General features: G+C 38.5%; 427 protein-coding genes, 1 tRNA gene, 1 rRNA gene, 1 other RNA gene, 7 pseudogenes and 6 riboswitches (2 of these 443 running past the window's edge). Of the genes and pseudogenes, 333 read left to right on the top strand and 104 right to left on the bottom strand.

The features are described from left to right. The 31 genes from G8O30_RS12555 to spoIID all read left to right on the top strand — a co-directional run. A protein-coding gene (locus G8O30_RS12555) for a thymidine kinase (protein ID WP_239672400.1) crosses the window boundary here: on the top strand, positions 1–235 show its end. The gene continues 386 nt to the left of window position 1, outside the view; only the last 235 of its 621 coding nucleotides appear in the window; its start codon lies beyond the left edge, outside the window; the stop codon is at positions 233–235. A gap of 399 nt (positions 236–634) precedes the next feature. Further along, positions 635–1,333 (top strand): hypothetical protein, encoded by a 699-nt coding sequence (locus tag G8O30_RS12550; protein WP_239672399.1) that lies wholly within the window; start codon positions 635–637, stop codon positions 1,331–1,333. Between the two features lie 2 nt (positions 1,334–1,335). Further along, complete coding sequence (locus G8O30_RS12545; protein WP_239672398.1) at positions 1,336–1,773, top strand: hypothetical protein; 438 nt, start codon at positions 1,336–1,338, stop codon at positions 1,771–1,773. 193 nt (positions 1,774–1,966) lie between these two features. Continuing rightward, positions 1,967–3,037 carry a peptide chain release factor 1 gene (gene prfA / locus G8O30_RS12540; protein WP_239672397.1) on the top strand — a complete coding sequence of 357 codons (1,071 nt, stop codon included), beginning with the start codon at positions 1,967–1,969 and terminating at the stop codon, positions 3,035–3,037. Continuing rightward, entirely contained in the window at positions 3,037–3,891 is an 855-nt protein-coding gene (gene prmC, locus G8O30_RS12535) for a peptide chain release factor N(5)-glutamine methyltransferase (protein ID WP_239672396.1), read from the top strand. The genes prfA and prmC overlap by 1 nt, the downstream gene beginning before the upstream one ends. 211 nt (positions 3,892–4,102) lie before the next feature. Next, positions 4,103–4,879, top strand: coding sequence for a stage II sporulation protein R (spoIIR, locus tag G8O30_RS12530; RefSeq protein ID WP_239672395.1), 777 nt, complete (start codon positions 4,103–4,105; stop codon positions 4,877–4,879). Positions 4,880–4,961: 82 nt separating this feature from the next. Next, on the top strand, positions 4,962–5,402 hold the full coding sequence (locus tag G8O30_RS12525) for a GNAT family N-acetyltransferase (RefSeq protein ID WP_239672394.1): 441 nt from the start codon (positions 4,962–4,964) through the stop codon (positions 5,400–5,402). Positions 5,403–5,588: 186 nt separating this feature from the next. Beyond that, positions 5,589–6,629 (top strand): L-threonylcarbamoyladenylate synthase, encoded by a 1,041-nt coding sequence (locus tag G8O30_RS12520; RefSeq protein WP_239672393.1) that lies wholly within the window; start codon positions 5,589–5,591, stop codon positions 6,627–6,629. Between the two features lie 66 nt (positions 6,630–6,695). Beyond that, the gene (locus G8O30_RS12515; RefSeq protein ID WP_239672392.1) at positions 6,696–7,253 is read left to right on the top strand and encodes a manganese efflux pump MntP; all 558 of its coding nucleotides are present in this window, start codon (positions 6,696–6,698) and stop codon (positions 7,251–7,253) included. Positions 7,254–7,420: 167 nt separating this feature from the next. Then, positions 7,421–7,858 (top strand): low molecular weight protein arginine phosphatase, encoded by a 438-nt coding sequence (locus tag G8O30_RS12510; RefSeq protein ID WP_239672391.1) that lies wholly within the window; start codon positions 7,421–7,423, stop codon positions 7,856–7,858. A gap of 14 nt (positions 7,859–7,872) precedes the next feature. Next, entirely contained in the window at positions 7,873–9,159 is a 1,287-nt protein-coding gene (locus tag G8O30_RS12505; protein ID WP_239672390.1) for a methyl-accepting chemotaxis protein, read from the top strand. Between the two features lie 45 nt (positions 9,160–9,204). Then, a complete protein-coding gene (gene rpiB / locus G8O30_RS12500; RefSeq protein WP_239672389.1) occupies positions 9,205–9,654 on the top strand; it encodes a ribose 5-phosphate isomerase B in 450 nt (149 codons plus the stop codon). After that, positions 9,651–10,184 carry a TIGR01440 family protein gene (locus tag G8O30_RS12495; RefSeq protein ID WP_239672388.1) on the top strand — a complete coding sequence of 178 codons (534 nt, stop codon included), beginning with the start codon at positions 9,651–9,653 and terminating at the stop codon, positions 10,182–10,184. The genes rpiB and G8O30_RS12495 overlap by 4 nt, the downstream gene beginning before the upstream one ends. A gap of 109 nt (positions 10,185–10,293) precedes the next feature. Beyond that, on the top strand, positions 10,294–11,535 hold the full coding sequence (locus G8O30_RS12490; RefSeq protein ID WP_239672387.1) for a serine hydroxymethyltransferase: 1,242 nt from the start codon (positions 10,294–10,296) through the stop codon (positions 11,533–11,535). A gap of 1,058 nt (positions 11,536–12,593) precedes the next feature. Then, the gene (upp, locus tag G8O30_RS12485) at positions 12,594–13,223 is read left to right on the top strand and encodes a uracil phosphoribosyltransferase (RefSeq protein ID WP_239672386.1); all 630 of its coding nucleotides are present in this window, start codon (positions 12,594–12,596) and stop codon (positions 13,221–13,223) included. 13 nt (positions 13,224–13,236) lie between these two features. Continuing rightward, on the top strand, positions 13,237–14,382 hold the full coding sequence (gene wecB / locus G8O30_RS12480) for a non-hydrolyzing UDP-N-acetylglucosamine 2-epimerase (RefSeq protein ID WP_239672385.1): 1,146 nt from the start codon (positions 13,237–13,239) through the stop codon (positions 14,380–14,382). A 109-nt stretch (positions 14,383–14,491) separates the two neighbouring features. Further along, a complete protein-coding gene (locus G8O30_RS12475) occupies positions 14,492–16,639 on the top strand; it encodes a S8 family serine peptidase (RefSeq protein WP_239674556.1) in 2,148 nt (715 codons plus the stop codon). Positions 16,640–16,906: 267 nt separating this feature from the next. Further along, entirely contained in the window at positions 16,907–17,116 is a 210-nt protein-coding gene (locus G8O30_RS16150; RefSeq protein ID WP_275576491.1) for an AtpZ/AtpI family protein, read from the top strand. A 20-nt stretch (positions 17,117–17,136) separates the two neighbouring features. Further along, the gene (locus tag G8O30_RS12465) at positions 17,137–17,538 is read left to right on the top strand and encodes an ATP synthase subunit I (protein ID WP_239672384.1); all 402 of its coding nucleotides are present in this window, start codon (positions 17,137–17,139) and stop codon (positions 17,536–17,538) included. Then, positions 17,528–18,250, top strand: a complete 723-nt coding sequence (atpB, locus tag G8O30_RS12460) for a F0F1 ATP synthase subunit A (RefSeq protein WP_239672383.1) — start codon at positions 17,528–17,530, stop codon at positions 18,248–18,250. Before G8O30_RS12465 ends, atpB begins: the two co-directional genes overlap by 11 nt. A 50-nt stretch (positions 18,251–18,300) precedes the next feature. Beyond that, a complete protein-coding gene (gene atpE / locus G8O30_RS12455; protein WP_239672382.1) occupies positions 18,301–18,516 on the top strand; it encodes a F0F1 ATP synthase subunit C in 216 nt (71 codons plus the stop codon). A gap of 142 nt (positions 18,517–18,658) precedes the next feature. Beyond that, complete coding sequence (gene atpF, locus G8O30_RS12450) at positions 18,659–19,198, top strand: F0F1 ATP synthase subunit B (protein ID WP_239672381.1); 540 nt, start codon at positions 18,659–18,661, stop codon at positions 19,196–19,198. Beyond that, positions 19,195–19,734, top strand: coding sequence for a F0F1 ATP synthase subunit delta (locus tag G8O30_RS12445; RefSeq protein ID WP_239672380.1), 540 nt, complete (start codon positions 19,195–19,197; stop codon positions 19,732–19,734). The genes atpF and G8O30_RS12445 overlap by 4 nt, the downstream gene beginning before the upstream one ends. Positions 19,735–19,760: 26 nt before the next feature. Then, on the top strand, positions 19,761–21,269 hold the full coding sequence (gene atpA, locus G8O30_RS12440; RefSeq protein ID WP_239672379.1) for a F0F1 ATP synthase subunit alpha: 1,509 nt from the start codon (positions 19,761–19,763) through the stop codon (positions 21,267–21,269). A gap of 265 nt (positions 21,270–21,534) precedes the next feature. Continuing rightward, positions 21,535–22,395, top strand: coding sequence for a F0F1 ATP synthase subunit gamma (locus G8O30_RS12435; RefSeq protein WP_239672378.1), 861 nt, complete (start codon positions 21,535–21,537; stop codon positions 22,393–22,395). A gap of 183 nt (positions 22,396–22,578) precedes the next feature. Further along, positions 22,579–23,991: a F0F1 ATP synthase subunit beta gene (atpD, locus tag G8O30_RS12430; RefSeq protein WP_239672377.1), complete on the top strand. Its 1,413-nt coding sequence runs from the start codon at positions 22,579–22,581 to the stop codon at positions 23,989–23,991. A gap of 23 nt (positions 23,992–24,014) precedes the next feature. Beyond that, positions 24,015–24,422: a F0F1 ATP synthase subunit epsilon gene (locus G8O30_RS12425; protein ID WP_239672376.1), complete on the top strand. Its 408-nt coding sequence runs from the start codon at positions 24,015–24,017 to the stop codon at positions 24,420–24,422. Positions 24,423–25,128: 706 nt separating this feature from the next. Further along, positions 25,129–25,362 (top strand): DUF1146 family protein, encoded by a 234-nt coding sequence (locus G8O30_RS12420; protein WP_239672375.1) that lies wholly within the window; start codon positions 25,129–25,131, stop codon positions 25,360–25,362. Between the two features lie 181 nt (positions 25,363–25,543). After that, positions 25,544–26,278 (top strand): YwmB family TATA-box binding protein, encoded by a 735-nt coding sequence (locus G8O30_RS12415; RefSeq protein WP_239672374.1) that lies wholly within the window; start codon positions 25,544–25,546, stop codon positions 26,276–26,278. 31 nt (positions 26,279–26,309) lie between these two features. Continuing rightward, entirely contained in the window at positions 26,310–27,611 is a 1,302-nt protein-coding gene (gene murA, locus G8O30_RS12410) for a UDP-N-acetylglucosamine 1-carboxyvinyltransferase (protein ID WP_239672373.1), read from the top strand. 145 nt (positions 27,612–27,756) lie between these two features. Beyond that, positions 27,757–28,779 carry a stage II sporulation protein D gene (spoIID, locus tag G8O30_RS12405; protein WP_239672372.1) on the top strand — a complete coding sequence of 341 codons (1,023 nt, stop codon included), beginning with the start codon at positions 27,757–27,759 and terminating at the stop codon, positions 28,777–28,779. A 77-nt stretch (positions 28,780–28,856) separates the two neighbouring features. Here the strand turns inward: spoIID and G8O30_RS12400 are convergent, their stop codons facing one another. Further along, on the bottom strand, positions 28,857–29,303 hold the full coding sequence (locus G8O30_RS12400) for a VanZ family protein (RefSeq protein WP_239672371.1): 447 nt from the start codon (positions 29,301–29,303) through the stop codon (positions 28,857–28,859). 185 nt (positions 29,304–29,488) lie between these two features. On the opposite strand from G8O30_RS12400, the gene G8O30_RS12395 reads away from it, so the two are divergent. From G8O30_RS12395 to G8O30_RS12340, 12 genes are all read left to right on the top strand, one after another. Further along, positions 29,489–30,418 (top strand): stage II sporulation protein SpoIIQ, encoded by a 930-nt coding sequence (locus G8O30_RS12395; RefSeq protein ID WP_239672370.1) that lies wholly within the window; start codon positions 29,489–29,491, stop codon positions 30,416–30,418. 1,849 nt (positions 30,419–32,267) lie between these two features. Continuing rightward, positions 32,268–32,570, top strand: a complete 303-nt coding sequence (locus tag G8O30_RS12390; protein ID WP_239672369.1) for a DUF4212 domain-containing protein — start codon at positions 32,268–32,270, stop codon at positions 32,568–32,570. Between the two features lie 32 nt (positions 32,571–32,602). After that, on the top strand, positions 32,603–34,249 hold the full coding sequence (locus G8O30_RS12385) for a sodium:solute symporter family protein (protein ID WP_239672368.1): 1,647 nt from the start codon (positions 32,603–32,605) through the stop codon (positions 34,247–34,249). Positions 34,250–34,545: 296 nt separating this feature from the next. Next, positions 34,546–34,818 carry a sporulation transcriptional regulator SpoIIID gene (spoIIID, locus tag G8O30_RS12380; protein WP_275576490.1) on the top strand — a complete coding sequence of 91 codons (273 nt, stop codon included), beginning with the start codon at positions 34,546–34,548 and terminating at the stop codon, positions 34,816–34,818. Between the two features lie 206 nt (positions 34,819–35,024). Further along, positions 35,025–36,026: a rod shape-determining protein gene (gene mreB, locus G8O30_RS12375; protein WP_239672367.1), complete on the top strand. Its 1,002-nt coding sequence runs from the start codon at positions 35,025–35,027 to the stop codon at positions 36,024–36,026. 93 nt (positions 36,027–36,119) lie between these two features. Then, complete coding sequence (locus G8O30_RS12370; protein WP_239672366.1) at positions 36,120–36,971, top strand: flagellar hook-basal body protein; 852 nt, start codon at positions 36,120–36,122, stop codon at positions 36,969–36,971. Positions 36,972–36,986: 15 nt separating this feature from the next. Further along, positions 36,987–37,829 carry a flagellar hook-basal body protein gene (locus G8O30_RS12365; protein ID WP_239672365.1) on the top strand — a complete coding sequence of 281 codons (843 nt, stop codon included), beginning with the start codon at positions 36,987–36,989 and terminating at the stop codon, positions 37,827–37,829. 15 nt (positions 37,830–37,844) lie between these two features. Then, complete coding sequence (locus G8O30_RS12360) at positions 37,845–38,234, top strand: DNA-directed RNA polymerase subunit beta (protein ID WP_239672364.1); 390 nt, start codon at positions 37,845–37,847, stop codon at positions 38,232–38,234. A gap of 137 nt (positions 38,235–38,371) precedes the next feature. Next, on the top strand, positions 38,372–38,803 hold the full coding sequence (gene fabZ / locus G8O30_RS12355) for a 3-hydroxyacyl-ACP dehydratase FabZ (protein WP_239672363.1): 432 nt from the start codon (positions 38,372–38,374) through the stop codon (positions 38,801–38,803). A gap of 815 nt (positions 38,804–39,618) precedes the next feature. Next, complete coding sequence (locus tag G8O30_RS12350; RefSeq protein WP_239672362.1) at positions 39,619–40,206, top strand: transposase; 588 nt, start codon at positions 39,619–39,621, stop codon at positions 40,204–40,206. A gap of 129 nt (positions 40,207–40,335) precedes the next feature. After that, positions 40,336–40,629 (top strand): hypothetical protein, encoded by a 294-nt coding sequence (locus G8O30_RS12345; RefSeq protein ID WP_239672361.1) that lies wholly within the window; start codon positions 40,336–40,338, stop codon positions 40,627–40,629. A 209-nt stretch (positions 40,630–40,838) separates the two neighbouring features. Beyond that, positions 40,839–41,234, top strand: a complete 396-nt coding sequence (locus G8O30_RS12340; protein ID WP_239672360.1) for a hypothetical protein — start codon at positions 40,839–40,841, stop codon at positions 41,232–41,234. A gap of 211 nt (positions 41,235–41,445) precedes the next feature. On the opposite strand, the gene G8O30_RS12335 is transcribed toward G8O30_RS12340, so the two are convergent. Beyond that, positions 41,446–41,772, bottom strand: coding sequence for a helix-turn-helix domain-containing protein (locus G8O30_RS12335; RefSeq protein ID WP_239672359.1), 327 nt, complete (start codon positions 41,770–41,772; stop codon positions 41,446–41,448). An 11-nt stretch (positions 41,773–41,783) separates the two neighbouring features. Further along, the gene (locus tag G8O30_RS12330) at positions 41,784–42,227 is read right to left on the bottom strand and encodes a YwpF-like family protein (protein WP_239672358.1); all 444 of its coding nucleotides are present in this window, start codon (positions 42,225–42,227) and stop codon (positions 41,784–41,786) included. Positions 42,228–42,474: 247 nt separating this feature from the next. Between G8O30_RS12330 and G8O30_RS12325 the strand changes: the two genes are divergently transcribed. After that, on the top strand, positions 42,475–42,873 hold the full coding sequence (locus G8O30_RS12325) for a single-stranded DNA-binding protein (RefSeq protein ID WP_239672357.1): 399 nt from the start codon (positions 42,475–42,477) through the stop codon (positions 42,871–42,873). 201 nt (positions 42,874–43,074) lie between these two features. After that, a complete protein-coding gene (locus G8O30_RS12320) occupies positions 43,075–43,614 on the top strand; it encodes a hypothetical protein (protein WP_239672356.1) in 540 nt (179 codons plus the stop codon). Here the strand turns inward: G8O30_RS12320 and G8O30_RS12315 are convergent. The 3 genes from G8O30_RS12315 to G8O30_RS12305 form a co-directional block, all read right to left on the bottom strand. Continuing rightward, entirely contained in the window at positions 43,541–46,363 is a 2,823-nt protein-coding gene (locus G8O30_RS12315) for a DEAD/DEAH box helicase (protein WP_239672355.1), read from the bottom strand. The genes G8O30_RS12320 and G8O30_RS12315 overlap by 74 nt on opposite strands. Then, positions 46,356–47,984 carry a hypothetical protein gene (locus G8O30_RS12310; RefSeq protein WP_239672354.1) on the bottom strand — a complete coding sequence of 543 codons (1,629 nt, stop codon included), beginning with the start codon at positions 47,982–47,984 and terminating at the stop codon, positions 46,356–46,358. Before G8O30_RS12310 ends, G8O30_RS12315 begins: the two co-directional genes overlap by 8 nt. A gap of 112 nt (positions 47,985–48,096) precedes the next feature. Then, the gene (locus G8O30_RS12305) at positions 48,097–48,588 is read right to left on the bottom strand and encodes a Spo0E family sporulation regulatory protein-aspartic acid phosphatase (protein ID WP_239672353.1); all 492 of its coding nucleotides are present in this window, start codon (positions 48,586–48,588) and stop codon (positions 48,097–48,099) included. A 185-nt stretch (positions 48,589–48,773) separates the two neighbouring features. Between G8O30_RS12305 and G8O30_RS12300 the strand changes: the two genes are divergently transcribed. From G8O30_RS12300 to G8O30_RS16145, 7 genes are all read left to right on the top strand, one after another. Further along, positions 48,774–49,580: an immunoglobulin-like domain-containing protein gene (locus G8O30_RS12300; protein ID WP_239672352.1), complete on the top strand. Its 807-nt coding sequence runs from the start codon at positions 48,774–48,776 to the stop codon at positions 49,578–49,580. A 110-nt stretch (positions 49,581–49,690) separates the two neighbouring features. Then, on the top strand, positions 49,691–50,308 hold the full coding sequence (gene pcp, locus G8O30_RS12295) for a pyroglutamyl-peptidase I (protein ID WP_239672351.1): 618 nt from the start codon (positions 49,691–49,693) through the stop codon (positions 50,306–50,308). Further along, positions 50,308–50,982, top strand: coding sequence for a 5-oxoprolinase subunit PxpB (gene pxpB / locus G8O30_RS12290; RefSeq protein ID WP_239672350.1), 675 nt, complete (start codon positions 50,308–50,310; stop codon positions 50,980–50,982). The genes pcp and pxpB overlap by 1 nt, the downstream gene beginning before the upstream one ends. A gap of 15 nt (positions 50,983–50,997) precedes the next feature. Continuing rightward, positions 50,998–51,723 (top strand): 5-oxoprolinase subunit PxpA, encoded by a 726-nt coding sequence (locus tag G8O30_RS12285; protein WP_239672349.1) that lies wholly within the window; start codon positions 50,998–51,000, stop codon positions 51,721–51,723. Continuing rightward, complete coding sequence (locus tag G8O30_RS12280) at positions 51,720–52,571, top strand: 5-oxoprolinase subunit C family protein (RefSeq protein WP_239672348.1); 852 nt, start codon at positions 51,720–51,722, stop codon at positions 52,569–52,571. Before G8O30_RS12285 ends, G8O30_RS12280 begins: the two co-directional genes overlap by 4 nt. Before the next feature lie 224 nt (positions 52,572–52,795). Further along, positions 52,796–53,212, top strand: a complete 417-nt coding sequence (locus tag G8O30_RS12275; protein ID WP_239672347.1) for a hypothetical protein — start codon at positions 52,796–52,798, stop codon at positions 53,210–53,212. A gap of 39 nt (positions 53,213–53,251) precedes the next feature. Next, a complete protein-coding gene (locus tag G8O30_RS16145) occupies positions 53,252–53,380 on the top strand; it encodes a YwzD family small protein (RefSeq protein WP_275576489.1) in 129 nt (42 codons plus the stop codon). Between the two features lie 279 nt (positions 53,381–53,659). Here the strand turns inward: G8O30_RS16145 and G8O30_RS12270 are convergent, their stop codons facing one another. Together G8O30_RS12270 and G8O30_RS12265 are read right to left on the bottom strand one after the other, a co-directional pair. After that, positions 53,660–54,073, bottom strand: coding sequence for a helix-turn-helix domain-containing protein (locus G8O30_RS12270; protein ID WP_239672346.1), 414 nt, complete (start codon positions 54,071–54,073; stop codon positions 53,660–53,662). A 97-nt stretch (positions 54,074–54,170) separates the two neighbouring features. Further along, positions 54,171–54,380, bottom strand: a complete 210-nt coding sequence (locus G8O30_RS12265; RefSeq protein ID WP_239672345.1) for a helix-turn-helix domain-containing protein — start codon at positions 54,378–54,380, stop codon at positions 54,171–54,173. 142 nt (positions 54,381–54,522) lie between these two features. On the opposite strand from G8O30_RS12265, the gene G8O30_RS12260 reads away from it, so the two are divergent. From G8O30_RS12260 to G8O30_RS12120, 29 genes are all read left to right on the top strand, one after another. Then, entirely contained in the window at positions 54,523–54,912 is a 390-nt protein-coding gene (locus G8O30_RS12260; protein ID WP_239672344.1) for a hypothetical protein, read from the top strand. A gap of 811 nt (positions 54,913–55,723) precedes the next feature. Beyond that, positions 55,724–56,608 carry a UTP--glucose-1-phosphate uridylyltransferase GalU gene (gene galU / locus G8O30_RS12255; RefSeq protein ID WP_239672343.1) on the top strand — a complete coding sequence of 295 codons (885 nt, stop codon included), beginning with the start codon at positions 55,724–55,726 and terminating at the stop codon, positions 56,606–56,608. 6 nt (positions 56,609–56,614) lie between these two features. After that, entirely contained in the window at positions 56,615–57,928 is a 1,314-nt protein-coding gene (locus tag G8O30_RS12250) for a UDP-glucose dehydrogenase family protein (protein ID WP_239672342.1), read from the top strand. Positions 57,929–57,943: 15 nt separating this feature from the next. Then, positions 57,944–58,780 (top strand): glycosyltransferase family 2 protein, encoded by an 837-nt coding sequence (locus G8O30_RS12245; protein WP_239672341.1) that lies wholly within the window; start codon positions 57,944–57,946, stop codon positions 58,778–58,780. A 194-nt stretch (positions 58,781–58,974) separates the two neighbouring features. Next, on the top strand, positions 58,975–59,895 hold the full coding sequence (locus tag G8O30_RS12240; protein WP_239672340.1) for a C40 family peptidase: 921 nt from the start codon (positions 58,975–58,977) through the stop codon (positions 59,893–59,895). A gap of 309 nt (positions 59,896–60,204) precedes the next feature. Then, positions 60,205–61,038, top strand: coding sequence for a hypothetical protein (locus G8O30_RS12235; RefSeq protein WP_239672339.1), 834 nt, complete (start codon positions 60,205–60,207; stop codon positions 61,036–61,038). 368 nt (positions 61,039–61,406) lie between these two features. Next, a complete protein-coding gene (locus G8O30_RS12230) occupies positions 61,407–62,159 on the top strand; it encodes a YveK family protein (RefSeq protein ID WP_239672338.1) in 753 nt (250 codons plus the stop codon). Then, a complete protein-coding gene (locus tag G8O30_RS12225) occupies positions 62,152–62,850 on the top strand; it encodes a CpsD/CapB family tyrosine-protein kinase (RefSeq protein ID WP_239672337.1) in 699 nt (232 codons plus the stop codon). The genes G8O30_RS12230 and G8O30_RS12225 overlap by 8 nt, the downstream gene beginning before the upstream one ends. Positions 62,851–62,952: 102 nt before the next feature. Beyond that, entirely contained in the window at positions 62,953–63,717 is a 765-nt protein-coding gene (locus G8O30_RS12220; protein ID WP_239672336.1) for a tyrosine-protein phosphatase, read from the top strand. A 265-nt stretch (positions 63,718–63,982) separates the two neighbouring features. Next, positions 63,983–64,126, top strand: coding sequence for a hypothetical protein (locus G8O30_RS12215; RefSeq protein WP_239672335.1), 144 nt, complete (start codon positions 63,983–63,985; stop codon positions 64,124–64,126). Between the two features lie 403 nt (positions 64,127–64,529). Next, positions 64,530–66,344: a polysaccharide biosynthesis protein gene (locus G8O30_RS12210; RefSeq protein WP_239672334.1), complete on the top strand. Its 1,815-nt coding sequence runs from the start codon at positions 64,530–64,532 to the stop codon at positions 66,342–66,344. 444 nt (positions 66,345–66,788) lie between these two features. After that, the gene (galU, locus tag G8O30_RS12205; RefSeq protein ID WP_239672333.1) at positions 66,789–67,670 is read left to right on the top strand and encodes a UTP--glucose-1-phosphate uridylyltransferase GalU; all 882 of its coding nucleotides are present in this window, start codon (positions 66,789–66,791) and stop codon (positions 67,668–67,670) included. Positions 67,671–67,810: 140 nt separating this feature from the next. Beyond that, positions 67,811–68,170: a type II secretion system protein gene (locus G8O30_RS12200; RefSeq protein ID WP_239672332.1), complete on the top strand. Its 360-nt coding sequence runs from the start codon at positions 67,811–67,813 to the stop codon at positions 68,168–68,170. A 390-nt stretch (positions 68,171–68,560) separates the two neighbouring features. Further along, on the top strand, positions 68,561–69,673 hold the full coding sequence (locus G8O30_RS12195; RefSeq protein WP_239674554.1) for a DegT/DnrJ/EryC1/StrS family aminotransferase: 1,113 nt from the start codon (positions 68,561–68,563) through the stop codon (positions 69,671–69,673). A 20-nt stretch (positions 69,674–69,693) separates the two neighbouring features. Next, positions 69,694–70,701: a UDP-3-O-(3-hydroxymyristoyl)glucosamine N-acyltransferase gene (locus tag G8O30_RS12190; protein WP_239672331.1), complete on the top strand. Its 1,008-nt coding sequence runs from the start codon at positions 69,694–69,696 to the stop codon at positions 70,699–70,701. A gap of 2 nt (positions 70,702–70,703) precedes the next feature. Next, positions 70,704–71,351 (top strand): sugar transferase, encoded by a 648-nt coding sequence (locus G8O30_RS12185; RefSeq protein ID WP_239672330.1) that lies wholly within the window; start codon positions 70,704–70,706, stop codon positions 71,349–71,351. 38 nt (positions 71,352–71,389) lie between these two features. Further along, on the top strand, positions 71,390–72,052 hold the full coding sequence (locus G8O30_RS12180; protein ID WP_239672329.1) for a PIG-L deacetylase family protein: 663 nt from the start codon (positions 71,390–71,392) through the stop codon (positions 72,050–72,052). A gap of 30 nt (positions 72,053–72,082) precedes the next feature. Beyond that, the gene (locus G8O30_RS12175) at positions 72,083–73,054 is read left to right on the top strand and encodes an ATP-grasp domain-containing protein (protein ID WP_239672328.1); all 972 of its coding nucleotides are present in this window, start codon (positions 72,083–72,085) and stop codon (positions 73,052–73,054) included. Beyond that, on the top strand, positions 73,055–73,747 hold the full coding sequence (locus G8O30_RS12170; protein WP_239672327.1) for an HAD family hydrolase: 693 nt from the start codon (positions 73,055–73,057) through the stop codon (positions 73,745–73,747). A gap of 2 nt (positions 73,748–73,749) precedes the next feature. Then, complete coding sequence (locus G8O30_RS12165) at positions 73,750–74,853, top strand: glycosyltransferase (protein WP_239672326.1); 1,104 nt, start codon at positions 73,750–73,752, stop codon at positions 74,851–74,853. Between the two features lie 92 nt (positions 74,854–74,945). Continuing rightward, positions 74,946–76,112, top strand: coding sequence for a glycosyltransferase (locus tag G8O30_RS12160; protein ID WP_239672325.1), 1,167 nt, complete (start codon positions 74,946–74,948; stop codon positions 76,110–76,112). Between the two features lie 66 nt (positions 76,113–76,178). Beyond that, positions 76,179–76,976 carry a glycosyltransferase family A protein gene (locus tag G8O30_RS12155; RefSeq protein WP_239672324.1) on the top strand — a complete coding sequence of 266 codons (798 nt, stop codon included), beginning with the start codon at positions 76,179–76,181 and terminating at the stop codon, positions 76,974–76,976. A gap of 1 nt (position 76,977) precedes the next feature. Next, positions 76,978–77,973, top strand: a complete 996-nt coding sequence (locus tag G8O30_RS12150; protein WP_239672323.1) for a glycosyltransferase family 4 protein — start codon at positions 76,978–76,980, stop codon at positions 77,971–77,973. A gap of 21 nt (positions 77,974–77,994) precedes the next feature. Beyond that, positions 77,995–78,915 carry a glycosyltransferase family A protein gene (locus G8O30_RS12145; protein WP_239672322.1) on the top strand — a complete coding sequence of 307 codons (921 nt, stop codon included), beginning with the start codon at positions 77,995–77,997 and terminating at the stop codon, positions 78,913–78,915. Positions 78,916–79,037: 122 nt separating this feature from the next. Further along, positions 79,038–80,189, top strand: a complete 1,152-nt coding sequence (locus tag G8O30_RS12140; RefSeq protein WP_239672321.1) for an O-antigen ligase family protein — start codon at positions 79,038–79,040, stop codon at positions 80,187–80,189. Positions 80,190–80,301: 112 nt separating this feature from the next. After that, positions 80,302–81,468: a nucleotide sugar dehydrogenase gene (locus G8O30_RS12135; protein ID WP_239672320.1), complete on the top strand. Its 1,167-nt coding sequence runs from the start codon at positions 80,302–80,304 to the stop codon at positions 81,466–81,468. 159 nt (positions 81,469–81,627) lie between these two features. After that, the gene (locus G8O30_RS12130; RefSeq protein ID WP_239672319.1) at positions 81,628–83,025 is read left to right on the top strand and encodes a lipopolysaccharide biosynthesis protein; all 1,398 of its coding nucleotides are present in this window, start codon (positions 81,628–81,630) and stop codon (positions 83,023–83,025) included. 346 nt (positions 83,026–83,371) lie between these two features. Beyond that, positions 83,372–84,382, top strand: a complete 1,011-nt coding sequence (galE, locus tag G8O30_RS12125) for a UDP-glucose 4-epimerase GalE (RefSeq protein ID WP_239672318.1) — start codon at positions 83,372–83,374, stop codon at positions 84,380–84,382. Between the two features lie 305 nt (positions 84,383–84,687). Continuing rightward, the gene (locus G8O30_RS12120; RefSeq protein WP_239672317.1) at positions 84,688–85,269 is read left to right on the top strand and encodes a hypothetical protein; all 582 of its coding nucleotides are present in this window, start codon (positions 84,688–84,690) and stop codon (positions 85,267–85,269) included. A gap of 218 nt (positions 85,270–85,487) precedes the next feature. On the opposite strand, the gene G8O30_RS12115 is transcribed toward G8O30_RS12120, so the two are convergent. The 3 genes and pseudogenes from G8O30_RS12115 to G8O30_RS16320 all read right to left on the bottom strand — a co-directional run. Then, complete coding sequence (locus tag G8O30_RS12115; RefSeq protein ID WP_239672316.1) at positions 85,488–85,997, bottom strand: hypothetical protein; 510 nt, start codon at positions 85,995–85,997, stop codon at positions 85,488–85,490. 180 nt (positions 85,998–86,177) lie between these two features. Continuing rightward, positions 86,178–86,648 carry a Fic family protein gene (locus G8O30_RS12110; protein ID WP_239672315.1) on the bottom strand — a complete coding sequence of 157 codons (471 nt, stop codon included), beginning with the start codon at positions 86,646–86,648 and terminating at the stop codon, positions 86,178–86,180. A gap of 6 nt (positions 86,649–86,654) precedes the next feature. Further along, positions 86,655–86,705 (bottom strand): annotated as a pseudogene (locus G8O30_RS16320) (hypothetical protein); the annotation flags it as partial. Between the two features lie 137 nt (positions 86,706–86,842). Then, positions 86,843–86,927, top strand: a riboswitch (cyclic di-GMP riboswitch). Positions 86,928–87,031: 104 nt separating this feature from the next. Between G8O30_RS16320 and G8O30_RS12105 the strand changes: the two are divergent. Beyond that, positions 87,032–87,319, top strand: a complete 288-nt coding sequence (locus G8O30_RS12105) for a hypothetical protein (protein WP_239672314.1) — start codon at positions 87,032–87,034, stop codon at positions 87,317–87,319. Positions 87,320–87,481: 162 nt separating this feature from the next. On the opposite strand, the gene G8O30_RS12100 is transcribed toward G8O30_RS12105, so the two are convergent. The 4 genes from G8O30_RS12100 to G8O30_RS12085 form a co-directional block, all read right to left on the bottom strand. Beyond that, positions 87,482–88,228 carry a hypothetical protein gene (locus tag G8O30_RS12100; protein WP_239672313.1) on the bottom strand — a complete coding sequence of 249 codons (747 nt, stop codon included), beginning with the start codon at positions 88,226–88,228 and terminating at the stop codon, positions 87,482–87,484. A 441-nt stretch (positions 88,229–88,669) separates the two neighbouring features. Next, positions 88,670–89,041: a DUF2750 domain-containing protein gene (locus G8O30_RS12095; protein ID WP_239672312.1), complete on the bottom strand. Its 372-nt coding sequence runs from the start codon at positions 89,039–89,041 to the stop codon at positions 88,670–88,672. Positions 89,042–89,099: 58 nt separating this feature from the next. Then, the gene (locus tag G8O30_RS12090) at positions 89,100–89,543 is read right to left on the bottom strand and encodes a hypothetical protein (protein ID WP_239672311.1); all 444 of its coding nucleotides are present in this window, start codon (positions 89,541–89,543) and stop codon (positions 89,100–89,102) included. A gap of 200 nt (positions 89,544–89,743) precedes the next feature. Next, positions 89,744–89,923, bottom strand: a complete 180-nt coding sequence (locus G8O30_RS12085; RefSeq protein WP_239672310.1) for a hypothetical protein — start codon at positions 89,921–89,923, stop codon at positions 89,744–89,746. A gap of 1,137 nt (positions 89,924–91,060) precedes the next feature. On the opposite strand from G8O30_RS12085, the gene G8O30_RS12080 reads away from it, so the two are divergent. Next, entirely contained in the window at positions 91,061–91,897 is an 837-nt protein-coding gene (locus G8O30_RS12080; RefSeq protein ID WP_239672309.1) for an NERD domain-containing protein, read from the top strand. A gap of 223 nt (positions 91,898–92,120) precedes the next feature. Here G8O30_RS12080 and G8O30_RS12075 read toward each other — a convergent pair whose 3' ends face one another. Beyond that, a complete protein-coding gene (locus G8O30_RS12075; protein ID WP_239672308.1) occupies positions 92,121–92,654 on the bottom strand; it encodes a GNAT family N-acetyltransferase in 534 nt (177 codons plus the stop codon). Positions 92,655–92,907: 253 nt separating this feature from the next. Between G8O30_RS12075 and G8O30_RS12070 the strand changes: the two genes are divergently transcribed. From G8O30_RS12070 to G8O30_RS12055, 4 genes are all read left to right on the top strand, one after another. Then, on the top strand, positions 92,908–93,123 hold the full coding sequence (locus G8O30_RS12070) for a hypothetical protein (RefSeq protein ID WP_239672307.1): 216 nt from the start codon (positions 92,908–92,910) through the stop codon (positions 93,121–93,123). A 495-nt stretch (positions 93,124–93,618) separates the two neighbouring features. After that, positions 93,619–94,083 carry a hypothetical protein gene (locus G8O30_RS12065; protein WP_239672306.1) on the top strand — a complete coding sequence of 155 codons (465 nt, stop codon included), beginning with the start codon at positions 93,619–93,621 and terminating at the stop codon, positions 94,081–94,083. A 562-nt stretch (positions 94,084–94,645) separates the two neighbouring features. Further along, the gene (locus G8O30_RS12060; protein ID WP_239672305.1) at positions 94,646–95,200 is read left to right on the top strand and encodes a restriction endonuclease; all 555 of its coding nucleotides are present in this window, start codon (positions 94,646–94,648) and stop codon (positions 95,198–95,200) included. Between the two features lie 281 nt (positions 95,201–95,481). Beyond that, a complete protein-coding gene (locus G8O30_RS12055; RefSeq protein WP_239672304.1) occupies positions 95,482–96,036 on the top strand; it encodes a hypothetical protein in 555 nt (184 codons plus the stop codon). 811 nt (positions 96,037–96,847) lie between these two features. On the opposite strand, the gene G8O30_RS12050 is transcribed toward G8O30_RS12055, so the two are convergent. After that, entirely contained in the window at positions 96,848–97,018 is a 171-nt protein-coding gene (locus G8O30_RS12050; protein WP_239672303.1) for a hypothetical protein, read from the bottom strand. Positions 97,019–97,243: 225 nt separating this feature from the next. On the opposite strand from G8O30_RS12050, the gene G8O30_RS12045 reads away from it, so the two are divergent. Continuing rightward, on the top strand, positions 97,244–97,753 hold the full coding sequence (locus G8O30_RS12045) for a hypothetical protein (protein WP_239672302.1): 510 nt from the start codon (positions 97,244–97,246) through the stop codon (positions 97,751–97,753). A 124-nt stretch (positions 97,754–97,877) separates the two neighbouring features. After that, on the top strand, positions 97,878–98,234 hold the full coding sequence (locus G8O30_RS12040) for a DUF1761 domain-containing protein (RefSeq protein WP_239672301.1): 357 nt from the start codon (positions 97,878–97,880) through the stop codon (positions 98,232–98,234). Between the two features lie 78 nt (positions 98,235–98,312). Here the strand turns inward: G8O30_RS12040 and G8O30_RS12035 are convergent, their stop codons facing one another. Next, positions 98,313–98,924, bottom strand: a complete 612-nt coding sequence (locus tag G8O30_RS12035) for a DUF421 domain-containing protein (RefSeq protein ID WP_239672300.1) — start codon at positions 98,922–98,924, stop codon at positions 98,313–98,315. 368 nt (positions 98,925–99,292) lie between these two features. Here G8O30_RS12035 and G8O30_RS12030 point away from each other — a divergent pair, with 368 nt between their 5' ends. From G8O30_RS12030 to G8O30_RS12020, 3 genes are all read left to right on the top strand, one after another. Further along, on the top strand, positions 99,293–100,978 hold the full coding sequence (locus G8O30_RS12030; protein ID WP_239672299.1) for a methyl-accepting chemotaxis protein: 1,686 nt from the start codon (positions 99,293–99,295) through the stop codon (positions 100,976–100,978). A 173-nt stretch (positions 100,979–101,151) separates the two neighbouring features. Further along, complete coding sequence (locus G8O30_RS12025; RefSeq protein ID WP_239672298.1) at positions 101,152–101,688, top strand: sigma-70 family RNA polymerase sigma factor; 537 nt, start codon at positions 101,152–101,154, stop codon at positions 101,686–101,688. After that, complete coding sequence (locus G8O30_RS12020; RefSeq protein ID WP_239672297.1) at positions 101,672–102,961, top strand: DUF4179 domain-containing protein; 1,290 nt, start codon at positions 101,672–101,674, stop codon at positions 102,959–102,961. The genes G8O30_RS12025 and G8O30_RS12020 overlap by 17 nt, the downstream gene beginning before the upstream one ends. 140 nt (positions 102,962–103,101) lie before the next feature. On the opposite strand, the gene G8O30_RS12015 is transcribed toward G8O30_RS12020, so the two are convergent. From G8O30_RS12015 to G8O30_RS11995, 5 genes are all read right to left on the bottom strand, one after another. After that, entirely contained in the window at positions 103,102–103,557 is a 456-nt protein-coding gene (locus tag G8O30_RS12015; RefSeq protein ID WP_239672296.1) for a flavodoxin domain-containing protein, read from the bottom strand. Then, positions 103,554–104,594: a ribonucleotide-diphosphate reductase subunit beta gene (locus G8O30_RS12010; protein ID WP_420844574.1), complete on the bottom strand. Its 1,041-nt coding sequence runs from the start codon at positions 104,592–104,594 to the stop codon at positions 103,554–103,556. Before G8O30_RS12010 ends, G8O30_RS12015 begins: the two co-directional genes overlap by 4 nt. Positions 104,595–104,600: 6 nt before the next feature. Further along, on the bottom strand, positions 104,601–106,865 hold the full coding sequence (locus G8O30_RS12005) for a ribonucleoside-diphosphate reductase subunit alpha (protein ID WP_239672294.1): 2,265 nt from the start codon (positions 106,863–106,865) through the stop codon (positions 104,601–104,603). 130 nt (positions 106,866–106,995) lie between these two features. Then, positions 106,996–107,171, bottom strand: a riboswitch (cobalamin riboswitch). A 173-nt stretch (positions 107,172–107,344) separates the two neighbouring features. Next, a complete protein-coding gene (locus G8O30_RS12000; RefSeq protein WP_239672293.1) occupies positions 107,345–108,964 on the bottom strand; it encodes a sensor domain-containing diguanylate cyclase in 1,620 nt (539 codons plus the stop codon). Positions 108,965–109,156: 192 nt separating this feature from the next. Beyond that, complete coding sequence (locus tag G8O30_RS11995) at positions 109,157–109,477, bottom strand: DUF3784 domain-containing protein (protein ID WP_239672292.1); 321 nt, start codon at positions 109,475–109,477, stop codon at positions 109,157–109,159. A 138-nt stretch (positions 109,478–109,615) separates the two neighbouring features. Here G8O30_RS11995 and G8O30_RS11990 point away from each other — a divergent pair, with 138 nt between their 5' ends. From G8O30_RS11990 to G8O30_RS11965, 6 genes are all read left to right on the top strand, one after another. Continuing rightward, positions 109,616–110,116: a hypothetical protein gene (locus G8O30_RS11990; protein WP_239672291.1), complete on the top strand. Its 501-nt coding sequence runs from the start codon at positions 109,616–109,618 to the stop codon at positions 110,114–110,116. A gap of 173 nt (positions 110,117–110,289) precedes the next feature. After that, positions 110,290–111,009 (top strand): hypothetical protein, encoded by a 720-nt coding sequence (locus G8O30_RS11985; RefSeq protein WP_239672290.1) that lies wholly within the window; start codon positions 110,290–110,292, stop codon positions 111,007–111,009. Continuing rightward, on the top strand, positions 111,002–111,757 hold the full coding sequence (locus tag G8O30_RS11980) for a hypothetical protein (RefSeq protein ID WP_239672289.1): 756 nt from the start codon (positions 111,002–111,004) through the stop codon (positions 111,755–111,757). Before G8O30_RS11985 ends, G8O30_RS11980 begins: the two co-directional genes overlap by 8 nt. Before the next feature lie 163 nt (positions 111,758–111,920). Continuing rightward, on the top strand, positions 111,921–112,349 hold the full coding sequence (locus tag G8O30_RS11975) for a DUF1801 domain-containing protein (protein ID WP_239672288.1): 429 nt from the start codon (positions 111,921–111,923) through the stop codon (positions 112,347–112,349). A gap of 189 nt (positions 112,350–112,538) precedes the next feature. After that, on the top strand, positions 112,539–112,907 hold the full coding sequence (locus G8O30_RS11970; RefSeq protein ID WP_239672287.1) for a DUF4870 domain-containing protein: 369 nt from the start codon (positions 112,539–112,541) through the stop codon (positions 112,905–112,907). A 362-nt stretch (positions 112,908–113,269) separates the two neighbouring features. Next, positions 113,270–114,193 carry a hypothetical protein gene (locus G8O30_RS11965; RefSeq protein WP_239672286.1) on the top strand — a complete coding sequence of 308 codons (924 nt, stop codon included), beginning with the start codon at positions 113,270–113,272 and terminating at the stop codon, positions 114,191–114,193. 41 nt (positions 114,194–114,234) lie between these two features. Here G8O30_RS11965 and G8O30_RS11960 read toward each other — a convergent pair whose 3' ends face one another. From G8O30_RS11960 to G8O30_RS11945, 4 genes are all read right to left on the bottom strand, one after another. Then, positions 114,235–114,891: a hypothetical protein gene (locus G8O30_RS11960; RefSeq protein ID WP_239672285.1), complete on the bottom strand. Its 657-nt coding sequence runs from the start codon at positions 114,889–114,891 to the stop codon at positions 114,235–114,237. Between the two features lie 166 nt (positions 114,892–115,057). After that, a complete protein-coding gene (locus tag G8O30_RS11955) occupies positions 115,058–115,753 on the bottom strand; it encodes a hypothetical protein (protein WP_239672284.1) in 696 nt (231 codons plus the stop codon). Next, positions 115,746–116,618 (bottom strand): ABC transporter ATP-binding protein, encoded by an 873-nt coding sequence (locus G8O30_RS11950; RefSeq protein WP_239672283.1) that lies wholly within the window; start codon positions 116,616–116,618, stop codon positions 115,746–115,748. The genes G8O30_RS11955 and G8O30_RS11950 overlap by 8 nt, the downstream gene beginning before the upstream one ends. Continuing rightward, a complete protein-coding gene (locus G8O30_RS11945) occupies positions 116,608–116,979 on the bottom strand; it encodes a GntR family transcriptional regulator (protein WP_239672282.1) in 372 nt (123 codons plus the stop codon). The genes G8O30_RS11950 and G8O30_RS11945 overlap by 11 nt, the downstream gene beginning before the upstream one ends. A gap of 324 nt (positions 116,980–117,303) precedes the next feature. On the opposite strand from G8O30_RS11945, the gene G8O30_RS11940 reads away from it, so the two are divergent. After that, the gene (locus G8O30_RS11940; protein WP_239672281.1) at positions 117,304–118,071 is read left to right on the top strand and encodes an SDR family oxidoreductase; all 768 of its coding nucleotides are present in this window, start codon (positions 117,304–117,306) and stop codon (positions 118,069–118,071) included. Positions 118,072–118,120: 49 nt separating this feature from the next. Here G8O30_RS11940 and G8O30_RS11935 read toward each other — a convergent pair whose 3' ends face one another. After that, the gene (locus G8O30_RS11935) at positions 118,121–118,489 is read right to left on the bottom strand and encodes a VOC family protein (RefSeq protein WP_239672280.1); all 369 of its coding nucleotides are present in this window, start codon (positions 118,487–118,489) and stop codon (positions 118,121–118,123) included. 795 nt (positions 118,490–119,284) lie between these two features. Here G8O30_RS11935 and G8O30_RS11930 point away from each other — a divergent pair. From G8O30_RS11930 to G8O30_RS11915, 4 genes are all read left to right on the top strand, one after another. Beyond that, positions 119,285–122,440, top strand: a complete 3,156-nt coding sequence (locus G8O30_RS11930) for a pullulanase (protein WP_239672279.1) — start codon at positions 119,285–119,287, stop codon at positions 122,438–122,440. A gap of 240 nt (positions 122,441–122,680) precedes the next feature. After that, positions 122,681–122,824: a hypothetical protein gene (locus G8O30_RS11925; RefSeq protein ID WP_239672278.1), complete on the top strand. Its 144-nt coding sequence runs from the start codon at positions 122,681–122,683 to the stop codon at positions 122,822–122,824. 261 nt (positions 122,825–123,085) lie between these two features. Beyond that, complete coding sequence (locus G8O30_RS11920; RefSeq protein ID WP_239672277.1) at positions 123,086–123,616, top strand: hypothetical protein; 531 nt, start codon at positions 123,086–123,088, stop codon at positions 123,614–123,616. Next, complete coding sequence (locus G8O30_RS11915) at positions 123,616–123,942, top strand: hypothetical protein (RefSeq protein ID WP_239672276.1); 327 nt, start codon at positions 123,616–123,618, stop codon at positions 123,940–123,942. Before G8O30_RS11920 ends, G8O30_RS11915 begins: the two co-directional genes overlap by 1 nt. 189 nt (positions 123,943–124,131) lie before the next feature. Here G8O30_RS11915 and G8O30_RS11910 read toward each other — a convergent pair whose 3' ends face one another. Next, the gene (locus G8O30_RS11910; RefSeq protein ID WP_239672275.1) at positions 124,132–124,767 is read right to left on the bottom strand and encodes a hypothetical protein; all 636 of its coding nucleotides are present in this window, start codon (positions 124,765–124,767) and stop codon (positions 124,132–124,134) included. Between the two features lie 242 nt (positions 124,768–125,009). Here G8O30_RS11910 and G8O30_RS11905 point away from each other — a divergent pair. Further along, positions 125,010–126,142, top strand: a pseudogene (locus G8O30_RS11905) ((Fe-S)-binding protein); the annotation flags it as partial. 22 nt (positions 126,143–126,164) lie between these two features. Here the strand turns inward: G8O30_RS11905 and G8O30_RS11900 are convergent. Then, positions 126,165–126,566, bottom strand: coding sequence for a VOC family protein (locus G8O30_RS11900; RefSeq protein ID WP_239672274.1), 402 nt, complete (start codon positions 126,564–126,566; stop codon positions 126,165–126,167). 414 nt (positions 126,567–126,980) lie between these two features. Next, on the bottom strand, positions 126,981–127,994 hold the full coding sequence (locus tag G8O30_RS11895; protein WP_239672273.1) for a S66 family peptidase: 1,014 nt from the start codon (positions 127,992–127,994) through the stop codon (positions 126,981–126,983). Positions 127,995–129,185: 1,191 nt separating this feature from the next. On the opposite strand from G8O30_RS11895, the gene G8O30_RS11890 reads away from it, so the two are divergent. From G8O30_RS11890 to G8O30_RS11870, 5 genes are all read left to right on the top strand, one after another. Beyond that, on the top strand, positions 129,186–129,818 hold the full coding sequence (locus tag G8O30_RS11890) for an HNH endonuclease family protein (protein ID WP_239672272.1): 633 nt from the start codon (positions 129,186–129,188) through the stop codon (positions 129,816–129,818). Between the two features lie 12 nt (positions 129,819–129,830). Beyond that, a complete protein-coding gene (locus G8O30_RS11885) occupies positions 129,831–130,076 on the top strand; it encodes a hypothetical protein (protein WP_239672271.1) in 246 nt (81 codons plus the stop codon). 337 nt (positions 130,077–130,413) lie between these two features. Then, positions 130,414–131,781, top strand: a complete 1,368-nt coding sequence (locus G8O30_RS11880; RefSeq protein ID WP_239672270.1) for a vWA domain-containing protein — start codon at positions 130,414–130,416, stop codon at positions 131,779–131,781. An 83-nt stretch (positions 131,782–131,864) separates the two neighbouring features. Beyond that, positions 131,865–132,449, top strand: a complete 585-nt coding sequence (locus G8O30_RS11875) for a hypothetical protein (protein WP_239672269.1) — start codon at positions 131,865–131,867, stop codon at positions 132,447–132,449. 234 nt (positions 132,450–132,683) lie between these two features. Then, entirely contained in the window at positions 132,684–133,178 is a 495-nt protein-coding gene (locus tag G8O30_RS11870; RefSeq protein WP_239672268.1) for a hypothetical protein, read from the top strand. Between the two features lie 62 nt (positions 133,179–133,240). On the opposite strand, the gene G8O30_RS11865 is transcribed toward G8O30_RS11870, so the two are convergent. Continuing rightward, entirely contained in the window at positions 133,241–134,260 is a 1,020-nt protein-coding gene (locus tag G8O30_RS11865) for a hypothetical protein (protein WP_239672267.1), read from the bottom strand. Between the two features lie 314 nt (positions 134,261–134,574). Between G8O30_RS11865 and G8O30_RS11860 the strand changes: the two genes are divergently transcribed. Continuing rightward, positions 134,575–135,165 (top strand): hypothetical protein, encoded by a 591-nt coding sequence (locus tag G8O30_RS11860; protein WP_239672266.1) that lies wholly within the window; start codon positions 134,575–134,577, stop codon positions 135,163–135,165. 82 nt (positions 135,166–135,247) lie between these two features. Here G8O30_RS11860 and G8O30_RS11855 read toward each other — a convergent pair whose 3' ends face one another. Together G8O30_RS11855 and G8O30_RS11850 are read right to left on the bottom strand one after the other, a co-directional pair. Continuing rightward, a complete protein-coding gene (locus G8O30_RS11855) occupies positions 135,248–135,922 on the bottom strand; it encodes a hypothetical protein (protein WP_239672265.1) in 675 nt (224 codons plus the stop codon). Positions 135,923–136,018: 96 nt separating this feature from the next. Then, positions 136,019–136,255: a hypothetical protein gene (locus G8O30_RS11850; protein ID WP_239672264.1), complete on the bottom strand. Its 237-nt coding sequence runs from the start codon at positions 136,253–136,255 to the stop codon at positions 136,019–136,021. Positions 136,256–136,632: 377 nt separating this feature from the next. Here G8O30_RS11850 and G8O30_RS11845 point away from each other — a divergent pair, with 377 nt between their 5' ends. Beyond that, positions 136,633–137,574 carry an SGNH/GDSL hydrolase family protein gene (locus G8O30_RS11845; RefSeq protein ID WP_239672263.1) on the top strand — a complete coding sequence of 314 codons (942 nt, stop codon included), beginning with the start codon at positions 136,633–136,635 and terminating at the stop codon, positions 137,572–137,574. Positions 137,575–137,609: 35 nt separating this feature from the next. Here the strand turns inward: G8O30_RS11845 and G8O30_RS11840 are convergent, their stop codons facing one another. Then, positions 137,610–138,551: a nucleoside hydrolase gene (locus tag G8O30_RS11840; RefSeq protein WP_239672262.1), complete on the bottom strand. Its 942-nt coding sequence runs from the start codon at positions 138,549–138,551 to the stop codon at positions 137,610–137,612. A 218-nt stretch (positions 138,552–138,769) separates the two neighbouring features. Here G8O30_RS11840 and G8O30_RS11835 point away from each other — a divergent pair, with 218 nt between their 5' ends. After that, positions 138,770–139,348, top strand: a complete 579-nt coding sequence (locus G8O30_RS11835) for a hypothetical protein (protein WP_239672261.1) — start codon at positions 138,770–138,772, stop codon at positions 139,346–139,348. Positions 139,349–139,400: 52 nt separating this feature from the next. Here G8O30_RS11835 and G8O30_RS11830 read toward each other — a convergent pair whose 3' ends face one another. The 7 genes from G8O30_RS11830 to G8O30_RS11805 all read right to left on the bottom strand — a co-directional run bounded on the left by G8O30_RS11830 (position 139,401) and on the right by G8O30_RS11805 (position 146,709). Beyond that, positions 139,401–141,353: a phospholipase D-like domain-containing protein gene (locus tag G8O30_RS11830; RefSeq protein WP_239672260.1), complete on the bottom strand. Its 1,953-nt coding sequence runs from the start codon at positions 141,351–141,353 to the stop codon at positions 139,401–139,403. A gap of 591 nt (positions 141,354–141,944) precedes the next feature. Further along, positions 141,945–142,778 carry a MetQ/NlpA family ABC transporter substrate-binding protein gene (locus G8O30_RS11825; RefSeq protein WP_239672259.1) on the bottom strand — a complete coding sequence of 278 codons (834 nt, stop codon included), beginning with the start codon at positions 142,776–142,778 and terminating at the stop codon, positions 141,945–141,947. Between the two features lie 13 nt (positions 142,779–142,791). Next, complete coding sequence (locus G8O30_RS11820) at positions 142,792–143,454, bottom strand: methionine ABC transporter permease (RefSeq protein WP_239672258.1); 663 nt, start codon at positions 143,452–143,454, stop codon at positions 142,792–142,794. Next, positions 143,447–144,187 (bottom strand): methionine ABC transporter ATP-binding protein, encoded by a 741-nt coding sequence (locus G8O30_RS11815; protein ID WP_239672257.1) that lies wholly within the window; start codon positions 144,185–144,187, stop codon positions 143,447–143,449. The genes G8O30_RS11820 and G8O30_RS11815 overlap by 8 nt, the downstream gene beginning before the upstream one ends. 157 nt (positions 144,188–144,344) lie before the next feature. Next, positions 144,345–145,241 carry a hypothetical protein gene (locus tag G8O30_RS11810; RefSeq protein WP_239672256.1) on the bottom strand — a complete coding sequence of 299 codons (897 nt, stop codon included), beginning with the start codon at positions 145,239–145,241 and terminating at the stop codon, positions 144,345–144,347. 104 nt (positions 145,242–145,345) lie between these two features. Continuing rightward, complete coding sequence (locus G8O30_RS16140; RefSeq protein ID WP_275576487.1) at positions 145,346–145,477, bottom strand: hypothetical protein; 132 nt, start codon at positions 145,475–145,477, stop codon at positions 145,346–145,348. A gap of 14 nt (positions 145,478–145,491) precedes the next feature. Continuing rightward, a complete protein-coding gene (locus G8O30_RS11805; RefSeq protein WP_239672255.1) occupies positions 145,492–146,709 on the bottom strand; it encodes a helix-turn-helix domain-containing protein in 1,218 nt (405 codons plus the stop codon). Positions 146,710–147,069: 360 nt separating this feature from the next. Between G8O30_RS11805 and G8O30_RS11800 the strand changes: the two genes are divergently transcribed. Beyond that, positions 147,070–147,564, top strand: coding sequence for a hypothetical protein (locus G8O30_RS11800; RefSeq protein WP_239672254.1), 495 nt, complete (start codon positions 147,070–147,072; stop codon positions 147,562–147,564). Between the two features lie 43 nt (positions 147,565–147,607). Here the strand turns inward: G8O30_RS11800 and thiW are convergent, their stop codons facing one another. Continuing rightward, the gene (gene thiW, locus G8O30_RS11795) at positions 147,608–148,102 is read right to left on the bottom strand and encodes an energy coupling factor transporter S component ThiW (protein ID WP_239672253.1); all 495 of its coding nucleotides are present in this window, start codon (positions 148,100–148,102) and stop codon (positions 147,608–147,610) included. Between the two features lie 172 nt (positions 148,103–148,274). Beyond that, positions 148,275–148,376: riboswitch (TPP riboswitch) on the bottom strand. Positions 148,377–148,444: 68 nt separating this feature from the next. Here thiW and G8O30_RS11790 point away from each other — a divergent pair. Continuing rightward, entirely contained in the window at positions 148,445–148,642 is a 198-nt protein-coding gene (locus G8O30_RS11790) for a hypothetical protein (protein WP_239672252.1), read from the top strand. Between the two features lie 820 nt (positions 148,643–149,462). On the opposite strand, the gene G8O30_RS11785 is transcribed toward G8O30_RS11790, so the two are convergent. Then, the gene (locus tag G8O30_RS11785) at positions 149,463–151,880 is read right to left on the bottom strand and encodes a S8 family serine peptidase (RefSeq protein ID WP_275576486.1); all 2,418 of its coding nucleotides are present in this window, start codon (positions 151,878–151,880) and stop codon (positions 149,463–149,465) included. A gap of 226 nt (positions 151,881–152,106) precedes the next feature. On the opposite strand from G8O30_RS11785, the gene G8O30_RS11775 reads away from it, so the two are divergent. Then, on the top strand, positions 152,107–152,922 hold the full coding sequence (locus G8O30_RS11775) for a hypothetical protein (RefSeq protein WP_239672251.1): 816 nt from the start codon (positions 152,107–152,109) through the stop codon (positions 152,920–152,922). A 299-nt stretch (positions 152,923–153,221) separates the two neighbouring features. Here the strand turns inward: G8O30_RS11775 and G8O30_RS11770 are convergent, their stop codons facing one another. Beyond that, positions 153,222–155,030, bottom strand: coding sequence for a helix-turn-helix domain-containing protein (locus G8O30_RS11770; RefSeq protein ID WP_239672250.1), 1,809 nt, complete (start codon positions 155,028–155,030; stop codon positions 153,222–153,224). 29 nt (positions 155,031–155,059) lie between these two features. Beyond that, complete coding sequence (locus G8O30_RS11765) at positions 155,060–156,259, bottom strand: amidohydrolase (RefSeq protein WP_239672249.1); 1,200 nt, start codon at positions 156,257–156,259, stop codon at positions 155,060–155,062. A gap of 245 nt (positions 156,260–156,504) precedes the next feature. Here G8O30_RS11765 and G8O30_RS11760 point away from each other — a divergent pair, with 245 nt between their 5' ends. The 3 genes from G8O30_RS11760 (at position 156,505) to G8O30_RS11750 (ending at position 160,372) form a co-directional block, all read left to right on the top strand. Further along, on the top strand, positions 156,505–158,043 hold the full coding sequence (locus G8O30_RS11760; RefSeq protein ID WP_239672248.1) for an AbgT family transporter: 1,539 nt from the start codon (positions 156,505–156,507) through the stop codon (positions 158,041–158,043). An 82-nt stretch (positions 158,044–158,125) separates the two neighbouring features. Next, a complete protein-coding gene (locus G8O30_RS11755; RefSeq protein ID WP_239672247.1) occupies positions 158,126–159,415 on the top strand; it encodes a Zn-dependent hydrolase in 1,290 nt (429 codons plus the stop codon). A gap of 93 nt (positions 159,416–159,508) precedes the next feature. Beyond that, positions 159,509–160,372: a copper amine oxidase N-terminal domain-containing protein gene (locus G8O30_RS11750; protein ID WP_239672246.1), complete on the top strand. Its 864-nt coding sequence runs from the start codon at positions 159,509–159,511 to the stop codon at positions 160,370–160,372. A gap of 672 nt (positions 160,373–161,044) precedes the next feature. Here the strand turns inward: G8O30_RS11750 and G8O30_RS11745 are convergent. Beyond that, positions 161,045–162,949 carry an endonuclease MutS2 gene (locus G8O30_RS11745; RefSeq protein WP_239672245.1) on the bottom strand — a complete coding sequence of 635 codons (1,905 nt, stop codon included), beginning with the start codon at positions 162,947–162,949 and terminating at the stop codon, positions 161,045–161,047. A gap of 411 nt (positions 162,950–163,360) precedes the next feature. Here G8O30_RS11745 and G8O30_RS11740 point away from each other — a divergent pair, with 411 nt between their 5' ends. Both G8O30_RS11740 and G8O30_RS11735 read left to right on the top strand, forming a co-directional pair. Then, entirely contained in the window at positions 163,361–165,511 is a 2,151-nt protein-coding gene (locus G8O30_RS11740; protein WP_239672244.1) for an ATP-dependent helicase, read from the top strand. Positions 165,512–165,732: 221 nt separating this feature from the next. Continuing rightward, a complete protein-coding gene (locus tag G8O30_RS11735; protein WP_239672243.1) occupies positions 165,733–168,240 on the top strand; it encodes a DUF2339 domain-containing protein in 2,508 nt (835 codons plus the stop codon). Positions 168,241–168,522: 282 nt separating this feature from the next. On the opposite strand, the gene G8O30_RS11730 is transcribed toward G8O30_RS11735, so the two are convergent. Then, a complete protein-coding gene (locus tag G8O30_RS11730) occupies positions 168,523–169,296 on the bottom strand; it encodes a hypothetical protein (protein WP_239672242.1) in 774 nt (257 codons plus the stop codon). A gap of 235 nt (positions 169,297–169,531) precedes the next feature. Between G8O30_RS11730 and G8O30_RS11725 the strand changes: the two genes are divergently transcribed. The 3 genes from G8O30_RS11725 to G8O30_RS11715 all read left to right on the top strand — a co-directional run bounded on the left by G8O30_RS11725 (position 169,532) and on the right by G8O30_RS11715 (position 176,290). Beyond that, complete coding sequence (locus tag G8O30_RS11725) at positions 169,532–171,595, top strand: S-layer homology domain-containing protein (RefSeq protein WP_239672241.1); 2,064 nt, start codon at positions 169,532–169,534, stop codon at positions 171,593–171,595. 77 nt (positions 171,596–171,672) lie between these two features. Further along, positions 171,673–172,377: a L,D-transpeptidase family protein gene (locus tag G8O30_RS11720; protein ID WP_239672240.1), complete on the top strand. Its 705-nt coding sequence runs from the start codon at positions 171,673–171,675 to the stop codon at positions 172,375–172,377. Between the two features lie 460 nt (positions 172,378–172,837). Beyond that, positions 172,838–176,290: a S8 family peptidase gene (locus G8O30_RS11715; RefSeq protein WP_239672239.1), complete on the top strand. Its 3,453-nt coding sequence runs from the start codon at positions 172,838–172,840 to the stop codon at positions 176,288–176,290. Positions 176,291–176,372: 82 nt separating this feature from the next. Here the strand turns inward: G8O30_RS11715 and G8O30_RS11710 are convergent, their stop codons facing one another. Then, entirely contained in the window at positions 176,373–177,740 is a 1,368-nt protein-coding gene (locus G8O30_RS11710) for a M14 family zinc carboxypeptidase (protein ID WP_239672238.1), read from the bottom strand. A gap of 209 nt (positions 177,741–177,949) precedes the next feature. Between G8O30_RS11710 and G8O30_RS11705 the strand changes: the two genes are divergently transcribed. Next, entirely contained in the window at positions 177,950–179,386 is a 1,437-nt protein-coding gene (locus tag G8O30_RS11705) for an N-acetylmuramoyl-L-alanine amidase (RefSeq protein WP_239672237.1), read from the top strand. Positions 179,387–179,472: 86 nt separating this feature from the next. Next, positions 179,473–181,128 carry a S8 family peptidase gene (locus G8O30_RS11700; RefSeq protein ID WP_239672236.1) on the top strand — a complete coding sequence of 552 codons (1,656 nt, stop codon included), beginning with the start codon at positions 179,473–179,475 and terminating at the stop codon, positions 181,126–181,128. A 110-nt stretch (positions 181,129–181,238) separates the two neighbouring features. Here G8O30_RS11700 and G8O30_RS11695 read toward each other — a convergent pair whose 3' ends face one another. Further along, positions 181,239–182,246 (bottom strand): C40 family peptidase, encoded by a 1,008-nt coding sequence (locus G8O30_RS11695; RefSeq protein WP_239672235.1) that lies wholly within the window; start codon positions 182,244–182,246, stop codon positions 181,239–181,241. Between the two features lie 523 nt (positions 182,247–182,769). Between G8O30_RS11695 and G8O30_RS11690 the strand changes: the two genes are divergently transcribed. Next, on the top strand, positions 182,770–185,877 hold the full coding sequence (locus G8O30_RS11690; protein ID WP_239672234.1) for an S-layer homology domain-containing protein: 3,108 nt from the start codon (positions 182,770–182,772) through the stop codon (positions 185,875–185,877). 827 nt (positions 185,878–186,704) lie between these two features. Here the strand turns inward: G8O30_RS11690 and G8O30_RS11685 are convergent. From G8O30_RS11685 to G8O30_RS11675, 3 genes are all read right to left on the bottom strand, one after another. Continuing rightward, positions 186,705–187,322: a hypothetical protein gene (locus G8O30_RS11685; protein WP_239672233.1), complete on the bottom strand. Its 618-nt coding sequence runs from the start codon at positions 187,320–187,322 to the stop codon at positions 186,705–186,707. A 66-nt stretch (positions 187,323–187,388) separates the two neighbouring features. Continuing rightward, on the bottom strand, positions 187,389–188,651 hold the full coding sequence (locus tag G8O30_RS11680; RefSeq protein WP_239672232.1) for a hypothetical protein: 1,263 nt from the start codon (positions 188,649–188,651) through the stop codon (positions 187,389–187,391). Positions 188,652–189,435: 784 nt separating this feature from the next. Then, positions 189,436–189,777 (bottom strand): GNAT family N-acetyltransferase, encoded by a 342-nt coding sequence (locus G8O30_RS11675; RefSeq protein WP_239672231.1) that lies wholly within the window; start codon positions 189,775–189,777, stop codon positions 189,436–189,438. A 386-nt stretch (positions 189,778–190,163) separates the two neighbouring features. Between G8O30_RS11675 and G8O30_RS11670 the strand changes: the two genes are divergently transcribed. Genes G8O30_RS11670 through G8O30_RS11655 form a run of 4 tightly spaced genes read left to right on the top strand, consistent with a single transcriptional unit; the run spans position 190,164 to position 193,624 of the window. Further along, on the top strand, positions 190,164–191,039 hold the full coding sequence (locus G8O30_RS11670; protein ID WP_239672230.1) for a tyrosine-type recombinase/integrase: 876 nt from the start codon (positions 190,164–190,166) through the stop codon (positions 191,037–191,039). Between the two features lie 5 nt (positions 191,040–191,044). Next, the gene (gene xerA, locus G8O30_RS11665; RefSeq protein WP_239672229.1) at positions 191,045–191,875 is read left to right on the top strand and encodes a site-specific tyrosine recombinase/integron integrase; all 831 of its coding nucleotides are present in this window, start codon (positions 191,045–191,047) and stop codon (positions 191,873–191,875) included. Between the two features lie 14 nt (positions 191,876–191,889). Then, positions 191,890–192,774, top strand: coding sequence for a tyrosine-type recombinase/integrase (locus G8O30_RS11660; RefSeq protein ID WP_239672228.1), 885 nt, complete (start codon positions 191,890–191,892; stop codon positions 192,772–192,774). Between the two features lie 4 nt (positions 192,775–192,778). Further along, positions 192,779–193,624, top strand: a complete 846-nt coding sequence (locus tag G8O30_RS11655; RefSeq protein WP_239672227.1) for a tyrosine-type recombinase/integrase — start codon at positions 192,779–192,781, stop codon at positions 193,622–193,624. Positions 193,625–193,710: 86 nt separating this feature from the next. Here the strand turns inward: G8O30_RS11655 and G8O30_RS11650 are convergent, their stop codons facing one another. Continuing rightward, complete coding sequence (locus G8O30_RS11650; protein WP_239672226.1) at positions 193,711–194,517, bottom strand: hypothetical protein; 807 nt, start codon at positions 194,515–194,517, stop codon at positions 193,711–193,713. Positions 194,518–194,779: 262 nt separating this feature from the next. On the opposite strand from G8O30_RS11650, the gene G8O30_RS11645 reads away from it, so the two are divergent. The 13 genes from G8O30_RS11645 to G8O30_RS11585 all read left to right on the top strand — a co-directional run bounded on the left by G8O30_RS11645 (position 194,780) and on the right by G8O30_RS11585 (position 208,537). Further along, positions 194,780–195,403 carry a hypothetical protein gene (locus G8O30_RS11645; protein WP_239672225.1) on the top strand — a complete coding sequence of 208 codons (624 nt, stop codon included), beginning with the start codon at positions 194,780–194,782 and terminating at the stop codon, positions 195,401–195,403. Between the two features lie 68 nt (positions 195,404–195,471). Beyond that, positions 195,472–196,611, top strand: a complete 1,140-nt coding sequence (gene xerS / locus G8O30_RS11640; RefSeq protein WP_239672224.1) for a tyrosine recombinase XerS — start codon at positions 195,472–195,474, stop codon at positions 196,609–196,611. A 421-nt stretch (positions 196,612–197,032) separates the two neighbouring features. Beyond that, on the top strand, positions 197,033–197,989 hold the full coding sequence (locus G8O30_RS11635; RefSeq protein ID WP_239672223.1) for a bacteriophage abortive infection AbiH family protein: 957 nt from the start codon (positions 197,033–197,035) through the stop codon (positions 197,987–197,989). 301 nt (positions 197,990–198,290) lie between these two features. Further along, entirely contained in the window at positions 198,291–198,563 is a 273-nt protein-coding gene (locus tag G8O30_RS11630) for an HU family DNA-binding protein (RefSeq protein ID WP_239672222.1), read from the top strand. Positions 198,564–198,706: 143 nt separating this feature from the next. Then, on the top strand, positions 198,707–199,516 hold the full coding sequence (locus G8O30_RS11625; protein WP_239672221.1) for a plasmid recombination protein: 810 nt from the start codon (positions 198,707–198,709) through the stop codon (positions 199,514–199,516). Positions 199,517–199,587: 71 nt separating this feature from the next. Continuing rightward, positions 199,588–199,983 (top strand): hypothetical protein, encoded by a 396-nt coding sequence (locus G8O30_RS11620; RefSeq protein ID WP_239672220.1) that lies wholly within the window; start codon positions 199,588–199,590, stop codon positions 199,981–199,983. 63 nt (positions 199,984–200,046) lie between these two features. After that, positions 200,047–200,586 (top strand): hypothetical protein, encoded by a 540-nt coding sequence (locus G8O30_RS11615; protein ID WP_239672219.1) that lies wholly within the window; start codon positions 200,047–200,049, stop codon positions 200,584–200,586. Between the two features lie 181 nt (positions 200,587–200,767). Continuing rightward, positions 200,768–202,906, top strand: a complete 2,139-nt coding sequence (locus G8O30_RS11610; protein WP_239672218.1) for a hypothetical protein — start codon at positions 200,768–200,770, stop codon at positions 202,904–202,906. A gap of 341 nt (positions 202,907–203,247) precedes the next feature. Further along, positions 203,248–204,129 (top strand): copper amine oxidase N-terminal domain-containing protein, encoded by an 882-nt coding sequence (locus tag G8O30_RS11605; protein ID WP_239672217.1) that lies wholly within the window; start codon positions 203,248–203,250, stop codon positions 204,127–204,129. Between the two features lie 281 nt (positions 204,130–204,410). Continuing rightward, positions 204,411–205,175, top strand: coding sequence for a copper amine oxidase N-terminal domain-containing protein (locus G8O30_RS11600; protein WP_239672216.1), 765 nt, complete (start codon positions 204,411–204,413; stop codon positions 205,173–205,175). 118 nt (positions 205,176–205,293) lie between these two features. Next, the gene (locus tag G8O30_RS11595; protein ID WP_239672215.1) at positions 205,294–206,787 is read left to right on the top strand and encodes an MBOAT family O-acyltransferase; all 1,494 of its coding nucleotides are present in this window, start codon (positions 205,294–205,296) and stop codon (positions 206,785–206,787) included. Between the two features lie 12 nt (positions 206,788–206,799). Continuing rightward, positions 206,800–207,840 carry a hypothetical protein gene (locus tag G8O30_RS11590; protein ID WP_239672214.1) on the top strand — a complete coding sequence of 347 codons (1,041 nt, stop codon included), beginning with the start codon at positions 206,800–206,802 and terminating at the stop codon, positions 207,838–207,840. 454 nt (positions 207,841–208,294) lie between these two features. Then, complete coding sequence (locus G8O30_RS11585) at positions 208,295–208,537, top strand: hypothetical protein (RefSeq protein ID WP_239672213.1); 243 nt, start codon at positions 208,295–208,297, stop codon at positions 208,535–208,537. A gap of 48 nt (positions 208,538–208,585) precedes the next feature. Here G8O30_RS11585 and G8O30_RS11580 read toward each other — a convergent pair whose 3' ends face one another. Continuing rightward, positions 208,586–209,356, bottom strand: a complete 771-nt coding sequence (locus G8O30_RS11580) for a stalk domain-containing protein (protein ID WP_239672212.1) — start codon at positions 209,354–209,356, stop codon at positions 208,586–208,588. A 304-nt stretch (positions 209,357–209,660) separates the two neighbouring features. Here G8O30_RS11580 and G8O30_RS11575 point away from each other — a divergent pair, with 304 nt between their 5' ends. Then, positions 209,661–213,956 carry a S8 family serine peptidase gene (locus G8O30_RS11575; protein WP_239672211.1) on the top strand — a complete coding sequence of 1,432 codons (4,296 nt, stop codon included), beginning with the start codon at positions 209,661–209,663 and terminating at the stop codon, positions 213,954–213,956. A gap of 251 nt (positions 213,957–214,207) precedes the next feature. Here G8O30_RS11575 and G8O30_RS11570 read toward each other — a convergent pair whose 3' ends face one another. Then, on the bottom strand, positions 214,208–217,483 hold the full coding sequence (locus G8O30_RS11570; RefSeq protein ID WP_239672210.1) for an alpha-amylase family glycosyl hydrolase: 3,276 nt from the start codon (positions 217,481–217,483) through the stop codon (positions 214,208–214,210). Between the two features lie 407 nt (positions 217,484–217,890). On the opposite strand from G8O30_RS11570, the gene G8O30_RS11565 reads away from it, so the two are divergent. Next, positions 217,891–219,117, top strand: a complete 1,227-nt coding sequence (locus tag G8O30_RS11565) for a stalk domain-containing protein (RefSeq protein ID WP_239672209.1) — start codon at positions 217,891–217,893, stop codon at positions 219,115–219,117. A gap of 35 nt (positions 219,118–219,152) precedes the next feature. Here the strand turns inward: G8O30_RS11565 and G8O30_RS11560 are convergent, their stop codons facing one another. Next, positions 219,153–220,277 (bottom strand): phosphodiester glycosidase family protein, encoded by a 1,125-nt coding sequence (locus tag G8O30_RS11560; protein ID WP_239672208.1) that lies wholly within the window; start codon positions 220,275–220,277, stop codon positions 219,153–219,155. 153 nt (positions 220,278–220,430) lie between these two features. Between G8O30_RS11560 and G8O30_RS11555 the strand changes: the two genes are divergently transcribed. Continuing rightward, positions 220,431–222,398, top strand: coding sequence for a stalk domain-containing protein (locus G8O30_RS11555; protein ID WP_239672207.1), 1,968 nt, complete (start codon positions 220,431–220,433; stop codon positions 222,396–222,398). Between the two features lie 56 nt (positions 222,399–222,454). Here the strand turns inward: G8O30_RS11555 and G8O30_RS11550 are convergent, their stop codons facing one another. The 6 genes from G8O30_RS11550 to secA2 form a co-directional block, all read right to left on the bottom strand. Next, the gene (locus G8O30_RS11550) at positions 222,455–223,525 is read right to left on the bottom strand and encodes an S-layer homology domain-containing protein (protein ID WP_239672206.1); all 1,071 of its coding nucleotides are present in this window, start codon (positions 223,523–223,525) and stop codon (positions 222,455–222,457) included. Between the two features lie 133 nt (positions 223,526–223,658). Then, the gene (locus tag G8O30_RS11545; RefSeq protein WP_239672205.1) at positions 223,659–224,795 is read right to left on the bottom strand and encodes a phosphodiester glycosidase family protein; all 1,137 of its coding nucleotides are present in this window, start codon (positions 224,793–224,795) and stop codon (positions 223,659–223,661) included. 137 nt (positions 224,796–224,932) lie between these two features. Continuing rightward, on the bottom strand, positions 224,933–226,081 hold the full coding sequence (locus G8O30_RS11540; protein ID WP_239672204.1) for an acyltransferase: 1,149 nt from the start codon (positions 226,079–226,081) through the stop codon (positions 224,933–224,935). Positions 226,082–226,177: 96 nt separating this feature from the next. After that, positions 226,178–228,358, bottom strand: a complete 2,181-nt coding sequence (locus G8O30_RS11535) for a 5'-nucleotidase C-terminal domain-containing protein (protein WP_239672203.1) — start codon at positions 228,356–228,358, stop codon at positions 226,178–226,180. 356 nt (positions 228,359–228,714) lie between these two features. Then, the gene (locus G8O30_RS11530) at positions 228,715–229,611 is read right to left on the bottom strand and encodes an accessory Sec system S-layer assembly protein (RefSeq protein ID WP_239672202.1); all 897 of its coding nucleotides are present in this window, start codon (positions 229,609–229,611) and stop codon (positions 228,715–228,717) included. An 18-nt stretch (positions 229,612–229,629) separates the two neighbouring features. Beyond that, on the bottom strand, positions 229,630–231,993 hold the full coding sequence (gene secA2, locus G8O30_RS11525) for an accessory Sec system translocase SecA2 (RefSeq protein WP_239672201.1): 2,364 nt from the start codon (positions 231,991–231,993) through the stop codon (positions 229,630–229,632). Between the two features lie 177 nt (positions 231,994–232,170). On the opposite strand from secA2, the gene G8O30_RS11520 reads away from it, so the two are divergent. The 5 genes from G8O30_RS11520 to G8O30_RS11500 all read left to right on the top strand — a co-directional run bounded on the left by G8O30_RS11520 (position 232,171) and on the right by G8O30_RS11500 (position 240,812). Further along, complete coding sequence (locus G8O30_RS11520; protein WP_239672200.1) at positions 232,171–234,111, top strand: S-layer homology domain-containing protein; 1,941 nt, start codon at positions 232,171–232,173, stop codon at positions 234,109–234,111. Between the two features lie 101 nt (positions 234,112–234,212). Further along, positions 234,213–234,941: a WecB/TagA/CpsF family glycosyltransferase gene (locus G8O30_RS11515; protein WP_239672199.1), complete on the top strand. Its 729-nt coding sequence runs from the start codon at positions 234,213–234,215 to the stop codon at positions 234,939–234,941. After that, the gene (locus tag G8O30_RS11510) at positions 234,941–238,369 is read left to right on the top strand and encodes a DUF5693 family protein (RefSeq protein ID WP_239672198.1); all 3,429 of its coding nucleotides are present in this window, start codon (positions 234,941–234,943) and stop codon (positions 238,367–238,369) included. The genes G8O30_RS11515 and G8O30_RS11510 overlap by 1 nt, the downstream gene beginning before the upstream one ends. Beyond that, positions 238,366–239,427: a polysaccharide pyruvyl transferase CsaB gene (gene csaB / locus G8O30_RS11505; RefSeq protein WP_239672197.1), complete on the top strand. Its 1,062-nt coding sequence runs from the start codon at positions 238,366–238,368 to the stop codon at positions 239,425–239,427. Before G8O30_RS11510 ends, csaB begins: the two co-directional genes overlap by 4 nt. Before the next feature lie 311 nt (positions 239,428–239,738). Then, the gene (locus G8O30_RS11500) at positions 239,739–240,812 is read left to right on the top strand and encodes an MraY family glycosyltransferase (protein ID WP_239672196.1); all 1,074 of its coding nucleotides are present in this window, start codon (positions 239,739–239,741) and stop codon (positions 240,810–240,812) included. Between the two features lie 348 nt (positions 240,813–241,160). Here G8O30_RS11500 and G8O30_RS11495 read toward each other — a convergent pair whose 3' ends face one another. Beyond that, positions 241,161–242,177 (bottom strand): LCP family protein, encoded by a 1,017-nt coding sequence (locus G8O30_RS11495; protein WP_239672195.1) that lies wholly within the window; start codon positions 242,175–242,177, stop codon positions 241,161–241,163. A gap of 217 nt (positions 242,178–242,394) precedes the next feature. Continuing rightward, positions 242,395–243,039, bottom strand: coding sequence for a YigZ family protein (locus G8O30_RS11490; RefSeq protein WP_239672194.1), 645 nt, complete (start codon positions 243,037–243,039; stop codon positions 242,395–242,397). 607 nt (positions 243,040–243,646) lie between these two features. Here G8O30_RS11490 and G8O30_RS11485 point away from each other — a divergent pair. The 15 genes from G8O30_RS11485 to G8O30_RS11415 all read left to right on the top strand — a co-directional run bounded on the left by G8O30_RS11485 (position 243,647) and on the right by G8O30_RS11415 (position 257,006). Beyond that, positions 243,647–244,789 carry a sensor histidine kinase gene (locus G8O30_RS11485; RefSeq protein WP_239672193.1) on the top strand — a complete coding sequence of 381 codons (1,143 nt, stop codon included), beginning with the start codon at positions 243,647–243,649 and terminating at the stop codon, positions 244,787–244,789. 20 nt (positions 244,790–244,809) lie between these two features. Next, complete coding sequence (locus G8O30_RS11480; protein WP_275576485.1) at positions 244,810–245,490, top strand: response regulator; 681 nt, start codon at positions 244,810–244,812, stop codon at positions 245,488–245,490. A gap of 362 nt (positions 245,491–245,852) precedes the next feature. Further along, positions 245,853–246,383, top strand: a complete 531-nt coding sequence (locus G8O30_RS11475) for a Cif family virulence factor (protein ID WP_239672192.1) — start codon at positions 245,853–245,855, stop codon at positions 246,381–246,383. A 904-nt stretch (positions 246,384–247,287) separates the two neighbouring features. Beyond that, on the top strand, positions 247,288–248,136 hold the full coding sequence (locus G8O30_RS11470) for a DegV family protein (protein ID WP_239672191.1): 849 nt from the start codon (positions 247,288–247,290) through the stop codon (positions 248,134–248,136). A 294-nt stretch (positions 248,137–248,430) separates the two neighbouring features. Then, complete coding sequence (locus tag G8O30_RS11465; RefSeq protein WP_239672190.1) at positions 248,431–249,561, top strand: ATP-dependent helicase ComFA; 1,131 nt, start codon at positions 248,431–248,433, stop codon at positions 249,559–249,561. Between the two features lie 284 nt (positions 249,562–249,845). Further along, entirely contained in the window at positions 249,846–250,253 is a 408-nt protein-coding gene (locus G8O30_RS11460) for a ComF family protein (protein WP_239672189.1), read from the top strand. Positions 250,254–250,280: 27 nt separating this feature from the next. Further along, positions 250,281–250,694: a TIGR03826 family flagellar region protein gene (locus G8O30_RS11455; protein ID WP_239672188.1), complete on the top strand. Its 414-nt coding sequence runs from the start codon at positions 250,281–250,283 to the stop codon at positions 250,692–250,694. 144 nt (positions 250,695–250,838) lie between these two features. Beyond that, the gene (gene flgM / locus G8O30_RS11450; protein WP_239672187.1) at positions 250,839–251,099 is read left to right on the top strand and encodes a flagellar biosynthesis anti-sigma factor FlgM; all 261 of its coding nucleotides are present in this window, start codon (positions 250,839–250,841) and stop codon (positions 251,097–251,099) included. A gap of 12 nt (positions 251,100–251,111) precedes the next feature. Beyond that, a complete protein-coding gene (locus G8O30_RS11445; protein WP_239672186.1) occupies positions 251,112–251,594 on the top strand; it encodes a flagellar protein FlgN in 483 nt (160 codons plus the stop codon). 36 nt (positions 251,595–251,630) lie between these two features. Further along, positions 251,631–253,181, top strand: coding sequence for a flagellar hook-associated protein FlgK (flgK, locus tag G8O30_RS11440; protein ID WP_239672185.1), 1,551 nt, complete (start codon positions 251,631–251,633; stop codon positions 253,179–253,181). Between the two features lie 12 nt (positions 253,182–253,193). Continuing rightward, positions 253,194–254,096, top strand: coding sequence for a flagellar hook-associated protein FlgL (gene flgL / locus G8O30_RS11435; protein WP_239672184.1), 903 nt, complete (start codon positions 253,194–253,196; stop codon positions 254,094–254,096). 102 nt (positions 254,097–254,198) lie between these two features. Beyond that, positions 254,199–254,789: a DUF6470 family protein gene (locus G8O30_RS11430; protein WP_239672183.1), complete on the top strand. Its 591-nt coding sequence runs from the start codon at positions 254,199–254,201 to the stop codon at positions 254,787–254,789. A 16-nt stretch (positions 254,790–254,805) separates the two neighbouring features. Continuing rightward, positions 254,806–255,255 carry a flagellar assembly protein FliW gene (gene fliW, locus G8O30_RS11425; RefSeq protein WP_239672182.1) on the top strand — a complete coding sequence of 150 codons (450 nt, stop codon included), beginning with the start codon at positions 254,806–254,808 and terminating at the stop codon, positions 255,253–255,255. A gap of 6 nt (positions 255,256–255,261) precedes the next feature. Next, a complete protein-coding gene (gene csrA / locus G8O30_RS11420) occupies positions 255,262–255,492 on the top strand; it encodes a carbon storage regulator CsrA (protein ID WP_239672181.1) in 231 nt (76 codons plus the stop codon). A gap of 269 nt (positions 255,493–255,761) precedes the next feature. Next, the gene (locus tag G8O30_RS11415; RefSeq protein WP_239672180.1) at positions 255,762–257,006 is read left to right on the top strand and encodes a flagellin N-terminal helical domain-containing protein; all 1,245 of its coding nucleotides are present in this window, start codon (positions 255,762–255,764) and stop codon (positions 257,004–257,006) included. A 53-nt stretch (positions 257,007–257,059) separates the two neighbouring features. Here G8O30_RS11415 and G8O30_RS11410 read toward each other — a convergent pair whose 3' ends face one another. Then, on the bottom strand, positions 257,060–257,236 hold the full coding sequence (locus G8O30_RS11410; RefSeq protein WP_239672179.1) for a carbon storage regulator: 177 nt from the start codon (positions 257,234–257,236) through the stop codon (positions 257,060–257,062). 365 nt (positions 257,237–257,601) lie between these two features. On the opposite strand from G8O30_RS11410, the gene G8O30_RS11405 reads away from it, so the two are divergent. The 65 genes and pseudogenes from G8O30_RS11405 (at position 257,602) to G8O30_RS11085 (ending at position 327,534) form a co-directional block, all read left to right on the top strand. After that, a complete protein-coding gene (locus G8O30_RS11405) occupies positions 257,602–258,801 on the top strand; it encodes a flagellin N-terminal helical domain-containing protein (RefSeq protein WP_239672178.1) in 1,200 nt (399 codons plus the stop codon). Between the two features lie 280 nt (positions 258,802–259,081). Then, positions 259,082–259,564 (top strand): hypothetical protein, encoded by a 483-nt coding sequence (locus G8O30_RS11400; protein ID WP_239672177.1) that lies wholly within the window; start codon positions 259,082–259,084, stop codon positions 259,562–259,564. A 332-nt stretch (positions 259,565–259,896) separates the two neighbouring features. After that, the gene (locus tag G8O30_RS11395) at positions 259,897–260,121 is read left to right on the top strand and encodes a hypothetical protein (RefSeq protein ID WP_239672176.1); all 225 of its coding nucleotides are present in this window, start codon (positions 259,897–259,899) and stop codon (positions 260,119–260,121) included. Positions 260,122–260,180: 59 nt separating this feature from the next. Further along, entirely contained in the window at positions 260,181–261,737 is a 1,557-nt protein-coding gene (locus G8O30_RS11390) for a bifunctional metallophosphatase/5'-nucleotidase (RefSeq protein WP_239672175.1), read from the top strand. A 112-nt stretch (positions 261,738–261,849) separates the two neighbouring features. Beyond that, positions 261,850–262,182, top strand: a complete 333-nt coding sequence (flaG, locus tag G8O30_RS11385; RefSeq protein WP_239672174.1) for a flagellar protein FlaG — start codon at positions 261,850–261,852, stop codon at positions 262,180–262,182. Between the two features lie 19 nt (positions 262,183–262,201). Beyond that, the gene (locus tag G8O30_RS11380; protein ID WP_239672173.1) at positions 262,202–263,689 is read left to right on the top strand and encodes a flagellar hook-associated protein 2; all 1,488 of its coding nucleotides are present in this window, start codon (positions 262,202–262,204) and stop codon (positions 263,687–263,689) included. Between the two features lie 26 nt (positions 263,690–263,715). Further along, complete coding sequence (gene fliS / locus G8O30_RS11375; RefSeq protein WP_239672172.1) at positions 263,716–264,114, top strand: flagellar export chaperone FliS; 399 nt, start codon at positions 263,716–263,718, stop codon at positions 264,112–264,114. Then, positions 264,114–264,470, top strand: a complete 357-nt coding sequence (gene fliT / locus G8O30_RS11370) for a flagellar protein FliT (protein ID WP_239672171.1) — start codon at positions 264,114–264,116, stop codon at positions 264,468–264,470. The genes fliS and fliT overlap by 1 nt, the downstream gene beginning before the upstream one ends. A 253-nt stretch (positions 264,471–264,723) precedes the next feature. After that, positions 264,724–265,176: a hypothetical protein gene (locus G8O30_RS11365; RefSeq protein ID WP_239672170.1), complete on the top strand. Its 453-nt coding sequence runs from the start codon at positions 264,724–264,726 to the stop codon at positions 265,174–265,176. 200 nt (positions 265,177–265,376) lie between these two features. Then, on the top strand, positions 265,377–266,819 hold the full coding sequence (locus tag G8O30_RS11360) for a glycoside hydrolase family 32 protein (protein WP_239672169.1): 1,443 nt from the start codon (positions 265,377–265,379) through the stop codon (positions 266,817–266,819). Positions 266,820–267,005: 186 nt separating this feature from the next. Beyond that, positions 267,006–267,572, top strand: a complete 567-nt coding sequence (gene hpf, locus G8O30_RS11355; RefSeq protein ID WP_239672168.1) for a ribosome hibernation-promoting factor, HPF/YfiA family — start codon at positions 267,006–267,008, stop codon at positions 267,570–267,572. 1,006 nt (positions 267,573–268,578) lie between these two features. After that, complete coding sequence (locus G8O30_RS11350; RefSeq protein WP_239672167.1) at positions 268,579–270,198, top strand: gamma-glutamyltransferase family protein; 1,620 nt, start codon at positions 268,579–268,581, stop codon at positions 270,196–270,198. After that, complete coding sequence (locus tag G8O30_RS11345) at positions 270,192–270,752, top strand: chromate transporter (protein ID WP_239672166.1); 561 nt, start codon at positions 270,192–270,194, stop codon at positions 270,750–270,752. The genes G8O30_RS11350 and G8O30_RS11345 overlap by 7 nt, the downstream gene beginning before the upstream one ends. Continuing rightward, positions 270,749–271,279 carry a chromate transporter gene (locus G8O30_RS11340; protein WP_239672165.1) on the top strand — a complete coding sequence of 177 codons (531 nt, stop codon included), beginning with the start codon at positions 270,749–270,751 and terminating at the stop codon, positions 271,277–271,279. Before G8O30_RS11345 ends, G8O30_RS11340 begins: the two co-directional genes overlap by 4 nt. A 12-nt stretch (positions 271,280–271,291) precedes the next feature. Continuing rightward, entirely contained in the window at positions 271,292–272,134 is an 843-nt protein-coding gene (locus tag G8O30_RS11335) for a DUF1028 domain-containing protein (protein WP_239672164.1), read from the top strand. A 50-nt stretch (positions 272,135–272,184) separates the two neighbouring features. Further along, positions 272,185–272,826, top strand: a complete 642-nt coding sequence (locus G8O30_RS11330) for a peroxiredoxin-like family protein (protein ID WP_239672163.1) — start codon at positions 272,185–272,187, stop codon at positions 272,824–272,826. 223 nt (positions 272,827–273,049) lie between these two features. Next, entirely contained in the window at positions 273,050–275,566 is a 2,517-nt protein-coding gene (gene secA / locus G8O30_RS11325) for a preprotein translocase subunit SecA (protein WP_239672162.1), read from the top strand. A gap of 817 nt (positions 275,567–276,383) precedes the next feature. After that, positions 276,384–277,488 (top strand): peptide chain release factor 2 gene (gene prfB, locus G8O30_RS11320; RefSeq protein ID WP_239672161.1). Its coding sequence is split into 2 segments (ribosomal slippage): positions 276,384–276,455 and positions 276,457–277,488, totalling 1,104 coding nucleotides; the frame shifts between segments, so codons are not numbered across the junction. 926 nt (positions 277,489–278,414) lie between these two features. After that, positions 278,415–279,233, top strand: coding sequence for a YitT family protein (locus G8O30_RS11315; RefSeq protein WP_420844621.1), 819 nt, complete (start codon positions 278,415–278,417; stop codon positions 279,231–279,233). A 50-nt stretch (positions 279,234–279,283) separates the two neighbouring features. Continuing rightward, positions 279,284–279,607, top strand: coding sequence for a cytochrome c551 (cccB, locus tag G8O30_RS11310; protein WP_239672159.1), 324 nt, complete (start codon positions 279,284–279,286; stop codon positions 279,605–279,607). 482 nt (positions 279,608–280,089) lie between these two features. After that, positions 280,090–280,776, top strand: coding sequence for a cell division ATP-binding protein FtsE (gene ftsE / locus G8O30_RS11305; protein ID WP_239672158.1), 687 nt, complete (start codon positions 280,090–280,092; stop codon positions 280,774–280,776). After that, positions 280,766–281,650: a permease-like cell division protein FtsX gene (gene ftsX, locus G8O30_RS11300; protein WP_239672157.1), complete on the top strand. Its 885-nt coding sequence runs from the start codon at positions 280,766–280,768 to the stop codon at positions 281,648–281,650. Before ftsE ends, ftsX begins: the two co-directional genes overlap by 11 nt. 38 nt (positions 281,651–281,688) lie before the next feature. Continuing rightward, entirely contained in the window at positions 281,689–282,978 is a 1,290-nt protein-coding gene (locus tag G8O30_RS11295) for a murein hydrolase activator EnvC family protein (RefSeq protein WP_239672156.1), read from the top strand. A 210-nt stretch (positions 282,979–283,188) separates the two neighbouring features. Beyond that, a complete protein-coding gene (locus tag G8O30_RS11290; RefSeq protein WP_239672155.1) occupies positions 283,189–284,880 on the top strand; it encodes a methyl-accepting chemotaxis protein in 1,692 nt (563 codons plus the stop codon). A gap of 117 nt (positions 284,881–284,997) precedes the next feature. After that, entirely contained in the window at positions 284,998–286,155 is a 1,158-nt protein-coding gene (locus G8O30_RS11285; protein ID WP_239672154.1) for a trans-sulfuration enzyme family protein, read from the top strand. Positions 286,156–286,260: 105 nt separating this feature from the next. After that, positions 286,261–286,375, top strand: a riboswitch (SAM riboswitch). Positions 286,376–287,346: 971 nt separating this feature from the next. Beyond that, positions 287,347–289,149 carry a PLP-dependent aspartate aminotransferase family protein gene (locus G8O30_RS11280; protein ID WP_239672153.1) on the top strand — a complete coding sequence of 601 codons (1,803 nt, stop codon included), beginning with the start codon at positions 287,347–287,349 and terminating at the stop codon, positions 289,147–289,149. Positions 289,150–289,161: 12 nt separating this feature from the next. Beyond that, on the top strand, positions 289,162–290,130 hold the full coding sequence (locus G8O30_RS11275) for an aliphatic sulfonate ABC transporter substrate-binding protein (protein ID WP_239672152.1): 969 nt from the start codon (positions 289,162–289,164) through the stop codon (positions 290,128–290,130). A 13-nt stretch (positions 290,131–290,143) separates the two neighbouring features. Then, positions 290,144–290,980: an ABC transporter permease gene (locus tag G8O30_RS11270; protein ID WP_338040622.1), complete on the top strand. Its 837-nt coding sequence runs from the start codon at positions 290,144–290,146 to the stop codon at positions 290,978–290,980. A gap of 15 nt (positions 290,981–290,995) precedes the next feature. Then, entirely contained in the window at positions 290,996–291,724 is a 729-nt protein-coding gene (locus G8O30_RS11265; RefSeq protein WP_239672151.1) for an ABC transporter ATP-binding protein, read from the top strand. Continuing rightward, complete coding sequence (locus tag G8O30_RS11260) at positions 291,721–293,310, top strand: AMP-binding protein (protein ID WP_239672150.1); 1,590 nt, start codon at positions 291,721–291,723, stop codon at positions 293,308–293,310. The genes G8O30_RS11265 and G8O30_RS11260 overlap by 4 nt, the downstream gene beginning before the upstream one ends. Then, positions 293,285–294,331 carry a homoserine O-acetyltransferase MetX gene (gene metX / locus G8O30_RS11255; protein ID WP_420844573.1) on the top strand — a complete coding sequence of 349 codons (1,047 nt, stop codon included), beginning with the start codon at positions 293,285–293,287 and terminating at the stop codon, positions 294,329–294,331. The genes G8O30_RS11260 and metX overlap by 26 nt, the downstream gene beginning before the upstream one ends. Before the next feature lies 1 nt (position 294,332). Then, on the top strand, positions 294,333–295,307 hold the full coding sequence (locus G8O30_RS11250) for a homoserine dehydrogenase (protein ID WP_239672148.1): 975 nt from the start codon (positions 294,333–294,335) through the stop codon (positions 295,305–295,307). A gap of 144 nt (positions 295,308–295,451) precedes the next feature. Beyond that, positions 295,452–296,906, top strand: coding sequence for a S41 family peptidase (locus tag G8O30_RS11245; RefSeq protein ID WP_239672147.1), 1,455 nt, complete (start codon positions 295,452–295,454; stop codon positions 296,904–296,906). Between the two features lie 324 nt (positions 296,907–297,230). Continuing rightward, a complete protein-coding gene (locus G8O30_RS11240; protein WP_239672146.1) occupies positions 297,231–298,424 on the top strand; it encodes a PDZ domain-containing protein in 1,194 nt (397 codons plus the stop codon). A 93-nt stretch (positions 298,425–298,517) separates the two neighbouring features. Beyond that, positions 298,518–298,724, top strand: a complete 207-nt coding sequence (locus tag G8O30_RS11235) for a hypothetical protein (protein WP_239672145.1) — start codon at positions 298,518–298,520, stop codon at positions 298,722–298,724. Positions 298,725–298,783: 59 nt separating this feature from the next. After that, positions 298,784–299,428 carry a YfbR-like 5'-deoxynucleotidase gene (locus G8O30_RS11230; RefSeq protein WP_239672144.1) on the top strand — a complete coding sequence of 215 codons (645 nt, stop codon included), beginning with the start codon at positions 298,784–298,786 and terminating at the stop codon, positions 299,426–299,428. Between the two features lie 66 nt (positions 299,429–299,494). Further along, entirely contained in the window at positions 299,495–299,728 is a 234-nt protein-coding gene (locus G8O30_RS11225; RefSeq protein ID WP_420844572.1) for a DUF2198 family protein, read from the top strand. A 192-nt stretch (positions 299,729–299,920) separates the two neighbouring features. Further along, entirely contained in the window at positions 299,921–301,894 is a 1,974-nt protein-coding gene (gene uvrB / locus G8O30_RS11220) for an excinuclease ABC subunit UvrB (RefSeq protein ID WP_239674549.1), read from the top strand. 2 nt (positions 301,895–301,896) lie between these two features. Beyond that, positions 301,897–304,785 (top strand): excinuclease ABC subunit UvrA, encoded by a 2,889-nt coding sequence (gene uvrA, locus G8O30_RS11215; RefSeq protein ID WP_239672143.1) that lies wholly within the window; start codon positions 301,897–301,899, stop codon positions 304,783–304,785. Positions 304,786–304,980: 195 nt separating this feature from the next. Continuing rightward, positions 304,981–306,771, top strand: coding sequence for a M3 family oligoendopeptidase (locus G8O30_RS11210; RefSeq protein ID WP_239672142.1), 1,791 nt, complete (start codon positions 304,981–304,983; stop codon positions 306,769–306,771). A 125-nt stretch (positions 306,772–306,896) separates the two neighbouring features. After that, positions 306,897–307,208, top strand: a complete 312-nt coding sequence (locus G8O30_RS11205) for a magnetosome magnetite crystal formation protein family (protein ID WP_239672141.1) — start codon at positions 306,897–306,899, stop codon at positions 307,206–307,208. 36 nt (positions 307,209–307,244) lie between these two features. Further along, on the top strand, positions 307,245–308,351 hold the full coding sequence (locus tag G8O30_RS11200) for a DUF4097 family beta strand repeat-containing protein (protein ID WP_239672140.1): 1,107 nt from the start codon (positions 307,245–307,247) through the stop codon (positions 308,349–308,351). 65 nt (positions 308,352–308,416) lie between these two features. Continuing rightward, positions 308,417–308,608: a PspC domain-containing protein gene (locus G8O30_RS11195; RefSeq protein ID WP_239672139.1), complete on the top strand. Its 192-nt coding sequence runs from the start codon at positions 308,417–308,419 to the stop codon at positions 308,606–308,608. Between the two features lie 7 nt (positions 308,609–308,615). After that, positions 308,616–308,969 (top strand): phage holin family protein, encoded by a 354-nt coding sequence (locus G8O30_RS11190; protein WP_239672138.1) that lies wholly within the window; start codon positions 308,616–308,618, stop codon positions 308,967–308,969. A gap of 350 nt (positions 308,970–309,319) precedes the next feature. Continuing rightward, complete coding sequence (gene hprK / locus G8O30_RS11185) at positions 309,320–310,255, top strand: HPr(Ser) kinase/phosphatase (RefSeq protein ID WP_239672137.1); 936 nt, start codon at positions 309,320–309,322, stop codon at positions 310,253–310,255. 15 nt (positions 310,256–310,270) lie between these two features. Then, positions 310,271–311,082: pseudogene (gene lgt, locus G8O30_RS11180) on the top strand (prolipoprotein diacylglyceryl transferase). Between the two features lie 13 nt (positions 311,083–311,095). Further along, positions 311,096–312,037 (top strand): nucleoside recognition domain-containing protein, encoded by a 942-nt coding sequence (locus G8O30_RS11175; protein ID WP_239672136.1) that lies wholly within the window; start codon positions 311,096–311,098, stop codon positions 312,035–312,037. Between the two features lie 24 nt (positions 312,038–312,061). After that, a complete protein-coding gene (ppaX, locus tag G8O30_RS11170) occupies positions 312,062–312,727 on the top strand; it encodes a pyrophosphatase PpaX (protein ID WP_239672135.1) in 666 nt (221 codons plus the stop codon). After that, a complete protein-coding gene (locus G8O30_RS11165; RefSeq protein WP_239672134.1) occupies positions 312,714–313,250 on the top strand; it encodes an acyltransferase in 537 nt (178 codons plus the stop codon). The genes ppaX and G8O30_RS11165 overlap by 14 nt, the downstream gene beginning before the upstream one ends. Positions 313,251–313,714: 464 nt before the next feature. Continuing rightward, positions 313,715–314,875, top strand: coding sequence for an ATP phosphoribosyltransferase regulatory subunit (locus G8O30_RS11160; protein WP_239674548.1), 1,161 nt, complete (start codon positions 313,715–313,717; stop codon positions 314,873–314,875). Between the two features lie 2 nt (positions 314,876–314,877). Continuing rightward, positions 314,878–315,507, top strand: coding sequence for an ATP phosphoribosyltransferase (gene hisG, locus G8O30_RS11155; RefSeq protein ID WP_239674547.1), 630 nt, complete (start codon positions 314,878–314,880; stop codon positions 315,505–315,507). Next, a complete protein-coding gene (gene hisD, locus G8O30_RS11150) occupies positions 315,507–316,781 on the top strand; it encodes a histidinol dehydrogenase (protein ID WP_239672133.1) in 1,275 nt (424 codons plus the stop codon). Before hisG ends, hisD begins: the two co-directional genes overlap by 1 nt. Positions 316,782–316,783: 2 nt before the next feature. Continuing rightward, on the top strand, positions 316,784–317,371 hold the full coding sequence (gene hisB, locus G8O30_RS11145; RefSeq protein WP_239672132.1) for an imidazoleglycerol-phosphate dehydratase HisB: 588 nt from the start codon (positions 316,784–316,786) through the stop codon (positions 317,369–317,371). After that, positions 317,372–317,986, top strand: a complete 615-nt coding sequence (hisH, locus tag G8O30_RS11140) for an imidazole glycerol phosphate synthase subunit HisH (protein WP_239672131.1) — start codon at positions 317,372–317,374, stop codon at positions 317,984–317,986. It abuts the gene before it with no gap. Further along, complete coding sequence (hisA, locus tag G8O30_RS11135; protein WP_239672130.1) at positions 317,983–318,723, top strand: 1-(5-phosphoribosyl)-5-[(5-phosphoribosylamino)methylideneamino]imidazole-4-carboxamide isomerase; 741 nt, start codon at positions 317,983–317,985, stop codon at positions 318,721–318,723. Before hisH ends, hisA begins: the two co-directional genes overlap by 4 nt. Continuing rightward, on the top strand, positions 318,713–319,471 hold the full coding sequence (hisF, locus tag G8O30_RS11130) for an imidazole glycerol phosphate synthase subunit HisF (protein ID WP_239672129.1): 759 nt from the start codon (positions 318,713–318,715) through the stop codon (positions 319,469–319,471). The genes hisA and hisF overlap by 11 nt, the downstream gene beginning before the upstream one ends. Then, the gene (gene hisIE / locus G8O30_RS11125) at positions 319,471–320,088 is read left to right on the top strand and encodes a bifunctional phosphoribosyl-AMP cyclohydrolase/phosphoribosyl-ATP diphosphatase HisIE (RefSeq protein ID WP_239674546.1); all 618 of its coding nucleotides are present in this window, start codon (positions 319,471–319,473) and stop codon (positions 320,086–320,088) included. Before hisF ends, hisIE begins: the two co-directional genes overlap by 1 nt. Positions 320,089–320,506: 418 nt before the next feature. Beyond that, positions 320,507–322,027 carry a tetratricopeptide repeat protein gene (locus tag G8O30_RS11120; protein WP_239672128.1) on the top strand — a complete coding sequence of 507 codons (1,521 nt, stop codon included), beginning with the start codon at positions 320,507–320,509 and terminating at the stop codon, positions 322,025–322,027. A gap of 88 nt (positions 322,028–322,115) precedes the next feature. After that, positions 322,116–323,060, top strand: a complete 945-nt coding sequence (gene trxB / locus G8O30_RS11115; RefSeq protein ID WP_239672127.1) for a thioredoxin-disulfide reductase — start codon at positions 322,116–322,118, stop codon at positions 323,058–323,060. Between the two features lie 637 nt (positions 323,061–323,697). Further along, positions 323,698–324,165: an NUDIX hydrolase gene (locus G8O30_RS11110; protein ID WP_239672126.1), complete on the top strand. Its 468-nt coding sequence runs from the start codon at positions 323,698–323,700 to the stop codon at positions 324,163–324,165. A 3-nt stretch (positions 324,166–324,168) separates the two neighbouring features. After that, positions 324,169–325,056 (top strand): RNase adapter RapZ, encoded by an 888-nt coding sequence (rapZ, locus tag G8O30_RS11105; protein WP_239672125.1) that lies wholly within the window; start codon positions 324,169–324,171, stop codon positions 325,054–325,056. Next, positions 325,053–326,021: a gluconeogenesis factor YvcK family protein gene (locus G8O30_RS11100; protein ID WP_239672124.1), complete on the top strand. Its 969-nt coding sequence runs from the start codon at positions 325,053–325,055 to the stop codon at positions 326,019–326,021. Before rapZ ends, G8O30_RS11100 begins: the two co-directional genes overlap by 4 nt. A gap of 24 nt (positions 326,022–326,045) precedes the next feature. Beyond that, positions 326,046–327,002: a DNA-binding protein WhiA gene (whiA, locus tag G8O30_RS11095; RefSeq protein WP_239672123.1), complete on the top strand. Its 957-nt coding sequence runs from the start codon at positions 326,046–326,048 to the stop codon at positions 327,000–327,002. Between the two features lie 16 nt (positions 327,003–327,018). Continuing rightward, entirely contained in the window at positions 327,019–327,279 is a 261-nt protein-coding gene (locus tag G8O30_RS11090; protein WP_239672122.1) for an HPr family phosphocarrier protein, read from the top strand. Positions 327,280–327,372: 93 nt separating this feature from the next. Next, complete coding sequence (locus G8O30_RS11085) at positions 327,373–327,534, top strand: hypothetical protein (protein ID WP_239672121.1); 162 nt, start codon at positions 327,373–327,375, stop codon at positions 327,532–327,534. 133 nt (positions 327,535–327,667) lie between these two features. Here G8O30_RS11085 and clpP read toward each other — a convergent pair whose 3' ends face one another. Continuing rightward, positions 327,668–328,267 carry an ATP-dependent Clp endopeptidase proteolytic subunit ClpP gene (gene clpP, locus G8O30_RS11080; RefSeq protein ID WP_239672120.1) on the bottom strand — a complete coding sequence of 200 codons (600 nt, stop codon included), beginning with the start codon at positions 328,265–328,267 and terminating at the stop codon, positions 327,668–327,670. 212 nt (positions 328,268–328,479) lie between these two features. On the opposite strand from clpP, the gene G8O30_RS11075 reads away from it, so the two are divergent. The 20 genes from G8O30_RS11075 to G8O30_RS10985 all read left to right on the top strand — a co-directional run bounded on the left by G8O30_RS11075 (position 328,480) and on the right by G8O30_RS10985 (position 349,638). Further along, a tRNA-Arg gene (locus G8O30_RS11075) sits at positions 328,480–328,551 on the top strand. A 633-nt stretch (positions 328,552–329,184) separates the two neighbouring features. After that, on the top strand, positions 329,185–329,439 hold the full coding sequence (locus G8O30_RS16295; RefSeq protein WP_420844571.1) for a glutaredoxin family protein: 255 nt from the start codon (positions 329,185–329,187) through the stop codon (positions 329,437–329,439). Between the two features lie 148 nt (positions 329,440–329,587). Next, on the top strand, positions 329,588–330,643 hold the full coding sequence (locus tag G8O30_RS11070) for a sugar-binding transcriptional regulator (protein ID WP_239672119.1): 1,056 nt from the start codon (positions 329,588–329,590) through the stop codon (positions 330,641–330,643). Between the two features lie 15 nt (positions 330,644–330,658). Next, positions 330,659–331,666, top strand: a complete 1,008-nt coding sequence (gene gap / locus G8O30_RS11065) for a type I glyceraldehyde-3-phosphate dehydrogenase (protein ID WP_239672118.1) — start codon at positions 330,659–330,661, stop codon at positions 331,664–331,666. A 245-nt stretch (positions 331,667–331,911) separates the two neighbouring features. After that, a complete protein-coding gene (locus G8O30_RS11060) occupies positions 331,912–333,099 on the top strand; it encodes a phosphoglycerate kinase (RefSeq protein ID WP_239672117.1) in 1,188 nt (395 codons plus the stop codon). 33 nt (positions 333,100–333,132) lie between these two features. Beyond that, positions 333,133–333,888 carry a triose-phosphate isomerase gene (gene tpiA, locus G8O30_RS11055; protein ID WP_239672116.1) on the top strand — a complete coding sequence of 252 codons (756 nt, stop codon included), beginning with the start codon at positions 333,133–333,135 and terminating at the stop codon, positions 333,886–333,888. Next, on the top strand, positions 333,888–335,423 hold the full coding sequence (gpmI, locus tag G8O30_RS11050; RefSeq protein WP_239672115.1) for a 2,3-bisphosphoglycerate-independent phosphoglycerate mutase: 1,536 nt from the start codon (positions 333,888–333,890) through the stop codon (positions 335,421–335,423). The genes tpiA and gpmI overlap by 1 nt, the downstream gene beginning before the upstream one ends. 24 nt (positions 335,424–335,447) lie before the next feature. Next, a complete protein-coding gene (eno, locus tag G8O30_RS11045) occupies positions 335,448–336,740 on the top strand; it encodes a phosphopyruvate hydratase (RefSeq protein WP_239672114.1) in 1,293 nt (430 codons plus the stop codon). A gap of 241 nt (positions 336,741–336,981) precedes the next feature. Beyond that, positions 336,982–337,212: a preprotein translocase subunit SecG gene (gene secG / locus G8O30_RS11040; protein ID WP_239672113.1), complete on the top strand. Its 231-nt coding sequence runs from the start codon at positions 336,982–336,984 to the stop codon at positions 337,210–337,212. A 1,031-nt stretch (positions 337,213–338,243) separates the two neighbouring features. Then, complete coding sequence (locus tag G8O30_RS11035; RefSeq protein ID WP_239672112.1) at positions 338,244–338,990, top strand: alpha/beta hydrolase; 747 nt, start codon at positions 338,244–338,246, stop codon at positions 338,988–338,990. A gap of 21 nt (positions 338,991–339,011) precedes the next feature. Beyond that, complete coding sequence (gene rnr, locus G8O30_RS11030; RefSeq protein ID WP_239672111.1) at positions 339,012–341,420, top strand: ribonuclease R; 2,409 nt, start codon at positions 339,012–339,014, stop codon at positions 341,418–341,420. 63 nt (positions 341,421–341,483) lie between these two features. Then, positions 341,484–341,951: an SsrA-binding protein SmpB gene (smpB, locus tag G8O30_RS11025; protein ID WP_239672110.1), complete on the top strand. Its 468-nt coding sequence runs from the start codon at positions 341,484–341,486 to the stop codon at positions 341,949–341,951. A 124-nt stretch (positions 341,952–342,075) separates the two neighbouring features. Next, positions 342,076–342,427: a transfer-messenger RNA gene (ssrA, locus tag G8O30_RS11020) on the top strand. A 170-nt stretch (positions 342,428–342,597) separates the two neighbouring features. Beyond that, entirely contained in the window at positions 342,598–344,076 is a 1,479-nt protein-coding gene (locus G8O30_RS11015) for a spore germination protein (RefSeq protein ID WP_239672109.1), read from the top strand. 2 nt (positions 344,077–344,078) lie between these two features. Further along, on the top strand, positions 344,079–345,248 hold the full coding sequence (locus tag G8O30_RS11010; protein WP_239672108.1) for a Ger(x)C family spore germination protein: 1,170 nt from the start codon (positions 344,079–344,081) through the stop codon (positions 345,246–345,248). 21 nt (positions 345,249–345,269) lie between these two features. Continuing rightward, positions 345,270–346,379, top strand: coding sequence for a GerAB/ArcD/ProY family transporter (locus G8O30_RS11005; RefSeq protein WP_239672107.1), 1,110 nt, complete (start codon positions 345,270–345,272; stop codon positions 346,377–346,379). Between the two features lie 62 nt (positions 346,380–346,441). After that, entirely contained in the window at positions 346,442–346,717 is a 276-nt protein-coding gene (locus G8O30_RS11000) for a metal-sensitive transcriptional regulator (RefSeq protein WP_239672106.1), read from the top strand. A 71-nt stretch (positions 346,718–346,788) separates the two neighbouring features. Next, the gene (gene copZ, locus G8O30_RS10995; protein WP_239672105.1) at positions 346,789–346,995 is read left to right on the top strand and encodes a copper chaperone CopZ; all 207 of its coding nucleotides are present in this window, start codon (positions 346,789–346,791) and stop codon (positions 346,993–346,995) included. An 85-nt stretch (positions 346,996–347,080) separates the two neighbouring features. Further along, complete coding sequence (locus tag G8O30_RS10990) at positions 347,081–349,504, top strand: heavy metal translocating P-type ATPase (protein WP_239672104.1); 2,424 nt, start codon at positions 347,081–347,083, stop codon at positions 349,502–349,504. Continuing rightward, positions 349,501–349,638, top strand: a complete 138-nt coding sequence (locus G8O30_RS10985; protein WP_239672103.1) for a hypothetical protein — start codon at positions 349,501–349,503, stop codon at positions 349,636–349,638. The genes G8O30_RS10990 and G8O30_RS10985 overlap by 4 nt, the downstream gene beginning before the upstream one ends. A 12-nt stretch (positions 349,639–349,650) precedes the next feature. Here G8O30_RS10985 and G8O30_RS10980 read toward each other — a convergent pair whose 3' ends face one another. Continuing rightward, positions 349,651–350,652, bottom strand: a complete 1,002-nt coding sequence (locus G8O30_RS10980; protein WP_239672102.1) for a DUF3231 family protein — start codon at positions 350,650–350,652, stop codon at positions 349,651–349,653. A 76-nt stretch (positions 350,653–350,728) separates the two neighbouring features. Next, entirely contained in the window at positions 350,729–351,316 is a 588-nt protein-coding gene (locus tag G8O30_RS10975) for a DUF6944 family repetitive protein (protein ID WP_239672101.1), read from the bottom strand. Positions 351,317–351,521: 205 nt separating this feature from the next. Between G8O30_RS10975 and G8O30_RS10970 the strand changes: the two genes are divergently transcribed. The 4 genes from G8O30_RS10970 (at position 351,522) to G8O30_RS10955 (ending at position 357,825) form a co-directional block, all read left to right on the top strand. Next, positions 351,522–352,379, top strand: coding sequence for a carbon-nitrogen hydrolase family protein (locus G8O30_RS10970; protein WP_239672100.1), 858 nt, complete (start codon positions 351,522–351,524; stop codon positions 352,377–352,379). An 845-nt stretch (positions 352,380–353,224) separates the two neighbouring features. Beyond that, a complete protein-coding gene (locus tag G8O30_RS10965) occupies positions 353,225–354,049 on the top strand; it encodes an ABC transporter ATP-binding protein (RefSeq protein ID WP_239672099.1) in 825 nt (274 codons plus the stop codon). A 334-nt stretch (positions 354,050–354,383) separates the two neighbouring features. Beyond that, complete coding sequence (locus tag G8O30_RS10960; RefSeq protein WP_239672098.1) at positions 354,384–355,919, top strand: AbgT family transporter; 1,536 nt, start codon at positions 354,384–354,386, stop codon at positions 355,917–355,919. Positions 355,920–356,193: 274 nt separating this feature from the next. Continuing rightward, positions 356,194–357,825 (top strand): Na/Pi cotransporter family protein, encoded by a 1,632-nt coding sequence (locus G8O30_RS10955; protein WP_239672097.1) that lies wholly within the window; start codon positions 356,194–356,196, stop codon positions 357,823–357,825. A 309-nt stretch (positions 357,826–358,134) separates the two neighbouring features. Here G8O30_RS10955 and G8O30_RS10950 read toward each other — a convergent pair whose 3' ends face one another. The 3 genes from G8O30_RS10950 to G8O30_RS10940 form a co-directional block, all read right to left on the bottom strand. Beyond that, positions 358,135–358,941, bottom strand: coding sequence for a CAP domain-containing protein (locus G8O30_RS10950; RefSeq protein ID WP_239672096.1), 807 nt, complete (start codon positions 358,939–358,941; stop codon positions 358,135–358,137). Positions 358,942–359,721: 780 nt separating this feature from the next. Next, complete coding sequence (locus G8O30_RS16290; RefSeq protein ID WP_239672095.1) at positions 359,722–360,717, bottom strand: S-layer homology domain-containing protein; 996 nt, start codon at positions 360,715–360,717, stop codon at positions 359,722–359,724. A gap of 326 nt (positions 360,718–361,043) precedes the next feature. After that, the gene (locus tag G8O30_RS10940; protein ID WP_239672094.1) at positions 361,044–361,358 is read right to left on the bottom strand and encodes a thioredoxin family protein; all 315 of its coding nucleotides are present in this window, start codon (positions 361,356–361,358) and stop codon (positions 361,044–361,046) included. A gap of 232 nt (positions 361,359–361,590) precedes the next feature. On the opposite strand from G8O30_RS10940, the gene chrA reads away from it, so the two are divergent. Together chrA and G8O30_RS16285 are read left to right on the top strand one after the other, a co-directional pair. Next, entirely contained in the window at positions 361,591–362,763 is a 1,173-nt protein-coding gene (gene chrA / locus G8O30_RS10935; RefSeq protein ID WP_239672093.1) for a chromate efflux transporter, read from the top strand. 174 nt (positions 362,764–362,937) lie between these two features. After that, positions 362,938–364,046: pseudogene (locus G8O30_RS16285) on the top strand (FtsW/RodA/SpoVE family cell cycle protein). 160 nt (positions 364,047–364,206) lie between these two features. On the opposite strand, the gene G8O30_RS10925 reads toward G8O30_RS16285, so the two are convergent. The 4 genes from G8O30_RS10925 to G8O30_RS10910 form a co-directional block, all read right to left on the bottom strand. After that, entirely contained in the window at positions 364,207–365,277 is a 1,071-nt protein-coding gene (locus G8O30_RS10925) for a Ger(x)C family spore germination protein (RefSeq protein WP_239672092.1), read from the bottom strand. Beyond that, entirely contained in the window at positions 365,264–366,361 is a 1,098-nt protein-coding gene (locus G8O30_RS10920; RefSeq protein ID WP_239672091.1) for a GerAB/ArcD/ProY family transporter, read from the bottom strand. Before G8O30_RS10920 ends, G8O30_RS10925 begins: the two co-directional genes overlap by 14 nt. A gap of 18 nt (positions 366,362–366,379) precedes the next feature. Then, the gene (locus tag G8O30_RS10915; protein ID WP_239672090.1) at positions 366,380–367,888 is read right to left on the bottom strand and encodes a spore germination protein; all 1,509 of its coding nucleotides are present in this window, start codon (positions 367,886–367,888) and stop codon (positions 366,380–366,382) included. A gap of 569 nt (positions 367,889–368,457) precedes the next feature. Beyond that, complete coding sequence (locus G8O30_RS10910) at positions 368,458–369,420, bottom strand: ABC transporter substrate-binding protein (RefSeq protein ID WP_239672089.1); 963 nt, start codon at positions 369,418–369,420, stop codon at positions 368,458–368,460. Positions 369,421–369,572: 152 nt separating this feature from the next. On the opposite strand from G8O30_RS10910, the gene G8O30_RS10905 reads away from it, so the two are divergent. From G8O30_RS10905 to G8O30_RS10890, 4 genes are all read left to right on the top strand, one after another. Beyond that, positions 369,573–370,574 carry a FecCD family ABC transporter permease gene (locus G8O30_RS10905; RefSeq protein ID WP_239672088.1) on the top strand — a complete coding sequence of 334 codons (1,002 nt, stop codon included), beginning with the start codon at positions 369,573–369,575 and terminating at the stop codon, positions 370,572–370,574. After that, positions 370,571–371,629 carry a FecCD family ABC transporter permease gene (locus G8O30_RS10900; RefSeq protein WP_239672087.1) on the top strand — a complete coding sequence of 353 codons (1,059 nt, stop codon included), beginning with the start codon at positions 370,571–370,573 and terminating at the stop codon, positions 371,627–371,629. Before G8O30_RS10905 ends, G8O30_RS10900 begins: the two co-directional genes overlap by 4 nt. Next, positions 371,626–372,309: a hypothetical protein gene (locus G8O30_RS10895; RefSeq protein ID WP_239672086.1), complete on the top strand. Its 684-nt coding sequence runs from the start codon at positions 371,626–371,628 to the stop codon at positions 372,307–372,309. The genes G8O30_RS10900 and G8O30_RS10895 overlap by 4 nt, the downstream gene beginning before the upstream one ends. A gap of 145 nt (positions 372,310–372,454) precedes the next feature. Continuing rightward, positions 372,455–373,372 (top strand): proline dehydrogenase family protein, encoded by a 918-nt coding sequence (locus G8O30_RS10890; protein ID WP_239672085.1) that lies wholly within the window; start codon positions 372,455–372,457, stop codon positions 373,370–373,372. Positions 373,373–373,770: 398 nt separating this feature from the next. Here G8O30_RS10890 and G8O30_RS10885 read toward each other — a convergent pair whose 3' ends face one another. Next, entirely contained in the window at positions 373,771–373,881 is a 111-nt protein-coding gene (locus G8O30_RS10885; protein ID WP_239672084.1) for a YuzL family protein, read from the bottom strand. 183 nt (positions 373,882–374,064) lie between these two features. Here G8O30_RS10885 and G8O30_RS10880 point away from each other — a divergent pair, with 183 nt between their 5' ends. The 7 genes from G8O30_RS10880 (at position 374,065) to gcvH (ending at position 381,978) form a co-directional block, all read left to right on the top strand. Beyond that, positions 374,065–376,446, top strand: coding sequence for a 3-hydroxyacyl-CoA dehydrogenase/enoyl-CoA hydratase family protein (locus tag G8O30_RS10880; protein WP_239674545.1), 2,382 nt, complete (start codon positions 374,065–374,067; stop codon positions 376,444–376,446). A 17-nt stretch (positions 376,447–376,463) separates the two neighbouring features. Continuing rightward, positions 376,464–377,642, top strand: a complete 1,179-nt coding sequence (locus G8O30_RS10875) for an acetyl-CoA C-acetyltransferase (RefSeq protein ID WP_239672083.1) — start codon at positions 376,464–376,466, stop codon at positions 377,640–377,642. A gap of 22 nt (positions 377,643–377,664) precedes the next feature. Beyond that, positions 377,665–379,443, top strand: coding sequence for an acyl-CoA dehydrogenase family protein (locus tag G8O30_RS10870; protein WP_239672082.1), 1,779 nt, complete (start codon positions 377,665–377,667; stop codon positions 379,441–379,443). Between the two features lie 541 nt (positions 379,444–379,984). Further along, positions 379,985–380,761 carry an SDR family NAD(P)-dependent oxidoreductase gene (locus tag G8O30_RS10865; RefSeq protein ID WP_239672081.1) on the top strand — a complete coding sequence of 259 codons (777 nt, stop codon included), beginning with the start codon at positions 379,985–379,987 and terminating at the stop codon, positions 380,759–380,761. Positions 380,762–380,769: 8 nt separating this feature from the next. Beyond that, positions 380,770–381,072, top strand: a complete 303-nt coding sequence (locus tag G8O30_RS10860; protein ID WP_239672080.1) for an ArsR/SmtB family transcription factor — start codon at positions 380,770–380,772, stop codon at positions 381,070–381,072. A 138-nt stretch (positions 381,073–381,210) separates the two neighbouring features. Continuing rightward, positions 381,211–381,555 (top strand): arsenate reductase family protein, encoded by a 345-nt coding sequence (locus tag G8O30_RS10855; protein ID WP_420844620.1) that lies wholly within the window; start codon positions 381,211–381,213, stop codon positions 381,553–381,555. A 36-nt stretch (positions 381,556–381,591) separates the two neighbouring features. Further along, positions 381,592–381,978: a glycine cleavage system protein GcvH gene (gene gcvH, locus G8O30_RS10850; protein WP_239672078.1), complete on the top strand. Its 387-nt coding sequence runs from the start codon at positions 381,592–381,594 to the stop codon at positions 381,976–381,978. 279 nt (positions 381,979–382,257) lie between these two features. On the opposite strand, the gene G8O30_RS16125 is transcribed toward gcvH, so the two are convergent. After that, the gene (locus G8O30_RS16125; protein WP_275576484.1) at positions 382,258–382,392 is read right to left on the bottom strand and encodes a hypothetical protein; all 135 of its coding nucleotides are present in this window, start codon (positions 382,390–382,392) and stop codon (positions 382,258–382,260) included. A gap of 93 nt (positions 382,393–382,485) precedes the next feature. Here G8O30_RS16125 and G8O30_RS10845 point away from each other — a divergent pair, with 93 nt between their 5' ends. From G8O30_RS10845 to G8O30_RS16280, 21 genes are all read left to right on the top strand, one after another. Next, complete coding sequence (locus G8O30_RS10845; RefSeq protein ID WP_239672077.1) at positions 382,486–382,731, top strand: DUF2553 family protein; 246 nt, start codon at positions 382,486–382,488, stop codon at positions 382,729–382,731. Positions 382,732–382,881: 150 nt separating this feature from the next. Next, the gene (locus G8O30_RS10840) at positions 382,882–383,223 is read left to right on the top strand and encodes a toprim domain-containing protein (RefSeq protein ID WP_239674544.1); all 342 of its coding nucleotides are present in this window, start codon (positions 382,882–382,884) and stop codon (positions 383,221–383,223) included. Between the two features lie 14 nt (positions 383,224–383,237). Further along, positions 383,238–383,555: a thioredoxin family protein gene (locus G8O30_RS10835; protein ID WP_239672076.1), complete on the top strand. Its 318-nt coding sequence runs from the start codon at positions 383,238–383,240 to the stop codon at positions 383,553–383,555. 103 nt (positions 383,556–383,658) lie between these two features. Then, positions 383,659–383,949, top strand: coding sequence for a hypothetical protein (locus tag G8O30_RS10830; protein ID WP_239672075.1), 291 nt, complete (start codon positions 383,659–383,661; stop codon positions 383,947–383,949). Between the two features lie 78 nt (positions 383,950–384,027). After that, a riboswitch (SAM riboswitch) is annotated at positions 384,028–384,134 on the top strand. Between the two features lie 334 nt (positions 384,135–384,468). Next, entirely contained in the window at positions 384,469–385,500 is a 1,032-nt protein-coding gene (locus G8O30_RS10825; protein WP_239672074.1) for a methionine ABC transporter ATP-binding protein, read from the top strand. Beyond that, the gene (locus G8O30_RS10820) at positions 385,490–386,158 is read left to right on the top strand and encodes a methionine ABC transporter permease (RefSeq protein WP_239672073.1); all 669 of its coding nucleotides are present in this window, start codon (positions 385,490–385,492) and stop codon (positions 386,156–386,158) included. The genes G8O30_RS10825 and G8O30_RS10820 overlap by 11 nt, the downstream gene beginning before the upstream one ends. A gap of 11 nt (positions 386,159–386,169) precedes the next feature. Continuing rightward, positions 386,170–387,006 (top strand): MetQ/NlpA family ABC transporter substrate-binding protein, encoded by an 837-nt coding sequence (locus G8O30_RS10815; RefSeq protein WP_239672072.1) that lies wholly within the window; start codon positions 386,170–386,172, stop codon positions 387,004–387,006. Positions 387,007–387,394: 388 nt separating this feature from the next. After that, positions 387,395–387,757 (top strand): carboxymuconolactone decarboxylase family protein, encoded by a 363-nt coding sequence (locus G8O30_RS10810; RefSeq protein ID WP_239672071.1) that lies wholly within the window; start codon positions 387,395–387,397, stop codon positions 387,755–387,757. A 455-nt stretch (positions 387,758–388,212) separates the two neighbouring features. Continuing rightward, positions 388,213–388,992: a Fe-S cluster assembly ATPase SufC gene (gene sufC / locus G8O30_RS10805; protein WP_239672070.1), complete on the top strand. Its 780-nt coding sequence runs from the start codon at positions 388,213–388,215 to the stop codon at positions 388,990–388,992. Between the two features lie 23 nt (positions 388,993–389,015). Next, positions 389,016–390,326 (top strand): Fe-S cluster assembly protein SufD, encoded by a 1,311-nt coding sequence (sufD, locus tag G8O30_RS10800; RefSeq protein ID WP_239672069.1) that lies wholly within the window; start codon positions 389,016–389,018, stop codon positions 390,324–390,326. Positions 390,327–390,328: 2 nt separating this feature from the next. Next, the gene (locus tag G8O30_RS10795) at positions 390,329–391,558 is read left to right on the top strand and encodes a cysteine desulfurase (protein ID WP_239674543.1); all 1,230 of its coding nucleotides are present in this window, start codon (positions 390,329–390,331) and stop codon (positions 391,556–391,558) included. Next, positions 391,548–391,979, top strand: coding sequence for a Fe-S cluster assembly sulfur transfer protein SufU (gene sufU / locus G8O30_RS10790; protein WP_239672068.1), 432 nt, complete (start codon positions 391,548–391,550; stop codon positions 391,977–391,979). The genes G8O30_RS10795 and sufU overlap by 11 nt, the downstream gene beginning before the upstream one ends. Positions 391,980–392,005: 26 nt before the next feature. After that, a complete protein-coding gene (gene sufB, locus G8O30_RS10785; RefSeq protein WP_239672067.1) occupies positions 392,006–393,403 on the top strand; it encodes a Fe-S cluster assembly protein SufB in 1,398 nt (465 codons plus the stop codon). A gap of 154 nt (positions 393,404–393,557) precedes the next feature. Beyond that, positions 393,558–394,400, top strand: coding sequence for a DUF72 domain-containing protein (locus G8O30_RS10780; protein WP_239672066.1), 843 nt, complete (start codon positions 393,558–393,560; stop codon positions 394,398–394,400). Between the two features lie 27 nt (positions 394,401–394,427). Further along, complete coding sequence (locus tag G8O30_RS10775; protein WP_239672065.1) at positions 394,428–395,252, top strand: sulfite exporter TauE/SafE family protein; 825 nt, start codon at positions 394,428–394,430, stop codon at positions 395,250–395,252. A gap of 1 nt (position 395,253) precedes the next feature. Next, positions 395,254–396,594 (top strand): bifunctional metallophosphatase/5'-nucleotidase, encoded by a 1,341-nt coding sequence (locus G8O30_RS10770; RefSeq protein WP_239672064.1) that lies wholly within the window; start codon positions 395,254–395,256, stop codon positions 396,592–396,594. Positions 396,595–396,652: 58 nt separating this feature from the next. Beyond that, positions 396,653–396,955 (top strand): YunC family protein, encoded by a 303-nt coding sequence (locus tag G8O30_RS10765; RefSeq protein WP_239672063.1) that lies wholly within the window; start codon positions 396,653–396,655, stop codon positions 396,953–396,955. Positions 396,956–397,153: 198 nt separating this feature from the next. Then, positions 397,154–398,251 carry an HD-GYP domain-containing protein gene (locus G8O30_RS10760; protein ID WP_239672062.1) on the top strand — a complete coding sequence of 366 codons (1,098 nt, stop codon included), beginning with the start codon at positions 397,154–397,156 and terminating at the stop codon, positions 398,249–398,251. A gap of 91 nt (positions 398,252–398,342) precedes the next feature. Continuing rightward, positions 398,343–398,522: riboswitch (Lysine riboswitch) on the top strand. A 264-nt stretch (positions 398,523–398,786) separates the two neighbouring features. Then, positions 398,787–400,358: a Na+/H+ antiporter NhaC family protein gene (locus G8O30_RS10755; protein ID WP_239672061.1), complete on the top strand. Its 1,572-nt coding sequence runs from the start codon at positions 398,787–398,789 to the stop codon at positions 400,356–400,358. 382 nt (positions 400,359–400,740) lie between these two features. Beyond that, positions 400,741–402,273 carry a sodium-dependent transporter gene (locus tag G8O30_RS10750; RefSeq protein ID WP_239672060.1) on the top strand — a complete coding sequence of 511 codons (1,533 nt, stop codon included), beginning with the start codon at positions 400,741–400,743 and terminating at the stop codon, positions 402,271–402,273. Continuing rightward, positions 402,273–402,380: a MetS family NSS transporter small subunit gene (locus G8O30_RS16280; RefSeq protein WP_420844570.1), complete on the top strand. Its 108-nt coding sequence runs from the start codon at positions 402,273–402,275 to the stop codon at positions 402,378–402,380. Before G8O30_RS10750 ends, G8O30_RS16280 begins: the two co-directional genes overlap by 1 nt. A 55-nt stretch (positions 402,381–402,435) precedes the next feature. On the opposite strand, the pseudogene G8O30_RS10745 reads toward G8O30_RS16280, so the two are convergent. After that, a pseudogene (locus G8O30_RS10745) lies at positions 402,436–403,430 on the bottom strand (M23 family metallopeptidase). A gap of 194 nt (positions 403,431–403,624) precedes the next feature. On the opposite strand from G8O30_RS10745, the pseudogene lipA reads away from it, so the two are divergent. Beyond that, positions 403,625–404,547, top strand: a pseudogene (gene lipA / locus G8O30_RS10740) (lipoyl synthase). A gap of 129 nt (positions 404,548–404,676) precedes the next feature. On the opposite strand, the gene G8O30_RS10735 reads toward lipA, so the two are convergent. Continuing rightward, positions 404,677–405,369 (bottom strand): YhcN/YlaJ family sporulation lipoprotein, encoded by a 693-nt coding sequence (locus tag G8O30_RS10735; RefSeq protein ID WP_239672059.1) that lies wholly within the window; start codon positions 405,367–405,369, stop codon positions 404,677–404,679. A gap of 112 nt (positions 405,370–405,481) precedes the next feature. On the opposite strand from G8O30_RS10735, the gene G8O30_RS10730 reads away from it, so the two are divergent. Beyond that, positions 405,482–405,757, top strand: coding sequence for a YutD family protein (locus tag G8O30_RS10730; RefSeq protein ID WP_239672058.1), 276 nt, complete (start codon positions 405,482–405,484; stop codon positions 405,755–405,757). 60 nt (positions 405,758–405,817) lie between these two features. Here G8O30_RS10730 and G8O30_RS10725 read toward each other — a convergent pair whose 3' ends face one another. Further along, on the bottom strand, positions 405,818–406,120 hold the full coding sequence (locus tag G8O30_RS10725; RefSeq protein ID WP_239672057.1) for a cytosolic protein: 303 nt from the start codon (positions 406,118–406,120) through the stop codon (positions 405,818–405,820). A 32-nt stretch (positions 406,121–406,152) separates the two neighbouring features. Then, a complete protein-coding gene (locus G8O30_RS10720) occupies positions 406,153–406,419 on the bottom strand; it encodes a DUF3055 domain-containing protein (RefSeq protein ID WP_239672056.1) in 267 nt (88 codons plus the stop codon). A gap of 124 nt (positions 406,420–406,543) precedes the next feature. Here G8O30_RS10720 and hepT point away from each other — a divergent pair, with 124 nt between their 5' ends. Next, positions 406,544–406,999 (top strand): type VII toxin-antitoxin system HepT family RNase toxin, encoded by a 456-nt coding sequence (gene hepT, locus G8O30_RS10715; RefSeq protein WP_239672055.1) that lies wholly within the window; start codon positions 406,544–406,546, stop codon positions 406,997–406,999. Positions 407,000–407,002: 3 nt separating this feature from the next. Beyond that, on the top strand, positions 407,003–407,770 hold the full coding sequence (locus tag G8O30_RS10710) for a TIGR01457 family HAD-type hydrolase (protein ID WP_239672054.1): 768 nt from the start codon (positions 407,003–407,005) through the stop codon (positions 407,768–407,770). Between the two features lie 208 nt (positions 407,771–407,978). On the opposite strand, the gene G8O30_RS10705 is transcribed toward G8O30_RS10710, so the two are convergent. After that, complete coding sequence (locus G8O30_RS10705; RefSeq protein WP_239672053.1) at positions 407,979–408,482, bottom strand: phosphatidylglycerophosphatase A family protein; 504 nt, start codon at positions 408,480–408,482, stop codon at positions 407,979–407,981. A gap of 141 nt (positions 408,483–408,623) precedes the next feature. Here G8O30_RS10705 and yutH point away from each other — a divergent pair, with 141 nt between their 5' ends. Then, positions 408,624–409,637, top strand: a complete 1,014-nt coding sequence (yutH, locus tag G8O30_RS10700) for a spore coat putative kinase YutH (protein ID WP_239672052.1) — start codon at positions 408,624–408,626, stop codon at positions 409,635–409,637. Between the two features lie 56 nt (positions 409,638–409,693). Next, entirely contained in the window at positions 409,694–410,662 is a 969-nt protein-coding gene (locus G8O30_RS10695; RefSeq protein WP_239672051.1) for a 2-hydroxyacid dehydrogenase, read from the top strand. Between the two features lie 92 nt (positions 410,663–410,754). Here G8O30_RS10695 and G8O30_RS10690 read toward each other — a convergent pair whose 3' ends face one another. Then, positions 410,755–410,994, bottom strand: coding sequence for a NifU family protein (locus G8O30_RS10690; protein WP_239672050.1), 240 nt, complete (start codon positions 410,992–410,994; stop codon positions 410,755–410,757). Positions 410,995–411,103: 109 nt separating this feature from the next. Here G8O30_RS10690 and G8O30_RS10685 point away from each other — a divergent pair, with 109 nt between their 5' ends. Next, positions 411,104–411,409 carry a DUF1462 family protein gene (locus G8O30_RS10685; protein WP_239672049.1) on the top strand — a complete coding sequence of 102 codons (306 nt, stop codon included), beginning with the start codon at positions 411,104–411,106 and terminating at the stop codon, positions 411,407–411,409. A gap of 289 nt (positions 411,410–411,698) precedes the next feature. On the opposite strand, the gene G8O30_RS10680 is transcribed toward G8O30_RS10685, so the two are convergent. Beyond that, positions 411,699–412,766, bottom strand: a complete 1,068-nt coding sequence (locus G8O30_RS10680) for an NAD(P)/FAD-dependent oxidoreductase (RefSeq protein ID WP_239672048.1) — start codon at positions 412,764–412,766, stop codon at positions 411,699–411,701. 271 nt (positions 412,767–413,037) lie between these two features. Here G8O30_RS10680 and G8O30_RS10675 point away from each other — a divergent pair, with 271 nt between their 5' ends. Beyond that, positions 413,038–413,274, top strand: a complete 237-nt coding sequence (locus G8O30_RS10675) for a YuzB family protein (protein WP_239672047.1) — start codon at positions 413,038–413,040, stop codon at positions 413,272–413,274. Between the two features lie 35 nt (positions 413,275–413,309). Here the strand turns inward: G8O30_RS10675 and G8O30_RS10670 are convergent, their stop codons facing one another. Next, positions 413,310–414,008, bottom strand: a complete 699-nt coding sequence (locus G8O30_RS10670; protein ID WP_239672046.1) for a DUF2225 domain-containing protein — start codon at positions 414,006–414,008, stop codon at positions 413,310–413,312. Positions 414,009–414,186: 178 nt separating this feature from the next. On the opposite strand from G8O30_RS10670, the gene G8O30_RS10665 reads away from it, so the two are divergent. From G8O30_RS10665 to G8O30_RS10645, 5 genes are all read left to right on the top strand, one after another. Beyond that, complete coding sequence (locus tag G8O30_RS10665) at positions 414,187–414,552, top strand: HesB/IscA family protein (protein ID WP_275576483.1); 366 nt, start codon at positions 414,187–414,189, stop codon at positions 414,550–414,552. A gap of 229 nt (positions 414,553–414,781) precedes the next feature. Further along, positions 414,782–415,819, top strand: a complete 1,038-nt coding sequence (locus tag G8O30_RS10660) for a tyrosine-type recombinase/integrase (RefSeq protein ID WP_239672045.1) — start codon at positions 414,782–414,784, stop codon at positions 415,817–415,819. A gap of 771 nt (positions 415,820–416,590) precedes the next feature. Beyond that, on the top strand, positions 416,591–417,427 hold the full coding sequence (locus tag G8O30_RS10655; protein ID WP_239672044.1) for an HNH endonuclease: 837 nt from the start codon (positions 416,591–416,593) through the stop codon (positions 417,425–417,427). Positions 417,428–417,471: 44 nt separating this feature from the next. Beyond that, the gene (locus G8O30_RS10650; protein ID WP_239672043.1) at positions 417,472–418,242 is read left to right on the top strand and encodes a hypothetical protein; all 771 of its coding nucleotides are present in this window, start codon (positions 417,472–417,474) and stop codon (positions 418,240–418,242) included. 38 nt (positions 418,243–418,280) lie between these two features. Beyond that, positions 418,281–419,741, top strand: coding sequence for a DUF5677 domain-containing protein (locus G8O30_RS10645; RefSeq protein WP_239672042.1), 1,461 nt, complete (start codon positions 418,281–418,283; stop codon positions 419,739–419,741). 40 nt (positions 419,742–419,781) lie between these two features. Here G8O30_RS10645 and G8O30_RS10640 read toward each other — a convergent pair whose 3' ends face one another. Beyond that, positions 419,782–420,999 carry a hypothetical protein gene (locus G8O30_RS10640; protein WP_239672041.1) on the bottom strand — a complete coding sequence of 406 codons (1,218 nt, stop codon included), beginning with the start codon at positions 420,997–420,999 and terminating at the stop codon, positions 419,782–419,784. A gap of 439 nt (positions 421,000–421,438) precedes the next feature. On the opposite strand from G8O30_RS10640, the gene G8O30_RS16120 reads away from it, so the two are divergent. Further along, a complete protein-coding gene (locus G8O30_RS16120) occupies positions 421,439–421,570 on the top strand; it encodes a hypothetical protein (RefSeq protein ID WP_275576482.1) in 132 nt (43 codons plus the stop codon). Positions 421,571–421,625: 55 nt separating this feature from the next. Next, positions 421,626–422,516, top strand: a complete 891-nt coding sequence (locus G8O30_RS10635; RefSeq protein WP_239672040.1) for a hypothetical protein — start codon at positions 421,626–421,628, stop codon at positions 422,514–422,516. Between the two features lie 262 nt (positions 422,517–422,778). On the opposite strand, the gene G8O30_RS10630 is transcribed toward G8O30_RS10635, so the two are convergent. Continuing rightward, positions 422,779–423,360: a recombinase family protein gene (locus G8O30_RS10630; RefSeq protein WP_239672039.1), complete on the bottom strand. Its 582-nt coding sequence runs from the start codon at positions 423,358–423,360 to the stop codon at positions 422,779–422,781. Positions 423,361–424,329: 969 nt separating this feature from the next. Between G8O30_RS10630 and G8O30_RS10625 the strand changes: the two genes are divergently transcribed. The 8 genes and pseudogenes from G8O30_RS10625 to G8O30_RS10590 all read left to right on the top strand — a co-directional run. Beyond that, a complete protein-coding gene (locus G8O30_RS10625; protein WP_239672038.1) occupies positions 424,330–424,935 on the top strand; it encodes a hypothetical protein in 606 nt (201 codons plus the stop codon). Between the two features lie 105 nt (positions 424,936–425,040). Continuing rightward, on the top strand, positions 425,041–425,271 hold the full coding sequence (locus tag G8O30_RS10620; protein ID WP_239672037.1) for a helix-turn-helix domain-containing protein: 231 nt from the start codon (positions 425,041–425,043) through the stop codon (positions 425,269–425,271). A gap of 24 nt (positions 425,272–425,295) precedes the next feature. Then, entirely contained in the window at positions 425,296–425,724 is a 429-nt protein-coding gene (locus G8O30_RS10615) for a hypothetical protein (RefSeq protein ID WP_239672036.1), read from the top strand. A 15-nt stretch (positions 425,725–425,739) separates the two neighbouring features. Beyond that, the gene (locus G8O30_RS10610) at positions 425,740–426,216 is read left to right on the top strand and encodes a phBC6A51 family helix-turn-helix protein (RefSeq protein WP_239672035.1); all 477 of its coding nucleotides are present in this window, start codon (positions 425,740–425,742) and stop codon (positions 426,214–426,216) included. A gap of 18 nt (positions 426,217–426,234) precedes the next feature. Beyond that, positions 426,235–426,459 carry a hypothetical protein gene (locus G8O30_RS10605; RefSeq protein WP_239672034.1) on the top strand — a complete coding sequence of 75 codons (225 nt, stop codon included), beginning with the start codon at positions 426,235–426,237 and terminating at the stop codon, positions 426,457–426,459. Positions 426,460–426,463: 4 nt separating this feature from the next. Further along, on the top strand, positions 426,464–427,102 hold the full coding sequence (locus G8O30_RS10600) for a hypothetical protein (protein WP_239672033.1): 639 nt from the start codon (positions 426,464–426,466) through the stop codon (positions 427,100–427,102). 142 nt (positions 427,103–427,244) lie between these two features. Further along, a complete protein-coding gene (locus G8O30_RS10595) occupies positions 427,245–427,619 on the top strand; it encodes a hypothetical protein (protein ID WP_239672032.1) in 375 nt (124 codons plus the stop codon). Between the two features lie 161 nt (positions 427,620–427,780). Then, positions 427,781–427,882, top strand: a pseudogene (locus G8O30_RS10590) (iron-sulfur cluster assembly accessory protein); the annotation flags it as partial. A gap of 46 nt (positions 427,883–427,928) precedes the next feature. Here the strand turns inward: G8O30_RS10590 and G8O30_RS10585 are convergent. Continuing rightward, on the bottom strand, positions 427,929–428,924 hold the full coding sequence (locus G8O30_RS10585; RefSeq protein ID WP_239672031.1) for an NAD(P)/FAD-dependent oxidoreductase: 996 nt from the start codon (positions 428,922–428,924) through the stop codon (positions 427,929–427,931). Between the two features lie 348 nt (positions 428,925–429,272). Between G8O30_RS10585 and G8O30_RS10580 the strand changes: the two genes are divergently transcribed. The 5 genes from G8O30_RS10580 (at position 429,273) to G8O30_RS10560 (ending at position 432,474) form a co-directional block, all read left to right on the top strand. Further along, positions 429,273–430,493 (top strand): NAD(P)/FAD-dependent oxidoreductase, encoded by a 1,221-nt coding sequence (locus tag G8O30_RS10580; protein ID WP_239672030.1) that lies wholly within the window; start codon positions 429,273–429,275, stop codon positions 430,491–430,493. A 293-nt stretch (positions 430,494–430,786) separates the two neighbouring features. After that, positions 430,787–430,954, top strand: coding sequence for a YuiA family protein (locus tag G8O30_RS10575; RefSeq protein WP_239672029.1), 168 nt, complete (start codon positions 430,787–430,789; stop codon positions 430,952–430,954). A gap of 85 nt (positions 430,955–431,039) precedes the next feature. Further along, the gene (locus G8O30_RS10570; protein ID WP_239672028.1) at positions 431,040–431,363 is read left to right on the top strand and encodes a YuiB family protein; all 324 of its coding nucleotides are present in this window, start codon (positions 431,040–431,042) and stop codon (positions 431,361–431,363) included. A gap of 166 nt (positions 431,364–431,529) precedes the next feature. Further along, positions 431,530–431,703 (top strand): hypothetical protein, encoded by a 174-nt coding sequence (locus tag G8O30_RS10565; protein ID WP_239672027.1) that lies wholly within the window; start codon positions 431,530–431,532, stop codon positions 431,701–431,703. Positions 431,704–431,790: 87 nt separating this feature from the next. Next, positions 431,791–432,474 (top strand): 3D domain-containing protein, encoded by a 684-nt coding sequence (locus G8O30_RS10560; protein ID WP_239672026.1) that lies wholly within the window; start codon positions 431,791–431,793, stop codon positions 432,472–432,474. 36 nt (positions 432,475–432,510) lie between these two features. Here the strand turns inward: G8O30_RS10560 and G8O30_RS10555 are convergent, their stop codons facing one another. Then, on the bottom strand, positions 432,511–432,990 hold the full coding sequence (locus tag G8O30_RS10555) for a divergent PAP2 family protein (RefSeq protein WP_239674541.1): 480 nt from the start codon (positions 432,988–432,990) through the stop codon (positions 432,511–432,513). Positions 432,991–433,182: 192 nt separating this feature from the next. Here G8O30_RS10555 and G8O30_RS10550 point away from each other — a divergent pair, with 192 nt between their 5' ends. Both G8O30_RS10550 and G8O30_RS10545 read left to right on the top strand, forming a co-directional pair. Next, entirely contained in the window at positions 433,183–434,685 is a 1,503-nt protein-coding gene (locus G8O30_RS10550; RefSeq protein ID WP_239672025.1) for a leucyl aminopeptidase, read from the top strand. Positions 434,686–434,820: 135 nt separating this feature from the next. After that, positions 434,821–436,146, top strand: a complete 1,326-nt coding sequence (locus G8O30_RS10545; RefSeq protein WP_239672024.1) for a Na+/H+ antiporter family protein — start codon at positions 434,821–434,823, stop codon at positions 436,144–436,146. Between the two features lie 194 nt (positions 436,147–436,340). Here the strand turns inward: G8O30_RS10545 and G8O30_RS10540 are convergent, their stop codons facing one another. Next, positions 436,341–436,682: a YuzC family spore coat inner layer protein gene (locus G8O30_RS10540; RefSeq protein ID WP_239672023.1), complete on the bottom strand. Its 342-nt coding sequence runs from the start codon at positions 436,680–436,682 to the stop codon at positions 436,341–436,343. Positions 436,683–436,782: 100 nt separating this feature from the next. Between G8O30_RS10540 and G8O30_RS10535 the strand changes: the two genes are divergently transcribed. Then, positions 436,783–437,172, top strand: coding sequence for a PaaI family thioesterase (locus G8O30_RS10535; RefSeq protein ID WP_239672022.1), 390 nt, complete (start codon positions 436,783–436,785; stop codon positions 437,170–437,172). A gap of 45 nt (positions 437,173–437,217) precedes the next feature. On the opposite strand, the gene mnhG is transcribed toward G8O30_RS10535, so the two are convergent. Genes mnhG through G8O30_RS10500 form a run of 7 tightly spaced genes read right to left on the bottom strand, consistent with a single transcriptional unit; the run spans position 437,218 to position 442,967 of the window. Next, positions 437,218–437,574, bottom strand: a complete 357-nt coding sequence (gene mnhG / locus G8O30_RS10530; RefSeq protein ID WP_239672021.1) for a monovalent cation/H(+) antiporter subunit G — start codon at positions 437,572–437,574, stop codon at positions 437,218–437,220. Next, entirely contained in the window at positions 437,558–437,839 is a 282-nt protein-coding gene (locus tag G8O30_RS10525) for a Na(+)/H(+) antiporter subunit F1 (protein ID WP_239672020.1), read from the bottom strand. Before G8O30_RS10525 ends, mnhG begins: the two co-directional genes overlap by 17 nt. After that, complete coding sequence (locus G8O30_RS10520; RefSeq protein WP_239672019.1) at positions 437,836–438,315, bottom strand: Na+/H+ antiporter subunit E; 480 nt, start codon at positions 438,313–438,315, stop codon at positions 437,836–437,838. Before G8O30_RS10520 ends, G8O30_RS10525 begins: the two co-directional genes overlap by 4 nt. Positions 438,316–438,321: 6 nt before the next feature. Further along, a complete protein-coding gene (locus G8O30_RS10515) occupies positions 438,322–439,800 on the bottom strand; it encodes a Na+/H+ antiporter subunit D (protein WP_239674540.1) in 1,479 nt (492 codons plus the stop codon). Beyond that, complete coding sequence (locus G8O30_RS10510) at positions 439,793–440,134, bottom strand: Na(+)/H(+) antiporter subunit C (RefSeq protein WP_239672018.1); 342 nt, start codon at positions 440,132–440,134, stop codon at positions 439,793–439,795. Before G8O30_RS10510 ends, G8O30_RS10515 begins: the two co-directional genes overlap by 8 nt. Further along, positions 440,134–440,565, bottom strand: coding sequence for a Na(+)/H(+) antiporter subunit B (locus G8O30_RS10505; protein WP_239672017.1), 432 nt, complete (start codon positions 440,563–440,565; stop codon positions 440,134–440,136). Before G8O30_RS10505 ends, G8O30_RS10510 begins: the two co-directional genes overlap by 1 nt. Beyond that, complete coding sequence (locus G8O30_RS10500; RefSeq protein WP_239672016.1) at positions 440,562–442,967, bottom strand: Na+/H+ antiporter subunit A; 2,406 nt, start codon at positions 442,965–442,967, stop codon at positions 440,562–440,564. Before G8O30_RS10500 ends, G8O30_RS10505 begins: the two co-directional genes overlap by 4 nt. A 254-nt stretch (positions 442,968–443,221) precedes the next feature. Between G8O30_RS10500 and G8O30_RS10495 the strand changes: the two genes are divergently transcribed. Both G8O30_RS10495 and G8O30_RS10490 read left to right on the top strand, forming a co-directional pair. Then, positions 443,222–443,458: a hypothetical protein gene (locus G8O30_RS10495; RefSeq protein WP_239672015.1), complete on the top strand. Its 237-nt coding sequence runs from the start codon at positions 443,222–443,224 to the stop codon at positions 443,456–443,458. 95 nt (positions 443,459–443,553) lie between these two features. Further along, positions 443,554–444,105, top strand: a complete 552-nt coding sequence (locus tag G8O30_RS10490) for a DUF5366 family protein (protein ID WP_239672014.1) — start codon at positions 443,554–443,556, stop codon at positions 444,103–444,105. Positions 444,106–444,175: 70 nt separating this feature from the next. Here G8O30_RS10490 and G8O30_RS10485 read toward each other — a convergent pair whose 3' ends face one another. Genes G8O30_RS10485 through kapB form a run of 3 tightly spaced genes read right to left on the bottom strand, consistent with a single transcriptional unit; the run spans position 444,176 to position 446,396 of the window. Beyond that, positions 444,176–444,724 (bottom strand): penicillin-binding transpeptidase domain-containing protein, encoded by a 549-nt coding sequence (locus tag G8O30_RS10485; protein WP_239672013.1) that lies wholly within the window; start codon positions 444,722–444,724, stop codon positions 444,176–444,178. Continuing rightward, entirely contained in the window at positions 444,685–445,980 is a 1,296-nt protein-coding gene (locus G8O30_RS10480; RefSeq protein ID WP_239672012.1) for a transglycosylase domain-containing protein, read from the bottom strand. The genes G8O30_RS10485 and G8O30_RS10480 overlap by 40 nt, the downstream gene beginning before the upstream one ends. 29 nt (positions 445,981–446,009) lie before the next feature. Beyond that, on the bottom strand, positions 446,010–446,396 hold the full coding sequence (kapB, locus tag G8O30_RS10475; protein ID WP_239672011.1) for a kinase-associated lipoprotein B: 387 nt from the start codon (positions 446,394–446,396) through the stop codon (positions 446,010–446,012). A gap of 126 nt (positions 446,397–446,522) precedes the next feature. Between kapB and G8O30_RS10470 the strand changes: the two genes are divergently transcribed. The 4 genes from G8O30_RS10470 to G8O30_RS10455 all read left to right on the top strand — a co-directional run bounded on the left by G8O30_RS10470 (position 446,523) and on the right by G8O30_RS10455 (position 448,462). Next, positions 446,523–447,251 carry a peptidylprolyl isomerase gene (locus G8O30_RS10470; RefSeq protein ID WP_239672010.1) on the top strand — a complete coding sequence of 243 codons (729 nt, stop codon included), beginning with the start codon at positions 446,523–446,525 and terminating at the stop codon, positions 447,249–447,251. Between the two features lie 40 nt (positions 447,252–447,291). After that, the gene (locus G8O30_RS10465) at positions 447,292–447,486 is read left to right on the top strand and encodes a hypothetical protein (protein WP_239672009.1); all 195 of its coding nucleotides are present in this window, start codon (positions 447,292–447,294) and stop codon (positions 447,484–447,486) included. 123 nt (positions 447,487–447,609) lie between these two features. After that, positions 447,610–448,122, top strand: coding sequence for a superoxide dismutase family protein (locus tag G8O30_RS10460; protein WP_239672008.1), 513 nt, complete (start codon positions 447,610–447,612; stop codon positions 448,120–448,122). Positions 448,123–448,204: 82 nt separating this feature from the next. Continuing rightward, a complete protein-coding gene (locus G8O30_RS10455; RefSeq protein ID WP_239672007.1) occupies positions 448,205–448,462 on the top strand; it encodes a DUF1871 family protein in 258 nt (85 codons plus the stop codon). Positions 448,463–448,773: 311 nt separating this feature from the next. Here G8O30_RS10455 and G8O30_RS10450 read toward each other — a convergent pair whose 3' ends face one another. After that, a complete protein-coding gene (locus G8O30_RS10450) occupies positions 448,774–449,643 on the bottom strand; it encodes an alpha/beta fold hydrolase (protein WP_239672006.1) in 870 nt (289 codons plus the stop codon). Between the two features lie 313 nt (positions 449,644–449,956). Between G8O30_RS10450 and yugI the strand changes: the two genes are divergently transcribed. The 3 genes from yugI (at position 449,957) to G8O30_RS10435 (ending at position 454,341) form a co-directional block, all read left to right on the top strand. After that, positions 449,957–450,370 carry a S1 domain-containing post-transcriptional regulator GSP13 gene (gene yugI, locus G8O30_RS10445; RefSeq protein WP_239672005.1) on the top strand — a complete coding sequence of 138 codons (414 nt, stop codon included), beginning with the start codon at positions 449,957–449,959 and terminating at the stop codon, positions 450,368–450,370. A gap of 1,131 nt (positions 450,371–451,501) precedes the next feature. Continuing rightward, positions 451,502–453,046 (top strand): L-glutamate gamma-semialdehyde dehydrogenase, encoded by a 1,545-nt coding sequence (gene pruA, locus G8O30_RS10440; protein WP_239672004.1) that lies wholly within the window; start codon positions 451,502–451,504, stop codon positions 453,044–453,046. A gap of 98 nt (positions 453,047–453,144) precedes the next feature. Next, entirely contained in the window at positions 453,145–454,341 is a 1,197-nt protein-coding gene (locus G8O30_RS10435) for an ornithine--oxo-acid transaminase (protein ID WP_239672003.1), read from the top strand. 37 nt (positions 454,342–454,378) lie between these two features. Here the strand turns inward: G8O30_RS10435 and G8O30_RS10430 are convergent, their stop codons facing one another. Further along, the gene (locus G8O30_RS10430; RefSeq protein ID WP_239672002.1) at positions 454,379–454,612 is read right to left on the bottom strand and encodes a DUF378 domain-containing protein; all 234 of its coding nucleotides are present in this window, start codon (positions 454,610–454,612) and stop codon (positions 454,379–454,381) included. A 175-nt stretch (positions 454,613–454,787) separates the two neighbouring features. On the opposite strand from G8O30_RS10430, the gene G8O30_RS10425 reads away from it, so the two are divergent. The 3 genes from G8O30_RS10425 (at position 454,788) to G8O30_RS10415 (ending at position 458,319) form a co-directional block, all read left to right on the top strand. After that, positions 454,788–455,951 (top strand): iron-containing alcohol dehydrogenase, encoded by a 1,164-nt coding sequence (locus G8O30_RS10425; RefSeq protein WP_239672001.1) that lies wholly within the window; start codon positions 454,788–454,790, stop codon positions 455,949–455,951. Positions 455,952–456,407: 456 nt separating this feature from the next. Continuing rightward, a complete protein-coding gene (locus G8O30_RS10420) occupies positions 456,408–457,757 on the top strand; it encodes a glucose-6-phosphate isomerase (protein ID WP_239672000.1) in 1,350 nt (449 codons plus the stop codon). Positions 457,758–457,911: 154 nt separating this feature from the next. Next, positions 457,912–458,319, top strand: coding sequence for a YugN-like family protein (locus G8O30_RS10415; RefSeq protein WP_239671999.1), 408 nt, complete (start codon positions 457,912–457,914; stop codon positions 458,317–458,319). Here G8O30_RS10415 and G8O30_RS10410 read toward each other — a convergent pair. Further along, positions 458,308–459,294, bottom strand: coding sequence for a potassium channel family protein (locus G8O30_RS10410; protein ID WP_239671998.1), 987 nt, complete (start codon positions 459,292–459,294; stop codon positions 458,308–458,310). The two genes, G8O30_RS10415 and G8O30_RS10410, sit on opposite strands and share 12 nt — an antisense overlap. Before the next feature lie 665 nt (positions 459,295–459,959). Here G8O30_RS10410 and G8O30_RS10405 point away from each other — a divergent pair. Continuing rightward, a 16S ribosomal RNA gene (locus G8O30_RS10405) occupies positions 459,960–461,373 on the top strand (it continues 137 nt past the right edge of the window).

Below are 461,373 nucleotides of genomic sequence, written 5' to 3'. Positions count from 1 at the left end.
TACCTTGTTGGCGATTGCTGAACACATCACAAAGCTCCAAGCAGTTTGTGCCTCATGCGGTGCTCCAGCAAGCAGAACACAAAGACTAATCAACGGCGAACCAGCAGGATACGATGACCCAATTATTCTAGTTGGTGCTTCCGAAGCCTACGAACCGCGCTGTCGCCATCACCATCAAGTACCAAAAGGACTATCCGTATCACTTGATGCAGTTAACGCTTCTAAGCAATCATAATACTTATACTTAGCCTACCCATTGTTTATGCTTTGGGTAGGTTTTTTTGTTACTTGTGACCGGTAACAACTCATCGTTAGCCACGTGATGTGGCCTGTACTTAGATGAGTCTCCTTATTAACCCGGTACAAGTCGGAGAAGCCGCGGTGAAAAGGGAGGGGACCCTGGTACAAGTCGGAGAAGCCGCGGTGTAAGGAGAGGAAATTCTGGTACAAGTGGGAGAAGCCGCGGTTTAAGGAGAGGAAAATCCGGTACAAGTGAGAGAAGCTGCGGTGAAAAGAGAGGGAATCCTTGTACAAGTGGGAGAAGCCGCGGTGTAAGGAGAGGAAAACCTGGTACAAGTGGGAGAAGCCGCGGTGAAAAGAGAGGGGACCCTGTTACAAGTCGGAGAAAGCCGCCATGCCGCAAGAGGAAAACAGGCGACAAAGCGAGAAAGCCGCCATGCCTCAAGAAGAAAACAGGCGACAAAGCGAGAAAGCCGCCATGTCTCAAGGAGAAAGCAGACGACAAAGGGAGAAAGCCGCCATGCCGCAAGAAGAAAGCAGGCGACAAAGGGAGAAAGCCGCCATGCCGCAAGAGGAAAGCAGGCGACAAAGCAGGAAAGTCGCCATGCCGCAAGAAGAAAGCAGGCGACAAAGCAGGAAAGTCGCCATGCCGCAAGAAGAAAGCAGGCGACAAAGCAGGAAAGTCGCCATGCCTCAAGAAGAAAGTAGGCGACAAAGCATGAAAGCCGCCATGCCGCAAGAGGAAAGCCGGCGACAAAGGGAGAAAGTCGCCGTGCCGCAAGAGGAAAGCAGGCGACAAAGGGAGAAAGTCGCCATGCCGCAAGAGGAAAGCCGGCGACAAAACGGGAAAGTCGCCATGCCGCAAGAAGAAAGCAGGCGACAAAGGGAGAAAGTCGCCATGCCGCAAGAAGAAAGCAGGCGACAAAGGGAGAAAGTCGCCATGCCGCAAAAAAGAAGCCGGCGACAAAGCAGTAAAGCCGCCAGTCCAGCGAAGGAAATCCCTTGTACAAGTCAAAGAAACCTCCAAAAACCTAATATCTCCCACAAATATTCGCCGCATGTTACGCAAACGCTAACGATAAGGAGGCGATAACAATGAAGAAATCCATGATTTTTTCCCTTTTCTTATCCGTCATAGCTCTTGCAGCTTGTGGACAAACCAATGACTCAGCGTTAAACGACGAGCGTCAATTTAACGGCACAGAATTCGTGCGAAACGAACTGAATTCCACGCAAAAAGATACGCAATATACGGATGACCGTACCGCTGTTAACAATGGTAAAAACTTTACCGATTTAGACCGCACACAACCAACGGAAAATGCAGAAGTTGCTGCGATTGAAGATGTCATTAAAGCCCAAGGGATGAAACCAGGACAAATCTGGGCGAATGGAAATCATCTGTGGGTTACAGCATACACAAATGAAGAAGTACCAGATGCAAAACGAATTAAAAAAGAAGGCGAACTGCATAAAGCAATAGTTAAAGCAGTGCCGCAGTACTACGTGGAAGTAAGCGTGAAAGAAAGATAATACGAGATATCCGGTAGCTTAGAGCTTCCGGATTTTGCTGTGTAACAAAACTCGGGCACTACGAGAAGAGCATTACCTGTGCTCAAGTGTCCCGCAACATCCATCCATTCATCCCTTTTCCCTCAAAATATTGCTCCCTCCTACACCGGTATACTATAATAAAGAGTATGTATGAAAAGTAGAGGTGAGCAAGATGTTTGATCGATTACAAGCGGTAGAAGACCGTTACGATAAGTTAAATGAATTGCTAAGTGATCCGGAGATTGTTAATGATACAAATAAACTTCGTGATTACTCCAAGGAGCAGTCAGATATTCAAGAGACGGTAGAAGTATATCGTCGTTATAAAGAAGTGACAGAACAACATCAAGATGCGAAAGCAATGCTTGAAGATAAACTTGATGCTGAAATGCGTGAGATGGTAAAGGAAGAGATTTCTGAACTAGACACAGAAATTAAACAACTAGAAGAGCGTCTAAAAATTCTTCTTATTCCAAAAGACCCTAACGATGACAAGAACGTTATCTTTGAGATTCGTGGAGCAGCTGGTGGAGACGAAGCAGCTTTATTTGCTGGTGACCTTTATCGTATGTACAGCCGTTATGCAGAGTCTCAAGGCTGGAAGACAGAAGTGATGGAAGCAAACGTAGCTGGTGTTGGTGGGTACAAAGAGATTATCTTTATGATCACTGGTAAAGGTGCCTATTCCAAACTAAAGTTCGAAAATGGAGCTCACCGTGTACAACGTGTACCGGAGACAGAATCAGGTGGCCGTATCCACACATCTACAGCGACAGTAGCTTGTCTACCGGAAGCAGAAGAAGTAGAAGTGGAAATTCATGAAAAAGATATTCGTGTTGATACATTTGCATCTAGTGGACCAGGTGGACAGTCCGTAAATACAACGATGTCTGCTGTACGTTTGACACACATTCCAACTGGTACGGTGGTATCGTGTCAGGATGAAAAATCTCAGATCAAGAATAAAGAAAAAGCGATGAAAGTTCTTCGTGCGCGTGTCTATGATAAATTCCAGCAAGAAAAGCAAGCGGAATACGATGCGAACCGTAAATCTGCAGTAGGTACTGGTGACCGTTCTGAGCGTATCCGTACGTATAACTTCCCGCAAAACCGCGTGACAGATCACCGTATCGGCTTAACGATTCAAAAATTAGATCAAATCCTAGAAGGTAAGATTGACGAAGTAATTAACGCATTAATTATGGAAGACCAATCTTCTCGTCTAGAAGCGTTAGCGGATTAATGTCTAATCCGACTATTTTTGAGGCCCTGAAATGGGCTTCTTCTTATTTACAGGAAAAAGAGAGAGATCAAAACGCGGGAGAACTGCTTTTGTTACACATTCTAGGATGGAGCCGCTCTACGCTATTAGCCGAACAACGAACGGAACTAACGGAAGTACAATGGTCACTCTTTCAAAACTATGTAGAAGCACATGTAAACAGTCAACCGGTGCAATATATAATAGGAAAAGAAACGTTTTATGGACGAGATTTTCGTGTTACACCAGATGTGTTAATACCGAGGCCAGAAACGGAAGAATTAGTAGAAGCGGTTATTTCTAGAACGTCCGCTTTAAAAGACGGAACGCTAGTCGATATCGGTACGGGTAGTGGAGCGATTGCGGTAACGTTAAAAATGGAGCGCCCTGACCTCCACGTTTTTGCAACGGATTTATCCACAAAAGCATTAACAATTGCTAAACACAACGCAGAGGCAATCGGAGTAAATATTGACTTCTTAGAAGGAGACCTGCTGCAACCACTTATAAACAAAGGGATAAAAGTAGACGTGCTAGTCTCCAATCCCCCTTACATCCCTTTCACAGACCAGTTCTGGATGTCACCAATAGTCCTAGAACATGAACCACACTCTGCATTATTTGCAGAAGAAGAAGGGCTTGTCCTCTACAGAAAAATGATTGAAAACGCACATCAAGTTTTCGAAAAAGAACTCCTTCTAGCTTTTGAAGTGGGAGTCGGACAAGCACGAAGGATCGCCGAAATGATTTATCAACATTATCCACACACAAATGTTGAAATAGTGGAGGATATCAACAAGAAAGAACGTATCGTCATTGCAAAGTTGATAAAATAAGCATTTAGCCAGTTATCACTTGTGGATAACTGGCTTTTACCCACAAAGTAATCCACACTCTCCACAATGTTATCCCCAATATTTTGGTATGGCCTGTTCACAACTAGGAAAAATGTCACAAAATTAAGTTTACTAGACTACTATTTTTTGAATTTACGTGTTTAAGTTGTGGAAAGATTGTCTACACTGTCTCCTAGAGGGGGAGATAAACATGAAACAATCATTCACACTTAAACAAAGATGGATTACATTAATCCTTACATATATCACAATCTTTACAGTAGGTGCTATTGCATTTGAAGGCAGTGCCTTTCAAAAAGAAGTGACAGAAATGAACGTAGTGATACCAGATGAAGCGATTCGTCTTCGCATATTACCAAACAGTGATGCAGACAAAGATCAAGAAGTGAAGAGAGCCATCCGTGATGAGGTAAATCTTCAAATTACGCAGTGGGTACAACATCTAACGGACATTGAGGAATCTCGTCTTGTTCTTCAACAAGGACTACCAGAGCTAAAGAAAATTGCGGAACGAGTAATGAAAGAACACCAATTATCTCAAGACGTAACGATTGAATTTGGTCCAGTTGAATTTCCAACGAAGCTTTATGGTAATGTACTTTATCCAGCGGGAACATACGAAGCAGTATTAATCACACTTGGAGAAGGACAAGGTGCAAACTGGTGGTGCGTTCTTTATCCTCCTTTATGTTTTGTGGATATGGCAAATGGTGCTGCAGTAAGTCCTGGTTTTGCTGAAGATCAAACAGCTCGAGAAGTAGTTGTTTCAAAAGAAGAAATAGTAGCAGAAATGGACACAGCTATGAAACCAACAAAAGAAGTAACTGAAACTCCTGCAGTTACAGAAAAAACAGCAGGAGAACTACCTTCTAAACCAATGCAGGAGCAGGCAATGGTTGTCCAGGAACAAGAAGAAGAAGTGCAAGTCTCTTTCTTTGTAGTAGAAATGTTCAAAAAGTTTTTCTAGTAAAAATAGTACTAAACTAGTAATCCCCCTAATAGGATAGAGTATCAAGAAATTCACTAGATTCCATGAGGGGGATATTTATATGAACATGATTCGTCCAGCAACTCCATTTGATGCACATAAGGTAATTCTATTTTTGAAAAAAGCAGGCCTGCAAGTAGATGATGTGAAAGAGAGAATCGAGCATTTCTTTTTAATAGAGTCGCCAAAAGAAGAGGTGCTTGCTTGTATCGGTGTTGAGCCAGTTAGTGAAGAAGCAGGAATCCTTCGTTCATTCTGTATTCATCCATCTATTGAAGAAGAAGAAATGCTGACGCTTTTCCAACATGTTTTCTTAACGATGAAGGCGTGGGGAATGGAAATCGTGTACGTTTTAACGAACCGAGAGCAGGCACTTCCGTTATTTCGACTTTTAGGATTTTCGCGAACACAATCCGACATTTTGAACACGTTTCGCCATCAGCCATATGTTCAGTACATCCAACAACACGAAATTCCGTATGTTTTGATGAAATCTGTCTAAAACACACGTTCGGTTATTAACACTATCCACAAAGTTATCAACAGTTTTATTTAAAACTATCCACACCTGTGGGCAAGTATTGCATTTTTACCCTCCCAGAACGTATAATATATAAAAGCGAGTGGATACATTCGCTTTTTTTCTATTTCTTTCGACACTTGATCAGATTAGGAAAGGCTTGAGAAAATGAAGACAAATTATTATGTTGTGGATAAACATGTGAATAACTTATCCACGCATCCAATTATAGAACAATCTGCAGCACTTTTACGCAATGGAGAAGTCGTTGCATTTCCAACAGAAACGGTATATGGACTGGGGGCAGATGCCACGTCAACCGTTGCCGTAGAGCGAATCTACGAGGCGAAAGGTCGTCCAAGTGATAATCCGCTAATTGTCCATATTGCAAAACAAGAAGATGTACACACATTTGTGGATAACTTGTCAGAAAAAGCGCAAAAATTAGTCAATATTTTCTGGCCAGGGCCGCTAACGTTAGTATGCAATTGGAAAAAAGGAACGGTCTCTGACCGCGTTACTGCAGGACTTTCGACAATTGCTGTGCGAATGCCGGAGCATCCAGTTGCTATTTCTCTTATTGAAGCAGCGGGAAAACCACTGGCTGCACCGAGCGCAAATAGATCCGGTAAGCCAAGTCCGACAAGCGCTCAACACGTACTAGAAGACTTAAATGGTCGAATTCCAGCGATAGTCGACGGTGGCGAGACAGGTTTTGGTGTGGAATCAACTGTTTTAGACACAACAGTAGATCCCCCAATCTTGCTTCGTCCAGGTGGAGTAACGCAGGAAGAAATCGAGCAAGTTATCGGTGAAATCCGCGTAGATGCTGGCCTCGCGACAAGTGAAGCACCGCGTTCTCCTGGTATGAAATACACGCACTACGCACCTGAAGCCCCGGTTACGGTGTTAGATGGATCAATAGAGTGGATTCAAAAGATGGTGTTGGATGCCAAAGAGAACGGAGCGATCGTCGGTTGGTTAGGGACAAAAGAAACATGTAAGGTAGTGCCTGCAGATATCTGTGTGGAAACTGGTGCGGAAGGAGATCTTTTTTCCATTGCCAAGAATCTTTACTCGGGGCTCCGCTCATTCAATGAAACAAACGTTACAACGATTTTTGCACAAAGCTATTCAAAGAACGGCGTTGGATACGCAGTAATGAACCGTTTAGAAAAAGCGGCTGGTCACCAGATCCTTTCCGAATAAATTACTTCTATCCTCCTTGGGACATGCATACGTTGATTGTAGGCAAGTCCAAGGGGAGGAAAATCTATGTCAACGCTTGCAGCGGAATTATTCACCTTATTGTTAATGGCATTCGCATTAGGGATGGATGCATTTTCGATTGGTCTTGGGATGGGTATGTATAAACTGCGTCTGCGCCAGTTGTTTTACATAGGCATTACAGTCGGCGTTTTTCATGTTGTTATGCCGTTAGTTGGAATGCTGACAGGAAGTTTTTTATCTGACACATTCGGAACTTTTGCTAGTTTACTAGGCGGAGTTTTATTATTGGTACTGGGTATTCAAATGTTTGTTTCAAGCTTCCGTAACGATGACGGACCTGCTCTTGCGCCTGTCGGCTTTGGCTTATTCGTTTTTGCTTTAAGTGTAAGTTTAGATAGCTTTTCTGTGGGTCTATCCCTAGGGATTTTTGGTGCACGAACATTTGTGGCTATAGCGTGTTTTGGGATTGTAGCTACCGTTTTGACGTGGCTGGGTCTGTGGCTAGGAAGACACGTCCAAGGATGGCTTGGTAACTACAGTGAAGCGCTTGGTGGAGCGATTCTTTTTGCGTTCGGGTTAAAGCTACTGTTAGCATTGTTTTAAAGAAGAGACCACGATTGTCCTTGGGATAATGGTGGTTTTTTTTGTTGCGTGACCAGCAACAACTCATTGTTAGTTTCATGATGTGGCTTGTCCTTAGGTGAGTCTCCTTTAGCACTCGCCTCATTTCCTATATAATAAACGTAAGAAAAAAGCAAAGGAGCATTACAATGAAAGTATTAATTGTTTGCACTGGTAATACATGCCGTAGTCCGATGGCTGCAGCCTATCTAAAACATCATGGACCAAATCACTGGGAAGTTCGCTCTGCAGGGGTTTACGCAATGGACGGAGCAGCCGCATCCACCAACGCGAAAAAAGTCCTAGAAAAAAATCAAATTGACTCCGAACATGCTTCAACCTCGTTATCGATTGCCGATATAAAATGGGCAGACATCATTTTAACGATGACCGAATCTCATAAACACGCCATTGCAGCGGTTTACCCGCAAGCATTGGAGAAAATGTTTACACTGAAAGAAAGTGTGAACCCTGAATCCTCGGACCGCGACATCGTCGATCCATTTGGTGGTTCACTAGAAGTGTACGAACAAGCATACAACGAGATTGCTGATTATCTAGAAAAGTGGATGCAGAAACAACGATAATCGGAGGGAATAGGATGGAGAAACGAACGTATCGCTTTGGACTACGAAAGAAATTGGTTCTATTTGCAACATTGCTAGCTTTAGTAACTTACGGAGTTAGCGCAGCATTTATATATGCTCTTTATCCAGTGGTACAGAACTTTATTGGGGAAGCGGCATTTACCACTTTAACGCTAGGTCTTGGGATTCTGTGGACTGGAATATTAGCCTTCTTAGCAGGTGGGTTCATCACTAAGCCTCTTAGAAAGTTGGAGCAAGCAGCATATCTTGCTAGCCAAGGCCACATTAATCAAGATCTGGAACTAAGCAAATCAGACGATGAAATTCGTAGTGTCGGTGTGGCGTTTAACTCCATGCTCTCGAATATCCGTGAAATGGTCATCCAAATTGAGGAAAACTTTCAAAATACAAATGGACAAGTAGAGTCATTAAATAATGCAACGTTAAATGCATCGAAACAAGGGGAAGCCATCTCTCACACCATCGCAGAAATTTCGTCTGGTGCAGAAATATCGGCCCAAAGTACGCAAGAGACGGCGAACTCTGTGAATGAAGTGGTGACAATTGCGAAACAAGTGCAAATGAAAGCACAGAACTCTGAAAAAGTCTCTGTGGAAATGCTAGAAGAACTTCAAGCATCTAATGAAACGGTACATACACTTGTGACGGGAATCCAAACACTTTCAGATGAGAACGAAAAAGGACTTGAGTCTGTTAAACAACTAGAAAAAGATGCAGCTAAAGTTGGACAAATTATCCAATTAGTAGGCTCAATTGCTGAACAAACGAATTTACTTGCGCTTAACGCATCCATCGAAGCAGCTAGAGCAGGAGAACACGGTAAAGGGTTTGCTGTTGTTGCAGAAGAAGTTCGTAAGTTAGCGGATGAAAGTGGAAAAGCGGTCCAAGGCATTACCGCTTTAATCGAGCAGATTCAACAAGGGGTAGGTTCTGTTGCCATCAACATGAACGATCAAGTGGAGAGTGCTAAAAGAGAAGTGGCGAATGGGTATAAAACAAATAAAGCGATAGACTCGATGGCGGATACGATTAAAGAAGTGGCTGCTTCTGTAAAAGATATTGCGCAACTGGTAGATAAACAGTTGGAAACGGTGCAACATACTGCGCAGCAATCGCAAGAAGTAGCAGCTATTGCACAACAAACTTCTGCAGGAGCACTGGAAGTATCTGCTTCAGCTGAAAACCAGTCGACTTTACTAGATGAGATTGAAACGATTGCATTATCTGTAAAAGAACAAGCAAACGCCTTGAAAAAGACTATCGAACGATTTACTGTATAAAATAGAAAAGATAGTAAGACGCTCTTAAATGAGGAGGCGTAATGAATGAAAGTAATCGTAGCATCAGATCATGGTGGAATCAACATCAGAAAAGAAGTGTTAGACGTATTGAATGACCTTGGTATTCCGTATGAGGATATCGGTTGTGAATGTGAGACATCCGTAGACTATCCAGATTATGCTTTGCCAGCAGCAGAACGCGTAGCCTCAGGTGAATTTGACCGAGCAATCCTTATTTGTGGGACAGGAATCGGCATGTCTATCGCAGCGAACAAAGTGAAAGGCATTCGCTGTGCATTAGTGCATGATATGTTTAGCGCGAAAGCCACTCGTCAACACAATGATACAAACGTATTAGCAATGGGAGAGCGTGTCATCGGTCCTGGACTAGCACGTGAAATCGTAAAAGTTTGGTTAGAAACAGAGTACGAAGGTGGCCGTCATGCAAATCGTTTGGCTAAAATTGCAGAAATAGAAGAGAAGTACCGAGCATGAATGGAATCGCAAAAACGTTTAGAGATGGGCTAATTGAGTATCAAACAACAGCAAAACTTCGTGTAGGCCAATTGTTTGTCATTGGTTGCTCAACATCAGAAATCGCTGGCGAGCATATTGGCACGGCTGGTGCAGAAGATGTTGCACAAACACTGTGGGAAGTGTTAGATGACTTCCAAGAGCAGACGGGCGTCCATCTGGCTTTCCAATGTTGTGAACACTTAAACCGCGCACTAGTAGTGGAACGAAAAGTAGCGGAGAAATTAGGATTAGGGGAAGTATCTGTCATCCCTTGTCGTGAAGCGGGTGGAGCCATGGCAACAACCGCGCATGAACACATGAATAACGCGATTGTAGTGGAGAACATTCAGGCTCATGGCGGAGTGGATATCGGAGACACGTTTATCGGCATGCATCTAAAAGCTGTAGCAGTTCCAGTGCGAACTTCCGTGAAAGAAATTGGAGCAGCGCACGTGACATGGGCTAGAACGAGACCAAAATTAATTGGTGGCGGAAGAGCAAAATATTAAATTGTAGAAGTCAGACCTCTATTTAGTAAATTGAAGAGGGCTGGCTTCTTTTTTTTATGTTAAAATAACAACGTAATTAGTGTGGAAATAGGTAGAGGGGGCATACCGAATGAGTACAATTCAAAAACAAGATCAAGCTGTGTTCGAAGCAATTAAATTAGAACTATCACGCCAACGTTCCAAAATTGAGTTAATTGCATCGGAAAACTTTGTAAGTGAAGCAGTAATGGAAGCACAAGGTTCCGTTTTAACAAACAAATATGCGGAAGGCTATCCTGGCAAGCGTTACTACGGTGGCTGTGAGCATGTAGATATCGTTGAAAATATCGCTCGTGACCGCGCAAAAGAAATTTTTGGTGCAGATCACGCAAACGTTCAACCGCATTCCGGCGCACAAGCTAACATGGCAGTTTATTTCACGATTCTTGATTATGGTGATACAGTACTAGGAATGAACTTAAGTCACGGAGGACACCTAACACACGGTAGCCCAGTAAACTTCTCAGGCGTACAATACAAATTTGTAGAGTACGGAGTAGATCAAGATACACAAATGATTAATTATGAAGACGTGCGAGCAAAAGCACTAGAACATAAACCGAAACTAATCGTTGCAGGAGCAAGTGCATACCCGCGCGAAATCGACTTTGCCAAGTTCCGTGAAATCGCGGACGAAGTAGGAGCTTACCTAATGGTCGATATGGCGCATATCGCTGGATTAGTAGCAGTAGGCGAACATCCAAACCCAGTGCCGTACGCGGACTTCGTAACGACAACAACGCATAAAACACTTCGCGGACCTCGTGGAGGAATGATTCTTTGTAAAGAACAGTACGCAAAGCAAATCGACAAAGCTATCTTCCCTGGTATCCAAGGTGGCCCGCTAATGCACGTAATTGCGGCTAAAGCGGTAGCATTCGGAGAAATCTTAGACGGTGACTTCCAAGCTTATGCAAAACAAATCAAGTCTAATGCTAATCGCTTAGCGGAGCGACTAGAGGAAAACGGCGTTCAATTAGTATCTGGCGGCACAGATAACCACTTAGTACTAATTGACCTTCGTAACTTAGAGTTAACAGGTAAAGTGGCGGAGCACGTGTTAGATGAAATCGGAATTACGGTCAACAAAAACACTATTCCATTTGACCCACAATCTCCATTCGTAACAAGCGGAATCCGTATCGGAACAGCTGCTGTGACATCCCGCGGAATGGTCGAGGCGGATATGGACGAAATTGCAGACATCATCGCGCTAACACTGAAAAACCACGAAGATGCTGAAGTACTGAAAACAGCAGCAAACAGAGTAGAAAAACTAACATCTAAGTTCGCGCTTTATCCTACGAGATAAATCAGTGAATGCACCCCGGGGCCAAGTGTGGTCTGGGGGTGTTTGCATTTTACTAGTTTTATAAAACCATTGGAGAAAGGTGGATTATTTTTTTAGTAGTTTAGTTTGGTCCGAAAAAAATAATGAATTTAAATACCGCGATATAGCAGAAGGGTAAAACCGAGTTTCAGATATACCAGGGGGGCGAGCTGCGGTATAGCAGAAGGGCAAAACCGAGTTTCAGGTATACCGGGGGAGCGTCCAGCGGTATAGCAAAAGGGCAAAACCGAGGCTCAGGTATACCGGGGGAGCGTGCTGCGGTATAGCAGAAGGGCAAAACCGAGGTTCAGGTATACCGGGGGAGCGTGCTGCGGTATAGCAGAAGGGCAAAACCGAGGTTCAGGTATACCGGAGGAGCGTCCAACGGTATAGCAAAAGGGCAAGACCGAGTTTCAGGTATACCGGGGGAGTGTCCAGCGGTATAGCAGAAGGGCAAAACCGAGTTTCAGGTATCCCAGAGGAGCGTCCAGCGGTATAGCAGAAGGGCAAAATCGAGGTTCAGGTATACCAGGGGAGCGTCTTGCGGTATAGCAGAAGAGGCAAACCGAGCATCAGGTATACCGGGGGAGCGTCTCGCGGTACACCAGAAAGCCAAAAGGAGGTTCAGGTGTACCAGGAGAACGTCTCGCGGTACACCAGAAAGCCAAAAAGGAGTTCCAGGTATACCGGGAGAACGTCTCGCGGTACACCAGAAAGCCAAAAAGGAGTTCCAGGTGTACCAGGAGAACGTCTCGCGGTACACCTGAAAGCCGAAAAGGAGGTTCAGGTATACCAGGAGAACGTCTCGCGGTACACCAGAAAACTAAAACGGAAGTTCAAGTAAACCAGAAGACCGAAATTGTCAGTAAGCTATACCACCAAACACACCACCAACCAATAATTCCCCTTCTATAGCCCATCTTCCCTCCGCCAACCAGACTAATTTTCCCTTTTCCTCCTTCACACGTTGAAACCCTTGTCGGTTTTTTGTACAATAAATCGAAGTGTGTAGAAGAGAACTAGGAAGAGGAGTGTGCGGAATGGGAAAAGTATACGTGTTTGATCATCCATTAATTCAACATAAACTAACAATGGTTCGTGATGTAAATACAGGAACGAAGGAGTTTCGTGAACTTACAGACGAAATTTCAACGTTAATGGCATTTGAAATTACTCGCGATTTGCCTCTAGAAGATGTAACGGTGCAAACGCCAGTAAGCGAAGCAAGTGCGAAAGTGTTAGCTGGTAAAAAATTAGGTATCGTGCCAATTCTTCGTGCAGGTCTTGGTATGGTAGACGGTATTTTAAAATTAATTCCGGCTGCAAAAGTAGGACACGTGGGACTTTACCGCGATCCAGAAACGCTCCAACCAGTAGAATATTATGTAAAGCTTCCATCTGACGTGGAAGAGCGTGACTTCATTGTTGTAGATCCGATGCTTGCTACTGGTGGATCAGCAGTGGAGGCAATCCATTCATTAAAAAAACGCGGTGCCGTAAGCATCAAATTTATGTGCTTAGTTGCTTGCCCAGAAGGCGTAGAAGCAATTAAAGAAGCGCATCCGGATGTAGACATTTACATCGCTGCACTTGATGAAAAGTTAAATGACCATGGTTACATCGTTCCGGGACTAGGGGATGCTGGTGACCGTTTATTCGGAACGAAATAAGGAGGTTATCCTAATGAACCGACCAATTAAGGTAATGACGATCTTTGGTACAAGACCGGAAGCAATTAAAATGGCACCGCTTGTTCTAGAGTTAAAGAAATACCCAGATCATTTCGAACCGATTGTGGCTGTTACAGCGCAGCACCGTCAAATGCTAGATCAAGTGATGTCTATTTTTGACATCACTCCGGATTACGACCTAAACATCATGAAAGACCGCCAAACGCTTACGACGATTACAACTCGTGCATTAGAAGGTCTTGATGAAGTAATGAAAGAAGCAAAGCCAGATATCGTGCTTGTTCACGGTGACACGACAACCACGTTCGTTGCAGGTTTGGCAGCATTTTATAACCAAATTCCAGTTGGACACGTGGAAGCGGGTCTTCGTACGTGGAACAAGTATTCTCCGTTCCCAGAAGAAATGAATCGCCAGCTTACAGGAATTATGGCGGACCTTCATTTTGCCCCTACAAGTCAGTCGAAAGATAACTTGCTGGAAGAAAATAAGAAAGCAGACGGAATCTTTGTAACTGGTAATACGGCGATAGATGCTTTAACAACAACGGTTAAAGAAGACTACACGCATGAAGTATTAGACAACCTAGGTGACAAACGTCTTGTGCTTATGACAGCGCATCGTCGTGAAAATCTAGGTCAACCAATGCGTAACATGTTCCGTGCAATCCGTCGAGTAGTAGACGAGCAACCTGACATAACGGTTGTTTATCCAGTTCACTTAAACCCTGCTGTGCGTGAACTAGCAGATGAACTTCTTGGAGGACATGAGCGAATCCACCTAATTGAGCCGCTTGATGTTATTGATTTCCATAACTTTGCATCTCGTGCGCATTTAATTCTGACAGATTCCGGTGGCGTACAAGAAGAGGCTCCTTCTTTAGGAGTACCGGTATTAGTTCTTCGTGATACAACAGAGCGACCAGAAGGAATTGCTGCTGGGACGCTAAAGCTTGCAGGAATAGAAGAACAACCAATTTATGATATGGCGACAGAATTGTTAACAAACGATGAAGCGTATAAAAAAATGGCGCAAGCTTCTAATCCATATGGAGATGGACAAGCATCCTACCGTATCGGCCAAGCAATTCGTTACCACTTCCATCAACTATCAGAACGACCACATGACTTTAACATTTAATTAGAACAGCCATGGCGCTTTAACTCGCCATGGCTGTCTTTATTATCCAGTATATTCTCCACCGCTTTATCACACGGTAAAGGAAAAAGGGGGAGATATTGTGCGCGCAATGATCTTAATCAGTTGTATCTTTTTTCTAAACATCTCAATTAGTGCAGCATCTCCATCCATACCAATGACAAATCCACCAAAAGACCAATTACAGACAACCACTATACTAGTTGAAACGGATGAACCTGTTGCTAAATTCAAAGAAACACTTCCGTCTCAGGCGAAAATTCGCTTCACTTTCCAACATCTTTTTAAAGGGTATTCTATTGTAGGTCCAACAAACTATCTGAACCGCTGGGCAGAAACTCAACCAACCATCACACAAACCTCTCCAGTCCTAACTTACAAAGTAGAAGAACACGCCAACATGGATTTAATTGGAGTAGAGCAAGCTCGTCACTTTGGTAACAAATTTGGCCAGCGCCTCACAGGAAAAGGCATTAAAGTAGGAGTGATTGATACAGGTTTAGACTATGATCATCGTGACCTTTCGCGCAACTATAAAAAAGGGGTAGACTTCGTTGATTTAGACCGCGATCCACTGGAAGCGACAGCTCGGAACTATGGCCCTACATACCACGGCACACATGTGGCAGGAATAATTGCCGCAAACGGTTCGATGCAAGGAGTTGCACCTAACGCCTCGCTCTATATATACAGAGCACTTGGTCCTGGTGGAGCGGGTACCTCTGACCAAGTGCTCGCTGCTTTAGAACAAGCGTATATCGATAAAGTTGATGTAGTGAATCTCTCTCTCGGAAGTTCTGTTAACGCGCCTGATCTTCCAATTACGAAAGCTCTAGATAAAATAGTAGAAAAAGGTATAACAGCTATTGTATCAAGCGGAAACACCGGTCCTGGCGTATGGACGGTTGGCACACCGGGAACGTCTAGCAAAGCGATCACGGTAGGGGCTTCGACACCTAAATTGAAAACCCCAACGTTACAGTGGGGTGATGAGCAGCTGCACCTCTTACCAGTGCAACAAGCTAAGACATTTGAAATAGGGAGATCATTTACTCTTGTGGATGCAGGTCAAACAATTACGGATATCCAACAAACAGACCTAACTGGAAAAGTAGCTGTCGTAAAGCGGGGCGGCGTGTCATTCCTAGACAAAACGAGAGTATCTATGGAGCAAGGAGCTATTGGGATTCTTTTTTATAACTCAGAACCAGGGGAATTACACGCGGGTTTAGAAATCCCTGTTCCAATAGCATCTGGTGCACTTTCAAAAGAAAACGGAGACAGATTAATAAAAGCAATCCAAGACAATGGAGGACAGCTACTTGTTCGTTCTGGTGAAGTAGAGACAGTAGATCAATTAGCAAGTTTTAGTTCAAGAGGACCTGTTACTCGTTCCTACACCATTAAACCTGATGTTTTGGCTCCTGGAGTTCAAATCAAAAGTACCGTTCCAGGTGGGTATCTTCCTTTGGAAGGAACGAGTATGTCTGCGCCTTATGTGGCTGGTGTAGCAGCTTTATTAAAAGAAGCTCATCCAGAATGGGGGCCGGTAGAAATAAAGTCAGCGCTTATGACAACGGCGGAACAACTAGTGGATATAGAAAAAAATCGTTACAGAGTGTATGAACAGGGAGCTGGACGTATCTTTGTAGAAAAAGCATTGGAAGCAACTAGTGTTTATGAGCCAACGAGCCTTACGTTCTATGAGAAGGAAAATAAAACCATTCACATCACAAATAATAGTGAGAAGCAGCAAACTTATTTTGTAGATGCAAAAGAATGGTCACATATCTTTGCAGCCTCTCCGATCTTAACACTAGAGCCAGGGGAGGAAGGGGACTTAGTTGTCTCTCTAAAAAATAATGATGTAGACAATAGAATGATGACAGAAGGGTTTATCTCGATTAGAGAGGGGATAGATGATCGAAGTATTCCGTTCTTAGTGATTCATCAAGAGCCGGACTATCCTAGGATTCAAGGGTTTGTGGCTGAATTAAACGCTGGAAAGTTAGGGTATGAAGTGTACTTACCGGGTGGAGCAGATTCATTTTCTATTGCTTTGTATGATCCAGGAACACTAACGTTTGAAAAGTTTGTCGACTGGGAGAAAAATGTGAAACCAGGACTTCGAGAGAAGGATATAATTTTTCCGACACAGAGTACAGAATACGGGAGTTATTTATTCGTTTTGTGTGTAGAAAAGTCGGGGAAAACAGAATTTGCAGGGGTGCTTCTATAGAGCTAGAAAAGTCATGGACTTTTCTGGCTTTTTCCCTTTATATAACAAAAATGTCCTTTATGTCTAAAATGTGAACTTTGTTATAGAGGCCTTGATACGTCTGAACTTTTCCTAGAAAGTCCGTTGACATGATAGGGGGGCTATTGTATGCTTACAAAGGGTAAAGGTAACATAGGAAAACCCTACAAATGTAAAGTTTGTAAACGCTTTACATGAAACCTCATAGAACCACGTTTTACCTCATTATTTCGAGTGTGAGGGATTGAGATGAAATCCGACAGTCGACACCCTATTAAATCATTTGCTTTATATTCAACCATTGTTTCGCAGCTTGCAGGCTGTCCCGTTATCGGAATGTTGATCGGGAAGTGGATGGATCAACAACTACTGACATCACCATGGTGTATGGTGACGGGGCTATTGTTGGGATTTGCAGCAGGGATCCTTGCTGTCATCAAAACGATCAATAAGCTTTAAGGTAACAGGAGAGTCTACAAATGAGAAACGTAACTAACATGTTCAACAGACAACGTAAAGCATTGATTTACCTAACAGCATTATTTGTGCTGGGATGGGGGTTTACACCATTTAAGGCGGTCTTTTTAGGACTAGCTTTAGGGACGGTTGGAGCTGTACTTACTCACGTAACTCATGCAAGGTTTAACTTGAGGTTTGGTGATGCGGTTGTAAACGGCACAAAATTGAGAAATACAGGATTTATGACACGTGTAGCGATTGCTGTTTTAGCGGTAATGCTCGCACTAGAGTATCCTGCATACATCAGTTTTTATGCCACTATATTTGGATTAATAACAATTTATATTGTTATTATGATAGATTTCCTGGTGTTTGAATTACTACTTCCACGTAAAAAGCGAGGTGAAAAAGATGAATCATAAATCACCAGTTTGGGAAATTATCGAAGGTTCTGGAATCTATGTCAATTTGAGTAACATCATGATGACAACGATCGCAGCTGCGGTAGTATTTATTATCGCAATCATTTGTACACGAAATCTGCAAATGAAACCTACTGGTGCGCAAAACTTTATCGAATGGGTTCTGGACTTCGTTCGTAACATCATTAAAAGTAATATGGCCTGGAACGATGGAGCGCGCTTCCACTTATTCGGATTAACGCTTATCATGTACATATTTGTTGCAAATATGTTAGGGCTACCATTCGCATTCATCGTTGATGACTACTTATGGTGGAAATCCCCAACAGCAGATCCATTAATTACGATGTCTCTAGCAATCATGGTAGTTGCATTATCTCACTATTATGGTATCAAATTAAAAGGCTTTAAAGAGTATGGGAAGGACTTTGCCCGTCCAATGTGGTTCCTTTTCCCGCTGAAAATTATCGAGGAGTTCTCAAACACGTTAACACTTGGTCTACGTTTATACGGGAACATTTACGCGGGAGAAATTCTATTAGCTCTACTTGCTGGTTCTCTGGCTATGTCAGGTGTCGGTGGACTTATAGGTGCCATTATCCCAACGTTAATTTGGCAAGGATTCTCCATTTTCGTTGGTGCAATCCAATCATTTATTTTCTTAATGTTAGCAATGGTTTATATGGCTCATAAAGTTAGTCATGACCATTAATAAATAATTTTAAAACAATAAAACTTATTATTCTGAGGAGGATATTTAAAATGACAGCATTAGCAGCAGCAATTGCAATCGGTTTAGCAGCATTCGGAGCATCAATTGGTAACGGTATGATCGTTTCTAAAACAGTAGAAGGTATCGCTCGTCAACCAGAAGCACGTGGCGTTCTTCAAACAACTATGTTCATCGGGGTAGCACTAGTTGAGGCCCTTCCTATCATCGCGGTAGTAATGGCATTCATCCTTAACGGCCAATCTTAATAAACACCGGTAACATTTAGGACATAAAGAGGCGGAGAGCATTTTGATGATCCTTCGCCTTTTGTTACGTGACGTAACAACTAGGTAATATCCTATGAACCCTGACATTCTTAACAAAGATAGATATACCTTTTGAAAATAGTTGGAGGGAGTGAAACGTATCGTGGTACTAGATTACTTAGCATTAGGTGCAGGCGGTCCTTTTACAGGGGCAGACGCAATCTACCAATTGTTAGTCTTCGCATTACTAATGTTCCTACTTAAGAAATTCGCGTGGGGCCCTCTAGTAGGCGTCATGAAACAACGTGAAGATTATGTAAATAATGAAATCGAAGAAGCAGAAGCAGACCGTGCAGAAGCGCAAAAACTTCTAGAAGAGCAGCGTCAACAACTGAACGAAGCGCGTACAGAAGCTAGCGAGCTTATTGCAAATGCGAAAAAGCAATCAGAGCAAATGCGTGTTGAATTAACAGAAGCTGCGAAAGTAGAAGCAGAGCGTATGAAAGAAGCTGCTCGCCGTGAAATCGCACAAGAACGTGATGCTGCAGTAGCGGCACTTCGTGAACAAGTGGCTTCATTATCTGTTCTAGTAGCGTCTAAAGTTATTTCTAAAGAACTTACATCTGCAGATCAAGACAAGTTAATCCAAGATACAATTAAAGAGGCAGGCGACATCCGATGAAACAATCAACGGTAGCAAAACGCTATGCACAAGCTCTTTATGAAGTAGCAGTAAAGAACCAACAAGTCGATCTAATTGAGTCAGAGCTATCGGTTGTGAAGCAAGTTGTGGTGAACAACCCTGAAATCTTAACGGTTTTAGGAGCTCCGAAACTATCCTTAGCGAAAAAGAAAGAAATGGTTGGCCAAGCATTCGCTAGCGCTTCCGATTTCGTTCGAAATACATTATTCCTTTTAGTAGATCGTCATCGTATGAGTGAAGTAACATCTGTTATTGACGCATACAGCAATCTAGTAAATGAAGCAAAAGGTAGAGCAAATGCTACTGTTTACTCTGTCCGCGCGTTAACGCAGGAAGAGCAAGTACAAATCTCTGCAGCATATGCACCGAAAGTAGGGAAGTCTTCTCTACATATTACGAACATTGTTGATCCAAGTATTCTTGGAGGCTTAAAAGTTCGTATTGGTAACAGAATTTTCGATGCCACTTTACAAGGTAAAATGGATCGTTTAACAAAGAAACTAGTAATTAACTAAAACTCTCATTTTAAGGGGTGACACGCATGAGCATCAAAGCGGAAGAAATCAGTGCGCTGATTAAACAGCAAATTGAAAGCTATCAATCCGATATTCAAGTAAGTGATGTAGGTACAGTTATTCAAATTGGTGACGGTATCGCGCGTGCTCATGGTCTTGATAATGTTATGGCAGGAGAACTTGTTGAATTCTCTAACGGTGTAATGGGTATGGCCCAAAACCTTGAGGAAAACAACGTAGGTATCATCATCCTAGGCCCTTACCGTGACATTAAAGAAGGCGATGAAGTGCGTCGTACAGGTCGTATCATGGAGGTTCCAGTTGGTGAGGAACTTATCGGCCGTGTCGTTAACTCATTAGGTCAACCAGTTGATGGTCTTGGCCCAATCAATACAACAAAAACTCGTCCAATCGAGAGTTTAGCTCCTGGTGTAATGGATCGTAAATCGGTTCATGAGCCACTTCAAACAGGTATTAAAGCAATCGATGCTCTTGTACCAATCGGTCGTGGACAACGTGAGTTAATTATCGGTGACCGTCAAACAGGTAAAACATCTGTAGCGATCGATACGATTCTTAACCAAGCAGACCAAGACATGGTATGTATCTACGTAGCAATCGGACAAAAAGAATCAACTGTTCGTAATGCAGTAGAAACTTTACGTAAGCACGGTGCCCTAGATTACACAATCGTTGTAACAGCATCTGCTTCTTCTCCAGCTCCAATGTTATTCCTAGCTCCTTACGCTGGTGTAACAATGGGTGAAGAGTTCATGTTCAATGGTAAGCACGTACTAGTGGTATACGATGATCTTTCTAAACAAGCATCTGCATACCGTGAGCTTTCTCTACTTCTTCGCCGTCCTCCAGGTCGTGAAGCATTCCCAGGGGATGTATTCTACCTACACAGCCGTCTGTTAGAGCGCGCTGCGAAGCTAAGTGATGCGAAAGGTGCTGGATCTATTACAGCGTTACCGTTCGTTGAAACACAAGCGGGAGATATCTCTGCTTATATTCCGACAAACGTTATCTCTATCACGGATGGACAGATCTTCTTACAATCTGACTTATTCTTCTCCGGTGTACGTCCAGCGATCAACGCAGGTCTTTCCGTATCTCGTGTAGGAGGATCCGCTCAGATCAAAGCAATGAAAAAGGTAGCAGGTACGCTACGTCTTGACCTTGCATCTTACCGTGAGTTAGAAGCGTTCGCACAGTTCGGTTCTGACCTAGATAAAGCAACTCAAGCAAAACTTAACCGTGGTGCTCGTACAGTTGAGGTTCTAAAACAGGATCTTAACAAACCACTAAAAGTTGAAAAGCAAGTTGCCATCCTTTATGCACTAACAAAAGGACACTTAGATGACATTAAAGTTGAAGACATTCGTCGCTTTGAAGACGAGTTCTTAAGCTGGTTAGACTCAAACCACACAGCAGTTTTAGAGCACATCCGTTCTACGAAAGAGTTACCTTCTGACGAAGATATGGTAGCGGCAATCAACGCATTCAAAAAGACTTTCGTTGCATCTGCGTAATTCGTAAACGTGGGTAGGGGCGCTTTCGTTAGCGCTTCTGCTTTTAAACTAGACTCTGTTCGGATTCTGCACGATTTTTGGCTCATTCGTATGAAGCTATGCTTCATACGCCTTTCAGCAGAGCTGAAAGGTAGTCAGTTTTCTAACAAGTCGCCGGGAAAGCTAGCTTTCCCTAAAGACTTGTTAGAAAACTGACTAAATGAGACAAAAATCAACTGTGCTGTCTATCAGAGCCTTAATCTAAAACCAAGGTGGTGAGAACGAAATGGCATCGTTACGCGATATAAAAACTCGTATTACTTCTACGAAGAAAACAAGTCAGATCACAAAAGCCATGCAGATGGTATCTGCTGCAAAATTGAACCGTGCAGAGAACAATGCGAAAGCATTTGTCCCTTACATGGAGAAAATTCAAGAGGTGGTTGCTGCGATCGCGACTGGTAGCTCCGATGCAAGTCATCCAATGCTACTTTCTCGTCCAGTAAAGAAAACGGCTTACTTAGTAATTACATCTGACCGTGGACTAGCTGGAGCTTACAATGCAAGTATTTTACGTGCTGTATACACTGCGATTACAACTCGACATACGTCTAAAGACGAGTATGTCATCATTGCAATCGGTCGTATCGGCCGTGATTACTTCCGTAAGCGTGGAATGAACGTTATTTTAGATGTTACGGGTCTTTCTGATCAACCAACATTTGAAGACATTAAAGACATTACCTCGAAAACAATCGGAATGTTCTCTGATGAAACGTTCGATGAATTATACATGTACTACAACCACTATGTATCCGCCATTGCTCAAGAAGTGACAGAGCGTAAAGTTCTACCACTTGGCGAAATTGAAGCAACAAACGGTCCAACAGCTTCTTACGAGTTTGAACCAAATCAAGAAGCTATCTTGGAAGTATTGTTACCTCAATACGCTGAGAGCTTAATCTATGGTGCCTTACTAGATGGTAAAGCAAGTGAACACGCAGCGCGTATGACAGCAATGCAAAACGCAACGGACAACGCGAAAGAGCTTATCAACAGCTTATCTCTTTCTTACAACCGTGCTCGTCAGGCAGCTATCACACAAGAGATCACAGAGATCGTTGGTGGAGCAGCAGCGCTTGAATAGAAACTTTTGAGCGAATGGCGTCGACCGAGGCGCTTCAGCTTTTAATAATCTCTAGCTTCAGCGCCTAGCATCACGCGATAAACTGGAAAGTCCTATGTCGAGCAGGCTCGACTGTCAGCCTTCCCAGTTTACGATTGATGCTTACCGAGGCGCTTCAGCTTTTAATTTAAGGAGGGAACCAGTATGAACAAAGGACGCGTTCTTCAGGTTATGGGTCCAGTTGTTGACGTTAAGTTCGAAAACGGTCAACTTCCTGATATCTATAACGCGTTAACAGTTGAATATGTTAACGGTAGTGAACAAGTAAGCTTAACTCTTGAAGTTGCCCTTCATTTAGGAGATGACACGGTTCGTACGATCGCGATGGCATCTACAGACGGGTTAACTCGTGGAGCAGAAGCAACGGACCAAGGTTCACCAATCTCTGTACCAGTTGGAGATGTAACACTTGGTCGTGTATTTAACGTACTAGGGGAGTCTATCGACTTAGACCCAGCAATCGATGCTGGTACTCGTCGTGACGCAATCCACCGTACAGCACCTACTTTCGAGCAACTTTCTACTAAAGTTGAAATTCTTGAAACAGGTATCAAAGTAGTAGACTTACTAGCTCCTTATATCAAAGGTGGTAAAATCGGTCTATTCGGTGGTGCCGGCGTAGGTAAAACAGTACTTATCCAGGAACTAATCAACAACATCGCACAAGAGCACGGTGGTATCTCCGTATTCGCAGGTGTTGGTGAGCGTACTCGTGAAGGAAATGACCTTTACCACGAGATGAGTGATTCTGGAGTTATTAAGAAAACTGCCATGGTATTCGGTCAGATGAACGAGCCACCTGGAGCACGTATGCGCGTAGCCCTAACAGGTCTTACAATGGCGGAATACTTCCGTGATGAGCAAGGACAAGACGTTCTTTTCTTCATCGATAACATCTTCCGTTTCACACAAGCAGGTTCTGAGGTATCTGCCCTTCTAGGTCGTATGCCATCAGCCGTTGGTTACCAACCAACTCTTGCTACAGAAATGGGTCAATTACAAGAGCGTATCACGTCTACAAACGTTGGTTCCGTAACGTCTATCCAAGCGGTATATGTACCTGCCGATGACTACACGGATCCAGCTCCAGCGACAACATTCGCTCACTTAGATGCAACAACTAACCTTGAGCGTAAATTAACAGAGATGGGTATTTACCCAGCGGTAGATCCATTAGCATCTACATCTCGTGCACTTTCTCCTGAGATCGTTGGAGAAGAGCACTATTCAATCGCTCGTAATGTACAAAAAACATTACAACGTTACAAAGAACTTCAAGATATCATCGCAATCCTAGGTATGGATGAGTTATCGGAAGAAGATAAATTAACTGTTGCACGTGCTCGTCGCGTTCAGTTCTTCTTATCTCAAAACTTCCACGTAGCAGAGCAATTTACTGGCCAACCAGGATCATACGTACCAGTAAAAGAAACTGTTGCTGGATTCAAAGATATTCTAGCAGGTAAGTACGATCACCTTCCGGAAGATGCATTCCGTCTAGTTGGACGCATCGAAGAGGTAATCGAGGCTGCCAAAAAGATGGGCGTCGAAGTCTAATTTAGGGAGCAGGAGGGGAAAGAATGAAGACCGTACAAGTCAGTATCGTAACTCCTAACGGCCCCGTATATGAATCCGACGTCGAAATGGTAAGTACAAAAGCGTCAACAGGTGAACTAGGTATTCTACCAGGACACGTTCCGATGGTAGCACCACTTCAAATCGGCGTTGTCCGCCTGAAAAACGGTGGCAACACGGACTTAGTAGCTGTTACAGGTGGATTCCTTGAAGTTCGTCCTGAAAAAGTCACCATTCTTGCCCAAGCGGCAGAAAGCCAGTCGCAAATTGACATTGAGCGTGCAAAAGAAGCGAGAACTCGTGCTGAGCATCGTATCAATGCCAATAAGCAAGAAGACGTCGACTTCCGTCGTGCCGAGCTAGCTCTAAAGCGCGCCATGAACAGGATTAACGTATACGAAAATCGTTTCTAATATAGCGAGGCGAAGAAAAAGGTTGGGACCATTGGTTCCAACCTTTTTCTGTTGCTTGGGTGGGTGACAAACGTGCTTAGTTGACTTGAAAAGAAAGAGAGTAAGGCGACAAACGAGTTAAGTCGCCATGAGGAGAAGGAGCACAAGGCGACAAACGAGTTAAGTCGCCATGAGGAGAAGAAGCATGGGGCGACAAACGAGGTAAGTCGCCATGAGGAGAAGAAACACGAGGCGACAAACGAGTTAAGTCGCCATGAGGAGAAGGAGCACGAGGCGACAAACGAGGTAAGTCGCCATGAGAAGAAGGAGCACGAGGCGACAAACGAGGTAAGTCGCCATGAGAAGAAGGAGCACGAGGCGACAAACGAGGTAAGTCGCCATGAGAAGAAGGAGCACGAGGCGACAAACGAGGTAAGTCGCCATGAGGAGAAGAAGCACGAGGCGACAAACGAGGTAAGTCGCTATAAATAGAAGTAGTACCAGACGATACAGAGGGTAATCACATTAAAGAAAGACCACTACCTCCCAAACAAAATATCTGTCCACGCCACTATTCAAAAAAATCCCCCATTGTCGAATAATACCATATGTAAAAACCTTTACACGTATGATAAAATGAGCATTGTGGTCTTTTTAACTAACAGATTTCGACAAAATTTTTCTGATAATTTCAAGAATTAGTGTATACAAAGTAGGAGGAACAAAAATGGCTGATTTCGGTTCTCAAGCGTTAATAAGTATGATGGTACATCTGGCTTTTTTTGCTGTCACCTTTTGGTCATTGCAGGCACTCCACTTTGACAAGTTCTTGCGCGGAAATAAAGTAGTGCAGGCTCGACTTCTTTATATACTGCTTACCATTGCTATTGGATCTGCAGTTAGTCGGTTCTTTTTAGACTATTTCCTGTGGTCGAAGCAATTGCCGTACTTATTCAATTAAAAAACCACAAATTGTCACGAATTTGTAGAAAATAGGACCTCTTACATCTAGTATCTTGCGCGAAAAATAGCTATGATATAGCTTGTGAAAAATAGTGCAAACAATGTGTCTGATTATGACGACTTTTCCCACGTATGTTCTTTCTCCAAAAGGACATCATGTGAGTAAGGGGGAGATTCGGATGAAATTGTTTAAATTGGCAACTATTATTTCACTAGTTTTGTTAGTAGGTGCGTTTCTTTATCAACAAACATGGGTAAAAGCACAAACAGGGAACGATTTACGTCTGCTTATGGAAGCAGTAGAGCAAGAGGAGGGACTTATCAACGAATGGTCAGCGGTTACGTGCACATTGGTTGATGGGGTTACCCAAGAATTGTTTGAGCAAAAAAGTGAACAGTTAAAAGCCAATCATTCGGATTTCTTCTGGACGATGAACACAACAACAGAAGAGCAGCAACTTGTCGGGACACGTCTAGGTAAATTTGGACAAGAAAAATTAGTTTGGCAAACAACGGACACAAACGGGCAACGTATTTCGTACTTATACTATGAGCTTGCACCTAATACAAGCACCAAGCAAGATCTTGAGCAAGCACAATCTTTTTATGAAACCCAAAAACAAAACTGGTTCACACCAGATCAACCTACGTTTTATACAGTCAAAGGAACGTTCGAGGATAATCGAACAATAGAAGAACAAATAAATGGGCTGTTGTCCCAATTAGATGCGACGAAGCGAGAGATGACAACAGAAAGTCACTTTACTTCCGTGTCTGCAGAGAGTCCGCGTCTATCACAGAAAGTTCGTCTTGCACATAAACATATGAATGTGCAAATAGGCGTACGCCATGATGAAATGGGCGGTAAGACAAACATCATAATCGGCACACCCATAATTACGACAGAATACTAATATAGAGATATTGGACGCGGAGGGGAATACGTTGGATAAAATCATCGTCCGCGGCGGTAAACAGTTAAAGGGAACGGTTAACGTAGAAGGAGCAAAGAATGCCGTTCTACCTGTCATCGCTGCTACATTATTAGCAAGTGAAGGGAAAAGTGTTATTAAAAACGCACCAACACTTTCTGATGTATATACAATCAATCAAGTACTTCGTTCATTAAATGCTGAAGTGGACTACGACGGCTATCAAATCGAAGTAGATGCTACAAAGAAATTAGCTATTGAAGCTCCATTTGAATATGTACGTAAAATGCGTGCATCCGTTCTTGTAATGGGTTCACTTTTAGCGCGTACTGGAAAAGCTCGTGTTGCACTACCAGGTGGATGTGCGATCGGATCCCGTCCTATCGACCTTCACTTGAAAGGTTTTGAAGCAATGGGTGCGAAAGTTCGCGTTGGTAATGGATTTATTGAAGCAGAAGTGGATGGTCCTCTAAAAGGTGCAAAAATCTATTTTGACTTCCCAAGCGTAGGAGCTACACAAAACGTAATGATGGCTGCTGCTTTAGCACAAGGAACAACTATCCTTGAGAACGTAGCAAAAGAGCCGGAAATCGAAGACCTAGCTAACTTTATTAATAAAATGGGTGGCCGCATTACTGGTGCTGGAACAGGTACAATCCGCATCGAAGGGGTAGAAAAGCTAGTGGGTGTAGAACACACTATCATCCCTGATCGTATTGAAGCAGGAACATTTATGATTGCTGCAGCAGTTACAGAAGGTGATGTTTTAGTTCGTGGAGCAATCGCAGAGCATATGGCTTCTTTAGTTTCCAAATTAGAAGAGATGGGCGTTTCGATTACCCCAGAAGAAGATGGACTACGTGTAAAAGGTCCAAAAGCGCTTAAACCAGTTGATATTAAGACAATGCCTCATCCAGGCTTCCCAACGGATATGCAAGCGCAAATGATGGCACTGCTTTTATGTGCAAACGGAACAAGCATGATTACAGAAACTGTTTTCGAAAATCGTTTCATGCATGTGGAAGAATTCCGTCGCATGAATGCGGACATGAAAATTGAAGGCCGCTCTGTCATCGTAACAGGACCTAGTAACCTTCAAGGAGCAGAAGTTGCTGCGACAGACCTACGTGCTGCTGCTGCGTTAACGATTGCTGGACTTCGTGCAGAAGGCTATACTCGTGTAACAGAACTGAAGCATTTAGACCGTGGATACCTAAACTTCCACAACAAACTTGCTGCTCTTGGTGCAGACATCGAACGTGTAACAGAACAAGTAGAAGAAACACCAGTAATAAAAGACGCAAAAGCTCTATAATTTCCAAAAACCACTTTCTTCTTAGAGAGTGGTTTTTCTATTTTCCACAAATTTTCCTCTCATAAATACTAGATTTGTTCATAGAGTGTAAAGAGATCAAGTTTCCACTAATCCCACTCAATAATCTAGTACTGGAGGCTGAAATATGAATCAATGGAAGTGGACCATCGGCGTTGTGGTCATATTTGTGCTCGGAGCATTTATTGTTCCATCGCTATTAGTTACAGGCTTCTCTGCTGACGAAGAAGTAACGAACGCCTATTTAACCGAAGCAGAAGAAAAAGAAACCGCAAGCCTCTTAAGTTGGATTGAGGATACACCAAACGTGAGCGTAAGCGTCTATCGTGCCGCTGAAGAAACAGTGGAAGACATTCCATTAGAAGAATATGTAGTGGGAGTAGTAGCCTCTGAAATGCCGGCAGAATTCGAAAAAGAAGCATTGAAGGCGCAAGCTCTTGCTGCTAGAACATACATTGTTCGTCAGCTTTCCGTTGATGATCCGTCCGTTCCAAATGACGCAGCCGTTACCGACACAGTGCAACATCAGGTGTATAAAGACCGTAAACAGCTGAAAATACAATGGAAAGAAAACTATCAAACGAACCTAACAAAAGTAGTAGAAGCAGTCAAAGAAACTAATGGGCAAATTCTTACCTACAACGGTGAGCTCATCACAGCATCTTTCTTCTCCACTAGTAACGGAAAAACGGAAAACGCGGAAGCCTATTGGGAAAATCCATTTCCATACTTAGTCAGTGTAGATAGTCCATGGGATAAAGAATCGCCGAAGTTTGAACAGCGTGTAGTTCTTCCTATAGAAGAGTTCGAGAATAAGTTAGGCGTTCGCCTGAAGGATCCTAGCAAAATCGGAATTATCACCAAGCGTACACCAGGCGAACGTGTCGCAGAAGTGAAGATAGAAGATAATATTTTTACCGGACGTGAGATCCGAGAGAAATTAGAGCTTGCATCCTCCGACTTTGACTGGGTCCGAAAAGGGAACGACGTCGTCATTACGACAAAGGGCTACGGGCACGGAGTTGGTATGAGTCAGTACGGGGCAAACGGCATGGCTAAATCGGGGAAAAAAGTAGAAGAAATAATTCAATACTATTATAAAGGGGTAGAAGTAACGTCTGCAGAATCATTTTTGAAAAAAGCAATCTAGGAACAAAGGGAGCCTTTTGGCTTCTTTATTTGTGTGGTAAGGAAGAAATAGAAAAGCCCTGTCTTCTTCGGACAGGGTTACTTTTCTTTCACATATACATTTTTCTCCATCCATAAAAGGGTATTGGAGAACATCGTTGGTTTCTTACGGAAATGGGTGAACGAGACGTAGCTCCAAGCTACTACAACCCCAATTACATCTTTCACCGCATCAATCAATGTCGCCGAACGGTATGGAACAAACGACTGGTGAATCTCATCGATAAAGCCATAAAAACAAGAAAGGCAAGCCACTAACAAACTAGTAGCCGCTGTTAATTTACCATGTGCAGCTAAGGCAAGCACACTCACTATATACAAAATGGCAAACTCTATTAAATGAAGGGACTCTTTAATAAAACCATCGATACCATCATCCACTATGTATACATAAGCATCTGCTGGTCTACTAGATAAGTGCCAAATAAACACCATATACAAAAATGGAAGAATCGTAACGCCCCACTTTATCAGATTTATACGCATCAAATTCCCACCTCACTAATATGGTAGCATACGTTTGAGCCCAGGAAACACAAAGGCTTTGACAGTTTCTTGACAAAGGTATGCATATTTTATGAAATGTGTCGAATAATAATCAATTAACTTTTTTTAAAAGGCGTGTATAGAAATCTCTCAATCTGTTCACAATGATGACAGAGGTGATGAAGATGAGAGAGGAAAAAAACAGAACTTCTCAAAAAATCGGTAATATGAAAAAGAAACGTTGGTTGTACCCAGCACTATATCTAGTATTGGCAGCAATCGCAGTATCAGGAATTCTATGGTATAACGCAACAGGTAACGATGTAGCAGAGCAAGGTCCAAACGGTGAAGAACTAGCAGGTCAAGGAAATGAAGAAGCAGTTGAAGTAAACGCTTCATTCGAAACTCTTTCTCTACCAGTACTAGAAGCAGACGCAGCGGAAATCTTCCAAGGATTCTATGATCCTACTGCAGACGCAGCAGATCAAGAAGCAGCACTAGTAGTTTTTGAACAGCAGTACCACCAAAACCAAGGTCTAAACATCAAGAACGCAGAAGGCACAAGCTTTGAAGTAGTAGCTGCTCTATCTGGAACAGTTGCTGCAGTACAAGAAGACGCTTTACTAGGAAACGTTATTGAAATCGACCATGGCAACGGTGTAATGACGCACTACTCTTCCGTAACAAACATGGAAGTAGCAGCGGGAGACATGGTGAAAAAAGGTCAGCCACTTGGAAGCGCTGGAACTAGCCAATTTAACCAAGAAGCTGGAACGCACGTACACTTTGAAGTACGTCACAACGGTGAAGCGATTAATCCAGAAACATATCTAAATCAACCACTAGCTGCTCTACTTGAAGCACGTGCGGCTGAAGAAAAAGCAGAAAAAGATGCAGCAGAAAACACAGACGACAATGCAGCAGGTGAAACATCTGAAGAAACAGATGCGCACACTGGTGCAGATACAAATACAGATTCCGATGCTGACGCAGCGGATGATACAGAAGCAGAAGCAGGCGATGACACGGATGCAAACGCAGACGACAACAACGCTGACGCAGAAGCAGATGATCAAGCAGACGAAAACGCAACAGAGTCTGACGATCAAAACTAATAAGAAGAAACCATCCTTTCTGAGGGTGGTTTCTTTTGTTTGGGTTGACAACTAGAGCCTGCAACTTTCTCTGACGGCGTGAGGGTGCTGAGGGAGTGTGCACGCTGGTGTTGTGGACCACGAGAAGGCAGGGAAGCTGGTTCAAGTGCTCCGCAAGAGGGTGTTGCGGATCACAAGAAGTCGGAATCACGAGTCCAGGTGTCCTGCAAGAGCGTCTCGCGGAACACGAGAGGGTAGAATCACGAGTTCAGGTGTCCTGCAAGAGCGTCTCGCGGAACACGAGAAGTCGGAATCTCGAGTCCAGGTGTCCTGCAAGAGCGTCTCGTGGAACACGAGAGAATTGAATCACGAGTTCACGTGTCCCACAAGAGCGTCTCGCGGATCACGAGAAGTCGGAATCTCGAGTCCAGGTGTCCTGCAAGAGCGTCTCGCGGAACACGAGAAGTCGGAATCTCGAGTCCAGGTGTCCTGCAAGAGCGTCTCGTGGAACACCAGAGAGCAGAACCACGAGTTCAGGTGTCCCGCAAGAGCGTCTCGCGGAACACGAGAAGTCGGAATCTCGAGTCCAGGTGTCCTGCAAGAGCGTCTCGCGGATCACGAGAAGTCGGAATCTCGAGTCCAGGTGTCCTGCAAGAGCGTCTCGTGGAACACCAGAGAGCAGAACCACGAGTTCAGGTGTCCCGCAAGAACGTCTCGCGGAACACGAGAGAGTAGAACCACGAGTTCAGGTGTCCCGCAAGAGCGTCTCGCGGATCACGAGAGAGCAGAACCACGAGTTCAGCTGTCCCGCAAGAACGTCTCGCGGATCACGAGAAAGCAGAACCACGAGTTCAGGTGTCCCACAAGAGCGTCTCTCAGACCACATACCACAAGTAGGTATAAAATTAGGTATAGCAGAAATAAAAAACCCTACGTCAGGTATACCAGAGGAGAGTCCCGCGGTATACCAAAAGTCCAAAACCAAGTGTCAGGTATACCAGAGGAGAGTCCTGCGGTATAGCAAAAGCCCAAAACCAAGTGTCAGGTATACCAGAGGAGAGTCCCGCGGTATACCAAAAGTCCAAAACCAAGTGTCAGGTATACCAGAGGAGAGTCCTGCGGTATAGCATAAGCCCAAAACCCAGTGTCAGGTATACCAGAGGAGAGTCCCGCGGTATACCAAAAGTCCAAAACCCAGTTCCAGGTATACCAGAGGAGCGTCCCGCTGTATAGCAGAAGTCCAAAACCCAGTGTCAGGTATACCAGAGGAGCGTCCAGCGGTATAGCAAAAGTCCAAAACCCAGTGTCAGGTATACCAGAGGAGAGTCCCGCGGTATAGCAAAAGCCCAAAACCCAGTGCCAGGTATACCAGAGAAGAGTCCCGCGGTATACCAAAAGTCCAAAACCAGCATCAGGTATACCGGAAGGCATAAAAAAATATATCTAAAGTCCCACCCTCCCCACAACGCCAACCAATTCCCAACCATCTCCTAAATTTTCGACAACGCTTGTCTAAAATTATAGCTTGTCAATAACTGGTCATACCACTAGAATGATAGAGAGACACAAAATTGTCACAATTTTTAGATTTGTAGTCTAGCGTCGAGAGGTACTACTTTTCATGACAAAATGACAACGCTTACACAAAAGGAGGTGCCCTAAACCCTTGGTAGAGCTAATCATCCTGCTTTCATTAGCTACCGCAGCAGTCGTCTTATTCGTTCGTCGTAAACAACCACTTTGGCTGGCCATGCCAGTGGCAGCAATCGTTTTTTACTTCGTCGTCCAAGTCGCCATAGTTCCCATGCCATTCCTGGACACGATTAAATTTATCTTTGCCCTACAATAACGACTATAAGGAGGAAAAATAGTGAAGAAAATAGATCGTGCAAAAGCAGAAGCATATGTAAAAGAAAAAAATCGTTACATGGCCATCTACTTCCTCATCGGATTTCTAGCAAGCTTTGGAGTCGTCTTTTTTGCAGAACCGCTATCCGCCATTACAATCAACGGATTTCCGTTCCACTATTTTATGGGTGCGCAAGGTGCCATCTTAATTTTTATCATTCTACTATTTGTTAATGCGAAAGTCAGTGATAAAATCGATCAGAAATACGGAATCGACGAAACACGTAACGTCATGCTGAGCGAAGGAAAAGCAATGGACCACTAAACAAAAGAGAGAACAAAGAAGGGGGAGAAACGATGGACGCTCAATTTCTAGTTTCCATGATCATTATCTTAGCTACTTTTGCTTTATATATAGGAATCGCAGTCTACAATAAAGCAACACAAACATCGGACTTTTACGTAGCTGGTCGAGGTGTTCCACCAGTATTTAACGGAATGGCAATTGGAGCAGATTGGATGAGTGCAGCTTCCTTCATTGGTCTTGCAGGTACCATTATGCTTCTTGGATACGACGGCCTTGCCTACATAATGGGTTGGACGGGTGGATACTTATTTTTAACTTTCCTACTAGCACCTCAACTTCGAAAGTACGGCCGTTATACTGTTCCAGAGTTTATCGGTGATCGTTATAACAGCCACTCGGCTCGAGTTATTGCGGCGATCTGTACCATCCTAATCAGTTTCGTGTACTCTATCGGTCAACTATCTGGATCCGGAGTAGTTATCGGACGTCTTTTCGAAATTGATGCGAAAGTCGGAACAATGATAGGCGTTGTCCTAATTGCTTTCTACGCAGCATTCGGTGGTATGAAAGGAATCACTTGGACGCAAGTCGCACAATATTTAGTGCTAATTATCGCATACATTATTCCAGTTGTTTTCATGTCTTTACAAATTACAGCGAATCCACTTCCATGGTTATCTTATGGTTCCATCGTAGAGAAAATGGGTCAGCTAGACAGAGATTTAGGAATATCCGAATACTTCGCACCGTTCACCAACGGAACGAAATGGCAATTCCTTGCGCTTATGTTTACACTGATGGCGGGAACAGCGGGACTTCCACACGTTATCGTTCGTTTCTATACAGTTTCTACAATGAAAGCAGCTCGATGGTCAGGAGCATGGGCACTACTATTCATCGGACTTCTTTATTTAACGGCACCGGCTTACGCGGCATTTTCTCGATTTATTCTAATGACGAAAATTGCAGGAAGCGAACTAGCAAACTTACCAGCATGGACAAAATCATGGGTAGACACTGGAAAGCTGCAGCTTGCAGACAATAACGAAGATGGGATCCTACAGTGGTCCGAACTAGTCATTTCCAACGATATCGTCGTTATGGCAACTCCAGAGATTGCAAATTTAGGAATGTTTGTGATTGGATTAGTGGCAGCAGGAGCAATGGCGGCAGCACTATCTACTGCGGGTGGACTACTAATCTCCATTTCTTCTTCTTTTGCACATGATATCTATTATCGCGTTTTAAAACCAGATGCTTCAGAAAGAAATCGCTTATTCGTAGCACGTGCTACCATTATTGGGGCAACTGTCATTGCAGGTTTAGTCGCACTGAACCCTCCAGGAGTAATTACTCAAATCGTTGCATGGGCGTTTGCCATTGCTTCGGGTACCTTCTTCCCAGCGCTTATCTTAGGAGTTTGGTGGAAGCGATCTAACACACCAGGTGTCATATCGGGTCTTCTTATTGGATTACTGGTAACACTAACGTATATTTTCCTTGCTAGAGCAGGCTTCACGGTTGCAGGCATTGGTGATACAGGAGCAGGCGTGTTTGGTGCAGCAGCTGGTTTCCTTTCCAACATAGTTGTTTCCTTATTTACAAAAGCACCATCGAAAGAACTGCAGGATGAAGTAACAAATCTTCGTTATCCAGAGCAAATGGTCTACAAAGATGGTGATGTATTTATGAAGTAGTCATCGGTCGACAAATTTCTCGGGAAATAGTTAGCGATAACTTCAAAAATATTTCCTAAATGGTCATAATGCGAATGCTAGGCTAATAAACTAATACAAACCTGACAACATCAGAGAGTGGCTGAGGTGAAGAGTCGTCTACACCTACTCCTATATGCAGCTTAAGATTTGATTAGACAATGTAATTGCAGGAACTTCCTGTCGTGTGCAATATTTACACGTAATCCACTATTTTTCTTATCGCAAACGAGTCTCATTTCACACCTTTCTCATCCAATTTAGGGAGGGCGAGTAGTGTGCACGATTACATCAAAGAGAGAACAATCAAGATAGGGAAATATATCGTGGAGACAAAAAAGACCGTTCGCGTCATTGCGAAAGAATTTGGCGTATCCAAGAGTACGGTTCATAAAGATCTTACCGAGAGATTACCCGAAATTAACCCAGATCTAGCTAATGAAGTAAAAGATATTCTAGACTATCACAAGTCTATTCGTCACCTAAGAGGTGGAGAAGCAACGAAGCAAAAATATCGTAAAGATGAAATGGGAAATGAAGTAGTGAACTAACAAAAGTAGAGGTAGCCGTCATGGTTGCCTCTACTTTTTTATGCCAATATACCTATGCAAATTATTTTGCGATAAAAAAGCGACATTACATTCCGTAAATCGACAAGTTTATGGTAAAATATGAAGTTGAGACTGTGATAAACAACATATGAAAATAGATCGATTGACAACTATAGAAAGCCAATGATGGAAGGAGAAAAAGAAAGATGTTAGCAAAAGATATCGGAATTGATTTAGGTACAGCAAACGTTCTTATTCACGTAAAAGGAAAAGGGATTGTTCTGAATGAGCCATCCGTTGTAGCAATTGATAAAAATACGAATAGAGTATTGGCAGTAGGAGAGGACGCACGTCGCATGGTTGGACGTACTCCAGGAAACATTATTGCGATCCGTCCGCTAAAAGATGGCGTAATCGCAGACTTTGATGTAACCGAATCCATGCTGAAATACTTCATTAATAAGCTGAATGTAAAAGGGTTCCTATCGAAGCCTCGTATTCTAATTTGCTGTCCAACTAACATCACAAGTGTGGAAAAGAAAGCAATCCGTGAAGCGGCAGAAAAAAGTGGTGGGAAGCAAGTAGAACTTGCGGAAGAGCCAAAAGTAGCAGCAATCGGAGCTGGAATGGACATCTTTATGCCAAGTGGAAACATGGTAGTAGACATTGGTGGAGGAACAACGGACGTTGCTGTATTATCTATGGGCGATATCGTAACATCTGCTTCTATTAAAATGGCGGGTGACCGTTTTGATAACGAAATCCTTCAATACATCAAAAAAGAGTACAAGTTGTTAATCGGAGAAAGAACAGCGGAAGACATTAAAATCAAAATTGCAACCGTATTCCCGGGTAGCCGTAGCGAATCGCTTGAAATTCGTGGACGCGATATGGTGTCTGGTTTGCCTAGAACGATTACTGTACATTCGGAGGAAATCGAATTAGCACTTCGTGAGTCCGTGTCTGTTATTGTTCAAGCGGCGAAAAACGTACTAGAGAAAACACCACCAGAACTATCTGCAGACATTATTGATCGTGGTGTAATCCTAACAGGTGGTGGAGCGCTTCTACACGGCATTGATATGCTACTAGCAGAAGAACTAAAAGTACCGGTACTAGTGGCAGAAAATCCATTAGACTGCGTGGCAATTGGTACAGGTATTATGCTTGAAAACATGGATAAAATTAAACGTCGTTCCATCGTATAATTTGACAAAAATAGACGAAAACCACTTATCATTTTGTCGACTTGTCCGATATAATGGAGAGAAGAACTTGAACGGATACATGGAGGTGCCGACATGTTAAGAGGTTTTTACACTGCTGCTTCAGGAATGCTTACACAACAACGAAGAACCGAGATGCTAACAAATAACATGGCAAACGCGAATACGCCAGGCTTTAAAGCTGATCAAGCGTCGCTTCGTGCTTTTCCAGAAATGCTATTGCAGCGTATGGAAGAAGGGGGTTCCATTCCTACAGAGAATGGCCTTCGTTTACCCATTTCGCCATCAATTGGTTCGCTAAATACAGGCGTTTACATGCAAGAAGGATTGCCACAGTTCATGCAAGGGGCTCTCCGACAAACGGACTTGACGACTGATATTGCTTTAGCGGATATAGATATACCTGTTGATGAGGAGTCGGGACTTCAAGGTGTAACCTTCTTTACCATCCAAAACGCACAAGGAGACATTCGTTATACGCGAAATGGAAACTTTACTTTGGATGGCGCAGGATTCCTTACGATGCCAGACGGGAGTTACGTCCTGAGCACAGAAGGTCAACCAATCCAGTTGCAAAGTGACCAATTCACGGTCCGTCAAGACGGTGTTATTTTAGAAAATAACGAAGAAATTGCGCAACTTGGCATAGCATTTTCGGCACAGCCACAAGCAATGGTGAAAGAAGGAAACGGACATTATCGCTTGGAAAATGGGCAAGAGAACCCGGTACTTCCATCTGCTTATGCGAACCAAGATGTCCGATTTGATTTACGTCAAGGGTATATTGAACGCTCCAATGTGGACGTTACAAGAACCATGACAGACATGATGACGGCGTACCGTACATTCGAAGCGAACCAAAAAGTATTGCAAGCATATGACCGTAGCTTAGAAAAAGCCGTGACGGAAATCGGTAGAATAGGGTAAGGGGGATAACAGTAAATGAACCGTACGATGATTACTGCAACGAATACACTCGCACAGCTTCAATTACAAATGGACTCCATTAGCCATAACCTAGCGAACGTCCAAACAAACGGCTACAAGCGGAAAGAAAGTACTTTTTCGGACCTTCTTTATCAACAATTCAATAACCAGCCGGACGAAAGGCAAGAAATTGGCCGACTAACTCCGCCACAGCTTCGCCAAGGGGTAGGAGCAAAAATTGGTCAATCTCAACACGTTTTGTCACAAGGCGCAATTAAGACTACTGACCGAAGTCTAGACGTTGCATTTACGGAGCGAAACCAGTTTTTAAAAGTACTGGTGGAGGAAAATGGGGATACTGCAGTCCGTTTTACACGTGATGGTGCACTATATGTCTCTCCGATCAACGACGATCAAGTAATTCTTGTAAACAGCGAAGGACACCCAGTAGTTGACGAAAACGATAAGATCATTACAATAGACGGAAACATCCAAGAATTCACGATTACACCAAACGGAGAATTCCGAGTAACGCGTGAAGGACAAGCAGACTACGTTGCCAACTTAGGTGTTATCTCTGTGCAAAAGCCACAGTTCCTGGAATCAAAAGGTGGAAACCTATTAGGCCTTCCTGCTGACCTAGCGAACTTGGGCATTGCAGAAAACCAAATTTATACGAACTTAGCTGGCGAAGACCGCGGTCAAGTTGCGTTACAACAAGGAGTCCTGGAGCAATCCAACGTAGATATGGGAGCGGAAATGACCGAACTTATCAATGTTCAGCGTGCATACCAATTCCAATCACGTGCTATCTCCATGGCTGATCAAATGCAAGGATTAGTCAACGGACTCCGATAATAAGGAGCTAGAAAGATGACGGAAAGAGAACAAAAGCCTCAAACGACATCTCAAGACCAAACACCAAAGCCGTTAGATCCCCCGTCTTTAAAAAACGAGGAATCTAAGGGCTCTTCGTCAAACACTGAACCAGGAATCACGTGGAACGACGAGCAAACTTCTCTTTTGGAAAAGAAACCTATTCCAGAGGAAAAAACAAGAGAAGAGAAGCGCAAAGAAAGAAAAATACGTGTACGCCTATTTCCAATTTGGCTTCGCGTCCTTCTTTTCTTGCTATTACTACTAATTAGCATCGTTTCAGGAGTCCTAATAGGCTACGGAGTCATTGGTGATGGGTCCCCAAGCGATGCCCTAAGCAAAGAAACATGGCAGCACATCATTGATTTAGTAGTAAAAGAAAAATAAACCGGTGAGAAATCACCGGTTTTTTCTAATTTAAGGAAGGAATTGTGATTGACGGTAGCGAAACTAACAAACAAAGTGGCCAAACCACTCCAGGTTCGGTACAATAAAGCTGAAGCACTAACAGAGGAGGCAACACAATGACAACCTTAAACATAACAGAAATTAAAGAAATCATCCCACATCGCTATCCATTCCTACTTATCGATAAAATCCTAGAAGTAACAGAAGGAGAAAAAGCAGTAGGCATCAAAAACGTCACAGCTAACGAAGAATTCTTCAACGGCCACTTCCCAGACTACCCAGTCATGCCAGGAGTCCTAATCGTTGAAGCTCTAGCACAAGTAGGGGCAGTAGCTATGCTAAAAAAAGAAGAAAACCGCGGCCGACTGGCATTCTTCACTGGTATCGACAACTGCCGATTCAAAAAGCAAGTAAAGCCAGGGGACCAACTCCGCCTAGAAGTAACCATGACTAGAGTAAGAGGCCCAATCGGCAAAGGCCACGCCATCGCAACAGTAGACGGCGAAGTAGTCTGTGAAACAGACCTAATGTTTGCTTTGGGTGAATAAGTAAGAGAGTGACAGCCCTGCTCCTGGTAGAGTGGGGTTTTTTGTTTATGCGTTCCAAGTTGGCGGTCTAGGGCTCTAGATGGGGAAGGATTTAGAGAAATGGCGGCTAAAGTGCTTAAGTCCATTGGTCAGTTACACCTCCTCCTGCACAAAAGCGCTTAAGCCGCAGGAAAGGGAGAGCGGTCCCCACGGCAAGTCGCCGAAGCCGCAGAAGAAGTCGCTTCTGAGGGTGTACAAAAGCGCTTAAGCCGCAGGAAAAGGAGAGCGGTCCCCACGGCAAGTCGCCAAAGCCGCAGAAGAAGTCTCTTCTGAGGAAGTACAAAAGCGCTTAAGCCGTAGGAAAAGGAGAGCGGTCCCCACGGCAAGTCGCCGGAGCCGCAAAAGAAGTCGCTTCTGAGGGTGTACAAAAGCGCTTAAGCCACAGGAAAGGGAGTGCGTTCCCCACGGCAAGTCGTCGAAGCCGCAGAAGAAGTCTCTTCTGAGGAAGTACAAAAGCGCTTAAGCCGCATGAAAGGGAGTGCAGTCCCCACGGCAAGTCGCCGAAGCCGCAAAGAAGTGGCTTCTGAGGGTGTACAAAAGTGCTTAAGCCACAGGAAAGGGAGTGCGTTCCCCACGGCAAGTCGCCGAAGCCGCAGAAGAAGTCGCTTCTGAGGGGGTACAAAAGCGCTTAAGCCGCATGAAAGAGAGAGCGGTCCCCATGGCAATTCGCCGGAGCCGTAAAAACATCTAATAAACCCTTGGAAATATTTAAGATCTTGAAGGAAATTTCTAGCATCTTGTCAAATAAGAATGATTAAACATAAAAGGAGGTTAACATGGAAAATAAAATAAGAGACTGGGAAAAAGACACAACTTTTCATGTGATTTTAAAGTCCAAAAAAGGAATGCCAATATTTAAGCGTGAAGATGACTATGTTTTACTACTGGACTCAGTAGAAAAGTCAAAGAAGAAATACAACTTCTATCTCCTTTCCTACTCCATCCTAAATAACCATGTGCATCTAGTTATGGAAACAACAAATCACTCCATATCAGACATTATGAAAGGCATGATTCAGAGTTTTGTTAATCGGTACAATTTCAAATATGACCTTAAAGGAAACACACTTCTTGAAAAACCCTTCTGGTCACGCAAACTCCTCAATAACGAACAAATCATCAACGCCTGTATCTATTCTGATCTTAATGCTGTCAAGGCAGGCCTCGTAACCGCACCAGAAGAATACATGTGGAGTAGCCATTACGATATTATCTCCCCAACCCACAATAAAATTCCTTATGCAGATCGTGAACAACTCCTGAAATATGTAAACGGAAAATCCGTTAACCTCTACAAATCCAAGGTGAACACCAAATTAATTAAACTCCAAAATGATTTCCCAAAAGAAAAAATTCACTCCTAACTACTATTAAATATTCCCACATGCAAGGAATGCTCTTTTTTAGGACACACTACAAGAGACCGAATTTCACACGATATTCGGGAATATCTATGCGCTTTGCGTAAATAAACCTTTGAAGGAGTGTTTCGAATGGAAAAGAAATGGTTGAAGATTCTTGCTGGTTCTATGTTAGCAGCGATGTTAGCAGCTGGTTGTGCAGATAACCAAGAGCCACCACCAGAAGATGGTACGATGGAAGAAGATATGATGGAAGATGAAGAAATGACAGAGGAAGACATGATGGAAGACGGCGCTGTTGAAGAAGGCGAAAACGACATCAACACAGATGATGATATGGACGGTGCGGTTGATGAGAACACACCTGAAGAAGACGCTGTAGAAGACAACATCGACATGCAAGATGAGGATAATAAAGACGAGTAATATCGAAAAAGGGACGGGCTTAGCTCGTCTCTTTTTGCTACGTAAATAGTAATGATACAGCGTTTACCTGGTAACAAAATTAGGATCTTTATCCTCATTTTTCGAAAAGGTTGCCCATAAAGGTCTTTTGAAGTAAAATTCGATATAGAACATTTTTCTTACAAGACGCACATAATTAGTAAGAAATAGTAAGGAGGTAACGACAACAGATGCTAAAAGATTTATCTGCAGGAGTGAAAATCAGCATCACTAGGTCTATCAACATTGCATTTGAACAATATATGGCGGATATAAAGTGGGAAGAAGAGCGTTTTGCTATGGCAGACTTTATGCAAGCTTGGAGAAAGTATATTGAAGAAAATGCATCTTGGTATGAGCAATTAACGCCAGAACAACGCAGTAGCGAAGAATTCCATTCTGAACTTGCCAATAAAATTAATGAAACAATTAATAAGATTCTTGGCGATGAACCCACTGAAGAGCAAATTGCTCAGTTAGACAAATTACAAGCGGAAACAGGAGACGAGACATTCTATTCTTGTAAGCTTGAAGCAAAATACTTATTAGAAAAATTAGAAGCAGATGTAAAAAAAAAGAGCAACTGACGGACGTTGCCACCGGTAAAAAACGCAAAATTGCAGAAATACTTTTTTACCACCATTTCGATCAAGAACTACCCAACATGCCCTTTACTAATCAAGAAATTGACTATATAGTGGATCAAATTCGTCATTTTGATGGAGAGGGCTTGAAAATAGATCCTTATAATCTTCAATAATGACATACAAAGACCGATCATCTGCTAAATCGGTCTTTCTATTTAATGTTTCGTTTCTTCCATTTCTGAAACTCAATAAACTCCGTCAAATCCTTCTTCGTTACTCCGATAGCAACAGCTTCTTTTATTAAGTCAACATACTCTGGATCAACTTTATTCATCTCCAGCTCATCTTGCAAAATATGATCAACGGATACATGTAGAGCTTCTGACACCTTTTTTACAAACGTAATAGATGGATTTTGTTGCACATTACGTTCGATGGAACTGAGGTAAGACTTAGCTACATCGGCTTTCTTTGCTAATTCTGATAGAGACATCTCTCTGTTTATTCGATATGTGCGTACTCGGTCTCCAATAGTCATGATGCAACATCCTATTCTTGCATGGTTTGTTTTTTGGAAGGAATCTTCGGCTTCGTCAACATATTCACTTTAAATTCATTTATAAGATCGTCACCCTTAAATCCTTCATCTATTAAATGAGTTAAAAGCTGCTCCGCATACTCATTTTTCCTTTTATGCAAATGTCCTTCAAATAAGACTGAAATCGATTCGTTAATCTTTTTAACTGTTCGTATAAAGGTAAGAAAAGTAGCTGGATCGTTTTCAGGATAAGAGATAATGGCCTGTATTTCAAACTGCTCTTTTGACTGTTGTAAATCTCTCATAAAATCATAATGTTGCTTATCTAAAAAAGCCTCTATGTACCAAGTTCTCTTCTCATCTTCTTTATTAATAATTAATCCATCAATTAGCGGGAAATCTACATATTCATTATCGTGCCAGACTTGTAAAGATACAACCTTAAACGTCTTCATAAAAATCCCCCTATTCCGTTCGCTTCTTGATTGCATTATAGCACAACCAGGAAGCTTGTAAAAAAGTTTTGAGAAACACTAAATTTGTTGATTTTTGTCTAATTTACTACATATTCCTCTTAATTATATTCTTTTTATCTAGGGAATTTTCCTATTTTCAAAGCTAAAATATCCGTGAAAAATTACTTTTGACGATTTTACCCAGCAAATTTTTAATAGTAGGATGTAGTGGAAAGGAGGTGAAATAATGATAAATCAAGTGACCGTTGTAGGTAGGTTAACAAAAGATCCAGTTTTGAAACATACAAAAGATCAAAAGCCAGTAATAAATGTCATGATTGCAGTTAACAGGCCTTTTAAAAACGCTACGACGGGGCAATACGAAACAGATTTTGTTTTGTGTACCTTGTGGGGGAAACAAGCGGAGAATACCGCTAAGTTCTGCCAAAAAGGTATGATGGTTGGTGTAATCGGAAGAATCCAGTCACGCTTCTTTGAAAATGCAGAAGGAAAACGCGTGTATATGACAGAGATATTTGGTGATTCCATACAATTTCTTAGTAAGAAACAGCATTCCACAGAACGCTCCCTAGACTCCGTTTCATCAGAACCAGTTCCAGTTCGTTCTTTAGCAGAAATGAAATAATCCCCTATATCAATGCGTCATTACTCACACTCACACGTTTCTCTCAGAGAGGAATACAAAAAGGTGTATTCCTCTCTAAAAATATAACTAAAATGTAAATTTGTAAAAATATGTTTAATTAACTCTAAATTTGTAGAATAGGACGACTAACGGTAGTAAAATATTACCGTAATAATACTTTTGTAGGAGGTATAAAGTTTCATGTTAAGATTCTACATTCGGATGGATTGGTTTAGTGGTATTAAGTTGGAGAATTGTAATTTGTTCTACAGGTTGAATAAAGGAGACCATCTTCGCTTGCTTTCACATGAATACATAGGAAGAAAACGTAAAATTGAAGAAGCATTGATTTTTTCTTATCAAAAAGAAACGACAGATAAAATAAAACTAGAACACGGTACAACTAATTTTCATTTTGAAATTAATAAGGCAGGGAAGGCATATCAAATAAAAATGGAGCTTGTTGTCTTAGAGAAGTTGATTTCGGGGACTTGTCATGCTTTCGGGCCACCTATAGATGACTTAGATTTTCATGAACTATTGTCTATCTTTGGTATATCAATTGGCAATGAATATCAGACATATCTGCTATCTAAAGGTAAGCAAGAGTTAGGCTCAAGTAAATATGACAGCACCTCCCCGGATGGCCAAAGTGGTGCTGTCATGGTTATTTCGTTAACGAAACTAGTTCCGCGAGCTCTAAATTGGATAACTCTGTCACCCAATGATCACTTTGTATAATTTCTTCATTAAGAGATTGTTTCTTTTCTAGCATTGCATCGATTTTTTCTTCCAGTGTACCGGTGGATATCATTTTATGAACATGAACAAATCTTTTCTGTCCGATGCGATAAGCACGGTCTGTGGCTTGATTTTCCACTGCAGGATTCCACCAACGATCATAATGGATGACATGATTCGCTTCCGTTAAGTTTAACCCTGTTCCCCCTGCTTTAAGAGAAAGAAGGAAGACAGGGAACTCACCTGCTTGGAACTGTTCCACCATTTGTTCTCTTTGTGATTTTGAAACTCCACCGTGTAAAAATGGAACGGTTAAGTCATAACGAGCTTTTAATATGGTTCTTATCATTTCACCCATGCCGATATACTGAGTAAAGATGAGGCAAGCCTCTTTTTGTTCTATGATGGAGTCTATTAATTCCATTAACTTTTGCATTTTTGAAGCGCGCTCTACAATGCCAACAGGAGTTTCTTCCTTTAAGTATAATGCTGGATGATTACACAGTTGTTTTAACTTATTAAGCATTTGAAGAATTAATCCTCTACGTTCCATAGCAGATAGGGTTTGGATTTTTTCCAACGTATCATTAACTACTTGTTCATAAAGACTCGCTTGCTCCGGGGTTAACGGACAGTACTCTTTTTGCTCAATCTTATCTGGTAAATTCAATTCTACTTCAGGGTCACGTTTTGTTCTGCGTAATAAGAATGGTTTAATTCGTTTTTGCAGCTGTCGAACCCGTTGTTCATTTTCTTCTTTTTCAATTGGCAAAATATAATGCTTTTGAAAAGAGTTAAATGTTCCAAGATAACCGTGATTGGTAAAGTCGAAGATAGACCATAATTCCGATAGACGATTTTCCATAGGTGTACCAGTCAACGCGAGTTGGTGTGTTCCTCTTAGAGCACGGATCGCCTTTGACTGTTTTGTCTGTGCGTTCTTAATATTTTGTGCTTCATCTAACGCTATGGTTGACCACTCAATTGAGCCTAATTCCGCCTCATCTAAATGAGAAATTCCATAAGTAGTTAACACAACATCCACATCTTGAATACTTGGTAAAAAAGCTTCTTCCTTGCCACGATTAGGCCCATAGTGCTGCATGACACGAAGAGAAGGAGCGAATCGTTCAATTTCCTTTTGCCAGTTTCCGATAACAGATGTAGGCGCAACAATTAATGCAGGTGTACTAGGTGTTTCGCTATTTTTCACATGAAGTAAGTAAGAAATTAGCTGAATAGTTTTACCTAGACCCATGTCATCGGCAAGGACACCACCGAAGCGGAATTGGCGTAAATAAGATAACCAGTTTACACCTTGTTGCTGATAAGGACGAAGAGAACCTTCAAGCCACTCCTCCACATTTACTTCCGGCATAGTTTCAAGATTTGTTAGCTGTTTGACAAACCCTTTTAATGAACGATTTAATTCAATTTGTACTTTTGCAAAAGCTAACGGGTCAAATTCGTCTTCTTGATCTTCTTCATCAACTAACTCTTGTTGTAAGAGATCTTGCATACGTATGCCACGTTCACGCGCTTTTTCCATGTAAGCTTGAATGCGAGCAATCATCTCAGGATCTAGTTTCATCCATTGTCCATTGACTTGAACTAGTCGTCGTTGTTCTTCTACAAGTTGTTGGAATTGATCCTCCGTGAGCTCTACACCATTCATAGATAATCGCCAGTCAAAATCAACTAAGGCATTTAATCCTACAAATGAAGGACGGTAAGATGTTTCCATCGATTTTACCTTTGCTTTTACGGCAAGTTGCTGTTCGCGCAGCGCTTCCCACCAACGAGGTAACAGTATTTCTACTCCTAAATGTACTAGTTTCTCGCTACCTTCCGTTAGGAATTGCCAAGCTTCGTGTTCTTTCACATAAGTGGCTTTCCCAAGAGATAGTGACAACCAAGAAAACATATGACTCCAGCGTTTCTGCTCTTGTTTAATATGTTCTCGTACACCTTTCCAGTGAGAAGGTAGACGGTCTTCTCCTACCACATATAGCTGATCAGGAGATTTCACACTTCTCACAAATGGACTAAGAACCCAGTCTTCCTCATCTTCTGGAGGTTCCTCTAATCGTAAACCTATCGTATAAGGTTCTGTTGGTGCTTCTAGCCCAGTCCACTTTCGCCAACTGTCTTCATCAAAGTACGCATGTAACTCTTCTGAAGTTAAGTTTGCTTCTTTAAGAGACTGCACCTTTTTTGCAAGTGCTTTTAAAGAAGGCTCACGCGTGATAAAGGAGCTAACTGTCTGTTGAAATAAATCTTGTGTCAGCTTGCGATAAGATTGTCCGTCCAATTCTTGTTCCCAAAAGTCATTGCCGAACTCTTCCCAAATTTCACCTGGCAATCCCCAAGGTACATAGTCTAATTCGGTAGACCAAGCGTCAAAGTCAGGAATCCATTGTCCTCCTAATACAGAATCGTAAATAACAGGTGATATCCCTAGAAATGCTTCTCCGCGTTGAGTAAAATCCCATTGCACAATAGAACTAAACTGTTCATTAGAAAACAACTGTACTAACTCCCAACCAGTTAACCATAGATGTGTTTCTGGATGGAAAACAGAAGGAGTAAGTTGTTGACCAAAATAACTCAAGTCGTGCCACATAAATAAATCTTGTGCGAATGCTTCAATAGGTGCAACCTCACCTGTTTCTGAATGTACAACACCAATTTCATACCCCTTATGAGGATGAGGAATGACATCGATCGTCCAATGTTTTACTTTAAGCATGTAGAAGTTTCCCCTTTCTACATTCTTCTTGGAATGCACGTAATCGTTTATGTTCTTCCATTAACGCATCAAAATAATAATCAAACATATCAGATTTCTGAAGGACTTTATAAACTTTCTTCGTTCGTTTAATTAAGCGAACTGCATCTTTATAGCTTTGTCTGTTCTTCTGTCCAATAAAATAATTAATGGAACAATGGAAGATTGGTAATACGGCTAATGGATCTTCTTTTTCTACCACTTTCACCTCATCTGGATGAAGTTCATATACATTCATTTTTTGAGACATTAAAAATTCCGTCCAACGTCGAAACTGTTTACGTTCAATAAAGGAAGTAGAGAGAATTCGTTCACTAAACGGTAAAAGTTCATATAACAACTCATCAAATACAGTAAAATCACTATCTCGTAACTGAAATCGATCAATAGAAGAGATAAGCGAACGGGCAAAAGTGTTTTGTTCGTAATAGTTGTCAATCTCCGCTATGTGATCTGGTATAAAAGGAAGGATGTGTTTTATAAATGACATAATGCGATCCATCGAATTATCGAGTAGATTAATCCAGTCAGTTGCAAACACTAACGAATCATGACCAAGTGTGGTCATTAGCTTGTGTGCTTCTGCATCTTGCTTTCGAATAAGTTTTATACAAATAAGTCCTGCTACTTGCATAAAGGTTCTATTCTCAATGTCTGATAAACGTTTATCTTCTTCCATACGCCATTCTGATTTTGTAAATAAGTGTTTCCATAATTCTCGATACATTTCAAATGAAATAACTGGACTAAACGTTTGTGGCTCTAAAAGAGTATAGGATTCCTGACGAACGTAGGCTAATATTTCATCAAATGCAAAAGGTAGCGCTGAAGCACTTAAACGAGAAATGTTCATCACTACATCGTCTGAAAGTTGCACAACAAAACGATGAACAGGGTGACGAGAGCCTTGTTCAAGCTGATTTAATTTTTCTAATAACAATAATATTTTTTTATATAAAAATAGAGCAGAGACAACATAATACATGGGAATCCACTCTCGTTCAGTAGGAGCAAATTGACCAATGCGTCTGTAGAGTTGCTTTACTTCCATCTCTAAAACATAAGGATTTTCAATCATCCGTTGTGTCATCAGATCATCAAACATATCTTCCATACGTTTTAACCACTGATCCAAAACAGATCCAGAAGCAGCTTGCTCTTGTCTTTTTACTAATAGATCATTTGCTTTCCCTCTCAAGGAGTCAAACAAGTCTTGAATCGCCAAATTGCTTTCTTTTTTCCAGTCTTCCATCCACTTGTTTACGCTTCTAACTTGACTGTAGACGTGGAAAAATAAAGCCATTTGATGACGACAAATCCCCTGACTAGGGCATGAACAATTCATGATATATGGCTGAATTAAATGTAATTGTGTATGTACAGGGACAGCATCTTGCACGCTTCCTTCCATATACTGTTCACCGATTTTTACTTGGTATACTAGGCGTTGTCTATATAAAAGTAACCCTTTTTGAACAACTCGTTGGTGATGATCATTGGCGTAATCAAGTTGATTTCTCAGTTCCTTTGCCAAGTCATCAAGCATTGGAGCAACACGTTCAATTTTCACGCTAAGACTCAAAATAGTCCCTCCTAATCGTACCGTAGTCCATTCCCTCATTATACCACACATATCTTGGAGATATTACGCGAAGGGGAAAGGAAAGAGAGCAACTCTCTTGAGTGCTCTCTTATCAATGTATATAGGAATCATTTTTTGTTAGATTTTCTTCAATAGCCCCATAAAAACCAATCATCTTTAGGACATTGTGCATGTAGTTAGGGAAAAGATGAAACTCCAATCGCGTTTCATGTTCTAGACATGAGTTGGCTAAGTTAATCAACGCTTGTACCCCTAAAGAATCAATATATGTTAAAGAATGGGCGCAAACAATTACTTGTTTTTTTAAATGAAAAATAGGCAACAACATTTCATACACGAAAGAAAGAGAGCAGATAGATTTATCGCTTAGTTCTCCCTTTAAATAAAGAACAAGCGAGTCTGGATCTTCTGACCATTCTATCGTTAATTCGTCGCATTTATTATGTTGAAATAAGGTGATAAAATGATCCACTTGTTGACTCAATTCTACAATCTCTTCTGAGGACAAATTGTGTAAGTTATACTCCCCAAAAGACAATAATTTTTGTCGTCTCATCTCAAATGCTTCATGAATACAAACCATACGATAACCCCTTTAATAAACCTTACTACTATTCTAGCAGGAAATTAATTGAAAATAAATGACAGATTGGTAGAAAAATGTAAATGTATTATTCAGAAAATTATAATGTTTACATATTCGTGCGACTTTACCATTACATTTTCGTCTACTATGATAAGAATACGTTTGATGAAAAGAGGGATAAGATGAGAAAACGTATATACACAGGAATAATAGTGAGTTTTTGCGTCCTGATCTTCAGTGGTTGTGGAACGAAGGAAGTCAAACACAATAGCCAAGCAGAACCAATAAAAGAAGTGGTAGCTACTATTGGGGAGGAAAGTGCACCAACTATACAGCCATATCTAGATGTAATGAACGCAAAATGGGGCTCGCAAACTATCCTTTACAAGGAAGATATGATGGGGAACGCCAGTCCGACAAAGCCGATGGAAGTCATACCTAAAGAACGATTCATGGAACTATCAATGAAAGATGAAGTAAAAGATTTTACTAGTTCTCTATATGAAGTAACGGAGAAAGAAATAAAGGCAGAAGCTATTCAAACACTACAAAATTCAACAGCAGTAAGCATTCCAGAAGGAGACGCGAAGGTCTATTCTCTGGAGATTAGTGCTGAAAAAGGCAAACAATATTTCTTACTCTTCACATCATCCAAGCAACCCGTAGCTTCCATTAAACCTAGCACAACAAAAATCAATGTAGGAGAAGAAATTCGATTCCTGGTTAAAAACGAAGGGTTAACCACACTAATGTATGGATCCGATTTCTCCATTTTCCAAGAACAGAACGGCGAGTGGGTTGATGTATCACCATATGACGCATTCACAGCCATTGTGTATATGATGCCACCTGGTAAAGATTTTGTGGAGGTTACGACACTGCAGGAACCATCGCTGAAAGCTGGCAAATATAAATTAGTGAAAAAATTCGGTGTGGAAAATGCGCCAGAGAAAGATTTTACGTTAGAAGCGGAGTTTATCATTAACTAAGAACCAACCTGTCAGACAAAGTTTGACAGGTTATCTGAATTTTTTGATATTATTTAAAGGGACCAACAAACTTTTCTAGAATAAAGGAAGAAAGAAGGGAGAGGTCTCTTATGCCAAAACTACTACTAACAGGATTCGAACCATTTCTACAATTCCCGGTCAATCCTACCGAAAAAATTGTACAAGAACTAGACGAAGACGAAATTGGCGGTATCTCCATCGTTGGACTGGTTCTGCCAGTCGACTTTGAGGAAGCGAGTGGTATCCTTCACCGTTGGATGGAAGAAGAACAACCAGACGCCATCATCATGCTTGGGTTGGCAGCGGGTCGTTCTCATATTACACCGGAAAGAATCGCTATCAACATTAACGATGCAGGGAAAGAACCAGATAACCATGGTCGTATGCCAGTTGATCGTCCAATTAGACCAAATGGCCCAGATGGATTATTTTCTACTTTACCAATTAGAGAGATCGTCGATACGCTTCAAGCTAATGGATATCCAGCATCCATCTCCAACACAGCTGGGACGTACCTTTGCAATCACGTCATGTACGAAGCCATCCTTCATCAACGAGAATTTATGGATCGCGAAGTCCCAACTGGGTTTATCCATATACCATTTTCGCACGAAGCGTCCATCCAATATGGCAAACAAACACCAAGCTGGTCTCAAAAAGATTTAATTGAAGCGATTAAATTAGCGATAGGTTGTCTAGATATATAATGAAGAAACGTAAACCTATTCTTTCAGAAGTCGCACCCGGTGAGCTGTGGATTGAATTCCCCATAAAAACAATCGACCCCCGCATCCAGCGTTACTTTGAGCAGTTAGAGTCGCGTCTGAGCAACTGGTCTAAAGAACAAGGATTCCGTCTACACACGGTCTATACATACTTTGCAATGAGTGTTCGTTTTAACCATTTTCAAATAGGGAATAAAGTAATGAAAGAGTACATCTCTTCTATACTATCGGTGCTCGAGTTTGACCGAACTGAAATGATTCCAATGAATGAACGGATTAAACAAATCCCCGTTTCCTATGGTGGGGAGTGTGGTCCCGATTTGACCGTTGTGGCTGACCGCTGTGGACTTACGACAAAAGAAGTCATTCAAATTCACTCAGAACCACTTTATTTTGTGTATTTCTTAGGATTTCTTCCTGGATTCCCATACCTAGGAGGCCTAGATGCAAGAATCCATACACCGAGACGATCCGTGCCGAGAAATCAAGTAACGGCAGGGTCTATTGCAATTGGTGGAGAGCAAACAGGTGTATATCCTGTAGAATCACCAGGAGGCTGGCATGTCATTGGTAAAACCGACGTTAAAATGATGGGGCCGTCCAACGAACCTTTCGTTAGACCAGGTGACTGGGTTCAATTTGTACCAACCAGCTAGAAGGGAGCAGAGACGTTGACTATTTACATAGATATTAATGCGGATATTGGGGAAGGGTACGGATCTTATTTACAAGCTAATGAATCAGAGATGTACCCCTTCATTACCTCAGCGAATATTGCATGTGGATTTCATGCAGGTGATTTCATGACGATCCCTAGTAGCATAGCTCTAGCAAAGAAACATGGTGTAGCCATCGGAGCACATCCAGGGTACCCAGATCGCTATGGGTTTGGGAGAAAGCCGATGGAGTTTACAGCAGAAGAGATCTATTCCATGACGCTTTATCAACTGGGAGCAATCGGACAAAATGCGGATGCTCAAGAAGTTCCATTATCACACATTAAAGCGCACGGGGCTCTTTATCACCATGTAAACTCTTCTAGTGAAGCAGCAAACGCCTTTATGAAAGCAATCCAAGCAACTAAACGACCATTATTCATCTACACTATTGGTGGTACTGTCCTAGAGAAAGTTGCGAGGGAAAAAGGGGTACGAGTAGTAAAAGAAGGTTTTGCAGACCGCCGATATGATGCAAACGCCAACATTGTACCTAGGTCAGAGCTCAACGCTACCCTAGACGACCCGGTTGAAATGGTACAGCAAATAGATTTCCTTGTAAGAGAAAAAGGAATCGAAACCATTTGCTTTCACAGTGATCACCCTGGTGCGCTAGAAAAAATACATATGGTAAGAAACCTATTAGCTGAAAAAGGCTACGCATTTAGGAATATCACATGAAGACTGCTGTCTTTCAATTAATCAAACCAGGTGTGATTTCTTCGTTGCAAAGTACTGGAAACATAAAAGAAGCTTCCAAAGGAATTTCTACTTCAGGAGCTATGGATCCATTAGCTTTGAAGCTCGCAAACTGGCTAGTGGGTAATGAGGAGGATTGCTACGCGCTAGAAATGACCTTCGCGCAAGTACGGCTCGTATGTCTAGAGGATACATACATATCTTTGACCGGAGCAGCTTCTCGCGTTCTTATCCAAGGAGTTGAACAAGGGATGTGGCGACCGCTCAAAGTCTGTCGTGGTGAGGTCGTTAGTATTTATTCTCTAGGTAAAAACTTGTACACCTATCTGGCTGTACAAAGCGGCTTTGAGAAAGTAGAAAAGATAACGAAAGAAACGGACCTCCATGTATCGTATCGCCCTAAACCAATTCCTACGAATTTCGGAATTCACAAACCACCAACATACGACAATATTCGAATTCCATTTCTTTTCCGGGGAAATAATCTGTCGAATAAAGCAAAAATCATAGACATTAGTCGAATGGGCTACCGTTTAGAGTGGGTAGAGCCAATGCCTAATCCAACTTCAATCTGGTCTATACCAGTCCAACCAGGAGATGTCCAACTTCCTAGTGGACAAAGTGGAATAGCCTTAATGCCAGATTGTCAGACGACAGGCGGATATCCACTATTGGGCAGGATTCTGGACCTTTCCATGTTCGCACAACAGCTTCCTGGGAAAGAAGTCATTCTAGAACCCATCACTATGGAAGAAGCTGAAGTGTGGAAGTTAGAAAGAGTAAAGGAAGAACGATGTTGGAAGAGATTAATTTCAGGAAAGATAACCTAGAGCTGTGGGGATAACTAACTTCCTTGCAGCTCTAGTTGTATTTTTAGATACATGTTTAACATATACATAATTGGCAACAATGACATAACGTTGTGTATATAACAAACGATCTAAAAATATGATAAAATCTTACATTTTATTCAAAGTTGTGACCAATTTCACGTGGGTTGTGATACTATATACATATATTTGAAAAAGTGATAAGGTTCGAGGGGAGCAACACTGTGGAACTTTTGTTCTCGATATTTAGCCGAGTAATCAACGATACACATGACGCCATTTTACACTTTTTGCGAAGTAACGGTTTGCCGGTTCAAGATGACTTTCTTCATTTCATGGTTTTCGGAATCGGAGGGCTAGTTATTTGGGTAGTAGTAAACCAATGGATGCAATCATGGTTACGTCGTGCAGATTCCCGGGTTACGTGGTTATCGTTCTTTTTCATTTTTACCAATTTCGCCTGGTTCGTCGTCGTGGTCGAAATGGTCCAACGAATCACAGCTAGAGGAGATATGGAAAAAGAAGATGCGGTAGCAGGACTCTTAGGGTATATTTTCTTCGTTTTGATTTACCTTTTTGGAAAACGGGTATATACTGTGATGAAACAAAAAAATAAATCTCGATCATCTGCGAAACTATAAGATTCGTATAGGAATACGAGAGAGGAGAAACGCCAAGTCATGTCATTAGAGAAATTGCAACAACTTCTTCACGAAGCGTTGAAAAACGGGGAAAGTGAAGAGATGAATGTGGAAAAAATGATGAACTGGTTAAGCCAAGAATTACATCAAGTGTATCAAGAGAATTAAAACGCAAATAGGTGTAGGGGAGCGGTTTCCCTTACACCTATTTTTATGTTTGAATAAAACCCATAATGACTGCTGAGGGATTTCCGCTCCAGGGGGGACGCTTTCCGCGGGGCGGTCGTCGAGCCTCCTCGTCGCTGAAGAACGCTCCTGTGGGGTCTCGACGAACCGCCAATTCCCGCAGGAGTCGCCCCCCTTCCGCTCCAATCCCTGGAAATGTATTAGTGTAAGTTGAAGAATTTGCAGCAATATAAATGTTGGAAACCATTGCTGAAAATTTAGTTATCCCCGATACCTATCCAATTCTTTGAGAATAGTTAACATAGATCCAACTTTCTTCTCTCTAATCTTTGCATCTTTTAGAGCTAGATCTACTAAATAGCGACGTAGCTCAGGGAATTCAGCAAGCAGGTTTACTGCCTCTTCGAACTCTGACTCGACTTGTCGGTCATGTAACTCTAACGTTCTAGTGGAGGATGCCAACGGGTTGTCTCCTTCTACAAACTTCATAAATTCATCCAAGGGGATAGAATATAGATTCTTGATATGTATGGCAATATCAAAGGGAATGTCTCTGGTCCCTTTTTCATAATTATTTAAAGCCTGCTTCGACAAACTTAAGCGCTTTGCTGCATCTGTCATGGACAAGCCTAATACCTCTTCTCGATACTTCACAATAAACTCTCGGAATAACATATCCCATCACCTTCACCGCATCCTTTGATAGTTTTAATCTATCGAAAAAGCGGATAAGGGAGCGGCTTATGCCCATTTTGAATACTTTAATTCGTATTCAAATATCATCAAACAAATCTTTGAACTCATCAGGCGACATGTTATACGTTTTACGAATATGGACCAAAATGTCTAACGTTAATTGCCTCTTACCACTCTCATAATTGGATAATGTCGCTTGGGACACATGTAACATTTGAGCAACTCTTCGCTGAGACATCTTCAACTTCTTTACACGATACATAAACAATTTTTCATGTACGGTCACACCGTTCGCCTCTATTCTAGTATTTTCCATAAGTGTACAAAAATTGATGACAATACGCTATCAAAACTTGAAATTTTTACAAAAAATTTAAAAAACTTTCTGATAAACTATCATTGTATAAAAAGTAGAAGCGGAGGTACCTATGCGACAATCAAGCGTTTTAATTAAAGTGAAATCTATCATTCACCTAAATGAACAGCCAACCAGACAATCCCACAAGCTATCCTTCTTCGGATTCAAGACAGAAAACGACCTATGCCTTCAGCCAACCAGTGCCATCCATCACTTGAAACCACTAGACTTCATCAACGATTCACTCTACGAAATCCACATCAACGAATCCGCCTATATCATGCTAGATATTGAATACAACTTTGAATTCTACCAACTTATCCTATCAATCAACATGCATTCTCGAAAAATAGAACTAAAGCCAATGAAACACGCTAATTCGAGGGTCCCTGAACAACTACTGAACATGATTATGAGCTCCTTTACGGTGAGTAGCGAGCGGAGTATGGCGAGTTTTTAGGGGATGGGGGTTGTTCAGTGTACTGTATGGCGGCTTAAGCGCTTAAGCCGCAGATGGAAAAACCACTTCTTGAGTACAAGAGCGCTTAAGCCACGGAAGAAAGGCCCTCCTTCCCGGTACAAAGCGCCAAAGCCGCAGAGGAAGAAGCGCCTTCCCATGTACAAAAGCGCTTAAGCCACGGAAGAAAGGCCCTCCTTCCCGGTACAAAGCGCCAAAGCCGCAGAGGAAGAAGCGCCTTCCCATGTACAAAAGCGCTTAAGCCGCGGAAGAAAGGCCTTCCTTCCCGGTACAAAGCGCCAAAGCCGCAGAGGAAGAAGCGCCTTCCCATGTACAAAAGCGCTTAAGCCGCAGAAGAAAGACCCTCCTTCCTGGTACAAAGCGCCAAAGCCAAAGAGGAAGAAGCGCCTTCCCATGTACAAAAGCGCTTAAGCCGCAGAAGAAAGGCCCTCCATCCTGGTACAAAGCGCCAAAGCCACAGAGGAAGAAGTCCCTTCCCATGTACAAAAGCGCTTAAGCCGCGGAAGAAAGACCCTCCTTCTCGGTACAAAGCGCCAAAGCCGCAGAGGATGAAGTCCCTTTCCATGTACAAAAGCGCTTAAGCCGCGGAAGAAAGGCCCTCCTTCCCGGTACAAAGCGCCAAAGCCGGAGAGGAAGAAGCGCCATTCCATGTACAAAAGCGCTTAAGCCGCCCCCCCAAACCACAACACAAAACATTTACAAAACATTAAGAAATAAAACCAAAAATTCGTATTACAATGAAAGAAGAGCTAGCCTAACCAAGAGGAGCACCATTTCAAAGGAGGCACTAACTATGCAAGTGAAAAAAGCCATCATTCCAGCAGCGGGGCTTGGCACTCGCTTCTTGCCCGCTACGAAAGCACAGCCGAAAGAAATGCTGCCGATTGTGGATAAGCCTACCATCCAGTACATCATTGAAGAAGCAGTCGCATCCGGCATTGAGGACATCATCATCGTAACTGGCCGAGGAAAACGTGCCATTGAGGATCACTTCGATAAATCGTACGAACTGGAAGAAGCTCTTGCAAACAAAGGAAAGTGGAACGCGCTAGAAGAAGTCCAGTCCATTGCCAACCTAGCGAACATTCACTATATCCGCCAAAAAGAACCGCTTGGGCTTGGCCACGCCGTCGCACAAGCTCGCACGTTTATCGGCAATGAGCCGTTCGCCGTTCTACTCGGTGACGACATCGTCCGCGCCGATACTCCAAGTTTAAAACAACTCATCAATATATATGAAGAAACAGAACTACCTGTCATCGGTGTACAAACCGTCCAACCAGAAGACGTGTCCAAATACGGCATCGTCGCAACCAAAAACGAACCGCTAGCACCACGCGCGACTGCAATCTCGCATCTAGTCGAAAAACCAGCTCAACACGAAGCGCCATCCAACCTTGCCATTATGGGTCGTTATGTTCTAACGCCTGATATTTTTCCAATCCTAGCGAACCTTACGCCAGGAAGCGGAGGCGAAATTCAGTTGACGGACGCCATCAACGAACTTAACGTACTAAGACAAGTCATTGCCTACGAATTTGAAGGTACAAGATACGACGTTGGAGACAAATTTGGTTTCATTAAAGCAACCATCGACTTTGCGCTCACACGTCAAGATCTACGAAACGACCTACTAATCTACATGCAAAACATGCTAGCGAAGTCGGAAAAGGAGTAGTCATCCATGAAAAACATTGCAATCATCGGAACAGGATATGTTGGACTAGTGACAGGAGTATGCTTATCGGAAATCGGTCACCACGTTACGTGTGTGGATATTGACCAAGCAAAAATTGAGACATTACAGCAAGGCATCTCTCCCATCTATGAACCAGGACTGGAAGAACTCACGAAAGACAATGTTCAAAGAGGGCGCCTACACTTCACGACAAGCTACCACCAAGCTTTCGCCGAAGCGGAAGTCATCTTCATCGCGGTCGGTACTCCGCAAAACCCCGACGGTAGCGCCAACCTAACCTATGTGCAGCAGGTATCCGAGCAAATTGGACGCCATCTCACTCGACGTGACACCGTCATCGTGACAAAAAGTACCGTCCCGGTTGGTACCAATAGAAAAGTCCGCGACTGGATCATCAGTCAGGCACCAGTAGACACACGAATTCATACGGTCTCTAACCCAGAATTCCTGCGAGAAGGGTCCGCTGTCCAAGACACTTTTCAAGGAGACCGCATTGTCATTGGCACCGACTCCCCGTTTGCGTCTATACTAATGGAGGAAGTGTATAGCCCATTTGGACTACCGATCTTCTCCACAGATATCGAAAGCGCAGAACTGATCAAATACGCATCTAATGCGTTCTTGGCGACCAAAATCAGTTTTATCAACGAGATTGCCAACCTTTGCGAAAAGCTAGGGGCAAACGTGGAAGACGTGGCAGCAGGGATGGGGATGGATACCCGCATCGGCTCCCAATTTCTCCGTGCAGGCATCGGCTACGGTGGTTCTTGTTTCCCAAAAGACACAAAAGCGCTTGTACAGCTAGCGGGAGACGTGCAGCATAATTTTGACCTTCTAGAATCTGTTATCCGTGTTAATCATGAGCAACAACGTAAGCTTTTCACGAAAGCAATGGAAGTTCTAGGTTCTCTTCAAGGCAAACGAATCGCCATGCTAGGCCTAGCGTTTAAGCCGAACACAGATGACATGAGAGAAGCAGCGTCACTTATATTAATAGAGGAATTGCAAAAAGCTGGGGCAGATATCATCGCCTACGACCCAATCGCAATGAAGAAAGCGCAAGCAATCCTAGGCGACACCATTGAATATAGCCAATCCGTGACGGAATGTATCCAAAACGCCGACGCAGCCATGATTGTAACAGAGTGGGAAGATATTAAAAATACGCCGCTATCTACTTACGTGGAGCAGATGAAGACGCCGGTCATTCTCGATGGCCGCAATTGTTATACAATCGAGGAAGCAGCAGGGTATCCCGTATCCTACTATTCTATTGGGCGACCTTCTAGTACAACATAGAAAGAAGGAGAACGAATGGCCAACAATCATGTTTCGGTCATCATCCCAACTTATAACCGCCCAGTCGAGCTGGCGGAGTTACTGGAAAGCTTAACGCAACAAACATTCCAAGATTTTGATATAACCATCGTAAACGACAACGGAACATCAATTAATCACATTGTCACGCTATATCCAGAATTAGACGTCACGATTATCAATACCAAAGAGAATCTGCACCATATTAAAGCGAGAAACGAAGCGCTTAAACACGCAAGTGGGACCTATATTATGACGATCGATGACGATGACTGGATCCTTCCGACCCATATGGAAACAATGGTACGTAAACTAGAAGAAGAACATGCGGATCTCGCATACAGCGACGTGGAAATAGTTCATTATAAGAACTTCCCAACGTATCGAGTTCCCACGTCTAGACATTTATTTGCATACGAGTATTCGGTGACAAATTCACGAAGCTTCTCTACATTTGTGCCATCTGGTGCCTTATATCGCCGAGCTCTCCATGATTCTTTAGGAACCTTTGACCCACATGTACGAAACTACTGGGATTGGGATTTTTTCTTGAGAGTTCAATCTTCAGGAGGGAAGATTATTCGGGTGCCGCAAGCGAGTGTAATCTATGCTTTTGGCAACAATAATGCGTCAGGTAATCTAGAGAATATGAGACCATACCTGGATCGCTTATCTGAGAAACACCAATTAGGTGACTTACCCACTGCGAATTTTTGGGTATTACTGAGTACGCCTAAAATGAAGGAACGGGAAGCGGAGTCAGTTCGAATGTGGGATGGATTAGGAGTTATTTCTAGATTAGCTAGTACAACTACAAAAGAGATAGTGAGTTAAGGCCTTACTTTTTAGTGAGGTTTTTTCCAGTTGTAGGTATATATGTTACTATAGTATTACAGGAGCATTTCTAATAGATTAAAAGTACTATCGTCGTGTAAAAACTTCACGGAAATTGATGAAATAGTGTGAAAAAAGTACGATAATGGTAGTAATAAAACTCGTAGACTACGAATATATGAGGAGAACCTACCATGAAAAAGTCGATTCTTGCATTTTCTCTTACTACATTACTAGCAGCTAGTGTTTTTACTTCTGAAGTAGATGCAGCGGAACATAAAGTACAAGCAAAAGAAACACTATACTCCCTTTCACAAACATACAATACAACCATAGATACGATAAAAGATTTAAACGGACTTGTTAAAGATACAATATACGTTGGGCAAGTTCTGCAAGTTCCAGATCCATTAATTGTACATACAGTAGTAGCTGGAGATTCCGTTTCAAAAATTGCACAAAAATACACTATTTCAGTTGCCAATCTGAAATCTTGGAATAATCTATCATCGGATGCTCTAACTATTGGACAGGTCTTAACGGTGTCTATTCCTTCTGTCGTTGGATCTCCAATTGAGAAAAAAGAGACTACAGCAATGAAGCATACGGTTGTAAAAGGCGATACGTTATATAAAATCGCAAGAAAATACAATGTTACAGTTGCTCAGGTAAAAGAATGGAACAAGCTATCTTCAGATGTGATAAAAATAGGACAATCTTTACGGATATCTTCTGATGCAGAGGTTTCTTCAGTTGTGAGTTCTAATATAGTAGAAATAGCAAAAGCGCAATTGGGCGTAAAATATCTTTGGGGTGGCACATCACCGAAAGGATTTGATTGTAGTGGCTTTATCTATTATGTTCTTTCACAGTCCGGTTATAATGTGACAAGAATGGATTCAGCTGGATTCTTCAGCGCAGGAACATCAGTAGCTGATCCGAAACCAGGAGATTTAGTATTTTTTAAGGATACGTATAAAAAGGGTATCTCTCATATGGGTATATATCTAGGGAATAATGAATTCATCCATGCTAGCTCTTCAGCTGGGATTACCATTACATCTTTGGACAACTCCTACTGGAAACCTAAATTTGTAGGATATAAGCAGTTTTAATAAAAAAGCGTGCACCGATTTATAACGGTGCACGCTTTTTTGCTAAACAATCGGTTCTGAAGTAATTACTTCTTGTGTAATGTAACATTTGTAATAATTATTCGTCATGTAGAATGTAGTGTTTATCTAGATGAATCGTACTGATGTAGGAAATATGGATTATTTTTGGTTTTTATATTACGTTTTTGTTACAAATGTGATAAATTTATTTCGAGATTAACTGGTGTAATTTTAATGGTAAAACCTATGGGTTATTTATCGGTAACAATTCGTATATTACGAGAAACATATGGTAGGAGGACGAGAAAAATGAGAAAAATGATGTTTGCGATGGTTACAACTACACTTTTACTAGGTGCTTGTTCAGATGAAGGAGAAAAAGTAGTACAGGAAAAAGAGGCGACTGCTAATGCAGCGGAAGTAACTGGAGAATCTACTTCAGATCAAGTGGTGAAACCAGTGGTGAAAGAACCGAAGGAGGAAGAAAAAGCAGAAGTGGAAGTAGAGCCTGCAGAGAAATCAGAAATCAAAGAGGTAAACGTTCCTTCTTTTGACGAGCAAGTCTCGATTGCGAAAAGATTACTAAGTGATTTAGAAACGGAAGTTACTGCTGTGTCAGAAGCGTTTAGAAAGAAAGAAAACAGGTCTTATCATACAGATGAATCCATAAAAGAAAAGCTTGTAGGTCCGTTAAAGGAAGTCTTAATGCCAATTGTAACAGATAATTTCTACTCTAAGTATTTAACGGAAGAACACTTACGTCAATTATGTCATTGTGGTGCTGAATCATCTTATCGTTTAGTTAATCCTTTAATGGAACCAAAACCGGTGACTGCTACTTCTGACGAATTTTCTATCACTGCTCTTACGCCTGGGTCACTATACCACTCTTATGAGGCAGCGAAAGTTAAGTTAACGTTCCTTAATGATAAGGATAGTTGGAAATTAGAAGACATAAAAGTACTGAACAATGTTCAGTTCACAGAGGAACAGATCCTAACGCATTTGGATGCAGAGGGATACACGAGTGTGGAAATTTTAGAAGAAGTTAACGATGAATCAGGGGAACACTATAAAATTCAGGCAACTTATCAGGAAGACGAAATGATCTTATCTTACTATAAATCTATTAGTGGTCTCTAAGTAGAGCAGAGCAAGGAGGGGATGTCCCGTCCTTGCTCTTTTTTTATACACATTAAATGGAAGGTACTTTCTCAAAATGGAAGACCATTCATGTTTCCAAATTACTATACTTTAGGTTCCTCTTGAGGATTTCCCTATAGAAAGTTAGGGCATGCACTATTGGTAACAGGAACCAGGTAGAGTAAGTTTACCATGTTGTTGCATTCTGTCAAGATTCGACAAAAAACCCCCGGTGACCATGAGAGATATGTCATATATAATAGGATACTGTAAACAAATTGTAAAAATTATAGGAATTAGTCAATTTTTCAGTTTTTTCATGATATTATACAGTTTATGGTTAATTAAATAGCAGCATGGAGGAGAATATGGAAGAGACTATAAGTTTAAAAGAATTGTTTCAAACATTAAAAAAGCGAATGTGGATGATTAGTAGTATTACCTTAATAGCAGCCATAACAAGTGGTGTTATCAGCTTTTATTTCTTAACACCTGTATACTCCTCTACTGCACAAATATTAGTGAATAAAACTGGTAACAATGAACCCCCAGCTCTAAATACGAGTGAAATACAGATGAATATTCAGCTTATAAATACATATAACGATATTATTAAAAGTCCGTTAATCTTAAAAATGGTAAGAGCAAATTTAGATTTAGATCGAACAGCAAACACTTTAATGGGTCAAATGTCTGTATCCTCTAATAACAACTCACAGTTAGTAAGATTGACTGTGGAAGATACAGATCCTTATATGGCAAAAGATATTGCAAATATGACGGCAAAAGTATTTCAAGATGAGATTGATGATCTAATGGGGTTAGACAATGTAACTATCTTAGCGCAAGCAGAAGTAGGAGAGAATCCTTCCCCTATAAAACCTAAACCACTTTTAAATATTGCAATAGCAATCGTAGTTGGTTTAATGGCTGGAGTCGGACTAGCGTTCTTACTAGAGTATCTAGATAACACAGTGAAAAATGAACATGATGTGGAACGGGTATTGGGACTTCCTGTTATTGGTTCCATTACGATTATTGAACAGGAAGAAGTAAAGAAAGCATCTCGTTCTAGAAGGAATCAAGTCAAGGAAGAGAAAGGCGGCAGTATCAGTGTTTAAGAAGAAAAAAAAATCTATTTTTACAACAAAGCGTAACATTATTGCACATATTGATCCGAAGTCACCAATCTCTGAGCAGTATCGTACGTTACGAACGAATATTACTTTTTCGGAAGCGGACCATCCTTTTCAAACAATCTTAGCGACATCGGCAGGTCCGGGAGAAGGGAAATCTACCACCATCGCAAATACAGCCATTGTTTTTGCCCAAGCTGGTAAGAAGGTGCTGTTAGTTGATGCGGATATGAGAAAGCCCACAGTACATTATACATTTCAGTTAGGAAATCATATTGGCTTAACAAATGTATTAACAAAACAAACGACGTTAGACTTAGCAATACAAACTTCAGAGGTAGAGAATCTATCTGTCTTAACAAGTGGTCCAGTTCCACCTAATCCAGCAGAATTATTAGGATCTAACCAATTTAAAGAGTTACTAGAAACGGCAAAAAAACACTATGATTTAATTTTATTTGATACACCTCCAGTTTTGGCTGTAGCAGATGCAGCTATTTTAGGAAACGTTTGTGATGGCATTGTGCTAGTTATTCGTAGTGGACAAACAGAGGTAGAAGCAGCTGCGAAAGCCAAAGATTTGTTAGAAGGTGCAAAAGCAAAAATTATTGGAGCCGTTTTAAATGGGCGAAAAGCAAGTGAACAGAATTACTACTATTATTATAGTAATAGGTAATTAGTCATTATTCGACAAATTAACCCTGTTCCTCTTTTCTGAAAAAGGTGTTACGTTTTAAAAAGTGGTTTTTATTGGGTTTGTAGTAGAGGAGGAACAGGAATGATTGATATACATAGTCACATATTGCCTGGCATAGATGATGGGGCAAAACATGAACAAGAAAGTTTAGAGATGGCAAGACAAGCAAGTAAAGAAGGAGTAAGAACGATCATTGCTACTCCTCACTTTGATAGTCGGTTTAGGAATACAGCTTCTGAAGTAAAAGCAGCTGTAGAAATATTCAATGAATTACTAAAACAATATGATATTCCAGTATCAGTGTTACCAGGGCAAGAGGTACACATAGGAGAAGAATTATTAGAAAATTTAGACAAAGAAATAATATTACCAATTACACAATTGGGACACTACATGTTAGTGGAACTTCCTTCATCTTCCGTTCCCTTCTATACGGACCAACTATTATATGACTTAAGCTTAAAAGGGATTGTACCGATTATAGCTCATCCAGAAAGAAATGCGGAGTTAATAGAAAATCCAGATAAATTGTATAAATTAGTGAAAAACGGTGTGTTAACCCAAGTAACGAGCGCCAGTATAGCAGGTAAGTTTGGTAAGAAAATTCAACGGTTTTCAGAAAGTCTAATAGAGTCGAATTTAACGCATTTTATTGCTAGCGATGCCCATAACACTTCTAGTAGAAATTTCTATTGGGAAAAAGCGTGGAATACCATCGATAAAAAATTTGGTGCTGATTATCATTATTTATTTAGTGAAAATGCAGAGTTATTAGTAGCGAATCGGAATGTACAAAAAGAAATTCCTTCAAGAGTTAAACAACGAAAGTTTTTAGGTATGTTTTAAACGAGCTAATTGCTCGTATTTATTTCGTCATATGTTGGAAAAAAAGTGAAATAAATAAGGATTATTATAACCATAAATACCATTTTAATAGGTCTTATGTATTATACGGTAATGTCTCCTCACCGTTATCGATGGAGGCACTCGGTTCTGCTGTGGGTGAGAGAAATCTCTCACCTTAGACGCCTTTAATAAAAGGTCGTCGGTGGTAGGGTGTGAGGTGGGGTTAAATGCCCTGTTTTATTTTAAATGAAAACGGAGAAAGAGTATGGATTTTAAAGCGCTTCCAAAAGCGGTACAAAAAACAATTAGATACATATTGCAAGATGCACCAATTGAGAAGTTAGAAGTAAATCAAAAGCAAGTAAACCAAGCAATAAAGCAAAGAAAAACAAGCAACACCCGTAGCTAATAAAAGAGCCGAGTCCAGGGTTGTTTTATTGGTTATGGTTCTCAATGAAATTATTTTTAAAAAACTAGTGTTTAGAATTAACTATAGATTTGCACATTCTTAGTTACATGGAGCGGAAGGCACGAAGACTCCTCGGGGATCAGCGGCTCGACGACTATGTCTAGCTGCAGGTGCGCAACCGCTCGGGAAACTCCGAAAGCCCTCCGTTGGCTGAAGAGCTGCCTACTCGGTCTTTCGAAGTTTCCTGCCGCGGCTAAACGCGCGCCTTCTGCTTTTCGGGTCGCCCCCAGGAACGCGAAGTGCCTGGAGCGCGATGTAACGGGTGTTAAAACTACACCAGTTTTTGTTTTTTTTATAATTTAATATCCATATTTAAGAAATTTAGTAGAAAAGAAGGGGTTAGATGAGTTATCAAAAAAGACTCTCCATGCTGATCTTTCTAGACTCAGCAATCGTGTTATTTTCCATTTATATCGGGTATTTCATTCTAATGCCTTACTATTCATCCCTTCCTATAGGGACACTATTCTTAAGTTCCGCTGTATTGTTAATAAGCCATCATATTTTTGCTTTTTTATACCGTTTGTATCAGCGAGCTTGGGAGTATGCGAGTGTTAATGAACTACTGGCAATTGTCGTAGCTGTCTCCTATTCGATTGTGGCAACGGGAATTGTTCAGGCGATTTTTATGGGTACGGTGTATACAAGAGTGTTAGTGATTACATGGATGTTACATATGATTTTAATTGGTGGATCTCGTTTTTCATGGAGGGTCATTCGAGATAGTTACCGACCAAAGCAAGAGGATAAGGAGCGAGCGTTGATTGTTGGAGCTGGGGCTGCAGGGACAATGTTAGTTCGTCAGATGCTTCGAAGTAATGAATCAGATATGAAGGTTGTTGCGTTTGTGGATGATGATCGTAATAAGCAAAGGTTGGATGTCCTAGGTGTTCCAGTGAAGGGGCGTATCGAGGATATTCCTGCTCTTGTGAATGAGTTAGAGATTGATCGAGTGATTATTGCTATTCCTTCTATGGGGAAACAGCAGGTTCAAAAGGTGTACGAACAGTGTAGTAAGACGACGGCGAAAACGCAGATTATGCCGATGATTGAAGATATTGTTTCTGGGAAAGTATCAATAAACAATTTCCGCGAGGTGCAGGTGGAGGATCTGTTAGGTCGTGATCCGATTGAGTTGGATATTAAGAGCATTGAAAAGAATGTGAGCGGACAAACGGTACTGGTGACGGGTGCTGGAGGTTCAATAGGGTCAGAGATTTGTCGTCAGGTTTGTAGGTTTACGCCGACTCGCTTGGTGTTGGTTGGACATGGAGAGAATAGTATCTATTTGATTGATCAAGAGTTGCAGCGAGCGTATGGGGATCAGATAGAGATTGTTCCGGTGATTGCGGATGTGCAGGATCATGATCGAATGATGGATGTGATGAGTACGTTTAGGCCGAATGTGGTGTATCATGCTGCGGCACATAAGCATGTTCCGTTGATGGAGTTTAATCCTCGTGAGGCTGTGAAGAATAATGTGTTTGGGACGAGGAATGTGGCAGAGGCTGCGGATGCGTTTGGTGTGGATACGTTTGTGTTAGTTTCGACGGATAAGGCGGTTAATCCAACGAATGTGATGGGTTCGACGAAGCGTATTGCGGAGATGGTGATTCAGTCACTGGATAAGAAGAGTAAGACGAAGTTTGTGGCTGTTCGTTTTGGGAATGTGCTTGGTAGTCGTGGTAGTGTGGTGCCGCTGTTTAAGAAGCAGATTCAGGCTGGTGGGCCGGTGACGGTGACGCATCCAGAGATGACGAGGTATTTCATGACGATTCCAGAGGCTTCGAGGTTGGTATTGCAGGCAGGCGCGCTTGCTCGTGGTGGCGAGGTGTTTGTTCTGGATATGGGCGAGCCTGTGAAGATTGTGGATTTGGCGAGGAATTTGATTCGTTTGAGTGGGTATACGGAAGAGGAAATAGACATTGAATTTTTGGGGATTCGTCCTGGGGAGAAGATGTTTGAGGAGTTGCTAGGAGAGAAGGAAGTGCATCCGGAGCCAGTGTTTCCGAAGATTTTTATTGGGAAGGCTGTGTTGGAGCAGGAGCATGAGGTTCATTATTTGTTGGCGCGGTTTGAGGAGTTTGAGGTGGAGGAGCTTAGGCGGTTTGTTTTGAATGTGGCTAATCGTAGGGAGAATTTGGTGGTTGGCGGGTAGTTGGGGTTGAATTAAGGTTTAAGTTCAAGTTCAAGTGCTTCTACTACTACCAAGATCTTCGGACCTTGGTTTGGGATTTTGGCGTAGAAAGCCTGTCTCTTCTCCAGGCCCTTCGCTTTCCTGGGGGCGCTTGCTGAGCTTCCTCGTCGTTGTCGCTTCGCTCCTTACTCCTGCGGGATCTCAGCTTCGCACTGATCCCCGAGGAGTCTACGGGCCTTCCGAAGAGCCAGTCTTTGAGAATTCTAGGGTATTGGTTAGTTACTTAGAGATTTTGGTGCAATGGGGTTGCGATGTGTTATCATCCCCCCCTTTTTTTGTGGGTTGAAGAACGGATGGCGCAGTGATTGTGTCTTTTTTGGTTTGTTTTTTTGTTCATAGAGATTTGATTTTTTATTACTTTTTACGAGTTTCTTCTATTATATATTTGATTTGGAGGGGAAGTTTTTGAAGAAGGTTAGAAAGGCTATTATTCCTGCTGCTGGTTTGGGTACACGATTTTTACCTGCTACGAAAGCTATGCCGAAAGAGATGCTTCCTATTGTTGATAAGCCTACTATTCAGTACATAGTGGAAGAGGCTGTGGCTTCTGGAATTGAGGATATTATTATTGTTACTGGTAAGGGTAAGCGTGCTATTGAGGATCATTTCGACAACTCTTTCGAGTTGGAGGATAATCTTTTGCAGAAAGGGAAGTTGGATCTTTTAGAGAAGGTTCAGGAGTCTGCTAAGGTTGATATTCATTATATTCGTCAGAAGGAGCCTAGAGGTCTAGGACATGCGGTTTGGTGTGCGCGTAAGTTTATTGGGGATGAGCCTTTTGCGGTTTTGCTTGGTGATGATATTGTTCAGGCGGAGACTCCCTGTCTTCGACAGTTGATGGATGAGTATGATCGTACGCTTTCTTCTGTTATTGGAGTGCAGAGTGTTGATGAGGGTGTTACTGATCGTTATGGGATTGTTGACCCTTCGGGTCAAGTAGGTAGGAGATATCAGGTTGCTAATTTTGTGGAGAAGCCAAAGCTTGGGACTGCTCCTAGTAATCTTGCAATTATGGGGCGTTATATTCTTACTCCTGAGATTTTTATGTTTTTGGAAGAGCAGAGGTTGGGTGCCGGTGGTGAGGTGCAGTTAACGGATGCTATTCAGCGGTTGAATGAGATTCAGCGAGTGTTTGCTTATGATTTTGAGGGTACTCGTTATGATGTTGGGGAGAAGTTTGGTTTTATTGAGACTACTTTGGAGTTTGCTTTGCAGAGGCCGGAACTTCGTTCTCAGGTGCTTGATTATATGAGGAGAGTTTTGGATGGGGTTGAGGTTAAGGGGTAGGGGTTTGGAGGTTGGATTTTCTATTGAGGGTTCTAGAGCTTCGCTCTGCTTTTGTTAAGTGCTTTTTTTAATTTTGAGAGCTTCGCTCTGTGTGTGTTTAGGTCTTTTTGAATCTTCGCTTCTTTTTAGGAGGAGATTAATTGGATACTAGAGATGAGAGTGGTTTAACTCTTTTAGAAGTTTTGGTGACCGTAATTATCTTATCTATTGTTGCTGCTATTGCTGTTCCTTCTGTAATGGGGATTATACAGATGGTACGAGAGGATGTTTGTGAGGCTAATAGGGAAGAGGTTGCTATTGAGTATGGTCATCACTTGGATTTGAGTGGCGAGAGTCATTCTGACTCTTTGTTTACTTCTTTTCTTTTGGAGTTTGATGTGCTTTTTCCAGAGAATGGTTTTTATAGTTTTGTAGATGGTGATGTTATTTGTAGTGAGCATGTTAGTCATGAGAATGAGGAAGATGATTCTGGTGATAATGAGTCTGTTCCTTTTTTGTAGCGAGGGATGGTTCCCTCGCTTTGTTTTAGTGGGGATTTTATGCCTTACGGCATTTTCTTGATTGGATGATGCGTGGGAACTGACTATTGTAGTTAGATTGAGTGCTAGAAACCTTGCCGTATAAGGGTTTTGAGCGTTTTTAGTGAGGTTTATAGATTGATTGAATGGCTTATATAATAGGAAGAAACTCGGTTTTAGATGACAAATACAAGAATATCTATTTCGTATTTGCTTGGTAGATTGATTAGATATTATGAGGTGGCTATTAAAAGTAGATAACAATTTTAGTGGTTTAGTAGTTGGTTAGAGGTATATCTTCTAATTAAGTCCTATTCTACTAAAATATTAACCTAACTAGGGAAGGAAGTCTAGAAGATGGAGACGACAAAAGTGAAAGAAAGAATATTCCTCTCTTCACCACATATGAGTGATGAAGGTTATGAAATGCAATATGTTAAGGAAGCTTTTGATACAAACTGGATTGCACCCCTTGGTGAAAACGTAAATGGATTTGAAAGAGAGCTGGCTGAGAAGGTTGGTTCTAAGGCTGCTGCGGCACTGTCTTCTGGAACAGCTGCTATTCATCTAGCTCTTAAAGCAGTAGGAGTCGGAGAAGGGGATATTGTATTCTGTCCAACACTTACTTTTTCTGCTACTGCAAATCCAATCATTTATCAAAATGCTATTCCTGTATTTATCGATAGTGATTATGAAACTTGGAATATGAGCCCAAAAGCATTAGAAGAAGCGTTTGAGAAATATCCTGCAGTAAAGGCAGTCATTGTCGTTCATTTATATGGCTTATCTGCTGATATGGGTAAGATCATGGAAATTTGCAAGAAACATAATGTTGCGGTAATAGAAGATGCTGCTGAGTCTTTAGGTACTTACTATAAAGGTAAGCATACAGGGACTTTTGGAGATTATGGCATCTTCTCTTTTAATGGAAATAAGATTATCACTACTTCTGGTGGAGGTATGCTTGTTTCTAATAATGAAGAGAGAATTGCTAAGGCGAGATTTTGGGCCACTCAATCTCGAGATCAAGCGAGGCATTATCAACATAGTGAATTAGGGTTTAATTATCGAATGAGCAATGTGGTTGCGGGGATTGGTAGAGGGCAGCTTAAAGTGTTGGATCAGAGGGTTAAGAAGAAGAGATATATTTTTGAGTTCTATAAAAGAGAGCTTGGTGGGCTAGAAGGTATTAAATTCATGCCTAGCAATGAATGGGATGATCCAAATTATTGGTTAAGCTCGATAACATTATCTGGTGAAGTTAGACCTCTTGATATATTTGATGCATTGGAAACTGAGAATATCGAGTCAAGACCGGTTTGGAAACCAATGCATATGCAGCCTTTCTTTGAGAAGTATGATTTTGTTGGAACAGATGTATCTGAGAAGTTGTTTGAGAATGGTGTGTGTTTACCGTCTGATACGAAGATGACGGATGCTGATTTAGAAAGAGTTGTTGAGACTATTAAGAGTCTATTTAAGTGATTTTTTAGGAGGATTATATTTTGGTATTACTCAAACAATTTATTACGATACCTAGTACAGAATATCAAGTTAATAGTGTATCGACTATATCAAATCCCAAGAACAATTCATTAGTCTTTATCCAAAAAGATTATGAAGACTTATTGGAGAATTTAAATAATGTTAATGGATGTTGTGTTGTTGCTGAAAATGGAATGAATATATCAGATGGCTTATATAAAATTCACAATTTTATTTTAACTAATAATCCAAGACTACACTTTGCAAAAATTTATTCAGTGTTAGCAGAATATGAAGAAAAAAACAGTAAGAATAGAAACTATTCAAATGTAAATGGTTCTCTGATTGGTGAAAATGTAATAATAGGTGAAAATACTAAAATTGAGCCTTTTTGTTTTATTGATCATGATGTGATTATAGGCTCTAATACAGTTATTCGTTCCGGGGCACGTATCAGAAGCAATACAAAGATTGGTTCTAATTGTTTTATAAAGGAAAATGCAGTTATTGGAACACCTGGTTTTAGTTTTGAGAAAGATGAAGAAGATAATTTTATAAAGGTACCCCAACTCGGGGGAGTTGTAATCCATGACCACGTCGAGTTAGGTGCACTTTCAACAATCGATTCTGGTGCAATAGAGCCAACAGTAATATATGAACAAGTTAAAATGATGGATCATGCACACGTCGCCCATAATGTGACAATTGGTCAAAAAACTGTAGTAGGGGCTGGGACTACTATAGCTGGAAGTACTAAAATTGGTAAAGATGTATGGATCTCTCCCAATTGTGCCATTACCCATAGAATCTCAGTAGGAGATGGTGCAGTCATAGGTTTATCAGCTAGAATTCATAAATCAGTTCCTGCTGCCATTACTATGGTAAACGAAGGTTCAGAGGTAATGGAGCGTATAATACAATTCACTAAATATAAGAAAGAGTTATTGGGTGAAACGGAATTTCCTTCAAAGAGAAAATATGGCCGGGGCCATCCATACTATAAAAAGTTATTTAATGAGGATGAGTAAACATGCTGGGGAGTAAGAAACGGAAAATACAATTAATTATTAAAAGATTACTAGATATATGTGCAGCGTTATTTGCATTAACGATTTGTTCACCAATATATTTAATCATTACTTTTTATATAAAGATAAATACTAAGGAAAAAATCCTTTTTATACAAGAACGTGCAGGTTTTAATGGGAAATCATTTTTATGTTATAAGTTTCGAACGATGACTAGTGAAACTGATTCTGAAGGCAATTTACTACCTGATGAGTTTCGTTTAAAAAAATGGGGGAAGTTCCTACGTAGTACAAGCTTAGATGAATTGCCACAATTTCTCAATGTACTAAAAGGTGATATGAGTCTTATCGGGCCTAGGGCTCTTCTAGTGAGTTATTTACCAAGATATACACCAGAACAGATGCGTCGACATGAAATGAGACCAGGTATGACAAGTTGGACGGCAGTCAATGGTAGAAATAATGTTGACTGGGATAAAAAATTTAAGATGGATGTTTGGTATATAGATAATTGGTCTTTGTTACTAGATATTAAGATATTTTTGTTAACATTTTATACGGTTCTCAAAAGAGAAGGAATAAATAAAACGGGTCATGCAACTAGAGATGAGTTCTTAGGATCAAAAGGTACTCGTGGTAAAGAAGTCTAACTTTGTAAATACAATAAAATTTTTAAGAGGTGAATGTAATGAATATATTAGTAATTGCACCCCATCCTGACGATGAAGTTCTTGGTGTTGGCGGTACTATAGCAAAACATAAAGAAAATGGAGAAAATGTATATATTTGCATCGTTACTAAGGGAATGGCTCCTATGTTTAATGAGGAATCAGTGGAACAGGTTAGAAATGAAGCTATTGAAGCTCACAAATTATTAGGAGTTGAAAATACCTTTTTCTTAGACTTCCCTGCTGTACTACTAGAAGAAAGCCCTAAATACAAATTAAACGCAGCGATAATTAAAGTCTTAGAAAAGGTGAAACCTGATATTGTTTACTTACCACATAGAGGGGATATACACCTTGATCATAAAATAGTATTTGATGCAAGTATGGTAGCTCTAAGGCCAGTCGGAGAATTTAAGGTTAAGGAGATTTATAGTTATGAGACTTTGTCTGAGACAGAGTGGGATGCCCCAAATACAACCAATGCATTTATGCCAAATACATGGGTAGATATTACACAATTCATCGATGTTAAGAAATCAGCAATGTCGGTTTTTAAATCTCAAGTTCATTCGTTTCCACACCCTAGGTCAATACAGGCTTTAGAAAATCTATCTAAATATAGGGGTTCTAACATGGGACTTAAGAATGCAGAAGCGTTTATGACAATAAGAAGGCTTGTATAAAAAGTGACTTGTAGTATAGGAGGATAAAACATGATAAATGTACTTATTACGAGTGCTGGTAGAAGAGTAGAACTTATAAAATGTTTTAAAGAGGCTAGGGATAGCTTAGGCCTTAACGGAAATGTAATTGCGGTTGATATAGATAACACGGCGCCGGCATTGTATCATGCCGATAAGCACTATTTAATTTCTAAAATTAGTGATGATAATTATATTTCAGAGATAATTGACATTTGTAATAAAGAAAAAATAAACTTGATAGTTCCTACCATAGATACAGAGTTATATAAACTTGCAGAATATGGAGAACTTATACAATCAAGAACAGATGCTATAGTTCATATTTCAGATAAGCAGGTTATAGAAGTTTGTAGAGATAAATTTAATACACAACGATTTTTTTCTGAAAATAATTTTGGTGTTCCTCGCTTGGTAGATAATGATGCTTTAGTGAATAAAAGTTATGATTTCCCTCTATTTATTAAGCCGCTTAATGGTAGTTCAAGTATGAATACATTTAAAGTTAACAATGAGAACGAACTACAATTCTTTTTGGGATATGTTCCAAACCCTATTGTTCAGGAATTTATTGAAGGTGATGAATACACTGTTGATGTATTTACGGATTTCTACTCAAATCCAATTACAATTGCCCCTCGATTAAGGCTTGCCACAAGAGGTGGAGAAGTGGCAAAAGGGATTGTTAAAAGAGATAAAGAGATAATAAGGGAAGTCAAAAAGTTGTTGGATATTCTTAAGCCTAAGGGACATATAACAATTCAGTGTATGAAGACCAAAGATGGCATTAAATTTATTGAGATAAATCCTAGATTTGGTGGTGGAGCTCCTATTAGTATTAAGGCTGGTGCAGACTCACCAAAGTACTTGTATAAAATACTTTTAGGGGAAAGCATAGAGTATAACGAGGATTATGAAGATGATTTTTTAGGTTTAAGATATGATGAAGCAGTATTTTTATCTTTGAGTAAGGAATTAGTATAGATGATAAAAGCGGTAATATTTGATTTAGATGATACGTTAATTTCGGAAAAAGAATATATTGAAAGTGGATATCGTCATATTTCAAAAATTCTTAGTGAAAGATTTAGTAAAGATGAAAGAACTTTGTATCAATTATTATTAGAATTACTAAACGACAGTTCAAAAAATGTTTTTAACAGGTTACTGGATAGATTAGAAATAGTCTACACGAAAGAAAACATTTTGGAGCTTGTGGAAGAGTATAGGAATCATAATCCCGATATATCCTTTTTTGATGATGTATTGCCTTGTTTAGAGCAATTAAAAAATAAGAAGATAAAAACTGGTATTATTACAGATGGCTATGCTAATGCCCAACGTCAAAAATTAAAAGCAGTTAAAGCAGATAATTATTTTGAAGAGATTATTGTAACTGATGAGCTTGGTAGAGAGTATTGGAAACCACATCCTAAATCTTTTGAAATAATTAAAGAGAATTTAAATGTGGAATTTAATGAAATACTTTATGTTGGAGATAATCCTAAAAAGGATTTTTATATAAGTAATATTTATCCTATTTCAACTGCTAGAATTGATAGAGGTAACTCAATCTATACTGATGCATTATATTATAAAAATATACAGGAATTGTATAGAATAACATCCTTAGTAGATTTACAGTGTTCTGCAATCCAAAATGGTTTAGGAGAATAAGAATGAACATTTTACAAGTATCAAAGCACATGAGTGATTCAGGAGTGAATTCACATATTATACAACTATCACAAACTTTAAAACAACAGGGACATAGAGTTATAGTTGTATCGTCTGGTGGACCCCATACTGAAGAATTAGATCAACTAGGAATTAAGCATTTTCAAATTCCTTTTCTTAGCAAAAACCCGATTGTTAAAATAATGAACCTGTTTTCACTAGTAAGATTAATCCGTAGCAATGAGATTGAGATAGCTCATACCCATTGGCGTTCAACTGGAATTTATCTTAAGTTAGCCTCAATGTTTACAGGAACTGATTTTGTTTGGACAAACCACCTAAATCATATTCCTTCAAGTAAAATATATAAATTCCTCACGTTTTATGGGAAATCAGCAATTACAGTCTCCAGTGATATGTTACCTATGTTGAATAAAAAATTAGGTATTCCGGAAAAGAAATTAAATGTTGTTTTCAATGGTGTAGATTCTAAAAGATATATTAAATATTCAAAACAAAAAAAAGAGGAATTAAAAAAGTTATATGAAATTGGAGATAAGAAAGTCATTTCTCTGTTGGGGAGATTAACACCAGTAAAAGGCCATCTGTTTTTACTAGACTCCCTGGCAAAAATGAGAAATCAGATTGGTGACATATCTCAATATAAAATATTATTTGCTGGAGATGGTTCAGAAGAATATAAATCTGAAATTATTCAAAAAGCAAAGACTAGTGGATTGATCGATAACATTGTTTTTACCGGTTATGTTAATCCAGTAGATATATTAAATATTTCTGACGTGATGGTTTTACCAAGTAAAAATGAGGGCTTCCCTATCGTTTGTATAGAGGCTTTTGCTATGCAAGTACCAGTTATTCGTACTAAGACGGGTGGGTACTCAGATGTAAAAGATTACTGTGTTGGAGTTGATTACGGTGATACTCAAGCCCTTAGTGAAGCGCTTATTAAAGTCTTATCTAATGAGGAGTGGATTAAGGGTAAAGTGAGTAAGGCACATCATTTCTATGAAGAAAACTTAACATCGGAAAAAATGGCTCAATCGATATTTGAAGTTTATAAGAAGGAAGAATTCAAAGTATTTTAGATGAAACTATCTATTATAGTATTTTATAACTATAATTCAATGTATCGATTTTATTCCTATACTATTAGAGTTTTATTGAGGAGAAAAATTATATGGAGATTCTATATAAATCACTATTTTATATCAGTGCTTTTGTTATTGTTTGGGCTATGGTAGGTTATCCAAAATCTATTAAAATAATTGGTAGATTGTATAACAGTCGTAAGCTTGAAAAAGACTATACTCATCAACCTACAGTTACAGTTATGGTTGTAGCACATAACGAGGAAAAAGTTATACTAGATAAACTTAATAACATAATTGAAATTGATTACCCTCGAAACAAGATTGAATTCTTAATTACCTCAGATAATAGTACAGACAGAACTAATGAAGTTGTAAGACAATTTATAGAGGAACACCCTAATTTTAAGATCCGACTCTATGAAGTTAAAGCTCGCAAAGGTAAAACTAATGCACAAAATGAAGCACATAAGCTTGTTTCGACAGACTTTATGGTTTTAACGGATGCTAATTCCATAATGGATAAAAAATCAGTAAAAGAATTAATGGCAGCATTTACTTCAGAAGATATTGCTTATGTTACGGGAAGATTATCCTTCATAAATCAAAAAACAAGTGATATTAGTGGTGCGCAAGCAACTTATTGGGATAGTGACGTTGCTATACGTGAAATAGAAGGTAGGGTACAAACAATTACAGCGGGGAATGGAGCGATATATGCTTGTAGAACTAAAGACTATATTGACTTTAACCCAATTCAAAGCCATGACATTGCAATGCCAAGATTTTACGCATTAGAGGGAAGAAGAGCAATATGTAATCATGATGCCTTAGTTTATGAAAAAGCAGGAGAGGTTATTGAAGATGAGTTTAGTAGAAAAGTACGTATGAATAGAACTATTTTAAAACATATTTTACCTGAATTGAGGATCTTTAATGTTTTTCAATATAAGTGGTTTTCATATTTTTACTTTGGTCATAGGACTTGTAGGTATTTACTTTGGATTTCTCATCTCGTCTTATTAATTTCTAATGTGTTTTTGTTAAACGATTCTTGGTTTTATATCGTAGCGTTTGTAGGACAATTGTTATTTTACTCCTTAGCTATAATTAAGATATTTTCAAAAACTAATAATAAATATGTGACAATGATTTATTATTACTGTGCTACAGTAATTGCTCAATGGGTGGGAGTTTATAATATAGTTTCAGGAAAGGCAAAACCGTTTTGGGAAAAGGCAGAGAGTACAAGATGAGCAGTTTTTGAAATATATTATCAATTTTAAGTTAGTAGTGTTTACTTCAGATTAGGATGTGAAATTATGTCTATCCAGGTACTAATCTCAACAATGGGCGAATCAGATCCTCTAAAATTATTAAAAAAAATGAATATATCTTCAGGTGCAGTACTAGTTAATCAATGTGGTTATGAACATAAAGAAATAATAAACTATAGAGGCAATGAGATAATATATTTATGTTGTAGTGAAAAGGGACTAAGCAGAAGTCGTAATAAGGCAATTACAAATTCAAATGAAGATATTTCCTTAATAGCTGACGATGACCTTATATATGTAGATAATTATATTGAACTAGTGAAAAAAGCATTTGAGGAAAACCCAGAGTATGACATCATTCGGTTCAAGGTTGAAGGTATAAATAAACATTTTAAAAAATACGGAAATAAAAGTAAACGTTTAGGGTATCTTACATCATTAAAGATGTCCTCAGTAGAAATAGCATTTAGAACCAATAAGATTAAAGATGCTAATATTAGATTTAATGAAGAGTTCGGAGCTGGTTCAATTTATAGAATGGGAGAAGAAAGTATCTTTTTGCACAAATGTTTACAAAAGGGGTTAAAGATTAAATATGAACCAATTAAAATTGCCGATTTATATATTGGCGATTCATCATGGTTTACTGGGTTTAATAGGAAATATTTTTTCGATAGAGGTGCTACATTTAGTGCTCTTTCAAATAGATGGGTAAAAGTATTAATACTACAATTTGCTATCAGACATTACAAAAAGTATAAAAATGAAATGACTTTCTTCGAGGCTATTAGAGAGATGTTAAGAGGTCATTTAGATTATACTCGGAGATTAGGAGAGAAGTAAGTTGAGATTGTTATTTATAGGTGATTTAACAGGGAATACTGGTCCAGCCAATGTTAATAAACTGCTAATCAAATACTTACCAAAAAACACTATGTTCTTGGTTGGGAAAAATAGAATTACTAGAGTATTTGAGCTGTTTTTAAAAATAAGAGTGGCAGACTCTGTTTTATTCTCTGGAATGTCTAAAATAAATATCATTGGATTAAAATTAGCGAATTTATTTGGAGTTAAATCTGCCTACTTAATGCATGGTTGTAGAAGGATAGAAGGTGAACTTAACCATACTTATGATCATAAGAGTATTGAAACTGAAGATAAAGTATTGGATTTAACTCCAAAGATTATTTGTGTCTCTAAGCATTTTATGTCCTGGATGAAAGAGAACTATCCGCAATATGAAAGAAAAATAACCTATGTGAATAACGGAGTCGATTGGGAATCACTACCAGTAGTTAGTAGCGAGGTAAAAAGAGAGCAAGATACTTTAATGGCAGTTGGTGGGGGATTGCCCTTGAAAAACATTTTAACAATTTGTAAGGCTATACAGCTAATTAATCAAGATGAAAAAATGAACCTTAAATTAATAGTTCTAGGAAACAGGGGGAAAGACCTTGAAGAAATTCTTTCCTATTCATTTGTAGAATATTTCCCTCATGTTAATCATAGTGAGATGCCTTTATATTATCAGAGGGCAAAACTATTTGTACAAAATAGTAAATTTGAAACTTTTGGACTTGCATCTATTGAAGCCCTTATCAATGGGTGCGATTTACTTTTATCTAATGAAACAGGTGCAAAATCAATAATTTCAGGCTTGGAGACTAGTGATATTATTTATAATACTCTTGATGTAGCTGAAATCTCATCTAAGATTAAATCTGTGTTAATTAAAAGTAATAATAAAAAATTGTTAAATAGTATTGATCATGAAGAGACATCTGTGGAATCCTCAGTTAAAAGAATAAAAGCTATTCTTTATAATCGATATGAAGAATAAGAATTAATTAAAGGAGAAGTTATGTTTGATAATAAATTGACTATTTTCACCCCAACCTATAATAGAGGAGATATAATTCATAAATGTTATAAAAGTTTATGTGATCAGACAAATACCAATTTTACATGGTTAATTGTTGACGATGGCTCAACTGATAATACCGAAACTGTAATTAACACTTTTATTAAGGAAAATAAAATAAATATTATATATATAAAACAAAAAAATGGTGGAAAGCATGTAGCTCATAATACTGGAGTTTTAAAATGTAAAACGGAATTATTTGTATGTGTAGATTCAGATGATTATTTAACACTTGATGCAGTACAAGAAATTTACAGTGCCTGGGAAAAGGTTCCTGATGTAAGCGATCTAGCAGGAATTATAGCATTAAAAGGGATTAGTGATAAGGAACCAATTGGAACTTGGATGCCTAAAAATATTCAATATTCATCAACCTTCGACCTTTATGACAAGTATAAATTTAAAGGTGATACTTTATTAGTTTTTAAGACAAATATTTTAAGGGAATATTTATTTCCAGTTTTTGAGGGGGAAAAATTTGTAACAGAGGCAGTTGTTTACGATTTAATTAGTCAAAAACATAGAATGAAATTGATTAACAAAGTATTATATTTATGTGAATATTTAGAAGATGGTTTAACAAGAAATTTATTACAAGTACACAGGAATAATAAACAAGGATATATGCATTACCTATTGCAAAGAATTGAAATAGCTACTGAGAAAAAAAGTAAATATAAGGCTGTTTCAAATTATATAGCTGGATGTTTGAGAATAAAGAGTTTTTACTATTACAAGAAACTAGATTTAAAGTGGTTAAAAATTATTACCTTACCAAGAGCACTATGGGTTTATACGAAGCCACACTTAAAGAAAACTCTTATCAAATATAATTTATATAATAAGTTGGTTAAATGAAGGTATATATCTAAAGCGTTTCTGATATTGAAATTGTCTTTAAAAGGACATTATTTTAATGGATAAACTAAGGAATAAATAATTGTAGCAGTTCATTTTAGCCCTGAATTGGAGGAGACAAAATGAGTTTATCTAACAGGTGGGTAGTATTTTTTTTTATTTTACCTCACTTGAGTATTATTTTCTTTAATATAGATACAATAGAACCGGTTATAACTGTATGGAAACTAGGAGTAATATTAGCATCAATCGTATGTCTTTTTTTAATTTATGGGGAGATTACTATTTTCAATGTATTGCTAATATGTCACGTAGCATTAGTTTTGATTTCTTCAATATTGAATGGCACCTTATCGATCGGGATCTTTTTCACTATTATAATATTTATTGGTTTTTGTATTTATATTTCATATTGTATGACTAATTTTAAAGAACTAATTAGTGGACTGTATTATTTATTTGGATTTATTATCATATTAAATTTTATTACGATCTTAACAAATGGTGTAAGTACTAGTAGTAATGGCGTCCCAATTTATTTATTAGGTGGTAAAAATGCGATTGTAATGACTGCCTTACCATCTATCCCTATTGCTTATTTATATTCTAACTATATATATAAAAAGTTAAAAATAATACCTATTATTGTCATTTTGATCAGTATGCTATCTATCTATTTATCTGAGAGTGGTACAGGAATTTTAGTTGCAATTTTAGCCACAATATTTCTAGTTTTACCAGCAAGGATTTTACCATCTTTTAACACCTATCTTATTTTATATTTTATAGCCTTTTTATTAATAGTGGTGTTTAAGATTCAAATACTATTTGGTAATTTTATCACAATAATACTAGATAAGGATTTAACCTTCACTGGTAGAACGTACATTTGGGATTTTGTTCTTTCTACTATTAGAGATTCCTGGTTGTTAGGTTATGGTCGAGGTAACAGTATTATTAGTAATTACTTCGTTACATTAAATGAAACACATAATGGAGTTCTTGAGGTTTTGATGTTTTCCGGAATATTAGGTGCGTTAGTATTTTTAGTATTGTTTTTAATAATTGCTAGGAAATTAAGTTTTTATAAATCTCATATTTTCTCAAAGGTGCTTTCGTACTCAATATTACTATATATGATAATTGGTCTAACTGAAAGTGTGTTTTATAAGGTGGAATTTTGGCTATTACTTATTATTGCTTCTGGTATAGGTAGAGTTATCATTCAAATTGAAAATAATGCGGAAAACAGTGAAATCAAGATATCCCACTAATTACTATTTTTTGCTTTTATAACAATTTAAAACGACTATATAACCTTAAGAAAAGGCCTTTGGATATGTATAATTAGATAATTCTTATTAGGAAGAAAGAGGGAACTATTTTATGAAAATAACAATTGCTGGAATAGGCTATGTAGGATTATCAAATGCAATATTATTATCACAATATAACGATGTCACTGCTCTTGATATTATACAAGAAAAGGTGGATATGATTAACCATAAAAGGTCTCCGATTATTGATAATGAAATAGAAGAATATTTAGCTACAAAAGAATTAAACCTCACCGCTACAACCGATAATTATAAAGCATATAAAGATGCAGATTATGTCATAATCTCTACACCAACAAATTATGACCCAGTTAAGAACTATTTTAATACCAGAACAGTAGAGGCCGTTATAGCCAATGTTTTATCTATTAACCCTAAAGCTGTTATGGTAATTAAATCTACAGTACCAGTTGGTTACACTGAAAAAGTAAGAGAGAAGTTTGAAACAAATAATATTATCTTTTCTCCTGAGTTTTTAAGAGAAGGTAAAGCTCTTTATGATAACTTATATCCTTCAAGGATTGTAGTTGGAGAGCAATCAGATAGGGCTCGAATGTTCGCTGACTTATTAGTTCAAGGAGCAGTTAAAGAAGATATTCCAGTCTTGTTTACAAACTCTACAGAAGCGGAAGCTATAAAACTATTTGCGAATACTTACCTCGCGATGAGAGTCGCCTTCTTTAATGAACTTGATTCGTACGCTGAGGTAAGAGGATTAGATTCAAAGCAAATCATTGATGGGGTAGGACTTGATCCGCGAATAGGAAGCCATTATAACAATCCTTCTTTTGGATATGGTGGCTACTGTCTACCTAAAGATACTAAACAATTGTTGGCAAACTATTCTGATGTACCGAATAATATTATGACTGCAATTGTTGATGCTAATCGGACGAGAAAAGATCATATTGCCGAAATGATAACAAAAAGAAACCCTAAGACCGTTGGAATTTATAGACTTACTATGAAAATGGACTCTGATAACTTTAGACAGTCAGCAATTCAAGGGGTAATTAAACGTATAATAGAGAAAGGAATTGAAGTCATTATATACGAGCCAACTCTTAATGAGCAGAAATTCTATAATTCTAGTGTCATAAATGACTTTGAAGAGTTTATAAACATTAGTGACATAATTGTAGCAAATCGAATTACTGATGAATTAAAAGAAGTAGCAGAAAAGGTATACACCAGGGACTTGTTTAGCAGGGATTAATAGGGAAACATTTTAGATGACTTTGGTTAAGGAAGGTATTACTCATAATAACTTTTTAACTGAGATGAAGAGTGGCAAAGGGGCAAATCCTGATTAGACACAAAGAGAACTTTTTAAAAAGAAAAATAAGTAATTAATTTGAGGGTATTGGTGGATGTAATGAGTAAAGTTAAGAGATTTTTTGCAACGTCAGGGATTTACTTTATTGGAAGTGTATTATCTAAATTGATAGGGATTTTGTTACTTCCCTTATATACCAGTCAATTTTCGCCAGACGAATTTGGGTCTTATGATCTAGTAGTTACCCTTATTAGTTTTTTCGCTCCTATAGCCTTTTTTCAGATCTGGGATGGAATGTTTAGATTTTCTTTTGATAAACATAAATCAAATGAAAAATATAGTGTTATTTCGAATTCCTTTTCTGTTTTAGCTCTTGGTGTTTTCATTTATACAATTATTTACACTTTAGTATATAATCAATTAGATTTTGAGCATGCACTATTAATTTTCTTTTATGGAATATCAATTGCAATACAATATCAATATACATTTATTTCAAGGGCTTTTCTAAGAAACAAGCTATTTATTGTAACAGGTTTAATAAATAGCTTATTAAATGCGATTTTTAATATAATCCTAATACTTTGGTTTGACTTGGGTATAGAATCACTATATGTAGCAGCTATTTTAGGTATTTCAGTACAAGTGGCAATAATTGAATTGAGGCTAAATCCACTTAAGAATTTTCGCCTTGATAAACTTAATATCCAACAACAATTAGATATGATTAAATTTTCAATCCCTCTTTGTATTGCTGCTGTATCTTACTGGATGCTCAGTGGTTATACAAAGGTAGTTATATCACAACAACTAGGAACCTCTGCAAATGGACTATATGCTATAGCCAGTAAGTTCACTGCGATGATAACTATGGTGATATCAGTTTTTCAATATGCATGGAATGAAATAGCTTACTTAATGTCGGCGGATGGTGATAGAAAAAGCAAATATAAAAAAAGTATTACGTATATTTTTAAAGTTGTAATAATCGGTAGTGGGATATTCATGTTGCTCATTAAAATAATATTTCCATATATTATTGATCCAGCTTATCATAATGCAATAAGTATAGTACCGTTATCTTTAATTGGAGTAGCTGCTAATGCTTTTGCTAACTTTGTTGGCACTATTTTCATGGCAGAAAAAAGAACTAGATGGATTTTTTGGACGACTGTTGTTGCTGCAGGTATAAACGTTATTTGTTTATGGATATTTATTCCGATTTGGGGGCTTCAAGGGGCTGTTGGGGCACTAAGTCTATCATTTGTTGCTATCGCAATTTTCCGTCTTTATGCAACTAGTAAACTTTTCGATATTAAGTTAGATTCAACCAATTTACTTTATATTTTTTTTTTAGCAATCATTACTTATATATTCTTTGCAATTGATAACATATTGATCTTATTTATTTCTATAATAGTTTTAATCTCTATTGCTACTTTTAGTTTGCGTGAGATTCTTTTTGCTTTATTGAGGACTATTAAACTTAAGAAATAAGGATGTTAAATTTTTATCACAGATTTTTGAGACAGAGGGACAGGTACCGCGTCTCACTAAATTTTTACAAATAATAAGTGACGGGTATTTGTCACTTCCCGGATCAGTCGTATTACGTTTAAAGACAAATTATAAATAGTAGAGTTCCATACATATTTTAAAGCCCTGCCATTAGAGACAGAGGGACAGGTACCGCGTCTCACTAAATTTTTACAATAACAAGTAACCAGTATATTTTACTATCCGGTATTAGTCGAACTGCGTTTCAAGACAAATTGTAAAGAGTAGATTCCATACATATTTTAAAGCCCTGCCATTTGGCAGGGCTTTTTTAGGAGGCGTGTAGATGAAGAAAGTATTGGTTACTGGTGGAACGGGATATATTGGATCTCATACTTGTGTAGAGTTACTTGCTAGTAGATATGAGGTAGTGATAGTGGATAATTTAAGTAACAGTACTCGTGACGTAGTGGAGCGAATTGAACGTATTTCTACTAGTCGTGTTACCTTTTATGAAGGAGATGTGACGGTAGAAGCAGAAGTTCGACAGTTGTTTGAAGCACATGACTTTGTTGGTGTTATTCACTTTGCTGGATACAAGGCAGTAGGAGAGTCTGTGCAACAACCTGTCATGTATTATCAAAACAATCTTGTTAGTACAATGCTGTTGGCGAAGTACTGTACCTTGTTTGGGGTAAACAAGTTTGTGTTTAGTTCTTCTGCGACGGTGTATGGAGATAATCAAGTTCCTTTCCATGAAGGATTATCTTTACTACCTACCACTAATCCTTATGGTGAAACAAAAGCAATGAGTGAACGCATTTTAACAGATGTTGCTAATGTGACACCGGATCTAGGAGTGTCTATTCTTCGTTACTTTAATCCAGTTGGAGCACATGAAAGCGGAGAGATTGGAGAAGCACCAAATGGTATTCCGAATAACCTAATGCCGTTTGTCACTCAAGTGGCAAGAGGGAAGAGAGATAAGTTAATGGTGTTTGGAAATGACTATGACACAGTAGATGGTACCGGTGTACGTGATTACATTCATGTTGTGGATCTTGCTAAAGGGCATTTAGCAGCGTTAGAGAACTTAACTGCTGGGGTGCATATGTATAATTTAGGTACTGGTAAGGGCACGAGTGTGTTGGAGTTAGTTCATGCTTTTCAAGAAGCTACTGGTGTAACGATTCCTTATGAGATTGTGGAACGTCGTGCTGGGGATATTGCGGAGTGTTATGCGGATGTTACTAAGGCGGAGCGAGAGCTTGGGTGGCGTGCGGAGAAAGGGATTTATGAGATGTGTCGGGATGCTTGGGGGTTTGAGAGTAGGTTGGGCGCTCTAGTTGTTGAGTAAGAACTAAAAATATGTAATATTTTGATAAAGTGTGTATTGATTTAACTTTTATGGTGTAATCTTACGCCTTACCTTGTTTATAAACCATTCGCTCATATACCAAGAGTAAATATGTATTTGTTATTTAACAATACATGTTTATTTTATGGATTTTTTAGCCATAATAAGAGTGGAGAAAATTGGTCCCCACTCTTATCTACTTTCAATCTCTCTACCAGTAAAGCAAAAACAACATCTTTTACCGTGATTTCCACCATATCTTGTAGTATTCGAACACTACATTATATTTAGGAGGAACACACTTTATGACAAAAAAGATAGTTGCGGTGCTTTCTACAAATGGAGAGCCTACGTTAAAGCAATTAAAATCTAAGAAAGCATTCGATTTAGATTATCGGTTTTTTAAGAATATGAATAATATCCGAGATCCTTTGTCTTATCTAGAAAACGCTTGGTGTTTGAAAACTTTAACGGGGGAAGGGAATAGAGTATATTCTGATATAGACGGTTTTCGCAGGCAAATAAATGATTACACTTTTCTTGAATTCAAAAAGAGTCCTAGTTTTCTTAATCATAGTCAACTTAATGCTCTTATTGGATTAGCAAAAAAAACAGAGGGTGTACTCCTTTTAATTTTTGGAGATCCTTGTTTACCACAAAGTTGTATGATTTTAAGGCCTGGAAAAGGACGAGGTCTTTTGCATAAAACTGGTATACCAAAGTTACACAAAATGAACTTAGCTAGACTACAATGGCTTCTTTCCAAAATTGATGCCTATCACGAAAAACGGGCTAGTCAGAATGAAAGAGATGAGTTTTTTGAAGGCATTGATAAATGCAAAAAACTTATCATAAATATTAGGGACCAACATAATAATCTCCAGTAAAGCAGGGTCTTCCTGCTTTACTTTATCGGGACACAAGGACAGATGGAGGCCACTGAAAAATGTTCTTTATTTTCATTGTTTTTGAACATTTTTTGAAGAACGGGTGCCTGAGACAGAGGGACAGGTCCCTCGTCTCACCAATTATTTACATATTAAAGCCCTGCCAAATGGCAGGGCTTCCTTGTCATTAAAATAGAAAGTGGTCATAAACAGTGAGGCTAATTCAGCCAATCACCAGGATCATCGGTTGGCTTATCCCAAGGTGGAGGGGAAGCTCTATACATCTTTTGAAAATACAGCGTCGCAGCAACTACATGATTATTTCTTATAATAGATCTGTCAACCAAATAAGAGACTTGGTTAGTGGCAATTATGTCATTATGATGGAGAGGGATATACTTTCTTAGCACAAAATATTCGTCTAATTGTTTACCACTTATTTCTTTATTGAGAATTAATTGTGTTAATACCCTCGTCTCCTGAACCGTTAATCCTTTTCTGTTTTTCAGCTTTAACATCAGCTGTTCGACTCCCAGGTATCGATAGTAATCTAATTCTGAGCTAGACATGCTTATCAAATCATAGAAATCTTTTAACTTACTTGGGCTAATGCCACTAAGCTGACAGATTTCTGTATGAGAAAGCATGGTTAATAGTCTCTCATAAATAAGGAACTTTGTATGTCTATGTCTATTTTGATACGAAAGAAGAATAGCAAGCTTTTTCAATAAGTGGTCTTTCTCCGATAATGGATCAACCAACGTACAAAAAACGTCGCCGTTGTAATCCAAGTTTTTTGAGACAGAGGGACAGGTCCCTCGTCTCACCAATTTTTTACATATTCTAAAAGGTTACAACCTTGATTTTTTTTGTATTTTTGGAAAGACACAGTTCCTGTCCCCGATGTCCTATTCTGTCATTATCCGTATAAGATCATAATGATAGTAACGTTTATGACGTATACGCTCATCTGTGAAGATCATGTTCTTTTCTACTAGATAGGAAAGACTTTTTCTAATGGTTCCCTGCGCTAATCCAGTTATTTTTTCTAGTTGAGGTACTGTTGCTATTGGGACTTCAAACATGGCTCCCCACACTTTAGCAATAGAAGGCTGTTCAAATGACTGAAGCCCTCCTTCATATAAGTTTTCTGCCTCATCTAGTTTTGCAAATTGGTGTTTTGCCATTCTCTCCGCAGTATCTAAGAAGAATGTAATCCAACTTGCCCAATCAGGTTCTTTTTTTCCAATACCTCTGACCCCGTTTAACATACTATAATATCTAAACTTTTCTTTTTCTAACTCTTCACTTAAAAAGAAAAAAGGCGTTTCAATTATTTTTGTTTGTAATAGATAGAGGGCAATTAGAATCCTACCCAATCTTCCATTCCCATCTAGAAATGGATGAATAGATTCAAACTGAGCAAAAAGTGTCAATTTTATTCTAGCGTTTACAAAACTCCAAAAGAAATCATAGTGTCATTAAGAAATATGAAGTTAACCCTATTTATTTTCAAAAAATTTCTTGTTATAACTTTATTTGGGTAATACTATATACATAGGTAAAAATACACTAATTGAATAGGCAAATTACTTGAAAAAGTGAGACGCAAAGCTAAAGGGGCTAAATCCGTACGGGTATGCCAGCCAGTTGCAATCAGATAGATTGATTAACTGCGCCCCTATGTAGAGTAGGGGCTTTTTGTATAAGAACAGTACATGAAATCTCCAAAACGGAGATGAAGTAGAAAGGCGGAAAAAACATGTCATTATTTCGCTCAATCGGTAAAGGTGTAGGAACAGTAGGAGGAAGCATCATTGGTGGAGGAGTAAATTTAGTTGGAAAGACGGTTGATTCTAAGTGGCTTACTGAAGTAGGTGACGGTATTGAGAAAGCATCCGTAGTTGCTATGGATAATGCAGGCCAATTTATTGATGGAGCGGTGAAAGGAACATACGGGGCAATAAAAATTGAGACAGAGGGACAGGTCCCTCGTCTCACTAATATTTTCCATATCAAAGCTCTCCAAAAGGGAGGCCTTCCATATTGAGAGACAGGGATAGGTATCATGTTATGTTTTACTAGATTTTTAGATATAATTTATAGGAGATATTTCTTACTAACATATTAATCTTCGTAAAACACACTCCCTGTCTTCATTAGAGGATATTAAAAATGTTATAGTTTGTGTCTTTAACATTTTTAGTTGTTCTTAATAAAAAGATTCGTTCACCAATATATGTTCTTTTGGATATTTTCTTATATCCTTAACTTCTATGAAATCCAATATCCTTTTATAGTATTCATTATTTTCTTCTCTTACATCTTCTAACTTAGAAAGATCACCTTTGTCTAAAGGATAGATAAAAACAGGGACATCACCTTGTTGTTCCAACAACTCCTTTAGTCTTAACAGGTCTTCTAGGTTAACACTATCAACCCAGTAAGATTTTTTATCTACCATATAAACTAACTTAATATTAAAGGTTGTTTCCTTTCTCCCAGTAGTGTAGTCCGGTATAAAAGCTACTTCATCCATTTCTCCCCATTCCACAAATGAAGAAGTAAGTTGGAAATACGAGTTTTTATGTATACCTTCAAGTACGCCTATATGATAATTGAAAAAGAGTAATATATAAGCAGTAAAAGGCACAGTCATGAATGTAAGAAATCTTTTTACACCTCTAACCCAATATATGCATGCAAATATCCACAAGATGATAAATATCATAACTAACAGTGATAGATTGTATTGACCAGATATAAAAATAGCTTCATCTGGCTTTATAATATGATCTTTAAATAAGCCAGGTCCCCAAAATATCAACAAAATGACCGATAATCCAAATATCCCGATAAGGACTGTAGCAAGGCATCCTAAAATTGTATCCTTTGTGGATAGACTATTGACTGGCTCCATCTGGTCATCTTTTTCTTTACCTGATAGCAAATCTCCCATTCTTTTCACCTCTATATATTCTCAAGTGCATCATTCCCCTTAACCATAAAGTAATTTTACTATTTGAACTAATTTTTAGATACATGCATAAAGACAAATTTCTATAAAAAATGGAATAATAGACAGAGTGACAAATCCCAATTCTCACTTATTTGTCACATATTAAAGCCTTACCAAGGGCAGGACTTCCTTATACCACCCCACTTTTAACTTCACCTAACAATAAGAGCGGATAATTGTAACTTCCCGATAATGTCGTTGATCTTGCTGAAGGGACGTGGTAGCTTTAGAGAACTTAACTGCTAGTGTGTTTGAGTACTATTTAGTTACTTATAAAGAAACGAGTATGTATTAGTTAGTACATGCTTTAGAAAAAGCCATTGATGTTGCCATTCCTGATGAGATGGTGGATCATCGTACATTAGTAAAAACAAAAACTAATTAGTTGTTGGCTAATCTCCTTTCTATCTCGTCAAGTAAATCAAATGGTTCCACTTCAACTCCAATTAGCTTAGAGTTCCAATTTACTCCAACCATGTGTCCCTCTTCGTTCATTCCGTATATCCAATTACTTAAGAATATCTCTAATGGTATTGGAGTTGGTTTATAATGGGACCACTCATTGATATTGCACTGACGAGCATATGCTTCATCAGACCAAAATGGCATAACTAGTGTATCTTCATATTCAGTAGATTCGCATACACACCACATTCCGTTGTGTTCTAAGCCCCAAACTTTTTTGTTTTCTACTACTTTTCTTAGAAACGCATCATAACGTTTTTTAGAATCAATAGTGAAACCGAATGACATAGTAGCCTCTTCCTTTCTCATTTTAAATGTATAATATATTTGGATTTTTCATCTCAAATTAAAAGCCAAAATAGTCATTCTTTGCTCTATCTGAAAAGTTAGTGAAAAATATCTTATGAACTCTTAATATTTTCTCTTTGGGAATTTTTTTATATAGCCAAGTAGTAGCTACAGGTACATCTATTGTAAATGTACTAATTTTCGCTAAATATTCTTCGTAAACATTTACTATCTCAGAATTAATTTCTTCCTCGTTAAGCCCTCTGGATTGATAATCTAGTTTTGCTAAATCAAGAGCTGTCAGTGAATTTTCTACTTCCTTTACTACACCATATCGTGAAGGCTTTCGATTTACGATAGAAACAAAAAAATGATGTTCTTTAGGTAATCTTCCTTTCATTTTATCAGTATTAGATGCTTGAACTAAAATATCGCCTCTTTTTGCAAAGCATTGAATATCCTCTTTTTCAATACCTACAATAACTTTATTATATTTTTTCATGGATTTAAAAATATCCTAACTATTTTTTATTTATTTTAAGACGGTGACAAAAGGGCAGGTCTCTCGTCTAATCAACTTTTACAAAGTAAACCCGCAACAACTATCATGTCTTACTTTAGGTAATAACCCGATTAACTATTAATATTGTTTTAAAATGAATTAATGAAAAACTTATATGCTGAGATTTTCTATTTATCCGTTTAGTCCCAACGTTTCTTTGAATTAGATTGATATCGTTGTTGGTGCTTCTCGAGAAACCCTTCCGGATCCATTTTAAAGGCTTTCATCTTTTTTAGGTATGCAATTTCTAATCGAAGCAGTTCATTTTCTCTTTCTAATTCTTCCTTGGTAGTTTTATTAGTATTTGTACTTTTAGACATTTGCGGTAGTCATTTTCGTATATTCAGGTCCTCATCTATTTCCACAGCACCTGTTCTTTTCTTAAAGGGTAATACATCTAGTTTAAAATGAACAGAATAAAGTTACTTAGGGAGCAGGTGGACACATAAAATTCCCATCATATTTTATCCTGCTAATTAGCAGCTCTTCCTTATAGCACACCTCTATTCACTTCACCAAGCAATTTCATATATAAGAAAACAGACACGATAAGTGGCAACAAAATAAACGTTATTTTCTCCAATAACGTTTTCTCCGTAGATTTACGAATCAAGTCTTGGATAACAAGGTAGATAAATAGAATAGCATACAGTAACAAAGCAAGAGAAAGAGAACTTGCTAGTAAGATAAATAATAATTCCCCTTCCGTTATATCACCAGGGGGGCCATCTGCAGCATGAATACGTCACATCATGATATAAAAGTTTGTAACGTGTTACCAGATATAGGTACAACCGAGAGTAAAAAGCGTCGCAATAAGTAGAAAAATCATCGTTTTCTCCAATGTTAAATACTAGATAGTTTATCCTTAAACAGTATTAACTGGTTATGACGTGGTTTCTATAGAAACGCCATACATTCCGACTTGTCCTTCAGGTTTAGTAGTAAGAACGGGTGCCTGTCACTTCCCGTTATTTGTAGAACTACCTTACATGACAAATTACAAAAAGTAGACTTCCTTACAAATTTCAAAGCCTTGCCTTTTGGCGGGGCTTGTTTAGGAGACGTTTAGATGAAAACGGTCTTAGTTACTTGAGACATAGGGACGGGTAATTCAAGTAACCAAATTTTAAATGGTTGCAACCTCAAATTTTCAGTATTTTTGGAAAGACACAGGTCCTGTCCACCTACATTAAAGAAGGGACGATTAAACTTTTCCTTAGAAAAAGGAGAATTTTAAACAATATCTGTATTATGTAAACGAAACGGAGTAATAATTGTAGTTTAGCAATTTCGAAATCTATTAATCTCATATTTTGTTACTCTTAATTATTACCATCAATGGTGATCAGCTCTTTTTTTCTTCAGTGACAAATTCACCAAATGAAAATCTACTAGTTTAATGGTAATATTATGAAGTGTATAATTTAATTCTAAATTAGGAGAGAGTGCTTAGCGTGAAAAAAGAAATTATGATAATACTAGCCATTATTGTTCTTTTACCTATCCTGTTCTTCTTAGCCCCTACCATATTTGCTCTCCTGCTTGTAACTGGAGTCATAATGTTGAAGTTAAGGTATTCAGTTATTAAAGGTGCGATAGGAGAGTGGTATGTAAATAAAACACTAAGTAAACTAGGAACGAATTATAAAATATACCACGATCTATATGTGCCAAATGGTGTAGGTGGTACTACCCAAGTTGATCATGTAGTTACATCACCGTATGGAATATTTGTAATTGAAACGAAGCATTATCAAGGTTGGATATTTGGGAAGGAAAATCAGAAATATTGGACTCAGACAATCTATAAACGGAAAGAAAAGTTGTTTAATCCAATCTGGCAAAATTATAGTCATATACAAGCAATTAAAAAGTACATAGCTAAAGAAGACTTTGAGTTTATATATTCTATTATTGCCTTCTCTCAAAACTCTACTTTCAAGTTCAAGGATGATTTTACATCAGCTAGGGTTATTCAATTTCCAAAATTAATAAAAGTCATTAAGGAGTGGAATGTTCAAAGGATTAGTGCTTCTGAGTTAAAAGAAATTGATCGAATACTTGAAGGTTTAATCATTACAGATAAGAACCAGAAGAAAAAGGTTAAGAAAAAGCATGTAGTAGATATAAAAAATAACCGTAAAGAAAAGCTTCGGAAAGAAAAAGAGGATTTTAAACAAAATGTCTGTCCCAAGTGTGGTGGCGGATTAACTATGAAGAAAGGGAAGTACGGCTCTTTTTACGGTTGCAGCAACTTCCCGAAATGTAGGTATACTAAGCAAGTTTCATAACAACGGTTGCCTGTCACTTCCCGGTATTTGTCGAATTTCCTTTACTAACAAATTACAAAAAGTAGACTTCCTTACATATTTTAAAGCCCTGCAAATCAGAAAAGGAATTTTTTAGAACCGTGTAATAACTCGTACCCATCATTTCTCAGTAAAGCGTTATGAAAAAATTAGGAAAAGTAGCCATCCATCACAGAAAACGGATGGCTCTCTTTCCATACTCTATCTATTCGATCTTGCCAATACGGTACAAAACATGCTTTTGTAAAGGGCTATCTGTGTCCACTTTAGGATGAGCAAAGTGTCTGACATACTTCATCCCAATCTTTTGCATCACTCGTTTAGATGGGTAGTTTATATCCGCAGTAAAACTATAGACTTCAGATAGATCTAGCTCTTGAAATCCGTATTGTAAGCAGGTTTTTGCTCCCTCCGTTGCATAACCATTACCCCAAGCCCCCTGCGTAAGTCTCCATCCAATCTCCACACAAGGTGTAAAGTTCTCTTCAAATGTTGCCCAGTGAAACCCGATAAATCCGATAAACTCCTGAGTTGCCTTCAGTTCCACTGCATATAGACCATATCCGAAATTGTTAAACTCTGTTTTAATGTTAGCTAAGAATCGCTCTGTATCTTCATATGATAGAGTATCAGGAAAATACCTCATGACCTCTGTGTCGGCATTCATCTCTTGAAAGGGTAACAAGTCCGATTCTTTCCAAGAGCGTAGTATTAAACGTGGTGTTTCTAGGTAGATCATGTTTTCCCTCCTAAAAGATATAGGTTAAACCTAACATCTATCAAATACCGGTGCCTGTCACTTCCCGGTATTTGTCGAATTGCCTTCAATGACGATTACAAACAGTAGACTTCCTTACATATTTTAAATCCCTGCCATTCGGTAGGGGTTTTTTAGGAGGCGCATAAATGAAGAAAGTGTTGGTTACTGTTGGAACTGGATGTATTGAATCTCATACTCTTGTGTGGAGTTACTTTTTAGTGGGTATGAGGAAGTGATAATTGATAATTTAAGTAACAGTACTCGTGACGTTGTGAAACGAATTGAACGTATTTCTAACACACGTATTACCTTCTATGAAGGAGATGTGACGGTGGAGGCAGAAGTACGAGTACGACATATGAATGAAGCGCATGACTTTGTAGGTGTTATCCACTTTGCTGGCTACAAGGTAGTAGGAGAGTCTGTACAACAACCTGTCATGTATTAGCAATGTAAGACAGAGTGACAGGGTCCTTGACTTACTATATTTTTATAATTATTTGATATATAAACTTTAAACTTCTAGTATTTTTATAAAAACACAATACCTGTCCCCTTGTGCTACCTTTTCTTAGCATTTTCAAAAAAACATCCAAGAGTAACTTCTACTTTCTTATACGAGTTTAACAACAAATTTAATATTAAATTTGTTGTTAAATTACATAATTTAAATCTATGCCTAACTCTGTCGTATTTCAAAGGGAAGTCTTAAAGTCAAAAAAGAGAAGTAAAACTAAATAAATATATCTATATACCGATATATAGTGTGTTAGGTCTTTTGGAATAGGTATGATAGATTGTGTAAAGTGACCGTTATAGTATAGTGCTTTAAGAATTTCATTGATAATTAAGTATTTTAGGATATTTTTATCAAATAATTATTAACTTAACTGTGCTAGTACACTACATAAAGTATAATACAGAACTTGAAGGAGGAATATATATGAGTTTAGTTTTAGGGAAAGATGAAATTATAAATAAGTCACAAAATTTCACAACAAATTTAGCTCTATTCTGGCTTAAGACAGATTTATCGCTAACAAACAAAAGAGTTATAGGATATCAACCAAATACACTTCTAGGTGTAATTCCTTTAGGACGTAATGAAGTGTCTTTTCCTTTAAAAAATATTGCTAGCGTAAGTGTTTCAACGAAATTACATTTTGTTAGACTGCTAGTTGGTTTATTTTTCGTCTTTTCAGCTTTAGGTTCTATTGGTAATTCATTTTTGGGGGCTTTGCTTTTCTTAGCTATAGGTCTAATACCACTTTTAAATAGTTTTACAAGTAAAATGACTATTACTAATAACGCTGGGCAGCCTGTTTCTATGGAAATTTCTATCCTTGAAAAAGATAAAGTCCAAAACTTTGTAAATGATGTAAACATAAGTATTTCAGAAGTAGCATAATAATTTTAAACAAATCATTCCTATTTCTTCCTAACATAAATAAATTCGAAACAGAGGGACAGGTACCTTATCTTACAATGTTTTTACATATGAGAACAGGTGCTTGTCACTTCTCGTTATTTGTCGAATTGCCTACCATGACAAATTACAAAAAGTAGACTTCTTAACATATTTTAAAGCCCTGCCATTTGGCAGGGTTTTTTTATGAGTCGTTTAGATGAAGACATTGTTGGTTACTGGTGGAACTGAATATATTAGATCTCATACTTGTGTGGAGTTACTTGCTAGTGAATATAAGTTAGTGATAGTTGAAACGGCACCCCTGATTTAATCGAATGAATAGAACATATTTCTAACAGTCGTGTTACCTACTTTGAAGGGGTGTGACGGAGAAGCAATAGTGCGACAGTTGTTTAAAAGAATGGTTACCAGTCACTTCCTAATATTTGTTCAGCTACTTTGTGTTTTTTAGTATTCAAAGAATAGTGGAATATAGTTTGATATAATAAAAATGTAAATTAATAGATATTTACACATAATAAAGTAATAGAAGGAGAGTATTATGGATCTTGAGTTCTTTGACGGATTTAAAATGGGCTTAGACCTAATATGGTCTATGTTAACAGCTGATCCTTTATTAACTATAGGGATAATAGTATTTATTGGTGTTTTTTTAATATTTGCATTTATAGTTAATACGCTGAGAGAACTAGAACTTAGAAAGTCAGGTATCGTAGAAGTCGATAAAATGTCGGGAAGGAAGTTTGAAGAATACCTTCATGCATTATTAAAAGCAAAAGGATATAATGTACAGTTAACACCAGTAAGTGGAGACTATGGCGCGGACTTAGTAATTACTGCAAAAGCTAAGAAAATTGTTGTTCAAGCGAAAAGGTATAAGAAAAATGTTGGAGTGAAAGCGATTCAGGAAGTAGCTTCAGCAAAATGCTATTATAAAGCAGATGAGTGCTGGGTGATAACTAATAGCTTCTTTACAGAACAAGCTAAAAAATTGGCAAATTCAAACCAAGTACGGTTGGTTGATCGTAAGGAGCTAATGGATTGGATGCTACAAGAAAACAAAGGGGATAGAGGGATTGGTAGGACTACGGGGTAAATATTTTGAGACAGGCAGTTACCCCACCATATATAAAAAGGACTCTCTAACATAAAAGAAAATCACTTTATTGATAATGCAAAAGTAGAGATTAAGCCAAATCACCATGCCTAATAGGAGATTCAACCAAAGGAAACAGGTAGAAAGACTCATTAATTACAATATTAGACAAAAATGTATGGAAATTAGGTAAACTACTAAGCTATTAGCCCTCTCTCATTTGTATATACTTTCATATAAATAACTCGTAAGTTAATATTTTGAAAGAGAGGCGAAGTAGCATGGCAATTTTTCCACAAGGTAGTTGTACACCAAATTTTAATGGAGATGGTACACCGTATTGGATTTACCCAAACGTCAAAGTTCTAAAACAAAATGAGGACTTTGTACCAGAGGACTTTTCTGCTTGTTTAGTAGTAAATGGAGATAACTGTGGAAATGGATGTACTTTTGTAGAAGGACCAGGAACATTACAAGTGATAGGAGGGGCATTCTCCTTTACTGACCCAGTTCTTCCAGGGAGTTGTGAAACGACTGTGACACTAAAAGTGGATTATCAGTTGACAGTTGGCAATGACATTGAGTGTATATTTAATTTCTCAAGATGCTTTACCGAAACAATTTGTTGTCAACTATCTTGTTGTGATAGAGAGAGATATACTTTTACACCATCTCCAAATTCTATCGACGTGAATGTAGTTTTTGTTCGTGAACTACCTGAGTGCCCAGAAGCAACAGTATTACGAATTGAATTAGTAGACCCTAATTTACCTCAAGGTACAGTAACATACATTGATTGCTGCGACGTTACAGTACCAGCAGTTCTGGTTCCGTAAGCTTAGAACAATTATTCAACTAAACTACTTTTACCCAAGATGCAAAGAACTCACTTTGCATCTTTTCTTGTCTTCTATTTACCAGTTACTCTAAATTCTCGGTATTTTACATCCTATTTACCTTTTGATAATTTGGACTCAAGTGACTGTCACATGTTTTATTCAAAAACTGATAAAGATATAATGTAGCTCTAAGTGTGTCGGTTTCCAGGAAACTGTTTAGGATATGTTACATCATCTGTGATACAAATAAAACTCGATGTAGTAAATAGGAGGAATAGACTTTGAACACTGGGAAAGGTGGGTACCAATCAATGGATTACCACCAAAACTATTCAACGACTCTTTTATTAATAGTATAGAAGGGATTACAATTAAATTTAGCGATGAAAAAGATAAAGTAAAAGTCTTAGTTAAGTATGAAGAAGGAGTATTATCTTACAGAAATACAGATCAAGGTTCGTTATAAAAAAACTTGATTACTTAGAACGACAATAAGGTACAAATTTTTATTCTGATTGGACATTTTTTAAAGTGAGAAACTCTGAATATATTAATTGGTTTCTTGATGAATCTGCGGGTGTTTTTGAGCCCAATCAAGTTGAGCATTATGTGTTCCTTACACCAAATGACATAATTGAAATACTTACAAGTTATAGTCCAACTGTTGAACTAGTATAAATACTGATCATCAGTCTAATCTAAGCTGAACGTCAAACGTCCCACCATTTTCTTATATTCTTACCTTTAATGAGTTGTGGGGACTGCTCTCAAGATACACAGTATTTATCCCAGTTCGCCAATCATGTTCTTATTTCATTTTTAAATACCATGCAGAAGATTTTTCGAATCTCTTATAAACATCATCAATCCATCCGGTAACTTGTTCTCTTTCTAAACATTTATTGTTTAAAATCCAATTAGTTATTCTTATCAGTTCCTCTTCTGTAAGTTCCTTTTGAACTGCTGCTAATTTATCCATCCATGGCTTATTGGGCGAACTACCAACTGCATTATCTAACCAATAAATACAAGCTTTTTTGGTTTCGAAAGTTTTACTTTCTAAGTACTCAAAAATGAAACTTATACCTTGATAACACCCTTGATTATTGTACTTGGATATGTCTACGTTAAAGGAAGATCGATTACAAGTTACTCTATAAAAGTTTATATAAGTAACGAATTATTGTGCAGAGGTGTTTTCATAATGAGTGATAGAAAAATTCAGTTAGAAAAGTTACTAATTAAAAACAAAGTAAAACACGCAAAGATACAACTTATAGACGACTTAAAGAATTACTATAACATAGATATCTCAGATAAGAAGTTTTTTGATTTTCTAAAAACAGAGGAAGTGTATCAAAAGGTTTATGAACTCATAAAAACCAATGATATTAAATCTTTTAAAATACCTTATAGCGAAGAAATACTCTATTCAAAGATTGAATTTATTTTCGAATACTATAAAAGTTACGAACAAGAAACAGTTTTGTTTTACCCTCCTACAGCTGGTTTATACTCGAGGAACTGTGACCAACTCATTCTTAATTATCCATTAGCGTTAGTACTTTCATTACTAGAAAGTAAAAATATTATAATGAAATTTTTGTTAGATATGCAAGATGATCTAATTATTGTATCAGAGAACTACAAATTTGGATTCGTTATGAGTGTGGACGAGTATTCAGATATAACTATTGAATATTGGGGGAAATAAAATCAACATCACTGTAACTACCTGTAAGAGTCATAAATGAATTATATCTTTATGACGGTCAGTAAATATACCAACCATATTGTATAATAAAGACAGAAAAAAAAAACTCAATAGGAGGAAAGAAATGTTTACTCTTTCGCTAACAGCATTACTAGTAGGTGCATTTGTGTACATGCTATACGGTGGAATATATTACTCCATCTTACTAAAAAACAAAAAAAATCATCCCGTGGCTTACGTTGTATCTATCATAATCGCATTCATCAGTTCTTTTCTGGTCGGATTTCTCGTACAAGCAGCAGGTGTAGAAGGTATCTTCAATGGGGGTATGATTGGACTAATAATTGGGTTTCTTATCAGTTTAATGTATGTAAAAAACACGATGTTTAAATTAATAGAAAGAAAATACTTTTATATAGCAATTGGGGATCATCTTGTTATTTTTACGATTCTTGGTGCTGTTCACGGTTATTTTATGTAATCAGTACATTAGAGACACAAGGAAAGATACCTATCTCTGTGTCTCTATATCCTGTTCAAAGATAGTCCCAATATCTACTTATTGCAGTGCCTCCGAGGAATGTTTATCAACACTGTCCTTTACCTCACTGAAAATATCCATATCTTCCATAGCATTTTTGGAAGGACTTTTATAAGGTGGAATCCCAAAATGACTCTTCAGTTGTTGCAATTGCATCAGCAGAACTGAATACTCCTGCATCGTAACTGGTTTAGCATGGTCCATCAATTCAAACCCCATCTGTCCATTGGGTTCTAATGTAGCCCATTTCACATCAGCTATTTTACTAATTCCTTGTTGTCGTAACTTCATTTCTAGTTGATCAACAGTAAATCGTAATTTTTTAAAGTTCTTTTCGTTAATTACTCCATTTTCTACTAATATCTTGGATTTCCCAGTTATAAATTTTTCGAACATGTTAACTTTGACCTGTAAGTATTCTATTACCATTAACGTAATAACTAAGACTAATCCAACACCTATAGTAGTCCAAATGTTTTTTCCTGCTACTGGTTGTATTAATAATGAACCAATCCCAATCATGATGACCGTTTGAGCTAATGTCATTTGGGAAAGTGATTTCCTTCCAGCTAAGCGTAACAACAAAGTCCCGGCCATTACAATAAGAATGGCTTTCCATATCCAATCCATTTTATATTACCTCTTTTCAATACTTGGATTTTTTCTATGTAATTATCTGTCTTACTGTTAACTACAAAAGATGAATTTATCCAAGTATGTCTAGTATTTAATAATTTTCTAAAAAAAAGTGAATTTTCCCCAAAGGTAAAAAAGTAAAGATACCTTCAAAACCGAGGCAGGAAAGCTTCATTTGTAATATGGGACTAACTATTATTGTTTTGGACTTCTTCTTTTATATACTTCTAATAACTTACTACTAAACCATATTTTACTAGGTTAATCACCTGAATATTCATTAAAAACTGATGAATCTACCCTAAAATTCTGTCGCATTTTGTCGATATTGATAGTATAAAATGTATAAAGAAGGTGACCCTATGAAGCTCAAACTAGGAACAAAAATAAACATCATGGTAACCAGCATAATCTTGGTTTTATCTACTGTCATTGGGTTTGTTGTTCACCATGAAATTACGCAAGGTGTGAAAGAATTTGCGGTAGAAAAAGCAAAAGGAGATCTAGCGTTAGCCTATCGTTACATAGATACTCACTATCCAGGTAACTGGGAAATAAAGGATGATAAACTATACAAAGGATCTGTTTTAATGAATGACAACTTCGACTTAGTAGATACCATTGGAAGGGATACAGGAGATACAGTAACTATCTTTCAAGGTAATACACGCGTCGCTACGAATGTCATTAAAGAAGGAAATAGAGCAGTAGGCACAACGGCTTCTCCTGAAGTAACAGAAGCGGTCATTACCAAAGGAGAGACCTTCTATGGAGAGGCAGACGTGGTAGGACAAATGTATCAAACTGCGTATATGCCAATTAAAGATGGAAATAACCAAACGATTGGTATTTTTTATGTAGGAGCTTCCCAAAATATTATTAATAAAATTATATCTAGCTTTTTCACAACGTTTTTACCTATTATTGTATTAATGATTGTGATAGCAGGAACGAGTGTTTTTGTCTTTACTGCTAAAATAAATAAGAGATTAAGGAAGATCACAGAAGGTGTTAAACTAGCAGGAAATGGTGATTTTACTTCAACTATTGATGATAAAGCAGGAGATGAATTAAGTACACTTTCGGTTCATTTTAATGATATGACAAAAAATCTTAAAGAAATGATGAACGAAGTGATGAACACATCTGAGCAAGTAGCTGCTTCCTCAGAAGAATTAACTGCAAGTGCAGAACAAACTAGCAAAGCTTCAGAAACAATTGCAGAGTCTATTCAAGAAGTAGCTAGTGGTGCAGATGGCGCTACTACGAGTATTAAGACTAGTGCAATTTCTTTAGAAGAAGTTAGCCTTGGAATTCAAGATATTGTGAAAAATGCCAATACTATCTCAAAAGTTAGTTTACAGGCAACTTCTAAAGCTAATAATGGAGGAGAATTAGTTACTAGAACCGTTCAACAAATTGAAGCAATCAGTAGTTCGGTAAAGTCTAGTGGAGAAGCTATCAAGTCATTAGACCAAAGATCAAAGGAAATTGGAGACATTACAAATGTAATCTCCTCTATCGCAGAACAAACTAATCTTTTAGCTCTGAACGCGGCAATTGAAGCAGCACGAGCAGGGGAGCATGGAAAAGGTTTTGCAGTCGTAGCAGACGAGGTAAGGAAATTGGCTGAACAATCACAACGCTCTTCTTCACAAATAACTGCTTTAATTCAAGAAATACAAAAAGACATGGTCCAATCCAACAACTCTATGAAACAAGTAACAGTGGAAGTGGAGGATGGGTTAAAGATAGTAGGTCTAACAGAACAAAACTTCCAAGAAATCTTAGAGATTATGAATTCCTTAACAAATCAAATTAAAGTGATGGTAGAGGCGACAGATAAGGTATCGATAAATACGGATGAAGTCACTTTGCACTTTAAAGACCTGACAGCTATTTCTGATGATGCATCCATGCACTCTCAAAACGTAGCAGCTGCGGCAGAGCAGCAGATGGCCTCAATGGAAGAAATCTCTGCGTCAGCACATGCTCTTTCTAACTTGGCGGAGGGGCTGAGTGGAATGATTAATAGATTTCAGGTTTAATAGTGAACATAACTTTTACCAAACCATGCTACTGCCTACTTAGGTAGTAGTATTTTTTCATTTTATACTCCTCCGTGCATAACTGATGATTTGTAAATGCCTAAATTAAAAAAATAAAAATAAATCGTTTATCCTTATTAAACAGTCTAACCTATAAGAAGGGAGGGACAGCATTGGAACAAGAGACAATAGTTTTAATAAAACAAGCAAAAAGCGGCAACAATCAAGCTTTTGAACAGGTCATGCGTTTGCATCAAACACGTCTTTATAAAATAGCTTTTACTTATTTCCATAATGAACATGATGCGATAGAAGCGGTACAAGAAACAACTTATAGAGCATACAAGCAGATAAAAAAGCTAAGAGATCCAGCTCATATCTCGGCTTGGCTAACCAGAATTTTGTTTAATTATTGCCATGATGAGTTCAGAAAACGACAGAAGCTGGTTGTCACAGAAAAAGTGAACGGTGAAGCGCAAGTGGACGATAATTCTATCTCCTATGACATACGTAGTGCTGTTCTTTCTTTAGAAGAACCATATAAGCATGTTATTACGTTACGATACTTTCATGATTTACCTGTTGAAGAGATTGCTTATATTATGGACCGTCCAAAAGGAACGATAAAAACATGGATACGTAAAGGGTTGTCTACGCTAAAAGGGGAGCTAACAGAGGAAGGAGAAAGCCTACGTGAGAAACATTCGTGAAGAAGAGTTAAAAAAAGAGAAGGAAAAGATAGATGAACTACCTGTTCCTTCAATTCAGCTCCACGACGCTATTAGTAGAGGTGTCAACAGAGGAGTAATAGAGCAAAAGAGGAGATACAAGCGCTATACATTACTAATTGCAGCCTCTTTACTATGCTTTAGTTTGATAGGAACCATCCGGGTGTCGGATACAGTCGCTGCGTTTATAGGAGAGATACCTGGATTAGAAAAGTTAGTAATTGCAGTTAGAGGTGATACGAGCTTAATAAGTAGTCTATACCATGATTACTTATATCCTATAGATAAGACTCTAGATAATCACGGAAAAAAGCTTTACATTGACTCGCTCATTGTCGATGAAGAACGCATTGTGGTGTTCTATAAACATGACTCGTCTTGGGGTAAGGAAACGAGCATTATACCAAGTATAAAAGGAAAAAACAGTGAAGAGCTAATGTATAGTTCTAGTTTTTATAGTCCTGCTAGTGATGCACAAGAGAATATGCATACCCTACAAGTTTATTTTTTTGAGAATGGCCCTTTAGATGTTGGAAGTTTAGATTTCCATTTAACTAATGATAATCGAAAAGTGATGAATACTTGGGAATTACCTATTCAATTTAGCGAAGAAGATATTATTCCTTCTAAAGAATATAACGTCAAAATGGAAGCGGTTATACACGGGCAAAGGATTATGGTGAATAAGGTAAAAGTGTCCCCTACAAGTGTAGCAATCTCAGTTACATCAGATTCTAATAATACCTATCAGTTCTTTGGCTTTGAAAACTTACATCTCCAAGATACGAAAGGGAACAAATGGCTGCCAGAGGATTCTAGAACTAGTAGCGGGGAAAAAGATGATTGGATTTTTTACACTAGTAGTCCATTTTTTGAAAATCCAGAAGAGTTGTATGTTGTATTTGATGGTATAAAAGCCATACCGAAGAATGATATGGAAGTTATCATTGATGTAGAAAATAGAAAAATCTTACGTTCTCCGAAAGACATGAATCTTTCTATAAAAGAAATAGAAGGTGAACAAGTAGTTCTCTCTCATATAAAACAAAATGAAGAAAATACATTTATGTCCGTATTTGGTGATGTGGTTGATAACTTAGGAAATGAGTATCGTATTTCAACTGTATCAAGTGGGGAAGTACCAGGAGAACTACACTATTTTTTACCACAAGAAATAGAAGGTTCAACGATTACTCTACAAATAAATGGTACGTCCAATGTTTTGCAAAAAGAAACTCGTATAAAAGTTAAATAAAACAGATGTGCCTGCTAGGAATCTACTATTAAAAAAATCAAAAACTTTAATGTTCTAGGGAGTGACAGTAATATCTATAGATAAAAAAAGATAATAGTAAAAGCAGACCTGATGACGGTCCGCTTTTACTAAACTATCTACTAGTTATAAGAATCTATGCTAACTCTATTCACCAACACCTCCGTAAACTTAGCACAACGTTCCCTATCCTGCTCCTGTGGCTGCAACTCCACCTTTAAAGCACACGCAACTAACACAACACTCTCTAACTGTGCACATATTCTGGTAACAGCTCCACAGAAATTAGGATAAAACGTATCACCTGTTCCAAAAACACCAAAAACAGTTCCAGGTAAGTGGCTATCATGTAATAGAGGCCAAAACGTATCCCATTCTCTTGGAATATCACCATTTCCCCAAGTATAGGTCCCTAGAGAAATAATGTCGTATACAGAAAGATCAACATTAGGTAGATCAGTTAAGGTATAGTAATCCACCAAAACCTCTATTTTCTCAAACTCCTGTTGAATCCAGCCTGCTAACATCTCTGTGTTACCTGATATAGAGTGATAAATTATTAAAGCTCGAATGATCACAATTCATCAAATCCATTTAAAGAAGACACTTTTGCATAAGACCTAGACTTTTGTTCAAAGAAATCAGACTTTGTCTCATTAATCTTCTGATCATCATACACTTGGATCCAAGGCATTGGGTTAGAATTATCTTTATACGCATTAGGTAAGTCCAATTGTCGTAATCGTTTATTACCTAAATACTCAAGATATGCGTGGAATTCATCCATTTCTATACCCTCAACAGAAAAGAGGATATAGGTGGACCATTCTTTTTCTAACTCCACACCTCTCATAATAGTGTTCTTTATCCATTCATCTACTTCAGGCGTAATTAATTCTGCATTCTCTTTTCGAACAATACGAACAAATTGAGACATGAAGTAAGCATGTTGTAGCTCATCGCGTTGAATATAACTAATCATTGTACTCGTTTTCACCATTTTTTGTTTTCTACTTAAATGATAGAAAAAGGCAAAACCTGAATAGAAGTAAATGCCTTCTAAAACAATGGAATAGACAGCTAACTTTAAGATGTTTTCTACCGTTGGCTCTTGTAAAAAAGCATTATATCCTTCCATAATAAAAGCATTTCTTTTATTTACTAAAGGGTCATTTTTTGCATTTTCAAACCACTTATGCTGCTCCTGTAAAGGAATTAAGGAACTTAAAATATAGGAGTACGATTCATTATGTACTGCTTCTTGTTGAGAGATAATAGCGAAAATGGCTTTAAAACTAGGATCTGTCACATATTCTAAGACATGATACATGACAGGTGTTTGAATACTATCCAATGCTGCTAATTGAGCATTAATTTGGAGAAACGTAGACTTTTCTTTCTCTGATAAGGTCTCCCACTGTTTAATATCATCTTGCATATTAATTTCTTGTGCTTTCCAAAAATTCGATAGCAACACGTTGTAAAGATCATACATTTGTGGGTAGGCGATATTATTCCAATTTAGTACGCCAGATACTTTGCCGTTAAGCAAACTTGTCGTTACCATAGGTCCATGACTATCAAAAATGCTCGATTTATTCAGCTTCATGTTCATTCCCCCTTAACTTTCACACACAGTACATGCCTCTAACTCACTTTGAGAAGTGCTGCGCACATAATAGGTTGATTTCAACTTACTTTTCCAAGCATGTAAATGGAGAGACAATAGCTCTTTTGCTTTAATGTCATGTCGAACATATAAATTAAAACTAATACTCTGATCGATATGTCTCTGTCTTGCGGCATTTTGTTCTATACTCCAGTGTTGATCTAACTTATCTCTCGTTTTACGATAAAATTCATACGTCTTATGCGTTAAGTCAGGAGCAGTAACGCCAAACCGAAAGTTTTTCTTTTCCTCTACATATTCCACTGCAAACAATGGATCAATTCCATCCGTACTTCCACCGATTTTCGCAGTAGAAGAATTCGGTGCAACAGCCATTAACCAACCGTTTCGAAGACCATATTTGTTTACGTCTTCCTTAAGTGTTTGCCATCTGTTAGAAGAATAATTTTTACGGGTAAAATAATTACCGTTTTCCCAATCTGAACCCCTAAATAAAGGATAAGTGCCTTTCTCTTTTGACAATTTCATGGATGCGCGAATGGTGTGATAAGCAATTTCTTCATATAGCTGACTAGCATATTCTACTGCTTCTTCTGATTCCCAATAGATATGCTTTGTTGCAAGTAGATGGTGCCATCCAAACGTGCCTAACCCAATTGCTCTATATTTCTTATTTGTCCTAGATGCTTGCATCAGTGGAAGATTATTTATATCAATCACGTTATCTAGCATTCTCACTTGTATGGAGATAATGCGTTCCAGTTCATTAGATTCTACAGCGTTAGGCAAGTGAAGAGAGGAGAGGTTACACACCACATAATCACCTGCTTCACGTGTTTGAGTAATGAATTGTTCTTCTTTCATCTCTTCGTTTACCACTATAGTAGAAGACATGTTCTGCATAATTTCTGTACATAAGTTGCTACAATAAATGGCTGTTCTCCCTTTTCCTCTGACATGTTTGTTAGGATTCTGTCGATTCACTTCGTCTCTGTAGAACATATAGGGAGTTCCCGTTTCTAATTGAGCAATCATGACTCTTGTCATAATATCCATCGCACGATAGGTAAGCCTTGGTAACAATGGATGGTTTAGTGCTTCGTGGTATTTCTCTGTAAAGAGCTGTTGATCTTCCTCATCATAAAAATCTTCTAAACCAAGCGCATTACCTAGTTCATCTTTCCAGCCCATCAATTGCTTTACTTCGTATGGGCAAAAAACAGACCATTCCCCAATACTACGACCATTTGAATCCACTTCTTCTAATTTTCTCATGAACAAATCTGGCACACATACACCGGTAAAAATATCATGCGCTTTTCTACGTTCATCACCATTATTTGTCTTTAGTTCTAAGAAGCCATTCATAATATCTTTGTGGAAAATATCTATATATACAGCGATTGCACCTTGTCGTTGACCTAACTGATCAACACTAACGGCTGTATTATTTAATAATTTTATCCATGGAATAATCCCAGATGAACTACCTTTCACTCCTTGAATAGCAGACCCTAATGCTCGAACTTTCCCCATATAAATACCCACGCCACCACCTGCTTTACTTACTCTAGCAGCATCATGGTTAGTCAGATAGATACTGTCTAAGGAATCGTCCATTGTATCAATGAAGCAGGATGATAACTGGCCGCTGCGTTTACCAGCATTGGCCAAGGTAGGGGTTGCGACAGTCATATACTGATTGCTTAAAGCCCAATAGGCTTCTTTTACTAGTTCTAATCGTTTACTTCGTTCTTCCTCTTTCATCAGTAATAAAGCAATCATCATGAAACGTTCTTGTGGTAATTCTACAATTTGATTGTTGGTATCTTTCGCTAAATATCGATCAGAGAGAAGAAATGCCCCAATATGAGTAAATTTCTTATCTAGTTCTTCTTGTATGACATTGCTTATTTCGACTAACTCTTGTTCTGTATAGGAATCTAGTAGTTGGTTGGAGTATACTCCTTGGTAACTTAATTGCTTCACTAGTAAATAAAAATCACCATCTGCATAGTTTCTACCAATACCTCTATTTCTTTCTACTTCGCTGTAAAGTTTTAGTAAATAGGCTCTAGAAGCTACATAGGACCACTTAGGATTATCAATAGAAATTCGATTAACGGCATACTCTAATACAACGTCCAATTTCTTCTCCATTTCTACAGTTCCTAATTTAGGTACTAGTTCTTGTACATCTAGATCATATTCCGTTAGCCAATGTAAATTATGTACCTTAGTTTTTAATGCGTTCATAAAATCCCTCCTAAAATAAAAAAACCATTCATTAAATTGAATGGGAGTGAGGGGAATGCAAAGGAAAAGAAGAGCGCTTAAAAGGATCTTTTCACTTTGCAATCGACTCCTTTCTCCATCCCCGAAAAAAGAAAACGGCAGAAAATAGACAGGTCTCCTGGCTTGTGAATCTCTCTACTCCGAATCCTTCCCGTATTTCACAGTGGTTACATTCGTTTCGTCCTCACTTACAGTTGCGGGGGCAGCTTTGGTTTTGCACCAAATTCCCTATTAAGCACTTTGTGCATCTATTATCTTGCGTACAATATGTAGTTTTTAAAATTGTTAATCTATCAATATATTGTGTTTTCATATCTATCTTATTATATTCGGAAGAAAATTACAACAGTTCTAGTAATCTTTTAGACAGTAGGTTTAAATGGGTAAAAAATAAACACCGAAGAGAAAGTCCTAATAGACTCCTTTCTTCGGTGCTAGTTTCACGTACTTTCCTCGTGCATAAGCATACGATTCTTCCCACTACGTTTCACACTATACAATGCCTGATCCGCCAATCGAATAACATCGCTTATATTGTCACCTTTTGACCAAGTTGCTCCACCCACACTACATCCAATGGAAACCATTACATCATCTATAACAAAAGGTTTATTGAGCAAAGATATAAGCTGCTCTCCAACCATATTTCCATGCTCAATCGAATTAGAAGAAGAGGAGAGGGTAACGACAAACTCGTCTCCACCAATCCGAGATACCAGATCATCTTTTTGAACAAACTGATCTAAACGAGCGCCAACTTCTATTAGAAGTTTATCTCCCGCATCATGACCAAATTTATCATTAACTGCTTTAAATCCGTCCAGATCTAAATAAAGAATGGTTAGATGATCATATGTATCTATTGCTTGTTCCAAAAAGTGATCAAATCCATTTCGATTTGCTAATCCAGTTAAAAAGTCACGGTGAGCCACATGTTCCATTTCTTCTAATTGAACTTCCGTAGTGGTCAAATTTGTCACTAAGTCTCTTAGCGATGTAGATAGGATCTCAATTTCACGTATTCCTTCATACTTAGGAATCGTTACCGTAGCACCATCTCGTAAATTATCAGCAACAGTAGTAATGCGTTTAAGTGGATCCGTAATTCTACCTGCAATAAACCATCCTGCGATCGCAAAGAAAAGAACAAGCATACTTCCAACAATAAAAATATATCTAACTAGTTCTTTTGCAGGTGCATAGGCTACATCAACAGGTTGTCGTACTAAAACGGTCCATTCTAAACCGGGATAGTCGCTGTAACCATCGGTAAGAACATATCCGGTTAAATATTGCTTTCCATCTGACCACGTCTCAATGGTCCATCCCTTATTAGATTCTCTGGACAGTTGTACACTATCCACATCTAATTTTTCTCCTACCATGTCTTTGGGTCCCAGTAAGATACTGTCATCTGCTTTACTGACAATAAAAAACTCGATGCCTTCTCTATTTTGTAGAGTATCCCGCATAAAGTTTTCGACTTCTTGTGCCCACTCCCAACTTAAATGAGCAGCTAGGACACCAATAAAATTGTCCTCGTCGTCATAAACAGGAGTACTAATATCCACAAATCGTAGTGTTTCCCCAGTAGGGTTAGGAAGGAGTTCAGCTAACAAAACTGCTTCATGAACATCTCCAATAAACACTTCGTCTAACGCTTCCGTAAATACAGGACGAGTGGAAATGTCATGTCCCGTAAGAATTCCATTAGTAGAAGCTATAACTGTCCCATCTTGATTCGTTAAACCAACCCATGAAAACGATGGGAATCGTTCTTGTAGTTTATTTAAAAGATCAGAAGCATTCTGGTAATCTTGTTGCTTTAATTCTTGTAATTCACTAAGAATGGATACTTCTCCATACCTCGACCACATATACTGATCCAAATTTTCTCCCATTACATACGCCGCATCTTCTAATGAGTGGCCAATTTCTGATTCAATTTCATCAATGGATCGTTGTCCGATAAACATACTAACGATCACAATAACAATGCAAACGACGATGGCAAAAATAATGGCCAAAAGTGTTCGAAGACTCCCCTTGAAAATCTTCATACGGTTCACTTCCTTTAATCAAATACACTTCTACTAGTATACCAGCTTTCAACAAAATATGACTAAATGTGACAAAATCACCAAAAGAGAGAATTAATAAATTGCTTATGTATAGTTACTATAAAATAAAGTTATGTAGTGATTATGCCAGTCACAGGAACATAGCAAATAAAAGGGAGCGAACCAACTAATTTAGTTTCTTTTAAAACGTTCACCAGTATTTGTGTAAACAACCGTAAAAATCAAAATGGAGACAAATAATACGGTCCCGATGATAAACAGTAGAGTTACTTCTAATACCACACTCATTCCCCACAAAAAAACACTAAAACTAAGTCCATACATCACCTTACTCATATATGTACAAACTGCTTGTTCATTATATTTGGCTTTTACTTTAGCAGGCAACGTATTATATCCAGCTATAAGAAAAGCACCTTTTCCTTTTGCTAAAAATAAACCCAATAGTAGGAATAGCATAGAAAGAATAAAATTTATGATAGCGCCAATCATGTCTTATACCTCCATCTTTATAATTCTTTTATCTAACTTTACGTTATTACTATAATTCGGTTTCAATATTTATTGAAACTTTTTACTTGGAGGTAATGTCTACTTACATGAATAAAAGAAAAAGTAAGGAGGTGTAGCATGAAAAAATTATTACTTGCTGTTTGTTTTCTATCCGTCTTCTTTTTCCCTAAACAAACTCAAGCTCTATCTTGTATAGAACCCCCTTCAGCAAACATCACATTCAAACAATACGACGGTGTCATTATTGGAGAGGTACAAGAAATAGAAAGAAAAAGTAATGTGTTGCTGCTTACTGTAGAAGTGAAGAAGAGTTATAAAGGTGTAGAAGATAAAGTAATAAAGTTATATGAAGATGTCACCTGGGGTACGAGTATAAAAGGGACTGAGTATTTATTTTACCTAAATAAAGAAAATGGGAAGTGGATACATCCGTTGTGTGCTCCCACAACTACTAAAGTTAACAATGAATTCTTTGAGGGGAAAGAAGAATTATTGCTGAAAGAGAAAGAAGTAGAAGAACAACTACAAAAGAAACCTAACTATACGACTACACTCGTTCTTTTAGTAGCCGGATTTGCAGTATTATTGGTTATTTTCTTCAAGAGAAAAAGAAGATAAATTTATCGTTTTACATTAGAAAAAGTCCTAGTTTGTTGATACTTGGGCTTTTTCTACATATCTAGGAAGAAGAGTTAGCACCTTTTTACAAATAAAATCCATATATAGGTAGTTTGAGGTGTCGATTTATATTACAGTAGAGTATGAGAATGCTAAAGGAGGCGACTTAATACATGAATATTAACTATACCTCAAACATAATAGAAATCTTTTTTTTATTACTTAGCTGGGGCATTGTAGCTTATCTTGCCTACAGAATTCAAAAGAAACAAACCGAAAAGATTAAAGTGTGGAAAATCTTCGTCATCATTTACATAGGATTATTCTGCTTTTCGTTTAATTACACTGTAGATACGGAGTTAATACGAATTCCACTTCTGCCATTAGGAGTATGGATTTTGTACTTTATCTGGAGAAAGGATCAAACTAAATGGGAAAAGTATCGTCGATTTGCTTGGTTAGGATTTTGGTCTAATTTAATATTTTTAACGTTGGGGACTGTAGCCATGTTTGTCTATCCAGTGATGTATGCCAATGATAATCCGTCTACGTTTATTTCAAAGCTAGATGATCCTACCATACTTTCGATTTACATGAATGTGGAGGAAGTGGAGTTAGACGAACAAAATTTCTTAGCAACACTAGCTAAGATGAAACCTGCTCATATTTATAGTGATAAATGGTATCGAGAAGCATTTGAAGGGTATGAAAATCCTGATAAGCAAGAACGCTTTCCTTACTTACTAGAAGGAGCAAAAGGTAAGTGGGGAAGCGGCGTGAATAGCGCAATATATATTGAAAAGGACGGAAAAGGAATTTATGTTGCTACATCCAAAGGACACTATTACTTCCGTTCTGAAGTTTCGTTGTTAGTAGGTGAAAAAAATGAATAAGAAAAAGATAGCATTTATTCTACTCTTTGCCGTACTTTTGCTTATCTCTCTGTATTTTTTAACTTCAAGATACAGTAGCTCAGGTGTTCTTCCAAAAACAGAACAATTAGTGGAGGATATTAATGTGTTGTTTCCAGAAGTGGAAGCGGAGGAAATTCAAGACATCATCTTTCTAGATAATCGACATGTGGTTGTTCCTTTTATATCTGAAGACAATCAATATGGGGTAAGCTATTGGGCATGGGAAAATTTCAATTGGAAAGTCCTTAATATTAGGTCCAAAGGTGATCCAGAGTTATGGATGTTAGATAAAAAAGATCCTTCTACTTATCATATAGTTTGGAATATTCACCCCGATGATGAAATGAAAGGAATTAACTTTTATTTAACTAAAGATAGACAGTATAGGATCCTAAACGGTGTAACGCATCAATACGGTCCAAAAGTGTTTTTAGAAGAAAAAGTAGATTTAGAAGGTAAAACGTATGGTGTGAAAAAGTTTACTAGACAGTGGTCTACTACGATAAGTGAAATCCAACAAAGTAATTTACCAGAGCAACATTCACTGTTCTTTGGTAACTTTTCGCATAATCTTTTCTTATATCAATGGGTTCCAGTAATGAAGAATGGACCTAGACAAGGACTTCCGATATCTGTGAACGGATCTGATTATTCCACAGGTCAAGTAGATACAGAGTTTGTTAATTTAACCAGTCAAGAGGAGATAGATAGGTATAAAATGAAGTAGGTGAGTAAGATAAATAGGCTGTATACTTAACGCAGGCGCTCCGTATGCTATAGTTTAAATTACAAAAAACTATTACTACGGAAGTTTTGTAAGTAATATATGATAACACTGCTTTTCATAAGCTGTATCTTTAAAGAAAACAACATAAAGGAGCATAAAAATAATGTCGATAGAAGAATATTTAGCAAATGTAGATCCAAAATGGCAAGATGCTTTACTCGCATTGAAAAAAGTCATTGATGAGAATATTCCCGAAGGATTTGAACTAGAAATGCAATATGGTATGCCGTCATATGTTGTTCCACTATCCATTTACCCAAACGGATATCATTGCAAAAAAGACACGGCACTTCCTTTTATTGGTATTGCTGCCCGAAAGAACCACATCGGTCTTTACCATATGGGATTGTACGGTAGTCAAAAGCTCCTGCATTGGTTTGAAGAAGAGTATCCAAAGCATACGAGTACGAAGTTAAACATGGGGAAAAGCTGTGTTCGATTTTCAAATCCGAAAAAGATCCCTTATAACTTAATTGGAGAATTAGTTAGGAAGATGGACGTACAGGAATGGATTAGGGTGTATGAAGGGTAAATAATAACACATTTAAAAAATACATAGATAGATGTTAAGGATTAATTAATACTTTTCAAGTTACTGATTAGATATATTATATATAATGAAGCTTTATGGATAAATTAATTTTGTACTATTGTACTAAATATTAATTTTGTTTAATAAGATAAGTATAATGTGTTACGGGTTAAGAAGGGGAGTGTGTTAGTGGAAAATATCGAAAATCAGAAGAATAATTTACATGCGAGCGAGAAACAGTATGCTATGTTCATCCATCTTTCTACTTTTACAGGTTTCATAACCGGAATAGGATTCGTGTTAGCTCCGATTATTTTATGGTTATTATTTAAAGAAAAAGGCACCTTCGTTAATGAGAGTGGGAAAGAAGCGGTTAATTTTCAAATTAGCATCTTTATTTACAGCATGGTAGCAGCACTTCTTTGTCTAATTTTTATTGGATTTCTGCTTGTTCCTGTTATCTTTTTACTTCATCTTATTTGTTCTATTATTGGTGCAGTTAGAGCGAGTGAGGGCAGAATGTATATGTACCCTTTAACTATTCGTTTTATTAAATAATTACATTGGCCACCATGCAGCCTAAGCAAAACGGATTTTTGAGTAATAAAAAGAGAGCAAGAAAAAAATGATAAAGATTAATTGGTTTGACAAACAGCTCCTTTCTAGTAGAAAGGAGCTGTTTGTGTTCCTAAACCCTTTAAGTCACTCTCGAGTAAATATAAATTATGACTCTTGATCTAACAGCAATACAACTAAATACAGTTGAAATCCTAAAAAGAGTTTAGACACCATGTAGGGTTCTTGGGTCAGTTTATATTAAATCCAAAAATCTTAAGAAAATAATAAGAAATTGTTTAAGGTAGTATATGGTAATATCCAATTAGAGACAATTTAATAAATAAGGAGATGCCATATTTGACATGCTATTATTATTTCTACACGTACTTTCACACGCCTTAGTAGGAGCATTAACTTTAAGTTTCACTGTTGCTGTAGTAGGAAAAAAGGAATTAACATGGAAAGAAAAATGTATTCTAATGTTTTTCGGTGGTGTAGCTGGGATATTTCCAGACTTATTAGGTAATCGAACCTTTAGTTATTGGACTCATGCTATAGTATTTTCACCTATTATTGCGCTACCAATTGGATTGTTGGTTCGGTTCGTATTGACGCATGTAACATTTATCGTAGCTTGGATGTGTAATAGTTTAGCAGTTATCTTTGGACACTTACTGTATGACAGTGTAGGTCATGGAGCGCCGTTAATCTATCCATTCTCCAAAGAACAAATCAGTTTGCATTATTTAGAATTAGGTGATCCTTGGTTTCTCACTTTATTATGCATTATGGCTCTAAGCTTTCTATTATCATCTCATCGAATTTGGATATACAAAGTAGCAGCTATTGTAGCCATTTTGTTCCTGAGCTTTAAAGGAGTATCAAAATATTGGGTAGAACAGCAAGTAGAGGCAGCTTTTGCATTGACAGAACCATACAACATAACGGTATATCCACCTGATGAATATCTTATGACTGTCACGAATCCACTAGACTGGGCTCAATGGTCTTTTGACATTTTTTCCGAACAAAGATACTTAAGAGGATACGCATCTCTTATCGGTACAAATGTTGATACCCATGTTAATCAGTTGTTTGAGGAAAAAGGTGAAATAGTAGAACATAAAGGTCGCTACCATATTCAACTAGCAGGAAATGTAGAAGAGTGTACTGTAGTGGAAGAGAACGTGGAAGAAAGGGAGATTACTTGTCATCAGCCAGGAGAATCTAAGGCTAAGGAATATGAACTAATCGGTGATAGTTGGGTGGTAAAGGATAAAAATTAATGAATAATATGATAGAAAAAGCGTAGCAAAGGGTATTTTAGCTAAGCTTTTTTTCCTTTTATAAAAAGTTTCTTCCCGCTAAGAAGAAGCAAATACGCTACCGGCACGCCGACTCCAAAGTAAAGAAACCAATCTCTTACTTTAGCCAAGGTGATAATCGTAAATAAATGCGAGCTTCCCATGATATACAAATGAAGCGGGAGTCCAGCAGTGATGGTGATAACGGATAATGTGTGATAATTCGTTTTTACTTTTTTCTTACTTGTAAATACAAAAAAGAAAATTAGTAATAAATGAAACTTAAATAAATAAAAGTAATTATCCACTTCGTACACCCATTCCTGCTCTCTCCTATAGTAATAACTATGAACAGCCCAATTACTGATCATAGTCTTAATTAAATACATACTATTAGAGAACAGAGTAAACAAAGCAGTAAAGGGCAAGATATATTTTTTTAGATTCTCGTAGCGCATCATCACATGATACACACCAAATGCATGGGGGGCAAAGGTAAAAATGGACAAAAAGAGAAATGCACCAATTGTACCGAAGATAATGTCTATTATAGGGTTATATTCTAAATTCGGTAGTAATAATTCTTTTAAAGTAGTTGAGATAATAAAGAGGTCATAGAAGGTAAGGATTAGCGTACTAATAAATATAAATGCTATCATAAAAATGTGCAGAGTTTTCATCGGTTACATCCTTTTTTACTAATGGTAACATGTAAGGTAGAAGTTAGTAATAAAATCCCAAAGAATAAAAATGGTAAATAATAACTGAAAAATTTTAAAAAGCTCCTATCATATTGAAAGGAGCTTTCGGTAAAGAATAAAGAAAGATACTGATAGCGCAGAGCTACTACAACCTCCCTAATCGATAACGAAACGAACGCATCATTGCCCACACCACTAAGAACAATCCAGATGTGACCGCCCAAAGGAGGCTCCAATAAAATAGGGCACTGTCAGAAAAGAATAATTTAACTAATTCCCAAGCCTCATTTCGCACAACCGGTATCACAAATAGAAATGTTGATAGCAAGATCATACCCCAAAACAATCCCATACCGAAACGATACATAAAACTATTAAAGAATAGTGAGATGACAACAATAAATGTAAATAAGGTAAAGTTTAAGAAAGCTTGAAGTAAGAGAGAAGAGTCTAGTTGTAGGAATTCTGAGAAGTGATAGATTTGTATGTTTTCAATCTGAAAAACATCAATGGCGAAATAGACTAAATAATATAAGGAAGTATCAATAAACGTAAATAATACAGTTAAGAAGATAATAAACACTAATCCATATTGGAAAAAGGCAGAACGGGAGCAACCTAATCTCAACAATGGCTGAAAACTATCTTTTAGAAAACGAGATCCAAAGATTGATAAAAAGATAAACACTGGGACAGTATGAAAAATACGTGTGTACTCCCAAGAGGTCACAGACGCAAAAACTAAGACAGTTAATAAAGTGAAAAAAGTATATAAAGAAGTAAAGATTAGTAACGGTTTCTTGACGTCAGTCCATAGAAAATAGAAAGTTCCTTTAAACATTTGTTGCTACCTCCTTTAATGTATGGGGCCAATACAACATAACTTCTCGTAAAGACATGACTTCTACTTCCACATCAGCTGAAGTCGGTACTGGTCGAAGAGGACTATAAACGTATCGAGTTTCTTTTCCTGCGAAACTTTCTGAATGAAGGACTTCCATTTCTGTTGTTAATTCATTTATGGCGTTAGGTAAACCGCAAATTTTAAAGCAAGATTTCTGCATCTGTTCAAACGAAATAGACAAAGGAACAGTCCCTTTATTTACAAGGACAATATGGTTAAACATCTTGCTAACTTCATCGGTAAAATGCGTAGATAGGATAATTGTTCGTGGCACTTCCACATAATCTTCTAATAACTCTTTGTAAAAGACCTGCCTAGACTGCACATCCATTCCATTAAACGGCTCGTCGAAAAGAGTGAGAGGTGCTCGACTCGCAATCCCAACCGTCACCGCAAGTGCATTTCCCATTCCTTTTGACAGTTGCCTTACTCTAAGGTCTTTTTCTAAATTAAACACGTTTAACAATGCGCTTGCTTTCTCTTGTGACCAGTTCGGATAAAAAGATTTCGCAAGAGATAAAACTTCTTTAATCTTAAAGTTAACTGGAAAGTTCCCATCTTCAATAATTAAGCAAGTCTGTTCTCTGCCTTGTTTATGTTGGAACGGATCTAAGTTATTCACTAACACGTTTCCACTTGTTGGCTCATCAATACCAGCTAAAATTTGAAGAAGTGTCGTTTTACCTGCACCATTGGGTCCCAATAAACCTACGATAGAATTCTCTGGTAATGCAAAGTTCATATCTTGAAGAATGTTTTTTCCATGGATTGAAAAGTGTAAATCGCGAACATTAACCTTCATTTTTCCACGCTCCTTCTTTTACTAATTGAACTAATTGCTCTTTGTTAATTCCTAATCGAGAAGCCTCTACAACAAGTGGTTCCACATAATCCTGATAAAACTTTTCTTTTCGCTGCTGCTTTAACAGTTCCACTGCACCTGGTGCAACGAACATGCCAACACCTCGTTTTTTATATAGAATGCCTTGATCGACTAACTGATTAATACCTTTTCCTGCAGTAGCAGGGTTGATTTGAAAATTAGTTGCGAACTGCGTCGTAGAAGGTACTTGTGATTCTTCGGAGAGATCTTCGCGTAAAATTATCTCCACAATGTAGTCATACACTTGCTGGAATATGGGCTTACTTTCATCGAATTGCATGAAGTTTTGTTCACCTCACTTCGTTGGTTAGTTACTCATGTAATTAACTATATGACACTGGTTAGAAAATAGTCAATGTTTTTTAGAAAAACTTGTTAAAAATATTTTCCAGTAATATACTTTCAGTAGAGATGTAACGAAAGGGGAATTCACATACTCATGTGTCCGTTAATGTAAGGTAGAAGCAAAAAAAATAGCTGTCTTTCCTACCTAGGGAGAGGTCTGTCTATTTTTCTATCAAACAATGATGCATAGCGTGGTGAATTTATACACATACATCTCTATTCGCGCTACCGCATTCACTTACAAAAAAGGGGATGTCATATGAGGAAAATTGCTATCGTAACAGGTGCTAGTAGGTCAAAAGGAATCGGTGCTGCAATTTGTCGCCACTTGGCAAAAGCAGGCGTAGATATCTTTTTCACACACTGGATATCATTTGATAAAACGTCCGGAAACGGATTTGATGAGGACTTTCCTGAACAATTGAAGACCACACTAGAACAAGAGGGAGTTCGCGTCGCTCATTTACAAGCTGATTTAAGTAAAGCCGAAACGCCACAACTTATTATAGAAACAGTTATAAAGGAATTAGGACCACCTACGATTTTAATTAATAATGCCACATTTGAAGCACCTACTAGTTACCAAACTCTAACACGAGAGCTTCTAGATCAACATTATCTCGTCAACAATAGCGGTACAATTATGCTAAGTACGGAGTTTGCCAAAGCTTATGAAGTTGCGTACCCAGGTTTGAAGGTAGGCCGAATCGTAAACTTAGTTTCCAAAGGACCAGATCCTACCAACCTTGCGTACACAGCTACAAAAGGGATGCTGATTGCGGTGACGGAACCTCTGGCAACGGGATTGGCGCCAATTGGAATCACGGTTAACTCCATTGATCCGGGTCCTACCGATTCTGGTTGGATGACGGAGGAGATTAAAGATCATCTCTTGCCGATGTTCCCGTCAGGCCGACTAGGCACACCGGATGACGCAGCTCGTTTAGTACGATTTTTGGTTAGTGACGAGGGAGAATGGATCACAGGTCAACTGATCCGATCAGAGGGTGGATTTCTAGGGAAGTAAGGACAAAAAGCCCTGAGTAGGATCATCCTATTCAGGGCTTTTGGCGAATTTATCTATGTTGATCTATTAGAATAGGATTACCGTCAGGGTCTACCAGAGTAAAACTACCTGGTCCCTCGGAACTTGATACTTCACTCGTAAACGAAATCCCTTTTTCACGAAGAGTTTCTTGTAACTGCCTTACATCTTTAAACGGGTCTATCTCCTGTGCATTTTGATCCCATCCAGGATTAAAGGTAAGGATATTCTTTTCAAACATCCCCTCAAATAAGCCAATGGTACTTGCTCCGTTCTTCATGATTAGCCACTTGTGCTCGATGTTTCCACCAAACTCCTCAAAACCTAACTTCTCATAAAACTCTTTAGAAGCGTTAATATCTTTCACCGTCAAACTTACAGAAAATGCGCCAAGATTCATTAGAATCATCCTTTCGTAATAAAGTGGTATTTATTTCTAGTATATCACTTGATAGGCAATGAATGTTATCGACTTGGTTGGTTTTGTTATCTGGGCAGTAGCCGCGGTATAGGCGAGAGGCAGAAACGTGGTTTAGGTATACCAGGGGAAGCTACCGTGGTATAGAAGAGAGGCGAAAACGTGGTTTAGGTATACCAGGGGAAGCTGCCGTAATATAGGAGAGAGGCAGAAACGTGGTTTAGGTATACCAGAGGAAGCTCCAGCGGTATAGGCGAGAGGCAGAAACGTGATTTAGGTATACCAGGGGAAGCTGCCGTGATATAGGAGAGAGGCAGAAACGCGGTTCAGGTATACCAGTGGAAGCTCCCGTGGTATAGGAGAAAGGCGGAAACGCGGTTCGGGTATACCAGAGGAGGTTCCAGCGGTATAGGAGAGAGGCAGAGAAGTAATTTCAGGTATCCCACAAAGCCAATATAAGGCTAATCTACTAAAAAGAATCTACCAAAGTCGACATAATCTCGTTATTTAAATATAATTTTAAACTCTGTAAATCTTTTAAAGTTGATTTAAAATCTAGTAAACTTATTCTCCTAGTAAACTAATTCGCAAAACGTGTCATTCTATTAGGAATATTCTCTTATTGCATTTCAATTTTTTCCATAGTAAGGTAGATATAAATGTATTTTGTTAACGCTTTCAAATGTGTTGCAACTCAGCAAGCTCTTTCCAAACAACTTCACACATTTGTGCAAACGTTTTCGCGATCAAGGTAATTAAATAAAGGGGGAAACAAAAATGGGGAAAAATAGGAGTAAACAGTTTCTATCAATATTACTAGCATTTATATTAGTTTTTTCTGGGTTTGCTAGTTTTATTCCAACAGTTGGATTTGCTAACGATGGTAGTTCAACAGAAGAGGGAGAAATACCAGCAGATACACTTCGTATTCATTACCAACGAACAGATGACAACTACAAGAATTTAGGTCTATGGCTTTGGGGAGAAGTAGCAGCGCCATCTGAAAACTGGCCAACAGGTGGAACTGCCTTCAATGAAGCAAACAAAACAGATTACGGTATTTACATAGATGTACCTTTAAAGAAAGGTGCTAAAAATGTAAACTTCCTAGTACTAAACACATCAAGCGGAGACAAAGACGGCGGAGATAAAGCTGTTGAATTGTTTGTACCAGAACTAAAAGAAGTCTGGATCCAACAAGGTTCAGACGAAGTGCTTTTATACGAGCCGGTAGAACTACCAAAAGACACAATCCGAATTCATTATGAGCGCGAAGATGGCAACTATGACTCTTGGGGTCTCTGGAATTGGAGTGACGTTGCAAACCCTTCTGACGGTTGGCCGAACGGTGCACTAGACGCTAGCGGTATTGGAAAATACGGTGCATACTATGATCTATCTCTAAAAGAAGCAGCAGAAAGAATCGGATTTTTATTTGTAAATAAAGCAGGAGGTGGTCAATCTCCTGATTATAATTACAACAGCATTACACAAAACCAAATCTTCATCAAAGACGGTGATAGCAAAGTGTACGATAATCCATATGGCGCAGTACCTACCGTGCTTCTTGGTGCAGAGCAAATCTCTAATGAAAAACTTGAGCTAAGTTTCTCACGAACGGACGAATTAACGGAACAGTCATTGTTAGAAGGCTTAACAGTAAAAGATAAAAATAAAAAAGAAGCGACGATTACTTCAGTAAAAGTCCTAGATGACCTTCGCGTGGAAGTAACGGGCGATTTCTCAGCAGAAACAGCACCATATACAATTTCTTATGGTAATAACTCCATCACATCTCTATCCGGTTGGAGATTTATCGACGAAGAGTTTGCTTACGACGGTGAGCTTGGGGCGAAACTTCATCCAAATGGAAGTGCTACGTTGAAGCTTTGGTCTCCAAAAGCAGATAAAGTAGAAGCTATTTTGTATGATAAAAAAGATCAAAACAAAGTAATTGGAAACTTTGAGATGACTCTCGGCGATCGCGGAGTGTGGTCCATTAAACTGGATAGAAAACTTACAGGATTAAAATCAACAAAAGGGTACTTCTATCAATATAAGATCACGCATGGCGACGATGTGAAAATCGCATTAGATCCATACGCAAAATCTATGGCAGCTTGGAAAAATCCTGATGATTTAACAACTGCAAAACCTGAAGAAAAGTATGGAAAAGCAGCCATTATTGATGTATCTAAAATCGGTCCAAAACTAAAATATGCAGAGATTCCTGGTTTTGAAAAACGGGAAGATACGATTATTTACGAAGCGCATGTTCGTGACTTTACATCAGATCCAACAATCAATAAAGAGCTAAAAGCACAATTTGGTACATTCGCAGCATTTGCAGAAAAACTAGACTACATTGAAGATCTAGGTGTTACGCACATTCAATTACTTCCTGTCATGAGCTATTATTTCGGTGACGAATTAAAGAATGATGAAAGAATGCTAGAATACGAGTCTACAAATACGAACTATAACTGGGGATATGATCCACACAGTTACTTCTCCTTAAGTGGAATGTACTCTCAAGATCCCACTAATCCGGAGAAACGAATTGAAGAATTTAAACGTTTAATTAATGAGATTCACAAGCGTGGTATGGGGGTTGTATTAGATGTTGTATACAACCATACAGCGCAAGTAGGTATATTTGAAGACCTAGTTCCTAACTATTATCACTTTATGGATGCGGATGGAACTCCTAGAACAAGCTTCGGTGGTGGCCGTTTAGGAACCACTCACGCTATGTCTCGCAAAGTACTAGTAGATTCTATTAAGTACTGGGTTGATGAGTTTAAAGTAGATGGTTTCCGCTTTGACATGATGGGAGACCATGATGCAGAGAGTATCCAGGTAGCATTCGATGAAGCGAAAAAGTTAAATCCCAATATCGTCATGATTGGGGAAGGATGGGTAACGTTTGCTGGAGACGAAGGGAAGCCAGTTCAAGCGGCGGATCAACAGTGGATGCAATATACAGAAGCGGTTGGAAGCTTCTCTGACGAAATCCGTAACGAATTAAAATCAGGATTTGGTAGCGAAGGGCAACCTCGTTTCTTAACAAATGGTGCTCGTAACGTACAACAAATCTTTGAAAATATTAAAGGTCAACCACGTAACTTCTTAGCAGATCAGCCGGGAGATGTGGTTCAGTACATTGAGGCACATGACAATTTAACGTTATACGATGTAATTGCGCAATCTATCAAGAATGACCCTGCAAAGCAAGATAAAGAGATTCACCAACGTATTCGTCTAGGTAACTCTATCATCCTTACATCTCAAGGAACGGCATTCTTACATGCTGGTCAAGAGTTTGGACGTACGAAGCAGTTCTTAGCGGAAACAACAGAGGCACCTTACAAGTCAACGTATATGACAGATGAAAATGGAGAGCCATTCGAAAATCCATACTTCATCCATGACTCGTATGATTCTTCTGATATTATCAACCGTTTAGATTGGCAAAAAGCTACGAACAAAAAGCTATATCCAGAGAACAACCTAACTAGAGAGTTTACTACTGGTTTGATCAAACTAAGAAGATCTACAGATGCTTTCCGTCTAGGTTCAAAAGAATTAGTAGATAAAAACGTAAACTTACTAACAGGTCCAGAACTAAAAGAACAAGACCTATTTGTCGCGTATAGCAACGAAGCAACAAATGGAGACAAATACTATGTGTTTGTTAACACAGACATGAACAAACGAACTTTAACGTTTAACCAAGATGTGACGGCTGGAACAGTGCTAGTAGATAGCGATGAAGCAGGCGTAAAGGAAGTGAAGAAGAAATCTGGATTTACGTTAAACAACAAATCAATCACGTTAGACCCGTTAACAACGGTGGTAATAAAAGTGGAGAACGATAAGGAATACTCTGGAAAATCTGGTGATGCTCCAGGTCGTCAAAAAGGGAAGAACTAATGGAAAACTATCCGATGAGTGCTCATCGGATAGTTTTTTTGTGATTAGTTACTACTTATAACTATTGATCGATTTAATATGTAAATAAAGGTAAAAACCAAAACTTTCTAAATATTTATAGAACAAGTGTTCTTATTTTTGGTGAAAACTAGAACAGGAAATGGTAGAATAAAGGAGCAGCCTCATTTGTGAGGGTGGTTGGTTGTTGCGCTTCTTTCTTTATGAAAGGAGGTGATAATCATGGAGACATTTCTTGAACTCTTTCGTGAAATTTTGAAAGCACTTGTCCGCGAAAGCGTGGCATATACTTTTCGAAAAAGCATACTAGAAGACAAGAAAACCACCCCGCGCCGTAGGAAGCAAAAGGGTGGTTTTCGCAAATAAATAAACAAATGACAACCACACCCTTACGGTAAGGTTGCTAAGAGAAGTGTTACAGCACTTCTCTTTTAGTATATTCCTATTATATAGGAATTACACATTGAAATAAAGATGTTAATCTTTATCTATATAGACTAGGAGAAAGAAATTAGCTGTTAACTTCGTTAGTGATTTTATAATGTTTATTTTGTGTAACTTTTCCATGAATTTCACGTCCATTTACTGAGGCCTATCGGAGAAATTAGAAGTAGATGAGGTGATGGAATGAAAAAACTACTACTATGTAGCATGCTGCTATTTGCAACTGGATGTTCATCGGAAGAAGTAAGTACCTACCAAGAAGATCTGACTCTATCTAATTATATAGAAGATGACTCCTTCCGTTTCACGTTTACCGGTAAGAAAAGTAGTTATGTTGTTGGAGAAGAGTTTGATTTTATAGGAGAGTTACTATACCAAGGAGATAAGAAAAATATTGAAATTCAATATGCTTGGTCTCCATTTTATTATACGCTTACGAACGAGGAGACTAAGGTAACTTATTTATTTGGTACGTTAGAACCTGGAAATTATAGAGTGTTACAGGTTGATAAGCCGTTTAAACAGCAAATAGAAAGACATATGTCATGGTATGTAGAAAAAGATAGAAATTATACAGAGGGTGTAGAGCGCATTCCACCAGGGCAATACACAGTAGATGGTTATGCAGGTTTTGACTTAGTATCAAGTGACAGTAAAACACCTATTTTACTGAATACAACTTTAAGAATAGTAGTGAACGAGAAGGAAAAGTAATGAGAGTGTTTAATCTTAAATTACTATTCCTGCATTCTCTTTTTCTAACTATCTCTCTTGCCATCTCCAAATTATTAATAGTTGTAACAGATATAAATGCTAGCTCTTTCTACCCAGGAAAAATAACGGAAACAGAAAAGAATAACCTAATTAACGGGTTTACCATCGACTACATCATTTTTCTTTCTATGATAATATTCATCATTTACATAATTACTAAGAAAGACGAAGAAGTAAAACCACGACTGAAAGCTTCTGCCATTGTGTCTTGTATCATGATAGTCCTGTATCAAGTAATTTTAAGGTTGCTAGTTTCTGATGTTTAAAGATCCACTATCTCTGGAAAAAAAAGAATCCTATGAGAAAAAGGGTTCTTTTTGTTTACAGATTAAAGTAATATCTTTTCATTAGAAGATAGTAGATCTGCTTTAATACAAACTTATTACCATGCATGCCTATCTCGTACTTCAACAAAAACCAAGATAATAGAAACAACTTTTTGGCCTATTGTGAGTTCACTTTTGTTTTTTCTTAGCCAATAAGAAATATATAAGTGGAATTAGAACTCCACTAATAGCTAGCCAAATTTGTTGATCATACAATGGTTCTCCGTAAATAATGAAGACTCTGCCAATTGTAAGCATTCCAAGGATAACTCCAGCAATTAATGAGGTTACTGCCAATAAGGGATAGGTAGATTCCTTAAATTTCTTTTGCAATAGAAGCACCCAAATAAGAATGACAAGTGGTAATTTTACTAGGAATATCAAGTCATCTAACTGATGAAACCAAGTGTATTCAACGCCATGTAAATCATTATTAATTTTCCATAACAATAGACCCCAGTAGCTAACAAATACACCGTTTGCTACGATTGAGTAGATTGCAATGTAAGTCAAAATCTGTTTCTTCCACTTCTCAAAGTGTTTCATTATGTACAGGATACAAATGATATAAATCACTAATATAGCTCCAGTTGTTATCACAAATGCGAAAAGTCCTTGAGTAAAATTTACAAAGTATGTTAAGAGTCCTTCATTGTTAAAGAAGATACGGTTAATTTTTTCAGCACTGTTAGATATATCACTCAACGAAAGTAATACAACGCTAAAAAAGGTGAAAGAAAGAAAAAATTGTAAAGCTTTGTTCATGAAAATCATCCTCTAGTTTTTTGAGGTATAACCTTATAGTAACATCCATGAGAGTGGTTTGTTGTGTTCCACTTTATTTCCTTCTTAATGTAAAAAGCTACCCCTCCGCGGAGGAATAGCTTATGTTACAAAACGATGGCTGGCAATCTAGTAATTCGATAAAACTTAACCCCAATCCTGCTATATTTCCCATAATGGAATTCGGAGAACAAACCACTCTAGTCGTTTACGTCCCTCTTGCAGTTGCTTCTCTTAAAGCTCCAAAGGAAAAAGGAGTACGACCACTCGCGGTAATTACGACTACGACATCATTTAACCTCTGTCTAGGGTGCCGGGCGTGCGAACCAGTTTGCCCTTCAGGGGTGCAGTACGGCCATTTATTAGAAAAAGCACGAGATATAATTAAACAAAAAAGGAAATATTCAGCTCCAACCAAGCTTGTGCGAAAAACAGTTTTTGACGGAATATTTCCACATCAGAATCGAATGAAGACGTTATTAGGTTTCATTGGCTTTTATCAACGATCAGGCCTGCAAACATTAGCGCGCAAAACAGGTGTGATGAACCTATTACCAGACCATTTAGGGGTAATGGAAAAGGTGATGCCGGCTGTACCAACGTTGAATGAAATGACGGAGCGACCTCTCCGACTGAAAGCACAAGGACAGAGGAAAAAGGTCGTGGCATTCTTCTCCGGGTGCTTGATGGATACGATGTTTAGAGAAACCAATAACAACACTGTAAAGCTGCTGCAGCTAGCAGGGTGTGAAATAGTAAATCCACGAGAGCAAGATGTTGCGGTGCGTTACACGGGCACAGTGGCGAAAAAGCCAAAGCCAAGGAGTTAGCAAAGCGAAATATCCAAGCGTTTGAAGATAGCAATGTCGACTACGACCACTTATTACGTGATGAACCAGAGTGGAAGCAGCGTGCAGAGACATTTGCGAGCAAAATTAAGGATATTTCTGCGTTATTAGTAGAATTGGAATTTCATCAAAAAGTATTGGCGTTGCCCGAACAAATCATCACGTATCAGGACTCTTGCCATTTGCGATATGTACAAAACACTTCAAGCGAACCAAGAGAGTTACTAAAAAGCATTGCCGGAGTCACATACATTGAGATGGAAAACGCTGACCACTGTTGTGGATCGGCAGGTATCTACAATATAGTAGAATCTGAGATGTCCATGAAAATACTAGATTTTAAGATGAAGACAGTAAAAAATACTATGGCTACCACTATCGTAACAGCGAACCCTGGTTGCCTACTCCAAATGAAACTCGGTATTGAGAGGGAAGGCTTAGCGGGAAAAGTTAGAGTAGTACACATCGTGGACTTGTTAATGGAGGCACTTGAAGGGAACGCTAAGTAATAGGCTCCCTTCTCTACCTCTTTCATTGACCAGGATGCACAATATTACATGCACTCAGTAAGTTTCCATCAGGATCTCGGAAGCCAAAGCCACCCAAATCAGATCCCTCTCGCAAATTGAGTGACCCAACCTCCACATTCTTTTCTACTAGAAAATCATAAAAGCCCTTTAAGTCAGGTGTGTAAAAGTCAATTATGCTATGCTCAACACCTGTAGAAGAGTTAGCAAAACTAAGTTTTTCTACATTGTCTGTTTCAACTAGAAAAAGAGTAGGAACACCTTTGACGCCAAACGTTAGCATGGCATTTTTATCTCCCTTGAAATGTATGTCCACAGCCAAAACTTCCGTATAAAATGCAAGGGATTTTTCCAAATTGGATACAGGAATCTCAATGGTTGCAACAGCTGATACAAATTTATTCATAGTCAAACCTCCATTTCTCTTACTGTATACAAGATTGCATAGGAGAATTACTGCTAGTTTAGTAGGTTGTTTAATCTACTCACCTGTTTGAATAGCTATTACGTATGATAGGGTGTTGGACAGGTAGCAGGTTAACGTAGATATACAGTGTTAAAGGATTATTTGTGTGTGATATCGAGTGAGTAGTTTGGAGTAGTGTTAGGGTCTACTTTGAAGTACAAGCTCGGGTGCAAAAGCGCTGAAGCCGCAGGGGGAGTCGTTATACTCAGCGGCAAGTCGGAGAAGCCGCGGATAGGGCTCCGCAATCTCCCATGTACAAAAGCACTTAAGCCTCCCGGTGATGGTGAGGAAACCAGCCGTAAGTCGGAGAAACCCCAGAGAATCTCTGAGGGTGGCTCCCTTATCCTCTATTAATTACAAAAACCTCTGCACCACAATGCCATTACCATCACGAACCTCTATCTCTGCAAAAGCCCCATTCACAAATGTAATCTGCGGTGGCACATGCCCAAAGTCAATGTCATAAATAACCGGAATTCGCAGCTCCTCCGCTAGTTCTTGATAGACATCTTCTACTGTATAACCGTTAACAGGAGTATTTGCTGGACTGCGACCAAAAACTAATCCAGTACAGTGATTAAACCACCCCGCGAGCTTCATCTGCACAAGTGATCTACGTAAATCAGTAGTAGTCATCTCGCAATTCTCGAGCACCCAAATGATAGGCTCATTGGAAAAATGGCTTTCACAAAAACCTTTCACATCCCCATAGGGTGTACCAATCAGATGACGAATAACATCTATGCATCCACCTAAAACACGACCAGATATTTTCTCCGATTTCCCAGACACGGTTTTCCACTTAGTTTCCTCTGTTAAATGAAAAACATGTTCTGTAGGGTTGTCATGTTGCCATTTTAGTTGGTATTTAGAAGAAGACCTTTGCACAATTTCCTCTCCTGCTTTCGTAAACAATACTTCTTTCCACATAGCAGTCGTTTCATCAGAAGTTTTTCCTCTTATATCTATTAGGTTCGTTCCAATAGCACTAGCCATCCCAGTTTTTAAAGTAATCGCAAGCATTAGTAAGCTAACGTCCGAGTATCCAAGAACCCACTTCTCTTGAAGATTTTCAAACTCTATATATTCTAACATCTCAATTAGAAGCTCACCGCCCCACGGTGGGAAGATTAACTGGATAGAATCGTCCTGCATCATCTGATTAAATTCTTTTGCACGTTTTTGGGCAGAAGCGGATCGAACTTTCTCTTGTGTCCAAGTGGTATCTCCTATTTCTACAAAAAACCCTTGTTGCTCTAATCGCAATTTTGCAGCGTCTATTAAACTATGAAGCATTTCAGGTACACCGGATGAAGGTGCCGTGACGCCGATGGTCGCCCCATATTTAAAGGAAGGATAACGAATCATACTTTTCACCTCTGAGTTATTTTCTATATAATACCAATAATTTTAATAGTATTGAAGAGTGTAATGATTTATATGGCGACAAAAGTGTTTAGTCGCCATGCGTGAGAGGGAGAGAAGGCGACAAAAGGGTTAAGTCGCCATGCGTGAGAGGGAGAGAAGGCGACAAAAGGGTTAAGTCGCCATGCGGGAGTGAGAGAGAAGGCGACAAAAGGGTTAAGTCGCCATGCGGGAGTGAGAGAGAAGGCGACAAAAGGGTTAAGTCGCCATGCGTGAGTGGGATAGAAGGCGACAAAAGGGTTAAGTCGCCATGCGTGAGAGGGAGAGAAGGCGACAAAGGGGTTAAGTCGTCATGCATGAGTGAGAGAGAGGGCGACAAAGGAATTAAGCCGCCATGCGTGAGAGGGATAGAAGGCGGCAAAGGGGATAAGTCGCCAGGAAAAAGCAAGAAATCCAGTGGCAAGTCGGAGAAGCCTCAGAGAGAGGAGTGCGCTCGCATGTACAAAAGCGCTTAAGCCGCAGGAAGAAGGCAAGTAATGCAGCGGCAAGTCCGAGAAGTCGCAGAGAAAGGGCTGCTCGCCCATGTACAAAAGCGCTTAAGCCGCAGGAAGAAGGTAAGTGATGCAGCGGCAAGTTGGAGAAGCCGAGGAAAGAGGCCAGTAATCGTATGTACAAAAGCGCTTAAGCAGCAAGAAGAGGGTAAGTTATGTAGCGACAAGTCGGAGAAGCCGCAGAGAGAGGCCGGTGCTCGTATGTACAAAAGCGCTTAAGCCGCAGGAAGAGGGCAAGTGATGCAGCGGCATGTCGGAGAAGCGAAAAGAGAGGCCCGCGCTCGTATGTACAAAAGCGCTTAAGCCGCCCACCACTCCATCCCCCACACCCCAATCCTCTCGCAAATCTCCCATTCCACTCCCATTCCTCATCCAACCACACCCCAAAAGAACGATAATCTCCTACCTACCAAACTCCCAAAAATCCTTAACATAATCTTAACTTTATAGAAAATAATTCTTGTACTATCATTAATTAGTAGAAAAGAAAGAAAGTACATACCTAACAAATCGAGCCCAATTCTATCATGTTGTGGCCACCCGTCTCCCACCTAGAACTAGTGCACCACCCAACAAAGCTATTAACATCTCACCTATACCAACAAGGATGTTAGTATAAAAAAGGCATACAGGAGGTTTTTCTATGTTTAAGAAGTCTGTGTTGTTTGTTTTTGTTTTCGTTTTGGCATTTGGTGTTTTACAGTTTCAGGTTCCATCTGCATCAGCGCTACCACCAGGTACACCGTCTAAGTCTACTGCTCAAGCTCAATTAAATGCATTAGTGGTTAAATCAGAATCATCCATGACTGGCTATTCGCGTAATTTATTCTCTCATTGGTCTAGTCAAGGAAATGGATGTGACACTAGACAAATCGTCTTGCAACGTGATGCTGACTACTATTCTGGTACATGCCCAGTATCTTCAGGAAAATGGTACAGCTACTACGACGGTGTCACAGTGTATTCTCCATCTGACCTGGACATCGACCACGTTGTACCCCTAGCAGAAGCTTGGAGATCAGGAGCAAGCAGCTGGAGTTCAGAAACTCGTAAAGCTTTTGCAAATGACTTAACTGGCCCGCAATTGATTGCTGTAACGGCTAGTTCCAACCGTTCAAAAGGGGACCAAGATCCGTCAACATGGAAACCGACTCGTACTGGCGCACATTGCGCGTATGCTAAGTGGTGGATTGATACAAAATACGATTGGGGATTAAGTGTGCAATCTTCGGAGAAATCATCTCTTCAAACAATGTTGAATTCTTGTATTTATTAAGGAGGTAGTCTTGTGGCTGACAAAACGTCTATTTTTACCGCGAGTCATGGTGTCATGACGAAGGAAGTAGGAGTAATAAGTGGAGAATTAGAGTTACGAACTTCTTGTGGAGAGGACGGGATGCTGTCACTTGCGATTACATATGTGGGAGCGGCAGAGTGGTATACCCTTCCTGGTGAGGACTACAAGCTTTATGACCAGCGAGATCATGAGCTAGTTCATCATCTACTTGTCAATGTATTAGAAAGAAACGGATAAAAGGAAAAACTCTTGGGGTATTCGACCAAGGGTTTTTTTATCGAAAAAATTCAGAGCTTATATAAAAAATAAGGATTAGTACCTAGAGAAAATTAACGAAAAAAATATACTAATGCCAATTTATTGTGGAATAGCATATATCTCTCTGTCTACTATTCTTTTATTAAGCTCAAGTACCCATGGAATAGTTACTAGCTACAAAAGAAGATAGTGCTTTAGTATGGTGAAAAATACGTCTGTCAAAAAGAGTCTGTTTGACGATATTTTCGCCTAGTTGTAGCATGATAGAGTATTTGAAGCCTTTTACAGAATTTAGATAAATTAGGAAGGTGTAACGATGAAAAAGTATGTATTTCTAATAATGTTCTTGCTCGTGGTAACAGGTTGCAGTAATAAAGGTGAGGAAGCGGAAATGCAAGAATCACCTTCTGAGCAACCAGAAATAAAGACGGAAAATAACAATAAGACAGATAAAGAAGAAAATCAGCAAATGAGTTTAAAAGTTGATCCTCTACCAAGCACGTATGAGGAATTAGCTAATCAACCAACAGGGAAGTTAAACGATTACGAAACACTTTCTGGTCAAAAAGAGAGAACAGTCCAAGATTTTAGTGCTTTACCGGACTTGCCAGAAAAACCTACAACGGAACAAATGGATCAATTCTATAGAGAGTTATTGCGATTAGTTCAGAAAGAGTTTAAGGGACCAGAAGAAGCTATTAAGCAATTAACTTTTCAATCGTTTGGTTCTCCAGAGATTGAAGATCAACGTTATCAATTTAAAGACAATTTAAACGTTGTTATTTTATTGGACGCGAGTGGGAGTATGGCAAATCAAATTGATGGAAAAGCAATGATGGATAGCGCCAAAGATTCGATTGAAACATTTGTTGAAACGCTTCCGGAAGATGCAAATATTGGATTACGAGTCTACGGTCAAAATGGTGATGGGTCAGAGGCGAAGAAAGAATTATCTTGTTCTAGCAGTGAGTTAGTATACTCCATTTCTAATTATGAGCAATCATCATTTCAACAAGCATTGGATACTGTAAAACCGGCTGGATGGACCCCTATCGAATTAGCACTGAAAGAAGCACAAAAAGACTTGAGTCAATATGATCCTGAAACAAATACAAATATCATCTATTTAGTTAGTGATGGAATAGAGACATGCGATGGTGATCCTGTAAAAGCAGCCAAGGAGTTATACAATTCTTCCATCTCTCCGATAGTAAACATCATAGGATTTGATGTTGACAGTGAAGGGGAAACACAACTTAAATCTATTGCTGAGGCGACAGAAGGGATTTATCAACGTGTGGTAGATGAAAGTGAGTTAAGTAAAGAACTTCAAAAAATAAATGATATTGCAGATGCCTGGGAAGATTGGAAAGAGTCTAATGAAAGCAAGATTGAATATAAAAATACGCAAAATAATATAGATATTTTTGTTTATATATCTAGAGAAAGTTATAATGCAACATTCCAAGGAATGCACATTTCTAATATACTTTATGCTTTCTCTGGAACTAATACAATTAGTGACGAGGCTTATGAGTACTTGGACAAAAAAAATAGAGATTATCATGAATGGATTCATTCAGAAATTGATGGTTTTAAAGAAATGCTAGACGAACTAAAAGACAAAAACTACGCAGAAGCTAAGAAAGAACTAGACGCCTATTACGAACAAAACAAACAATAATGCTTATTAAGCTTCTAAATAGTAAAAGAAAATGACACATTTTACAAGGCGGTGATAACGTGGGAAAGCAAAGTAGGAAGAATATGATCGAAAATAAAACATCTTTTTGGGATTCTTACGGAGGGGTAATATTATTATCGGGTTTTCTGATCGGTAGCTTTTCCTCATTATTCCCAGATTGGTCATTTTCGGTCTTTCTGGGTAACATACTAGCTATGGCTGTGGTTTTAGTTATCAGTTTTTACTGGTATAAACAAAATCTGAGCCAGATTAAACATAAAAGTCGTTTTGCATACCTGTTGTTTAGCTTAATTGGTGGACAACTTTGTGTACCTTTAATACGTGTGATGGATAGTACTCCTGCCACAATAGGACTAACTATTTTTACCCTATTGATATGGGTTTTTCTATATTTATTTAGAGAGATACCATATAAAGTTTTTAAATTTCCTCTTAAAACAAAATGGACATTTATACTTATTTTATTATTTATTGTTACTTATACAGCTGCGACTGGAGTTGATAGAGGATATTCAAATGGTTGGGCATTTAAAAGGCTTTCTTATTCAGAAGAGCTGATTTACGGAGGTCTCGTTTTTTATGGGTTTGGTATTTTAACTCTTTTCACGGCAACTGGTGCTTTAGGTGGGAAGAACAGAGAAGAATAAGCAGGTACTGATATAAATGAGTAGTTTTTATAAAAAGAGTCCATTTGAATCTAAGTATATGGATAATAATTCCTAAAGAAAGCATTTGGGTTTTATTGGTGAAATAGTCATGAATCTTCTTAGAAAGGGTTGTAACATGAAACACATTAGTAAAGTTATCATAATAGTAGCCTTTTTGTTAAGTTTCTACTTTTGATTCAGGATGCCTCAGGTTATTTTCTAGAAAAGGAATGGTTGGGTAAGGAACATTGGAGCTTTTTACCCACTTCAACATATAGCCTAAACCTGTTCCTAGGCTATGCAATGGTTGTTGGGGCTGTCTTTTTCTTTTTCATTGAGAAACTAAAACGTTTAATAATGGCCCATACTGTAGCATATTCCATTATTCTTATGGCTAATATAGTGAACTATCTATTGATTTTTATTACATTAATTTTTGATTTCTTTATTACTTTATATGGGTACTATGAGAAGCAAAAGATCATCATCATTTTAGCGCTTATGATAGGTTTTTATTTTGTGAAACCAGGAAAAGATGGATTCGATTTTTTAAAGGTAAGTGCACTAGCTACAATACCTTTTCTACTATTTATGTTTATGTATAGATACTATTTCCCTATCGAAGAAGGGTTGGAAATTCTTGCTCTATTATTTATGGGTGGGATCATCTTCCTTGCTATCCCTTTCGTAACTGCAGTTTGGTTAACATTCAAAAGCACTAAAGGATGAAAAAATAAATACTTAACAAAAAACCAGCCGTCTTATGGCTGGTTTTATAAATTGATTAAAATTTACTCAGATAACGCTTGTTGGACCTGATTCTTGATTTCTTCATCTGATAAAGAACGGAGATCCTCTAAATAATACCCATTAAACGGCACACCTCTACCAGCTAAATTAAATCGTGTGTCTTCAGGAATCTCTTTTATAAGAGCATCTCTAATAAATAAAGCATCTTCGGCTATAACAGGATTATCTGAAGTAACCGTCGGGACGTATTCCACATAAAATGTTAGCTCATCACATTCACCGTTCACTGATACTTCATCGCAGCCAACGCCTAGTTCCGGTATAAATGAGTTTCCTTTAAAAATAAACCGATCTTTTTCTAACTCGGTAAATAACTCTTTCATTTCTTCGTTTAATAAATGATCTAAAATAGTGTGATTGTTAGTAATCATTTTTCGCTTTAGAATGGACTTAGACGCTATTTGTGGTATATCTTTTAGATAAATTGACGGCTGACTATCTAAATTAATTTGAATTTCAAGTTCTACAAATTTTGTGTCAGCTTTCTTTAATAATTCTACTAAGCTATAGTATCTTGTGATAGTTTCGCTTTCGAAATTAGATAGTGAAAATCCCTTTTTATCAATGAGGTTAACTTGATATGGTTCGGTGCTTCTTATTTCGGAATATAAATCAAAAGTAGGAAGATCTGACAAAGAAAATCCTAATGATGCTATTTTGTCTAAGTAAGGATCTAATTTTATTAATTCTTTACTAGCTTTTCTTGCATACTCTAAATCATCTCTGACCACAGTGAACGTTCTCCCAAATAAATCTCCATCTACTTCAATATTAAATGCTACAGAGGGATTACTCTTTAATGCCACTTTATGAACCGTGTCTCCCATATTCCCGGTATGAGTAGCACCTTGTTCCACCAGTATTACTTTTTCCCCATACTTTTCTTTCGTATAATTATTTAATTGTTTTTCTACCGAAGTGTTAAAAAACCAGAATACTGAACCTACTATAGAGACAAGAAATACTACACCAATCATTTGTAAGAACCTCTTCGCTGCCATAACTACCTCCGTATTTTTTTGTAACAAAATTGTAACATTACAAGGTGTGGATGTATGTAGGAAAAACGACACCAATTTCGATTACATTTATTTTTTTATTATTAAAGTTCGAATGAATACTTCTACTAAAACCATTTCATTAAGTTCCACTCTAATTACACTTTGTAATATATATGTAACAAATAATCCAAAAGAATGTAAATGGGTTATATGACCTACTAGTACTAGCTTTTAATTATAGGTAACATTTTCCTAGATAAATCCTTAACCATAAATGGTAAAATATGAGTAAGTCAAAAAGAGAGGATTGTAAAATGAAACACATCAGTAAAATAATAATAATCGTCGGCTTTATGTTAAGTTCTTACTTTTTAATTCAGGATACTTCCGTTTATATCTTACAAAGAAAGTGGTTTGGTACGGAAATTTGGGATTATATATTAAAATCCACCGGCAATCCGTTAGTATTCTTAGCTTACGCTGTGGTGTTAGGAACTATAGTTTACTTTTTATATGACAAAATAAAACGAGTAGTTATGGCACTCACTGTCGCATATTCTATTATTTTAATGGGAGATTTAGCAGAATATTTACTAATATTTATGAATTTGTTTTTTGATATTCCGTATGGATTTTATGGACTATATAAAGAAATGAAGATTATCATCTTCTTAGCGCTTTGGATAGGATTAAATTTCTTAAAACCAGGAAAAGATGACTTTGACTTACTAAAGATCAGCACCTTATCAACGCTGCCTTTCTTACTTTTTATGTCTATGTATAGAATATACTCACCAGTTCAAGTAGGGGGAGAGATACTTGTTCTCTTGTTTAGCGGTGGAGTAATATTCCTCGCTGTGCCTATTGGGATGGCTGTTTGGGTAAATATAAAAAATAATAAGTGAGAAGAATCACGTACATAACTTTAAAAACGCCAGCTTATACATAGGCTGGCGTTTTTCATAAAAAAGATTAATTTTTCCATTTCTACTTAGCTAGAAGATTTTTAATTTCTGGACTTTGCTCATAAATCATCTGTGCTATTTGCTCGCTCGATGTAATAGATTTAATATTTGCTATGTGAAATGACTGGGGACGATCAACGAATAGATGAATGCGAAGGTCTTGGTAACTTGTATCAGCTTTGTTTAGTAGTTTAATTAATTGATAGTACCTGTGAAGAGTTTGTTTTTCAAAAATGTCTGCATTAAAATCATACTCATCCATCACTATAAACAAATGTGGGTCATCTTCCATTACTTCTGAAAAGAGATCGAACGTAGGAGTTCTAGGAATAATAAATTCTAGTGATTCAATCTCCCCTACATAAGGCGTCAATTTAGGAAATTCTTTGTTAACTGTTATCATGTACTCTAAATCATCTCTCACAACAGTAAACAATCTTTCGAATAAATCTCCATCCACTTCTATATTAAACTCTATGGAAGGATCACTTTTTAATGCTACTTTATGAACCGTATCCCCCATATTACCAGTATGAGAAGCGCCTTCTTCCACTAAGACTATTTTCTCTCCATATTTCTCTTTAGTATAATCGTTTAATTGTTTGGTGATCGTTGTATTGTAAAACCAGATCATTAAACCTATAACAGAAACAAGGAATACTGCACAAATTACTAGTAAGAATTGTTTTGCTTTCATAATAACCTCCATTATTATTTGTAATATAATTGTAACATTACAGATTGTAGGTGTATGTAGGAAAAACGACACCAATTTTTGCTATCTGATTTGATTTTACTTTTTGGTATAAGTTGGAATGAGTATTTCTACCATTTCATCTGTTGTGGAAGGATAATATGCTTCCACAATATATCTTGAAAGATCTTGCTGCAAACCTTCCCTCTGCATCCATTCTTGTAAAGAGTGGTGCAGGATATCCATTTCCACTGTCTTTCCTCGAATAAAAGCGTAATCGCCTTCCAATTCGACATACTCCATACCAATCAGAGCAGTCAGTTGCTCCTTAATCATAATACTCTCCAAACAGGTGGTCTTTCCCCTTCTTGGGTTCAAATAGTGCTATTTCTGTTCCATTGGATTGGCCCAGTTCGCTCATGAATTTCTTAGCGTTTTTAGGTACTTCGGATGCAAAGGAAGCAAATTCTCTAGAATACTTTTTTCGATAAATTTAAATGTATGATGTATCATGCTAAATACCACATTGTCCCTCCGTTCTGTTTCATCTTATTTCATTTTTTGTACAAACTAATCCTGTAGAAAAATATCAGTTTTTCGTTAAAAGGTATAGATTTATGCGTAATATTTTGATAGAATTTTCAGAAAATACAGGTATTACGGCATAGGAAAAAAGTTGAACACCTGAATCAAGCTGAGAGGACGAATCAATCATGAAATTATACTCCAAGTGGTCTATCTTAGGAATTTTATTTATCTTATTAATTGGTGTTGGTACATATAAAATAACGGATCGTGCAGAAGCTACAAAACCCAACTTCCCTGGCATCGTTGTCTGGGGAGATTCCTTAACGAAAGGAGCAGGAGGGAAAGGAACAAATTATCCTGGAGTGCTTCAAAGATTGTTACAGGAACAAGGTGTGAACGTACCTGTCGTAAACATGGGAGTAAGTGGTGAGGATACGAATACGATTATTGGTCGAGCTGGTGGAGTACCGTTTTCGTTGGTAAATAACACAACGATTCCTTCCACTTCCATACCAGTGAATATTACTCTTCAATCTGAAAACGGGCATGAAGTTATTCCGTTTAGACGTGGAGATAGAGGGATAAATCCAGTTACCATCAATGGAATTGAAGGTAAAATTTCATGGGATAAAGAGAAAGATGCGTATTCATTCCAGCGTAGTCAAACAGGAAGAACTACTACTATTGCAGATGGTTCGACTATAGTGACGAATGCAACAAATCAATACGAAGGCTTTGTACCGGTTGTGTTTATTGGACAAAATGGCGGATATGAGACGCCAGAAGAGTTGGTGTCACATGTGGATTCGATTATTCATATGGAAAAGTATGATGAGAAGTTTTTGGTATTAGGTTTAACTAGTGGAACGAAGGAAAGCAGAGCAGAATTAGAAAAGGTCATGGAGGAAACGTACGGTATTCAGTATATTAATTTGCGTGAGTATCTATCAAATGTGAATTTGGGTAGAGTTAATATAAAAGCGACTAAAGCGGATAAAGACGCTATAGCAAGTGGTTCTGTTCCACCGAGTCTATTAGTGGATTACGTTCATTTTAACCAGGTCGGATATGAATTGATTGGGGAAGCGGTGTTTGAGCGTATGATGGAGTTAGGTTGGGTGGAATAAGGAAATCCAAAAAAGAATCCAATGGGATTCTTTTTTTATGTCTTAAGTGGCCTGGTCATGACATTAATAAAATCTACAATGAATCTTTCATAGTCGAAATCGAGAGCAACGATATGTGGGCTTGTTGAATCATTTTCTGGACTTCTAAAATCCATGTGTGTTAAGCCTTTTGATCCTGCATTTAGCTCAACCCAAACGCGTTTTTGCACGGAATCAATCTGTTCTTTGTTTAATAAGTAGTACAGTGTAAACAAATCGTGACGAGCAGCTCCACCAATCCTTGGATTCAGTTTGTTGTAGGCAGATATATAATACCTCGAAGTGTCTAAAATTATCTTGGTATATGGATTTCTAGCTTTTTGAGATACGTGCTCAGCTATTTGACTGTTAATGACAGCTCTATTGGTGACGTTCAGTGGCGTAATATACACTTTTTGTGCATGCTCTAATACAATCTTGGTGGCAAGTGGATCACCGTGAAAGTTAGCTTCTGCGAGAGGAGTAACGTTGCCAGGAACAAAGAATGCTCCACCCATCAAATAGATTTCCTTCACTTGTTTTAACAAGCCATTAAAAAAGTTAAATGCCATGGCAAGAGATGTGGAGCGGCCAGTATCTACAATTTTGATGTCATCAATGTGTTCTTCAATAAATGGGAACAGTTCGCAAAACGGTGTTACATTATATTTTAGATCGGATGGTGTCACGATGGGCCCAATCCCATCTTCACCGTGTATCTCTGGATAATAAGTAGCTAGTTCTCCACTCAATGCGAAGTTAGCTCCATAGAAAATGGGAATATCGGATCTCCCTGCAAGTGAAAGTAGGTAAGCTGCATTGCTAGTAGATTGTTCGGCTGAAACGTTACCGTAACTAGTTACCACGCCAACTAGATTGATGTCAGGATGAAGAAGGGCGTAAATGATTGCTAAAGAATCATCTATACCAGGATCACAGAACAGCAGTATTTTGTGCATAGTGACTGGAGCCTCCCGTAAATTGCGTTATTATCTTACATAATATGTTAGTTTAAGGGAGATATGTTTGGTTATTTAGCCTTATCTTTTTTATGTAAAAACTGGTAATTTAAATTTTCTATTGGTTTTATTGGGATAGATTGGTAGGATAATAGCATTACAAGTTTAGAAGAGTACATAATAATTAGGCAAATGAAAAGACACAAGGTGGGCATTAAATGAAACGAAATGTAAAACAATTTCTCCTATCATCTATATTTATTATCCCGTTTATTTGGTTCACTATATGGAAATCACCGATAAGTGCTATGGAGGATATAAAAGAGCTTCTTCTTTATTCTGGCTTCTTTTTTCCTATTTTTATTGGAGTGGTGTACGTTATTCCTATCCTTTATATTAAAATGATTGTTCGGAATGATGAAAACAGAAAGATGAAGACACATACTTATCTTATTCTCTCTTGGTTATTATTTTATGCTCTCCTACTAGCAGCTAAACCAGTGGGCTTAGAGTTGCGAGAGGCAATATACTTCCAAGGGGACGAAGCTACGTTTAAGCAAGAATTATATGAAAAAGTGGAATACTCGATAGAAGAGCGCTTAGGGAAGGAGTATACTTTCCAAAGAGTAGAAGACAACAGTGGGGGTGCATTGGGCGATATCCGACTTACTATCTTATTTAAAGAGGAAAATTGTAACTGCACGAACGAGGAAGAATGGGTGAATGTTAGTTATACAGATGAAGGTTGGAAATTAAAGATTATTAATCTAGACTTGTGGTATTTGGGAAGAGAGTAGGTTTGAGTAATTTAAAAAGGTATGGAGAAACAATTCTCCATACCTTTTCTAATTAAAACGCCCCACCAGCCACACGATAACGCTCCGCAAATTCTTGCTTAAACTGATTCGCAATCGCCGCATCGTGGATAATTAGCATGTTTTCATCATTGATATCATTACCGTTGTTACTCCAGTTAGTAGAACCTACTACTACCGTTGGATCAGAAGAAGTATCCACATCGATTAACATGGTCTTAGCATGTAGTTTTCTTGCCTCTGCATCTTGGTATACGGGAGCTGGGTTTGCCCAACGTGTATTTGGGTTACCAGTACTTGTTTGGGAAGCGGTTCTTCCAGTCATATCAACAGAAGCACTCCACCATTGGTTCCAGAAGTCAGAATCAAAGACTCCTTTTATATCAAATCCAGTTAGTGTACCTTGAAGGTCGTTATAGGAACCTTCCCACTTATATTTTAATTCATCTACAAGTTGTTGGTCACTCCAAGCGAAAATAGTAAAGTACGTGTTTACTTGTGCCTCTGTGCGTACTAAATCTCGTAATCTTCCAACTGCATTATCTCCAGCGGAGAAATAAACTTCTACACGCTTGTCACCAATCATTACTTCTTTAGGAGTATTATCTACTTTTCTTGTACTAAAATTAGAAATTTGAGGATTCGGAGTTAATGAGTTACTACCCCACATTTCGTTAAATTCAATCTCATAGGCTTGAGCCAAATCAGCATTATGAATTTCCACCACATGTTGTTGGTTTCCATCTAAAACGCCGTTTGCCATGTTTTCCTCTGAACCATATAGACCCGTAATGGTAAAGTTCCACGTCCCTGTGAATACCCAACGGTCATCGACGATAGCGAATTTGTTATGCATTTGTGTTCCTGGAGAATAGTATTCTGCTGGAGCCTTTTGTTCCGCATCGACCATTACGTGTCCAGTTTGGGAACCGTTCCCGATCATCACCGTTTGGACAGGAATGTCACTAAAGTCAGCTGGTAATCCGAAAGAAGAGCGTTTAGCGCTATCTTCCACGACCATCATCGCAGAGTCAGAGAAGACATGGACATCATCAGCTGTGCCAATTACATCGTCCGTTCCACGAACCATTTGCTCAATATATAATCGCATGGTTTCAAATCGCTCTGCATAATGAGGATCCGTCGCATCTTTCGCATCCGCGATGACACGAACGTCTACACCTTGTGCAGCCTTCGCAATTAGTGTTTCTACTACTCTAGGTAAATTAATTTCGTATGTTGCAAAATCGATAGAAGTTGTTGCTTGGTTTAAGCGGTGAATTAGTCGGTCTTCTAGGTTTACATGATAGTTTGCTTCATTACCTGCAGTAGCTAACGTAGGATCTGCAGACTTATTGAAGTACACGTTCATCGCATTTAGTTCTTCACTCACTTGGTTTAGTTGTTCACCAGTAGTTGTGCCAGGTGCTCCACTTGGAGATCCAGCCATAGGGGAGCCGTATCCAACTGCATATGTCGTAGTAGACGTTGCCCAGCTAGAAGAGATTGTCCCATCTTGTAAAGGATTTACTCGTTCCATTGTAGCTTTAGAAGTGTTGTCTCCTGCGTGCCATGCGTCTACGGAATCAATGATAGTGCCAGAAGCATCTTTTAATGACAGAATTTCACCCGTATTATCAAGAGAACCACTGTAAATAAGATTCGCTTGCTTGTCCGGAATAGTTGTATCATCTGTTCTTTCTAATAAGTAATAGCCACCAGCTGGAATCGTTCCTGATAGTTGTACAGAGAGGGATCCATCTTGTGAAGCCAAAGTCCATCCGCTAAGATCAACAGCAGAACTAGACGTATTATGTAATTCCACCCACTCATCCGCGTAACTTGCTGTGGTACCCATCCAGGCAATTTCGTTAATCACCACATCATTTGCGCTTGCTGCTTCTACTTTCTCCGGAATGGTGACGCCAGAGCCAATCATGGCAACGGCACTAACTCCTACTAGTAGTTTCTTCCACCAATTCTTCAACGATAACACTCCCTTGTTATAGTAATGACAACCAACAACGATTATATGAATAATCTATCTATAATTGTAGATTATTGTCGAAACTTTACAAGACCTTTACGTGAGAATTACAAAAGAAATCGAAATTTAATGACAATTACTGTGTGGAGAGTGCTTAAGGTCAAGAGGAGAGTAGCTAGAGTACTCGTTACGGGAATAACGTGCGCTCAAGAGAGGGAGGAGGGGATCTAGAGCACATGATATGGAAATAACATGCGCTCAAGGGAGGGAGGAGGGGAGCTAGAGCACACGATATGGAAATAACGTGAGCTCAAGAGAGATAGAAGAGGAGTTAGAGCACATGTTACGGGAATAACGTGCGCTCAAGAGAGATAGAAGAGGAGTTAGAGCACATGTTACGGGAATAACGTGCGTTCTAGAGAGATAGAAGAGGAGTTAGAGCACACGTTACGGGAATAATGAGTGTTCAAGAGAGATAGAAGAGGAGACAGAGCACACGTTATGGGAATAAAGTGTGTTCTAGAGTAAGAAAAGAAGACCCAGACCACACAAAAATAGCCAGAGGAATTAAGATCTCCCCTGGCCACATCATCAAAACGCCGGAATCGCCGTCTCGTCGTATTCTTTTTCTAAAAACTGACGAACTTCCTCGCTCGTCATCGCTTCTGCAAGCTTTTGGATCGCCTCAGAATCCACATTATCCTCACGAGCAACTAACGTGATTGCAAATTCGTTGTCCGTACCTTCCGTCAGCAACGCATCGCTTTTCGGCGTCAGACCTAGTGGAGATGCATACGCTGGCGTCATCACAACGGCATCCGCATCATCATACATTCTTGCAAGCATTAATAGATCCACTTCTTCAAACTTTAGGTTTTTCGGGTTTTCCACGATATCCTTCTGCGTATAATACGTTTCAGAAGTTTCGCCAAGCGTAATCACGCCATGCTGGTCCAACAACTTCAACGAACGATCAATATTCGAAACATCGTTTGCAATCGCCACCGTTGCACCTTCAGGCAATTCATCCATTGATTCAAAATTTTTCGCGTACACTCCATAGTTAGCAAAATAAATCGGCGTCACAGGAGTTAAGTTGGCGTCGTTTGCTTTATTAAACTCCTCCATGTACGGAACGTGTTGGAAGAAGTTCGCATCCACTTCCTTATTTGCCAATGCATTGTTCGGCTGCACGTTATCACCAAGTACAACGACTTCTAAATCCACGCCTTCTTCCGCAAGCTGTGGTTTCACGATTTCCAAAATCTCTGTCATTGGTGGAATAAGGGAAGCTACTTTCAGCGTTGTTTGTTCCCCTGTCTCGTTATTTTCTGCATTCTCTTGTTCATTTTCAGAATTACCAGCGCCACCACAAGCAGCTAAAACGAGCATAGTTGTGGCCAATAATAACCATAATTTCTTCATAAGAAATACCTCCTTAACGTTTATCTATCCATCTTGCAACGGTCATCCCAATAAACTGAATGGATTGTACTAGGATAACCATAATGATAATCATATACATCATTAAATCTGTCCGAAATTGCTGATACCCATACCGAATCGCAAAGTCCCCAATTCCTCCGCCACCAACTACCCCCATGATGGTCGAGAACGAAATAAAACTGACAATGGAAGTAGTTAAGCTAAGTACCAACGCGGAACGAGCTTCCACATACAAAAAGTTCAACACTACTTCACGAACAGATGCCCCCATCGACACGGCTGCTTCAATAACACCGCGAGGCACGTCCAACAGTGATTGCTCTACTAACCGTGAATAATGAGCAATCGCTATTATAGCCAGGGGAACGGTCGCAGCAGCAGTCCCAATTGCTGTTCCAATAATCAATCTAGTAAAAGGAATTAAAAAGACGACTAATAACAAAAATGGAAACGAGCGTATGACATTTACAAGTAGGTTTACAGTGGAAAACACAAATTGATTTTCTAGCATCTGACCTTTTCGACATAGGAATAAAACCGTACCAACTGGCAGGCCAACTAATACAGCTGCAAGAATAGAGACACCTACCATAATAAACGTTTCTCCGATTGCTTGCCAGATTTGCGCTTCATATTGTAATACTCCATCAAGCATGACGGTTACCTCCTAACTGCTGAACAAAATACTCTGCTGTATTATCCACAGCAGGTATACCTTTAGGAGTCGTCGGCATCGACTGATACACTCGGCCAGCATCCAACACAGTCACACTTGTGCAAATACTCTTCACCACGTCCATCTCGTGACTTACCAAAACGATGGTCACACCTAGTCGTTTATTTACATCTTCCAACACTCTTAAAATTTCCGCAGTAGTATTAGGGTCAAGAGAGGAGGTAGGTTCATCGCAAAGTAACACTTCTGGACTAGTAGAAAGAGCTCGAGCAATAGCAACTCGCTGCTTTTGTCCACCGCTTAGTTCTGCTGGATATCGATCTCTATAATCCTCTAATCCCACAAATGCTAAGCATTCCATTGCACGCGATACCTGCTGACGTTTAGGATAACGAGCAAGTTGAAGAGCAGCTAAAACATTGCCGAGAACCGTCTTATTCCCAACAAGATGAAACTGTTGAAAAATCATCCCAATCTTCTTGCGTGCTTCTCGAAGTTGTTTAGATGTCAAGCGAGTCAGCACTTCACCGTTTACTACTACTTCACCAGAACTCGGTATCTCGAGCAAGTTGATTAATCGAAGTAACGTCGACTTCCCAGCACCACTTTGCCCAATAATGCCATGCACTTCTCCACGAGGAATGTGCAGTGAAATATTATCTACTGCGAGGGATTCGCCATACTTTTTGACCACACTATTCAACTGAATCAACGATATGCCTCCTTTACACGAAAAGAACCACCTATCCGCAGGTGGCTCGCTAGCTAATAGTATAGAGAATCTTAAGGGAGGAAGCAATTTTCGTTATTTACAAGAAAACATATAGTTTGTCTTTTTTGTTTACCCAATACAAAAGGCGAGTCTATCATTACTTCATATTTCTCCAAGAAGCATAACTATGAACAGCAATACCATGAAAACTTCTATAGGACTCAAAATGTTTTCGAACACCCTGTACACTAGTGTTTAAATACTCCTTGTCCATGCCATAAAACGTAACAAAATCTTCTCCAGGCAGTCTTGTAGTTTCCATTGACACAATGACCTTTTTGTTGTGTTTGTTTGCATACTTGATTTCAGAAGTTGCAATAGAAAGAATTCCACCAGAACCAGCTAAAGTGTTTCGGTAGGCCATAATGGCTACTTCATCGGCTTGATGAATAACCCACTCACTAAGAATTCCTTTACCTTGCTTATTCTTAAACGTAATCTCGTCAAACCAAAACGGAATAGCTAAATTTAGCGGAAGTCCAAGCTCTTTTGAATAGGATTCTGAAAGTAGAATGGTATGTTGGAATTGATTAACTATCCGTTTTTGATTATCTGTCCAACCATTTAAGAGATAAGGCTCGATGTCTAGATGAATTCCTTTGAATTGCTGCATAGGAGAAGCACTTTCTTGATACTGTTTGACCCATTCAAAAAAATTTGTCACGAAACTCTTTCTAAATGTCCATGATGGAGCACCATCTGCAATATAAACGGAAATACCCGTTAATTGTGCTTTTTCCACAAAAGATTGATAGTCTTCCATTGGAATGTCTTGATTGAGTTGAAGATACAGTGCGGTTACTTTTTCCTTTTCTAGAAACTGTAGTACAGAGTTTGGCTCGGTTTGGATGAGGGTTGTGTTCCAGAGCCAGGTGTGGAGGTGGAAAGTGTTATCGGTTCTTGTGTTACTAGCAAATGTAGTGTTGATTAATGGTGGTGTAATAAGTAAATAGATGATACTAAAAAATAGAGTCCATTTTATAATCTTAAACATAATCTGTCTCCTGAAAATAAGTTATACAATACATATAGGAGACGACACATAATTTTAAATAGATAACTAGACTAAAAGAAAAAAACTGGCTTTCGCCAGTTTCTTTACATTGGTGGTTTGATATGCGTCAAAGGTTCTACTGTAGTAGTGCTTGATGCAGATGCTGTAGGTGATGTTAATGAAATAACGAAGGCAATTACTGCTGTTGTTACAATTGCTTTAAGTAAGTTTTTCATAATAATTAGCTCCTTTATATATAATTTTTATAATACCTAATTGCTTTTAGGGGATCTACTTTCTCATAATACTGCGCTAATTCCATTTCAACAATTTTTGACTCTTCAAAGTCTCGAGTACTCTGTAGAAAAGGAAGATGCTTGTTCTCTAAGTATTCATAATACTTCTTTTCAGGCATAGTTAATTGAAATTTTAGTCTTTGTGCATACATAGAAAGTTGCTCAAATTTATTCAATTTAATGTCTTCGATTAATTCTTCAATTTTAATTAGTAATAAATCTTTATCTCTACCAATTTTTATATAAACATTTATCATGGAGAGTTTACTCCAGATAAAGGTAATATCTGATGCTTCTAAATCTTTGGCAATCTTTTCGAATTTAATAAGAGCTTCTTCATATTCTTTCTTTTCCAATAATGTTAACCCATAATTATATAAGGTTTGATAATATAAATTTCTTTTTCCTAACATACGTAGATTTCTTAAAATATTTGTGTATATGGAAGATGCCTCATCTAACAAGCCAGTGTTAGTATAAGTAATGCCTAAAACTATCTTAGCACTAATTAACTTCATAATATTTAGTTCTTCTTGGAATATAGGAATGCACTTATTCATATAAGTTATTGCTCTTTTAAAATCACATAGTAAACTGCAGCAATAACCAAGTTGAAATAAGTAATCTTGTTCGTATGTAGAATAGATATATTTATTATTATTTTCCAAATATTCTAAAGCTTTTGTAGGTTCATTATTCTTAACTAAATTTCTAGAGTAACCAATAACGTATAAACACTGTTCATCCTTATCCATATTTTTAAACAATTTTTCAAGAAAATCCTGAATCTCTATAGCCTTCTGTACATCGTTTATATAATTGTAATACCACATCATAACAATTTCGTACAGAAATAGTAATTTAGAACTTGAACAATAGTCTTTATTAGGTTTAAGAGATGCGTAATAATATTTAATTTTTTCCTCGTCTAAGTATCGAATAGCATTCAACAAGGAGTGTAGTTCTTTTTCAAGTCCAATAAGCTTTTCTTGTTCTTCTTCCAGTTCTATGCCTAATCTCTCGAATAGTAAACTTAAAGTCTCCTCATTGCCCTCATAAGAATCATTTTCTATTTTACTTAGATGTGATACGGAGCAGATCTCCCTACAAAGTTCATTCTGTGTCATACCAGCTTTTAAACGATAATATTTTACTACTGATCCTAATCCCATTAAACACACTTCCTACCATAGTGAGATTACCTTTCATTTTATCATAGTACAGTGGTAAAAGACGATAATTGTTTCCATAAAAGTTGTAGGTACCTTTAAGTATAAACAATTCTGACAAAAATACTATTGGGAAAATTGTCATGGTTTTTTAGTTGCTCTACTCACACCTAGCAGGTAATTAGACCTTATTCTTGGTAATTATACATGAAATTACTTTTCCTTGGGAAACAATACGCAATTTTCTCGATGTTTTTAGTCATATATTTTCCCAATAAAATTTATCAGGATTCTATGGTAAGGTGGTCTTACAAGTAATTGGTTACCGAATCTTAATTCAAGTGGAGAGGAGAATAGGAAGAAATGGCTATCGACTTTACGTATTACGCTAACCTACGTTCAACTTCTTGCAGTGAAGAAAGTCTAGAAAACTTTTTATCTAACGAAGAAATCAGTCAAGTAGAGGAGACGTGTCAGTTTGAACTAGTCTCCAAAGTTATCTTAGAATTTTATATAGAGTTATTTTTAGAACAAACAAGAGGTCTTAATAATCTAGCATCGTGTTCAAATTGCTTAGGAAAGTCCGTCAGCAAATTGAGTGGAAACTTATACGAGATTGTGACTCCAGCCGTCATTTACTTTTTACAAGAGTTAGTTGAAAATAATCGACTAGTTGGTAATACGTGTGAGGAGAGATATCAATATTTTATCGAGAACTTTTACGCTGGGAAGAGATTTCACTTCGCCTTTTTTGAACGAAATCCAGTTATAAGAGAGAAAGTAGTTACGTTGCTCTCTATGGAGCTTAGTGGGAATAAGTCCTTTTTGTATGAAGATAGTGGGATCGAATCAGCATGATAAAAGCCGTTAGAAAGGAAGTTCCTTATCTAACGGCTTTTATTTATCTAGTAAGTTCTTGGTTCGTCACTTGGTTTAAAGGTACTTTCCTCAGTATTAATCCACCGATCGCAGAACCTACTAAGCTTGAAAGGAAGAACGCTGGTAAGAAAAAGAATACACCAAACTTACTACCCATAAAAATTGCTGCATAAGGAACTGCTAAAAGAGATGCGATAATACCAGTACCAATAACTTCTCCCAATATGGTCCAGCGGAGTTTATTTGTTTTCCAATAAACAAATCCAGCTAGTAAAGCTCCAATCATGCCACCTGGAAAAGCTAAGAGAGAACCAGTTCCTGTTAAGAGTCTTACAAGTCCAGTGACAAAAGCAGTTAGTACTGCACCAACTGGGCCTAATGTTACAGCTGCTATGACATTCACAGCATGCTGTATTGGGAAAATTCTTGCGACTCCTGTGGGGATGGAGACAAATGATGCTCCGATGACTGCGATGGCTACTAACATTGCCATTAGGGTTAACTTTCTAGTATTCATGTTTTTTCCTCCTTTTTGATTTGTTGTTACCGTGACTCGGTTAACGTTCATCGAGTTAGTAAGAGACTCCATTAAGATGGGAACACATCACGTGGTCAACATGGAGTTGTTACCGGTCACGTAACAAATAAACGCCACTTCTCCTAAAGAAGAGTGGCGTTAGCATCAAAAAGAAGTGCTTCCGCCACTTCCCTACGCTGGTATCAACCAGATCAGGTTCAAAGGGTCCAAACCGAAGTTTGTCTCAGCCGTAAGGGCTCCCCTAGTGGACGATTAATTATCCATATCATACCATGAATTATTTCTTTTTTGTGCGTAGACTGCATATTTTACATGGGGGTGATGAATATGTTTGGTTTCCTGAAGAAGAAAAAAAAGGATGCGAAGTACTACTTAACAGAAGAAGATAAAGAAGAACTAGCCAGGTTATTTGATAGGACGGATAAGGCAGAAACGTTACGAGAATTGAGGTATGTTAGGAAGGACTTGAAGCAGTTAGTAAAGAAGATTGAAGCGCAAACAAAAGAATTGGAGAAATAGATGGATGCCAGTGGAGAGGGACTCTGCTGGTTTTTTTGTGAGGAGTTGTGTAAGAGTAGTGATTTTTATTGTAAAGAATTCTTAAACTTGTCTTGGTAGTGGAAGTTGAAGTTGAGAAGAGAATAGGAGCGTTCTATCCACATCTCGTGAGTGGAAATGGGAGCTGAGAAGAGAATAGGAGCGTTCTATCCTCCTCTCGGCAGTGGAAATGGGAGTTGAGAAGAGAATAGAGACGTTCTATACACATCTCGTGAGTGGAAATGGGTGCTGAGAAGAGAATAGGAGCGTTCTATACTCATCTCGGGAGTAGAAATGGGAGTTGAGAAGAGAATAGGAGCGTTCTATACTTATCTCGGCAGTGGGAATGGGAGCTGAGGAGAGAATAGGGGCGTCTAAAACTCATGAAGGAGCGGAAAAATCAATCTTAGGAGATAATAAGAGTGTCTAAAACTCATGAAGGAGCAAGAAAATCGATCGTAGGAGAGAATAAAAGCGTCTAAAACCCATGAAGAAGCGAGAAAATCCATCTTAGGAGAGAATAAGAGCGTCTAAAACTCATGAAGGAGCGGAAAAATCGATCGTAGGAGAGAATAAGAGCGTCTAAAACTCATGAAGAAGCGAGAAAATCGATCGTAGGAGAGAATAAGAGTGTCTAAAACTCATGAAGGAGCGAGAAAATCCATCGTAGGAGAGAATAAGAGCATCTTAAACTCACCAAGAAGCGAGAAATCCAAGCGAAAGAGAGAATAACCCTCTTGAAAACATAGAAAAAACCACCCCAAGGCAGCCGCAGCTACCCCGGAGTAGTCTAATTATCTACTTATTCATATAAGAAGTTTCCACCACTTAGGGAAGTAACTCCTTTATACGTAGCATAAGCATACACATTGTAGTATTTACCCTTTTCTAACTTAACGCCATTAGTAAGCGTTCCATCCCACTCAAACCCTTGGAATCCTTCACTAACATTTTCAAATACACCAACGTCTCCTAGGTAAGCAACTGGAGAACCAGCTGCGTTAGATGAATAGACGAACCATTCTACTGTTTCCGCACCATTAGGGAAATAGCCGCTAAGCTCAAGACTACCATCCGCATTTACAGCAACACCAACTGAAGATACACGAGGATAATCAGGCTCTTTTACAAATAAAATAGTAGGAAGATCATACGTGCTCTCACCGTCAGATACGACGATCGTTCCTTCATAGTAACCAGGAGCTAGTTTACTAGCATCAACCTGCACGTTTAGGTTAACCTTTTGAGATTTACCAGCATTTACTTTTAAGTTATTACTTGCTTTAACTTTGATAGCAGAAGGCTCACCGTCAAACTTCACATCGAACGTATACGTTTTACGCTCATTTGATAGATTCTTCAACTCAAAGTGTTGTTTCTCCACTTGTTTACCTTTGTTCTTGCTAAACACTCCATAAGAATGGCTACCAGGAGTTACTAGAGTAGTAGTATTAATTGCATCTAATGGACGAATACTTCCTGCACCTTGCGTGTTGTGAGGATACTCGTTACCTTCTGCATCTACTAAATTCACAGCAGTATTCATTAACGCAGCTTTCACATCGTCCACGTTCCAAGTTGGATGAGCTTCTAAAATTAACGCAGCCGCACCAGCAACGTGAGGAGATGCCATACTTGTACCTTGTTTAGAACCGTAGCCATTACCTGGAACTGTACTTACAATATCTACACCAGGAGCAGAAACGTCTGGTTTGATCATCCAAGTATCAACAACTGGACCACGAGAAGAGAAGTCTGCTACTAGCTCAGGTTGTTGACCAGCGTATGGTAAATCTAGTTTTACAGTTGTATTTCCAGCTTTTACATCAGCAACAAGCTTCTGTCCATCTTCTTGAGTTAATTTCACGGTAGGTACTGCCATTCCAGGGATGACAAATGGAATCTGACCTGCAGAACTATTGTAAATAATCGCTGCTACTGCACCAGCATCTTTTGCAGCTTGTGCTTTGTCTACGAACGGAATAGCTCCACGGGAAATTAATGCAACTTTCCCTTTAACATCTTTTCCTTCAAAGTCAGCAGCTTGTCCTAATCCTGCATCTACAAGCTCTAATGTTTGACCGTTAAGTGCTTCCATGTCTTTATAATCCGCGTATCCCATCATTTCAGCTGAATCATATGTACCAGCATCGGTTGTAAGAGCAGCATTATATAAGTTAAATGGAAGTTGAGTTGCTCCAACAGAAATCGCTTCACGAGAAGTACCAGGAGATCCTACTGTCCAATTATTAGGACCAGAGTTTCCGTTAGACGTTACTGCCACAACACCTTCAGCCATTGCCCAGTCAAGTGCAATACTTGTAGCCCAGTCAGGGTTATTTAAGCTATTACCTAGAGAAAGGTTCATAATTTCAGCGCCATCCTCTACAGCTTTTTCAATACCTGCCACCACATTTTCTGTCGATCCACTTCCACCTGGTCCAAGAACACGGTATGCAAGTAACGTTGCATCTGGAGCAACCCCTTTAATTTTACCGTCAGCTGCTACAGTTCCAGCTACGTGTGTACCGTGAGTTGTTGCTCCACCACGTGAATCTCCAACTGGCGTTTCTTGTGGATCGTTATCGTTATCTACTAAATCCCAACCCTTGTAATCTCCGAAAGCTTGGTCTAAATCAGGATGAGTATAATCTACTCCAGTATCAAGGACTGCAACTGTTACCCCTTTACCAGTGAAACCTGCTTCCCAAGCATCATTTGATCCAATGAATGGTGCACTATTTGCCATTAAAGGAGAGAACTCTTCTGCGCTTACAGCAGTTCCTTCTGTACTAGTAATTGTATACTCAACATTTGGATAAACTGCTTTTACACCAGGAATAGCAAGTAGTGCAGGAACTTCACTAGCAGGAAGCTCTACAGAGAACCCAGAGAATACATAGTCGTATTCTTTATTTACTTTAGAAGATTTAGATGCTTTTTTTACCGCATCTTTTACTTTTTGACGCTCTTTTGCTAGATTGCCTTGTGTTTGTGATTTTCCTTTAGTTTTAGCTTCTACTAAAGATTCTGCAGTTAATTCTACGATTACGGAAGTTGGAGCGGAAGATTGAACATTGATGTTTCCGTACAGCTTAGCTAATTCTTGAGGAGTACTAGTAGTAGTCTCTTGAGCACCGGCACCAGCGCTGAAGGAAGACATTGCTAATACAAGAGTAGATAGAACGATAGATGAGTAGTTAAACTTTTTCTTTGCCATTATTAAATTCTCTCCCCTTTTTGTTAAAATTCAGACTATTATGATATTCTAGTAATTTATCAGAAATTCCCTGGTTAAAATTACTTATTTTCGTAAATGGGTATTAAGGTTTACTTAATTGTTAAATAAAATATTTTAGCAGTATCTATTAACAAATTTGGTAAAATTAACTATAATTAGAATAGGTTAGTTAATCGATAAACTATATAAGAAGGGGTTAAATGTCTTGCTGGAAATCTTACTTGTAATCATGATTTTATCTGCTTTAATTATTTTTATTTGGATGAGTCTTTTAATAAGAAATTATGCATTAGACTCTGAGGTGTATGGATATTTCCATAGTATTGGGATGTCGAAAAGGGAACAAAAAAATAACTTTATAGAGTATCGAAAGGTAATTAATGAATTTTATAGCCTATACAATAAATACTATAACTATCAAACGGTTTCATGTAATCGGTTTCTTTTTTGTCCTACTACCATAAACGAAGAACTAACACCTGTTAATGATAGTAACTTCAAGGATAAGATCAGTATGTATAGTCAGTTTCCTAAACCTATTAAAGTCAGAATAACTGAGTGTTATAAGAAATATTACCTCTTATCTTCATCTATAAGATATTACGAAAACCTTCTGAAACAAGGAAGGAATACACAAGAACTAATTAGTAAAAACAATGAGAAGTTTCAACATAAAATTCCATTGCTAGTTAATGAAAAAATGGAGTATTTATCATTGATTAATAAAGAAGTAGAAAGAATTATCGATGGATTAAAAGAGTATCAAGCAAAATTAGAGGATTGTATAAACAAGCTAGGAAGAATGGACCGAGGTGATGACCATAATATGAATAACACAAGTTTTGTGGTGTTGGATCAGGTGATTTACACCAAAGAGAATTGTCAGGTAACAAAGAAAAATTCTTTTTCATTTACTGGGGTATCTGTTGTGCAAAAATCATTAGAAAACATAAAATTACTTGAATCCAAAGAATTAAATGAGAAATCATCAAGATCATCTGTAATCGCAGCGTCTAATTAGGACTCTCGAGAAATCGGGAGTTTTTTATTATGATGAATAATTTGGCCGTTTTCTGACCATATTGTTACAAAATAGTAAGGGAGGGCATATCGATGGAAGAAAGAGAATCCTCCTTCTTTCGTGGGTTGCTCTGGGCAATTGCGCTCAGTATCCCACTTTGGATGTCCATGGTTGGTTGGGCCAGAATCCTGTTTTAAATAGAGGCGGAAGAGAAACTTGGTGGGTTTTGCTTCGGTCTCTTTTTCTATATAAAAAACTCGCTGCCAATTTTACGACAACGAGATTTCTCATATATAACGTTAACTTTTTAACTCCCGCAATTTTATCGCTAGATGCACGTTTAACCAGTAGTCAGGGGTGGGTTGCTCTGCCCCTAACAATTGATAGATGTTTCCTAGTCTGTAATGTAGCGTATTAGGATGAATATGCAAATTCTCTGCCGTTTCTTTCACATTTCGATTATGGTCTAGGTAACAGACCAACGTTTGAAAAAGTTCGCTTCGTTTTTTTCCACCATCAAGCAGAGGGCCAATTTGATCGTCAATAAAACTATTGATATCCTCTTCAGGTGTCGTCATTAATAATCGATACATGCCTAGCTCTGAATAATGCATAATAGATTCCAAGTCAGGGTGTTGCTTCAAAAATTGAATGACTTGATTTGCTTCTTTTCCAGACGTTTGGACAGAGGACAACCCTTTTTTCCATCTTCCAAGCCCTGCAATAGCGTGGAAAACGGCGGATTGTTCCTCTACCAGGCGCACCATCTGTTCCAAAAAGTGTCGAATTCTTACGCCTTCTTTCTCCTGATGTCCTTCTTTTTCACAAGGGAATAAGGCTGTCACATGATGGTGTTGTACTTGAATAATAGAGCCTGGAAAATCTTCCTGACAACGCCGGTACACCGTTTGGATTAGTCGCCTTCTTTCTAGTAATGGGGCTTCTTTCACCTCTACTAAATAGAAATGAGCAACTTGATACCATCTCTTTTCTGTTAAGGAAAGCTGTCTAGCTTGTTGATACAAAGAATCCGTCATTTTACCCTGCATTAATTCCTCCAAGAATGCACCGCGCAGTTTTACCGTAGCATCAGTAATGACTTCTTCTTTCACCATTTCGAGCGACAACACCGTACAGGCATGTTCTAACGCAGCAGCCTCTACTTCGTGCAGAGGGCTTGTCCCAAAAGGTATTAACACTCCGTACGAATCTAGTTGAATGCCAAGGGGTAACACACGTGCGCTGTATGTTTGATTTTCTTCTTTTATATAAAGCACCTGGCGTCGTCCAGTATTTTCTTTACGACCTTCTAAATAGCTTAAACGAATTGCTTCCGTCACCTTTTCGCTTGTCTCGGGAAGAAAACTCTTTGCCAGAAGGTCTGCATTTCGGTCTAACAAGATAAAGTTTACACCAATTGCATCTCGTAAGTAATCGACAATATCTTGAATGGATCTTCCTTGTAACACTAAATCGGCTAATTCTCGGTGAAGATGTACAGATTTGGTCAACAGAACATTCTGTCGCAAAATTTCTTCATTTAAACGCTTAAATTCTTGAATACTCCTCAACTTTTCTTGATAAAAGTTACCTTTTTCTATCGCAATTGCAGCTTGGTCTGAAATGGCTTGAAGTAATGGGATATCCTCATCTGAGAATTCCTTATCTTCTTGAAATGAGTCAATGGTAATAACACCGATGCATTGCTCTTTCAAGAAAATTGGTGCACACAAAGTAGAATAGGGGTAGTGGGGAATGGAGTCTTCCATCAACTTTAAATTGGCTGGCGAAAGAGTGCTCTTCTTTTCATGGACATTCGTGAACAACTGGCAAGTCTCTTTGACGAATGTTTCTCCTGTCATAGACTCTCCTGGCTCTAGTCTAATTTGATTTAATATAAGTGTATCAAACCCTGAAGTTGCTTTTGCCACTAAGCACTTCTGTTCTTTATCATATATAAAAAGAACACCACCGTCCGCAGCATCAATAACGGACAGTGTGGTGTGTAGTATCGAATTTAAAATTTCCTCAATATCAAGCGAACTGTTTACGACGTTCGTCACGTACATTAACGAATGAAGTTGTCTGGTACTAAGCGTCTCGTTCATCTCGATCAAGTCCTTTGCATTTTTATCTATTATACTACGGTTGTTTCACTTTTACAGGCATTTTCCAAATATGATACGGTGGTGGAAAGGAATACTTTCGCTGCCACGCGCATCGCTTCCTCATCAAAATCAAATTTTGGGTGGTGATGAGGATAACTTGCACCTTTCGCTGGATTGCCTGCTCCGACGAAAAAGAAACTTCCAGGTACTTTTTCGGTGTAATAAGCAAAGTCTTCTCCGCCCATAATCGGCTCCTGGTGTACAACATTCTTTCTCCCAATGATTTCGACTGCCTGCTCCTCTAAGTGCATTGTTTCCGTTATATGGTTTACCACTGCGGGATATCCTTTTTCATATTCAAACTTATATGTTGCACCATACCCGTCACATAGGCCACTTAATAATCGTTCCATCTCCACAATAATATGTTCTTGTGTCGCTTTATCAAACGTTCGAACAGTACCTAGAATTTCTGCGCTATCTGCGATGACATTAAAGGCACCACCTGCGTGGAAAGCTGCTACCGTTACCACAGCTGGTTGCAACGGGTTGATGCGTCTGCTCACGACTTGCTGCACCTGTTGAATATAAGAAGTTCCAAGCATGATGCTATCAACTGTTTCGTGAGGGGAAGCACCGTGGCCGCCACGCCCATGTACTTTGATGGTGAATTTATCAGCAGCAGCCATCACCGGTCCTGGTCTAACACTAACGAAACCAGTTGGCATAGAAGCCCAAAGGTGTGCGCCAAAAACAACATCCACACCATCTAAACAACCATCTTCTATCATCGGTTTTGCTCCACCTGGTGCTAACTCTTCCCCGAACTGATGTATAAGTACAACGTTTCCGCTTAATGTCTCTCTCTTTTCAGCCAGAATTTTTGCTACTACAAGAAGTGTCGCTGTGTGACCATCGTGTCCGCATGCGTGCATTGCACCATCTACTTTCGAGCGATAAGGAACATCTTTCTCATCTTGGAGGGCAAGGGCATCAAAGTCTGCTCGTAAAGCGACTGTTTTCCCAGGTTTCCCACCACGAATCGTACCAACTACTCCACGTCCACCAACCCCAGTTCTTACGTCAATGCCTAACTCTTGTAAGTACGTTGCAATGAATGCTGGGGTATGTACTTCCTCGTATGATAATTCTGGTCTTTCGTGAAGGTAACGGCGAAGAGATACCATTTCTTCATAATAACGATCAACTTCTACAAACAGTTCTTTCATGAGTGTTCGACTCCTTTTAATAGATTGAAAAGAGTATAAGTTATCTGAAAATAAAAAACTATAGAGGAATGATCAAACTTTCTTGATGAAATTTGTGTATGTACCCAAATAAAGTTGGAAGCGTATTTTTGTGTAAATACACAAAAAATATTATTTATATTTGTAGAAAGTGCTATAGCTTGAACTCTCATTACCTGTTAATCTATAAAAAATATAATTTTCAGAATATTGAAAGAGGTGATGAAATGGAGCCAAACACAGTAACAGTTCAAGAAGAATCAAAACGTGGATTATTTCAGAGGGGTCTCGATATAGTTGAGAAATACGGGAACAAATTACCTGATCCAGTAACTCTATTCATCATCTTTGCGGTAGCAACTTTAGTATTATCTTTTATTGGAGCAAAACTTGGATGGAGTGCAACAAATCCAGGTACAGGAGAAGAAGTGGTTGTTACTAGTCTATTAACGAAAGCGGGATTACAAGATATTTTAACCAAAATGGTTAGCAACTTTGCTCAGTTCCCACCACTAGGTCTAGTGTTAGTAACCATGATTGGTGTTGGATTGGCTGAAGGTGTTGGGCTAATTTCTGCATTATTGAAGAAAATTGTGTTATCTACATCAAAAAGACTAATCACAGTCTCGATTGTGGTAGCTGGAATACTAGCAAACATGGCTGGGGATGCAGGATTTATCGTCTTACCACCACTTGCCGCATTAATTTTTGCAAGTGTTGGTCGTCATCCGGTAGCTGGAATGGTTGCGGCATATGCTTCAGTAGCAGGTGGGTTTAGTGCGAACATCACGGTGAATATGCTCGATGCCCTGCTGGCGGGGATCACACAAAGTTCTGCGGAAATCGCAATGCCTGGTTACGTAGCAAATCCTGCGATGAACTGGTATTTCATGGCGGCATCCTGTCTATTTATTGTACCTCTTGCAGTGTGGGTGACAGATAAAGTTGTGGAACCGCGCTTACCAACCTATACAGGGCCTCAAATTAAAATGGAAAAGCTATCGGAGAAAGAGAATAGTGGTCTGAAGTGGGCAGGACTAGTAACTGTAGTCTACTTTGCCTTAATTGCACTGACAATTGTGCCGGAAAATGGTGCATTACGAGCAGAGGATGGAGGGGTCATTGTATCTCCATTTATGAGCTCACTGGTTCCATTTATTATGGGGATGTTTTTATTCCCTGCATTAGCATACGGAATTAAGACAAAAGAACTGAAGTCCGATAAAGATATGGCAAATTTAATGTCTACTGCAATGAGTGGAATGGGGATGTACATCATCTTAGCGTTCTTCGCAGCGCAATTTATTGCTTATTTTAACTGGAGTAACATGGGAGTAGTAATGGCCATCAGTGGTGCAGATCTACTGAAAAGTATGAACCTAACTGGTTTACCGTTGTTGCTAGGTTTTATCTTTATCTGTGCAACACTCAATTTATTTATTGCAAGCTCTTCAGCGAAATGGGCTCTAGTAGGGCCGGTATTCGTACCGATGTTCTATTATCTAGATTACAGCCCAGCGGTGACGCAATTAATCTATCGAATTGGGGATTCTATCACAAACCCTATTACGCCAATGTTCGCGTATTTCGCCATTTTACTTGCGATGGCAAAAAAATACGACAAAAACATGGGATTAGGTTCATTGATTGCTGTCATGCTGCCGTATTCTATCTTTTTCGCCATAGGTTGGTTACTATTCTTTGGAATTTGGTTTGTTTTAGGACTACCTTTGGGTCCTGGAGAGGGAATATTTCTTGGGGAATAATGTCGGAGTTTGAGAAATGATTATAGAAAAAGTCGAACCCTAGAGAAATCTAGGGTTCTTTTCAGAAAGGGTGTTACTACACATGTTTACGTACAGTAGATTAGTAGAGAAAGTAGAAGAAATAGAACAGTATGAGGGAATTAATGCGCAAGAAGTGGCAGAAAAACTTGCAGCACTGAATGCTTTCGGAAGAACTTCTGAAGGTGGCTTTACTAGAGCACCTTTGACACCAGAGGAACGAGGAGCAGTAAGACAGTTTATCAGTTGGGCAAAAGATCTTGGTCTATTAGTTTGGGAGGATCATGTCGGTAATGTATTTGCTAAATGGGAAGGGACGGATCCTGCATTACCTGTTGTTATGACTGGTAGCCATTTAGATACGGTTCCAAATGGAGGAGCATTCGATGGGGCGCTAGGGTGTTTGAGTAGTTTATTAGCAATTAAACGATTACAACGATTAGGTTTTCAACCAGAACGCTCTATTGTTTTAGTTGTATTTTTAGATGAAGAGGGGTCAAGATTTGGTCATGGACTTTTCGGTAGCCAGGCAATTATGGGAGAAGTAAAATCAGATAGATTAAAAGAGTTTGTTGATGATAGTGGGTTAGATATGTATTCCGCTTTAGAACAATTTGGATATAATCCAGCCAAAGTTGGTGATTCAGCTTGGGATCCTAAGCAAATTCATAGTTTTTTAGAACTGCACATTGAACAGGGGAAAAAACTAGAACGTGCAGGTGCTCCAATTGGTGTGGTGAGTGGAATAGCAGGTCCTTCTTGGGTGAATGTCACCTTCTTAGGGCAGACGGATCATGCTGGAAACACGCCGATGACAGAAAGAACAGATGCTATGGTTGCTTGTGCGGAATGGATCGTGGAAGTAGAGAGTCTACCAGCAAAGCATAGTGATACTGCAGTAGCGACCGTTGGGAAAATCCAAGCGTTTCCAAATGGTACTAACGTTGTGGCAGGGAAGGTTTCAGCAGATGTGGATGTTCGTGATATCCAAAAAGAAACGAGAGACGCTTTGTTAGAGGACATCGTAGGAGCGGCACACAAAATTGCTAGAAAAAGAGGTTTAACGATAGAGATAAAACCAGGTATTAAAGTAGACCCAGTACCTGTTCCGCAAGACTTGCAAGATGCTATCCATGAAATCTCCAAGTCTAATGAGTTGAAAAGCATCACACTCCCAAGTGGTGCTGGGCATGACATGATGAACTTAGGGAAATACACACGTGGTGCAATGATATTTGTGCCAAGTAAAAATGGAAAATCGCATTCTCCGGAAGAGTGGACGGATTTAGGGGATTGTGTGAGAGGGATATTGGTGTTGTCGGAGTTGGTTAGAATAGAAGGTTCTTTAAAATAATGTTTAGTACTATGAAAATCTGACTATACTATTTTCTATAACGACATGCATAATAATTGATTTAAGTGCATGCGATAGGAGGATGTTGTCAGGATGAAGTGGAGAATCATTTTATGTATTATTGTACTCTTTGCAACGTTTACTGGAAGTGGTACCTTAGCCTCAATCGCAAGTTCCAAAACTACTTACAGCGGAGAAATAAGAAAGGGAACAACTTTAGTCCCTGTCCGAGAAGTATCGAAGTTTTATGAAGCAAATATCAGTTGGAATCAAAGTAAAAAGAAGTTGTTAATTAAACGAGATAGTAACTTAATAGAATTAACTATTGGTAGCCAAGTAGCAATAGTTAACGGGGAGAATGTCTCAATAACTCACCCCCCTATCCTAATAAATAATAAAACGTATCTACCTGCTCGATTTATAGCAGAAATGTTTGGAGCTAAAGTTTCTTGGGATTCAAATGAAAAAAAAGCCACTTTCTCACTACAAGATAAGGCGTTATCTGTCGTTAGCTTACCTAAGTTTGAAGTAGATAGTGAGTTCTTGTCATTAGTTAATGTAGGGAAAATAAAGGGTAGTCCGTATAGTTTGAGTGATAAAACATCAGCCGATGAAATATTATCATCGTACGGTGAACCTTATGCAGAAGGGTATTGGGAAGGTGGATATGGATTAAAATACTCACCGTTTACTTATTACGTTAATTGGAATATTCGAGAGCAAGACTTTCATATTCGTGATATATATTTAACTGCTATAGTGGTAAATGGAGAAAGTAAAATTAATAAAAATCCTGCTGAAGTTAAGAAGATATTAGGAAGCCCTTATTCAGAAGGCATAAGTGAAATGGATGGTAGATATTTCGTAAACTATCGATCTGGAAACTTTGAAGCTTACTTTTCATCCAGAACCAAACACTCTAATGTGACGGAGATTTTACTTAAAGAAATATATTAAGCGCGTTTAAAGTCAAAGAGTTGTTTGTTAGTAAAGTATTTTTTAGATAGCGACAAAGCGGGAAAGTCGCCACATCTGTCGTGAGGAGAAGGCGACAAAGCGAGAAAGTCGCCACATCTGTCGTGAGGAGAAGGCGACAAAGCGAGAAAGTCGCCACGCCTGTTGTGGGGAGAAGGCGACAAAGCGGGAAAGTCGCCACGCCTGTCGTGAAGTGAAGGCGACAAAGCGGGAAAGTCGCCACGTCTGTCGTGAGAAGAAGACGACAAAGCGGGAAAGTCGCCACGCCTGTCGTGAGGAGAAGGCGACAAAGCGAGAAAGTCGCCATGTCTGTCGTGATGAGAAGGCGACAAAGCGGGAAAGTCGCCACGTCTGTCGTGATGAGAAGGCGACAAAGCGGGAAAGTCGCCACGTCTGTCGTGAGAAGAAATCGACAAAGCGAGAAAGTCGCCACGCCTGTCGTGAGGTGAAGGCGACAAAGCGGGAAAGCCGTCACGGCAGTTGTGAGGAGAAGGCGACAAAGCGAGAAAGTCGCCACGTCTGTCGTGAGGAGAAGGCGACAAAGCGAGAAAGTCGCCATGTCTGTCGTGAGAAGAAGGCGACAAAGCGGGAAAGTCGCCCCTCAACACAAAAAGCCCAATTAAATTGGGCTTTTTGGTGAGTCTATATTCGCCATCAGTTCTTCTTGCTATCACGAATTTCCTTGTGAATCTTTCGCAACACCTTCTTGGATCCTCGTGTAATATCATGATTCAGCTTTCTTGTTTTATAATCTACAAATAAGGTATTTAAGTCATACCCCTCTGGATATAAATCTGCCGCTTTTGCCTCCAAAGACAATCTTCTCTCATTGATTTCCACCACATCGCCTTCCAAAAAGACTTTTACATTTCGATATTGGTCTCGTTCTTCGTACACGATCCCAATTTCGTTACGATCCAGCAGTTTCACTCTGTCCCCTTTAGCAACCTCGACCACATTTTCTTTCTCCACAACAGCTGAACGAGGTTTTCTCTTTTTGCTTTCATTCACCAACGCATATTCATACTTCTTCTCTGTGATATATCTCTCCGCCTTCGCCAACACTCCAGCAGGGATCTCCATTTTCCTAGAGATCCATAACGCATTACTGTCTCCTGAACGACCAATCATTAATCGATACAAAGGTTCCAGTGTTTCGTTGTTAAACTGCATTGCGGCGTTCATGAAATCTGGATGCTCCTCGGAATAACGTTTGATTTCTCCGTAATGAGTGGTGGCAACTGTGATACAGCCTTTCAAGTAAAACTCTTCTAAAATAGCAATAGCCAAGGCAGCACCTTCATTCGGTTCTGTTCCACTACCAATCTCATCGAACAGCAACAACGTATTATTATTTGCAACACGTAAAACTTCCGATAAGTTTTTCATATGAGACGAAAAGGTACTAAGAGCATTCTCTAAACTTTGATTATCCCCAATATCTACGAAAACTTGGTCAAAAATGGCCACTTCGCTCGCCGGATCTGCATGCACATGGAAGCCGGACATCACCGCCAACGTCACGAGTCCTATCGTCTTCAACACAATTGTTTTACCACCTGCATTAGGCCCGGTTATCACTAAGCTCCGATAATTTTCTCCAATCTCGAAATCTAGCGGCACTACCGCACCAGTTAACAACGGATGCTTGCAGGCAACGAGGTTTACCTTACCATAATCATTCACACGAGGTGCAATACCATCGATTTGACGACTGAACTTTGCTTTTGCAAACACCATGTCGTACTGTGCGATTAATTCCATATTGACACTAATTGTCGGCAACTGTTCTGTTATCATTCCAGTAAGTGTGGCCAGTATTTGATACTCCACCATAGCTTCTTCCGCTTGTAACATTGCAAGCTCCGCACTTAACTTCGAAACAGAACTAGGTTCCATAAATACGGTGGATCCTTTAGATGAAACTTCCACTACCACGCCTTGTACGTGATTCTTAAACGAAGCCTTAATTGGAATGGTGTAACGCTCGTCTTTCTTACTGATGAAGAACTCTTGTATATACTTGCTGTTTCCACTATTATTTAAAAACTTATTTAAACGATCTTTTACTTTTTCTTCTGTTAACTCGATATGATTGCGAATTCGCTTCAATTCACGACTTGCGTCTGAAGAGACCTTACTTCCTTTAATGGAGAAATTAATTTCTTCTTCGATCTCCATTAATTCTGTCATGGAATTCGCGTAGCTAGCTAGAACAGGTGCAGAGAATTCTCTTTCACTCATAAAACGCTTAATCCTTCTACAACCGCGCAAGAAATCGGAAAGTTGGACTAACTCTTCGGGATCCAAGATCATCCCTTTTTCCACCTTATGCACAAGGTGTTCTACATTAGAAACACCGGCAAAAGGTACATGGCCTTCTGCATCCAGTATGCGACGGCCTTCCGTTGTTTCGTTTAAACGGTTTTGAACTACTTTTATCGAAGAGCTCGGTATCAACTTTTCTATCAACTGCTTGCCTAAACCACTCACGCAATAGGTCTTTACGATTTCTTTTAGTTCGATATATTGTAATTTTTCAAAAGTACTTGTATTCATTTTTTTTCTCCTCACTGTGATGTTTTTAATCGACAATGAAGACACCTAGATAAAGATTTCAACAAGCATACAAAAAAGCCGTGGCAGACACCACAGCTTTACAGGCAAAGAGGGTAGCAGAAAATAACCATAAAAATGGCTAGAATGCTCTTTGCTTTTCAAGTTTGGTAGGTATCTTCATAGGTAGAAATAAGTCCATAGCAAAATAAAGGTGCCTAAAGCACTCTTTTTAAAACTTATCTCTATTTACTTTTCCTATTTAAGAAACAACTACCGCACTCATAAAAGCACCTCTAAAAGTTATATTGGTTACTCATTAAAATCTGTTATCAGGAAAATCATACTACGTGTCATTTGAAAAGTAAAGATGATATGCTTATACCATCATAACGTATGCAAAGAGGAGTTCGTATGCCAACATTTTTACAAAGGAAAGCGGAGGAGCTGGGCGTTCGCTTAAATGAAGTACAGCAACAAGCGGTCCAAGAAACGGAAGGACCAATGCTGCTGCTTGCTTCACCAGGTTCTGGTAAAACTACCACGCTGATTATGAGAATCGGCTATTTAATAGAAGAAAAAAGTGTAAATCCAAGTCGTATAAAAGCTGTGACCTTCAGTAAAGCTTCCGCTCAAGACATGACAGAGCGGTTCGAGCGCTTCTTTCCAAAGTTACCCCCAGTGGATTTTTCGACTATTCACAGCTTAGCTTTTGAAGTCGTTCGTCACCATTTTTTTAAAACGCAGATGCAATTTCAATTAATTGAAGGTGTAAAGAATCAAGACGACATTCATAAAAAAGGGATTATTAAGGATATTTATCAAGGAATCATGAAAGAACCTCTTCAAGACGATGAATATGAAAAGCTTGCTACGTACATTAGTTTTGTAAAGAACCGTCTTATCCCTAAGGAAGAGTGGCGAACTGTGTCATGTGACGTGCCACGGGCAGCTGATATTTTAGAAAAGTATGAAGAGAAGAAGAGAGCCCATTTCTCCAAACGATATATCGACTTTGACGATATGTTACTCATTGCGAATGAAGCGTTGGCGTATGACAAAGAGTTACTACAGCAGTATCAAAATCGATACGACTATGTCTTAACCGATGAGAGTCAAGATACGTCGCTTGTCCAACATCAAATTATAGAAAAGTTGGTGAAGCCTCATCAAAATATCTGTGTGGTAGCGGATGATGATCAAAGTATCTATTCTTGGAGAGGTGCAGATCCAGCTTATCTGATGACATTTCGAGATGTCTATAAAGATGCCATGATTCTTTATATGGAACAAAATTATCGATCAACGCAAGATATCGTCTCTGTGTCGAATCAATTTATCCAACGAAACCAAGAGCGGTATCCGAAGAAGATGTTTACAGAGAACGGCACCTTTAAGCCGATAGCGTTTAAACACTTATTAGACCACGCAGAGCAAGCGGCTTTTGTCGTTCAAGAAATACAGCAAGCTCCAGATTTAAAGGAAGTGGCCGTACTCTTCCGAAATAATTTTTCAGCACTACCTATTATCCATCTACTTGATAAAGCTGGTATTCCATTCTTCATGAAAGATGCCGATTTACGCTTTTTCTCCCACTGGGTGGTGCAGGATATTGTAAATATCATGAGGCTAGCGTATGCGGATCACCGTGTGGATCTTCTCGAAAAAGTACACACGAAGTTGCTAGGCTACATTACCAAAGCCCAAATGAAAGAGTTGCATTCACTACCTTTACAGGGCAATGTTTTTGATCTTCTTTTACAAAATATAGCCCTAAAAGATTATCAGCAACGATTAATTCCAGAAGTGAAGAAGACGCTGCAAGGTTTGCGGGAGTTGAGACCAAAGACAGCGATTCAACGCATTCGCTTGGAATTGGGGTATGAGAAAGCGCTGGAGAATATGTGTGCAAGACTTGGATTCCAGATGGATCACTTACTCTCCATCTTACAAACGCTTGAAGATATTGCGGGTGACATTGCGAGTATTCCAGACTTCGCCAACCATTTAAAGCATTTAGATGAAGAGTTGCGAAGTGCTAAGTGGAAACGTGAGGAAAACGCGGTTACGTTGTCGACTTTCCATAGTGCCAAAGGTCTGGAGTTCGACAGAGTATACATGGTGGATCTGATTCAATCGGTCATTCCGGCGACGAATCAAGGGAAAGTTACTAATATGGAAGAAGAGGTACGTCTTTTTTATGTAGGTATGACGCGTGCCAGACGGGAGTTAACCTTGCTATCCTACGCAAAAAAAGACGGAAAAGAAACGAAAAAGTCTGAGTTTGTACAAAACGTGGAGCATATCATTCATCCACCGAGAGAAGTGCCAGAAGAGCAAAAACAACGTCGTGCCAAAGTTGTAAAGCCAGTGTTTAACCCAAATGCAGTGCGACAAGCGGAGGAACTGGAAGCGGGGATGACCATACGACATAAGGTTTTCGGCCATGGAGAAATACAATCTTTAGAAGATGATGCTGTGGTAATCGTATTTCCAAAAGGAAGAAAAAGATTATCTATGTCAATTTTGTTGGAAATGGCATTAATTGAAATCGTTCAGGAGTAAAACTCTTGGGCGATTTTTTGTTACGTGACCTGTAATAACACAAGTAGGGCCACGTGATGTGGCCTGCTTTTAACTGAGTCTCCTTTAATTCTGTGACAGCCTATCATAGGATAAGCGTGCCAGGTATAAACTAAACTAGTAGCTATAATTATCACCTACTACTAATCAATGTCGTAATATGGTATGATTATGTAAATATTTAGAAAAGAAAGGTGGCTCCTATGGCCAACTCACCGTGGAAAAATCATCTCGGTAAGCTTTCAGAGCAGCAAGAGGCATTTGCAGCAGAACTGAAAGCACTGCAAAAGGAATTGGAAGCACGAGATGATTTAAAAGAAAATGAAGAATTAAAACAACAACTTCAGACAATGAAAAAAGAGTTACGTGAGACAACAACAAAATATGAGCGCTTGCAAGAGGAGCACCGAAAGACAAAGTTAGCCTTGCAGGAGCAATTGGTTGATGAAAAGCTACAGATTATTCGACTTTCTAAAAGAAAAGTAGATTCTTATTTTGCTAGAGACGGAAAAGGAAATCGATTAGCTGCTCTTGAACAAGCAACAAAACGGAAGTTAGAGGAGCTACAAAGACTTTCTAACGAAGAGCTAGGTGGTTTTGCCAGCGATTTTCGTGCCAAGATTACTAATTTCTCTTTAGAATTGAAAGACAGAATTGCTGCACATCGAGAGGAAATGAAAGTGCAAGAGGAAGCACTTCGACAAGAGACGAATGCTGGGTATCAAGTACTGGAAGCGGAAGGTGTAGATGACGCAACGATTCAACACCGGGTGAAAGAAAACCAGCTCGAACTTAAAATCGGCTTGAATTGGATTAATAAAATCGGAATTCTTCTTATTATATTAGGCGTAGCTGCGGCTGCAAGATATTCTTATGTATCGTGGTTCTCGCCAACCGTTCGTGGAATCTCATTCTTTATTTTAGGTGCTGCCATGTTAGTAGCAGGAGAATGGTTCTATCGTAAAAAGAGAGAAGTGTTTGCTTATGGTTTAGTTGGTGGGGGAATTGGTGTCTTATACGGGGCAACGTTCTTCAGTTACTTCTTATTAGATATTTTATCATTAACAGTTGCGTTAGCATTATCAATATTCATTACAGCGGGGGCAATCTTTTTATCCCTGCGATATAATTCGAAAACGATCGGATCGCTTGGATTAGTCGGAGGATATATTCCCTTGTATTCCTACATTGGGTTCTTCGGACTTGAAGGGACCAGCGTATACATCGCAATGGCCTATCTCTTGTTATTAAACGGAACCGTGATGGCCATTTCGTTCCAGCGCCGTTGGAGTCTCATTTATTATGTAAGCTTTTTATTCCATATTCCATCGATGCTGGTACTGATCAATATTAGTGAAAATGCATGGATGGACGTTCTATATAGCATCGCGACGTTCGCATTATACTTAGTCGTCACATTAGCTTACGCATTCCGCTATCGTCAAAAAGTTTGGTGGGTGGACTTGCTACTTCTTGGTGCCAATACGTTAGTGAACAGCATGGTAGTCTATACTTTAATTGCTGAAGTGGGCTTACTAGATTTCAGAGGGATTGTTGCGTTAGGTTTCGCCGCTTTATATTTTGGCTTGGGTTGGTATACAAAACAACGACTGACAGAAGACAAATCCGCCATCGTCTTATTCCAATCGGTGTCGGTAACGTTCTTTGCTTTGTTCGTTCCATTCCAATTTAATCAAGATTGGCTGGCGATTGGCTGGACGATTCAAGCAGTTGCGCTAATCGTTTATAGTCTAAGAGAAAAAGTTCGCTTATTAGAGCGTGCAGGTTGGATTATTTACGCGTTAAGCCTGGTCGTGTTTGGCATTAAAGTGATGATTAGTCCTTTGTTAGTGGAATCAAGAATCTCTACATTAGACTACTTCGTTCCGACGGCTAGTCTACTATTCATCGTGTACTGGTATCTATTAGAGATGGAAAGAGCTCCGCAAACAGAGTGGATTTTCGCACGTTTAGATGTGTTTATCAGAGGGTTGAAATATGTGGCATTAGTTAACATGTGGTTCTTCGTCGTATACGAAGCAAATCGCTATTTCATTAAAATTGTACCAACAACGTTAACGCAGTATGAATTCTTCCGCGTGATGTTGTTGATTTTCTTAACGCTTGGGGTGTCATACGTAGTGCCAAAGCTGCCGAAACTGTATGATCGAAATGTTCACTACATTTCACTAGGATTGTTTGTCTTAGCAACTGTGGGAAGTTTGGCGACAACACTTGGCATGCCAACGCTAGAGAGCACGTGGGGAGAAAATAATTTAGCTAACTATTTAGCCATTGTCCTATTGTTAGGACTAAACGCCATTACATTTATGCTTGGTAAAGATCTGTTACGTGCTAAAATGGTTCGCATCAATGGATATGGCGAGTGGTACGTACTAATCTTGGCTGCCTATATGCTAGTGGTGGTAGGGGCAATCGTGACGCAGCAATTCCAGTTAGGGGATGTCAGCTTTGTTTTGAGCTCCGTATATCTGGTATTAGCGATTGGCTATTTATTATATGGATTCCGAAAAGGGCACGTCTACTTGCGACGAGTTGGGTTGGCGGTGACGTTGCTGTCGACAGGTAAATTGATTTTGGTAGATTTAACTTTCCTGAGTGAGTTAAGTAAGATCTTTGCTTACTTCCTGTATGGAATCGCGTTGATTGGGATTTCTTACTTGTATCAGAGGATGAGTAATAAGGAGTAGGGGAGCAAGCAGCTTAGTGCTGCTTGTTTTTTTTCTATGATAAAGAGTGATAGGAACACACCTAGGCGGTAAATGGTGTTGAGGATCTACTTTATTATGGAAGTTATGGTCAAAAAACTGAGAGAGGTAGTGAAAGAAGAAGCCAGTAGTTTTAGCAGGCATCGCATGGATTGGTAAGACAAGAATCGTGTCACTGCCCGAACGAAGAAGTATTTGCGAAGGGGATAAAAGGAGCCCTACCTATTCATCACCAATAAAAAAACTCCAGAAACAATTGGAGTTTTAAAGTGCCTCGCGAGCTTTTGACAGAAGTGCTGACTGTCGCGCGCTTTTTGCAGTCTCATATTGTTCTTTAAATTCTTCCGCATGACTTGGAGAAAACCCATATTGTTTTAACTCCGATTGCAAGGCTCCATAGATTACCTGGAAGGCACTATCCGTATTAGCTTCTAAGTTATCTGCGGCACCTTTATACTTGCTGTAAAAGTAACTATAAGAGATAGATTCTCCGCTAGCCTTCTTTTCTTTATATTCATCGAAGGCTCGTCCAACAATACCGTCAATTTTTTCGTTAGCTTGAGCTTGAAGATTCTCAAAAGAAGGTGCATAACGATTTTTTATGAAAGCAACCGTAACTTCAGGGTCGGTCTCTTCGTTATCCTCACCATCTTCTTGGATAGAGCTTTCAGAATCAGAGTTATCTGTACTAGATTCAGTTTGTGAACCCTCATTATCATCTGATGTTCCTTCACTTCCATTAGTTTCTGCTGAATTATTTGAAGTACTACTGGATAAAGCTGAAGTGGTATCAGTTCCTTCGCCCGAAACAGTACTCGTATTTCCGGAAACAGATATACTACTTTGATCATTTGTCTCCTCTGTTTCTTCTCCAATTGGGGAAGGAAGTACTATGTCATACGCTTCTTCAGTAATTTCTGCCACTTTCACATCGGCAACTTCATACTCTTTTACTTCTAAAATATAATAAATCCAGCTACCTGCTCCAACAACTGCAATTAAGGCAACTAGAAGAATTACCTTTAACCATTTTTTCATCAAGGTACCTCCATATTTCACATAATTTCCTATATATTATCATAGTTTGGTATTCGAAAGAATCATATATATGTAAATACTATTATAAATTGGTAACAAAATAGTAAATTTCCAATTTTCGATTGAAAAAAAGTGCTATAATCAGTATTATAGTAAAGAGTTGGAAAAAATAACGGCATTTATAACCTAGATACAATAGGAAAAAAGTCTAACACATTGGAAGAAGAGGTGCAGAATGACAAAGAAATCATTAGCTGGTAAATATGCAAAATTGGCAATGGTTACAACTTTAGCGGTATCTTCTGCTGCGGCTGGCTTTGTTGTAGAAAGTAAAGTAAAAGCTGCTACATCAGACTACACTGAGGAAGTAATCACAGCATATCTAAGTGATTTACATGATAGTTTAACTACAGAACAAAAAGAGCACGTCAGTCATTTGAAAACAACCTTAAATACTTTTCAAAACAGTGTAGGCTATGATGAGTTCTTAAATGAAATTGTTAACAGTTCTGACCAAGAAAAAAAGGAAGCAACTAAATTAGTTATCTCAGAACTAATTACATTAATTCTAGGAAGTACTTCACTTAATTTTGAAGAACAAATAGATGGATTTAAAAATATTGAAGAAGGTAAACTTAATGAAGTTTTTGGTGGGGCTATTAGTGGACAAGACTTGATAGATTATTCTGCTGCAGTTTTAGGCGAATCCTACTCGTATTTTGAAGATAATGTAGACAGAGATCTATCACATAGGGCTATGCTTATATACGTTTTAGATAGTATGGCTTTCCCGTCGGCAGAAAGTTCGAAATTCAATACGATATATACTACATTGACAAATAATTTAATTTCTGATTTAGAACTCGCTTTTAAATTAGAAGAATTATTAGATGAAAACGTCGAACTTAAAAACTCATTTAGAAATGCTTCACAATCAGTTATTGTTGGTATTAGTAACTTTGATAAGCAATTAGCAGACTATATTAATAACCCTGAAGATGAGGAAGAAGATCAAGGCGGGAATAATAATAACCCAGGCGACGGCTCTGGTAACGTGACACCTCCACCAGTCGACCCTATAGATCCTGAAGACCCAACAGACCCTGAAATTCCAGTAGAAATTGGAGTAGAAGAAGGCGAAGTAAAAGTAGAAGCTGAGGATATCGCAAAACAGGCTGACAAAATCGTGGAATCCCTTAAAGGTACAGATAAAGTAGAAAAAATCGCAATCAAGCAAACTGGAAAAGAAGCAGAAGTTACTGTTCCTCAATCAATTGTAGCTGCTTTAATTGCAAACAATCCAGAGGCAGCATTAGTAGTAGAAACAGACAGCGGAAGTTATTCTTTACCTGTTAAAGAAGTTGGCTTATCTTCACTAGCTCGTGAGTTAGGAGTGGCAGTTTCGAAGGTTTCTATTAATTTCGTGATTAAAGAAGTGGAAGATACGACGGGAGCTTTAGAGAAAAATAATGTAGTAGGACCTGTTATTGAGTTTGAAGTAACTGCTTCTGCTAATGGCAAAACAATTTCGATTGTAAAAGAGAAGTTCTCTTCTTACGTAGCTAGAACAATTACTCCTACTGCAACACTAGATGTGACAAAAGCTACGGCTGTTCGGATCAATGAAGATGGCAGTTTAACGCCGATTCCAACATATATTAACAAAGAAAATGTAGTGACGATTTTATCTCTTACAAACTCTAAGTATACGTTAATTAGTGAAAATGTTACGTTTGCAGATGTGAACGATGGTGCAAACTGGGCAGAAGAGCACATTGAGAAATTAGCTTCGAAACAGATCATAAAAGGAAAGAGTACTACGGCATACGCTCCTAAAGATGAGATGACACGTGCTGAGTTTGCTGCACTAATCTCTCGTAGTTTAGGTCTAGTAGATACACCAGCAGGTAAAACGTTTGCGGACGTACCTAAAACGTTATTGATTAATAAAAATGGTGAAATCAACGCTGCTGTAGAAGCTGGAATTATTTTTGGTCGTGGAAATAATGTGTTTGATCCAAACGCAAAGATTACCCGTACAGAAGCTGTTCTTATGATGGCAAGAGCAATTGATTTTGTCGGAGCAGAATTGGAAATAGATGAAACAAAGAAACTAGAAGACTATAAGGATTTTGCAAATATTCCAACTGTTCATCTAGAAGAAATGGAATTACTTGTTCAATCTGGTATTATTACTGGATATGCAGATAATACACTATCTCCTCGTGCAAACACGACTCGTGATCAAATGGCTAGAATGTTAGACTTGATGTTACAAAAAATTAAATTTATGAACTAATCAACATAACTCCTCTATACACTATTGAAGTATAGAGGAGTTTTTAATAACAAATAAAAGGGTGGGGAGAGCAGCTGATGAAATTAATTCATAAAGTTATACCTATGTTGCTAGTAATGTTCTTTTCTATAAGCCTAGAAGTATCTGCTTCCTATAAAAGCTCTTTGTACAAAGTACTCTATACCTCTAAGGATATTGAACAAGTAATTGTAGTTAGGAATACTGGCCCAGCAGAAAATTTTAAAGCGATTGTGTCTTTGTATGAAAAAGAACGAAGTCACTGGATAGGTAAAGTGTCCTATCAAGGAGTTATTGGTAAAGGGGGTTTTACACCTTCAAAGAAGGAGGGAGATACTAAAACTCCAATAGGGAAATACTCGATTGGAATGGCCTTTGGATATGCGGAGAAACCATCTACCATGACTTGGACATATACGAAGGTTGGAAAGAATGATTACTGGATTGATGATCCTGTCTCCTCTGATTACAACCAATGGATGTATGAATCCGGTGATCCTCATAAAAAATGGAAATCCTTTGAGAGGATGAATCATCCTCTTTATAAATATGCTTTGGTCATCAATCATAACCGTAATCCAGTAATACCAAACGGAGGAAGTGCCATTTTTCTACACGTTTGGAGAGATGAAAATAGTTCTACGATAGGGTGTGTAGCATTAGAAGAAAAAAACGTGGTGGATTTGTTAAAAAGGCTCGATCCTAATCGTCGTGTAGTCATTGTTATGGGTAGTGAGACAGATATTATAAGTGCTCTAAAATAGTAGATTCCTATGAGGTATCTACTATTATTTTGAAAATAAATTGTAAATATTATATTATGATGAAACTTTTTCCATAAATATACGTCTGATATAGAGACTAATTAAAAAAAGATCTCCTGCATTTTATCAGGAGACCACACCGCTTGTTCTACCTCTTACTCGAAAGTAAATCATGCCCAACCGAAAACACGATTTACATATATATGGTTAAGAGGAAGCCAGGACATGAAGGCTTTAAGTTTTCACTTATGCTCTAATATTACCATAATTTTCACTGGTTAATCTATGCAAAAATACTTTTTATATGAAAATATTCCTTGAGTAGAAAGTATTGTTTCTTTTTAGGAGGTGATTTAAAGAGAGTTAGTCTAAAGATAGATGTATATATTTCTATTAATTGGTATTTATGGTAAAGTATATTAGGTAAAAAGTATATTAAGAGAGAAAAGGGGAACGAGACATGAAAAAGCTATCAAAAAAGGTTTTGGCTGTAACGTCAGGGCTCGCAATTCTCACATCACCATTAGGAACATACATAAGTGCAGAGGGGAAATCTGAATCACCTATTAGAACGGCTGCTATTTCAATTAATAACTCACAGTTACAAAAGATGATGGATCAAGAAAAGCATAAATTAGTGAGTGAAGACACTCTTGTCATTCAATATGATAAGCCTTTGTCTACATCTGAACTAAATAGAGTAGGATTAAAAGTTGTAAGACACCTTCCTCAACTTAAATCTATTACAGTAAAACTATCAAAAAAAGAAGATGCAACGAAAGCGCTACGTTTCTTAACTAATTTACCGAAGATAAAAAGTATCCAGCCTAGTGCAATGTACCAACCTGCCAGTTATGGTGATCCGAAAGCTACGGAAATCTATCACTTAGAAATGTTAAATATTCTAGAAGCGCAAAAATTAGCTGGCGATAAAAAAATTCGTGTAGGTGTTATTGACCAAGGTATCGATACTAATCATCCTGAGTTAAAAGATAAATTACTAAACGGATATAACGCTATTAACCCAGTTAGTTCTCCAACACCGGATTATCATGGTACTCATGTTGCAGGGATTATTGGTGCGGAAAAAGGTAATGGTGTAGGGGGATACGGGATAAATCCTAATGTGGAAATAGTTCCGATTGATGTATTTGATCGTTCTTGGGGAACTTCGGATTACATCATTGCGGAAGGGATCCTACATGCAATTGAAAAAGATGTTGATGTTATCAATATGAGTTTAGGTGGGTATTTTCCATCTACCGTATTAAAAGATGCAGTTCAAAAAGCAGTTGATGCTGGTATCACAGTGGTAGCAGCAGCTGGCAATGGTTTTGATGAGCACGCTAACTATCCTGCATCGTATGAAGGGGTTATTTCTGTAGGAAATGTTAATAGTAAAAAAGAACTATCTGAGACTTCTTCACGTGGACCGTCAGTCGATTTAGTAGCGTATGGAGAGGATGTATATGCTCCCATTTATGATTATGAAAAGAAATCTAGTTTTCAAAAACTAACTGGTACTTCGATGGCGTCTCCAATTGTGGCGGGAGTGGCGTCATTACTACTATCAAAGTACCCAGATATGTCTCCAGCTGAAGTGGATTACATTTTAAAACAAACAACAGACGATTTAGGGCCAACAGGATTTGATAATGAATTTGCGTATGGATTAATAAACCCAGTAGCTGCTCTTAAATATAATCGTGCGTATGTTCCTGACCACATTAAAAATCCGTTAAGTTCTGAAGATTTTATAAAAAATGCTTCTGAGTTAACTGTTGATGGAAAAGAAGTATGGACAGAGCGATTTACAAAGCCAAATGAAGAACATTGGGCAAAAGTTTCGTTAAAAAAAGGTGAGACTATTGAATTAACGTTAAAAGGTTCTGATGCATTCGATTACTCTCTACTATATAAATGGGAAGATGGAGATTTACAAACAGTAAATGGAACTCGTCAAGGTAAAAATGAATCTATTCTGTTGAAAGCAGATAAAGATACTACTTTATTAGTAGGAATGAAGGATACCTATGGACACTATGCAAATAAAGCACGTAATGAATCCGAAGCTTCATTAACTTTGTATGTACCAGAAACGTTACCTGAAGATAAATTGACCTTAGAAAAACCATACGCTGTAACAGCTTTGCCTTTTAACATTGAAACAGAAACGTTATTTACAGGAATAGAAGATCAAGCTGATGAGGACTTCTACACATTTACTGTCGATGAACCTACTACACTTAAGATTTCTTTAAGTGCTATCCCGGGTGTAGATACTTCCTTTGCAATTTATGATAAGTTCTCTTTATTTCCAGAAGGAGAAATAACTGAAGAAACTATGGAGGCTGCTTCTGTATCACTAACTTCTGAGGAACCTGTTTACCCTATGGAATTTTCATCAGGTGGAGGAGTAGATACAGAAGAAAGTTTAGTATTTGAAGCTATGCCTGGAATGGAATATTATCTAAAAGTAACAAATAAATCGGAGTTTTTTGGTGGATTCTATGATTTCTTCTTTGATCCATACTTCTTTATGATGGACTTTAATGGTGCGCATACGGAATCATTAAAACCTTATTCTTTGTCTATGAAAGAGATAAGTCTTCCTGAAGATGAAGATGGATTACCACAAGCTTTAGATGAAATGATGAATCCAGAAATGCCTCAGGAGGACTCTTCAGAAGAAATGGACTACGTACATGTAATTAAAAACAATGCGTTATCTTTAGAAGAAGTAGATACGGCTTTCTTACAAAATCTCTATGATAATGATTGGTTCAAATTCACTGCTAAAGAAACTGGTCTTTTGGAGTTAGACTTGGCTAAAGGTACTTTTGTTCCCCTTGTAGAGGTATATGAATTGGGAGAATATACGTACATGGATGAAAATGAAGAAGAAGTGACGCGTGAAGATTTTCGTTATTTAGGAGATAATGTTCACTGGGGTTGGACTTCTCTTACAATGAAAGAAAAGATGTATTTATCGGTTGAAGAAGGTAAAGAGTATTTCTTGAATGTAATGAATAGCTATTACCAGCCAAAATTAGAAGAGGGATCATACAGTATTTCAAAATCAGAAAAAGGTCCTTTACCTCGTGAAGAATGGGAGCCGAACAATTCGTTTGAAGAAGCAACTCCTTTAAAAGATGGCAAAGTAACTGGCCTATTCTCAACAAATAATGACAATGATATTTATTATTTAGAAAATACAAAAGCAGATATTTATGGGTTCTCTTTAAAGCGTCAAGAAGTAACAAACGAAATGAAAAAATTGTACCCGAAAGAAATTTTATCACCTTATTACGCAGTTGCAGGTGTTATTGAGGACGTAAATAAGAATAAGCAACTAGATCCAGAAGAGTATGAGTCTGCAATTTTGTTTGATAAGGGTATATATGAAGGCTACTCTTATGGTTCCTTTAAAGCAAAAGAAGGTGCTAGCTACTTTGTAGAGGTATTTAACTTCTTTGATTCAAATACAAGATTCTCGGTAGTTCCTTATGACTTAGAGATTTCTCCTGCACTTATGAAAGACGAAGATGCAGAGAATACAGGTAGGTCCATTAAGGATGCAAAGCCTTTATCAATGACAAAGGTTTACAGTCAATTATGGAAAGCGGATGGTTATTTAACTGCCGTTGAAGGTCAACCAGATGCTGATTGGTATACATTTACTTTAGATAAACACGCAGAAGGTATTGTAAGATTGGATGCTCCTGTTGGGATTGATGGAGTTATTGAATTGTATAAAGATGGTAAATTGCTAAAAACAGCAGATTACTATCCGATGAACGATGATGAAGTCCTTCACGTTAATTTGGAGAAAGGTACTTATGTTGTTAAGGTGAAAGACGCATTGGGTCAAGGTTCTGCATTACCATATCAATTGCGTGTATTTGTTAAATAGTAGTTTAAAAAATAAGCCATCTGAATTATTTCAGATGGCTTTCTTCTATTATTATATAAAATTAAGATAAACTAGGTTTAAATTAGAAATGAACTGTATTTGTTTTTGCATCCCAAAAAATGGTTACCCCGAAAGATTCAGATATTGTACGTATTGGTACTAGTACTCTTCCGTTTACTTCTACAGGAGCCTCACCCCAAATCTTCGCTGTTCCATTAATTGCTCCGTGCTTATTTCCAACAGATAAAATTAATTGCGTTTTATCTCTGATTAATGTAACTCTTTTCTTTGTTTGCTCCCATTTAATAGTAGCTCCCATTTGTTCTGAGAAGAATCTAAGAGGTACAAACGTTTTTCCGTTAATTATTTGTGCTGGTACATCAGTTGTAACAGGCTCACCATCTTTAATTAGAGGGATAGGTAACCCAAGTAGTCCAAAACGTTTTTTGTATAAGTCAATTGCCATTGTGGCAGCATGAGCGGGCACTAAGCGATTTTCTTTCCATACAGTTGTAAATTCACTTAGCGGTAGATGGCGTTGTCCAGGGTAGTTACCGATTTCCGGTGTATAACCTGGTCGTTTAAAGTGAGACACGAACCAATCTGTATATCCACCTCCAGAAGTAATTCTTTTAGGATATACAAGGTTATAGCCAGTTAATGATGCCATTTGGTTAGCGTAAACATGATCACGGCTGTAAATACTACCTGTTTGAAGGAAATTCCAATAGATGATTTTCCCAGAACTGTGGTATGCGATAGCTACTTCTGGGTCAATTTTAATTGTAAAATCACGGATAGCTTGCGCTTCTGGCTCACTATACGGAGCTGGTCCTTTGTAGTTCATATAAGATGGTTTCCCAGGATTAGCAGGTATGGCACTCCAAAGTGCATCGTATTGTCTGTTGAGATCAACACCACGTCCATTTGCTTTCCAACTAGTAAAGTTAGTACTTCCATTGTTAATTTGTTTTAAGGAAGCATGGCTAGTACTTGGGAAAGCTGATAACCCTTTTTGTTGTAAGGTTACTCCGTCCGGATTTACCATTGGAACAAACCATATAGTGGTGTCATTTAATAGTTGACGGATGTTGTATTTATCTAAATACTGTTTTCCATAATATGTTTCGGCGTATTTTTCTATGTAGTACATATTTAACGTAGTTGTCATCCACTCTCTCGCATGGTGAGAGCCATTAACAAAAATAGTTGGTGTCCCTTTCCCGACACTTATTGCGTAAAGCTTTCGTTTATAAACACTCTCTCCTATAACATGCAACTCCATCAAGTTGGGATATCGTTCTACCAACTTGTGTAGATCTTTCTCCATTTGTTCGTACGTGTACATTTGGTCAGGGTTAACTATTCCAGATGCTTTTATATCTTCCTCATTAAACAGTAAAAACCACAACGTTAAAGAGAAAAAACTAATTAATAGTTTCTTTTTCAATCATATTCCTCCTAATATATCAAACTATCATTAGTATACAAAATAAATGAACAGACAGGTGTAAGGATTTAGAAAAAATTTCTATTTCTAGTTAATAAGAATTTTATGAGTCGAAAGTTAGAACTTTCAAAATGGGAGGTAAATTTTTCATCAAACTATGGTACAATGTGACAAAATACTACTTTACCCAGGAGGATTAAAACGTAAACATGAAAAAAATGTCGAGGACGCTTGTCGCTGGGTTGGCACTAACTTTGACGCTAGCTTCGTATAATGGGAATCTAGTAGAAGTTCACGCCAATGATAATACTGTCACGGAAGTTGCGAATGCCCCATTGTTAACAGACATTCCAACACGTTCAAAGAAGGAAATTGATTATTTATTGACTCGTTCGATTATCACTGGTTATCCAGATAATACATTTAGACCATCTCAATATGTAACAAGGGGAGAAGCTGCTACATTGATTGGGAATTCATTGGGATACTCTTCTGATAAAAGAAAGACTACCTTCCCAGATGTGCCTGTATCGTACTTTGCGTCCGGTTATATTGCACAAGCAGCGGAAGCTAAGGTGATTGGTGGATATAATGACGGAACATATCGCCCTTACAAACAAATTACTCGTGGTGAGATGGCAGCTCTTCTAACTCGAGCATACCCTAGTTTATCTAGATCAATATCTGTCATGTTTAAGGATGTACCTAAAGGAAGTATGTGGGAGTCCTCTGTGGCAAAACTATTAGGTAACGGAATAACAGTCGGTTATCCAGATTTAACATTTAGACCTGATAACTACGTAACAAGAGAAGAATTCGCCTTATTTGTAGCAAGAGCCTTAAATGATTCGTTTCGAGTAGCAGTACCAGAGATTGCATCTGAAACAAGGACAGTAACGGCTGATGTATTAAATGTAAGAAGTGGGCCGAGTACAAGTTATGATATTGTTGGGAAACTACTGATGGGAACGAGTGTTCAAGTGTTAAAGGTAGAAGGAAGTTGGGCATACATTAGTTTAGGTACGTTAACGGGATATGTTTCCACATCTTATTTAGCACCGGTTTCTCAACCATCGAATCCTGAAATATCTAGATACATAGCTTTAGACGCTGGACACGGTGGAACAGACCCTGGGGCGGTTGGAAACAACCTTCACGAATCTGAAATAGTTTTGGACGTAACGAAGAAAGTTCAAGCGATACTAGAGAAAAAAGGTATTAAGGTCTACTTAACCAGACCGGATAATACGTTTGTTTCATTAGATGACCGTGTGAAAAAAGCAGTTAATGCCAAAGTAGATACGTTTGTTAGTATTCATGCAAACAGTTTTACTAACTCATCTGCAAATGGAACTGAAACTTATTATTCTGCTGCTGCACTTTCTCAAAGAGCTGAGGACAGTAAGCAATTAGCTACGTTTATTCAAACGAGATTAGTTAAAGCATTAAAGACAAACGACCGTGGAGTAAAAGACGCTAATTTCCGAGTTATTAGCACAATCCCAGTACCAGCTGCACTAGTAGAGCTGGCGTTTATTTCTAATGTTAATGATGCCCAAAAACTAGCTTCGCAAGCATATCGTAATGCGGCTGCAGAAGCAATTGCTGGTGGAATTGAAGATTACTATAATTGGAAATTAAAATAATGTGAGAAAACGGACTTCATAGTCCGTTTTCTTTATAATGAATAGTGTTAGAGTCTTTCAGAAAGAAGCTTAAAGGAGCATTCACAATGAAAAAATGGATGACAACCGCAACTCTTCTGTTGCTTATAGGGTTAGGATTGGTGCCTACTGCAAAAGGAGAAGAGACCATTCGTATTAACGTAGCTTTTCAAGAGTCTGTTACAGCTTCGTACCTCTCTGAAAAAGGGATTAAGGTTATTCATGAATTTGATAGTATTTCAGTAGCCACTGCAGAAGTAACAGCAGAACAAAAAGTAACATTAGAGAATGATGCATTTATTAAATGGATAGAGGAAGATACAACTGTCCAATTAACTGCGCAACAGAAAGATTGGGGTTACACAGTAGTTCAATCACAACATAACGTAGATAAAGGAAAACGATATACTGGAGCAGGTGTCAAAGTAGGGGTAATTGATACAGGAATAAATAAAAATCATCCAGACTTAAAAATTGCTGGAGGGATTAGCTTTATTGAAGGTGTTAATTCCTATGATGATCCAAATGGGCACGGTACACATGTTGCTGGTATTATTGCAGCACTGGATAATACAATAGGCGTTGTTGGAATAGCACCAGATGTTGAATTGTTTGCTATTCGATCACTAGCGAGTAATGGATATGGTAATCAATCTGATATCGTGGCTGGTGTTGACTGGGCCATCAAACAAGGGTTAGATATAATTAATTTAAGTGTTACAACTTCTCAAGGATCTAGTGCATTAAGAGAAATAATTGAAAAAGCATATGAGCAAGGAATGATAGTTGTTGCAGCATCTGGTAACAGTTCCTCAAGTTTGCCATCTAATACAGAAGTTTTATATCCTGCACGTTATCCAGAAGTAATAGCAGTAGGCTCAATAGGAAGAGATCAAAGTAGATCGGTGTTTTCTTACTTTGGTGAAAATCTTGAATTTGTAGCTCCAGGAGATGGCATTTATAGTACGACTCAAGATTCACTTACAGATAAAAATGATGATTACGGCTATTCTACCGGAACTTCCATGGCTTCTCCTTTCTTGGCAGCAACAGCTGCACTATACAAGGAAGCATATCCTGAATTATCAAACAAGGAAATAAGAGCTTTAATGCGTAAGAATGCGTATGATTTAGGACCTGCAGGAAAGGATCGAGAGTACGGTTTTGGTTTAGTGAAAGCGCCAATCAAACAGTCGCCAATGCCTAATGAACCTTATTCGGATATTGTGAAGGGAAGTTGGTATGAATCTTCCGTTCGTCAATTGATAGAAATGCAAATTCTATTTGGATATAAGGATAAAATGGTTAGACCTGATCAAGCAGTAACTCGAGCGGAAGCTGTTGCGATGATAGGACGAGCTTTAGGGTTAAATACACCACAAACAGCGACTGTTTATAAAGATGTCCCAAATGATCACTTTGCTTCTGGTTATATTCGAGAAGGGACTAATCGTCTTTGGTTATATGGATACCCAGATGGAACATTTAGGCCAGGATTGCCCATGACACGAGGGGAAGTTGCTACCGTTTTAAAGAATGCGTATGAAATTCAAGAGGGGAAGGAAAATCCTTTTTCTGATGTTCCAGCAAATAAATTCTATACTCCTGCAGTCTTAGGGTTATCTAAGTCACAAATAATTACTGGATATAAAGATGGAACTTTCCGACCTAATGAATTTGTAACAAGAGCGGAATTAGCTGTTATGATTGTAAATTTATTATAATAAGAAAAAAGTTACTCAAATGGAAGTATTTGAGTAACTTTTTTTGTTTCATTTCGTCTTAATAAAGGGAACTAAAAAAACCTACCGAGAAGTTCTCAATAGGTTGACTATTATTGTACACGATATAAGAATACAGAGAACTCTGCACGTGTAGAAGAATTATTCGGTTTAAATGTTCCGTCGTTGTATCCTGTAACAATATTGTGAGAGCTTAATTCTGAAATAGAATTCTTTGCCCAATGATTTGATATGTCATGAAAGTTCTTTGCTTTACCAGCATTGTTAGCGGAAAAAGCAAAAACTCTTGTGAATAACGCTGCTATTTCACCACGAGTGATAGCTTGGTTAGGTAGGAAACGATCATTTCCATAACCACCCATTAAGCCTTGTTCAGCCAAAGTGTTAATGTATCCAAATGCCCAATGAGTTGATGGTACATCAGAAAATTGAGATGAAGAGCTAGGTTTTAAATTTAACTTGTCTGCAATCATCTTTGCCACTTCAGAACGCTTAATATCATTTGAAGGCTCAAAGATGCTGTGATCGTATCCAGAAATGATACCTTGTTGACCTAATGAAGTAATAGCTGAAAATGCCCAATGTTTAGAAGTTACATCATGATATTGTCCGGCTGGCAACGTAGGTAAATCTGATGCAGAGAATGATACATCTGATAATACTCGGCGAGCACTATGGTAACGGCTTCCCCAATAATATGGATCGTTGATGGAATCTATCTTTACTCCTTTTGAGGAAGTAGCAGATATAAACTTGTTATCTCCAATGTATATACCGGCGTGTGAAACTCCTGATTTATATGTATTTGCAAAAAAAACTAAGTCTCCAGGTTGAAGATCGCTTTTTGCTACAGCTTGTCCCTCAAGAGATTGAGATGCAGAGGTTCTAGGTAAGCTAATACCAAATTCTTTGTATACATATAGCATAAATCCTGAACAATCAAATGCACTTGGAGTGGTTCCTCCGAAGGCATATGGTACTCCAATAAACTTCTTTGCATACTCTACTAAACTCTCACCCTGAGATTCTTTCGCATGTCCTACTGAATAGAACGAGATAGAAAATAGGAAAAGAGTCACGAATGTGACAAGTTTCTTCAATTTCGTATTCCTCCACTCAAATCGACTATTTTTCGACGATATATTCTGAAAATAGAATACCATATAAGTAGAAACTGGTAGGTTACAGTTATGTAACAATATTATAACTTGTTGTCATAATTCAAAATATTAAAGAATATAGTAAAAATGTTTGTTATGTTGCCGATAATTGAAGTGGGAGTAAGAAAAGCAGAAAAACTAACATTTTTAGACATTGGATAGTTTTTCCTGTAATATTACTGTTGAAATTTGTCTGTAAAGATGTAGAATGGAATTATAGGAATTGGACACACAATTAAAGAAAATGTATGAAAGAGTTGGTAATAATGGTTGACTGACCAATTACTGTCATTTATACTATTCTTTGAACTAGTGTTCAAAAACTTATATTTCGCTAGACTATGAGAATAGTAGGTAATTACATAAGGGATTTGTCGCTTTTTGCTACATAGTTCCAAATAGATACTATGATTTCTCTAGGATAGTAGAATAAATGTACCTAATTAAGGGAGGAACAGGACTAATGGCTTACCAACCAAAAAAACACCGTAAGTTCTTAGCAACATCATTATCTGCTGCAATGGTAGCATCTGCAGTAGCACCAGTAGCTGGATTCGCAGCTAACTTCTCAGATCTAGATGAGAGCAACCAATTCTTCGAGCAAATCTCTGCTCTAGTTGAAGCAGGAGTATTAACAGGAAACAGCGATGGAACTTTCAATCCAACTGGATCTTTAACTCGTGCTGAAGCTGCAGTTATCGTTTCTAAACTTTTAGGTTTAGAAGAAGATACTACTTCTGCTTCTAAGTTCTCTGATGTTAAAGAAGGCCAATGGTGGACTGGATACATCAACGCAGCTGCTGAAGCTGGAATCATTGCTGGATACAACGGCAAATTCAACCCTAGCGACGTTCTAACTCGTCAAGACTTCGCTGTAATCATGGCAAAAGCTTACGCGCTTGAGCTTAAAGAAGGTTATGAAGGTTCTTTCTCTGACGTACCAGCAGGTGCTTATTATGAGGAAGCTGTAAATATCCTTGCTTCTCACGAAATCATCCTAGGTACTGGCGATGGTAAATTCGGAGTAGATGGTAAAATGCAACGTCAACACGTAGCGTTAATGGCTTACAAAGCTGATATCGCTTTCGGTGATCTTCTTGAGAAGCCAGTAATGGACGAAGAAGCTCCAGTACTAGCTTATGATGGAGAACTTGAGTTAACTGTAGCTAACGGTGCTGAGTTCACTCTTCCAGAAGTAACTGCTACTGACAATGTTGATGAAGAAGTTGAAGTATTCTACACACTAACAGACGCTGAAGGTAACGATCTTGAAGCAATCGATACTTTAATTGCTGGTGAGTATACGTTAACTTACTTTGCAGAAGATGCTGCTGGTAACGTTTCTGAAGAATTAGTTATCACAGTTACTGTTGAGAGTGCTCTTCCTGAGGTTACTGGGGTAAGTGCAACTAACCTTAAAGAGTTTACTGTAAGCTTCAACCAAGCAGTTGACGCTGATACTGTAGTTGAAGCTAACTTTACTATCGGTGGAAATAATGCTGCTGATGTAGTTTTATCTGAAGATAAAAAATCTGTTAAAGTTGTAATCGCTGATGCTAATGTATCTTCTGTACAACCTGCCAGCTATGCAGTAGTTGTTAAGGATGTAAAATCAGCTAAAGGTGAAGCAATTGTTAAATATACAGAAAATTTAAAAGTTTTTGATAACACAGTTCCTACTGCTAGCGCTGTGAAATTAGTTGGACCTAATAAGTTTGAAATCACTTTTAATGAGCCAGTAAAAACTGCAGGTACTGTTAAAGTAAATAACGGTACGTATGCTGCGACAGTATCACCATTAAATGGTTCTAACGTAGTAACAGTTACTCTAGCTGCTTCATCTTTACCTAATGGAGATTACACTATCTCATTAGCTGGATTCAAAGATTATGCTGGTTTCCAAATTGATGCGACTGAACTTACATTAAACTACGCTAAAGAAACTTCTATTCCTACGGCAACAGTTACATCAGCTTCACAAACTGAAGTTAAAGTAACGTTTGATAGAGAAGTAACTCTTGATGCAACTAATAGTTTAAAAGATTATTTCTATCACACTTTCAGTGCTTGGAGCCCTGACACAGTTACAACAACTGATAACAAAACATTCACTTTAACTTTCACAACTTATCCAATTCCTGAAGGTACAACTAATTTAGTTGTTAAAAATAAAGGTCTAGCAGCAAGTTCTGAAATTAAAGATGCTTGGGGTAACAAGTTAGAGTCAAACATTACTTTACCTGTTACAGTTACTGCGGATAAAACATCTCCAACAGTTGATAGTGTTAAAGTAACTAATGAAAAAACTGTTGAATTATACTTCTCTGAATCTATGAACGTTTCTAAAGTTGAAGATGAAACTAACTTTAAAGTTGTAGATGCTGAAGGTAAAGCAGTTGCTACTGGATTTACTAACAGTTATGATGCTGTTAATAAGAAAGTTACATTAACTTTCGATTCTAAACTAACTGGTGGTAATTATACAGTAGAAGTAAAAGGTCAAGAAGATACTGCTCTTACTGCAAATGCGTTAGCAACTGTAACATTACCATTTACAATTACTGATAAGACTCCTATTGATCCAGATGCTAATGCTACTGATGTTGTTGTAACAGCTGTAGAAGAATCAGCTGCTGATAATTCAGATATCATCTATGTAACATATGCTGAAAAAATGTCTACTACTGGACAATACTCAGTTTTAAATGCTGCTAATTATCTTCTTGCAGGAGCTGCTTTACCAGCTAATAGTACTTTAGAGTTATTTGGTACAACTGGTAAGGTTGTAAAGATTACTATTCCTAAAGCTGACCAACAAACTGTTGTAGGTGGAACGCTAACTGTTGGACGTGTAGCTGACTTGGCTGGTAACACTACAACTAAACTTGCTTATGATAGAGTAGTAGGTACTGAATCTGCACCAACTGTTACAGCAGTTAAACAAACAGGTGCTAATACAGTTGAAATCGTTGTTAATAAACCTTTGAAAGTAGTTTTAGCTTCAGGTTTCACAACAACAAATGGTGCATTAGCATCTATTGATAGCTGGTCAATTAATTCTAGTAACGAAACAGTAATTAAAGCGACTGTGTTAGGAGCTGATGCTTCTTCAGCTACTAATACTGCTGATATTCTAACTGCGTTTAACGTAGCTGCTGATATCTTAGTTTCTGAAACGGGAGTTAAGATGGCTGCAAGTGATGTTTCTGGACTAATTGCAGATTTCCGTGCTCCTGAGTTAGAGGGAACTTCAGCTATTGCTGATGGTGTTGCGGCGGATGACAATACTTTCACTATTAACTTCACAGAAGATTTAACAACAACAAATGAAACGTTCTTTGCTCAAGACTTAGTAATTACTGATGTAAATGGTAACGTACTAGTTGCAGGTGTGGATTACACTACAGCTGTAGATGCAGTTGATGCTTCTCTATTAGTAGTAACTGTTGTAAATGGAGATGGCAAAAAGTATAACGTTAAATCTAAAGAATCAGTAACATACATTAAAGATGATGCTAATAGTAATAAAGCTAAAGCTTTCACTACAGCTAAAGAAGTTACTATTAACTAAATCTAAGTGTATAATCAGGAGTGCCTGTCACTTCCTACATTTTGTCGAAAGATTAGTAGATAAATAGTGGTAAAAAACCCCGTAGATTAATTTCTACGGGGTCTTCTTTATACATTTATTTGTGATAAAATGTAAATGGAAAAGATATTATTATATTGAGACATATTGTAAGCCCTAATTCCCATGTGGAGTTAGGGTTTATACTATTTTATGGAGGATACCCACACCGCATCATCCAGCGAAAAGAGCCAACATCGTCAGTATATAACTAATGAAAGAATCATCAATTATCTAAAATTAAAGAAGTATTAATTTGCCGAAATATGGATTGGATGTCTTAGAACAGTAAAAAAAAATTACTAGTGATAACGAAGACAGAAACCTTGTCTTGAAATAAATAGGAGTGCCTGTAATTCGGAGTGCCTGTCACTTCTCATACTTTGTCGAATGCAAATTGACAAAGATATTAAAGAGGGTGGGACAAAACTAGCTTTGATACAAGAAAAAAGTGAGATCGCACCTGCGATTTCACTTTTTTTGGTGTGTCCGGCATGGATGGAGTCTATAGGGTGAGAGTCCCGATCCGCGAAGGCAGTTGTTGGACAGAGGGGACAGGAACAGCTGCCCACCATATCTTAACGGTAGTTGGATATGAGGAGAGGTAGTTTCCCCCTCAGTTTAATCAATAACACCGACGGTGCTATTCCAGAAAAGGACCAGATTGTTGAACAACTTTTTTAAATATACAGTGAAATTATAAAGTATTTTATGGATAACAACGTTAAAAAAATTTCCGCAGATATTGCTCATATCCAATAATTAAATACTTATTTTAAAACATCACCATTTGTAAAATTAATAGTAAGTCCTTTATATTTAGTTTCTGGCAAAAGATGTTTAAATCTTTTCTCACACTCTAATACAACACGTTCAAGCTCTTCAACATATTTCTCACAGACCTCTAAAATATTTTCATCTGGAAACTCATCGACACTATTAAAGACATTTTCGATTTTACCTTTAAAAGTAATTTCATCATTTGATTTTTCATCACTTGCGGCGCTAGCTACTGATAGAGTAATGGAAACTTTCTTTTTATCAATTTTTATTAATTGCTCTCTGATTTCATCAGTGATTGTTGTTTCATCAATAGTAAATAAGGCATTGGGATTTGCTCTAACTGGTTTAATTTTATTTGTTTGAATTCTTAAGTCATTTATTTTTTTTAATAGTCCATGTATTTCATCGCTTGGTTTTTCATTTTCAAACCATTCATGATAACCTTTGGTTTTGTCATACTCACTATTCATTACCCATGTAACAGCACGAGATGAGCTTAAAAATGCATTTAAATAATAATTGAAGTCCGGATATTTTAAATAGTGATCTTTTAGGAGTTTATTAAAAAATTTTGCTTCATTTAATTTACTAGAAGTATGAGTCATGATTGTACCTCCATTAGATTTCTGAGTATTCTATAGTTTATAGCATTTATTTTTTTACAAAAATTTCTAAACATTATTCTTTAAAAAGAATACTACTTCAAAAGTAAAAAAAGTAGCATAAAATGTTTGTAATAATAAATCTGCAAATTCAATTAGGTACAAATTACATGTTTTTTTACCATCTATAAAATGAATTAACTGTTGATCTGATTCAACATTATAAGAATAGTGACCTATACTATTTCTAATTTCATTATTTAAAACTTTTGTTATATCGTAGGAAGAAAACATATTTTCTTCTTCAAAGAATTGAATTTTGTAACCTTTTTTTCTAACATTGTGATGATAATCTATAATTGAATTAATATTCTTGAATTTTTTTACATTGCTTTCATGAAATATATTTCGACTTTTTCTAAACTTGATATTTTGAATCCCTAATAGTATTGGTAGGGCCGATGCTAAAACCTCAAATGCTTCAACATAATAATTCTTTAAATCCTGAAAATCAGTGGTTAGAATGCCTTTTTTTTCTTTTATTTCATCTATATCTTCGGTATTAAGTGAAGTAGAAAGTATAATTGGCCAGATATAACTATAGTACTTTGAAAAATTATCTAATAAAAGAATAAGCTCGGCCTCGGAATAATTTAGTAACTCTTCTAAATCTATTTTTAATTGATGTAGTTCTGCACTATGATTTTTCTTTAGATAAGATAATTGATTTCTAATATTTATTAATTCAGGGATTTTTTTACTCTCGATGAGGAAAGGTAAAAATGGCTTATAAAGGACTTCTAGCAATTTATCGGAATAATCTATCTTCAATATTTCACCTAGTAATACAGGTTCAACAAATTTATTTGAAAGAAGTTGTCTGTTTAGATATTTATAGTTTTCCATTTTATACAATTGCCATAATCTGTTACTAACCTTATAATCATTAGAAAAATTTTCTGTAACATTACTTACAAACCTTTGTTTTCTCCTTTTAAGTTCGAATGAAATACTCTCCATCATGAAAGGAGAGAGATATAAAGTCGGATCATTTGGATCAAATTTTTTAATTTTATCCGTATAAAATTCTGTTGCCACTTGGAGAACGTGACTTTCTTTTTCGAATTCCACTGTATTTTTTGCATTAATGCAAGAAAACTCTTTAATAAAACTTTCTTCTAGGTTATCATTCCATATCAAGTGACCAGTAATTCTAATTTTACACTCTGGACAAGAATAGCTAAAACTATTTTTTGGTTCATATCCTGCATATACTTTTAATCGAATTGTATTACTACAAACTTCACATTTTAAATGTAAATTAAAATTCATATACTCTCTTCCCTTGTTAAGTGCTTTACTTGAATCCTTATTGTCATATTAACATAAATGAACAATTAATCTTTGTTAATTATCACCATAAATCACATTTATAGAAATATTAGATTATAATGTAAATTGAATGGGAATTGTGGAATTAGTAATGAAATTAAAAGAATAAGACTTGCATTTTGGTTACTTCTTGAAATTCATCATAGTGAATAATAAACTCGTTGATCAACAAACGAAGGTTTTATTGAACAACTTCAATAATCACGCGCAATTCTTTCAAAAGAATTAGCCTCGTTTCATTAAAGGGCCAGATTGTTGAAGTAATAGAGAAGAAAAAAGAGGTTGCTCTGAATTAACAAGAGCAACCCCTATCCTTAACAATTAACTTAAATTAACTGCAAAAATTCGCAGGTATGATCCCTTACGGTTTAGTTCAACTAGATTACCTGGGGCTCTAGCTTTTATTGGTACAAAAACTGCTGAAATTTTGGCTACAGTATGTTTATTTTGATTCTAGAAGCTAAGTCGATAAGGCAGTATAACAATACTAATTTTATACTGACTCTGAAAGTATGCGTGCGATCTGATCGCTATCCTCTTCTCTATAAACATATTCATGATAATGTGGTTGATGAATATCTTTCCATCCTATTTCTATAGCCTTTTTGTAATAATGACTCGATTGGTCCATTTTGCCGGTCAAATATAACATACAAGCTGCATTCCAGTATAATGCCATATCACCATTCCAGTCCCAGCCTTCATCAATTGTTTGGGCATAACTCTAAGCCGCGCGGGGATAATCTTTCTCTACCTCATACTTACGATCACCACGCATATAATGGTTTCCGTTGACAAGGAGGTTGTTTAAAGGATGATTCCATCCAAACAGAACAGGGAAATCCGCAAGCGGCTTGAAACCAACAGACAGAGCAGTTCGTTGAGAAGCAATGTTGTTAGACCAGCATTGCCAACCAACTTTTTTGATGCCCCTTTGTTTTGCGATGGTTAGTGTTCCTAATGCTGTTTTTCGTGCCCATCCATTTCCTTGATAGTTTTCATCTGTTTCAATACCTATCTCACACTCATCGTCAACTACCCAATCCGTAAGGCACCAGCTAAACATGGTTCAAGGAATTGAACTCACCAGCGAAAATTTTTATAGAGCAGTAGGTCTTTAAAGAAATACTGGATAAGTTCACATCCTAAAATTTTCAATATAAGGGGAAAGGATGGTGACATCTAGAGTATGAGTTAATGATACAAAAAGCCCTAATTCTCATGCTGTTATAGGGCTTTTACTATTCATGTAGGAATATTTATGCGACTGCCGTCAGCGAATGGAGCTAACATCGCTATTCAAAATTTGTAAGAGGATCACTGATTCTCTAATAATGAATCATAGTTTACTGAAAGATGTAGGCTTACAGAAATATATACACTATTTGTACTGAATACAATACCGTCAAGTTGACCATAATACTAGTATTCTAGTCAAAGTTAGGTGATAGAATGGGAAATCTAGAAAATAAAACAGTGAATACTAGTCTGCAAAAATTAATAGACGAGTATTTGTTAAGTCTAAAACTATCTAATAAAGCTGAACAAACTCTTCAAAAGTATGAATGGGTGTTAAATCGGTTTTTTCGAGAAGTTACAGTAACTTTAGACGAGCTTACTTCTTTACATGTACATCAATGGCTACAAGAATTTTCTAAGGGAAAGAAAGCACGTACGATCGATTTGTTTCTATGTGTATTATCATCTTTCTTTCAATTCTGCTTGCTAGAGGGATACATGGATAGAGTAGTTATGAAAAAACGATGGAAACCGAAAATACCTCATTCCTTACCAAAATACTTGTCAGAAGAAGAGTTTGCTAGAGTTAAAAAGGCTTCTGAATCCTTCTCTACACGTGATAGAGCCTTATTGCTGTTTCTTTTCTCCTCTGGATGTCGAAGTGCAGAAGTATCTAGCTTAAAAATAAAAGATGTTGTTCTTTCGAAGCGAACTGCAGATGTTGTAGGAAAAGGTAAGAAGATTAGGCAGGTTCACTTCTCTGTAGAATGTTTACTATTATTAGAAGAATATTTGGATACTAGAGAGATACAAGACGAGGACTATTTGTTTTTAAATAGACGAAACCAACAATTAAAACCGGATGGTATTTATGAAGTAGTTCGTAAGATCGGGAAAAGGGCAGAACTTTCTTTCACTCTTCATCCACATTGTTGTAGACACACATTTGCTACAAACATGTTAGCCAGAGGTGCGAGTATTGAATTTATCGCAGATGAATTAGGTCATGCAGATTTAAATACAACTAGAGTATATGCAAGAATTCCAACGGAAGAAATGAGAACACAGTATCAAAATAAAATGGGGTGAAGGACGTGGACTACTCTAGTATAGAAGCTTTTTTTGTTGACCATGAAACTCGTTTTAGTCAAGACACAGTTAGGAGCTACAAGATATCCTTACAACAGTTTTTTACTTATTGCGAGAAACCTGTTGATGAAGTAAAAGCAACTGATATCCGATCTTGGTTATCTTCATTGGAAGAGAAAGGGCTAAAGCCAAGAACTATTCATTTAAAATTATCAGCAATTAAATCCTTCTATCGATACCTTATGGAGGAAAATAAGCTCATTAAAAACCCTACTTCTACGATTCATACTCCAAAGAAAGATGATTCCCTTCCATATTATTTAACCAAACGACAAGTAGCAGAATTACAAGAGTATACTTTACAAGACATACGAGATAGAGCGATGTTAGAAGCTTTATATGCCACTGGAGTACGTGTCAGTGAGTTATTAAATATTTTACTAGAAGATATAAAATGGGACACTAGACAAATTTGGATTCGTAAAGGGAAAGGGAATAAAGAAAGGTTTGTGTTGTTTACATATGAATGTGCTGTTCGACTGCAAGTCTATTTGGAAAACAGAGAAATCGAAAGTAACTATCTGTTTTGCAATCAACGAGGTAACCCTCTCAGTAGAATTTTCGTAGAGAAGAAATTTCAAGGGTACTCAGCTGCTTTAGGTTTTAGAGTAGTCCCACATACGATGAGACATACGTTTGCTGCACATTTAGCAGAAAAACAAATGCCGTATACCTATATTCAAGAATTACTAGGCCATGTCAATATAAACTCAACACGAATCTATACGAGATTAATGGAACATGCGAGAAAGAAGCAGTATGATCTTTATCAATAAGGAGGAATGGTGTAATGAGTAATGAAACCTATTGGAAATTAGCAGTAGTGCTACCTAATGAAGAAACGGAAGAGATAGTGAATGATTTTTTGCTTAATATGAAGATTAAAAACCACTCAAAAGGATCTATTATTGTCTATAGACGCTTTTTAACACATTTCTTTTCTGATTTTACAGAGTCGTATAAAAATATATCCTCAGAAGAGATTTGGGAATGGTATCAAAGAAAGCAAAATCATGTGAAAGAAACGACGTTGAGCTTGCGACTTAGTATCCTTTCATCTTTTTATGTATTTTGTATTCAGGAAGACTATATAGAAAGCAGTCCAATGAAATTTAGATGGTTTCCACGATTACCACAACCTGTTCCACGTTACCTTACTAATGGAGAAGAGGCTAAAGTTCGTCATGGAATAGAGAATTTTTCACTTAGAGAAAGAACATTATTTGAGTTTATTTTATCATCGGGGTGTAGGGTAGGAGAAGTAAGTAGTTTAAATAGAGAAGATATTGACCTTGAATCTCGTACAGCCAAAGTAACAGGAAAGGGAAAGAAGATACGATTTGTACATTTTTCTGAAAAAGCAGCGTTACTCTTAGAAAAATACTTAGAGGCAACAAAGAACATCTCACCTCAATCATTGTTTGTTACTTCTACGGGTAAGAGGCTCGGTATTAGAGCCATACAAACAAATATGAAAACTGTCGGTGACACTATTGGAACAAGAGTGTATCCACACCGTTTGCGTCATACGTTTGCTACAAACTTATTAGCAAAAGGAGCTGAAATTTCTTTCATTTCAGAAGAACTAGGGCACTCCGATCTATCTACAACTCAAATCTATGCTAGATTACCGGATAAAAGTATAATCTCCTTATACAAGAAATACATGGGGTAGTAGGGTGAAAACAGAAGAGATAGTTTCGTTTATTCGGACATTTAAAAATAGCTATCAAGCAAGATTAGATGAGAAAACTCTAAAAATTTATAGTAGTTCCATTTCTTATTTCCTGAGGTATCAAGATAGCCCTATTTCAACTATTATGCCAAAAGACATTCGAAATTGGATGGTCCATTTAGAAACAAAAGGGTATCAACCAGCAACTATTGCACGAGAATTGTTCGCAATCAAACTATTATTTCAATTCTGTGTGGAAGAAAAAATCTGTGTGAAGAATCCTGCTCACTCTTTTAAACCTCCCAAAATTCCAGACAATATACCGTATTATTTAGACAAATTTCAGGTACAGAAATTGCGTAATTTAACAGAAGAAAATATAATGGAGCGTTCTATTATAGAATTACTCTATTCATCAGGGGTGAGGATTAGTGAACTGGTAAAAATACAACTAGAGGATATTGATTGGGAGTTGCGTACTATACACATTCGTTCTGGGAAGAGAAAGAAGGGAAGGATAGTAGTTTATACGGCTGTTTGTGCGGAATATTTACGAAGTTATGTAGATAATCGAAAGGATGGTTTACCATACCTATACATCAACTCATACAGTACTAATGCACTACATGCACGAACTATTCAGGTGTGGTTCCAAGGATATTCTCAACTTGTAGACTTTCATGTAAGTCCGCATGTGTTAAGACATACGTTTGCTGCACATCTAGCAGAAAAAGGAATGCCATTAATAGGAATTCAAACTTTACTGGGACATGTAGATCCAAGACAAACAGAAACATATGCAAGGCTCTATCATCATGCTCGTAAGGAAATTTATGATGTGCTTATGTGAAACAAATCTTATAAAAAAATCCCACCTCTTTTCGGTCAATTGAACCCAAAAAGGACGGGATTTTTCTATTCTTCATATTGATGATGCTAGGAAGCAATACTTTGTTGATTGGATGATTTTTTCATTTGATTTCCTCTTCTTATCACAGCAAACATCATTCCGAAGAAATAGACGGAGAATAAGCCGTAAGAAACGAATAGCTGCCATGGAGCTGTAATGATGACGGCAACACCAAGAAGGAAAGAGAGACCTAGAGTTACAAGTAATTCGATTTTCTTCCGGTCACTTGAATTTTTTAATACATCAAACAATGCAATAACCGTAATGATACAAACGGTTAATCCTAAAAGTACCATCACCATAAATTCATTACTAATAGTTAAAAGTAAGATGGATACTACCAATAAAAATGCACAGGCTTGTAGATAGGGTACAAACACACGCAAAAATGTGGCTGTTTTGTCTGGAAGTTGGTCAATTAACCTTCTATCGACTTTTGTCATGTCATTAGCGGGAGAAAGAAATTCCAATTCCGATGCTAGTAGATTTCGTATATTGTCGTATTTTTCCTTATCATTGGTCGTAGCCAATACGTGCTCCTTTAAAGTGGTAAAGAAGTATGCATTAAGGCTTGTACTTCTAGAAAGCATAATGTCATAAAAGTCTTTGGACAAACGATACTGTTCATGATCAAGCTTTTGCCAAAGTAGGTAAAGTGCTTCCTGGTACCTATCTTTAAATTGTTCCTTTTGAAGAGTAGATTGTTCGTTTTGTTCTTTAAAGATTTTTGCTGTAGCTAAAAGAGAAAAAACAATTATAATATATAGTGCTCCTGTTAGGGTATCGATTCCTAAGGCTGTGAATAAGCTTTCTATAGACTTCATAATTTCCAAGAAATCACCTCCTAAATAATAGTACTATTTATGCGGGATAAAAGTTTCGTATTTGTGAAAAATTTTGTTTCAGTACATTATATAAGTAGGATAACTCAAGTTATTTGTAGCATACTAAAGAAGAAGCGAGTGGATGGGGGTGTTAACCTTCACTACTACAAATAGAACTTTGCGCGAAATTCTGATTTAGCAAAGAGTTGATTATGAACGTATTATACTATATACTTATGTAAAATATTGTGGGATTAACAGGAGAATATTAATGGGTAGTTATGCTAAGATAATTCGTTTTGATGATTATGGATTTAATTGCAAACCTTACTATATTAACAATTTTCATACTGCGAATCGACAGACAAGAGGCTATACAAATAGTTTTAACTTAATTAATAGTAAAATTGATTCTCTACATACCTATAAACAAAAGGTAAACGAAAGTTCCATTATAAAATACGATTCCAAGCCGCTCGTTGGCTGCTTCTGCTTCTTAGATGAGTTCGATAATGATAGATTTAGAGAAAGTTTGAAATTTAGATTGAACGATAAAAAAAATATTGCCTACATCCCTACTCAAGAGCTAATCTGGGTTCGGAACACTAGTCATAAAGGTATACAATTTCCTTATTTTGATACGGTTTTGTCAGAGGGTGGGAAAGTTAGTACAGAATTCGTACCTAGTATTTTTAATCATTTAATGTGGGTTAAAATGCCTGTATATCTAGCATTAGAACGTACAAAGTTATGGAAAGAATCACACGATGGTAACCTTCCTGAATGGTTAACGGAATTCTACTTAATGGAACAGCAACTTGAAACTCTTAAAAAATTTCCTTTCTTTTCTCTAAATTCACTAATATCTAGACTAAGTGGAACAATTAGTCCATAGAAATTAATTTACGTTAAAATTGTATTTCGCGCAAACTTCGACAAAATACGACATAAAGGTGTGGTCATATGGCTCAACAATCTAGAGAACGATTAAAGCATAGTCATAGATTAGAAGAGTTAGTCGAACACATGCCAGACTATGTGTGGGAGTATGTTCAAGCAAAAAAACGCTTGGACTACTCCCCTTCTTCTCTTCTTGGATATATGCATGACTTTCAACTGTTCTTCCAGTGGTTAATTACAGAATCAATAGCAAAGGATTGCAAAGAAATAAAAGAGATCCCTTACACTGTTCTGGAATCGTTAAAGAAGGCTGAAGTAGAATCTTTCTTTGACTACCTTAGAGAGCCTTATAAGAAGAATGAATATGAAACTATTACAAGAAGTTCAGAACGTGTCCTACGCATCCAAAATGCCCTTAAATCCCTCTTTAACTACTTAACTACCGAAACGGAAATTGAGACTGGTGAGAATCAAGGAGAATGCTACTTCTATCGCAATGTAATGGCTAAGATAAAGACAAAGAAAAAAGCAGAAACGAAAAGTAGTCGTGCTAAGCGTATAAGCAGCGATATGATTAGTAGGAATGTTTTTATTGAGTTCATGGAGTTTTTAGATAAGGAATACGTTACACTTCGTGACAATAACGATAATCTGCTGTTAAGTGAACGGGAAAAGAAATTGTATGAACGTGACAAAGAAAGGTTTATGGCGCTGTATGCGGTGGCTTTCGGAAGCGGTGTTCGAGTATCGGAGTTATGTAACATTACGCTTTCTGATATTGATTTTAAGAAAGAAACAATAGATGTCATTCGTAAAGGAAATAAGCGTGACACTATCTTAATTAGCAAGTTAGGGCTTGAATACTTAAACAAGTATTTATCTATAAGACAGGAACGGTATAAGCCTGCAAAAGAGAACAAATACGTCTTTCTAACCAAGTATAACGGTAAAGCTAACCCTATCTCCCCTAGAACCGTTCAGAGTAGCTTAAAACGGCACACAACGGCTTTTAACGAGACTGGGAAAAGTATTAGTCCGCACAAACTTAGACACTCCTTCGCAAGCGAATGGATTCTAAATGGTGGGGATCTCGTTACTTTACGTGACCAACTAGGACAAAATTCTATTGAAACGACTTCTCTATACACTAATATTTCTTTAGATGAAGCAAGGAGAATTATGAATAAGATGGATGAAGAATGAGAAGGGAAACATTAGGACACCCTTCTCTCTCTTCTATTGTGTGTACATCAAATAGGATAGATTGAATCTCCTGAGTTTTTAATGATGCCGAAAGCTTTCTTTGTACTTCCATAGGGCCATCATAAATCCCCATCTCATTAAACTCGTTTTTATATTGCTTACAGAGTAAGTATAATTTATGTTGTACGTCATCTTTCACAAAGTTTGAAGGGATAGATGACCAAAGCTGTTTAGCAGTTAGAGTAGTCTCGGCAATTTCATCTAGTATATTTGGAACTTGCTGTGACGATATATCTCTTTCTATGGTGTTTGTAAGCAGTTTAATACGGAGTAGTAGTTCGTTTTAAAGATAATCGGGAAGCTTTGTGGTTTTAATATTTGTAGTAAATCTTTATAAAAGTATAGATTGGAGATAGCAAATTTGAACAAACTATTTATTGTTGGAAATGGTTTTGATATGGCTCATGACTTAAAAACATCATATGATGATTTTCGACAACATCTAATTTCAGATACAGAAATTGAAATGGATAGTTTAGTTATTCCAGAATCGACACATATGCCAGACGGAGAGATTACATATGATGAAACAGAAATTTTATCTATGTTATTTTTCTTAATTAGTGAAGCTGAATCTAATACTGAGAAATGGAGTAATATTGAAGCTTCTTTGGCTAATCTAAATTTTGATAAAGCCTTTGATTATTCTGAAGTTTTAGACGAAGATGGAGACTTAGATTTATGGAAAACATCATATAATAATGAAGATATTGCATCAAATCTTGTAATCCCTACATTAACAATTCAACAACTATTTTCAGATTGGATTAATACAATAGATATTAATTGTGCAAAAGCGAAGAGTGATTTCTTAAAATTAATAGATGAACAAGATTTAGTTTTAACGTTCAATTACACAGACACATTAGAAAAAATTTATGAGGTATCAAAAGACAGAATCTGCTATATCCATGGAAAACAGAATGAGGAGATTTATTTTGGTCATGGGAATACTGTTGATAAAACAGATTATTATATGGAGAATTATATTGGATCGGAGAATGGTCTATTTGAAATTCATAAACAACTACGAAAGAAAACTGAAATAGCTTTAAAAAATAAAATCCATTTTTTTGAAACTATAACATATTCAAATATCAGTGAAATATATTCCTTTGGGTTCTCATTTAGCGAAGTAGATATGATATATTTAAAAGCGATTTGTAAACGGATTGATACAAAAAAACTCACATGGTATTTTAATGATTTTGATAAATCGAATCATCATATATATATGGATGTTTTAATGCAGTGTGGATTCAAGGGTGATTTTAGTACTTTTAGTATTTCAAATGAAGAAATTACTGAAATTCATTAATAATTATACTGAGTACATGTAATTTAAATGACTTTATTATTTTATTTGAACAGTTTAACCAATGCGAATATCTTATTATTAAACAACTTTAATGCCACCTATCAAATTTAGCGATAGGTGGTTATTGCATTAGTAAGAACGAAATTAAACAACTTTATTATCTGTTTTCAATTATCCCCCTCCCTCATATGGACCAACAAATAATATCATCTTAATATGATTTAGCAATATGGAGATCGTTAGTATTTTTTGCCTTTATGATGTTAATATAGACGAGAAGTATTTCTTAGGAGGATTTATCATGAACAAAACAGATTTAGTCAGTAATGTTATGGAGTCTGCTGAACTTTCAAAGAAAGACGCTGCAGCAGCTGTAGACGCTATTTTTGATAGCATTCAAACTACTTTAGCAAAAGGTGACAAAGTACAACTTATTGGATTCGGGAACTTTGAAGTAAAAGAAAGAGCAGCTCGTAAAGGACGCAATCCTCAAACAGGTGAAGAGATTGAAATAGCTGCATCAAAGAACCCTTCCTTTAAACCAGGTAAACAATTGAAAGATTCCGTTAAGTAATCATTATTTACATAAGTATAGACAGGAAAAACCTCCATATTGTGGGGGTTTTTTCTTTGTAATACATTGACATATAAGCCATTTTGTTATAAAATTGTCATATATAACAAAACAATATCACTTAAGGTATAAGGGGTGAAACCATGGTTAATCAAATATTGCATTACCTCCATGCTAAACAGATGTACGATATGCAAAAAAATCAAGGAATGGCAGGTCTAGTAGGAATTTTATCGGTACTTTTAATTGTGTGGAAATGGAACGATTGGTTTTATCCAGTTTTAGATTCTCTAGGACTAGTAGCTTTCGCTGAACGGACTGGTATGCTACATCCTGATATGCCGGTCATGTCGGTGATTAACGTAGTAGCTGTAATTGTGTTCCTTATGTTACTTGTTACTGTATCCGCATTCCTGTACTTAATAGGAATTATGTTTTTAGCGGTATTTGCGCAGTCAAAAATTGGCGCACTTATTTTAGGCATTACACTACTTCCCTTCTTTTATATTTTCTCTATCCTAAATAGGATATTAACTTATCCAATGCGTGTTTTAAAAGAACGACAAAGGGAAAAAGAATGGCAAATAGAATCAGCGGCATATTTTAAGAGATTGGATAGACAAAATGGAGATCATATTCAAGATCCCATATTTAGAAAGTGGATAGATGAAATACATGATAAATATGGAAAGAACAATCTAACGAGAGCTATGATCTATGCTCAACGTAGGAAAGAACTTAAGTTAGAATGTGACGTAATAGTTGAGAGTACAAAAGAAGAAATTGAAAAAATACTATGTAGGATGTCCCCTGATTTTTTTAGTGAAGATACTCGTTTTATGTTATTGTTCACACCGTCAAATAATCCAAACATAATTGACTTATTACATGCACTACTTCCCTCACCGAATCCGGGGTGTTTAGCTTTGAAAGAAATTTTAGTAGCTGGTTAGAAAGAGTAAATAGGAATCAATATTCTCACGAACAAGTAATGACTGAAGTTACTCTTTTTAGGATAATACCAGTGGAAGTTATAGAAGATGAACATAAAATTGATAAACTAGGGCTTTCTTATAAGAATATAACTGGAACAACAATAGGACGTATTGACAAGGATAATATTGGATTTCGAGTCAATGGGTTTTCCCTTGCTGTAGACTTTGACAATATGGCTAAAGGATTCCCAGAACTAAAAGAATTCTATCATCTAGAAGTAGTTAAACATTATGTTATAAAGGAATTCCTAACAAGAAATACAGAACATTATCTTAACCCATACCTGTACATCCTACATGATGTACCGAATTCAGATGTTCTCTATCACACGTATTTACCTTACATCAAAGAGGAAATGTGGAAACTATCTAGAGAGGGACATACTTTTGCAACAGATTGGCTTAATGACTTGGAGTTAGTATAATAAATCTATGATGAATCCTCTATTCATGAGAATAGAGGTATCTTTGTAGACAGGAGTTTTATTATGAGTAAAGGCATTCAATACGATAATCAATACTTATTAGATACAGCCAAAAAGCACAAAGAACAGTTTACTTCTATTGCAAAATGGAATACCTTTGCTAAGCAAAATGATCTTCCATTGGCAACTACTTATATAAAGCGATTTGGAACGTGGAATGAAGTAAAAGAAAGTATTGGTAATAGTACTAATAAGCAACATAGACCAAAAGAATACACTGACGAAAATCTACATCAAGTGATTAACTTACATAAAGAACACTTTAAAACGATTAATCATTGGAACCAATATGCAGCATTAAATAATCTCCCTCCTTTCCTAACACTAGAAAGACGTTTAGGACGAGAGCTAATAGAAGAAGTACTAGAAAAACAGTTTGTAATAGATGATTATGGAAAGATATTACGAGAAGTTTTTCCGAGCAAAAGTCCAACAGTTCAAGAGTGGACACAAATTTCACAGGAACAAGACCTTCCATCCACATCCACTATTATTCGTCATTATGGGAGTTGGAAGAAGATGAAAAAGGAAGTTTATGAATAAAGAATTCTAGCAAAAAAGCCTGTACCGCTAATTACTAAGTAATTAACAACACAGGCTTTTTTTATTGTATGCTGTCCCCTATCTCCCAAATGGAAGTGCAAATAACCTTAAAAACGTTACTGTTAATTTCAATACAGAAATAGATACAGATTCACTTTCTTCAAGTACACTTAAAGTTTACTTGGATGGATCTAGCACAGCTGTTACTGTGGACACAACTCTTACAGGTGGTGTAAGTGCTGGTGAAGTTGGATATGTTGTATCTGATGACAAGAAGTCAGTTACTCTTGTATTTGGAACAACTTTATCTCAAGGAACTGATATTGCAGTTAAAGCTGAAAAGCTAAAATCAGTTAACGGAGTTGAATTCAGTGGTACAAAATATGCTACTGCAAACGACGTTACATTCCCAGAGGTACTTGAAGCACGATCAATCAATGCAAAGACAATTGAAGTTAAATTTAGTGAGCCTGTACAATTCTCAGCAATCTCTAAAGTGTTTAGCGAATTCCTAATTGATGGAAATAAAGTTGCTGGAACAACATCTTTAAATACTAAAGGTGATGTTGTTACATTAGTATTAAACACTAAGTTAAATCCAGGTGCATATGGCTTTTCTGTTGAGCCGGTTTCTGATTTTGCAAACCTAAAAACTACTAAAAAAGAATTCACTATTTCTGCTGTAGAAGATACTACTGCTCCAGAAGTTGTATCAGTTGAAGCTGGACGTACTCAAGTTGAGGTAACGTTTAATGAAAATGTGGATGCTAATGCTGGTTCAATTACAATTGACGGTACTGTTTATAATCTATCAGCTGGAACAGTTTCAGTAAGTGGTAATAAAGTAACTGTCGATATCTCTGGTGATCCTCTAACTGCAGCTGCTGCATTCCTACAACAAACATTGACATATAAAGGTATTAAAGATGTACTTGGCAATGAAGTTAACACAACTGATGGTAAGACATTCAATTACTACGCTAAAAATGACAATGTAAAGCCTACAGCAAGTGTTAAAGTAAATAGTGACAACACAATTACAGTTGAATTCTCAGAAACTGTTCAAGGTTTCACTTCTTCTAACATCGAGTTAACTGATTCTAATGATGCAGTTGTGGCACTAGCAGCAACACCTGTTTCTACAGTTACTGCGGGCAAAAAATATACGATTAATCTTGCAACTGCAAATGTAGATGCTCAAGCTTATAAGCTAGTAATTAAGGATGTTAAAGATGATTCTGTTGTTGAAAATACAATGGATAAGTTTACAACTACTGTATCTTTAAACGATAAAAAAGCACCATTAGTGACTGGTAATATTACAATGGTTGGTACTAACAAAGCTCGTATCACATTTGACGAAGCAATGAGTGCTACTACTTTATTAGACAAGTCAAATTATCTGTATGATGCAGATGCTACTGGAACTTTTGAATCTCTAAGTAACGTTGCTGATGTAGTAATCGCTGTTGCTGGTGATAATAAGTCAGTTGATATTACTATACCTGGATTAGAAGCTGCTGATGTGTTTAAATTATTAAACCTTAAAGATGCTAGTTCTACAAGATTAGATTCAACTAAATTCAACACTAACTTAATTGTTAGTGCACAAGGTCAATTTACTCATGCAAATATTGCATCTGTAGTTGCTAAGACTAGAAATACTGTAGAAATTACAGCTGCTTCTAGATTTAACTTCGCAAGTGTAGATCCTAACAAATTTGTATTAGTAGATGCTGCTAGCCCATCTACAACTATGTATGTAACATCTGCTACTATCAGCAGTGACCAAACAAAGGTTACTTTGACATTAAACTCTAATTTAACATATAATGCTTTATCTGGATCTACTGCATTGAAACTTCATACTGTATCTGGTCAAACAGCTATTAAAGATACAATGAATCGTGCATTAGATATTACTTCAGTTAACGCTATAACTGTTGCTGATGGTATTAAGCCAGTAGTTAGTTCTATTGCAGGTACAACTTCAGGAAGTGATGCTGATGAATTCGCTATCACATTCTCAGAAGCTATTGACGCTGACATCACAATGGCATCTATCCTAAACGACATCATTGTTAAGGATAAGAATGGAAATACAGTATCTGTTACTACTTCTGATCTAGCATTCAACGTAGCAAGAACAGTATTAACAGTAACTCTTCAAGATGGTACTCCTTCAAATGATGAGTTTGCTGGAACTTATACAGTTCAAGTACTAGATCGTTCTATCAAGGATGAAGATGGAGTTGCTACAACTGGATTTGGATTAAATGTAGTTGAGGCTAAAACTGTAACGGGTGTTGTAGTTAAGTAATTTTACATCTATTCAAATATTAAAAAAAGGAAGCATTGTGGAAATAAACCTCTACAATGCTTCTTTTAATTTTAGTGATTATATAGGCTCTATAATCAGGAGTGCCTGTCACTTCCCACATTTTGTCGAAAGATTAGTAGATAAATAGTGGTAGAAAACCCCGTAGATTATTTTCTACGGGGTTTTTTTATATCTGAATTTAAATTTAAACACATGGCAAGTAGTTACTATTATAGAAACATATAATTGAAGAAAAATTCTTAAGGATAAATATTGATTAATTGGACAAAATAGTAAACTTATAGTATATTTTTACTATTCAAATATGAGAGGATACAATCATGAAACAATTTATAAAAATTTTTATTTCCATCGTTATTATTCTAGTTGGATTAACTTTGCCTACAAAAAGTTTAGCAGCTTCTACCACTGCGAAGGTATATGTAAATACGGATAGAATACAGTTTGATGTTAATCCAATCATAAATAATGGAGTAACGTTAGTAGAGTTTCGTTCTTTGTTTGAAGCATTAAATATTTCTTTTGAATACATATCTAGTAGCAAAATCATTAAAGCTCAAAAAGGAAATTTAAAGGTTCAGTTACAAATTGGTAGTAAAACAGCCTATATAAATGGGAACAAAGTGACATTGGATGTTGCAGCGAAAACGGTAAATGGACGTACAATGATCCCGCTTCGTTTTGTAGGAGAATCAACGGGTTCTACTGTAATGTGGCATGGTAATGTAAATGAGATTGACATATACAGCAGTGACTATAGTGGACAAAAACGAGTTGTGTCGGCTGGCAAGATGGCCCTAAGAGGAATGGAATGGGATATGTCAGTCAATGAGGTAATGAAAAAGGAAACAGCGGAATTCATGTATAGTGACAGAGAGTTTGGTCAGAGTATACTAGCATATTCACTGACTAAATATAATCAGGATACTGTATTATATTATTACTTTGAAAATGACGCTTTAGTTGCAGCGATGTATGATTTTATTCCATATGAAACGTTGTATCACAGTTGGAATGAGATGGAAAGTATTCATGACTTCTTCCATTTTCAAGCTAGTGCAGAACTAGGAACGGGCTTTTATTCTACAGATGATTGGAACAATATATGGACTACATGGGATCAGCCTACTAGGAATGTTATCTTAACAGTGGATGATGAGGATTATTATACTTCAGCTACTCTAACATTTCTTAAACCCTAACCTTTGAAACAAAGACCTTGTGGAAAGTTACTTACAAGGTTTTTTGTGTTTTAATGGACATTTATTACTTAAAGTGGAGGGGAATGTTCTCAACGCCGGAATGAAACAGAAAAACCGTGAAAAGGTAGAAGAGGAGTAGTGTGATAGTTCTCACTCTCAAATACATAATTTATGTAAATATTTGTCTAAAAAAATATCTATACAATTATAAAATGGTAAAGTATATTCATAATGTTGGAAAAAATTTCATGAATAAATAAAAGTGAAAAGGAGGAATGAACATGAAAAAGCTTATCTCGATAGCTGCAACGTTGGTACTTTTATTAAGTTTTATCTCAACACCACGTCTATCAGCCATGAGTCCGGATAAACAGTTTATAACTGTGTTTGGTGGTAAGTTAGTGGAAAACAGAACGCTACTTCCACTAAGATCATTGTTTGAGGCATTAGATGCAACAGTTTCGTGGGACTCTAAAACAAATAAGATTACTGTAGTAAAGCAAAATACTACTATCGTTTTAACCGTGAATAGTAACACAGCTACCGTGAATGGCAAAATGCAAACCATAGATGTACCTGCAAAAGTTTACGATGGTGCTACTCTCGTGCCTGTACGTTTTATGACAGAACAACTTGGTGGTTCTGTTGAGTGGAATAAAGAGCGACACACAGTAATTATTGAAACCAGTGTTGCCCAAATAGAAGTTTTTGTTCAAGGTACGATATCCACTAGTTCTTGGGTACATAATTTCTTTAAGACTAATGAAATTCAAATGTATTATTCTTTTTCTAGTGATTTTGTAATGGGCTTAACTGAAGACCAAAAAGAAGTATGGTTAGGCTACCAAAGTGTTTGGTCTGGCGATGATATCTTAAGTGGTCAAGTGCAAGTTGTGGATAACAATACAGCGTATTTATGGTTTAAATATATTTATGAAGACGATCAAACAACCTATAGAGGTGTACTAAAGTTAAATGGAAATGTATTAACACTAATATACATTAATTTAGACGGTGAAGTTGTTACTGCAGAATTTAAAAAGTAAATAAGGAGAAACCTTCTTTTAAAAAGAAGGTTTCTTTCTTTGAATTACGTTTTTCTACTTTATTTAATCTCTGATATAATTAGGGACATATTGCATTTCAGTATAGGAGACTAACACCGTGTTATTCAACTCATTCGAATTTATTTTTTTATTCCTTCCTATTGTTATAATAGGCTACTTTTTCTTAAATAAACTTCACACTACAAGCGCTAAAGTTTGGTTGCTTTTAGCTAGTTTCTTCTTTTATAGTTGGTGGAATCCAGATTATTTTCCACTTATTTTAACATCACTGTTAGTTAACTACACGGTTGGGACTTTGCTTGGAAAATGGGAAAATGATTTCAAACGTAAAGCGCTTCTAACAGTAGGGATTTTGTTTAATGTCGGGTTGCTTGGTTATTATAAGTATGCAGATTTTTTCTTATCAAATGTCAATGTTTTTTTTCAAACAAACTTACCGTTACTAGAACTGGCTCTGCCGTTAGCGATTAGTTTCTACACCTTTCAACAAATTGCGTATTTAGTCGATTCGTATAGAAATGAAACAAAAGAGTATAATTTCTTGAATTACTCTTTATTCGTTGCTTTCTTTCCCCAGTTAATTGCCGGACCAATTGTGCATCACGGTACGGTTATGCCGCAGTTTGAAGAAGAGCGAAATAAGCGGTGGATTAGTAGCAATGTGGCACTCGGGATTTACGTTTTTGGAATTGGACTTTTTAAAAAGCTAATTATCGCAGACACGTTTGCAATTTGGGCCAATGCTGGATTTAGTCAACCGACTGCGCTGTCGTTCTTTGACTCTTGGATTGTTTCTCTAGCTTATACGTTTCAACTGTATTTTGACTTTAGTGGATACTCTGATATGGCCATTGGCGCAGCTTTATTATTCAATATTAAGCTACCAATTAACTTTAACTCACCGTATAAAGCGCTATCGATTCAGGATTTTTGGAGAAGATGGCATATTACCCTATCTACGTTTTTAACCAATTATCTATACATTCCATTAGGTGGTAGTCGTAAAGGCATTTCTCGTACCTATATTAATATTTTGATTATCTTTGCTGTTAGCGGAATTTGGCATGGTGCTGGCTGGACGTTTGTTATTTGGGGATTGCTACACGGGATTGCCAGTGTCATTTATCGTGCTTGGAGTAGGTTGGGCCTCTCGTTACCGAAGCTACTCGCCTGGTTCATCACCTTCCAATTTGTTAACGCAACATGGGTGTTTTTCCGAGCTGAGTCTGTGCAAGACGCTCTTTCGATTTTAAAAAGCATGAGTGGATTGAACGGATTTACTTTCCCAGCTTCTTTGCAAGGCCAGATGGAATTATTCGGATTAGAGAACTATTTACCTGCAGAATGGTCGTTGGCATTTTTAAGTGATGTACCAGTAAACTATGTGTCTTCCATTCTGACGACAGGATCATTAACTGCGTTGTTATGTGTCGCGTTCGGCTTATTAATCACTCTTTTCTTGAAGAATGGGATGCAGTTAATGGATGCATTTAAACCGGGGTTCTTTAATGCACTGTTCATTGCTTGCTTGTACGTGTTTTCCATTTTCCATTTGCAACGAGTAAGCGAATTTTTATATTTTAACTTTTAAGGTGTGACTGAAATGAAATCTTCTTGGTGGACGAGCCTGGTGTTATCCATTGTGATTATTAGTACTGGTAGCGTCGCAGCTTTTAACATATATATAGATCCACTTTGGATGTTTGGTTTTTCTCATGAGAATAATGATGTACAAACAACGATAAATGAGCGTGAGCAAAAGGTTAATCGCATGGTGTATCAGCCTTTTTCATACGATGCCTTGTTACTGGGGAGTAGTCGAGCGACATACATTAATCAGCACGACCTTGCGGGAGACGATGTTTATAATTTCGCCGTTAGTGATATGTCTTTTTTAGAATATAAAAGTTTTTTGCAAGTCGCCGTGGAGGAGAATGGTCGCCATTTTGACCGAGTCTATATAGGTGTAGATTTTTTTAAGACCAGCAAACAAGAGAGTAAACTAGTCGGGGATATGGTCGCATATGCGGAAGAAATCCGAAATCCTATCTATCGCTGGAAGCAACAGGTTTCGCTTGATGTGTTGGATTATGCTAGAACAAATTATCGGGCATCCACTCGTGATGAAGATGTATTTGTAAGGAATTACACGAGGGATAATGTGGCAACTGCTTGGAAGTTAAGTGAGGAGCAAGTAGCGCGTGACACAGAAGCTAAAGTGAGTCGATTTAGGGAAACGTTCTATGGTGATAGTTATGAGTACAACCCAGAGTATGCGGAGGTAATGAAAGAATTAGTAGAATTGTATCCTGATACCGAATTTGTGATTTTTACAACCCCTGTAGCCGAGCCGTTGTTGCGAGCTATGGCCGAAGAAGGACGATTGCCGGACTATGAAAGATGGATTACGGAATTGGTAGAAGTCTTCGGAGGGGTACACAACTTCATGACATTAAACGAAGTGACGAGAAACTGGAAACAGAACTATTTCGATGGGCATCACGCTTATGAGCATGTTGGAACGTGGATTGCCCAGCGGATGTCGGATGCTAATGCCTCGGCAGTACCGCAGGATTTCGGTTTAATAGTAACAGAAGAGAATTTGGAGCAGCATTTGCAATCTGTAGAAAATAGTTTGAACTAAAGTGCACCGCTTGGGGTGCACTTTTTGTGTGCGTATCAAGCTTAAATATGTTCCGTTAGCTACGAAAAAGTAGTAGAAAAATAAATCTTTCTCTTATACAAAATATGTCCAATGATGCTCACTGAGTGGAATGACGCTTTTCCTTCAACACTCTTAATCTATTTTTTCTGAAATAATCCCTCCACACCACTCATATGCAATGGGTGTAGTTTTGGTCATTGCTTTTGGGGATGTGTAGTTATCTGTGTGGGGGGCTAATAATTAAGAGGAGAGTTGGTGCATTTCAGGATTCAAAGTAGTGGCAAATTTTGATAACTTAAGTAGATGATGTTGGTAATGATTGTTGTACCTAATGCTATCTGAAAGGTATGGAAGAGTAAGGTTTATTTCTCAAGTTGTTGGAATGGATTTTTTACCTCGAGGCTGGGGAGATTCATAAATTTATTAACGTGATATGTGTAGTCGCCGTCCATTTTTTCATAAAGAAGGATATCATTATTGTCACTGTGGTAACGAAAACTATGAAATAACTATCTATCGCCAAGCAGGAATTGGTACTAGTGATAAGGATGTTTTAGCCGAATTAGGTTACTCTTACTATGCTGGATATAAAGACGGTAAGTTTATTTATGAGGATTTGGGGACTGAGGAGTATTTTGTAGGGTATAGCTTAAATTATATGACAAAAGACTGCTAATAAATTTTAGCAGTCTTTTACCTATTTAACTAACTATAATTTAAGCTACTATTTTGTTAATCTTGGATTTCCAAAAAGGACAGTTGTATAATCAACGGTATAGCTGGTTTCAGTGTTTACTACCAATTGGATCTTTAACTTGTTAGCGTTATTTACATTTACTTCAATTTTCTCAGGTAACATACCTGCTGAAATCTCTTCGGAATAAACTAACTTGTCATCAGCAAATACTTCAACTATGAAATTATCTGAAGACAGTTTGGAATCCGCATCTAATGATATATCTGATAAAAACCTCTCGTACTGACCATTTAACGGGTATTCTACATAAGCAAAATCACCAAAGTCACTATACTTACTACTTCCAATATACAGATAGTTAGTGTATTCCTTTCCTAAAACATCTTTTATTCTATAGTTACTAGAAGAACTACTACCGAGATCTAATTTATTATTATATACACCTCGTGCATAAAAATCTGAATCACTCTCCTGATAAGTCAAATAACTCATCTTAGAATCTCCAAGATAAGTAACCGATCCCCCATCAGTTTCCCCAATATGTACAGTTTGCGAAGCGCCATCCCATTTTACATCTTCCCCTAACGCCTCACTGATGAATCGAAGTGGTACATATGTACTACCGTTGTAAGTGAATGGTTTTGTGTCCGCAGGCATCTTGGATACTCTATCAATCTTAATATCCTTGATGTTATGGAAAATCTCAATCATACTTCCACCAGCTGCCATGGCTCCTACTGAACCGAATAATGTGGCACCAATGACGAAGCCAGCGATGAATTTCTTTGTACCTTTCATTATTTTCACTCTCCTTAGTTATAAAGTATTAGTACTTTAATATGGTAACAATAAACTTATTTTCAAGTAAAGGAATAATTTACTATATAACTAAATTTGTATTTTTCTGATATCTTCTAGTTGAGAAAAAAATGTAAAAATATTTCGGCCCTCGAATCTATACTGAGCCGTGATCTAACAATGTTTTACTATAATAAAGGATTCTACTAAATAAGAATTTTCAGAAAACGCATTGTATATAGTACTAGATTCCAATATAATGAAAGATATCGTTGAAAGTAATAAATTTTATGGGGGTCATGAAGTGAAAAAAAGATTTTTAAAACGTTCAGCTTTATCCGTAGCAGCAGCGTCTCTAGTATTGCCATCTGCAGCCCATGCAGCGGTAGATCGTCTAGAGGTACCAAAACAAGACAATCAAGTGAAAAAGACACCTTTAGTACAGAAGTCGTATCAAGCTAAAGACCAAGTTCGTGTAATTGTGGAACTAGAGTCTGATTCTGGTCTAGTAGTAGCGCAAAGTTTAGGTAGTAACTACCAAGAATTAACGGACAAACAAAAAGAAGAAATCAAAAAACAAAACCTTGCAGACCAAGAGGAAGTAAAGGCTGCTATTAAAGGTAAAGCAATCTCAATGACATATAACGAAAGCTTCACAACTGTGTACAATGGATTTAGTGGACAAGTAGCTTATAAGAATATTGGTTTACTAGAGTCCATGAGTAACGTTAAAAAGGTACATATTGTAAATGAATATCAACGCCCTGAAGCAAAGCCGGAGATGCTTTATAGTAAAGAACTAGTAAATGCACAAAAAGCTTGGCAGGACTACTCTTATAAAGGTGAAGGTCTGACAATCGCTGTTATTGATACAGGAATTGACCCTGCGCACCAAGATATGGTTCTTTCTGACGGAACAGAAGTAGAACTAGAAAAAACAGAAGTAGATGCAGCTGTTGCTTCTGGTAAAGTAAAAGGTAAATATTTCTCTGAAAAAGTTCCATTTGCATACAACTATGCAGATCAAAATAATGAAGTTCAAGATAAAGGCCCAGATGCTTCTATGCATGGTATGCACGTATCAGGTACAGTAGGAGCAAATGGTGATGAGGAGAATGGTGGATTAAAAGGGGTAGCGCCAGAAGCTCAGATCCTAGGTATGAAAGTTTTCGGTAACGATCCAGAGATGCCATCCACTTACGGAGATATTTATATCAAAGCAATTGATGACGCGATTGCTCTAGGTGCAGATGTGATCAATATGTCTTTAGGTTCAACAGCTTCATTCGTTGACCAAAATGATCCAGAATATCAAGCAATCCAACGTGCTGTTGATAACGGTGTACTAGTGTCTGTTTCTGCAGGTAACTCTGATCGATTTGGTTCTGGACATGCAAATCCTCTAGCGTCTAATCCTGATATTGGTTTGGTAGGAGCACCTGGACTTTCCACAGATTCTCTACAGGTAGCATCTTTTGAAAATCAATTCCTAGATCTAGAAGGATTCAATGTAACGGTTGATGGGGAAGAAACAGAAGTTATGTCTTTTGTATCTTCTGGTAACACCGCTCCAACTTCATTAGGTGAAACAAGCTATGAAGTGGTGAAAGTGGGATTAGGCCGTCTTCCTGGTGATTCTACTGCTAATCCAGATGCGGATGACTTCGCTGGATTAGATTTAACAGGAAAAGTGGCATTAATTCAACGCGGAGAAATTGCGTTTGTAACAAAAGCACTTAATGCTCAAGCAGCTGGTGCGAAGGCTGTCATTATTTATAACAACACATCAGGATATGTAAACATGGTAAATGACCCAGCCATTACAATTCCTTATATCTTTACACTTAAGAACTTTGGTGACACGTTATCGGCAGACTTAGAGGCTGGTAAAGAAGTTCAATTAGCATTTAAAGGAGAAACAGTAAAGTCTCTAAATCCTGAGAACAATAAAATGTCTAACTTTACTTCTTGGGGTACTACTCCAAACTTAGACTTTAAGCCAGAAATCACAGCACCAGGTGGGCAAATCTTATCTACGCTAGAAAACGGTGAATACGGTATGATGAGCGGTACATCTATGGCTGCTCCACACGTAGCAGGTGGATCTGCGCTAGTTCTTCAACGTGTGGACGAAGATTTTGGTTTAACAGGTGAAGACCGTGTGACACTTGCAAAAAATATCTTAATGAACACTTCTGTGCCAAGATTAGACAAAGGTCTTTACAATGACTATTACAAAACTGGAGGACTATATTCTCCACGTCGTCAAGGTGCAGGTTTAATGGACTTACACGCTGCGCTTAGCACACCAATTGTTGTTACAGAAACAACTACTGGATTAGGAAAAGTAGCTCTTCGTCAATTTAATAATAAAGCCACTTTCACATTAGAACTGGAGAACTTCACTGATGAAGCTGTTGTGTACGAAACCACTGGTAACGTACAAACAGATCTAGTACTTGATGGAGAGAATCTATTAGAAGCCAATGAGGTTTATAGTGCTGATACCTATGACGAAGAAACTGGAGTAGGAGAGTACCCAATCAGCTTCTCGTCTGCGAGTGGTTTGGATGTGGAAGGAAGCTACCAAGTAACGGTTCCAGCAAATGGTAAAGCAACTGTTGAAGTATCACTAGATTTAACAGATGTTGTAGACTGGGCGAACGGTGCACCTCTAGTAGAACTGTTTGAAAATGGTTACTTCGCAGAAGGGTTTGTAACGTTTAAAGATGTAAATGACTATGCACCAGCTCTAACGGTTCCTTACGTTGGATTCAACGGTGATTGGACAAAAGCACCTGTTGTAGATGGAACAGTGTATGACGAAAAATCTTTCTATGGTTTAACTGGACTAATGTCTCCAGGTGTTGACGGAAGTGAGTACCTAGGAATCAATAGTTTAACAGATGAGTTCCTTGGTGATAAAGTGGCATTCTCTCCAGATGGAGATGGTGTAAAAGATTCTCTATATCCAAACGTATCGTTCCTTCGTAATGCGAAGAAAGCAACATTTAATATCCTAGATGCAAATGGCGAAAAGCTTCTTACATTAAGAAATGAAAATAATGTACGTAAACACTATTACGATGGTGGCGCTGGAGCTCAAAGCACTGAATACACTCAAGCTTCTTGGAACGGAAAGCAAAATGGTGAAAATCTTGCTGATGGAAATTACTACTATGAGATTGCTACTGTAGTAGATTACCCAGATGCAAAGTCACAATCAGTTAAGATTCCATTCCAAGTAGATACGCAAGATCCAGTAGTAACAGTCACATTTGACGAAGAATCAAAAAATCTACAGTGGACTGCAACAGATGCAGGAGTTGGTGTAGCTCACTTTGATGTACTAGTGAACGGTAAGAGCGTACTTGAAACACCTCTAGATGCAGAGAAAGTGAAATACGATTTAAGCAAGTATGATGGTGAAATCGAATCAGTTAAAGTTGTAGCAACTGACTATGCCGGAAACGTTGGCGAAGACGCATTTGGAGAAGATACTACGATTCCTTACGTTTCTGCACTATACCCAGCTGCTTTAAGCACAGTATCTACTACTACAGTACCGGTGTACGGTTACATGGTAGACGAGACGGTAGCGAAGAGCCTAAAAATTAATGGAAAAGAAGCTACAGTAACTTGGGATGCGAAAGAAAAAGCGTACCTATTCCAAGCAGAGGTAACATTTAAATCTGACGGCTTCCAAACAATCCAATTCGAAGCAACAGATAAATCAGGAAATGCGATTGCGTTCCAACGTAAACTTTTCGTTGATTCTACTCAACCTACTCTAGAAGTAGATGCTCCGTTCTTTACAAGTGAAGCAACAGCAGAACTGGCGATCACACTTGCAGATAACTTTGATGAAGCACGCCTGTATTTGAATGATAGTGAGGTTTATTATCATGAATTACTTGCTCCATACGAAGCACGTACATTGAAAGAAACTGTGAAGGAAACAGTGAAATTAAAAGACGGTGAAAATAAGTTTACACTTCGTCTTACTGATTTAGCTGGTCATGAAGTGACTAAGTCATTCACAATCTTAAAAACAGATAAGAAACCAGTAGCATTCCCAGACGTACCAAGTAATCATTGGGCGAAAAACGCAGTAGATGTGTTAACGTTGAAAAACGTCATTTCTGGTTATACAAATGGTAAATTCGGAACAAATGACGCACTTACTCGTGCTCAAGCAGCAATGATGTTAGCTAGAGAGCTTAAACTGGATACAACAAATGTAACAAACCCTGGTTTCGCGGACGTAACTCCTGAAACAGAGGGCTATGCTGCAATTGCTGCACTAGTAAAAGCAGAAGTCCTATCTGGTGACGGAAAAGGTAACTTTAATCCTAAAGGAACTCTAACTCGTGAAGAAATGGCAGTAGTTCTTGTAAATGCATATGACTTACAAGGAACAAGCGAAAAACGCTTTAGCGATGTACCAGTGACTAGATGGTCCAATGGGTACATTACGAAATTAGCAGCTAACGGTTTAGCAGCGGGTTACAGCGACAACTCTTTCAAGCCAACAGCAAAACTAACGCGCGCTGAATTTGCATCATTACTTGCACGTGTACAAGACGATCGCTTGAAATAATAACAATATAAAAAAAGCCCAAGAGGATATCCCGTCCTCTTGGGCTTTTTAAATTATTAAATTGGTACTTAGTTAATGGCTGGTACGCGTGTCTTCACCCGAACGAAGGGTAATCGTCACGAAAAGGAAGAAGAGAGGCTGTGTCATGGCCTAAACGAAGAGCAATCGTCACCAAAAGACAATAGAAACCCTACCTCAAAACAAAAAACCCCCTACTCCAAAGAGTTAGGGGGAAATTTACCTCAAAGTACTTAATACAAAGCGCGATAAACCATCAATGCAAACTCGCGACGTGTAATATAACGCCCAACACCAAAATTACCATCAGCTTGTCCAGAAGTTATATTGTAGTAAGAGAGTTTTTTGATATCATTCTCGAAAATAGAACCGACTGCGTCTGGAAAAGAAATTTCCTTATAGCGGTTTAAGTCTAAACTACGTACTAGAACTGCCGCTGTTTCTCCACGGGTAATCGGAGCATTTGGACGGAAATTGTTATTGTCATCTCCAGAAAAAATACCATCCTCCTTCAATAAATTGACTTCATTAATATATTTATATACGTTAGAAACATCGTAAAAATCAGCAATGGATTTTGCGTCATCTTCTACACGATCTAATGCACGTAGTAATATCAAACCAGCATGGATTCGAGAGATTGGTTCATTTGGATCAAATGTAGTAGCAGAAGTACCAACAATTAAACCATCCTCTACTAACTTAGTAATCTCTTTCTGCCCAAATGCTCCTTCTTTCAAGTCTTTAAACACTCCACCTTGCACAGCATCTTTCACTGGCTGAACATCTACTTTATACGGATCTGAAGTATTGAAAACGAACACGTGAGCTCCAGATTTCTCTGCAGTGAACGTTAAGTTATTTCCATCTAACCAGTTACCGTCCATTACATACTTGAACTCTACTTTTTCACCTGCTTTTAAAGCGATTGGCTGGCTTCTCCACACTTTTGCAGAGGAGTTATAGCTCAATTTGTCCTTTTCGCCTTCCCAAGCAAATGGTGCAGAACCTCGGATAATAACTTCTCCGTATTTCTTCTCAGCATCTGGCGCTTGCTCTTCTAACTCACCAGTCACACGGAATACCTTGAAATCTTCTCCATCAATGAAGAAAGATAATTTACCGTTTTTGCTCTTCGTTTCTTTATCGCCGTTTAACACATCCGTTAAAGAAACATCTTCTAACGAATTATCATTGTAAAGCGTGTTTAATGAAACTTGCTTACGAGCTCCTTTATTTAGCACTACTAAGAAAGTATCTTCATCAGTAGAACGTTCGTACACAAAAAGGTCAGATGATACAGCAACTTCTTCATAATCACCTGTACGTAAAGCTTCTTCGTTGTTACGAAGTTCAATAAGGTTTTTATAAAGCTCTTTAATCTCTAAGTTTTGATCTTCTTCTTTCCAAGGCATCGGTTCACGATAGTAACGATCTTTCCAATCTGTCACTGCATTGTGATCACCGCTCTGTGATAAGCCCACTTCTGTTCCATAATAAACAATTGGAGCACCTGGTAACGTATACTGTGTTGCTGCTGCTAACGCTAGTTTATCAACGTCGCCACCAGCTTCAAATAAGAAACGTGGCTCATCATGGCTATCTAAGAAACTTGCCATAACGAATTCTTCAGGATATGTCGCTAAGTTATCATTGATTGTCTTACTAAGTTCTGTCATAGAACCGCCCTTAGCAAAGACGTTCACTAACGCATCAGACATGCCGAAATCAAGAGCACCATCTAACTTTCCTGCATACGAATTAATCTTTTCACGAGAATCCCAGATTTCTCCGAAGATAAACGCATCAGAATTAATCGATTTCACTTTGTGACGGAAGTCTACCCAGAAGCTATAGCTTGGTCCTTTGGCATAATCTAAACGGAAACCATCAAATCCAAGGTCTGTTAACCAGTAAGGAACAACATCATTTAACATGTAATCACGAGCTTCATAGTTATCGTTATTGAACTGAGGTAACTCTGCGATTCCGTAGAAAGTCTCATATTTATTCGGCCATTCTGTGAAAGAATACCAGTTATAATACGGACTCTCCGGACCACGCTCTACAGCATCCTGGAAGAACTCATGTTTACTAGAAGTATGGTTTGGTACAAAATCATAAACTACTTTCATGCCTTTCGCATGAGCTTTCTCAAGAAGATCTTCTAATACTTCTTTATCTCCAAAATAAGGACTAACTTCTTTAAAATCAGTTGGATGATATCCATGAGAGTAAGGACCTTCAAACACTGGTGAAATCCAAAGCGTGTTAACGCCAAGCTCATCTAGGTAATCTAATTTCTCCGTCACACCTGCTAAATCTCCACCCATCCAGTCTTTCAATTTCTCTTCATATGGAAGATTAGGGTTTACTGGGTAGTTGTTAGACGTGTCGCCATCACGGAAACGATCTACGAAAATATGATAGATTGTTGCATCTTTTGCCCATTGAGGTGACTGATATTGATCTACGTAATAAGCAAACTCTGTTGCATCCTCTGCGTCAAAGCTACCAGAGTCAGCAAATTGAGATCCCTCTCCATTCGTGTTCCAAACGTCTAACTTGTATTTCACACGTGTTTTTTCCGCTTGCTCAGGGATAGTACCTGTTAATGTCGAGATGTTTAAACCGCTTTGATTTTTCTCCGTTTTAGAAACTGTTAAACCTGCCTTCAATCCATTCGAAGCTTCTCCACGCTTTCCAGCAGGAGCAGTTCCGTCCGTTGTGAAGTAAATTGCACCGGCATCAATTGGACCATAGTGTTCTACAGTAGTCGTAATAGTTACTATATCATTGCTTGAAGGGATATATGGGTCGTGGTTAAAGTTGTGCGTCACAGACTCTGCAATCGGAAGTGCATCCCACGCAGTAATCGTATCTGCCACCACTGTGCCCGCATCGCCAAATGTAGCAGTACGGCGCTCTGTAAGTGTTTCTTTGTATCGATCGGCACCAAGACCATATTGATACGTCAGTGTTTCGCCTTTTTTACCTGTGATCTTTAATTCCCAAGTGTTTTCTTTCTGTGTTTTTTCTAAAGCAGTTAGGTTATATTGATAGGCATTTAAATTTGTTGCAACAGTAATAGTCGCCCATTCTGGGGTAGATTCTGGAACAGTGACACTTAGCGTCAGTTCTCCATCAAATTGATCGGCTATGGAAACATCTACTTTTCTAAGATCGGTAGGATAAAAAGTAAAAACGTACGAGCCGTCACGATCAGCTGTGAAAACTAAATTGTTGCCTTCCATCCAGTTTCCGTCCATTACGTACTTAAATTCTACTTTTTTACCTCCTGTCAACGGAATCGGTTGACTCTTCCAAGTACCAGATTCTTCGTCATAGGAAAGAGGATTATTGTTAGAAGACCAATCTAGTGGTGCTTCACTTCCTCTTAACACAACTGTGTCAAATGTGTTTGCTTCTGCAACTGTTGATAATCCAGCAGGGCTGAACATGCTGATGATTAGCAACAAAGACAGAAAGATAGCAGAAAAACGCTTCATTGGTATTTCCTCCCCTTTAATGTAATGCAATCGTTTGCAAAAAAACACATATGCAAACGTTTTCATTTTTATTATAGCATAACTTTAGGCGGTTACTATTTTAGGATGTAAAAAGTCTAGTAATTGTGTAACTAGTAGGCGTCTTATACGTCTTCATTTTATAGAAACAATTTTGTAATAATAAAACAAAAAAAATCCAGTATATAAGGACAGTTCCAGGGATTAATATCCAATAATAAAATACTATTTTCATTAAAGTAATAGATTACCAAAATATACATTTCAAAATATGCCAAAATAACCTATTAAACACTAAATTTCTTTGATATATTAGTAACATAATTGTAACAAACGATATTTTTTTGTTAAAGGATAGATATAATTTCTAGAAGGGATGTTTATTTTCTATGAAGAAAAAGGTTTCATTTTTTATAGCTTCGGCCATGGTGATTGTGTCACTATTTTTAGTTATGTTTCCTTTGGTCAGTAATGCAAATGTAGTATTATTCTCAAATGGTCAAAAAGTTTCTACAGATGTACAGCCAATAATTAAAGATGGGCGTGTTTTAGTACCTGTTAGAGCAGCTATAGAATCATTGGGAGTGAAAGTAGACTGGGATAATAAGACTAAAACTGTTAGGACGACTACTCCTTCGCTAAATACTTCATTTAAAGTAGGCGAAGATTTCGCAACAGTTAATAATAAGAGAGTACAGATTGATCAAACAGCAACTATTACAGATGGGCGTGTCTTAGTACCCATTCGTTTTATCTCAGAAACACATGGTCACTTTGTCGATTGGGATGCTAAAAATAAAGGTGTACATATCTTTAATACACAAGCAGCTTACTTTACGTATCAAGAAACTGATCCTATTGATATTCCAGTATTAATGTATCATATTTTACTAGAAGGACAGAATGATACAATAAGTGTAGATCCTGATAGATTTAAAGAACATATGGAAGCAATTAAAGAAGCAGGATATACGACAATAACAGACTATGATTTGGTGGCGCACTTAAAGGAACATAAACCACTACCTAAAAATCCAATTCTTATTACATTTGATGACGGTTATATTAGTAACTATACAGAGGCATATCCAGTTCTTAAGGAATTAAACATGAAAGCAACTGTATATGTAATCGCTAGTAGGATTTTTGATCAACCGCAGATTTATAATGGAGAGTTAGAGAAATTTACTTGGGCCAATGCCAAAGAGATGGAAGGTACAATTTTAATTCAAGGTCACACTTATGATTCTCACTTTAAAGGGGAGAGTCCTAATGGTAAACAACGTGGAATGATTGCTAGTAGAGTGAATCTGAATGGTCAATTAGAGACACAAAAACAGTTTGAAGAACGAGTATATAAAGACTTTGTAAAATCAAAAGAATTAATAGAAGACAAAATGGGATATAACGTTGTTGGATTAACATATCCATACGGAGATTATTCTGAAACAACAATTAAAATGGCAAAGAAAGCAGGATACGAAGTTGCTTATACTGTTAAATCGGGTGTAGTAAACAAGTTGAACTCACTTCCTTACGAGCTTAATAGAATTACTGCTGATGGCTCATTTACGCCAGAAAAACTGCTTAAGGTAATTGAGGATGAAATGAAATAAGTAAAAAGGATGTCCGTTGTGGACATCCTTTTTACTTATTTTACAGTTAACACAGTGGATAATGCTCGACCAGGAGTAGTGATCAAGCTACCTTGGAAGTAGAGTCCACTAGATGCGCCACCGTCTAAATTCATGGCTTGATATGCACCGAGTTGTTTCATGACATTGGCTAATTGATCTATAGTCAAACCACTTCCAGTTACAAACAAAACCTGCTGACTCTTTGTAATGCCAACTGCACTTCTTGCACCAGGAGAACTTAATATTTTCGGACTTGAGAAACCTTCCGCTACTGGATTTACGCTGATATTTCCATTCTTTATCAGTCTAGGTCCTGCTTGTACAGCTGTTTTATAATTAGATGCTACAAGTCCAGAACGGAATTCATTTCCTCCTGAAATCCCTGGAACTCCATCTTTGGTAATATAGAAGACACTAAAATCAACAATAGCAAAGTTGTTTAAAATAACACCTTCACGAATAACTCCATTATAAGGTTGCTTATAGGAAGAACTTGTATAGGCATCAAAATAGTTTGCGTTGATAGCTACTTTTGCATTATTTTGAGCTGCGACAGTGGACAAGCTAGCGGTGCTTCCTTTCTTTCCATTGGCAAAAGCTGCTTGGATATTCACGTCTTGGTTTAATAAATTAATACTTACAACGTTAACTTTCTTGGAAGAGCCGCTTACAGAAATAGTTTTTGCATCATAACGCCATTTCGGTCTTTTGAAGACACTTTCTGGGTACGTGTTAATTATTAATTTCTTGGATGACGATACGGTGATAATGGCCTGTTGAGTGGCTTGTTTCCACTCTATAGAATAATTTAGTAAATCTGAGATGGCTCTCACAGGTACATACGAAGAACCGTTATACAAGACCGGCATTGTATCCATTTCTTTTATTAACTGCCCGTTAGAGCGAATCCACTTGGAGCCAATGTAGAGCTTGTAAGATTTAGAACCGTTATTAATTGTAATACTTTTCTCTGTAGCATCCCATTTAACGTTTGCTCCAACTTCCTCACTAATATAACGTAAAGGAACAAAAGTACGATACGATTCTGATTCCACAAATCCATATTTCGCTTCAGTTGTTAGGCTGAAAAGAAAGAAAAAGCTTATGGATACTAAAATGGTAGAAAAAAATTTTTTCATATTTACGCCTCCTTTTCTTCAAAATGTATATCGGAACATATTCGTTCTCTTCCATAATACTTTATTACTATTCAAGTAAAGTAAAGAACCATTGGAAGTATAAGAGTAATTTGGTTATAATGGTAAAGAATTCTATGAGAGAGGGGCAGCAGTGTGAAACAAAAATTTACTATCATAATACTAGCAATGTCATTGATTTTCAGTGCATTTTTACCAAATGTTACGGAAGCATCAAGTGACTGGAAATATGTAAAAAGAGGTTTGGAGCTGATGGATGCTGGGAGATATTCGGAAGCTATCGTACAATTTGAAACAGCTATAAGTATCTCTCCGAAAGCAAGCTCCTACAGGAATCTTGCAATATCACATGAAAAAATTGAGCAATTCCAAAAAGCAGCCGATGCTTACTATGCAGAAGCGGCAATTCATCAAAAGTTGGGTGACACAAATACGTATTTGGCTACAAAAGCAAAAGCTGACGCCCTGAACACTGACGTGGATGTCTATTTTGATCAACAGTTAATTCCTAATACTACGGGACTACAAAAATATGAACCTGCAGCAGGTACCTATATTGGTGCCTATGTAGAAGTTGACGAATTAAAAGGTCAAACAGGAACAAAGTATTCGTACTTTAATCAGGTAACGAATAAAAAACATGCCATGTATTTTCGTTACTATGATCATGGCGACCCATTCCCTACTTCATTTGTTAACCAAGTAAAAGAAGCAGGTGGAGCTGTTCAGATTGCATACCAGCCAACAGGATCAATCTCTACTGTAAAAGACGATGCTACTTTACGTTCATTTGCAAAGTCGGCAAATGCAGCTGGAATACCAATCTTCTTACGTTTTGCTTCTGAAATGAATGGTGATTGGGTAAAATGGGGTGGAAATCCTTCAGAGTATAAGCGTGTTTTCCAATTAGTCTCAAAAGTAATGAAAGCAGAAGCGCCAAACGTTGCTATGGTCTGGGCACCAAATAGTGTACCAGCTGGAAAAATTCATGATTATTATCCTGGTGATTCGGCTGTAGATTGGGTAGGTATGAATTTATACTCTGTACCTGTATTTAACGGTAATGCTAGTCAGCCTGCAGGTCATGTAAATCCTTTAGACTTCTTAGATGAAGTATATAACCGTTATTCTTCTCGTAAACCGATGATGATTGCGGAATTTGGTGCTAGTCATAAGAATAGTGCTATTGGAGACGCGACTCAGTTTGGTAAAACAAAGATGGCTCAATTCTATGAAGGGATCCGTCTGCGTTATCCAAGAGTGAAGTCAATCAACTGGTTTAGTGTAGATACATTGACAGCTCCGTATGTAGCAGAAGATCGTCGTTTAAATAACTTTAGTCTGTCTGTAAATCAAACGATGTTATCGACGTATAAAAATATTATCTCTCATCCACATTATCGTTCTGTTGTTGAGAATGGTGTACATGCAGCGAAAACAAGTACGAAATCAACAGTTGCTTTACCTTTAAAAGACTCTTTAATCCGTGAGTCAATTACAGGTTATACGTATGCTAAAACATACGATCCGTATATCAGTAAGATTATCTATAAGTTAAATGGTCAAACACTGAGTCAAGCGACCTCTTTCCCATACAAATTTTCAATTCCATACAGCAGTATGAAGTCTGGGAACAATAACTTAGAGATTGTGATATTTGATTCTAAGGGAAGAGAAGCTTCTAGAAAAACAGCTACCTTCCAAAAAGGATCTGTGATTCAATCTTTACCAGAAAAGCAGATTGTTCTTCGTTTAGGAGAAACTCGTGCTTACACTAGCAAAGGGGTGGTTCAATTAACAGAAGAGCCATTCCTTACTAACTCACGTACGTTTGTACCATTACGATTTATCTCCGAATATATAGGTGGTACAGTTCAATACAACGCTTCAACGAAGAAAATTGATATTAACAGTAATGGACAGAAAATCGTAATTACTTTAGGACAAAAAACTGCCACAGTAAATGGCAGTAGTAAGATAATGGAGCAAGCACCTATTGTCCGTAACGGAACAACGTTAGTTCCACTTCGTGCGGTTACTGATTTATTAAATGGTAAAACAGTGTTTACAACTGCTACGCGTGAGATTACACTATCTTTTTAGTTTACTAGACAAATAGAAAAAAACGTATTGGCCTTTTTTGCCAATACGTTTTTTTATTAAAAGTTATAGTAATAATTGTAGATTTTCCAAGTACCATCAGGCATTTTTTTCAACGAATAAGTACCATCGTACTCCATTTTTAAAGAATAGTTACTACCATAACCATCATCAGTAGTTTCTTGTACAGTATAGTTAGTTACTTCTACTTTTGCGAAGCGATCTGAACGTTGCGTAACTTTTGAAGTTGGTCCTGAAAGTATCTTTGCAGAGAAATTTCCTCCGTCAGATACTAAGTACTCAATCATTTCTGTGTTTTCAAAATCAAAAGAAAAATTAGAACCTGTATTATATTTTTGTACTGCAGTGTAAGCACTCGTGAAATCTTTAGCATTAATTGCGGTATTATATTCACTAAAATAATCATGAACTACTTTAATTAAAGCGTCTGTAGTAGGAAGATTTTTTGTTTCCTTGTTTAAACCACCGTGCATCATAGTAATTGCTTCTGCACGAGTAGCTGGTTGTTTCGGTTTAAATGTACCGTTATTGTAACCATTAATAATCCCTACTCCAGCTACTTTTGTAATGTCATTGTATGCCCAGAATTCTTTTGTTACGTCACTGAACGCTTTTGTTCCAGCAGCAGGAAAAGTAATAGAGTCTTTAAATGCACGATGAATCATAGAAGCCATTTCTGCACGATTGATTTTGTCGTTTGGCTTAAATGTACCATTGTCATAACCAGTAACGATACCGTGTGAGTAGGCAATATGAACATAGCTTTCATACCATGAGTTTTTCTTTACATCAGAGAAAGTAGTAACTGTTCCGTTCTGTTTTAAATCAAGAGCATAAACTAGAATTTTAGTAAATTCTGCTCTAGTTATACTAGCATCGGGACGTACATACACATATGGGAAGTCATCTTCATAGATAACAGTACCATCGATAATATCTGCACTAACGAAATCATCAATTTGTTTATATGCCCAGTGTTCACCATTCTCTGTATAGACATCTTCCGGCATATAATGCAAAGTAGTCTTTTCAGCAGCATTAGCTTGAAATGGGGAAAGAAGTATGGTTGCTCCAACTAAGAAGCTAGTGATAATAGACGTTTTTTTCAACGCATGTTCCTCCTAAAATCGTAATCTAACGTTATTATAGAGGATATGAACATTTTGCAATAGAGTGTAAAATATGGTAATTTATCTTATTTGATTATATAGAAAAAGGCGTAGGATTCCCTACACCTATTCATTAATTTGTTACTACTATAGCATTACTTACTAGACGACCGGGATTAGCAATATATGAACCTTTGTAAAATAATCCGCTTGAACCTCCACCATCTAGATTCATTGCGTTTACCGCACCGATTTTTTCCATAAGAATAGCTAATTCTCCTAGAGTCATATTCGTTGTAGCTACTAATAATAATCTGTGATCATTGGTTAATCCAATAGCACTTCTTTCCGCATTTGCGGATAAAATACGTGGATCAGAGAATCCTTCTCCAAGTGGATTAATATTTACGATTCCATTATTCACCAATCTCGGTCCAGCTTGTACAGCAGATTCAACTAGGGAAGTATTACTTTTTACAAATGAACGTAGTTCAGAACCTGGAAGGATTTTAGAAGATTTATCATAACCAAAGTAAATGGAAGCTTGATCTGTCCAGCCTTTGCTGTCATGTGCTCCATTTACTATGACGTCTCCATAAGGGATTCCGTATGTTGAACTTGAGGTATTGGAATCGAAATAGGATGCGTTTATAGCAACAGTAGCATTCTGTTGTTTTGCTATATTAGCTACAGAATCCACTGTTCCTTTTTGGTTTTTTGCCCAAGCAGTTTTAACTTTTAAATTAGGATTTAATAAGTCTACCGCCACTACCTCAGCTTGCACTTTCTTGTCAAAAACTGTATACACTTGTGTTGTATGTTTTAAAGAAGGTCTAGTAGCATACGACTTATCACGTACAAGCAGAATTAGTTTTCCATTGGTTGTCGTAATATGTATCTCTGAAGATTCTTGTATCCATTGAATTGGAATAGACATTGTTTCACTAATAACGCGAATTGGTACATAGGTAATCCCATTATATAACGTTGGTGGAGCATCAATAGTAATTAGGTTATTATTCGCTAAAGCTTGGTCTTTTCCTACATATAGTTTAATTGAAGAAGAAGGGGATGTAATAAGAACGCTTTGCTCTGCACTGTTCCATTGAACTCCATACCCTAGCTCTTCACTAATATATCGTAAAGGAACATAAGAACGATTAACCGACTTTTCAAGATAACCAAAATACGAAGTGGCATGTGTTGTTATACTTGGAACAAGAACAGCTAACAAAAAGGCAGCAATCATGCTCGAGAAAAATTTTTTCATTATAAATCCCTCCGACGTTTTTACTCTCATTTTCTAGTATACTAGAATAATAGAATAATTTGGAGATAATTGTATAATTAAGGCGAAAGTCACAAAACATAACAAACCCTCAAATAGGTTCATTTGAGGGTTTGCTTTTACCTTTTATTATATTTTGGTCCAGACATTTTTCCGAATAGTACCCAATAATAAGGAGTTATGAAATATATCACTCTAACAATGATCCAGCTTCCAAATCCTACTACCAAGAAAGTGATTACCTGCCAAATATTAAATATTAATGGTGTAGTATCTGGTAAATACGTTCGCATAACTAACAGTAAGGCAGGGTGAATTAAGTAGATGCCAAAAGAAGTTGCGCCTAACTCCATAAAGAATCTTTTTGTCTTGATTGTAAATTTATTGTTTAACCAATGTGCTAGTAAGAATAGTGTTAATCCTGCTAACAAAGTGTAGTTTGCCCAAGAGAATTCATATAAGTAAGAATAAACAATAGATGGAACGGCCTCAATTATTTCTCCCTCAAGCCCTAAACTAATCATATACATATATCCTACATACAAAGCCATAAATGCAAAGACTGCTGTTAGAAGAGAGGTGACATATGTTTGTCTTTTTTTATCATCTTTAAATTGACGGAGAATGTCTTCATAATAGATTCCTAAGTAAGCCCCAACGAAGTAGTAAGAAAAATAGGAAAGAGAAATGGAGCCTTTCATTTCAATTTGAAAGTAATTCTTATTAGCAATAACCCAAATCCACTGTAGTATAATTCCTATCCACCAAGCGTTTTTTCGGAGGTAGGAGTATTTTTTTATTGCTAACATGATAAAAGGAAATAGCAAGTAAAGTTGAACACTAATAAATACGAAATATAAGTGTGGATGTGCTTTTCCGTACAATAAATCATTTACATAATCGTTCACTAACATTTGATCGATTAGGCTAGTCGAAAATAAACGATTATTCAGTACGAAGTAAAAAGTGGAAAACACCACATATGGTAACAAGATATATAGTAGTCGTTTTGAATAAAATCTTGCTATTAACTGTCGGTCTAGTGGTCTTGGATAATAATTATAAAACAAAACAAATGCACTTAACATAATGAAGGTAGGTGTACCGAGTTTTCCAGCAGAACCGAAGAATGTATAGATTGGTAATAGGATGGAATCAGGTGTAAGACTAGTAGCTCCAGTGGACGATGAATGTACCAATAAGACAGCAATCATAGCGAATGCTCTCGCAAGCTGCACTGGATCTAAACTTTGACGTTTTTGCTGCATAATAATCCTCCTTACTGAGGAAGAGTATAGCACAGACCGTTTTAAAAACAAAAAACCCTCCTTGGCAATTCGCCAAAAAGGGTCATTAGTTCTATATTATTGCTCTTGAGAATGTAGGAACATAGCTAGAACGCGAGCTGCTTCTGCACGAGTAGAAGAGTCAGCTGGACGGAAAGATGTACCATTACCAACTACATATCCTAGATCAGCAGCAGCTTCTACCGCAGCTTTCATTTCTGTATTTAGGGAAACAATGTCATCAAACATCATATCTGCAGAACCTTCATAAGCAGCACCAGTCTTGACTTCATAAGCACGCATTAACATCGTTACCATTTCAGCACGAGTAATTTCTGCTTTTGGTGCAAAAGTAGTAGTAGTCTTTCCGGCTACAATACCGGCTTTGTACGCAGCAGCAAGCTCCGATTTCATTGTTTCTGAAACACCTGATAAGTCAGTGAAAGGAAGCTCAGCAGTTTCTTCTAGTCCTAAAGAGCGCGTAACTAGAGAAGCGAATTGCTCACGAGTTACTTTTTGATTAGGAGAATAAGTTGTTGCAGATGTACCAGCAACGATTTCCTTCTCATTTAGGTACCATACATAAGGATTAAACCAGCTAGTTTTTGCTACATCAGTGAAGGAAGAATCTTTAACGCGAGTAATACGACCTTCAGCTTTCGCGTTAATTGGTCCTTCTTGTTTTTTAATATAATCCATTAGTACAGTTGCATCAATTGCACCAACTACAGGCTCGCTCAGTAACATTTCTTCTGAAATATCTGCACCTAACATGTAGTTATTCATTGCTACAGTATACGTCTTTGTTTCATCTAAAGGTTGTCCGGTTGGAAGCAAAAGATCTACAATCTCACCAGTTTTATTAACTTCATCGTACGTATACGTATAACGGAAACCAGAAATAGAATAGTCTAATCCATAAGATGAAATTTGGTTATTCATGATCTCACGTAGAGAAGCACCAGAAATTTCAATAGTACGCATTTCATTAGCGAAAGGTTGAATAGAGTAAATTTCCCCTACAGTAATTTCTCCAGCATTAAGACCGTCACGGATTCCTCCTCCGTTCATTAACGCAATATCTGCACCAGTCATAATGCGCTGTGCATCTGCAATTAAGTTTCCAACTGGGTGGTCAGATACAACGCCAACTTTAGGGTAACGAAGCGCGGGATAGTCTGAAGCATTCTCTCCAACAACTTCAGCTTCAATTTCTGCAACGCGATCTTTGTAACCCTTCAAAATAGATCCAACCTCAGGATCTTCACCAATATCACGAGTGTTGTAAACTATTTGTGCTTCCTTCTTAACAATATCGCCAGTAGAAGGATCAATCTCGATGTCTACATCTGCGAACATTTTAGAATATTCGAATGCTTGCACGATTAATTTTCCATCTACTTCACCATTTACAATTTTATGGTTGTGACCAGCGAAGAAAATATCTACTTCGTCGTCTACTTCATTAGCAAAGTCAGCTACTTCACCAGTTATTTCACCAGTTTCCATGTTTTGTTCAGCAGGATTGTGAGCAAGTACGACGATGGCACGAACCCCTTGATCTTTCAGTTCTGCAGTATATTTGTTGATTGCTTCAACTTCATCACGAACATCTAAGTTTTCGTTTCCAGTTTTAATAACCATGTTTGGAGTTGCAGTAGTAACAACACCGATAAACCCAATCTTCTGGCCCTCTACTTCTTCAATATGATAAGGGTCAAGAACTAGTTCATCAGTAGATTTATCATAAACGTTTGCACCAAGAAGAGGGAAGTTTTGACCATCATAACCTGGTGTTCCTTTACCTTGTGGGTGCTCTCCGCCATTAATCATACGCTTTAACTCTTCAATACCTTCGTCAAATTCATGGTTACCCGCAACTCCAACGTCCATTCCAAGAGCTTCCATCATTTCGATAACAGGTTCATCTTGTAAGGAGGAAACGATTAGAGGAGATCCACCAATCATATCTCCAGCATGAAGCTTTATTGTGTTTGTGTTCTCTGCTTCTCTTTGTTTCCAGTGAGCTGCGAGGTAGCTCATACCAGCGATAGCCGCTTCACGCTCACCGTCACCATCTAAATCAGCAGTAGAACGATAGTCTACATTTCCATGTAAGTCATTTACGCTAAGAAGTTGAACTTTAATGTTTTCCTCCGCTGCATTAGCAGGAGATGAGAAAGTAGGTAGTGCAATTCCACTAATTGTTAGTGCAGATGCCAAAGTAATGCTAGCAATCTTTTTCGTTTTGTTTAGCATTTTACAGTCTCCTTTTGTCGTCCAATTTTTTCAACACTCTTAGTCTACCAATCTTCTTTGTAGCTTGTATATATCTATTGTCGAAATTTTGTAAAGAATTTCGTCGAATTGTGAAGGTGTTGTAAATTTTGTAATGGGATAGTTGTGTTAAATGTTTATCTGCTGCTTTCGAAATGGTAGTTTGTAAATGTTATTGTAAATCCAACTGTCATTGCCTGGAGGAAAAGAAGAAGAGGAGATTAGGTAGGAGAGAGAGCTTGTCATAGCCCGGAGGTAAAGAAGAAGAGCTAGATTCTCATCCTATCTACACAAAAAGCCAAGAGATCAGCATCTCTTGGCGCAACAAACATATAAACTTAATCCTGTGATTCCTTAGCTTGCTTAGGATAGCACTTCCAACGAGTCAGATCTGCATCTGGCTTCTGAATTATTGCTTGCGGGAATACAAAAGTCCAAGGTTTACTTGTATTTGCACTGATTTCAAGGTTTTCAAGCTTAAATCCACCCTCTGCTACTACATCACCAGCTGAATCTTCTACTACTAATGGAAGTTTTTCTAATTTAATATTTTTCTGTGTGCCATTACGGATTAAAACAGAAATAGCTAAATCTTCATCTTGCGTAAATTGTGCCTGAAGTCCCATGAAGTTAATTTCACCCGGCTTAGGCGGATCCATTTTCTCAAAAGCATCACGAAGTTGAGCTAAGTTCTCTTCTGGTAAAGCTTTCTCCCAAGACTCATCTAGTTCTAACTGATGTTTTCGCTTCAGTTCGAATGCTAGTTTCCAGTTTTCTTTCGGTAGCTCCATCGTATTAACATTCTCACGATTAAAAGCAAAGTTCCAAGGGCGACTGCTAACCGCAGGAACTTCCCCAAGTGGACGCATATCGAATTCTTGGCGTGCAAGTAACTCGTCGTTCTCTGATAGCAACAAGATTACTAGGTTAGGAAAAGCAATAGGTTTATTGATAGTGTTACGAATAAAGCCTGTGACAACTAATTGACCACGTTCGTTCCAATTCCATTCGATACCTGATAAAGAAAGTTGGTTAGCTTTTAATGGAGGACACTGGTTATTTAAAAAACGATAAACATACATTTGCTCTGTTGGAATTTTCCACTCAGGGTGAATGGAGAGTTCCGGTTTAACCGTATCTTCTGAATCTGAGCGATCAATTTCATGAGATAGTAATTCGTTTGCTTCTACAGTTGTATCTTGTGCTTGTTTTTTCTTACGAGTAAAGAAAGCCATCGAATCTCTCCTTTAAATTTATTCAGATTTTGCTTCTTCAAAAGATTGAAGTGCAATGTGTGTTAGCATTAGTGCTTCTTGTTTAAAGTTTAAGAAAGTGTCTGTGAAAATTTCTAAACCTTCCTTCTGATACATGCGAATAGGGTCTTCTTGTCCATAACTTCTTAACCCAATTCCTTCTTTTAGTCGATTCATTCTTTCTAAGTGAGTAACCCATTGACGATCAAAAATGCTAATCATCTGGATGCGTACTGCTTGTAACCAATCACCATTGGATTGAGAAAGTTCTACTAATCGAGTAGTCATCTCGTCAAATTTAGTTTGGATCATTCCTTCAAACTCTTTAATAGAAGAAACTGTTACAACTTCTTCATCTGTAATTGGGGATAGCAACACGCGATTTACCTTAGTCAAGATTTGCTCCACAGGTACGTCTTCCCAATCTTCTATTTCACCAAGAGTATCTAAGTAATGGCCACCAATATCACGAGTAAGTTGCTTAATTACTTCCATTACCTGGTCTTCATAAAGTAATCGATCACGAATAGAGTACATTACTTTCCGTTGCTCATCCACTACATCATCTAGCTTCAACGTATACTCACGAATAGAGTAGTTACTTCCTTCGCAGATACGTTGCACTCGATCAAAAATATCCAGGACATTCTTCGACTCCACTTTTCCGTTAGCATCTTTTTTCATAGATTTACGAAGCTTTTCACGGTCGTCTAAACCAAAACGTTTCATAATATCATCGTCTAAAGAAAGGAAGAATTGTGTCGAACCTGGATCTCCTTGACGACCAGAGCGTCCTTTTAACTGATTATCGATACGGCGACTTTCATGGCGCTCTGTACCAATAACATGTAGACCACCAAGATCTGAAACTCCCTCGCCAAGCATGATATCCGTACCACGCCCAGCCATATTGGTTGCAATTGTTACTTGTCCTTTTTGACCAGCTAAAGAAATTAACCGAACTTCATTTTCTACGCTCTTCGCATTCAACAGTTCGAAAGTAATTCCTTCTTTACGTAAGAATCTTGCTACTTCTTCTGACTGTAAAATAGAAGTAGTTCCTACTAAAACTGGTTGACCAAGAGCATGGCGAGAAGCAACTTCCTTTGCTACAGCAAGGTATTTTTCTTCAATTGTATCGTAAACGACATCCGTCTGGTCCACACGTTTTCTTGGTTTGTTCGGTGGGATTTGTACCACCTGCATTCCGTAAACTTGATTGAACTCTTTTTCTTCTGTTTTCGCTGTACCAGTCATTCCAGAAAGTAATTCGTATTTACGGAAGTAGTTTTGGACAGTTACAGAAGCTTGTTGTTTATTTTCGTCAGTCAACTCAAGGCCTTCTTTTGCTTCAATTGCTTGGTGCAAACCATCACTCAAGCTGCGACCTTCCATGATACGGCCAGTAAACATGTCTACTAGTCCCACTTTTCCTTCTTTCACAATATAATCTACATCTCTATGGAAAAGAACCATCGCTTTTAATGCTTGATTCATATAATGGAAAAGAGTTTGATGTTCTAAATCGTATAAGTTATCTACAGAGAATATAGCTTCAATTTTACTGATTCCATCGTCTGTAAAATGGACAGTTTTCGTCTCTGGATCATGTAAATAATCTACATCATCCTTAAATTGTTTAATAACTGATGCACAAATGTTGGACAATCCAGGGTTCAAGCTCATTTTACCAGCAATAATTAATGGCGTCTTAGCTTCATCAACTAACACACTATCTACTTCATCAATAATGGCATAGTAATGAGGGCGCTGAACTTGTTCAGATTCCCCTTTCACCATGTGGTCACGAAGGAAGTCGAAACCAAACTCAGTACCAACTCCGTATGTAATGTCAGCTTGATACGCTTGTAATTTTTCATGCGGTTGCATCATTGAAACATTTAGACCAACTTCAAGCCCTAGAAAACGATGAATTTGACCAATCATCTCAAAGTCACGCTTAGCCAAGTATTCGTTTACCGTTATAACGTGAACTCCCTTGCCTTCTAATGCACGAACGTAACTTGGTAAGGAAGCTACAAGTGTTTTTCCTTCCCCAGTCGCCATCTCAGCAATGTTTCCTTCAAGTAATGCTAGTCCACCAATTAGCTGTACATCATAATGTCTCATTCCTAAGACACGTTTTGCAGCCTCTCGAACAGTAGCGAAAGCATCGACACGTATATTATTAATAGATGTATCTTTTAATAAATCTTTATATTCAGACGTTTTAGCTCGCAGTTCTTCATCAGTCAAACTAGTAAAATAAGACTCTTTTGCATTAATCTCTTCTACTAATTTGGAATAGCGTTTTAGTGTACGTTGATCAGATGAAGGGAGCACTTTTTTCAGCATTTCTATCATGAAATTCTCTCCTTAAATCATGTTGTGCCTAGTATATCATATTATCTATTTTTGTCCTAAATGGTTTATATTGGTAATAAATCTACCAACTATCGTCCTTAGTGGAAAAAATTATAGAAGGAAGTGTCGAAAAATGGTAGAGTTATAGATATTAATGGTAAAGGAGAAACTGAATTAATGAAACGACTATTTAGCTTAATATTGTCCTTGCTTCTTTTGTCCTCAGTCTTTTCAACAAATGTATCTGCAAATAGTGCAGACATAGAAGGTCATTATTTTGAAACTCAACTCCGTGAATTAATTGTAAAAGATATTATGACAGGATATGAAGATGGTACATACCGTCCTAATAATAATGTCACCCGTGCAGAATTTGCATCGTTCATCATTAGAGTACTAGATTTATATTCTGTAAAATCTGCAGAGTTTCCTGGAGTTTCTATTGCCGAAGTGAAAGAAAGTCGATATAACGATGTCACCTCTGATAAGTGGTATTATTCATCGGTAGAAAAAGCATCGAGCTTAGGAATTGTCAATGGTTATGATGGAGGGGTGTTTAAGCCGAATAATGTTATTACTAGGGAAGAAATGGCTGCGATGGTTATCAATACCCTTAATACTAGAGGAGTTTTATCCCGTCCTTCAGAAACAATTTTCACTGATGACCACTTAATTGGCAAGTGGGCACTGGATTCTGTTAAAAGATTAGTTTATTTAGGTGTAATGAGTGGGAAAAGTGGTAACAAATTTGTTCCAAAAGCTCCTACGACTAGAGGAGAGACAGCAGCTGTATTAAGTCGTTCTATTTCTTTATTGTCTCCTTTGAAGGGTTTAGAGTATAAAGTTGCCGTTCTAGACGAAGACGGAAACCCATATGTTCTTCGTGAATTTACAAATTTCAATGATGCTCAACGAAGTGCAGTGGATAACCAGGTTATTATGCAAAATAACAGAATTGTTTATATGAAGTCTGGTTTTGCGATACCGAATGGAATTGGTCTAGCCGTAATCTATCCAACTGAAAATTTAAGCGGAACAAGCATTACATATATAGAAGCTGGGATAGAGATGAAGTATTTAGCAGCTACGGAAAATGTAGTGAAAGTGTCAATTGGTACTACGGTGGGGTATGTAGATATACGTTATGTGAATTTATTACCTTTTGAACTAATTAAAAATAGGTCTTATTATGAAAATAGGAATGGGAACTTGGTTCACCTTATCTTTAATCATTTAACACAAAAGTACGGTTCTACTAGTACAATAGGCAAAGCACCAGCATTTTTAAAAGAGAATGAAAAGTATTATAGTTGGGACACAGTGAATTATTACTCAACCACAGGTATACTTGTAGGTCGTGAGTACCAATATTTCCAGCATTTACCACTACACACTAAATCTGCATATACTGCTGAAGAGCTTGATACTTACTTAAGAGTTGCTTATCCAGAAGCATTTAAAGCAAGATATGAAATTAGTCCGTTGGTAGGAATTGGTAAATATTTAAAAGATGTAGAAAATAAATATGAAATTAATGCTCTATATTTAATGGCCCATGCTATCCACGAAAGTGAGTGGGGAACAAGTCAAATAGCTACTGAAAAGAAAAATTTATTTGGTTCAAACGCAAGAGATGGATCAGCATATGAGGATGCATTCTCATTTCCATCGTTTAAAGAATCTATAGAATATACAGCTAACAGTGTTAGTGCAAGATATCATGATGCTAAGGGTATATATTATCATGGCTCTGTGCTGGGTAACAAACAGATAGGTATGAACATGAAATACGCTTCAGACCCATTCTGGGGAGAGAAAATTAGTGCTCACATGTACCGTGCAGATGTCTTGTTAGGTAAGAAAGATATTGGAAAGTACAAATTATTACTTTCTAATGAAAGTGGGTTGAGAGTACGAAATAATTATGGAACAACGAATACAGATACACTTTACCAGATGCAGTTAATAGGCACACCAATGATTTACAAAGCACAAGCAACAAAAGACGGTGCACTTTGGTATAATGTTGTTTCTGACTTGAAAACAAACAGAGATGGCTATGTATATGGAAACGGTTCGTTTGGTCAATATGTGTTAGAAATTCCTGTAGCAAAATAAACATTGTCGAAAAAAGAGGAACTTGCTACTAGCGAGTTCCTCTTTTGTGTTACTATAAGGAAGTAAAAATGCAACCAATTTGCCTAGTTAGGAGTTTTATTATGAGAACTGTCGATGTTTTAGGGATTCCTTTTATATATACAACACAAAAAGACTTTGTCGATCTTCTTGTCGAAAGAGCAGAAAGACAAGAAAAGACGTTTGTTGTTACCGCGAACCCAGAAGTGGTTATGAAAGCAAAAGAAGATCAAGAATTTAATGGTTATTTACAAAAAGCGACTTATATTACTCCAGACGGAATTGGTGTAGTAAAAGGAGCACAGATTTTGGGAGATCCATTACCTGAGCGTGTAACTGGATATGATTCTATGGTGGCAATCTTAAAAAAAGCTAATGAGAGAAAGCAATCCATCTACCTACTTGGAGCATCTCCAGAAACGATTGAGCTTACTGTCACTAATATAAGAAGAGATTATCATGACGTTACAGTAGCTGGCTATCATCATGGGTTCTTTGACTGGGATTCTTCAGAGATTGCAGACGATATAAAGGTAAAACAACCTGATTACATCTTTGTAGCGTTAGGAGTACCTCGTCAAGAAAAATGGATTTCTTCTAACTTGCCGCACTTTGAAAAGGGTGTATTTATGGGAGTAGGCGGAAGTTTTGATGTTATAGCTGGAACTGTCAAACGAGCACCAGATTTTTGGGTAAAGCTTAATTTAGAATGGGCTTACCGAATAGCGAAACAACCATCTAGGCTAAAGAGGTCATTGTCACTTCCGAAATTCTTAGTAGCAGTTCTAAATGAAAAGGCGAAACGAAAATAATGGCACAGTCTTTTTTAAAAGGAACACTAATATTAACTATGGCTACACTTCTTTCCAAGATACTAGGAAGCTTTTTTAGAGTTCCTTTACAGAATATAGCTGGTGACGAAGTCTTGGGGATTTTCAGCATTGTTTATCCTATTTATATGGTGGCTTTAACGCTATCAGTTGCTGGTATTCCAGTAGCGATTTCTAAACTTATATCAGAAGCGAGAGCCAGGAATGATTTCGCATATGTCCAACATCTAAAGTCAACAGCAAGTAGGTTGGCTATTGTCTTTGGAGTTATAGCTTTTGCCATAGTGTTTTTCGGTGCACGACCATTAACGGGGTATTTAGGTAGCTCAACGTACTATGCCATCATTTTTGTATCCTTTACCTTATTGATCGCTCCTTATATGGCAGTCTATCGTGGTTACTTCCAAGGTCACGAAAATATGACACATACAGGTGTTTCACAAATTCTTGAGCAATTTGTACGAGTTTTCTTCATATTAGCCATTGCTTGGTGGTTTGTATCAGCTGGCTATTCAAATGAAGTAGTTGCTGGTGGGGTAATGGCAGCTTCTATTGTAGGAGCTTTAGCCTCATTAGGTTACTTGTTAGTTATGTACCGTAAAAGGCCAAAAGTGAAGCTTACTCAACAAAATAAACCAGAAACATTTTGGCCGACTGCTAAAAAGATCCTGTTAATCTCCCTACCGATTTCTGTAGGAGCAATTACGATGGCATTGTTCAACGTAGTGGATTCTCTTACGGTTCCAAGAAGTTTAGGGGCAACAGGTTTGTCTGATAATGAAGTAGCATATCAGTATGGTATTTTTGGAAGAGGACTAGCGTTAGTCCAAATTGCGACTGTTTTTTCTACGGCAGTAGTGTTATCACTTATTCCGCTAGTTTCTAAATTACGTGCTAAGGGAGAAGAAACAAAAGTTAAGCAAACGCTAGAGAAAATATTTGCTTATACACATATCTTATCTTGGCCAATTGGAGCTGGACTATTTGTTCTAACAGTAGGTGTAAACATCGCGTTGTTTACAAATGCTGAGGGAAGCGATGTGTTAGCAGTTTTAAATATTAGCTCCATCGTTACGGCGCTTGCTGTCTTAAGTACAGGTGTACTTCAAAGTTTAAATAAGCCTAGAAAAGCGGCATTGTATGTAATTGTGGCTGTTTTTATGAAGGTAATACTAAACATATTCTTGATTAACAAATTTAGTTTAATGGGAGCGGCTTATTCCACATTACTTGTTTATACATTTTTATGGATATTAAATATGGTGGAAATCAGAAAAAGTATTGCTTTCCAACTCGGATCCAAATCATTGATGTTAAGTGTTGTTGGTTCTGCTTTTATGGGGACGATTTTATATCTAATAGTAAACGTAATTGGGTGGGAGTTCGATAGTCGATTCATTACTTTAGCGGCCGCAAGTGCGTTAACCATGCTTGGAGCATTATTATATTTTTCAGTATTAATAATTGGACATGATCCATACGTGTTAGAGTTGCTGAAGAACCCACGTATTCAGAAGTTTTTACCTAAATCAAAGTCTGGAGGAAATAAAGTGAAGAAGTTTACTCCGTGGTTGTTGTTAGTCCTGACTTTCCTTCTAGCATTCCCAGGAATAATTCAACGCCATCAAATTGAGTGGGCAAATGATCAGTATGAAATGGTCATGCCTTACGATGTATTAGATGAATTAAGTAAAGAAAATGAAGATTGGCCGATAGAAACTATTTTAACAGAGCTAAGAGTGGCGGGTCTAGATTCTATAAGTTTAGAGCCAGAAACGTTAAATACACAAGAAAAAGAAGGGAATTTAACAGTTTTTTCAACAGAAGACTTAAATAGGTATTCGCTGTTAAACCCTCAGTTCACTAAACTTTCTGAAAGATCAGCTAGTGGAGGAATTTTAGTATTTATTCACAATCAAAACAATGTTACGGATCAGATAAAAGAAGTTTTTGAAGCGGAGGAAATTACGGTAGATAATTTGATCTTCTACTTTATAGAAAGAGAAAGTTATCGTGTAGACCATTTTCCTATTGTCTATGATGAAAAGAAAATTGAAACCATTAAAGAGAATGGGTTGACGCTTATTCCAAGAATAAAAGACTTTGAAGTCGATAAAAACCCTATTTTGTTTAATCAGTTAAAAAAATATTCTACTGATGCCAACGTATTGTTCGCTGGTCAATCTGTACTAGGTTTTGCTGATCCAATAACTCAAAATAAGATAGCTGAGTATTGGAGTGAATCAAATACAAATGTTTATGACATTGAATCTTCAAAAGAAAAAGGTTTTAAGTCTTTAACAAGCAAAATGGATAATCAAGTAGTACGACTTATTAGCTTATCACTAAGTAATGCGGAAGACGTTCATGTTTCTGTTGATAAAGCTGTAAGAGCAGTAAAGGAGCGTAATATTCGCTCTGTATTTGTTCGTCCGCCAGCTTTGCCGGTAGAAGAGTCAATACCTCAAACAGTAAATTTTATGAATCAAGTACAAGCCAATATGCCAGTCTTTTATCAAGATGGTTCACCTAAACAGTATACAGATGTTTCTAAATGGACCATTTACTTGGGACTTATCGGAGCGGTATTATTTACTACTTTTGCATTACAAAAGGTTTTCTCGCAAAGGTGGCTAACGATTCTTGGCACTGTAGGCGTGATGTTAGCTGGATTAGGTTATTTAGTTACAAATCAAATTATACTGCTTCAAGCATTGATTTTAGGTTTAGCAATTTTAACACCTATATCAGCTTTATATCCAATTAATGGAATTAAAAATAGTAAAGGTTTAGTATTAAAATATTTTGAGGTAATACTAATTACTTCTGTTGGAATAGCTGTAATGGTTTCAGTTTTTAACGGCCAAGAATTCTTCTTGAAATTAGAAGAATTTAAAGGAGTAAAAGTTCTTTATATTGCACCAATTGCGTTTGCCTTTATCTATGCGCTTTATGGTCATATCATGAAAATACTTAATACGGCTATAAAGTATCGTGATGCTATCATCATGGGTATTGTTTTAATTATTGTTGCATACTACATTTCGCGTTCAGGTAATTCTGGTAGTGTATCTAACATTGAGTTAATTATACGTCAAAAACTAGAAGAGCTGTTATACGCACGTCCTAGAACAAAAGAATTTTTAATAGGTTTCCCTATGTTGGTATTTGCAATTTATATGACAAAGTATTCCAAGTTGGTATCTAAATATCTAATGATTCCATCAGCTATAGGTGTCATGTCTATGGTAAATACATTTACACATTTCCATATTCCACTCCATGTTTCTATATTACGTAGCATTCACAGCATCTTAATAGGTTTTATATTAGGTCTTGTGTTAATTTTCTTATTTGAACAAGGTAAGAAACTTTATGAAAGTAAGATTAAACCGAGGTGGAGTAAATGAGAGTAGTTATATCAGGATACTATGGATACGATAATGTAGGAGATGAAGCAATTCTTTTTTCCATTATCCAAGCTTTGCGAAAGCAAGATCCATCTATTTCAGTAACTGTCCTAAGTAACAACCCTGAGAGTACCGCGAAGTCCTATGATGTTCAAGCGGTTAATCGTTGGAAACTAAAGGATATTTATCAAGCTTTGTCTGTTGCTGATGGGTTTATAAGCGGTGGAGGAAGCTTGCTACAAGATAAAACAAGTGGGAGAACAATTCCATACTATACAACAATTATCCAAATCGCTAAGCGACTTAAAGTTCCTACTTTTATCTATGCACAAGGTATGGGACCGATTGAAAAGCGTGTAGGTAGATTTTTGACGAAAGCTGCGCTTAAAAATACATTGTTGACTGTTCGTGATCAAGAATCCAAGCAACTTTTAGAAGAGATTGGATTAACACAGGAAATTAAATTGGTTCCAGACCCTGTACTAGGAATTGAAATTGGGGAAATTGCAGAAGATGATGTAGAGAATAGAAAGAAGATATCTGTATCTGTTCGAGATTGGAAAACAGATATACCATTTCTTGAGCATATTGCGAAAGGGTTGGACTCTTTAGCGAATAAAGGGTATGAAATAGATTTTATTCCTATGCATGGTGAGCATGACGCTGCTACATCTCGATTTGTAATGGATCTAATGGAACAAAAAGCTACTATAGCGCCAGCTGATTTAAGCATTGAAGGAAAAATAAAACGCATTGGAGTGTCTGATGTATTATTAGGTATGAGACTACACGCATTAATTTTTGCGGCAGTAACTAATACTCCATATGTTCCGGTTTCATATGATCCAAAGATTGATTCTTTCGCTAGGATTTCGGGGTATGCGGTAGCAATTGATGTTCACCAACCTGATTGGAACGACAGAATAATAGTGGAAGAAGTCGAAAAGTTATTTGCTGACTTAACTTCTTCTAAACAATTCTTAGCTTCAAACATTGATGAGCAGATCTGGAGCGCACAACATACGGCTAAATTGGCTTTAGAATATTTTAATAAGTAATCATACAATTAACCTTGGCATATACTTGTCGAGGTTTTTGTATATGATTTATTGAATAACTTAAATGTTTTTCGCTAAAATTTAATAGTAAATGAAAGATTTTGTCATAGGGTGTAACCTGTTTACTATAGTTTCGTCTAAACAAATGTGGATAAAAAGACAATCTCCGCTAAATTTATCATGCTTGTTTCATAGAGTTATGATATAATCCACCATGAGTAGATTTTAGATTACTATTCTACAAGATTCTACAAAATATTGGTTATTTACAAAAAATGATATTGGGCAAGATAGAAACAAGGAGGATGTCCATGCTTCTTATAATATTGACGTTAATAGTTACATTTTTAAGTGCGTTATATTTAACACCTTATGTAAAGAAATTTGCCATTGCCATTGGTGCAACAGATAAACCTAATTACCGTAAAGTTCATCAAAAAATTATGCCCCGAATGGGTGGTTTAGCAATATTTTTAGCGTTTCTGATAGGTTTTGTGATTAGCCGACCTGAGGATACTCAAGCATCTTCTTGGTGGATTATCGTAGGTGCTTTCATTATCATCCTAACAGGCGCTTTTGATGACCGCTTTGAATTATCCCCTAAGCTAAAGCTAGCAGGTCAAATTTCAGCGGCAGCGATAGTGGTAATTCTTGGGAATGTACAAGTTAATTTCATTAACTTACCATTTGGAGGTACCGTTGAATTTGGATATTTTAGCATCCCGTTAACAATCATCTGGATAATTGCTATTACGAACGCAATTAACCTAATAGATGGGTTAGATGGACTAGCAGCTGGTGTATCTTCAATTGCTTTAATTACTATTTCAGGTATGGCATTTATCAAAGGTGATTTCTTTGTTGCAACAGTTGGTGCCATCCTATTAGTAAGTATATTAGGATTTCTACGTTATAACTTTCACCCAGCTCAAATTTTCATGGGGGATACAGGAGCATTATTCCTAGGTTTTATGATATCGGTACTTTCTTTAATGGGATTCAAAAACGTAACATTAATTTCCCTTGTTATCCCAATTATTATTCTAGGTGTACCTATCTCTGACACAATCTTTGCTATTATTCGTCGCTTAGTGAATAAGCAACCACTATCTGCACCGGATAAATCGCACTTGCATCATTGCTTGCTAAGATTGGGCTTCTCGCATCAACAAACAGTGCTAATCATTTATGCTCTAGCTTCTTTATTTGGTTTAGCCGCACTTATTTTCTCCATGTCGACTCAGTGGGGAGCAATTATTGTAATCACTATTGTATTGCTAGCAGTTGAACTAATTGTTGAAGCAATAGGACTTGTTAATAAAGATTACAAACCAATTATTAACTTCGTTCGTTCGAAATGGAACATGCAAGAGCGAAATGAATAATAGCTAGCCACTTCCTATAGGAGGTGGTTTTTTATATAATTAAATTTAAACCTCACTCATCTAGTTCATGGTAGAGGCTAAAGTGAGTTAATTATGATGACATCTAACTGATTAGAACTGCTAGAATCTTTTATCAATGTTCGAACGAAGCTGAGAAAGTCTGGAAAGGTAGAAGAGAAGGTGTAACATCGCCCTAACGAAGTTGAGGGAGTGTGAAGTGGTAGAAGAGAAGAAGGTAGGCTCGTATACAAGGTATACATATTTGGTCTTTTGTTAAAATCCTAACCAGGAGACATATATGTCTAAACCATAAAAAAACTTCGCCAAGTATCTTTGGCGAAGTTTTGATCAATTTTCATCTGAAGCTGCTTGCTCTGTTGCGTTACCTGTTGTATCTTCCACTAAACCTAAATGACGTTTTAATTCTATACGTAAATTTGCTAACGCAGTTTCATCAAGGTAATAATAGTAAGCTCCACCAGGCTCAGAGTCTCTCCCTGCTAAAGAATTAGTATCAATACTTGGTTGTTTAATACCAAATTCAGCAAGGTAACGCATTTCATCAAATGATAAATCCGTTTTCATATTGTTACCGATAGAATCAAGTACATCATCATAACGGCCAATCGATTGTATAGAGGCTGCGCGTTTCACAATCGCTTTAATAACTTCTTGTTGCCTCATTCCACGATAAACATCGCTATCCATTTTACGAGTTCTTGCAAATGCTAATGCTTCTTCACCATTTAACATTTGTACCCCTTTTTCTAATTGAATAGCACCTTGCACATCATTTGAATCTTGTTCAGAAAAGCTGTAAGGTACATCTATTTCGACACCGTTTAAAGCGTCAATAACTTCAATGAAAGCATGGAAGTTTAAAGATACATAATAATCAACCGGTACATCTAGTAGCTCTTCTACAGTTTCAATAGTAGCTTTTGGTCCACCGTGCGCGTGTGCTGCGTTAATACGTGTTTCATAACCTACTTCTGGAATATATACGTAAGAGTCACGTGGGATACTAGTTAATTTCACAGATTTGTCTTCTTGATTAACAGTAGCTAACATTAGCGCATCGGACCTAGAGTTTGAACCAAATTCGCGTTTTTCCGAGTCGTCTACACCTATGATTAACACGGAGAAATGATCTTTTTTAATTTCAACTGTCTTATCACGTTGATCTGAGCCATTACGATCAATAGGTTGAAAGGTACCCTCTAAAGCACCTTTGGCATCAAAATACAACTTACCTGCGTACGCTCCGCCTGCTCCTAGTACTAATAATAAAGGAAAAACAAGAAACCAAAACAGTCTGCGTTTCTTTCGTTTACTGCGGAGTTTCTTCCTTTGATAACGATCCATATATAAAACCCCTGTCTATTATAATAATTTTCAATTAAAGGCAAATATAAAAGAAGCACAAACTAATGCGCTAACCACCATTTTACACGTTCTTACTTCTTTCGACAATCAAAAGCTAAAGAGATACTTGAAAATATTACAAATATTTCAAAGGTAGACTCTCGTACATTTGACGGTGTTACATATGGAAAGTTACAAGGTAAGTGTTACCAGACATTTAAACTTTCGGCAGAAGCTTCTCATGATAAACCGTTTCTCCAGTACGAATTTCGCCTTGTCCATTTGTCAGTTCTGTCATCCACTCTGTAAAAGACTCCATCTCTGTTGTTGGAACAAAGGTATGCACATGGACCAAGTCTAAATAGTCGATGGACTTCACATCATAGGGACTTTGTCGAAGCTCATTCTCTAATTTGCCGAGCCATGTGTAATCAACGACGGTAGTCATCACTTGCATTAATGTCCGTTCCACTACACCGATTTCGTTTAGACCTTCACTTGTAGCTTTACTGTAAGCACGGATTAATCCTCCAGCACCTAATTTAACACCACCAAAGTATCGAGTAACCACGACTGCTGTGTCCTTTACATCTCTCTTCTTCAAGACCTCTAACATTGGCACACCCGCTGTACCTGTTGGTTCACCGTCATCATTGGCTTTTTGAATCTGATTGTGTTCTCCGATCATATAAGCAGAACAATTATGGTTTGCTGTTTTGTGTTTCTTTTTTATTTCTTGTATAAAAGCTTGAGCTTCCTCTTCAGAAGTCACGCGTTTGGTATGAGTTAGAAATTGCGATCTCTCGATTATTAGTTCGGAAACTTCGTCGCTGATTTTGACTGTTTTATAGGTATTTAACATGCTAATAGACATCCTTTCTTGGTGATGGACTTTATCAAAACTGTTACAATGAGGTTACGAAAATGTAACAAAGGTCCCTGTAAAATAGACCTACATTCTACGATTTCTCTCTAAAATAGTATAGAGGACATCTATCTAGATGCAAAGGATGAGTTAACTACAATTGGAGAACTTTGTCATATAATAGGTTTTACATAAACAGTGAGACGGACATAAAAAGCTTGTAAGTACCGAATTTTATTACAGAATGACTACATTACACGCTGGAATGTTATCTGATTGTTAGAGTAATATAATATTCGACATGGAATGACATGGTATAATGAGGGACGTCGAATCATTATTCTGTTTTTACCGAAATGTAGTTCTTCCGAAATGCCTATAACAAAGACTTGGATAAGAAAAAAGTTTGAATATGAGACTTTTATTTCGACCTTATTTCCTACTTCCTGTGACAATAGACACATGATGAAGGGGATTTAAGCAAAAGATAAAACGGTCATAAGAACTAATTTTATTTATTCGTGATGGTCATAATAGTCATTTTAAAATTTTCACGGTAGAATGAATTATGCCAAAAAAGGGGAATCCCTTGGAGGATGAAAATATGAATGCAAAAACAATAAATCCAGGTGCTTTGGATCATATCCTTGAAACGATGGTATCGACAGTTGATCGAAGCAAAGATGAAATTTTTACTATAGGTGAACAATGTCGAAAAGATTTTCTTTCGTTAACGGAAGAACTTGATGAGATTCGTCGACAAGTAAAAGAAGTGATTGATGAAAACGACGACCTGGATATAAAATACCGCTTTGCAAGAAAACGATTAGCAGAAGTCAGTCAACACTTTAAAACTTATTCTGAAGATCAAATTCGTGATGCCTATGAAAAGGCCCATGACTTTCAAATGAAGTTAACGGTCAATGCACAAAAAGAGCATCAATTACGCCAACGTCGAGATGACCTAGAGCGTAGGATGATCACGTTGCAAGAAACCATCGATCGAGCAGACCGGCTTGTTTCGCAAATATCTGTTGTACTGAATTATCTTGTGACAGATTTAAAGCAAGTTGGAGAAGCATTAGAGGATGCCAAGCAAAAACAGGATTTTGGATTGAAGATTATTGAAGCACAAGAAGAAGAAAGAAGAAAACTTTCAAGAGAAATTCATGATGGACCCGCACAGATGCTTGCTAATGTCTTAATGAGATCTGATTTAATTGAAAGAGTATACCGAGAAAGAGGATCGGATGCGGCTTTTGGGGAAATTCGAAGCTTAAAGCAAATGGTGAGAAGCGCATTGTATGAAGTCCGTAGAATAATTTATGATTTACGTCCAATGGCTCTAGATGATCTAGGTCTAGTACCAACGTTAAAAAAATACCTAGAAACAACGCAAGAATATAATGAAAAAACACAAATTCACTTCGTTAACTTTGGAGAGATTAAACGACTTCCACCAAAGCATGAAGTAGCGTTGTTCCGTTTAATACAGGAGTCCGTTCAAAATTCCTTAAAGCATGCGAAAGCAAGAGAGATTCATGTGAAGCTGGAATTAAAACGAGATGTTGTACAAGTTGTGGTAAAAGACAACGGCGTAGGTTTCGACCAAACGCAGAAAAAAGAAGGTTCGTTCGGATTAATGGGGATGAAAGAGCGTGTCGATCTATTAAACGGCGAGTTATCTATTGATTCAAAATTAGGAGAAGGAACGATTGTAATGATACAAGTTCCTCTATCAAGTTAAGGTGAGCTAAGGAGGCGACGATGATGACAAAAATCGTAATTATCGATGATCATCAGTTATTTCGCGAAGGAGTAAAGCGAATTTTAGAATTTGAAGAAACATTTAAAGTGGTGGCAGAAGGCGACGATGGTACGGAGGCTACTGAGTTAGTAGAGCAACACCAACCAGACGTCGTTCTAATGGACATTAACATGCCTAACATAAACGGAATTGAAGCAACGAAAGAGCTAGCTGATAAATTCCCAGATACAAAAATCATGATTCTATCCATTCATGACGATGAAAACTATGTAACGCATGCACTGAAAACGGGTGCTATCGGATACATGCTAAAAGAAATGGATTCTAATGAGCTTATTGACGCTGTGAAAATTGTTGCTGCAGGTGGATCTTATCTTCATCCAAAAGTAACGAAGAATTTAGTAAAAGACTACCGTCGTTTAGCAAGTGATGAAGACAATTCTACTGGATACGTTCAGCCAGAAATTCGTCGTCCACTTCACCTGTTAACACGCCGTGAGTGTGAGGTGCTTCAACTGTTAGCTGATGGTTGCAGTAACCGAACTATTGGAGATGAGCTGTTTATCAGTGAGAAAACTGTTAAGAACCATGTAAGTAATATTCTACAGAAACTAAATGTAAATGACCGCACACAAGCCGTAGTACAAGCGATTAAAAATGGCTGGGTGGAAGTTAGATAATATGGTAGAGTCGTCCGAGTTTTTTGGGCGGCTCTTTTTGTTACGTGACCAGTAACAACTCATCGTTGACCGCGTGATGCGGTCTGTACTTAGATGAGTATCCTTACTACAAGCAAAACACTTCAAGCCCGCACTATGGAGTAGCTACTGAATAAGATAGCATCCAATAGGAGGTGGTAGAGTTGATGGAGCTTTGGGAGAAGTTTTCCGTTGATATAGAAGATTTAAGTTTTGCTAATATCCGAAGTTTACTAGACTTAATTGAAGGTGTGTTGAAAGAATTGTAGGATGCGTCTCTATTCACTTGTATTTCCTTCATTGTTTTTTTACAATAAGATGGACGAAGGAAAGGGCGGATAGAGATGAAAAGCCTACTAGTTGCAGGAGCGAGTGTCGTTATGGCCATTAGTTTATATGGATGCCAATCGAAAGAAGACACTTCTGCAGTAAAGCCAGTTACTCAAGAACAAGCAAATCAAGAGCCACGTGAATTAACGGAAGCTAAAAATATCTCTGATGTGGACAAGCAAGCAGTCATCCAGACTTTAGAAGCACAGGAAGCAGCTTTTAACGCCAAAGATATTGATGCTTATATGGAGACAATTTCAAAGGACCCTCTATCTTTTGACTATAATGAGGAAAGAGATTTTGTCCAATCGATGTTCAAAGCGTATGACATGACGATGGACATGGAAACTAAAACGATCATTGAATACAATGAAGCGGAACAAACGGCAACCGTGCATATTCGTACGAAAACTTCTGTGAAAGAAGCTGGAAACGAGAGCATGGAGCCTTTGGAAGACCTTTCGAATCAAGTAGTGATGCTTCGTAAAGAAGATAACGAGTGGAACATTATTCAAACATTTGCAATGGAGCAAAGAGAACAATGATTGCGAGCCGGTCCTTGTTGGTGCAGGGGCCTTTTTGTGTTTGCGCGCGCGTGGATTTAGGGATTTGAGTGGCTAAACTCATCTGGGGAGCGGAATTTTGCCGTGAGGAGAGAATAGAGGCGTTCTATACTCATCTGGGGAGCGGAATTTTGTGGTGAGGAGAGAATAGACAGGTTCTATACTCATCTGGGGAGCGGAATTTTGCGGTGAGAAGAGAATAGAGGCGTTCTATATTCATCTGGGGAGCGGAATTTTGCGTTGAGAAGAGAATAGAGGGGTTCTATACTCATCTGGAGAAAAGAATCTCGTCGTTAGAAGAGAATAAAGGGCTCTAAAACTCACGAAGCAAGGGACATCTCGCTGCTAGGAGAGAATAAGAGGTCTTTAAACTCATGAAGCGAGGGAAGATCCGTTGCTAGGAGAGAATAAGAGGCCCTAAAACTCCCAAAGCGAAGGAAATCTCGTTGCTAGGAGAGAATAAGAGGCTCTAAAACTCCCGAAGCGAAGGAAACCCCGTTGCTAGGAGAGAATAAGAGGGCTTTAAACTCCCGAAGCGAAGGAAATCTCGCTGCTAGGAGAGAATAAGAGGTCTTTAAACTCACGAAGCGAAGGAAACCCCCTTGCTAGGAGAGAATAAGAGGCTCTAAAACTCACGAAGCAAGGGAAATCTCGTTGCTAGGAGAGAATAAGAGGTCTTTAAACTCACGAAGCAAAGGAAATCCCCTTGCTAGAAGAGAATTAGCCCCACCTCCCTCACGCAAAACCTGTCGAACACAAAAATCACATAATAAAAACCTACCACTATGCAATCGTAGGTCTTTTCATATAAAATGGAAGATATGAATATTAGTAGACGAGCTATGGGAGCTCTGACAAATAAATCGAGATAAGGATGGGTTACTTTATGAAAATAGCAATTGTGACGGATAGTACGTCGTATATTCCACAAGCAATGCGCGAATCGTTAGGGATTCATATGGTACCCCTTAGCGTTATTATGGGTGGCGAAACGTACCGTGAAGAAATCGACGTTACGTACCAAGAGTTTTACGAAGTAGTTCGTACCAGCGAACAACTGCCAACTACTTCCCAGCCACCTATCGGAGAATTCGTACAGCTGTTTGAAAACCTTCGTGATCAAGGATATACACATGTTATTTCTATCCTCCTTTCTAGCGGAATCAGTGGCACGTATCAAAGTGTTGTCTCGGCTGGAGACATGGTAGAAGGTATTGAAACGGTTGCTTTCGACTCGGAAATTAGCTGTATGCCACAAGGTTTCTACGTATTAGAAGCGGCAGAAATGGCACAAAATGGTCAGACAGCAGAAATTATTCTAGAAAAATTAAAAGAGATGAAGAAAAGCTTACGCGCTTACTTTATGGTAGACGACTTATCCCACTTGCAACGTGGAGGCCGCCTTTCCAGTGCGCAAGCATTTATCGGAAGCCTGTTACAGGTAAAACCGTTACTTCACTTCCAAGAAAAAGTAATCGTACCGTTTGAAAAAATTCGTACGAAGAAAAAAGCGTTGAAACGTATTGAAGAGTTGCTTCAAAACGATATTCACACAGGCGAGCGCTTCAAAGCTTGTATCATCCATGCAAATCGTGAAGAGGAAGCGGTAGAGTGGAAAAATGAATTAGAAGCAAAATATCCAAATGTCGAGTGGATGGTCAGTTACTTCGGACCAGTTATCGGCACGCATTTAGGAGAGGGATCTCTTGGAATGTCTTGGGTAAAAGCAGAATAAATGGACATGATGAGCTGCCTTTAGTGAGAATCTAGAGGCAGCTCTATTTCATTTTAGGAGTGATAATCCATGCAGGACCCAATCGCCAGCCATTTAGATGGACGAAAATTAACACTAACCGAATGTGCAAACTTTACCGAAGAACAGCTAACCAATCATCCCCACGTACATTCAACCCCAGCCGTCACCGACCAAGGTTGCCAAAGATGCGGCAACGCCGATCCAACTTTATTTGGCCTCACCACCCTACGTAACTCCGATCAAGCCGCCATCTACTGCCGAAAGTGTATCCAAATGGGTCGCATAACCAGCACCGAAAAACTCTTCACTTGGACAGGACCGTCACCCGTTACCGAACCCGGCAACCACACGCTCACTTGGAATGGAACACTATCCAATGCACAACAACCAGCCTCCACAAAAATAGTAGAAACGATGCAACAAAATGACTCCTTACTTGTTTGGGCTGTGTGTGGTGCCGGAAAAACAGAACTTCTCTTCGAAGCCATTCACCAAGCTCTCCAACATGGAAAACGAGTATGCCTCACAACTCCACGAACAGACGTAATACTAGAATTAGCTCCGCGTTTAAAGGAAGTCTTTCCTAACACGCCGATTGCCGTCCTATACGGTGGCACCGAAGATCGAGACATGTGGGCTCCGCTTGTCCTCGCCACCACTCACCAACTGCTCCGTTATCACCAAGCCTTTGATTTCATGATCGTAGACGAAGTGGATGCCTTTCCTTACACCATGGATGAATCTCTCCAAAGAGCGGTAGAAAATGCACGAAAAAAATCTTCCGCCATCGCATGGTTATCGGCCACGCCATCTGCTAAGTGGAAAAGAGAGTGCCAAAAAGGAACACGCAACCACGTCCTTATCCCAGCTAGATACCACGGCCACCCAATTCCAGTTCCGACGTTTACATGGATTGGTAGATGGCAGAATACATTCCAAAAAAGCAAAATCCCACGACCTTTAATCAAATGGATCAAAAAACGAATCGATACCAATACACCTATGCTCCTGTTTTTCCCTTCCATCACCACACTAGAACAAGCACTCCCACTTATCCAAAAACGCTTTCCGATACCCATTCAAGGAGTACACTCCCAAGACCCCACTAGAAAAGAGAAAGTTGCAGACTTACGTACCAACGACACCCAACTCCTTTTAACCACCACGATCTTAGAAAGAGGCGTGACCATCCCACGGGTCGACGTGGCAGTTATTGGTGCGGAATCCCCCATATTCACGGAAGCAGCGCTAGTCCAGATTGCTGGCCGAGTTGGTCGAAAAGCAGATCATCCAACTGGAGAGTGTCGTCTTTTTCACTTTGGTAAATCTATCGCGATGGTCCAAGCAAAGCAACACATTGAGAAAATGAATGCGCTGGCGAAAGAGCGAGGGTTACTAAAATGAGGCAGCTTCTTGGATATATCAGATGCCGATGTTGTTCGGAGTGGAGTCCACCGACGTTTGACTGGGGTACAGTGCTGACACTACAAGAGGAATCGTTGTTATGTGAAAAGTGTGAGGACATCCTACGAGAAGCGAATTTGCGGGGAGCTCACACTTGTCAGGGATGTGGCAAGTTACTGAAAGAAAAGACTGCATCCTTGTGTGTGGAGTGTGGTGCGAGTCGACCAGTCCTATCAAATACATCGCTCTATAGCTACACACCAGGAATGAAGGAATGGGTGACCATGTTGAAATTTCGCGGGGATATCATAATTGCCACCATATTTCATGCTTCCGTCCAACGAGCTATTAAGGAGAGTAAGATGGACTTGGTTGTTCCAATTCCAGCGTCAGCGGAGCGATTAAGTGAGCGAGGATGCAATATTGTAGAGGAGTTAATACCGGCGAGTGTGGAAATTCATCCTTGCTTAGGTAAACATCATCAAGAGAAGCAATCAAAGAAAACGAAAAAAGAACGACTGGAGACACCAAATCCATTTTATTGGAAATCGAGTGAAAACATATTAGAAGGTAAAAGAATCCTCTTGATAGACGATATATATACTACAGGAACTACCGTCGCGCATGCTGCTTCTGTGTTGCGAGGTCGTGGAGCAAAAGAAGTGCAAAGCTTAACGGTATGGCGGGGGTAGGATAGTATTATTCAGGAGGAGTAGGACATGGGGGATTTAACGAATTGTTCCGCTTGTGGCACGTTATATATTAAAAATGCTGTGCGGGAAGTGTGTAACAACTGTTATAAAGAAGAGGAAATGAAGTTCGATACGGTGTACACGTTTATGAGAAAGCGTGAGAATCGAGCTGCAACGATTGAAACGGTTGTGACTCATACTGGTGTAAGCGAAGAGTTGATTCATAAGTGGGTTCGTAAAAAAAGATTGCATTCAGCACAGTTCCCTGGATTAGGGTACCCGTGTGATAAATGTGGTACAATTATTCGAGAAGGAAAGCTTTGTAGTACATGCATCGGAAGCATCCGAACAGATTTAGCGCATGTTGCAAAAGAAGAAGAATACCAAGCGAAATTAAAAGCTAATCAGAAGACTTATTATACAACTGATCGTAATAAATAAAGCACACTGACTCCTTGGTGTGCTTTTCTATTATCAAACTTTATAACTATTTTAGAATACTGCACAAGGAACACTAAACGAACGTCGTTTTAATCCGATAATAACCATAGACTGATTTTTTCGGGACGAAAGTGAGGCGAAAAGATGAAAATTAATCATACAAATGGCGCGGGAATGAACCCTTATCAACGCCAGATAAATAAATTAGATGCTGCAAAAGCAAAGCCAAAGCAAACGGATAAGATAGAGATATCGACTACTGCGAAAGAGATGCAACAAACGAATAATTGGATTTCTGATCGTCAAAAGAAAGTGGATGATTTAAAAATTCAAGTGGAAAACGGTACTTATAAGCCAGACCCACAACTAATTGCGAAAGCGATGAAGAATTATTTCCAAAAATAAAGGAGTAGTACAATGACTCAATCAAAACTTGTCTTGACACTAGAACAGCTTTATACACTTCACACCCACTTGCATGCATTAGCGGAGAAAAAAGCAAGTATTGTCAAGCAAGGGGATTTGGAGTCTCTACAACAACTTTTAAAAGACGAACAAAAATACATCTCGGCAATCAATACGCTTGAAAAGCAAAGACAAAAGGAAGCAGCTGAACTACTAAATGTTCCAGGTACTCAACCGGTAACCATCACAGAGTGCATCAAAGCGTCTGCGTCTCCGGTTGCAGAAAAATTAGTAGAAGTTCGTCAAAAGATTCTGGACGTGACAGAGAAGATAAAGCGGCAAAATGAGTTAAACCAACAATTACTCTATCAATCTTTGCAGTTTATCAACATGAATTTAGATATTCTAGACCCTAAGGAAACGCAAGCGACGTACAGTAAAGACGTGCAAAATCAGCCTTCTAAACGTAAGTCTCTCTTTGATTCTCAAGCGTAAGTTGATTCAGCATTCCAAACTACATGGAGGTACCATATGCGATCTACATTTTCAGGTTTAGAAACCGCTCGTCGTGCCATGTTCACTCAACAAGGAGCGTTAAAGGTAACTGGCCACAACATTGCTAATGCCAACACACCTGGCTATACGCGTCAGCGTGCGAACTTTCAACAGACGGAACCGTATCCAAACGCAGCGATTAACCGTCCTAACATACCAGGGCAAGTTGGAACTGGGGTGGAAGCGGGGTCAATTCAGCGTGTGCGTGAGGCTTTCTTAGATACACAATATCGCGGAGAATCTAACAAACTAGGATATTGGGAAACAAAGATGCAATCGTATAAAAAGATGGAAGAAGTCATGAACGAACCATCGGAAGCGGGACTTTCTCGTACGATGGATCAGTTCTGGGAGTCACTACAAGATTTAGCAGTTAACCCAACAAACGAAGGTGCACGTTCGGTTGTACGTCAACGTGGTATTGCGTTAGCGGAGACGTTTAACTACTTATCTTCTACTTTGACATCTGTACGGACCGATATGCGTAATGAATTAGATGTTTCCGTGAAACAAGTAAACTCTTTAATGCAACAAATTCATAATGTAAATGAGCAGATTGCAGATGTGGAGCCACATGGATACTTGCCAAACGACTTGTATGATGAGCGTGATCGCTTAATAGATGAATTATCTTCCATGATTAATGTGCAAGTAACATATGAATCTAACGGTGGACAATCTAGTAATTTGGCAGAAGGAAGAGCAATTGTCCGTTTGACAGGGGATGGTTTAACACCGAGTGCCACACTTGTCGGAAAAGGCGGATACAACACATTAAGTGTGAACTACCAAACAACTGGTGCACAAGCAGTTGAGAGCTTGCAATTAGGATCCCTTACTATTGATGCGGCAAACTTCAAATCAACAGGAAAAGTACAAGCACTCATGGAATCGTACGGCTATGTAGAAGGAACTGGAGTCACTGGTGACTATACAAAAATGCTAAGCGAGTTAGATGCGATGGCCTATGTATTTGCCCAAAAGTTTAATCAGGTACATGCAGATGGGTTAAGTCCGAACGAAATCAACAATGGAACAACTGATCCTATTCAATTCTTTGTTGATGATGTTACGAATGACTTTGCTTCTGCCACTCAAGAAGGGTTTGCTAGTAGAATCAAAATCTCACAAGATATTGTATCGGACTTAGCTAACATCGCCACAGCAACAGCCACTAATCCTACTTTAGGTAACCCAGATAATGTCCAATTACTAGCGAATGTCATTAATGTAGATAAGTTAGCTTATGATGGCGTGAACAATGCTACTTTCCGTAGTCACTTTGAGTCTGTTATCGGAGAAATGGCAGTATCTTCGCAGAATGCGGTAAGACTTGCAACGAATACTAGTCAATTGAAATTATCCGTTGATGAGCGTCGCCAAGCAGTTAGCTCCGTATCGTTAGACGAAGAAATGACTAATATGATTCAATTTCAACATGCATATAATGCTGCAGCTAGAATGATCACCTTACAAGATGAGTTACTCGACCGAGTAATTAACGGTATGGGCACAGTAGGAAGATAGGAGGGATAAGAAATGCGCATAACACAAAGTATGCTTTCCACACAGTCATTACGAAATTTAAATACATCTTACGGTCGTATGGGTACCTTACAAGAGCAATTAGCTACAGGTAAGAAAATTAATCGTCCCTCCGATGATCCTGTTGTCGCAATGAAAGGGATGTTTTACCGTTCGAATTTGGCAGAGGTAGATCAATTTAAACGTAATCTGTCAGAGTTATATATGTGGATGGAGAATTCGGAAGCGGGGATTGAACAAGCGACAAACGGATTAGAGCGTGTACGTGAGTTAGTTATTCAAGGGAAAAACGGAACCTTAACGGCAGAAGATCGAAGTGTCATTGCAAAAGAGATAGAGCAGATAGAGCAAGATATCGCTCAGATTGCAAACACAAAAATGGCTGGTCGTTATATCTTCCATGGTACGAATGTCGATAAACCTGTGGTCACGGATACAACGACAAATCCGGTAACGTTAAGCAATGATATTTTGACAAATAATACGGCTATCTCAGAATACAATGTGGAAGTCTCACAAGGAGTATTCTTAAAGGCCAACGTTAATCCAATGAATACGTTTAATCAAGACTTGTTTAGTAATTTAAATGCTATTAAACAAGCGTTTGAAAACGATGATATGTCTACTATGGATACGTTATTAGAAGATCTAGATTCTGTTGTATCCACTTTGCAAGCGGAACGTTCAGAGCTTGGTGCACGCTATAACCGTTTAGAAATGGTTGACAATCGCTTAGGTCAGCAGGAAGTTATTTCTACACGTGTTTTATCAGACAACGAAGATGCAGAAATTGAGCGTGTTATTACAGACCTAAAAACACAAGAAAGTATCCACCGTGCAGCACTCAGCGTAGGTGCTCGTATCATGCAACCAACGTTAATGGACTTCTTACGTTAACAACTATGGGCTGTCCAACGAGCAAGTTGGATGGCCTGTTTTGGTTAGGTGAGGTTGCCTGAATATCCTATCGATACTAGAAAGAACAGAGGTGAAAACAATTTGCAACTTCCACAAATTCGCTTACAATCGACATCTGCACAAATTCAGTTGAACAGAACCGCGCCAGTACAACGAATAGAACAACCTAAAGCAGAATTGGATATTCAACAACCATCTGCTGAAATGACGATTAATCGGAAAAGAGCAACGTTGACCATTGATCAATCTCAAGCTAGAGCCGACCTTGGTTTTAAGACACGTACACAAGTATTAGAAGAGTTTGTACAAGATGGTATACAAGGTTTAATGGAGGGAATCGCTCGTAATGCACAAGAAGGCGATGAATTAATGATGATTGAAAACGGAGGAAGTCCATTAGCTGATCAACCAGCTAGAAACGCATTTGACCCTCCTGCTGAATTTAACATTGGTTGGATTCCTAGAGCTGGTGGGGTTAAGGTAAGTTACGATCCAGGTAGTGTAGATATTCAATGGAAAGTAAATAAAGTCATCAATAATTCTAGACCGCAAAAAGCCATACATGACTATACTCCTGGAAAGATAGAAGTGGCGATGCAAAGGTATAATTCCTTAGAAATCGACTTTGTCAATCTACGTCATGTTGGGGTAAACTATGAGCAACAAATATAAATAAAGGGTGAGTAGGATGAAAGTGGAAACAAAGTACCACGGAGAGATAGAGTTACTACCTGAACAAACTGTTACCTTTACGAAAGGTCTTCCGGGCTTTGAAGAAGAAAAATCGTTTGTCGTTTTACCAGTTGTGGACAACCCGGCATTTTTCATTCTCCAATCTACGAAAACAGCAGAACTTGGTTTTATCGTATCTAGTCCGTTTACATTTTTCCAAGATTACGATATTACTTTACCGAAAACAGTGGTAGAAGAACTAGAGTTGGAGAATGTGGAAGACGCTGATATCTGGACGATCTTAACAGTCAAAAATCCGTTCCCGACTTCGACTGCGAACTTGCAGGCGCCAGTGATTATCAACCGTCGTAAACAAGTTGGAAAACAAGTAGTGTTGATTGATACGCCATATTTAACGAAACAACCTCTTGCTCCTACGTCGATGACAGTCGAGAACAGGGGGTAACGTGCGATGTTAATTCTAACGAGAAAAAGTGGAGAGTCTATTAAAATTGGTGATGATATCGAAATCACGGTGATGAACGTGAAGAACGATCAAGTGAAAATCGGTATTCAAGCGCCGCGCGGTATCGATGTATTCCGAAAAGAAATCTATATGCAGATTCAAGAGGAAAACGCGCAGGCTTCTTTATCAGTAGCAGACTTACTGAGCGTTTTGCCGAAAGACGAGAAGAAAGAGTAACACTTGCCGTGGGGTGAGTGTTTTTTGTTTGGTTTTTTGGCGGAAGTCAGGAAAAGTGAGCAGAAGCAGTAAGTAAGTGTGCAGAAGCAACAGAAAAGTGAGCAACACCCCACCGCCCAACTTCTCCAAAACAGGCTCTTTCCTCATGAGTGCATGCATAAATCCTCCGATATAGATAGTGTAGCCGCTAGTAAGGACGGCCGCTTTACTTGGCTAACAACATTACTTACAAGGACGTAAGTACCACATTCCAAGGAGGAAAAACTATCATGCGTATCAATCACAACATCGCTGCTTTAAACACTCACCGTCAATTAAGCTATGCTTCAAACGCTCAAGGTAAATCAATGGAAAAACTATCTTCTGGTCTTCGTATTAACCGTGCAGGAGATGATGCTGCAGGTCTAGCAATCTCTGAAAAAATGCGTGGTCAGATTCGTGGATTAGATCAAGCGCAACGTAACTCTCAAGATGGCATTTCCCTTATCCAAACAGCTGAGGGTGCGTTAAACGAAACTCACGCAATCCTACAACGTATGCGTGAACTAGCAGTACAATCTGCAAACGACACAAATACTTCTCAAGATCGTTCGAATATCCAAGATGAAATGAACCAATTGGGTACAGAAATCGAGAGAATTGCCAATACAACAGAATTCAATACAAAGAAATTATTAAATGGTAGCCTTGGTAGCGCTCAAGCAGTTGCTACAGGTACCGTAACAAACTCTGGTACATTAGGTGCTGCAATGGCAGACGCTACAACGTTAAATGCTCTAGTAGACGTTAACGGTAACAACTTAGGTATTGCGAACGGAGACACGGTTACAGCTACCTGGTCTGTAAACGGTACTCAGCGAACAGCAACTTTCTCTGTAACGGACATTACAACTGATGACTTATCGGATATCAACGCAGCGATTGCAGCTGATGCTTCCGTAGCTTCCGCTGCAACGGCAGCAGGTGTAACAACCATTACTGCAGCAGCAGGCGGAACAGCGGCACAAATCAATGGTTTATCGATTGAAGTAAAAGCAGCAGATGGGACACGAAAAGAAGCTGCATCTAATGTTCTATCAAACTTCCAAGTTGGTACAAAAGCACAAGACGCTCGTAGTAATGGTTCTGCTACATTCCAGATTGGTGCAAACACTGGTCAATCTATGAATCTAGGTATTGAAGATATGAGAGCTGCAACGTTAGGAGTAAACAACCTTCAAGTTGGCACACAAAGCCAAGCTTCTACTGCAGTTAAAGTTATTGATGAAGCTATTCAAAAAGTATCCGCAGAACGTTCTAAATTAGGATCTGTTCAGAATCGTTTAGAGCACACAATCAACAACTTGGGAACTTCTTCTGAAAACTTAACAGCTGCAGAATCTCGTGTTCGTGACGTAGACATGGCAAAAGAAATGATGGAGCAAACTCGTAACTCTATCTTAGCGCAAGCATCTCAAGCAATGTTAGCGCAAGCAAACCAACAGCCGCAAGGAGTTCTACAATTACTTCGATAATAAAATAAACAAAAAAAAACGCTACCAGAGTTATATTGGTGGCGTTTTTTTGTTTATTCTTCTTGTTCTTCTAATTGTGCTCTTTCCCAAAGTTCTCCACGAACAATAGGTATCTCGCGTGGTGCATCAATAGCTAAACGTAAATGACCTTCTTTCGACCTTACAACACGAACTTTAATATTATCATCAATTACGACATATTCATTTACTTTTCGACCAATTACAAGCATTTTTGGAATATCCTCCTTGAAGTCTTGTTGAATAATAGTATAATAGGATAATTTTCCTTTGTAAATACCAAAAAGTAGAAAATAGATAGAGAATCGTTCAACAAAATTCGAGCAAATTCGCAGAAAAAAATTTTCTATTAAACTATTAAACACTTCTTACCATAGGCCGATATAAGAGTCAGAAGGGCAAATGCCTAAGAAAAAGCTCGAATGGGCGCTAGTAAAGAGAAACAAGAAGTTTCTCTTTACTACATACACTCGAGATTCACGACGTCGTCCATCCTAGGCAGGACGGGTAGTCGTAATCATAAAAAACTAAAACAGTGGAAACGGAAGTCCACTACAATCCAGGGAGGAAATTTATTATGCGTATTAATCACAATATTGCTGCTCTTAACACTCATCGTCAATTGAGCGCTGCTTCTAACATGCAGTCTAAATCTATGGAGAAATTATCATCAGGTCTTCGTATCAACCGTGCAGGTGATGATGCTGCTGGTCTAGCGATCTCTGAAAAAATGCGTGGACAGATTCGTGGTTTAGAGATGGCTGGAAAAAATGCACAAGATAGTATTTCTCTAATTCAAACAGCTGAGGGAGCTTTAAATGAAACACATTCTATCCTTCAACGCGCTAGGGAATTAGCAGTTCAATCTGCAAATGATACAAATACTGATGCAGACAGAAAAGAATTACAGGCTGAAGTTAAACAATTAGTAACAGAACTTGATCGTATTGGTAACACTACAGAGTTTAATACAAAAAAATTATTAGATGGTTCTGCTAAAGGAGTAACTGAAGCAGTAAAAGGTACAGTTTCATTAAATAACAATTCAGGAGTCACAATCACTTCAGCTGCTATTGATGGTTTAAACACAGCTGCTGGTACTGATGCTACAAAATCAAATGTAAATGGAGCGTATATGATTGTTAGAACTGATCAAACTACACCAGGAACATTTGCAGCGGGTGACTACAAGATCGTTGGTCCAGATGGACAAACGTCTACTGATATTACGCTAACAGATAAAGATACTCTAACTTTTGGGGCAGGTATTTTGACTGGTGGTCTTACTACATTAGCTGTTGGTGATCTTGAAGCTAATATGAAAGTAGGAGAAAGTATTACCCTTGTTTTCGGTAAGCATGAGGATGCAAGTACTGATCTTGATGGCTCAATTATGACTCAAATTGGTGCAAACGCTGGGCAAACTGCGTTTATCTCAATTGGTGATATGCGTGCGGATGCATTAGGCGTAAAAGATATTGATATCTCTAGTAAGTTTGGAGCAGCAACAGCTATTGAAACAGTGAATAACGCTATTCAAAAAGTATCTTCACAAAGAAGTAATTTAGGTGCTATGCAAAACCGCTTAGAGCACACAATTAATAACTTAGGAACAGCTTCTGAAAACCTAACTGCTGCGGAATCTCGTATCCGTGACGTTGACATGGCGAAAGAAATGATGACTCAAACAAAGAATTCTATTCTTTCTCAAGCAGCTCAAGCTATGTTAGCTCAAGCTAACCAACAACCTCAAGGAGTTCTTCAACTTCTTCGTTAATTATTTGTTAGTTGAAAGGGACTCTAGTTTTGCTAGAGTCTCTTTAAGCTTTTTATATAATATTTGCTAGTAGTTGAAAATATATGTAGGTAAAAGATTATATTCTTTTATTGAAATAAAGGTAATTTAACCTATTTATCAAAATATATGACTCTTAAAAGTTTTCTCACCATAAAAAAAAGAGTTTTTGGTGGTGAATATAATATTTGAGAAAAACCATAATAATTTGGTACAAGTGAGTTCTACATTTTATTCACTGTAGAAAATAAAGGAGCAAAGCATGGGGATTATACTTTTTATATCTTTCATAATTATAGTAGCTTTAGGAATTACAAATCGTGAAGAGGTTATGATAAGTGTTAGATCAAGTTCAACAATCTTTAAGATAGGTGTCTTTACTCTAGTTACGGGTATTATTTTTCTTATTTCAGGTGGTATCCTTGGATTTGGTGAACTATCTATCATTAATTCAATTATTTCCATTTGTTTTTTAGTAACACTTTTATGCTTAATGATTGGTATACTTAAATTTATTAGCCTAACTTCATTTTCTTTTAATAGAAAAGTAGGTATTTTTAGCTTAATTACTGGATTCGTTTTTGCTGTAATGTCACAAAATGTTCCGTTCTTTTCACCTTATTATTCAATTACTTATATTTTTTACATTGTAGCAGTCCTTAGTTTAATTGTTGATGTGTATAAATTCATTTTCGGTACATCATCACAACAGGACAAAATCAGTGAAGTTTCAACAAGAGAGTAGAACTTAAATTCATGTGGAAAATGGTGGGTTACAGGGTTTGTCTGTGACAAAGGGAAAGGTGAAAACACCCACCATATTTTTACTTCGTGTTATCGGTTCCTATCACATCCTACTGTTTGTCAAACTTTCGTTCCCGAAAACTATGAATAACACTTGATTTTATACCCATTTTTAGTACTTAAGACATACGGAATTAGGAGTATGATAATGGATGTGAAACACAGGGAAAGGTAAGTTTCTTTACTATTTTTTTGCATTTTAAGGATTAAATTACTTTTGAGTTAAGAAAATATCTGCTATTAATTTATACTTATGTCACGAGGAGCTTAACCATGAGCAAACTAGACTTCTACAAAAACACCATCCAACACCTCCAAAAACGCCAAGAGCTTCTGCTTAAGCTAGAGTTAACCCTGCAAGAAATGAAAGAGTTAGCAGTCTATCGAACAGAACATGGTCTATCAGAAGATGAAGTTCTCCATTTGCAACAATCTTTTCAATCACTACAAACCAAGGCAGAGCAACTCCAAAATGAATTAGATAAACATGTTCAGTAATGATTAACTTACATAATTTAGCTAATCACAGCACAACCTAATTAAAAAGGAAGTGCAACATGAACTGGATTCCTCTATTACTTCTATTATCACTATTCACTTCACCATACAGAACTGACACACCACCAAAAGACCCAATCCAAGTCCAACTCCTCACCATCAACGACTACCACGGAAAACTAAATCAAACTTATAAATTTTCCAACCCACCAAACCAAAAAGCAGGAAGAGCCGACTATCTTTCCACTTACTTTCAAGCATACGAAAATCCAAACGCTCACACAATTAAAGTTCAAGCTGGCGACGTTATCGGCGCAAGTGCACCTGTTTCTGCGCTTTTTCACGATGAGCCAACCGTTGAAATCTTTAACTATCTAGGGTTCTCCTACGGCACAGTTGGCAATCACGAGTTTGATAAAGGGGTACTGGAACTTCTTCGCATGGTTTATGGCGGTAATGAGTTAACGAGAGAAAACCAACAACCATACCCAGGCATTGCTTGGGAAACGCTTTGTGCCAACTGCATTTGGAAAGAAACTGGACAAACGCTATTTCCTCCCTTTGCTGTTACGGAAATTGAAGGAGTTAAACTTGGTTTTATTGGAGTAATAACGCAGGATACCGAAGATCTTGTTGCAAAAGGTGGTGTGGAAGGACTCTACTTTTCCGACCCTACTGCGGAAGTAAACAAAGCTGTGAAAGAGTTAAAGAAACAAGGTGTTAGGGCCATCGTCATCTTGGCACATATGCCTGCAACGCAAGACGGAAATGTGGTTACTGGACAAGCTGCTGATTTAGCAACAGGTGTTGATGATGAAGTAGATGTGATTTTAGCAGCGCACAATCACCAAGTTGTTAATGGAACAGTCGACAACAAGTTAATCGTGCAAGCACTTAATTATGGAAAAGCTTTTGGAGATATTGAATTGCTGTTGGACCCTTTGACAGGAGACGTGCTGGAGAAATCAGCCGAAGTCATATACGTAGATCAAGCAAAAATTAAGCCAGATCCCGTTGTAACAAAGATGATCCAATCATATGAAGGGGCATCATCTGAGGTACTAGACCAAGTAGTGGGACAAGCTGCAGAGGATATTGTGGGAGGTTCATTAGGAAATTTCATTGCAGACGGCATGAAACAAGTCATGGATAGTGATTTCGCCTTGGTGAACTCCGGGGGAATTCGTGACTCTATTAAAAAAGGCAAGGTTACCTATGAAGATATTCTGGCTATCCATCCCTTCCAAAACAACTTAGTTAAATTAACGGTTACTGGAAAAGAACTTCAGGAAATTTTAAATGCACAAATCACACCTAACAAAGGACCGGATTTTAGTGTTGCAGGATTTACTTACACTTGGAACAATAAAACTAAAAAAGTAGAATCCATTCTATTAAATGAAGGAACTAGGATTAAACCGGATAGATCTTACACGATAGCCGTTAACAGTTTCATGGCTGACTCAGATGCACCGATGTTCCAGCTCATAGGTAAGTATGGAAAAGATAAAACGATTGGACCTACAGACACCGAAGCGCTAGCGGAGTTTATCTCTTCCTTTCCACAGCCAATCACCTATAGCACAGATGATAGAATTCAAGTGGTTTCAAAATAAATGGTAGAAACGAACACTCCCAAACACCATGTTTTTCTGAACATGCAGTTAACTATTCCTTTCCCCAACCGATATAAAGAGTAACATTAAAGGGGAAGGGAAGACAGAACAGATGATCGAACGGGTTTCTACAAATCAACCAACTCAACCCGCTGTTCGGAGTCAGTCAACTAGTCAAACAACAGAGCCGCAAGTAAAAGATGTTCAAAACGTGGAAAGTACAAAAAAAGATGTTGAGAAAGCGGTAAAGACGTTTAATGAGTTTTTAAAAGAAACGTCTACGAATGTACAATTCCAATTCCATGAAGATTTAAATGAGTATTACGTAACAGTGGTAAATACGATGACAAATGAAGTGATAAAAGAGATACCTTCCAAAAAATTATTAGACTTTCACGCTGCCATGAGAGACTTTTTAGGATTACTGGTGGACAAAAAGGTGTAAAAAGGAGTGACAAGAAGGCATGAACATGAGGATTGGTGGATTAGCGTCAGGGATGGATATTGATTCTTTAGTGAAAGATCTGATGAATGCAGAGCGTATGCCTCTAAACAAGTTAAACCAACAGAAGACGTTTCTTGAATGGCAACGTGATGATTATCGAAAGTTGAATACCGATTTGTTTAATTTTAGTAATTCGATTTTTGATGGCGTGTTGCGTCAATCTACTTATACGAAGAAGAATATTACTACTACTAACAGTGCTATTGCAAATATTAAAAGTGTTAGTAGTACGTCGGATTTTAACGGTGAAATAACTGTAACAAAACTAGCAAAAACGGCTTCTATCAACAGTGTAGGAGCGGTAGCAGCGGGAACTACTTTAGGGGCAGATGAGAATTTTACGATTCAGGCAATAAAAAAAGATGGTACTTTAGGAGAGGCTATCACCATTGAAGGTAAAGCTGGTGATTCCATCTCAACTATTGTCAATAAGATTAATAGTAATAAAGATGTTGGTGTAACAGCGTTTTTTGATGAAGTAACAGGTCGCTTATCTTTGACAGCAAAAAATAGCGGAAATATCGGTGCCTCTGGTGAGAATAATACTACAGCAGATGCAGAAATTGTTATTACTGGTACTGAGTTTAGAGGAATGTTCCGTTTAAACGGTTATAACACAACTACTAATGGTACTGTAGGCGAAAATGCAGAATTCACCTACAATGGTCTTTCTACATCTCGTTCTACCAACACCTTCACCATCAACGGAGTAGAATTCAACCTAAAAGGTGTCGGAACAACAAGCTTCTCTAGTACAACGGACGTTGATAGTATTTTTGATAGTGTGAAGAAGTTTGTAGACGACTACAATAAGTTAATTGAAGATGCTAACAGTAAAATCAATGAACGTCGAAACCGTAACTTCCAACCGTTAACGGACGAAGAGCGAGAAGCGTTGTCCGAAAAAGAAGCAGAGCGCTGGGATGAGCAAGCTCGAAAAGGTACGATGTATGGGGATTCCGTTATTCGCTCCGGTTTAACACAGATGAGAGCGGATCTATATTCTCCAATTAAAAATGGAGGATCCCCGTTTGCTCAACTTGCTGAATTAGGTATAACTACTTCTCCTAACTTTCGAGACGGTGGTAAGTTAATTATCGACGAGACAAAACTACGAGAAGCAATCTCTGCTGATCCTGATAAGGTGTATCAAACGTTTGCGAAAGATGGCACGACTTTTGATGAAAAAGGAATTGCGAGAAGACTTCGTGAAACGGTTCAAGGGACGATTAAGACGATTGAGCAGAAAGCCGGTAGATCCACTTCTACAAATTCAACATTTACAATAGGTAGAACGTTAACTGGATTAGATTCTCAAATTCAGCGTTTTGAAGACCGTTTATTACAGATAGAAGACCGCTACTGGCGCCAGTTTGGTGAGATGGAAAAAGCGATTCAACGTGCAAACAGCCAGTCAGCTTATTTAATGCAGCAATTTATGATGTAATTTAATTAAAAGGAGTGTCCTCATTAATGGCAGTCAATAATCCGTTTCAAGCCTATCAACAAAATTCAGTAACCACTGCGTCTCCGGGAGATTTAACACTTATGCTTTATAACGGTTCTTTGAAGTTTATTGCAATCGCGAAGAAAGCAATTCAAGAGGGAAACGTGGAAGTAAAGAATACGAACATCCAGAAAACGCAAAACATCGTGAACGAGTTGATGGTGACATTGAACATGGATCTAGAAGTTTCCAAAAATATGATGGCGTTATATGAATATATGAACCGTCGTTTAATAGAGGCAAATATTAAGTCGGATATTGCTATTTTAGAAGAGGTAGAAGGCTATTTGGTAGAGTTCCGTGATACTTGGAAGCAAGTCATCCAAATGAATCGCCAAAAGCAGCATACTGGTGGTCAGGCGTAATGGTTCGCTTGGAGATTCAGTCCTGCTTGGACGTTACGGAGAAATTGCTAGTGACGTTGAACGGTCAACAGGGAGATAAGGAAAGAACGGAAACGATCGAGGAAGTGAATCGTCTTTTGACTTTACGACAAGAGTTACTTCCTTCTTTACAACCGCCTTTTACTGCGGAAGAAAAAGAAATTGGCCAGAAGATCGTAAAGATGAACCAGTCGATTGATACGAATTTGAGTGAGTGGAAGTTATCCATTCAACGCGATATCAACGGCTTTTCCAAAAAGAAGACATCCATTACGAAATACGCCGATCCCTATCGAAATGTTCAGTTTGACGGGATGTTTTACGATAAGAAAAAATAGAGACGAGACTTCGGTTTCGTCTCTATTTTTGTCTAAATTTTGAAGGGGGAATGTTATTGTAGCAAAAGTAATATAATGTCTATTTATAAGCTTTAGAGCAATGACGACGGTTACATATGTTTTATTTCAATAATTGTCCACTTATTGTGAAAAAATTTAGAAAAGTAGAATCTTTCTTTTTCGACAAATTATGACAAAATACCTAGTTCGATGGTATTATAGTACATAGGTAAACAAGTTTAGGAGGGACAAAATGTTAACTAGACTATTCAAGGAACGAATAGATAATTGTCGAAATTTGGAGACTTTAACGAAAGAGATGGATATTATTTCTGGGATTTTATCTAGTAATACCAACTCGTATGAAATTCCTGAGTTGTTAGAAAAATTAGAGTACCTAGTTCGTGCAACTAAAAGACTTTGGGAGAACACTAATGAGTTGGAAAGTTCTGTGGAGGTCTATGAGTATCATATGTACAACTATGTCGAGCGCTATATTAAAGATATTCACTCAACTTTACATATAAAAGAATCGAGTGCCATCATTGCAAGAAAGATGATTAAAGGTCTATCCATAAAAGAAATTGCGAGAATCGTTTCAGATATGCAGAAAATGGAGAAGCGTGACAGCAGTCCGAAGAGTTATTTTTTGCTTGTTGTGATGAATTTTTTTGAAAAGTCTTATGTTAGGCATCATATTTCCTAAAGTCCACTGATTAATGAGTTGGGCTTTTTTTTATGCTTTAATTTGTACCAAAATTGATTTCTTATAAGTTTGTGAAAGTCTCATTAAATTAATTATGGAGTAAAAAGTGGTAAAGCATCCATAATTTCTGGGTTTCTCTCCACACATTTAAGTACGTACACAAGTTTATGTATAATGAAGAAAAAAGGAGAGATGAGTAAATGAATAAACATCAGAAAGCGATAGAAAAGGCTGCTGAATTTGTGGAAACAAAACGTGACAACGCACAAAAAAGTCCATGGCAATTAGCCTACCATATTACGACACCTGCAAACTGGATGAACGACCCAAACGGCTTTTCCACCTTCAATGGCAAGTATCATCTATTTTATCAATTCCACCCGTATTCTCCAGAGTGGGGTCCGATGCATTGGGGGCATGTGACGTCCAAGGATTTAGTGCACTGGGAAGAGCAGCCGATTGCTCTTGCACCGAGCGAAGCGTATGACGTGGATGGTTGTTTTTCGGGCAGTGCTATTGAAAAAGATGGCATGCTTTATTTGATGTACACAGGTAATGTGTGGACTGGTCCTGATCATGATAAAGATTTAAAGCAAGTGCAGTGTATAGCGGTCAGCGAAGATGGCATTCATTTTGAAAAATATGAAGGGAATCCTGTTATTTCTGAGGTTCCAGCTGGACTGGATATTCACCCGTACCATTTCCGTGATCCGAAAGTGTGGCAAGAGGGAAATACATATTACTGCGTGTTAGGCTCACGCACAAATGATCAACAAGGCCAAGTGTTGTTGTATCAATCAGCAGATTTGTTGGAATGGGAATTTGTCAGCGTGCTAGCTCGTGGCGAAGACGGGTTTAGTTTTATGTGGGAGTGCCCGGATCTTTTTGAACTTGACGGCAAGGACGTATTATTGTTTTCGCCACAAGGAGTGAAGCCTAGAGGGGATTACTTCAAGAACCTTCATCAAGCTGGAACGTTAGTGGGGGATTGGGATCGCACGTCGCACACTTTCACGCATGATGACTTTACAATGATGGATTACGGTTTTGATTATTATGCACCTCAATCGACTTTATCGCCAGACGGACGCCGGATAACGATAGCGTGGATGGCGATGTGGGAAAGTCAGATGCCAGAACAGGAACACGACTGGGCAGGGGCCATGACGCTTCCTCGCGAGGTTTGGCTGGATGCCGAGAATCAGGTGAGGAGCTATCCTGTTCGTGAGTTGGAAGCCTTGCGTGGAGAGATGCAGACTGGAGATTTGAAGCCTTACATTGGCGAGTTGCAAGTGGAGTTTGATTTAAAGAAAACAGCCATTGCGGAAATGTTATTACGAGTTGGGGAAAATGGCGAAAAGACAATTCTGCGCTATGATGCAATTACGGAGAAGTTGGAGTTAAACCGCTATAATTCTGGTGTGGGACCAGGGGGGATTCGTCGTTGCCATGTGCCGCTGCGTGATGGTAAGTTAACGTTAAATATTTTTATGGATCGATCTTCTATTGAAGTGTTTGCGAATAGGGGAGAGAAGTCTATGACGGCGAGGATTTATCCAGCTGCAGAATCGACAGGATTCGATGTGAAAGTTAGTGCGGAATCGACTATTTCTTCCGTACTTTATTGGCCTTTTCACTCATAAGATGGTGGAAACTGGTCGGAATGGAGGAGACAAGTGTAGCGGACACTAACATTTGATCAAACGTTTGTTTAAACATGTTTCGACGAATTTCACAGAATTTTTTAAAAGTTTTATGTTTAAGCAGGAATTTGAGCGGGAATATAGAATAATGTAAGTGTAGCGTTATTTCAAAGGAGGAGTTCGCTTATGCTAAACTACAACATCCGTGGCGAAAACATTGAGGTAACTCCAGCAATTCGGGAGTACGTGGAGAAAAAGTTGGACAAAATTGACCGTTATTTCACGGACACTCCAGACGCCAATGCACATGTCAACTTAAAGGTGTACAGTGATCGAAACGCAAAGGTTGAGGTAACGATACCGATGCCACACCTGGTATTACGTGCAGAAGAGCGCAACGAAGATATGTACGCTGCCATTGACTTAATTGTTGATAAACTTGAGCGTCAAATCCGAAAACATAAAACGAAAGTAAACCGCAAAATGCGTGAGCGTGGCGGTACTGGCGAAATCTTCGCAGCTGCGCAAGAAAGCTTAGCGACTGCCGTGATCGACAGCACAGAAGAGGAAGAAGAGCACGAAGTAGTACGTACCAAGCAATTCCATCTAAAACCGATGGATGCAGAAGAAGCAATTCTGCAAATGAATATGCTTGGACACAACTTCTTCATCTACACAGATGCAGATACAAACTTAACGAACATCGTCTATAAACGACGTGACGGTAAATATGGATTAATTGAAACGAATTAATAAAGGGGCACACCAGCAGATGCTGGTGTGTTTTTGTTTGTATAAGGAGGAGGGGGGATTGATTGCGGTGTGAGGTGGTTGTGAAAAGTGGGTTAGAGCGGATTTTAGGACTGTCAGCGTGGCGAGGTGGTCGTGAAAAGTGAGAGGGAGCGGATTTGAGAACCGTCAGCGGAGTGAGGTGGTCGTGAAAAGTGAGAGGGAGCGGATTTGAGAACCGTCAGCGGAGTGAGGCGGTTGTGAAAAGAGAGAGGGAGTAGATTTGAGGACCGTCAGAGGAGTGAGGCGGTTGTGAAAAGTGAGATAGAGTAGATTTGAAGACCGTCAGCGTGGCGGGGCGGTCGTGAAAAGTGAGATAGAGTAGATTTGAGGACCGTCAGCGGTGAGAGACGGTTGTGAAAAGAGAGAGGGAGTAGATTTGAGGACCGTCAGAGGTGAGAGACGGTTGTGAAAAGAGAGAGGGAGTAGACTTAAGAACCGTCAGCAGAGTGAGACGGTCATGAAAAGAGAGAGGGAGTAGATTTGAGAACCGTCAACGGAGTCAGACGGTTGTGAAAAATAGGAGGATATACAAAAAAGAACCGTCTACATATGAAATAGAATGTTAAGAAGTGATATTTGCTTGCTTATTGCGCGTTCAAGCGAGAGAGAAGCAGTTCCAGAGCACACGATAATAGAATAACGAGTGCTCAAGCGAGGTAGAAACAGTCCCAGAGCACACGATAAAAGAATAACGAGTGCTCAAGCGAGAGAGAAGTAGTTCCAGAGCACACGATAAAAGAATAACGAGTGCTCAAGCGAGAGAGAAGTAGTTTCAGAGCACACGATAAAAGAATAACGAGTGCTCAAGCAGGAGAGAAGCAGTCTCAGAGCACACGATACCTCGAATACACACCTCCCATCACCAAATCACAAACTTTTCAGAAAACAACCATTGGCAACTCACAGAATCCCCCGTATAATAGACTTATTATTTCGATTTCCGAAAGATTCGAAGGGGGACTGCAAGATGCTTCAATTTGATTTTCATCAACATCCTTACATATCTAGAAGAGAAACGACAGTCGGACGAAAAGGAATGGTTGCGACCTCGCAACCACTTGCTGCGCAAGCTGGATTAGATATTTTAAAGCTTGGTGGGAACGCGATCGATGCTGCGATCGCGACGGCTGCAGCGTTAACGGTTGTGGAACCAACATCAAACGGGATTGGCGGTGACGCGTTTGCGATCGCTTGGGTGAACGAAAAGCTCGTCGGCCTCAATGCTTCCGGCCGCGCGCCGCAATCACTGACAACGGAAGCGGTCAAAGCACTTGGTCACGAAAAGATGCCAACGTTCGGAACGGTTCCCGTCACAGTTCCAGGTGCACCATCCGCGTGGGTAGAACTGTCTGCTAAATACGGAAAGCTTCCACTTACGCAAGTACTTCAGCCTGCCATCACGCTTGCAGAAGAGGGCTATCCACTCTCACCGACTTTAGCGAACTATTGGGGAAAAGCATACAAAGCCTTCCGTCAACGAGGCTTCCACGAACGTCCGGAGTTTGCCGAGTGGTTCCGTGTCTTTGCGCCAAACGGTAGAGCACCGAAAGTAGGGGAGATTTGGCGTTCACCAGATCATGCCAAAACGCTGCGCCTAATCGCAGAAACTAATGGAGAAGCATTCTACCATGGTGAATTAGCTGACAAAATGACAAACTTCCTAAAAGAACACAACGGCTTCCTGACAACAGAAGATCTAAAAGCTCATCAATCTGATTGGGTAACACCTATATCCGTGAACTACAAAGGATATGACGTATGGGAAATCCCACCGAATGGGCAAGGAATGATTGCCTTAATGGCGCTTCAAGGAGCGAAAAAATTAACCTTTACCGAAAGAGAAACGGTCCAAACGTATCATCAGCAAATCGAATTGATGAAACATGCGATGACTCATGGGAAAGCTACTATCACTGATATCGATCAAATGAAAGAGAAAGTGGAGAACCTATTAAGCGAAGAGATGGGAGCTCATTTGGCAAACGGCGTTCAACAAGAAGCGGTAGATCCAAAAGACTCCCCTTATCCGAAGTCGGGTACTGTCTACCTAGCAACGGCTGACAGCGAGGGAAACATGGTCTCCTTTATCCAATCCAACTATATGGGATTCGGTTCTGGGGTCGTGGTTCCAGGAACAGGGATCGCACTACAAAACCGCGGGCACGATTTCTCATTGGACGAAAACGACGTTAACGCCTTAAAACCAGGGAAGCGTACGTACCATACGATTATTCCTGGATTTATAACGAAAGATAACACACCTGTTGGCCCGTTTGGTGTCATGGGAGGCTACATGCAGCCACAAGGTCACATGCAAGTAGCGATGAACATGATCGATTTTCATCTGCATCCACAAGCGGCACTGGATGCACCGCGTTGGCAATGGATTGAAAATAAGACGGTGTGGTTAGAACCGCATGTACCTACACATATTGCACAAGGTCTAGAACGACTTGGGCACCAAGTGAGAATTACGACAGATGGCGGTCCATTTGGTCGCGGGCAAATTATCATTCGTGATTCAGAAACTGGCGTGCTGTTCGGTGGAACCGAAAGTCGTGCGGACGGAGCGGTCGCAGTATGGTAAAGAACTTTTCTGTGAAAACGCAGTGGAACCTTGCTGCTGCGTTTTTTCGAGTGGGTATTCTAGGTTTTGGAGGCGGCCCATCCTCGATTCCACTCGTACACCAAGAAGTGGTCGACAAATACGAATGGGTTACGAAAGATGAATTTTCGGATATTTTAGCACTTGGAAACACGTTACCTGGCCCTATTGCAACGAAAATGGCAGGATATATTGGCTACCGTGTTGGTGGATGGATTGGCTGTCTCAATGCTTTACTAGTCACATCTGTGCCAACGGTTATGGCTATGATTCTATTATTCTCTACATTTCAGCAGTACCAACACGTTCCGTGGGTGGCAGGAATGGCAAAAGGTGTTGTTCCTATTATCGCGGTCATGCTGGGTGTGTTGACGTGGGATTTTTTACAGAGTTCCATCGCAAAACTCGGGAAGACCATGGCTTTTACGCTCATTGCTATTAGTGCAGTAGTGTTATTTTTTATTCATCCAGCAATCTTACTTGTCTCCCTAATCTTGTTTGCCCTTAGACCAAGAAGGGAGCGTGCAAAAGAATGATCTATTTAGAAATTTTTATTGCGTTTCTTATCCCCAACATCATTGGTTATGGGGGAGGTCCAGCTGTTATACCACTAATAGAATCGGAAGTCGTGACTCGCTATGGGTGGCTTACGACGAAAGAATTTGGAGAAGTGTTAGCCATCGCCAATACGTTACCTGGTCCGATCGCGACCAAAATGTCCGGCGTAATCGGCTATGAAGTAGCTGGTTGGGGTGGTGCAGCTGTTGCTATTTTTGCCACCGTCGCGCCTTCGTTATTATTGATGATTTTCCTTGTAGGATTCTTAATGAAGCACAAGGATCATCCGAAAGTTCAGGCGCTTTCTGCTACTGTCCGACCAGCAATTGCTGTTTTAATGGCAGGTTTGACCTTCCGTTTTGTTGAAAGTAGCTACGTAGATTCAGGTATTATTCATACAATCATCTTAGGAGTAGCTGGCATTTACGGGATTTACGTGAAGAAATGGCACGCTGGTTGGTTCATTTTAGTGGGACTTCTGTACGGAGCATTATTTATTCGATAGGAGGAAAGAGAAATGACATTTTCTATTGTTGGGTATGATCCAAAGGAGAAAGAATGGGGTATTGCAGTTCAATCAAAATTTTTAGGAGTGGGCTCTGTCGTTCCGTTTGCGATTGCTGGAGTCGGCGCAGTTGCCACGCAATCCTATGCAAATACAACGTACGGTCCGAAAGCGATGGAGCTTTTCGGGCAAGGGTTGTCAGCGGAAGATGTAATCGAAAAACTGACAGCAGAAGATCCTGATCGTGCACTTCGACAAGTTGGAGTCATCGATGCGAGTGGACGACCCGCATCGTTTACTGGAGAAGGCTGCTATGACTGGGCTGGTGGGAAAACAGGTGAGCACTACGCTGCACAAGGTAATATTTTAGTAGACGAGAATACCGTAGAGGCAATGGCGACAACTTTTGAAAAAACAGAAGGTACTCTAGCGAATCGTCTCTTACAAGCATTACTTGCCGGGCAACATGCAGGTGGTGACTCTAGGGGCCAACAATCTGCTGCAATTTTAGTAGTGAAAGAGAAAGGTGGATACGGTGGTTTTAACGACCGCTATATTGACTTGCGCGTCGACGACCATCCCACACCTATTGAAGAACTAATTAGAATTTATGACCTTCAACAGCTCTATTTCGCACCAAGCTCACCCGACCGAGTAGAAGCGTGGACTGATTTCAGGGAAGAACTGAATAAACACTTGGAAGTGCTGGGTTACCTTGACCACACCAAAACAACAGAGCAAGCGTTGCGAGATTATCACCACACAGAGAACTTTGAAATGCGAGAGCAAAAGCCAGGCTTCGTAGATCTAGATGTCTATGAGTATATGAAAACACAGGTTACCCGAGCAAAATAGTTTGATTTTGAGAGTTCTTCCTTTAGGATGTTTTACAAGGAGGGATTCATATGACAACATTAACGCAACAATTAAAAGAGCAGGTAGAAGGATTCAAGGGGCGTGCTCCAAAGGAAGTTCAAGATATCATGGCACGTGCAACGAAAGAGTTAGAAACATCTGACGTTGCCAAAGGATTGAAAGAAGGAGAAGTTGCACCAGATTTCACATTGCCTAACGCAGTTGGAGAAAACGTAACGTTATATCAACAACTTGAAAAAGGCCCTGTAATCGTAACGTTTTATCGCGGCGAATGGTGCCCTTACTGCAACCTGGAGTTAAAATCGTATCAAGATGAGCTACCAGCCATTCAAGCTGCAGGTGCTAATGTCATTGCGATTTCACCAGAAACGCCAGATCACTCTTTATCCATTAAGGAAAAACATGACTTAGCGTTTGATGTGTTAAGTGATACAGACAAGAGTGCAATGGATGCCTACAACCTTGTTTTCAAAATGCCAGATTATTTAATTGATCTATATAAACAACTAAATCTAAACCTTGACCAATACAACGTACCGGAAAATGCATGGGAGCTACCAGTTCCAGCAACGTTTGTCATAGGGCAAGATCGAATTATTAAGAAAGCAGCAGTGAATCCGGACTACACAACGCGTCTGGATCCTAAAGAAGCTTTGGCTGCACTTTCATAATGTTTAAGGACTGTGGACAGTTAGTGTCTACAGTCCTTTCTTCATGTGTGGTCCGTTAAAATCCCTCTTTCTCATCATGAAAATTGTTCAATCAAGACTAAAAATGGTAAACTATAAAAGCGTATATAAAATGAGAAAAGGGAATATAGTCCTTTTTCACGAATGTATAGGAAATTAGGACAAGTTGATAACTCAACTTGCTAGTATAAAGGAGCGTTTAATCATGCTAGGACTATTGAACAAAGTATTTGATCAGAACAAACGAGAACTAAAGCGTCTCGAAAAACTAGCGGATGAGATTGATGCACTAGGTCCAGAGATGGAAGCTTTATCCGACGAAGAATTACAAGCCAAGACACCAGAACTTCAACAGCGTTATCAAAACGGGGAATCCCTTGATGACATGCTAGTGGAAGCTTTCGCGGTAGTGCGTGAAGCGGCTCGTCGTGTACTTGGAATGTACCCTTACCACGTTCAGCTGATGGGTGGTATTTCTCTTCACGATGGAAACATTTCGGAGATGAAAACAGGGGAAGGTAAAACGTTAACGGCTACGATGCCAGTGTATCTTAACGCAGTAAGCGGAAAAGGTGTACATGTTATCACGGTCAACGAATACCTAGCAAGCCGTGATGCTGCAGAGATGGGGAAGTTGTATGAATTCTTAGGTCTTACTGTGGGCTTAAACTTGAACAGCTTATCAAAAGAAGAGAAACGTGAAGCATATGCACAAGACATTACGTACGGAACGAATAACGAATTCGGTTTCGACTACCTTCGTGACAACATGGTTCTGTACAAAGAGCAAATGGTGCAACGTCCTCTTCACTATGCCGTCATTGATGAGGTCGACTCTATCCTAGTCGATGAAGCTCGTACACCACTTATCATATCTGGACAAGCTGCGAAATCTACGCAACTATATGTTCAAGCAAATGCTTTTGTTCGTATGTTAAAGCGTGAGGAAGATTTCACGTATGATGTTGAAACAAAAGGCGTGCAGTTAACGGAAGATGGTATTACGAAAGTAGAAAAAGCGTTTGGTATTGATAATCTATTCGATATTTCTCACGTAACGTTAAACCACCATATTATTCAAGCGTTAAAAGCACATGTAACGATGCAACGTGATGTGGATTATGTAGTACAAGATGGCGAGATTGTGATCGTTGACCAATTTACTGGTCGTTTGATGAAAGGTCGTCGTTATAGCGATGGTTTACACCAATCAATCGAAGCAAAAGAAGGCGTAGAAATTCAAAACGAGTCCATGACAATGGCGACAATTACGTTCCAGAACTACTTCCGTATGTATGAAAAATTATCTGGTATGACAGGTACGGCGAAAACGGAAGAAGAGGAATTCCGCAATATTTACAACATGCGTGTTATTGCAATTCCGACGAACAAGCCAATCGCTCGTGATGACCGTCCAGATTTAATTTACGCTTCTATGGATGGTAAGTTTAAAGCGGTAGCGGAAGATATCATTGAGCGTCATAAGAATGGTCAACCAGTGTTGGTTGGTACAGTAGCGATTGAAACGTCTGAGTTAATTTCTAAGTATTTAACAAAAAAAGGCGTTCGACATAATGTATTAAATGCGAAAAACCATGAGCGTGAAGCAGAAATTATCCTAGATGCAGGTCAAAGAGGAGCGGTTACCATCGCGACAAACATGGCTGGTCGTGGTACGGATATTAAGCTTGGCGAAGGTGTTCGTGAAATCGGTGGACTAGCGGTAATTGGTACAGAGCGTCATGAATCCCGCCGTATTGATAATCAGCTGCGTGGACGTTCTGGACGTCAAGGAGATCCTGGTGTTACGCAATTCTATCTTTCCATGGAAGATGAATTGATGCGTCGTTTCGGATCAGACAACATGAAGGCAATGATGTCACGTCTTGGAATGGATGATTCGCAACCAATTCAATCGAAAATGGTTACGCGTGCTGTGGAATCAGCGCAAAAACGAGTGGAAGGTAACAACTTCGATGCTCGTAAACGTCTATTACAATATGATGATGTTCTTCGTCAGCAACGTGAAATTGTCTACACGCAACGTAACGAAGTGTTGGATTCCGACAACTTACGCGAAATCGTGATGAAGATGATTACATCAAGCGTGGAGCGCCATGTAGCTGCATTTACTCCTGCAACGCAAGAAGAGGAAAAATGGAACCTACAAGGAATTGTGGATTATGCACATGCTAATTTACTTCCTGAAGGTACAGTAAAAGCAGAAGATCTACGTGGAAAAGATTCAGAAGAGATCACACAACTTTTACTGGAAAAAGTAACTGCTCATTATGACCAAAAAGAAGAAGAGCTAACGGAAGAGCAAATGCGTGAGTTCGAAAAGGTTGTCCTTCTTCGCGCAGTAGATACAAAATGGATTGACCACATCGATGCAATGGATCAATTACGACAAGGTATCCACCTACGTGCATACGGTCAAAATGATCCTCTTCGTGAGTATCAAAACGAAGGCTTCGGCATGTTTGAAAACATGATTTCATCCATCGAAGACGATGCGACGAAATACGTGTTAAAAGCAGAAATCCGTAACAACCTTCAACGCCAAGAGGTGGCAAAAGGCCAAGCGGTTCACCCAAAAGAGGGAGACGAAGCGAAGGCACCAAAGAAAAAACCAGTGAGAAACGGAATGGAAATCGGCCGTAACGAGCCATGCCCATGTGGATCTGGGAAGAAGTATAAGAATTGTGATTGTGGGTTGTAAGAAAAGCGGAAGGCGCGCGTCCAGCCGCGGCAGGAAAGTTTGGAAGACCGAGTAGGCAGCTCTTCAGCCAACGGAGGGCTTTCAGACTTTCCCGAGCGGTTGCGCACCTGGAGCTAGACATGAAGAAAGGCGTAAGGCGCGCGTTCAGCCGCGGCAGGAAACTCCGGAAGACCGAGGAGGCAGTACTCCAGCCACTGGAGGGCTTTCGGAGTTTCTCGAGCGGTTGCGCACCTGGAGCTAGACACCGTTGTAGTGAGGATACTCAGTTAAGAACGGACGACATCACGTCGTCCTTCTTGAGTTGTTACCGTTCACGTAACAAAAGCGGTAGGCGCGCGATCAGCCACCACAGGGCCATCCAAGTTTTCCTAGCATCTGCGCACCTGGAGCTAGACATTATTGTGGTAAGGCTACTCAGTTAAATTCAGGTCTAAAGTAATAAAGGTAGTGTTAGGATGAACCTCTTGGTTTGCAGAGATACTGCTACTTCTCCAATAATAGTTAGGGATTGGAGCGGAAGGGGGTGACTCCTACGGGAAAGGTGGGTTACTGAGACCCCACAGGAGCGCGAACTATCGCGACGAGGAGGCTCAGCAGCCCGCCCCGTGGAAAGCATCCCCCTGTAGCGGAAATCCCTCTGCAGTCACTAAGTTTTTTGTCCTAGATTAAATAGTTGTTACTGTTCATGTAACAAAAGGTACGCGATTTACTCGCGGCCTTTTCTTTTGAGCATAAACTTAGGTATAATAGATAATTAGAATTTGAAATCGACAGGGAGGTGTACGGTGTCTGGACGCATGTCCACACCGGAACTACTATGGAATTATCCGAAATTCGTTTACAGATAGAAAATACAGCTAAGAAATTAGCGGACTTCAGGGGGTCTCTTTGACTTAGAAGAGAAAGAAGCGCGCATCGCTCAATTAGACGATGAAATGCTTCACCCGGACTTTTGGAACGACCAACAAGCTGCACAAGCAGTTATTAATGAAGCAAACGGTTTAAAAGAAATCGTGAATGAGTTCACTGAAATGGTAGAAGCTCATGAAAACTTAGAGTTAACATATGAGCTAGTAAAAGAAGAAGGCGATGAGGATCTAGCGCAAGAGTTAGTGCCGGAGTTGCAAGAACTTTTAGAACGTATGGCTAAGTACGAGCTTCAACTACTTTTAAGTGAACCTTATGATAAAAACAATGCCATCCTTGAGTTACACCCAGGTGCTGGTGGTACTGAGTCTCAAGACTGGGGTTCCATGTTACTTCGTATGTACACTCGTTGGGCAGAGAAAAAAGGTTTCAAAGTAACTACGTTGGATTATTTACCTGGTGATGAAGCTGGAATTAAGAGTGTTACGCTTTCGATTAAAGGTCATAATGCGTATGGTTATTTGAAAGCGGAAAAAGGCGTACATCGTCTAGTTCGTATTTCTCCATTTGACTCGTCTGGCCGTCGTCACACATCATTCGTATCATGTGAAATCATGCCGGAGCTAGATGATAATTCAAACGAGATTGAAATTCGTACAGAAGATTTAAAAGTCGATACGTATCGTGCAAGTGGAGCGGGTGGACAGCATATCAATACGACGGACTCCGCTGTTCGTATTACCCATCTACCTACGGGAGTCGTAGTATCGTGTCAGACAGAACGTTCACAGATTAAAAACCGTGAGCAAGCGATGAAAATGCTTCGTGCGAAATTAGTACAAAAGCAAATTGAAGAGCAAGAAGCGAAACTATTAGAAATCCGTGGTGAGCAAAAAGAAATCGGATGGGGTTCTCAAATCCGTTCCTACGTATTCCACCCATACAGCATGGTAAAAGACCATCGTACAAGCGTGGAAAGTGGAAACGTGCAAGCAGTGATGGATGGCGAGCTGGATGCGTTTATCAACGGATATCTTCGTTCTAGAATTCAATAAAAGGTGTTTTACTAATGAGTCAGTAGAAGTTGAGCGCACGATACAGAATTATTGTGTGCTCAAGAATGGTTGTTGCGGCTCTAGAGCACACGATAAATAAATAACGTGTGGTCTGGGTGTCTAGAGGTGAGTCTAGAGCACACGATAAATGAATAACGTGTGGTCTGGGTGTCTAGAAGTGAGTCTAGAGCACACGATAAATGAATAACGTGTGGTCAAGATGTCCGAAAGTGAGTCTGGAGCACTCGTTAAATGGTTAACGTGTGGTCAAGATGTCCGAAAGTGAATCTAGAACACACGATAACTGAATAAAATGTGGTCAAGATGTCTAGAAACGAGTCTTGAGCACAAAATAAAAGAGTAACAAGTGCATTCTTCAAGGAGAGCACTTGTTTTTTTGTGTAATGAATAGATAATACATCATGATATTTCTAGTATTGCAGAATTATTGCGTCACAGCTTTTGATTATTAAGGTGTTGGAGCGGAAGGGGGGGCGACTCCTACGGAAAAGGTATGGTGTCTAGCTCCAGTTGCGCAACCGCTCGGAAAAGTCCAAAAGCCCTCCGTTGGCCGAAGAGCTGCCTACTCGGTCTTCTGAACTTTTCTGCCACGGCTGAACGCGCGCCTTCCGCTTTTCGAAATGGAAAGCGTCCCCCCTGCAGCGGAAACCCCTCTGCAGTCACTTTGAATTTTCGTCAGACCATTTCTATGAGGTAATCGAAAAAAAGACACTCCTTATCTAATCCCACAATCCTGGCAATACTAAAAAAATCACTCATTTAACGCTTTACCACGCTATTTGGCTGTCATTTACAGCGGTCAGTCCACATGCTATACTCGCAAACGGATTACACGTTTTAGTAAAGGAGTCCTACATATGAATCGGCGAAAAAGTGTTCAACTTAAGCATCCTCTTTATCAAAAAATGAAAGATTATGTATATATCATTCTCGGTGCCGCAATTGTGGCCATCTCGTTTAACGTTTTCCTTTTACCTAACAAAGTAGCTTCCGGTGGAGTGAGTGGTATTAGTACCATTTTAGACTCGGTATTCGGTTGGGAACCAGCGTACGTCCAGTGGGCGTTTAACATTCCGCTTTTCGTTGCTGGAATTATCTTTTTAGGCTGGCAATTTGGTTTAAAAACTGCTATTGGAACAGTGTTTCTTCCATTAGTAGTATTCTTAACTAGAGATTGGGAGCCATGGACATTAGAGCCGCTACTTGGAGCACTTTTCGGTGGTATTGGTGTTGGTCTAGGTCTTGGCACCGTATTTAGAGGAAAGGCATCCACAGGTGGAACAGATTTAGCAGCGCAGATTATTGCGAAATACACTGGTCTCACACTTGGTGCATGCGTCGCACTAATCGATGGATTAATTGTTTTGTCAGCTGCGATAGTTTTCGAAATTGAAGCAGGACTTTACGCACTTATTGGATTATACGTGACGAGTAAAACAATTGATTTAGTGCAAGTTGGCTTTGGTCGTTCCAAAATGACGTTAATTATTACTAGAAAACAAGAAGAAGTTCGCGATGGGATTTTAAATAAGATTGACCGAGGAGTGACGAAACTCCAAGCATATGGTGGATATACAGATGACGCTCGTCCAATCCTCATGTGTGTGGTTGATCAAACAGAGTTCACGAAGTTGAAACAATTAGTGAAGAACATTGACTCAGAGGCATTCATTGTTGTGACGGACGCATCAGAAGTGCTTGGTGAAGGGTTTAAGAGAGACTAATTTTGGGATACTACTATATAATAAATGAAGAAAAGAGAGGAGGTCATTTAATGAGAAAATATATAAAAACGTTCATGTTTGCTAGTTTTGCAACAGTATTTTTAGCTGCGTGTGGTAGTGGTGGTCAAAGTAATAACGAAGCTTCTACACAAGATGGCCAAACGGCTGATACACTTTACGCTAGAAAGTGTGCGAATTGTCATGGTGGAGATCTTCAAGGTGGATTTGGTCCAGCACTAGATCGCATTGGAGAGCAATTAACGAAAGAAGAAATAGTATCTGTTATCGAAAATGGACAAGGTGGAATGCCTCCGAAGATCTTGCAAGGTGAAGATGCGGATAAAGTAGCTCAATGGTTGAGTGAGATGAAGTAAAATGTGCTCGAGAAATGCTATCATTTCTCGGGTTTTTTATTACTTGAACAGTAGCAGCTAAAGAGAGGATAGTGGTGTGGACTAAGTAAACCGGGATTTCTCTTAGGTAAAAAGTAGCAGCACTCACGAGATAATCACTTGTTTAGACTTGCTTTTACCATATATATCTATTAACAAAAACCTCCAATATACCCAAAAATTCATCTTTCGAAACCTCCACTTAACATAAATGTAATACACCTTCCACCTTTCGAGTGTTATAATGGCTGTAATGCAGTTTTTTTGGCGTATCGTGTCGAGATTAGTATAGCTTTGTGACAAGATGTCAGTTTTTTTAGACTTTAAAGGACATCTTTAGACAAGATTACATACAGTGTAAATGGACAAGGCCGCGCAAAGTCTTTCCATTTGAAAGTTAGTTGATACGTTTTCAACAGTGAAACGAACATCCAAGGGGAAATACAAAGTAAATAGGTGATGATATGATCGAAATGCAGGATGTACACAAAAAGTACTCCAATGGCGTAACGGCAGCAAGTGGAATTAACGTTACGATTAAACAGGGAGAGTTTGTGTATGTAGTAGGGCCGAGTGGTGCAGGGAAGTCCACTTTTATTAAAATGATGTATCGTGCCGAGAGACCTACACAAGGAACGATTATGGTTTCTGGAATGAATTTAAGCAAATTAAAAAATAATCGAATCCCTTATTTAAGAAGACAACTAGGCGTAGTATTCCAAGATTTTAAATTACTTACTAGATTAACAGTTTATGAAAACGTTGCATTTGCTTTAGAAGTAATAGAAGAAAGCCCAAGTACTATTCAAAGAAAAGTAATGGAAACGCTCGATTTAGTTGGATTAAAGCATAAAGCTCGTATGTTCCCGGATGAATTGTCTGGTGGAGAACAACAACGTGTATCTATTGCTAGATCAATTGTAAATACACCAAAAGTTTTAATAGCAGATGAGCCTACAGGAAACCTTGATCCTGAGACATCATGGGAAATCATGAACATCTTAGAAGAAATTAATACTCGTGGGACAACTGTCATCATGGCAACGCATAATAGAGAGATTGTGAACACGATTAAACACCGAGTAATAGCAATTGAACATGGTCGTATTGTCCGCGATGAACAGCGAGGGGAGTACGGTTATGAAAATTAGAACGGTTGGAAGACATATCAGAGAAAGTTTTAAGAGTTTAGCTCGTAATGGTTGGATGACATTTGCATCCGTTTCCGCAGTAATGATTACGCTACTTCTTGTGGGCGTGTTTTTTGTTCTAATGATGAACATGGCGAAAGTTGCTGATGATCTGGAAAACGATGTGGAGATCAAGGCATATATCGACTTGACGGTTGAGAAAGAAGGACAAGAGAAACTACTAAATCAAATTAGTTCTCTATCCTTAGCTGATTCCGTCGAATTTTCATCTAAAGATGAAGAATTAGATAACTTAATTCAAGATTTAGGTCAGCAATATGCACTTTTTGAACAAACAAATCCACTGTACGATACCTTTATTGTAAAGGCAGCTAGTCCAAAAGATACTGGAAGATTAGCAGTACAGATTGAACGTATAGAAGGAATCTCGAGCACAGAGTATGGAAAAACAGCTGTTGAACCTTTATTTAATTTCTTAGAAGTTAGTCGAAATGTCGGACTAGCATTGATTGTCGGGTTATTATTTACTGCTGCTTTCCTAATCTCAAACACTATTAAGATTACAATTTTCGCTCGACGAAGAGAAATTGAGATTATGAAATTAGTAGGAGCGACGAACTGGTTCATTCGCTGGCCATTTGTCATTGAAGGTTTTTTACTAGGAGTGATAGGAGCAATTGTTCCTGTATTGGCTGTATCAGTAGGATACCAATATGTTTATGGTTTAGTTTCGCCAAAATTACAAGGTAACTTTATTAAAATATTAGAGGTTACACCTGTAGCTGTCCAAGTGAGTACCTTATTATTCCTAATGGGTGGTCTGATTGGTGTATGGGGAAGTACGATGTCCATCCGTAAGTTTTTACGAGTGTAAGATTTTACGAGGGGTACATAAAGGGAAGGAGCAAAGAAATGAAGCGGAAACAATGGTTATCAGCAATTCTAGCTGCAACACTAGTTATTAGTTCAGCTGTTTGTGCAAACAATGTTGTACAAGCAAATTCCTTGTCCGAACTAGAGAAGCAACAAAAAAAGTTAGATCAAAAGCGTCAAGGAATTGAAAGTGATATCAATAAAAAAGAGTCTGAGCTGAAAGAGAACGAAAAAAATCAGGCGGAAGCAGAAGCGGAATTAAAGCGCTTGGATTTAGCAATCGGTGATACCGATCAAAAGATAAGAGAAAAACGCGAGCAAATTGAAAAGACTCGTGCGGAAATCGAGAAGTTAAATAAAGAGATTGAAGCTCTGAAAATTCGTATTGCAGAGCGTAACGAGTTGCTAAAAGAACGTGTACGCTCTCTTCAGAAGTCTGGTGGTTCCGTTAACTATCTAGACGTAATTTTTGGATCGAAAAGCTTTGGTGATTTAATCTCTCGTATGTCTGCAGTCTCTACTTTGATGAGTGCTGATCAACAAATTCTTACAGAGCATGAAGCGGATCAAAAATCTCTTCAAGAAAAGCAAGTGCAAGTGGAAGAGCAACTTGCGAATTTAGAAACTCTTTTAGCCGAGTTAGAAACGGAAATGGCTACGTTAAAGAAACAAGAAGACGAGAAAAATAGATTACTACGTACACTTTTGCAAGAACAACAAAACTTAGAAGCAGCTAAGTTGAGTTTATCGGAAGAACAAGAAATCGCACGTGCACAAGCTGCTGCAAATAAGAAAGCAATTGAATTAGAGAAGACTAGAATTGCAGAAGCACAACGTCGTGCGGAGGAAGAACGTCGTAAAAAATCCACTAATTCTAGTTCAAACTCAGTTTCTAACTCAGGCGGAAGCTCTAGTGCCCCTCCTGTATCAAGTGGAAACTTCACAAGACCAGCGGAAGGTGCATTAACTTCTGGTTATGGTCCGCGTTGGGGTGATTTCCACCATGGTGTGGATATTGCAAAATCAGGTTCGGTACCTGTCGTTTCAGCTGGAGATGGAGTAGTCATTCGCTCATACTATTCAAATAGCTATGGAAACACTATCTTCATCGCTCACTCTGTTAATGGTCAAGTGTTTACAACTGTATATGCCCACCTTTCAAGCCGCCAAGTAAGTTCTGGACAAACGGTTTCTAAAGGTCAACAAATTGGATACATGGGTAACACTGGTCGCTCATTTGGACAACATTTACACTTTGAGGTGCACAAAGGAGACTGGAACGGATCGAAGTCGAACTCTGTAAACCCATCAAGCTATGTACCTTTATAAATAACAAAAGCCTCTCTTATCTTTTGATAGGGGAGGCTTCTTTTGTTACAAAAGTGGTCACTACTCGTCGTTGATCAAACGTTTGATCAACCTTTTTTCGACACATTTCGTAGAAAAAAATATGTCGAACTAGCTAAATAGTTTAATTATTTTGTCGATACTACGTAGTGATTAGTATTTTGTTTATTACAACAAAGGATGAGGTGCAGGATGAAGAGTATTCGTATGAAACTATTAGGTGCGTTTGCTATTATCAATGTTTTAATAATTGCTTTAGGAGTTTTTACATACTTCTCTGTTCAATCAATTAATAGTAATAGTAACGATATGGTAAACACAGAGTTACCGATTTTTATCGCTGATGAGAATTTACGATTTACGGTATCACAGCAAATGGGTTTGGCACGAGGATACATACTTTATCAAGATGATAGTTATGTTAAAGATTTTAATGATTTAACAGCTGAAAGTGCTAACTTGCAAAAAATAATTTTAAATATTTCTAAGTCTGATCGAGCTAAAGATTTATTTGAAGATATTGGAACTTTTCAAACGATGGTCGTTCAAGATGTTTTTGCTAATATACGTACAGGTAATGAAGAATTAGCTGCACAGAAAATGAAAGACGAAGTCCAACCTTTTGGAAGAGAAATTATGGCGAAATTAAATGAGTATGCCAAAGATCGTGAATCTTCAATGTTAGAAGCGGGTAACAAGGTTATGACTCGAAGTGACATTCTTGGTACACAAACAGCAATCGTTGTGATTGTCGTTGTTATATTAACGTTTGTCTTAGCATCTGTGATTTCTAGAAGAATAGCAAATCCTATTAATGTAGCAAAAGAAAGACTTCAATTAGTTGCCGACGGAATTCTTCCAGAAGAAGATTTGAAAGTGAAATCAAAAGATGAAGTGGGTCAATTGGTTCACTCACTGAATAACATGACTACTAGTTTAAGAGGTATGGTAGAGGATATGAAAGCTATTGCCGTTGCTGTAGCAAATCGAAGTGATCAAGTGGCGAACAACTCTATTGAATCTCGTGAAGGCTCTGAGCAAATTGCTGCTACAATGGAGCAATTATCTAGTGGTTCTCAAGAGCAAGCGACGTCCAGTCAAACACTGGCTGAAATGATGACGGTATTTACGCAAGTTTTACAAGAGTCAGTAAAAGAAGGTCATCAAACAGCAGAGAATTCTAGAGAAGTAGTTCAACTTGTACGCAAAGGGTCTGAACAAATGGATGCTTCTGTTGAGCAGATGAATGAAATTAATGAAAATGTGAATACAGCCATTACGGTCGTAAAAGGTCTAAATGCAAAAACTGATAATATCAGTCAGTTAGTACAAGTGATTGAAGCAATTTCGGAGCAAACCAACTTACTAGCGCTTAACGCTGCAATTGAAGCAGCGCGTGCTGGTGAACATGGAAAAGGATTTGCGGTCGTTGCAGAAGAAGTTCGTAAGTTGGCAGAACAAGTTTCCTTCTCCGTTAAAGATATCACTGGTATTATTTCAGAAGTACAGCACGAAACCAAAAATATGGTGACAACTCTTTCTGAGGGATATGAATTAGTTTCTTCTGGTAAACAAGCGGTAGAGGAAACTGGCACTACGTTTAGTACAATTGAAACTCGAATTGAGCAAATGGCCGAAAAAGTAACGGAGCTAGCTAACAGCATGAACGGTATGCACCATTCTACTCAAGATATGACATTAGCAGTCGATAATATTGCTGCTGTAAGTGAAGAAGCTGCTGCAGGAATTGAAGAAGCAACAGCAACAACGCAGCAATCTCATGCATCTATGGAACAAATTGCATCTTATGCGGATGATTTAAACAAAGAGGTACAACAGCTGAATCAATTAATTGGTAGGTTTACTATCGAAGAGAAAGAATAACACGGTACGCACACTACATTCGGGTAGTGTGCGTTTCTATTTGTCTACCATAATCTTTTACGCTTCAATCCTTTAGTAGTATACTAAGATAAAATCTGTTGGAAGGGATGAGGTACTTTGCGTACGTCTATAAACTTCGAAACATCCGTAGCACACACGTCTTTTCGACAAGAAGATGTGAATGTGAGTAAATCAACACCAATCTATCAAACGTCTGTCTTTCGCTTTTCTGATCTTGATGAATTAGAAGGTTTCTATGAAGGGAAATCCAATTATCTATACACGAGAATGGGGAATCCAAATTCTGATGAACTCGCGACAGCAGTAGCTGAGCTAGAGGATGCAGAAAGTGGAGTTGCTACATCTTCTGGCATTTCTGCAATTTTAGCAGGAATGTTGTCTGTACTAAAATCAGGTGATCATCTGGTGGCATCAGAAGATTTGTATGGTGGCACGGTGCAACTTTTAACAGGTGAATTATCTCGCTTTGGCATCGAAGTTTCCTATGCTGATTTCACAAACGAACACTCAATCCGAGCGATGATGAGAAGTAACACAAAAATGATTTATTCAGAATCCATTACAAACCCATTTTTACGTGTGGAAAATATTGAACAAATGGTGCGTATTGCGAAAGAATTTAATTTAGTATCCATGATTGATAATACATTTGCTACTCCATATTTAGTAAAGCCTGTAGAATTCGGTGTAGATTTAGTCGCACATAGCGGCACAAAATATATCGGTGGTCATAGTGACGTGTCCATTGGAGTAGTTGTTGGGCGTGCAGACCTTATTGCAGAAGCCAGAATTCGAGTGGTGTCATTGGGTGCGAACGTTAGTCCATTTGAATCATGGTTAACCGTAAGAGGACTAAAAACGTTAGCACTTCGTATGGAAAAACAAACAAAAAATGCACGATCTTTGGCAGATGCACTAGCAAAAAATGCGGTCGTTCATAAAGTATATTATCCAAACCACGTGCTTCCTAAAGGGGACGGGGCTATGGTGACCATTGAACTCTCCGAACAAGTGGATGTTCGAAACTTTTTTGCATCGCTAGGTTGGATTACGATCGTGCCGTCACTCGCGGGAGTGGAGACAACGGTTTCTTATCCAATTGCTACTTCACACAGAGCATTGTCTGAGGAAGATCAAGCGCGATTAGGTATCAACTCGCATGTTATCCGAATATCTGTCGGAATCGAACATATAGATGACATTATCAAGCAATTCGAGAAAGCTATTCAAACGAGTGTGAATGAAAGGAATTAAATAAATTTTCAAAAAGTTATTGACTTTTACTTGTAATCCGTTTTACAATCACACTATCGCAAACAAGAATAATTGTTTGGTAACTTCTTAACTTAATAATATGTACTCTTATCAAGAGCGGCGGAGGGAATAGGCCCGATGAAGCCCGGCAACCACTTTAGTCAACGGACAAAAGATGGTGCTAAATCCTACAAACGAGCGATCGTTTGAAAGATAAGGGGAGGACTGTATATACTCAGCGCCCTCTTCTTATGAAGGGGGCGCTTTTGCTTGTATTTTACAAGTACTTCAGCAAGATTCCCCCAACTTTAGGTTTTCAACATGGTAAAGAGTGATCAAGATGGTCGAAGAGAGGAGCAGAGCACACGTTAAACAAATAACGAGTGCTCAAGGAGTCCGAAGAGAGGAGCAGAGCACACGTTAACAGAATAACGGGTGCTCAAGGAGTCCGAAGCGAGAAGTAGAGCACACGTTAACAGAATAACGGGTGCTCAAGGAGTCCGGAGAGAGGAGCAGAGCACACGTTAACAGAATAACGAGTGCTCAAGAAGTCCGAAGCGAGAAGTAGAGCACACGTTAACAGAATAACGGGTGCTCAAGGAGTCCGAAGAGAGGAGCAGAGCACACGTTAACAGAATAACGAGTGCTCAAGGAGTCAGAAGAGAGGAGCAGAGCACACGTTAATGGAATAACGGGTGCTCAAGAAGTCCGAAGAGAGGAGCAGAGCACACGTTAATGGAATAACGAGTGCTCAAAGAGATGAAAGTTTGTTTAGACCATTGATAAAGTTGCTTTACTATGCGAAAACGGTCGTCAAGGTGAGAGGAAAGCAAAAGTGAGAACCGCCAAAGAGAGAAGACGGTCGTCAAAGCGAGAAGAAAGCAGAGTTGAGAACCGCCAGCGAACGCAGACGGTCGTCAAATCGAGAGAAAAGCAAAGTTGAGAACCGTCAGAGAGCGAAGACGGTCGTCAAAACGAGAGGAAAGCAAAAGTGAGAACCGCCAGAGAGCGAAGACGGTCGTCAAAGCAAGAAGAACACAAAACTGAGAACCACCAACAACGAAATCCACCATGAAAGATCCTAAGCAATCAAAAATCATAGCAAGCTACCAACCGCCCCAACCATGACTACACCGTTACACTTTTACACTTTAAACCGACAAAAAACATCAAATTAGGAGGAATAATACAATGAGTAAACACGAATTTCAACAATATGATGCAGAAACGCTTTTATTACACGGAGGTCAATCTCCAGATCCAACGACTGGATCTCGCGCGGTACCAATTTATCAAACAACGTCTTACGTATTTGCCGACACCGACCATGCGCAAAGCTTATTCTCTCTAGATGAGCCAGGTAACATTTATAGCCGCATCGGAAATCCTACGGTCGACGTGTTTGAGAAGCGAATTGCACTCCTAGAAGACGGTGTTGCATCTGTCGCAACTTCTTCAGGAATGGCAGCAATTACGCTAGCAATCTTAAACGTTGCATCGGCTGGTGATCATATCGTTGCCGCATCTAACCTTTACGGTGGAACGTACAATTTGTTCGCCATCACCTTACCTCGTTACGGAATCGACGTATCGTTTGTTGATCCGAAAGATCCGAACGCATTCCGCGCAGCCGTTCACCCGAATACAAAAGCATTTTTTGCAGAAACGATTGGTAATCCAAGTCTTCACGTACTCGATATCGAAGCTGTTGCAGAAGCTGCACATGAAAACGGGCTACCGCTTATTATCGACAACACGTTCGCGACACCGTTTAACTGCCAACCATTGAAATTTGGTGCAGACATTGTCGTTCATTCCGCAACGAAGTGGATTGGCGGACATGGGACTGCAATTGGAGGAGTTGTGGTAGATGGAGGTCGCTTTAATTGGAATAGTGAAAAATTCCCTACTTTCACTCAGGCTGATGCAAGTTACAATGGAATCCGTTACGCAGTAGATTTTGGAACGTTAGCTTTTGCGACAAAGTTACGAGTGCAACTTCTACGAGACTTTGGAGCATGCTTGAGTCCGCAAAATGCGTTTTTACTTCTGCAAGGATTAGAGACACTGCACTTACGAGTGGAGAGGCATAATCAAAATGCCATCGAAATTGCACAATACTTAGATAACCACCCTGGAGTGGAATGGGTGACGTATCCTGGTCTTCCAACCCATCCATCCTACGAGTTGGCGAAAAAATACCTTCCAAAAGGAGCAGGATCTATCGTCGTTTTCGGAATTGAAGGGGGAAGAGATGCCGGTAAGAAAGCCATTGATGCTGTTTCCCTTTGGTCGCATGTAGCAAACGTTGGAGATGCGAAGTCACTAATTATCCATCCAGCATCGACAACTCACCAACAGTTATCCGCAGAAGATTTAAAGAAATCTGGCGTAACAGAGGAACTAATCAGACTTTCCATCGGATTAGAATCAACAAAGGATTTGCTGCATGACTTAGATCGTGCGATTGCACTTGCTACAGGAAAGTCTGTCCACTCCGAACCATCTTCTGCTATCACAGTAAACGATGAAGGAGTAATCAAGTGGGCGCTTCAATCTCCATTTAAAACAGAAACGGTTCAAGGGAACACAGTGCAAACGCCGAAGACATTAGCAATTGTAGGACTATCAAGTAACCCTGCTCGCCCAAGCTACCGCTTAGCAAGAAAGATGCAGCGATTAGGCTATAAAGTCATTCCTGTTAACCCAAGAGAAACGGAAGTGCTAGGGGAAACAGCTTATCCAGATTTACGTTCCATCCCAGTGGAAGTAGACATCGTGCAAGTATTCCGAAGCCCAGAAGCAGCGATTGAAATTGCGAAAGAAGCAGTGGAAGTACAGCCTCGTATCTTCTGGTTACAAGAAGGCGTTATTTCACCAGAAGCCGCATCCATTGCACGTGATGCAGGATTAGAAGTAGTGCACAATCGTTGCACCTATAAAGAAGCTCAGCGTATACGTGGATCCATCGTGACGTATGCTTGCGAAGTGTAGGAGGAAGAGAAGATGAAAAAAATTATTTGGGCACTTTTAACTGTAGGAATTATCGCTTCCTTAGTCGGCTGTTCTTCCAGCGCGACATCAGGAGACGGTAAGCCTTCTAAAATTGTAGTCGATTATGCGTATTACTCTCCAACTTCCCTAGTTTTAAAAGACAAAGGATTCTTGGAGAAAGCATTAGAAGAAGAGGGAGTGGAAGTGGAATACGTGTTATCTCAAGGGAGTAACAAAGCGCTAGAATTCCTAAACGCTGGAAGCATTGACTTTGGTTCCACTGCAGGAGCGGCGTCGTTTTTAGCAAAATCAAATGGCTCACCAATTGAAGCTGTGTATTCCTACTCCAAACCAGAGTGGACTGCACTTGTCACAACAGAAGATAGCGAGATTACGAAAGTAGAAGATTTAAAGGGCAAGAAAGTAGCAGCAACGCTAGGGACTGATCCATACATCTTCCTGTTGAGAGCTCTTAAAGATGCTGGTTTATCAGCAAAAGATGTGGAAATCGTTAATCTTCAGCATAGTGACGGGGCAGCTGCTCTACTAAACAATCAAGTAGATGCTTGGGCTGGGTTGGATCCTCACATGGCTAAAGTGGAGTTAGGTAACAATGCAAAACTATTCCATCGTAATCCTGATGCAAACACATACGGGATCCTAAATGTTCGTAGTGAGTTTGCCAAACAGTATCCAGAGTATGTAGATAAAGTTATCGCAGCATATGAAGAAGCGCGAGAATGGGCAATTGCCAATCCAGAAGAAACAGCAGCTTTACTGGCGGAAGAAGCAGGCATTGATTTAGAAGTAGCCAAAAAACAGTTAGAAAGAAACGACTTCTCTAACTCGGCAATCAATGATGACAAGAAAGAAACGATCTTAGAAGCCGGACGAATTTTACAAGAAGTAGAAGTGGTAAAACCGTCCGTTGATGTAGAAAAAACAGTGGATGAACTATTAAACGATCAATTTACAAAATAAAGGAGGTATTGTTGTGGCTGGACACTCCGAACAGGTACTAAGTCAAGGATCTGTTCCTACAACAACCAATGTGCAAGGAAAATCTAAAAAGAAGCAAACAGCTTGGATTGGGTGGGTTTTACCCGCCCTGCTTTTCCTCATCTGGGAAGCGGTAGGAAGGCTTGGACTCGTTCCATCCTATCAACTTCCGCCTCCATCTACCATCCTCACAACCATTTCGGAGATGGCGACAACTGGAGAACTTTGGCCGCATATAAGTGCAACCGTCATACGCGTTGCCCTTGGATTTGCGATTGGAACAGTCCTTGCAACCGTTTTAGGAGCAATTGTTGGGTACTTTAAGCAAACAGAACAAGCCGTTGATCCTCTCATTCAAGGATTCCGATCCATTCCTTCTTTAGCGTGGGTTCCCCTATTCATTTTATGGTTAGGTATTGGTGAGTCGTCGAAAGTTTTACTAATTGCAGTTGGCGTGTTTTTCCCGGTTTATTTAAATGTCGTCTCTGGCATTCACAGTGTCGATCGGAAACTACTAGAAGTAGGTAAACTTTACGAACTATCTTCTCTAGAGACCATTAAACGAATTATCTTACCAGCAGCGCTCCCATCTTTTTTCGTAGGATTGCGAAGTGGCTTAGGTCTTGGATGGATGTTTGTTGTAGCTGCTGAGCTAATGGGAGCTAGTCAAGGCTTAGGATTCTTACTTGTTTTTGGTCAAAACATGTCTTCACCAGATATCGTAATCGGCAGTATTCTACTATTTGCGATTATTGGTAAGGTAACAGATGCCCTAATTCAAATCGTAGAAAAGATGTCGCTGAAATGGCAAGACAGCATGAGAAACGTATAGAGAGGAGACGAACAAATGTTAACGATTCAAAAAGCTACACGACAATTTGATAACGGAGCAGGCTTTCGTCGCCTCTCTGTCGATATTCAAGAAGGCGAAATTGTTGGATTACTAGGAACGAGTGGCTGTGGAAAAAGTACGTTGCTTCGAGTTATTGCCAAATTAGACGAACTGACAGAAGGGAAATTAGGATGGTCAAAGTCTTCCAAAGACGTTGGCATGATTTTTCAAGAACCACGATTATTTCCGTGGTTAACGGTAGAAGAAAACGTTGGGTTCGTAAAGAATTCCGGTCATAAGGATCTACTTACCGTTAATGAATGGTTAGCAAGAGTAGGCCTTGAAGGAGCAAACAAGTTGTACCCGAAAGACCTCTCTGGCGGAATGGCACAACGTGTGGCGATTGCCAGAGCGCTTAGAACAAAGCCAAACTTACTTCTATTAGATGAACCGTTCAGCGCACTTGACGCTTTTACGAAAATGCAGTTACAAGACCTTCTTTTACAATTGTGGAAAGAAGAACAGAAAACGATGATCTTCGTGACGCATGATATCGATGAAGCCCTGTATGTTTGCGACCGAATTCTAATCATGAAAGGCAAACCAGGCGAAGTCATTGCAGATATCAAAGTAGAAGGAAATCGCACACGAGACCTGCAAGATGAAGCAAGAATTAGACAACGTGGAGAAATACTCTCGTTATTACACGTGACAGAAAAGGAAGGAGAGGACCGTTCAGAATGAGTATTCGTCAAAACTTAGCTTACCAAGCAATTGATCGTCATATCGAAGAAGGACACGGTGACGACATCGCGATTACATTTGTTGATGAAGGTGTCATCAGCAGGTATTCCTATCATTGGTTAAAGTTAGAAACAGACCTATGGGGAGCGAGGTTGAAGGAACTAGGTGTGAAAAAAGGTGACTTAGTATACACCTTCTTTCCAAAGCACTTAGATGGACACGTCGCTTTGCTTTCTGTCGTGAAAATTGGTGCGGTGGCAGTTCCGCTATTTGAATCCTTTATGGAAGAAGCATTATATGACCGAATGGAGGATGGTGGCGGTTCTGTCATCCTTACACATACAGAGTTCGTTGACAGAATTCCGTTAGAGCGCCTTTCTCAACGGGTGACCGTACTCGTGACAAATATAAAACAGGACGGTGACACTTTTCGTTCCTTTTCCTCCATCTCAGCTACAACAATTGACCATGTAACGGAAGCTGTTTCACCAGATGATCCTCTTAATATCCATTACACAAGTGGCTCCACAGGTAAGCCTAAAGGAATTGTTCATGCACACCGAGTGGTATCCTTACAGCGCAAAACCGGAAGAGAAGTATTGGCTATCCACCCAAAAACGGTGTATTGGTGCACAGCTCATTTAGGTTGGGTAACAGGTACGGTGTATGGCGCATTTGCTCCTTTTCTTAACAGAGCAAATGTAGTGATTGTGAATGGAAGATTCTCGCCAAACGTCTGGTATGAAGCCATTGAACAAGTAGGAGTGGAAGTATGGTATAGTGCTCCGACTGCTTTCCGTCTATTAATGGCTGCAGATCCAAACGTATTAGAGGCATACGATTTATCCAGTTTACGAGAGATTGCAAGTGTTGGAGAACCGCTAAATCCAGAGATTGTTACGTGGGGAAGGCGAGAATATGGCCTTACGATCCGTGATACATGGTGGATGACAGAGACGGGTTCTCAAATGATTGTTAACTTACCTGGAGATGAAGTGAGGCTAGGATCGATGGGGAAGCCGCTGCCATGGGTAACCATCGCGATTCTTAATGATAACGGTGAAGTGCTTCCAAAAGGGGAACTTGGACATTTAGCGATTAAATCCCCTTGGGAATCCATGATGAAAGAAGTGTGGAATAATCCTGAAAAATATCAATCTTACTTTGCTTTAAATAAAGATTGGTATTTATCCGGAGATTTAGCAGTCCAAGATCATGATGAATATGTGTACTTCCAAGGAAGAAGCGACGACATGATTAATTCATCAGGGGAGAGAATTGGTCCGTTTGAAGTGGAAAGTAGATTAATAGAGCATCCGGCTGTTGCGGAAGCGGGAGTGGTCGGTAAGCCAGATCCTGTTCGGGGTGAGATTGTGAAAGCCTTCCTAGTATTAAATGAAAGTTATCAAAAACAAAATCCGGATCAACTACTTAAAGAGATACGTCAGTTTGTGAAGGAAACATTATCTCCACACGCAGCACCAAGAGAACTAGAAATCCTATCTGAGCTTCCAAAGACGGCTATTAGTGGGAAAATTTTGCGAAGAGAGTTGAAGAAGCGTGACATTGCCATTGAGGTATCGTGAAACAGGAAAAGTACACATCGGTAGCTATACAACAGAAAGGGGAGAAGTCATTCCTGCTGTTGAAGTGGCATACGAGCGAGTGGGAAATCCGCATAACCCAGTTGTATTAGTTTGCCACGCTTTGACGGGAAACCAAGTTGCAGTTGGTACAGAAGATCAACCTGGTTGGTGGGCTGAGTGTATTGGTACTGGAAAGTATGTCGACACAAACGAGTTTCAAGTTCTTACTTTCAATGTCTTGGGAAGTTGCTATGGAAGTACTGGTCCTACAAGTACTTCTCCATCAGGAAAACCATATGGCGCAACATTTCCTGAAGTGACGATTCGAGATATGGTTCACGTGCAACGAAAAGCACTCGACAAACTGAACATCTCTTCCATTCATGCAGTAATTGGTGGTTCATTAGGAGGTATGCAAGTACTAGAGTGGCTTGTCCTTTATCCTTCTCTGATAAATAGGGCGGTAGTTTTAGCAAGTACAGCTGCATTAAGTCCATACGCCATAGCTTTTAATCATGTAGGGGAACAAGCAATTCTATTAGATCCTAACTTCCAAGATGGGAACTATCCGTCTAACGAAGGTTTGTCTGGATTATCTATTGCCAGAATGGTAGGGATGATTACGTATCGCTCAAAAACTTTATTCCAACAACGTTACGGAGAGGTGCGAAGCGGCATTCAGTCTTATCTAGACTATCAAGGAGAAATTTTTCTGCAGCGATTTGATGCAAATGCATATCTAAGGCTACTTCGAGCAATGAATCAACACGATATTGGACGTGACCGAGGAGGAGTAGAGAAAGTATTGAGAGAGATTCAAACTCCCGTCACGTTAATCGGATACGAAGGAGATTTACTTTATTCGATTGAGGAGATGGAAGAAATGGCAAACGTCCTACCAAATAGTACGTTTGTGAAAGTATCTACTGATTTTGGCCATGACGGATTTTTAGTAGAAGCAGATAAATGGGGGCCTGCGATACAAAGAGAGCTAGTAAACGGAGTAGAGGAGACGGTATAAAATGACAAGAAATGTTTATCGTATTGGGATTATCGGCTATGGAACAGTTGGAAAAGGTATTGTGAATGTCTTGGAAGAACAAAAAGAGAGAATTGCTTCTCTTGTTTCTCGAGAAATAGAAGTAGAGTACGTTTTAGTAAAAGATCGGTTGAAAAAGCGAGAGGGAGATCTCTCGTTTGTATATGATTGGGATGCATTTAAGCGATCATCATTCGATGTGGTGTTTGAATGTATTGTAGGTGTGGAACCAGCTGTATCTTACGCAACGTATTTTTTAGAACAAGGGATTCCAGTCATTACTGCTAATAAAGAAATGTTTGCGAAAAAAGGAAAAGCGTTACGAGAAGTAGCAAGTGAGTATGGCACATCTATTCGATACGAGGCGACTACCGGTGGTGCAATTCCTATCATCCGCTCCATCAATGAGCTGTTGCACATACAAACTTTCACGAGAATTGATGGAATTGTCAATGGGACAACGAATTACTTAGTCACCACACTCCGAAAAGAGGGAGGAGATTTCTTCGAGCATGTCAAAAAAGCGCAAGAAAAAGGCTATGCGGAAGCGGATCCTTCGTTTGATATAGATGGCTGGGATGCCTTATTTAAGCTACGCATTATGTGTGAATCTGTCTTTGGTAAATCACCAGATAAAGAAACGAGAATTCCTCTAGGTCCATTTGTACAGCAAGTGAAACCGAAAGAAGGAGAGCGTATTCGATATATCGCTTCTGCCTATTTTGAAGAAGATGTCTTACACGCCGTAATTGCTCCCAAAGTAATTCTGCCAGAACATCCGCTATTCGGAGTAGATGGAGTGACAAATGCAATAGCGTTGACGACAACCTACTCCGATGTTTTGACCTTCACGGGACCTGGTGCAGGAAGTTACCCAACAGCAAGTGCCATGGTAGATGATTGGATTTCATATGTAAAGTTAGTTAAACCAGTGGTTCCTGCTAGCGCCGGTAGATGACAAAACTTAGGAATAACCTGTCCTACTCCTTCATATAGTGGAGTAACAAGACATCATGACAAGAACTCGTCGCTTGTCATGGTGTTTTTTACTTTACGGAGATAAAGGGCTATATTAGGTGGTCCTTTTTATAGGAGGTTTACAATGCATACAAAAACTATTTCTACCATTATGGTTTGTTCTCTTTTAACTGGATCGGTTGGTGCGTACTTTGGCTCAGAGTGGAAGGAAAAGCAACTAACAGTAATTGAAACGGCAAACGGTGTAGCGACGCCGATTAACGGAAATATCACACCGGAACAAGAGGAGAAAATCAGACAAGCGTTCAGTTTAATTCACGACTCTTATGTAGAGGAAATGTCTGATGATGAGCTTGTGGCAGGTGCCATTGAAGGAATGGTTCAAACGTTAAATGACCCGTATTCAGTCTACATGGATGCAGAGACCGCAACTCGTTTCCAGCAAACATTGCAATCTTCTTTCGAGGGAATTGGTGCGGAAGTAACGGTGCAAGATGGAAAGCTAGTAATCGTTTCTCCATTTAAAGGGAGTCCTGCAGAAAAAGCTGGGTTAAAGCCGTTGGATCAAATTCTTGCGATAGATGGACAATCAGTGGAAGGATTAGATTTGGTAGAAGCGACCATGAAGATTCGTGGGGAAAAAGGCTCGACAGTGCAAATTCAAATTAAGCGAAAAGGGTTAGCGAATCCCTTAACGGTTATTGTGAAGAGAGATGAGATTCCTGTAGAGACGGTCAAAACAGAGATGGTAACGAAAAATGAGAAGACGTATGGCGTAATCGAAGTTAGTAGTTTTTCAGAACATACAGCGGAAGATTTCTTAACTTCTATTGCGGATTTGGAAGCGAAAAAAGTAGCCGGAATTATTATTGATGTCCGTGGAAATCCAGGTGGATTGTTATCAGCTGTAGAGAAAATGGTGCAGCCGCTGGTGACTGCTGAAAAGCCGTACTTGCAAATTCAAGAGCGAAACGGTGAAACAACAGGCTTTCAATCAAATAATGCAAAGAAAAAACCATATCCAATCGCGGTGTTAATGGATAAAGGAAGCGCGTCTGCGTCGGAAATTTTAGCGGCAGCATTACAAGAAGCGGGAGGATATCCGTTAGTTGGGGAAACATCTTTCGGTAAAGGAACCGTGCAACAGCCACTGGAACTGTCGGATAAGAGTACCATCAAGTTGACGATGGCAAAATGGTTAACACCTGATGGAAACTGGATTCATGGAAAAGGTATTAAGCCAACAGTAGAAGTACAGCAACCGGCCATTTTCCATGCGCATCTATTGCAGTTATCGGAAACATTGAAGCGTGAAATGAATAATGAAGAAGTGCTAGCGGCACAAGAAATGTTAGCTGGCTTAGGATATGAACCAGGTCGAACGGATGGTTACTTCAGCATTCAAACAGAAAAAGCAGTGCGCGACTTCCAAGTAGCACAAAACATCGTCGTCTCTGGACAAATCGATAAGCAAACGGCAATGGCATTGGAAGAACAGGTTCGAGCGGAGATCAACAAGCAAGAAAACGACTTGCAGTTGGCAAAGGCTGTGGAGATTTTGGAGGCTGAGGGAAGGTAGTAATGACTGGAGCGACCAAACTTCAGGGAAAGCGACCGAACTTCGGCCGAAGCGACCAAACTTCGGCGGAAGCGACCGAACTTCGGCAGAAGCGACCAAACTCCGGCGAAAGCGACCGAACTTCGGCCGAAGCGACCGAACTACAGCGAAAGCGACCAATTCTCCAAGCATAATGAATCACAAATAGTCCATAAGCAATAAACCTATAAAAAAACACCAAACTAAAGTAGAGTTTTGGTGTTTTTTTATGGTAATCGATTCCTGTTTGTAAAAGGAGTGTGATAAAATAAGAGTATTATAGTTTTTGATAAGGTGGTACTCAACATGGGAACCGTTTTACTAGAGTTGGTCAAAGGATTGGGATACATATTTATTCATCCATTAACATATGTCGCAGTAGCTTTTTGTGTTTTATTAGGTTACGTCCGTGTCAAACAAGAACGTAAACATTTTCATGTGAGAGCGCATGACGGTTGGTTTGAATTCCGCGAGTTTTTCACTCCAATTAGTATTGGCGCAGGTGTAATTTTATCAGCAGTCCTTCTTCTATTAGGACCGGTCTTACCGCTATCCTGGCTGTTAGTTACAACTTCTGTCATGCTGCTTACCGTGTTAAGTTTCCGTTATGAAATTGCATCAATGGCCTATGTCGTCCCTTTCGCAGCGTTAATGATTTACACCCTAAATCAAGGGGTAATTTCAAATCTTCCATCCTGGCTAGAGGTCTCAGAGGGAACAACTGTATATTGGACCGCACTGTTCGGATTGATGTCAATTCTACTACTAGTAGAAGGAATTCTCATTCGTTCGAAAGCTAGCAAAGCAACTTCTCCAAGAACCATAGTGAGTAAAAGAGGACAAGTCGTCGGAGTTCATCACTCCAAACGTCTGTGGTTTCTGCCGCTAATCTTCCTAGTTCCAACTGGTCCAATCAGTGATTCGACTTGGTGGCCAATTATTCATCTAGGAGAAACAGCTTTTCACATTGTTGGAGTTCCGCTCGTCTTAGGTTTCCACAAAAAGATCAAAGCGAGATATGCAAAAGAGGCAATAAATTTTATAGGGAAACAACTAGTTGCTCTTTCTATACTAGCGATAGGTTTGGTGCCTGTAGCGTACTTTCTTCCGGTAACAGTTCCGTACTTATTTGGACTTATTGTTGCTCTTCGACTAATACTTCAGTATGGTCACTTTAAAATTGAACAGACAAAACCTTTCTTCTATACGAAAAAGATGAAAGGATTGCAAGTACTTGGGGTTGTACCTAATTCTCCAGCAGATAAAATGGAAATTGTACCGGGGGAAGTTTTGTCGAAAGTAAACGGAATCCCTGTTAAAAATGAAAGAGAGTTATATGAAGCTATTCAAAAAAATGCTGCACATTGTAAAATTGAGGTGTTTGACTTGAATGGTGAGATTCGTAAAGTTCAACGTGCCTTATATGAAGGAGAACATCATCAATTAGGTGTTTTCGTTTTAGAAGAAACAAAGTCTTATAGTAATGCAGAGGTTTCATAAAAGCCATCCGTTTAGGGTGGCTTTTTGTGTCGTCATCACTTTTTCGATATAATTAGACGTATTTTGAACAGTGAGTTTGAGAGGAGTATGAAAATGGGTAAAATATCTATATTCGTTGGACTAATCTTTTTTGTTGTATTTGGAGGATCATTTGTCACAAGCCTAATCTCTTCTGGATATGTTAATGTACAAATGTTAATTGGTGCGCTATTAGGAGCGCTTCTTGCATGGACGGGTTACAGACGAACAGCTTTATTGAAAATGGCTAAGAAGAATCAAGATGAAAACGACAAAAACTAATTGAATAGATAGTCTATATATGTTAGAATATTCAAAATTCTTCTGCAGGAGTGAGTGTAATGGGTGTTCATGAATATTTTAAAAGCTTAGCAGACTTAGAAAACATCTATCGTTGTCCAGGAAAGTTCAAATACCAACTACACTCCGTGGCAAGTCACTCATTTAAAGTCACGAAGATCGCGCAATTTTTAGGTACAGTCGAAGAACAATCCGGGCAAGAAGTGGATTGGAAGACGCTTTATGAAAAAGCGCTCAACCATGATTACGCAGAACTATTCACTGGAGATATTAAAACACCTGTAAAGTACGCCTCTCATGAATTGAAAAAACTTTTTAGTCAGGTAGAGGAAGAAATGACGGCGAAATTTATTGAACGTGAAATACCGACTGAATACCATGAGGCGTTCTTTAGAAGATTTAAAGAAGGCAAAGACGAAACATTAGAAGGAAAGATACTATCGGTTGCAGATAAAATTGACCTACTATATGAATCTTTTGGAGAAATTCAAAAAGGTAATCCAGAACCGCTCTTCATAGAAATTTACGAAGAGGCGTTAACGACTATTATGAAGTTTAAAGAGATGGAGTCTGTTAAATTTTTTACGGAATCCATTTTGCCAGACTTAATGAGAGAACGATTTGTGGAACAGAGTGAAATGGTCTCCATAACGAAAGGAATCATTCAGAATAGTCAAGAAAAATAGCGTACTAAGACTTGCGCAAATCTTTATGGTCCCCTATAGTTAAAGTAAAAGGGGGCGTCAGGTGAAGTGATTGACAAAGTAATATCGGCAATGCTTTTTCCGGCGATCCTTGTCATCTTGTTTACACACATCACGTACAGCCGAACGGTTGCATTGTTGTTAACATTAGCATTAATCGCTGTTTCCGCTTATAAAGGATATACGCATACATGGGGCCTCATCATTATTGATGCAGCTTCCTTAACATTGGGCTTAGTGATTGCGAACTGGCTCATTAATAAAAACCGACGATTGGAGTAGATCGTTGGTTTTTTTGTTACGTGACCAGTAACAACTCATCGTTGACCACGTGATGTGGTCTGCTCTTAGATGAGTCTCCTTCATTTTAAAAATAAAATAACGAACATACTTTCGTATATTGTTGGTTAAAAATGACTTGCTTGTGGTAGAATAAAAATAACGAATCTTTGTTCTGTTTAGGGAGGTATTTCTCTGTTGAAAGAGTTTGAATTAGTATCCAAGTATACACCTCAAGGAGATCAGCCGGAAGCAATTAAGAAAATTGTGAAAGGTCTCCATGAAGGTAAAAGACATCAAACATTATTAGGTGCTACAGGAACTGGTAAAACCTTTACGATCTCCAATGTTATTAAAGAAGTGAATCGACCAACACTAATCATTGCCCACAACAAAACATTAGCTGGTCAGCTTTATAGTGAATTTAAAGAGTTTTTTCCGAACAATGCTGTAGAATACTTCGTTAGTTACTACGATTACTATCAACCAGAGGCGTATGTCCCACAAACTGATACGTACATAGAAAAAGACGCTAGTATTAATGATGAAATTGATAAATTGCGCCACTCTGCAACGTCCTCTTTATTTGAGCGAAACGATGTTATTATCATCGCATCTGTATCTTGTATATATGGTCTTGGATCTCCAGAGGAATACCGTGATTTAGTAGTTTCCTTACGGGTTGGAATGGAACTAGAGAGAAATCAACTTTTACGAAAACTAGTAGATGTTCAATATGAAAGAAACGATATTGACTTCCAACGTGGAACTTTCCGTGTTCGTGGGGATGTAGTGGAAATTTTCCCTGCATCGAGAGACGAGCGTTGTATGCGTGTAGAGTTCTTTGGAGACGAGATTGATCGTATTCGAGAAGTAGATGCGTTAACAGGTGAAATTCTAGGTGAACGTGAACATGTTGCTATTTTCCCAGCATCTCACTTCGTAACACGCGAAGAAAAAATGAAAAAAGCTATCATAAATATAGAAGCAGAATTAGAGGAGCGATTAGAAGAATTAAATGAACAAAACAAACTGCTAGAAGCACAGCGTTTAGAGCAGCGAACGCGCTATGATTTAGAAATGATGAGAGAAATGGGCTTTTGCTCAGGTATCGAGAACTATTCTAGACATTTAACTTTGCGAGAGTCTGGCGCTACGCCTTACACGCTCTTAGATTATTTTCCAAAAGATATGTTAATCGTAATTGACGAGTCACACGTTACGCTTCCTCAAATCAGAGGGATGTTTAATGGGGACCAAGCTCGTAAACAAGTTCTAGTAGACCATGGATTCCGTCTGCCATCTGCGAAAGATAACAGACCGTTAACGTTCCAAGAGTTTGAGAAACATGCTAGTCAGTTAGTTTATGTTTCCGCAACTCCAGGTCCATATGAAATCGAACATACTCCCGATTTTGTGGAGCAGATTATTCGACCAACTGGACTGTTGGACCCTACAATTGATATCCGTCCAATCGAAGGTCAAATCGATGACTTGCTTGGGGAAATTCAAGACCGTATCAATAAGAATGAGCGTGTGTTAGTCACAACTTTAACGAAAAAAATGTCTGAAGATTTAACGGATTATCTAAAAGACATTGGTATTAAAGTTCAGTACCTTCACTCAGAAGTAAAAACGCTAGAACGAATTCAAATTATCCGTGACTTGCGCTTAGGTAAATATGACGTTCTTGTGGGGATTAACTTATTAAGAGAAGGTTTAGACATCCCAGAAGTTTCGCTTGTGACGATCTTGGATGCTGACAAAGAAGGATTCTTACGTTCTGAGAGGTCTTTAATCCAAACTATAGGTCGTGCAGCTCGTAACTCTAATGGTCACGTAATTATGTACGCCGATAAGATGACGGATTCTATGACAAAAGCGATTGAAGAGACAAAGCGTCGTCGTGAAATCCAAGAAGAACACAATAAAAAGCATGGCATTACGCCAATGACTATACAAAAAGAAGTTCGAGACGTTATTCGCGCTACGCAAGAAGGCGTGGAACAAGATGAGCCTTTAGTGGAAGCGAAAAAACTAACGAAAAAAGAGCGAATGGTATTAGTAGAGTCGCTTGAAATAGAAATGAAAGAAGCAGCTAAACAACTAGACTTCGAGCGAGCAGCGCAGCTTCGAGACACGATTCTAGAGTTGAAAGCAGAGGGATAGAGATGGCAAAAGACCGAATAGTTGTAAAGGGAGCAAGAGCACATAATTTAAAAAACATTGATGTGGAGATACCGCGTGACAAGCTAGTTGTCTTAACTGGCTTATCTGGTTCCGGTAAGTCTTCATTAGCGTTCGATACGATTTATGCAGAGGGACAACGTAGATATGTAGAGTCGTTGTCTGCTTATGCACGTCAGTTCTTAGGGCAAATGGATAAACCAGATGTAGACGCAATTGATGGATTGTCTCCTGCAATCTCAATAGATCAAAAAACAACCAGTCGTAATCCACGTTCTACTGTTGGTACAGTAACAGAGATTTATGATTACTTACGTCTTTTGTTTGCTCGAGTAGGGAAACCGATATGCCCTAATCATGGGATTGAAATCGTCTCTCAAACAATTGAACAAATGGTAGATCGTATTATGTCTTATCCAGAACGTACGAAGATACAAGTGCTGGCACCAATTGTGTCTGGTAGAAAAGGAACACACGTCAAAATACTAGAAGATATGAAAAAACAAGGATACGTTCGTTTGCGTGTAAACGGTGAAGTATTCGACGTAAGTGACGAAATTACTCTAGACAAAAATAAAAAACACTCGATTGAAGTAATTGTGGACAGAATTGTTGTGAAAGAAGGTTCCGAACCACGTTTAGCTGATTCACTTGAAGCAGCACTTCGTCTTGCGGATGGACGTGTGGTTATTGATGTCATGGGAGAAGAAGAACTTCTATTTAGTGAACATCATGCTTGTCCACATTGCGGTTTTTCCATTGGAGAATTAGAGCCTAGGATGTTTTCTTTCAACAGTCCGTTTGGAGCATGTCCAACATGTGATGGACTAGGAACAAAATTAAAAGTAGATAAAGAACTTGTTATTCCTGACCATTCTGTTTCTTTACGAGATGGGGCAATTGTCGCTTGGCAACCAACTAGCTCGCAGTACTATCCACAACTGTTGGAATCTGTATGTAACCATTATGGGATTGATATGGATGTACCCGTGGAGAACCTTCCTAAACCACAACTTGATAAGATTTTAAAAGGTTCTGGTAGTGATAAAATCTATTTCCGATACGAGAATGAATTTGGACAAGTACGTGAAAATATGATCGAATTCGAAGGAGTTTTACGTAATATTGAGAGAAGATATCGTGAGACAAGTTCGGATTATATTCGTGAGCAAATGGAACAGTACATGGCTGTTCAACACTGTGCTTCTTGTGGTGGATACCGTTTAAAACCAGAATCATTAGCTGTTAAGATAAACGGTGTTCACGTTGGTGAAGTAACGGAAAAGTCCATTCAAGACGCGATGACTTATTTTACTAGCTTAGAATTATCGCCAAAGGATCGCCAAATTGCAAATCTTATTCTCCGTGAAATTGATGAAAGACTAGGATTCTTAATTAACGTAGGTTTGGATTACTTAACACTGTCTCGCTCAGCGGGTACTTTATCTGGTGGAGAAGCGCAGCGTATTCGACTTGCTACCCAAATCGGTTCAAGACTGACAGGCGTTTTATACATTTTAGATGAGCCTTCTATCGGTCTTCATCAAAGAGATAATGACCGTTTAATTGGTACTTTGCAAAGTATGCGTGACATTGGTAATACGCTTATTGTTGTGGAGCACGATGAAGATACAATGATGGCAGCAGATTATCTAATTGATATTGGCCCTGGAGCAGGTGTCCACGGTGGACAAATTATTTCTCAAGGTACTCCTGGAGAAGTAATGGATGATCCAAAATCTTTAACTGGCCAGTATTTATCAGGTAGAAAATTTATTCCTTTCCCAATGGAAAGAAGAAAGTCTGATGGTCGTAAGCTGCAAATTAAAGGTGCTAAAGAAAACAACTTAAAAAATGTCAGTGTTGATGTACCGCTTGGACAGTTTATTGCTGTTACTGGGGTGTCAGGATCCGGGAAAAGTACATTAATTAATGAGATTCTTCATAAATCTTTAGCTCAAAAGCTGCATAAAGCAAAAGCTAAACCAGGAGAACATAAAGAGATTACGGGAATTGATCAGTTAGATAAAGTAATCGATATTGATCAATCACCAATTGGAAGAACGCCTCGATCCAATCCGGCGACGTATACAGGAGTGTTTGATGATATTCGCGACGTTTTTGCGACAACGAACGAAGCGAAAGTGCGTGGTTATAAAAAAGGACGGTTTAGCTTCAACGTAAAAGGTGGACGATGTGAAGCTTGTCGCGGGGATGGAATTATCAAAATCGAGATGCACTTCTTGCCAGATGTGTACGTACCATGTGAAGTTTGTCATGGAAAACGTTATAACAGAGAAACATTAGAAGTGAAGTATAAAGGAAGTAATATTTCTGACGTGCTAGAAATGACAGTCGAGGATGCGACGAAGTTCTTTGAAAACATTCCTAAAATCCATCGTAAGTTACAAACTATTTTGGATGTCGGACTCGGATATGTGAAATTGGGACAACCAGCAACGACGCTGTCAGGAGGAGAAGCCCAACGTGTGAAATTAGCTTCTGAGCTACACCGCCGTTCAACCGGTCGATCTTTCTACATTTTGGACGAGCCAACAACTGGTTTGCATGTTGATGATATTTCTAGACTATTGATCGTGTTGCAACGTTTGGTTGAAAATGGTGATACGGTGTTGGTAATTGAACATAATCTGGATGTTATTAAAGCAGCAGATCATTTGATTGATCTTGGACCTGAAGGTGGAGATAAAGGTGGGACAATCATTGCCACAGGTACACCAGAAGAAGTAGCGGATCACCCTGATTCTCATACAGGTCGTTATTTAAAACCGATTCTTGAAAGAGACCGAATTCGTATGGCTGATCGTGTAGCGGAACTAGAAGATGCTAATGCGTATTCTACATCTAAATAGAAAGTTAAAGGATAAGCTGATAATCGTTTGTTGAAACGGTTGTCAGCTTTTTTATGTGACCTGTACATAGGAGAAAGTCCTTGAAATTCAATTTTATTTAACTTTTATTACGATAATCGAAACTTTTTTATCGTAATTTTCTGTATTTCGTGTACAATAGTATTGTCAGAATAATCTATTTAAGGGGGAATTCTCATGACGACGGCATATGCTGAAAAATGGGATTTAGAATCTTTATTTGCAGGTGGAAGTGAATCAAAAGAACTTCGTACACATTTAGACCAGACGAAAAAATATATTGATGCATTTGAAGAACGAGTTGCAAACTTTACAACACCAACTTCCTCTGAAGAATCATCATTAATAGCAAGTTTAATAGAAGATGCAAAAGTAATTATGCAGTTTTTAACTCAAGGTGGAGCATACATAGGTTGTTTGCAAGCACAAGATATGAAAGACCGAAAAGCAGATGCGCTGCAAAGTGAGGTAACAGGGTATCGTGCAAGTTACTCTACTACATTTACTACGTTCCAACAAACGTTGGCGGCTGCGGAAGATGAAGTATTTGCAGCGTTGCTAGAGACAGAAGATTTATCACTCTGGAACTTCATTTTGTCTGAGTGGCGTACGCAAGCGAAAGAGAAATTAAGTGGACCAGAAGAAGCGATGGTAAATGCACTAGCGATTGATGGATATCACGGCTGGGGAGAAATGTATGACACGTTAATCGGTATGCTGTCATTAACGGTGAACGTGGATGGCGAAACAAAAGAGTTATCTGTTGGGCAAGCCAATAACTTACTTTCTCATCCTTCTCCTAAAGTTCGTAAAGAGGTATTTGAAAAGCTTGAGCAGCTATGGGCTGATAACGAAGAGCTTTTCGCTCGTACGTTAAATCATCTAGGTGGTTTCCGTTTACGCCTTTATGAAAAACGTGGCTGGACAGAAATCTTAAAAGAACCTTTAGCATACAATCGCATGACAGAAGATACGTTAAATGCGATGTGGGGAGCAATTGAAAAGCAAAAAGACGCGTTTGTTTCCTATTTAAATAGAAAAGCAGAAATGCTTGGTGAAACTAAAATGGACTGGTACAACCTAGATGCACCAGTGAGCGAGTCAACAAAAACGCTTTCTTATCAAGAAGGTGCAGACTTTATCCTAAAGCACTTTGCAAAATTTGGTCCAGAAATGGCTTCGTTCTCTAAAACAGCTTTTGAAAAGTCTTGGATTGAAGCAGAAGATCGCCCTGGTAAACGTCCAGGTGGATTCTGTACTGGTTTCCCACTAAGCGAAGAGTCTCGTATTTTCATGACGTACTCTGGATCTATGAGCAACGTTGCAACGCTTGCACATGAGCTAGGTCATGCATTCCACTCCTATGCACTTCGTACGGTTCACCCGTTAAACCGTCGTTATGCGATGAACGTGGCAGAGACAGCTAGTACGTTTGCAGAGATGATTGTAGCAGATGCAGCGGTGAAAGAGGCAACTACAAAGGATGAAAAGATTGCTTTATTAGAAGATAAATTACAACGTAGCGTAGCATTCTTCATGAACATTCACGCTCGATTCTTATTTGAAAAGAGATTCTATGCAGAGCGTTCTAAAGGGTATGTTTCTGCCCAACGCTTGAATGAATTAATGGAAGAAGCGCAACGTGAAGGCTATGCTGGTGCTCTCGAAACAACGCATCCACATTTCTGGTCTTCTAAGCTTCATTTCTATATCACAGGTGTACCGTTCTACAACTTCCCGTACACGTTTGGATACCTGTTCTCTTTAAGCATCTATGCAAAAGCGTTAGAGGCTGGTGGAAATTACGAAGAGTCTTACATGGCATTACTTCGTGATACAGCGGTAATGAATGTAGAAGACTTAGCGATGAAACATCTTGGTGAAGACGTGACATCTGAAGACTTCTGGTCTAAAGGAGTAGCGCTTTGCGTGCAAGATGTGGAGGAATTCTTAGAGTTAACGAAATAAATTATCAGACTCTGACCGTTTTACCACGGTTGGAGTTTTTTTATCTAATTATGAAACCTTCCCCGCCAAAACTCGTATAGATTACAGAACAACACCATAGTATAGTTTTGGAAGAGGTGAAGAGGTTGAATTTAGAGAAGATCATCGCGGCATTGTGTTATTTTAGCTTTTTCTTCTTGGGGCTAATCTTCCCATTAATTGTTTGGCTAGTTTCAGCGGATGAATGGCTAAAAGGACATGCAAAAGCAGCCTTCATTTCACACATAATCCCAATGTTAGTCGTGCCTCTAGTGTTATTTGCATTTGTATTTGACGTATTTGCAATATCTACTGGAACTGTTCCGTTTTTCGTCTTATTTGTGATTGTTTTAGGAGGAATTCTAAGCTTCTTTATCATGATTTGGAATGTATATAAAGGAATCAAAGTATTACTATAAAGAGGTCATTTTATTATATAGACAGGGGTGCTAAATATGGGTAACGAACGTCAACGAATTTTAGAATTAGTGCAAAAAGGAACAATCTCTGTTCAAGAAGGTCTTAATTTGTTGGAAAAGTTAGAGCAAACACCTGAAAATGACGAGAGGGTTCCTGCTCTTGTTTCAACTGGTGAGGAAGCGTCTGAAGACTCCACTACAGCAGAAGAGAAGAATTTTCGCAAAGCAAATGGACCACTTGAGCAAGCTCGCTCTAAGGTATTAGACTTTGTAAACACGGCAGTTAAAAAGGTGAAAGATTTAGATTTATCCTTCCAACAATCTGTGGAATTACTTCATGTGTTTGAAGAAGCTTCTCCGACGATTGAGTCCATTGACTTAGATGTGGCGAACGGTAAAGTGGAGTTAAAGAAGTGGGACCAACCTGGAGTTAGAATTGAATGTCACGTGAAGGTATATCGCACAGAGGATGAAGCGCAAGCGGAAGAAACGTTCCGAAGACATGCAAAATTCTCCGTAGAAAAAGAACGCCTAACTTTCCATACGCAATTTAAATGGATGAAAGTCGATACGGTAGTTTACGTTCCAGCTCAACGCTATGAGGATATTTCTGTTCGCTTATTTAATGGCGGGTTCCAGGCTACACACTTTACTGCTGATAGTTTCTCCGCAAAAACAGGGAATGGCTTGATTACACTATCCAACATTCAAGCGAATGAGTTAGAGGCGGAGACTGGTAACGGACGTATTAAGCTAGTTTCTAGTAAAGTGACCGACTTACAGTTAGAGACGATTAATGGAAAAGTGGAAGCGGAAGGCGAATTTGCTAGTGCGGCGCTTCAATCTGTGAATGGGAATGTAACAGCATTCTTAAAGTCAACACCTGATACACTGAAGGTAAAAGCTGTGACAGGTTCCATTGAAGTTTTCCTTCCAGAAACAGCTGCAATTAATGGAGAGTTAAAATCCAATGTTGGAAGTTTTAAAGTGGACGTAGAGGGTATTGAAGTAATAGAAGAGCAAAATGATGTGGTCCAAAAGAAGATGACGTTCAAGAAGTCTTTGGAGGGTGTGAATCCAGTACATTTATACGGAAGTACGAATACTGGATCTGTTCAGATTAAGACAGTTCCTCATCTTTGATCTTGAATGGATGAAAAGGTGGACAAATGACGACAATACAACATATAAGAGAAAGGAGCTTGAACATGAAATCTATCACTAGATCAAAAACAAATCGCAAAGTCGCTGGAGTTATCGGAGGGCTTGCGAATTATACCAAAATGGATTCCACCATCTTACGTGTATTGTTTATTATATTATTGTTTGTGACGGGCTTCTTTCCATTGTTGATTGCATACGGCTTATTGGTCTTTGTCCTGCCAAACGAGGGGGAATAACTAAACAATGAAATGGATTGTCGGAATTCTCTTTAACGCTGCCATCTTTTTGGGATTGGCAGGTTTTTTTGAAGGTGTGTTTATATCTAGTGTGACAGCAGCGGTTCTGGCTAGCGTGGTTTTATCGATAGTTAATGTAGTAGTGAGGCCGCTACTAATTATCTTTACCTTACCAATTACGTTGATAACGCTAGGGTTTTTCTTATTAGTCATTAACACATTCTCCATCATGATAACGGATTGGCTTATGGGGGATGCCTTTAATGTAGATGGATTTTGGTTATCGTTTTTAATCGCCATTATTTTATCATTAATGAACACATTGTTTCAGCAGATGGTATATGATCGCCGCAAGTCATAATTTTGTATGTATGTGCCCGCCCTTAGTGGTGGGCTTTTTGCTATTTAGTGACTGCAGGATTTTTGGCTCATTTAGGCAGGGAAGGACCAGGTCGCCGGGAAAGCTAGCTTTCCCTAAAGACCTGGTCCTTCCCTGCCTACCTTTCAGCATAGCTGAAAGGCGTGTGAAGCATAGCTTCACACGAATGAGCCAAAAATCAATTCTGGGTTTAGTAAATACCCTTTCACCAATGCTTCACACGAATGAGTCAAAAATCAACTCTGGAATTTAGCAAATACTCTTTTTTAGTGCTACAATAAGATGGAAAAAACTACGTAAAGTACGTTTACATATAGGCAGGAGGAGCTTAAATGGTAAAGGCACGCACACAAGACATAATTGATAAGTTTGGACTTGAGCTTTTAAGTGGCGAAGAAGGGGTTCATCGTCCGATTACGACCGCAGATATTTCTCGTCCTGGGCTTGAAATGGCAGGATTCTTTAACTATTATCCAGCCGATCGTATTCAGCTTTTAGGGAAAACAGAGTTAAGCTTTTTTGAGCGACTAGACACAGAGCAACGCGCTTCTCGTATGCAGCAGCTTTGTACAGATGTTACACCTGGGATTATTATTTCACGTGGGATGGAAGTACCGAAAGAGTTGCTAGCGGCAGCGGAAGCAGCATCTGTTCCAGTTATGGTATCTCCGATGAAGACAACGCGTTTTTCCAGTAGATTAACGAACTATTTAGAGAGTAAATTAGCTCCAACTACAGCAATTCACGGAGTATTAGTGGATATTTATGGTGTAGGGGTTCTGATTATGGGTAAGAGTGGTGTCGGTAAAAGTGAGACAGCACTTGAGTTAGTGAAACGCGGTCACCGTCTAGTTGCCGACGATTGCGTGGAAATCCGACAAGAAGACGAAGATACGCTTATTGGATCTTCTCCTGAGTTAATTGAGCATCTATTGGAGATTCGCGGATTAGGGATTATTAACGTTATGACACTATTCGGTGCTGGAGCAGTTCGAAGCCACAAGCGTGTTACATTGGTTATTAACTTAGAGCTATGGGATCAAAACAAGCATTATGATCGTCTTGGTTTAGAAGAGGAGAAAATGCGTATTATTGATACGGATGTGACAAGAATTACACTACCAGTTCGACCTGGTCGAAATTTAGCAGTCATTATTGAAGTTGCTGCGATGAACTTCCGTTTAAAACGAATGGGTGTTAACGCTGCAGAACAATTTACTGCGAAATTAGCAGATGTAATTGAAGATGGAGAAGTAGAGGACCTATAAGACAGGAGGAGAAACATGGAATCCGCAATTCAACCAATTGATCGCGTTGCGTTTTATTTAGGACCACAGCCAGTATATTGGTATGGTGTTATTATTGGTCTAGGTATCGTATTAGGCTTTCTACTTGCTACACGTGAGTGTAAGCGACGTGGGGTCGACCCTGATACGTTTGCTGACTTATTGATTTTTGCTATTCCAATTGCCATTATTTCCGCACGAATCTACTATGTGACGTTTGAATGGGATTCTTATAAAGATAACTTAGCAGATGTCTTTAAGATTTGGGAAGGCGGCATTGCCATCCATGGAGGTCTCATTGGCGCAGTGGTGACAGCCATTGTGTTTACTCGTATCAAAGGGATATCTTTTTGGAAAATTGCAGACATTGCAGCACCAAGTATCATCTTAGGTCAAGCGATTGGTCGTTGGGGAACTTTATTAACCAAGAAGCACATGGTGGAGAAGTTACTCGATCGTTTTTAGAAGGGTTATTTTTACCTGATTGGATAATTAACCAAATGTACATTAATGGTACATATTATCACCCGACTTTCCTTTATGAATCACTTTGGAACTTCGCAGGTTTGGCACTATTACTATACCTACGCAGAGTAAACTTACGTCGCGGTGAGTTGTTCTTATCTTATGTGATTTGGTACTCCATCGGTCGCTTCTTTATTGAGGGTATGCGAACAGACAGTTTGCTAATCATGGATTTCTTGCGTACAGCTCAGTTAATCAGTGTACTTCTTGTAGCTGGTGCAATAGCAATCGGTTTATACCGACGCAAAACGGGTGTGGCAAAAGAAAGATACTTAGACGCATAGGGGGCAGACCGCAATGGTTGATTCCTTAAAAAGAGGATTACAAACAGGATTAAAAACGACTTGGATGCTCAGTAAAGTAATCTTTCCGATCACGTTAATTGTTACAGTCTTACAATTTACACCAGTGTTAGGCTGGATGACAAAACTTATAGAACCAGTTATGGGCTTATTCGGACTTTCCGGTGATGCAGCTATTCCTTTAGTATTAGGAAGCTTCTTAAACCTTTATGCTGGGATAGCTGGAATACTTTCAGTAGATTTAACGGTAAAAGAAGTCTTTACTTTAGCAGTTATGCTTTCTTTTGCTCATAATCTACTAATTGAATCAGGTGTCGCTGCTAGAGTAGGGATAAAAGTATGGCAGATCATTGCTGTGAGACTTGGACTTTCGTTCTTTTCTGCTATTGCCATTAATTTATTCTGGAAAGGTGGACAGGAAAAAGCGGTATACGGCTTCGCTCCACCAACACCGGCTCAACCAGATGGCTGGATGGAAATCATTTTCATCGCTTTGCAAAAAGCGAGTTTCGGTGTCCTCCAAATGGCATTGATTATTATCCCTTTAATGGCACTCATTCAAATAATGAAGGACCGAAACTGGTTAACTAAGTTCTCGAAGTGGATGGCTCCGTTTACACGATTCTTAGGAATGAAAGATAATACCTCGTTTACTTTAGCAGCTGGCTTACTCTTTGGATTAGCGTACGGCGCAGGAGTCATGATTCAAGCGGTTGAAGAAGATGGAGTATCCAGAAAAGACGTCACACTTGCTTTCATTTTCTTAGTTGCTTGTCACGCGGTAGTAGAAGATACGCTTGTTTTTGTACCTTTAGGAATACCGGTATTACCGTTACTTCTTGCCAGAGTTGGTTTTGCAGTAGGACTGACGTGGTTAGTAGCTCGAATTTGGACACACTATGAACAAAGAGGATTAAAAGAAAAAGAAGTCGCATAGTAAGACGAATGGAAGGTGAACAACATGGCAACTAAACCTATTACAACCGTTCTTTTTGATTTAGATGGAACGTTGATCAATACGAATGAATTAATCATCTCATCCTTTTTACACACGTTAAATTTTGATGAGCCTAATCGATACACAAGAGAAGACGTATTACCGTTTATGGGACCACCTCTGGAAGATTCCTTTATGCAAGTAGCGCCTGATCGTGTGCAAGAATTGGTGGACCGTTACCGAGCGTTTAACTTAGAAAAGCATGATGAGTTGGTTACTGCTTTTGAAGGAGTAGAAGAAGCAGTACAGCAACTTCATCAGAATGGCTATAAATTAGCAATCGTTTCTACGAAGATTGGTAACGTAGTATTAAAAGGGTTAAAGCTAATGAATTTGGATTCTTATTTTGACGTAGTAATATCGTTAGATGAAGTAACACATGCCAAGCCTCATCCTGAACCATTATTAAAGGCTTTGGAACAACTAGGATCTACACCAGAAGAAGCCATTATGGTTGGCGATAACCATCATGACATTGAAGGTGGACAAAATGCTGGTACGTTAACAGCAGGTGTTTCCTGGTCTGCAAAGGGACGAGACTATTTGGAAAAGTTCAACCCAACTGTCATTTTAGATGATATGCGAGACCTAATCGCCTTCATCGAAACGTACAACCGTGAGAAAAACTAAACGGTATCCAGTCGAAGGGGCAAACTCCCTTCGACATGTTTATAAAACAGTCCCTTTTTGGAAAGTAGTAAAGAACTTTGTAGTGATTCAACTTGCCAGGTATACACCTTTCTTGTCGTTGAAAAATTGGCTGTATCGCAAGTTGCTCGGAATGAAAGTAGGTTCGAAAACTTCCTTTGCGTTAATGGTGATGCTTGACGTCATGTTTCCGGAAAAGATATCTGTAGGGCGAAACACCGTCATTGGCTACAATACGACAATCCTTGCTCATGAGTATTTGATTAAAGAGTATCGCCTAGGCGAAGTGAAAATCGGTAGCGAAGTAATGATTGGAGCGAACTGCACTATTTTACCTGGCGTGGAAATTGGTGACGGTGCAATTGTATCAGCAGGCACGTTAGTACATAAAGATGTCGCACCAGGATCGTTCGTCGGAGGAAATCCCATGCGTGTCATCTACAATGCAGATGAGTTAAAAGATCGCTGGAAAGACGATGAAATATACGGAGTTAGGAAATCATAACCACAGATGAACGTCTGTGGTTTTTTCTATACCATTACATACAAAATTCAAACACTCTTTAGTTGACTACCAAACGAAAGACCGTTAAACTAGTGATAACTTCATTTTGGTAGCATGGTAGCGAACTAAAGTATTTTGGTTTGGCAAGTGCTCAAGAGTAATTGTTTCGGTGGCAGAGCACACGTTAAACGAATAACGTGCGTTCAAGAGTTGGAAGTAGGAGTCCAGAGCACACGTTAAACGAATAACGTGCGTTCAAGAGGTGGAAGTCCGGGTCCAGAGCACACGATAAAGGAATAACGTGCGTTCAAGAGGTGGAAGCCGAAGTGCAGAGCACACGTTAAACATATATCACATCCCAAAACTCAAAACGCCAAGCTACACAACACATAAAAGTATAATTAAGGACTAACAAAATACATCAACACAAAATCAGGAAGGTGATTCAAGTGAAAAAGTGGTTTATGTTTGAAAAGCCCATTGGGATGCGCGATACTTTCCCGAATTTATATAAGCAGAAAGAAACTCTACGCAATACGTTTACCTCCATCGTTTCCAAGTGGGGGTACGACTTCTTAGAAACTCCCGCACTAGAATTATATGAAACAGTAGGGAGTGTTTCGTCGATTGACGATCACCAACTTTTCAAACTGTTAGACAATCAAGGGAATGCACTCGTCCTTAGACCTGATATGACCACGCCTATTGCCAGAGTTGCAGCGTCTAAATTACTACAAAACAGTATCCCAATCAGATTGGCATATTCCGGAAGTGTGTTTAGAGCGCAGCAGCGCGAAGGTGGAAAGCCAGCCGAATTTGGTCAAATGGGTGCAGAGCTAATCGGAGACAGCACGGTGCAAGGGGATGCAGAGACGATTGCTTTAACCGTATTCGCACTTAGAGAACTTGGAATTAAATCGTTCCAGTTATCCATCGGACACGTTGGATTCGTGGAAGATTTTTTCAAACAGATCTTAGGAAACGAAGAGCGTGCAGAGCCTCTTCGCCGTTATTTATATGAACGAAACTTTGTAGGGTTCAGACAGTATGTAAAGTCTCTTTCTCTTTCTTCGATTGATAAGGAGAGACTGCTGAAGTTTTTGCAGGCGCGTGGTAATGAAAAAGGTTTTTCTATCGCGAAACAGATCGTGGAGAACGGTGCTGGAGAACAAGCAATTGAAGAGCTTTCCGAGTTGTACGATGCCCTTAAGGTGTATGGAATTGAAGATGTTGTGAAATTAGATTTAACACTTATCTCACACATGGATTATTACACTGGTATCCATTTCGAAGCGTATACAGAAGGTGTTGCGTACCCAATCGGAAGCGGTGGACGTTACAATCAATTATTAGCTGCTTTTGGCCAGAATATCGGAGCAACTGGATTTGGGTTACGTATGGATTACTGCTTAGAAGCTTTGGGTGAAAGTACAGTTTCAAACGATCAAACAGCCATTATCTATTCACAGGATTATGCAAAAGAAGCGTGGACGAAAGCAGAAGCACTTCGCGCAGAAGGCAAACGAGTAGTCATGCAACCAGTACAAGGAATACAAGATATGGATGCATTTGTTCGAGACATGAATGATGTCGTATTCCTTTTAGGACAGGGGGAGAGATCATGAGTATGTTAACAATTGCGATGCCAAAAGGGCGTATTTTTGAAGAAGCAGTTGGGTTAATGAGAGAAGCAGATTTTCAACTGCCTGAAGAATTTAATGAAGGTCGTAAACTAATTATTGAAGTACCCAACGAGCAATTACGATTTATCCTTGCGAAACCAACAGACGTTGCAACGTATGTAGAGCACGGCGTTGCGGACCTTGGAATTGCTGGTAAAGATGTATTATTAGAAGAAGATCGCGTGGTCTATGAGCTGGTAGACTTAAAAATTAGTGAGTGTTATTTAGCAGTTGCTGGTTTACCCAACACAGAAATGAGTACGGTAGCACCTCGTATTGCTACTAAATATCCACGCATTGCTACGAATTACTTCCGTGAACAAGGCGAGCAAGTCGAAATCATTCCTTTAAACGGTTCGATTGAATTGGCTCCTTTAATTGGATTGGCTGATCGTATCGTGGATATTGTGTCCACAGGAAGAACGCTTGTAGAAAATGGACTTGTGGAGTATGAGAAGATGATTGAAGTGACTTCTCGTTTAATTGTTAACCCGGTTAGTTATCGCATACACGATGAGCGAATTGAAGAAATTGTAGATCGCTTATCTGCTGTTATTGAAAGGAAGGAAATGTGATGAGAATAGAACAATTATCGTCATCTATTTCAATTAAACGTGATATTGATCAAGGAACAGAAGAACAACGTAAAGTGGTAACCTCTATTATATCTGATGTGAAGACTAGAGGAGATCAAGCTCTTTTAGATTACACGCAAAAATTTGATGGTGTTACGCTTTCGAATCTTTTTGTTACAAAAGAAGAGATTGAAGAAGCTTACAAGCTCGTTGATGATGAAATGATATCTATTATTAAAGAAGCGACAGACAATATCCGTGAATATCATGAACTTCAACGCCGTGAATCTTGGATGATGGAAAGATCAGATGGAACAAGACTTGGTCAAAAAATCACTAGTTTAGATGCTGTTGGTCTATACGTACCTGGTGGAACAGCTGCGTATCCTTCCTCTGTGTTAATGAACGTCATCCCAGCACAAGTGGCAGGTGTGGAACGTATCGTCTTGGTTTCTCCGCCTCAGCGTGAAACAGGCATGTTGCCTCCAGCTGTGTTAGTTGCTGCAGACATGGCAGGGGTAACCGAAATGGTTAAAGTCGGTGGGGCACAAGCTATCGCAGCTTTAGCTTACGGAACAGAATCCATTCCACCAGTAGATAAGATTACAGGTCCAGGAAACATTTATGTTGCTTTAGCGAAACGAGAAGTGTTTGGGATGGTCGATATTGATATGATTGCAGGACCGAGCGAAATCGTTGTCCTAGCAGATGAGACAGCGAGTGCTGCAGAAGTAGCTGCAGACTTATTATCTCAAGCGGAGCACGATGCTTTATCTAGTGCTGTATTGGTTACGACGAGTAAGAGATTAGCAGAAAACGTAGCAGAAGAAGTGGAAGCGCAATTGTCTACACTTCCGCGAGAAGAAATAGCTCGAGAATCGATTGAACAAAACGGAGTCATTTACCTCGCTTCATCTATGCAAGAAGCTGTGCAAGCCGTTAACTCACTTGCTCCAGAACACTTGGAAATCATGACAGATGATGCGGAGTCCATAGCAGAAGGCATCCGACATGCAGGCGCGATTTTCATTGGTCGCTATAGTTCAGAACCTGTGGGTGACTACTTTGTTGGAACGAACCACGTGTTACCGACGAACGGAACAGCACGTTTTTCAAGTCCGTTATCAGTAGACGATTTTATCAAGAAATCTAGTATCATTATTTATAGTAAAGAAGCGATGGAACAGAATGCAGCGAAGATTGCTTCGTTTGCAAGAGAAGAAAAACTAGAAGCACACGCACGCGCTGTAGAAATACGATTAAAAGGGGAATGAACATGAAAAGAACGTCAACCATTTCACGTACAACTGGTGAAACATCGATTGATTTAACACTAGACTTAGATGGAACAGGTCAAGGGACGATTGAAACGCCAGTTCCATTTTTATCTCATATGCTTGATTTATTTCGTCGTCACGGATTAATGGATTTAACGGTACAAGCAAAAGGCGATGTGGAAGTAGACGATCACCACACGACAGAAGATGTAGGAATTGTGCTTGGTCAAGCAATTAGAGAAGCAGTTGGGGACAAAAAAGGAATCAAGCGTTACGGACAAGCTTGGGTACCGATGGATGATGCGTTAGCACATGCCGTAGTAGATTTTAGTAACCGACCACATTTGGAATTCCGTGTGAATTTACCAAGTCAAAAAGTAGGAACATTTGATACGGAGCTTGTGTATGAATTTATGTGGAAACTAGCGATTGAAGCTAGAATAAATCTACATATCAACGTTCCTTATGGTCACAATACACACCACATTATTGAAGCGGTGTTTAAAGCAGTAGCTCGTGCCATTGACGATGCAACGCAAATTGACCCACGTGTGACAGGAGTTCCTTCTACGAAAGGATTGTTATAAATGATTGCCATTATTGACTACGGAATGGGTAACTTATTCTCGGTAGAAAAAGCACTTGAAAGAATAGGTGTTGAAACGATAATTACAAGTGACATAGCAGAGCTTGAGAAAGCAGATGGATTACTACTGCCGGGAGTTGGAGCTTTTCCAGATGCTATGGATCAGTTAGAGAAACACGGATTAGTAGAATTCTTACAAACTACGAAGCAACCTTTACTAGGTATTTGTTTAGGTATGCAGTTGCTATTTGAGAAAAGTACCGAGGTGCGCGAAACGAAAGGACTTGGCTTATTAAAAGGTTCCATCGTTCGTTTTCCAGAGTCTGCTGATTTGAAAATACCTCACATGGGATGGAATGATTTATCCTTCGTCGGTAATCATCTAATAGTGAAAACTGTCGATACTGGTTATACGTACTTTGTTCACTCGTTTTATGCTAGTGAGTTAGATACAGCGGACATTCAAGCAACAGCGGAATACGGAGTAACAGTTCCAGCTGTAGTAGCTCGCAGGAACGTGATGGGAATGCAGTTCCATCCGGAAAAGAGTAGTGTCCTAGGCATGCAGTTGTTACGCAATTTTGTCCAATTAGTAGAAAAGGGGGAAAATCTATGACATTCGAATTGTATCCGGCGATAGATATGCGCGGTGGAAAGTGTGTACGCTTATTGCAAGGGGATTATGACAAAGAAACGGTGTATGGAGATTCTCCATTTGATATGGCGAAAACTTTTGTGGAACAAGGTGCAAGCTGGATTCACATGGTTGACTTGGACGGTGCCAAAGCAGGTAAACGAGTAAATGACGCGTATCCTATTCAAGTAGCGAAAGAGCTTGGTGCACGAGTGCAAATCGGTGGAGGTATCCGGGAGGAATCGGACATTGAGTTCTATTTAACAAACGGTGTCGACCGAGTAATCATTGGTAGCTTGGCAGTTTCGCAACCTGAAGTAGTGTTGAAATGGGTAGAGCAATATAAGGAGAGAATCGTCATTGGTTTAGATGCAAAAGACGGGTTTGTTGCCACGCATGGTTGGATAGAAACATCGTCTGTAAAAGCAGTAGATATTGGAAAAGAATACGCTAAAGCTGGCGTCCAGAATATCATTTTCACGGATATCGCAACAGACGGAACACTTGCTGGACCAAACGTAGCTGCAAACGTCGAACTGGCAGAAGCAACTGGTGTACATGTTATTGCTTCTGGTGGTGTAAGTTCTCTTGCTGATTTGAGACAACTAGCGAGTTACACATCCAAAGGTGTTGCTGGTGCGATTATGGGTAAATCACTATATGAAAACCGCTTTACTGTAAAAGAAGCGTTAGCGGAGGTACAAAACTATGCTCGCTAAACGCATTATTCCTTGTTTAGATGTGAAAGATGGACGAGTTGTAAAGGGAATCCAGTTCGTCTCCATTCGTGACGCTGGTGACCCAGTTGAACTGGCTAAAGTCTATGACGAGGAAGGTGCAGATGAACTAGTATTCTTAGATATTTCTGCTTCTCATGAGGGTCGTAAAACAATGGTGGAAGTGGTAAGAGAAGTTGCAGCGACACTTGCTATTCCATTTACCGTTGGTGGCGGAATTAACTCTTTGGAAGATATGAAACGAATTTTACGTGCAGGTGCTGATAAGATTTCCCTTAATACAGCAGCAGTACTTCGTCCAGAGTTAATTACAGAAGGAGCAGATTTCTTTGGATCTCAATGTATCGTGGTAGCTATTGATGCACGTTTTGATGATGCAAAAGGTACGTGGATGGTCTATACACACGGTGGTCGAAAAGAAACAGAGTGGGATGTCATTAGCTGGGCGAAAGAAGCTGTGAAACGCGGAGCAGGTGAAATTCTTTTAACTAGTATGGATGCAGATGGGGAAAAAAGTGGTTTTAATATTGAACTGACAAAAGCCGTAACATCTGCAGTTCGCGTTCCTGTTATCGCGTCTGGTGGAGCAGGTTCAGCAGAAGATTTTGTAGAAGTTTTTGAGAAAGCCGACGCGGATGCAGGGCTTGCAGCTTCTATTTTTCACTATAACGAAACGAGCGTGGAAAACGTTAAACAACATCTTCGCGAGAAAGGAGTGCACGTACGATGATGGATTTATCCAAAGTAAAATTTGATGAAAAAGGCTTAATTCCTGCCATTGTGCAAGATGCAGAGTCGAAAAAAGTATTAACTCTTGCCTATATGAATGAAGAGAGTCTTCAAAAAACGATTGAAACAAAAGAAACGTGGTTTTGGAGCCGCTCTCGACAAGAATTGTGGCATAAAGGAGCCACTAGCGGAAACACACAAAAAGTTGTTACTTTAGCATTGGATTGTGACCAAGATGCGCTAGTAGTGGAAGTGCAGCCTGCCGGGCCAGCATGCCATACGGGGGCTGAGACTTGTTTCCATGAAGAAGTGATTGCTGGAGGATCGGAGAAAGATGTTTCTTTCTTATTGAAGTTAGAGAATGTAATTAAGGAACGCCAACAAACGATGCCAGAAGGAGCTTACACAACGTACTTATTTGAAAAAGGCATCGATAAAATGCTGAAAAAAGTAGGGGAAGAAGCTGCTGAAGTAATCATCGGTGCAAAGAACCGAGACCGTGAAGAAGTGAAATGGGAATCAGCTGATTTACTTTTCCATCTGATGGTGGTACTTCGTGAGCAAGGCATTGAATTCTCAGAAGTGGTAGACGTGTTGAAAGAACGTCACGCAAAATAATTGTAAAGCTACCTAGCGTTGGATGCTGGGTAGCTTTTTTTGTTACGTGACCTGTAACAACTCACCGCTCGCCACGTGATGTGGCTTGCCTTTAGATGAGTCTCCTTTAAAACCAAGGGATGCAATGACGATAGGGTTCCTTGGCGAAGCGTGCAAAGGGATGCAAAGCAAAAAAAAGGAGTTTAGGGTCCTGTGGCAAGGAGCACCAAGGGATGCAAGAGCCACAAAAGGAGCATAGGGTCCATTGATGAAGCGCGCCGAAGCAACCAATAACCCAAAACAGAAAGTACCTCTCAACTCGTTCACCAACTACATCCATATATTCACTTCTTTTCTTCCTTCCCCCACCTTTCTTTTACCAGCATACAATGATAAAATAAGACAGTTAAACATGTCAGAAACGGTGAGTGGGGGGACTATGAGAAAAGACATAAGGCTTCGTCGGAAACAAGAAAAAGGACAAATAGTATCCTTCCATCCGACTGGAGAATATTACTTCCATAGAGGCATCACAGCATACCACCGCCGAGAGTTAGCGAAGGCGAAAAGGTATCTAGAACGCGCTCGCGAATTAGAACCATTAGAACCAACAATATCAACGCAACTAGCTATTTTATATACAGAGTTAGGCTTTTTTGAAAAATCCAATGAACTACTTTTAGAAGTAATGGATGATTTGGATCCATACATGAAAGAGTGCCTATACTTTATTGCTAATAATTATGCTCATCTCGGATGGTTCCGAGAAGCATATCAATATGCCACAAGATATTTAACCGTTGAACCTACTGGTGAATTTGCGGAAGATGCGGAAGATCTAATTGAACTAGTAGAGATGGACGCTGGTGATCTTCTTGGTGATGAAGAGGAAGAAGACGAATTAATTTATAAACAAGAACAAGCACGACAATTAATTGCAGATGGAAAGTATGATGAAGCAATCGCATTGCTAAATGAAGTTATTCAGGAACACCCGGAATTCTGGTCTGCATATAATAATCTTTCCTTAGCCTTTTTCCATTCTGGTCAAATCCAAAAGAGTTTTGAGATTTTAGACGAGGTGTTAGATAAGAATCCAGGTAATCTCCATGCTAGATGTAATTTGGCTGTTCTTTTCTATTACGAAGGAAAAAAAGATGAGGTGGATGCAGTACTAAGAGGTCTCCGAATTGTTCGTCCAATTTTACAAGAGCATCGTTATAAGCTGGGAGCAACGTTTGCTTTGCTAGGCTATTATGAAGATGCATACAAGTGGTTAAAGCTACTTGCTCGTAAAGGATATGAAGGGGACGGAGCGTTTTACTATTGGTTATCCATTACTTCTCACCAATTAGGATTTACAAGAGAAGCAGAATACTATTGGAAGAAAGTTGTGGAACAAGATCCAGAGAAAGCAGGAGAAGAACCATGGTTAATGGATAACATTCAAATCCATGAGGAAGATCCTTATTACATTATGGCTTTAGTCACAAGCGAAGATACAGTGGAAATTATGTATGGGTTATTCCTTTTATCTCAATTATCTTCTCAAGAAAAGCGAAAGCTGATTTTAGAAAATGCTCCAGTACAGCAACTTCCAATGATGGAGAAGGCTTACCTTGCTTATATTCTAAAAAGAGATCCGGCGGCAGAAGAACAGGAAGATTTATTACCAATGTTTACTTTCGTTCATGATACAGCAATTTTGCTAAGTCAAGAGCTCTTTGGAGAGGATAAAGAGTATAAACCTGTAATTTTAATGTGGTTCTCCGTATTTTTAAGAGGTGTTGCAAGTGGACACACTTTCAAGAATGAAAAAGCCTACGCATCGGCTTTACAAGTGGTATGGCATCAATTATCAGGCCAAAAAACAACAATAAAAGAATGGGCTACCCTTTACGGTGTTTCACCTTCAACAGTAAGTAAGTATTGCAAGGTAATTAAAGAATTGTTATCGTGAGCAGAAAAATGTTCAATTCCGATAAAGTTCGATACTATATAAGCAAATGCTAATGTTATAAGTGATATATCGAAGGAGTGAAATCAACATGTCAGAAGAAAAAATTTATGATGTAGCTATTATTGGTGCTGGTCCAGCAGGAATGACAGCAGCTGTTTACACATCTCGTGCTAACTTATCAACAGTTATGATTGAGCGTGGTGTACCAGGTGGACAAATGGCGAATACAGAAGAAGTAGAAAACTATCCAGGTTACGACCATATTCTTGGACCAGACCTATCAAATAAGATGTTCGAACATGCGAAAAAATTTGGTGCAGAATATGCTTATGGCGATATTAAAGAAATCGTAGATGGAGAAGAGCTTAAAACAGTTAAAACTTCTTCTAAAGAGTTCAAAGCTCGCTCCGTTATTATTACAACTGGTGCAGAATACAAGAAAATCGGTGTCCCGGGTGAAAAAGAACTAGGTGGACGCGGAGTTTCTTACTGTGCGGTTTGTGATGGAGCTTTCTTTAAAGGGAAAGAGCTTGTCGTTGTAGGGGGAGGAGACTCTGCAGTAGAAGAAGGAGTTTACCTAACTCGTTTTGCTGAGAAGGTGACAATTGTGCATCGTCGTGAGGAGCTTCGTGCGCAAAAGATCCTGCAACAACGTGCTTTTGATAATGAAAAAGTAGACTTCATCTGGAATCATACAGTGAAAGAAATAAATGAAGCTAACGGGAAAGTAGGTTCCGTAACATTAGTTTCTACTGAGAACGGGGAAGAAACAGAATTTAAAGCAGATGGCGTGTTTATCTATATTGGGATGGTTCCTTTAACAAAGCCATTCGAAAATTTAGGTATTATGAACGAAGCCGGATATATCGAAACAAACGACAAGATGGAAACAAAAGTACCGGGTATCTTTGCAGCTGGAGATGTGCGTGAAAAAACACTTCGCCAAATCGTAACGGCAACTGGTGACGGAAGTATTGCTGCTCAAACGGCTCAACACTATGTAGAAGAGCTAGTGGAGAAACTAAAAGCATAATTCGCAATCAAAACGTCACTTCATTTTAACGGTAATGAAATCCAATTGACACATTGGTTTGCTATTCTAAGGAAGAGAATTGACCCCCTTAGAATACTTTTGGAGCCACCAGTATAGAAGACACTGGTGGCTCCTTTTTTTGTTGCGTGAACGGCAACAACTCATCGTTAGCCACGTGATGTGGCTTGCTCTTAGGTGAGTCTCCTTAAACTCACGAAGGGCGAGGAAAATCTAAGCTAGGAGAGAATAAGAGCGTCTTAAACTCATGAAGCGCGAGGGAAATCGAAGCTAGGAGAGAATAAGAGCGTCTTAAACTCACGAAGCGCAAGGAAAATCGAAGCTAGGAGAGAATAAGAGGGTCTTAAACTCATGAAGCACGAGGAAAATCGAAGCTAGGAGAGAATAAGAGGGTCTTAAACCCATGAAGCGCAAGGAAAATCCAAGCTAGGAGAGAATAAGAGGGTCTTAAACTCACGAAGTGCGAGGAAAATGTAAGCTAGGAGAGAATAAACATGAATGAAAGACACACCAGATAAAGTTGTCTATATTTCACGTTACATTTTGTTCATTCTCTAGTACAATAATAGTATACTTATAAGAATAGATCATAATTGCTATATATAGGTAGGTGAAAGCTATGCAACGCGTAACTAATTGCGTTTTTACTCAAGATGATTCCGTATTAATGCTGCAAAAACCCCGTCGGAACTGGTGGGTCGCTCCAGGTGGCAAGATGGAACAAGGGGAACATATTGCACAAGCAGTGTTCCGTGAGTTTTCAGAAGAAACAGGGCTTCGTATTGAGGGGCATACACTTTCGTCTGTCCTCACTTATATCATTAAAGATAAAGACAATCATATTGTAAATGAATGGATGATGTTCACTTTTAAAGCATCCAATGCAACAGGTACCGTCTTGGAAACCACAGAAGAAGGAATTCTTTCTTGGCAACCGATAGAAGCCATTAAGACTCTGCCGATGGCTGAAGGAGACCGCAAGTTGATTGACCATGCACTACATGGGACAGGAATTCTTTCTGGTACATTAGAGTACACAGAGGATTTTCGACTGCTACATGCAGAATATTTTCATACGGAGGTGTAAGGGATGAGTACAGGATCTTCTACAACACAGTTGGTAATTATTACAGGAATGTCTGGTGCTGGTAAAACAGTAGCTATTCAAAGTTTTGAGGACCTAGGTTTCTTCTGTGTAGATAACTTACCTCCAACGCTCCTTTCCAAATTTTTAGAACTGATGAAAGAGTCAGGTTCAAAAATGAATAAAGTAGCGCTTGTAATGGACTTACGTGGACGAGAATTTTTTGACCATTTGTTTCAAGCATTGGATGAAATGACAGAGGTAGACTGGGTTACTCCTCAAATATTATTTTTAGATGCAGCAAATGAAGTGTTAGTTAGGCGATATAAAGAAACTCGTCGTACACACCCATTAGCTCCATCTGGTTTACCGTTAGAAGGAATTGAGCAAGAACGCAAATTGTTAGAAGAGCTTAAAGGAAGAGCACAAGTCACGTATTACACTTCCGCGATGAAACCTCGTGAACTTCGAGAACGTATCATAAAAGAATTCTCTTCTACTACCCAATCTACATTTACCGTAAATGTGATGTCATTTGGTTTCAAGTATGGAATACCAATTGACGCTGACTTAGTATTTGATGTCAGATTCTTGCCAAACCCTCACTACATTGACTCTATGAGACCAAAAACAGGACTAGATCAAGAAGTGTATGACTACGTTTGTAAATGGTCAGAAACACAGAAATTTTTTGAAAAAACGACGGATCTCCTTTCCTTTATGTTACCTCAATATAAAAGAGAAGGAAAAAGTCAACTAGTTATCGCAATAGGCTGTACGGGTGGTCAACATCGATCTGTAGCATTAACAGAGAGATTTGCTGAATATTTTAAGTCTGATTATCATACGGTGATTAATCATAGAGATATTGAACGCAGGAAGGACCCGAAATGAGTACGCGTCAAAAGAAAGTAGTAGTAATTGGAGGTGGGACAGGACTTCCTGTGTTGCTTAGGGGATTAAAGCATCATCCTGTCTGTCTTTCCGCAATTGTTACGGTTGCAGATGATGGAGGAAGTTCTGGTAGATTGCGAAAAGATTTAGACATTCCGCCTCCAGGTGATATTAGAAATGTTTTAGCAGCTTTGTCAGATGTAGAACCTCTAGTGGAGCAAATGTTTCAACATCGATTTAAAACGAGCAACGAGCTTGCTGGACATTCATTAGGTAACCTAATCATTGCAGCGATGACGAATATTACTGGTGACTTTGTACATGCAGTACAGGAAATGAGTAAAGTCTTAAATGTTCGTGGTACAGTATTACCTGCCGCGAGAGAGAGCGTTGTTTTACATGCAGAAATGTCAGATGGAACAATTGTTAGTGGTGAGTCTGCCATTCCTTTAGCAAAAAAGGAAATTAAACGTGTTTTTTTAACACCTGCTAAAGTAGAAACAGTTCCTGAAACATTACAAGCAATAGAAGAAGCAGATTTAATTTTAATAGGGCCTGGAAGTTTGTACACAAGTATAATCCCAAATTTGCTTGTACCAGGTATTCAAACAGCGTTACAAAATGCAAAAGCAGAGAAGATTTATATTTGTAACCTAATGACACAACTTGGAGAGACGCTCCACTACTCAGCAAGTGATCATATTGAAGCACTCTTCCATCATTTAGGTGGCAAATTTATTGATACAATTTTAGTTAATAATGAGCAAGTTCCTATAGACATCTTAGAACAATACAAAGAGGAATTAGCGCAACCGGTTGTTTTTGATATAGAAAGGCTTCAAGAACTTGGATTGAATGTCATGATAGAAGATATCTTAACGTACCAAGGCGGATATCTACGTCATAAAACGGACCGCGTAGCTAAGCTTTTAGTAGAAAGGCTAGCGCAATCACCGCGCTCTTAACTCCCGTGAAAGGAGGGGGTTTCTGTGTCATTCGCATCGGAAACCAAAAAAGAATTAACAAATATCGAAGTAAAAGATTGCTGTGCAAAAGCAGAATTATCGGCATTGATTCGTATGAACGGATCGTTGTCATTTTCGAATAGATCATTAGTGGTAGACGTTCAAACAGAAAATGCTGCTATTGCAAGAAGAATTTATACACTTATAAAACGTTCTTATTTCGTGCAAGTAGAGTTATTGGTACGAAAAAAAATGCGTTTAAAAAAGAACAACGTCTATATTGTACGTTTAAAGGAGCAAGCGAGAGATATATTAGAAGACCTTCACATTCTAGGAGAAGGATTTACGTTTGTTCATAATATTTCAGCGAAACTTGTTCAAAAGAAATGCTGTAAACGATCTTATTTAAGAGGAGCTTTTTTAGCAGGTGGATCCGTAAATAATCCAGAAACATCGTCTTATCACTTAGAGATTTTCTCTCTTTACCACGAACATAATGAAGCGTTGCGTGAACTAATGAACTCGTTTGGCTTGAATAGCAAGACGCTAGAGAGAAAAAAAGGATTTATTACGTACCTAAAAGAAGCAGAAAAAATTACAGAATTTCTAACAATTATAGGTGCCCACTCAGCGCTACTGCGATTTGAAGATGTGCGTATCGTTAGAGATATGAGAAATTCAGTAAATCGTTTAGTTAACTGTGAAACAGCAAACTTGAATAAAACCATTGGAGCAGCTTTGCGCCAAGTGGAAAATATAAAATTTATTGAACGCTCAGTTGGGCTGCAAGTTTTACCAGAAAAGTTGCGCGAAATTGCAGAGCTCCGCGTAAACTATCAAGACGTGACGTTAGCTGAGTTAGGGGAAATGGTACAGGGGACAAAAATTAGTAAATCAGGTATCAATCATCGTCTAAGAAAAATCGATGACATTGCTGAAAAATTACGAGCTGGAGATATGTCGATCATATCTTCTAATTAACAAGGGGGATGCGAGAATGGTAACACGTGAAGTAGAAGTTGGGCTAAAAACAGGTTTGCAAGCAAGACCGGCAGCATTATTTGTACAGGAGTCTAATCGATTCAAGTCAGATATTTATCTGCAAAAATCAGGTAAAAAAGTTAATGCTAAAAGTATCATGGGTCTAATGAGCTTGGCAATAACAACTGGAACCACAATTACATTAATTGCGGAAGGTACAGATGAAGTAGAAGCGATTGAAACGTTATCATCATTCGTTACTGGTGTAGAAGCATAATCGAAAAACTAGAGAGAATTCTCTAGTTTTTTTCGTATACCAAACTTAGATAAAGTGAAAACTAATAAAACTAATCTAGGGGAGGTATGTGACATGTATAGAGGAAGACGAAACCACCGTCATGAAGCAGCGTATATAAATGACGAGGCGTTTATTCATCAAGACACGATGGGATATATCGCGCCAACAACTATTACTGCCAGTGATATGTTGGAGAGGCTTGAGAGAGAAGAAAGAGAGTCGCAATCTGACTAACCTTGTCAGAAAAAAGTTGATCAAACGTTTGATTAATGGATAGAAGGTGACTCATCTAAAGGTAAGCCACTACCGATGAGTTGTTACAGATCACGTAATAAAAAAAGCTCCCAATTAATTGGGAGCTTTTTACTTACTTCTTCTCTGATAAGTCGTTACGTGTTACGATTTGGTCAATTAAACCATATTCTTTCGCACGTTCCGCTGTCATAAAGTTATCACGCTCTGTGTCACGGCCAATTACTTCAAGAGGTTGACCTGTACGCTCAGAAAGGATACCGTTTAATTTCTCACGAAGGAATAGGATTCGCTTAGCAGCGATTTCAATTTCTGTCGCTTGACCCTGTGCTCCACCAAGTGGTTGGTGAATCATTACTTCTGCGTTTGGAAGGGCAAACCGTTTACCTTCCGCACCAGCTGCAAGAAGGAATGCACCCATAGAAGCTGCCATACCGATACAGATTGTTTGTACATTTGGTTTAATATACTGCATTGTATCGTAGATTGCCATACCAGCTGTAATGGAACCACCTGGAGAGTTGATGTATAGAGAGATATCTTTATCAGGATTCTCTGTTTCTAAGAATAGAAGTTGCGCTACAATCGAGTTAGCAACATTATCATCAATTGCTGATCCAAGCATGATGATTCGATCTTTTAGTAGGCGAGAGTAAATGTCGTACGCACGCTCACCGCGGTTAGTTTGCTCAATAACTGTTGGAATTAAGTTCATCTGAAATTCCTCCTCCAAAGCAATTTATCATTCTTCATGACTTTTCCAGTCGTTACTCCATACTATACAATGTAGGTCAAAAAAGGTCAAACAATAAGCGACCTCTTTTTTCGACACTAGAACATTTGAACATTATGGACAAAATGGGAAAACCTTATACGTTAGGAAGTTGCACAAATTTGTATTCTTCCTTATAATTAATAAGGTTCTTGGTCTCCGTAGTGTAATGGATAACACGTAAGATTCCGGTTCTTAAAATGGGGGTTCGATTCCCTCCGGGGGCATAATGAGTAGCTATCCACTTTGGTGGATGGCTATTTTTCTATACTTATATTAGGGATGTCGTTTTAAACATTCGAAACCAGAAGAAACTTAATCCTCCGAGAGAATAAGAGCGTCTTAAACTCATGAAGGGCGAGGAAAATGGGAGCTAGGAGAGAATAAGAGCGTCTTAAACTCATGAAGGGCGAGGAAAATGGGAGCTGGGAGAGAATAAGAGCGTCTTAAACTCATGAAGCGCGAGGAAAATGGGAGCTAGGAGAGAATAAGAGCGTCTTAAACTCATGAAGCGCGAGGGAAATGGATGCTAGGAAAGAATAAAGGCTCTCTATACGCTTCTGGAGAGAGAAATCCCAAGTTGAGAAGAGAATAGAGGCCCTCTATACGCATCTGGAGAGAGGAATCCCAAGTTGAGAAGAGAATAGAGGCCCTCTATACGCATCTGGAGAGAGGGATTCCGAGCTGAGAAGAGAATAGAGAGGTTCTATACGCATCTGGAAAGAGGAATCCCAAGTTGAGAAGAGAATAAGAGCGTCCTATACTCATCTGGAGAGAAGCACCTCGATTTGAGAAGAGATTAGAAATTCGTAAACTTACTTTATATAAATAATCATATACTAAAAGGAGCCAACTTCATTATGAAACTCACTCTAGACTTCTACACCAGACCCCAATGCAACCTGTGCGATGAAGCTTATCACCTTCTTCAACTTTTTCAAGATGACTGGGGTTTCGAACTCAGCGTCCGAGATATTTCTACCAATGACACTTGGACAGAAGAGTATGGGCTTCGAATACCTGTCCTTAAATATAAAGATCTACTAATAGATGAGGGACAATTCGACCTCGACATAATAAGAAAACGTTTACATGATTTGTCAAGTGAAAATTAGTTGAAAGTTAAAAAAGTCCCTGTTAAAATAAAAAATGTAGCAGGGCTTATTTTTTTGTATCGAGTGGGACATAATACGTCTAGTGTGGACATAATTTGACCCACCGTTCACAGTCACGTCCCAATACATAGAAAAAAGGAGCTTCTGCATGCATGAGTTAATAGAGATTCAGAAAAAGCTGCTCCCTGACTTGATTGCAACATTGACCAAGAGGTATCAGATCCTTCGCTCTATTCGTTTCATGGAACCGGTGGGCAGACGAAGTTTAGCGCAGAATTTAGGGATGACGGAAAGGGTTTTACGCTCAGAAGTAGATTTCCTAAAAGACCAAGGTTTAATCGAGGTAAAAAGTGCTGGAATGAACACGACGGTCGATGGGCAGACAACTTTATTTCAACTTGAAGGTATGATGAGAGAATTTTCGGGTATAAACGTAATGGAGGAAGAAATCCGTCAACGTTTTACGCTCAGAAAAGTCGTCATCGTCCCTGGAGACAGTGATGAGTCGCCTTGGGTGAAAGAAGAGTTGGGAAGAGCAACAGTTTTACGAATGAAAGAGTATCTAGCGGGGAATAATATCATCGCTGTTACTGGTGGTACGACGATGTCGGCCATCGCAGATCAATTAACTCCAGGACTTACTTCTGATCCTTTACTATTTGTACCGGCTAGAGGTGGAATTGGAGAAGATGTCCGTAACCAAGCCAATACAATTTGCGCAAGAATGGCAGAACGTGCTGGTGTGTCTCATCGTGTCTTATATATGCCAGACCAAGTGAGTGAAGAGGTATATGCTTCTTTTGTGAAAGAACCATCCATTAATGAAGTTCTTTCGCTCATTCAGCATGCCAACATGGTTATTCATGGAATTGGTGATGCCTTCACGATGGCGAAAAGACGAAATACGAATGAGCAGGACCTAGAAAAATTACAGGAAGAAAAAGCAGTCGGAGAAGCATTTGGTTACTACTTTAATGAAGTAGGAGAAGTTGTCCACAAAGTATTAACAGTTGGATTACAACTCGACCAATTAGCAACAATCCCGAATGTCATCGCTGTAGCAGGTGGTGCTTCCAAAGGGAAGGCTATTGCAGCCTATTTACAAAGTGCCCCTCCGAATACAACATTAATTACAGACGAGGGTGCAATGAATACGCTTTTGAAAGGGAATTCCCCTTTTGAAATAAATTCCTTAAACGATTAAAGGAGGAAACAAATCATGGCAGTAAAGATTGGTATTAACGGTTTTGGTCGTATCGGACGTAACGTTTTCCGTGCAGCACTAAACAATTCAGAGGTAGAGGTTGTTGCAATCAACGACTTAACAGATGCAGACATGCTTGCTCATCTATTAAAATATGATACAGTTCACGGAAAGCTTGACGCTGAAGTAACTGTAGACGGAAGCAACCTAGTTGTTAACGGTAAGACAATTGCTGTAACAGCTGAGCGTGACCCTGCGAAACTTGCTTGGGGCGACAGAGGTGTTGAAATCGTTGTGGAATCAACTGGTTTCTTCACTAAGCGTGCAGATGCTGCGAAACACATCGAAGCAGGCGCGAAAAAAGTTATCATCTCTGCACCAGCAACTGACGAAGATATCACAATCGTTATGGGTGTTAACGAAGACAAGTACGATGCAGCTAGCCACGATGTAGTGTCTAACGCTTCTTGTACTACTAACTGTTTAGCTCCATTCGCGAAAGTTCTTAACGACAAGTTCGGAATCAAACGCGGTATGATGACGACAGTTCACTCTTACACAAATGACCAACAAATCCTAGACTTACCACATAAAGACTACCGTCGTGCTCGTGCGGCAGCTGAAAACATCATCCCTACTTCTACGGGTGCTGCGAAAGCTGTATCACTAGTACTTCCTGAGTTAAAAGGTAAATTAAACGGTGGAGCTATGCGTGTTCCAACTCCTAACGTTTCTCTAGTTGACCTTGTTGCAGAACTTGATAAAGATGTAACTGCAGAAGAAATCAACTCAGCTCTTAAAGAAGCAGCAGAAGGTCCATTAAAAGGAATCCTTGGATACTCTGAAGAGCCACTAGTATCTGGTGACTACAATGGTAACACTGCATCTTCTACAATTGATGCACTTTCTACAATGGTTATGGAAGGTAGCATGGTGAAAGTTATCTCTTGGTACGATAACGAAACTGGTTACTCTAACCGTGTAGTAGACCTAGCTAAATACATGGCTGCAAAAGGTCTTTAATTCTTACGTAACAACGTTTACGAAAATGTAATATGACTTGCTCTCTTATGGTTGGAAGAATGCAAGCGAAAGCTCTATAATGTAGTGGTGATGGGGAGAGGGACTATTTCCTCTCCCCTATTTTTTATTGCGAGATGTACCGGTTCACCACGTGGCTTCTCGTCACGTAAACGGTAGGTGAAACTAGTAACTATCGCAAAACAATGCTTCACCCTACAACCTTTCGATTAAAAGGAGGTTCACTCATGAACAAGAAATCAATTCGTGACATCAATGTAAAAGGTCAACGTGTATTTGTACGTGTAGATTTCAACGTGCCAATGAAAGATGGCCAAATCACAGACGAAACTCGTATCCAAGCAGCAATCCCTACTATTAAGCACCTAGTGGATCAAGGTGCAAAAGTTATCCTTGCTTCTCACTTAGGTCGTCCTAAAGGACAAGTAGTAGAAGAATTACGTTTAACTCCTGTAGCAAAGCGTCTTTCAGAAGTATTAGGTCAAGATGTGAAAAAAGTAGATGAAGCACATGGTCCAGTAGCACTTGAAGCGGTTAACGCTCTTCAAGAAGGAGAAGTTCTTCTACTTGAAAACGTTCGTTTCTATGCTGGTGAAGAGAAAAACGATGCGGAACTTGCAAAAGCATTTGCAGAACTTGCAGATGTGTATGTAAATGATGCATTCGGTGCAGCTCACCGTGCACATGCTTCTACAGAGGGTATTGCACACCATGTTGAGACAGCTGTTTCTGGTCTTTTAATGGAGAAAGAATTAGATGTACTTGGTAAAGCGCTATCTAACCCAGATCGTCCATTCACTGCAATTATCGGTGGATCTAAAGTAAAAGACAAAATCGGTGTCATTGATAACCTACTTGATAAAGTAGACAACATCATCATCGGTGGTGGTCTTGCTTACACGTTCATCAAAGCGCGTGGATATGAAGTTGGTAAGTCTCTTCTTGAGGAAGACAAACTAGACTTAGCGAAATCTTTCATGGACAAAGCAAAAGCTAATGGAGTTAACTTCTACATGCCAGTTGATGTCATTGTTGCAGATGACTTCTCTAATGATGCAAACACGCAAATCGTTCCAATTGAAGAGATTCCTGCTGAGTGGGAAGGTCTAGATTGTGGACCAAAATCTCGTGAAATCTATGCAGATGTAATCAAAAACTCTAAGTTAGTAATCTGGAATGGTCCTCTAGGAGTATTCGAGATGGATACATTCGCAGGCGGAACGAAAGCTGTAGCAGAAGCATTAGCGTCTTCTCCTGATACATACTCTGTCATCGGTGGTGGCGACTCAGCGGCAGCTGTAGAAAAATTCGGTCTTGCAGATAAAATGAGCCACATCTCTACTGGTGGTGGAGCTTCCCTTGAGTTTATGGAAGGTAAAGAGCTTCCAGGAGTTGTAGCATTAAACGATAAGTAAGAAACAAATTTATCACAAAAGGAGTGGTTGAACATGCGTAAACCAATTATCGCAGGTAACTGGAAAATGCATAAAACATTAGCGGAAGCTGTATCTTTCGTTGATGAAGTAAAACAATCCGTTCCATCTAAGACGGAAGTTGACAGTGTAATCTGTGCACCTTCCTTATTCTTAGGACAGTTAGTGGAAGCGACTAAGTCTACTGATGTAGCGATTGGTGCTCAAAATATGCACTTCGAAAAGAGTGGAGCGTTCACTGGCGAAGTTAGCCCAGTAGCACTTCAAGACCTTGGTGTACAATACGTAATCTTAGGTCACTCAGAGCGTCGTGAACTATTTGCTGAAACAGATGAGTCTGTAAACGCAAAAACAAAAGCAGCGTTTGCACATGGATTGGTTCCTATCGTATGTGTAGGAGAATCTTTGGAGCAACGTGAAGCTGGTCAAACAAACGGTTTAGTTGGAGACCAAGTAACAAAAGCTCTTGCAGGTTTAACTGCTGAGCAAGTAAAAGAAACAGTTATCGCTTATGAGCCAATTTGGGCTATCGGTACTGGTAAATCTTCTACTGCAGAAGATGCGAACGAAGTGTGTGCACACATTCGTAAAGTAGTTGCAGAACTTTACTCTCAAGACGTAGCGGATGCAGTACGCATTCAATACGGTGGTTCTGTAAAACCAGCTAACATCAAAGAATACATGGCTCAACCTGATATCGATGGTGCTTTAGTAGGTGGGGCTAGCTTAGAAGCTCCTTCTTACCTAGCGTTATTGGAGGAAGGTAAGTAATGACAAAAGCTCCTGTTGCCTTAATCATCTTAGACGGTTTTGCACTACGTGATGAGACAAAAGGGAACGCTGTGACACATGCGAAAAAGCCAAACTTTGATCGTTATTGGAATCAGTACCCTCATAACTCATTGATTGCTGCTGGTGAAGCAGTTGGTCTACCTGAAGGCCAGATGGGTAACTCAGAAGTAGGTCACTTAAACATTGGTGCAGGTCGTGTTGTATATCAAAGTTTAACTCGCGTAAACATCGCTATTCGCGAAGGTGAGTTCGAACAAAACGATACGTTCTTAGCTGCAATCAAGCATGCAAAAGAAAACCGTACGGCACTACACTTAATGGGACTTCTATCAAACGGTGGAGTTCACAGTCACATTGAACACTTGTATGCACTACTTCGTTTAGCTGCCAAGGAAGGTCTAACAGAAGTATACGTACATGGATTCTTAGATGGCCGTGACGTAGCACCACAATCTGCGAAGGAATTCGTTCCTCAAGCAGAAGCAACGATGAAAGAAATCGGTGTAGGGCAATTTGCTTCGATTTCTGGACGTTACTATTCTATGGACCGCGACAAGCGCTGGGAGCGTGTAGAGAAATCTTATCGCTCTATGGTATATGGAGAAGGTCCTAGCTACACATCAGCAATGGACGTAGTAACAGATTCCTATGCGAATGAAATTTATGATGAGTTCGTTTTACCATCTGTTATTACAAAAGAAAATGGAGAGCCAGTTGCGACAGTTAAAGATAACGACGCAGTTATCTTCTATAATTTCCGTCCAGACCGTGCCATCCAAATTTCTAACACGTTCACGAACAAAGACTTCCGTTCTTTCGATCGTGGAGAACAACATCCTGAAAACCTTCACTTTGTATGCTTAACGCATTTCAGTGAAACAGTTGATGGATACGTTGCGTTTAAACCTTCTAACCTAGATAACACGTTAGGAGAAGTTCTTTCACAGAACGGTTTAAAACAACTTCGTATTGCAGAAACAGAAAAGTACCCTCACGTAACGTTCTTTATGAGCGGTGGTCGTGAAGCAGAATTCCCTGGAGAAGAGCGTATCTTGATAGCTTCACCAAAAGTTGCAACATACGACTTACAACCAGAAATGAGTGCTTATGAAGTGACGGATGCACTTTTAGGAGAAATTGCTGCTGACAAGCATGACGCAATTATCTTAAACTTTGCAAACCCAGACATGGTTGGTCACTCTGGAATGCTTGAACCGACTGTGAAAGCAATCGAAACAGTTGATGAGTGTCTTGGTAAAATTGTAGACGCAATTATTGCTAAAGGTGGAACAGCGATCATTACTGCAGACCATGGTAATGCAGATGAAGTTACTACACTGGAAGGCAATCCAATGACGGCTCACACAACAAACCCAGTACCAGTAATTGTTACAAAAGATGGTGTTACTCTGCGTGACGGTGGAATTTTAGGAGATTTAGCTCCAACAGTTCTTGACCTGTTAAATGTAGAAAAGCCAAGTGAAATGACTGGAACAACATTACTTAAAAAATAATTTTCTTTGAAGGAGAGATTTTACATGCCATTCATTACAGAAGTATACGCACGCGAAGTATTAGATTCTCGTGGTAATCCAACAGTTGAAGTAGAAGTTTACACGCAATCAGGCGCTTTCGGACGCGCACTTGTTCCATCTGGAGCATCTACTGGTGAGTACGAAGCAGTAGAACTACGCGACGGCGACAAAGACCGTTACCTAGGTAAAGGTGTTCTTAAAGCAGTAGAAAACGTAAACGAAGTAATCGCTGAAGAAATCATTGGTTGGGACGTTCTTGACCAAGTAGGTATCGACAACGCGATGATCGCTCTTGATGGTACAGAAAACAAAGGTAAACTAGGAGCTAACGCTATCCTTGGTGTATCTATGGCTGTAGCACATGCTGCTGCTGATTACCTTGGAGTAGAACTTTACCAATACCTTGGTGGATTCAACGCGAAGCAACTTCCAGTACCAATGATGAACATCATCAACGGTGGAGAGCATGCTGATAACAACGTTGACATTCAAGAATTCATGGTTATGCCAGTAGGAGCTCCTAACTTCCGTGAAGCTCTTCGTATGGGTGCGGAAATCTTCCACAGCCTAAAATCAGTTCTTAAATCTAAAGGTTATAACACTGCTGTAGGTGACGAAGGTGGATTCGCTCCTAACCTAGGTTCTAACGAAGAAGCTCTTCAAACAATCATCGAAGCAATTGAAAAAGCTGGTTACAAGCCAGGCGAAGAAGTTATGCTTGCAATGGACGTTGCAGCTTCTGAGCTATTCAACAAAGAAGACGGTAAATACCACCTTTCTGGAGAAGGTAAAGTATTCACTTCTGAAGAATTCGTTAACTTCTACGAAGAAATGGTTAACAAATACCCAATCATCTCTATTGAAGATGGTCTAGATGAAAACGACTGGGAAGGTCACAAACTTCTAACTGAGCGTGTTGGACACAAAGTTCAATTAGTAGGTGATGATCTATTCGTTACAAACACGAAAAAACTTGCTGAAGGTATTGAAAAAGGAATCGGTAACTCTATCCTTATCAAAGTTAACCAAATCGGTACACTTACTGAAACGTTTGATGCTATTGAAATGGCAAAACGCGCTGGTTACACAGCAGTAATCTCTCACCGTTCTGGTGAAACAGAAGACAGCACAATTGCTGACATCGCTGTTGCAACGAACGCTGGTCAAATCAAGACTGGTGCTCCATCTCGTACGGACCGTGTTGCGAAATACAACCAACTTATCCGTATTGAAGACGGTCTTGCTGACACAGCTCAATACTTAGGATTAAACGCGTTCTACAACGTTAAGCGCTAATTCCTTTTAAGAAAACCACCGAGTGTTGCTCGGTGGTTTTGTTATGTGATCGGTAACAACTCAAAGTTGTCCTCGTGATATGACCTGTTCTTAGTTGAGTACCTTTTTGAGAAAACTTTGGCGTGATAGTAGAAGAGTTTACAAACACGTAACAGTTATCAAAACATTTTTACATTGTCCACTATAAATAGATATGGTAAAATAAGAAATATTGCATTGTACGTCTCAGGAGGTGGGTCTCATGCATGGTTTCTTAGTAATCTTATTAGTGATCGTATGCATTAGCTTAATCGCTGTTGTATTACTTCAGTCAGGTAAGAGTGCTGGTTTATCTGGTGCGATCTCTGGTGGAGCTGAGCAGCTATTCGGTAAGCAAAAGGCGAGAGGAATGGATTTAGTTCTACATCGTATTACGATTGTTCTATCTGTTCTGTTCTTTGTTTTAACGATTGCTGTAGCATTTTTTGCGTAATGAACGTACAAAATCCTGGCCCAGGCGGTCAGGATTTTTTCGTGGTGTGGGAATTTAATGCGTCTTGCGGATCACTTGAGTGAGGAAAAAGAGGTTCAGGTGTCCTGGGAGAGCGTCTAGCGGACCACCTGTGTGAGGGAAAAGAGGTTCAGATGTCCCAGGAGAGCATCTAGCGGATCACCAGAGTGAGGAAAAAGAGGTTCAGGTGTCCTGGGAGAGCGTCTAGCGGACCACCTGAGTGAGGGAAAAGAGGTTCAGATGTCCCAGGAGAGCATCTTGCGGATCACTTGAGTGAGGAAAAAGAGGTTCAGGTGACCCGGGAGAGCGTCTGGCGGATCACCTGAGTAAGGAAAAAGAGGTTCAGGTGTCCCAGAAGAGCATCTTGCGGATCACCAGAGTGAGGAAAAAGAGGTTCAGGTGTCCTGGGAGAGCGTCTAGCGGATCACCAGAGTGAGGAAAAAGAGGTTCAGGTGTCCCGGGAGAGCGTCTAGCGGATCACCAGAGTGAGGAAAAAGAGGTTCAGGTGTCCCGGGAGAGCGTCTAGCGGATCATCTAGGTGGGGGAAAAGTGGAATAGGTGGTCCGCAAAAACTCCAGCGGTATAGTAGCCAAGAGAAAAGCAGTGCCAGGTATACCAGTGGAACGTCCAGCAGTATAGCAGACCAGGGAAAAACAGTCGCAGGTATACCAGAGGAGCGTGCCGCGGTATAGCAGCAAGGAGAAAAGCAGTGTCAGGTATACCAGAGGAGCGTGCCGCGGTATAGCAGCAAGGAGAAAAGCAGTGTCAGGTATATCAGAGGAGCGTGCCGCGGTATAGCAGCAAGGAGAAAAGCCGTGTCAGGTATACCAGAGGAGCGTGCCGCGGTATACCAGCCACCAGCAACCCAGTTCCAGGTATACCAGGGCAAGCTCCTTCCACTAAAAGTATCAATTAAATTCAATACATATACGTAACCAGCTCAATTATTGGATGCTCCCATTCTTTTATGTTTACAATATAGGATAGAGATGAAAAAAGGAGAGTCAGACAACATGAAATTACAATTACCGAAACCATTTACATTCGAAGGTGGTAAACGTGCAGTCCTATTACTTCATGGCTTCACTGGCAACTCGTCCGACGTTCGAATGCTTGGTCGTTATTTAGAAAAAAGAGGATACACATCTCATGCACCTCACTACAAAGGGCATGGAGTTCCGCCGGAAGAATTAGTACATACGGGACCAGAGGATTGGTGGAAAGACGTGATGGATGGATACCAACACTTAAAAGATCTGGGTCACGAAGAGATTGCCGTGGCTGGTCTATCCCTTGGTGGGGTATTTTCACTTAAATTAGGTTACACTGTTCCTGTAAAGGGTATTGTACCAATGTGTGCTCCTATGTTTATCAAAAGTGAAGAGGTCATGTATAAAGGAGTTCTGGCCTACGCTCGCGAATTTAAAAAGTATGAAGGTAAGTCAGATGATGTAATAGAACAAGAGATGGAAGAGTTTGCGAAAACGCCGATGGATACGTTACGTGCGTTACAAGAGTTAATTAAAGAAGTACGTAATAATGTCGATATGATTTATGCTCCAACTTTTGTTGTTCAAGCTCGAAATGACCACATGATTAACACAGATAGTGCAAATATTATTTATGACTCCATTGAATCTCCAGACAAGCAAATTAAATGGTTTGAAGAGTCAGGACATGTCATAACATTAGATAAAGAGAAAGAACAGTTGCATGAAGATGTTTATCAGTTCTTAGAATCGCTTAATTGGACTGTTTAACGTCCAGGAAGGGAGGCGCGAATGGACATACAAGAACAGCTAGTCCAACGCCTATTAACATTTATGAAAGAAGAGGCTTATAAACCTCTTACTGTCCAAGAAATTGAAGAGACATTTGGCTTAGATGAAGCCGATGACTTTAAAGAATTAGTCAAAACATTAAACCATATGGAAGACAGAGGACTACTTGTTAGAACAAGATCTAATCGGTATGGTATTCCTGAGAAAATGAATTTGGTTCGTGGACGTCTAACAGGTCATTCGAAGGGATTCGCTTTTTTAATCCCTGAAGAAGAGGGAATGGATGATATCTTTATTCCCCCAGGTGATTTAAATGGCGCACTTCACGGTGATACAGTGCTAGTCCGTGTAGCCGAAACGCAAAAAGCAGGATCGCGACGAGAAGGCTTTGTTATGAAGATAATCGAGCGAGGCGTCTCAGAGGTTGTCGGTGAATACACAGAGAGTCGTCACTTCGGCTTTGTTATTCCCGATGATAAGAAGTTTGGAAATGATATCTTCATTCCAAAAGAAGCTAGCATGGGTGCTGTCGAAGGTCACAAGGTAGTGGTGAAAATCACAGCGTATCCAGAAGGACGTAAAAGTGCAGAAGGAGAAGTTGTGGATATCCTTGGGCACAAAAATGATCCGGGTGTCGATATTTTGTCTGTTATTCACAAGCACGGTCTTCCTGGAGAGTTCCCGAAAGATGTCATCGATCAAGCTACAAAAGTACCTGATGAAATAGATCCCGCAGAAATTAAAAATCGTCGTGACCTTCGGGAAGATATGATTGTAACGATTGATGGTGCTGATGCGAAAGATTTAGATGATGCGGTACAAGTGAAAAAACTAGAAAACGGTAACTATGAGCTTGGAGTTCATATTGCTGACGTTAGCTATTACGTACAAGAGCATTCCCCTATTGATGAAGAAGCATTTGAAAGAGCGACAAGTTGCTACTTAGTAGACCGCGTTATTCCAATGATTCCGCATCGACTGTCAAATGGAATTTGTTCTTTAAATCCACAAGTAGATCGCTTAACGTTATCTTGTACGATGGAGATTACTCCTCAAGGGGAAGTCGTAAAACACGAGATTTATCAAAGTGTAATTAACACAACTGAGCGTATGACGTACTCTGATGTTAATAGCATCTTAGTGGAAAAAGATCAAAGTCTCAGAGAGAAATACGAAGCATTAGTACCGATGTTTGAGTTGATGGAAGAATTAGCGAAAATCCTACGTACGAAACGTATGAACCGCGGTGCAATCGACTTTGACTTTAAAGAGTCTAAAGTATTGGTAAAAGAAGATGGTACTCCTCTTGAAGTCGTTCTTCGCGAACGCTCAGTAGGTGAAAAGCTAATTGAAGAATTTATGTTAGCAGCAAACGAAACAATTGCTGAACATTTCCACTGGATGGACGTTCCATTTATATACCGTATCCACGAAGAGCCAAAAGAAGAAAAGTTACAACGTTTCTTTGAATTCATTACGAATTTTGGTTTAGTGGTAAAAGGTAAATCAAATGACGTTCACCCTAGAGCACTACAAGAGATTTTAGAAGATGTTGCTGGTAAACCAGAAGAAATGGTTGTTTCAACGGTTATGTTACGTTCGATGCAACAAGCAAAATATGACCCTGAGAGCCTTGGTCACTTTGGCTTATCAACGGAATTCTATACACATTTCACGTCACCAATTAGACGTTACCCAGATTTAATTGTTCATCGATTAATTAGAACGTACCTTATTGAAGGTGACTTATCTGAAGAGACTCGTGCTAAATGGGCAAGTAGAATGGACGAGATTGCAGATCATACATCTAAAATGGAACGTCGTGCGGTGGAAGCAGAACGAGAAACAGATGAGATGAAGAAAGCGGAATTCATGTTAGATAAGATTGGTGAGGAGTTTGACGGAATCATCAGTTCTGTGACTAACTTTGGAATGTTTGTGGAGCTTTCAAATACAATCGAAGGTTTAATTCATGTAAGTCATATGACGGATGATTATTATCGCTATGATGAGCGCCATTATGCTATGATTGGGGAAAGATCTGGAAGCGTGTTTAGAATCGGGGACGAAATCACTGTCGGCGTGGTGGACGTGAATAAAGATGAGCGTGCCATTGATTTTGAAATAGTCGGCATGAAATCTAACAGACCAAGAAGGGATTCTGACCGCCCTAGAACCATCCGTGCGACAAGAGGTGGAAATCATCCAACAACGGCTAATAGAAAGAAAAAAGCAGATGGTCGTAAAAAGCCAGAAAGAAAGACGGCAGATACTACTAAATCATCAGAAAAACCAGCGGAGCCGCGTGTAGCGGAAGAATGGTCTACACGACCACCGAAAAAGAAAAGCAACAAGAAGTTCTTTGAAGGTGCTCCTGCTTTTAAGAAAAAGAAGAAAAAAAGACGTTAGTATAAGAAGTACTGTCACACGATAGGTGTGGCAGTACTTCAGTTCATAGAGAGGTGTTTATGCATGCCAAAAGGGGAAGGGCAATTAATTGCTCAAAATAAGAAAGCTCGTTTTGATTACTTTATAGAGGAAACGTTCGAAGCGGGAATCGTGTTACAAGGGACAGAGATTAAGTCTGTTCGTAAAGGAAGAATGAATTTAAAAGACGCATTCGCTAAGATCCATAACGGTGAAATCTTCTTGTGGAACGCTCATATTTCTCCATATGAACAAGGAAATCGTTATAACCACGATCCTTTACGTGTAAGAAAATTGTTGCTACACAAGAAACAGATTAATACGCTAATAGGCAAGTCTAAAGAACAAGGATATTCCATCGTTCCTTTAAAGGTTTATATTAAAGATGGATACGCGAAAGTATTAATCGGTCTTGCTAAAGGGAAAAAGAATTATGATAAGCGTGAAGATTTGAAGAAGAAAGAAGCAAAGCGTGAGATGGAAAAGGTATTTAAGGCCAAGAACCAATGGTAATCTTGTAAAGATGTACTAATTGAATTCTGTGTGATATATGTTATACTAATAACACAACGTTAGCTAAGACGTTGTTTAACCCATCAAGCTTCATAACTGATGTGGTCCTGTAACCCTTTTATATGGGGACGTTACGGATTCGACAGGGGTAGTTCGAGCTTGGGTGGCGAGTCGGAGGGTCGGCTCCGTATCAACGCACGCCTAAATATAACTGGCAAAAATAATAATTTAGCACTAGCTGCCTAATGCAGCTGCTCCCCCCTCTATCGCCCATGTAGTAGGGTAAGGAGCTCAAATTTAGTGGGCTACGCCGGAGTTCTCCGTCTGGGGACGAAGGAAGAGAATAATCAGACTAGCTGCTCGGACGCCTGTTGGTAGGCATAAGAAGCGGCGAAACACAAATATACCAACTACACTCGTAGAAGCCTAAGTGGCGTTATCTTTGGACGTGGGTTCGACTCCCACCGTCTCCACCAATACATATTGTTGGTGGTTTTTTATTATATAAAATTTTTCAACTGTAGGGGAGATCCTCTACAGTTTTTTATATTTCGGCAAAATACGAATTTCTTCTGTTTAATCCTAGGGCATAAGTTTGTCTGTAAAGAAGATACTACTAACAACGTAACCATAAAGGGTGAATGGTATGAATAGTAGTAATGTATTTAGTTTAGACAAACAAATAGAGGACATTAAAGCCTATTTAGGCGATAGTTCAGATATTAAAGTTAGAGATTTAACAACTGCTAACGATAGTAAAATATCCTTACTTTACATTGACGGAATTGTAGACATACCATCGATTCAAGAGCACATAATGGACCCTATCTTAAACAAATCCTTTCCTATTAGTCAGGATCGTACGCTTTCTAAACAAATTCAGTCCGTTGTAGAAATTACTACTCTTACAGAAATAGAAACTGTAGAAGAAGCTGGTACCAAACTCTTAGATGGGTGCACTATTATCCTTAACGAGCAAGGAAAAGATATCCTTGTTGCTCAAACGGAGAAGTGGGAGAATCGTGCTGTTACTAGCCCAAAAGGCCAAAGAGCAGTGGAAGGACCAGACATCGGCTTTACAGAGAGCATGAGTACAAATATAGCTTTAATAAGAAAAATTATTAAAAATCCTAAACTTACTGTTGAAACAAAAGTGTACGGAAAAAATACCAATACTTCTGCTTCGTTAATTTATCTAAAAGGAATGGTAGATGAAGAAATTCTATCAACTATTAAACAAAAGTTAGAGGAGATTTCGTTAAAAACGGTACTAGGATCTAATTATATTTCCGAATATCTTACAAAGGAATCACAATCATTTTTTCCCTTAGTCTTAAACTCTGACCGTCCGGATGTCGCTTCTGGTGCAATATTGGAGGGGAGAGTTTGTATCATTGTAGATGGCTCTCCTTATGTCTTAATCGCTCCAGCACTTTTTTATCAATTCTTTCAATCATCAGATGACTACCATATTAGCAGTCAATCGTTAAAATTAGTTAGGCCGATGCGTTTTATCCTATTTTGGATTGCTGCGTACATGCCTGCCTTTTATATTGCAATCACAACCTATCATAAAGGACTACTTCCGGTAAATTTGCTGATTGGCTTCTTAGCCCAACAAGAGGCAGTACCATTTACAGCACTATGGGAACTTTTGTTAGTACTTATATTAACTGGAGCCATATTTGAAGCGTCAAGTAGGTTACCCCAAGCTGTCATTGTTACCATATCTCTTTTTGGGGCAATTGTGTTTGGTCAATCATCTATTGAAGCGCAAATAGTCCAGCCAATTACCCTAGCCGTTGTAAGTTCTTCCTTTATATTGTCCAGTATTGTACCGATCGCTAGTATGGGGTATGCTGCAAGGTTTTTAAAATTTGGATTAGTTTTAGTTGGGGCATTATTAGGTTTATATGGATTAGCTCTTGTGACCCTTGCCTTGTTAGTTCACCTCTGCTCTCTACGTTCGTTTGGTGTGCCCTATATGTCTCCTTTAGCGCCTTTTAAATGGGTGGATATTTCTAGAGACGTTTTCACACGTAAACCAATCCCAACGACAGATAAGGGAATTCCCATTTTTCACAAAGAGGAACAGATGGAAGATACAAGTGAAGAGAGGAAGTAAAGATGAAAATTACAAATTTTAGATATGTTATCTATGTATTAGTCATCATTGGTGCTCTCACTATAGGTTCTATTAATAACAGAACCATGAAACAAGTAGAATTAGCTTCCGGTCTTGGAGTAGAAAAGGTAGATGAACAATATGTTGTGAGCTTACAGATATTTAACCCAGCTGCTAATAAGAAAGATGCACAAGATCTAATTGGAGGATATACCTATACACAATCGGGCAAGACAGTTCCGGAAGCCATTCAAAAAATTAAAAAAATGAGTTGGAAAAAACCGATCTTGGATACTCTTCAGGTGGTTGTGCTCGGGGAACAACTATTAAAGGAAGAGGGACTCACGAAAACAATTGACTACCTCGTTCGTGATACCCGTATTCCCGCAAACGTAATTATTCTTACAATAAAGGAATACAGTCCAGATACGTTCTTTCATATTTTCACACAACAACAGAAGTTATCTTCTTTATACGCTAGTACACTTTTACATAATACGGAACAATCCTATGGAAGACTAATAAAGAATTCACCGGAACGATTAAAAAGTATTCTTGTAGACGAATCTAGTGGAGATCTCATGCTTCCATATTTACAGATAGTTGGGGATATAGAGAAAGGATTAACTAAGAGTAACATAGAAGGTTTTACGCCTTCCGAGCAATTAGAATTTGGAGGATTCTCTGTACTTAAAGACGATAAACTTCATTCCTATTTCACTTCAGAAGAAAGCAATACGATAGCATTAATTTATAATATCGATCAGGTTGTATCTATGTCTGTGAATTGTCCTGGTAGTGAAGAGACTTTTACTATGGATACTATCCATACTGGTTCTAAATTAAAGGTCAAAAAAGAGAATACTTTTGACTTGAAAGTTCAAATCGAAGGTAATGTGGAAGAGTTGTCATGCACGGAAAAATTACCTTTATCAACAGGTTTGCATAGTTTAGAAAAGCAACTTGAGAAAACTTATAAGGAAAAAATTGATGCTCTTTTCGAAAAGACAATCTCTGATGGAATAGACATTTTTCGTTTTAAGGATACCTTATACAGACAGGATCCGAAAAGTTGGAAACAAGTAAAGGAAGATAAAGATTACCTATCAACAGTAAAAATAAATACTAATGTAGAAGTTAGTTTGGTTCGTACAGGGCATATTGGTTTATAAGTCTTTAAGGGAGGTAAGAAGATGAACAAGGTTACCATATCACGTTTAGAATTTTGTGCGATGATGCTTCTTTTTTTAATGGGAAGTACGATTGTTGTTGGACTAAACTTTTCTGTAAAGGAAGATAGTATCGTCGCTGCTATAGTAGATATGGTAATTGGGGTTGTGCTGTTTTATTTCTATCTTCTTATTATGAAGAGAAGTTCATGGAAAGAGTTCGTACCTCTTTTAGAATTGGGATTCGGAAAAATTCTTTCAAAGGGTGTTGCCATCCTATTTTGCTTATACTTCTTGTACATTGCTGCAAGGGTGACCAATGACTTTGCCTTTTTTACTACTCAAATTATTTATCCAGATGCTCCTACTAATTTTGCTGTTTTACCTTTTTTGGTAGTAATAGGGTATTGTGTCATCTTAGGTGTGGAAGCGGTAGCAAGAAGTAGTATCATCATTTTAGTCTTCTTCTCCATCATTACCGTTACTTTGTGGATTGCAGGCTTTACTTCTGAAGAATTTCAAGGTAGATATCTTTTACCGATCCTTGGACAAGGGTGGAAGCCGATTTTTGAAGCAGTATTTCCGAGAGGGGTTACCTTTCCTTATGGTGAATTAGTCGTATTTCTTGTCCTAATCCCACTAGTTACTCTGAAACAAAAATTAATGAAAGTGGCATGGATACCTATTGTTTTATCTGGAACAATCATTGTTGTAACAATGGTGTTAACCATGGGGATATTACATGCTACCTTTGCCGATCAGCATTACTTTCCTTTTGTACAGGCAATGGAATTGGTTACGTATTTAGATATTATTGAACACTTTGAGATTTTTACATACCTATTATTGATTGGTGGAGGATTTATTAAAATTTACGTGTTCATTTTTGGAGCATTAACAATCTTGATGCAACTATTCAAGCTAAAACTAACAAAAATACACATTATTGCTTTGATGTCGGTCGTTTATTTACTCACTTTTTACAAGAGTGAAAGCATAACAGAACATCTCTATATCGGCTTAGAAATTGTTCCGAAGTACCTCCATTTACCTGTACAGATAGGACTACCTTTCATTTTGGGTATTGTCGTCTTTTTAAGAACAAAGAGACCACCAAACACCTATAAAGGATAAGGAGCAGAGTACTTGTTTTTTAATCCCCAAGAGGGTATCCTTAATACTAAGGGGGAGTATAAATGAAGACTGCTCATCAACCAAATAAACAACAATTATTAAATAGATTAAAACGTATTGAAGGACAAGTAAGAGGCATACACAAAATGGTGGAAGAAGACCGTTATTGTGTAGATATTCTTAACCAAATCTCTGCTATTCAAGCGGCTACGAACAAAGTTGCTTTAAATTTATTAGAAAACCATACACATCATTGCGTAGCGGATGCTATCCATAAGAACAATGGAGAAGAAGCAATTGAAGAGTTAATGGGTTTAGTCAAAAAAATGGTAAAATAAACATTTTCTATTGATATACCCTACAGGAGTATAGTACTATAAAATTGAACTTAACAATAGGAGGGCTTAAAATGACAGTAGAAGTACTTAGCGTTAAAGGAATGTCTTGTGGACATTGTGTTAAAGCAGTCGAAACAAGTGTAGGTAAATTAGATGGTATAGAAACAGTTTCTGTAAACCTGGAAGATGCTAAAGTAGAAGTAGCATTTGATGAGTCCAAAGTTCATTTAGAAGTAATTAAAGAAACAATTGAAGAACAAGGTTACGACGTACTATAAGAGATGAATCGTGCATAAACGTGCACGATTATTTTTGAAAATAAATATACCCCATACAAGTATTTTGGTGAGGAGGAATACGGTTATGGAACAAAAAGAAATAACACTTCAGATTACCGGAATGACGTGTGCAGCATGCTCTAATCGCATAGAGAAATCGTTAACTAAAATGGAGGGAGTAGAAAAGGCTTCGGTAAACTTAGCTTTAGAAAGTGCAACGGTTGTGACTAATTCTTCTTCTGTCAACGCGTTAACGATTAAAGAAAAGATTCATGATCTGGGGTACGGAGTAATTAGTCAAACGGCGGAATTTGATGTAATTGGTATGACGTGTGCAGCCTGTGCGAATCGAATTGAGAGAAAGCTTTCTAAAATGTCCGGGGTAGAGAAAGCAGCAGTCAACTTAACATTAGAAACTGCTCAGGTTACGTTTAACGAAAAAGAAGTAAATCCTCAAGAGATGAAGGCAGCCATAAAGGATCTAGGATTTGAATTAGTAGAGAAAAAAGAAGAAAAATCGGATATAGACCAAATAAGAAAAGAAGCAGAAGAGAAACAAGTGGCTAAGTTTTATTTTGCCGCTATCCTTTCCTTCCCTTTACTTTGGGCGATGGTTAGTCATTTTTCTTTTACCTCGTTTATTTGGTTGCCAGATATGTTGATGAACCCTTGGGTGCAATTCGCTTTAGCTACACCTGTTCAGTTCATTGTTGGTGCTCCATTTTACGTGGGAGCCTATAAAGCATTAAAGAATAAGAGCGCCAATATGGATGTATTGGTGGCCATGGGAACGTCTGCTGCTTATTTCTATAGTATTTATCTTTCTATTAAATCTATTGGTTCGACTGGCATGGTCGAACTTTATTTTGAAACAAGTGCGGTGCTACTAACGTTATTGCTACTAGGTAAGATTTTTGAAGCGAAAGCAAAAGGCAGATCCTCGGAAGCGATTAAGAAGTTGATGGGGCTTAGACCGAAAGAAGCAACTATTCTACGTGATAACATGGAAGTAATTGTTCCTGTTGAAGATATTCAAGTCGGAGATCATGTAATCGTTAAACCTGGGGAGAGTATCCCTGTAGATGGAAAAGTAGTAAAAGGCACATCTTCCGTTGATGAGTCCATGATTACGGGAGAAAGTATACCCATTGAAAAAACAGTAGAGTCAGAAGTAATAGGTTCTACTACTAATACGACGGGTCAATTGATCCTAGAAGCCACAAAAGTTGGGAAAGATACAACACTTTCGCAAATTATAAAAATAGTAGAACAAGCGCAAGGTTCTAAGGCTCCGATTCAGCGACTAGCTGATACTATCTCAGGTATTTTCGTTCCTATTGTGGTGGGAATCGCTTTGGTTACATTTCTTCTTTGGTACTTTCTTGTAGATCCAGGTAACACGTCACAAGCTGTGGAAGTGATGATAGCGGTTCTAGTCATTGCGTGCCCATGTGCGTTAGGACTGGCAACTCCAACTTCCATTATGGCAGGTTCTGGTCGAGCAGCAGAGCATGGCATTTTGTTTAAAGGTGGAGAACACTTAGAAACGACTAAGAATATTACAGCCGTTGTATTAGACAAAACTGGTACCGTCACAGAGGGAAAACCCGTTGTGACAGATATAGAAGTAGTTGGTCAGAATAATAGAGAAGAATTGTTGATTATGACAGCTTCAGCAGAGACTTCTTCCGAACATCCTTTAGCATTGGCTATTGTGAATCATGCGAAAGAAGAGGGGTACACGCTAGAACAGGTTGAATCCGCAGAGGCAATCCCAGGTTTCGGATTAGAAGCTATTGTAGGAGGAAAACATGTTTTAGTAGGTACGAAAAAGCTAATGGACCGATTCTCGGTTACAGGGGATTTCTCTCTTTTAACAAAATATGAGGAACAAGGAAAAACAGCTATGCTAATAGCGATAAACCAAGAGTTAAGTGGTGTCATTGCTGTTGCAGATACCGTTCGTTCTACATCAAAAGAAGCAGTCGCAAAATTCCAAGCGATGGGCCTCAAAGTAGTGCTGTTAACAGGAGATAATGAAAGAACGGCCAATGCGATTGCCAAAGAAGTTGGCATTACGGATGTTATCGCTGGTGTCTTGCCTGAAGAGAAAGCATCACATATCCAAAAGTTACAAGGGGAAGGTTACCGGGTGGCGATGGTAGGCGATGGAATAAATGATGCTCCTGCTTTAGCAACTGCAGACATTGGAATTGCGATGGGTACGGGTACAGATATCGCCATTGCTGCAGCGGATATTACGTTAATGAGAGCGGACCTAACAACTGTGGCTGATGCTATTCAGATGAGTAAATTTACAGTGAAGAACATTAAACAAAATCTGTTCTGGGCATTTGCTTATAACTCGATTGGAATTCCCATTGCTGCTATTGGTCTTCTTGCACCTTGGGTAGCGGGAGCAGCTATGGCGTTTAGTTCTGTATCGGTTGTTTTAAATGCACTTAGACTTCAACGAATATCATTAAAAAAAGGAAGTGGTATGGTATGAGTAGTAAACAGAAGTGGATATTAGCTGGTGTAGCGTATATATTACTTGTGATATCTGCTTATTCATTCCTTACACCTAATCAGCATAATAATGACGATCATGCAGGAAAAGCCCTTATGAGTTTCTACTCTTAAAGGCTTTCTCTTCTATCGATATAAATTTTTTCTATTAATAGGTTGAGGTGGTTTTTCCATCCAACCTCTTTTTATTAATAATTGAAATCCTTCTAGGCCAAACTCTGCAATTTCCGCAATAAGTGCAATATATTTTGCATTTAAATCTTTTCTCATCGTCATCGACAAAGCATAAGACATTAAATACAATCCAGTACTTGTAGTAGTTGTCACCAAGAATGCCATTAACTTCTCGGAGAATGGGGGCACAGTAGAATCAGTAACTTCTATGCTAACGGGAATATTGCCTATCTGTTCTTCGTCTTTTAAAACTTTATTTAATACTTCTACTTGTTTTTCGGAAAGTTTTTTGCCTTTAAGGAAATATTGTTTTAGTTCCACATCGCTAGTAACTTGTAAAAGTCCCATCATTAATAAAATTCCAATACAATTCCGCTCAATGGCAAAAAATATCTCACTTAATTCCATTGCATGCAAAGGTCTTTTCTCCCCAAACCAACTTCCAAGAAAATGTTCCTCAGGCGAAATGTATTCTACTTTTGTTGGATAAGGCATCTTAGGCGGTCTATCGTAAATACCTTTTTTGAGCATTAGATCTATTGCATCTTTATATAGTTGAGTTGCTTCCTGCTGACAATTTAAAAAGAATTGAAAGACATCTGTCCTTGCTACTTTGGTTAAATTGGTAGCTAACGTTGGTACATGTAATTGACCTACACGATAAACAAAACTTAAAGCAAACAAATCGCTAAACAATCTTGGTGTTTCTAATTGGATGTCCTGATCTGTAAAACCATGCGGAATTGGGAAAGTCTCTTCTTCCAAAATTGCTGCTATCTCTTGCATCTTTTTTGTTTCAAATGATAGTGTTCTCTCTACCAATAATTGAATATCTTCATCAACCATATGGTGTAAGAAATGTTTATAAAAGCACGTAGTAGCGCTAAATTGGATGTAGTGTGACCATAATGCTGCAATCTCAGGGGAGGTCAAAATAATTTTCTCTTTTGACATAAGTACCTCCTTTAGTACTATTCGTACTTATAGGTTGCAACATGATTAGAAATGTATACATAGAGGAATGTTACTTTTAATTAGGATAGGAAAGAGGTTTATTTATTTGTACGGTAGAGTCATCTTTTAAGATCTCTTTAGATACACCAATTGCAGATATCACAGAGCCAGTAGCTTGAATCCAACTTCCAACAAAATTAAGTTGAAAAGACTCTTGTTCAGATAAATTTTGATTACCTCCAATGGCCTGTAAGGAGTTACCAATAATCTGAAGGATGTTTCCATACAAGTCATACAAATCGTTTACTTCAGGTGTTCCATCAAATAAAGCAGATAAAGCAACACTTCCACCTATGGCTTGAATAATATTTCCTGCATTAAACAAATCATTTTGCGTTTCTTCTTCAAGCGGTAATACATATCCACCAACTTCTATCACATTACCGGAAGCTTGCACAGCATTTCCTAACTGTTCTAATGAACCTTCATCAGAAGTACCCGCTAAGATTGCATTACCTGTTGCTTGTAGTTCATTGCCTATTAAGGCTAAATCCTCTAGAAAATCGTTGGATAGTTTTTTTATTGGTGAAGCCCCAACGGCTGCAGTAACAGTTCCGATTGCTTGTATCCAGGCTCCTGTTAGTTCTAATTGATCATTAGTCATGATCATCGCCTACTTTTATGCTTGATTAACAACTCAGTATTTCTGACATGTAATGGTCCGCCTATTTTCACTTTAGACAGTTTATACAAATGAAGCTAAATTGGTTATTCTCTTTCTAACACTTAAAGGTTGTTCTTTTGTTCTAATTTCTTCATAATCATGACTGGATGAGTTTTACCAAGAGTTATTTAAGGGAGGTTTTCTCATGAATTTTAGAGTATCCGCAGTACAGTATCATTTACACACCATATCTAGTTTTAACGATTTCGCTCAACAGGTTGAGCATTATATAAGAACCGCTAGTGAATATGAAACACAATTTGTTTTATTTCCAGAATTTTTTACGACCCAGTTAATGTCCATTGGAAATGAGAAGGGACAAGCGCTGCAAATACATGAATTACCGCAGTTTACCGAGCAGTATCTTCACCTTTTTAAAGAGATGGCTGCTAAGTATGATATGCACATTGTTGGAGGTACACATGTTGTAGAGCGCAAAGGAAAATTACTGAATATGGCGCATCTATTTTATCCAGATGGCAGAGTGGAAGAACAACCCAAAATACACATAACTCCTACAGAAGTAGAAGAATGGAATATGGAAGCGGGAGAATCGCTAAAAGTATTTGACACTATTTTTGGCAAAGTAGCAATGCTGACTTGTTATGATATAGAATTCCCCGAGATTGTTCGTATGGCCCGTGCAAAAGGTGCGGACGTCATCTTCTGTCCATCTTGCACAGACGATAAACACGGATTTTACAGAGTTCGTTATACTAGCCATGCAAGAGCAGTAGAGAATCAAGTCTATGTAGTGTTAACAGGTACAGTAGGTGCATTACCAACTGTGGATTTCATGAGAGCAAACACTGGTCAGGCAGCAATTATTACGCCTAACGATATCCCATTCCCACCAAGAGGGATATTAGTGGAGGGTGAACTGAACCACGATGAAATAGTGACAGCCGACCTTAATCTAGATTTACTTTATCAAGTAAGGGCCAAGGGATCGGTTACAACGTGGAGAGATCGTAGAACTGATTTGTATACGGATTGGGATTAGTAAGACTACTTTAGATGGTGATGTTCTATATAGCAAATCAGCATCCATTAATCGACAAAGAAATTAAACAAACGTTTGATCAATAGGGTGGATAGTAGTGTACTTGGCAACTATCTAGCAACTTTAACGTTTTGATAGTCCTCCAAATTTAGGGAGTAGGACGTGAGAAAAGAGATTCCTTCGATTTGAGGACCGTCAGAAGCGGGAGAAGGTCGTGAAAGAGGAGATCCCTTGGATTTGAGGACCGTCAGAAGCGGGAGAAGGTCGTGAAAGAGGAGATCCCTTGGATTTGAGGACCGTCAGAAGCGGGAGAAGGTCGTTAAAAAGGAGATCCCTTCGATTTGAGGACCGTCAGAAGCGGGAGAAAGTCGTAAAAGAGGAGACTCCTTGGATTTGAGGACCGTCAGAAGCGGGAGAAGGTCGTGAAAAAGGAGATCTCTTCGATTTGAGGACCGTCAGAAGCTTGAGTAGGTCGTGAAAAAGGAAATTCCTTCAATTTGAGGACCGTCGGAGAGTGTGGGTAGAGGATTTTTAAGCTTGATGCCAGTCTAGTTCTCTTGAGGTGGTGTCTAGCTCCAGGTGGGCAACCGCTCTGAAAAGTTTGAAAGCCTGTGGTGGCTGAAGTGGACCTTCTACTAAGAACCGGTGACATCACGTCACCAACGCAGAAGACAGTACGTCACGCACAAGCCCTCGGTCCATCCAAGTTTTCTGCCGCATCTAAACGCGCGCCTTGCGCATTTCTTTATTTGACAATGAAAACCGTTATCATTTATCATATGAGTATAGACGCATGAATAATGTAGTTGTTAGAGAACTAACAATACATAAAGGAGGAGCCCACCATGAAGCAACCGATTGCAACAAATAATCTTTCACTAGGGTATGGAGAAAGAGTGATCATCGATGATTTAACTATTGAAATACCAAAAGGTGAAATTACTGTGTTCATTGGTGGTAATGGTTGTGGCAAGTCGACGCTCCTTCGATCTGTAGCTAGGTTATTAAAGCCTCATAATGGTTCAGTATTATTAGAAGGAAAGCAGATATCTAGTTTATCAACAAAAGAGATTGCTAGAAAAATGGCTATTTTACCTCAGACTCCAGTAGCTCCAGAGGGACTTACTGTTTATCAACTAGTGAAACAAGGTCGATATCCTCATCAATCTTGGATTAAACAATGGACGAAAAAAGACGAAGCGAAAGTCTTGGAAGCGCTAGACTCTACTAACATGTTAGAGTTTAGAGATCGATCCGTAGATGAATTATCAGGTGGCCAAAGACAGCGAGCTTGGATTGCCATGACGCTTGCACAAGATACAGATATTATTCTTTTGGATGAGCCGACAACTTACTTGGATATGACTCACCAAATTGAAATATTAGACTTACTCTTTGAACTGAACGAAAAAGAAGGTAGAACCATTGTGATGGTACTCCATGATTTGAATTTAGCCTGCCGTTATGCACATAACCTGGTTGCCATTAAAGATGGAGCGGTATACTCACAAGGTACACCGGAGTCCGTGATTAGTTGTGAGATGGTAAGAGCTGTGTTTGACATGGACTGTCAAGTAACAAGTGATCCACTATTTGGAACGCCTTTATGCATACCATATGGTAGAGGACGTTGTTTACTTCCTAATGCTACTAGAAAGACAGGTTCATAAGAGGTAGGGAACCAGCATTCGAATTGGCGATGCTGGTTTTTTGATATTTTAATAAGAAAAACTCTAAGGTCTCAAGGTGATGTAGTGTATTGTAACCAAGCGCATGTCTATGTCGATGTTAAAGTAAATAGTATTGGTTGATACCCTCCTAAATACATATAAATAACCCTAAAAATGGTTAAAATATTGCGTAGGTAACAAAATTGGCCACTATATATTTCAAATAATTTAGAATTTGGAAAATACCCTTTCAAAATTCGACAAGATTATTTATAATTTAAAAGTCATTTTAGTTAATTGTTTGAAAATTTCCACACAAGAAAGGTTGTCAGATATGGAAGAGACACAAAAGAAATCTGGATTCGTTAATGGCTTCTTGAATGTCATTGAACGAGTTGGTAACAAATTACCAGATCCAGTAACATTATTCGCAGGCTTTGCTTTATTAGTAGTGATTTTGTCTGCCGTCTTTTCATCTCTTGGTGTCACAGTTGCAGACCCAATTAATGAAGGTGAGACGATCGCAGTCAAAAACCTATTAAGTTCAGAAGGTATACTATACTTATTCGAAAGTGCTGTAACGAACTTTACAGGCTTTGCTCCATTAGGAACAGTTCTTGTAACGATGTTAGGTATCGGAATTGCAGAACGTTCAGGGTTAATAAGTGCAGCACTTCGTGGACTAGTTACATCTGTGCCTCGTCAGCTTATTACTGCCGCTCTTGTATTTGGTGGGGTAATGTCTAGTATGGCTGCAGATGCTGGTTATGTAGTATTAACACCACTAGGAGCAGTACTATTTGCAGGTCTTGGACGCCACCCGCTAGCAGGTTTAGCAGCGGCATTCGCAGGGGTATCTGGGGGATTCTCTGCAAACTTACTGTTAACTTCTCTTGACCCATTACTTGGTGGTTTAACAGTAGAAGCAACGAAAATTTTTGATCCTGCTTATGCAGAAACAATTAACTATGCGATGAACTACTATTTCATGATCGCATCTGTATTCTTAATTACGATCATTGGTACATTAGTTACTGACTTTATTGTGGAACCTCGTTTAGATAAATACGAAGGTACACATAAAGAAGAAGTAGATTACTTGCGTCCAGAAGAAAAGCGTGGCCTTTGGGCAGCATTTGCTACAATGGCTTTAACACTTGTTGGACTAGCATTACTTGTAGTTCCTTCTTGGGGACCTCTACGTGCAGGAGAAGAAAGCTTTGTTAATACTCCATTTATGCATGTTCTAGTACCAGTAATTTTACTTACATTCTTTATTCCAGGTCTTGTTTATGGACTAATTACAAAGTCTATTAAGAACGATAAAGATGTTGCTAATCAGTTGTCAGATACAATGGCTACAATGGGATCATACCTTGTTTTAGCTTTCGTAGCTGCACAATTCGTAGCATACTTTGCAGAATCAAAACTTGGAACAGTATTAGCTGTTAAAGGTGCTGAATTTATTGATGCAACTGGATTTAACGGTTTCCCGTTAATACTTACTTTTATCGTGGTAACTGGATTGATCAACTTGTTTATTGGTAGTGCATCAGCAAAATGGGCTATTATGGCTCCAGTATTCGTTCCTTTAATGATGTCTTCTGGATATTCACCGGAGTTAACACAATTGGTATACCGTATTTCAGATTCTACAACTAATATCATCTCACCATTAATGCCATACTTCGCAATTGTTATCGCATTTGCACAAAAGTATGACAAGAAAGTGGGAATAGGTACACTTATTTCTGTTATGCTTCCATACTCTATTGCCTTTACAATTTTCTGGGTACTGATGCTATTTATCTGGATGGCAACTGGTCTGCCGATCGGTCCTGGTTCTGGCGTAGAATATATTCGACCTTAATACGAAAACCTTCTCTTATCGGAGAAGGTTTTTTTGTTACGTGAACAGTAACAACTCAACGGTGGCCACGTGATGTGACCTGAATTTAGTTGAGTCTCCAAAAAATGTGCATAATGTTACACAAAAAAACTCCCTCTGAATCGAATTCACCAGTTACACTGTTTCCTAATATTAATTTTATGTAAATTTATCGTAAATTGGGTTTACAAATGCTTCAATAATTATTTACAATTGCGGAGGTGTGCGCAAAATATGTCGAATTAGGAGTGGGAAAATGGATTATAATGTCCAAGAGATGATCTTCCAATTTATTGGAGGACTAGGGATCTTCCTTTTTGGAATAAAGTATATGGGAGATGGCTTGCAAAATGCTGCAGGTGATCGTTTACGTGAGATTTTAGAAAAATCGACTTCTAACCCGTTTATGGGTGTTCTATCAGGTATCTTAGTTACAATTCTTATTCAATCTAGTTCTGGTACAACAGCCTTAACTGTAGGTTTAGTAAATGCCGGGTTTATGACGTTCCGCCAAGCGATTGGGGTAATCATGGGTGCGAACATTGGAACAACGGTTACAGCATTTATCATCGGTATTAAGATTTCTGACTATGCTTTACCGATCATTGGTGCTGGAGCAATCTTGTTATTCTTCTTTAAATCGAAGAAAATTTATCACTTAGGACAAGTTGTATTTGGATTCGGTGCATTATTCTTAGGTCTTTCGCTTATGAGTGATGGAATGAAGCCATTACGCTCTTTGGAAGCCTTTAAAGAATTAACAGTACAAATGAGTGATAATCCAATTCTAGGGGTAATTATCGGAACAGTTTTCACTGTAATTGTACAAAGTTCTTCCGCTACAATTGGTATTCTTCAGGAATTATTCGCGCAAGATGCTATGAGCTTAGATGCGGCATTACCAGTACTATTTGGAGATAACATTGGTACAACGATTACTGCAGTTCTAGCAGCAATTGGTACTTCTGTTGCAGCAAGAAGAGCAGCAGCTGTCCATGTTACGTTTAACTTAATTGGTACAGCTATTTTCTTACTTTTATTAATTCCGTTTACAACATTTATTTCATTTTTACAAGACAAGTTAGAATTAGAACCTGCTATGACCATTGCATTTGCACACGGAACATTTAACATCGCAAACACAATAATCCAGTTCCCATTCATTGCTGTTTTAGCATGGATTGTGACAAAGTTGATTCGCGGAGAAGATTCGGCTATTGAATATGCTCCTAAGCATTTAAATCCTGTTTTCATTGAAACATCACCTTCTGTTGCTTTAGGACAAGCAAAAGAAGAAGTAGTCCGCATGGCGACATTATCTTTAAAAGGTTTAGAAGAAGCAAATAGCTTTATTCACACGAACAAAAAGAAACATGCTGACATAGCTTTACAAACAGAAGATGCGCTTAATAACTTAGATAGAAAAATAACTGCTTATTTAGTGCAACTATCAGGTAAGTCATTGTCAGAAGAAGAAAGAACACTTCATGCTAACCTAATGGATTCAGTACGCGATTTAGAGCGTGTAGGTGACCATATGGAGAATATTGTAGAGTTGATTGACTTCCGTATTAATAACCGAGTCTCTCTATCTGAACAAGCTTTAAGCGAGTTAACAGAAATGATGGAATTAACGATTGCCACACTTAAAAATGCAACAAAAGCTTTAGATACAAAAGACGTTCGTTTAGCAGAACAAGTTTTAGCTAACGAAGAGAAGATAGATAACATGGAACGTGTTTTACGTAAGAAACATATTGTGCGCTTAAATGAAGGGGTTTGTTCTGGTGACGCAGGTGTTATTTTCGTAGATATCGTGAGTAACTTAGAGCGTATTGGTGACCATGCAGTAAACTTAGCAGAAAGTGTTATGGGTACGCGTCACTAATATAAAGTAAGAGTCTCTGTAAGCAGTGTTCATTGCTTGCAGAGGCTCTTTTTTGTTACGTGACCAGTAACAACTCATCGTTAGCCACGTGGTGTGGCTTGCTTTTAGAGGAGTCTCCTTTGTTTAGGGATAAAAAGGGTAAACAGTGATCAAACGTCTTGTGTAGTCCATGAATGAGTTACATCGAGGGATGTAAAAAGAACATAGGAGTGATTAGGGTCTCTTCGCGAGCTGAGCAAAGGGATGTTGAGAGATCAATTACATACAAAAAAGCTTAGAGGAAATCCTCTAAGCTTTGGAAAGTGTCAATTATTTACCGATAAACATTTGAGTCCAGTATACTCCGTAAGATCCACCTTTCGCTACACCTACACCAAGGTGAGTAAAGTTAGAAGATAGGATGTTTGCTTTGTGACCTGGGCTTTCCATCCAAGCTTTCATTACTTCTTCAGGAGTACGTTGACCAGCTGCGATGTTTTCACCTGCACTATTATAATTCACACCAAATTGCTTTAGCATGTCAAACGGGCTTCCGTAAGTTGGTGAAGTATGGCTGAAGTAGTTGTTGTCACGCATATCTTCCGACTTCTTCGTTGCAACAGATGCTACTTGCTCATCTAATTGAACTGGTTGTAATCCAGCTTTTTGACGTTCTTGGTTTACTAAGTCTAGAACTTGCGCTGCAAATTGCTTATCTTCAGAAGATTGTGCTTCTTGCTTTGGAGCAGGAGCCTCCTCTTTTACTTCTTCCTTAGGTTGTGCTGGAGCAGGAGCTTCTACTTTCTCAGGTGCTGGAGCAGGAGCAGGTGCTTCAGCTTTAGGTGCTTCCTGTTTAGGTGCCTCTGGAGCTGGCTTTTGTTCAGGCGCTGGAGTCATTTGAGTGTGTCCGTTCGCACCTTGAAGAGCTTGTTTTAATAAATTGTTGATTTGTTCTTGAGATAAGTTTTTATCTAAAGAGAATGTTCCGTTTTGAATATCAGATAAAATGCTTTCTATATTTAAAGAATTTAGTTTCTGAACTTTCACTTGCACATCAGCAGTATTTGCATCTGCTTGTCCAATAGTTGGTACAGCTAACATTAATGTAGTTCCTAACGCGATTGCGTACTTCTTCATAAAAGAAATCATCCTTTCGTGTTTGTTTTGCTGTGGTACGAGACTAGCTTATAAAGAATCTAGCAATCTTGCAACAGGTGACAAAAGGCTTATATGATACGCAAATTATGGAATTATTTGATAGATAATTTGGTTATATGTAGTAGATTTATTTGTTTTGGTAAGACTTTTTGTTTAGATAAGTGGACAATGTATGAATTAGAGGGTAAAAGAGGAAAAAACATTCTTATAATACAGTTTCATTACAGTCTTTCAGATGCGTTACGAAAGTAGGATAGGTGTTACAAATAGAGTTTTATGTGACTTTTATATGTGTAAAAAGGCGTATGTATATCAAAAAACGAGGCTTAAATGACTGCAGGGGATTTCCGCTGCAGGGGGACGCTTTCCACGGGGCGGGCAGCTGAGCCTCCTCGTCGTGGTCGCTGTCGCTCCTAACTCCTGTGGGGTCTCAGCTACCCACCTTTCCCGTAGGAGTCGCCCCCTTCCGCTCCAATCCCTCCCAATGGTATATATAGCGTGATTTCTGCAGAGTTATAGTAAATACAAATCTTTTTAAACAAAAAAACAGGCTCTCCTTCAAAGAGGAAAGACCTGTTATTTTATCTCTTTTAAAAGGGAGTACTTTAAAGCTAAACGCGCGCCTTACGCTTTTCTTGATGTCTAGCTACAGGTGCGCAGATGCTCGGTAAACTCCGAAAGCCCTCCGTTGGCTGAAGAGCTGCCAACTCGGTCTTCCGAAGTTTACTGCCGCATCTAAACGCGCGCCTTACGCTTTTCTTACTTCCCAATAAACATCTGCGTCCAGTACATCCCGTAAGATCCACCTTTTGCAACTCCTACACCTAAATGAGTGTAGTTTGATGAAAGGATGTTCGCTTTATGACCAGGGCTGTTCATCCACGCTTTCATTACTTCTTCTGGAGTTCGTTGTCCTGCGGCAATGTTTTCACCTGCTGCACGATACGATATGCCGAACTGATTTAACATATCAAATGGACTTCCGTAAGTTGGGGAAGTGTGACTGAAATAGTTGTTGTCTCTCATATCTTCTGATTTTTTTGTAGCAACAGAAGCAACAGCAGTGTCCAACTCTAATATTTTTAACCCAGCTTTACTTCTTTCTTGATTTACTAGAGATAGTACTTCAGCAGCAAACTTTTCATTTTCAGAGACCGCTGGAGCAGAAGAGTTACCTAGTGCACGATCAATAAATGCACTTAGTTGTGCTCTCGTCACAGAACTTCCAGGAGAGTAAGTAGTTGAGGTTGTCCCAGCCGTGATGTTATTTGCTACTAATTGCTTGATATGCGTTTCAGCCCAATATCCTTTTGGTACATCTGTGAATGGTAGAGAGGCTGTTCCTTTCATTGAGAAAGAAGTGGTTAAAATTTTCGCCATCTCCGCTCTAGTTAATGGGCTTTTAGGTCGAAAACTAGTGCTATCAACAAAAACTCCCGATTGAACAAACTGTGTTAAGTAGGCATATGCTTCCGTATTTTTGTTTACATCTAAAAACGATACAGAACCACTAGGTGTTTTGGATAGCTTTAGTGTTCTACCTAACAATAGGGTTGCTTGTTCTCTTGTAACAGACAGACTTGGTTTAAATGTTCCATCTGGAAAACCAGAGATGACGTCGGCTTCCGCTAAACGAGTTATTTCTTCTTTTGCCCAAAAAGAAGAAGGGACATCAGAAAAATTCGTAGAAGCATGTCCAATAGTTGGAATGGCTAATAAAATGGTCGTGCTAAGTGCTGCTAATAGTTTCTTCATAGTATTCCTACCTTTCTTTATCTCTTTCTATCTATTAATGTATGTGGAATGAAAGAATGTGACAATAAGTAGGAAAGGCATGCGTCTTTCTGATGGTTTCAGACGTTTTTTCTTTTTTTACGAGTCAGAATCCAAAATATGAGATCTGGATATAGATAAAAAGTATTAAAAAAAATACTTTATTAGTAATATATGGAGGTAAAAGGGAGAATTTTCACATTTTTATTACATAGAGAAGAGGCTGGAATCCAAGCTAAAAAGGTACATTCAAAAAACGAATGTACCTTTTCGACGTGATCTTTAATTTTGTAAAAGCCTCTTTCGTCCTATAAAGAAGAAAGAAACTCACGAACTTGTTCAGGAGTCTTCGCATTTGCACTATGAAGATGCGCTAGTTTTTCTCCGTTTTTGAACACTAATAAGCTCGGGATACCCATCACTTGTTGTTCCTCTGCTATGGAAGGTAATTCATCACGGTTAATATCAAACCATTGATATTGATTGTAGTCAGCCATAATATCATCAATGAACATATCCATTCTTCGGCAATCAGGACACCAGTCTGCATGGAATTTAATGATAACAGGTTGATCTTGTTCAATTGTACTTCTGTAGTTTTCTTCTGTATTAATTGGTTTCATGGAAAAACCCCCTAGTTGGATTTGCTAATATCTGTATTGTACTGAATGAGAAGAAGGGAAGCAAATCTTCTGTTTAGAGAAAAGAGTGGGAAAGTTTTTTTAGTAAATATTATTAAATAGGAAGAAACAGAATTTTTGTGTTTACATCTTTGTAAATTAGCATTTGAAAGGTTTTCAACCATCGTCTGTTCCTTTATGATTATAGGGAATTTTACTTATGGAGTGTGAAGAAATGAGTCGTTGGAAGAACTATAAAGAAATAATAAGTGCATCCACTAAGCTAGGTTTTACATCATTCGGAGGACCAGTTGCACATTTAGCGTATTTTCGAAATGAATATATTGAAAAGCGTAATTGGATGGACGAGAAAGCATACGCAGACATCATTGCGCTGTGTCAGTTTTTACCAGGTCCTGCTAGTAGCCAAGTAGGCATTGCTATTGGAATGGTACGCGGAGGACTTCTTGGCGGATTCTTATCTTGGTTTGGTTTTACTATGCCTTCCGTTATTGCACTTATGCTATTTGCTCTGTTTGTACAAGGAAGTGGAGTGAATGTAGATGGAATCATTCATGGATTAAAGTTAGTTGCAGTAGCTGTAGTAGCTCAAGCACTTGTGGGAATGGGGAAAAACCTAGCTCCAGATCGTGAAAGAATGACGATAGCTGCTCTCGCGGCAATTACCACATTGTTAATACCATCTGCTATAGGGCAAATTGGAATCATCGTTGTTGCAGGTGTCATTGGTTTTGCATTATATCGAAATCAAAAGGTGCAAGAGGGAGTAGATTTAGCCCTATCTATTAAGAAGTCTACTGGAGTGATAGCATTAACGATTTTCTTTGCGCTATTGGTAATACTACCTATTCTACGAACTGTTTTTGACTCTGTGTATGTAGCGATATTTGATACGTTTTACCGAGTAGGATCGATTGTTTTTGGTGGAGGGCATGTAGTCTTACCAATGTTAGAGAGAGAAGTGGTACCTGTAGGATGGATGAGTGACTCCACTTTCTTAGCGGGGTACGGTGCTGCTCAAGCTGTTCCTGGTCCTTTATTTACGCTATCTAGTTATCTTGGAGCTATCATGGAAGGGATTCCTGGAGCTCTTTTAGCAACCGCTGCTATGTTCTTACCATCTTTCTTATTAATAATTGGCGTCTTACCATTTTGGAATTCTATTCGTAAAAAGCCAACCTTTACTGCAGCTTTAATGGGCGTTAATGCAGCAGTTGTCGGAATTCTGTTGGCTGCATTATATGACCCGATATTTACAAGTTCTGTCATAGAAGTTTGGGATTTTGTTATCGTCATCGTAGCCTATGTTGCTCTTCAATCGTGGAAAGTACCAGCTTGGTTAGTAGTATTATTAACAGCAGTGGCTGGATGGATTGTAACACTTTAGTAAAGATAAGTCATAAGACATGAATTTTAACAATGGCCCCCTTTTCTCATGCTAAGAATGAATTTTTCATGATATAATGACGGATAGTGACAAAAGAAAAGGGTGAGCTACGTGTCGTCTTACTCCAAGACAAGTTCAAAAGTAGATTATGGGGTTATTTTAACCGTTTTATTAATGGCAATCTTCAGTTGTGTTTCTATATATGCAGCAGAATCTGGAGCATTTAAACAATATAGTAGCAACTTTGTTTTTAAACAGATTCAATGGTATGTAATCGGAACAATTGCTGCTGCATTTGTTATGCGATTTGATTCAGACCAGCTAAAAAAGTTATCTTGGTATTTATATGCGGTAGGTATTATTCTATTATTCGGGCTAGCAGTTGCTCCCATAACGAACTTTACTCCTTACATAAATGGAGCACAAGCTTGGTATGTTATCCCTGGAGCAGGTTCTGTACAGCCATCCGAGTTTATGAAGATCTTCCTAATAATTGTCCTTTCAAAATTAATTGTAGAGCATCATGAAAAATTTATTAGAAAAACAGTGAAAACGGATTTGTGGTTGATGATTAAGCTAGGAGGGATTACAGCTGTTCCACTAGCTTTAATTATGACGCAACCAGATTTAGGAACGGCTTTAGTAATTATTTCGATTCTCTTAGGGTTAATTGTAGTGGGGGCATTACTTGGAAAATACTTGTCCCTTTGTTCTCGGGAGCGATTGTACTTATTTCTGCGATTTTTTATGCAGTATTAGTCCATCCCGAATGGTTAGAAAAATACTTTGGTGTTCAACCGTATCAATTGCGAAGAATTTACTCTTGGCTAGACCCTTATAACAATCCGAGTGGAGATAGTTATCAGCTCACTAGGTCTTTCTTAGCAATAGGTTCTGGAGAGACTGGTGGAAAAGGATTGGGTAACCGGGAAGTTTACCTTCCAGAAGCCCATTCAGACTTTATCTTTGCTATTGTAGGAGAAACGTTTGGCTTTATTGGCGCTAGTATACTAATTTCTTTATTTTTTATGCTAATTTATCACGTAACAAAAGCTGCGTTACAAAATAACAATGAGTTCTATGGATATATTTGTGCTGGTGTGATCTCTATGCTAACATTTCATGTTGTCCAAAATGTTGGTATGACGATTGGCGTGCTTCCTATTACAGGTATCCCATTACCGTTTATAAGTTACGGAGGTAGTTCGTTGTTAGCTAACATGATGGCAATTGGACTTATCTTATCCATCCGATATCATTATAAAAAGTATATGTTTGCATAAGAAAACAGCAGTTTTGATGACTGCTGTTTTTTGTTACGTGAGCATTAACAATTCAAGAAGGGCCACGTGATGTGGCCTGCTCTTAACTGAATCTCCTCAACTAACGATTAACAACGCATTTATTGCTACAAATTGTAGTACATGCTCACGTAAACATTCATTATTCGATTGTACCAGCTTCAATGATTTTACCATCAACAGAAACAGAAATAGTTAAATTTTGATAATTATCTTCCCACTCCTTCCAATCAAAACCTCGTGAGCTTGTCTTAGCGTAATATCCTAATCCTAGAGGATCAATGTTTAATTCCAAGAATTTATTGACTAGTTTTGTACACTTTTCATGAATCATATCGTTTAAGTTTTTTTCAAGTTTCTCAATCTCTTTTTGGGTTAGTAACTTACCAGAATACTCTCTAATAATGCCTCTTAACGTAATATCAATTTTAAACTCATTACTCTTTTTTTGATCATATGTAAATTTATACCGTGAATTAATACTTCTTACCGTTGCTTCGCCTTCTTCAATTTCTACTAACTGAGACCCTTCAGAAAACTGATCAACCATTACTTTAAAAAAGAACATATCTTCTAAGGGAATAGTATCTACTAGTTTATCAGCATCCAGCAAACCGATTTCTGATATTTCTAGTTGACCATCACCAACTTGTGTGAGAATTGGTAAGAACGGGGTTTTTCCTCTTTGGTAATAGTCTCTAAGGAACACATGAAGGTTAGACTTGGGTACATCGCGTTGATTCATATTGTGCGAGATTAAATTACTAACGTACGTACCATTATCTCCTCTTCCATATTTTCCTTTCAACAGAGTTCCAGCTTCGGGTTTTGCAATTGCTAGATACATTCTTGACCCAATACTAGAATCTCGTTGTAAAGAGTCTACCAAGGGTAAAATTCCTTGTGTCACTAATTTCTCCCCAAATAAAACGACTCGTAAGCTTCCGGTAACGAGCGGTTGAGACGATTGCTTATCAAGTTTAGATAAAAGCTCACGACTTAAAACAGCTTCATCACTTAAAACAATATTCTCAACGGATTTGTCTGCTTGATAAATAGGAAAGGAGACTGTGCCTAAAATTTTATCCGGCTTAGATCCAACGTCATATCCGGCAATACTCTCTACGTTTAATTCATCTATTACTTCTTGCTTTACACAACCACTTAAAAATACAAATAGCAATAGTAATAAAGGTAAATTATTTTTTTTCATTTTGAGAGGACACCTTCCTTTTGATGAATAGGACTGCAAAGAGAAGGGGGATATAGATGTAATTTATATATAAACCAATTTTTCCTACTACGTCATTCAGTGTATTTACCGCTAAACGTGAGTCTAAAAGTGGTATGCAACCAACTATCAAGATGACAAAAAACCACATAGCAGTTCTTTGGCGCATACGAAAACTTCTCTTTAGTATTCGACTTGCACACCATAGTGGTACACAGACATTAGGTAAGATGATTAAACACCAGTTAGCTATCCCAATATATTCAAACCGTTCTACGAAAGGTAATTGAACTATCTTCCAAATACTTAACGTAGCCCAAACAGTTTTGGTAAGTTGTTCTTCACTAAAAAAAGAAAACGTCACTAGTGCTGTTAGAGTGTAAAGACCCGTTGTTATTACTAACGCACCATGAGTCCATTTCTTTGATTCTTCGGGTCTCTTTATAAAAGGGTAAATCATTAATAGCATTTCATATCCGAGATACGTTAAAGACATACTTATACTAGCTTTAATCAATTCGGTTAGATTATGGTCAAAAAGGGGTAAAAAGTTACGATATTGAGCAAAGGGAATAGTGAAAAAAAACGTGAGAATTAAATAAGAGGGAAGTATCATGCCAAAGAACGATATCCCTGTCACTGTTCGTAAGCCACTACTAACTACATATGCGCTTAAAACCATAAAGGCTGCGCCAAAGATGACACCATTCATTTCAGGAAACATCCATACTTGAATAACTTCTATGTACGTCCGTAAAGCGGTCATACACAAAGACATAAAATATACTGCAAAGAACAGATCTAATGGCTTGGCTAACCATTTACCAAAAAGTGTCCTGTGTGCACCAACGATATCGCCGCCACCCTTTTGCAAAAGACCATACATAAAGAAATAGATAAAGTGTATGGAGAGCCCAGCAGCGATAACGGATATCCACGAGTCATATCCAGCTTCACTAGCAACAATACGTTGAAATCCTAGAACACCAACACCCACCTGAGTAGAGTGTATGAGAAAAAAAGCTAGATACGGAGAGATCTTTTTGGCTTCTGGGATACTCTTCATCCACTTCACCACCTTTCTTTATTCATCAATATCCAGTCGTTTTTTACCTTCAGAAGGTGCAAAACGAACAGGCTGTTTTGTCCGTAAATAACCAGGTCGCTTAAATTGCAATCCAAATGGAAAGCGAATAAAGGCGTCTTTCATATCAGATAATCTTGGTGGAAATAGCGGTTCTAAATATGGTCTACCTAAAGAAGTTAATCGTAACAAGTGCGTTAATAAGACACAGAAACAGAAAACGATACCAAGTAATCCCCAAATCGCAGCCATGAAAAGAAACGGGAATCGCAGGATACGAATGGTGTTACCAATTTTATAAATTGGCGTAGTAAAGGATGCTAGTGCTGATAGAGCAACAATGATTAAAAGAATGTTACTCGTAATTCCTGCTTCAACGGAAGCTGTTCCAATTACAATCCCACCAACGATACCAATCGTCTGACCGACTTTGGTTGGCAATCTTGCGCCAGCTTCTCGAAGTAGTTCAATAGTTAACTCTAAAAACAACGCCTCTAATAAAGGAGGAAGAGGGACATCCTGCCTTGACGATATCAGCGTCGCTAGTAAATCTTTCGGTATCAATTCATAATGAAAAGTCAGAGCAGCTACGTAAATTGGTGATATTAAAATAGAAAAGGCAACAGCAAACAATCGGACCATTCGAAAGAACGAAGAAACAAACCAATTCATGTAGTAGTCATCAAAAGAGCTGAAGAATTCTACTAGTGTCGTTGGACCAATTAAAGCATGAGGAGATCCATCTACTATAGCTACTACTTTTCCTTCTGCCAGGACTCCAACAACACGATCGGGACGTTCCGTATCTAACAATTGTGGGAAAATAGAATGGACGTTATCTGCTAGAAGCTGCTCAACATAAGAGCTATCCGTTATTAAGTCAAAATCGATTGACCTCAAACGTTGCCGAAACGTTTCCACATTTTCTTCATTTGCAATCCCTTTTATATAAGCTAAGGAAATTCTAGTTTGGGAAAGTGAACCAACTTCAAACTGTTCTACGGTCAGTTCTTTTATGGGTAATCTCTTTCTGATTAAATTGACATTCTTATCCATGGATTCTACAAAAGCTTCTTTTGGCCCCACTACACTAAATTCAATTTCTGGTTGAGTAACAGAGCGCACCACTTGTTGTGGAGCTGAAATAAATACGAGTGGTGAAGTAGTATTGTTTTCTTTAAGAAGTGCATAACCATGAAACAATTTTTTTTCTAATTCTTTTACATCATTTGTGTATTCGATATCAGGAATTGGTATTGTTTGTTTGATATTTTCTAAGGTTGTAAACCGTTCACTATATAAATAAGGTAAAACGTCTTTTTGAAGAATGGTGTCATCAATTAACGTACTAATAAAAATAAGTACATACTCTTTATGATCATGTTTGTTTGTGAAAAATATTTGCTTATAGTCAATAGACCCAGAAGAGATAAAGTCAAAATGAGAAGAGAGCTTCTTATCGAGTAGTTCTTTTTTCTTTTGTTCTGCTGATTTGAATTTCCACCACATACTTTAATCTCCAATCTTCCACTGACATACCAGTATTTTCACCTAATATGCCGATTTTATGTGGGGAACTGGAAAATGATAGTTGGGACAAGAATTATAAGGGAGAGAAAAAGAATTAACGAGTGTTCAAGATAGTGAAAGAAGAGAGTAGAGCACACGTTACGGGAATAACGTGTGGTCAAGGTGGTGAAAGAAGAGAGTAGAGCACACGTTACGGGAATAACGTGTGGTCAAGGTGGTGAAAGAAGAGAGTAGAGCACACGTTACGGGAATAACGTGTGGTCAAGGTGGTGAAAGAAGAGAGTAGAGCACACGTTACGGGAATAACGTGTGGTCAAAGTGGTGAAAGAAGGGAGTAGAGCACACGTTACGGGAATAACGTGTGGTCAAGGTGGTGAAAGAAGAGAGTAGAGCACACGTTACGTAAATAACGTGTGGTCAAAGTGGTGAAAGAAGGGAGTAGAGCACACGATAACAAGATATATAAGTATACAATGCAAGGAAATCCATAATAAAAACTGCACAGAGTGGTTTGTTTTCACAAACATTCTGTGCAGTTCCGTCAAATCTTATTTTAAGAAGTAATCCTCAATATCATCTAACATCTTGTTAGCTGCTAAAACACCACCAGCTGTATTCCAAATGGTATCACTAACTTCTACCACGTTACCAGCTTTCGCTACTTCAAGGTTTTGGAATAGAGGATCGTTCAACCAATCTTCTTCCATTTTGGCTCCTTCTCCGTCACCAGTCTCGTACGTGAAGTAGAATAAAACATCTCCATCCATTGCACTAACACGTTCCTTTGTTACGCCTTTTTCTGCGAAATCATCTACATCTTGGCCATCTGGACGAGCAAATCCAAGTTGATCAAGGATAATACCAGAGAAAGAATCCTTGTGATAAATACGAGTATCACCAGCTAAGAAACGAACCATTGAAATTTCTTTGGTTAGATGGTCGCCTAGGTCAGTACTTAATTGTTCAACACGTGCATTATAGTCTGCCATTACTGTTTCACCCTCTGCAGTTTTCCCTAAAGCTTCTGCATAAAGAGCAAAGTTTTCTTGCCAGTCACCCTTAAGTGTTTCAGACATAACTGTTGGTGCGATCTTATTTAATTGCTCATAAATAGCTTCTTGGCGAAGTTTTGTACCAATGATTAAATCAGGTTGAAGAGCAGCGATTGCCTCCACATTTACTTCACTTTCAGTCCCAACTACTTCTACGCCTTCCATTTGATCAGCAATGTGCTCATACCAAGGATCCCCTGTCCACGATTGAACAGCACCTACAGGAATTACACCCATAGATAAAAGTGCTTCCGTTCCTTCGTTTGTAAGGATAACCACTTTTTCTGGTGTACCTTCGATTGTTGCTTCACCCATTGCATGTTTGACTGTATATGTAGTTGTTTCTTTTTCATTTCCACCTGTTGGTTCTTTTTCTGTTGTGTCGTTGTTTGACGATCCACAAGCTGCTACAAATAAAGCAAGAATACCGATAACAACTAATAATAATGATTTTTTCATCTGTATGCCCCCATTTAATATTGATAATCATTTTCAATAGATTCATCATAATAAACCCGTCACCTTATGTCAATACTTAAATGAAAACGATTTTCATTATCTATAAATTTCTGTATAATACTAAGTAAGTAATGAACAGGAAGGATATAGGTATGATGTCTTCACATATAAGACTTTGGTTATTATTTAGTATTTCCATTGTAATGCTCTTTTTATTATTTCTAGGTAGTGTCGTGCTTGGTTATCAATCCATTACTATTCTCGACGTATATCAATCTTTTACGAATTTTACTAACTCTACGGAACATCTAGTTATACAATCCGTCCGTATTCCGCGAGCTGTCATTGCATTATTTGTTGGAGCGGCGTTAGCTGTATCAGGCGTCTTAATGCAAACATTAACGAAAAACCCATTATCGGCTCCTGAAATATTAGGTGTGAATGCTGGTGCTGGACTCGGAGTCGTTCTAGCAGTTTCGGTGTTTTCTTTTACGTCTCTTCAAACGTTTGTTTGGTTTGCATTCTTAGGGGCTGCAATCGCCATGATGACGGTTTTTGGTTTAGGAGCTTTGGATGGAAAAGGATTGACACCCATGCAGCTTGTGTTAGCTGGTGCAGCTATGTCTGCCTTGTTCGGCTCTATGACACAAGGTCTTCTTGTATTAAATGAGTCTGCACTAGAGCAAGTATTATTTTGGTTAGCGGGTTCCGTATCAGGTCGAAGTCTTGATTTACTTTGGGCTGTACTGCCTTATATGATTGTTGGTTTTGGAATCATGTTGTTCTTAGCCTCTTCCTTTAACGTACTTGCAATGGGAGATGATGTTGCTACAGGGTTAGGATTAAAAACAACGTTTATGAAAGTGATGATTGGACTTATCGTTATTTTATTGGCAGGAGGAGCTGTTTCGGTAGCTGGTCCAATTGGCTTTATTGGAATAGTCATACCAAACATGGTTAGAAAACTTGTGGGAACAGATCATCGAGTAGTGTTACCTTTCTCAGCAATACTGGGAGCAAATCTTCTATTACTGTCTGATATCGTATCCAGGTATGTTATTATGCCGCAAGAAATACCAGTAGGCGTAATGACTGCACTAATTGGTACACCAGTATTTATTTACATCGCAAGGAAAGGGGTACGTTCATCATGAATCGCTATATACCAGTTCGTGTTGGTAAAAAGGAGTACTCCATTCTGTTAGATAGAAAAGCTTTACAAAGGATTAGTATTGCTGCTCTCGTTTTACTAGTTGTGACACTATTGTCTCTAGGAAGCGGAGAGATCTTCATTAATCCGTGGCAAATAGTATTAGCACTCGGTGGACAAGGGGACACATTGCACCAGCTAGTCGTGATGGATTTCCGTTTACCAAGGATACTAATTTCTCTTCTAGTTGGAATTGGACTAGCTGTGTCAGGTGCTTTACTACAAGGAATTGTACGAAATCCATTAGCTTCACCTGATATTATCGGTCTAACAGGCGGAGCAAGTGTATTCGTTGTTGGTTTTTTAACATTATTGAGTGATTCAAACGGTTCTTTAACGGTATCTATTCACTGGTTACCCTTAGCTGCATTCCTAGGTGCATTATCCGCATTAGTTCTAGTGTATTGGTTCTCTTGGAACGGAGGAATTTCGCCTACAAAGCTAGTGCTAATCGGTATTGGAATGTCCTTATTCTTACATGCTACAACTACCTTGTTAATGCTAATGGGACCAATTTATCGAGCGAGCCAAGCGAATATTTGGATTACGGGTTCGGTAAACGGCTCCAATTGGTCACAAGTGGGCATTTTACTCCCATGGATTCTAGTGTTTTTACTTATCAGTATCTACTTATCTAGACATATTAATTTACATGAGATGGGAGAAGATGTAGCTACATCAATGGGAGCCAATGTACAAAGGCAACGCTTTATTCTATTACTAGTGAGTACAGCGTTAGTGGGTGGTGCGGTTGCATTTGCAGGCGGAATTGGATTTGTAGGATTAATGGCACCACATTTAGCACGCCGTTTAGTTGGATCACAATATGGCGCACTAATTCCTATGGCAGCCATTATTGGGGCTGCACTAGTTGTAATAGCTGACTGGGTTGGAAGATCTGTTATCGCTCCTTTAGAAGTTCCAGCAGGTGTTTTTACAGCGGCTGTTGGTGCACCATATTTTATATATCTATTGTTTAAGCAAAGAGGTGGAAAATGATGGACAAATTATCTCCAATACAACCAAAGAACATTCGTTTTCAACTTCCAGAAGACCATATACCAGCATGGCATTTAACTGACTGGACAAATAAAGAAAAAGTGAGAGAAGAGTTACAACGTTTAAAGAAAGAGATGCAAGCACCGAATATACGAGTGACAGCTTCCTTACTTCTAAAAAGAGTTATGCCTGTATTCTCATGGGCAATTAGCATGCACTTTTTAACCAACAAACTTTATAACTTGCCAAAAGCTAACCTATATTTTGCAAGTAGGTGGGATAGTGATAAGTGGGTACCTACTCTACACGTGACAAACTGTCCTGTGCATACTGTAAGAGAAGAATGGACCGCTAGAAAGTTAGTGGTGGAGTTTATCTTACCATTTGTCGAGGTGCTCTCTGCTACAGCAAAAGTGTCTAAGAAAATACTACTTGAAAATGTATATATTGCGTTACGTAAGCTGTTTACAGAAGATGGACCAAAGAAAATGCCACAACAAGTAGATTGGCGAAAGGAATGGCAACAAATCTGCCATATGAAATCTTTTGCTTTCTATCATGATGAGGAAAGTCGATTATTTCCTTCTGGTGAAATGTATCGTGTGCGCCAAACATGCTGCATGAAATGTAAATTACCAGACAGTAAAAAATGTAAAACCTGCCCTATGCTAGGGTGTTGAGTGGTCCCATTATATGCACTTTTCAAACGAATTAAAAACTGATAAAATGTGACTATATTCTACATGTTTCGAAAGAAGGGAAGTCCTTCTTTTTTTAAGCTGATAGAAAGCGTTTACATCATTTGTTTAATTAGGGGGAGTAGAGATGGAACAGACGATGAGAAACTTCTTTTTGTTCCTTTCCAAAAATAGAGCACTAACGAAGATGGCTAAACAGTATGGTCTTCGCTTTGGTGCTGGACGATTTGTAGCAGGGGAATCTATCGATCAAGCAGTTAACACGATTAAACAACTAAATGAAAAAGGTTTAGTTGTCACGATAGATTACCTTGGAGAATTTGTGGATAATGAAGCAGAAGCAAATGAAATGACTAACCAATGTATAGAAGCAATTCGTGCCATTGGTAGAGAAAAGCTGCAATCGCAACTTTCCTTAAAAGCAACTTCCATGGGATTAGATATGTCGGAAGAACTGGTAGTAAGAAATATGAAACGTATTTTAGACGCTGCAAAAGAAGAAGGCGTATTCGTTACTATTGATATGGAAGACTATGAGCGTTGCGAAAAAACCCTTCAACTATTTAAAAAGCTAAAATCGGAATACGATAATATTGGAACGGTGATTCAAGCCTATTTATATAGAACGGTTGAAGATATGAATGATTTAGATTCGTATGCACCAAACCTTCGTCTGGTAAAGGGAGCCTATAAAGAGCCGGCAACTGTTGCGTTCCCAAATAAAGTAGATGTTGATGAAAACTTTAAACGCATTATCAAAATGCACTTATTAAATGGTCATTATACAGCGATTGCGACGCATGATGATGCGATGATTGAATATACTAAGAGATTAGTAGAAGAACACGATATTCCTCGAGACCAATTTGAATTCCAAATGCTTTATGGAATTAGAGTGGAGCGTCAATTGGAGCTTTCAAAAGAAGGATATAAAATGCGTGTCTATGTACCATACGGAACAGACTGGTACGGTTACTTCATGCGCCGTCTAGCAGAGCGCCCAGCAAACGTGGCATTTGTGGCAAAGGGAATGGTTCGTAAATAAACTAAAGAGGCTGGGACAAAAACCAAAAGTGACTGCACAGGGATTTCCGCTGCAGGGGGACGCTGTCCAATTCGAAAAGCGGAAGGCGCGCGTTTAGCCGCGGCAGGAAAATTCTGAAGCCTGAGGAGGCAGCTCTTCAGCCACCGGAGGGCTTTCGAACTTTCCCGAGCGGTTGCGCACCTGCAGCTAGACACGGCATCTTCACGTTGAAGCTCCTGTGGGGTCTCAGCTACCCACCATTCCCGTAGGAGTCGCCCCCTTCCGCTCCAATCCCAAAGAGCTATTCTGTAAAAACACGAATTCTGCAGTATTTTAAAATAATAACAACATAAAAAAGGTACACTCGTTTTTTTGAATGTACCTTTTTAGTAACTTCCCAGCTACTTTTAGTAAGTACGTTACTTCTTAGCGCGGCCACCACCGTTAGGTTCGTTACCAGGGCCAGCGTTTCCTTTTACACTTGCAGCACTCACAGCTTTTTTACTTGGATTTTTTTGTTTTTTTACCAAAATACTCACCTCCTTACTGTTAGACTTCCCAACAAGAAAAAATTTACTAATTCGGCATTTTAATCGTTGCGACTTTTCTGAAAATCTATTAGAATATAAATATCGATGAACCAAGTCAAATTTTTTTAAAGTAAAAATGAATGATTGTTCATTCAAGTACATTAAAGGGGGATTTACGAAATGATACAACGCATCCAACAAGTTGCTGTTATTGGTTCTGGAGTCATGGGATCTGGGATTGCAGCACATTTAGCAAATATCGGAATTCCAACGCTACTGTTAGATATCGTTCCTAGAGAACTAACGGATGAAGAAAAGAAAAAAGGTTTAACCCTAGAAGATAAATTAGTTCGAAATCGTTTAGCGAATAACTCCATTCAAGCTTTATTTAAACAGAAACCAGCTCCACTTTCTCGTAAGCAAAATGCTAAGTTAATTACTGCTGGAAACTTAGAAGATAATGCAGCCGAATTATCAAACTGTGATTGGATTATTGAGGTAGTAGTTGAAAATCTAGATGTAAAGAAACAAGTGTTTACTTTGATCGAGAAACATCGTAAACCTGGTTCTATTGTGAGCTCCAATACTTCTGGTATCTCAGTTGAAGCAATGAAGGAAGGAAGAAGCGAAGAATTCCAAGCGAAATTCCTTGGAACGCATTTCTTTAATCCTCCTCGTTACCTAAAACTTTTAGAAGTTATTCCTACTTCTAAGACAGCACCTGAAGTAGTAGAGTTTATGAAAGAGTTTGGAGAAGATGTACTTGGTAAAGGAGTAGTACTAGCAAAAGATACGCCAAACTTCATTGCTAACCGTATTGGAACGTATGGATTGTTAGTAACTGTTAGAGAAATGTTAGAGTCCAACCTATCTGTGGGAGAAATCGATTCTTTAACGGGAACTTTACTAGGTAGACCGAAAAGTGCAACTTTTAGAACGCTTGATGTAGTGGGACTTGATACGTTTATTCACGTAGCAAATAACGTGTATGAAAAAGTAGAAGGAGAAGAAAAAGAAGTATTCTCTATCCCAATGTTTATGCACAAAATGCGTGAAAATGGCTGGTTAGGAAGTAAGAGTGGTCAAGGTTTCTTTAAGAAAGAAGGAAAAGAAATTCTGGCTCTTAATCCAGAAACTCTTCAATACGAGGCAAGAAAAAAATTCGTTTCTCCTGGTCTTGCGTTAGCGAAGCAAGAAAAAGGTACTCGAAGAAAATTAAAAGCACTTGTTAACTCTAACGATCCAGCTGGTCACTTAATTTGGAAACTACTTGCTCCAGTTTTATCTTACTCTGCTCAACTATCTTCTGAAATTGCAGATGATATTAAAGCAATTGATGATGCTATGAAGTGGGGCTTTGGCTGGGATTTAGGACCTTTTGAAACGTGGGATGCTCTAGGCGTGGAAAAAACCGTTCAGCGATTATTAGAAGACGGATATCAAGTACCAGAATGGGTTCATGAGCTACTGGCAAAAGGCTATCAGTCATTCTATGTAGATGGAGAAGAAGGCAAGTTCTTTTACCATAACGGAGAAATGAAGCTAGTAGAAGGGAATAAAAAACAAATCTCCATTGCAGAACTAAAAAAGCAAGGTAAGCTTATCAAGAAGAATAGCGGTGCTAGTTTACTAGATATGGGTGACGGAGTAGCACTTCTAGAATTCCATTCACCGAATAATGCAATTGGGCTAGATATTATTCAAATGATCAACTTTGCTGTGGAGGAAGTAGAAAAAAATTACAAAGGGCTTGTAATTGGAAACGAAGGCAAGAACTTCTGTGTTGGTGCAAACTTAGCAATGATTTTAATGGAAGCACAAGACGATAACTATTTCGAAGTTGAATTTGTCGTAAAACAATTCCAACAAGCAATGATGAAAATTAAATATAGTAAGCGTCCAGTAGTTGCTGCACCATTTGGTATGACACTTGGTGGTGGGACGGAAATCTGTTTACCAGCAGCGAAAATTCAAGCGTCTTACGAAACATATATGGGTCTTGTGGAAGTAGGAGTTGGGTTAATTCCAGGTGGAGGCGGTAATAAAGAGCTTTATATTAACCGCTTAAACAGTGTGCCAGAAGGAATTAAAGTAGATTTACAAGACATTGCAAACAGTGTATTTGAAACAGTTGCAATGGCAAAAGTGTCCACATCAGGTCATGAAGGAGCAGAAAATGGCTTCCTTGAGAAAGGTGACTCTGTAAGCGTTAACAAAGATCATCTATTATATGATGCAAAACAAAGTGTACTGTCATTAGATGCTTCTGGATATCAGCCACCACTGAGAAAGAAAATTCCTGTAGTCGGAGAAACAGGTTATGCAACGTTACTTTTAGGAGCTCAGAATATGCGCCTTTCTGGTTATATTTCAGACCATGATTTAGAAATAGCGAAAGAGCTAGCATATGTAATTGCTGGAGGTAAAGTACCGTTTGGAACGGAAGTTGATGAGCAGTATCTACTAGATATCGAAAGAGCAGCATTCTTACGACTTGTGTCTAAGCAAAAATCACAGCAAAGAATGCAACACATGCTTGTTAAAGGGAAACCGTTACGTAACTAGAAAAGGGGGAGAAATCAATGCGTGAAGCAGTTATTGTTGCAGGAGCTCGTACACCTGTAGGTAGAGCAAAAAAAGGAACACTTGCCAATGTTAGGCCAGATGATTTAGGAGCTTTAGTTGTAAAAGAAACTTTAAAAAGAGCTGGAGGATATGATGGACCAATCGATGATTTAATTATCGGTTGTGCCATGCCAGAAGCGGAGCAAGGGTTAAATATGGCTCGTAATATTGGAGCGTTAGCGGGATTACCACATACTGTTCCTGCTATTACGATAAACCGTTATTGTTCTTCTGGCCTTCAATCTATTGCGTACGGAGCTGAAAGAATCATGTTAGGGCAAGCGCAAGCTGTTATTGCTGGTGGGGCAGAGTCAATGTCACTAGTACCAATGATGGGCCACACAGTAAGACCTAATGTAAAACTTGCGGAAGAAGCACCTGAATATTACATGGGTATGGGCCATACAGCAGAAGAAGTTGCTACTAAATATGGAATTAGCAGAGAAGATCAAGATGCATTCGCTATTCGCAGTCATCAAAAGGCAGCTAAAGCTATAGCAGAAGGGAAATTCTCTGATGAAATAGTGCCAGTAGAAGTGACAAAACGCTATGTTGATAGTCAAAATAAGCTACAAGAAAAATCACTACTGTTTTCTGTAGATGAAGGAGTTCGTCCAGATACAAATGCGCAAGCTCTAGGAAGATTACGCCCAGCCTTTTCGGTTACAGGTACGGTAACGGCCGGTAATGCTTCCCAAACAAGTGACGGTGCAGCTGCTGTTATGGTTATGGATCGTGAATATGCTCAAGCACAAGGTTTATCACCATTAGTAAGATTCCGATCTTTTGCTGTTGCAGGTGTAGCTCCAGAGGTAATGGGAATTGGTCCAGTGGAAGCAATTCCAAGAGCTTTAAAGCTAGCTGGGCTTCAACTAGAAGACATTGGCTTGTTTGAACTTAATGAAGCATTTGCTTCTCAATCTATCCAAGTTATCCGTAGCTTAGGTATTGATGAAGAAAGAGTAAATGTAAATGGTGGAGCAATCGCGCTAGGACATCCACTTGGTTGTACAGGAGCTAAGTTGTCATTATCTTTAATTCATGAAATGCAACGCTCGCAAACTCAATTTGGTATCGTAACCATGTGTATCGGTGGCGGAATGGGAGCAGCGGGAGTATTTGAATTAATTTCTTAATCAAACAAAGGGGGAAAAAATAATGTCAAATCAAACTGAAACACCAATTAAAGGTGGTAGCTTTTTAATCGAGGATATTACGGCAGATCGAGTATTCACACCAGAGGATTACACAGATGAGCAAAAAATGATTGCTAAAACAACTGATGACTATGTAACAAATGAAGTTGTACCACAAGTAGAATACTTAGAAGAGCACGAATTTGATCGCTCTGTAAAGCTATTAAAACAAGCTGGAGAACTTGGTTTACTAGGAGCAGACGTACCAGAAGAGTACGGTGGACTTGGATTAGACAAAGTGAGTTCAGCACTAATTGCAGAAAAAATGTCTAAAGCAGGTGGCTTCTCAATTACTCACGGTGCTCACGTGGGAATTGGATCACTACCGATTGTTTTATTCGGTAATGAAGATCAGAAACAACGTTATCTACCGGATCTAGCTGTTGGAGACCGCATTGCAGCATACGCTCTTACTGAGCCAGGTTCTGGATCAGATGCATTAGGCGCTAAGACAGTAGCTAAGCTTAATGAAGCAGGTACTCACTATGTACTAAACGGTGAAAAGCAGTGGATTACGAATGCTGGTTTTGCTGATGTATTCGTTGTGTACGCACAAATCGACGGCGACAAATTCTCTGCATTTATTGTAGAACGTGAGTTTAAAGGTGTTTCTGTAGGTCCAGAAGAGAAAAAGATGGGAATTAAATCTTCTTCTACTAGAACGCTAATTTTAGAAGATGCCGAAGTACCAGTAGAGAACGTTCTTGGAGATATTGGAAAAGGCCACGTTATTGCATTTAACATTTTGAACATTGGTCGTTATAAATTAGGAGTAGGAGCTATCGGTGCATCGAAGCGTGCAATGGAATTAGCTCTTCAATATGCAAATCAACGTCAACAATTTAAAACACCTATTAGCCAATTTAATTTAACGAAGCAAAAATTCGGTACTATGGGTGCGAAGCTTTACGCTATCGAATCTTCTATCTATCGTACTGTTGGATTATTTGAGCAACGTATGGGTCAACTGTCTGAAGAAGAACAAAAAGATGGTAGAGCGATTGCTGCATCAGTAGCAGAGTATGCAATTGAGTGTTCTCTAGGTAAATTCTTCGGAACAGAAGTACTAGATTACATTGTTGATGAGGGAGTTCAAATCCACGGTGGATATGGTTTCATGGCAGAATACGAGATTGAAAGAATGTATCGTGATAGCCGTATCAACCGTATCTTTGAAGGAACAAATGAAATTAACCGTTTATTAGTTCCAGGAACGTTCTTACGTAAAGCATTTAAAGGAGAACTTCCACTTCTTCAAAAAGCACAAGCTCTACAAGAAGAACTAATGATGATGATGCCAGAAGAAGTAGGCGATGCTCCGTTAGAGCAAGAAAAAATGATGGTACGTAATGCGAAGAAAATTGGCCTAATGATGGCTGGATTAGCTGCACAAAAATTCGGTAAGGCATTAGAGAAAGAGCAAGAAATCCTTTCTAACATTGCAGACATCGTATCCTTAGCTTACGCAATGGAATCAGTTGTTCTTCGTACAGAAAAAGCTATGCAAAACGGCTTGAAGTACGAACAAAAATTACGTTACACGCAAATCTTCTGCCAAGAGTCATTCCAAGAAATCGAGGCACACGCAAAAGAAACATTACTTGCTGTCGAATCTGGTGACACATTAAGAATGATGATCTCCGCATTGCGTAAATTCACTCGTTTTACACCAATTAACGTAATTGGACTTAAGCGTGAAGCTTCTGAGGGACTAATCGAAGCAGAGAAGTACATTGTATAAACTGATTATTTCCTAATCATTCTCATGGAGAATCGAAAGCGGTATGGAAGTTATTTCTATAAGCTGAAATGAAATGAACAAAAGGTACATTCAAAGCGAATGTACCTTTTGTCTTGGGAACAATGTCTAAAATTTTTTAGCAATATATCATTGCAGAATTAATGCATTACTGAATTAATTTTGGGATTGGAGCGGAAGGGAGCGACTCCTACGGGAAAGGTGGGTTACTGAGACCCCACAGGAGCTTCAACGTGAAAATGCCGTGTCTAGCTGCAGGTGCGCAACCGCTCGGGAAAGTTCGAAAGCCCTCCGGTGGCTGAGAGCTGCCTCCTCAGGCTTCAGAATTTTCCTGCCGCGGCTAAACGCGCGCCTTCCGCTTTTCGAATTGGAAAGCGTCCCCCTGCAGCGGAAATCCCTGTGCAGTCACTTTGAGGTTCTGTCTTAGCCTTATTTTATTTAAAATTTGACACGAAACAAAACAACAATTATTATATGTTTAAACGTTTAAATGTTTAAACATATAATAATTGGAGGTAACAAAATGAAAAAGACAGTACTTATTACAGGAGCTTCAGGTGGAATAGGAGAGGAATTAGCATATCAATTTGCACAAGAGGGTGCTCACGTCATTTTGGTAGCACGCCAAATGGATAAATTGGAAAATGTAGCTCGTAAAATAGAAGCTAACTATAGTGGAAAAGTGACTATTATCCAAAGCGATTTATTAGCGCCTAATGCAGCAAAAGAATTGAAAGAAAAGACTGATTCTCTAGGTTTAGAAGTGGATACATTAATCAATAATGCGGGATTTGGATTATTTGGAGAGTTTGTGGATTCGGAATTGTCGAAAGAGCTAGACATGATTCACTTAAATATCACGGTACTTACGGAGTTGAGTAAGTATTATTTAAAGGATATGAAAGATAAAAATTATGGAGAAATTTTAAATATTGCATCCACAGCTGCTTTTCAACCTGGTCCATTAATGGCAGTATATTATGCGAGCAAAGCATATGTTTTATCTTTCTCAGAGGCACTTGCAAACGAATCGAAAGACTTTGGCGTGAAAGTAAGTGTGCTATGTCCAGGCCCAACAGAAACGAATTTCAAAGCTGCCGCTGAATTAGAGTCATCAAAATTATTTAAAAGTGGTACAATGAGTGCTAAATCCGTTGCCGAAATTGCGAAAGTAGGAATGAAAAGAGAGAAAACAGTTATTATTCCAGGCTTCAAAAATCAACTAATGGCACAAGCTAATCGATTCTTACCTCGTAATGTGGTTACATCGGTTGTTAGGAAGGTACAAGAAAGAGGGTAATTAGGTCTATGACAAATAAAGCTAGTGAAATTTTTCGTGAGTGTATACCACTTTTTCAAACGTTAAGTGATCCTTATAGACAAGACATTATTTTACTCTTGGCAGAGCATGATTCATTGACAGTTACAGAAATAGCAGACCATAGCACTTTGTCTAGGCCTGCTATTTCCCATCATTTAAAAATATTACGTGAACAAGGGTTAGTGGAGATTCAACAAAAAGGAACAAAAAGATGGTATTCCCTTACTCTAGATTCCTCAGTAGTCCTTTTGAAAAAATTAATTGAAACAGTAGAAAAAGATTGTCTCTAAAAATGCAGGATTTTGCTAATTGATGGCGAATTTAGTAACATAAAAAGAGCAGGTGGGTCTCTTTTTATGTCCTACTAAGCAATTTATTCAAACTCCAGAACAACACGAACAGAAAGGGGTATTTCCTTGTCTATTACAATGTATACGTATCCGAAATGTGGAACGTGTCGAAAAGCGAAGAAATGGTTTGACGATCAAGGAGTAGCGATTCAAGAAATACATATCGTAGAAAATCCACCGAACAAAGAAGAACTAAAGAAAGTAAAAGAACTTTCTGGCTTGGAATGGAAAAAATTCTTTAATACTAGTGGACAGAAGTATCGTGAATTAGGATTGAAAGAGAAACTGCCAACTGCGTCAGAAGAGGAAATCTTAGACTTATTAAGTTCTGATGGCATGCTAATTAAGAGGCCGCTGGTAACAGACGGATCTAGCGTAACAGTTGGTTTTAAAGAGGAAGAATTCCAAAGTACTTGGGGATAATTAAATTTACATATAGTCATAATGGAGGGAATTAGTATGTCAAATACACCAAATGAACTACGTTATTCTAAAGAACATGAGTGGGTAAAAGTTGAAGGTGGACGAGCTACAATCGGTATTAGCCACTTTGCACAAGCAGAACTAGGAGATATCGTATTTGTGGAACTTCCAGAAGTAGGGGATGAGCTTAGCGCTAATGAACCATTTGGAAGTGTAGAATCCGTTAAAACAGTATCTGAGCTGTATGCACCAATTAGCGGGAAGGTAGTAGAGGTAAACGAAGACCTAAACGATAATCCTGAATACGTTAACGAATCACCATATGAAAAAGCTTGGATGGTTATTGTTGAGCCTACTAATGAGGGCGAAGTAGATGAATTAATGACAGCTGATAAATATAAAGAAATGATTAATGAAGAGTAAAAAACTTAAAGAGGCTTTAAAAATAAAGAAAGGTACATTTTTATAAAAGAATGTACCTTTCTTGCGTTGTATTTGAATTTATAACACTGCAGAAATAATGAATTTACAGAATATATCTTTGGGATTGGAGCGGAAGGGGGCGACTCCTACGGGAATATAGCGGTTCGTCGAGACCCCACAGGAGCTTCAACGTGAAGATGCCGTGTCTAGCTCCAGGTGCGCAACCGCTCGGGAAAGTTCGAAAGCCCTCCGGTGGCTGAAGAGCTGCCTCCTCAGGCTTCAGAATTTTCCTGCCGCGGCTAAACGCGCGCCTTCCGCTTTTCGAATTGGAAAGCGTCCCCCTGCAGCGGAAATCCCTGTGCAGTCACTTTTGGTTTTTGTCCCAACTTCTTTATCGTTATAAGTTAACTTCATCGATGATTCCCCTTACGTCAAAATTCGTCTTTTTAACATAAGCACTCTCATCTTGGACAGAATAAATATATCCAATAAAGAGGAGTGTTCTAAATGACTTTAAATCCTAAGAAACTAAACGTTACAGAGAGATTAACGGCAAAAGTACAACATAACGAGCTAGTATTCATGCTTGATGGAGAAAAAGTTGGTGCAGCAAAATTAGAAGACGTGTTTGGTGCGAATTTTCATTCTGAGCCTAACTTTGAATTAAATGCACAACAGATATATCAATATTACACAGAAACAACTGGTCAAGACGCTAGGTACACGGACTGCGATGAAGGTGGTTGGTGTTAAAAGGTAAATAGCCACAGCACACTAGCTGTGGCATTCTTTTTAATTACGTTAAATGAAGTAATTTATATATCATTACAATTATATTTCTTACTTGAACTGATGAGGCAGAAGCTACAAAATAGATGTAAGGTTGATAAAGTAGGTGAACGTATGGAAATGGCCAAAGTATTGATCGTGGAAGGGTCCTCTGATCGAAAAAAAGTAAAAAAAATAATTTCAGAACCAGTCGAAATCTTATGTACAAATGGAACAATAGGGGTTCAAAAAATGGATGAAATTGTAGATGAATACTTCGATCGAGATGTCTTTGTACTTGCGGATGCAGATGATGCAGGTGACCGTTTACGTTCCTTATTTAAAAAAGAATTCCCAGAAGCTAGGCATCTATTTATTGATCGAGCGTACAGAGAAGTTGCAGCAGCGCCTGATCAACATATCGCAGCTGTTCTACTTCATGCGAATATTGATGTACACAAAGAGTTTCTGGCATGATTTGAGGTGAGAATATGACTTTACAAGAATGGGAATTATCTGAATTCCAGGAAAATGTAGAAGGAAAAAAGACTTTTGCCTATTACTTATATACTCCAATGTGTGGTACTTGTCAGGTTGCTTCCAAAATGCTAGAAGTAGCAAAAGAACTTACTCCCGACTTCATTATTGGAAAAAGCGATTTGAATTTTGTCCCTCTATTAGCTAATAGATACGAGGTAGAGAGTGTACCTTGTCTTATTATTTTCGAAGACGGATACCCTATCGACAAAATTTATGCTTTTCGTTCCGTACCTGACTTACTTGAAAAGCTAAATCGTGAGAAATTATGACACATTTCTCGGGAAATAATTTATTTTGTCGAAATGTTTACAGAGGAACTTTGAGGAATGAAATGGAATTACTCCCATAAACATTGAATAGCGGAGTGAGGAAATGATGGAGAGATGGAAATCCAGTATTAGAGGTAAATGGGTGCTACCTAATTCACCCATAAACGTTTTGTTCCGTTCTGAAAGTAAACAACTATTTATAACATTAGGCAAAGAAGTCGTTTCAGAAAGAGAATATAAAGGAGATGCAGACTGCGTCTTTCAAGGAACGGATCATGAAATATCAGATGTTCTTTCTGGAAACACACTACTTAGCAGATCTTCTTTATCTTTTGAAGGGAAATATCGACAATTTCTAGTGATAGAATCTTTTTTATGGTTAACTAGATTATAAGAAAAATAAATTCGTTGACATGAAAAAGAATAGGATGATATACTCACAATCGTACTTAAATTTAACTTAATAGTTTTTCTCTTATCAAGAGAGGTGGAGGGACGTGCCCGATGAAACCCGGCAACCGTTAACAACTGTTAAAATGGTGCCAATTCACACAAAGCTTATGCTTTGGTAGATGAGAGGAATGGCTTATATATTTATGCCTTCCTACTCATTGTAGGAAGGCATTTTTGTTTGTTACGTGACCTGTAACAACTCATCGTTGACCACGTGATGTGGTCGGCACTTAGATGAGTATCCTTTGAAATGGATAAAGCAATAACTTTGGGTTGGCTATATGATCTAACTGGTCTTTAGCAGACCCTACACACTTTAATTAAATGCACGGTTAAAGCGTTGATTAATACAAGTGATAGGAGAAGTAGTTATATAGATACACATTTCTTATTCAAATTTATTAACGTAAGTTGGGTAATAGTAAATAAACATGCAGAATGAAAAAGAAGGTGAGACAACGTGATTGAAATTAAAAAGGTAACGAAGAGATTTAACACGAAGAATGGTGAGTTACTTGCAGTAGATAACGTAGATTTATCTATTCAGAGTGGAGAGATTTTTGGGATTATTGGATACTCTGGAGCTGGGAAAAGTACATTACTACGTATGTTAAATGGACTAGAAAAACCTACAGAAGGAACTATTTCTGTTTCAGATAAATTAATAAATACGATAAAAGGGACTAAGCTACGAGAAGCAAGACAAGAGATAGGTATGATTTTTCAACATTTCAACCTACTTTGGTCGAGAACAGTAGAAGAAAACATTGCATTTCCTCTTGAAATTGCTGGGGTTCCAAAGTCACAGAGAGATAAGCGTGTACAGGAACTAATTGAATTGGTCGGACTAGGTGGAAGAGGGAGATCTTATCCTTCTCAATTGAGTGGAGGACAGAAGCAACGTGTTGGAATTGCAAGGGCTTTAGCCAACAACCCTAAAGTGCTGCTTTGTGATGAAGCAACGTCGGCGCTTGACCCGGAAACAACGGATTCTATCTTAGACTTGTTATTAAACATTAACCAACAGTTAGGGTTAACCGTTGTGTTAATTACACATGAAATGCATGTTATTAAAAAAATCTGTCACAGAGTAGCGGTAATGGAAAATGGGAAGGTAGCAGAACTAGGTGATGTTATCGATGTGTTTGAAAATCCTCAAAAAGAAGTTACGAAACGTTTTGTTAGACAGGTAGTCGATGTAGAAGATGATTCACTTGAAACTTTTACTCATCTAAAAGAAAAATATCCAGAAGGACATATCTGGAAGCTTACTTTTAAACGTTCCATTGTAGAGCAACCTGTATTAACAGATTTCATTCGACAATTTGATGTGACAGCTAACATTGTTCAAGGAAATGTTTCTCAAACGAAAAATGGCGCTTTCGGAGAGTTGTTCTTACATGTAAGTGGAGTGAATTCTGTATTGAATGAAGCGTTGACTTACCTTCAAGAGAAAGGTGTTCAAGTGGAGGTGATGTCAGATGTTAACTAATATGTTTCCAAATGTAGATGTAGAGAAACTATGGGAAGCTACATTAGAAACTTTATATATGACTGGAATGTCAGTAGTAATAACGTTTATTTTAGGTACACTTTTGGGCTTATTGCTTTTCTTAACGTCTAAAGGCCAACTATGGGAAAATAGGTTCACTAACGTGATTACTAGTGCAGTAGTGAACGTATTCAGATCAATACCCTTTATCATTTTAATTGTCCTCCTTATACCGTTTACTAAGTTCTTGTTAGACACAATTCGTGGGGCAAATGCAGCACTTCCAGCGTTAATTATTGGTGCAGCCCCTTTCTACGCTCGAATGGTAGAAATTGCATTACGTGAAGTAGATAAAGGTGTAATTGAAGCAGCACGAGCTATGGGTGCTAAAACAAGAACGATTATCTTTAAAGTTCTATTACCAGAATCGATGCCAGCGTTAATTTCTGGAATTACGGTTACTGCTATTGCACTTGTTGGCTACACAGCGATGGCAGGTATTATCGGTGCTGGTGGATTAGGTAACTTAGCTTATTTAGACGGATTTCAACGTAATCGTTGGGACGTTACGTTAGCCGCTACCATTTCAATTCTTATTATTGTATTTATCATCCAATTTATTGGAGATGTAATAACAAAACTAATCGATAAAAGATAGGAGAATGTAAAATGAAAAAATTATTTTCTGGTATTGTATTAGCTTCAAGTGTTGTTGCATTAGCTGCTTGTGGAACTTCAGGTTCAAACTCCGGTTCTGGTGAAGAAGAAAGCAAAGAGATTGTAGTAGGTGCTTCTAATGTTCCTCACGCTATTATCTTAGAGGAAGCAAAACCTTTATTAGAAGAAAAAGGATATGAGTTAACAATTGAGACGTACCAAGATTACATCCTACCGAATAAAGATTTAGAGAATGGCGATATTGATGCTAACTATTTCCAACATGTTCCTTACTTTGAGTCTCAAATCGCTGATAATGGATATGATTTTGCGAATGCTGGCGGAATTCACATTGAGCCAATCGGTGTTTATTCTAAGAAGTACGGTTCTTTAGAAGAACTTCCTGAGGGTGCAACCATCTTAATGTCTAACTCAGTTGCTGATCATGGCCGTATTTTAACGATGTTAGAAGCTAAGGGCCTAATTACATTGAATCCAGATGTGGAGAAAACAGCTGCAACGTTAGATGATATTCAAGATAATCCAAAAAACCTTCAATTTGACTACGAATACGAAGCAGCACTTCTTCCTCAAATGTATGAAAATGAAGAAGGCGATGCAGTTTTAATCAACTCTAACTATGCAATTGATGCAGGTTTAAGCCCATTAGAAGATTCTATCGCTATTGAGGATTCTGAGTCTCCTTATGTAAATATTATTGCTACTCAAGCTGGTAATGAGGATAGTGAAGCGATTAAGGCGTTAGTTGAGGTGTTAACTTCGAAAGAAATCCAAGACTTCATTCTTGAAGAGTGGGGCGGATCTGTAGTTCCGGCTACTAAGGAATAATTTCTAGAATTTTAAACCTATAGTGACTGCACCGGGATTTCCGCTCCAGGGGGACGCGTTCCGCGGGGCGGTGCTGAGCCTCCTCGTCGCTAAAGTGCGCGCTCCTGTGGGGTCTCAGCTTACCGCTTTTATCCCGCCGGAGTCGCCCCCTTCCGCTCCAATCCCTTCATTATGTAGAGTGAAAGCATTGTTACTGCAATGACGTTTTACCAACAGTACTACTGATATTTGCACAAAGAAAGGAACTACAACAAAATCTGTAGTTCTTTTCTTTTTTTCAATATAGGATTGCTGATTTATAGAAAACCTCACAATTCTATTTAATGCATAGTACCCGCCTTCCACATCCATACTATAGAAGTAAAATTCTCTAAAGGAGTGGTGACGCATGGAAACTCAACATAACTCAACAGAACAAGCTCTTCATCAATATAAAATTGGAATGGGACAGTTTGAGGAAAAAATGCCTCAGTTAGTATCTACTTTCAATGCTTTTACACAAGAGTGTTTTAAAGAAGGAACACTTTCTCAAAAACAAAAGCAACTAATTGCTCTAGGTATCGGTTTATACTCTCAAGATGAGTACTGTATCATCTACCATACAAAAGGTTGTCTGGACCAAGGCTGTTCAGAAGAAGAAATCCTAGAAGCATGTGGAGTAACTGCTGCTTTCGGCGGGGGAGCATCCCTAAGCCAAGCCGTAACCCTAGTCCAAGAGTGTATCCAAGAACTTAAGGGAACAACACATTAATAGGCAGGTATTAAATAGTAAAAGAGGAGTGTGCATTTTTTAGAGATGCATCCTCCTTTTTTGTGTGTAAAGGTTTGAAGGAACTTTTGAACTTATAAAATATATTTATGCAGATACTACGTTTACAATTAAATTAAATTTAGGCTTGGAGTGAAAGCGGCGACTCCCACGCTGCTATAGCAGTAAGTTGAGACCCACTGAAGCCTCAACTTAAAGATGCCATGTCTAGCTCCAGGTGCGCAACCGCTCGGAAAAGTCCGAAAGCCCTCCGTTGGCTGAAGAGCTGCCTATTCGGTCTTCCAAACTTTTCTGCCGCGGCTAAACGCGCGCCTTTCACTTTTCTATTATCTAAAAGATTTGATATAAGTTTCTATATACGCTAAAATTAGAATGAGAATAAAATGAGAATTGCTATTTAAACTCATTATTTGATAAATGTTACGGAGGTAATAATCATGGCTGGTTCAACGTTAACGATTAAAGATCTTCACGTCTCTATCGACGGAAAAGAAATCTTAAAAGGGGTAAACCTAGAAATTAAAGGTGGAGAAATCCACGCAATCATGGGACCAAATGGTACGGGTAAATCTACTCTATCATCTGCAATCATGGGTCACCCTAAATATGAAATTACACAAGGTTCTGTTCTATTAGACGGAGAAGATGTACTAGAAATGGAAGTAGACGAGCGCGCGCGTGCAGGTCTATTCCTTGCAATGCAATATCCATCTGAAATCTCAGGTGTTACAAATGCGGACTTCTTACGTTCTGCAATCAATGCACGTCGTGAAGAAGGCGATGAAATTTCTCTAATGAAGTTTATCCGTACAATGGATCAAAAAATGGACTTCTTAGAAATGGATCAAGATATGGCACAACGTTACCTTAACGAAGGTTTCTCTGGTGGAGAAAAGAAGCGTAACGAAATCTTACAATTAATGATGATCGAACCGAAAATTGCTATCTTAGATGAAATCGATTCTGGTCTTGATATCGATGCACTTAAAGTTGTTTCTAAAGGAATCAACGATATGCGTAGCGAAGATTTTGGATGCCTAATGATCACTCACTACCAACGTCTATTAAATTACATCACACCTGACTTCGTTCATGTTATGATGCAAGGTCGTATCGTTAAATCTGGCGGTGCAGAATTAGCGCAACGTCTAGAAGCAGAAGGGTACGAGTGGATTAAAGAAGAACTAGGTATTGAAGACGAAACTGTTGGCCAATAAGCATAACGTTTAGGAGGATTACAATGACGGTTGAAACAAATTTCACAGTAGATCAAGCAAGCGTTCAGTCGTTCTCTCTGCAAAATGCTGAGCCAACTTGGTTTGCGGAATTCAGACAAGCAGCTTTAGCAAAAGCAGAAGAACTAGGATTACCAAAACCCGATAAAACAAAAATCGACAAATGGAATCTGACAAACTTCTCTTCTCTATATAAAGAAGATGCTCCATATGCATCTATTGAAGATCTACCAGAAGAGGTAAAAACATTAGTAGATACAGACAACCCATCTGCAACGCTATATGTACAACGTAATAACACACCTGCATTCCTAACTCTGTCAGAAGAGTTAGCTTCACAAGGTGTTATTTTTACGGATATGATTACAGCGGTTAAAGAGCATGGGGATTTAGTACAAAAATACTTCATGACAGATGGTGTAAAAGTGGATGAGCATAAGTTAACTGCTCTTCATGCTGCACTTGTCAACGGTGGAGTATTCTTATACGTGCCGAAAAACGTAGAAATGAAAGAAGCTATCCAAACGATTTATGTAATAGACCGCGAAGACGCTACGCTTATGAACCATGTATTAGTTGTTGCGGATACACATTCTTCTGTTACATTTGTAGAAAACTATGTTTCTACAGTAGAAACTACTACTGGTATCGCAAACATCATTTCTGAAGTGATTGTAAAAGACGGTGCAAAAGTAACATACGGTGCTGTTGATACACTTAATAAAGGAATGGTTACGTATGTAAACCGTCGTGGAACAGTTGCTCGTGACGCACGACTAGACTGGGCACTAGGTTTAATGAACGATGGAGATACAATCTCTGAAAACGTAACAAACCTAATGGGTGACGGTTCTTATGCAGATACAAAAACAGTAGTTGTAGGTCGTGGAAAGCAAAAGCAAAACTTTACGACAAATGTTACTCATTTCGGGAAAAACTCAGAAGGTTACATCTTAAAGCATGGTGTAATGAAAGATGAGTCTTCTTCAATCTTTAATGGAATCGGTAAAATCGAACACGGCGCTTCTAAGTCTAACGCAGAGCAAGAGTCTCGCGTACTTATGCTTAGTGAAAAAGCTCGTGGAGACGCGAACCCAATTCTTCTAATTGATGAAGATGATGTAACAGCTGGTCACGCAGCTTCAGTAGGAAGAGTAGATCCTCTTCAACTTTACTACCTAATGAGCCGTGGTATTTCTCGCCAAGAGGCAGAACGATTAGTTATCCATGGATTCTTAGCACCTGTTGTGAACGAATTACCGATTGAATCGGTGAAAAAGCAATTGGTGGAAGTAATCGAAAGGAAAGTTCAATAATGTTGAACACAAAAGATATACGCTCATACTTCCCGATACTCCATCAAGAAGTCAATGGGCATCCCCTTGTATACTTGGATAGTGCAGCTACATCTCAAAAGCCTATCCAGGTAATCGAGGCTTTGGAAAAATACTATAAAGAGTATAATTCCAATGTTCACCGTGGTGTTCACACACTAGGAACAAAAGCTACGGATGGATATGAAGGAGCCCGTGATAAGGTTCAGTCGTTTATTAACGCGAAAGCACGTGAAGAAATCGTGTTCACTCGTGGAACGACGACTAGTTTAAACACAGTAGCAAGAGGATACGGTGATCTATATGTAGAAGCAGGCGATGAAATTGTCATTTCTTACATGGAACACCATAGTAATATCATCCCTTGGCAGCAACTTGCAAAGCGTAAAGGAGCTACGTTAAAGTATGTTCCTCTTCAACAAGATGGAACGATTACGGTTGAAGACGTTCAAGCTACTGTGACAGAAAACACAAAGATTGTCTCGATCATGCATGTATCTAACGTATTAGGGTCCATTAATCCTATTAAAGAGATTAGTGCAATCGCTCATGCGCATGGTGCAATTATGGTAGTAGATGGCGCTCAAAGTTCACCGCATATGAAAGTGGATGTACAAGATTTAGACTGCGACTTCTTTGCATTCTCAGGTCACAAAATGGGTGCTCCTACTGGCATCGGAGTTCTTTACGGTAAACAAGCGTTACTTGAAAAGATGGAGCCTGTGGAGTTTGGTGGCGAAATGATTGATTTCGTTGGACTTCAAGAATCTACTTGGAAAGAGTTACCGTGGAAATTCGAAGGTGGTACACCTATCATTGCAGGTGCAATTGGTTTAGGTGCAGCAATTGATTTCTTACAAGAAATTGGACTAGATGCAATTGAAGCACATGAACACAAGTTAGCAGCTTACGCACTAGAAAAAATGCAGACGATTCCAGGTATGCAAATTTTCGGACCTATGGATCCAATGAAACGTACAGGTTTAGTGACATTTACAATGGATGAAGTTCATCCTCACGATGTTGCAACTGTATTGGATACCCAGGGAATTGCAGTGAGGGCTGGGCACCACTGTGCACAACCATTGATGAAATATCTAAATGTGAGCTCTACAGCTAGAGCAAGCTTTTATTTATACAATACGGAAGAGGAAATTGATCAATTAACAACAGCTCTTCTTAAGACAAAGGAGTACTTTAGCGATGTCTTTTAATAATCTTGACCAACTTTATCGCCAAGTCATCATGGATCATTACAAGAATCCTCGTAATAAGGGAAGTCTAGAAGATGGTACGTTAACAATTGATATGAATAATCCCACTTGTGGAGATCGTATTCACCTCACCATGAATGTAGAAAACGGGGTTGTAAAAGACGCAAAGTTTGATGGGGATGGATGTTCCATCTCTATGGCTTCTGCTTCCATGATGACCCAAATTATTAAAGGGAAAAAAATAGAAGTTGCAATGAAAATGTCTGCAATTTTCTCAGATATGATGCAAGGAAAAGACTACGATGATTCAATTGACCTTGGAGATTTAGAAGCATTACAGGGAGTGGCTAAATTCCCTGCGCGTATCAAATGTGCTACTCTCCCTTGGAAGGCAATGGAAAAAGGTGTGAAAGAATCGTAAGACAACCATGAATGGAGGAGAAAAACATGGCAAAAAAAATGCCTGATATCGGCGATTACAAGTATGGCTTTTCAGATAAAGACGTATCTGTATTCCGCTCGAAGCGTGGTTTAACACGTGAGATTGTAGAAGAAATTTCTCGCATGAAAAAAGAACCACAATGGATGCTAGATTTCCGTTTAAAATCACTAGAACATTTCTATAACATGCCAATGCCTATGTGGGGCGGAGACTTAATGGGACTGAACTTTGATGAGATTACGTACTACGTAAAACCATCTGAGAAGTCAGAGCGTTCTTGGGATGAAGTACCAGAAGAAATCAAACAGACGTTTGATAAACTGGGAATTCCTGAAGCAGAGCAAAAATACCTTGCTGGTGTTTCTGCACAGTATGAGTCTGAGGTTGTTTACCACAACATGAAAGAAGACTTAGAAGACCTAGGAATTGTGTTTAAAGACACAGATTCAGCATTACGCGAAAACGAAGATCTTTTCCGTGAGCATTGGGCAAAAGTAATTCCTGCTGCAGACAACAAGTTCTCTGCACTTAACTCTGCAGTATGGTCTGGTGGATCTTTCATCTACGTTCCTAAAGGAGTGAAAGTTGATACACCACTTCAAGCTTATTTCCGTATTAACTCAGAAAATATGGGTCAGTTTGAGCGTACATTAATCATTGTTGATGAGGGTGCACACGTTCATTATGTAGAGGGATGTACAGCTCCTGTTTATACAACGAACTCTCTTCACTCTGCAGTTGTAGAAATCATTATCAAAAAAGATGCGTACTGCCGTTACACAACGATTCAAAACTGGGCGAACAACGTATACAACCTAGTAACGAAGCGTGCAGTTTGTGAAGAAAATGCAACGATGGAATGGATTGATGGAAACATTGGATCTAAACTAACGATGAAGTATCCTGCTGTTATTCTTAAAGGGGAAGGTGCACGTGGAATGACACTTTCCATTGCTCTTGCTGGTAAAGGACAACACCAAGATGCAGGTGCGAAAATGGTTCACTTAGCGCCTAATACTTCTTCTACTATCGTATCGAAGTCTATTGCGAAACAAGGTGGTAAAGTAACTTACCGTGGTATCGTTCACTTCGGACGTAAAGCAGAAGGTGCTCGTTCTAACATTGAATGTGATACGTTAATCATGGATAATCAGTCTACTTCTGATACAATCCCTTATAACGAAATCATGAACGATAATATCTCTCTTGAGCACGAAGCGAAAGTTTCGAAAGTTTCTGAAGAGCAGCTGTTCTATCTAATGAGCCGTGGAATCTCAGAAGAAGAAGCAACAGAGATGATCGTAATGGGCTTCATCGAGCCATTTACAAAAGAGTTACCAATGGAATACGCAGTAGAAATGAACCGCCTAATCAAGTTTGAAATGGAAGGTTCTATCGGTTAATAATGAAGGGGGGCTGTCCAAACATGAGTTGGATAGTCCTTTCTTTGTTACGTGACCAGTAACATCTTAGCATTGACCATCTGCACTTAGATGAGTCTCCTTATTCTGTTACGTACCTCGTTGAGTATCTTACAAACTGTTTGGAGGAACTACCATGATTTTAGTTGGGTTAACTGGTTGGGGAGATCATGATTCTCTATATCGTCATGTTTCTTCTCGTAACAAACTCGCAGAATACGCTGCTCATTTTCCGACAGTAGAAGTGGATTCCATGTTCTATGCTATTCAATCTCCTCAAATAATTGAAAAATGGATCGACATGACTCCATCTAGCTTTAAATTTGTAGTAAAAGCTTATCAAGGGATAACAGGTCATTTAAGAGGAGAAAACCCTTATCCTACAAAAGAAGCAATGTTCACAGCTTTTGAAACATCTATTTTAGCGTTTGGGGAAAAACTAGGGATGATTCTATGTCAGTTTCCTCCTTGGTTTACCTGTGAAAAACAAAATGTAGATTATATTAGATTTTTAACGGAACGTTACAAAAATTATCCCATGGCAATTGAGTTTCGCCATCAATCATGGTATAAACCGGAATTTAGAGAAAAGACCATTACTTTTTTAACTAAAAATAATCTCATTCATGGGGTATGTGACGAACCACAAGCTGGAGAAGGAAGTATTCCATTTGTACCTATACCAACAAAAGCAGATACTGTGTTAATACGTTTACATGGTAGGAATCTATATGGGTGGAATGCGTCTGGACAACCTAATTGGAGAGAAGTTCGATACCTCTATGATTACTCGATAGAAGAGTTAAAAAGTATAGAGAGGGATGTTCAACTTCTTTCTCAAAGTACTAAAAATGTCTATATCCTCTTTAACAATAATTCTGGTGGACATGCCGCAGCTAATGCAAAAAGCTTTATGGAACTAGCAAACATTACGTATACTGGGTTAGCAGACAAACAACTAGATTTATTCTCAGAATAATTGTAGTAACCTGGAAGGAGTTTACGAATGGAATTCATTCTATTATTTTTAATTGCCTGTACAGCAGGTGCTTTAGGGTCCTTAATTGGACTTGGTGGAGGAGTTATCATTGTACCAGCTTTATTATTTTTTGGTTCCTATACGCCACTATTAACGGAGATTTCTCCACAAGTTGCAGTAGGAACTTCCTTAGTAATTATGATTTTTACAGGACTTGCGTCCACGCTAGCGTATCGTAAACACGGTACAATTGATATCAAAAGTGGTTTATTATTTTTTGCTGCTAGTGGTCCAGGAGGCATAGTTGGTGCTTGGGTCAACCAATATCTAAATGTACAACAGTTCAATATATATTTTGGACTATTTATGATTTTTATGGCAATTCTCTTAATGGTAAGAAATCGACTAAAGCCATTACCATTAAACCCTGAAAAGAGTTATATACGTGAATTTGTCGATGGGCAAGGGAACAAACATGTGTATGGTTACCGAATAAGTCTGGCTTTGTTGATTGCCTTTTTTGTAGGATTCGCTTCTGGATTATTTGGTATAGGTGGCGGATCTGTTATGGTTCCCGCAATGATTTTACTTTTTGCTTTTCCACCTCATGTAGCAGTAGCGACATCCATGCTGATGATCTTATTGTCTTCTTTACTGAGCTCTGGAACACACATAAGTCTTGGAAATGTTCAGTGGTTATTTACTGTTGCGCTTATTCCTGGAGCATGGGTTGGTGCGAAGTTAGGGGCACTACTTAATTCAAAACTAAAATCAGATATGTTAGTAGCTATATTAAGAATCGTACTAGTATTGCTTGGAATTCGCATGATCTATCAAGGTATTATTGGCTAACATGGAAAAGGTTTATATTTATCACACAAATGATTTACGCAGTCATTTTCAACATTGGCCAACGATTCAGAATTTCCTGCTAAACAGAAGAAAAAATCATCAAGAGGCTTCTGAATTTGCATTGTTCTTTGATATTGGAGACTTCGCAGATCGTTCTCACCCTTTTATTGAAGGTACAAAAGGAACAGGAATTCGTGAGATGATAGAAGCAACGTATGATGCTATAACTATTGGTAACAATGAAGGAATTACATTTACAAAAAATGAATTAAACGCAATGTATGAAAACTTAACGGTACCTGTCCTCCTAAATAACTTAAAAGATAATGGTACGTTACCTAATTGGGCTAGCTCCTACAAGATTTTTTCCACTAATAATGATGTGCGAGTTGGAGTTATCGGTACTACAGCTATGTATGAGACCTTTTATGCCCTTTTAGGATGGGAGATAGAAGATCCCATTCAGGTGATTCAACAATCTGTTTCGGAGTTGAATTCTCAATGTGATGTAATTGTTCTCCTCTCTCACTTAGGGATACATATGGATGAACAAATTGCAGAGTTAGATTTAGGAATTGATGTTATTCTAGGTGGGCATACACACCATATCTTACATAATGGGAAACAAGTGAAAAATACAATGTTAGCAGCGGGTGGAAAACATGGTCAGTGGATTGGGGAAATCCAGTTGGAAATATCAAGTGACAGAAAACTTTCATCTATCGTACCGAGACTATTAGACGTACAAAACTTACCGTACATGCCAGGAGAAGATTACGAATTAAAAGGTGAAAAGTCTTTAAAAAAACCAGTCACTATTATAGATAACGACCTTGAAGCTAATTGGTTTTCTACTTCTACTTTAAGTACCCTTATTGCGAGATCCATGTTACAGCATACCAATACTTCCATAGGGTTGTTTAACCTAGGAACCCTTCTAGTTCCATTAAAGAAGGGAGAGGTAACTTCTTATCATATACATCAACTTTTACCTCATCCGATAAACTATGTAACAGTAGAAGTGACTGGTAGTGAATTAAAAGCTATTTATCAAAAGTGCCAGGATCAATCACTACAACATTTTCCTTTAAAGGGACTAGGTTTCCGCGGGACGATAATGGGAGCATTTCATATAGAAGGAATGGGAGTAGGGAGTGATGGGAGAACGCTTATCACTAATGGAAATCTGGTACGTGATGATTCCATCTATACTATATCCACACTAGATGTGTTCACTTTTGGCCCCTTTTTTCCTGAAATAAAAGAAGCAGTAAAAAAGAGATATTATATGCCAGAATTTATGCGAGATGTTTTAGAGAAGTTTCTTACCACTTCTAGATGAACCAACTTCTTCGTTTTGTCATAGTGTATATAGAATGACAATAACAGGAGGTACGAAGATGGTAACCATTACTCCCATGACAATTGATGGTCATTCTTTTGTCGCTACTACGGTCCTATTGCCGAAAACAACGCTCCTAGTAGTTAGTAATGATAACGGCTATATCATGTGTGGAGCATTAGACGTTGGATTATTAAATGAAAAGCTAGCAGATAGAAAAGTAATTGCTGGAAGAGCAGTTGGTGTAAAAACCATTGAACAATTATTAAATGCTCCTTTAGAATCTGTTACATTTGAAGCTGAATCAAGAGGAATAAGTGCAGGTATGATTGGGAAAGATGCTTTGGTTAAAATGGTGTGAAAAAACGCTCTCCTTCTAGCGACGGAGAGCGTTTCCTTTTTTAAGGATAAAAATAGTTGGAAAGAAGTATTTGCCAGAATTAATAAAAAAATTACCAAAACGCCCTTTATTAATATAGTTTGCTTATATATAATAAAGAAACTTAGTAAACTTTGTCGTATTTTGTAAAAATATACATGTACTCTTAGGGAGTTTAATATGAGACTTATTTCAACTAAAATTTTGTCACCTGGTATGCAATTAGCACACCCTATTTACAACGAAAAAGGACAAGTACTTTTAAATAAAGATGTTATGTTAACAGAAAGACTAGTAAGGCGATTGAGAGAATTGAATGTTAAGTACGTATACATTCAGGATCAATTATCGCAAGACATAGAAGTAAAAGAAACGATATCATCATCTATTAGATTAGAAGCAGTACAAACGATAGAATCTACTTTTTTATCTCTTCAACAAGAGAACTTATCAGAGAAAAGCTTTCTGTTAGATAAAGATTCATCCAAGTTTAAGGGGATTATACGGACGTTGCTTTCTGAAATAAAAAGTAATCCAGACCTGTTAACTATTCTATCTGATGTTTACACATATGATTCTTATATCTTCCAACATTCGTTTAATGTGACGTTATACACGTTAGCACTTGGAATGGAACTAGGATTATCCATGGAAGAATTAGAGACACTAGGATTAGGTGCTATCCTTCATGATATAGGTAAGATTATGGTAGATGAAGATGTATTATTGAAGCCAGGTAGGTTATCTGATCATGAATTCGAACAGATAAAGAAACATGCAAATCATGGGTTTGATATATTAAGGCAACTTCATACCGTACCGTTAATTGTTGCACATTGTGCTTTTCAACACCATGAAAGGTTAAATGGCACCGGATATCCAAGAGGCTTAAAAGGGAATGAAATGCATTTATATGCTAAAATCATTGCTGTTGCCGATGTTTTTGATGCTGTTACATCTAACCGAGTCTATAGAAATGCGATGTTGCCTCATGAAGGGTTAGAAATTCTTTATTCTGGTGCTGGTACGTTGTTTGATCAAACAATCATTGAAGCATTTAGGAGAGCAATTGCCATCTATCCTAATGGAATGGTTGTAAAATTAAGTGATCAGCGTGTAGGGATTGTTTGTGGACAAAATGTTGGATTTACAGAACGGCCAATTGTAAAAATTATTGAACAAAGTGGGATGAAAGTAGAACAGCCTTATGAAATAAATCTTAAGAAAGAATTATCGGTCGTGATTAAAGAATGTCAGTTAGAATATATGGAAAGTTAAGAATACCACAATAGTACCAATTCTAGTCTTGCTAGTTTACTAGAATTATGTTACTGTTTATTCGACATGAAAATATAACGCCAAACCAGTCCGGTGGGGTAGAGGAGCAGATCGAAAGAGTAAAACGTGTGAGGATGACAACTGTGATCACGTTTAAAAGGACGATTTGCCGAAGTAGTAAAAGGAGTCACGACTTTTACTACTGGGGTTGCCTTAAATAAGGGTAACACTGTCATTATAGGGAATCCTATAATGGGGAGCTACAGATCGAGATGGAGGAATATAACATTACATAAAGTAATGGTAGGTTCTCTATCCTATCATTACTTTTTTTGTTACGTGATTAGTAACAACTCATGGTTGACCACGTGATGTGGCCTGTACTTACCTGAGTATCCTTATTATTTGTTACTATTGGAAAAGACTTTATAGATTATGTTAAAAAACATATTCAGTTGAGTGTTTTTATTTCTCCGTAATTCGTTTCAACAGTTCCCCCATGTCCATTTAATATGTTCTATGGGAGGAAAAGAAAATGGAAGCAAGTTTGTTTTCGTTGTTACCACCAGTGGTAGCAATTGTAATGGTTATTTTAACAAGGAGAGTATTACTCTCACTTGGTGTAGGGATTATTTTAAGTGCTTTGCTTTTAGAGAACTTTAATCCTATTGATTCTTTTGTTTTAATCTATGAAAAGGTTAGAGGGATTATTTTTGATGAAGGCTTTGCCTTAAATACATGGAATATGTATATTGTCTTCTTCTTATTGATTTTAGGAATTATCACGGCACTTTTATCTATTTCAGGTGGAAGCAGAGCATTTGGAGAATGGGCTTTGCAACGAGTAAAAACACGTGCTGGAGCACAAGTGATGACAGCTATTCTCGGTGTATTAGTTTTTATTGATGATTATTTTAATTCCTTAGCTGTTGGTCAAGTTGCTCGTCCAGTTACGGATCGTCACAAAGTTTCACGTGCTAAATTAGCATACATTCTAGATTCTACTGCTGCACCAATTTGTGTAGTGTCACCAATCTCTAGTTGGGGTGCTTATATTATTGGACTGATTGGAACAGTACTAGTTGCACAAGAAGTGACAGACGTTTCAGCTTTCTCCGCTTTTATGCAAATGATACCGATGAACCTATATGTTTGGGCAGCAATGATTCTTGTTTTTGTTGTGGCTCTTAGAAATCTTAATTTTGGTTCTATGGCAAAACACGAAAATCGCGCGATGCAAACGGGAGAATTATTAGATCCTGAAAAGCCAGCTGCTGGTGAAATGAAAGTGGATCTACCAGTAAGTCCTAAAGGTAAAGTAATGGACTTAGTTGCACCAATTATTGCTCTTGTTATTGGTGTAGTTGTAGCAATGTTAATAACTGGAGCTCAAGCAGTAGATGGACCATTTGATCTTTTAGCTACATTTGAGAACACAGATGTTGCTGGTTCTCTATTATATGGCGGTATTTTTGGATTAGTTGTAACAGTTCTAATGGCTCTACGTCACGTTGGTAGCGGTGAAGTAGATGGTCGTATTATTGGTAAAGGTGTTTGGAGCGGTATTCAATCCATGTTACCTGCTATCTACATTCTATTCTTTGCATGGACAATCGTAGGGTTAATAGAAGATTTAAAAACAGGCGAATACTTAGCTGGGTTAGTGCAACAAGCTAACTTACCAATTGAGCTGTTACCAGTAATGGTCTTCATCGTTGCAGGTGTCATTGCTTTTTCAACAGGTACATCATGGGGATCATTTGGTATCCTACTACCAATTGCTGGCCAGATTGCTGCAGCGACAGACATCTCTATTCTTTTACCAGCAATGGCAGCGGTTCTTGCGGGAGCGGTTTTTGGAGATCACTGTTCACCAATTTCTGATACTAGTATTTTATCTTCCACAGGTGCAAGTAGTAATCACATTGACCATGTGATGACACAGCTTCCATACGCTTTATTAGCAGCATTTGTTTCTATCATTGGGTATATTGTGATGGGATACACTAGTAGTGTAATTGCAGGCGTGGTAGTGGTATTAGTAGGTTTAGCTATTGCGATACTTATTTTAGAAAGAGTGACAAAATCACAAACAGTTACTTCATAAATAAATAAAAGAGAATGCCAATAACGGCATTCTCTTTTATTTATTTATCGAGCTATCAATGAATGGTATAGAATCGTATAACATCTGTACTAGGTAGTATTTCACTATTGTTGGGAGAAGAGGATACGTAATATAAGTGACGAACAAGATAGATATTGTAAGTTATCAACAGGTGTGGTCTAAAATGTAAAGTTAAAATTTGGATAAAAAATAAAAGAAAACACTTACATTATCAATTGCGAAAATATGCCTACATTTTTTCTGACTTTTTTAAAAATTATAGTTTACACAAGTGATACGAGCCTATATACTAAACCATAGAAATCATTAAATTGTCAGAAAAATTAAACAAGTCCAACAAAGGACGGATAAGGAGGATAAGATGGAGACAAGAGCCCAATGGGGAACACGAGCAGGATTTATTATGGCAGCGGTGGGATCAGCAATTGGTCTAGGTAATATTTGGCGTTTTCCAGCAGTAGCGTATGAAAATGGAGGAGGCGCATTCTTCATTCCATACTTATTCGCCTTGTTAACAGCAGGAATTCCACTTTTAATCTTAGAATTCACAATGGGTCATAAATACAGAGGATCAGCACCACTTACGTATGCAAGACTAAATAAGAAAACAGAATGGCTAGGATGGTGGGCAGTACTAGTAGCATTTGTTATTTCTACTTACTATTCTGTTATTATTGCATGGGCGATGAGATATAGCTTATTCTCCTTGAACCAATCATGGGGTTCAGATACACAAGGTTTTTTATTCGGTGACTTTTTAAAAATTACCGATTCACCTGGAGCAGCAGAAAGTTTTTCATTAGTACCGGGAATTTTAGTACCACTAATATTAGTATGGGTGATTACACTAGGAATCCTAGTAAAAGGTGTTAAAAAAGGTATTGAAGTTGCCAACCGTGTCTTTATTCCATTATTAGTTGTTTTATTTTTAATTATTGTTGTTAGAGCTTTAACTTTACCTGGCGCATTAGAAGGACTTAACGCATTCTTCCAACCTAATTTTGAAGTGATTGCTCAGCCAAGTGTATGGGTAGCTGCTTATGGTCAGATATTCTTTAGTTTATCGATTGCTTTTGCCATTATGATTACGTACTCATCCTACTTACCAAAGAAATCTGATATTACAAATAATGCATTTATTACCGGTTTTGCAAACTCAGGCTTTGAATTATTAGCAGGTATTGGGGTGTTTGCAGCTCTTGGGTTTATGGCTGCGCAAGCAAACTTACCAGTTTCAGAAGTTGTAGCTGGAGGCGTAGGATTAGCATTTGTAGTATTTCCACAAATCATCAATGAAATGCCATTCTTAAGTGGACTTTTCGGATTTACATTCTTCGCGTGTTTAGTACTTGCGGGGTTAACATCACTTATGTCAATAACAGAAACATACGTTGCGGCTTTATCGGAGAAATTCCAAATTTCTCGTACAAAAGCTGTTTTAGTAGGTGGTGGGGCTGCGGCCTTTTTATCTCTACTGTTTGCAACTAGAGGTGGACTATACTTCTTAGATAATGCAGATTACTTTATTAACCAATTTGGTGTTGCATTCATTGGATTAGTAGAAGTCATTGTTATCGCGTGGGTACTTAGAAAACTTGGAGTATTCCAAAATCACGCAAACGCTGTTTCTGATATTCAACTGGGTGCATGGTGGAAAATTTGCTTAGGCGTTATCACACCTGTTGTCTTAGGATACATGATGGTAATGTTATTTAAACAAAACCTACTTCGTGAGTTTGATACAGCTACAGGGAACTACGAAGGATACTCTAACTTATTTATCTTATTCGGTGGATGGACGGTTGCATCTCTTGCTATAGTTGGAGGATTCTTATTCACACTGAAGAAATGGAATTCAAATACACAGACAGATGAATACAAGGAGGTAGGATAATGACTGGTTCTGCTGTAGTAATGATGGTAGTCGGAATGGTTTTAATCTGGGGGGGATTTGCTGCTAGTATTGCAAATGCAGTAGTTAAATCTAAGCAAAACGCATAAAAAGTTGGCTGCTTCGGCGGCCAACTTTTTTATATGTGGTAGAAGTAAACGAGTTCTAGTTTTTTGGGTCGCCTTGTCTTTCCCATAAGCGTAAGTGGGGGTAGGATCAAATGACCACTCAGAAAAACCGTTATCTTTATACATTCCATAATGCAAATGAGGAGGGAATTTTCCAGATGTCCCAGGAGGACCGTAACCAGTACTACCTACTCCACCAATAATCTGCCCTGGTTTCACGGCTTGTCCCACCTGAAGTCCTTCTGCAAAACCATTTAAGTGAGCGAAATAATGATAATTGTTATGAATGTCACGGATACCAATTCGCCATCCTCCATATCTATTCCAACCTTTCATTTCAATAACGCCATACGTGGTAGCCCTTACAGGAACACTGTAATCAGCGAAAATGTCTGTACCTTCGTGAATTCTTCTGCCACCCCAACCTCTTGCATCCCCCCATGTATTGCGATAACTATAGTTAAATCGCTTTGGAAGGGGGAAAGCAGTTGCATCTAAATCAAGTGTCTGAAATGTACTATACATCTTTGCTAGAGACATAACTATTCCAACTGATCGGTCACGTTGATAATAATCCCACACGCCAATACGGAAATCATCTTCTCTAAAACCATAAGAAGATAAAAAAGTAGCTAGAGCACTTAATACATCCGTATTTGATTTCATTGAAGCTTTTCCATCACCGTCACCATCTACACCTTTTCCTTGAAAGTAAGCGATGGAAGTAGGCGATTCATCTTCTAGATTAGGATTGGTCATTCCCACCCATTCTTCTTTTGTGTAATAAACGCCAATAATTCCTTCAGGATTTGGCACGTCTGGACGAGCGTATCTTACGTTTCTCTCGTATTGATCGACAGCGGCTAGAAAATACCACGGTACTCCAGAAATACTTTCTGTTGCCTTATAAAGTTCCATACGCTTTTCATAAATTTGTTCTTGTGTTAATTCCGATAATTCACTTGCATGCGTTATACCTGCACTATAGAAAAGCGAAGTTGCGAGACAGACGCTTAGTAAAATTTTCTTCATGGTGTTCCCCCTTTAACTAGATAAGTTCTCTACATTTTTTTATCTTGTATCTAGTTTTACCTGTTTATTTATTTTCTCCCTATCAAATGTTGGTAACTACAGTTTAACTGCTTGTTTAAAGCTTTTTACTGTGATAAAGTGGCTAGAGAGTAACTCGTCAGAAGGCGAAAACGTAGAGATGGGGTTGTTCGCAATTGAGTACGAAAGAAGAACATTTACGTAAACCGGATTGGTTAAAAATAAAGCTAAATACGAATGAAAACTATACCGGTTTAAAAAAAATGATGCGCGAAAACAAATTACATACAGTTTGTGAAGAAGCGAAATGTCCAAACATACATGAGTGTTGGGCAGTTAGACGAACTGCAACATTTATGATTTTAGGTGATGTTTGTACACGCGCTTGTCGTTTTTGTGCGGTTAAAACTGGTTTACCTACGGAATTAGATCTTGCTGAGCCAGAAAGAGTTGCTGATTCTGTAGCACTAATGAATTTAAAGCATGCTGTTATTACAGCAGTTGCTCGTGATGACTTAAAAGATGGTGGGGCAGCTGTATTTGCAGAGACAGTTCGTGCCATTCGTCGTAAAAATCCATTTACAACTATTGAAGTCCTTCCTTCTGACATGGGGGAGTGGCAGAAAATCTAGAAATGTTAATGGCTGCACGACCTGATATTTTAAATCATAATATTGAAACTGTGAGACGCTTAACACCGAGAGTTAGAGCAAGAGCTAAGTATGATCGTTCTCTTGAGTTCTTAAAGCGTTCAAAGGAATTTCAACCTGATATCCCTACGAAGTCTTCTATTATGATTGGTTTAGGAGAGACGAAAGAGGAAATTATTGAAGTAATGGATGACTTACGTGCACATGATGTGGATATTATGGCAATTGGTCAATACCTACAGCCTTCTAAAAAACATCTTAAAGTACAGAAATATTACCATCCAGATGAGTTCGCTGAATTAAAAGAAATTGCGATGTCAAAAGGATTTAGTCACTGTGAAGCTGGCCCAATGGTACGTTCTTCTTACCATGCAGACGAGCAGGTTAACGAAGCTTCCAAGAAACGTCAAGCATTAGGCGAAGAAGGTCAAGGTGCATCTTCTTTATAAAAAAAGTTGAGAACCAAGTCAGAGCAGGAATGTGTTGACTTGGTTTTTTGGTTAAAAAAGAGATCAATTATAGCTTAAAACAAAATAAAAACTGTGAACTACCATTAAGTAGTCACAGTTTTCTTATATCTATTTATTCATTTCTTTACTATACTCGTCGTTATCCGTATAGTCATTTTTTTCTCCGATTGCCTCATTATTTGCATTTGTTCCTTGGTCAAGTTTATATCCTTGAGGAGAACGAGACATCATTAATTTTGCTGTGTACTCAATAAATTCATGAATGTTTTCTGTATCCGCATCTCCATTTGATGCAGACTCTAATTCACGAATTAAAGTGGGATCATCACTTACATAAACGTGGTACCAACCAGGTATTACAGAAACTGCTGTCTTTTTTACTTGGTCAGCAACTTTCTTACGTTCTTCTTCACCTGTTTGCCCCGTTTTGTAAGCAATCAATACCTCGTGATCTGTCACTAATGTTGCACAATCTTCTACATCTGGCATGGCAACATTCATCTGACTAATTGTATCTGCGACTTCTTCACGGTTGATAGTGTAAGTTGGAGTGTAAGGTTGGCTATCTCCTGGAACTGGTGATTTCTGATGACGTACAAATCCGAATTCTTCCGAATGATTTCGTGCATCTTCGGAATCATTTTCTTGGTATAGGTCGCGTTGATCACTTACATTGATCGTGTGTTGGTTTTCTTGTAAAAGGTCTTGCTTAGGTTCGTTAAATGCGGAATCCATTGAACAACCTGCCGCAAATATCGTGGTACAGGCTGCTAACATCCAAAATGGCTTTTTAGCTATCATGATTACCACCTCCTAAGTGTAGTTTGACCGAAAGTTTGGATTTTAGGTTAGTAATTGATGGGGATTCCGTTATAATAGAAGGACGATACTATGGAGAAAAGAGCGTGAAAGAATGATTACGATTCAGCAATATCAATATGACATCGTAGAGGAATTTCGAGATGCTTTTAATGAAGAAGCATTTAAGGGAAGATACAGCGATATTTTATCTAGATATGACTACATAGTTGGTGATTGGGGATACGGCCAGTTACGTCTAAAAGGGTTTTTTGATGATCAAAATCAAAAAGCTACACATGATACGAAATACAGTACAATTCAGGAGTATTTATTAGAATACTGTAATTTTGGTTGTGCTTATTTTATTTTGAAAAAAGTAGGTAAATAATCACACAAAAAACAGGTGTTTTTTTAAAATTACACCTGTTTTTCTATCCAATCGTGAATCTTATTTATTTTCCGTATAAGGCGGTTCCTCATTCTGTTTTGGATCATCATGCGTAGGATGAGCGAAAGTATCCTGCCTTGGGATATCTTGGTGCAACGTTTTATTTTCATAGTTAAAGGCACTATAATAACGTTGACCTTCTTCCCATTCTGTTGTTTTATTGACAACTGGAGTATGCTTTCCTCTAGGTGATCCGTAAGGTCCTTCAGGTAATGTCTCAGGTAAAATGAAATTTCTACCTGTTTCTACATTAGAGAAGTCTGTGTAAGGGATGTCTTCTTTGTCTTGATTGTTCTTTGACATAAAATCGCCTCCTACACATACATTCCCCAAAATTAAAGGATTTCTTGCAAGAATTCCGTTAACTCGTCTGCTTCTTCCTCCGATAACTTAAAGACATGAGCAATATAACCTTCCTCTTTTAAATCGTCTTGTCCCAAAATGGCGAAGCGACTTCCTTGCATATCAAGGACAAGCTGTTTCCCGTAATGGCGATCCGTTTGAGTAATCGCTAAATCATAACGATGATGCTCCCCCATAAAACTAACGAACCGTGTTTTAGATGTTTCTACATCATCATATAAAAAGAAACGTTCAGACATTTTTCTTCCTCCTCAGTGAATGCTATATCCAGTATAACATGTAGCGACAAAATTCTTGCTCATCGTTATGTAGAAATGCGGAATGTGGTACACTAAACTCGAAGATATAAGCAAGGGGAGTAAGATGTACTTTGTTGACCGTGAACTAATGGAAAAAAGGGTTTCTTTTCTTGAAAATGAATGTGATTTCTTACACACAATAAATAGTTTTACTGAAAATAAATTGGTAGAACGAGCAGTTGAGAGATCAATACATACAATTATTGAAGCGATTTTAGATATTGGTAATGCAATGATTGATGGATTTATCATGCGTGATCCTGGAAGTTATGAGGACATTATTGATATTATGTTAGATGAGCGTGTTATCACAAAAGACATGGAACTGCCGTTAAAAACAATTATTGGGTTGCGAAAAAACGTTGTAAATGATTATTGGAATGTAGATATAGAAGCAATTGAGCATGTAGTATTAACGAGTTTAGCAAGCGGAAAACAATTTGCAACAAGTGTAAGGACTTATTTAGAAAATGAATTGGGGCCAGTAACAGCATTTACCCCATTAGAAATAAAGGAGTAAACTATGAAGGATTATAAAGGGTATTTAATTGATTTAGATGGAACGATGTATCGCGGTACAGAAAGTATTAGAGAAGCAGTTGAGTTTGTTGGCAGACTAAAAGAAAAGAATATTCCTTATTTATTTGTGACGAATAACTCTTCTAGAAGACCAGCTCAAGTGGCTGATAAGTTAGCGAACTTCGGCATTCACGCTACAGAAGAACATGTTTTTACCACTTCTCAAGCTACCGCATCATATATGAAATCACTAAACAAAGGTGATAAAGCTTATGTAATTGGGGAAGAGGGAATTAGGAGTAGTTTAGAAGAAGTTGGCTTCACGTTAGTAGAAGAAGAAACGCCAGATTTCGTGGTAGTGGGAATTGATCGTTCCATCAATTACGAAAAACTAGCAAAAGCTTGTTTAGGAGTTCGTGCAGGTGCTACATTTATTTCTACAAATGGAGATATTGCCATTCCAACAGAGCGAGGGTTGTTACCAGGTAACGGTTCCTTAACATCGGTTGTTTCTGTTTCTACACAAGTTCAGCCAATCTTCATTGGTAAGCCAGAAGCCATTATTATGGAACAAGCACTAGCGAAACTAGGACTTCCAAAAGAAGAAGTAGTAATGGTAGGAGATAACTACGATACAGATATTATGGCAGGTATTAAAGCAGGGATTGATACGTTGATGGTTCATACTGGAGTTACTTCTCCAGATAACTTGCGTACGCGTTCGGTGCAGCCTACGTTTGCTATTTCATGTTTATCGGAGTGGGAACTGTAAATTAAGCTCGGGCAAAAGACAATAGTGACTGCACAGGGATTTCCGCTGCAATCCCAAAATTCAATCATGAGAAAGCATAATTTCTGCAATGTTATAGCTTTAAAATTAATTAGTAATGCTAAAACAGGTACATTCGTCTTATTGAATGTACCTGTTGTGATTTTCCTATTCAATTATGTTTAAGTACTTGTGCAACTATCGCTTTTCTTTATTCATTTTCCTCATGCTGATGACGATGCGCTAATCTACTAGACGCTGCCGCCGCGATTGCTCCTACAATGTCATCTAAGAAAGTATGGCATTCACCTGAATTTTTATCGTTTAAATTTAAAAGGATTCCAGGTTTTTGTTTATCGATATATCCATAATTCGTAAATCCAATCGAACCGTAAACGTTTACAATGGAAAGTGCAAGAATTTCATCTACCCCATAAAGACCTTCGTCTCGCTCAATAATTTCTTGAAGAGGAGATTCTAACATTTTCTTTTCTGCTAATATATCTAATTGAATTCCAGTAATTAATGCATTTTGGACTTCTCTTTTCGTTAACACTCTATGAACGTTTTCTACACACTCTTCCATAGATAACGACGGATGATATTTTTTCTGAAGGTACATTACTAATTCACCTATATCATCAATCGTTACTCCTCTAGATAATAACATTTCTCTTGCTACAGTTTCTAATTGCGACATTTTACGCTCAGTCATATGTGTACACTCCTTCATATAGTCTTACCTAAATAGGATTTACTTTGTAATCAAGTGTGTTACTCATTATTGTATGCTATCCATCATACTTTAGAATGAAGAGATGACGAACTGGTCTTTGCTTATGTAGAAAGGGGCGATATGATGTATGAGTCCATTTTAACAAATTATTACGATGTTAAACCAGAAGGAAAGCTACAAACAAAAGGTTATGATAGTTATTATGCCCAAGGTAAATTATATACAGTCGTAACAGTTACAAATGTAGAGGAAGAAGTGTTGATTGAACTGTATGAAATGAGCGAGCAGTTAAAACGTACAGGAGATGGATTGGTCTCTACTTTTCTCTTGTCAAAAGAGGAGACATTCCTCATTACACATAAAGAAGTAGACTACGTTGTTTTAGTGAGAAATCGAATAGATTGGCCATCTATTAATCGAACGGGTAGAAAGTTAGCCAAATTTCACATGAGAGGCCGTGCGATAGAAAGACAAATTGATCGAATGAGTAGAATGGGATTATGGAAGGATTTATGGGAAAAAAGGTTACTACAAATGGAGAAAGTCTGGACGGAACAATCTACAGTTTTACATGATAATGAATTTGATCAAACGTTTGTTCAAACTTTTCCATACTTTTTAGGGGTAGCGGAAAACGCTATTCAGTATGTAGTGGATACGGAATTAGATGAAGAACCGGACGAAGAGGATGCAGGAACTATTTGTCATGATCGTTTTTATCCAGGGATGTGGGATGGAGAGGGTTCTTTAAAGATACCTTTTGATTGGGTATTTGATCATGCCACAAGAGACTTAGCAGAGTGGATTAGATGGACTTATGAGGAGAAACAACGAGCTGGAATACCAGATATACAAAGATTTTTGCGGGATTATCAAACTGTTCAACCGTTAACACCTTTCTCATGGAGAATGTTATACGGAAGACTTCTCTTCCCGCTTCATTACATGGAGTGTGTGGAGAAGTACTACTTATCAGGTCATGATGGAATAAAGAGAGGCCTCGGAGATCAACTCCCTACCATTGTAAAACATACTAGAGAATATGAACGCTTCCTCGACGCTTTTTATCAAATTGCAGAAGCTCCGGTGTCTCAAGCTGGTTTACCATCAGTTAACTGGCTAACCTTATCGTAAACGTTTCCATCCCTTTCTTTTTTTGATACACTAAAAATGGAAAGGGAGGTTTTGTTATGCGTATTTATAGTACTCGAAAACTACCAGAAAAACATATTCAATCAATTATTCATAATATAGATGGCGTGGAAGTAGAGATGTGGCCGTACGAAGATAAGCCAATCTCTCGAGAAGAATTAGTAAAACAAGTCGAGCATGCGGATGGCTTAATCACCATGCTCTCCGATTCAATAGATGAAGAGATTCTAGCCAAAGGAACAAAATTAAAAGTTGTCGCTAATTTAGCAGTAGGCTTTGACAATATTAACTTAGAGGCTGCAAGAAAACACCAAGTAGTGGTATGTAATACACCTGATGTTTTGACAGAAACGACCGCAGACTTAACATTCGGATTGTTAATGGCTACAGCTCGTCGATTTGGTGAAGCAATTTCCTATATTAAAAACGATCAATGGAATAGCTGGTCACCTTATCTGTTAGCAGGGCAAGATATCCATCACAAAACAATTGGTATTTTTGGTATGGGTGCTATTGGAGAAGCTGTAGCAAGAAGAGCTAGAGGATTCTCAATGAATGTGCTATATCATAATCGTACGCGTAAAGAAGAAGCAGAGAAGAGTCTGCCAGCACAGTATGTCTCGCTAAACGATTTAGCAGAGCAGTCTGACTTTGTGGTATCATTAGCACCTCTAACCAATGATACGAAAAATACGTTTAATAAAGAATTTTTCCAAAAGATGAAGTCTACTGCGATATTTGTAAATGCGGGAAGAGGGCCAGTTATGAATGAGGCAGATTTGTACGATGCACTTACAACTGGGAAAATTGCTGGTGCGGGATTGGATGTATTTGAAAAAGAACCAATTGGAGCGAATCATCCGTTAGTAGGCTTACCAAATGTTGTGGCAATTCCTCACATAGGTAGTGCTTCGATAGAGACTAGAACGGCAATGATTCAATTGTGCTTTGAGAATGTTCTCCAAGTTTTACAAGGAAAAGAAGCGAAAACTCCTGTAAAGCGATAAATATAGATTAGAAAAGAAACTCATCTAAACGTAAGCCACATAACGTGTAAAGAAAAAAGTGCTGCCATACAGGCAGCACTTTTGAAAAGTAATTAGAATACTTGTTCTACTTCTACAACACCTGGTACTTCTTCTAAAAGTGCTCGTTCAATACCAGCTTTTAAAGTGATTGTAGAACTTGGGCATGTTCCACATGCACCTAGTAAACGAAGCTTTACAATACCATCTTCTACGTCAACAAGTTCGCAGTCACCGCCATCGCGAAGTAAGAAAGGACGTAACTTATCTAAAACTTCTTGAACTTGTTCAACCATAGTTGTTTGTTCTGACATCTATATCGACTCCTTTCATCTATCTTTATTATAATGATTTTAAATGAAAAAATCTATCAATTACATACAAATCTCAGAAATTGGACAACGGAAGGAGCTGTTTGTTGTTATGTTAACTATTAAGGTTTATGGGTCATCCGAAATTTGCCCAAGTTGTGTGCAAGCACCATCTTCTAAAGATACGTTTGAGTGGATTCAAGCAGCATTAACAAGAAGGTATGAAGGTGTTCAAATGGATTTTCAGTATATTGATATTCAAAAGGAGCCTTCGACAGAAGTAGATAAAAAGATGGTGGAGCAGATAGTGGAGGAAGATATGTTTTATCCTGTGATTTGCATCAATGGCTTTGTTGTTGCAGAAGGGAACGCTTCATTGCCTAAGATTGTGGAGCGTATGGAGATGGAAATTAAGTGAAAAATTTCAAACAAAAAGAAATAATATCTGCAAGGGATTTCCGCTACAGGGGGGACGCTTTCCCGAGCGGTTGCGCACCTGCAGCTAGACACGGCACTTTCACGTTGAAACTCCTGTGGGGTCTCAGTTACCCACTTTTCGCTCCAATCCCCTGAATATGTATTGGATAAGCATTGTTATTGCAGACTTAGAATTAATAATAATCTTGTAACTAAACATGATTACACAAACTAAAAGAAAAAACAGTCGGAGCAAAATAACTACCAACTGTTTTTTCATTATATTGCATTTATCCATTATGATAACGATACATCCATAGAACGCCCGATTTTAGTAAGCGGGCCATTCTGCCTGTGATTGCTCGTTCGTTTACTAAACCAAATCCGTGCTTTTTACCAAGTGAACCTAGTACACCTTTTAGCTTAATTCTTGGTAATTCTTCTGGAAGCGGTTCGTTTCTCCATCTTTTTACAAGTACTTGAACAATTTGTTCTGCTTGTCCTTCTGCTAGTTGCGCGCTTGGAGCATAAGGTAAACTTGCACAATCTCCAACCACATACACATGTTCATTGCCTGGTAAGTTGTGATGTTTCGTAATTACTACTCTTCCTTGTGCATCCGTTTCTACGTTCATATTTCTTACTACTTCAATCGGTTGAATTCCAGCTGTCCATACAATTACATCACTTGGAATTCGCTCGTCATGGTTATAAAGTGCGCCTTCTTCCACCTTTGTGATATTAGATTTGTTATAAACATTAACTCCATTGGATACAAACCAACCTTGTACATATTCACTTAATCTTCTTGGATAAGTAGAAAGGATAATGCTTCCTCTGTCAAAGAGATTTATCTTTAGGTCGCCTCGGCTTTCTTTTAGCTCACTTGCCAGCTCTACTCCACTTAGACCTGCTCCGACGATGGAAACTGTAGCCTCAGCCGGTAAGTTAGAGATTAGTTCATATGTTTTACGAGAAGCACCGATACTTTGGATACTATGTGAAAATTCTTTTGCACCCGGTACGTTATGGTATTTATCTTCACAACCTAATCCAATGATTAAGTCGTCGTAAGGAATTGGTTCGTGATTATTTAACTCTATCACTCTATCATTTACATTAATGTTCGTTACTTCACGATAGATAACTTTTAGTCGAGGATGCTCAGGAAAAGCTACTCGTACATGTTGGTCAGATATTGTACCAGCTGCAAGAGCATAATATTCCGTTTTTAAGCAATGATAGGGCACTTTATCAATTAACGTAATAGTAACATCATCAGGTAACTGGTTTGGTAAAAGTCTCAGTAAAACCCGCATGTTTCCATAACCGCCACCTAATAATACTAAGTTCTTCATGTCGATTTCCCCTTTGCGCGTAGTAAGGAATCTTATCGATGAAAGCTTCATGAAAGTAAGTGCTTTCAATATGATGATGATTCGTCATTAAGTATCTATTTAATCGTTATTTACATTAAAAAGTATATCGGAATATTACCCTTTTCACAACAGAATCAGTGAAAAATATCACAAAAAGGTTTACTTTATTCGACAAATTATCTCTAATGTTTTCTATTTGACGAAAAGTAGGACACAATGTAGCATGAGATAGGTAAAGAGGTGAAACTGTATGAAGCCAATAATTGAATTTTGTATAAGTAACCTAGCGAGTGGTGCACAAAAAGCGATGGAAATCCTAGAAAAAGACCCGAATTTAGACGTGATTGAATATGGTTGTCTAGGTTATTGTGGAATTTGTGCAAGATCCATGTATGCGATGGTGAATGGAGATATTGTAGAAGCAGATACTCCGGAGGCATTAGTAGATGCTGTTTATGAATATTTAGAAGAAAATCCAATGTTTTAAAAACTCGAACCCTTATAATAGTGGGTTCGAGTTTTTTAATTAGCTTGCTCTTTTTTTCGGTTTTCACGGTACTCATACCATTGTTCCTTCGCCATATCAATAATTTTACGGTCAGTTGTGGTGTTCTGTTTTTCAATTACCTTGGATAAATATTTTACGGCTTTCGTTTCATTACCACATCTTCTAGACAGCTCTGCAATCATGTATAGCACTTTCACATCGGACATCTGCGTTCCACTAAAGTCGTCATTTAAGTAAGATTCCTCATAGCAACTTGCAGATAATTTTAAAAACCTTTGTTCTTCTTCTTCTTGGTTTAATTCTCTATATAACCAGGCTACTCGAAGAAATAATCCCGCAAGTGTTACCTTTTTCTCACGTTTGATCGTTGCATTAATAATTGCTAGTTTATAAGCTCTTATGGCATCTTGTGTGGATCTTTCTTCCCCAAAGTATTGTTTTTGCCAGTGAGCAGATATTTTTTGTTCTAGTTCACTTTTAATAACAGGTACCATGTGTTTAGAAAATTCATCCGTATGACTGTATCCACAAGAAGAACAAACATGAACATTATAGTATGTTGGGTTTATAGAAGGATCTGAGTAGATAGGGCGAAAGTCAGATTCATGTTTTTCAATTTTTACGAAGCGGGATCGTATTTTTTTCGTTTTATAAGTAGTTTTACATAGAGGACAAGATATAGTACGGTCAAATAATGGCGAAATGCTCTCCATCTATCATCAACCTTTCTGGGTATTAAGACTTATTTACACAGTACTAATATCGGCAATAAGTCGTATGTGTTGAGGTCTATTTTACTATTTGAAAAATTTTTGTAAGTTCTCTAATTTGAGAACTTTTATTGGTGGGAGTATACTAAAAGGAAGTAAAAATAAATGTGAGGTGTTTTCAGTGGAAAATCCAATTGTCATTCTAACAGAGTCTGCGGCTAGCCAGATTAAAGAGATGATGGTTCATAATGAGGAAGAAGGTTCATTACTTCGTGTACATGTAAAAGGTGGAGGGTGCTCTGGTCTAACATATGGAATGGGATTAGAGCAAGAACAATTAGATACTGACTACCCAGACGAACAATACGGTGTGAAGATTCTAGTGAACAAAGAAGACGCACCAATTTTACGTGGGACGAAAATAGATTACAAGCAGTCACTAATGGGTGGCGGCTTCACCATCGACAACCCGAATGCCATTGCAAACTGTGGGTGTGGGTCATCCTTCCGTACAGCGACGGAAGCAGGAAAGCCGGAAGAATGTTAAAGATGAAGCTTGATATATCAGTGTTTTCAACGGGATTTTAGATAATCACTTTCTAATTTTTTTGTTGCAAACGTTGGTTGTACTGATGGGTTGTTGATTGATGGTTGTGTATTGTCCAGTCACTTGACTGTAAATTAATCTATACAACCCTAAAATTGTTCATAAAGAGTTGTTTATTTCGACCTCTCTTGACGGTGAATGAAAATTCACTGTTAAGGGGGTTTTTTATTTGTCATTAAAACGGAAGAAAAGAAAACAGGTTGGTCAGTTAGTAAGTACTAAACAGTATCCTGAATTACCACTGAATGAAGCTTTAAATATCGTAATTGCTGGTAAGAAAGCAGAAGGTTTAAGGGAAAGGACATTGGTTGATTACGTTAAAACATGGGGTTATTTAAAAGATTGGTTAAAGAAGAACTATCCTGATGTACAACTGGTTAGCGAAGTAACAACTGAAATGATTAGAAATTACGTCAATTACTTAAAGTATGATGCAGTTCGATACAGTGGACATAATTTAATTGACTCCACAAATCAACGTGTTGGACTAGCTGACACAACCATTAATATTAGGCTTCGTGTATATCGTGCTTTATTTAACTTCTTGGAACGTGAAGAATTAATTGAAGTGAATCCAATGGACAAAGTAAAGCTTTTGAAGCAAGACATTGATCTTACTAATTGTCTTTCTGATAAAGAAGTGAAAGCTATCCTTCAGCAACCCAACCAGCGTGACTATGTTGGCTTTAGAGATTTTGTTGCAATAAATGTGTTGTTGGATAGTGGGTTAAGGATAAATGAACTTGTTAATCTAGTTGCAAATGATATTGATTTCTCAACACGTTTTATTACTTTAACAAGTAAGCAAAACAAGAACAGAAAGCCAAGGATAGTTCCAATTTCATCATATGTCATGAAGTTACTTCTTCAATTAATTACAGAAAATCAAAAACATTTTAGGACTGAAAGGATTTTTCTCTCAACATATGGTGAACCACTTTCAGCAAATCACTTAAACAAAAGGTTAAAATACCATGCTGAAAAAGCTGGAGTTGAGAAGAAGAAAGTAACTGCACACGTTTACCGTCATACATGGGCTAAAAACATGATACTAAATGGCTGCGATGCATTTACACTTCAAAAGATGGGGGGATGGTCAGATATTAGAACAATGAGAAGGTATATTCAGATGGATGTATCAGATATGCGTTCAAGACATGATGACTTTTCCCCAATAAACAATATTAGAAAAAGAAAAGATCATTGATAAGAAGTAAGCAAAAAGAAAAAGCCACCTATTGCAGTAGGTGACCGAGAGTAAAACGAGTATAAAACTAAATAGCTGAACACTACCAGCTTCAATTACCTTCCATTTTATCGAAAAAAATATGATGGTGCAAGGTTTCTTTAGTAATGTCTTTTTAGGTGGTGTTCACTTGCTGGATTGCCGAATAATAGCAAGTAAATCAAACCTTGATAGGTTAGCTGAAGCCAATGCAATAACTTAAGCGTATCCACATAAGCAGTTCCTTGTTTCTGTTGTGGATAGACTACGTGAAAGCTACGTTAGTGCTAGTCGTGGAAGGGTATTGCAATTAAGGTTGCAGTAGGACAAGCCATAAGTATTTATTTCTTCTCTAGTCTTCGATAGAGAGTGTCGAGTTAATCACCTGAAAAGCCAAAGTGTAAGGGTGAAGAAGTAAAGAACCTGTCAGGGATACTTGAAACAGTAGGGGTGTTTGGAGGAAACTCCAACGATTAAACAAGGTACATACAATACGGATACCATAATTCGATACACCATGTTGTGCATGTATATCGTCTGCTACTTACAAGTTCTGATTTTTTCTTTTTTCAGCCTTGTAGGTAGTCGATTTCTACCCAAGCCGTTTTCCAATATTCTCAACCCATGTTGGCAAATCAAAACCGTGTTGTAAACAGATAATAAATAATATATCAGTTGTAAATGTTAAAATATGGTGGTTAATGTTATGATGCTTATAGGTTCATATTTTAGTTGATCTTTAGAGGTGATTTAATGTTTGCTATTGCACCAACTGATATAGGATGGTACAAATTTTTCATGGAAAATACAGTACCCAATAGAATTAACTTTTGGACACCTACACCTTGGAATGTAAGAAGATTATCAAAAGGTGATAAGTTATTATTTCTTCTTAAAGCACCGTACAGAAAAATTTGTGGTTATGGTAGCTTTGATTATTATGAAAATTTATCAATATCAGAAGCTTGGTCAAGGTTTGGTACTGGAAACGGTGTTCAAAGCAAAGATGAATTAAGGCAGCGTTCAAACAAATATGCTAAAAAAAGAAGTGTTAATAGTCTTATTGAAGCTGATCTTAATAGAGAGATAGGTTGTATTGTTTTAACAGATGTGAAGTTTTTCGAGGTAGAAGAGTTTATTTCCACTGAAGAGTTAGATGTTTCGTTTCCTAATCAAGTTGTGAAGCTTAAGTACTTTGATACCGAATTACCATCCATAATACAATACGCTAATGTGGGAATTGCTGAAGAAGTATCTGATAGCGATATTTTCATAGAAGGTGCTAAAAAACAAATTACTGTAAATGCATATGAGAGAAACCCACTTGCCAGAAAAAGATGTTTAGAACACTACGGATTTAAATGTCGTGTTTGTACCTTTGATTTTTATAAGGTATACGGTGAAATAGGGAAGGATTTTATACACGTTCATCATCTACTTGAATTAAATCAAATAGGTAATGAATATGAAGTTGATCCTGTTAAAGATTTAAGGCCTGTTTGTCCAAACTGTCATGCAATGTTACATAAAAGGAAACCAGCTTTGTCTATTCAAGAATTAAAGGAATATATGTCATCAGGAGTTAAGTGACATACCACTGAAGATGAGAAGGACTGATTACCATAAAACTCAAGATGTCTTTAAGAGAAAATGCTTATGATTTTTTACATAACTCTTTATACTTTTATCATTTAGCATCAGACCAAGAATATCCAGAAGACTATAAAAGGTTTTGGAAGTTTGCGTTAGTGGATTTAGTACAATCAATTGAACTTATATTCAAGGAATTACTGATTCGAGAAAATGAATTCTTAATTTATGAGAACATTGACAAGCCAAAGCATACTGTTTCCATTACCACTGGTTTGAATCGCTTAAAAAACATTGTAAGAATAAATTTTGAAGATAAAGATGAATTAATTCTCAAACAAGCAATAAACCTTAGAAATGAAATTATTCATTTTGGTATTGAATTAGATCTTAAAGAATTATCTACGATTTACACTGTATTATTTGAGTTTCTATATTCATTTCATTACAGGTATTTGGATGAAGAATTGCATGAGAACATACATGAAGAGTATTGGGAAGAAGAAGCAACTTTAATCGAACAATTTAAAAATGAGTTGGTTATTTATGGTGGTGTTGAAATAAGTAAAGACTATGCAATTGAGATTGCAGAGTCACAGTTATTTACCAATTTTACTTCTCGTGGTAAAGAATATAAACGAATAAAATTTGGTGATGAGTACAACTGGTTTAAACAAACTAATTGTGGGGATTGTGCTGTAAAACAAGGATATTTTCATGCACTTGGTTGTGACCTAGAAGAATGTCCTAAGTGTGGAGAAAGAGTTGTTGGTTGTGACTGTAATTTATTCGAAGAATTCAATGATGAAGAATGACCAATATAATATGCCACGGTTAAAGGGGAGAATTAATTATGGGGAAAAGCAGTAATAGAAAAAAACAAAGAAGAGAAAGTAATCATTCAACAATACCTGAACATAAAAGACAAGGGAAAAAATTAATACCGCCTTTTCAACAGATAGAAAAACTTAAAAAACTATCATGGTCAAATGATAGGTTACCAGAAAATATTTGGGTTGCTTTAATTGTATCACTTCATGAAAGGGAAGAAGCGATTCATATTATTAAACAAATATGTGAGTTTTTTGGACGATTAAAAGAAGAATTTAGGCCTAATGATTTATCAATTTCTAGTATTGGTGCTTTAAATGATGATATATTTAATAGGTTTTTAGATTTTATCGAAAATAAAGTCGGGATTATGGATACCTTGAAACCATTAGCATTATTTGAATCAATTCCAGCAAAGGATAAGTGGAGAAACTCTTTAAATATTGAAGATGTTAGTATTGAGTGGGAAAAACTCTTTATTACTGTTGCTAAATGTTATGACCATCAATCGCAAGAAGCAACTGATTGTAGGTGGTCAAAACTATATTATTATTTAATTACTGGTAAATTGCAATTACCAACTAGAGATATGGTAAATCAAATACTCAATTATCCTAATGTAGGGGATATGCGTAGTGTTCGTCCGTTTATTAGGAGTATGGAAATGACAATGGATATGATGCCAGACGGTAAAGTGATTGAGTCAGACTGGAAAAAACAATTCTGGCAACAAGGCTTGGAAGATACACAATGTTGGAAACTTGGTATTGAATTGAGTCAACAAAAAGAAAGTAAAATTAACGGAGAAAATCTCGAGAATGTAAAACAAGGATTGAAAGATCATTTCTATCTCACAAATAAATCAACAGACATTGATGCAAAACATGATACAATCTTTGGTTTAGTAATGTACTGTCTTGAAATCATTGAAGAAATGAATTCAGGAGAGAATAATACATCTATACTTAGCAGAATGGGTTTAAGAACAATTACAGAATGTTATATAACTCTAGCATACTTGTGTCATCAGGATAATGCAGAAATGTGGCAAGCATATAGAGTGTACGGTTCAGGTCAAGCAAAATTGGCTTTTCTTAAGTTAGAACAAATTGAACAAAAGCCAAAGTATGTTGATATAGATACCTTAAGATCTTTAGCTGGTGAAGACCAGTGGGAAGAATTTGTAGAGATTAACCTTGGTCATTGGGAAAGTACAAACTTAAGAAAAATGAGTGATACTGCTGGTGTTAAAGAAGACTATAATTCTTTTTATGATTGGACATCAGGGTTTGCACATGGTCAATGGGCAGCAGTACGAAATACAACTTATGATACTTGTGGAAATCCAATGCACCGTCTTCACAGAATACCAAAGGAAAAATCCGATCTTAATGATGTTACCGAAGATGCAAAAACCCTATGTAATAAAATGTTAGACTTAATGAACAGCCAATACCCGGACTTTTCATTAAGATTAACTTAAATTTCAGGAGAAAAGGTAGGGAGAACGGATTCCCTACCTTTTAAAAATCACTTTCTAAGTATCTTTTCAATAAAGTTCGCATCCTATTAGAAGGAATATATAAGTTAATTGGTTTTCCTTCTCTTATCCTACTTCTCCATATCCACTGTATCAATTCTGATAATGCATACATTTCTTCATTAACTTCTACTCCACGAGAATTAAAAAATTTATATTTGTACGGATGCATAAAGCGATTTACAACATAAGCTAGTGAAACCTTGTCTTTAAAATCATTTGTAGCACGTGCATTGTGTGCAACAAAACCTTTTGTATACCCTTTACCTTTCAGTTTGGGGATATGATCTTTAAAGCATGTCCACATATTTAGAGGTGTAGGTGTTTTCACGTTGTTTCTAAAGTATGAATAGAGATTCTTTTTTGTCTTTGTAACCAATGCTTTATTCTTTTCTTTTTCGTACCAAGACTTTGATAAGGAATACTTATCTGCACCAATATCATTTAATTTCCCTTCATAAATGTTGATATGGGATTTTAGTAGTTGTTTATTATAAGGTGTTTTGTCCGCATGATTTACAAGTACGTATTTTCTCCCAATTTTTTGAACTGCCTTATATTCATATTTCAGGCGGTACATATCATAATAATATTTTTGTTCTTGTGCCTGGAACAAATAAGTTAAGATATATATTTCTTTAAAGGCCTTAAAGACCGATACTGGAAATGACCAGAAAAGAACCGTATTTTCAAAGAAAATCAGATTTTTAGTCTTTGAAAGAACCTTTATTTCATTGTATTTTGTATGTTGGTATGCACTGTCTTCGTTCCACCGAATTACACCAGTTTTTTCTTCAACGTATACCATGTTAGTGTTTATCAACAATTTGAAATCGTCTTTTTTTAGTGGAAATTCCTCAATCACATTCATTACTTCATCTAGAATCAAGGTATAGTTACTTACCTTCAGGAGTTCTATTATTTCTTCATCAGCGGTCTGAAATAAAGCATGTGTTGAAACAATATCGTGTTCATCTATAATCAGTTTCTTCAAGTTATCCAGTTTGCCTTTACCTGTATTTAAAGGATCTTTAAAGTTTCGGTTTGTTACTGAAGATTTCACACGTTCGACCTCTGAAAGAAAAGGTGTAATATAAATAAATCTTCTTTCACTGTCTACATCATTCATATGCTGAATAGCCCATGAAGTCTTTCCACTTCCCATTATACTGTCAACAATATTAATTTTAGTTTGTGGCATCTGTATCTTCTCCTATTCTGTATAAGTCCTTACATTACCTATAACAACGAAAAGAAAAGGAACAGACTTGTTATACCGTTCTTTATTGGGTTATTCGTAAACTCATAACCCTAAGGGAAGGAAAAGCACCTTCCCTTAATTAAAATCAAACTTATTTAGGTTCTGAATAATTGCAACCATTTAGTTAGCACATGAAAAGTGCTTATTTTTTTTAGAAACGCTGTTATATCAAGGTTTATAGCTTTATCTCTTAAAAGAAGGTATATAATAGGTGCTTTTTTTTCAACATCAATATCAGATGAAATGTTTATTTTAATGCTTGGAGAAACTGAACTTGTTCAGATTCGACAAGGTGCGAAGCACAATTAAATTATTTATGTCTGTTTTTACTTACGGTGTTGTTGAAGGTGTGAAAACGTAAATGAAGGGATGAACTTACATGAACAGAAAACAATACACAGAAGAAGAACTGAAGGAACTGATGGAAGCACCACCAACTGAAGAAGAAATGGAGATTTTGAAAAGGTATTGCAGTCATATTTCTATAAAAGAACTTATAACACATGGTTAATTGAAATTGTGAAAAAGGTGATATGATAATAGTAAATATTAGGGGGGATAAGAAGTTGATGGATAAACAAGTAGAAATTGATCTAACTACACTATATGGAAGCATTAAAGGACTTAATGAATATTTGAATGTTAGTGAAAAAATGATTAGAAACTATAAAGATTTTTGTAATGGGGATTATTCGGTAGATGATTTTCTAAACTATATTAATGTTTCGGAACAACAATTATTGTCAGGGGATTTAAAACTTTCAACTCTTCATGTTACCACTAACAATGACAATTGCAGTTCAATAAAAAAATATGGATTAGTTAGCTTGCAAAAAGCAATTACTATTGATACACCGTTAGGGAATTATTTAAAGCAAAAGGGAATTTTAATAGATTTAGAAGAGAAAAGGATTACCTTCAATGGCAACACATTTGATATAGGTAGAAAATTTGAGAAGTTTAATATGTTTGCTGATGATGATGAAAACGTGCTAACAATGATAATTTACAAATTGTTCGAAGATTGTCAGGTAAACTCATTTTTTGGATCTGATAATGTGTTGGATTATGGGGGATATTGCAGCGATAGACCAGAGTTCTTATACAACTTGGCAGAACTATTAAAGGATCAATCCATTATATATGACTGGGAAAGGGATAAGAAGACAAAGTGTTACGTGATTAAGTTTAATGTACCTTTGTCAAATATTATTGATTTCACATTCTTTGATGAAATGGATTTTGCATTAAAAAAGCATGAAATTGAATATCTAGATCAAGAAGAAATTGAAATCAAAAAAAGAAAATGGGTTGTCCATCAATTACTGGCGAATGTTTTTGATGAGAATTATTTAAGGGAATACACTTGTTTTGTGAAACCTGAATTAAGTATTCCACCTAAAGACATTATTAAAATTTATACCCCTGAAGAGTATCTTGAAGCATATAATATATAGTTCTTTTTGGAAATAGGCACTGGGTTAATTTCTGGTGCTTTTCTTTTGTCTAAAATGTGAACAGAAAAGGGAAGATCAGAAGAATAGGGATAGGGGAAGTGTGGAAATATCAGCATGAAATGCTTCTAGGAAGTGGAAAAGGAAATGGGGTGTCAAGTCTTTTTCTTTACAGTTCTGTATGGCTTTTAAATGGCTTCTGCTGATCTTTACTGGTTTCAGGTGTCCAAACCCTTCAGTCATAAAAAAAGAAACCAGTGCTTCACTATTGCACCAGTTCCTTCTGTTCAGCTTCTTCTTCTCGTTTCTTTAAATAACGGTGTAAAGTCATACGAGATACACCGATCTTTTCAGCAGTATCTTTTATACTGTTACCTTTATCAATTAGATGAAAAGCATATTCCAGTGCTTCAGCATCAACTGCCTTTCTTCCAATCTGTTTACCTTTCTTTCTTGCTACTTCCAAACCTTCTTTAGTTCTTTGACTGATTAAATCACGTTCAAATTGTGCCAAACCTGAAAACATTGTAAACATAAGCTTTCCTTCAGGTGTGGTCGTGTCCAACCAGCTTTCTTTTAGGCTTTTCAGGTTCACACCTTTTTCTTCAAACAGTTCAACCAGTTCAATTAAATCCTTTGTACTTCTTGATAAACGTGTTAAATCTGTAATTATGACAGTATCGCCTTTTCGTAACTGTTCCAGCATCTTGTTTAATTGTGGTCTGTTCTTCTTTGTTCCAGTAATCTTTTCAAAGAATACCTTTTCAGCACCAGCTTCTTTTAATGCTTGTTCTTGTCTATCAAGTCTTTGTTCTTCTGTACTTACTCGCATGTAAGCAAATATCATTATGTACCATTCCCTTTGTTAAGTGATTAATGAAAGTGTAACAAAAAGGGTAATAAGTGTAAAGTGTTACATCTGTTTTTTGTTACATACTTTTGTTACATGACAAACCCTATTAAATCAGCACTGAAGAAACAGGTGTAACAAAGTAACTTTAACGCACGTAATGTTACACGCTTTCTTAAAAAGGGGGTGGGTATCTCTTTTTATTCAGTGGGTACTGGTTTAAAAATAAAGGGGGTACATGCTTTTTAAATAAGGTGGGGGTGTCCTTATTATTATTCAGGGGGTATATAGAACACCATACAGAAGCACCTGAAGCTTCTGAAGATACTACTGGTTTAATGATAGGTAACTGGTACATATTCCATAAAGGAACACGAATAAACAGGGGAACAGTATGCAGTATGAACCAGCATTACACCGTTACTGTAATTCGTGTTCCCTTCCTTATACTGGTGGTCTTAGTGGTTCGTGTTCCATTCAATCAGATTTAAAATAAATAAAAGTTTCTGTAAAGATCAGAACAAGAAGTTGAATATTAATGTTCAAAAACAATTTACATAAAAATTTAGGGGGGTACATGGGGGGATGGGGGGCTGGTCGGTTAGGGTTTGGGTGTTAAACAAATACACACCAAATTACAATAAATGTATTTTTCTATGATACAATATTGTATATATAGGTCTGGGGTGAAGTCTTATCTTATTTAATACTAGGGAACTCGCAATAATAATTTGGTTTACTATTTTTCTAGTCTTCGTTTTGGTGATACTGGGTAAAAAAGGGGATGGTTATAATAGCATAATTAATGTATTCAAATCACTCCTTAACGTACTTAAACACCCTTTTATGATAGCGACAGTACTTTACATATTAGGTGCGTTTTATTGGTATGAACGAATTGATTATATTCAAGGATGGGATTTATTCAAAGATTATTTAAAACTTATTTTGTTTGGATTATTGCCAATGATTTATAAGGTTGTTACTAAATACAACAAAATTGATGTAGCGGACATGATAACTGGATTATTTAAATTCAGTATTGTTCCGATGTTTATTATAAATGAATACACTTTTAATATAGGTATAGAGTTAATTTTAGTTCTTGTATCTGTATTTATTACAATGTTGATTGCCGTAGCAGAATATAAACCTGAGTATCAAGCAGTAAAGACTTTTTTTAATTGGATACTTGTGTTTCTTGGTGTTTTAATATTTATCTTTGCTTTTAAGGGATTCTTTTCACATGTTTCTGATGCCAAAGAAGTGATTTTTTGGAAGAAGATAACCCTAGAATTTTTGTTGATTAGTCATTTTCCATTACTAGTCTTTTTACAGATAGCAAATTATTACGAACAAATTTTAATACGAATTAAAATAAAATCTAAATTAACAAATAAATTTATTGGTAAAATTAAAGTTCTGATGATCTTATTTAAGAACTGTAAATTTAATAAGACAAAACTAGAGAATGCACTAAGTAAGGTAAAGAAAAATCGAATTGTGTCATTTCAACAGCTGGATAACATGTTAGATGAAAATAATACTAGTGACTTGTCTTACTTTCAATAAAGTTCAAATCCCTATATATAGAGATATTTAAAGGTGTTGGTTACCCCAGCACCTTTTTTTGTTATTGATTTTTTCAATAAATTAGAAAAGGGGAGTGTTTAAAGAATGAATAAGCTGCAGATAAAATATATCCGACAAATGCTTGGGTTATCACAACAAGAACTTGGACACTTGATTGGTGTTCATAATTCTTTAATTTCAAAAATTGAAACTGGTACTGCCAACTTACAACCTAAAACAGAACAAGCAATCATTACATTGTTTAGTGAAAAAGGTATAAGTGACAACGATGCAACAGTGATAAATGCATTGTTGGAGAAACGAAAAGCGGTATAAACAAAAGAATAGGGGGGATAAGGGATGCCAATGTACACAAGCAACCAAATAGCAGAGATCTTACAGAAGTTGCAATATATTCAGCACTGTATAGAAGAAGGAACACACAAAGAAAACAGTGCAATTATTCATGTTATCACAGAAGAAATTATTGTATTTATTCGTAATTATGACTTTATGTATCATGCTGAATATGCACTTGAAAGAAATATGTTGCATTTAGACCATTACAGAAATTTAGCGAATCAAGAAAAAGCAAGATTGCTTTCTGATCTTGAAGAATTGCAAAGAGAACTGAACAAGAAAGAACCAAATTTAAAACGTTCCCTTGTTCTTGTTACTGGAATGATTGAAACGGAACTCTATAAAGATTCTGTTCAGAAGAAAATAAACAAATGGATGAACTTGTCACGTGTTCCTGATAGACAATTCAAGCTATATACAAACAATTAAGGGGGAACTGAAGCAATGAGTTTTAACAATACAGAACAAAAAACTGAACAACATGTAAATGCAATAAAACCACCAGCTTCTTTAAGTGTTCAGCAAGTCGAACTTGCAAAGAAGTTTGTAAAAGCAAAGATGCTGGAAGGGTTTACTGTTGGGGGGTTCTGTAAAGAAAATAGGCTTTCCACTTCCACATGGTACGAATGGCAAGAAAGTGCAGATTTTAAAAAGTATATGGATGAAGTACAAAGTGCAGTAATTCCTTCAGATGAAAGGGATGCTTTCCAAGCTATGAAGAAGCACATTTTAAAACTTGCTTATCTTCAGAATCCAACACCAAAACAAGTTGAATTGTTTATGGATACGTTTGAATATGTGGCTGAAGCTGATAAAAAGGAACGTATGAAAGCACTAGGTATTTCTGATGAAGCAAAAGGTTCTGATGAAAAGACAATTGAAGAAAAGCGTAAAAGGTTACTTACAAGATTAAAGGGATAGAAAGGGGAACTGGTGACAATGGCAAACGATAAACCAGCTATGTATTACATTCGTGAAGGTGTTCGACAACAAGCAGAAGAACGTGCAAAAGAACTGGAAAAGCAACGAGAACAGACAAAGCAACAAGAAAAAGAAGTTGGACAAGGGGAGAATGGTGACGAACTACCAATTGAAGAACAAGTTCAGCTTCTTTCTAAAGCAGTTCTTGATTTAACTGAAAAAATGAATGGAAAAGGGGAATAATACAATGAAATTTGTAAACAAACTAAACAAGCTATTTAACAAGGTGGATGAAACAGAAACAAAGTATATGAAAGCATTGGAACAGAAAGAAGAAAAGCTTCTTGCAATGCGTTTTGAACTGCAAGAACAGGAAGCACTTCTTCAGGATGTCCATAAGATGGCTTTACTTGGTGACGTTTCAGAAGAAACTTTTGAAGAACGTAAAGCAGAAGTGGACAAGCTGAAAGATCAGGTTCGCCAAGCTGAAAAGGAAGTGCATCTTATTCAGGAATATAAAACAGATGATATTAAAGCAGTTATTGCTGAACTGGAAGAAGAAAAGAAGAAACTTACGAAGGACAAGGGGAAGGAATTACAATCTATTCAGCGTGATCTGATTGAAGCAAAACAAGCTTATCTTGATACACTTGTAAAAATTAGTGGTAGATATAAAGAACTGGTTGAACCTGACAAGAAGCTTGAATCATTGAAAGTAAAACTAGGCTTGCAGGTTCGTAATTATATTACTGGTGCTGGTGAATCTTTAAACATGATTTCACATGGTGCTGACTATATACCTTTGCGAGTTGAACAGTATGAAGTTTATGAAGCTTTGACTTATGGAAGAACACCAGTTAATTTAAAGCAGTACCTGAACAAATGATTTATTAGTAATTGAATATTAATTTTAAAAAACCCTTTACTATTCCAGCAGTTTAGAACGGTAAAGGGTTCTTTTTTTTATGCCTGAAATTAAGCAAATTTGTTTACGAATATTTCAACTACAATAAGAAATAGGAGGTGAAATGATGGATAAATATTATTATCAGATAGAGAAGATAAAAAAGATGGATACAGAAAAATATCCAATGCTTTTGTTAAAGAGTTTGCTTATGAGTGAACATTTTGAACGTACTTTAAAATACTTTTTTCCTAATGGAAGTACGACAGAAGAAGTAATGGAACATTATTATAGAAACGAAAATGAAAGGTATCTTTACAAGCAATTATTAATTTACTTGGGTTTTGAAGAAGATGATGAAATTGCTGAAGATATCATTGATGAGAAATATGTATATTTAAATGTTCATGATAAAGGTACAGTTAGAGAATTGAAAACTGAACTTATTAAATGGGTTGAAGAACTATCAGAATTTGAAGCCAATAGTCAGTCACATTAAACTGGAAATACTTGTTGCACTTGGTTGACGGTTTGGGTACAATTAGGTTATTGAAATTCACCGTCATGTACTGGTGAGATAAATAATCCTAATGAACAAAAACAATCCATAAAAATTACTATAAAGCTTGATATAGCAACGTTCTCAAATATTCTGTATGCGACTGCGGCTTTACGATTGAAAACCCAAATGCTATAGCAAATTGTGGTTGTGGGTCTTCCTTTAGGACGGTTGCAAATGCAGGTACTCCAGAGGATTGTTAATCGTTGAATAAGAAAAGCTCCTAGCGTAATACGCTAGGAGCTTTTCTTATTCAAACATACTGGTACTATGCATTGGCTGCACTCTCGCACCTGGATCAAAGTAGGTTTTTGCGTTATTTACAGCAGTAGGCGCTTCACCGAATCCTGAAGCAATGAGCTTTACTTTACCATCATATGTACAGATGTCACCTGCAGCATAGATTCCTTCAATGTTAGTTTCCATTTTGGAATTCACCACAATATTATTGCGTTGAAGTTCTAATCCCCAATCTTTTAGAGGTCCTAATGTAGATACAAAACCGAAGTTTACGATTAGATCGTCAACTGGCAAGGTAACTGTTTCGTCTTCTTTTGTATGTTTTACCACTAATCCAGTTACTTTTTCTCCATCGTTTTGCAATTCTAAGGGTACATAAGGAACTTGAAGCTTTACTCTAGAGTTGTTTAGTAGCTCTACACTGTGCTCATGTGCACGAAACTTATCGCGACGATGCACTAAAGTAACAGAAGCTGCAATAGGTTCTAACATTAATGCCCAATCTACCGCAGAATCTCCACCACCACAAATTACAACATGACGGTTCGCAAACTGATTCATATTTTTTATAAAGTAATGAAGGTTTTTCCCTTCAAATTGATCTGCACCTTCTAATTCTAATCCGCGGGGTTGAAAAGCTCCATTACCAGCAGTAATAATCACGGAACGAGTTAAATGTGTACTTTTAGAAGTAGTCAATTCAATTAATCCATCCTCTAAGCGTTTATAAGAGAGCACTTCCTCATTAAGTGTTATGGTTGGATTGAATTTTTCCATTTGTAGTAAAAGATTATCAATGAGATCTTGTGCTTTAACTTTTGGAAATCCAGCAATATCATAAATGTATTTCTCCGGGTATAAAGTAGATAGTTGACCACCAAGTTGAGGTAAACTTTCAATTATATTGACACTTGCTTGTCGCATACCACCATAGAATGCCGTGAATAAACCAACAGGTCCACCGCCGATAACTGTAATATCATGAATCGTTTGATTTGTCGTCAAGCTAATCCCTCCTAATCTCTTTTATTAATCTTACCATAGAATATCGATGTTTCGCTTTTTTCATACCTTAAACATGAGAATATTCTGAATTCAACTATTTTCACTTTTTATTCATGAAAAAAACGCTTAATCTTGGACAAATTGTGAATCATGTCTTGAAAAGTTGTTATAAAACGACTAAAATTTAGCGTGGGCCTAATTTATGTGATACGACATATTTCGTCATTTTGTGCATATGCTCGTGAAATTCATCACAAACTTTTTTTATTTCCTTCAAATAAAACTAGATGATGAGGTAGAAGATAAGACTACTGTCATCAAATAAGAAAAAAAGGTGGAACGAATACCGTGAGAAAGCCAAGAATCGTAGTACTAGGTGCGGGTTATGCCGGACTAATGACTGTAACTCGTTTACAAAAGCAAATTTCAACAAGCGAAGCGGAAATCGTGTTAGTTAATCGCGATGATTACCATTATGAAACAACTTGGTTACATGAAGCTTCTGCAGGAACGCTACATCATGATCGTGTACGCTACCAAGTTCGTGACGTAATTGATAACAATAAGGTAAAATTTGTTCAAGATACAGTAGAAGATATTAAGCGTGAAGAGAAGAAAGTTTTACTGGGAAGCGGCGAAGAGCTAGAATATGATTACTTAGTAGTTGGACTAGGTGCTATTCCTGAGACGTTTGGTATCCCAGGTTTACATGAACATGCTTTCATGATCAAAAACATCAACTCTTCCCGTCAAATTCGTGAACATATTGAGTACGCATTTGCTTCATACAACATGGACGAAGTAAAAGACGACAGCAAACTAACGATTGTTGTTGGTGGAGCTGGATTCACAGGTATTGAGTTACTTGGAGAACTTGCTAACCGTGTACCGGAACTTTGCCGTGAGTATGATATTGACTACAAGAAGACTCGTTTAATCTGTGTGGAGGCTGCTCCTATGGTTCTTCCAGGATTTGATGAAGAACTAGTAAAATATGCAGTAGCTCAATTAGAGAAAAAAGGCGTTGAGTTCCGTATTGGTACAGCAGTTAAAGAAGCAACTGAAACTGGTGTTATCGTTGGTAAAGGTGAAGACGAAGTGGAAGAAATTAAGTCTGCAACAGTAATTTGGGCAGCTGGTGTACGTGGTAACCCAGTTATCGAAAAAGCTGGATTTGAGAACATGCGTGGACGTGTAAAAGTACGTCCTGATCTACGTTCAATCGAGCATGACGAAGTATTCATCATCGGTGATTCTTCTCTTATGATTAACGAAGAAGTTAATCGTCCTTACCCTCCAACAGCACAAATTGCTATGCAACAAGGTGAGTTAACAGCGAAAAACGTTGCTGCTTTATTAAAAGGGAACAACGATTTAGCTAGCTTTACTCCTGATCTTAAAGGTACAGTTTGTTCTTTAGGTGAAGACGATGCAATCGGATTAGTTTTCGGTAAGAAACTATACGGTACAAGTGCATCATTCATGAAGAAAATGGTTGATAACCGTGCATTATTCATGGTTGGTGGACCTGGACTTGTATTTAAAAAAGGTAAATTTAAATTTATGTAAGTGAAGTAAGCTGTTCGTACATTTGATTAGTAAATGTACGAACAGCTTTTTTTTGTTACGTCACCAATAACAACTCATTGTTAGCCACGTGATGTGGCTTGTAACTAGATGAGTCTACTTTGTAATTAGTGGCACTAGACTATTTTTAAATCATAAAGAAAAACTAAAAGATAGTGAATAAATGAGAGTATTTTACATATGTACACGCTTTCATTAGCTTATTGGGTGTTTTCCAACTGAATCGATACGTGTTATATTATCAGAAAATTAAGAAATTTAAAGGAGAGATCACGATGCAACGGAAGACATCTGTTTCTACCCCTAGTTGTCCATATTGTGGAGGAAAAGGATACTTTCAGTTAGTGCTTGGTGGAACGGAAACATGTCCAGAATGTCACGGATCAGGAAATGGTGAATCTTACTCTCGAAAAAAATTCTTAGTAAAAACTACAAAAAAATGAACAATTTATTAACAGTTGGAAATAGTGTTTGACCACTTGAATCACCTCTATTAAACTTATGATAGGTTTAGTGGAGGTGTTTTTTGTGCAAATGTCTTTACCAGAGCTGATGATTTCGATGCTGCTCTTTTTTGTATTATTTTTTGGAATCGGTTTCTTATTGAATATGCTTTTACGAATGACTTGGATTATGGCAGTTGTTTATCCAGTAATAGTTTTATTTATAGTGGATAAGGTGCGATTTATTGAATATTTTCGTGAGCCAGGAGCGTCATTTTCTTCTTTAGGAAAAAGTATTCAATCATTAGCAACAGCGGATATTTTAATTTTAAGTTTTGGGTTATTTGGAGCTATTGTAGCTGGGCTTGTCATGAAGTGGTTACGTGCTCAAGGCTATCGAATGTTTTAGGTGAAATAAAGAAGCCAAAAGGAAACTTACTGAGTTTTCTTTTGGCTTCTTTATTTCACTTTGGGAGTAAGAGATAGAGATACTGCGGCAAGTCGTAGAAGCCATGGGTCCAGGAGTGAGAAGTATGCGGCAAGTCGGAGAAGCCGCCGGACCAGGAGTGGGAAGTATGCGGCAAGTTGAAGAAGCCGCAGGCCAAGGAGTGGAAAGTATGCGGCAAGTTGAAGAAGCCGCCGGACCTGGGGTGGGAAGTATGCGGCAAGCGGAGAAGCCGCCGGACCAGGAGTGGGAAGTATACGGCAAGTCGAAGAAGCCGCATGGTTACTTCAAAAAAACATCATAAAATTAACCACAAAAGTCTGAAAACGAAAAGAAATTTGTATGAACTCCTCTTAATTTGGGAACGACTAGTTTAGGAGGAGATGAAAGAATGCGAATTATGTGTAAAAGAATAGTAATGACTATGTTAGTAATTTTAGCTTGTTTCTCTACTTTTGAGAGTATCTCTGGAGTTAAAGCAATGCCGATAAAGACAACTAGTGCCTATGATGGAGATAAAGAAGAATCGGAAAAACCGTTCCGTATGTTCCGTTCTGCGATGAAGAGTTTACAATCTTTTGTTAGCACAGGTACACTCATTTCTTCAAGTGTGGAGACAGCAGCTAGAATCCCAACTCTAGAGGAGCAAAATTGGGACCAGTATCCGAGCCAAACAGTAACTGCAACAGGATATACTGCGGGAATTGAATCTACAGGGAAGACAGTTGGCCATCCTTCTTACGGCATTACGTATTCAGGCGTAAAGGTAAAAAGAGATCTCTATTCAACTGTTGCGGCTGACTTATCCGTATTTCCTTTGGGAACAATCCTTTACATACCAGACTATGGGTTTGGCGTGGTAGCGGACAAAGGTGGAGCTATCAAGGGCAATAAGATTGATTTATATTTTGATACAGTGGAAGAAGTGTATGCAGAATGGGGTAAGAAGTCTGTAGAAGTTTACGTAGTGAAGCGTGGAGAAGGTAAGTTGACAGAGGAAGATCTCCGTGTTTTAAATGAGAACGAATCTATGCAGGTATTCCGTCAGCAAATTAAGAAGAAAAAAGACCTTTAATAATGGAGAAAAGCGAAGTCATCTGACTTCGCTTTTTCAACCTAACAACCATAAATGAACAAGGATACCTATTCCAATACCTGTCAATGCTCCAAAGAAAACCTCAATAGGTTTATGACCTAACAATTCCTTTAGCTCTTGTTGCTTCTCGGCACCTTCTTTTTTCTGCCAATCTTTTGCTTCATTGACGATTCGTTGGAAGTCACTCATTAGTTGATTTAAGACAATGGCTTGTTCTCCAGCTTGTCTTCTAACTCCTGTTGCATCGAACATGACAATAATAGCGAACACGACAGCTACAGAAAATGTAGTAGAAGTCCAACCGTCTTGTAGACCTACAGCTGTCGCTAAAGAGGTAACGGCTGCTGAGTGAGAACTTGGCATTCCGCCTGTTGAAGTTACAAGTTGCCAATCTAATTTTCTTGTACCGATAAACTGTAATGGTACTTTTACTACTTGAGCGAAAGCGATAGCAATTAAGCTCGCCAGAATTGGTACATTAAGCCAAACATCCATTGTATCAATCATTCTCCCTTACGTACTTTGTAGTCTAGTATAACATAGAATAGTTTCATTATTTGAATAATAGTGTTGAATACTGCAAATATGTATTTTTCCTTTTTAAATTTATTATATTCTGAAAATTAAAGACAACATAAGTGCGAGGTGGTGACATTTTTAGTACAATGTATAGTGGAGGTGTTGTACATGTTTAAAGTAAGTAAGGTTCAAGAAGGATATTTTCCGCAAGAAGGGCTAGTAGCGGGATTGTTCGAAAAACCAGAAAAGTTCGCAGGTGCGCTTCAACCATTAGATGAAGTAATGGAAGGGCGATTGACAAACCTTGTGAAACTTGGAGACATAACAGCTAAAAAGGGATCTATACATAAAGTACATACGATGGAATTATTACCTTGTCCAAGGTTATTTTTCTTGGGATTAGGCAAAAGTGCTGATGTATCATTTGATACTTTAGTGGAGCAATTTGGAAAGCTAGGTAAGTATTTAAAGCAACAAAAGTTGTCTTCTATTAGCCTGGATTTACGTACGTTTACAACAGATAACCTGACAGAAGCGGATGTGGCGGAAGCATTTGCAGAAGCTTTTTATCTTTCTACGTATAATGTTGTGGTCTACAAGCAAAAAGATGATCAAGGTACGTTAACTATTGAAGCTGTTGAATTTTTAACGTCTGCGGATCTTGAAGAAGTAAAAGCTAGTCTAGCTGTAGGTTCTGCTTTAGCTGGTGGAACGAACTTTGCCCGTACCCTAGTCAACATGCCAGCAAATATTTTAACTGCTACAGCTTTAGCAGAAAAAGCAGTTAAGATGGCAAAAGAACTTGATCTAGAAGTAGAAATACTAGAAAAGGAAGACCTTGAAAGATTAGGAATGGGAGCATTTCTAGCAGTAAACCAAGGTTCTACGGAGCCTCCTAAGATGATTGTCTTAAAATATCAAGGGAAAGAAACTTGGGAAGATCCACTTGCCCTAGTTGGAAAAGGGATTACGTTCGATACTGGTGGCTATTCTATTAAACCAAAAGACGGCATTGTAGGCATGAAAACAGACATGGGCGGAGCTGCTGCTGTTTTAGGGGCGATGAAGGTGATTGGTGAATTACGCCCTACTCAAAATGTTCTAGCAGTCATTGCATCTACAGACAACATGATTAGCGGCAATGCATTTAAGCCTGATGACGTTATAACTAGTATGAGTGGTAAAACGATTGAGGTTCTAAACACGGACGCAGAAGGCCGTTTAGTACTTGCTGATGCCGTAACGTATGCGAAGCAACACGGAGCTAATGCTCTAGTAGACGTAGCAACGTTGACAGGTGGAGTGATCATTGCTCTTGGAAATGATACAACAGGGGCTATGACAAACCATGAAACTTTCTTTGAACAAGTTGTAGAAGCTTCATTTGAAGCAGGGGAGTTTATGTGGAGGTTGCCGATTACAGAAAAAGATAAACAGCGTGTACGAAAGAGTGCAGTAGCTGATTTAAATAATTCTCCTGGTAGAGAAGGGCATGCCATTATGGCAGGTGCGTTTATTGGAGAGTTTGCTGAAGAAACTCCTTGGGTGCATTTAGATATTGCTGGTACTGCTACTACTAGAGCTCCTCATACTCTAGGGCCAGCTGGTGCAACGGGGGTAATGGTTCGTACGTTGGCACTTCTAGCGGAGCAGTTTGAACCAATTAAATAATCTAAAAAAGCTATCAAGTTGAACTTGGTAGCTTTTTTGTATTGACCTATTAATAATGGATGTGATAAGGTAATGAACGTATTTTAATACTCTACTAATTTATCAGACTAAAGTATTTGAAAGGAGTCACCATATATGAATGCAGTAGTTATTGCAGTTTTAGCTATGCTTCTATTATCTCTTTTACGTATAAACGTTGTTTTTGCATTAATAGCTGGAGCAGCTATTGGCGGTCTTTTAGGCGGGTTAGGCGTAAATGAAACGATTACAACGTTTACAGGAGGAGTAGGCGGAGGAGCAACTGTTGCGTTGAGTTATGCTCTTTTAGGGGGCTTTGCAGTTGCTATTTCTAGAACAGGCTTACCTAATAGGTTAGTTGAATTAGTTTTATCGGTTATCCAACGTAACGGTGAAAATCGTTCGAAGGCATTGCCTAAAGCACTTATTTTCTTTGTTATTTTACTTATCTCATGTTTATCTCAAAATGTAGTTCCGATTCATATTGCATTTATTCCGTTATTTATTCCACCAATTTTACAAATTTTAAATGAATTGAAAGTGGACCGTAGATTAATTGCAACCATTATTACATTTGGTTTAACAGCACCATATATTTTACTACCAGTTGGATTTGGTCAGATTTTTCAACAGGACATATTAGCTGCTAATCTTGAATCTAACGGGTTAGAAATCAGCACGAGTGATATTCCTTTTGCTTTAGCTATTCCAGTAGGTGGAATGTTCCTTGGGTTGCTAGTAGCTATCTTCTTTAGTTATCGTAAACCAAGAAATTATGCTAATTCTAATTTCCAACAAGATAGCGTAGAAGAACAAAGTGATTACACAAGTTTCGGTATATTTGCATCCATACTTGCTATTGCCGCTACATTAGTAGTACAAATAATTTCAGATAGCATGATTGCCGCTGCATTAACTGGTATTACACTGTTATATATAACGAGAGCTGTAAAGTGGAGTGAAGCTGACCAGTTATTAACAAAAGGCATGCAAATGATGGCATTCATCGGTTTTGTTATGATTGCAGCAGCTGGATTTGCGGAAGTAATGAAAGCTACTGGCGATGTAGAAACGTTAGTTACGGCGTCCGCTGATTTGATTGGTAACAATCAATCATTAGGTGCGTTACTAATGCTAATTGTAGGTTTACTTGTAACAATGGGAATTGGTTCTTCTTTTTCTACAATCCCAATTATAGCTACTATCTTTGTGCCTTTATGTTTAGAATTAGGGTTTAGCCCAATGGCTACTATTGCTCTAGTAGGTACTGCAGCTGCACTAGGAGATGCAGGATCTCCAGCATCTGATAGTACGTTAGGACCTACAGCAGGTTTAAATATTGATGGTCAACACAATCACATTTGGGATACGTGTGTGCCGACATTTTTACACTACAATATTCCATTAATCATTTTTGGATGGTTAGCAGCTATTATTCTTTAATCTATTAAAAAAGGACAGATACCTATACGGTTCTGTCCTTTTTGCATATAAAGGTAAGGAAACAAAGATTCAAAAGTATGGAGATTTTAATTCAATGACTTTTCGTGGCCCAATTGTCTGATAGAGTTGGAAATCTTCGTATTAGTTATATTGAAAACAATTAGACGATGTAGCATCATACGTTTAACAAGTTACTACCATCGAAGTGAAATAGAGTTTCTACCTAAAGGGGGCTGGCTAGCCTCTTTTTTTGTTTCCATTTCAATTACAAGCCCATCAGGTGTAAAACGAACATCTTTTGGGAAAGTGATGACTGTACTAATTAATCTTTCCACTTCCTTTTGTTGGGATTGCTGCGCAGCATCCTTCACTTGCTTGGCAAAAGAAGCATCGTTAGCAATCTTTCTACACAACTGTTCTAATTGAACACACATACTAAGACTTTCATTCGCTGATTGTTGAAATCGATCAACCGATACAGGAGGAAACATTTGTCTTGGAAAAGGACGATAATAATACCGACTCCGATAGTTCATGAGTTGCTCCTTTCAATTCACCATATGTGTTAGTCGTTTATTTACGATATACTTATGTAATCAAAGGCTTGCTTTATTCATAAAGGGGAGGGCTTCAGAAATGTTAAAATGGGAACAAACGTTAATGGGGACACTGGGAATGGAATTAGTAAAGCAAACGGAGACATCAGTGGAAATATCCATGGCCATATCAGAGCGAAACGTCCAGCCATTTGGATTTCTACATGGTGGTGCGTCCGTAGCACTAGCTGAAACGGCAGCGAGCATTGGTTCGGCAGGAATTATCAATCTTGAAGAGGAAATCTGCTTTGGCGCAGAAATTAATGCCAATCATATTAAATCTGTACGAGAGGGTAGTGTAACTGCTATCGCTACTTTACAACATAAAGGCAGATCATTACATGTATGGACAATAGAAGTTAAGAATGATAAAGGTGAATTAGTCTGCTTAAGTCGCTGTACAATGGCAGTAACGAAAAAAAGAGTGTAGCTTATGACGCTACACTCTTTTTTCCTATCTTTCATGAAAATGTGCTCAATGCTCCGTTTGATAAGCCTTTGCTTTCTCTTTTAAATCATCTCTACCACTCTTATCCCAAAGCTTTACGCCAGAATAATAGGCAGCACGGGCAATTAATTGTCCTGCTACAGGAGCAGTTAGTAAGATGAAGAAAATACCTAATAGAGTAGATGTGAACACTTCCCCTTTAACAAACCAAAAGTAAAGGAATGTAGCAAGAAGTATACATGTAATTCCTAAAGTGGCGCTCTTAGAAGCAGCATGGTTTCTCGTGTAAACGTCAGGAAAACGCAATACTCCAACTGCGGCTAAGAGAGCAAATAACGAACCTAAAATAGTGAGGATAATAATTAGACTATTTATTACGATCATGTTGAATAATTACCCCTCTCTCGATAAATTTCGCAAAAGCTACTGTACCTATAAATGCTAATATAGCAAGCAAAATGATGACATCTAAAAATGCATAAGTAGAAAGCAACATAGAAAGCACAGCTATAATTGCAATTAGCAAGACTCCAATAGCGTCCAATGCAACTACTCGATCAGGTGTTGTAGGACCCTTTACTACTCGTATGACAAGCATCATTATTGAAATTGTCAAAACAATTAGTGCTCCCATAAATACTCCGGTCATTTACCTGTCACCTCCAAGATTGCCTTTTCGAACGTATTTCGGATACCGTTTATCGCTTCATCAGCATCTGGAAGGTGAATAGCATGGATATAGAGAGTTTTATTATCATCAGAGATATCTACCACTAGAGTCCCAGGTGTTAATGTAATGAGATTCGCTAAGAGTGTTACTTCCCAATCGGATGACAACTTTGTTTCCATTGCAAAAATCCCTGGAGTAATTGTTAACTTCGGACGAATAATATGCTTCAATACATCCACATTGGCTAAAATCAACTCTTTAAAGAACAGAATGACTAACTTAATCACTGCCCAAACTACAAGTAAATAAAATCTATCTTTGAAGAAACGTCTAAATAATAGTATTAGTAATGCGCCTAGCAAGTAACCTACAATAAAGCGGGAGGATGTAAAAGACGAATAAAAGAACATCCATGTCACTGCTATTAGCACGTTTAACATGATCTGAAATGCCATATTACATCACTCCTTTAACACTGCATTTTGATAATTTTCAGGGTTTAACATTTGTTGAGCAGCTTCATTCATAAAGCTGTGTAGTCCTTCTGCTCCAAATCCATACATTATGGCAGCAAACACGATAATGATAGTTGGAATCATGATAGAAGGGCTATTCGGTGTTACTTTCGGACGATATTCTTCTGGCTTACCCCATATACCATTTAAGAAAATCTTCATTACCGAGTAAAGAACTAGTAAGCTCGACAGAAGAATTAACCCCGATCCTACAAATTCTTCTGCTTCAAAGCCACCTCTTATAATTAACAACTTACCAATAAACCCACTTAAAGGAGGTATTCCTGCAAGTGAAAGTGCTGCAATAAAATACAGCCAACCTACAAGTGGGAATTGCTTAATAGTACCGCTCATTTTCTTTAAGTTAGAAGTACCGGTAATCAAAATTAACATACCGATTAACATAAACAGTCCTGCTTTAATGATCATGTCATGAATGAGGTAGAATACTGCTCCTTCCACTCCAGCTTCCGTTTGAGTAGCAAAGCCGAAAAGGATAACCCCAACAGCAATCATGACATTATAGATGATAATTTGTTTCACATCCCAGTAAGCTACCGCACCAATAACTCCTACAACAATTGTTAATAGTGCAAGTAAACTTAGTAAAGAAAACAAGAACTCATTTTCAGGGAAGAATAAGCTAAATGTTCTTGCAATGGAATAGACTCCAACTTTCGTTAACAACGCACCAAACACAGCGAGAACTGGGATTGGGGGAGCTGCATAAGAACTTGGCATCCAGAAGTAAAGCGGGAAGATAGCGCCTTTAAGTCCGAACACAATTAAGAACAAAACACCTATTACAGTAATTAAGCCAACCGGTTCAATAGAAGCAAGTCTTGCTGAAATGTCTGCCATGTTTAATGAACCTGTTACAGAATAAAGATAGCCAATTGCTATAACAAATAAAGCAGAAGATAAAACGTTTATTAAGATGTACTTAAATGATTCTCGTAATTGGCCTTTGGTGCCACCAAGAACGATCATGACATAAGAAGCCATTAAGAAGACTTCAAAAAATACAAACAGGTTAAATATATCGCCTGTTGTAAATGCACCATTTACTCCTACTAATAAAAACATCATCGCGGGATAATAATAGAATCCTTCACGATCTCGCCCAATCATTTTAAACGAGTAAATGATAAGTGAAAATACAATAAAACTAGTGGTTGTCACTAATAAAGCGGAAAATATATCGGATACAAGTGTGATTCCAAATGGTGCAGGCCAACTTCCTAAATCAAGCGTTCGTGTATCTTCTGCATGTACTTGTAGCAAAAGATACAAACTTGCTAATAAAGTCAAACCGCTTGTTACAGCTGCGATGAAACGCTGAGCTTTGATTTTCTTTGGGAAGAATAGCAAGGCAGTCGCTGCAAGTAATGGAATCAGTATTGGATATACTGGTAAATTAGTCATCAGCATCTTGACCTCTCATTTCTTCAACATTGTCTGTCCCTAGTTCTTGGTATGCACGGTAAGCAACTACCAAGAAGAAGGAAGTAACCCCAAATGCGATTACGATGGCTGTTAAAATTAATGCTTGTGGTAGGGGATCGGTATAAGACTCTGCTTTTAAGCCCAAAAGAGGGGCAGCGCCTTTTTGTAGACCACCCATTGTGAAAAGCATTAAATGAACTCCATGACTTAACAAAGCAGTACCTATGATAATTCTCAATAGGCTCTTTGAAAGTATTAAATAAACTGCAGCAGCAACTAACAGTCCTGCTACAATGCTCATCAAAATTTCCATTATTCACTCTCTCCAATCGTTTTAATGATTGTGAGGGTAACCCCAATTACTCCTAGATACACACCTAAATCAAAAATTAAAGCAGAATGTAGTGTTTGCTCACCTAAAAGCGGTAAGTAAAATTTGTCATATGCATGTGTTAGAAATGGAACATCAAATAATACTCCTCCAACTCCTGTACCAATAGCAAACACTAATCCAATTGCCGTGATAATTTTATAGTCAATCGGTAGAATAGTTGAAAGTGTCTTGGCATCATAAGCTAGTAGTAACAATACCAGAGCTGCTGATGTCATTAATGCGCCAATAAATCCGCCTCCAGGTTCATAATGTCCTGCGAAGAACATTCTTATAGAGAACAAAATAATGAGAAAGGAGACTACCTTTGTAACGGTCTGTAACACTAAATCATTCGGTTTTCTTTTCTTCATGATGACTCTCCTTTCGATAAGCGAAGTCGAATCATGGCATAAATTCCAACTGCAGCGATACCTAGTACACATACCTCGAATAATGTATCGAATCCTCGGAAATCAACAAGAATTACGTTAACCATATTCTTACCTGCCCCTTCTGTATACACATTGTCAATGTGGTATTGAGAGATTGAAGAGAACAGTTTAGTACTGCTAGCTGAAATACCAATTAAGGCTGTCATCAGTCCAACCAAACCAGCTATAATGGCATTCGTTAATTTAAATCCAATTGTTTTTTCATGCCTTTGCATCGGAGGTAAATGATAAAACACAACTAAGAATAATGCTGTAGAAACCGTTTCTACAACTAACTGAGTTAACGCTAAATCAGGTGCCTGGAATAATACAAACAGCAAGGAAACTAAATATCCTACAACTCCTAAAGAGATAACCGCAGTTAATCTAGATTTTGCCATAATAGTAATTACTGTTGCCACTAACATTGCTGCAATAACGAATACCTCATATATTCGAATTGGTGCATTCTCCGAAGTGTCCACTGTAAATGCATTTTCCATCCACATTGTACCGCCCAAAGCGATAATCATGAATAGGAAGATGTAGACCAAGTACGAGCGGATAGAGCCAGTCATATAACTAGAAGTTAGAGAATAAGCTCCACGTTCCATAGAAATGACACCGTGGTCATACAGACGGTTGAACGTCCATTTTTCTGAGAAAATAGCATAGATACCTTTCCATTTTGGCCATAAACGATAAAGTAATACACCAATAATTACTACCGCGATTGTCATAAATAATTCTAGTGTTGGACCATGCCAAAATGTAATTTTACTGATGATTCGGTCACCAGGTTCTAAAATAGTTGGTAAAATCGATGCTACTGCTGGCTCAATAATGTTGTACGTTAAGATGTTAGGGAAGAAACCAATGACAACTACTAAAGAGATAAGAATAATTGGAGAAATAAGCATTCCAAAAGGTGCCTCATGTGGCTTTTTATCAAGTTTTTCCTCTTGAAGAGGCCCCATAAACGTTTTAAACACTAAGATCATACTGTAGACAAACGTAAAGATACTTCCTACCCAAGCAACAATAGGGAATAAAACCCCAATAGAATTCAAGTTATAGAAGTTCATATCAAACACAGAAATCATTGCTGTAAAGAACATTTCTTTACTTAAGAATCCGTTAAATGGAGGTAAACCTGCCATAGAGAAGGAACCAATCATTGCGATAGTGAAAGTGATTGGCATGATCGTCATCAATCCGCCTAGTTTACGAATATCACGAGTTCCTGTTTCGTGGTCAACGATACCTACCATCATAAATAATGCACCTTTGAATGTTGCATGGTTTATTAAATGGAAGATAGCAGCAATTGTCGCTACCATGAAAAGTTGATCACTTACTGCATCACTATGAAGGGCAGCTGCTCCAATTCCTAGCATGGACATAATCATCCCTAGCTGTGAAATGGTGGAGAAGGCCAATATCCCCTTTAAGTCAGTTTGCTTCACTGCGTTGAAAGATCCCCAGAATAATGTGGTGATACCAAATAATGCTACTGTCCACAACCATACGCTAGATTCAGCGAATACAGGACTTAATCTGGCTACTAAGTAAATTCCGGCTTTAACCATAGTAGCGGAGTGTAAGTATGCACTAACAGGTGTAGGTGCTTCCATTGCGTCCGGTAACCATATATGGAACGGGAATTGAGCAGACTTTGTAAATGCTCCTAGTAAAATTAAGATCATAGCAGGTAAGAAGAATTCATGCTCTGATATCACTGCACGTTGTTCTATTAATCCTTGGATACTCGCTGTGCCAGCAATGATCTGCAGGAGCACAATTCCACCTAACATAGATAATCCACCGAATACTGTTATAAGCATGGATTTTTGAGCGCCATACCTCGAGCGTTCGCGGTGGTACCAATATCCAATTAATAAGAATGAGGAAATAGAAGTGAATTCCCAAAACATATACATAGTGAGTAAATTGTCACTAAGTACAACTCCAAGCATAGCTCCCATAAACATTAGAAGGTATACATAGAAGTTATGGAGTTTTTCTTTCACTTTATCCAAATAATAAATGGAGTAAAGTACTACCAAAGAACCAATTCCGGTTATTAGGAGTGCAAATAATAAGCCTAAACCGTCGACATAAGCGATAAAGTTTAGACCGAAACTTGGCATCCATTCATATGTTTCCGATACAATTTGGTTTTCCCTAACTAAAGGTACAAAGGAGATGAAATATCCAAACAGTACGACTGGTAGAATAAGGACAAACCATCCTGTATGTATAGATCGGAATAGTTTATAAAACAACGGTATAAATAAAGCCACTATAAATGGAGAAATAATGGCAAAATGCAACAAACTCAACAAAATCCCTCCTTAATTAAACTTAAAATCACATTAATACGTAGTATTTGTTTTATTAGGAAAATTACTCCTTATCTCCATAGCCACATGAGCATTATATCGTAAATTAATTTCCGATGCATTTATTGATATACATAGGGTTTTGCATTTGTCTGTTGTTATTAAATAAGAAGAAAGTGATAAAAATCACAAAGAAAAAATTTTGAATGAAATATGTATTCGGTGGGAGATACTACTTATAGGTGGTGATTCTCATGAAGAAAAAGTGGATTGGGGCATTCTCCATTTTCGCAACACTTTTCGCAGCAGCTTTTGTGGTAGACACCGTTCAGCCTAGGAATTACTATGGTCCTATGCTTACAGGAGAAGAAATGGGTGAGATGCCTATAGAGCAGCTATCTACTTCTCCATCATCCACTAATGCTTTACCTATTGCACCTTTCCAACCGAGAGAATATATTCGTATTCACTCTAATAGGACAACGGAGTAAAAAACTGCTTACGAGTTCGTGTATACGAACAAAGGAGCAGTTTTTCTTTTCAAATAGCAATCCTTCATAGATAATACCTTTAGTAGGTGATAATCATGAAGAATACATATTTAGCTGGCTATATTCCATTAGCTACAATCATGTTATTTAGTTTGGCTTTTAGTGTAAATGTCCAAAGCATAACCATAGGAGTAATGAAAGATATCGGATTGTATGCGGGTTTATTAGAATTCTTATCAGAAGTTGAACTAAAGTTTGCCGTTCTCTCAATGTATTTTGTAGCTTTTTTTATGATTTTTTGTGCGGTAAAAATAGTATCTGAAACCATACATGAAATGGGGCTGTTGTTTTTTTCGAATGAAACAGAGGGAAGTAGCCTGTTAAAAGTCAAAGGAACAGGAGTAGTATACATACTTGCTGGATTAATTGCCCTCTTTGTTACTTTTTCGTTTCTTTTGGTGCTGGGCATTTTTGTACTTTCCACTGTAGTTTATTTCTTCCTATTTATCTATCGTATGAGTGACTCGTTCTCTGTAATGGGAACTCTCGGTTTCATTTTTTTTGAAGTAATTGCCTGGGCTTGTATCATTACGGGAATTGGATATATTGTTTTAAAACTGTATACAAGTGTAGTAGCTGTCATTTAAGACAACTACTTTTTAGGTTAAGTTATGTAAAACCGTAGAAATCATAAAAGTTTTCTACGGTTTAAAAATTTTATTTTGGAATAGATTGCTCCCAGATTTTTAATGTTAAGTTCTCTTTTTCAAAGCGCTGTATATTTTCTGGAACGTCTTTCCCAATCCAGACGCCAGCTGTGTAGTCTCCTTGAAAACCGACATACCAAAAATCAATAAAGTCGTTTGTTGTTCCAGTCTTTCCACCACGTTCTACTGTAGGAGAATATAACCTTCGCGCAGTCCCGTTCCTTACTACATTTATTAATAATTCTCGCGTCTTATCAACTGTTTCTTCTGACCAAAGCATTTTAGGTTGATCGTTCCATGCATAAAGGATGTTTCCGTCTAAATCAGTCACTTTCTTTATTGCTCTAGCAGGTACATACTTTTGTGTAGAAAAGACAGTGTAAGCGCGTGTTAATTCTAACGGTGTTACACCAAAAGTAAAACCACCTAGAGCGGATGGAAGTCTTATGTCTTCTTGTGTTATATGTTGAAATTCAAATGCACTAATATCCTTAAAAGCTTCTGTAGGGGTAATATCAGCTAATAATTTGACAGCTGCAGTGTTAAGTGATTTTGACATAGCAGTAGTAAGGGTAACAACTCCGTATTTTGCCCCCCATAGTTGGATGGGCAATACGTTGAAGTAAAACAAACCGTTCGTGCATCTACTGAATCATAGATTGAGCTATTTTTTCTTTCTATATACGGTGCATAGCTTAATAAAGGTTTAATAGTAGAACCAGGTTGACGTACTGCCTGAAAGCCACGATGAAAGTCACCTCTAGAATAGTTAACCCCGCCTGTAAGGGCAATAATACTATTTTCTTTGTGATTAATCACAACACTAGCCCCTTGAAGCTCGTCTTTGGAGGAAAGCAAATCTAGCGCGTTTTCTGTATTCTTTTGCGTTGAAGGATCCATATACGTGTATATCTTTACGCCTTTTTGTAGAACTTGAGCTACTTTTGCTTCTACTGCTTTTTGTTGCACTTCTGTTTCATCGGTCAAACTGTAGGAAGATTGAATAAGGTCTCTCATCTCTCTTTCCACAAAGCTAATGTAGTTATCATAAGAGAGATATTCCGTAGGACTAGCTAAAACGATTTTCTCTTGTTTACCTTTTTCCGCTTCCTCATTAGTCAGTACTTCTTGCTGAGCTAAGATAGAGAGTAGTCTCTCCTGGCGTTCTTTCGTTTTTTCGAAGTTTTTGTATGGGTCGTATAACGTTGGGTTGTTCGGAATTGCAGCAATAAAAGCCATCTCTGCTGTAGATAACTCTCCAACTGTTTTCGCAAAATACGTTTTAGATGCAGCTTCCACCCCGTAAGCTTGATTAGCAAAGTAAATAGCGTTTAAGTAGGTTTCTAAAATTTTATCCTTGGAAAATTCCTTTTCTAGTTGGTAAGACAGGATTAATTCATTCATCTTTCTACTATAGGTTTGCTCATGAGTAAGATAAACATTTCTCACTAATTGTTGCGTAATGGTCGAACCACCTTGTTCAATTCCATTGTGTTTCGCATTCAAAATAAAGGCACGAGTTATTGCTGTTAAATCAAATCCCTTATGTTGATAAAAGAATTGATCTTCTGATTGAATAAACAGTTGTTGCAGGATATGAGGTATCTCCTCTAAATCTAAGGACTTTCGAAATGGAACTCGATATTCATAGATAGGCTTTTCATTATTGTCCAATATCAGACTAGTTTGTGGTAATTCTAGTAACGAAGTATTTAATTTAGGTGTATTAACATTCTGTATTTTATTTAAATCTTCTCTAACATTAGCTAGTTGTACAACGATGATAGACAACAAAGTGATAAAACACCCAATCACCAATGCTCCAATAAATTTTCGCGTCGCCATTATGGAAAGGAGATGCGGTACATTAATTGATATTCTTTTTTAACCTCTTGTAAGGCGTTATAACATGCGTCAGAAAAAGCCGTAGAAGACTCTAGTAAACTTTCTTCATATTCTGTTACCGCTTTAATTAATGAATCTTTATATTCCAAAAATCCCGCATTGTGTGGTTTAATCATGCTAGTAGGTATTATTGCCTTTTCGTGATTGGCAAGTGCTTTTCTTTCATGAAACAGAGGCACATCAATAGAATTGGGGTTATGAAGGTCTCCTTGTTTTGGATGCTTTATAACGGAAAGAATTTCTACTACTGTGCCTCGATGGTCCTCTGAATGAATTTTTCCTACGTAGGCACCAGTTTTATAAAATGCTTTAACATATGTACTCATGTTTAGTACTCCTTTTGTTACGAGATTTGTAGCAATAAAAATAGGTTGCTTCTTCTTTATTTTAACTAGGAAAAGGAAACGATTAAACAAATTTATTAAAAAACATTTATATATGGAGGGTTTAGGATGAAAAAATGGTTAGTAGGACTTAGTCTAGTTGTGTTGGCTGGGTGTGGAACAAATGCATCAGAAGGTACAAACGGAAATGGAGCAGAACAGACAGAGCAAACAGAAGAAAATCCACAGGTGGAAGAAACAGAAGCGGTAAATTATCCGCAACTAGATTTAGTATCTCTTGAAGAGAATCCAACAGTAACCATGAAAACTAATTTAGGAGACATAACTATAGCTTTATTCCCTAAACAAGCTCCAAAAGCGGTAGAAAACTTTATCACGCATAGTAAAAATGGTTACTACGATGGAGTTACTTTCCATCGTGTAATCCAAGACTTTATGATTCAAGGTGGAGATCCACAAGGAACTGGAATGGGGGGAGAAAGTATTTATGGTGCACCTTTTGAAGATGAATTTTCTAAAGAATTATTTCACTTCACTGGAGCGTTGTCTATGGCTAACTCCGGTCCAAACAGTAATGGAAGTCAATTCTTCATTGTGAAGGCTCCCGCTGTGACAGCTGATTTAGTTTCACAAATGAAAGAAGTAGGATTTCCTGATGAAGTGATTGGCCACTATGAGGAAGTTGGTGGAACAGCTTGGTTGGATGGGAAGCACACGGTTTTTGGACAAGTAGTTGAAGGTATGGATGTAGTAGAAATTATTTCTACTGTGGAAACTGGACAGAACGATGCGCCTGTGGAGAAAGTTGTTATTGAAGGAATAGAAGTACAAGAGTAGACTGAATTTAGTAGCTTAATACGAATAGAGGTGGACACAGGTGAACTTTCTACTAGGATTATTTTTATATTTTCCAGAAGACAAAACAGAATATATCCCTGCTGGTATCACAATGGCCATATTTGCAGTGTTGGCAATTATCGTCTTTCGAATTATCTTACGAGTAAATCGTAAACAAGAACAAGAAGCAAAAGAGTATGAACAGTCTCTAAAGAAGCAATCGAATAAACGTTAGATATTTTCACAGAAAAAGCGATTTAGCATGTATAAACTTATGCTAAATCGCTTTTTTGTCTTCCTGTACGTTTGGATCATTACTCAGTAGGTCAAAATAGTAAAGCATAAAGGAGATGAAGTAATGAAAAAAATAGGTTTATTGTTATCAGTACTAATTATTAGTGGATGTGCGTTGGAACAAGGGTCTTCTGCCAATGTCTCTGTCATCAACAGCGATGGTGATGAAATTGGTACGGTTGAGATGCAAGAAAGTCCTGAAGGGGTAAAGATGTCCTTTGATCTCACCGGTTTACCTCCGGGAGAGCATGCGGTACACATACATAATAAAAATAAATGTGACATACCAGATTTTCTTTCAGCAGGAGAGCACCTAAATCCTGATGATAAGCAACATGGATTATTAAATCCAGAAGGTGCTCATGCAGGGGACTTACCCAATTTAATTGCGGATGAGCAAGGAGTTGTAAAGGTAGATATTGTCGCACCTGGTGTAACATTGAAGGACGGAAAGACTACTTTATTTACGAAAGACGGTACATCCATAGTTATTCATGAAAATGCAGATGATGGAATGTCTCAACCTGCTGGGAACGGTGGAGAACGAATTGCGTGCGGAGAAATTAAGAAGAAATAAACACAAGTACCTAAATTACTTTCCAGATGTCGGTTACTCTTTTATAATGAGCTATACATAGTCAGGTAAAGGTCGTGATACGATGGACGTAGTGGAACTGAATTTAGCGTTAGTTGACACTCTTCAAAAATGGGATCCTCTTCGAATTGGGGAGGAGAATTATGAAACAGAGATTGCGGATGTTATTCAAGCGGTCCACAAATTAACTGATGAAGAAAAATTAGCGAAGGAAATACAATTCATTTATGAATTTTCTTATGAGCAAATAATACCGTTGCAATCATGTAAGAGTGTTGCAAAGCAATTATTGAGCCTGAAAGAAATAAGTGAATGTCAGTGATTATATGGAAAAAGGGGCTAGAACAAAACCCAAAAGTAACTGCTCCGGGATTTCCGCTGTAGGGGGACGCTTTCCACGGGGCGGGCAGTCGAGCCTTATCGTCGTGGTCGCTATCGCTCCTAACTCCTGTAGGGGCTAGACTACCCACTTTGCCCGTAGGAGTCGCCCCCTTCCGCTCCAATCCCAAATATTTAAACTGTAAAAGCATTAGTTCTGCAGTACTTATAACTCAAATACAACGTAAAAAAGGTACATTCGTTTTTAAGAATGTACCTTTTTTAGTTTTGTCCAAGTTTCTTTAAATTTCTTTTTTATATTGTGTCAAAAGTAGGGGTAAACGGGATGATATTTTTCTCTTGTTTTACTACGGTCTCACTAGATAAATAGGAGTGAACATAGGTAAATGTTTCTTCAGGTCGTTCTTCAGGAATTAAATGCCCGGTGTTCTTTAATACATGCAGATTTGCGTTTGGAAGGTCTTTCACTAATCGTTCTCCTACAGAAAGAGGTACAACCTTATCTTGTTCTCCCCACAATAAAAGAATTGGTGTTTGGATGGATTGTAAAGTTGTACTCGGTAAGTCCCCTTCTCGATGTCTAATCATTTGAGAGAGAGCCTTAAAAATATCTTCTTCTAAAAATGGGCGAACATACCCTAAAATCATTTCATCTGAAATAATAGCTGTGTTATGCACCACATTTTCAATGTTCCTAAGAATACCACTTCTGGTTAACCATACTTTAATGTAGTGGTGAAAATACGGTAGTCTACTTACTCCTTTTAATAGCAAATGTGCAGGTTTTAAATAACCAGAACTACATAAAAGTACTCCTTTTTTGGCAATTCCACTATGGTTGTTCATAACATTTAAAGCAATTTGTCCACCCATGGAATGCCCCATAAAGTGAGCTTCTTGAATATTTAATTGCTGGAGTAGTTCTACTACGATATCCCCTAAATTCTTATAGGAGTAGGGGAAAGAAAGATTTTTTGCACTTTTACCGAATGGTGGTAAGTCTATTGCAATGACGCGATAATGGTTTTGAAAATAAGGAATTAAGCGCCTAAAACTAAAAGTGGAAGATAAAAAACCGTGAAGTAATACAACAGTGTCTTCGTATTCTTCGGGACGGTAATCTTCATAATAAACACTAATCCCCTTGATTTCGATATGATTCATGCGGTTCAACTCCCAAGGATGGATTGTATTGTTATCGTCCCCAAAACAAACAACTCCATGTACGAAAGAGGTTATAAAAAAATTGCAAAAAAAAATCGAGCCAGTTGGCCCGACAAAAAGGGGGGAATACTTGAACGACTTACACGATAAGGATAGCCAATGTAATTTAGAAATATACTATTTGATGGGATGAAGTTTTATATTTGTAAGGAAAAATATGATTTTAACTTTCTTTGGTGTTTTGATTGCAACTGTGATATAATCTATAGTTGCATGTAATCGGGAAAATATATTGTATTTAGGAGTGTTTTTTATGACAACAAAATATCAACAAGGTGACGTTTTAGAAGGAAAAGTTACTGGTGTTCAAGCATACGGTGCTTTCGTTGCTTTAGACGAAGAAACGCAAGGTTTAGTACACATTTCAGAAATTACTCATGGTTTTGTTAAAGATGTTAACGAGCACCTAAAAGTAGGGGATTCTGTAAAAGTAAAAGTTTTATCTGTTGATGAAGCTGCTGGCAAAATCTCTTTATCTATCCGTGCTACGGAGGAAGCTCCAGCTGAGCAACCAAAAGCAGCGAAAAAAGCTCCTCAAGCTCGTCGTCGTCAAGCAGCTCCAACAGTTGCTCACACTGACAATGACGCTGCAGGTTTCAACACGTTAAAAGACAAGTTACAAGAGTGGATCGAGCAGTCTAACCGCGAAGATCTAATCAAGAAGTAAGTTTTATTCCCTATTGCGTTCTTTAAGCCCTCTGCCCATGTGGTAGGGGTTTTTTTACGTGTATAAAATTAACTTCACATGAAAGATGAAATGTAGTCTGTGAAAATCTTAGTGACTGCATAGGGATTTCCGCTGCAGGGGGACGCTTTCCACGGGGCGGGCAGTCGAGCCTCCTCGTCGTGGTCGCTATCGCTCCTAACTCCTGGGGTCTCGACTACCCACCTTTCCCGTAGGAGTCGCCCCCTTCCGCTCCAATCCCCGGACATTGTTTGGTTGTAAGAAAAGAGTCTGAAATACGTAGATTTTTAAGAAAACACTTGGACTATATTATTTCAGTTTTAAACCTACTTAGGCTTCTGAACTTTTCTGCCGCGGCTGAACGCGCCATCTACGCTTTTCTGTAGTGTCTAGCTCCAGGTGCGCAGATGCTCGGCAAACTCGGATGGCCCTGTGGTGGCTGAGGGGCTGCCTCCTCGGTCCCTCCAAGTTTGCTGCCGCATCTAAACGCGCGCCTGGAGCTTTTGTTACGTGAACAGTAACAACTCAGGAAGGACCACGTGATGTGGTCCGTACTTAACCGAGTATCCTTACCCAAATGGTGTCTAGCTCCGAGGGCGCAACCGCTCGGAAAAGTCCAAAAGCCCTCCGGTGGCTGAAACGGGACCTTCTGCTAAAAACCGGTGACATCACGTCACCAACGCAGAAGACAGTACGTCACGTACAAGCCCTCAGGCTTCTGAACTTTTCTGCCGCGGCTGAACGCGCCATCTACGCTTTTCTGTAGTGTCTAGCTCCAGGTGCGCAGATGCTCGGCAAACTCGGATGGCCCTGTGGTGGCTGAGGGGCTGCCTCCTCGGTCCCTCCAAGTTTGCTGCCGCATCTAAACGCGCGCCTGGAGCTTTTGTTACGTGAACAGTAACAACTCGGTGTTGACCACGTGATGTGGTCCGTACTTAACCGAGTATCCTTTTCTAATATAACACTTGAAAAATTCTCAAAATTTCTGCATTATAGAAATGGAAGGGCTTTCTCGTATATAGATACTAAATAGATAGCTCTAGAGAAAGATCTAGCTCTTGCGCGTTGCTGCTTGAGGCTTACAAAATGATTTGGGTGCAGAGGAGGATTTACATGATTCCGTACAAACATGAACCATTTACTAATTTTTCTTTAGAAGAAAACGCACAAGCTATTCGTGAGGCTATTGCCTACGTTGATAGTTACTTAGGGGAAGAATATCCACTTACTATCGGTGGAGAAAAAGTTACAACGGAAGACAAAATTGTTTCCTATAATCCGGCAGATAAGAACCAAGTGATTGGTTCTGTGTCAAAAGCTAGTCGTGAATTAGCAGAAAAAGCAATGGACGTAGCATATGAAACGTTTCAAACTTGGCGCAAAGTGAAGCCGGAAACTCGCGCAGACATTTTGTTTAAAGCTGCAGCGATTATCCGTCGTCGCAAACATGAGTTTTCTGCTTTACTAGTCAGAGAAGCGGGTAAACCTTGGAATGAAGCGGATGCGGATACTGCAGAAGCGATTGATTTCTTAGAGTACTATGCTCGACAAATGTTGAGATTAAAAGATGGATATAAAGTAGAAAGTCGTGTTGGTGAATACAATCAATTTGGCTATATTCCATTAGGAGTTGGAATTGTTATCTCTCCTTGGAATTTCCCGTTTGCCATTATGGCTGGGACAGCAGTAGCTGCAATCGTTACAGGTAATACGGTACTTCTTAAACCGGCTTCTACAACTCCAGTAGTAGCAGCTAAATTTGTAGAGGTTATGGAAGAAGCAGGACTTCCTGCGGGCGTTCTAAACTTTGTACCAGGAAGCGGTTCTGAAATTGGAGATTATTTAATTGACCATCCAAAAACTCGTTTTGTCAGCTTCACTGGTTCTCGTGATGTTGGAACGAGAATTTATGAGAGAGCAGCAGTTGTTCAACCAGGACAAATTTGGTTAAAACGTGTTATCGCCGAAATGGGTGGTAAAGATACAATTGTTGTTGATTCTGATGGAGACCTTGAATTAGCGGCGAAATCAATTGTTGCTTCTGCTTTTGGATTCTCTGGTCAAAAATGTTCTGCTTGTTCAAGAGCGGTAATCGTAGAAGACGTTTATGATCAAGTGTTAGAAAGAGCAGTAGAACTAACAAAAGAATTACAAGTAGGTAACCCTGTAGATGGTAAACTTTTCATGGGTCCTGTTATTGATCAGGCTGCTTACGATAAAATTATGAGCTATATTGACATTGCAAAAGAAGAAGGAAGAATTGTAGCAGGAGGAGAAGGTGACGACTCAACTGGTTATTTTGTTCAACCAACTATCGTTGCAGATGTAGATCCTAATGCTCGATTAATGCAAGAAGAGATCTTTGGTCCAGTTGTTGCTTTCTCAAAGGCAAAAGATTTTAATCATGCATTAGAGATTGCGAACAATACAGAATATGGTTTAACTGGAGCTGTCATTACGAGAGATCGTGCAAAGATTGAGCAAGCTCGTGAAGACTTCCACGTTGGAAACCTATACTTTAACCGTGGTTGTACTGGAGCGATTGTTGGGTACCAACCATTTGGTGGATTCAACATGTCAGGTACAGACTCAAAAGCTGGTGGTCCTGATTACCTAGTACTACACATGCAAGCGAAAACAACTTCTGAAACTCTTTAAAAGAGTCTTGTTTATACAAGCTAATCATTAATTTTGACGAAAAAAGAAAACGGCGATCGCTTATGGATCGCCGTTTTTTACAAGAGAGGATGAGTTTAATGACAACTACAACTACTTCAATTATTGAACAAACTGAACGTTTTGGTGCGAAGAACTATCACCCACTTCCAATTGTTATTGCTAAAGCGGAGGGGGTTTGGGTATATGATCCAGAAGGCAATAAATATATGGATATGTTAAGTGCGTATTCTGCGGTAAACCAAGGACATCGCCATCCTGCTATCATTCAAGCGTTGAAAGATCAAGCAGATCGAGTGACATTGACATCACGTGCATTCCATAATGATCAACTTGGTCCGTGGTATGAAAGAATCTGTCAATTAACCGGTATGGATATGGCATTACCTATGAATACCGGAGCAGAAGCAGTGGAAACAGCTGTTAAGACTGCTAGACGTTGGGCTTACGACGTAAAAGGTGTACAAGAAGATTGTGCAGAAATTATTGTTTGTGAAGGAAACTTCCACGGTAGAACAATGACTGCTGTATCTTTATCATCCGATCCAGAGTATAAGCGTGGATTTGGACCAATGTTACCAGGGATAAAAATCATTCCTTATGGTGATGTGGAAGCGTTAAAATCTGCTATTACAGAAAATACAGCAGCGTTTATGGTGGAGCCTATTCAAGGGGAAGCAGGGATTGTCATTCCTGAGGATGGGTACTTAAAAGCCGTTCAAGATGTTTGTAAAGAAAATAATGTTTTATTCATAGCAGATGAAATTCAAGCAGGTCTAGCGCGTTCTGGTAAAATGTTTGCATGTGACTGGGGGGATGTTAAGCCAGACATGTACATTTTAGGTAAAGCGCTTGGTGGTGGAGTATTCCCTATTTCTTGTGTAGTTGCCAATAAAGAAGTATTAGGAGTGTTTAACCCTGGTTCACATGGTTCTACTTTTGGTGGAAACCCAATGGCTTGTGCGGTGTCAATTGCTTCTTTAGATGTGCTCGTAAATGAGGACTTAGCAAACCGTTCTTTAGAATTAGGAGAGTATTTCAAACAAGCACTTCAAGAAATTGACAACCCTAAAATAAAAGAAGTTAGAGGAAAGGGATTGTTTATTGGAGTGGAGTTAACGGAAGCTGCTCGTCCTTATTGTGAACAATTAAAAGAAAAAGGCTTATTGTGTAAAGAAACACATGATACAGTTATCCGCTTTGCTCCGCCTCTAGTGATTAGTAAAGAAGAATTAGATTGGGCAATTAACGAGATAAAAACAGTATTAAGTGCATAACAAAAAAGGCATCCTCCATTGGGATGCCTTTACCTTATTAACGAGTGGGCTCTGGATGAGCTTCTCTCTCATGGCGAGGTGTTGGTACAAATAATAAACCTATGTTAATGAGACCGGCAATACCAACAAGACCATAGATAAGTCTCGCGATTGCGCCATCTTGTCCTCCGAATATTGCGGCAACAAGGTCAAATTGGAAAAATCCAATTAATCCCCAATTCAATGCTCCTATTATAGTTAGAACTAATGCGATTCGTTGTAATGCAGACATGTATGTTACCCTCCTTTCAAGATTATTGTTAGTATCACCATTCGAGTTGTAGGTAGTCTGTTAAAACATTCATGAACTTCCTGTGTACAGGAAAGAATAGAGCCGAATCAAAATTTTTGCATTTCCAAGCAGAAGGTTTGATAATAAGGCTAGTACATATCAAGGAGGTAATAACATGAATTCATTCGCTTTTTTTAACCCTACAAAGCTAATCTTTGGAAAGGGTGAATTAGCTAAACTTTCTGAAGAAGTAGCAGTTTACGGTAAAAATGTTCTTCTAGTTTACGGTGGGGGTAGCATCAAACGTAATGGACTGTATGACAAAGTTCTTTCTGAGTTAGCAAAGATTGATGCAAACGTAGTAGAGCTTAGTGGGGTAGAGCCAAATCCACGATTAACTACTGCAGAAAAAGGTATTGCTCTTTGTAAGGAAAATAACGTTGATTTTGTCCTTGCAGTAGGTGGAGGAAGCGTTATTGACTGTGCAAAACTTATCATTGCTGGAGCAAAATACGAAGGTGATGCATGGGATCTAGTTACGAAAAAGGCTTTTGCTTCAGAGGCCCTTCCATTAGGTACAGTTTTAACATTAGCTGCTACAGGTTCTGAAATGAATGCTGGTTCTGTTATTACAAATTGGGAAACACAAGAGAAGTACGGTTGGGGAAGTCCTGTAACATTCCCTAAGTTCTCTATCTTAGATCCAGAGCACACATATTCAGTGCCTAAAGACCATACAACTTATGGAATTGTAGACATGATGTCACATGTATTCGAACAATATTTCCACAATGCAACAAATACTCCTTTACAAGATCGTATGTGCGAATCTCTTCTTGTAACGGTTATGGAGGCAGCTCCAAAACTTCAAGAGGATTTAACGAACTATGAGCTAAGAGAGACAATCCTATTCTCTGGAACTATCGCGTTAAATGGAATGCTTCAAATGGGTTACAGAGGAGACTGGGCTTCTCATAATATTGAACATGCCGTTTCCGCTGTGTATGATATTCCTCATGCTGGAGGTTTAGCAATTCTATTCCCTAATTGGATGAAGCACACGTTAAAAACTAACCCTGCTCGTTTTGCTCAACTTGCAGAAAGAGTATTCAACGTAGATCCTGTAGGAAAGACTACGGAAGAAATAGCTCTAGAAGGGATTGAACAACTACGTATGTTCTGGACTTCTATCGGAGCACCATCAAGATTAGCGGATTATGATATCACGGATGAGAAGATCAAGCTAATGGCAGATAAAGCTATGGCTAACGGGCCATTTGGTAACTTCCAATCCTTACACAAAGAAGATGTAGAGGCTATTTTACGAGCTTCTCTATAAAAGAACATAGGGGCTGGGACAGAACAAAAAGGTACATTTCGAAAAAACGAATGTACCTTTTTTGTGTTGTATTTAAGAACATAATACTGCAGAATTAGTGCAATTATAGAATATTTCTTAGGGATTGGAGCGGAAGGGGGCGACTCCTACGGGATAGGTGGGTTACTGAGACCCCACAGGAGCGCGTTCTTCAGCGACGAGGAGGCTCAGTAACCCGCCCCGTGGAAAGCGTCCCCCTGCAGCGGAAATCCCTGTGCAATCACTTTCGGGTTTTGTCCCAACCTCTTTAATTTTTCTGTAGAAATGGCGCGTATTTTGAGAGAATGTTTTGAGAAACTAAGAAAAAAGTCAATTTTTTATCATGAAAGCGCTTGTAATTTAGTTGATTTCTTGCTATTTAGAAAGCGTTTCGATAAAGTGATAAAAGAATGAAACAACCTATGGAGGTACAAATCAATGACACATATTCGTTTTGACTATTCGAATGCTTTAAGTTTCTTTGGAGAACATGAACTTACTTACCTAGAAGATGCGGTAAAAGTAGCTCATCACTCCTTACATGAGAAGACAGGAGCAGGAAATGACTTTTTAGGATGGGTTGACCTTCCGACGGATTATGACAAAGAAGAGTTCGCACGTATTCAAAAGTCAGCAGAGAAAATTAAGAATGATTCTGATGTTTTATTAGTAGTTGGAATTGGTGGTTCTTATTTAGGTGCACGTGCAGCATTAGAAATGTTAAACCATAGTTTCTATAATGCATTATCTAAAGAACAGCGTAAGACACCTCAAGTATTATTTGTTGGAAACAATATCTCTTCTACATATATGAGAGACTTAATGGACCTTCTTGAAGGAAAAGATTTCTCCATTAACGTAATTTCGAAATCAGGAACTACAACGGAGCCAGCTATTGCATTTCGTATTTTCCGTAAGATGTTAGAAGAAAAATATGGAGTGGAAGAAGCAAGAACAAGAATTTATGCTACAACAGATAAAGAACGTGGAGCATTAAAAACTCTTGCATCAGAAGAAGGATACGAAAGTTTTATCATTCCAGATGATGTAGGTGGTAGATACTCTGTATTAACAGCAGTTGGACTTTTACCAATTGCTGCAAGTGGAATCAATATTGAGGAAATGATGCAAGGTGCTCAAAAAGCACAAGAAGATTTCAGTGCTAGTGAGTTAACAGAAAATATTGCCTATCAATATGCTACTGTTCGTAATGTTCTTTACAACAAAGGTAAAACTATTGAGATGCTTATTAACTACGAGCCAGGCTTACAGTATTTCTCTGAGTGGTGGAAGCAATTATTTGGAGAAAGTGAAGGGAAAGACCAAAAAGGTATTTATCCATCATCTGCAAACTTCTCTACTGATTTACACTCTCTTGGTCAATATGTACAAGAAGGAAGAAGAGACCTTTTTGAAACAGTTATTAAGGTTAACTCACCTAGACATGAATTAACACTTGAAGCTACTGAACAAGATCTTGATGGATTAAATTACTTAGCAGGAGAGACTGTTGATTTTGTAAATCATAAAGCTTTCCAAGGAACATTACTTGCTCATACAGATGGAGGAGTGCCTAATTTAATTATTGAGATTCCAGCAATGGATGCTTACACATTTGGTTACTTAGTGTACTTCTTCGAAAAAGCATGTGCAATGAGTGGTTATCTATTAGGAGTTAACCCATTCGATCAGCCTGGTGTTGAAGAGTATAAAGTAAATATGTTTGCTTTATTAGGAAAGCCTGGGTTTGAAGAGAAGAAAGCGGAATTAGAGAAGCGTTTGAAATAAAACACAAGTAAGAATAGTCCATGTAGTGATACAGGAAGCGTTAATTAGATACAAACAAAAAGAAGGTGCTAGTGTGCACCTTCTTTTTGTTTGTATTGGGTACATATAAATTTCCTAGATTGAAACACTAATCCTATAAAAGGAGGGTGTTACTATGATAAGTTTGTCTTCTAGTATAACAGGAGAACATTTTCAACTATACAAACTCGAACAAGAGTTAAAACCTCTAGGGTTTATGATCGGGTCTAATTGGGACTATGACCACGGTTATTTTGATTTTAAAATAGATGATCGAGTAGGATATCAATTTTTACGTATCCCATTTGTTGCCGTAGACGGTCAGTTAGACACGGGAGGAGCGACGGTAGAAATACAAGAACCATTTTTACTGTCACATAAGTATCAAAGAGGATTAGATGACCATGCAATGATAGGGAACATATCAGCTTCTTTTAACCAGTTCTCAGAACCTGTTGATAAAGATGCCTCGTTCCCTGAAGAATACGTTCAAGTAGGAAAAAATCTTTTAAAAGAAGTGGAGAGTAAATTACTAGCTAATTAAAATTAACTCATCTCCATTCATTAAATAAAGTCCTGGAGCGGGATTAATGAGATTAATCTCGTCTCTTTTTATTCCAATAACAATTTTTCGTTCTTTTAAAAAATGGGATTGTAATTCTTCAAAAGATTTCGTCTCCCATTCTGTATTAATTAATTCTAAATGGATATGAGATACATCTTCTTCTTGTAAAAGAGATTCTATTGACTTTGACATACCGTGAGAGGATAAAGTATTAATTATTAAGTTACTCGTTTGTTCATTTGTCCTAACTATCTCATCAGCACCTGCTCTTTGTGCATTCTTCACTTGTTCATTCGTTAAAATTTCTGCAATACAATAAACGTTCTCCCCAATCCCTTTTGCAGAAAGGATCGTTAACACTACTTCCTTATCAGAATCTGCTTCGTCTAAGTGCTGATTTGCTGTAATAACCATTTGACTTGCTGAAGCGACATTTGCCCTTTGTAAGGTTTCGTCATTATAAGGTTTCCCTTTAATGAAAGTAATTCTTTCGTGTGGAAAAGGATTTTCTTCTGCAGTGTTGTCAATCAGTACAATTTGGGTATTATCTTTATACTTTGTATAGTGGGAAATTAAAGCTTTTGATCGCTCGTTCCAACCAACTAATACAATGTGGTTTTTCCCCATATAAGATGTTCCTCCATTAAGTTTTTGTTGAAGTCTCGCTATCGTGGCAGATGATAACGTTACAAAATATGTTGTAACAAACCCCGCACCAACAACAATTAAAATAATAGCTATGAACTTACCTGTGAATGTAGCTGGAACGAAGTCGCCATATCCGATAGTTGATGTGGTTACGATCGCCCACCATATTCCATCAAAAATAGTGGGAAACGTTGTAGGTTCGATTAAGTGAACTAAAACACCAAAAATAACAACCATGCTAGCTGCAAATGTAAAAAAACGTGCAAGTAAAGGTAATTGATTAAAATGATGTAACCATTTTTTCACTGTTTATACACCTTCGACTTTCCGAAGTATCATTAATACTAATTGTTTGCATTAAGTTGGAAATGTAAACATTCCAAAAAAGAGACACTTCAAAGTCTTTTTTGTACTTTTAAACAAAATGTATTGAGTTGAGGAGGTATTTATCAGTATATTATAAAGGTTCTCATACAACAGAAGCACACTAACACATAAAGGAGAATACCAAGGATGGAGAACTTTTATGACAGTTTGTATAAGTGGCAATTAGATAACACGTTAGTTACTGTGACTTACACTATATCTAAAAAGGGTCATCAAACATTTGTAGGAAGGATTCTACAATTTTCTTTAGAGAATAAAACAATACTATTTTATAATGATGATAAAAAAAGTGTTGTATCAGTAAGCTTGAATACGTTAGATGACATACAAGCATTTAAAATTTAAACTTTTTTTGAAAAAAGTATTGCCTAATAGATTTTGTCGTGTTATATTATTTCTTGTCGATTGGGACACGGAATAATAAAATAAATAAAGTGTTGACTTACATAATGCTTTTTGTTATATTAATCTAGTCGCCAAAAAACGACATTGAACTTTGAAAACTAAACAAACCAAGTGCCAACGTTTAATTCAGTTGTTTCTAGGAAACAACAAAACAAGTTTTTTATGAGCTAATCAAACATCTATTGGAGAGTTTGATCCTGGCTCAGGACGAACGCTGGCGGCGTGCCTAATACATGCAAGTCGAGCGGACTTGTGGGAGCTTGCTCCCGCAAGTTAGCGGCGGACGGGTGAGTAACACGTGGGTAACCTGCCTGTAAGATTGGGATAACTCCGGGAAACCGGGGCTAATACCGAATAACATCATTTGTCGCATGACAGATGATTCAAAGGTGGCTTCGGCTATCACTTACAGATGGACCCGCGGCGCATTAGCTAGTTGGTGAGGTAACGGCTCACCAAGGCGACGATGCGTAGCCGACCTGAGAGGGTGATCGGCCACACTGGGACTGAGACACGGCCCAGACTCCTACGGGAGGCAGCAGTAGGGAATCTTCCGCAATGGACGAAAGTCTGACGGAGCAACGCCGCGTGAGTGAAGAAGGTTTTCGGATCGTAAAACTCTGTTGTTAGGGAAGAACAAGTACCGTTCGAATAGGGCGGTACCTTGACGGTACCTAACCAGAAAGCCACGGCTAACTACGTGCCAGCAGCCGCGGTAATACGTAGGTGGCAAGCGTTGTCCGGAATTATTGGGCGTAAAGCGCGCGCAGGTGGTTTCTTAAGTCTGATGTGAAAGCCCACGGCTCAACCGTGGAGGGTCATTGGAAACTGGGAAACTTGAGTGCAGAAGAGGAAAGTGGAATTCCACGTGTAGCGGTGAAATGCGTAGAGATGTGGAGGAACACCAGTGGCGAAGGCGACTTTCTGGTCTGTAACTGACACTGAGGCGCGAAAGCGTGGGGAGCAAACAGGATTAGATACCCTGGTAGTCCACGCCGTAAACGATGAGTGCTAAGTGTTGGAGGGTTTCCGCCCTTCAGTGCTGCAGCTAACGCATTAAGCACTCCGCCTGGGGAGTACGGTCGCAAGACTGAAACTCAAAGGAATTGACGGGGGCCCGCACAAGCGGTGGAGCATGTGGTTTAATTCGAAGCAACGCGAAGAACCTTACCAGCTCTTGACATCCTTTTGCCTTCCCTAGAGATAGGGATTTCCCTTCGGGGACAAAAGTGACAGGTGGTGCATGGTTGTCGTCAGCTCGTGTCGTGAGATGTTGGGTTAAGTCCCGCAACGAGCGCAACCCTTGATCTTAGTTGCCATCATTTAGTTGGGCACTCTAAGGTGACTGCCGGTGACAAACCGGAGGAAGGTGGGGATGACGTCAAATCATCATGCCCCTTATGAGCTGGGCTACACACGTGCTACAATGGACGGTACAAAGGGCTGCAAGACCGCGAGGTTAAGCCAATCCCATAAAACCGTTCTCAGTTCGGATTGTAGGCTGCAACTCGCCTACATGAAGCTGGAATCGCTAGTAATCGCGGATCAGCATGCCGCGGTGAATACGTTCCCGGGCCTTGTACACACCGCCCG

The organism is Mangrovibacillus cuniculi, from assembly GCF_015482585.1.
GTDB lineage: Bacteria > Bacillota > Bacilli > Bacillales > R1DC41 > Mangrovibacillus > Mangrovibacillus cuniculi.
Note: the sequence above shows the minus strand (reverse complement) of the source record. Positions and strands in the feature narration are given on the sequence as shown.

What these genes read in the sequence shown, in the direction of transcription:
- G8O30_RS12105 (WP_239672314.1), top strand. Translation starts at nt 87,032, where the DNA reads ATGTCATTATTTCGCTCAATCGGTAAAGGTGTAGGAACAGTAGGAGGA.
- csaB (WP_239672197.1), top strand. Translation starts at nt 238,366, where the DNA reads ATGAGAGTAGTTATATCAGGATACTATGGATACGATAATGTAGGAGAT.
- G8O30_RS12085 (WP_239672310.1), bottom strand. Translation starts at nt 89,923, where the DNA reads ATGTCTAAAAGTACAAATACTAATAAAACTACCAAGGAAGAATTAGAA.
- G8O30_RS11520 (WP_239672200.1), top strand. Translation starts at nt 232,171, where the DNA reads ATGAAACGACTATTTAGCTTAATATTGTCCTTGCTTCTTTTGTCCTCA.
- G8O30_RS11930 (WP_239672279.1), top strand. Translation starts at nt 119,285, where the DNA reads ATGGGGAAAAATAGGAGTAAACAGTTTCTATCAATATTACTAGCATTT.
- flgM (WP_239672187.1), top strand. Translation starts at nt 250,839, where the DNA reads ATGAAAATTAATCATACAAATGGCGCGGGAATGAACCCTTATCAACGC.
- tpiA (WP_239672116.1), top strand. Translation starts at nt 333,133, where the DNA reads ATGCGTAAACCAATTATCGCAGGTAACTGGAAAATGCATAAAACATTA.
- G8O30_RS11265 (WP_239672151.1), top strand. Translation starts at nt 290,996, where the DNA reads ATGTTAACGATTCAAAAAGCTACACGACAATTTGATAACGGAGCAGGC.
- G8O30_RS12360 (WP_239672364.1), top strand. Translation starts at nt 37,845, where the DNA reads ATGACGGAAAGAGAACAAAAGCCTCAAACGACATCTCAAGACCAAACA.
- G8O30_RS11990 (WP_239672291.1), top strand. Translation starts at nt 109,616, where the DNA reads ATGAAAAAATTATTACTTGCTGTTTGTTTTCTATCCGTCTTCTTTTTC.
- G8O30_RS12445 (WP_239672380.1), top strand. Translation starts at nt 19,195, where the DNA reads ATGAAACAATCAACGGTAGCAAAACGCTATGCACAAGCTCTTTATGAA.
- G8O30_RS12120 (WP_239672317.1), top strand. Translation starts at nt 84,688, where the DNA reads ATGACAAAAAAGATAGTTGCGGTGCTTTCTACAAATGGAGAGCCTACG.
- G8O30_RS16150 (WP_275576491.1), top strand. Translation starts at nt 16,907, where the DNA reads ATGAAATCCGACAGTCGACACCCTATTAAATCATTTGCTTTATATTCA.
- G8O30_RS11445 (WP_239672186.1), top strand. Translation starts at nt 251,112, where the DNA reads ATGACTCAATCAAAACTTGTCTTGACACTAGAACAGCTTTATACACTT.
- chrA (WP_239672093.1), top strand. Translation starts at nt 361,591, where the DNA reads ATGAGTCGTTGGAAGAACTATAAAGAAATAATAAGTGCATCCACTAAG.
- G8O30_RS16120 (WP_275576482.1), top strand. Translation starts at nt 421,439, where the DNA reads ATGAACAGAAAACAATACACAGAAGAAGAACTGAAGGAACTGATGGAA.
- G8O30_RS12545 (WP_239672398.1), top strand. Translation starts at nt 1,336, where the DNA reads ATGAAGAAATCCATGATTTTTTCCCTTTTCTTATCCGTCATAGCTCTT.
- sufB (WP_239672067.1), top strand. Translation starts at nt 392,006, where the DNA reads ATGGCAAAAAAAATGCCTGATATCGGCGATTACAAGTATGGCTTTTCA.
- prmC (WP_239672396.1), top strand. Translation starts at nt 3,037, where the DNA reads ATGTCTAATCCGACTATTTTTGAGGCCCTGAAATGGGCTTCTTCTTAT.
- G8O30_RS12045 (WP_239672302.1), top strand. Translation starts at nt 97,244, where the DNA reads ATGAGTGATAGAAAAATTCAGTTAGAAAAGTTACTAATTAAAAACAAA.
- G8O30_RS11330 (WP_239672163.1), top strand. Translation starts at nt 272,185, where the DNA reads ATGACAACATTAACGCAACAATTAAAAGAGCAGGTAGAAGGATTCAAG.
- gpmI (WP_239672115.1), top strand. Translation starts at nt 333,888, where the DNA reads ATGACAAAAGCTCCTGTTGCCTTAATCATCTTAGACGGTTTTGCACTA.
- eno (WP_239672114.1), top strand. Translation starts at nt 335,448, where the DNA reads ATGCCATTCATTACAGAAGTATACGCACGCGAAGTATTAGATTCTCGT.
- G8O30_RS10430 (WP_239672002.1), bottom strand. Translation starts at nt 454,612, where the DNA reads ATGTCTGCATTACAACGAATCGCATTAGTTCTAACTATAATAGGAGCA.
- rapZ (WP_239672125.1), top strand. Translation starts at nt 324,169, where the DNA reads ATGAGTACAGGATCTTCTACAACACAGTTGGTAATTATTACAGGAATG.
- G8O30_RS11965 (WP_239672286.1), top strand. Translation starts at nt 113,270, where the DNA reads ATGCTATTATTATTTCTACACGTACTTTCACACGCCTTAGTAGGAGCA.
- G8O30_RS12505 (WP_239672390.1), top strand. Translation starts at nt 7,873, where the DNA reads ATGGAGAAACGAACGTATCGCTTTGGACTACGAAAGAAATTGGTTCTA.
- G8O30_RS16290 (WP_239672095.1), bottom strand. Translation starts at nt 360,717, where the DNA reads ATGAAGAAACTATTAGCAGCACTTAGCACGACCATTTTATTAGCCATT.
- G8O30_RS11245 (WP_239672147.1), top strand. Translation starts at nt 295,452, where the DNA reads ATGCATACAAAAACTATTTCTACCATTATGGTTTGTTCTCTTTTAACT.
- G8O30_RS11630 (WP_239672222.1), top strand. Translation starts at nt 198,291, where the DNA reads ATGAACAAAACAGATTTAGTCAGTAATGTTATGGAGTCTGCTGAACTT.
- G8O30_RS11390 (WP_239672175.1), top strand. Translation starts at nt 260,181, where the DNA reads ATGAACTGGATTCCTCTATTACTTCTATTATCACTATTCACTTCACCA.
- ppaX (WP_239672135.1), top strand. Translation starts at nt 312,062, where the DNA reads ATGGCAACTAAACCTATTACAACCGTTCTTTTTGATTTAGATGGAACG.
- G8O30_RS11940 (WP_239672281.1), top strand. Translation starts at nt 117,304, where the DNA reads ATGAGGAAAATTGCTATCGTAACAGGTGCTAGTAGGTCAAAAGGAATC.
- G8O30_RS11530 (WP_239672202.1), bottom strand. Translation starts at nt 229,611, where the DNA reads ATGGCTTTCTTTACTCGTAAGAAAAAACAAGCACAAGATACAACTGTA.
- G8O30_RS12365 (WP_239672365.1), top strand. Translation starts at nt 36,987, where the DNA reads ATGAACCGTACGATGATTACTGCAACGAATACACTCGCACAGCTTCAA.
- G8O30_RS11850 (WP_239672264.1), bottom strand. Translation starts at nt 136,255, where the DNA reads ATGATTAAGGAGCAACTGACTGCTCTGATTGGTATGGAGTATGTCGAA.
- G8O30_RS12495 (WP_239672388.1), top strand. Translation starts at nt 9,651, where the DNA reads ATGAATGGAATCGCAAAAACGTTTAGAGATGGGCTAATTGAGTATCAA.
- G8O30_RS11625 (WP_239672221.1), top strand. Translation starts at nt 198,707, where the DNA reads ATGGTTAATCAAATATTGCATTACCTCCATGCTAAACAGATGTACGAT.
- G8O30_RS10965 (WP_239672099.1), top strand. Translation starts at nt 353,225, where the DNA reads ATGAAGCAACCGATTGCAACAAATAATCTTTCACTAGGGTATGGAGAA.
- G8O30_RS11715 (WP_239672239.1), top strand. Translation starts at nt 172,838, where the DNA reads ATGAAAAAGCTATCAAAAAAGGTTTTGGCTGTAACGTCAGGGCTCGCA.
- G8O30_RS11340 (WP_239672165.1), top strand. Translation starts at nt 270,749, where the DNA reads ATGATCTATTTAGAAATTTTTATTGCGTTTCTTATCCCCAACATCATT.
- G8O30_RS10525 (WP_239672020.1), bottom strand. Translation starts at nt 437,839, where the DNA reads ATGACCGGAGTATTTATGGGAGCACTAATTGTTTTGACAATTTCAATA.
- G8O30_RS10515 (WP_239674540.1), bottom strand. Translation starts at nt 439,800, where the DNA reads ATGACTAATTTACCAGTATATCCAATACTGATTCCATTACTTGCAGCG.
- G8O30_RS12270 (WP_239672346.1), bottom strand. Translation starts at nt 54,073, where the DNA reads ATGTTATTCCGAGAGTTTATTGTGAAGTATCGAGAAGAGGTATTAGGC.
- G8O30_RS12370 (WP_239672366.1), top strand. Translation starts at nt 36,120, where the DNA reads ATGTTAAGAGGTTTTTACACTGCTGCTTCAGGAATGCTTACACAACAA.
- G8O30_RS10615 (WP_239672036.1), top strand. Translation starts at nt 425,296, where the DNA reads ATGCCAATGTACACAAGCAACCAAATAGCAGAGATCTTACAGAAGTTG.
- G8O30_RS11475 (WP_239672192.1), top strand. Translation starts at nt 245,853, where the DNA reads ATGAAAAGCCTACTAGTTGCAGGAGCGAGTGTCGTTATGGCCATTAGT.
- G8O30_RS12280 (WP_239672348.1), top strand. Translation starts at nt 51,720, where the DNA reads ATGAAGACTGCTGTCTTTCAATTAATCAAACCAGGTGTGATTTCTTCG.
- G8O30_RS11565 (WP_239672209.1), top strand. Translation starts at nt 217,891, where the DNA reads ATGAAGAAAAAGGTTTCATTTTTTATAGCTTCGGCCATGGTGATTGTG.
- G8O30_RS10730 (WP_239672058.1), top strand. Translation starts at nt 405,482, where the DNA reads ATGATTACGATTCAGCAATATCAATATGACATCGTAGAGGAATTTCGA.
- G8O30_RS10815 (WP_239672072.1), top strand. Translation starts at nt 386,170, where the DNA reads ATGAAAAAATTATTTTCTGGTATTGTATTAGCTTCAAGTGTTGTTGCA.
- G8O30_RS11835 (WP_239672261.1), top strand. Translation starts at nt 138,770, where the DNA reads ATGAAACGAAATGTAAAACAATTTCTCCTATCATCTATATTTATTATC.
- G8O30_RS10820 (WP_239672073.1), top strand. Translation starts at nt 385,490, where the DNA reads ATGTTAACTAATATGTTTCCAAATGTAGATGTAGAGAAACTATGGGAA.
- G8O30_RS16145 (WP_275576489.1), top strand. Translation starts at nt 53,252, where the DNA reads ATGTCATTAGAGAAATTGCAACAACTTCTTCACGAAGCGTTGAAAAAC.
- G8O30_RS10425 (WP_239672001.1), top strand. Translation starts at nt 454,788, where the DNA reads ATGAATTCATTCGCTTTTTTTAACCCTACAAAGCTAATCTTTGGAAAG.
- atpE (WP_239672382.1), top strand. Translation starts at nt 18,301, where the DNA reads ATGACAGCATTAGCAGCAGCAATTGCAATCGGTTTAGCAGCATTCGGA.
- G8O30_RS12550 (WP_239672399.1), top strand. Translation starts at nt 635, where the DNA reads ATGCCGCAAGAGGAAAACAGGCGACAAAGCGAGAAAGCCGCCATGCCT.
- spoIIR (WP_239672395.1), top strand. Translation starts at nt 4,103, where the DNA reads ATGAAACAATCATTCACACTTAAACAAAGATGGATTACATTAATCCTT.
- G8O30_RS11750 (WP_239672246.1), top strand. Translation starts at nt 159,509, where the DNA reads ATGAAGTGGAGAATCATTTTATGTATTATTGTACTCTTTGCAACGTTT.
- G8O30_RS11110 (WP_239672126.1), top strand. Translation starts at nt 323,698, where the DNA reads ATGCAACGCGTAACTAATTGCGTTTTTACTCAAGATGATTCCGTATTA.
- G8O30_RS12385 (WP_239672368.1), top strand. Translation starts at nt 32,603, where the DNA reads ATGGACGCTCAATTTCTAGTTTCCATGATCATTATCTTAGCTACTTTT.
- G8O30_RS11315 (WP_420844621.1), top strand. Translation starts at nt 278,415, where the DNA reads ATGAAAGATTATGTATATATCATTCTCGGTGCCGCAATTGTGGCCATC.
- G8O30_RS10655 (WP_239672044.1), top strand. Translation starts at nt 416,591, where the DNA reads ATGTTTGCTATTGCACCAACTGATATAGGATGGTACAAATTTTTCATG.
- G8O30_RS10535 (WP_239672022.1), top strand. Translation starts at nt 436,783, where the DNA reads ATGTTAAAATGGGAACAAACGTTAATGGGGACACTGGGAATGGAATTA.
- G8O30_RS12035 (WP_239672300.1), bottom strand. Translation starts at nt 98,924, where the DNA reads ATGGATTGGATATGGAAAGCCATTCTTATTGTAATGGCCGGGACTTTG.
- G8O30_RS10520 (WP_239672019.1), bottom strand. Translation starts at nt 438,315, where the DNA reads ATGGCATTTCAGATCATGTTAAACGTGCTAATAGCAGTGACATGGATG.
- G8O30_RS11410 (WP_239672179.1), bottom strand. Translation starts at nt 257,236, where the DNA reads ATGCTTGTAATTGGTCGAAAAGTAAATGAATATGTCGTAATTGATGAT.
- sufD (WP_239672069.1), top strand. Translation starts at nt 389,016, where the DNA reads ATGACGGTTGAAACAAATTTCACAGTAGATCAAGCAAGCGTTCAGTCG.
- G8O30_RS11975 (WP_239672288.1), top strand. Translation starts at nt 111,921, where the DNA reads ATGTCGATAGAAGAATATTTAGCAAATGTAGATCCAAAATGGCAAGAT.
- G8O30_RS11010 (WP_239672108.1), top strand. Translation starts at nt 344,079, where the DNA reads ATGAAAATTACAAATTTTAGATATGTTATCTATGTATTAGTCATCATT.
- hepT (WP_239672055.1), top strand. Translation starts at nt 406,544, where the DNA reads ATGTACTTTGTTGACCGTGAACTAATGGAAAAAAGGGTTTCTTTTCTT.
- G8O30_RS12175 (WP_239672328.1), top strand. Translation starts at nt 72,083, where the DNA reads ATGATAAATGTACTTATTACGAGTGCTGGTAGAAGAGTAGAACTTATA.
- G8O30_RS11680 (WP_239672232.1), bottom strand. Translation starts at nt 188,651, where the DNA reads ATGAATTTTAATTTACATTTAAAATGTGAAGTTTGTAGTAATACAATT.
- G8O30_RS10980 (WP_239672102.1), bottom strand. Translation starts at nt 350,652, where the DNA reads ATGTCAAAAGAGAAAATTATTTTGACCTCCCCTGAGATTGCAGCATTA.
- G8O30_RS10455 (WP_239672007.1), top strand. Translation starts at nt 448,205, where the DNA reads ATGGACGTAGTGGAACTGAATTTAGCGTTAGTTGACACTCTTCAAAAA.
- G8O30_RS10600 (WP_239672033.1), top strand. Translation starts at nt 426,464, where the DNA reads ATGAAATTTGTAAACAAACTAAACAAGCTATTTAACAAGGTGGATGAA.
- G8O30_RS10905 (WP_239672088.1), top strand. Translation starts at nt 369,573, where the DNA reads ATGATGTCTTCACATATAAGACTTTGGTTATTATTTAGTATTTCCATT.
- G8O30_RS10560 (WP_239672026.1), top strand. Translation starts at nt 431,791, where the DNA reads ATGCGAATTATGTGTAAAAGAATAGTAATGACTATGTTAGTAATTTTA.
- G8O30_RS10940 (WP_239672094.1), bottom strand. Translation starts at nt 361,358, where the DNA reads ATGAAACCAATTAATACAGAAGAAAACTACAGAAGTACAATTGAACAA.
- thiW (WP_239672253.1), bottom strand. Translation starts at nt 148,102, where the DNA reads ATGAATACTAGAAAGTTAACCCTAATGGCAATGTTAGTAGCCATCGCA.
- G8O30_RS11335 (WP_239672164.1), top strand. Translation starts at nt 271,292, where the DNA reads ATGACATTTTCTATTGTTGGGTATGATCCAAAGGAGAAAGAATGGGGT.
- G8O30_RS10870 (WP_239672082.1), top strand. Translation starts at nt 377,665, where the DNA reads ATGTCAAATCAAACTGAAACACCAATTAAAGGTGGTAGCTTTTTAATC.
- G8O30_RS11545 (WP_239672205.1), bottom strand. Translation starts at nt 224,795, where the DNA reads ATGAAAAAATTTTTCTCGAGCATGATTGCTGCCTTTTTGTTAGCTGTT.
- rnr (WP_239672111.1), top strand. Translation starts at nt 339,012, where the DNA reads ATGGACATACAAGAACAGCTAGTCCAACGCCTATTAACATTTATGAAA.
- G8O30_RS11275 (WP_239672152.1), top strand. Translation starts at nt 289,162, where the DNA reads ATGAAAAAAATTATTTGGGCACTTTTAACTGTAGGAATTATCGCTTCC.
- G8O30_RS10915 (WP_239672090.1), bottom strand. Translation starts at nt 367,888, where the DNA reads ATGTGGTGGAAATTCAAATCAGCAGAACAAAAGAAAAAAGAACTACTC.
- G8O30_RS11230 (WP_239672144.1), top strand. Translation starts at nt 298,784, where the DNA reads ATGGGTGTTCATGAATATTTTAAAAGCTTAGCAGACTTAGAAAACATC.
- G8O30_RS11615 (WP_239672219.1), top strand. Translation starts at nt 200,047, where the DNA reads ATGAGTAAAGGCATTCAATACGATAATCAATACTTATTAGATACAGCC.
- G8O30_RS11090 (WP_239672122.1), top strand. Translation starts at nt 327,019, where the DNA reads ATGGTAACACGTGAAGTAGAAGTTGGGCTAAAAACAGGTTTGCAAGCA.
- G8O30_RS11100 (WP_239672124.1), top strand. Translation starts at nt 325,053, where the DNA reads ATGAGTACGCGTCAAAAGAAAGTAGTAGTAATTGGAGGTGGGACAGGA.
- G8O30_RS10505 (WP_239672017.1), bottom strand. Translation starts at nt 440,565, where the DNA reads ATGAAGAAAAGAAAACCGAATGATTTAGTGTTACAGACCGTTACAAAG.
- G8O30_RS12155 (WP_239672324.1), top strand. Translation starts at nt 76,179, where the DNA reads ATGTCTATCCAGGTACTAATCTCAACAATGGGCGAATCAGATCCTCTA.
- G8O30_RS10810 (WP_239672071.1), top strand. Translation starts at nt 387,395, where the DNA reads ATGGAAACTCAACATAACTCAACAGAACAAGCTCTTCATCAATATAAA.
- G8O30_RS16280 (WP_420844570.1), top strand. Translation starts at nt 402,273, where the DNA reads ATGACTGGTTCTGCTGTAGTAATGATGGTAGTCGGAATGGTTTTAATC.
- G8O30_RS12475 (WP_239674556.1), top strand. Translation starts at nt 14,492, where the DNA reads ATGATCTTAATCAGTTGTATCTTTTTTCTAAACATCTCAATTAGTGCA.
- G8O30_RS12065 (WP_239672306.1), top strand. Translation starts at nt 93,619, where the DNA reads ATGAGTTTAGTTTTAGGGAAAGATGAAATTATAAATAAGTCACAAAAT.
- G8O30_RS12090 (WP_239672311.1), bottom strand. Translation starts at nt 89,543, where the DNA reads ATGAAAAAATATAATAAAGTTATTGTAGGTATTGAAAAAGAGGATATT.
- G8O30_RS11570 (WP_239672210.1), bottom strand. Translation starts at nt 217,483, where the DNA reads ATGAAGCGTTTTTCTGCTATCTTTCTGTCTTTGTTGCTAATCATCAGC.
- G8O30_RS11460 (WP_239672189.1), top strand. Translation starts at nt 249,846, where the DNA reads ATGTTGAAATTTCGCGGGGATATCATAATTGCCACCATATTTCATGCT.
- G8O30_RS10610 (WP_239672035.1), top strand. Translation starts at nt 425,740, where the DNA reads ATGAGTTTTAACAATACAGAACAAAAAACTGAACAACATGTAAATGCA.
- G8O30_RS11585 (WP_239672213.1), top strand. Translation starts at nt 208,295, where the DNA reads ATGTGTAGTCGCCGTCCATTTTTTCATAAAGAAGGATATCATTATTGT.
- G8O30_RS11820 (WP_239672258.1), bottom strand. Translation starts at nt 143,454, where the DNA reads ATGCTTGATGGAGTATTACAATATGAAGCGCAAATCTGGCAAGCAATC.
- G8O30_RS12005 (WP_239672294.1), bottom strand. Translation starts at nt 106,865, where the DNA reads ATGAACGCATTAAAAACTAAGGTACATAATTTACATTGGCTAACGGAA.
- G8O30_RS11235 (WP_239672145.1), top strand. Translation starts at nt 298,518, where the DNA reads ATGGGTAAAATATCTATATTCGTTGGACTAATCTTTTTTGTTGTATTT.
- G8O30_RS11540 (WP_239672204.1), bottom strand. Translation starts at nt 226,081, where the DNA reads ATGCAGCAAAAACGTCAAAGTTTAGATCCAGTGCAGCTTGCGAGAGCA.
- G8O30_RS12235 (WP_239672339.1), top strand. Translation starts at nt 60,205, where the DNA reads ATGAGAAAAATGATGTTTGCGATGGTTACAACTACACTTTTACTAGGT.
- G8O30_RS10875 (WP_239672083.1), top strand. Translation starts at nt 376,464, where the DNA reads ATGCGTGAAGCAGTTATTGTTGCAGGAGCTCGTACACCTGTAGGTAGA.
- G8O30_RS10450 (WP_239672006.1), bottom strand. Translation starts at nt 449,643, where the DNA reads ATGAATCATATCGAAATCAAGGGGATTAGTGTTTATTATGAAGATTAC.
- ftsE (WP_239672158.1), top strand. Translation starts at nt 280,090, where the DNA reads ATGATCGAAATGCAGGATGTACACAAAAAGTACTCCAATGGCGTAACG.
- G8O30_RS11855 (WP_239672265.1), bottom strand. Translation starts at nt 135,922, where the DNA reads ATGAAAGCAAAACAATTCTTACTAGTAATTTGTGCAGTATTCCTTGTT.
- G8O30_RS12345 (WP_239672361.1), top strand. Translation starts at nt 40,336, where the DNA reads ATGGAAAAGAAATGGTTGAAGATTCTTGCTGGTTCTATGTTAGCAGCG.
- hprK (WP_239672137.1), top strand. Translation starts at nt 309,320, where the DNA reads ATGGTAAAGGCACGCACACAAGACATAATTGATAAGTTTGGACTTGAG.
- G8O30_RS10620 (WP_239672037.1), top strand. Translation starts at nt 425,041, where the DNA reads ATGAATAAGCTGCAGATAAAATATATCCGACAAATGCTTGGGTTATCA.
- G8O30_RS10675 (WP_239672047.1), top strand. Translation starts at nt 413,038, where the DNA reads ATGAAGCCAATAATTGAATTTTGTATAAGTAACCTAGCGAGTGGTGCA.
- fliW (WP_239672182.1), top strand. Translation starts at nt 254,806, where the DNA reads ATGAAAGTGGAAACAAAGTACCACGGAGAGATAGAGTTACTACCTGAA.
- G8O30_RS11580 (WP_239672212.1), bottom strand. Translation starts at nt 209,356, where the DNA reads ATGAAAGGTACAAAGAAATTCATCGCTGGCTTCGTCATTGGTGCCACA.
- G8O30_RS11365 (WP_239672170.1), top strand. Translation starts at nt 264,724, where the DNA reads ATGTTAACTAGACTATTCAAGGAACGAATAGATAATTGTCGAAATTTG.
- G8O30_RS12160 (WP_239672325.1), top strand. Translation starts at nt 74,946, where the DNA reads ATGGAGATTCTATATAAATCACTATTTTATATCAGTGCTTTTGTTATT.
- G8O30_RS12395 (WP_239672370.1), top strand. Translation starts at nt 29,489, where the DNA reads ATGAGAGAGGAAAAAAACAGAACTTCTCAAAAAATCGGTAATATGAAA.
- G8O30_RS12490 (WP_239672387.1), top strand. Translation starts at nt 10,294, where the DNA reads ATGAGTACAATTCAAAAACAAGATCAAGCTGTGTTCGAAGCAATTAAA.
- G8O30_RS11350 (WP_239672167.1), top strand. Translation starts at nt 268,579, where the DNA reads ATGCTTCAATTTGATTTTCATCAACATCCTTACATATCTAGAAGAGAA.
- hisD (WP_239672133.1), top strand. Translation starts at nt 315,507, where the DNA reads ATGAGAATAGAACAATTATCGTCATCTATTTCAATTAAACGTGATATT.
- G8O30_RS11745 (WP_239672245.1), bottom strand. Translation starts at nt 162,949, where the DNA reads ATGAATACAAGTACTTTTGAAAAATTACAATATATCGAACTAAAAGAA.
- G8O30_RS11900 (WP_239672274.1), bottom strand. Translation starts at nt 126,566, where the DNA reads ATGAATAAATTTGTATCAGCTGTTGCAACCATTGAGATTCCTGTATCC.
- G8O30_RS11210 (WP_239672142.1), top strand. Translation starts at nt 304,981, where the DNA reads ATGACGACGGCATATGCTGAAAAATGGGATTTAGAATCTTTATTTGCA.
- G8O30_RS10540 (WP_239672023.1), bottom strand. Translation starts at nt 436,682, where the DNA reads ATGAACTATCGGAGTCGGTATTATTATCGTCCTTTTCCAAGACAAATG.
- gap (WP_239672118.1), top strand. Translation starts at nt 330,659, where the DNA reads ATGGCAGTAAAGATTGGTATTAACGGTTTTGGTCGTATCGGACGTAAC.
- G8O30_RS12040 (WP_239672301.1), top strand. Translation starts at nt 97,878, where the DNA reads ATGTTTACTCTTTCGCTAACAGCATTACTAGTAGGTGCATTTGTGTAC.
- G8O30_RS10695 (WP_239672051.1), top strand. Translation starts at nt 409,694, where the DNA reads ATGCGTATTTATAGTACTCGAAAACTACCAGAAAAACATATTCAATCA.
- G8O30_RS10765 (WP_239672063.1), top strand. Translation starts at nt 396,653, where the DNA reads ATGGTAACCATTACTCCCATGACAATTGATGGTCATTCTTTTGTCGCT.
- G8O30_RS11500 (WP_239672196.1), top strand. Translation starts at nt 239,739, where the DNA reads ATGCTTCTTATAATATTGACGTTAATAGTTACATTTTTAAGTGCGTTA.
- G8O30_RS10970 (WP_239672100.1), top strand. Translation starts at nt 351,522, where the DNA reads ATGAATTTTAGAGTATCCGCAGTACAGTATCATTTACACACCATATCT.
- G8O30_RS10855 (WP_420844620.1), top strand. Translation starts at nt 381,211, where the DNA reads ATGTATACGTATCCGAAATGTGGAACGTGTCGAAAAGCGAAGAAATGG.
- G8O30_RS11415 (WP_239672180.1), top strand. Translation starts at nt 255,762, where the DNA reads ATGCGTATCAATCACAACATCGCTGCTTTAAACACTCACCGTCAATTA.
- clpP (WP_239672120.1), bottom strand. Translation starts at nt 328,267, where the DNA reads ATGAACTTAATTCCAACAGTTATTGAGCAAACTAACCGCGGTGAGCGT.
- G8O30_RS11910 (WP_239672275.1), bottom strand. Translation starts at nt 124,767, where the DNA reads ATGAACAAAGCTTTACAATTTTTTCTTTCTTTCACCTTTTTTAGCGTT.
- fliT (WP_239672171.1), top strand. Translation starts at nt 264,114, where the DNA reads ATGGTTCGCTTGGAGATTCAGTCCTGCTTGGACGTTACGGAGAAATTG.
- yutH (WP_239672052.1), top strand. Translation starts at nt 408,624, where the DNA reads ATGATGTATGAGTCCATTTTAACAAATTATTACGATGTTAAACCAGAA.
- atpB (WP_239672383.1), top strand. Translation starts at nt 17,528, where the DNA reads ATGAATCATAAATCACCAGTTTGGGAAATTATCGAAGGTTCTGGAATC.
- G8O30_RS10950 (WP_239672096.1), bottom strand. Translation starts at nt 358,941, where the DNA reads ATGAAGAAGTACGCAATCGCGTTAGGAACTACATTAATGTTAGCTGTA.
- mnhG (WP_239672021.1), bottom strand. Translation starts at nt 437,574, where the DNA reads ATGATCGTAATAAATAGTCTAATTATTATCCTCACTATTTTAGGTTCG.
- G8O30_RS11085 (WP_239672121.1), top strand. Translation starts at nt 327,373, where the DNA reads ATGTATAGAGGAAGACGAAACCACCGTCATGAAGCAGCGTATATAAAT.
- G8O30_RS11980 (WP_239672289.1), top strand. Translation starts at nt 111,002, where the DNA reads ATGAATAAGAAAAAGATAGCATTTATTCTACTCTTTGCCGTACTTTTG.
- G8O30_RS12075 (WP_239672308.1), bottom strand. Translation starts at nt 92,654, where the DNA reads ATGATCTACCTAGAAACACCACGTTTAATACTACGCTCTTGGAAAGAA.
- mreB (WP_239672367.1), top strand. Translation starts at nt 35,025, where the DNA reads ATGTTAGCAAAAGATATCGGAATTGATTTAGGTACAGCAAACGTTCTT.
- G8O30_RS11360 (WP_239672169.1), top strand. Translation starts at nt 265,377, where the DNA reads ATGAATAAACATCAGAAAGCGATAGAAAAGGCTGCTGAATTTGTGGAA.
- G8O30_RS11810 (WP_239672256.1), bottom strand. Translation starts at nt 145,241, where the DNA reads ATGTTTAAGATTATAAAATGGACTCTATTTTTTAGTATCATCTATTTA.
- G8O30_RS11195 (WP_239672139.1), top strand. Translation starts at nt 308,417, where the DNA reads ATGAAATCTATCACTAGATCAAAAACAAATCGCAAAGTCGCTGGAGTT.
- G8O30_RS11535 (WP_239672203.1), bottom strand. Translation starts at nt 228,358, where the DNA reads ATGCTAAACAAAACGAAAAAGATTGCTAGCATTACTTTGGCATCTGCA.
- G8O30_RS12325 (WP_239672357.1), top strand. Translation starts at nt 42,475, where the DNA reads ATGATAAATCAAGTGACCGTTGTAGGTAGGTTAACAAAAGATCCAGTT.
- wecB (WP_239672385.1), top strand. Translation starts at nt 13,237, where the DNA reads ATGAACCGACCAATTAAGGTAATGACGATCTTTGGTACAAGACCGGAA.
- G8O30_RS12010 (WP_420844574.1), bottom strand. Translation starts at nt 104,594, where the DNA reads ATGAACATGAAGCTGAATAAATCGAGCATTTTTGATAGTCATGGACCT.
- G8O30_RS10780 (WP_239672066.1), top strand. Translation starts at nt 393,558, where the DNA reads ATGATTTTAGTTGGGTTAACTGGTTGGGGAGATCATGATTCTCTATAT.
- G8O30_RS10860 (WP_239672080.1), top strand. Translation starts at nt 380,770, where the DNA reads ATGACAAATAAAGCTAGTGAAATTTTTCGTGAGTGTATACCACTTTTT.
- G8O30_RS12210 (WP_239672334.1), top strand. Translation starts at nt 64,530, where the DNA reads ATGAGTTATCAAAAAAGACTCTCCATGCTGATCTTTCTAGACTCAGCA.
- G8O30_RS10415 (WP_239671999.1), top strand. Translation starts at nt 457,912, where the DNA reads ATGATAAGTTTGTCTTCTAGTATAACAGGAGAACATTTTCAACTATAC.
- G8O30_RS12130 (WP_239672319.1), top strand. Translation starts at nt 81,628, where the DNA reads ATGAGTAAAGTTAAGAGATTTTTTGCAACGTCAGGGATTTACTTTATT.
- G8O30_RS11600 (WP_239672216.1), top strand. Translation starts at nt 204,411, where the DNA reads ATGAAAAAGCTTATCTCGATAGCTGCAACGTTGGTACTTTTATTAAGT.
- G8O30_RS11515 (WP_239672199.1), top strand. Translation starts at nt 234,213, where the DNA reads ATGAGAACTGTCGATGTTTTAGGGATTCCTTTTATATATACAACACAA.
- G8O30_RS12215 (WP_239672335.1), top strand. Translation starts at nt 63,983, where the DNA reads ATGGATTTTAAAGCGCTTCCAAAAGCGGTACAAAAAACAATTAGATAC.
- csrA (WP_239672181.1), top strand. Translation starts at nt 255,262, where the DNA reads ATGTTAATTCTAACGAGAAAAAGTGGAGAGTCTATTAAAATTGGTGAT.
- hisH (WP_239672131.1), top strand. Translation starts at nt 317,372, where the DNA reads ATGATTGCCATTATTGACTACGGAATGGGTAACTTATTCTCGGTAGAA.
- G8O30_RS11240 (WP_239672146.1), top strand. Translation starts at nt 297,231, where the DNA reads ATGGGAACCGTTTTACTAGAGTTGGTCAAAGGATTGGGATACATATTT.
- spoIID (WP_239672372.1), top strand. Translation starts at nt 27,757, where the DNA reads ATGAATCAATGGAAGTGGACCATCGGCGTTGTGGTCATATTTGTGCTC.
- G8O30_RS12185 (WP_239672330.1), top strand. Translation starts at nt 70,704, where the DNA reads ATGCTGGGGAGTAAGAAACGGAAAATACAATTAATTATTAAAAGATTA.
- G8O30_RS11755 (WP_239672247.1), top strand. Translation starts at nt 158,126, where the DNA reads ATGTTTACGTACAGTAGATTAGTAGAGAAAGTAGAAGAAATAGAACAG.
- G8O30_RS11495 (WP_239672195.1), bottom strand. Translation starts at nt 242,177, where the DNA reads ATGGATCGTTATCAAAGGAAGAAACTCCGCAGTAAACGAAAGAAACGC.
- flgL (WP_239672184.1), top strand. Translation starts at nt 253,194, where the DNA reads ATGCGCATAACACAAAGTATGCTTTCCACACAGTCATTACGAAATTTA.
- G8O30_RS11770 (WP_239672250.1), bottom strand. Translation starts at nt 155,030, where the DNA reads ATGAACGAGACGCTTAGTACCAGACAACTTCATTCGTTAATGTACGTG.
- galU (WP_239672343.1), top strand. Translation starts at nt 55,724, where the DNA reads ATGCAAGTGAAAAAAGCCATCATTCCAGCAGCGGGGCTTGGCACTCGC.
- G8O30_RS11510 (WP_239672198.1), top strand. Translation starts at nt 234,941, where the DNA reads ATGGCACAGTCTTTTTTAAAAGGAACACTAATATTAACTATGGCTACA.
- G8O30_RS12055 (WP_239672304.1), top strand. Translation starts at nt 95,482, where the DNA reads ATGGCAATTTTTCCACAAGGTAGTTGTACACCAAATTTTAATGGAGAT.
- G8O30_RS11660 (WP_239672228.1), top strand. Translation starts at nt 191,890, where the DNA reads ATGAGTAATGAAACCTATTGGAAATTAGCAGTAGTGCTACCTAATGAA.
- G8O30_RS10845 (WP_239672077.1), top strand. Translation starts at nt 382,486, where the DNA reads ATGACTTTAAATCCTAAGAAACTAAACGTTACAGAGAGATTAACGGCA.
- G8O30_RS10975 (WP_239672101.1), bottom strand. Translation starts at nt 351,316, where the DNA reads ATGACTAATGATCAATTAGAACTAACAGGAGCCTGGATACAAGCAATC.
- G8O30_RS10755 (WP_239672061.1), top strand. Translation starts at nt 398,787, where the DNA reads ATGGAAGCAAGTTTGTTTTCGTTGTTACCACCAGTGGTAGCAATTGTA.
- G8O30_RS12230 (WP_239672338.1), top strand. Translation starts at nt 61,407, where the DNA reads ATGGAAGAGACTATAAGTTTAAAAGAATTGTTTCAAACATTAAAAAAG.
- G8O30_RS11880 (WP_239672270.1), top strand. Translation starts at nt 130,414, where the DNA reads ATGAAAAAGTATGTATTTCTAATAATGTTCTTGCTCGTGGTAACAGGT.
- G8O30_RS10900 (WP_239672087.1), top strand. Translation starts at nt 370,571, where the DNA reads ATGAATCGCTATATACCAGTTCGTGTTGGTAAAAAGGAGTACTCCATT.
- G8O30_RS11250 (WP_239672148.1), top strand. Translation starts at nt 294,333, where the DNA reads ATGACAAGAAATGTTTATCGTATTGGGATTATCGGCTATGGAACAGTT.
- G8O30_RS16140 (WP_275576487.1), bottom strand. Translation starts at nt 145,477, where the DNA reads ATGAAAAACTTACTTAAAGCAATTGTAACAACAGCAGTAATTGCCTTC.
- G8O30_RS11465 (WP_239672190.1), top strand. Translation starts at nt 248,431, where the DNA reads ATGGGTCGCATAACCAGCACCGAAAAACTCTTCACTTGGACAGGACCG.
- G8O30_RS10645 (WP_239672042.1), top strand. Translation starts at nt 418,281, where the DNA reads ATGGGGAAAAGCAGTAATAGAAAAAAACAAAGAAGAGAAAGTAATCAT.
- G8O30_RS11175 (WP_239672136.1), top strand. Translation starts at nt 311,096, where the DNA reads ATGGTTGATTCCTTAAAAAGAGGATTACAAACAGGATTAAAAACGACT.
- G8O30_RS11290 (WP_239672155.1), top strand. Translation starts at nt 283,189, where the DNA reads ATGAAGAGTATTCGTATGAAACTATTAGGTGCGTTTGCTATTATCAAT.
- G8O30_RS11950 (WP_239672283.1), bottom strand. Translation starts at nt 116,618, where the DNA reads ATGAAGGTTAATGTTCGCGATTTACACTTTTCAATCCATGGAAAAAAC.
- G8O30_RS10770 (WP_239672064.1), top strand. Translation starts at nt 395,254, where the DNA reads ATGGAAAAGGTTTATATTTATCACACAAATGATTTACGCAGTCATTTT.
- G8O30_RS11960 (WP_239672285.1), bottom strand. Translation starts at nt 114,891, where the DNA reads ATGAAAACTCTGCACATTTTTATGATAGCATTTATATTTATTAGTACG.
- G8O30_RS11705 (WP_239672237.1), top strand. Translation starts at nt 177,950, where the DNA reads ATGAAAAAAATGTCGAGGACGCTTGTCGCTGGGTTGGCACTAACTTTG.
- G8O30_RS12335 (WP_239672359.1), bottom strand. Translation starts at nt 41,772, where the DNA reads ATGACTATTGGAGACCGAGTACGCACATATCGAATAAACAGAGAGATG.
- G8O30_RS12165 (WP_239672326.1), top strand. Translation starts at nt 73,750, where the DNA reads ATGAACATTTTACAAGTATCAAAGCACATGAGTGATTCAGGAGTGAAT.
- G8O30_RS10830 (WP_239672075.1), top strand. Translation starts at nt 383,659, where the DNA reads ATGATGGAGAGATGGAAATCCAGTATTAGAGGTAAATGGGTGCTACCT.
- G8O30_RS11160 (WP_239674548.1), top strand. Translation starts at nt 313,715, where the DNA reads ATGTTTGAAAAGCCCATTGGGATGCGCGATACTTTCCCGAATTTATAT.
- G8O30_RS10960 (WP_239672098.1), top strand. Translation starts at nt 354,384, where the DNA reads ATGGAAGAGACACAAAAGAAATCTGGATTCGTTAATGGCTTCTTGAAT.
- G8O30_RS12245 (WP_239672341.1), top strand. Translation starts at nt 57,944, where the DNA reads ATGGCCAACAATCATGTTTCGGTCATCATCCCAACTTATAACCGCCCA.
- G8O30_RS12060 (WP_239672305.1), top strand. Translation starts at nt 94,646, where the DNA reads ATGGATCTTGAGTTCTTTGACGGATTTAAAATGGGCTTAGACCTAATA.
- G8O30_RS10485 (WP_239672013.1), bottom strand. Translation starts at nt 444,724, where the DNA reads ATGTCAAAATCACTTAACACTGCAGCTGTCAAATTATTAGCTGATATT.
- secA2 (WP_239672201.1), bottom strand. Translation starts at nt 231,993, where the DNA reads ATGATAGAAATGCTGAAAAAAGTGCTCCCTTCATCTGATCAACGTACA.
- G8O30_RS10545 (WP_239672024.1), top strand. Translation starts at nt 434,821, where the DNA reads ATGAATGCAGTAGTTATTGCAGTTTTAGCTATGCTTCTATTATCTCTT.
- G8O30_RS10920 (WP_239672091.1), bottom strand. Translation starts at nt 366,361, where the DNA reads ATGAAGAGTATCCCAGAAGCCAAAAAGATCTCTCCGTATCTAGCTTTT.
- G8O30_RS11480 (WP_275576485.1), top strand. Translation starts at nt 244,810, where the DNA reads ATGATGACAAAAATCGTAATTATCGATGATCATCAGTTATTTCGCGAA.
- G8O30_RS10735 (WP_239672059.1), bottom strand. Translation starts at nt 405,369, where the DNA reads ATGATAGCTAAAAAGCCATTTTGGATGTTAGCAGCCTGTACCACGATA.
- hpf (WP_239672168.1), top strand. Translation starts at nt 267,006, where the DNA reads ATGCTAAACTACAACATCCGTGGCGAAAACATTGAGGTAACTCCAGCA.
- atpD (WP_239672377.1), top strand. Translation starts at nt 22,579, where the DNA reads ATGAACAAAGGACGCGTTCTTCAGGTTATGGGTCCAGTTGTTGACGTT.
- G8O30_RS12145 (WP_239672322.1), top strand. Translation starts at nt 77,995, where the DNA reads ATGTTTGATAATAAATTGACTATTTTCACCCCAACCTATAATAGAGGA.
- copZ (WP_239672105.1), top strand. Translation starts at nt 346,789, where the DNA reads ATGACAGTAGAAGTACTTAGCGTTAAAGGAATGTCTTGTGGACATTGT.
- G8O30_RS11915 (WP_239672276.1), top strand. Translation starts at nt 123,616, where the DNA reads ATGAGAGTGTTTAATCTTAAATTACTATTCCTGCATTCTCTTTTTCTA.
- G8O30_RS11790 (WP_239672252.1), top strand. Translation starts at nt 148,445, where the DNA reads ATGAATATGTTTGGTTTCCTGAAGAAGAAAAAAAAGGATGCGAAGTAC.
- G8O30_RS11720 (WP_239672240.1), top strand. Translation starts at nt 171,673, where the DNA reads ATGAAATTAATTCATAAAGTTATACCTATGTTGCTAGTAATGTTCTTT.
- G8O30_RS11380 (WP_239672173.1), top strand. Translation starts at nt 262,202, where the DNA reads ATGAACATGAGGATTGGTGGATTAGCGTCAGGGATGGATATTGATTCT.
- G8O30_RS16125 (WP_275576484.1), bottom strand. Translation starts at nt 382,392, where the DNA reads ATGAAGTTAACTTATAACGATAAAGAAGTTGGGACAAAAACCAAAAGT.
- sufC (WP_239672070.1), top strand. Translation starts at nt 388,213, where the DNA reads ATGGCTGGTTCAACGTTAACGATTAAAGATCTTCACGTCTCTATCGAC.
- G8O30_RS11590 (WP_239672214.1), top strand. Translation starts at nt 206,800, where the DNA reads ATGAAATCTTCTTGGTGGACGAGCCTGGTGTTATCCATTGTGATTATT.
- hisA (WP_239672130.1), top strand. Translation starts at nt 317,983, where the DNA reads ATGACATTCGAATTGTATCCGGCGATAGATATGCGCGGTGGAAAGTGT.
- yugI (WP_239672005.1), top strand. Translation starts at nt 449,957, where the DNA reads ATGACAACAAAATATCAACAAGGTGACGTTTTAGAAGGAAAAGTTACT.
- G8O30_RS11920 (WP_239672277.1), top strand. Translation starts at nt 123,086, where the DNA reads ATGAAAAAACTACTACTATGTAGCATGCTGCTATTTGCAACTGGATGT.
- G8O30_RS11005 (WP_239672107.1), top strand. Translation starts at nt 345,270, where the DNA reads ATGAACAAGGTTACCATATCACGTTTAGAATTTTGTGCGATGATGCTT.
- G8O30_RS12135 (WP_239672320.1), top strand. Translation starts at nt 80,302, where the DNA reads ATGAAAATAACAATTGCTGGAATAGGCTATGTAGGATTATCAAATGCA.
- G8O30_RS11000 (WP_239672106.1), top strand. Translation starts at nt 346,442, where the DNA reads ATGAAGACTGCTCATCAACCAAATAAACAACAATTATTAAATAGATTA.
- G8O30_RS11785 (WP_275576486.1), bottom strand. Translation starts at nt 151,880, where the DNA reads ATGGCAAAGAAAAAGTTTAACTACTCATCTATCGTTCTATCTACTCTT.
- G8O30_RS11400 (WP_239672177.1), top strand. Translation starts at nt 259,082, where the DNA reads ATGGGGATTATACTTTTTATATCTTTCATAATTATAGTAGCTTTAGGA.
- G8O30_RS11760 (WP_239672248.1), top strand. Translation starts at nt 156,505, where the DNA reads ATGGAGCCAAACACAGTAACAGTTCAAGAAGAATCAAAACGTGGATTA.
- G8O30_RS11730 (WP_239672242.1), bottom strand. Translation starts at nt 169,296, where the DNA reads ATGAAAAAATGGTTAAAGGTAATTCTTCTAGTTGCCTTAATTGCAGTT.
- prfA (WP_239672397.1), top strand. Translation starts at nt 1,967, where the DNA reads ATGTTTGATCGATTACAAGCGGTAGAAGACCGTTACGATAAGTTAAAT.
- G8O30_RS10865 (WP_239672081.1), top strand. Translation starts at nt 379,985, where the DNA reads ATGAAAAAGACAGTACTTATTACAGGAGCTTCAGGTGGAATAGGAGAG.
- G8O30_RS10550 (WP_239672025.1), top strand. Translation starts at nt 433,183, where the DNA reads ATGTTTAAAGTAAGTAAGGTTCAAGAAGGATATTTTCCGCAAGAAGGG.
- G8O30_RS12260 (WP_239672344.1), top strand. Translation starts at nt 54,523, where the DNA reads ATGCGACAATCAAGCGTTTTAATTAAAGTGAAATCTATCATTCACCTA.
- G8O30_RS10650 (WP_239672043.1), top strand. Translation starts at nt 417,472, where the DNA reads ATGTCTTTAAGAGAAAATGCTTATGATTTTTTACATAACTCTTTATAC.
- G8O30_RS11295 (WP_239672156.1), top strand. Translation starts at nt 281,689, where the DNA reads ATGAAGCGGAAACAATGGTTATCAGCAATTCTAGCTGCAACACTAGTT.
- G8O30_RS12095 (WP_239672312.1), bottom strand. Translation starts at nt 89,041, where the DNA reads ATGTCATTCGGTTTCACTATTGATTCTAAAAAACGTTATGATGCGTTT.
- G8O30_RS12000 (WP_239672293.1), bottom strand. Translation starts at nt 108,964, where the DNA reads ATGAAGATTTTCAAGGGGAGTCTTCGAACACTTTTGGCCATTATTTTT.
- pxpB (WP_239672350.1), top strand. Translation starts at nt 50,308, where the DNA reads ATGAAGAAACGTAAACCTATTCTTTCAGAAGTCGCACCCGGTGAGCTG.
- G8O30_RS10720 (WP_239672056.1), bottom strand. Translation starts at nt 406,419, where the DNA reads ATGTCTGAACGTTTCTTTTTATATGATGATGTAGAAACATCTAAAACA.
- G8O30_RS11765 (WP_239672249.1), bottom strand. Translation starts at nt 156,259, where the DNA reads ATGAAAGAACTGTTTGTAGAAGTTGATCGTTATTATGAAGAAATGGTA.
- secG (WP_239672113.1), top strand. Translation starts at nt 336,982, where the DNA reads ATGCATGGTTTCTTAGTAATCTTATTAGTGATCGTATGCATTAGCTTA.
- G8O30_RS11865 (WP_239672267.1), bottom strand. Translation starts at nt 134,260, where the DNA reads ATGGCAGCGAAGAGGTTCTTACAAATGATTGGTGTAGTATTTCTTGTC.
- G8O30_RS10605 (WP_239672034.1), top strand. Translation starts at nt 426,235, where the DNA reads ATGGCAAACGATAAACCAGCTATGTATTACATTCGTGAAGGTGTTCGA.
- G8O30_RS10420 (WP_239672000.1), top strand. Translation starts at nt 456,408, where the DNA reads ATGACACATATTCGTTTTGACTATTCGAATGCTTTAAGTTTCTTTGGA.
- ftsX (WP_239672157.1), top strand. Translation starts at nt 280,766, where the DNA reads ATGAAAATTAGAACGGTTGGAAGACATATCAGAGAAAGTTTTAAGAGT.
- G8O30_RS12520 (WP_239672393.1), top strand. Translation starts at nt 5,589, where the DNA reads ATGAAGACAAATTATTATGTTGTGGATAAACATGTGAATAACTTATCC.
- G8O30_RS11455 (WP_239672188.1), top strand. Translation starts at nt 250,281, where the DNA reads ATGGGGGATTTAACGAATTGTTCCGCTTGTGGCACGTTATATATTAAA.
- G8O30_RS11405 (WP_239672178.1), top strand. Translation starts at nt 257,602, where the DNA reads ATGCGTATTAATCACAATATTGCTGCTCTTAACACTCATCGTCAATTG.
- G8O30_RS10495 (WP_239672015.1), top strand. Translation starts at nt 443,222, where the DNA reads ATGAAGAAAAAGTGGATTGGGGCATTCTCCATTTTCGCAACACTTTTC.
- G8O30_RS10895 (WP_239672086.1), top strand. Translation starts at nt 371,626, where the DNA reads ATGATGGACAAATTATCTCCAATACAACCAAAGAACATTCGTTTTCAA.
- G8O30_RS10985 (WP_239672103.1), top strand. Translation starts at nt 349,501, where the DNA reads ATGAGTAGTAAACAGAAGTGGATATTAGCTGGTGTAGCGTATATATTA.
- sufU (WP_239672068.1), top strand. Translation starts at nt 391,548, where the DNA reads ATGTCTTTTAATAATCTTGACCAACTTTATCGCCAAGTCATCATGGAT.
- G8O30_RS12320 (WP_239672356.1), top strand. Translation starts at nt 43,075, where the DNA reads ATGTTAAGATTCTACATTCGGATGGATTGGTTTAGTGGTATTAAGTTG.
- G8O30_RS11015 (WP_239672109.1), top strand. Translation starts at nt 342,598, where the DNA reads ATGAATAGTAGTAATGTATTTAGTTTAGACAAACAAATAGAGGACATT.
- hisB (WP_239672132.1), top strand. Translation starts at nt 316,784, where the DNA reads ATGAAAAGAACGTCAACCATTTCACGTACAACTGGTGAAACATCGATT.
- G8O30_RS12515 (WP_239672392.1), top strand. Translation starts at nt 6,696, where the DNA reads ATGTCAACGCTTGCAGCGGAATTATTCACCTTATTGTTAATGGCATTC.
- G8O30_RS10490 (WP_239672014.1), top strand. Translation starts at nt 443,554, where the DNA reads ATGAAGAATACATATTTAGCTGGCTATATTCCATTAGCTACAATCATG.
- G8O30_RS11070 (WP_239672119.1), top strand. Translation starts at nt 329,588, where the DNA reads ATGCATGAGTTAATAGAGATTCAGAAAAAGCTGCTCCCTGACTTGATT.
- G8O30_RS10630 (WP_239672039.1), bottom strand. Translation starts at nt 423,360, where the DNA reads ATGATATTTGCTTACATGCGAGTAAGTACAGAAGAACAAAGACTTGAT.
- G8O30_RS10910 (WP_239672089.1), bottom strand. Translation starts at nt 369,420, where the DNA reads ATGAAAAAATCATTATTATTAGTTGTTATCGGTATTCTTGCTTTATTT.
- G8O30_RS12350 (WP_239672362.1), top strand. Translation starts at nt 39,619, where the DNA reads ATGGAAAATAAAATAAGAGACTGGGAAAAAGACACAACTTTTCATGTG.
- G8O30_RS11875 (WP_239672269.1), top strand. Translation starts at nt 131,865, where the DNA reads ATGATCGAAAATAAAACATCTTTTTGGGATTCTTACGGAGGGGTAATA.
- G8O30_RS12305 (WP_239672353.1), bottom strand. Translation starts at nt 48,588, where the DNA reads ATGGTTTGTATTCATGAAGCATTTGAGATGAGACGACAAAAATTATTG.
- G8O30_RS12425 (WP_239672376.1), top strand. Translation starts at nt 24,015, where the DNA reads ATGAAGACCGTACAAGTCAGTATCGTAACTCCTAACGGCCCCGTATAT.
- G8O30_RS10685 (WP_239672049.1), top strand. Translation starts at nt 411,104, where the DNA reads ATGTTAACTATTAAGGTTTATGGGTCATCCGAAATTTGCCCAAGTTGT.
- G8O30_RS11395 (WP_239672176.1), top strand. Translation starts at nt 259,897, where the DNA reads ATGAGCAAACTAGACTTCTACAAAAACACCATCCAACACCTCCAAAAA.
- G8O30_RS10925 (WP_239672092.1), bottom strand. Translation starts at nt 365,277, where the DNA reads ATGAAAAAAAATAATTTACCTTTATTACTATTGCTATTTGTATTTTTA.
- G8O30_RS10775 (WP_239672065.1), top strand. Translation starts at nt 394,428, where the DNA reads ATGGAATTCATTCTATTATTTTTAATTGCCTGTACAGCAGGTGCTTTA.
- G8O30_RS11935 (WP_239672280.1), bottom strand. Translation starts at nt 118,489, where the DNA reads ATGAATCTTGGCGCATTTTCTGTAAGTTTGACGGTGAAAGATATTAAC.
- G8O30_RS10705 (WP_239672053.1), bottom strand. Translation starts at nt 408,482, where the DNA reads ATGACTGAGCGTAAAATGTCGCAATTAGAAACTGTAGCAAGAGAAATG.
- G8O30_RS11985 (WP_239672290.1), top strand. Translation starts at nt 110,290, where the DNA reads ATGAATATTAACTATACCTCAAACATAATAGAAATCTTTTTTTTATTA.
- G8O30_RS12300 (WP_239672352.1), top strand. Translation starts at nt 48,774, where the DNA reads ATGAGAAAACGTATATACACAGGAATAATAGTGAGTTTTTGCGTCCTG.
- G8O30_RS11825 (WP_239672259.1), bottom strand. Translation starts at nt 142,778, where the DNA reads ATGAAGAAATTATGGTTATTATTGGCCACAACTATGCTCGTTTTAGCT.
- G8O30_RS11190 (WP_239672138.1), top strand. Translation starts at nt 308,616, where the DNA reads ATGAAATGGATTGTCGGAATTCTCTTTAACGCTGCCATCTTTTTGGGA.
- G8O30_RS11035 (WP_239672112.1), top strand. Translation starts at nt 338,244, where the DNA reads ATGAAATTACAATTACCGAAACCATTTACATTCGAAGGTGGTAAACGT.
- G8O30_RS11995 (WP_239672292.1), bottom strand. Translation starts at nt 109,477, where the DNA reads ATGATTGGCGCTATCATAAATTTTATTCTTTCTATGCTATTCCTACTA.
- G8O30_RS12510 (WP_239672391.1), top strand. Translation starts at nt 7,421, where the DNA reads ATGAAAGTATTAATTGTTTGCACTGGTAATACATGCCGTAGTCCGATG.
- G8O30_RS11700 (WP_239672236.1), top strand. Translation starts at nt 179,473, where the DNA reads ATGAAAAAATGGATGACAACCGCAACTCTTCTGTTGCTTATAGGGTTA.
- G8O30_RS11860 (WP_239672266.1), top strand. Translation starts at nt 134,575, where the DNA reads ATGAAACACATCAGTAAAATAATAATAATCGTCGGCTTTATGTTAAGT.
- G8O30_RS12340 (WP_239672360.1), top strand. Translation starts at nt 40,839, where the DNA reads ATGCTAAAAGATTTATCTGCAGGAGTGAAAATCAGCATCACTAGGTCT.
- G8O30_RS11685 (WP_239672233.1), bottom strand. Translation starts at nt 187,322, where the DNA reads ATGACTCATACTTCTAGTAAATTAAATGAAGCAAAATTTTTTAATAAA.
- hisG (WP_239674547.1), top strand. Translation starts at nt 314,878, where the DNA reads ATGTTAACAATTGCGATGCCAAAAGGGCGTATTTTTGAAGAAGCAGTT.
- galE (WP_239672318.1), top strand. Translation starts at nt 83,372, where the DNA reads ATGAAGAAAGTATTGGTTACTGGTGGAACGGGATATATTGGATCTCAT.
- trxB (WP_239672127.1), top strand. Translation starts at nt 322,116, where the DNA reads ATGTCAGAAGAAAAAATTTATGATGTAGCTATTATTGGTGCTGGTCCA.
- G8O30_RS10435 (WP_239672003.1), top strand. Translation starts at nt 453,145, where the DNA reads ATGACAACTACAACTACTTCAATTATTGAACAAACTGAACGTTTTGGT.
- G8O30_RS11605 (WP_239672217.1), top strand. Translation starts at nt 203,248, where the DNA reads ATGAAACAATTTATAAAAATTTTTATTTCCATCGTTATTATTCTAGTT.
- G8O30_RS10575 (WP_239672029.1), top strand. Translation starts at nt 430,787, where the DNA reads ATGCAACGGAAGACATCTGTTTCTACCCCTAGTTGTCCATATTGTGGA.
- secA (WP_239672162.1), top strand. Translation starts at nt 273,050, where the DNA reads ATGCTAGGACTATTGAACAAAGTATTTGATCAGAACAAACGAGAACTA.
- G8O30_RS11200 (WP_239672140.1), top strand. Translation starts at nt 307,245, where the DNA reads ATGGGTAACGAACGTCAACGAATTTTAGAATTAGTGCAAAAAGGAACA.
- G8O30_RS12100 (WP_239672313.1), bottom strand. Translation starts at nt 88,228, where the DNA reads ATGGGAGATTTGCTATCAGGTAAAGAAAAAGATGACCAGATGGAGCCA.
- G8O30_RS11955 (WP_239672284.1), bottom strand. Translation starts at nt 115,753, where the DNA reads ATGTTTAAAGGAACTTTCTATTTTCTATGGACTGACGTCAAGAAACCG.
- G8O30_RS12140 (WP_239672321.1), top strand. Translation starts at nt 79,038, where the DNA reads ATGAGTTTATCTAACAGGTGGGTAGTATTTTTTTTTATTTTACCTCAC.
- G8O30_RS12400 (WP_239672371.1), bottom strand. Translation starts at nt 29,303, where the DNA reads ATGCGTATAAATCTGATAAAGTGGGGCGTTACGATTCTTCCATTTTTG.
- G8O30_RS10955 (WP_239672097.1), top strand. Translation starts at nt 356,194, where the DNA reads ATGGATTATAATGTCCAAGAGATGATCTTCCAATTTATTGGAGGACTA.
- G8O30_RS12180 (WP_239672329.1), top strand. Translation starts at nt 71,390, where the DNA reads ATGAATATATTAGTAATTGCACCCCATCCTGACGATGAAGTTCTTGGT.
- G8O30_RS16295 (WP_420844571.1), top strand. Translation starts at nt 329,185, where the DNA reads ATGAAACTCACTCTAGACTTCTACACCAGACCCCAATGCAACCTGTGC.
- G8O30_RS10670 (WP_239672046.1), bottom strand. Translation starts at nt 414,008, where the DNA reads ATGGAGAGCATTTCGCCATTATTTGACCGTACTATATCTTGTCCTCTA.
- G8O30_RS11735 (WP_239672243.1), top strand. Translation starts at nt 165,733, where the DNA reads ATGGCCAACTCACCGTGGAAAAATCATCTCGGTAAGCTTTCAGAGCAG.
- atpA (WP_239672379.1), top strand. Translation starts at nt 19,761, where the DNA reads ATGAGCATCAAAGCGGAAGAAATCAGTGCGCTGATTAAACAGCAAATT.
- G8O30_RS11675 (WP_239672231.1), bottom strand. Translation starts at nt 189,777, where the DNA reads ATGTTTAGCTGGTGCCTTACGGATTGGGTAGTTGACGATGAGTGTGAG.
- G8O30_RS11690 (WP_239672234.1), top strand. Translation starts at nt 182,770, where the DNA reads ATGGCTTACCAACCAAAAAAACACCGTAAGTTCTTAGCAACATCATTA.
- gcvH (WP_239672078.1), top strand. Translation starts at nt 381,592, where the DNA reads ATGTCAAATACACCAAATGAACTACGTTATTCTAAAGAACATGAGTGG.
- G8O30_RS10470 (WP_239672010.1), top strand. Translation starts at nt 446,523, where the DNA reads ATGAAAAAATGGTTAGTAGGACTTAGTCTAGTTGTGTTGGCTGGGTGT.
- G8O30_RS10890 (WP_239672085.1), top strand. Translation starts at nt 372,455, where the DNA reads ATGGAACAGACGATGAGAAACTTCTTTTTGTTCCTTTCCAAAAATAGA.
- G8O30_RS11470 (WP_239672191.1), top strand. Translation starts at nt 247,288, where the DNA reads ATGAAAATAGCAATTGTGACGGATAGTACGTCGTATATTCCACAAGCA.
- G8O30_RS10710 (WP_239672054.1), top strand. Translation starts at nt 407,003, where the DNA reads ATGAAGGATTATAAAGGGTATTTAATTGATTTAGATGGAACGATGTAT.
- G8O30_RS12330 (WP_239672358.1), bottom strand. Translation starts at nt 42,227, where the DNA reads ATGAAGACGTTTAAGGTTGTATCTTTACAAGTCTGGCACGATAATGAA.
- G8O30_RS12415 (WP_239672374.1), top strand. Translation starts at nt 25,544, where the DNA reads ATGAAATTGTTTAAATTGGCAACTATTATTTCACTAGTTTTGTTAGTA.
- G8O30_RS10680 (WP_239672048.1), bottom strand. Translation starts at nt 412,766, where the DNA reads ATGAAGAACTTAGTATTATTAGGTGGCGGTTATGGAAACATGCGGGTT.
- G8O30_RS10595 (WP_239672032.1), top strand. Translation starts at nt 427,245, where the DNA reads ATGATGGATAAATATTATTATCAGATAGAGAAGATAAAAAAGATGGAT.
- rpiB (WP_239672389.1), top strand. Translation starts at nt 9,205, where the DNA reads ATGAAAGTAATCGTAGCATCAGATCATGGTGGAATCAACATCAGAAAA.
- G8O30_RS11945 (WP_239672282.1), bottom strand. Translation starts at nt 116,979, where the DNA reads ATGCAATTCGATGAAAGTAAGCCCATATTCCAGCAAGTGTATGACTAC.
- flgK (WP_239672185.1), top strand. Translation starts at nt 251,631, where the DNA reads ATGCGATCTACATTTTCAGGTTTAGAAACCGCTCGTCGTGCCATGTTC.
- fabZ (WP_239672363.1), top strand. Translation starts at nt 38,372, where the DNA reads ATGACAACCTTAAACATAACAGAAATTAAAGAAATCATCCCACATCGC.
- G8O30_RS11560 (WP_239672208.1), bottom strand. Translation starts at nt 220,277, where the DNA reads ATGAAAAAATTTTTTTCTACCATTTTAGTATCCATAAGCTTTTTCTTT.
- G8O30_RS12315 (WP_239672355.1), bottom strand. Translation starts at nt 46,363, where the DNA reads ATGCTTAAAGTAAAACATTGGACGATCGATGTCATTCCTCATCCTCAT.
- hisIE (WP_239674546.1), top strand. Translation starts at nt 319,471, where the DNA reads ATGGATTTATCCAAAGTAAAATTTGATGAAAAAGGCTTAATTCCTGCC.
- pcp (WP_239672351.1), top strand. Translation starts at nt 49,691, where the DNA reads ATGCCAAAACTACTACTAACAGGATTCGAACCATTTCTACAATTCCCG.
- G8O30_RS10690 (WP_239672050.1), bottom strand. Translation starts at nt 410,994, where the DNA reads ATGTCAGAACAAACAACTATGGTTGAACAAGTTCAAGAAGTTTTAGAT.
- G8O30_RS10640 (WP_239672041.1), bottom strand. Translation starts at nt 420,999, where the DNA reads ATGCCACAAACTAAAATTAATATTGTTGACAGTATAATGGGAAGTGGA.
- G8O30_RS11895 (WP_239672273.1), bottom strand. Translation starts at nt 127,994, where the DNA reads ATGATTCGTTATCCTTCCTTTAAATATGGGGCGACCATCGGCGTCACG.
- G8O30_RS11345 (WP_239672166.1), top strand. Translation starts at nt 270,192, where the DNA reads ATGGTAAAGAACTTTTCTGTGAAAACGCAGTGGAACCTTGCTGCTGCG.
- G8O30_RS11120 (WP_239672128.1), top strand. Translation starts at nt 320,507, where the DNA reads ATGAGAAAAGACATAAGGCTTCGTCGGAAACAAGAAAAAGGACAAATA.
- G8O30_RS11645 (WP_239672225.1), top strand. Translation starts at nt 194,780, where the DNA reads ATGGGTAGTTATGCTAAGATAATTCGTTTTGATGATTATGGATTTAAT.
- G8O30_RS11845 (WP_239672263.1), top strand. Translation starts at nt 136,633, where the DNA reads ATGAAATTATACTCCAAGTGGTCTATCTTAGGAATTTTATTTATCTTA.
- G8O30_RS11670 (WP_239672230.1), top strand. Translation starts at nt 190,164, where the DNA reads ATGGGAAATCTAGAAAATAAAACAGTGAATACTAGTCTGCAAAAATTA.
- G8O30_RS12420 (WP_239672375.1), top strand. Translation starts at nt 25,129, where the DNA reads ATGGCTGATTTCGGTTCTCAAGCGTTAATAAGTATGATGGTACATCTG.
- G8O30_RS10725 (WP_239672057.1), bottom strand. Translation starts at nt 406,120, where the DNA reads ATGTCAAAGAACAATCAAGACAAAGAAGACATCCCTTACACAGACTTC.
- G8O30_RS10510 (WP_239672018.1), bottom strand. Translation starts at nt 440,134, where the DNA reads ATGGAAATTTTGATGAGCATTGTAGCAGGACTGTTAGTTGCTGCTGCA.
- flaG (WP_239672174.1), top strand. Translation starts at nt 261,850, where the DNA reads ATGATCGAACGGGTTTCTACAAATCAACCAACTCAACCCGCTGTTCGG.
- G8O30_RS10840 (WP_239674544.1), top strand. Translation starts at nt 382,882, where the DNA reads ATGGAAATGGCCAAAGTATTGATCGTGGAAGGGTCCTCTGATCGAAAA.
- G8O30_RS12050 (WP_239672303.1), bottom strand. Translation starts at nt 97,018, where the DNA reads ATGGATAAATTAGCAGCAGTTCAAAAGGAACTTACAGAAGAGGAACTG.
- G8O30_RS12170 (WP_239672327.1), top strand. Translation starts at nt 73,055, where the DNA reads ATGATAAAAGCGGTAATATTTGATTTAGATGATACGTTAATTTCGGAA.
- G8O30_RS11490 (WP_239672194.1), bottom strand. Translation starts at nt 243,039, where the DNA reads ATGTTAAATACCTATAAAACAGTCAAAATCAGCGACGAAGTTTCCGAA.
- G8O30_RS11280 (WP_239672153.1), top strand. Translation starts at nt 287,347, where the DNA reads ATGAGTAAACACGAATTTCAACAATATGATGCAGAAACGCTTTTATTA.
- G8O30_RS10835 (WP_239672076.1), top strand. Translation starts at nt 383,238, where the DNA reads ATGACTTTACAAGAATGGGAATTATCTGAATTCCAGGAAAATGTAGAA.
- hisF (WP_239672129.1), top strand. Translation starts at nt 318,713, where the DNA reads ATGCTCGCTAAACGCATTATTCCTTGTTTAGATGTGAAAGATGGACGA.
- upp (WP_239672386.1), top strand. Translation starts at nt 12,594, where the DNA reads ATGGGAAAAGTATACGTGTTTGATCATCCATTAATTCAACATAAACTA.
- G8O30_RS11060 (WP_239672117.1), top strand. Translation starts at nt 331,912, where the DNA reads ATGAACAAGAAATCAATTCGTGACATCAATGTAAAAGGTCAACGTGTA.
- G8O30_RS10460 (WP_239672008.1), top strand. Translation starts at nt 447,610, where the DNA reads ATGAAAAAAATAGGTTTATTGTTATCAGTACTAATTATTAGTGGATGT.
- xerS (WP_239672224.1), top strand. Translation starts at nt 195,472, where the DNA reads ATGGCTCAACAATCTAGAGAACGATTAAAGCATAGTCATAGATTAGAA.
- G8O30_RS11740 (WP_239672244.1), top strand. Translation starts at nt 163,361, where the DNA reads ATGCCAACATTTTTACAAAGGAAAGCGGAGGAGCTGGGCGTTCGCTTA.
- G8O30_RS10565 (WP_239672027.1), top strand. Translation starts at nt 431,530, where the DNA reads ATGCGGCAAGTTGAAGAAGCCGCAGGCCAAGGAGTGGAAAGTATGCGG.
- G8O30_RS12435 (WP_239672378.1), top strand. Translation starts at nt 21,535, where the DNA reads ATGGCATCGTTACGCGATATAAAAACTCGTATTACTTCTACGAAGAAA.
- G8O30_RS11805 (WP_239672255.1), bottom strand. Translation starts at nt 146,709, where the DNA reads ATGGGATTAGGATCAGTAGTAAAATATTATCGTTTAAAAGCTGGTATG.
- cccB (WP_239672159.1), top strand. Translation starts at nt 279,284, where the DNA reads ATGAGAAAATATATAAAAACGTTCATGTTTGCTAGTTTTGCAACAGTA.
- G8O30_RS10555 (WP_239674541.1), bottom strand. Translation starts at nt 432,990, where the DNA reads ATGGATGTTTGGCTTAATGTACCAATTCTGGCGAGCTTAATTGCTATC.
- kapB (WP_239672011.1), bottom strand. Translation starts at nt 446,396, where the DNA reads ATGAGTACATATGTTAAAGCATTTTATAAAACTGGTGCCTACGTAGGA.
- G8O30_RS12525 (WP_239672394.1), top strand. Translation starts at nt 4,962, where the DNA reads ATGAACATGATTCGTCCAGCAACTCCATTTGATGCACATAAGGTAATT.
- G8O30_RS11840 (WP_239672262.1), bottom strand. Translation starts at nt 138,551, where the DNA reads ATGCACAAAATACTGCTGTTCTGTGATCCTGGTATAGATGATTCTTTA.
- G8O30_RS12240 (WP_239672340.1), top strand. Translation starts at nt 58,975, where the DNA reads ATGAAAAAGTCGATTCTTGCATTTTCTCTTACTACATTACTAGCAGCT.
- G8O30_RS11925 (WP_239672278.1), top strand. Translation starts at nt 122,681, where the DNA reads ATGGAGACATTTCTTGAACTCTTTCGTGAAATTTTGAAAGCACTTGTC.
- pruA (WP_239672004.1), top strand. Translation starts at nt 451,502, where the DNA reads ATGATTCCGTACAAACATGAACCATTTACTAATTTTTCTTTAGAAGAA.
- G8O30_RS12030 (WP_239672299.1), top strand. Translation starts at nt 99,293, where the DNA reads ATGAAGCTCAAACTAGGAACAAAAATAAACATCATGGTAACCAGCATA.
- G8O30_RS11890 (WP_239672272.1), top strand. Translation starts at nt 129,186, where the DNA reads ATGTTTAAGAAGTCTGTGTTGTTTGTTTTTGTTTTCGTTTTGGCATTT.
- G8O30_RS10750 (WP_239672060.1), top strand. Translation starts at nt 400,741, where the DNA reads ATGGAGACAAGAGCCCAATGGGGAACACGAGCAGGATTTATTATGGCA.
- G8O30_RS11725 (WP_239672241.1), top strand. Translation starts at nt 169,532, where the DNA reads ATGACAAAGAAATCATTAGCTGGTAAATATGCAAAATTGGCAATGGTT.
- G8O30_RS10760 (WP_239672062.1), top strand. Translation starts at nt 397,154, where the DNA reads ATGAGACTTATTTCAACTAAAATTTTGTCACCTGGTATGCAATTAGCA.
- uvrA (WP_239672143.1), top strand. Translation starts at nt 301,897, where the DNA reads ATGGCAAAAGACCGAATAGTTGTAAAGGGAGCAAGAGCACATAATTTA.
- G8O30_RS11800 (WP_239672254.1), top strand. Translation starts at nt 147,070, where the DNA reads ATGGCTATCGACTTTACGTATTACGCTAACCTACGTTCAACTTCTTGC.
- G8O30_RS11260 (WP_239672150.1), top strand. Translation starts at nt 291,721, where the DNA reads ATGAGTATTCGTCAAAACTTAGCTTACCAAGCAATTGATCGTCATATC.
- G8O30_RS12220 (WP_239672336.1), top strand. Translation starts at nt 62,953, where the DNA reads ATGATTGATATACATAGTCACATATTGCCTGGCATAGATGATGGGGCA.
- G8O30_RS10990 (WP_239672104.1), top strand. Translation starts at nt 347,081, where the DNA reads ATGGAACAAAAAGAAATAACACTTCAGATTACCGGAATGACGTGTGCA.
- smpB (WP_239672110.1), top strand. Translation starts at nt 341,484, where the DNA reads ATGCCAAAAGGGGAAGGGCAATTAATTGCTCAAAATAAGAAAGCTCGT.
- G8O30_RS12250 (WP_239672342.1), top strand. Translation starts at nt 56,615, where the DNA reads ATGAAAAACATTGCAATCATCGGAACAGGATATGTTGGACTAGTGACA.
- G8O30_RS10625 (WP_239672038.1), top strand. Translation starts at nt 424,330, where the DNA reads ATGATTTATAAGGTTGTTACTAAATACAACAAAATTGATGTAGCGGAC.
- G8O30_RS11485 (WP_239672193.1), top strand. Translation starts at nt 243,647, where the DNA reads ATGAATGCAAAAACAATAAATCCAGGTGCTTTGGATCATATCCTTGAA.
- fliS (WP_239672172.1), top strand. Translation starts at nt 263,716, where the DNA reads ATGGCAGTCAATAATCCGTTTCAAGCCTATCAACAAAATTCAGTAACC.
- G8O30_RS12465 (WP_239672384.1), top strand. Translation starts at nt 17,137, where the DNA reads ATGAGAAACGTAACTAACATGTTCAACAGACAACGTAAAGCATTGATT.